We start from the raw sequence: 461,373 nt of genomic DNA on the forward strand, positions 1-461,373 counted from the left end.
AAGATATATCCTGGGAGTCAGACTGCGGGTGCGAAGGTCCGTAGTCGAAAGGGAAACAGCCCAGACCGTCAGCTAAGGTCCCCAAATCCATGCTCAGTGGAAAAGGTGGTGGAGTTGTATAGACAGCCAGGAGGTTGGCTTAGAAGCAGCCATCCTTTAAAGAAAGCGTAATAGCTCACTGGTCTAACGATTCTGCGCCGAAAATGTAACGGGGCTAAGCATGGTACCGAAGCTACGGGATGCGTCTTTGACGCATCGGTAGGAGAGCGTTCTCAGATGGGATGAAGGTGAATCGGAAGGTTCGCTGGACTAATGAGAAGTGATTATGCTGGCATGAGTAACGATAAAACAAGTGAGAAACTTGTTCGCCGTAAGACTAAGGTTTCCTGGGTAAAGCTAATCTTCCCAGGGTTAGTCGGTCCCTAAGGCGAGGCCGAAAGGCGTAGTCGATGGAAAACGGGTTAATATTCCCGTACCTGTAAGTGTGTGCGATGGAGGGACGCAGTAGGATAGCTCAGCCGGCTGTTGGATATGCCGGTGTAAATGCGTAGGCTTGAGAAATAGGCAAATCCGTTTCTCTTTAGGCCGAGACATGATGCCGTAACTTTACGTTTGAAGTGAGTGATTCCAGACTGCCTAGAAAATCTTCTAAGTTTAGCACTTATAGACCGTACCGCAAACCAACACAGGTAGTCGGGTCGAGTAGACCAAGGCGCTTGAGAGAACTCTGGTTAAGGAACTCGGCAAAATGATCCCGTAAGTTAGCGAGAAGGGATGCTCCAGACGGTGAAGTTATTTACTCTCCGAGCTGTTTGGAGCCGCAGAGAATCGGGGGGGGCGACTGTTTACTAAAAACATAGGTCTCTGCTAAGTCGTAAGACGATGTATAGGGACTGACGCCTGCCCGGTGCTGGAAGGTTAAAAGGAGGTGTTAGACTTCGGTCGAAGCTCCGAATTGAAGCCCCAGTAAACGGCGGCCGTAACTATAACGGTCCTAAGGTAGCGAAATTCCTTGTCGGGTAAGTTCCGACCTGCACGAATGGCGTAACGATCTCCCCACTGTCTCAACCAGAGACTCAGTGAAATTGAATTACCGGTGAAAATGCCGGTTACCCGCGGTAAGACGGAAAGACCCTGTGCACCTTTACTATAGCTTGACATTGGGTTTAGGGCTATCATGTGTAGGATAGGTGGGAGGCTTTGAAGCCGGCACGCCAGTGTCGGTGGAGCCAACCTTGAAATACCACCCTTGATAGTCTTGAATTCTAATCCAATGCCGTTATCCGGCTTGGAGACAGTGTCTGGTGGGTAGTTTGACTGGGGCGGTCGCCTCCCAAAAAGTAACGGAGGCTTGCAAAGGTTCCCTCAGGCTGATTGGAAACCAGCCGTCGAGTGCAAAGGCATAAGGGAGCTTGACTGTAAGACAGACATGTCGAGCAGGAACGAAAGTTGGTCTTAGTGATCCGGTGGTTCCGCATGGAAGGGCCATCGCTCATAGGATAAAAGGTACGCCGGGGATAACAGGCTGATCGCGCCCAAGAGTTCACATCGACGGCGCGGTTTGGCACCTCGATGTCGGCTCATCACATCCTGGGGCTGAAGCAGGTCCCAAGGGTTCGGCTGTTCGCCGATTAAAGTGGTACGCGAGCTGGGTTTAAAACGTCGTGAGACAGTTTGGTCCCTATCTACCGTGGGCGTAGGATAATTGAAGAGGGTCTGTCCCTAGTACGAGAGGACCGGGGTGGACGAACCTATGGTGTTCCTGTTGTCACGCCAGTGGCATTGCAGGGTAGCTAAGTTCGGAAGGGATAACCGCTGAAAGCATCTAAGCGGGAAGCCTGCCTCAAGATTAGTTATCCCTATGCTTTAGCATCTAAAGATTCCAGGTAGACCACCTGGTTGATAGGCCGGAGGTGTAAGTGTGGTGACACATTCAGCTGACCGGTACTAATAAATCGTGCGACTTATTTTTCTTCTCTTCCCTTAACTTTGCTTATGGCACGCCATCTGCGAATTTTAAAATTTAATTTGTCGGCTCACGTATTAAGATACGCTTCGCCAACAAATGAAATTTGAAAATCCACATCTGACGCACCCTAAGCCAAGTTAAGAATCTTCTTTAGAGGATTCTATTTTGACAATATATTTTGCTCATCGATAGCAAGCCAAATTTGCTTGCGACCATTGAGGAGAGGTCACACCCGACCCCATTCCGAACTCGGAAGTTAAGCTCTCCATCGCCGATGATACTGCTAGGTAGCTAGTGGGAAAGTAGGTCGTCGCAAGCTTTTATTTCTAAGCCCTGATTAAGTTCAGGGCTTTTTTTTGCCTTATGAATTTATTTATAGACCGGCATAGATACATGTGCGGGATTTATGAATAATCCTGACAAAGGCTGTCTGATTAAGTGTGTTTATATCTTAAACGTCCTGATAAATTTACGATCAATATAGTCCTTTATCTTGAATGCCAATTTCCCTGAGAAAATGATGGACCACTTGCACAGGATACCGATATCGCCTCCAAGATTGTAAATGAGTAGATATTTACCACCTGGATCAAACTGCTCTAGTTCCCTGCCTTCCAGCGCCGCCATCAAATTGTTATAAAGAACGTGGTTCTCTCTTACCGCATAGACACCGACCTTATCTAGAGGGTGCGGTTCAAAATATATGCAGTCACCACCTCCAAAAATATTCTTATACTTAGTCGATTGCAGAAACTTGTTCACCAGAAGACCTCCATCCGGGCCGGTAGGCAATTTGGATTCAGTGAATATATTTGACGGTTTTACACCTATTGCTGGAAATATCAGATCCGCAGTAAATGAACGTCCATCCTGCAAGATAATCCGTTCTTTGCCGATTTCTTCCACATATGACCCTTCAATTATTTCAATCCCGCGTTCCTGAAAAATGCTCCGAGCCAATACGCCGATCTTTTCCGGAAAATGCCGCATTAAGCCGCGTCCTGCAAAAATTCTGACAGTGCAGGATTTGAGTTTTTCCTGTTGTGCCATCTGCCAAATATTACCGGCAATCTCAAGCGATGAAGGACCGCCTCCTACAACAGCAACCGTCAGTGGTTCATTTTTGCCGCGACGAATGAGTTCTTCTCGTGCTTGTATGAGTCCTTCGATCGGCTTGGCCGCATAGATATTCTCTGTTTTGACGATTTTCTCTTTTGGAACATATGAACCAGCGTTACAGGAAAGGACATCATAGGCAATCTCTTGCCCTGAGTTTTCAAGCACAACCACCAAGCGGTCAGTGTCAATCCGGAAAACTTTATTTTTTACAAAATTTGCGCCCTGATCCTCCACTACTTTGCGGGTATGGAAACGGATGTCGCCTGGCTGATAGGTTCCGCCAAGCATCCCCGGACCCATGCCGGAATAGTAATGGTAATCGGACGGCTGTACTACCGTTACTCCATACCCTTTATCTATGAATGAACTAATTTTTGATAAGGTTACCATGTGGGCGTGTCCCCCGCCGATTAGTACAAGCTGCTTTGCTGCCATGCTTCCTAGTCCTATTAATTTAGTATTCGGCTCCTGATTGTACGGCAAAAGGCGCACTGGCGTCTACCTTGATTGTTAGTCTGTACTCCGCATGGTTAGCGTGTTGGGTGCTCTGTGTCCGGCAAAGGCCCCCTAAGCAAAGTGGCACAATCTCGGTTGGCGTAAGATAATAGTTGCATTGTTTAATTGAATTTGATAATCATTTTCTTAGAAAGAAAGAGTTGATTAATCAATGATGATCGCAATTTAACTTCCCAATTCGCACTTGCTTAGAGTATAAGAAAATGTATGCATAAGCTCTTGTTGATAAATTGTATCCGTCCGCTGGTCGATGCCTTTGAGGGCTTGGGATGTGATGTAAAACATTTCCATGTTCAGGAAAGGGAATTTGATATTGCGGCCCGGCTTGCGGAAATGGATTTTGAGCCGGACATCCTCTTGCAACAGGAATATCTGGGCAGAAGACTTTTTCTCCGGGGCTTGCATGAACTGGATTGCATAAAGATTTTTTGGTCTGTCGATACTCATATGAATATGTTTTGGCATGCATATTATGCCGATCTTTTCGATTGTGTACTCACTACTCAAAAGAAATTTGTGCCCAAGCTTAAAAAAGAATGCAGTGCTGCTGTTGAGTGGATGCCGTGGATGGCTATTCCTTCCAAACCGGATCAAGGTACGGGGCTTGTTCCTCACACAAGGCGGGAGCATGGTATAACATTCGTTGGCAGAGTCAGCAGCCACAGGCGGTCTCGAAAATGGTTTTTGAATTTTCTTGAGTCCCGATATGACCTGAATTCCGTAGATGGTCTGAACTTTGCCCAGATGATGGAAGTGTACCGCAAAACCCGCATTGTTCCCAACGAAGCTATTTTTGGAGAGGTCAACTTCCGGCTTTTCGAGGCCGCTTCTTCAGCTTGTGCTGTTGTGACTCCTTATGTGGGAGAAGAACTTGGCGAATTGTTTGAAATAGGAAGTGAAATAGCAGTTTATAATGATGTGCTTGAGCTTAAGGTTATTTTGGATCGTTTAACAAGGGATAAATCTCTGTCCGGATCTGTGGGAATGGCAGCTTATGCCCGTGTTTTAAAAGACCATCTACCACGTTCACGAGCTGTTTCCATTCTTGATATTGCCGGGAACGTGAGCAAACGTACGATCTCTAATCAAAGAGAGGAACTGCTGCTTTGCATGTGTGAATTTTTGCTTGGTGAAGCTGGAGATGCCGCTGTTGACTGGAACCGGCTTCTCAGAAGACTTCTCAGCCTTGAAAGTTGTGAACTCCGTGATGCTACCTTGTTCAGGATTTATACCCGTTCCGGTAAATCTGAGTTGTTTATGAAGGCTGTTCGCCCTTATCTGGAAAAGAATTCTGCAGGAAGTGGCTGTTCTTTCAATATGACAGCTTCTTTGTGTGCCGCTAAACTTGATCAATGGGAAGTTGCAAAGCATTTTTGGTATACATACAGTTCTAAAGGTAAAATCTTTTCTGCAATAAGACCCGAAAACAATGTTCATCTGTTGAAGCTTTGGGGTGAAGCCATGTATAAATGCGGACTCAGTATTCGTTCAGGCGTTGCTTTTAATGAAATTGAAGGTATACCTTCATGTGCCTCAGATTGTTATTTTGCAGCCTTGTACAGAAATCCTTCTGATAAGGATATATATAATCGGTTGGGTCTGCTATTTCGTGCAGTACAGGGTGGAGAGCCGGACAGGCTTGGTTTCTTGTCCCATCTCTCGTTGCATTATCCTGAAAACTGGCGCATAAGTGCAGATGTTGGAATTCTAAATTTAAAAGTCTTCCGTATGGAGGAAGGTCTTACAGAATTGGATAATGCCCGTGTTTTGGCAGAACGGTCCGGTCAGGAGCGTTTTTTTAAACGCAAAATGGATATTGAAGTTCCACTGTACAATAAGTTGCTTAACTAACATGGAATATGGTAGGCGCAAAGCTGTAATCATTATTTAGCGGAGGACGGAAATGTCTGATGTGGTTTTCAATAAGCCGGCTTTTTATAACCACCTGGGTGGGGATCTGGAGCTTGGTAATGAAATTTTGAATGTTTACATTGTTGATGCACCTGAACGGTTAAGGGCGTTAAAGGACGCTCTTTCCAGTGGAGAAAATGCTCAGATTATTAAGTACTCCCATGCATTAAAAGGAATTTCTGCAACAATCAGGGCCGGGATTGTGACCTCTTTGGCTGAGCAGATAGAATTTGCTGCCCGTAAAGGTGATCTGGAGACTGTCAGTGCTTGTATACCGCAGGTTGCAGTGGAGCTGGAAAAACTCTTGGAAGTAATTCACAAACATCTTGGTGCGTAATTTTTTTAATTTTAGAAAATGCTGCAAAATAGTCACTAAGAATAAATAAATTTTTGTTATCGGCAGTATGTTTTATGTACTTAAATATCCTTCTGGTTTGGTAGGAACCGGAATCGGAAGGACATATTGTTCTGTAATTATTATCATCAGGTAATAGAACATCACCAACAGGAGACATCAGATGTTCAAGAACTTAAAGCTTGGATGGAAGATCGGAGGGGGTTTTGTAGTCGTGCTGCTGCTGACAGCGGTTGTCGGAGCTGTCGGCTGGTTCGGACTTTCAAAGGTTGCGAATGAGTCCCAGCGTACTGAAGTAGTCAGCAATGCAGTTACCAATATGTACAATTCGCGTTTGATGGTCTTGTATTATACTTTACAGGGTAACGAAGAGTATAAAGATAAATTTCAAAAATCTATTGATGATATTGGCAGGTACGTTTCAACCAGTAAGGATATTTTTTCCGGCAAAGGATTGGAAGGAGTTACGTCCATTGCTGGGGGAGCTGCTGAATATAGTAAGATTTTTAAAAACTTTACCCAGCTGGAAGATAAGAAAAAGGAAGCCATAAGTAATTGTATTTCCGCTGCAGGGGAGCTGAATTCCGCTCTGGAAAATGTTGTGGATCTTGCCCACGAGACCATGGGAAAAGGAATAAGCGGCTCTGATAGCGCACTGGATTTGGATGCTGTCTTTTCTGCGTATTCCAAGATTAATAATCTTGAAAAAAAATTCATTAACACCCGCTATACCTTTGCTAACTATTTGCGTACCGGCAATCCTGATTTTGCGGAACAGACCCGATCCGTTTTGAATTCCGTAATTGCTGACTGCGAAGATCTGCGGAGGAACAGCTGGGTAGCAAATAATGACGGGCTTGATATCAATGAACTTGAAAGGTCCGCTCAGGCCTACCTTGAAGGTTTCGACCTGATTGTGAAAACGATTGATATTCAGAATGAAGATTTGAAGTCTATGGCTGCAATTGGTGCAGATGCATTGGATTTGAGTCAGAGAATGCTCGATGATCAGCAGGTAGCCGCTCAGGATGTTATCAGCTCTTCATTTTCTATGATTTTAGGCGGGTTGGCCTTGGCCCTCTTGTGTGGTGCGGTTATTTCAATAACTGTAACCAGAATTATTACCGCGCCGATCCGTAAGGGCGTGGATTTTGCCGAGCACATGGCTCAGGGAGATTTTACCAGAACCCTGGAAATCGAACAGCGGGATGAAATAGGCATACTGGCGGCAGCCTTAAACGATATGGTTGTCCGGCTGTCATCTGTTGTTGCTGAGGTCGGTGTTTCTTCCGAAAATGTAGCCTCAGGCAGTGAAGAGCTTTCCGCAACTGCTGAAAGTCTTTCTCAGGCTTCTACAGAACAGGCAGCCAATGTGGAGGAAGTTTCCTCTTCCATGGAAGAGATGACTGCCAACATCAGGCAGAATGCCGAGAACGCACATCAGACTGAACAGATAGCTCTGCAGTCTTCGCAACAGGCTGAGGAAGGCGGAGAAGCTGTTACCAGAGCTGTTGACGCCATGAAAAATATTGCGGAGAAAATTTCCATTATTGAAGAGATTGCCCGCCAGACCAACCTCCTTGCCTTAAACGCAGCCATTGAAGCAGCCCGTGCAGGTGAGCACGGTAAGGGATTTGCTGTTGTTGCCGCTGAAGTGCGCAAGCTTGCTGAACGAAGCGGAGCTGCGGCGGGTGAAATCGGTGAACTCTCCTCAAGCACTGTGAGTGTTGCTGAGCGGGCTGGAGAAATGCTGAACCAGCTTGTGCCTGACATTAAGAAAACTGCTGAACTGGTACAGGAAATCGCAGCAGGCAGCAGTGAGCAGCTTTCCGGTGCGGAGCAGATCAACAAGGCTGTACAGCAGCTAGATCAGGTTACCCAGCAGAATGCTTCCGCTTCTGAGGAAATGGCTTCCACATCCGAGGAACTGTCAAGTCAGGCTGAGCAATTGCAACAGGTTATGAGTTTTTTCAGGGTCAGCAATCATTCTGCCCCAAAAGTTCAGGCTTTGCCTGCAGCAAGGATGACTAAAAGGCCTGTTGCCCGTAAAGCCTCCGCACCTGTCGCTCCGGTCAGGGAAGTTTATGCTGAAGCGGAAAGTTCCGGCGGCGTTTCGCTGGATATGGGTAGTGACTTTTCTGACAGTGATTTTGAAAAATTCTGATAAGCACTGGTTGTTTTTGTCAGCTTGATATATAGTTAGAAGAATCAGGCTGTGTTTTGTTTACAGGGATGATCAAATTGAGGCAGGTGGAAAATGAGTACTGAGATAAATAGCACTACCAACCAGTATCTGACGTTTACTTTGAACAAGGATATTTACGCACTGGATATCGCCAGTGTACGAGAAGTGCTGGAACTTACTCCCATAACCAGAATTCCCAGAACCCCCAAGTTCATGCGCGGGGTGATTAATCTGAGGGGACACGCTGTTCCCGTTGTCGATATGCGCCTTAAATTCGGTATGAGCAGGACTGAAGATACTATCAATACCTGCATCATCATCGTAGAGGTGTCATTTGACGGGGAAAGCACGGTTATGGGTGCTTTGGCTGATTCAGTGCGGGAGGTTATTGAGCTTACCGAAAATATGATTGAAGAACCTCCCAGAATGGGAACCACAATCAAGACTGAATTCATTCGGGGAATGGGTAAACAGGATGATGATTTTGTAATCATTCTGGACATTAATAAGATTCTCTCTGTTGAGGAATTGGCCATGCTCAAGAACGTGCAGCAGGATTCTCCTTCCGCCGAGACGGTCCCTGAAGTCAATCAGGAGCAGGGGATGACGTTGAGCCTGTAAAAATTATTTGTGATGCAATGTTTAAGCCCGTTTCCCAGTGTGGGAAACGGGCTTTTTCTGTCTTAATTATGATGCTTGAATCGGTTTTGGTGCAGAATTAATCCAATTGAATAACTGGGGGGGCGCATAATCATTTACAGGAAAAGCAATAGCAAGGCATTGGTTGTTATGTATCAAAAATATTAGTAGGGTCTTTCGGTAATATTTGAACCGGGCATTTCGGCTATGCCCCTTTCGTCTGATGACATGTCAGGATTTATAATGTCGAAGAAAAATATATTGATTTTTATCTACTGCCTTGCAGCTGTTTTTTCTTTTTTTGCGGGAGTGGTTCTTGCCGGTGACAACCGGCTGCCTGTGTTGTTGACCTCAACAGCCGGTTTTCTTCTATTTGCAGCAGCCGGTTTTAAATTCCGGCGGGAATTTATTAAGGAGCGTATCGGCCGTGAAGAGCAGCTTTATTCTGTTGTAAGCAACAGCGGAGCTGTTTTTTTTATGGCTGACACACACGGTGGGTTGATTTACGCCGATAACGGCTGCCGCAGTCTGGAGAAAAAAATATCTCCGGATTGTTCGACGAGCGAGTTTTCTTCTATTTTTCCTTATCTCCATGAAGAATCGAAATTTATTTCATTGCGGGAACAACTCGGCAGTGAGGGGGGAGTATGCAGGTTTGAGACGGAGCATGATTGTCCCACCGGGCAGCGCATAGTTCTCAGCCATACATTGCAGGAGCTGTACGCCCCGGATGGCTGTGTCTGTGCTTTGGCCGGAACGATCCGTGATATTTCCGTATTGCGGGAGGCTCAGGATGCTTTGGCAAAAGAAGGGCGTTATTTTGACGCTGTTCTGGACGGGGTGGAGGAAGCTGTATTCGTATATGATCTGGAAGGTAACCTTCTCAAGGTGAATAAGCGTGTTGCCGATTTTGCCGGAACCGGAGACCCCGAACTCTGCAGAGGAATAAATCTTCATAATTATCTTGCCCCGCATGTTTCGGATGCGGCGATGCAGGGTGTCCGGGATATTATCGGCAGTGGAAAGGATTGTTGTCTACAGATACCAGTTACTAATTCAAGTGGAGAGAAAGTCTTGCTTGATGTGAGGAATTACCTTTGCCGTGATGAAAGCGGCAACCCGGAAGCTATAGTTGGATTTGCCCGCAGAGCTTCAAAGCAGACTGAACATCATGAAACAGATATAGTCAAAGGTGATTCCTCAATGATGCAGATTCTTTGTCATGAACTGCGTACGCCGCTGGCCGGGATCATCGGCAGTCTGCATGTGCTGGATACAAAGGTTCATGACCCTGAGGCAAAAGAATATATCCAGAAATGCGTGGTCTCGGTAGAGCGCTTCAAAAATGTGGTCAACAGCTCTTTGAAAGGGTTGGCCGGGAGTCCTGATGAAGCTGAAAAGGAATCCCTTGATCCCGCTGCTTGTTTTGGAAAAGCTGTAGAGTTGTTTTTACCGGCTGCTTCCATACAGAACCGGAATATAACCCTGTCCATCGGTTCCGGCTTACCGGAGGCTGTGTTTTGCCGTCGCAATAGTTTGCCGCAGGCTCTGTTCAGCCTGATCAATAAAGGGCTGGAGTTTTTTCCTGACTCGGATATTTCTGCCGGGGTAAAAATGTGTGCAGCCTTCGAAGGGTGTCCGTCAATTGCTTTTTACGTCAGCGGCTACAGGCACAATGCCTCGACTGAGGATAACATTTATGTGGAAAGTCTTGAAAACGCAGCCGGGACAATCGGGGCTGAACTTTATTTTGAACCGGGAGCAACAACCGAATTTGGCTTTAAAATTCCGGTAGCGCCAGACGGGAGTAATAAGGCAAAAGATATTGAGTCGGTTCAGGATTTGCGGATTATGCTCGCTGAGGACGACATAAGCAGTCAGGTTTTTATGCGCAGAAAGCTTGAAAGCTGGGGGCATATGGTGCGTACCGCCAGTACCGGAGTCGAAGTAATTAATTACATGAAAGAACATGAATACGATCTGGTATTGATGGATCTTCAGATGCCGGAAATGAACGGTTTTGATGCCATAGCTTCAATCCGGGAGTGTGAATCCCCCAGGAACCGCATTCCCATCATTGTAATGAGTGCCTATGGCCGGGAAAGTGATTTTGAGAGGATGTCAGATCTGGGGGTGGATGATTATATTGTAAAGCCTGTCAGCACGGATGATCTGGAAAAGGCTTTGGAGCGTCTTGTCTCACTGGGAAGGCTTTAGCGGTTAAGGACATTGTTTATATAGTAGGCAACCCCGTCCTCAAGCATCTGTACTGATAAAAGGATAAGAATAAGCCCCATAAGCCTTTCGCAGGCCCGAAGTCCTCTTTTGCCCAGAACGCGGGACATGGTCGGTCCGGTCATCATAATGGCAAAACTCATCCCCCAAGCAATCAGCACCCCGGAAAGTACATTCAGTCCGGCATCACCCTTTGAGCCGTAGACCATTACCGCCGCCAGCAGAGACGGTCCGGCGAAGAGCGGCACTGCTATGGGTACAATGAAAGGGTCTTTTTCTACGTCTTCAGTCGTGCTTTCCGGTTTTGGGAAAATCATTTTCATGGAAATGATGAATAGAATTACGCCACCTGCGATCCTCAGGGTGGATTGGTGGATGTTGAGCATTTTCATCAGTCCCGCGCCCAGATACATGAACAGGATAGTAATCCCCAGTGCAAAGAAAAGTTCACGGAGTAGAATTTTGCGCTGCCGTGAAGGCGAGTAGTCCCGAAGCATGGACAAACAGACCGGGAGGTTGCCCAGAGGGTCCATGATCAGGAATAGGGGAAATGCAATCTCGAAGATTGTGCTGAGCTGGATTGCTGCCATGGTTAATCTTTGCCGCCGGCTTGTCCGTAGGTGGAAAATTTATCGATAACTTTGTCCATTTCTTCATCGGGAACAATAACCGGTTTGCCCACAGAAAGAGTCTGAATGTATATTCTGGCAACCAGTTCCAGTTCTTCCGCAGCGTCAAAGGCATTACTGATGCCACGGCCTACGGTGATCAGACCATGATTGGCAAGCAGCACGGCATTGTAATTGCCGATGGTGTTGATGACGTTTTCAGCCAGTTCCGGGGTGCCGAAAGTGGCATAAGGGGCGAGGGGAACTTTTTTACCTGCAAAAGCGACCAGATAATGCACAGCCGGGAGTTCCATATTCAGACAGGCCACAGTGGTGGCATAGACTGAATGGGTATGGACCACGGCATTTACGTCCGCTCTTTCTTTGTAGAGTACAGTATGAAACCCATATTCGCTTGAAGGTTTGCGCTCCGAATCTTTTATATTGCCGTCCAAATCGATGACCACAATATCTTCCGGGGTGGAAAGACGGTAATCAAGTCCACTGGGGCTGATAGCCACCAGTCCATGCTCGCGGTTGAAGATACTCAGATTGCCGCCAGTACCGGTGGTTAAACCGGATTCCAGCAGCTTCTTCCCATATTCAACAACTAATTCTCTTTCTTTTTCAAGCAGCATATCAATTCCTTTTATTTAAAGATGCCCCCGGATTTTTTTGCTATGGCTTCTCCTGCTGTGTCTCAGTCGCATTCACGCTTCATTTGTGCAGCATGTTGAAGGATGATGCCGGAGGCAAAAAATTATTCAAAATCGCGCAGCGCATCAATCCTCTGTAACACAGGAGGATGGCTGTATTCCAGCCAGACATAAAAGGGGTGCGGAGTGAGGTTGGATAAGTTGCTTACCGATAGCTTCTTAAGCGCTGTGACCAGTGACTCCGGGGTGTGGGTTGTTTTCGCAGCAAAAGCATCCGCCTCGAACTCATGCTTGCGTGAGCGGATATTGCTGAAGATGGAAAGCACGATTGATACGGGGGTATAGAGCAGTGCAAAGAAGATTAATCCTGCATGTACGGAAATATTCTGCATACCGAATGCGGCGAAGAGTTCTTTGTTGCCGAGGAAAAAGGACATGATCAGGAAGACGACCCCGGTATTGATGATGCTCATCAGCATTCTTTTACGGATATGCCCCAGCTTGCTGTGTCCGATTTCATGGGCCAGCACAGCCACGATTTCATCGGTGCTTAGGCTGTTGATCAGGGTATCAAAGAGTGCGATGCGTTTCTTTTTGCCGAATCCGGTGAAATAAGCGTTTGCTTTGGTGGAACGTTTGGACCCGTCAATCATGAAGATGCCGGAAAGTTCAAATCCGTTTTCGGCGGCAAATCCTTCTATTTTATTTTTCAATTCACCGTCTTCAAGGGGAGTAAATTTGTTGAACAAGGGTAAAATCCACGTGGGGGCGATGTATTGTATACCGAGGGTGATTAGTACGGTAAACAGCCAGCACCAGAGCCATGCCAGCGATCCTGCGGCATTAAAAAAAAGCAGCACGCCGCTTAAGATGGCACCGCCGATAATTGCTCCCAGCAGGTAGCCTTTTAGTTTATCCAGAAAAAAAGTTTTGAGGGTGGTTTTATTGAAACCGAATTTTTCTTCAATGACAAAAGTGCTGTACAGGGAAAATGGCAGAGAAGCTATATCACTGAGCACGGCAAGTCCGGCATAGAAAATCAGTCCGGTTACGACCGGTCCGTATCCGAATCCATGAGCCCAGAGGTCGATTAAGTTAAAGCCTCCCCAAACGATAAACAGGATAGTCACAAGTGTACTGATGGAACTTGAGATGTTTTCGAAGCCCATTCCGGCCTTAGCGTAATCTTGGGCTTTGCGGTATTCGTCGGCATCAAAGGTTCCGATGAATTCAGCAGGAACTTGAGGGGAAAGAGCCTTACGGTTGAGCTGTCGGGCGAAAATACCCAGCAGGCATGCCCCGGAAAGGGAAGCGATAATAATGAAGAGATATATGTTCATATGAGTATCAAGGTTTCAGATTGCTTAAAATTTATCTAAAATTAATTACAGGGCCAAAAACATATTGAGGCGTTATAACTACCCCTTGGAACTGCATGCCGTCAATGCGGCTTTTTTAGGTGCAACTTGCTATTTCAAAATTTAAAATAAAGCTCACGCCTTGACAATAAATGGTATAGAGTCAACAATTATATATTAAGATTAATAAAACTGACTTTTTTTGATGTCGGACCATTGGTTAAGGTAATTTGGGGGATGGTTCGAGTGGGAGTTTTGTAAATGAGTTCGCCGAAAAGCATTAAAGAAAATATTGCCCGCGCAAAGGCTTATGGGCAGCGAAAGGATTATATGCGCTGTCTGCATGCGTTGAGCCTGTCTCTCGACGAACTGGCGTCGAGTCAGGTCTTCGGGCGGGAAAAATTTGAAATCGGAATCCTTGTTGATGAGGTTATCCGTCAGCTGCTGGCTATGGATGAGCTTGAACGCGTGCTCCCCCGCAGTTTGAAATATGTCAAGGGACAGGAAAAGAAACTGGCTGCCTTGTTCCGTAAAATTCATGATACTATTAAGAATGCCCTTGAAAAAGCTGCGGTGGAAAAAGTCCGCAAACAGAAGAATCAGATTGATAAGTATGTCTTGGCCGGTCAAAAGGCCCTGATGGAGAAAGACGCAAAGGAAGCCAAGAAATATTTTCGTAAGATAACCGAGGCCTTCCCCGAAGAAAGAGGGTTGCTGCAGGATGTAGGCGGCAGGCTTGTTAAATCCGGTTTCCCGGCTGACGGGGTTGAGTATCTCGAACGGGCAATTGAAAAAAATCCCTCAGATAGCAGACCTTATATTTCTCTGCTGCTGGCTTATGAGATGATGACCGAACAGGATAAGGCGCTCGAAGTTATCAAGGATATTGTTCGCCGTTTTGGAGCCAATGAGAGTATTTATGTTCGTCAGGCCAAGCTTTTTCTGGCCAAGCGCATGTATACCGAGGCCTATGATGCTTCCGCCGCAGCCTTGAAAGCCAATCCTCTTAATCGTGAGGCCAAGAAAATTTCAGATAAGTTGGGTCCCAAAGTGTTCGGGCGCGGATATAAACCCGGAGCAACTTCCAAGGAAATGATGGGATCGAAATCATCTGGAGGAGCTAAGGGCAAAAAAGATAGCGTGTCCTTTAATCTTGACGGCAGCCCCGGAGGAGGAAAGAAGGAAAAGCCTGCCAAGAAAAAGGCTCCGGCCAAGAAGCCTGCGGCTTCCAAAACAATCAAACTGGATTTTTAGGGAAAAATTGTCGAATCAACTTAAAGGCAGACTCATGAAAGCGGGTCTGCCTTTTTTATGAAATACTATTTTTTATAAAAACAGAAATAAAAATCCCCGGCAACCGTAAGGTACACCGGGGATTCGTTTATCTGGCTTATGGAGCCGGATGGTAAGGCTGGCTTAGTACATGCCGCCCATTCCACCCATGCCGCCCATTCCACCCATGCCGGGCATGCCGCCGGGCATGCCTGCGGGCATTTCGGAAGCCTTTTCAGGCTTTTCAGCGATTGCGCATTCGGTGGTCAGCAGCAGTCCTGCAACAGATGCTGCATTCTGGATAGCGATACGGGTAACCTTTTTGGGGTCGATAACACCGGCCTTGATCAGGTCTTCGTATTCGCCGATGGCAGCGTTGAATCCGTTGCCGTCTTTTGCTTCTTTTACTTTTTCTACAACGATGGAACCTTCAAGCCCAGCGTTGCCTGCGATCTGGCGAAGAGGCTCTTCAATGGCACGACGGATGATGTTGATGCCTGCGGCTTCGTCATCGTCGGAAGCGGTAACGTTGTCCAGCGCGGGGATGCAGCGGATAAGCGCGGTTCCGCCACCGGGTACGATACCTTCTTCAACAGCAGCGCGGGTAGCATTGAGTGCATCTTCCACGCGTGCTTTCTTTTCTTTCATTTCGGTCTCAGTTGCAGCACCGACATTGATAACTGCTACACCGCCAACGATCTTGGCGAGACGTTCCTGAAGTTTTTCACGGTCATAATCGGAAGTGGAAAGCTCGATTTCGTTGCGGATCTGGCCAACGCGTGCTTTGATGACTTCGCCTTCGCCTGCACCGTCTACGAGAGTGGTGTTTTCTTTGTCGATTACAACGCGTTTTGCGGAACCGAGGTGCTCAAGGGTAACAGCTTCAAGGTTGAGACCGATGTCATCGGAAACAACAGCACCGCCGGTGAGGGCTGCGATGTCTGCGAGCATTGCCTTGCGGCGGTCGCCGAAACCGGGAGCTTTGACAGCAACAACGTTCAGGGTGCCACGCAGTTTGTTGACTACGAGGGTAGCCAGAGCTTCACCTTCGATGTCTTCAGCGATGATCACCAGAGGCTTGCCCATTTTGGCAACCTGCTCCAATACGGGCAGGAGTTCTTTCATGCTGGTGACTTTCTTTTCGCTGATCAGGATCAGGGGCTCATCCATTTCGCAGATCATTTTTTCTGCGTTGGATACGAAATAGGGGGAGAGGTAACCACGGTCGAACTGCATACCTTCAACAACATCAAGGGTTGTGTCGAGGCCTTTAGCTTCTTCAACGGTGATAACACCTTCTTTACCGACTTTATTCATGGCTTCTGCAATGATGTTACCGATGGTTACATCGTTGTTTGCAGAGATGGTGCCGACCTGTGCGATTTCTTTCTGGTCGCGGGTGGGCTTGGCAAGGGTTTCGAGGTGATCGATAATTGCTTCAACAGCTTTGTCGATACCGCGTTTGATAGCCATGGGGTTACGGCCTGCTGCAACGAGTTTTACACCTTCAGTGAAAACAGCCTGAGCAAGGATTGTAGCAGTAGTAGTACCGTCACCGGCGATGTCGGAGGTTTTGGAAGCAACTTCCTTAACCATCTGTGCGCCCATGTTTTCGAACTTGTCTTTCAGTTCGATTTCTTTGGCTACGGAAACACCGTCTTTGGTGATAACCGGAGAACCGAAGGATTTATCCATAACAACGTTACGGCCTTTGGGTCCGAGGGTTACTTTTACAGCATTGGCGAGTTTGTCTACGCCGATTTTCAGTTTTTCACGAGCTTTGGCGTCGAAGAGAATCTGTTTAGCCATTTGGTGTTATCTCCTTAAATAAAGAAATTTTTTATTGTGCAGCCTGTCAGGGCTGTTCATAACTAGCGGATACAGTCGAAATTATTCGACAACAGCGAGGATATCATCTTCACGCATAATCAGGTAGTCAACACCTTCAATGCTGATTTCAGTACCTGCGTATTTTGCGAAAAGAACGGCGTCGCCTTCTTTTACACCCAGAGCAACTCTGGAGCCATTGTCGTCCAGCTTGCCGGGGCCTGCTGCAATGATTTCCCCTTTGAGGGGTTTTTCTTTTGCAGAGTCGGGGATAATGATTCCGCCAACGGTTTTTTCTTCCACTTCAAGGCGTCTTACCAGAACCCGGTCTGCTAACGGCTTAAGTTTCATCTGTTTTCCTCCAATATTTCGATACTATTTTTTGCTTTCAGGCTTTAAGCCTGTGAACCGATGCGGTCTTTCATGAGGTTGTAGAAAAATCCTGCCGCACGGATTGAATCAAAGTAAGTCATTATTAAAAACTGTCAACAGCAGGACAGGAATTTTTTTTAAAATCATAAAAAACAGGTATTACAGGAGGTCCTTGCCAACGAAAATCACTCTGCCTATGACCGACCAATTGTGGGCGGGGTTGTTGTGTTCAAGGGTTATAGGTCCGGGGGATAATTCATGGTTGTCAGAAAGAAGCAGGATTCTGCCCGGTTCTCTGGCTACCCGGCGGACCAGAATTTCTTCATCAATACGTACGGCGTAGATTCGTCCTTCGAAAAAATCTTTTTGGGATTCGTCTACCAGAACATGGTTGCCGTCTTCAATTCGCGGGGCCATGGCATTTCCGGTTACCGTAAGCAGTTTCATGGAATCAGGATCACCTTTTACAGCCATCCAGCTTCTGTTAAAGGCCAATATGGTCTGTGCTTCCCGGTCTATGGTCAGTTTCTCACTGTCACGTTCCGCACGGGCATATGCCTTTTCGGGTTTTTTAAAGTTTTTCTCTACTCCATCGTCCTCAGGAAAAATGATTTCGGCCCCAACCTCATCAAGTATTTTTGCCAGTACCTGAATGTGTTTGCCCCGTTCCTGCTTGATGTAACGTATGATCTGGTTGGGAGCGACCCCGCATGCTTTAGCCATCTGGGTCGGGTTGGCATATTTGCGGCCCTGTCCGATCATATTGCTCAGTCCTTCTACGATATCATTATAGAATCCCATGGTTCCTCCTTGGCAAAATCAAGTACACTTTTTTTATGTATTTGTCCTTGTTCTGTGTATAAAATTTGATTAATTTTAATATTTGGTAATATTAATTTACAAATTGGCTTGCAAAGTATTTTTTTTGGTAATAAAAGTGTCCTCGTTATTGCTGTTTGTCCAAGATAAAAAACATGTTTTATCTTTTTAAGAAGTTCTTACCGACAGGAGTTTATAGATGGGGTCGGATTTAGCATCAGGAGGCGGTTTTTTTCCTGATATGGAGGGGCATCGGGGGATGTCCGCGGAAGGTTTGATTAAGGTGCTGGGACGGGAGGCTGCAGAACGTTTGATGTATTTCTGGGGGGGGACAAGGGTTTCCGTTCCCGACCTTGAGGAACTGCAGAAACTCAAGTTGCGCGAGCGTATTCTCAGGGCTTATGACCAAGGGGCTACCCCGGCGCAGGTGGCCGAGAGATTCGGCATCTCTGTCCGCACGGCTCAAAGGATGCGAAATTTTCCAATTGCGTTGAACGGGAGTCCGAAATAATGTAATACTCTTAGAAACACGTAATCATCGTCTTTTGGGCCAAGTTTTCCCAACTGTGCAATATTGAATCAGGGTCGGACATTTACTTTTATGGAAACAAAAAGCTCCAACAATGTTTTTCTCTATTTCGTTAAGAGATTTTTCTTTGTCGCTCTGCTGATATTTGTGGTCTCAGCCTGGGGTGTCCTTACACAACGGGCCCAGTATCTTGAGATTGTAAAAAATCATGAAGTGGACATGGTTAAAAGTAATATTTCCACCTTCAACACATGGCTTGAATCAGGGGTTGCGCATACCGCGGTCCTTGCGGGGTTGGTTGCAGAGCAGTTGAATGGACCGGGTGACAGCAATATTAAATATGACAGGATTGCGAATGTTTTTTCGGTGTTCGGTTCACAGTGCAGCGGTTGCGCTCAGCTGCGTTTTCTTTCCACCCAAGGTATGGAGTTGGTCCGGGTAAATATTACTGACGGTCAGCCGCTCAGGATTTTTGGGCAATATCTGCAGGATAAGAGTGGCCGGGATTACTTTCAGGAGGCCCGGAAGCTCAAGGACGAAGTGTATGTCTCCCGTTTCGATTTGAATATGGAGTTCGGAAAGGTTGTTGTTCCCTATGCTCCTGTGCTCCGGCTGGTTAAGAAAATTTATGACAGCAGTGGCAATGAGTTGGGATTCATTGTCGTTAACTTTTCCGGTGACCGTCTGTTCAAGCTTTTCAGGTCAACCGGGGCTGAATCCTTCGGCCGTCTTTATCTGCTAAACGACAGGGGCGGCTGGATTGTCGGTCCCGATGAGACTTATAACTGGAAGTTCCTTTTCAAGCATGAGCATGGTTTGATGAGGGATGAGTTTCCCAATGAATGGTCCGAAATCAAGGGGCAGGAGCATGGGCAGTTCTCCGCAGGGAGCGGAGTGTATACTTTCGATTCTTTGAACAGCAATTCATTTTATTACGAACTCCGGCAGGATGTTGTGTTTAATGAAGGCTGGAAAGTGGTTTCCCTTGTTCCTGAAGAAGCTCTTGTTGTTCCGCGTAGAAACCTTCTTCTCTCGCTGCTGGGATTCCTGTTTCTTCTGGTCGGTTATCTCTTCTGGCGTCAGACTTCCATGATTGTTGCCAGTGAAGATATTCGGACTGCACTTGAAGAAAGTGAGAAACGGTTCATGGATGTTGCGGACGCTGCGGGTGAGTTCATCTGGGAAACAGGGCCGGATGGAAGTTTTGTCTTCGTCACCGGCAGGGCTGAAGATGTGCTGGGTTATAGCGCCGAGGAGTTGATCGGTCGTTCGCCGTTCGATTTTGTGGATGAGGAATCTTCATGGGACGTGCGCAAAGAATTTTTGGATGCCGCACAGTTCGGTCATAGCTTCCGGGGATTGGTCTTCAAGTTCGTGAATCGTGATGGGCGCAAGATCTGGCTTGAGTTTAACGGTGTTCCGCTTTTTGATGCTGCCGGAACCGTGACCGGTTTCAGGGGGGCAACTTCCGATATAAGCGCCCAGAAGAAAGCCTTGCAGGATCTGCAGGACCGTGAAGATATGCTTCAAAGCATAAGTGATTCTGTTCAGGATGCATTGGTCCTGATGGACGAGAACGGTCTGGTTCATTTCTGGAATCCTGCGGCAGAGAAAATTTTTGGGTTCAGTGCCGAAGAAATGCTTGGCGAAAGCCTGCAGTGCTGTTTTTTTGCTGAGGACAATCTTGCTCCGGACGGTGAAAGAGGAGATGGTGAATATATTGACGGCCTGCTGTCCAGCTATGGTTCCTTTACAGTGAATGTGCGGCGCAAGGGCGGGGAGGTATTTCCGGCCGAGGTGCTTCTTTCCCCGCTACGCAGAGACGAGCAGTGGTGGGTGGTCGGAACTTTCAGGGATGTTACCGAGCGCAAAGAAGCTGAAGACAAGCTGCGTAAGCTGGCTACAACAGATCCTCTTACCGGTCTTTATAACCGCCGTTTCTTTATGGAAAGTGCTGAAGATGCTCTGGAACGCTCCTGCCGTTACGGGCGAGATCTTTCATTGTTGATGCTGGATATTGATTTTTTCAAGAACGTAAATGATATGTACGGTCATGATGCCGGGGATGACGTATTGAAGGCTTTATCCAATACGGGATTGAAAATCTTACGCAATATCGATGTGTTCGGCAGGATCGGAGGGGAGGAATTTTCCATTCTGCTTCCCGACACCGGGCTTGAAGGGGCTAAGCAGGTGGCTGAAAGGCTGCGTGCTGAAATTGAGGCAAAAGTAATGAATACCCGTTCCGGGCCGTTAAAAATAACTGTGAGTATCGGTGTTGCTACTTATAATGATAAGACAGACACGCTGGAAAATCTGCTCAAGGCAGCTGATATAGGTTTGTATGCGGCCAAGGAGGCCGGGCGTAATCAGGTTAAAATCCAACTCACACCTGAAAATTAGGGCAAACACCCCGGAAACATGGTTGCCGGGGTGTTTTTATCTTTAATCAAATCCGAATTCAATGGTGAAATTGCCGTAGTCGGTCGTGAATGGGATAGCCATTACCGGACCGGCGGTTACGTGGGCTATTGTGTGGTTGTCACCCATGATGACGGTGGGGGTGGAGCCTTGAAGTTTGTAACCCATTTCTGTGAGCCCGGCTCTTGCCTGACCGGAAACCATGTTGGTTATCTCTCCCACAGCGTCTTTTACATCCTGAACGATGTCTTGGATATCATCGCCGAGCATGTTTTTAACGATCTGTGCTGCGCATGCTTTTTCAAAAGAAATTGAGACACTTCCGCTTACTGATCCTGTAAAGCCGACTATGCCTGTTACATCCCCGTTGGCGAGATTACCTTTTTTAACAAACGGCTTGCCCGCTTTAGGCGTAATCATGGCCATCATAGTAAGGATGTCCGAGGTTGCCTTAATAAAAGGTTTAGCCAATTCTACATTCATTATAAAGACTCCTTAAAAAAATTTGGCATATATTTATCAGCCGGCAGGTCTAAATTTCTCCGCGTATGTTTCCCTGATTGGACTTCTGACCAAGCCGGTTAGTACTGCCGTACAGTGCGCTTTCGGAATCCTAGCAAAAAAAAAGATCATGAACAATTTTTTTAAGGAGTGGTTTCGATATTTTGACATATTATTTATTTGGTTTTTTTTGTGCAATTTGTGTTTTGTGATGTTTGACCGCCGGGTTAAATTTTCGTATTTGAACTAGATTCAAAGTGATTAATACTTTTCCGATGGGGCCGCACAGGCGGAATTACTTCCGGTAAAGAAAAAAGTTTAAGGATACATATACATGTCAGATAATACAGAGTCCAATGTAGGTAAAAATTTTATTACCGCGATTATTGATAAGGATAATGAAACCGGCAAATATGAAGGACGGGTGGCAACCCGCTTCCCCCCCGAACCGAACGGCTACCTGCATATAGGTCACGCCAAGTCCATCTGCCTGAATTTCGGGCTTGCCAAGGACTATAACGGAACCTGTAATTTGCGGTTTGATGACACCAACCCGGTCAAAGAAGATATCGAGTATGTGGAGTCTATCGAAAAGGATGTGCGCTGGCTCGGTTTCGACTGGGAGGACAGGCTGCATTACTCCTCCGATTATTTTGATCAGCTTTATGCTTTTGCTGTTCAGTTGATCCGGGACGGTAAGGCTTATGTTGACAGTCTAAGTGCGGATGAAATCCGTGAATACCGTGGCTCCCTCAAGGAACCGGGAAAGAACAGTCCGTATCGTGATCGTACTGTAGAAGAGAATCTTGATCTCTTCGAGCGCATGAAAAACGGTGAGTTCGCAGATGGTGAGCATGTATTGCGCGCTAAAATCGATATGGCCGCCGCCAATGTCATTCTGCGTGACCCCACTCTTTACAGGATCAGGAAAGCCCGCCATCACCGCACAGGCGACAAGTGGTGCATCTACCCCATGTACGATTTCACCCATTGCATTTCCGATTCGCTGGAAAGAATTACTCATTCCATCTGTACACTTGAATTTGAAAATAACCGCGCCCTTTACGATTGGACCCTTGAAACTCTCGGGGCTTACCGTCCGCAGCAGATTGAATTTGCAAGGCTCAACCTCAGCTACACCGTTATGAGTAAACGCCGTTTGATTCAGTTGGTGGAGGAAGGTCATGTTGCCGGCTGGGATGATCCGCGTATGCCTACTATTTCCGGTATGAGAAGGCGTGGGTATTCTCCGGCCTCAATCCGTAATTTCTGTGAACGTATCGGGGTTGCCAAGGCAGCAAATATGGTTGATTTCGCACTGCTTGAGTTCTCCGTGCGTGAAGACCTCAATGCCCATTCCAACCGGGTGATGGGTGTAATCAATCCCATCAGACTGGTCATTGAAAACTACCCTGAGGGTCAGGTTGAGGAATTCGAAGTACAGAACAATCCTGAAGACGAATCCGCCGGAACCCGCAAGGTGCCGTTCTCCAAAACTCTTTACATCGAGCGTGATGACTTCATGGAAGATGCTCCCAAGAAGTTTTTCAGGCTTTCCGTGGGGCGTGAGGTCCGTCTGCGTGCAGCGTATTATGTGACCTGCAACGATGTAATTAAAGACGAGAATGGTGAAGTCGTGGAACTCCGCTGCACTTATGACCCTGAAACACGGGGCGGTTGGTCCAACGATGGCCGTAAGGTCAAGGGAACCATCCATTGGGTTTCTGTTGACCATGCTGTTGAAGCCGAGGTCCGTCTGTACGAGCATCTTTTTACCAAAGAAAATCCCATGGACAACAAGGACGGTTCAGACTTCAAGGACCATATCAATCCTGATTCCCTTGAAGTTCGTACTGCTTATCTGGAGCGTTCTCTTGCAAATGTGGAGCCCGGATTCCGCTGTCAGTTTGAGAGAATCGGTTATTTCTGCGCCGATCCTGATTCCACTTTGGAAAAACCTGTTTTTAACAGAACAGCCACCTTACGTGATACATGGAAGAAAATTGCCAATAATCAGAAAAAGTAATACTGTGCTTTTGCGGGTGCAGGTAATTTTTGATGCGGGGTCCTTAGGGGTCCCGCATTTTTTGTTCAGGAGGCGCAGTCTTCCTTGAAATATCTGCGTGATAATAGGGATGAAATGTTTTGTAGAAAGTGTTATTTCTTAGAGTATTGATAATACCGAATCGCGTTGAAACTGTTTTTTAAGAATGTCTAGATATGAATCGGAGGAAGTGGAATGAGTGCTGAAATTGAAAGCGGTTCCAAGCTGGCAATTGCCATTGCCGGAAGGAGTAATGTCGGTAAGTCTTCAATTATCCGTGCTCTTTCAGGAATTGAAAGTGGCGAAGTAAATCCTGTCGCAAGCGAAGATGATATGTATCCCCTGACAAGGGCGGAAATCCAACCTCTGGGGCCGGTAACTATTTACGATACTGATGCGCATGTTCCCGGTGATGACCGGGCAAGGGTAATAAAAGATGCTCTGTACAGTGTTGATGTGGCTGTCATTGTTACTGATGAATCGGGTATCCTTGATGAAGAGCGTGAGTTGACAACACTTCTGCTTGATCGCGGAATTCCGTGTGTAATGGTTTTCAATAAAGCGGATATCAGAAGGCCAAGCCTTGCGGATATGGAGTTCTGCGGTTCGCGCGGAATTCGTTTTGTGGCAACTTCCACTGTGGACGGACGCGGTATTGAGCGGCTCAAGAAATCCATAACGGCTCTTGCTCCGGAAGAGAACATGCTTGACCCGGTGCTGGCCCGCGACCTTATGGGCAAGGGTGATTTCGTGGTCTGCGTGGTTTCCGAGGATCCGGTTTCGCCTAAGGGCAGGCTGGGGTTGCCTAAATCACAGGTCTTGCGTGAAATACTTGATGCCGGGGGAATCGCGGTTATTGTTAAAGAAGGTGAGCTTTACCAGACAATTTCAGGGCATAAGCGGCGCCCGGCCCTTGTTATCGCCGATTCCGAACCGATTAAAAAGGTAATTGACATAATCCCCCGAGATGTTTCTCTTACTACTTTTCCTATTCTTTTTGCCCGCCATAAAGGCAATCTGGAACAGCTTGTTCGGGGCGCGAATGCTATCGACAATCTGCAGGACGGGGACAAGGTGCTGATAGTTGAAGCCTGTCCCCATCATCCCAAGGCTGAAGATCTGGGCAAAGAGATGATTCCTGCGCGTATAGCCGGTTATACTGACCGCAATATAATTTTTGAATCCAAGACCGGATGCGGATTGCCTATTGATTTGTCTGAATACCAGTTGGTTGTCCATTGCGGTGCCTGCATGCAGGAAAGAGCGGACATGCTCCGCAGGATTAGGGATTGTGACCGCCAGCAGGTGCCTATCACCAACTACGGTTTGGCTGTGGCCAAGGTAGACGGGACCCTGCAGCGTCTGATTGAGCCATTTTCAAAAAGTGAAGCCGATGAATATAAAAAACTGACCGGGAAAATAAATGTATACCGGGGCAGCAATTCGCAGGCTATGCATCTGGTGGTTCCCGCCGAGATTCATCCCGAAAAGGCCGTGCCGTTCAACCTTATGTATCTTTTCGGGGACATTGAAGTCACTAAACTCCATATCGGTTTTTCTTCCTTGCCCTTTGCCCGCGGAGGTCAGCAGAAGATCAAGAAATACGTGGAGGAAAACGGGTATTGTTTTTACAAATGGCCCGGACGGGTTCTGGGGGCCGATTTAGGCGGTCTTCTTGATCCGGAAGATGAGAATGAAGTGTAATCGTCAGAGGCTCCTCATGATCAGCGCAAGATTGTATAGATGGTTGGCATCATTTCTGTTTTTATCCTGCCTAGTGATAGGTATGGCAGCCGTTTGCCATGCAGAGGATGTAAAAATAGGCTTTGTTCATTCAGGAGAGATCATAAATGATAACTCTTTTAATGAAATGGCTGTTGCCGGATTGCGTAAGCTGCAGAAAGAGCAGCACGTCCGGATACTTACCCGCAGTGCCGGTTTTAGCACGGAAGCCACCCTGAATGCTGTTGACTCCCTTCTTTCAGAAGGAGTCAGGATTGTGGTTATCAATGGTGCTTCGATCGGCAACCGTTTTGGTGAAATAGCTCTTGATCATCCCGAGGTTGTTTTTATTTTGGTTGATTCCAGAATTGAGGGTTATCCCAATATTATTTCAATTGACTATGCTCAGGGAAAGGGATCATGTCTGGTCGGGGCGCTGTGTGCATGGCAGAGTAAAACAGGTAGAATAGGTTTTATCGGCGGTAGCGAACTGCCTGTTATCAAGGATTTCCTGAACGGTTTCATTAAAGGCGTGGAATATTCAGGCAGGAAAGTTGATGTTATGGTCGATTTCGTACGTAAGGGAGAATCGGAAAAGGGATTCGAGGATCCGCAGCAGGCCAGCATTCTTGCCATGCGTATGTACGAGGCCGGGGCTGATATTATTTATGCTGTGGCCGGTTTGTCCGGTAACGGGATTATTCAGGCTGCATGCAAAACGGGAAATCTGGTGGTCGGCGTTGATTCAGATCAGGATTACATGGCTAAAGGAACGGTCCTGACCAGTATGATGAAAAGGATTGATGTAACTTTGCATAAAGAGGTTCTTGCTGTTCTAAACGGAACCTATGTACCCGGCCGCAAAGTGTACGGTCTGGCTGATCATGGTGTGGAGCTGACGAAAATGAAGTACAGCAGGCATCTTGTCTCACCGGTTGTGCTGGAAAAGCTCGATGAGCTCAAAGCGAAACTCATTTCCGGCAAAATTAACTTGAATTTTTCAGCTGAGTAAATAGGGAAGTCTTTTGATGGGGAATTTTTTCAGGATCAGGCGCAGAATCACCTACGGACTCATAGGTATACTGGCAGCAGTTTTACTGCCGCTGGGATATATATTCCATGAGTTGTATTATGCCGGTGTTCATGAATCCATTGAATCAAAAGGGAATACTGTTGCGTCCATGGTTGCTTTTTCAAGCAGTGACGCAATTTTGAACTTTCAAGATTACAGGCTTGAAGAACTGGTTGAAAATGCCTGTTCCGCCAAGGATATAGTCTCATGCGCCGTATTCGACCACTCCGGTGTCTTGCTTCATCGGTTTGACGAACCGGACAACAAGGAAGCACACCGGGTTTTATATGTTGAAAGGCGGATTTTAAAAGACGGTGAGTATCTTGGTTTTGTGAGGGTCGGTATTCAGGATGATTCCCTTTCAGGGAGCCTTGAATTTGTATTGATCTATATTTTGCCCCTGCTTTTTGCCGTCGCACTGGTTGCCGGGATATGTTTGCGGATGTTTATCGGAAGAGTTGTTGTTTCACCCATGGTCAAGCTTGCGGAACAGAGCGGTATGGCTGAACTCGGTGAACCCGTGGTTTTTGAAGGAACTGACAGGGATGATGAGATCGGCAGTCTGGCCGGATCATTGGAGCGACTTTCTACCCGGTTATCAAGTATGCAGGCTGATCTGGACCGGAGAGTCGCCGAGCGCACTGAAGAATTACAGGGAATGAACCGTATACTCAGGGATGAAGTTGATGGTTGCCGTAAAACCGAGCAGGACCTGCGTTCAGCCTTTGAGGAATTGTCCTTCACAGTACGTGAGCTGGAAAAGTCCAAGGACAAAGCGGAGACAGCCAGCCGGTTCAAAAGCCAGTTTCTGGCCATGATCAGCCATGAGATCAGGACCCCCATGAATGCCATTCTCGGTATGGGAGACCTGCTGCTGGAAACGGATCTTGACCCGGAGCAGATGGGCTATGTTGAAATTTTTAGAGGATCAGGGGAACTGCTGCTGAAGATCATCAAGGATATTCTCGATTTTGTGCAGATTGAATCCGGGCAGATTGAACTTGTTCCGGTGCCTTTTGATCCCTCGCGCGGTGTGCAGAGTGTGTGTAAAAGTGTGGCTCATTCCGCCCATGCAAGGGACATTGAAGTCATTTGCGATATTGATCCGGATATTCCGGCACAGGTTGTTGGCGATTCCGTTCGGGTGCGCCAGATTTTGCTTAATATTGTTTCTAACGCCGTTAAATTCACCTCCAGCGGAGAGGTTAATGTCCGTTTGAGCATTGAAGAGTCCGGTGATGAGTATGACCGGTTGCTGTACACAGTCAGGGATACCGGGATTGGTATTCCTGAGGGGCGCCGGGAGAACATTTTTGACAGCTTTGTTCAGGCTGACGGAACCGCTACCCGTGAATACGGCGGGGTCGGACTAGGGCTTGCTGCATCTTCCCGGCTTGCAGCCCTTATGGACGGGGATATCCGTTTTGAAAGTGAAAGCGGCAAGGGAAGTATTTTTTATTTTTCTATTCCGTTCAAGAAATCAGTGCATAAACCAGTGTGCAGTGTGGCTGATTTTTCCGGGACACGGGTGCTGCTCGTGGATGACAACCATACCGTGCGCGAGGTGCTGGCCCGCAGGATGAAGTCTTTTGGTATTGATGTTGTTGTGGCTGCGGACGGCAATGAGGGGCTAGGTTATCTTGAAGCAGCCCACGAACATGACAGCCCGTACGGTCTTCTGCTTGTGGATAGTGATATGCCCGTAATGGCGGGGGTTGACTTCCTTGCAAAAGCACAGCAGAAAAAGTTGCTCCCCGGACGGGTGGCTATGATGTTTTCCGCCGGATGTAATGAAGATGATCGGCAGAATGCTCGTATGGCCGGAGCTGATTACACTTTGATAAAGCCTGTTTTTGATGCGGATTTGATTCGCTGTTTGGCTTCTGTGGAAAATTCCGGCAGTGACAGGTGTAAAGCCGGACAAGGGCTGAGTGTGCTGCTGGTTGAAGATAATGAAGATCATCGTAAAATTCTGGAGCTCTTCATCCTTGATACCGGGGCAGAAATAACTGTAGCTGTCGACGGTTTGCAGGCGGTGCAGCTCTTTGCAGAGAACAGTTACGATCTGGTTTTTATGGATCTGGATCTCCCGGTTCTGGACGGGATTGCGGCTGTACTGAGAATGCGTGAGTTGGAATTGGGAAGCCGGCGTAAGAGAACCATGGTCATCGCTCTTGCAGCACGGGCTTATAGTTCAAACAGGTTGGAAGCCGCCCGAGCAGGATGTGACGGCTTTATTTCCAAACCAGTGAAGTGGGATACCATAAGGTCGACGGTTTCGGCTGTTGCCGGAGGTTCCGGTCTCCCGGAAGATATTATAATTTTGGAGTAAAAGATGTTGTCTGATGAAAAGTCAGGACAGGAACTGTTCGTTATTAATGACGATCTGAGGGAATTGATTCCGCATTTTGTAATGCACCAGTTTGAGGAATTGGAGCAGATGGAAAGCAGCCTTGAGGCCGGGGATTTGAAAGAAGTCGGCCGGTTGGGACACAGTTTGAAGGGGGCTGCGGCTAATTTCTGTCTCGACCCTCTCTGCCGGTTGGGTATGGCCATTCAGGATGTTTCCAAGCTTGGAATGAGCGATGCCCTGTATCCACTTGTAAAGAAGTACCGTTTCTATCTTGGCGAGCTGAAAATTCAGGTCAGCTAGCAAGTCATACTTCCAGACCACAAGCTGTTGCTGCTGCGATCATAGTTTTGAACCAGCCCGCATTGCTTGCTACGTAGACTTTCTTTTTTTTGCCGCAGAATTTTGACTTGTGGCCGGCGTTTCCTTTGAATGGATAGATTTTTTCTCCGTATTTGTAGAATAGTTGTGAAAGTATTTGTAACGGACCGGCCAGATCGTATCCCTTTTCCATACCGGAAAGCGGGGAAAGGCCAAGGCTTAATATTTCCTTACCCTCGGATTGAAATATTTTTATGGCCTGCAACAATGTGAAGGCGGAAGTCCCGTTGACTGCTTCGGAACAAATGCGATCGAAATTGTGGTAGTAGCCCACGATTTTTCCGCAGGAGTAAATGGGGTCAAAACCGGTAAAACCAAGCCGTCTGCCCTCTCTGCGAGCCCAGAAAAATCGGACATCTTCTTCGTCTTTTTTTGGCAGGGGTCTGGTCAGGAATGAAAGCTCCCTGCCACCTCTCCTTTCCACTCCGATCTGGTAAACGCTGTAACCTTGCGTAAAAAGAGCTTTTGCAAGTTCTTCTCCGATTTGGACAAGAGTTAATTTGTCGACGTGCTGTTCAAGAATCCTGATGAGTGTAAGTCGGTCCGACTGTTTTGCTACAGGTTCGGAAAGAACGACAGCGTGTTTTCCCATATGCAGGGGATTGATTTCAATCCATGATATATAGCCTACATGTTTCAGCAGGGCATGCTGCAATCCCGGTTGCATGGTTGAGTATGCCATGCAGTTGCTGCCGTACATCTTCGTATAAGGCAACAGAGCCGGTATACAGTCAGGGTTATTACTCCGCAGAAAGTGTGCTTGTGTAGATCTGTTTAAATTCATTTTTCTAAAAAAAATATGTTTTTGTTTTTTTATATATCAAAATTAGCCTCAGGTTCAAGTGGCTGCAGGTACTTACTTGCAGTGAGCATAAGAATGCTCTACAGCAATGTAAGTTTTAGAAATTTCAAGCAGGAGTGAAGATGGTAAATTCCCTGTGTCGTTTAATTGAAGGGCATTTTCTTTTTCTAGCAGTCGCTTTGAGTATGGCTGCTTTTATTGAACCGTCCATGTTCATATGGATGAAGCCGCACATTGCCCTCAGTCTGGGGATTATTATGTTCGGTATGGGACTTACCCTTGAGTTCAGTGATTTTGCGGCGGCTGTTAAAAATTATAAAGCTATCGGTCTGGGAATGCTGCTGCAATATACAGTCATGCCTGCGTTGGCTGTAGCCTTTTCCGTATTGTTCGGCCTTCCGCAGGAGGCTCTGATAGGTATGGTGGTAGTAGGAGCCTGTCCCGGCGGGACGGCATCAAATGTCATTGTGCATCTTGCAAAGGCCAATGTGGCCCTTTCGGTAACCATGACGCTTGTTTCCACTTGCCTTGCCCCGTTGCTTACCCCGCTGATTATCTATGTGATACTCAACCAGCAGATTGAGATACCTTTTTTGCCTATGGTTAAGTCCGTTTTCTGGATTGTGATTTTCCCTTTGGTGGATGGACTGGTCCTGCGCAGAGTGTTTAAGCGTAGATTGGATCCTTTACTGCATATTTTCCCTTCAATCTCAATTATGGTAATTGCCATGCTCGTAGCCTGTATTATCGGCTTGAACCGTGATCTGCTGGCTTCCTTTCCTGTGTTGGTATTTGCTGCGGTAGCTCTGCATAATCTGGGCGGTTTGGGGGCCGGATACGGAGCCGGAAGGCTCGCCGGATTCAATCATCGTGACAGCGTAACCATTGCCATTGAAGTCGGTATGCAGAATTCCGGTCTGGGGGTTGCTCTGGCAACTAAATATTTCGGTATAGCGAGTGCCTTGCCCGGAGCCTTGTTCAGTCTCTGGCATAATATTTCTGGAATATTGCTTGCCAACCGTAACAGGGCAGTTTTTTCAGGAGGAGAGAATGTCGAAAAGTCTTGATGAAATTATTGATGACGGACTTGCATACGTGTTGCCCCTGTTTAAGGAGCACCCGGAGATGGTCAGGTTTTTACGGGAAATGAGCATGGCCGTATGTGCGGACTGCGGAAGTATCACCCCGGAGATGCAGCAGTTCCCCTTACTGCTGGCTGAAAAAGGAACTGCGTTGTTTGGCGCGAATTTCAGTGCCGTGTTAGGACAGGTGGAAAATCTGGACCCTGAATTTAAAGTTGTCTGTGCTGCCGGATGTTCGTACTGCTGTTCTTCCCACATAACCTTGAGCCCGCAGGAAGCTTTCCGTATTGCGCTCCATCTGGCGGCTGATCGCCCTGAAGATGAATTCATCCGCCTGACGGAAGAATGCTTGTCCGCAGCCAGCGAGTTTGTTCCCGGTCAGCTCAAGGTGTTTGCGCAAAGTTATTTCCAGCCCTGTCCATTTTTAAAAGATAACCGGTGTTCCATTTATGAAGTGCGGCCTATCCTTTGCCGAAATTGGATTTCCACGGACCTTGAGGCCTGCAGGAAAAGTTTCAATACGCAAAACAAAGTGACCGTGCCGCAGAATGCCCTGATTATGGTCCAGAAGGATCTTATTTTTACCGGGCAGCAGGCCTATCTTGCCGGATTCGGCATAGAGGGCGGCATTGGATCGTTCATGCCCATGTTGGCGCAGATATTGACCGATTATGAAGGCAGCTATGCCAAATGGCTCGGCGGAGAAAAATTAAACGGTCAGCTTTAGGGTTGCCTCCAGAGGCTGGGGAAGGTGAACTTTTGGGAAAAGTTCCCCTTCCCCAGACCCCATCCCCTCAAAACTTTTCAGTTTGTTTCACATATAGTTTGTTAAGATGATTTTTAAATAAGAAGGCCGTAATATCTCAGTAGATATTACGGCCTTCTTAATGGCTTTTTATTATACGAAGCGGCGAAGCCCTAATAAAAGTTTTTGAAGAGTCCAGAGAAACTTTTTACAAAAAGTTTCTCTGGCCCTCGGAGAGCCGCCGAAGGCATACCTGTTAAGGCAATTCAAGTTCGCCTTTGCTGATCATGTCTTCGATCTGGGCAACGTCTTTGTCGCCGCGACCGGAGAGGTTGACCACGATGATTTTATCCTTGTCGAGCTGGGGTGCCAGCTTGAAGGCATAGGCCAGAGCGTGGGAAGATTCCAGTGCGGGGATAATTCCTTCGGTCTGGGAAAGTTTAAAGAATGCATCTGTTGCTTCCTTGTCGGAGGCATGAACATATTCGGCTCGGCCAAGATCCTTGAGGTGGGAATGCTCGGGGCCGACACTTGGGTAATCAAGGCCTGCGGAGATGGAGTAGACCGGAGCCGGTTCTCCCTGTTCATCCTTGAGCATGTATGAGTTGAAACCGTGCATTACACCGGGCTCGCCGAGGCAAAGGGTGGCAGCGTGTTCACCGGGCTCAAGTCCGCGGCCGGAAGGCTCGACACCGACAAGTTTAACGGATTCTTCTCCGATGAAATCTGCAAAAAGACCGATGGCGTTGGAACCGCCGCCAACACAGGCAATGCAGTAATCGGGCAGACGGCCTTCGTCTTCAAGGCACTGCTGTTTTGCTTCGCGGCCGATTACGGACTGGAAGTCGCGGACCATGCCCGGGTAGGGATGCGGGCCTACTGCAGAGCCGAGCAGGTAAAATGTGTTTTCTGCGTCACTGATCCATGCGCCAAGGGCTTCGTCCACAGCTTCCTTGAGGGTACGCTGACCGGATTTTGCGGCTACGACATCCGCGCCCATCATGCGCATGCGGAATACATTCAGCTTCTGGCGTTCCATGTCCACTTCACCCATGACGACAGTACATTTCATGCCCATGAGTGCACAGGTTGCGGCAGTGGCTACGCCGTGCTGTCCGGCACCGGTTTCAGCGATAATTTTTTTCTTGCCCATGCGTTTTGCCAGCAGAATCTGACCGATGGTATTGTTTACCTTGTGTGCGCCGAGATGGTTGAGGTCTTCGCGTTTGAGGTAGATTTTAGCACCGCCCAGCTCTTCAGTGAGGTTGGCACAGAGGTAAAGGGGAGTGGGGCGACCGGAGTACTTTGCAAGATAGTACTGAAATTCTCTTATAAACTCAGGGTCTTTGCGGAATTTCTCGTAAGTCTCCGCCAGCTCGTTCAGGATGGGTAGAAGCTGGTCGGGAACAAACTGTCCGCCGTATTCACCGAAAAAGCCGTCTGCATTGATGGTTGCGTTATCAGTCATTTTTTCTCTCCTGAATTTTTTCTACGACAGTGCTGTGCAGGCATAAAAAAACCGCGATCAGTTTTCACTGTCGCGGTTCTATAGTTTTTTTATTCGTTACCTGTTTTTTGAACGTAACCAACCGCGACGCACTAGCTGCGCCACCACCAAGAATAAAGGGTAAAGTTGGAATAAGAAACGTTCATAATGGAGAAGTAACTACTCCGGTCCTGCAGAGTTGTCAACCTGATCGGGGTGATGTTGTGGTGTAGTTGTTAAGTCTCAGTTATTTTTGCATATTGTGCTTTTACTGGTTTGGAAAATGGGCTATGTAATAAATAATGGAACTTAAATCAAAAGTTTTTCGAATAAATTGGTAAGAATAGTTGAGTGATAACAAATAGTTGCTAAGAGAGGTTGATATGGAATTCTTTCTGGATACAGCGAATCTTGATGAAATAAGAAAGGCCAAAGCGCAGGGCTTGATGGATGGGGTAACCACCAACCCGACCCTGCTTTCCCGGGAAGGCGGGGATTGGCGCAAACAGGCCGAGGCCATTTGTGCCGAAGTTGAGGGTCCTGTCAGTCTTGAGGTGGTAGGGGAAAGTGCTGAAGAAATGGTTCGCGAGGCTGATGATCTGGCTGCTTTCGGCGATAACGTTGTTATCAAGGTTCCCATGACCAACGAAGGGCTTGTGGCTACCAAGACCTTGTATCGCAAGGGTGTGAAAACTAATGTGACTCTTGTGTTTTCTCCTTTGCAGGCCCTGCTGGCTGCCAAGGCCGGGGCTACCTACGTGAGTCCTTTTGTTGGACGTCTGGACGGAATTTCCCATGACGGCATGGAGTTGATCCGCCAGATCCGTGCAATCTTTGATAATTATGATTTTCCTACCAAAATTCTGGTGGCCTCTATCCGCCATCCCATGCATGTGCTTGATTCCGCGCTTATCGGTGCGGATGTGGCGACCATTCCATATAATGTTATAAGCCAGCTTGCCTCCCACCCCTTGACTGACAAGGGACTGGCCGCATTTAATGCCGACTGGGAGAAGTTGACCGGGGGCATTGCCACAAAATAATGCTACAAGTTTTGAGGCCTACCGGGAAACTTTTAAGTCCCGGTAGGTCTTTTTTTGTAGGTCTGGAAAATTATAATTTCCCAGGTCAACACGCTTCTCCACATCTTCAAGTGAAAAATGGCTCTCCGTTTTCCATCACTGCAATGTCTGCCCGTTAATCTACGGCATCCTCTGCCGCAATCTTTGCTCTAATAGTCCTTGCTCTTCCACCGTGCCCCGGAATTTTTTCATGGCATTATAATCAGGGCTGAACCTGAACCGGTACTTGACTAGAAGCCCGGCCTCAAGCTAAGGGTGAATCATTGTCAGAATTAGGCATATTTGTGCTGTTTTTTGCAAATTTGTTTTTTTGACACTTATATTCCCTGTTTTAGTTTTAATAAGGAGAGCAATTATGTCTAAGAAAGAAGTAGAGCGTCTGTTGATTGCAGGTGGAGAAAACAAAAGTGTAAAGCTCAAATACAACGCTATCCCGTCCAAGGAGGCCTTTGTGGCCACCGCCAACGAGGATGGATATGACTTTACGGCCGATGAGCTGGATGAGGTTCTCAAAGAATCCGGCGATGACTTCACCACCTTCGGCAATCCGCCGGCCCGTTCAATCTGGTGGGCGTAACATAAACTTTGTTCATTGCGGGCTCTCAAGCTGATTGCTGGAGCCCGCAATGGCTGCCGGGAAGATGGAGCGTAGTCCTCCCAATTTTCCCAATCAAATATACTCTCATCATAATTCTATCCTCCCCCCGCCCCATAGAACTTTTCATAATATTCCTGTAAGCTGCAGACATGCCCAAATATCCGATACTTGTTCTTCAGATGCAGCGTATGGGGGATCTGGTCCTCTCCTTTCCGCTTTTTCTGTGGTTGGAAAGAACCTATCCCGGTCATCCCATATGGGTGGTGGCAGAGGAAAGTTTCTTTCGTCCGCTCATGTCTGTCAGCCCTCGTGTATATTATTTCCCATGGGAAGGGGTGAGCGTGCTGCGTCAGAAAAAGTATGAACTTATTCTGAACCTGAGTATTCGGCCACAGGCCGCAGAACTTGCCGGGGAGTTACAGGCTGAGGCCAAGCTCGGTCCGGTGGCTGCAAAGGGCGGGGCCACTCACATACTCGGCAACTGGCAGCTTTACCGGGCCAGCGTGGTGGAAAATAACCGCCATAATTTATTTCACTGGGCGGATTTGAATGCCCTTGACTGCGTTCCCCTGAGCAGCCTTGCTGGTACCCGTTGGCCAAAGCCGCGCACTCTGCATAAGGATTCCAACCGCATAGGATTGTTTTTGGGGGCCAGCGAGGAGGCGAAACGTCCGGCAGTCAGTTTTTGGGCCGGGCTGTGTTCGGAACTTTTGAAACGGGGGTTGCGGCCGGTTCTTTTCGGCGGCCCTATGGAAAAGGGGATGGGGCAGGAAGTTGCCCGGTTGTCCAAAGGTCCGGTGCTGGATATGTCCGGCAAACTTAATTTGGGTGAGCTGATTGCAGTGGGACAGTCCCTGCAGCTTTTTATCACTCCGGATACCGGTCCTATGCACCTTGCGGCATGGTCCGGACTCAAGGTGCTCAATCTTTCCATGGGCAATGTCAATCCGTGGGAGACCGGACCTTACCAGAACGAACATTATGTGCTGCGGTCCACCATGAGTTGTGCCTTGGGCTGCTGGACCTGTTCCCGCGATAAACTTTACTGCCACACGCCTTTTACTCCTTCACGGATTGCCGTTGCAGCAAAACGCATGATCATCGAAGACCGCTCCGGTCTATGCAAGATGAATATGCCGGGCCTTCGTTTGTCGCTATCCACCAGAAACCGTGACGGCGTTTATTCTCTGAAGCAGTTAAGCGGAAGTATATCTCAGGCAGGTGATTTGCTGGGCCGTTTCTGGCAGCAGTACTTCGGTGCTGTTTTCGGGTTGTGGGATGCTGAAGGAGCCTGCCGGGTATGGGATGATTTTGCCGGGCGTCAACCTGACCTTGCAGCCAAGATGGCGGCACATCTGCCCCGTCTGGGTAAAGAGTTCAGCCGGGGGCTTGCCCGAAGCACTTCGCTTGATGATTCTTTTTGGAATTCATGTCCCCTGATCTTGAGGCAATTTACAGGTTTTATTCATCTCTTTTTGCAGAATGGCGGCTACAGTCGTGAGTCGTGGATCAAAGTCCTTTCCTATTATGAGCAACTGGCTTCTATCCTCAGCCGGAGCTGAGTGAGCAGTTCCTTTTTTCCTGAAAGGGAAGAAATTTCCATATTATCGATTGATATGGTTTAATTAACATATTTATATTATTGGTTTTTATTTTTGGCATGCCTCGTGAATAGAGTAAGGTCGAGGAGTCCGAAAATGAAAATACTTCCACATCTCGAGCAAAGTAATCAGGATTTGAGCAATATTTTAGACAGAACTTCACTGTCCGAGGATACTTATCGCTCATCAATGTTTGATAATTTCCTTTATTCCTGCCGGTCCGACGTTGATTCGACATTTCAGCAGGCTCAGGAATTAGTTAATAATTCCCAGACAGTATATGAAGAAACTGCTTCCTATGCCGAGTCTACAAGAGCTGCTGAGTATATTGATGAAGCTGCGGAAAATGTGTCCATGCAGTCTGTTGAGGAACAGCCGCAGGATTTGACCGTAAGTCGCGAAGACTGGAAGGATATCAAGAAAGAACTCGAAGAGTACGGCCTTGATGATAAGGATATTGCCGACCTTGAAGAAAAGGTTATGAGCGAAAACGGCATTACCTACGGACAGCTTGTAGCTGAGCTTTCATCTATGATGAAAACCATGAAGGGTATCAATCTGAGTCCTGTTCAGGAGCAGAACCTTAATTCTATTTTTACCCAATTGGGATTTTCCCCGGACGAATCCAAGGGCCTGCTGGCTTCAATCCGGCAGGGCAAGCTCGGTGATGTTGTAGAAAAGATGCAGGCAAAACTTGCATCCATGTCTGATACCGACAAGCTGCAACTCTCAGCAGATGAGGCAAAGACCCTGACCGATCTGTTGAAGCTTAAGGGCAATGTCGGCAATAAGGTTGCCGGGCTGCTGACCGCAAACGGAGCAACTGTTGCCGATTTCAAAAAAGGCTTTTCAGCTCTCAAAACCGCTTTGGCTCAGCAGCAGGCCACTCAGGATGCCAAAGATCTCAAGCTGGTTAAAAGCGTAGCTGATTCCCTGCATTCAGCCATGGAAAAAGCTTCCGACCAGTCTCCCAGTACTATGCGTATGGCTTCGGCTGAAGTTATCAGTGACTCCATGGGCGTGAGCAAAGAGATCGGTGATGGTGCAAGGCAGGATGCCCGGAACAATGGGGAAAATTCCTCCAGAAACGGCGCCGACCTGAAGGGCGAAGGGAATTCCGGTAAACAACAGGCCGGGCAAGGCGACGGCAAGAGCGGGAACCGACATTGGCTGGAAGAACTTCTTTCCGATTCTGATGATCAGGACAGCTGGAATGATTTTTTCGGCAAGCTCTCCGATGAATCCTTGGGCAAGGGCGAGGGCAGTCTTAACGGTAATATCTTCGGTAACGGCTTCGGTACCCTGCAGAGTGCGGTCAAGTCCGCACAGGCCGGAAAGGTCGATACCATGTGGGAAAAAACTGCCCGCTCCAACATTCTTGAGCAGGTTCAGGAGGGAGTCTTCAAGAATCTCGGTCAGGGACGAAATCAGCTGACATTGAAGCTTAATCCCCATGACCTCGGTACTGTGAATGTCATGCTGCAGGTCAAGAATAAGGATGTGCAGGCCACAATCAGGGCGGAAAATCCTGACACAGCAAAAGTTCTTGCCGAGCAGTTGGATGTTGTGAAGAAGGCACTGGAAGAGCAGGGCCTAAAAGTGGAAAAACTTGAAGTCCAGACCGGTATTGCAGACAGTCAGACCGACACTTCATGGAAAAATGCTGAAGATCATAACTCAGCGCAATATCAGGGAATGATGTCTGAAATGCGTAAGCGTTGGCAGACTTTGAGACAGGAAGGAACCTCTTTGGCCCAGGAAATGCAAAGTGTAGATCACAAGGCACAAATTTCCCCAAGCGGGCTTTACATAGTGGCTTAACATAAATTTAGGCCCGCTTAGTAAAAATAAAGAGGAATAGTCATGGGATACGTAGGATTCAGCAACATACTTGGAAGGGCGGAAGCCGATATGGCAGCCAGCAACCAGCCGACGCATAAAAACCAGCTGGGGCAGGATGATTTCCTGAAGCTTCTCCTTACCCAGATGCAGAATCAGGATCCGGCCAACCCCATGGAAGATAAAGAATACATGGCTCAGATGGCACAGTTCTCCAGCCTTGAACAGCTCACGCAGGTGAACAGTAATATCAAGACCATGATCGATAACGGCACTCAGGACCAGATGGTTTCCGCAGTAGGCTTCATAGGTAAAGAGGTCAAAGCGGAAGGATATACCGTAAGTCGTGAAGGGGACAAGGTAAGTAAGATCTTCTACGGTCTTGGGGAGCCTGTGGCAAACGCGTTCATTAATATTTACGACAGTAACAAAAACCTTATGCGCACAGTTCAGCTCGGCTCAAAGGCGAAAGGAACCTACGAGTTCGAATGGGACGGAAAGGACTGGGCAGACAAAAATGTACCGGACGGAGTTTACACTATCGCCATGGCGGCGGAAGATGCGAACGGCAGCCCGGTAATGGTTAAGACGGAAGTCAGTGGCGAAGTGTCCGGGGTAGTTTCCGAGGGCGGTCAGCAGTACCTGCACCTTAAGGACGGTCGCTACATCAACTTCCTCAACATCAAGGAAGTAGTAAGTCCGACGGATGTTTCCGATTCATCTTCGGCAGATGAATCATCTTCAAGTTCAAGTTAAAGAGGTCTACGGCAAGACCTGAACATGAAGAACAAGGCAGCATTCGTGAGTCAAAAGGACTTCAGGAGGTTCTAATGGGTTTATCAGCATCATTATTCTCAGGTATCACAGGTTTGCAGGCACACGGCGACAAGATGTCCGTGCTTGGTAACAACATCGCAAACGTGAACACAGTCGGCTTCAAGAGTGCAAAAATGCACTTTGAAGATGCCATCAGCCAGGATATGTCCACCGCCACCGGTATTGCACAGGTTGGTCGAGGCGTGCAGGTTGGGGCAATTTATGCCGACTACGCTCAGGGTTCTTTTGAAACAACCTCTGAGTCCACCGACCTCGCTATCGGTGGTGACGGATTTTTCATTGTCTCTCCCAAGGATGAAGACACATCTTATTACACAAGAGCCGGTAACTTCCGTTTTGACAAAGACGGCTTTCTTACCGACCCCCACGGCTACGTGCTGCAGGGTTGGCAGGTGCAGGACGAAAGCAGCTCGCAGGTTGCCACCGGAGCAAGCGTTACTACCAGTAATGCCGTGCGCACTATCGGTGTCCCTACCGACATCAGACTGGAGAATTTCCAATCCGCACCTAAGGAAACCACCACCATCAATGTAATCACCAACCTTGATTCCAGTGAACCAAGCCGGGCCGGTGGTGCCAACCCGCTCCACGCCCTCTTTGATTCATGGGACGGTACTCAGGATCCGGCTCTGGGTGACTCCCTTTATGCTTACCAGTCCACTATCAAGGTCTATGACGCCAACGGTTCCGCACACAACGTGACTACTTATTTTGATCAGGTTGATCTGGACGGAGAAGGCGGTAAAAAAGTCTGGGAATTTATCGTGACCTGCGACCCTGAAGAAGACGGCCGTATTTTCCCCGGCACAAGTAACGGTTTTGCCGGAACAGAATCAGCCGGGCTGCTTATGACCGGAACCATGACTTTTAACGCCGCCGGTGATTTGACCGGTATGTCGGCATATACTCTTAAAAGTAACGGTGACGGTACTTTCCCTGTAGCAACCGATGGAACTACCGGGGCTAACGGTGCCCGTAACCCAGCTAACTGGAGCCTTGCTGAATTCTCACAGGACGGTCTGCCGGTTATGACTGCGAACTTTCTTTCAAGGTCTAATGCCAGTTATACCAACTCCAGCAACCTACCGGTCACAATCGAGATGAATTTCGGTTTGACCAACCAGGATATTTCCGGGTCGAACCCCACTAAGGGGTGGGGGTCTGTTGATCCCACTATGGAAACATTGGATGGTCTGGACGGTTCAGGAGCAGCAATGCCTGCAGTCAGTACCATCGCCAACTTCGGTGATGCGGAAAAGAGCGCACTCTCCACAACCAGTTATGACTCCGGTTCTACCACTCTGTTCCAGTCTCAGGACGGTTACACCGCAGGTTTCCTGCAGAGTACTTCCGTAAGCAGGGACGGGGTTTTGACCGGGCGTTACTCCAACGGACAGATTCAGGAACTCTATGTCCTGACTCTTGCCTCATTCAACAATGACTGGGGACTCAGGCGTGAAGGCGGTAACCTCTTTACCGAAACAAGGGAATCAGGTGACGCCCTGACCGGGCTGCCCAACAGCGGCGGCAAGGGCTCCATTGCCTCCAACTCCCTTGAGATGTCCAACGTGGACCTTGCGGTCGAGTTTGTGAACATGATTACCACTCAGCGCGGTTTTCAGGCCAACTCAAAGGTCATTACCACCACGGACTCCATGATGGGCGAGCTTATCCAGCTCAAGCGCTAAAGTGAATGATGTATCCTGAATGATGCTGAATATATAGGAAAACTCCTTCTACAACCTCCGCAGACGGGATTGACTCCCCCGTCTGCACAGGTACCCGGGAACCCCGTATCCGAATATGCCGTTTCGGATATGGGGTTCCTACTTTTTTGCGTATCCATTTATTATGAAAGCTTTATTGTTGCCGTCATATTTTTAGTCAGCTTAATGTTTTTTGACTCTTTCTTGATTGCCCTCGGCGGAAGATATTACCCCTATGAGTTCTCTCAGTGATAAATAAATTCAAAAATAACAAGTTGTTGCCCATAGATAGGACAGCTTTTCCGATTGATTTGAAATCTGCATGGGAGAGCGGGAAAAAATTGACTCTTCAGCTGAATATAAAGAAGTCTAGACTTTATATATATCTATAACATTCTGAAATATAATGGTAATTATTTGTTGGCACGTCATCTGCTTAAGGTTGGTTAACAAAAACGGAATTTTGTGAACTACAAGGAGGTTCAGATATGTCCTTAGTCATTAACCACAACATGATGGCAATGCACGCCTCACGCAACTTGCAGCAAGCGTACGGCAACCTTGGTACTTCTACCCGCCGCCTCTCCTCAGGTTTGAGAGTCGGTACCGCAGCTGACGATGCTGCAGGTCTCGCAATTCGTGAATTGATGCGCGCTGACATTAAATCCCTTAACCAGGGTATGAGAAACGCAAACGACGCGATTTCCATGATCCAGACCGCAGACGGTGCGCTGCAGGTCATCGATGAAAAGCTCATCCGCATGAAAGAGCTTGCAACTCAGGCATCCACCGGTACCTACAACTCCGACCAGCGCCTGATCATTGATTCTGAGTTTCAGGCCATGGCTTCGGAAATTACCCGTATCGCAATGGCTACCGACTTCAACGGTATTCACTTGCTCAACGGTAACCTTTCCGGTGAAACAAGCTCTCATGATGGCTCCGGACTTCATTCCACCGGTCCCCTCAAGGTTCACTTCGGAGCCGGTAACGATAGTGCTGAAGACTATTACTATATCTCCATCGGCAGCTCCACTGCTTCCTCTCTTGGTGTACAGACTTCTGTCTCCACCCAGCAATTGGCTCAGGAAGCTCTGGATAAGCTCAATGAGGCTATTATTTCCAAGGATAAGATTCGTGCGAATCTCGGTGCCATGCAGAACAGGCTGGAAAATACCATTACCAACCTCTCTATTCAGGCAGAAAATGTTCAGGCTGCAGAATCACGCATCTCTGATGTGGACGTAGCAACTGAAATGACCGAATTCGTACGTAACCAGATTCTCACCCAGTCCGCGGTAGCTATGCTCTCGCAGGCTAACTCACTGCCGAAGATGGCAATGCAGCTCATCGGCGGTTAAAACCGCTTGAGATAATCGGGTTAAGATTAAGGACTGTGGAGGCGATTGATCACCGCCTCCCAGTCCTTGAACTGATTTCAGGCAATTGAATAAAGTACTATCTGCTTTGTAACGTGAACTGCTGGCGAGTGTTAAAGGTTGCAACACCAACATAAATGGCGCGCTACAAAAAAAAGCTGAAACTCACGTATATCAGTATACGTAACGTTCCAGCCTTTTGTTTGACCTTATACTCAGGCTCTACTCGGTTTCCTGAGGTTTGATGATTTAAGGTAGGTAGAAAATATTAAGAGGCGTCATTCTCGTTTTCAGTAAGATATTCCAAAGCCTTGGCCGCAGCAGTCTGCTCGGCTTTCTTTAAGCTTGATCCTTCTGAATCAAATGATTTCCCGTCCGGGAGATTCAGATCCACCATAAATATTTTTTCATGTTCCGGACCTTTGGTTCCGGTCAATACGTAAGTCGGGCGTTCCTTAAATCTGGCCTGAGTTACTTCCTGCAGCTTGCTCTTGAAGTCTTTGGAACTTTCGATCTTGAATGATTCTGGCCATTTGTCATCGAATATACGCATGATGAAGTCCCGTGCTTCAGCGTATCCGCCGTCCAAAAAGACTGCCCCGATAACACCTTCCATGGCGTCTGCCAGCAGGGAAGAGCGGGTTCTGCCTCCCTGAGCCTCCTCACCTTTGCCCAGCTTTAAAAATTCATTTAACCCCAGTTCCCGCGCAATGGCGGCGAGGCTTTTTTCTTTGACCAGCTTTGATCTGATCTTGGTCAGCTGGCCTTCGTGGGCATCTCTGAACCTTTTGTAGAGCTCCTCAGTCACACAAAGTTCAAGCACTGCGTCTCCCAGAAACTCCAGTCTTTCATTATCTTCAACAGGTTCAGGCTGCTCATTTGCCCATGAACTGTGAGTCAATGCTGTTGCTAAATGCTTGACTTGAGAAAATCGATAGTGGATACCTTGCTGGAGGCGAGAAAAATCTTCTACCATACAAACCTGCTTTAATTTATATTAACGAATGTACTCATATTCATGTTTAAAGGCCTTGTTTGAGCCTGAATCAATTGCCGTAATCGGAATTACTGCCGACCCTCAGGATAAGGCCAGCATAATAATCGCCAACCTCCTCTCCTCTGGATATAAGGGAAAAATCTTCCCCGTCAATGGAGAAGGGGCCGGAGTTCACGGTCTGGAGGCGGTTTCTTCCGTGTCCGGATTGCCCCGGAGCACTGATCTGGCTTTGATCTGCATACCGCCGGCTGAAGCCATAACAGCAGTGGAGGAACTGGCGGAAGTGCCGGTTCGGGCTGTTGTTGTGACCAGTGCCGGTTTTGGTGAAACCGGACGCGAAGGTTACCGTCTGGAGCGTGACTTGGCAAGGGCGGCCAAGACTCATGACATGATTATTCTCGGTCCTAACTGTATGGGGCTTATGAATTCCACCATCGGTATGAATGCGAGCCTTAATCCTGACTTCACCCTTAAAGGAAATATAGCTTTTCTATCTCAATCCGGGGCCATGTGCAGTACTGCGCTTGACTGGGCAAACAGCGAAGGAGTCGGTTTCTCCAAGTTTATAAGTCTCGGCAATAAGGCTGTGTTGGGTGAATCCACTATGTTCAATTATCTCGCTGATGACGAAGACACAAAGGTTATTGTCGGTTATTGCGAAACACTCAAAGACGGTCAGGATTTTCTGCGTACGGCTTATGATACAACGTTCAAAAAACCGCTTATCCTGCTACGGGCCGGTGAAACCCCGTCCGGCGCAAGGGCTGCATCCGCTCATGCCGGTGCTTTGACCGGTGCTACATCCGCTTACAATGCCGCTTTCCGGCAGACCGGAGTCATGCAGGCCGTTGATGTGGAAGATATGTTCAACCTTGCCCACGCCTTTTCCTGCCAGCCGCTGCCGAGCGGTTCCAATGTGGCGATTATCACCAATTCCGGCGGTCCGGGAATTCTCGCCACTGATATGTGCGAAAAGGGTTCCCTTAATATTTCTCGCCCTTCTTCTGCCACTCTGGCAAAGATGAAGGAAGTGCTGCCTCCGTACGCATCGCTCTACAATCCTATTGATATGCTCGGTGATGCAAAAGCTGATATTTATCACAAAGTGCTCAGAGCTGTTGCTGAGGATGATGTTTTTCATTCCATTCTGGTGATTCTGACCCCGGCGGCAAATATTCTTGAAGATGTGGAAAAAGTTGCCGCAGATATTATTGAGCTGGAACGGGAGTGCGATAAGCCCATAGTCACCTGCTTTATGGGAGACTTTTCAACCAGAAAGGCGCGCAAGATGCTGCGCGCAGCCGGAATACCCTGCTATGAGTTCCCGGAAGCGGCAGTCCGTTCCCTTGATGCCATGACCCGCTGCTACCGCTGGCAGAAAAAGGATTGGCCCATCGATGTCTGCTTCAGGCGTGATTTTTCCAAGGCCAAGTCCATTGTGGAAAACTGCCGCAAGACCGGCCTGACTGAGCTTGTTGAGCTGGACGCTCAGCAGTTGGCTTCCGCTTATGAACTTCCAATGCCGGAAACCGTACTGGCCCGGACTTCCAATCAGGCCGCCAAGGCTGCCAAGAGGATAGGCTATCCTGTGGTGCTCAAGGTGGCTTCGCCCCAGATTTCCCGCAAGCAGGAGCTTGGTCTGGTGGTCACCGATATCCAGACTCCGCAGGCTCTGCGCAAGGCTTTTCTGGAGATTACCACCCGGGCCGCCAGAAGGTGTAAAGACGCTTACATCACCGGGTGTCTTGTGCAGGCCATGGGACCTAAGGATTCCCATGAGATTGTGGTGAGCTTCAAGCGTGATCCGCAATTCGGCCCGCTCATAAATTTTTCACTGGCAGGGCTTCACGTCGACCTGTTTGGTGATGTATCATCTAGGCTGGCACCGCTGGCACTCAATGATGCGCAGGAAATGATCCGTGAGATCAAGGCGTACCCCATTTTAAGGGGAGTACGCAACGGTGCGGCCGTAAATCTGGGCGCACTTGAAGATGTGCTGCTCATGGTTTCCCAGATGGCTTCTGATCTGCCCGAAATTCAGGAAGCCGAATTCAGTCCTGTAATAGCGGGACCGGATGGAGCGGTTGTCGCCAATATGCGTATGACTGTAAATTAAGATTGTCCCGGAGGCCGAGAACCGTTTTGTTGGGTCTTTGTCTGGGTGAATCAGACAGTATTTTGTCGATTTTGTTTTGATTAGAAGGAGGACTTTATGTCCGGTTTATATATTGGTTCTACCAGCGGTTATTCCGGTAAGAACATGATTGTCATGGGCTTGGGGTTGTATTTTCAAAAGCAGGGCGTCAGCCTCGGCTACATGAAGCCCGTGGGTGCCATTCCTGCGGAGGTAGATGGCCGTCTGGGTGATGAAGATGCGTTTTTCATTCAAAAGGTGCTCGGTGTTTCCAATCCGCCGAACGTAGTCACCCCCGTGGTTGTGACCCATGATTTCAAGGTGCAGGCTTTCAACGGCAAGGTTGATGACCATGTTCAGCCTATTATTGACGGTTACGCCAAGATCAGCGCGGAGAAGGATCTGACTCTGGTTGCCGGGTCCGGTTCCATGTATTCCGGTAAATATTGCGGGGTTGATGGAATTCATCTGGTTAAGAAACTGGGTATCAAGTGTGTGGTCATCGACCGTTTCCAGAAGGAATTGAATTACGATTATCTGGTGGTGCTCAAGGAGTCGCTGGGGGATAATCTTGCCGGGGTTGTGCTTAACGACATTCCTCCGACTTTTATGGATGAAATCACCACGCTGATAAAACCTTTTCTGGAGCGCAAGGGAGTTAAAGTCCTCGGCGTGATCCCCAAAGATCCGCTTATGGGTACAATCAAGGTCGGTGATCTGGCAGACCGTCTTGGCGGAAAGATTATTACCGCTCACAACCGAACCGATCAGCCTGTGGAAAGTTTCCTTATCGGAACCATGCAGGTGGAAAATTTCATGACCCATTTCCGCAGGCACCGCAATTCAGCGGTTATCGTCGGTGGAGACCGTTCCGATGTTCAACTGGTGGCCCTTGAAGGAGAATGCCCCTGTCTGGTGCTGACCGGTAATCTTTATCCCAATGATATTATCCTGACCCGTTCTGAAGTATTGGAAACACCCATCATAGTGGTCCGGGACGATACTTTCAGTGTTGCCAAGAGGATGGAAGATATCCTTTCCCGGCATAAATTGCGTGAATCAGCAAAAATCAAACACGGGGTAGATCTGGTGGAGAAGCATATTGACTTCGGATACCTGAAAAAACAGTTGGGTTTGGTCTATTGATTTCAAGCTGGATAAAATTTGAAAATGAGGGAAGTTGCCTGAGGCTGCTTTCCTCATTTTTTGTGAACAGGGCTTTTTAAGAAATTGTATGGCAAACCCGTTAAAAGTTATCAGAAAGTTCAGAAAAACTTATTCTGTAAAGAAGGGATTGTAGCGTAATTCGTGTTTAACAGTAGTCATGGGGCCGTGCCCGGAAAATATTTTTGTTTCACCAGGAAGAATAAAGATTCTGTTTTTAATTGAACTCAGCAACTCGTCACTGTTGCCTCCGGGCAAATCGGTTCTTCCTACGGAAATCATGAACAGCAGGTCCCCAACGAAAACGCTGCTTAGACTCGGGAAAAAAAATGACAGGCTACCGGGAGTATGACCCGGTGTTTCAAATACCATTACCGGATGTCCTAGAATAGTCTGACGGCCCTGTTTCAGATCGTGGACAGTAAAATCCAGCAATTCCTTGAACTCTAGGGAACCGCCATCTTTGAGCGGAATTTCGTGCAGGTAAATGTCTTTGTTGTTGCCGTAAACCGTGGCTCCGGTCATCTTTTGTAATGCTGAAACTCCGCCTATATGGTCGAAATGCATGTGGGTAAGGTAGATGGACTGTACCTTCAGTTTCCGTTGGCTGACGGCTTTCAGGATAGGCTCCGGATCCATGCCGCAGTCAATCACCACTGCTTCCGAGCCGGATGTCAGCAGGTATGAGTTGGTCTCAAGGGGACCAAGCACAAAAGTTTCAACCTGTATTTCTTTCATTCGTTAAGGTCTTGACTGCAAGTCGGCAATAGAGTGAAATTCTTAGTAGTCAAACAGTAACTATCAAGGATTAAGAATGCTTTATTTTTTGGGAAACTGTCAAATGGATTTCCTTGGCAGGGCAGTACAGTCCTTCGGGTATCCCTGCACCTACAGGGTGCTTGCGTCTCCTCTCACCTATAACAGTTCTCCGGGAATCATTCCGGAAGAGTTGGCTGTTATGGATGCAAAATTCGGGCTGGAGAAATATTACCATGACCGCAATCTGCTTCATCAGTTTCAGATGATTGCGTCCGCTGATCCTGAACCGCAGCTTATTGTGATGAATCTGTTTCACGAGAATAGCCCGTTATTTGTCAACATTGCATCCAATTACATTTTTTTCGTCAATCCCGAGGCGTGGCAGGAGCATCCTGAATTCGAAGCGTGGATGAAGGATAATTTCGGTATGGTGCAGCCCAATCCGGGCACTTACCTCAAGCGTTACCGGGAAATGCTGGGCCATCTGCGAGAGCGTTTTCCGCAGGTACCCATTATTGTGGTTTCCCGACTGTCACACTACCCAGCTTTCGGTCCTGATCCTTATTCGTATCTTGAAGGCTGGTCCGATCTTTGGAGGACAGCCAAGCCGGTAATCAATAGCTGGGCAAATGAAATTGAGGATTTGGCTGTTATTGATATGGATCGTGTTTTCGGTGGAATATGGGCGGGGTCGGAAAAGAAGATCGAGGTCCATTGCCCGTTTCTCAAATTTAAGCTGACCGAGGAAAATGACACCATTACCGGGTTGCATGCCAGTCGCGACGTGGAACACATCGGTTCCATGTGGCCCGTGCTTGCCGCAAAGATAGAGCAGTTCCTGAAAGAAGGGTGTATTGATTACGCGGCGGAAGAAACTGTGCCTGATGAATGGTTACGCCCGTGGCAGCCTGAAAAGTTTGATGAAAACAGATTGATTGAAATGCTTTCATCCGGGGCCAACTACCTGTGCGCCCGGGCAATCGGTTCATTTTTTCTTGATCTTGCCAAGGACTACACTGATCTTCTGGCTCGTACCGCAGAATTCACCCCGGTCTGCCACAACACATTACATATGATAAAAACTTATTCCCGCATCTGGCCCAATCCGGTTTTGGCGCACTGGTGTCAGGTACACCGCAAGGCGGCAGATGCTTTTACAGCCAACGGTCCGCTTTACACGCAGGACTATCTGCAGCGTATTGATGAGATAGAAAGATTTGTCGGATGATGCCTTCACCATCCATTTCATAATTATTTGTTAATCTTGCATAAAGCTTGTTCTGGCGAGTTCCAACGAATAAGGCCGTAATATTTTAAAATATTACGGCCTTATTCGTTGGTGATTTATTGTGCGAAGCGGCTAAGCACCGATAAAAACGGTTTAAGCCTTTGTGGGCAAATTATTTCTGCTCCGCTTTAAGCGCACCTAAAAGAGCTTCATCCAGAGAGGGGTGGGGGAAGACAACCTTGTGGATATCATCCTTGGTCCAGCCTTCCTGAACAATCATGGCTGCTGCGGTGGTGAAGCCTGAGACGTGGTGCCCTACAGCAGTAATCCCGGCAACATGTCCATCAAGCCAGATCACTTTTACAAAGCCCTGCGTTGCTGCATAGGCCTGAGCAATAGGGTTGGCTACCAGCGGGAAGGAGGAGACTTTCACATCACCTTTTCCTTCAAGGTCGGCGGGCATGAGCCCAACGCGCATGGTTTCCGGAGAACCGTAGAGAATGGACGGGATAGGGCCGTGCTCATAGGGAGATTGTGTTTTTCCGGCAATGCGGCGGACCACGTACCCGGCCTGATGGCTGGCTGCATGGGCAAGCAGGATTTTCCCGTTCAGGTCACCGATGGCGTAGACGTTTTCAGCGGCTTCAAGGTTTTCGTTAACCTTGACGAAGCCTGGGCCTTCGGTCTTGATTCCGAGAACATCAAGTCCGATATCAGCGGAATTGGGACGGCGTCCGATGGCGATGAGTGCTTTGTCGGCGGTGAATTCTTCTCCGTCTTCGGTACGCAGCACAGCTTTGCCGTCTTCAGCGGTAACGGATTTGACCTTCACTCCCAGATTGAATTGCCACTTGTGGCGTTTGAAGACTCCCTGCAAAGCTTTGGAAACTTCGGGGTCCTCATAAACCGCAATGCGGTCAAGGGCATCGACTACCGTGATTTTGCATCCGGTACGGTGGGCGATCTGGGCCATTTCAAGGCCGATGAAGCCTGCTCCGATGACCAGCAGCGAGGTGGGCATTTCTTCGAGCGCAAGAAATCCGCTGTTATCGAGAATAGTCTCGTTGTCAGGCTCCAAACCCGGGAATACGGTCGGGTGGGAACCGGTAGCGAGGACAAGTGATTTGTACTCTAGGACAGCAGTCTCTTCCGGGTGGGAAACTTCTACTTTACCGGGCTCAATAATTCTAGCCACGGCAGGGTAGATGTCGATACCCAGATTTTTCGCTTTTTGAGCCATTGCCTTGCGGGTGGCAGCGATGAAGCGGTCTTTTTTAGTACACAGGGCTTTGAAATCTATTTCTATTTCACCCTTGGCAACGCGGGCTTTGGATTGCGCGGCAAGTTCTTCCACCGGGGAGGTTGCACCGAGGTACATTTTGGTGGGAATACAGCCCACATTAAGGCAGGTTCCGCCAAGCAGGTCTTTTTCCACCAGCGCGACTTTGATGCCTTCTTCCGCAGCTTCAAGGGCCGCGTCAAAACCGCCCGGACCGGCTCCTACGACCACGAGGTCGTAGGAGCGTGTATCTGTCGGGAAACTATTTGACGTCATCAGTAATCACCATGGAGCGTGCAGCTTTGGTTTCGTCCATCCTTTTAACGGACATGGAAACAGGTGCAGCCTGCAGTGCTTCGGGGTTCTTTTCCGCCATTTCTGCAATCTCGATGAGATCGTCGATAAAGCGGTCAATGGTCTCTTTGTTTTCAGTCTCGGTGGGTTCGATCATCAAACATTCCTTCACGATGAGCGGGAAGTAGATAGTCGGGGCGTGATGGCCTTTATCCAGCAGTGCCTTGGCAACATCGAGGGCGCGAACGCCGTTCTTAGCCTGATTGACCGCAGAAGCAACGAACTCGTGCATGCAGATGCGGTTGTAGGGAATCTCGAAATGGTTTTCGAGACGCTTGCGCATGTAGTTGGCGTTGAGGACCGCACCTTCAGTGGCGCGGGTCAGGCCTTCGCGACCGAGGCGGAGCATATAGGCGTATGCTTTCAGGTAAACACCGAAGTTGCCGTAGAAGGGGGCAACATAACCGATGGATTTCGGTGCGTCATAGTCAAGGTAGTACTGGCCGTCTTCCATTTTAGCCACGCGGGAAATGGGCAGGAAGGGGATAAGTTTTTCGCTTACGCCGACCGGACCGGAACCGGGACCGCCGCCACCGTGCGGGGTAGCGAGGGTTTTGTGCAGGTTGAGATGCACAATGTCGAACCCGGCATCACCGACGCGCAGCTTGCCCATGATGGCGTTCATATTCGCGCCGTCATAGTAGAGCAGAGCGTCTTTTTCGTGGATCATCCTGACCAGTTCAGGAAGATGGGTTTCGAACAGGCCGAGGGTGTTGGGGCAGGTCATCATAACGCCTGCCACTTCATCATCCAGAACCTCAGCGAGGGCTTCCGGGGTGATGATGCCGTCCTTGGATTCAACTGAAACAACATCGTATCCTGCCACTGCGGCTGATGCGGGGTTGGTTCCGTGGGCGGAATCCGGGCAGATGACCTTTGTTTTTTTATTGCCCTTGTCGCGATGGTAAGCGGCCATGAGCATAACCCCGGTCAACTCACCGTGGGCACCGGCCATGGGATGCAGAGTGAATGCAGCCATTCCGGTCAGTTCACTGAGCATGGATTCGGTTTCGTGAATGACTTCAAGCGCACCTTGACAATGGCGGCCCGCTCCCTTGAGCTGGGAAATTACCGGGTGCAGCTTGGCGAATCCGGGCATGGCAGCCACCTGTTCGGTGAACTTGGGGTTGTATTTCATGGTGCAGGAGCCGAGGGGATAGAAGTTGGAATCCACACCGAAGTTTTTCTGAGAAAGCTTGGTGAAGTGGCGAACCACATCCAGCTCGGAAAGGGAAGGCATACCCGCTTCTTTACGCAGAAGTTCTGCGGGGATGAAGTCCTCGATTTTTGACTTGGGTTCTTCGGGCCAGCAGCCTTCGCGACCGGGAACGGATTTTTCAAATACTGTTTTCATTAGATTGCCCCCCGCAGAATCTCGGCGAAGATGCCGATCTGTTCTTCAGTGGTCTTTTCTGTGCAGGCTACCAGCAGCACGTTTTCAAATCCTTCGTAGTAACGTCCTACAGGGAAACCGGGGATGATGCCGCGCTCGGTGAGCTTATCGATTACCTCAAAGGCGTTTACCGGAAGGGTTACAGCAAATTCGTTGACGTAGGGGCCTTTGGTGAACATTTCCACACCGTCAATGGAGGTGAGGCGGTCGGCAGCATAGTGTGCGCGTTCAACGGAAATGATTGCTGTCCGGCGTAAGCCTTCCTCTCCCAGCAGGCAGAGGTGGATCAGGGTACGCAGGGCGCAGAGAGCCTGGTTGGAGCAGATATTGGAAGTCGCTTTCTGGCGGCGGATGTGCTGCTCACGGGCCTGGATGGTCAGAACGTAACCGGTCTTGCCGTCTTCGTCTTCAGTACGTCCTGCAATGCGTCCGGGCATCTGGCGGACCAAAGCTTTGGAGCAGGTCATAATTCCGAGGTACGGGCCGCCGAAGGAAAGCGGCTGACCGATGGATTGGCCGTCTGCAACAGCAATATCGGCACCCATCTGACCGGGAGTTTTCAGCACGGACTGCATGACCGGGTAGGTGGACATGATTGCCAGAGCCTTGTGCTCGTGGACTGCGGCGAACATTTCGGTGAAATCGTTAACCGAGCCGAAAAAGTTGGGGTTTTGAACGATAACAGCTGCAGTGTCCTTATCGACTGCCGCAGTAATTGATTTGACATTGGTGCAGCCATGGTTGTGGGGCACTGTGACAAGTTCAATATTCAGGTTGTTGGTGTAGGAGTTAAGCATAACCCGGTAAATAGGGTTCAGTGCTTCACTGACGATGATTTTCCTGCGTCTGGTTTTACGCACGGCCATGAGGGTGGCTTCGTAAAGAGCGGACCCGCCATCGTATACAGAGGCGTTGGCGTAATCCATGTCCATGAGCCGGGCCATGGCAGTCTGATATTCAAAAATCGCCTGCAGGGTTCCCTGAGAAGATTCAGGCTGGTAAGGGGTGTAGGCAGTATAGAATTCGCTGCGGGATGACAGGGCATCCACAGCTGCGGGAATGAAATGGTCGTAAAAACCTGCTCCGAGGAAGCTGGTCAGATCCGTGGTGTTCTTTGCGGCCATTTTGCCCAGCATTTCCAGAACTGCCATTTCGCTTTTACCTTTGGGCAGGTCAAAACTTTTGGGGCGCAGTTCGGCCGGGATCTCGGCAAAGAGGTCATCCACGGAGTTCACGCCGATAACATCAAGCATTTCCCGGATCTCTTCCGGGGAATGAGGTACGTAAGGCATTGTATCCTCCGGTATAAAAAAATGATCCCCGCTGACTTAAGCGGTCGGCGGGGAAATTTGTGTACTGTATATAAAGAATGGCCCCTGATTAGTGAGCTTCTTCTTCGGTTACTTTTTCATAAGCTGCGGCATCAAGAAGCGCATCAGTCGGACCGGTAATTTTTACTTTGACAAGCCAGCCTTCCCCGTAAGGATCTTCGTTGACTTTTTCAGGTGCGTCTTCCAGTGCTTCGTTAACAGCGATTACTTCGCAGTCAACCGGAGCGTACATTTCGCTGGCAGCCTTTACGGACTCAATTGAGCCGAATTCGTCACCGGCTGCGAAAGTATCGCCTTCCTGCGGAAGTTCGACGAAAGTAAGGTCGCCGAGCTGTTCCTGAGCAAAATGGGTGATGCCGATAACACCGTTTTCACCATCAACCTTGAGCCATTCGTGGGATTTGGAGTAAAGAAGTTCCTGCGGAATCATGGGGCCTCCCTTCTGTATAGACTTATTTTTATGTTTCCTGACCGTGTCATTGTGAATAACTCGCAACTGATAGCATTCCTGCTTAAGAAATAAAAGTCTTGTGTAAGGTCAAATTTCAGAAAAATCTTCAAAAAATTATCGGATTAATTAAAATTTAATTATTTTATAATTTTGCAATCGAATAGTTAGTGTTACCCAAGCTTGTCTTTTGGCGAAAAAAAACATACGAAATGAGTAGATAAGGAGTGTCTTTTTGAAGGATTATGTTTCCGGTGAACGGGAAGTTATAAAAGTAGAGACCGCCGGAAGGGTCTGGAAAATTGAACGAACAGCTGACCTTGAGACCCTTTGGGATGAAATAGGTGAAGATGAGTTCGGTGATGACGAGCGCTTGCCGTATTGGGCCGAACTCTGGCCTGCAAGCGTATTGCTCGGTGAATGGCTTTACCGTAATTCGAAGCTGATTCGGGGACGCAAATGTCTCGATCTAGGTTGCGGACTGGGGCTGACTGCTGTTATCGGACAATCCCTTGGAGCTGAGGTGGTCGCGTTTGATTACGAATTGCCGCCGCTTTATTTTGCAAAAGACAACGCCGTCTTGAACGGCACATCCCAGCCGCTCTGGTTGCAGATGGACTGGAGAGAACCATCGCTTGCAGAGAGTTCATTTGATTTCATCTGGGGCGGGGATATACTTTACGAAAAAAGATTTTTTGATCCGCTGGAAAAACTTTTCCGGCGGGTGCTTAAGCCGGGAGGCACCATCTGGATGGCTGAACCGGTGCGTGATGTGTCGGTTCCGGTCTGGCGGAAGCTTGAAGACCTCGGCTGGCAAACAGCGTTGCCTTTGACCGAGAAAGCCGCCTGCTGCAATGCGGAAATGACTGTCAATATCCGGGAAGTTGTTCCCGGCAAATCCATGTAGTTTTACGGAGGTTTGAAATGGGTAAAACTATTCGTTTCGGAGTTTCCCTTGATTCCGATCTTCTTGAAAAATTTGATAAACTTTGTGATGAAAAAAGTTACCAGACCCGCTCTGAAGCAATTCGTGATTTGATCCGCAACATGTTGGTGGAAAAAGAATGGGATGAAGCTGAGGGGCAGATGGCCGGAACTCTTTCTTTGGTCTATGACCATCACCAGAGCGGTCTCTCTCAGCGTTTGACTGAGTTGCAGCACGACAGCCACGATCTGATCATGTCGACTCTGCATGTTCACCTTGATCATGACAACTGCCTTGAAGTCATGGTGCTTAAAGGTGACGGCAAGCAGATCAAAGAACTGGCTCATCGTCTTATTTCTACCAAAGGCGTGAAGCACGGCAAGCTCGGCCTCACAACGACTGGAGAAGAGTTGGTTTAATGGAAGACGTACAAAACAGTCCTGCAAAGGTCGCCATGTCTATCGACAGGGTCGGTGTGCGGGATTTGACCCTCCCCCTTGTGGTTCGTGACCGGGAATCCGGCAGTCAGCACACCATGGCCAAAGTCGCCTTGTCCGTTGATCTGCCAGCCCATTTTAAAGGCACGCACATGAGCCGGTTCGTGGAGGCTCTGGAAGACTGGTCCGAAGAACTGGACTACAAGAGTTTCTACAATCTTTTAAGCGACATTCTGCGTCGCCTTGAAGCTGAACGCGCCCATGCCAAACTCAGCTTTCCCTATTGCCTGCAAAAAACCTCTCCGGTTAGCGGACGCAAGGGCATAATGAGTTATGAATGTACCGTGGAAGGCGAAATGGTCGGCGATAAGCTGGAGTTTACCCTTGGGGTGAAGGTCCCGGTAATGACCGTCTGCCCCTGTTCCAAGGCCATCAGTGATGAAGGAGCCCACAGTCAGCGTGCGGTGGTGCATATCAGGACAAAGTCCAAAGGATTTATTTGGATAGAGGATCTGGTGGAAATTGCGGAAGATTCAGGTTCGTGTGAAGTGTTCTCTCTGCTAAAGCGGGAAGATGAGAAGCACGTTACCGAAAAAAGTTTTTCTAACCCTACCTTTGTTGAGGATGTCGTCCGCAATGCTGCTATGGGTTTGGAAAAGCATCCGAAAATTTCCTGGTATAAAGTCGATGTGGAAAGTTTTGAGTCAATTCATAATCATTGTGCATTTGCAAGTATTGCCAAGCCGGAATAAGTGATTACTTATATATTAAGGAGACAGAGGGGATTATCCCCACCTGGACTCCGGTGACAGCCGCAGTTGCTTACCGAACGGATAGAGCGATTGCGGCGACACTTTGGATGATAAAAAACTCCCGCTGGATTTGCCGGCGGGAGTTTTTTTTGGGTTGGATTTATTTACCCGTATACGGCTCCTGCTGGGTAGAGCAATGAATTCCTCCACCGCCGAAGTTTATGCCGAGGGTGTTTATGGTAACTACCTTTCGGTTCGGGAATGCTTTTTTAAGCACCTCAAGTGCTTCGGCATCGCGTCTTTTAACTTTCTCGGGCAAACCTTCATGCCAGTATTTCTGGGCCAGAACCACACCGTTTGAAATCAGGAAATTGCAGTAGCTCTGGGCCGGGACAACCTGTATATCTTTTCCTACAGGGAATGCCGTACCGTCTGAAAAGCGCGGGAATGAAACCAATCCGTAATAGGCTCCATCCTGCGGGGTCACTTGGAAATACAAGGGTTCCGGCATGGGGATGCGGATAATCTTGAAGTGCTTGCCGTCCTGATCAACTGCGTTTTTAAGTATACTGTAGGTTTCTTCCATTCGGCGGCGGTTTTCCGCTTCAACCGGACCTTGGGCCGCTTCCTCTTCACTAACTTCAGCCAGCAGAATTGTATCCGGGGCTACAAAGCGGCAATATTCATCAATGTGATTATTGGCTGCAGCACTGCGGTAGGCCACCCCTTTTCCGTCCGGCCCTGGCAGGGTGCTTACGTTGTAAGCATCGTCGTCAACGGTCCCTCTTTTAAGCCAGATAACGTTGCTGACGCCCAGCATTTCTTTGAGTTCTATTTCAATGTCAGCACGTGAAAGGTTGGGGTTACGCTGGAATTCGCAGGCTTCAGTGACCAGTATGGTTCCTTTTCCGTTCAGTTCCCGGTCCCCGCCTTCACTGACCAGACGGGTCATTCTTGAAGGGATTTTGCGCAGCTTGGCTATATCCCGGTCTACTCGTTCCATTATCCGGGATTGGGTGTCTGATTGCGGAAAATAACCCCAGCAGTTGAACCCGAAATCGACTATGCTTTTGTTACCCTGCCTGTCCGTTGTGAAGATGGGGCCAAAATCCCGCCAGTAGAGCATGGTAAAAGGAATGGTCTGGAATGAAATTCTTTCCATGGGGAGTTTGTTCTTTTCTAACAGGGGCTGCACATGTTTGAGTTGACTCTCTTCAGGTATGCAGATGGTGATGTTTGTATACGGAGCAAGATTCTTGGCAATTTCCAGCAGGACATCATCGGTAAGGTAGCCCTTAACATATTCTTTGCTCAGCCAGCCGAGGTAAACCCTCTCCTGTTTTTCAAATTCTCCGGGGAATCTCCATTCGGCAGCAGCAGCGGTAATCACCGTTGCAAAGATAAATAGTGCTGCTAAAAAATAAACTTTACCAATTTTCATCATGTTGCTCCCCCCGCTGGCCAGAGTTGTGATATTTCTGTTATAATAGACAGTAGTTTTCAGGTGCCGTCAACAACTTAGCAAATGCCCGGAATGCGGAAGTATTCTTTAAGGCAGTGTTTTTTGTTATAATGAAGCCCCTTGCACCGGATTCTTGGCGCAAGGGGCTTTATTACTTGGATGTGGTGCTGATTTTATTTTGATTCAACAGCATAGGGCCAGCCACCCTGACCGTTGGTGAGGATGAATAAGCGGTAGGGTGCAATTCCCTTTTTGGCGAGATAGTTGACGGTCCTTTCGGCTCCGCCTTTGCCGCGCGGGCAGATCACTACTATAGGTTGAGCGGATTTTTTAAGGTTATTCACAGCAGCATCAAGCTTGTTTGTATCGGTTGCGGTTTTCACCGGGTAGGCACCGGTTTCGATAGCGCCCTTGATGTGGTGAGCGTTAAATTCTTCAGCCACCTGAATGTCCACGATGGCGACATCTGCATGGTTGTTTACTGCATTGTTTAATGATGCCGCACACATGTAGTTGTAGCTGTCCTTCATGGCAAATGCGTTGGCAGCAATACATACGAACAGGGCTGCAGCTCCAAGCATCAGCGTAACTTTTCTTGTAAAATTCATTAGTTTCTCCTCCTGATTATGGTTTAGATTCAACCTTTAAACTCAGGCAGGAGAATTCGTCGAATAGTAAAAGTCGATAGCTGTGTAAAAATATTCAGCGCTTTTTTCTATATTATACGGGGGTTACTTATTATTTTCAAAACGGTTACGTAATTCTTCTACCCGTTTTTTGTTTACCCCGAAATCAGAATAACCAAGCCTTGCAGCGGAGCGAAGTTCAATTCTGCCTTCAGCTTCATCGTAAATGCATTCCAGATCGTCTACGAAGCGAAACCACCTGCTCCTGAACTCGGCATGTAGGTACGGTCCGCTGCGGGAAACTATTTTGCCGCCCATTTGTTTGATGCATGCCCTAAGTTTTTTTATGACCTGTTTGTTCGTCCCGCTGGCCTTTATTGATTGGACTGTGTGTGCCTTATCGTTTTCCTGTGAAGAAACACAATTGGGGCTGTTTGGACAGGGGGAAAGTTTGCCGCCGTTGATGCCTAGATTTTCCGGTGGGGACGAGAAGTGGGCAGCAGTAAATAACCCAGCGGTGCAGACGATAATAAATAGTGCGGTTAGTTTGTAAATCATGAAGGGGAGGGTAATGTATTACCCGTCTGAAATGCAAGGTAAATAAACGGCACAGTCTGAAAGGTGCTTTGAATCTTTCGTGGAGGCCGATTTACAGGACACAAATATCCCCGGACAGCTTGTGCATATCCGGGGATATTTCTAGGGATTCTAGAAAGGGTTTGTTTTGATGCAAAAAGAACCTTCCTTGAGCAGGTCGGCTATGGATATTTCATCAAGAGCTGCATACATGGCTTTGCTGGCTTTAATCCAGACTTCGCGGGTAGGGCAGTCTTCGATGCGTCGGCAGAGTTCGTCATTCTCAAGGCATTCAACCAATCCTGCATCTCCTTCTAAACTTCGGACCACCGCGCCTACAGTGATGTCTTCCGGGGGCATGGCAAGCGAATGTCCGCCTCCGGGGCCGCGTTTACTGGAAATGAAACCGGCCCGCTTAAGTTCGCGGATAAGTTTTTCAAGATATTTGGTTGAAAGTCCCTGACGGCTGGCAATATCACTGATGCGGACCGGGCCTGCGGTACAGTGCATGGCTATGTCCAATATCATTCGGGTTCCGTATCTGCTTCTTGTTGTCAGTCTCATGAAATTTCCTTCTTGGTTTAGTAGATTATTTAGAAGAGTAATTGCTCCTGGTCAAGAGGGATTGATTTTAGAAAAAGCATTATTGGTTTATGTTTCATGTAACATACTGTAAATAAAGATTTTTTAAGAATTAAAATAAAGATAATTAAAGCTTGCATTTTTGATCTTATCTGGATAAAAGCGTATATTGGCATGCCTGCGCGGGTTGCGCAAAGCAGGCTAAAAAGACCAATACTGGAGAATATTATGAGCCCGAAAGATAACGGGAAGAAAGAGTTTGATGTAATTATTGTCGGCGGCGGTCCTGCCGGACTGTTCGCAGCTTATTACCTTGGCGAGAATACCGACCTTGATGTTCTGGTCATTGAAAAGGGAAAGGCTTCTCTCAAAAGACATTGTCCCATAACCGGAGATCAGGAATGCATTAAATGCAAACCCTGCAACATACTTTCCGGTGTGGGCGGGGCGGGCCTTTTTTCTGACGGCAAGCTCAACTATATTCACAAGCTCGGTAAGACCGATCTTACCCAGTTTATGCCGGTTTCCGAGGCCAAGGCCCTGATTGACGAAACCGAAGAAATTTTTAATCGCTTCAACATGGACGGTCAGGTTTATCCTACCAACATGGAAGAGGCCAAAAATATCCGCAAAGATGCCCTGAAGCATGGCATTGATTTGCTGCTCATCAAGCAGAAGCACCTTGGCAGCGACAATCTGCCCGGCCACATTGCCGGAATGGCTGAGTACTGTATGGACAAAGGGGTAACCTTTCGTACCGGTGAGCACGTTGAGGATATCCTTATCGAAAACGGAGAACTGGCCGGTGTTGTGACCAAAAAAGCAGAATACAAGGCCAAAAACGTCATCCTTGCTCCGGGACGCGTAGGTTCCGAGTGGATGGGAAGCCTTGCCAAGAAGCATGATCTCGCCATTACTCAGCGTGGAATCGAGGTCGGTGTGCGAGTGGAAGTGCACGGGGACATCATGCGTGATCTCTGTTCCGTGATCTACGACCCCACCTTTTTTATCCGTACCAACACTTATGATGATCAGGTGCGTACCTTCTGCACCAACCAGGGCGGATTCGTGGCTCTTGAAAACTATCAGGATTTTGTCTGTGTAAACGGACATGCCTACATGGATAAGAAATCAGAAAATACCAACTTCGCTTTCCTGTCCAAAGTCGTGCTTGAAGAACCGGTTACCGACAATCAGGCTTACGGTGAATCTATCGGTAAGCTGGCTACCATCATCGGCGGCGGCAAGCCCATCCTGCAGCGTTTCGGCGATCTCAAGCGCGGACGCCGTTCCACATGGAACCGCGTACGCAACAGCTTTGTGGAACCGACCATGAAAAATGTTACCTGCGGTGATATTGCCATGGCGCTGCCCGAGCGTATTGTACGCAACCTCATCGAAGGTCTTGAGAAACTCAACGATGTAGTGCCCGGTGTGGCCAACGAGGAAACCCTGCTCTACGCACCTGAGATTAAGTTTTTCTCCACACAGGTGGAAACCAGCAACCAGCTCGAAACCGCTCTGGAAGGTCTCTTCGTGGCCGGCGACGGTCCCGGTGTTGCCGGAAACATCGTTTCCGCTTCCGCTACCGGAATTATACCTGCCAAAGAAATTGCCAAAAGAGCTAAGAAGTAAAGATACGCTATGTGTGTTTGCTGAAACAAGTTCGTCTCTGACGGATTAAACCCTTTTGCAAAAGGGTTTATGGCCCTAAAACTTTCAATGGTTTTAGATGGTAAGAGCTGGAATTGTTTAATTAAAGAAAGGGAGATACTGACATTAAGTCGGTGTCTCCCTTTTGATGTTTCTATGGTTTGTCTTGAAGTGTGGTGACATTGCAACATGGATTATGATAACACCTTGTATTGCTTGTTAGTGTTGTCCTGCTGCAATTTGTGTAACTTTAAGAAGGTAAACATGTCTGCAAGTCCCGCCCTCAATTCAAAACAATCCTCTTCTGTCATTTTTGTGTTTCTTATTTCCGCTTCCGCTGCCCTCGGCGGCTTTCTCTTCGGATTTGATACTGCGGTAATAAACGGCGCAGTGGTCGCGCTGGGTGATCATTTCAAGGTCGGCCCGGTGCTGGTGGGTATGTCGGTTTCCCTCGCACTTATCGGCTCGGCAATCGGGGCTTTGCTTTCCGGGACTGTTTCTGACCGCTACGGGCGTATCAAGCCTATGTTGATCGCAGCTTTACTTTTTACCGTCAGCGGGATTGGGGCGGGGTTGCCTGTAACGGTCTGGGATTTTATTTTCTGGCGTTTTCTGGGCGGTGTGGGGATCGGGCTTGCCAGTGCAATTACTCCGGCTTACATCGCGGAAATTTCACCGGCCAATCTGCGCGGAAGTTTTGGCTCCTTGCAGCAGTTGGCTATTGTTGTCGGGATTTTTGTGGCCATGCTCAGTAACTACATGCTGGTGGGATTGGCCGGAGGATCGGCGGATAATGTGCTTTGGTTCGGTTTTGAAACATGGCGCTGGATGTTCTGGGCCGAAGTTCCGCCTGCTTTGCTTTACGGATTTGCGGCCATGATGATTCCTGAATCACCACGTTACCTGATTGCTTCCGGCAGTGAAGAAGAGGCCGAAGGTATCCTTTCGAAGGTTATCGGAGCGAAGGCCCATGAGAAGATCGCAGAAGTCAAGGAAAGTCTTAAAATAGAATGCGCTACTTCATTTGCGGTACTCAGGTGTGAAGGGGGACTTCATCCGGTGGTCTGGCTAGGGCTCGGGCTTTCGGTGCTGCAACAGTTCGTGGGAATCAACATCATTTTTTATTACGGCTCCATGCTCTGGCGCAGCGTAGGTTTTTCCGAGGAAAACTCTCTTTGGATCACGGTGATTACAGGGGTTGTGAACATTGTCACCACGCTGGTAGCCATTGCCCTTATTGACCGGGTGGGACGTAAGCCGCTCCTGCTGGCCGGGTCCGCCGGGATGGTTGTTACACTTGGTGTCCTTGCCTATTTGTTCGGGGCTGCCCCTCTTGATGCAAGCGGTCATCCGGTGCTGAGCGGAACCTTGGCAACTACCGCACTTTATTCTGCCAACCTTTATGTCTTCTGCTTCGGGTTTTCGTGGGGTCCGGTTGTCTGGGTGTTGCTTGGTGAGATGTTCAACAACCGCATCCGCGCCTCCGCCCTGGCTCTCGGGGCCGGGGCGCAATGGGTTGCTAATTTTATGGTTTCCGCTTCCTTTCCTGCCCTTGTGGAATGGGCCGGACTGGGATTTACCTACTTAATTTATGCTGTTTTCGCTGCGGTGTCTTTTTTCTTTGTCATGTCTCTTGTCCGAGAAACGCGGGGGCGGGAATTGGAAGATATGGAATAATTTTTATCCGGGAATAAAGAAATGGGATATTAGACGCTTTTTTTATTGATTTTTTGCAATAAAAATTCACTTGCATATTGACTTTGCGTCATTTCATTGACAGTGAATGTGTAGGGTTGTCTATTTTATATGATGGAATAATCCGTATAAGGCGGAACAAAATTATAAAGTTCCCCCGGACTAGAATATTTTGGAGGCCGAATGGCTCTTAATTTAGGTGGAATAATTGGAAACAGTCCTGCGCTTAAGGAGGTCTTTGCGATTCTCGCAAAGGTGGCGCCTACAGACAGTACCGTGCTGGTCACCGGGGAATCCGGCACGGGTAAGGAACTGCTTGTACGTGCTTTGCACCGCAACAGTAAACGCAAGGAAAAGCCTTTTGTTCCGGTAAACTGCGGGGCTATCCCCAAGGAATTGCTGGAGTCAGAACTTTTTGGTCATGAGAAAGGAGCCTTTACCCATGCGGTACGCTCCCGTCCTGGACGTTTTGAACTTGCGGACGGGGGAACCATTTTTCTTGATGAAATCGGGGAAATGGATCTTAGTCTTCAGGTTAAAATATTAAGGGTCCTGCAGGAAAAAGAAATTGAACGTGTAGGCGGCACTTCCATCAAAAAGGTGGATGTGCGCATTGTGGCCGCAACCAACCGAGACCTCGAAATCGAAGTGGCCGCCGGAAGATTCCGCGAGGATCTTTTTTACCGTTTGAATGTCATTCCCATGCATCTACCGCCATTGCGTGAACGAGGCGGGGATGTTCTTTTGCTGGCCAAACATTTTCTTGGACGCTTCTGTGAAGACAAGAATACGGAGCCGCTCGGTATTCAAAGCGATGCTGCCGATATGCTGGTGTCATATTCCTGGCCCGGAAACGTCCGGGAACTTGAAAATTTTATGGAACGCATGTGTATCCTTTGTGATGAGAATGAGATCGTTCCAGATGACCTGCCTGAAAAGATCTGGAAGGATGTGGGTAGGGAGCCGAAGAAAAAGGTTGTTGAACTTATGCAGCCTGTCGGTTTCAGCTGGCCTACCCTTGCGGATCTGGAAGAACAGGGGGCCTCAGGGCTCAAGGATTTTCTTGAAAGGATTGAAGACCGCCTCATGATAGAGGCCCTTGAAAAGGCCGGCGGGGTGAAAAATAAAGCCGCAGAACTCCTCGGGGTAAAGCGGACTACGCTCATTGAGAAGATCAAAAAGAGGGATCTGGAAGTATAATAAGTGAAAAAAGTGTGGATTTTGTGAGGGGTAGGCAGGAATATTGCAAAGATAATTGATTGTGACGCTCAGCCGACTTACCGGAGTATTCCGGATCCTTTTTATGGCAGCCGTGTTCTGGTTTGCCTGCCCTCATCCGGGTTACGCCTTGGAGTATTTTGCTGATACCAAGGCTGACATGGATTCCATTCGTCTTGTCTTCGATCAAAAGAGTCTTAACGGTAAAGTTGTCCGTACCGGACGGCAGCAGATTACTATCTCTTTCCCCAAAAATGCGCTTAAGGGTGAAAAGGCTCCAACTCCGGCCCCGCTCTCACCTTTACGAATTGTCAATTCCCTGAAAATGGGGCCCAGTTCCATTACCATCGGAACGCGTACCAGCGCTTTCGGCTTCATTCGCATGCCTGCCGGTAACGGTCAGATGCAAATTCAGTTTTTCCGTGATCCGATCGGTTCCAAATGGCGTTCTCCCAAAGAAAAAGCAGAGCGTGAAGCCGAACGTAAAAAAGCTGCCCAAAAGAAGGCAGCGGCAAGAGAGGCTGCACGTAATAAGGCCGCTGCAAAGCGTGCTGCTGAGAAGAAGGCTGTTCCTCCAAAGAAGGAAACCCCAAAGATTGCTGAACAGGTTCCGCAACCTCCGGTTATCGATGAAGTAGATCTGCCGGAAGATGAAGAGTCTGCACCGCTTAAGCAGGAGCTTGGGCAGGCGCAGGATATATCTGATCCTGTGCAGCAGGTACCGGTTCAGCCGAAAAAACGTCCTTTTTATTCTGTGCCTTATACTTACCGTGCTCCGGTTGCCATGGTAGGTCCCGGGCAGGCACAGCCTGTTGATACTTCCGCTCCACCGGCACGGGCGGGGGGAAGTGTCCGGCGTGGTTCTGTTAATGGAAATGGCGGAATTGCAGGAGGAGAAATCAATCCTCCTGACGGAGCCTCTGCAGGTGGAGCCGTTGCACCTCCTCCGGTAGATGAGGGTAGTGATGGATCAACTGCTCTGGAGGGAACTGCCTACGAAGAAGAATTTCCTGAAAATGAGGCCGCTTCCGATGCGGTTGAGTCACCGCAGAAGGCTGAAGGCAGTGTTTCCGGTCAAGCCAGCGGTCAGATTGCTCCGCCTGATTCCGGTACATCCGGTCAGGTCAGCGGTCAGATTGCTCCGCCTGATTCCGGTACTTCCAGTCAAGCCAGCGGTCAGATTGCTCCGCCTGATTCCGGTACTTCCGGTCAAGTCAGCGGTCGGATTGCTCCGCCTGATTCCGGTACTTCCGGTCAGGTTAGCGGTCAGATTGCTCCACCTGATTCCGGTACTTCCGGACAGGTCAGCGGTCGGATTGCTCCACCTGATTCCGGTACTTCCGGTCAGGTCAGCGGTCGGATAACTCCGCCTGATTCCGGTACTTCCGGTCAAGTCAGCGGTAGGATAGCGCCTCCTGATTCCGGTGTTTCCGGTCAGGAGGCTCCGGCTCCGCAGGATGAGAACTCAGTCGAAGCAACGAATTATCCTCCATTTAAGGATGAAGGGGCGGTTGAAGGTCAGGCTCCTGCAACCGAGGCAGATTCCCTTGATACCGGTGCCGGTGATGTCCGCGATGAGGCCGTAGAGGGTGAGCAGGGTGCTGATGGATCAGATGCTTATCCTGTGGAAGATTCAGAGCAGTTGGCCAGTGACGGTAATGTTGTCGATGGAGAGGAAGGAGCCGATGGTCAGCAGGAACTTAGCCCTGAAGACCGGATTAAAGTAGCTAAAGGTGTTCTGCTTGCAGCTGAAGGGTCTCTTGATGAAGGGGAGGTTGAAGCTGCAATATCCGGATTTACGGAAGTTTCCCTTATGAAGGATTTGCCGCAGGATTTGCGCTTACGCGCTCTTTACGGCAAGGCGGAAGCCTTGACCGAATTCAACCGTCAGGCGTTGGCCGATAATTATGGTGAAATATCCAGCGCGTGGATGGAAGCCATGAATGCTGATACCAAATCGCCCAATGTGCCTATGGCCCTGCTGAATCTGGGATTGCTCAACCTGAAAGTGGGCAACATGCCTGAGGCGAAGGCTTATTTCAATCTGCTTAAGTCCCAGTATCCCAACGATCCCAATATTCCGTATATCAGTTATTACTGGGGTGAATATTACCTCGGTATGAAGGAATATGAAAAGGCCGCGGACCAGTTTCAATATCTTGTTCAAATGTACCCGGACAGCAAGATTGTCCGCGATGCCGCACTTGGCCTTGCCAAGGCCCTTGATGCTCTCGGTTATGATGAGCAGGCTTTTCAGATTATTGACTATATTGATAAACGCTGGCCCCGGTTTTATATCGAAGACCTGCATTTCCTGCTCATGTCGGCCAACACCCAGAACAGGCTGGGCAAGATTGGTGATGCTCTGGATAATTATTGGGCTTACTATAACCTCTCGCCGGAAGCCCCGGAAGCGGATATTGTCCTTGCCCGTATCGGAGATATTTATCTCAAGACGGGCCAGAAAGCTGCAGCTAAAGAAATTTACGAAAAAGCGGCCAAAGATTTTCCCGATAAAGAAGGTGGACTGGTATCCATGATGCGTCTTGCTGAGGAGGGCATTTACGATGATCCCAGCATGAGCCAGATGGATAAGGTTTTTGATCGTCCTTACAACCTGCGTCCTCAAAAAATTTACACCCATATCATTGAAAAATTTCCGGAAAGTCAGCTGGCTCCTCTGGCTCAGCTAAAGCTGGGTATGTGGTACTACTGGAACAAGAAGTATGGTGATTGTCTTGGTGCAGTTCAGGATTTTCTGGATAAATATCCCCGCAGCGGATTACGTGACCGGGCCAGTGAACTCGGCACCCGTGTCTTTGACATGGCCGTTCCTGATCTGGTCAAGGACGAGAATTATGGCCGGGTGGTCAGCTATTGGAATAAGTACGCCGAGAAAAATAATGAAGGCAAAGATGTCAACGACGAGACAAGACTCGGCGTGGCGTTAAGTTTCTGGAAAAAAGAGCAGCCCCAAAAGGCTTTGGAGTTGATTGACCGCTACCTGCAGGGTGAGGAAGTCCCCAAATATTCAGCCATGGCCCTTGATATGGCTTTAGGTATTTATGTGGACGAGCAGGCCTGGAGCAAGGTCACCGAGCTTGTCGATCTTGCCAAGGATAAGTGGAAGCTTGATCCCAAGCAGAAGATTCATATAGAATATGCACAGGCCATGGCTTATGAGAATCTCGGTGAAACCGAGCTCAGCACTCCGCTCTGGGCCGGATTGGCTTCCAATCTGCTGCTGCCTGAATCTTCACGTGCTTACGCCATGTACTTTATGGCCAAGTCTGCTATGAAGAAAAAGGAATTAAAGCGGGTTTTTGTTTACGCTCAGGAAGCATTATCCATGCTCCTTGAAACCGGGGGAGACCGGGAAAAGATCAAGGATTGCATCCTGATGACTATTTTTGCGGCTGAAAGTTCCGGGCGTTACCGGGAAGCTCTCAAATGGGCTGCTGAGTATGACAAATACATCCCGCTTTCTGACCCGGAATGGGCTTCATCCCGTTTTCGTCTTGCCCAGCTTTATGAAAAGGCCGGGGCCACAGCTGAATGGAAAAAGTTAATGGAAGAAGTTGCTGAGAAGAAGCCGGGTGACCTTTACGGACGTCTTGCCACATCAGCACTGGCAACACACAAGCTTGAGCAGGATGCTTCGAAATTCCAGCCGGAACCGGCGTTTCAATAATTATAAGGCAGGTTAATATGAACAGACAGCCCGTTGTTGCCGGACGTTTTTATCCGGACAGTCCTGAACAGCTCCGCAGGGAACTTGAAATGTATATGGGAACCCCTGTACAGGATTTGGATTCAAAGCCGGACCGTCTGGTTATGGTTCCCCACGCCGGGTACATGTTTTCCGGTTATCCTTGCGGCAAAACCCTTGCCCAGAGCAAACTGGCTTCCAGAGTCTTCCTGCTGGGTCCGAATCATACCGGGCTGGGATCGCCTTTATCTGTTTGGGATAAGGGCAGCTGGGAATTTCCCGGCGGTAAGCTGGATGTGGACGAAGGACTGGCCCTAAAGCTGATTGAAAGCGGTGCCGGGTTCACAGCTAATGAGAAAGCCCATTCACGGGAGCATTCTCTCGAGGTAATCGTCCCTTTTCTGCATTACCTGAACCCGCGCGTTAAAATTGTTCCGGTCTGCGTTTCTGAAGCCTCGCCAACAAATTTGCGTAAAGCCGGTGAAGCGATTGCCGAACTTATGGAAGACAGCCCTGAGCCTGTTTCCATGGTGGTCAGTTCCGATATGAGTCATTTTATTTCTGCCGATCAGGCCAAGAAGCTCGACTCCATGGCACTTGAGGCGATTATTCGTATGGACCCGTCCGACCTGTATTCCATTGTCTCGTCCAACCAGATAAGCATGTGTGGAGTCCTGCCCATGACCATGGCTATGTTTGCAGCCAAAAAGCTGGGTGCCACCTCAGGCAGGCTTATTGATTACAGCAATTCAGGTAAAGCCACAGGGGATTATGAACGGGTGGTAGCCTATGCCGGGGTCATCATTAAATAACCGTCCGATTTTATGAAATAGAGTTCAACCCTTGCCAATCGGGAAAAGCGGCATTATTTGTACTGGTCGGGCCTGCTATGGCTTGTCAGAAAACAATAATGCCTCCTGCGGGCGAAGGATATATGTGCAATGAGTTTTGAGAGCGGTTATGCGATCGGTATTGATACCGGCGGAACCTACACTGATACTGTAGTTGTAAAATGTGATGATTCGAGCGTGGTGGCCACGGCCAAATCCCCTACCACACACCACGATTTAAGTCTTGGGCTGGCTTCCTCTCTGGATAAGGCCATGAAGGAAAGCGGGATCAGCCCGGACGAGGTTAATCTTGTCTCTGTTTCCACCACTTTGGCAACCAATGCCATTGTGGAGAACAAAGGGGCTCGGGTCGGCCTGTTTATGATCGGCACCACCAAGGCGCTTAAGCTGCCTGTAGTTACACTGCGTTATGTAAAGGGCGGACATAAAATCACCGGCATGGAAGAAGACCCGCTGGATATTGAATCACTTGTGGACGGTATACAGGACATGGCGGGGCATGTTGACGCGTACGCTGTCTGCTCGGCCATGAGCATCAAGAATCCCGCCCACGAACTCATAGCAGAAAAAGCTATTTCCCTGACCGATCAGAAACCGGTTTTCTGCTCCCATACCATCAGTACCCGCGCCGGACAGGCTGAGCGTGCGGCCACAGCAGTACTCAATGCCCGGCTTATGCCGGTGATGAAAGATTTTCTGGCCGGAGTCGGCAAGGCTCTTAACGAGCGCGGTCTCGGTTCTTCCGTGGTTGTTGTGCGCGGAAACGCCACACCCATGAGCATGGAAGAAGCTGTGCAGCGCGCGGCGGAAACTTTTGCCAGCGGCCCGGCATCCACTGCCTACTACGGCTCTATTTATTCACCGGAAAAGGATGCCCTCATTGTTGACGTAGGCGGTACCACCACCGACGTGACCTTGATCCGTAATTCCCAGCCTACCATTCAGGAGAGCGGTTCCATCATCGGCGACTGGGAGACCCACGTCGAAGCGGTCGAGATGTTCACCGTGGGTGTGGGTGGCGACAGCTTTGCGCGTATTAACAGGTCCGGTAATTTTGAAGTGGGTCCGGGCAGGGTTGTGCCTCTCTGCATGGCCGGGGATATTTCCGCACCGGAAAAATGGATCGGCAAAGGCCATGAATCCCATCTGTTGAAGACCGGACCTTCAGCGGACACAAGTTCCGACGATGCTGTTCTGAAATATCTTTTTGAAAACGGCCCATCCACCTTCGGCCAGATCATGACCGGAACCGGGCTGGGTGAAATCGGTCTTGGCGGCAAGGTACAGAAACTTGTGCGTGAGCAGTTGGTGGAAGAAGTGGGCTTCACTCCCACCGATGCCCTGCATGTTCAGGGACAGCTTGAAATCGGAGACAAGTCTGTTTCCGAAGCTGCTGCCGCTATTCTGGGCAAAGAGTATGATCTTGATGCAGCCGGCTTTGCGGAAATGGTCCTTACGGAGACAAGGGTCAAGATTGAAAATGCCATGCTCGAACACATTGTGCGCAAGGAGATCGGCGGCAATATGGCCGGATTCATTTCCGGGCGTGCGGCAAGCCCGCTGGTCAGCTTTGACGCATCTCTGAATCTTCCCATAGTGGGAATCGGCGCTGCCGCGCAGAAATTGCTGCCTGAAGTTGCTGAGAAACTGCATACCGAAGCTGTCTTTCCTGCCCATCACGAAGTTGGCAATGCTCTGGGGGCTATCAAGATGGCTCTGGATAATTTGAGAAAGGATAGTTGTAATGAGTAGAAATCAACCTTCCGCATATGAATACTGCCTTGAACCTGCCAGTGAAAACAATCAAGTCGAAGTTGTTCACGGCTGGATTTTCAAGGACGAAAAATGGATGGCCCATGCGTGGTGCGAGTTTGCAGATCGGGTTATCGATCTGGGGCAATCCACCCATTCCATGGATAAATCCAATTACTACGCCAGTAACCGGGTCAGCGAAGAACGCTGCCGCCGTTATTCGCGTATTGAGTTCTTTACCCTTGTGGGCGACGAAGGTCATTTCGGGCCCTACGACAAAGAACTCTTTTTTGCAGAAATAAGTGGGCGCGATCCGCTGGAAGTAATCGAATCCGGCGAGGTTGAATAAATTGTCTGCCGGATTTTTTATTACCGGAACAGGAACAGACGTGGGCAAGACTGTGGTTACCGCAGGGCTTGCCCGTTTCTTCATGAAGTCCGGGCGGTCCATCATCACGGTTAAACCTGTGCAATCCGGGGCGGTTGTTCTGCCTGACGGTTCCCTTGATTCCCCGGACGGTGATGTTTATCGGGCGGCCGGGGCGGTCTGGGATATCAGCCGTCAATGTCCATATATTTTCGAGCCGCCGACTTCGCCGCATCTGGCTGCCAGATTGGCCGGGGTGGAACTTGATCCTGTGGAAATCGCCGCTAAAGTGCGTGAGCGCGAGAAGGACGGTTTTTTGCTGGTGGAAGGAGCCGGGGGAATTATGGTGCCCCTGAGTGACGAAGCTTCCATGCTTAATCTTATGAAAGAGCTTGGTTATCCGGTGATTCTGGTTATCGAGAACAAGCTTGGCTGCATCAATGAAGCCCTGCTATCCATCGCAGCACTGCAGCAGTCCGGCTTGGAAATTTCCGGGCTGGTCATGACCTCTCCCAACAGTCCCGCACCGGAAGAGTTCGGAATGGCTGACGAGAATATACGGTTCATTGAAAAAATATCTGAAGTAAAAGTAATCGCTTCTATTCCATATATCGAAAATTGGGATCACAATAATCCTGCGTGTTGGGAGCTTGTCGACCAAGCTCTGGACTCATAGCTGCCGCCGGAGGTACCATGTCCATTCTTGATTTTGACCGGGACCATCTTTGGCATCCGTATACATCTGCTACTAATCCACTGTCTGTTTATCCGGTAAAACGAACCGAGGGTGTCAGGATCATCCTTGAAGACGGTACTGAGTTGATCGACGGCATGGCTTCGTGGTGGTGTGCCATCCACGGATATAATAATCCGGTGCTGGTCAAGGCTTTGCAAAGTCAGGCCGAAGTTATGTCCCATGTGATGTTCGGCGGGCTGACCCATGAACCTGCGGTGGAACTGGCCCGTAAGCTGGTTCGGCTTTCCCCGGAACCGTTGCAGCATGTTTTTCTGGCTGATTCAGGTTCGGTCTCGGTTGAGGTCGCCATCAAAATGGCTATTCAATACTGGTACGCCATGGGCAGGCCTGAGAAAAATCGGCTGATGACCATCCGCAACGGCTACCACGGAGACACAATCGGCTGCATGTCCGTGTGTGATCCGGTCAATGGTATGCATTCCATGTTTACTTCGGTACTGCCGAAGCATATTTTCGCCGAGGCCCCGCAGTGCAGGTTCGAGGATGGCTGCACGGATGAAGATTTTGCGGATTTCAAATCAAAAATAGAAATCCATGCACATGAACTTGCGGCAGTAATTCTGGAGCCGGTGGTTCAGGGGGCCGGGGGGATGCGCTTTTATTCTCCGGAATACCTGAAGCGGGTCCGCGAGGCCTGTGATGAGCATGGCGTACTGCTTATATGCGATGAAATCGCCACCGGATTCGGGCGCGCCGGTACAATGTTCGCCAGCGAAAGGGCCGAAATCAGCCCGGATATCATGTGTGTGGGCAAGGCCATTACCGGAGGCATGATGACCTTGGCCGCAACCCTTGCCACCAGAGAAGTTGCCGGGGGTATTTCTTCCAAGGGCGGGGTATTCATGCATGGACCGACCTTTATGGGCAACCCGCTGGCCTGTGCTGTGGCTAACGCCTCCATCGACCTTCTGCTGAAAAGTAATTGGAAAGAACGGGTCGCAGAAATTACCGGGCTGCTTTGTTCCGGTCTGGCTCCATGCGCTAAATCAAGTGCAGTGGCTGATGTTCGCTGCCTTGGGGCTATCGGGGTGGTTGAACTGAAAGAACCTGTTGATATGGAATCCGTTCAGCGTGAATTTGTAAAACGCGGGGTCTGGGTTCGGCCATTCGGGAAACTTGTCTATGTGATGCCTCCCTATGTGATTTCAAATCTTGAACTTGAGGCTCTTACTTCCGCTATCTGTGAAGTGGTCGGCCTTCAGGGGTAATATTTTGGATAGAAACGAGAAACAGGCCCTGTGGACAGCAGTCCACGGAGGCGCTCCTATTGACGGGCATACAGCAGTTTCGGTTTTAGGCGCCTCCCATGGCGAACTTGCGGAAATCCTGCATGCTGCACATACCATAACTACTCGCAGATTCGGCCGAGAGGTCAGCCTTTGTTCCATAGCCAATGTGCGTAGCGGTAACTGTTCCGAAGATTGTACATTCTGTGCCCAGTCCAGTTATTTTAAAGGAACCCCGGCTCCGGCCTACCCGCTTATGCCGGTGGAGGAAATTCGGGCCTGTGCCGAGAAGGCCGGGCAGTCTCCCCTTGAATTTTTCAGCTATGTAACCAGCGGCAGAGCCTTGAAGGGCAAATCTCTCGACCATGTTTGCGAGGCTGTCGACGGCATGCGCGATAAAAGTTTCAATCATTGTGCCTCGTTGGGATGTCTTGATCTTGAGTCCTTGAAGAAACTGCACGAATCGGGCGTTGTGCGTTACCATCACAACCTCGAAGCTGCTGAAAGTTATTTTCCTAATGTCTGCACCACCCATAGTTACGCGGAGCGGGTGCGGACTGTGCAGGATGCAAAAAAAGTAGGGCTTGAAGTCTGTTGCGGCGGGCTGATGGGGCTTGGTGAAAGTCATGAACAGCGGGTGGAGCTGGCACAGGCGCTTGCGGAACTGGAAGTTGATTCCATCCCTCTTAATTTCCTGATTCCCATTCCGGGAACTCCGTTGGAAGCAGTTGAGCCTTTGCAGCCCCTTGAAATTCTGCTGACCATTGCCATGTTCAGGCTGGTCAATCCCCATGCGGAAGTGCGCATGGCTGCGGGGCGGGCAGCACTGCGTTCACTGCAGTCATTTATTTTTCATGCCGGATGCAACGGACTGATGGTCGGTGATTTCCTGACCGTAGCCGGGCAGGGCATAGATCATGACCTGACCATGCTGAAAGATCTGGGGCTGGCGGTCCGTAATAAAAAATAATCAGTTCCTTATGCACTAAATGATAAAGCCCGGTTAACTGTGTTGACCGGGCTTTATGTTTGAAAACTTCAGTAATGGTAGAGGATTGTGGCTATGTAATCCTGTATTTTGATCAGGATTTCAGGAGATGGCTTCTCAAAGGTCATGCCGAGAATAGTTTTTCGTGAATCTTGTATGCTGCGTTGTACTTTGCATGGAATGAAGGTAGTCCCGTTTTCTGTAAAATAGGGGCAGAAAACCTTCATTTTATCCCCGATTTCAGGGGCGGCATGTTGCTTGTCTGTAATATAGCTTATGCAGCAGCCGCTGGTGCTCAGGTCTTCCAATACGGCTACGTTTTTTTGTCCTTCCAGTTCAACCTGTGCTTCCATGAAGCAGGAAACCCTTTTGTGTCTCCGAAGATTGTAGGATTCAATTCTTTTGGGATATTTCAGGAAAAGTAGCCTGTCCGGAGAACTGATCATTCTGAGCACCTTGGTCTTGTAACCGGACGCAATTCCTTCATGGATGTAGCGGACAGTGGCTTCGTTGCCAGGATACATGTACTCTGCCCAAAGGGATTTGTCCGCATGGTGGACCATGGGCTCTTTGACAATGAGCGATTTTGTGAAATCACCTCCGACAACGATTGTTGGGGCCTTGTCGTTGAGCCCGCCCAGTTCGATGGTGATTTTCAACCCGGGAGTACAGGCGGCTTTCAGTTTTTCCTTTTGAGAGATCATTTGCTTTTCCGTTTAACTATGTACTTCTTGAACATAGAAGCTACTTCAAGTGCAGGTTCAATTTCAAGAGCTTTGTCAAGATGATCCAGTGCCATTTCATCGTTTTTTGCGTCGAAATAAGCTCTGGCAGTATTGAAATGCAAATTTTCATCGTGGGGATTTATTTCGATGGCTTTATCATAAAAAGTAATGGCTTCTTCAAAAAGAGATTGTTTGCGAAGAGAGATAGCAAACAAGTTAAATTCCTGACGCTGCCTTTCCATGAAAATTTTATCATTGTTCAGCAGCCGGTCTATTATGACGGAAAGTTTATCAAAATTTTTTTTGCTGCATTGAACGGACCCCATACCCAGATTGGCCTTGGGGTGTTCCGGGTCAAGGAAAAGAGCTTTGGCAAATTCCTGCTCTGCATTATCAAGATTTCCATTTAGAAATTCTTTTTCACCCTTGTCAATTTTTGATTTCAGGGACTTCAGTGCCGGAAGCGTCTTTTTTTCATAATATTTAAGTTCCGGGGCATACTGGGTTATAAATTCCTTTTTGGTGAGCGCTATGACCATTCCGGAAGGGATATTCTGTTTGTTAAGAGGCTGGACATGGTACTTATCCACGCCGGAACGGGTGACGTAATAATACGTTTTGCTTTCCGCTCTCTGCATGGTTGTTCCAGCTCCGGTGTAGTCTTTAATATTTTTGGAAAAAACACCAAGAACTTGCGAAATGTCTTCCATCAACGCCTCTCTGAAAAATTAATCTATCTCAACTCGGTTGAATGCAACATGTTTAATATATTTTTATGCTTTAAAAATAAAAATTTTGCTTTTTATAAGCATGAATTTTATAAAAGTCGATTATAATCGTTTGGCCGGTGCTGCTCATTTATTGGGCAAAAAAGATTGTTTCTTTATATCTGTTATTTATGGTCTAATTTTGTTTGCGGTGAAGGTATTGTTTTGGGTCTTCTTTGACTTTTTGATAATTAATTTAGTGCAATGAACAACAAAAAAGCCCGTTTATATATTATAAACGGGCCGGGTGTTTTTTGTAGGTCAAAAACTGATTATCCAGAACGGTTACAATCTTCCTTCTTCAACGGCATGACAGGCACAGAGGGTGCCGTTTTCCAGATTGCGTGCAAGAGGGACTTCTTCCAGGCAACGGTTATTGGCAAACTGGCAACGGCCATTGAATACGCATCCTGCCGGCAGGTTGATCGGGGTGGGCACGTCCCCGGAAAGGTGGATGTGTTTTTTCTTTTCCCCGCCTAGAGTCGGAATAGCCGATAGCAGCGCCCGTGTGTACGGGTGTTGAGGATTGGCGAATATTTCTTTGGATGTTCCCAGTTCACAGAGGCTGCCCAGATACATGACCGCCACGCGGGTGGAGATGTGTTCCACAACGGAGAGGTCGTGGCTGATGAACAGGTAGGTCAGGTTGTGTTCTTCCTGCGCATCCATGAGCAGGTTCAGAATCTGGGCCTGAATGGAAACATCCAGTGCGGCAATGGGTTCATCTGCCACAATGAATTCCGGTTCTACAGCCAGAGCGCGTGCAATACTGATACGCTGGCGCTGTCCACCTGAGAATTCATGGGGGAAGTTTCCGGACCATTCCGGGTCGAGTCCTACGTTACGCATTACCTGATGCAGTTTGTCTTTGGCATCGCCCCTTGAGATACCTTTGTTGTGGAAGTAGATTGGCTCTTCAATAATCTGGCGCACAGTCATGCGCGGGTTCAGCGACGCGTACGGGTCCTGAAAGACCATCTGCATTTTTGTGCGGTAGGGAAGCATCTTTGCGTGGGGCAGGTTATCGATGCGCTCCCCGCCGTAATGAACTTCACCGGAATTGGGCGGATACAGGCCCATGATAGTTCTTGCAAGGGTTGATTTACCACAACCGGATTCGCCGACCACGCTTAAAGTTTCACCTTTTTTTATTTCAAAGCTGACATTATTGACTGCCTTGACGATGGTGTGTTTGCGGGTGATGCGTCCGTTTTCCATTTTCAGTTGGTCGAGCAGTCCACCGGAAATGTCGAAGTGCTTGACCAGATTTTTGATTTTTACGAGGGAATCGGTTTGCATGACGAATCTCTATACTTTGTCGGCATGGTGGCAGGCCACCAGAATACCGGATTTATTTTTTTTCAGCGTGGGCAGTTCCTGCTTGCAGATGTCCGTACAGTGCGGGCATCTGGGATTGAAGGGACAGCCTGCGGGCATATTCATCAGCGAGGGCATAGCACCGGGAATCTGGGTCAAACGGTCACCTGCCGCGCCGGACTGGGGCAGAGCGGCGATCAAGCCCTGAGTATAGGGATGCCCCGGTGTTTCGGTTACCTGACGTGTGGAGCCTGTCTCAACAATCCCGCCGGCGTACATGACCGCAATGCGCTGGGTAACTTCTGATACAACAGCAAGGTCATGGGTGATCAGGATCAAGCCCATGTTATCTGTCTCGCAAAGCTCCAGCAGCAGGTCCATGATCTCAGCCTGAATGGTGACATCCAGTGCGGTGGTCGGTTCGTCGGCTATGATCAGGGACGGATCGGTCAGAAGCGAAATGGCGATGACGATACGCTGGCGCATGCCTCCGGAGAATTCATGAGGATACTGGGCCAGACGTTTGCGCGGGGAAGGAATGTAGACCTTGCGCAGTTTTTCCAGCGCAATTTTTTCAGCTTCCTTGCGGGTGACGTTCATGTGGGCAAGCACGGTCTCTATCATCTGGGTTCCGATGGTCAGTACCGGGTTCAGGGTCATCATGGGATCCTGAAAGATCATGGAAATGCGGTTGCCACGCACTCCGCGCATTTTATCAAAAGGCATTTTCGCGAGATCCTGCCCTTCAAACATGATTGAGCCGTTTGAGATATAGCCGGGCTTGGAAATTAGGTTGATGATGGAAAAACCGGTAACGGATTTACCGGCTCCGGATTCCCCAACCAGCCCGAGTCTTTCCCCTTTATCAAGGGAGAAACTCACGTTCCGCACTGCCTCAAGGGGACCTTGGCGCAATGCGAACTCGACACTTAAATTCTTAACATCAAGAAGCGGTTGCATTGTTTACCCCTTGTACAGTTTCGGGTTGAGGAAGTCGCGCAGCCAGTCGCCGAGCAGGTTGATGACCAGAATGAGCACCACGAGCACGATACCGGGGAACATGGTGATCCACCATGATCCGCTGAAGATGTACTCAAAGCCCACGTTGATCAACGATCCCAGCGAGGGCTGGGTCACGGGCATGCCCAGTCCGACAAAGGAAAGGGCGGCTTCGCTCATGATGGCGTTGGCAACTTGAATGGTGGAGATAACGAAGACCGGGGAAAGGGTATTGGGCAGCACATGACGCCACATGATCCTTTTCTGGGAAAGGCCGATGACCTTGGCTGCTTCCACGTATTCTTTTTTCTTTTCCGCCAGAACGGAAGCGCGCACTGTTCGTGCATACTGCGGCCATTCAGCGAAGCCGATGACCAGAATCAGTAATGGAATTGCGATTTCTTCGTATTTGGCAACCCCGAAAGCAGCCTGAAAAATGGCTGAAATAAAAATAGCAACCATATAAGTGGAAAAGGAGAGTTGCACATCGGCAACGCGCATGAGGATCGATTCCACTTTCTTGCCCATGAATCCGGCAACCAGCCCGACCATAATACCCAGAAATGCCTGCAGTGCTACAGCGCCGAAGCCGATGATCAGCGAGACGCGCATGCCGTAGAGCATGGTGGAATAGAGGTCGCGGCCCTGTGCATCAGTTCCGAGCAGGAAGTTCGGGGCCCCGCCGGGAAGCCATGAAGGCGGAATTTCCGCATTCATTATATCGATGTTGTGGGCATCGTAGGGATTGAAAGGTGCGACGAGTGGAGCCGCAAAGCCCATGAACAGAAGCACGACCAGAATAGCGAAGCTTGTGAGGGCAACCTTGTCGTGCAGAAAGTCGTGCAGAAAATATGATTCTTTGAATCTCTGCCAGCGTGATCTGGTTTTCATTTATTTTTGCCCCGTGATTCTGACCTGAGGGTTGACCAGTCCGTAAATGACGTCAACCAGGGTGTTTACTACTACGAAGATCAGCCCGACCACCATGAGGTAGGCTACCATAAGCGGGGCATCTCCGCGCTCCACAGCCTCGATAAACATGAAGCCCATGCCCTGCCACTGGAATACGGTTTCAGTGAGAATGGTAAAGGCGATCATTGTTCCCAACTGTACACCACCCACAGTGATGACTGGAAGCAGGGTGTTCTTGAAGGCATGGACGATCCAGACCCGTCTGGGCATCAAGCCTTTGGCCCATGCATATTTGATATAATCGTTTTCAAGCACTTCCATCATTTCGGAACGGATCAGCCGGATGAAGAGCGGGAGCATGATGGATGAAAGGGCTATGGAAGGCATAATCAGATGCAGCCAGCCGTCAGCGGTAAGAAATCCCGTTCGCCAGCCGCCCAGTGCTACTGTTTCGCCGCGTCCGTAGGATGGCAGCCAGTGCAGTTCAACCGAAAAGACATAGATCATGAGGATGGCAGTCAGGAATACCGGAATCGAAACCCCGACAATTGATCCGCCCATGACAAACCGTGAAAACAGGGCCTTCGGCCGGATGGCTGAATAAATACCGAGCGGGACTGAAAAAATAACAATGATAAAGGCGGAACAGATGACCAGCTCCAAGGTGGCAGGGGCCTTGTTCAGGATTACTTCCAGAGCGGACTTTTTGTAAAAGAAAGAACGGCCTATATCACCCTTGACCGCTCCCTGCATAAAACGTCCGAATTGAACCATGAACGGATCATTGAGACCGAGTTCGTCCCTGATTTTTTCCCTTTCAGCAGCAGACACGGAAACCCCCGTAATCTCGCGTACCGGGTCACCAAAGCTTTGCTTGATGGCAAAGCCGATGAAGCTGATGATCAGCATTACAATGATCGCCTGCGCGATCCTGCGGACTATAAAAGCAAACATTTTTAAATTACTCCAGACGGACAAAAACAATTTGTGGCGCTGCGCGCTTTTGGCGAAAGATTTCGCCTCCGGCGGCCAAAGGGAATAACCCCCTTTGGAATCCTTAGTTGGCTGTCGCTACATATTTTGAAAAGTAGTGGCGAAGCCTTATTGAAAAAGTTTGGGATTCTTAAACCCTTTCCAAAGGGTTTAAGGCCCCCGGCAGGGCTCTCGGAGAATCGCCGGAGGCATTCTTAAAACGCATCAAAGGGAACCCTAAGATAGAGTTCCCTTTGAATTTAGTTTTATGCTGTGATCTCCACTACTTGATGACGAGGTCGCCGAAGTAGGGGTAGTTCTGTACGTTTACGATTTCTTCGGTGTTCATACCGTCCTTGGAAGCCCAGGACAGGTTCTGCCAGTGCAGGGGAACGAATGCTGCTTCGTCATAGAGGATTTTTTCCACTTTCTGGAGCATGGCGTTACGCTTGGCAAGGTCGGTTTCAGTCTGGGAAGCGATTATGAGTGAATCGACTTCCTGATTGCAGTAGTTACCACTGTTGTACTGACCGTAACCGGTTTCCTTGTTGGGGCACATGAGCAGGAATTCAGTGTAGTTGGCGGAGTCTTCGGTGTCAGGATGCCAGCCGATCATCTGGATGTCGGCAACCTGTGCGTCGAACTGATCCCAGTACTGGGCTTTAGGCATGGTTTTCAGGTTAACCTTGATGCCGATTTTGCCGAGCATGGAAACAAAAGCTTCAGAGATTTTTTCATCGTTAACGTAACGGTTGTTGGGTGCGATCATGGTGCACTCGAAACCGTTTTCGTAACCAGCTTCTTTCATGAGCTGCTTGGCCTTTTCAAGGTCATAGCGGGGTTTGAGTTCAGCATTGTAGCCGGCTAAACCTTCGGGACCCTGCTGGCAGGCTACGGTTGCGAAGCCTTTCATTACCTTGTCCACGATACCGGTGTTGTCGGTAGCATATACGATAGCCTGACGAACTTTGGGGTTCTGGAAAGGCTTCTGGCGTTTCTGGTTCAGCTGGAAGGTGATGATGCGGGAACCGGACATGGTTACCAGCTGCAGACCTTCGGTGGAGTCAACGCGTTTCAGGTCCTGCGGGGGAACGGGCATGATGAAGTCAACATCTCCGGAAAGCAGGGCTGCTACACGGGTGGCGTCATTTTTAATGGGGGTCAGGATGATGGTGTCAACGTTACCAGCTTTATCCCAGTATCCGGGGAAAGCCTTGAATACAGTGCGCACGCCCTGTTCACGTTCGGCAACAATGTATTTACCGGTACCGGATTCGTTGACATTGGCAAAAGAGGGGCCGGTCTTGACGATGGCGTCTTTGTCCTGTCCGGACTCATCCTTGCCGGTGTAGAATTTGCTGTCCATGGGGAAAATGTAGGTTGCCATGTTCAGCAGCAGGCCGTAAGGCTCCTTGGTGATGATGTCCACGGTGTTGGCATCAACAACTTTTGCAGGAGAGAAAGGTTCGAAGAGGCCCTTGAAGTCGGCACTTTTCTTGAGGCGGTTGATGGTCCAGACAACATCTTCAGCGGTGAAGGGATTGCCGGAATGAAATTTTACATCTTTACGCAGGTGAAAACGCATGGTCTTGTCATCAATACGTTCCCATTTTTCAGCAAGACGGGGCTCGAAAGAACCGTCTTTGGCCCAGCGTACGAGAGGATCGAAAACCATATGGGAGTACTGGAGCATACCACCGGAAAGCTGTACATGAGGGTCAAGGGAGACAGGGTCGGCATCCATGGCCAGTTTCAGGGTTTTACCGGCTGCAGCTGCGGGAGCTTTTTCAGCAGTTTCCTTTTTGGCAGGGGCCTCTTCTTTTTTTTCTGCGCTGCATCCGGCAAGTCCTAGGCTCAGGATGGCAACAAGCGCAAGAAACAGTAATGAACGTTTCATCCTCACACTCCTTAGAAAGGGTAAAAATAATAATAAAAAGCACCTAGCGCATAATTTCAGGGACATCCTGAAAAAGACGCATATCGAAATGAGTATTATAGCAGATAAAATTGCTATAGCTTACGGCTTCCCCTTGCCGTATGCGCTTAATATTATTACTCTTGATTGAGTTTTTTCTCAAATGTTTAACTCGCTGAAATGTTTTGTTAAAAATTATTTATTAACATGGTTGTCGCAATAGGCACATAAAAATCCAGAATTTATGAAAATAAAAAAATATAATTCGTTTGGCTGCGTATTTTTGCTGTTTTTATTTATGGTTATGCTTAATGGTTGTTCTTCGTTAAATCCTTTTGCTGATTCCATTACGGAATACGATATGGATGGAAAGCACGAAATCAGCCTCGGACTAATGCCCGGAGAGCAGCTCGCTTTCGAAATGCGCAATCCCGGTTCAGGTGGGTATCAGTTTGACGGGGTTTCTTTTGACCCGGATCTGGTGAGTCTGGATAAATTCAAGATTATTAAAACGGATTCCGGCCTGATGGGGGATTTCGGGCGCTGGCGATTCGAGTTCACCACCATAGGGCTGGGGGCGGCTCCGGTAATCATCAATATTAAAAGGCCGGGGGAAGGTACCCGTGATGCCTACAAGGTCATCAATATGGATATCACAAAAGACGGGCCGCCGTTTTTTCAATGGTAATTTTTGTGGTTGGCTATATTTGTAGTATTTATTTAGATAAGTTTATTTATGGTATGTGTGTATTTGTGTCTGAATGTGCAGTAGCAGTGATTCTCATGTGATTGGCCACTTGACGATTTGTTGAGTGGACATAACTGACAAAGGATTTATTGTGAAAAGATATGATTTGAAAAATTGGAAAGGAATTATTCAGTCCGTAAAAGGTCCAATTGCATTTTTTGCACTTGTTGTTTTGGCTTTTCAGGTAATTCTTTTGGCTCTTGTGTATAAAGGGGGGCCTGAAACTATGAATTATCTGATTTTTTTATCATCTTTATCGGTAATTATTCCAATTTTGGCCGTTTCTTGGGCTTTTGTCCGTTCTTCTCATAATATTAAGAGTACATCAGATAGCAAGTCTCCGGTTTTGGCTCGGAAAGTTCGAATTTTTATTACATCGCCAATGTCAACGTATAAATCTGATAAGGAATATCGACAGATTAGGTTAGATCTAATGAGCGTTGTGAATTTGCTTAGAAGATGTGAATTTGTTGATGATGTTTTTTTCTTTAATGAGAGGTTTGAGTCTCTTGAAAGCTTTGAAAATGCAGATTTAAATGTACCAGAGTACTTTCATAAAATTAATCAATGCGATTATTTCGTACTTATTGTTGCTGATAGGCAATTCAGCAGCATACATTTTGAATCTGGATTTGCTTTAGCTAAAGAAAAGAAAGCAATATATTTTGTGCATGATTCTGACTGTCTTCCGTTTTTAACTAAGTTGGCCGTTTTTGCTTATCCTCACACGATACGAAGCTATGAGTTTTCATCGTTTAATGAAATTGGGAAGATATTATGTAAGCAAGAAAGTTATATTTAATCTGTTATGCATGGTCTGAAGTAAGCAGCACCCTAAAAGATAGATGTGCTGCTTAACTCCTTACTCAAACCGTTGATCTGTTTTAGTCAGATTATAGTCCAGCAGCGTTGTGCCGGGACAGATAGCGGCAATCATCTTAACCGGACTCATGTACATTGATGTCCAGTCAAAAGTCAGTTTCAAAGTCCGCTCATTTATTTCATGGAATTTAATCAGCACGGGGCGGACGTTCTTCTCCTTAACCTTTTTCTTGGTGGTGTGGGAGACGATATATTCATCCGATTGGGCATATTCACGCAGACGATCCATTTTGTCTTTGGCTTCATTTTCAGGGCAGGTGAAGATCAGGGTGAACTCCTCTATTTCAGGATGTTCCTGTTTTTTGGATAAATTCAGCGGATCAGCCCCTACAATCTTCATACCCATGGGCATCTGCCGGTTGAGGCGGTCCACCAGATCCTGTGCGCTGATTTTGGTGCGCAGCATAATGTTCATCCATTCCTTCATGCTTTCTACGCCTACGGGCAGTGCGCGTCCGAAGGACATGCGCGGCATGGGATGGAAACCCTGCGAGAATGTCAGCGGCAGTTCCGCACGGCGCATGGCCCGTTCGATTACCGGTTGCAGGTCCAGCTGCGACAGGTAGGCTGAGGTCCCTGTTTTGGTGTACCAGAGTCTGAAATGACAGCCTTTGATGCCGAGGTCCGGTTTTTCTGCCTGTACGAAATCAGGGACATCCCCGGTCTGGTCGCGGGTTTCGAAAACCATTTTGGGGCGCAGGTCCATGGTTTCGGACTGCTTTTTGAGCAGGGATTTTCGACCGTCAAAGTTGCAGACCCCGCAATTGCGGCACTCTTCGTAACGGCAGTCCCCGGTAATTTTTTCGGATATACCGCGCTTGAGTTCCGCGAGCAGGAAGCGTTTGCTGACTCCGGAGGAAAGATGGTCCCATGGCAGGCGGGCATCATGATCCCGTGCTCCGGTGTACTCTTCCGGAGTAAGCCCTTCTTCTTCCATTGCTTCGAGGTACGGCTCAAGTTTGAGGTGGTCTTTCCAGCTGGAATAGAGCGCTCCTTTTTTATAGGCCTTTTCGATTACCGGGCCGAGCCTGCGGTCACCGCGTGAAAAGATACCTTCGAGGAAGGTCATGCGCGGTATGTGCGATTTCATCTTGATGCGTTTCTGCTTGTCGAATTTTTCACGCATGTAATCAAGGCGCTCACCTATTTCTTCAAGTGAAAGCTGGCGTTCCCACTGGAACGGAGTGTGCGGCTTGGGTACGAAAGGCGAAACAGCAGCGGTAATATTCAGTTTTTTAATATGCCTTCCTGCCACATCACGCACTTTCACGCACAGATCAACGATGGCATCAAGGTCTTCAAATGTCTCTGTGGGCAGGCCGATCATGAAATAGAGTTTGATGTTCTGCCAGCCGTTTTCATAGAGCATGAGTGCGTGGTCCAGCAGGGCTTCTTCGGTGATGCCTTTATTGATGACATCACGCATGCGCTGGCTCCCGGCTTCCGGTGCGAGAGTTGCCCCGGTGCGGCGAATGGTGGCGATGCGTTCCATTATCGGTTCGGAAAGGGAACCGACGCGCAGGGAAGGCAGTGAAATCGATATCTGCTCGGCAGCACAGTTATCGAAGCATTGTGCGAAAAGGGTATCCAGAGCGGAGTAGTCCCCGGTGCTGAGCGAGAGGAACGAGGTTTCCTCATATCCGGTTTCTTTCAACCCATCCATAAGGGTTTTGTTCAGGGTTTCCGGTGTGCGTTCGCGGACCGGGCGGTAGATGATCCCGGCCTGACAGAAACGGCATCCGCGGGTACATCCGCGGGCGATTTCCATGGTCAGCCTGTCGTGAATGACCTGACCGTAAGGGAGGATTTGTTCCTTGGGAAAGGGGATGGGTTCAAAATCTTCCACCACTGCTTTTTCCACAAAGAAATCGCCGGGATTCTCGGGATCGAAAAATTCGGGAATGTAGATCCCGGGCAGTTCGGCTAGTTTTTCAAGGCGTGCTTTTCTTCCCAGTCCGGATTCTTTGCATTCGGCAATGACTTCCATGACCCTGATGATGGATTCTTCCCCGTCACCGAGCATGATTACATCAAAGAAATCCGCCATAGGTTCGGCATTGAAGCAGGCTCCACCTCCGCCGATGATCAGCGGACAGGAATCGTCTCGGTCGGCCGCTTTGAGCGGGATGCCGGAGAGGTCAAGCATGAAGAGCACATTGGTGTAGCACAACTCGTGTGTCAGGCTGATGCCCAGTGCATCCACGTCCTTGAGAGGAGTGTCGCTTTCAAGGGTGGACAGCAGTTCGCCGTGTTCACGCATTATTTCGGCGGTTTCCTCGCAGGGGGTATAGGCCCGTTCTGCGTAAAAAACATCGTGCTTGTTGACAATTTCGTAAAGGATTTTCTGGCCGAGATAGGACATGCCTATCTCGTAAAGATCGGGAAAACCAATGGCGATATGAGCCTTGACCTTAGCAGGGTCCTTGTGGACGGAACCCCATTCCGAACCCAGATAACGGGTAGGACGGGGCAAAAGGGGGAGCAGCTTTTTCAAAACTTAAACCCTATATTTGATGCGCTATGCGCTTTTTATGAAGATATTTTTTGCCTTCGGCGACCAGAGAGCCCTTTTGCAAAGGGTTTAAGGCTCCCGGCAGGGCCGCCGGAGGCATTCAAATTTATTTTTTCAAAAGATCGGAAATGTTGGAAACGTTACCGCCGCCCATGCCTGCACCCATGCCGCCGAGTCCGCCTGTGGAGAGTGTCAGGTTGCTGGATGCTTCAAGATACTTGGTGGAAATATCCTCGGGACAGTTTTTGTAGGTGTAAAGGATGTGGCGTCCTTCGATTTCACCTTCGATTTCGTTATCAAAAGGGTAGCCGAAAGGCAGGATCATCATCTGCACGCCCTGCTGCGCGGGGACAGTCTGGAGTACTGCGGGATCATTGATTTTGTTGTTTGCTTCGTCCCATTTGCCGATAACCATGTCGCCGTTGATCAGTTTGAAAAGCTTTACATCGTAAGCCATTAAAATTCTCCTTGTCAGGCTGCGCGAAGCCGGGGCGCGTGTGCCTGTTAAAATTTCATAAGAAAAAAAAGACCGGACGGGTTTTATAAAATCCGGTTCCGGTTCATTGGTTGCGCTTTACGGCAACTCGTAAGAATTAGTGCCTCAAGGACGGTGTGTCAAGGCTTAGGGCGGTATGAGTGTAAATTGGAAAGCTTGTTTTCAAGCTTTATTTAAATCTATTCAAGTTCAAGCAGTTCCCGGTGGCGAAAGCAGCTCACCAGATGATCGTTAACCATTCCGGTCGCCTGCATGTAGGCATAGCAGATTGTAGGGCCTACGAAATTGAATCCCCGTTTTTTCAGGTCTTTGCTCATGGCTTCTGCTTCAGCGGTCTTTGCTGGAACTTCCTCTAAGGACTTCCATCGGTTTTGAATTGCCTTTCCGTCTGTGAATTGCCATATGTAAGCATCAAAGCTGCCAAATTCTTTTTGCACATCAAGAAATGCACGGGCATTGCGGACAGCGGAATTAATCTTGAGCTTATTGCGTATAATTCCTTCCTCTTGACGTAGAAGCTCAATTTTATTTTCATCAAACCGTGCGACAATTTCAGGATCAAAATCCGCAAAAGCAGCGCGGTAGTTTTCGCGTTTTTTGAGTACGGTCAGCCATGAAAGTCCGGCCTGTGCCCCTTCAAGGATGAGAAATTCAAAATGGAGCCGGTCATCATGTATGGGAATTCCCCATTCGGTATCGTGATAGGCTATTTCAAGATCGTGCTTTGCCCAGGGGCAGCGGGTGTGGTTCATGGGAAGACTCCTTATTTAGATGAAGTGGGATGATATTAGGTTTAGTAAATATGTTCAAGGAAGTCTGGTTCATTGGTGAACTCTTCCTGATCGAAAACAGAATATTCTAGCTTGCCATGTATGGAGTAGTAAACGGCAGGCATTATTTTAGGAGATATTTTTTGATTAAGAAAAGTACCAACAGAGATGACTATCAGTATGTCAGTAACCCTTTTTCCGCTATGTCCAATGAATTCTCAACCGGGCATATTATCGCCGAACACCGTCATGTCAGAGCGCAACTTGTTTTTGCTGAGTCAGGTGTAATGGAAATATATGCTGACCATAAATGCTGGTTTATCCCTCCCCAACGGGCTTTTTGGCTGCCCTCCAATGTCCCCCATTCTATGCGGGCCCACGGACTTGTCGCATTAAGAACGTTTTATGTTGCACCGGATATGTGTCGTACAGATGCTCCAGATCACCCTCTGGCTGTAAAAGTTTCTCGTTTGCTGCATGAACTTTTGGTCGCGGCAGCCAGTATTCCTGTTGATTATGATCTGAATGGGCGCGATGGATTACTGATGCAGTTGATTAATGAAGAAATCAATTGGGCGGATGGGGAGTTGTTCAACCTAGCATGGCCAGAGGATGAACGTATCAGGCATATTTGTGAGCAGTTAAAAGATTACCCTGCCGACTCCCGGTCCTTGAAAGAATGGGGGGAATTGATTGGGTCCTCACATAGAACCTTGTCCCGTTTATTCAGGAAAGAAACAGGGGTTACTTTCATGGAGTGGAGGCAGCAGGCGCGTATTCTCTACGCTCTCCCCCTGCTGTTGTCAGGAGTGTCGGTATTGGAAACAGCATTGGCTGTGGGATATGAGACACCGAGTTCTTTTTCAGCTTTGTTTCGGCGTTTAGTCGGATTGTCTCCCCGTGAATATTTGAAAAAGTAAATGTGAATTGTCCTGTTTGGCGTTCTTTTTTTCCGTTTAGCGTTCGACGGGACATCGTCTGTACTCCTAGTATGCACCGTCTGTAGATCACTTTGTCTGCAGATTCTGTATCGAAGGAGATTATATGTATAATGTGAGAAAAAGAATGACGCTGGCTTTTATACTTGGGCTGGTCATTCTTTGTCAGGCGGCAATTGACATTTACCTACCATCGCTTCCACAAATGGCTCACCACTTTGGTGCTTCTGTGGATCAGGCTCAGATGACAGTTTCCATTTATTTGTTTGGATTTGGCGGGTCACAGATTTTTTATGGTCCTCTTGCAGATCGTTTCGGCAGAATGCCGGTTTTATTGTTTGGGTTGCCTTTGTTCGTAATATCGAGCTTTGGTATAGTGTGGGCACCAACTATTAATTTTATTTTGTTGTTTCGTTTTTTTCAGGGAGCTGCTGTCGGGGCCGCAAGTGTCTGTGCTCGGGCCATAATGCGTGATGTTTTTACTTCAGAGGAACTTCCTGTCGTTTCGTCATATATGTCAATGGGCTGGGCCTTTGTTCCAATTCTTGCCCCTACGCTCGGCGGTATAATTCAACAGCATTTTGGCTGGAAATATTCTTTTATACTCTTGGGCCTTTTAGGACTGATCTTAACCGGATGGCTTGTAATTTGTGTCGGCGAAACTGGCCGCAACCGTTCTACAGGTCTTTCTCTTACGCGCGTTACGAAAGAGTATTGCGGTCTTTTTAAAGAATCGGAATTTAAAAAGAACCTGCTTCTGCTGGTACTGCTGTACAGCGTCTTCAGCTGCGTCAATGTGGCAGGACCTGTTATATTTCAACAACAGTACAATGTTTCTGCCATACAATATGGGTGGATTATGCTGGTTGTAGCTTCAGGTTATTTTGTAGGATCATTCCTTAATAGCAGGCTTTTACTCAGGATGTATCCTGTCCGTATTATCGGTATGGGGGCGTTTCTTCTTTTCATCGCTGCGTTAGGAGGTTTGCTTATTGAATTGTCTGGGGGGGCGACTGTCAGCACTTTAATGTGCTCCCTATTTGTTGCATATCTTGCTTTGGGGCTTATTTTTGCCAATGCCATTTCGGCGAGTCTGCGTCCGTTTTCTAAGCTGGCTGGTATTGCAAGCTCTATGTACGGGGTTATTCTTTTTTGTTCTGGCGCTGTGGTCAGTGCCGGATATGCATTGTTTTTTGAGTCATGCAGCACCAACCTTGCGTATGCATTGTGTCTGATTAGCGGACTGATGTTATTTAGCTATTGGTTCTTTTTCTCAAAAAAAATAAGGAGAGATAAATGTCGTCATTTTTTATCGAGAAGTGCCTGATCCCAAAATTGAAAAACTCCCCGCCTGGCGCAGGGAGTTTTAGGGTACGGAAGAGTTGATTAGTAAAAATTCCGTAATATTTATCCGCTCAGCTATGAAACTTCCGGGTTTGCATTTAAAATCTCGCGCGGTTTTTTGAGCATTAAGATCGCCGCCGCGCCGATAAAACAGCATGTGCCGCAGATTGTGAAGGCCAGCGGGAAATTGTTTATATCCCCCAGCATTCCTCCGAGCAAGGGACCTCCTATTCCGCCTGCTCCGTAAGCGAGGAAGATATAGGGGTAGTTCTGCCCCACGTTTTTGGTTCCGAAGGTGTCGGCTGTGATGGTGGGGAAGAGGGCAAAGTTGCCGCCGAAGTTGAATCCGATAATGGTCGCTCCCACATAAAGCAGAAAAGCATTCCCGGCCATGGCGGTGAAAGCAAGCAGGGTTGCGCCCTGAATTGCGTTCATGAGCAGGATGGAACGCTTGCGGCCCAGCTTGTCACTCATTGAGCCCCAGATGATACGGCCCAGTCCGTTGGCAAGGCTGAAAAAGACAGCCATGGCTGTTCCGGCTATAGCACTTGCCTCGGCTGCACTATGGCCGGAAGCCTGTAATGCCTCCATGGGGTAGAGTTTCATCAGCCCGATGGACATGAGGCCGGCGGCGGCACTGAAAGTGAAAGTGGTGAAGATGAGGTAGAATTGCGGAGTCTTGAGCATCTCGGTGGTGCTGAAGTTCTCTTCTTCTACTTCATTTGCTGCTGCGGGGTTGGTTTCAGGGTGGTAACCTTCAGGTACCCATCCTTCCGGGGGGAAACGCATCCAGATACCACCTGCTGCAATCATTAAACAGAAGAGCAGGCCGTATAGTGAGAATGTGGCGGAAAGACCGATTGTACCGATCAGATTACCCCATGCTCCGGCCAGCTTTACCCAGGCCATGGCTCCGAAACCGAATCCGGCTACAGCCAGTCCGGTGATGAATCCTTTTTTATCGGGAAACCAACGCATGCCCACAGCAATGGGAACCACGTAACCAAGGCCGATTCCGGCACCGCCGATAAGCCCGATGAAAAAGCACAGGGCTGTGAAGCTGGTTCCTCCGGTAATTCCGGCAAGGGCATAGCCTGCTCCCAATACAAGGGCACTGAGGAAGGAAAGTTTCATTGGCCCCCACTGGGCAATTTTTTTCCCGGCCCAGACCATGGAAATAGCGAAACTGACCAGCCCGATGGAAAAAACAACCTGAGTTTGAAACTTGTTCCAGCCAGCCTCAATCAGTGAGGGTGTGAACACCGACCATGCATAGATTGCCCCCAATGCCAGTTGCATGAGCACCGCTCCCGCAACAGCAAACCATCTGTTCATTACTCTCATGTCACTCATTTCGTCCCCTGGTTTTGAAGTTGATCTTTATCTGTGTCTCCAATCCGGGTCTTTTCTGCTGTTCTCCTTATCCGTTCTGTCATAAAAGCATGGCCGTGCTTTTGATGCATTCTATTTTCGGTGAACGGGGATACGAAATGAGTTTTTGTGTTTGGGAACGCTTAGTTACCGCCTGTCTGGAGAAAATCTCCGTTTATGGGAATTTTAAGAGATGTTACTCACTCAATGATCATGTCCTCGAATGATTCACGCCAGCCTTTGGGGGGTACTTGAGTTCCCGGCTTCAGATAGCCGATGGCAATAAGCATTGGAATCCAGTAGTTATCAGGGATGTTGAACTCTTTACGTACAGCTTCATGGTCGAAACCGTCCATGGGATGAGACTCCAAACCGTTTGCGGTGGCTGCGTACATCAGGGACATGGCGAAAAGACCAGTGTTTTTATTGGCAAATGCCTGTGCCGCCATTTCGTCGCGTCCGTACAAACCTTGGGTTACCCCGGCAAACCATTCTTTCTGCTCCGCTTGCATTTTTCCTGACTCAACAAAGTCGTTGAATACATTTTCAACAGTGGATTTTTCCAGCTTCCATCCTTCGCGGTCTGCAAGCAGGATGAGGATTACCGGAGCTTCGGTTACCTTGGGCTGGTCGAAGGCCAGTGCACGCAGGGCCTGTTTGCGCTCTTTGTCACGGACAACTTTCAGTTTCCACGGCTGCAGGTTGTAGCTGGATGGGGCTTTTGCAGCCTGCTCGACAATTTTCTTCAGCAATTGCTGCTCGACATCGCGTTCAGGGTCAAAATAATTTACGGCTCTTCTTTTTTCCAAAATTTCAGGGAAGTTCATTTAACAATCCTTGTGGTTTAGGGTGCTTGATAAAAGTGCCTTGCGCATATTCCTGAAAAGCTTTTTCCAGTTCTTCTGCGGTATGCATTACAATAGGACCACGCCAATAAATCATTTCATTAATGGGTTTTCCGGTAAGCAGCAGGAAACTGAGCGGAGAGTCTCCGGCATTGATTACCAGCTTGTCACCGTCGTCAAAAAGGACCAGCGATCGATTTTTTACTTTTTGGCCGTTAACCGTACCGTTGCCGGCGGTTACATAGATAAAGGCCGTGTAACCTCGCTTGGTGGGGTGAGTGAATTCATTTCCGGCGGGAATTTTTATATCCAGATATTCCGGGTCAATGCCGATGCCTTTCGCCGGGCCTTTTATACCGTCTACTTCTCCGGCAATAATTTTGATAAAGCTACCGTCTTCGCGCTTCACAGTTGGGATGTCATCAGCTGGAATTTCACGGTATTCAGGGTTAATCATTTTATTTTCTGAGCTTAAATTAGCCCAGAGCTGGAATCCGTGCATGGATCCGTTTTCGTCCCCCTTGGGCATTTCCTGATGGATTATTCCACTGCCGGCAGTCATCCACTGTACATTGCCTGCCCCGGTAACAGCCGAATTGCCGAGACTGTCCCCGTGTTCCACATCGCCCTTCAAAAGGTAGGTAATGGTTTCAATACCCCGGTGGGGATGCCACGGGAATCCTTTTAAATAATCTTCGGGATTGTCGGACCGGAAGTCATCAAGCATAAGGAAAGGATCGAAAAGGGAGGCTTCAAAGTATCCGAAGGCCCGGTGTAGTTTTACTCCGGCACCTTCATGTACAGGTTCGCCGTAAAAAATCTGCTGAATTTCACGCCGCATTGCTTTCTCCTGCAAAGACTATTGAGTCGACTGATCATGATAGTATCAACTCAGAGTGGATTTGCAAGAGTGAGGACAAAAAAATAGACCGGAATACACGATGCTTCCATAGCCACCTTCCAAAATAGATAGAAGCATTTTTCGTGTATTCCGGTCTCATCCGGTACAGAGCCAGCTGCTGAATTATTGCCCGGCTCTTTTAAAAGAGCCGGGCAACTTCCGGGCAACCTTTTGCCATACTTATGGATTCATTATTTCTTCATAACCTTCGATGAGATCGGTCACTACTGAAGGATCAGCCAGTGTCGAAGTATCACCGAGGTTCGAAGTGTCGCCTTCTACAATCTTGCGCAGGATACGGCGCATGATTTTCCCGCTACGGGTCTTGGGCAGGGATGGAGCGAACTGGATCACTTCCGGGGCCGCCAGGGGACCGATTTCCTTACGGACGTGCATACGCAGATCTTTAATCAGGTCGTCGTCTTCATCGTATTCGGACTTGAGGGTTACGTAGGCGTAAATGGACTGCCCTTTTACCTCGTGAGGCATGCCTACAACCGCTGCTTCGGAAACTGCCGGGTGGGAAACCAGTGCGGATTCAATTTCAGCGGTTCCAAGCCTGTGGCCTGAAACGTTGATTACGTCATCCACACGGCCCATAATCCAGAAGTAACCGTCTTCGTCCCTGCGTGCTCCGTCTCCGGATTCGTATACGCCGGGGAAGCCTTCAAAGTACTGCTGCTTGAACCTTTCCTGATTGCCCCAGACGCCGCGCAGCATACCGGGCCACGGTTTACGGATTACAAGAAAACCGCCTTCATTGGGACCGACTTCTTCGCCGTGGCGGTCCACGATAGCCGCATCAATGCCGGGCAGCGGGAGGGTTGCCGAGCCGGGCTTGAGCGGTGTGGCGTAAGGCAGCGGAGAAAGTATATGTCCTCCTGTTTCCGTCTGCCACCATGTATCAATTATGGGCAGTTTACTTGCACCGATATTTTCGTGGTACCACATCCATGCTTCCGGGTTGATCGGTTCACCGACTGTGCCGAGAATGCGCAGGCTGGAGAGATCGTATTTCTTGGTCCACTGGTCGCCTTCACGCATGAGGGCGCGGATGGCAGTGGGTGCGGTGTAGAAGATGTTTACACGGAATTTTTCACAAACCTGCCAGAACCTTGCCGGGTCCGGGTAGGTGGGAACGGATTCGAACATGATGCTGGTGGCACCAAGAGCCAGCGGTCCGTAAACAATGTAAGAGTGTCCGGTTACCCAGCCGATATCGGCGGTACACCAGTGAACATCATTATCCTTGAGGTCGAAGACCCATTGGCAGGTGTGGGCGGCATAGGTCAGGTAGCCGCCGGTGGTGTGGAAAACGCCTTTGGGCTTACCGGTGCTGCCGGAGGTATAGAGGATGAAGAGCGGATCTTCGGAATCCATCAGCTCGTAGGGGCAGTTGTCGGTTATTTCCGGGTCTTCCATGAGTTCGGACCAGAGACGGTCACGGCCTTCGACCATTTCAACTTCATTGTTAGCTCTGGGAACAACGATGCACTGTTCAATGGAAGGGCATTCCTTAAGTGCTTCGTCGGAATTTGGTTTGAGCGGAATTTTTCGTCCTCCGCGCAATACTCCGTCTCCGGTGATGTGTACTTTTGCGCCGCAGTCATTGATGCGGTCACGCAGGCTGTTGGAGCTGAAGCCCGCGAAAATGATGGAGTGGGGTGCCCCGATGCGGGTACAGGCCAGCATGGCGATAGCCAGTTCCGGGATCATCGGCAGGTAGATGGAAACCCGGTCACCTTTCTGAACGCCCATTTTTTTGAGCACGTTGGCAAAGCGGCATACTTCGCGATGAAGCATATCGTAGGTGTATACCTTTACTTCGTGGTCTTCCTCGCCCTGCCATATGAGTGCGGCCTTGTTGCGGCGCCCATTTGCAATATGGCGGTCAAGGCAGTTGGCAGAGGCGTTGAGCTTGCCGCCTTCGAACCATTTGATTTCCGGTTTGTAGAAATCATAATCAAGAACATTGTCCCACTTCTTGTCCCATGTAAGCAGTTCTTCGGCGCGTTCAGCCCAGAAACCTTCCATGTCGTTAATAGAACGGTCATAGATAGCTTTATATTCTTCAAGGCCATTCACGCATGCTCCGGGGAAATCGGCAGGAGGATTAAAAAGTCTGTTTTCTTTGGAGAGACTTTCAATTTTTTGTTCTTCAGTCATAGGTTGCCTCCTGAGAGTTTTTTAGTGCATGTGTCAGCAGAAAATTTTTACCGGATGTGAAGGTTATATACATTTTCCCGGTTACATGCACATGCTTTTCGATAAGCGGTGGCAGAAAATCATTCAGTGGAGCAGAAAACCGTTTGGCGGAAAGTTTGTGCCGTTTACCCGTAGAAGTTACCGTTTGCTGTGAGTGGCGTTGTCTTCAGAGTTGCGGTATACCAGTAAAAAATTAACAAAACGAAGCGGCGAATCAAAAGGGTTTAAGCCCCCGGAGGGCCGCCGGAGGCTCTTCCCATGAAAGCGCTAGTCATAAATCTCACCCGTTTCGGGGATTTACTGCAGACCCAGCCGGTAATTACGGCTTTGGCCGAGCAGGGCTATGAAGTCGGAGTCATGTGTTTGAAAAATTTTTCCGGGACAACACAGCTCCTACGCAATGTAGCACAAACTTTTCCTTTGCCCGGAGCATCGCTGCTTGCCGCTATTGACAGGGACTGGCGCGAGGCAATCAGTGTTTTTGAATCTTATTGCGCGGAAATTGAGGGAACTTTTAATCCTGCATTGGTAATCAACCTGACGCCAAGTGTTCCCTCGCGGCTGATTTCCCTCAGGCTTGGTCAAGGGCGCGAAGTGCGCGGCTTTGCCATGGATGAATTCGGTTTCAACGCGGATACCTCTCGCTGGGCCGGATTTTTGCAAATGGCATCCTCCAACCGCGGTGCCAGCCCGTTTAATGTCGTGGACCTTTTCAGCAGGGTGGCAGGCATAGATCGTCCGGCAGCCTTTGAACTGGCCGAGCCTGTACTAGAAATGAAAATTGCGGCCTTGAAGCTGTTGGAAAATCCTGCTCCGGGGGCCAAAGGTTTTGTCGGTTTCCAGCCCGGAGCCAGTGAGGATCGCAGACGTTGGCCGGTTGCTTATTTCAGGGAGCTTGGTCACAGCTTGTGGAAACAAAAACGTATGGTTCCAGTTTTGCTGGGGACCGAAAGCGAGAAGGAACTGGGCCAGCGCATTCTTGAGGGGGCTAAATTTCCCGCCGTAAATCTTATGGGCGTTACTTCCCTGCAGGAACTTGCAGCGGTGTTGCGCCGTCTAAACCTGCTGGTGACTAATGACACAGGGACCATGCATCTTGCCGCCGGGTCAGGTACCCCGCTGGCGGCAATTTTTCTGGCTACAGCCCAGCCTTGGGATACCGGACCGGCTGCAGTCAATCTGTGTTGCTTTGAACCTGATCTTGATTGCCATCCCTGTCCTTTCGGGCAGAAGTGTATTCATGAAAATATATGCCGCCGGGCTGTAAGCCCTGAGACTGTTTTTGAAGCCGTCTCATTATTTATTGATAGCGGGGAGTGGCCGCAGCTGGAAAACAGAGGTGTTCGTGCATATCTTACAGGGCGTGACGAGCAGGGCATGATGAGTCTGGTTTCCCTTTCCGGTCATGATCAGAGCGACCGCCATAAATGGATTTTTTTGCAGCGTGAGTTGTATCGTCGTTTTCTTGACGGAGAAGATGTTTCCGCCGCTGATCTGCCCCGGATTGAGCTTTCTACCGAGCTGCGGGAAAGATTGCTGGAATCCCTTGGCAACTGTCGGGATGTTTTGTTTCTGCTTAGCAGACAGGTGGTGCTTCTAAAGGCTGATCCCATTGAAGCCATGAAGATGAAGTTTTTAGCTAACCTGCAAAAAATACAGGATATTATGTCTTCGTGCCCCGAACTTTCCGTGCTCTCTTCCATGTGGATGATTGAGTCTCGGACTCACGAAAATCTGGATGGGGTTATGGATCAGTTGGCTCGTTATATGGCGCTTGTCGGAGCTTTATCTGCTGCTTTGGATTGAGTATGGCATGAGTCTTGAATGATATATGGCGTACCGGACCAACCGGAAAAAATTACGTACCTAATTCAGGAGGAGAGTCATTATGATCGTTATTGATGGAACCAAAACTGATCTCGACATCAGAAATTTTGAAAATCTTGAGCAGGTTTTTGATAAGGTGCTGGAATCAGGACACCTGACAGACCGCATTGTAACTGATGTCATGGTTAACGATGAACCTTTCAGTGAAATTTATCCCAACCAGTCGGAAGATATTGAAACTTCAGAAATAGACCGCCTTGAGATCATAAGTGCTTCCGCTATTGAGATGGCATCTGCTATCACACTTGAGCTGTACAAAGTTGTGCATATCATGTCCGGCGGCGGTAAGCAGGTCGCGGAACTTTTCAGGCAGGCCGATGATGCTGAAGCCCTTGAACTTTATCAGGATCTTCTTGATGTAGTCAGGGACTTTCTGAGTATGGTCGGTAACCTGCGTGACCAGTTTTCCCTTAAACACAGCGATGAATTTGAAAAGGTTGTGGAAGATTTTTCCGGTCTTTTTACTGAAATGACCGAAGTTCTTGAAAACGAGGACTGGATTTTGCTGGCTGATTTACTTGAATATGAATTCCTGCCTTCCGTTGAAAGATGGAAGAATGTTATCTCCGGTATTCGCGAGGATCTCAGGGAGGTAGCCAAGAGGTAGACTGTTATGGCCGAAACCTTGGAACTTCTGGATCAGGCTCTGGAAATCGGATACGAGGAACTTAGATTTCTTGTGGCAGGCGAGGTAGATGATGCCTTTGATGCTGCAGAAAGAAGAGGAGTGCTCACCACCCAGGCCCTTGAAACCAAAGAGAGCGTAAGTCTGGACCAGATTCTGGAAAAACTTAACAAGCTCAAGAATCTGCAGGGACAGCTTACTTCGGAGGCAAAGAAACTCCACGCTTCTCTCAGGGCAGATATCGGGCGGCTTAATAAGGAAAGTACCCGCTTCAAGGGGTACGGCAATGTCGCACGCGGCACCCCCTTGATCGCTAACCGTTACATCAACAAGGTTGGATAAACCGCAGGACGATGCATAACTGTCCTTCTGCGTAACCACGGTACAAAAAATCCCCCTGATGCATAAGCGTCAGGGGGATTTTTGAGTCTGATTTCAGTCAAATTTTTCTGCTACATCTTTACCCAGTCAATGTGCTGCTCATTTTCATCGCGCATCTTGCCGCTGTATGTGAACTCCACGCCAACCCGGCAACTATGTCCGTCCATATTTTCAATGGAGCGGATCTTGCCCGCATACCAGAATGGTTTAAAAATTTTCTGCCGGAAATTGAACATAAAAATGTTGATCAGCACATCATCATCAGTATTTAATTTTGATTCCACCAGCCCGGGAGATGCTCCCACCCCGATACCTCCGTTGGAAATATTGATGACCTGATTATCCTCGTGCCCGGTAGAACGGGGATCATAAGAATTGACAGCAAGGTCCGGAATGCGGTCAGCAAAGGATGTGTCACCGGAGTCGGCAGCTCCAAGCCATAGTTTGACGCGGATGAACTGCTGGTCAACAACCCGTTTGCGTTTGTGCCTGCGCCGTTTGACCAGTGCAAATTTGCCGGGCGGGGTCAGGGTCATCCTGCCGCAGCCGTCTGTGTCACATTCAAGAGAATTTATGGTGGAGTGAAAAGAGTTCACTTTTCCGGCCATGCTCTTTTCCGGAGGGAACATCAGAATTATTTTATCATTCTGTTCAAGATGTTTGATGCCGTTTTCTTCAATTATTTCAAGATGGATACGGTCCGGCTTAACTGCGGTGAGTACCGCCCTGCCCAGAACATCATTATGTTGGCCGGCTGCTGCAATGTCCATAATGGTTCCGCTTTTCTGAAAAAAATGAACAAAATCAGTCGGCTCTTGGGTTTTCTTTTTCGGGGATTTGGGTCGCAGCCACATAAAGGTGAAAATAGCCGCCAGCAGGGCTGTCAATCCTGCCGCAGCCAAAATCAGGTATAGGGATTCCTGAGGTAGGGTCGAAATAATTTTTTCAATGGGACCGACCACTTGTGACTGAATCAGATCAATGATGTATTGAAAATTTAATTTTTCCATTGTCAAATTTTCCATAGCGGCTATTATTTACAGTGATAATTTTTTACCATCCATATATGTATGGTCAGTGGCTGTTTATTGTCAATGTTATGTAATTGCTGGACTAAGAGAAATATTCTGGCTAATCCTCTCTTTTGCGTACGGTTATTGCCCGTTATGCAGGGGTTTCACTGTGCTGGGTACGGTGTATATTTATGTTAACTAATTGAAAGCAGGGCTGTTTGATAAAATGCTCGAAAGAACTTTTTGCCATCTCAAAGGAATAGGAAGCAGTACAGAAGCCAAGATATGGCAGGCTGGCGTGAACAATTGGAATGATATTCTGGACGGTGTAGACACCCCTCTTTCCGATACCAAAAAAAATGATCTGGAAAAGGGCTGCGGTGAATCAAAGCAGAAACTTGAAGAGTATGATGCCAATTGGTTTGCCGATCGTCTTCCAGCTTCTGACCAGTGGCGGCTGTATTCGCATTTCCGGGATAATGTAGCCTACATTGATATAGAAACCACCGGAACCGATGCCCACAATTGTGATATCACCACCATAGCGCTCTGGAACGGCAAAGAAATCAAGACCTACGTACAGGGTAAAAATCTTTATGAATTCGAGGATGAAATTGCCCGCTATCCGTTGATAGTCAGTTTTAACGGAAAGTGCTTTGATGTTCCGTTCATTGAAAAATATTTCGGCCTGAAAGTTGAGGCTGCCCATATCGACTTGCGTTTTGTGTTTCGTGCCTTGGGCATTACCGGAGGCTTGAAAGGCATTGAACACTATTTCGGTATGGATCGTGGTGATGCGGAAGGTTTGGACGGTTATTTTGCTGTCCTGCTTTGGAATGAATATGAGATGAACGGTGATGAACGCGCTCTTGATACTTTGCTGGCTTATAACGTGCTGGACAGTGTTAATCTGGAAAATCTTATGATCAAGGGGTATAATCTTCATATTGAAAGATTTCCCCAGCATGATCTCGAGCCGATTGCCGAGAAGGTTGAACCTTTGAACCCTTACAAAGCTCACCGGGAGGTGGTCGAGGGAATAAGGGCAAAATATTCCGGGGAAGGATCGTTCCGCAGATTTTGATTTTTATAGCGGAACAAAGCCATTTCTTCCACTTGGACAAAATGGAATTTTTTTCCTGAAAGGCCGTTTTCAAATCCGAAAACGGCCTTTTCTTTATATTTTCAAAAATAAAATATATATTTAATTTAGTATGTTATAGTGTTGTGTAGAGTTTTTATACACTCCTGAATCCTCTTGCTTAATAATTGGGAACAGTCTGTGCATTTCACCGTGCAGTAGGTAAAGCATGCCTTTATGGTTTTAATAATGATGTTCGCAAGGAGTGTTGAAATGCAGGAACAGAGCACAGTTGAGATAAATAAGATTCACCACGCGTTCATGGGCCCGGAAGAGATGGTCATAGATCCATCGCTATATTCTGACAGTTCGTTGCTTGCAGATGTGGACCGCATGAGTGATCCTTCGGTCAGGATCTCAGATTCCATGATTATGGGTATGGTTCTCAAATTTTTCTATTGCTACGTGCATAAGGGCGGTTTTGATCAGCCTGTTGCCCTTGAAGAAGTGAGCAAGCTGTGTGAAATGTTCAGTCGTCACCGGAGTCTTAATGAGCCTGATGACGACATTGAGCTGATGAATTACCTGCGTCAGTGGTCTTTTTCTTTGCGTATGCTTGCGGACATAACCAAGACCAGCCATATCATCCGTTCCATCGTGACCCAGAATATTGCTCCTAATCTTCTTGAACAGGACGAATACGTAGGGCTGGACATAGGTACCGGAACCGGAATCCTGCTCCTTGCCCAGTATATCCATGCCCGCCGCAACGGTTTTAAGGAGATAACCCTTTACGGTATTGAATATGATAAAATGGTCGGCTTGCAGAGCTATAAAATTTTTACACAACTTGGAATTGCCGAAATAATTCTCGGTGATGCCCGTGATGCCAAGAATTATGCACCGCTGGCCAACAAAACGGTGACCTTTGTTTCCAACGAAACCGTGGCTGCCATGCATCAGCCTCTACGCCGTGAACATTTCGTCTCCATCTGCAAGACTCTTTTTCGCACCATAGGAAAGAATATTAAAGATGCGGCTTTCTTCCCTGAAGGATTAATCGCTTTCTGCAAAGATATGAATGTCTCCGTACTGCTGGCGAAAAATACCGCTTTTCAGGGACCCAAAGAATATCATGAGATGAATCTTTTTCCACAAGGCATCATAATTGAAGGAAATATTGTTCCCCTGCATCAGCTTGGCGAAGAATTGCTGCCCTATCTTTCCGAATGGGCCCAGCGTAGTCTGCCGCGCAGGTGGTAGAATCCGGCACTTTACACAGCATCATAAATATATAATGATCCGCGCGCCTCGCAAGGGGCGCGCTTTTTTGTTTTGAATGCCCCTCTCTTTCAATGATGTTATAGTTCCTTTATGGAGTTCCGTTTGAGTTTCGACCAGTTTAAATTTGACATGCGCCTTGTTTCCGGTATTCGCAGTGCCGGGTACGAGGTTCCGACCCCTGTGCAGTTAAGGGCTATCCCCGTAGTGCTTCAGGGACGTGATGTTATGGGGCTGGCTCAGACCGGAACGGGTAAGACTGCCGCTTTTGTCCTGCCTGTTCTGCAACGGTTGCTCAATGCGGGAGCGGAAAAACGCGGTCCGGCACGGGTGCTTGTTCTATCCCCGACTCGAGAGCTGGCTTTGCAGACTCATGAGGCTTTTATTGAATTGGGTAGGCAGACCGGAATTCGCAGTGCAGCGGTTTATGGCGGTGCAGGTATCGGCAGACAGGCCAAAGAAGTCAAAAAAGTCACTGTGGTCAATGCCACTCCCGGCAGGTTGCTTGACCTGCATGAACGGGGCGAGATCGATTTATCACAAGTTGATACCCTTATTTTAGATGAAGCGGACCGTATGCTCGATATGGGCTTCATGGATGAAGTGGAAAAGATACTCGGCATATTGCCTGCCAGTCGTCAGAATCTGATGTTTTCGGCTACCATGCCTGATGAAATCAGCAGGCTTTCACAAAATATTCTCCGTGATCCAGAAGTTGTCCGGGTGGCGGTAACTGTAAGTGCGGACGGGGTAAGCCACTACAGTTGTCCTGTGCCCCTGCATTTGAAGCAGAGTTTCCTGAAAGTTCTGCTCAAGGAAATTGAATTTGAGCGGGTGCTGGTTTTTGTACGCACCAAACGTTGGGCCAGAAGACTTGCCCAGCGTCTGATCAAAGGCGGTCTGGCTGCTGCGGACCTGCATGGCGATCTTTCCCAGAGCAAGCGTAACCGGACACTCAGCGGCTTCAAGTTCGGTGATTTCAAAGTGCTGGTAGCTACGGATCTTGCCGCCCGGGGCATTGACTGTTCTAATATTTCCCACGTCATTAATTATGATATGCCGGACAATGTTGAGATTTTCATTCACCGCACCGGCAGGACCGGACGGGCCGAGACTAAAGGTATTGCTTATACCTTTGTTGCGGATGAAGACAGAACTCGCCTTACTGAAATAGAGGAATCCCTGGGGTACGGGCTGGAACTTTTTTATCTGGATAAATTCAATTACAGCGCACCCAAGCCTGACTTCAGCGTTTCAGAAGATACAAAAGGGTGTAAAAAAATCAGCACCCAGTCAAAAAAGAAATAGTTTTATATATCGAGGCTCCATGATAAAAGGAGCGGATAATATGGACATGGTAATGAAAAAATTCTGGATCACCACCTTAGGTTGCAAGATCAACCAGTATGAAAGCGAATCAGTGCGTGAGCGCTGGCTGCGTATGGGATACGAGCAGGCTGAGAATGATGCCGAGGCCCATGAGATTGTCATCAACTCCTGCGCTGTGACTGCTGCGGCCCTGCGTGATTTGCGACAGACAGTACGTGGCATCAACCGCCGTAACCCTGAAGGAAAAATTATCATTGCCGGATGTGCTGCACAGGTTTTTGCAAAAGAGCTTGCTGAACTCCCCGGGGTTGCTGATGTCATTCCGCAGGAACGTAAATTCGAGTTGCTCAAGCTTGAAGATCAGCCTGAAATCTCTGAGGGGCATACTCTTTTCCAGCCTTTTGAGATCGATGATTATGAACGCTCAAGGGCGGTGGTCAAAGTGCAGGACGGCTGTTCGCATCGTTGCACCTACTGCATTGTGCCCATCACCAGAGGGCCGAGTGTGAGCCGTTCGGCTGATGATGTTCTCAATGAAATTTCCCGTCTGCTTGATTCCGGGTTCCGGGAAATGATTATCAGCGGCATCAACCTCAGTCATTACGGACGCGAGTTTGATGAGAGTTTTGATTTCTGGGATCTCATGAAACTCATCGAAGATGAGTTCGGCGCAGAGTGGGGCGGGCGCGCAAGACTGCGTATCAGTTCTCTTGAGCCGGGCCAGCTCAATGAGCGGGCGTTGGAAGTTTTTTCAAAATCCAATCTGATCTGCCCTCAGCTGCATCTTTCCCTGCAAAGCGGTGACCGTGCGGTGCTTAAACGCATGGGCCGGGGGCATTACAAGCCGGAAGATGTGTTGGTCTTTTTGGATAAACTTAAGGACGTATGGCCTGTTTTCGGCCTTGGAGCGGATATTTTGACCGGTTTTCCCGGAGAAACCGAGGAAGAATTTAAAAATACGCTTGAATTTTGCCGTAAACTGCCCCTATCTTATGCGCATGTCTTTCCGTATTCTGTCCGTCCGGGGACTGCTGCGGCTTCCATGAAAGGGCAGCTGGACGGGCCGACAAAAAAGGAACGGGGCCGGATTCTGCGTGAAATGATAGAAGAAAAGAAGCAGGAATTTCTGCACCAAATTTCGAAAATGGACTCGCTTAAAGTCCTTTTTCAAAACAAAAACAAGGGTATCTGCGAATTTTATTCCACCTGTATTCTGGAAGAAGGATTCGAAAACAAAGTGCCCCGTGATTTAATTGAAGTAAAACCCGTCGCTGCAAGCAAAGACAGCCTGACGGTAAAAATAAAATAAACAAATTTACCTCGGCGAAGCCCGATAAGAGTTTTTGGGATTCTTAAACCTTTTTTTAAAAATGGTTTAAGCTCTCGGATATCCGCCGGAGGCAAAAGGAGCAATAAATGCCCGTAAGTATGACCGGATTTGGTCGCGCTGAGACCACCGAAGACAAATGGAGCCATGTTTGGGAAATCCGTAGCGTTAATTCACGTTTTCTGGATTTGAAATGGCGTCTGCCCAATTCCCTGCGCGGTTATGAATCCCGCTGGGAAAAAATTGTAAGAAAGTACGGCTCCCGCGGTCGGGTGGATTTGTCCCTCAATCTGGAAGTTTTCAGCACCGAACTGCTGGGGATAAGCCTGAACCAGCTGCAGGCCAAAGCAATGATTGATCAGCTTAAAGATATGGCTGTTGCGGACGGCGTGGAATTCACCCCGGACTACAACAGGCTTTTTAATATTTCCGGCCTGTGGCGCGACGCTTCCAGCGAACCTGATCCTCAGCTCGCCGAGTCCATCAGCGCGGGCCTTGAGAAGGCTTTGGCTAACTGGAAAGAATCCAGAGAAGACGAAGGTGCCGATCTCGTGCGTGATCTTGAAGAGCGTTTTACCCTGCTCAGGGAATACGCTGAGAAGGTTAAGGTCAAGGTTCCTGAAATTCTGGAGACCAAGCGTGAAGCCCTGATCGAAAGAGTAAAAGGCAACATGGAGAATCTCGGTGCCGAATACATTGAGGACCGTATGGTACAGGAAGTAGCCATCCTGACCGATAAGCTGGATGTTTCCGAAGAAATTACGAGACTGGATGCCCATCTGGAGCGTATTTTTGAAGTCCTGCGCGGTAACAAGGATGCCGGTAAGCGTCTTGATTTTCTGCTGCAGGAAACCTTCAGGGAAATCAATACCTGCGGTAACAAATGTCAGGATTCAGAAGTGAGCAGGATTGTGGTCGAATTCAAGGCCGAACTTGAAAAATGTCGTGAACAGGTTCAAAACATTGAGTAATCTGGCATGATGCAGAAGCAGACCTTATTAAATATCGGATTCGGTAATTTTGTTGTTTCAAGTCGGGTTATCGCCATCGTCAACCCTTCTTCTTCGCCCATGCGCAGATTGCGTGAAGACGCAAGGCAGGAAGGCCGGCTGGTGGATGCCACGCAGGGCCGTAAAACCCGTTCCATCATTGTTACCGATTCCAATCATGTTATCCTTTCAGCTATTCAGGCTGAAACCATTGGTCACCGTTACACCTCCGAGGAGGGCGACAATGACTGATATCCCGGCTCCGAAGCAGAAAGGGCAGGTGCTGGTCCTCTGTGCTCCGTCCGGTACCGGAAAGAGTACTCTCGTAAAAAAGCTGCGCGGGGAATTCCCGCAGGTCGGTTTTTCCATTTCCTGTACCACACGTAATCCGCGTGAAGGTGAAGAGGACGGCAAGGATTACTTTTTTCTGAGTGTCGATGAATTCAATGAAAAGTTGGAAGCCGGGGAATTTGCGGAATGGGCCGAGGTCCACGGCAATTTCTACGGCACCCCGAAAAAACCGGTGGAAAAGATGCTCTTCAAGGGCATGGATATTCTGTTTGACATTGATTTTCAGGGCTGTATGCAGTTGATGGAATCCATGCCGGAGGGTATTTTTGTTTTCCTGATGCCCCCGTCCTACGGGGAGTTGCGCAAGAGACTTGAAGGACGCAATACCGACACCGAACATATCATTAATCGCCGTATGCGTAATGCCATGGAGGAAATGGCTTCCGCCCCGAAATTCGAGTACTGGATTGTGAATGATAATCTGGAAAAGGCTTACGCGGAACTTAGGGCCATTTACCTTGCCGGAAAAAACCGCCCCTGTAGTAATCCGGGGCTTCTTGAAAGTATCTTAAGTACATGGGAATAAAGGGAGTAATATGTCTGAATTAGTTGTTGCCCTCGATTTTAAAGATGCACAAAGCGCAATTGAAATGGCTGAAAAAGTACGCGGCGTGGCCCCTTGGGTGAAAGTCGGGCTGGAACTTTTTTGCGCTGAAGGTCCTGAGATAATTACACGGTTCAAGGAAATGGGTTTTAAGGTCTTTGTGGACCTGAAATTTTTTGACATTCCCAATACAGTGAAAGGTGCGGTGCGTTCCGCCACCCGTGCAGGGGCTGATATGCTCAGCCTGCACGCTCTTGGAGGGGAGCGCATGGCACTAGCCGCCCGTGAAGGCCGTGCCGAGGGAGCTGGTGGATCCGAGGGACCGCTGCTTATGGCTATTACCATTCTGACCAGCATGGATGAGGAAGATATTCCTTTTCCGGTTCCTGATGGATTAGGTTCCGCTGTGCTTGATCTGGCTCTTGCTTCATCGCAGGCCGGGCTGGACGGCGTGGTCTGTTCCGGTCTTGAAGTCGAAGCCATCAAGGAAAAATGCGGCAAGGATTTTCTGGCCCTTACTCCGGGCATCAGGCCCGCATCTGTTTCCGATGACCAACGTAGGGTGGTTACTCCATCTCAGGCAGTTGAACGCGGTTCAAATTTTCTCGTAGTCGGCAGGCCGATTACCGGAGCGGATGAACCTGCGAAAGCCGCACAAAGGATTGTTGCTGAAATGAATTCATAATGAGGGGCGTATATGGCTGCCAACCGAATTAGCGGTGTTTTTTCTTCAAGTACCGAATCAACTGTAGGAACCGGAACGACCAGCCGTCAGACCGTGCAGAAAACCTATTGGTTTGTGCAGGAAAAGGATAGTGGTGCTTTGGAAGTGCAGCCCTTGAATAGTAATAATGTTCCTTCCGGTCCGAAACTCATGGTCGAGCGCGATAAATTCCTTGATAACTATAACCCTGAGCCGGAGTACTTTATAGAGATTGTCAAGCCGAGCATGGAAGCGCTTGAGGGCAACATTAAACGCGGAGAAGGGCACCGCGCAAGCGGTGAAAGCTACAGCGCGGAATATGAATTCGGGCATGCCATTGATATCGATGAAGAGAATGTGCGGGCCAATTTCGGCCTCGGGCTGACCTATCTTGAGCGCGGTGAGACCGGGCGGGCGGAGGATGTCTTCCGCAGACTGGTAGGCATCGGGGCTATTTATGAGCCGCAGCACAAACATCTTTTTAATGATTTCGGTATCAACCTGCGCCGGAACGGTATGATCGACCAGGCTCTTGAGTATTACCATAAAGCCGAGGAACTCAGTAAGCACGATGAGAATCTCTGCCTGAATATTGCCCGGGCTTATTACGAAAAGGGTCAATTTGAGAATTGCATCGAGTATATTAAAAAATCACTGAAGATTAACCCTGAACTGGAAGAAGCGATCATGTTCTGGGGCTACCTGAAGAACAATGGTTATCTATCTGACGAAGATGATGATCTGAATCTTGATTTTGACGATTTTCAGGAAAAGCAGGAAAAAGAAGGCCCTATTGCCGGCCTTGAGATTGATTTTTAGCTGATTTCACGGAGACTGTTTTGCCCAAAATATGGAAGCTGCGAAGCGAGGAAGAATTGCCTTCCTCTATCCCCGCTATTGCCGATGAACTAGGTATCACCGAACTTCTTGCGGAAATTCTTTGGCATCGCGGCTTTCAGAGCCGTGAGGATATGAACCTTTTCCTCTCTCCGGGCTTACGTAACCTCTGCAAACCTACTGAAATTCCCGGTCTGGAATTGGCCGCCCAAGTAATTGCCGATGGTCTTGCCCAGGGGAAAAAAATGGCTGTCTGGGGCGATTATGATGTGGACGGGGTGACCTCAACCGCCGTAGTAAAAACTTTCCTTTCCGACCGTGGCTATAAATGCGGTCACTACCTGCCTAACCGTCTGGAGGAAGGCTACGGCCTTAATGTGGATGGTATCAAAAAACTTCACGGGCAGGGTATAGACCTGCTTTTGACTGTTGACTGCGGGATTACCAACAATGCTGAAATTGCGGCTGCCAATGAGCTGGGCATGACCGTAGTTGTTTCCGACCACCACCTTCCCGGTGAAGAACTTCCCCCGGCTGCAGCCATCTGCAATCCCCGTCTTACAGAATATAACGGACAGACTTTTGAGGACTGCCCGTGTGCTGCTTTGGCAGGGGTGGGCGTGGCCTTCATGCTTATGGCGCAGGTTAACAGGCTGTTGCCCGGTGATCCGGTGGATGTACGTGCCTATCTGGATTTTGTGGCCCTTGGTACCATTGCCGATGTGGTGGAACTGCAGGGCCAGAACCGTATTCTGGTTAAAAACGGCCTTCTCATGCTCAAGGAGGCCAAGCGTCCCGGACTTGCCGCTCTTAAGGTGGTCAGCGGATATGATATGTTTGCTGCTATCGGTGCCGGACAGGTAGGCTTTGGGCTGGCTCCGCGTATCAACGCTTCGGGCAGGATGGGAGATCCCGGCCGGGCGCTCCAGCTTCTGATGGCTGAGGATATGGAAACCGCCCGTCCCATTGCCAAGGTGCTTGATGATTTGAATACCGAGCGCAGGGCCGAGGAAGACCGTATTCTGCAGGAAGCAATCGCGCAGGCCGAAGAGCATATCAAGCGTGACAACCGGGCCGGATTGGTCCTTTATTCCAAGAACTGGCATCCGGGCATTATCGGCATTGTGGCTTCCCGTGTGGTAGAAAGATTTTACCGTCCCACAGTTATGCTTTGTGAAGAGGACGGGATTGTTAAAGGTTCAGCCCGTTCCATCAAGGAATTTCATATCCACGAAGGTTTGACCTCCATGTCTGAATTGTTTCTCAATTTCGGGGGCCATAAACTGGCTGCCGGCATGTCCTTCAAAGCCGACCTTCTTTCCGAATTCCGGGAAAGATTTGATCAGGCCGTAATCGATAAGATAGGTTCCGAACCGCTTAAGGCCTCGCTCAAGGTTGACCGTGAGTTGCCGCTGGAAAAGATTGATTACGTACTGCTCAAGGAACTGGAACTCATGCAGCCTTTCGGCATGGGCAACCCGGAGCCTGTTTTCACAACTCCTCCAGTTGAAATTCTGGAACGCCGTCCCATGGGCAAGGCCCATGTCAAACTCACAGTCACTGATAAAGAAAAGACCCGCCGGATGCCTGCCAAGGCATGGCGCATGGCCGAAGAACTAGGGTCCGAACTTATCGGGACCACTATGCGTTTCGCTTTTTCGCCAAAAATCGATAAGTTTAACGGCATCCCGACCATTGAACTTACTATTCGGGATTATACCCGAAGAAGGCAGTGAAGTTGATGCGCTACGCGCGTTTTCGATTTGATTTAGCCCCCGGCGTCCAAAGGACCTAAGGCCCTTTGGAATACATATCAGTGGGTTTGGTTTTTAACTCAACCGTTCAATATCAATAAATTCAGTAGTAGCCGTATGGACTTTGAAACGGTGTCCGTTGATCTCGATCAGCGGAGTGCCCAGCGGAATTTCCATGGTCTGGCGGTTAACCACCTTGGGACGGCTGCCCCCTTCCAGATGGCGGATTTCAAAGAGGATGGTCATTCCTTTTTTGCCCAGAAACCTGATCACGTAGTGTTGCTCTGAATCGGGCAGGACGTTGGTTCTGACTACTTTTTTGAATCTTAGTTTTTTGGGGTTTGTTTCTGTCTGCACCTTTCTGAATACATTTTTTCTTTCTGTCGGGAGCAGTATTGTTTTGGAAAGAGTTCCGTCTTCATCCAGCGTACCGTAAAATGAATTCAGCAGAATTGCACCGCCGGTCTGGGGAGAGTCCATGAACTCGTATGTTACATTGGAATAGCCGTTCAAGGTCAGGGGCGGGTTCTTATCCCTGGTCAGCAGCGTGATTTTGAAATCTCTCGTGCACTGCATTTTGGGCAGGGTGATAATCTCTTCATCATACTGCAGGAAGCGCAGAATGTCTGCTCCTGCGGGATAGGAAATTCGCGCTCCGGTATTCATGCTCTGGGAACGTACCTTACGTACCCTGCGTTGGTCCTGCCGGCGGAGCAGTTTTATATTCAGGCGGACCTCATTCCTGCCCAAGGGTGCTTTTTCCTTTGCTATCTTTGCCGGAAGGGGCGGAGCAGGGGGTATAATAAGTTTAGGCTGCTGTTTGCAGCCTCCCAGCATGCACACCAATCCGAGAATGAGGATAGGGAGCAGGCGTTGAATTTTATGATCCGAAATTATCCAATGCATATTTAATCCGTTGAGTTTCAGTGTGCAGGTCCTTATGAACTCGGTCTATTTCATTCAGCCTGTGTTGCAGGCCACACTTATTTGCAACCTGAATAGCCAGCCCCGGACGGGCATTGAGTTCAAGGATCAGTGGCCCCAGATTTTTGTCCAGCACAATATCTACGCCGAGATAGCCAAGACCGGTGACGCTGTAGCCCAGTGCGGCCTGCTTGAGCAGTTCCGGCCAGTCCGGGATGGCAACTCCGGCAATGGGATGCAGGGTGTCAGGATGATGGGTGCAGTTGTCGTTTTTCCAGACAGCGCTTGTGGTCATACCTGTACGCATGTCTATTCCACAGCCCATGGCACCCTGATGCAGGTTGGCCTTGCCGTCTGATTCCCGCGTGGGCAGGCGGAGCATAGCCATGGCCGGGACGCCCTTGTAGACGATGATACGTATATCCGGGACTCCTTGATAAGCGATGTCTTTGAAGACGGGGGCGAACTGCACGCAGTATTCGACCATAGCTTTGTCCGGCATGCCGCCGAGGCTGTACATTCCGCTGAGTATGTTTGAAATATGGAATGAAATGATATCTTCTGCGACAAGAGAATCATCTGGTTTGCGAAAGCGCGGGCCTAGCTTTCCGGTAATGACCAGAATACCGTTTCCTCCGGCTCCACGTGCAGGCTTGACCACAAACGAATCGTATTTTTCCAGCAGCTGGGGAAGTCTTTTCAGCTCGTGCTGGGCCTGGAATACACCGTAAAGCTCCGGCACATTCAGTCCTGCGGCCAGAGTCAATTCCTTGGTCGTGATCTTGTCATCTACCAGCGGGTAGAGCCTGCGCGGGTTATTGGGCAGCACGTATGCGCCGTTACGGGCATTGAGACCCATGACCCCGAATTTTTTTAGTTTACCGAACCAGCCCATTTTACCCCTCCTTGAGGAAAGCCCGGAAACGGATCAGGTCGAGCAGCCGGAATCCTGTATAGCGCCCGATCATCAGAGTCAAGCCTAGCAGTACTAGAAACAGTTCAGGGAATACGAAAATAAGGTGCTCGATAAACAGGTTGCTCATGGCGATGTAGGCCAGCACAGCCACAGCCATTGAGCCGATACATTGCTGGATTGCTTTCCATGCCCCGAGTTCATCCCACATGATGGAGATACGTTCAATGGTCATGCTTAAAATTACCATGGGAAACAGGCTGACCGAGACTCCGCGAGGAAAACCCAGTTTGAAACTGATGATACTGATTCCGGCCATGAGCAGCACAACAACGATCAGCACACAGGCCAGGCGGGGGACCAGCAGCAGTTTCAGGTGTTCCAGATATAAGCGCACTGCCAGCCCGAGGATGATGACAATGGAAAAAAGACACAGCCCCCAGAGCAGCTGAGTTTCGCGGAAAGACAGGGCGATAAGTACTGGCATGAATGTACCGAAGGTGGTGATGCCGATCACGTTGCGTAGAAAGACCAGCAGCAGTACGCCGATGGGAATCAGCAGAATGACCCGGTATGTTGCCTGTGCCTGCACCGGAAGGTTGAACAGGGAAAATTCCAGTATAGTCGGTGCGGTGACGGCAAGACGGTCAACCACATTTCCCAGTGAGCTGACTGTTGCCGGAACAACTGAAAGGGTAACATTCAGGTTGTTTCCTCCGCTTACTGTTGCCAGAGGAGCGTTGCCGCGCCACCATGTTACAAAGTTCACCGGGGTGCCGAAAGTTCCTTTGGTCACGTCAAACATGTGCCATGTTTCGTTGTGGTAAAGCTCCAACCAGTGTTTGATTATCGCGTTGTTTGAGGTGGTAAGGGTTATGCCGTGTACGGACTGGGCCGGAATTCCGGAAAAGTGCAGCAGGCGAACAGCCATGTTCACCGCCCCCAATGTATTCTTGTTGTCTCGCAGCAGGTATGCTGCATCCTGATTTTGTGACGGCGACATAAGCCGGTTCATGAGTTGGGGGACAAAAGTTTCTATGTCTGCTGATTCACTTCCCACCTCAGTGATCAGCGAGTTGGCGGCAACCTGTTCCGCTTCAGTAAATTGCGGGTCTCGCAGTCTGGGGATTTCTGTGGGATGAACCCAGCTTTTTTCTTTGTTGCCCTGTTCCGGCCTCAGGCGGGCGGAATAGAACAGGTCCTGTTTGCCTTTGGCAGAACGTCTGGACCAGATTGCGACGATATTATCTGAGTTACGGTTCTGCTGTGTTGTACCGTCTGCGGACTGCAGTACATGCAGCAAACCGTAGTCGTCACCGATGTAATATTCGTCGGTGACAATGAATTTCGGCAGGCGGTTCAGGGTTTGCAGACTGACTTTGACCGGACTGCCCGTGGCTTCAAAAGAAACATGGGCTTCCACGTTCCATATTTCAGTCTGCTCTTCCGCCGTTAGGGGGAATCCGAGCACAAAGGCTTTATAACTGAATATGCCAAGCCCTACGCAGAGGAGTATGGCTACAAGTATTTTTAGCTGAATGGAATTCATGACAAGACTCCCGGAATAAACCGGTTTTTATAACTACTGTAATTTATTATTGGTCTGAAGTGCTGAGTCGGTGGTGGCGTGAAGAGTCAATAAGAATGCCATGACGTAATTCTTTTCTACCGATGAGCATTTTGTATGAAAAATTGGTCCGGTCGGTCAGGTTGACAAGGGCTTCTAATTTTTGGGGTCCGATCTGGAGCTGAACCGGTATAACAGGCCTGCGCTGGTAGCCGTAAGGCCGTTTTTTGATACGGACTATACGGGCATAGGGGCAGGTTATACGCTGGGTTTTGCCGTGCTGGTCCGTGAGGGTAAAAGAAACCTTTTTGTTGTTTTTATTGATGACAATATCAGTGGCATGCAGTGAAGAACTGTCCGCCCCGGTATCCATTTTGGCTTCCATGGTGATGGGGGTTTCACGGTCCCATATTTTGATGGAAACATTTTCAATGTATCCGGCAACCACAGGCTGGTTTTGAGGTGTTATTTTCGGGGAGGCATCCTTTGCTGCGGCTACGCAGGAAGTGCCTGCTGTCAGGCTGATCAAGAGCAGAATTGATATGAAGATGGGGCGCATCGTAATCCTCTGATCGGCACGGAATCACGTGGCATAAACGGGATTCAGGCAGATTTTGTTCTCAATTTATAGTAAAAAAATTAATAAAAAACCAAACCGACCCCGGCAAATCTCTGCAACAATAAATAGGAAAGGTCAAGGGTACCCATAGATATTTAATTGTTGTTGACATTTGATTTTTGAATTTGTATTTCTCTTTTTAATAAAAATGAAAATCATTTTCATAATCAATAAGGAGAATGTTAATGAAAAAAATTGTTCTAGCAATGGCATTTGTCCTGGCATTTACCTCAGTTTGCTCTGCCCACGACATGTGGCTGGAGAAAAAAGGTCGCAAGGCCCATCTCATGTACGGGCATCCCGGTTCAACGGACTCTTATCCCATAAGCCGTATTACAGCTATGACCGGTATAAATGAAAATAATTGGAAAACAGCCTTGGAGCCTGTTTACAACAAGGGGGCTGCCTATGCATGGCTCGATGACGCATACACAATGCTGACTGTCGAGTTTGACAACAAGTACTGGTATCACACGGAAGAGGGTGGATGGCAGAATTTTGAATTTCCAAGACAGGTTTGCGGAAAAATTCTTGATGAAGGCCGTTCCTACAAGCTTTCAAAAACAATTCTCGAGTGGAAACCAGAGATGTCGAAACCCATCGGACAGCGCGCTGAAATAGTACCCCTCAAAGATCCAAGCAAGCTTAAAGAAGGAGATCTCCTTCCGGTTATGATGTTCTATGAAGGCAAGCCCATGCCCGCAGCCGGTGCCCGCATCTCCACAACATCCGACCGCACGGTTGAGCATCCTGAACTGGTCAATCTTAAAAATTCAAAACCTGTAAATGTAAAGATCGGACCAGCCGGGCGCCAGATTATTATTGGTAAATATGAAAAGCGTCTCGATGATACCCATCGTGTCTGGTACGCATTTTCCCTTACTTTCAGGACCGGCAAGTAGCACTTTTCCCGGTTCGCGCCGTCGATTGATTGCCTCCCCCGAATCTGATTCGGGGGAGGACTTTCTGTGGGTATTCAAATTTTATATTACAACTGTCTTGTAAGGGCTTACCTGTTTCAGCGCAGATTTCATGAATCTGTTTTGGAATTGCCTCCAATGGGCAGCTTGATAATGAAAGTTGTTCCTTGTCCTTCTTCCGATTCAATGTCGATGGTTCCGCCGTGTTTTTCGATAATGATGTCGTGGACTATAGCCAATCCCTGACCTGTTCCTTTGCCCACCTCCTTGGTGGTAAAGAATGGATCGAATATTTTATTCATGTTTTCTTTTGAAATTCCGCAGCCGGTATCTTTAATGATTATTTTTGCGAAAGGCGGTTCAAGTTGCGTGCTAACGGAGATTGTGCCTTTTTCGTTTTTATGCGTGTGTTCGGCGATGGCGTGGGCTGCGTTTACAATTACGTTCAGCAGCACTTGATTAATAGCTCCGGGCAGGCAGTAAACATAAGGCAGTTCCGGTTCAAGGTCGGTTTCAAGATCTGCGGCATATTTCCATTCGTTGCGGGAAACTTCAATGGTATTCTTGATAGCTTTGTTGATGTCTACAGCTTTGGCTTTTTCTTCTCCGGAGTGGGAAAAGTTTTTCATGGCCAGAACAATTGTAGCCACTCGTTTAACTCCTTCAAGAGCCCGGTCACAGGCCTTGATGGATTCAGCTCCTATGAATTCAAGGTCGATATCTTCTTTGTGCTCTTCAATTTCTTCAAGAATTTCCTTTCGTCCATCTGCAGATTTTTCGTTTATATACTTTTCATATATTTCAATGAGTTCCGTTATGTCGCTGTATGCTTCTTTAACAAAGCGAATGCTGTCGCCGACATACTGGATGGGAGTGTTTATTTCATGGGCAATCCCGGAGGCCAGCAGGCCGATTGATTCCAGTTTCTGCGCTATGCTCAGCTTTCTTTCAAGGTGTTTGCGTTCCGTAATGTCAAACACAACCTGTACCAGATGGGTCATGCCTCCGATATGAATTTCAAATAGATGGCGTGATACAGGAAGTGTGGATCCATCCTGCATGGTCAGGAGACCTTCTTCGTAAGAACCCTGTTCGTGCCAGTTGGGGCAAAGCAGGTCCTTTTCTCTGTTTGAGGTAAAGGTGAACTTGCTCTGGCAGGTACCATCGAGGATAGCATTACGGCTCAGGCCCAGAAGCTTTTCACCTACGCAGTTACAATCAACCATGAGGCCTTTTGTGGGGTCGAAAACGAATACCGCCGCACCGATGCCTTCAAATATGGTTCCAAGAAATTCCTGATGCTCCGCCTGTTGGATGAGTATTTTTTTCTGTTCCGAAATATCATGAACATTCGCCAGAATAACAATTTTTCCGTCCAGTTCTATTCGGTTTAAGGCCACTTCCACATCAAATTCCTGACCGTCACCGGGGCGTCTGGTTGTCCAGTCAAAAACAACTTCCTTTCCACCTGTAGTCAGCTGCCATTGGGTGTCCAGAATATCCAGATCCATGCTCGGAGCTGAAAAATCATCTTTGAAGGACATCTGGATGGCTGATCTCATATCAACTTGATATGTTTCAAGCATAGTGTCATTCACATCCTGTATCCGTCCTTTTGTGTCGTGGATGAATATGGAGTCGTGAGTGTTGTTGAAGATCATCCTCATGGCTTCTTCTGCTTTATGCCGTACCTGTACTTCGCGGGTTAAGGCCTCCGTGCGTTCTTTCAGGTCAGTCGTTCTCTGCTGCACTCTTGTTTCCAGCTCGTCATTGATCTGCATGAGGGCTTTTTCAGCGCGGCTGCGTGCTTCAATTTCATTTATCAGCTGATTGTTTTGCAATTTTATCTTTTGTGCCTGTTTTGCAGATTCATACACCATGATGTTAAGGTCAAGGTTGCGCGAATTGGTTCTAATAACGAAAAGACCTCCACCTAGAAGCAGTAAGGCCAGCAGGAGTATGAATATAAGTAGATTGAGTGGAGAAACAGCCCCTAATAGTTCTTTTTCGAGAGTTACTGTCAATAAATAGAATGGAGTCCCTTTTATTTGTGACCGAATAATCAGATTGTTGGTTTTCCCTTCCTCATCAGAAAGTTGCAGAGACAACTTGTATATTTTGTTGGATTGTGGCGGCCAGCCCTCAGCTATTTTTTGGGAAATTGCATGGGGGATATCATATAATGGTGAAAATATCTGCCTATCGTGAATCAGGTAAATCAGGCCATGGAAGTTTTTGGGTTCTGCCAGCGACATGAAGGGCATCACTGCCTTGGAATTCAAGCATGCCATAATGGTTCCGATTTGTTTGTTTCTGAATGTATAAGGAGTTACCAGAATGAAATGTTTTTCACCATCCTTGCTTTTGAATAGAATACGGACTTCTCCGGGCTGAAGATTTTCTGGTATTTTTATCAAACAGCTTTCGTCTTTGAAAACCGGGCCGTTGTTATCAGCGAGAATTTTTCCAGATTCAGTAACAAATGCTATGCGTGAGTATAACGGAATAGATTCAATTTGTTTGATTTCTTCTCTGCGTTTGAAAAGTTTGGAGATTTGTATGATATTGGCCTGCGTCCCGCCTGCTCCGGACATGCCCATGGCTTTGTTTTCAAAGTAATTTAAAAGTTCGTTGCTGGACGATATTTCAAGGAGGTCATTTTTTCTTTCGGAAAAGAAATGGCTGAATGAATCAGCTTCCCGTTTAGAGAATTCGCTGATGTGCTTAAGCGATGCTTCCCGCAATTTCATCTGCGAACTGTAGTTAATCCAGACAATTGATATAACGAAAATAAATATCAGACCAAGGGATGTCGGTATTGCTTTATTACTTTTTAACAAGTGACTTTCCTCTTTATCGGTACTGGATCAGTCAACATATTTTAACGGGACCAGCACCCTTATTCTGGGCGACAGTTTTTTGGACCGATTGAAGTTATTGATTCTGGTTATGGCTGTTTTGGTTATTTCTGTGCCTTCGGCTACCAGATGGACTTCGTCTTCGCTCCAAAGTCCTTCATCCAGAATCATGCCCGGTTTGAGGGATTCCAGTTCAATCTCGCGGCGTACGTAACCGTCTTCCCCGGCGGTTCCTTTTTCAAGGACATCCAGCACCTTGGAATCGTAGACACCTTCTCTGCCTCGCATGATGGCGATGGTATCCATTTTGTTCATGGTCTGTTGGGTCAGGGTGTCATAATCGAGACAGGCTTTTAATACCTTTGATTCCACCGGCATGGTAGGGTTATCAACCAGCCTGTCATTCTGGTGTTGGATTATTTCTGAAACTGTTTCCATGCGTGGAATTTGTGAAAGTATACCCGCAGTCACCGCCGGGTGCAGATCATAGATCTGGCGTTCTTCTGCCGTAAGTTCTTCCCCTGTAAAGACTTTTTGGAGAATTGTGTCCGGCAGGGTTACGCATCCCAACTGCCCCAGCATGGCCGCAAGATCCAGATAAAGTGTTTGTTTCAGGTTCAGGTTTTGGCCAATGTAACCGGCAAGACGGCGAACCCTTTCACTGCGCCCGAATGCCTCCGGGTTGACCAGCCCCAGAATGTCCGTAAGGACTTTTACGCTTCCCCGTAATGTTCCGCGCAGGAGTTCCCGCTCGGCTATTATAAGGGAATACTGTTTCATTGCAGCCTCAAGGGTACGGATCATTTCTTCAATAGCGCTGGGTTTGGTCAGAAAGCGGAAAACAGAACCTTCGTTGACAGCTGATATAGCCGCCTCAAGGTCAGCATGCCCGGTGAGCATGACCCGTACTGTGTCCGGTGAAAGCTGTTTTACTTTGCTGAGAAAGGTAATTCCATCCATTTTCGGCATTTTAAGGTCTGAAACAACAATAGCATACGGTTCGGAGGTTTTGAGCATTTTCAAACCTTCTTCCGGGCCGAGTGCGGTTTCTACTTTAAAACGTTTGCGCAGTAATGCTCTGTATGTGTCCAGTATGTTCTGTTCGTCGTCTACAAAAAGAATTCTACTTTTCTTCATTCTGGCTCTCCAGCAGGGTGTCGCACGCTTCCCTCCAATCATTAATGTATGTTAAAACTCCGGCTGCATCCAGCTTATCTATATTAAGTTCTGAAAATTTATAGTCTGAAGCATGTGGAGTAATCTCATGTTGCAGTACATCTGCGGCGTGGACAGCATAGATCGGCTGAAACCCATCTCCGCAGTTTTCAAGAGAATGGTGATAGTATACTGTATTTACAATTTCTTCGCTGAAACCCCACAGGCCCAGCAGGTAAGCTCCAACCTCCGCATGGCTTACCCCGAGAATCTTTTTTTCCACATCTATGACCGGACCTCCGAATTCCCGAACTCCCTCCAGTACTTCCCGGTATTTTTTGTTCATCTCGGTGATGAATACAAATTTACCTATGTCGTGGAGTATACCGGATACGAAACAGATAGTCGCGATTTTGTCGCTTTCATTCATCTGCTTACATATTTTTTTGGCACAGTAGCCTGTCTGCAGGCAGTGTTCCCATAGTTTCTCTATTGAATAGGGGCCAAGGATGTCCGTATCAAGTTCCTGAAGAAGATGGACTCCCAGAATCAGGCCCTTTAATACGTCAGATCCCAGCAGCACTGTTGCCCGGGACGGACAGCAAACAGAGCCGTAGAAACCGAAAAAGGAGGAGTTAACCACTTTCAAAAGAGTCGTGGATATGCCGGGGTCCTGCTTTGCAAGTTCCCCTATTTTCTGCAGGTCCGGTTCCGGACTGTTAAGTTCGCTGGTTATTTTAATATACAAATCCGGGAGAGCCGGAAGAGTAACCAGACCAGTAATGATCTCCCTGACTCCTTTATCCACCAGAATATGTCGCATTCCCATCATTCGGCGGATAGTTTCGATCAGGACATCTGTGTTGCATGGTTTGCTCAGGAATTGGTGGATGTGTTTCGCGGACTTCAGAAGTGATTGCATCTCTGAATGACCGGAGAGCATTATCCTGATTGTATCTGGTTGAATTTTATCAATTCTTTTGAAAAGCTCGTTGCCGTCCATATCCGGCATTTTCATGTCGCTGATAACTATATCAAATTTAGTTTTGCCGACCATGTCCAGAGCTTCCTGTCCGGTGGAGGCAAACTTGCTTTTCCACTCTTTACGCAGGCCGTGCATTATGGCTTTAAAGCTGTCCAGTATGTTTTGATCATCGTCAACAAATAGAATTTTAGGGACCATAATTCACCAGAACTTTTTATATGTTTTTAACCATATCTTAATCTTAATTTAATAATATCGCTTTTTGTTTTTTCTTGTAAAGGCAATAACAAAATATGTTACAGTTCTGCCGATATTTATAATACGTAAGAAGGGTTGTTGGATAAAACGGCAGCTTATAATCTTTGCGCTAACAGAATAAAAAAACGGAACTTTCGTAATGAAAGTTCCGTTTTTAGTAGTTATTTCAAATATAGTTTCGCTAGAGCTTGTCAAAGGCCTCGGCAGCATTGAACGAACTGCGTACAAGCGGCGCACAGAACATGTGCGGTACACTTATTTTTTGACCGTATTCGGCGTACTTGTCAAAAACTGACGGTTCAACGTAGCGTTTCACTGCCGGGTGCGCCTTGGAAGGACGCATGTATTGCCCGATGGTGATTATGTCGCAATTAATTGCGGCAAGGTCGTTGATTACTTGATAGACCTGATCATCCGTTTCTCCAAGTCCTACCATAAGGCCTGATTTGGCGTGTATGTCGCTGAGTTGTTTGACCCTTTCGATCAGCTCAAGGCTTTGCCTGTAATCAGCCTGTGGACGGATTTCCGGGTAAAGCGCGGGCGGGGTTTCAACGTTATGGTTGATTACGTCCGGTTTGGCTGCGATGACTGTTTTCAATGCATCCAGATTGCCTTTGAAATCCGGAATCAGCACTTCCACTTTGCATTCTGGGTGTTCGGCACGGATGCGCTCGATGGTTTCCGCAAAATGGGCGGCTCCACCATCGGACAGGTCGTCACGGGTTACGGAGGTTACTACCGCATATTTCAGTTCCAGCCGTTTGACTGCTTCTGAAACTCGGCGCGGTTCGTCCGCATCAAGGGGATCAATCCGGCCGGGAGCGATGTTGCAGAAAGCACAGTTGCGTGTGCAGTTGCTGCCCATGATCAGGAAGGTCGCCACCTTGCGCGAAAAGCAGTCCCAGCAGTTGGGGCATTTGGCACTCTGGCAGACCGTGTTCAGGTTCAGGTCTTCCAACATTTTGCTGGTGTTGTTAAAGGTCCTTCCTGTAGGTAGCTTAACCCGCAGCCACGGCGGTATCCGTAAATATTTTTCCGAACTCTTCTCTGAAGACATCTTTTACTTCCTCGGTAGAAATTTCTTTGCCCGCCTCTCTTGAAAGGGAGGTAGGATGTGCGCCGTGCAGCCCGCAGAGGGTGATGGCGTCGAAAAGTTTCATGTCACTTGAAACATTGAATGACAAGCCGTGGTAGGTAATCCATTTCTTTACCCCGATGCCTATGGAGCAGAGCTTGCCGGGGCCGACCCATACTCCGGGCCTGCCTTCGCTTCTGGCTGCTTCCACGCCGAACCGGGCCGCTGTACGTATCGCAGTCTCTTCCATGTCATGGAAGAATTTCTTGATGCCGCCGCGTCTTTTTTCAATACGCATGACAGGGTAGACCACCAACTGTCCGGGGTAATGGCAGGTTATGTTGCCGCCCCGCGTGGTCGGGACCACTTCTGCCCCCATCTGCTTGAGGGCTTCTTCGCTGATGAGCAGGTTTTCCAATCCGCCCTGCCTGCCCAGTGTAACCACCGGCGGATGCTCCAAAAGATAAAGGGCATCACCTGCAGTCCCTTCCATGACCTGATTCAGCCGTGCCAGCTGGATTTTTTCAGCTTCCCCGTGGGGGATTAATCCAAGATCTATAAATTCCATTTTGATACGATTCGCTACTGCGTTTTTTATTGAAAAGATTTTGTCCCAGACCTCATTTCCACTCTCTTTCAAAGACGTTTTCTTCTGGGTCGCTCTTGGCGCACGAAGACAGATCTTGAATTGAGAGAAGGCGAGGCCCTACTAAAAAGTTTTGGGATTCTTAAACCCTTTTTCAAAAGGGTTTAAGCCTCCGGAGGGTTCCCCGAAAGGGCCGCCGGAGGCATTCTTATTTCTTTTTACGCTTATCGCTTTCCCGTATGGGCAGGGGGACGATCAGAGCACCGGATTTTTCATCCCGTTTTTCCTCTTCAGGAATGGGCATCCCGATAAGTCCTCCGGGATACAAAGTTTTTGCTCCACCTTGGGCAGAAAGCAGGATCTGTCCTTCGGCTGCGCAACCGTACTGGCCGAATCCTCCTTCATCAAGCCTGAAGGATTCTGATACCGCACGGATAAGCATTTCACCTTCACGCGGGCGCTCGGTTTCTTCCTTGCGCAGCCCTACATAGAGGAAGCTAAGGCTTACGTTGTCCTTTTCAAGACGGCACTCGGCTGAGAGTTTCTGCAACCATGCCGGGGCGTGGTCTGAGTCAAAATTGAAATGACACCATGCCTTGCCTTTTTCGCCGTTCATGGGACATTCTTCTTCATGGGTACAGGGTCCAAGAATGGGGAAACCAGCTTGCACAAATTCCTGACGGATTACGGAAATGACTCGCCCTGAACGGCGGATGCCCGGTTCAATGATCAGGATTCTGCCTTCCGGGGCCAGTTTGTGGACCATGGACAGACAGAATTTTTCCGCCCAGACCGGAAGCGGAATACGTGTTCCGGCAGAAGCTTCGTTGACCATGTTGGCGGTAACCAGCAGGTGTGCTTTCTCGCGCAGCTTGGAGGTTGATCCGCCTTTGACGTTGACCATGCGCCATGGTGATTTTTCCCCGGCCATTTCTGTGAAAAGCCTGCTGCCTTCGCGCATGGGTTTAGGGGTGCGGTCCACGTTGATGAAAGTCAGTTTTTTTTCGCGCAGATCCGGTCTTGCAATCCACAGGGCCTGAGCCACGGTGAGCGGCCCGGCGCCGAGATCGACGACGATGCCGTTATCAGGCAGATTGATATCCAGTCCCTGAAACAGACGTGCCATACGGTACAGGTTCCACGGCAGAAAGTAACGCAGGTAGGCATTCAGGCTTCGTGGATCGCCCATGTAGTCGTTGGACAGGTTGGAACGTTCCCCGGTCAGGTCGCGCGAAAGATCGCGGATGGCATATTTCAGTTCCGTGCTGTGTTTGCTCTTCAGGGGAACTGTTTTTTGCAAAATTTTTATGTATTTATCCAATTCCTTGGATACATCCTTGGTCGGCAGTGGGAAAAGTGAACTTACTTTAATAGACATATTTGAAAATCATCCTCTCAAGGTATTTCTGTCCGAAGTCACTGCTTCCGGCCAGTTCCAGAACTTTGGAACGAGCGGGTAGTCCGGCGGCGAAATCCCTTGCTTCTTGATTGTGCGTTAAAATTATAGATCCCGTCAGGGATGTGTTGCCTGCGGCGCGTGTTATAGTAGCGTTTTGCGCAGGGATGAATCCGGTTGCTACCAGATCATTAATATTTACATGCTGGCCCATGGCCCCGCCCAGAATCAGTTCTTTGAGGTCGGATGGCGCAAGTCCGGCTTCAGCCAGCAGGGCGGACATGGCCAGATTGAAAGCCGCCTTGACTTTCAGGATTTCTTCCACGTCCTGAGCCGGCAGGACCAGTCCTTCATATCCCAGATCAAGCACGGGAGTTCCATTTATTTCTTTCAGCCTGCTTGCCAGTTTTGCGGCGAAGGGCGTATTGCCGGGGCCGAATTGTCCTTCACGGTTCAGCACACCGGATTTAAGCAGCAGGCCGCAGAGAGACAGGTACCCGGTTCCGGTAATTCCCGGTCTTGAGGTTTGGTTCTGTCTCGAATTTTCAGTTTTTATCACCGATGGCGCAAGCCCCAGCGGATTCAGGTTGAAGCCGGAAACCGCTCCCGGTCCGGCAGTGCGTCCATTACTCATGCCTACCCCTTCAAGGGCCGGACCCATGGGCACAGAGCAGACAATGTATTCGTCCTCGGAAAGGCAGAGTACGAATTCCCCGTTAGTTCCCAGGTCGGCGAAAAGGTACGGAGGCTGTGCTTCTGGTTCAGAAAAATTCAGGGCCACAATACCCGCTGTTATATCCGCACCAACAAACGGGGCCAGATGTGGCGGGATGTACGCTTCGGGAAGCTTTGCGTCAAGCTTTACTAATTCTCCGCCTTTGCCGGGCAGGGAGTAGGGTGCTCGGCTCAATCCCTCCACGTTTTCCTGTGCGAGAATCGTAGTCATGGAAGGGTTGCCGGAGATCACAAGTTTATTTATCGGGCCGGTTTCAGATATAATTGCTTTGAGCCGTTCCGTGACCAGTTCGGATAGTATCTTGCGCTGCTCCGGCTTAGCGGCAAAAGCCAGCCGGGACATTACTTCGCTGCCAAGCCCGATCTGGGGATTCAGTTCCTGGCCTGATTTGATAATTTCGCCATTAAGGGTAAAGGCCCAATGCAGTCCGGTCGTGCCCAGATCCACGGCAAGGGCCAGATTTTCGGGCAGTTTTGATGAAAATTTGTCTGACACCCGCGGAACCACCCGTTCCGGTTCGGGCAGGAATATTTTTGCCGGTGTGGCAGGGTGCAGGCAGGAAAGCCGCCAGCCTGATTCTATTTCCGAGACGGATAATTTCAGCAGTTCTTCCTTGCGCGGCTGAGGGGGAGTTGATTCAAAACGCACCTTGCACAGCCCGCAACGTCCCATGCCGGAACAGAGCGGAACTCCCTGAAAGGCTCCGTTCAGGAAAAGGGTTTGGGCCATGTTCAGTCCGCTTGCGGGTGCAATCTCCATGATTGTTCCTTCATGGCAACGCACTGTGATTTTTTTATCCATTGTTCTCAGCCTGTAAAAAAATTAACCGCACCAGCATAATGTATATGCGGTGCGGAGGACAATCAAGCAGCAAATTTGTTATTGAGCTTATGCTTCAAGTTCACGGATGGCCTTTTCAAGCTTATCCATCCAGCGGCTGGCAAAAATATCAAATTCACCGACTCCCTGCACTACCGGAATGGGCTCAATACCGCGTGAAGCCACCACGTTCATCCATGATTTTTCGTGATCCCCGGCCATGTCTTTTTTTACATGGTTTCCGGCTCCGAATAGCAGGGGCAGCAGGTAGGCTTTTTTTATCCCTGACTCCTTTATGCGGTCACTGATTTTTTCAATGCCGTCTTCGGAGTTGAGTTTGCCGAGATAAGCATTTTTGTCCTTTGATTCCAGCACTTCCTTAAATCTGTCGTAGAGGGAATTGCCGCTGTCCGAATATTTGGAACCATGGGCAACGAGGATCAGGGCTTCGCTTTGAGGATCGCGCTCTTGCAGCAGATTCAGGATGATGTCGGAAATTTCATCAATTTCCTGATCATTGGTCAGCAGCGGTTCACCGAGAACTGCTTTTTCGAATTCTATTTCCCCTTGTTCGACCCTGCCCAGCAGCCTGCTGATATTCGTGAATTCCGTGCCGGGAATTACATGCAGGGATTGGACTACCACATGGGTAAAGCCCTCTGCAGAAAGATTTTCAAGGTTCTGCTTTACCGTGGGCAGTTTCTGCCCTTGTTCACGGAGCTTTTTGAGCACATGCCCGGAAGTGAAAGCGCTGAAGACCGGAATATCCGGGTGGGCCTCTTTAGCCATCTTCAAAATATTGCCCAGAGCCGAGCTTGCGGCCCTGTTTTTTGATCCGTGTGCTGCAAAAAGAATGGCTTTTTTCATCTGTTATTTTCCTGCGCTGATGGTTGTCTCGTTCGTGAACTCGCATGCATAGCAGACAAAACCCATGGAGAAAAGTTTTTCCTGAACGGCTGGAAAATTGCGGGGCATTCTACTTCTTGCTTAATTTGAATAACGGGTTTTACAGAATAAGAATAATCAGAATTCCCTTTCCATATGTGAAGCAATAAGCGTTTCCGAATCCACCACAAGTGCATCATGTTCCCCCATCATGCCGAAGCCGAGGATAGGCAGCTTATAAATGGTGTTTACGGGAAGGGTGAATCCGGTGACTACTGCTTTCTGCTGGCGCAGGACTTCATCAACCATGATTGCAGCTACAGTGTCACCCATCTTTACAAGGATAACTTTTGGAATGACTTCATCATCCGGTTCCGGGAGGTCAAAAACCTTGTACATGCGTATCAGTGGATGAACCTTGCCGCGAACGGAAACTGTTTCCCGTCCATCGGGCAGGTCTGTGAATTCTTTTTCCACGGGTTCGTATACTTCAAGGACTTCCCGACTGGGAAAGATGAAAGTTTCAGGTCCGACTGTGGTGACCAGTGCGTCCACAATGCCTTCATTTACAGAACGGCTTAAGGGAATGGCTATGGTGAAGGTTGATCCTGCGCCAAGTTCGCTGGAGATGGATACCTTACCGTCCAATGTGTTCTGGATAGCAGTCACTACCGCATCCATACCGACTCCGCGTCCGGAAATATCTGTTACTGCGCTGGCAGTGGAGAAACCGGACTGGAGGATGAACTCATAAATTTCTTCCTTGGTGTAATCAATTTCAGGATCGGCTAGCCCACGTTCCAGAGCTTTATTGAGCAGTATGTCCGCATCAAGCCCCTTACCGTCATCTATGATTTCAATGTAGGCGAAATCTCCTTTGCGGAAAGCATTCAGCTGAACCTTGCCGACTTCGTCCTTGCCGCACATCTGGCGGTCCTCGGAAGATTCTATTCCGTGGTCGAGGGCATTGCGCAGCAGGTGGACCAGCGGTTCATTCAGGCATTCCACAATGGTCTTGTCCAAGGCCAGTTCCTCACCGGCGGTGGTAAATTTGATGCGTTTGTTGAGCTTTTGGGAGGTTGATTTGACCAGTCTGTGCATGGGCATGAAGATTTGTTTCAGCGGCACCAGTCTGATTTCATCAACTTCTGATTGCAGATTGCGGATTACCTTATCCAGTTCGGACAGGCTGGAGGAAATTTTGGAAATATTATCCGTTTTGGTCTGGGCAATGACTGCGTAGGTAACCATAAGTTTACCAACTAACTCTATCAGTGAATCCAGCTGTTGGGTGGAAACACGGATGGATGAAATTGCCTGTGCATCTTTCTTTTTAGCGGAGGCAGGCTGGACTTTGCTGCTTTTTTCCTTTTCCGGAATCTGTTTGGCTGCTGCAGCCGGGATTTGGTCATTTTGCGGATCAGCAGTTATTTCCGGTTTATGAAGGCTGTCTTCAGGACCACCGGAAGGTTCCTGTGCCGGCTCTTCGACTTTTTCCCAGCCATCCGCTTCGTCCGGAATTTCTCCGGTCATTGCCAGCATCTCGGCCATCATTTCCTGTTCGTACTGATCCGGCGCATTTGCGAGGCCTTCACGGGATTTAAAGTCACATTCCGGTTCGGCTTCTTTTTTTGAATCAACGGGCGCGCCGCCATGATCCAGCAGTCCTCCGATGCAGTAGAAGAATTTTTTCTGGGCTTCACTGATATCCAGCAGGGCGGTGATAAGTTCCGGAGTTATGGTAGTGATGCCGTCAGCCAGCATGTCCATGAGGGCGATTATCTGTGCCGACCTCATTTGGGCATTATCAAGGCCCGTAGCCCTTAAGATATCATTAATATCACCTGAGCCGTGCTCAAGAGCGATAATTGATTCTTGAAGCTGGCTAATGCAACTGGAAATACTGTCCTTCATTCTCTTCAAACTCCGGTGTTGTTCAGGAAGCTTTCCCTGCTTTCAAAAACAGTCAGATACCGTTGGAAGCCCCATGAATAAAATGTGCTCATGCAATGGCTGTTCATGCCGGTTATACCTATATCACAGGTCTCGGAATATGAAGCTATAAGTTCGAAAAATGCTGACCCTACGGAGACTGCTGCTCCGAGATCAAAAAGAAGTCTGTTCTCGTAATTCACGGATTGCAGATTTTGGTCAACTATTTCAAGTTGTTTGGTGTTGTAAAGCCTGCTTACTTTCAGGTTCAGTATTTGCGCGCCCGGGAAATTTTCAATTTCCAAGGGGTCTATGTCTGATTCATCAACCCCTGCCGCCTTGGGACCGCCACCGGAGAGCCGGGCTTCAATCTCGTCCGTGAGGGTCTGGTCATAGCTGCCGGATTCCCGCAGCTGCTCAATGAGCATGAAGATTGTGTTTACGGATTCGATGGCGAGGGCGATCTGCATGAGATCATGTTCAACCTCTCCGGCCTGCATTTTTTTTAGAAAATCTTCCACTTTGTGGGTAAAGGTGGAGGCTGGTTCAAATCCGGACATAAAACCGGTGACGCCTTTGATGGTGTGCAGTGGGCGTGAAAGAACCTCGATTCCTTCTTCGATGCGTTGTTCGTCAAGGAGATCTATACCTTCCAGTACCTGAGGATAGTACTTGTCGTTTACTTCTGAGAAGAATTCTTCAACAAGGGAATCATCTTCACTCATCGCGTGTGCTCCGTCAGCCGCTGTTTATTTATTCATCAGCCCGATTTTTTCTAGTTCTTTATACAGTTTTTCACGTTCAACCGGTTTTACTATGAATGCGGATGCTTCAACGTCGTGAAAGGATCGTATTACTGTTTTGGGATCATCAAGTGCGGTGGTCATAATCACTCTGCAGTGCTTGGTAATCCCTTTTTTCTTTTCATAGGCCCTGATTTCTTCAAGTGCAGACAGCCCGTCCTGCTTTGGCATCATTATGTCCATAAGTATAAGCGTGTACGGCTCATTTTCCTCGCAGGCCAGTTTGAAAGCTTCGACCGCCTCTTTCCCGTCTACAGCGATGTCTATCGCGAAAAGCGGGGCAAGAAAGGTTGAGAGCAGTTTTCGTCCTACAAATTCATCCTCGGCAATCAGCGCGCGCATTAATTCCTCCATGCAAAAATAGATCAACTTAAATGATTACATATCATTTTTTTTAAATCAATAAAATGTCAATATCTATGATGATACTTGAAGCATAAATTTACGTCGACCCCAACTGCCCTTGCAAACTTGCCAAAGGTTGGGTACGCAGTACGCCATGGAAAGACAGAGAACACCTCAAAGAGAAGCAAGGGTCAGGGAAGTGCTGGCAAAGCGCCAGAAGGATTTCACGCTTATTATTGATAATGTATGGGATCCTCACAATGTTTCAGCCATCCTTAGAAGTTGTGACGCCTTCGGCATTTATGGCATTCACCTTTATTATACTGTGTCTCAATGGCCGGAGCTGGCGAAAAAATCTTCCGCTTCCGGCAAGAAGTGGGTTGAGCGGACCAGACATACTGATCCTGTAAAGATGGTCGGTGGATTGCGTGAGCAGGGGTATCAGGTTCTGCGTACCGGTTTTTCCGAAACAGCAAGGCCGCTTATGGATTTTGATCTCAGCATCCCTTCGGCTGTGATTCTCAGCAATGAACACAGCGGAACCGCCCCGGAGCTTGCCGAGCTGGTGCCTGATGAAGTGTACATCCCCATGCAGGGTATGATCCAGAGTTTTAATGTCTCCGTTGCCGCTGCGCTTATTTTGTACCATGGTTTTTCCCAGAGATTCGCCAAGGGCATGTATGACAGTCCGTCTTTTTCTCCGGAAGAGATGGAGAAACTTACAGCGGAATGGTTAGCACGCTAAAGCCTTAAAGTTTTTCAGCCAATTCCGTCCATTTATGCTCGACATCTTTCCAGAGGCGGGAGATGTCCCGGCTGAAAAGAGTGTTCAGGTCCTGTTCGCTGTATTTGCTCTCCAGTTTTATTTTGTTGCCGAAAACCTGAGCCATGGAACGCACATTGCTTGCCTTGGCAAGGCTTGAGTGCTGGATGTGTCCGATGCGCAGCTGTCCGGCGTATATGTGCTCATATCCGCCCAGCGCGGCACGCAGGTCCCGTTCAAGATCATCGAATTGAGTGGGATTGAAACGTACATCAAACGGGCCGCACTTATGGATGGCCTCCATGTTCAGCATGTGGCAGCAGCCCGAAACGTGCATTGCCGGGCGGGTATATGAAAACTGTCCGTAATCAAAGCCGTTGCGGCAGCTGTCAAAGATCTTGATTCGTTCGGTAAGCCCTTCGATCTGGGAGGTCCCGTTTCCGGGAGGAAAAAGGTGGTAGTCCGCAGATTGCAGAGAGCGCGGGGTTCCGGTTGAGGTTATGCGGCAGCCTACGGCGCCGGGGTCTTTATATTTGTCAGCTGTTGCCAGCAATTCTTCCAGCCAGTCGGACTCCAGCTCCACATCATCATCCAGGAATACTGCCCATTTGGCTTTGCGTACTTCCGGGTCTGCCAGAAGCCAGTTCCGTGCTGCCGGGGCACCCACGTTAACCTGCAGTTGTATTTTCTTGTAGTATCCCTGTTTGAAAAGATACTGAGCTTCATTCATAACCTGCCCGGTGTTGTCGTCAGAGCCGTTGTTCAAAGCATAAATACGCGCTTTTCCAATTTTTGATGCGGCCAGGTTTTTCAGGGTATTCTCAATGAGTTTTCCGTTATTCCATGAGTAGAGCAGTATGGCTGCCTCATCAGATTTTTCAAGGGCGCGTCCGGTCTCAATCGGGTTGAGCTGGCTGTGCAGTTTCTGCCCCCAGTTCAGGTTCCAGAAGTTGTTTTTCCATAGTTCGGCCAGTATTGCCGTCCCTTCATCTTTCTGCCCGGAGCGCAGCAGCAGTTCCGAATGCATGTAGTCCATCCACAGGGACCAGATGTCGTGGTCCAGCTTTTTCAGCTCATGCAGGGTTTCATCAATAGCCCCGTACAAAAAATTGAACTGTACTTTAAGTATTTGTTTAAGCTGGCTAAAATCATCATCCCATTTGACTAGATCCAAAGCTGTCCGAGGTAGCTCTGCGTTTCCCATGCGCAAAAGGGTGTCCCATGAATGGGCCAGCCAGTTCAGGCCGTCTGTTCCGCGAAGCAGCGGAAAAAGATGGCGGACAATCAGAGCCTGATCTCCGGCCTGAAGTAGATTGTCAAGATCCTGCAGGGGGATCTCGCTGACCGGGGCGGATATAATTTTCTGTAAAATTCTGATTAGGGCCGCCGGCAGGCATGCGGAATCGTTAAGACCCATGCATTTTGCCGCAGCACTGCGGTCAAGCGGGTTCTGTTGCCATGCGAGCAGAGCCAGTCCTGATCCCGCATCCGAGAACATGGGCGTTGCTGTTGAGAAATGCTGGAAAGCATTGATCATGCCGTTTTGGTGGGATAATTCTTCGGTTCCCAATACCCAGAGAGGGATGGAATCTTTTACAGCTGCAAGAAATGAATTTATTTTTTGTGCACTGAAATTATTTATAATGGCAACCATCTATTATCTCCATATGTTCTGATGCTGATTGCATTTTATTAAGCCAAAGCAGAGACAAAGTCATGCAGCTTCTGCGTGTTTTGCTGTAGTTCTTCAATAATGATAATTCAGGCAGACCAAAAGATGCTGGACATAAGGCATAAAACTGGTATTAGTAGTCGCTCCGTATGCCGTGATGTATTTGGAGTTAAAGTTATGAGTGAGCAGGAAGCTGTAGACATCATAAGAACTGGGGGAGTTTTGGTTTACCCCACGGAAACCCTTTTTGCCGTTGGCGCCGATGCCATGGACGAGAGGGCTGCAAACCGTGTTGCCCGAATAAAGGACCGCCCTGTTTCCAAACCTCTGCCTCTGATAATAGGCAGTATTGAGCAGCTTGATCTGGTTACGGAAACAATTTCTCCTGAACTTCTGAAGCTTACCCGTATTTTTTGGCCCGGTCCGCTTTCCATTCTGGTCAAAGCCCGTGAAGAGCTTCCCTCCGCCGTGAAGGATTCCAGAGGATATACTTCCGTGCGTTGGACCGAACATCCTCTGGCTGCCAGCCTTTGCCTCAAGGCCCACACTCCTCTAATTGCCACAAGTGCAAACATGAGCGGAAAGCCCGGTACCGGGGTTGCCGAAGAGCTGGATGAAGAGTTGACCATGATGGTGGAGGGCGTTTTCAATGCCCAGCCTGGTCCTAAGGGCGGAGAGCCTTCTACAGTTGTGGAGCCTTTGTCGGGAAACCGGATTAAGATTTATCGGGATGGGGTGGTCTCACGTTTGGCGCTTGCCCGTGCCGGATTTGTAATTATAGATTAAAAATTTTCTGGATAATGATTTTTTATGGCCTGTCCTCAAATGAGGGCAGGCTTTTTGATTTTAGATCGGTAAAAAATATTTTACTCCCGATCCTGTGTTTTCAGGTTAACCTGCGGTGGGGTAAAAAAATTTAAACCAATAAGTGTTTTTTTAGACTGTAGCTGCTGTTTGTATTTATATAGTTATTACAGTGTTTTATGTTTGATATTGCGTGCCTTTATGGGTTTGGCACGCCAGTTGCTAGATAGTAATTACCTTCAAACTTTTGCTGATAAAAATGCTGAAACGGGCCTCGTCGGAATTACCGACGGGGCCTTTTTCATTTGGGGGTATTTTTTTGAATTTAAATTTTGAAGATGGTCTTGAAACGGCGGTTTCTGATTTTTTGAGTTTTTGGCTTTTTTACCGGCTATACCGGTAAAAAATATTTTACTCCCGATCCTGTGTTTTCAGGTTAATCTGCAGTGGGGTAAAAAAATTTAAACCAATAAGTGCTTTTTCAGATTGTAGCTGCTGTTTGTATTTATATAGTTATTACAGTGTGTTATCTTTGATAATGAGTGTCTTTAGGTGTTTGGCACGCCAGTTGCTAGATAGTAATTACCTTCAAACTTTTGCTGATAAAAATGCTGAAACGGGCCTCGTCGGAATTACCGACGGGGCCTTTTTCATTTTGTGAAAGCGATTTCGGTGCTTTTCAGGCAGCTGTCCGGCTTTGCCGGACAGCCTGATTTCTTGTAAAACTGGGCTCTGTCCTTGATTAGGTAATTATTTCCAGAAACGGTTAAATATTTTGAACCTGCGAGAATTGTGTCAACGAAGTGGACTTTAGGAAAAAAATACGGATTCACTTGTAATGAGATTCTATTCGCGGTATTTACAAGAAATGATTGTCATTTGTTTTCTATGAAAAAAATAATATATTTGTATCAGATCTAAAGAAAGGCTGTTTTTATGGTCGGCTCAAAACCGTGTCCTCATTGCGGAAAAGATGTAGTGCATTACCGCAATCCTGTACCTACTGTTGATGTTGTAATTTATGATCCTGTCCTTGGTGTTGTGCTTATTGAGCGCAATAATCCTCCCCTTGGCTGGGCCTTGCCCGGCGGATTTGTTGATTATGGGGAGACTCTTGAACATGCTGCCGTGCGCGAGGCAAAAGAGGAAACCGGGCTTGATGTGGTCCTGACCGGATTGGTGGGGGTCTACTCAATGCCTTGCCGGGATGACCGCCAGCATACCATCAGTATTACCTACAGTGCTGTAACGGCTGATGTTTCGGCCTTGCAGGCCGGTGATGATGCCGGAGGGGCTCGTTTTTTCAAGTTGGACAGTCTGCCTGATCTGGTTTTTGACCACCGCGATATTCTTGGTGATTTTTCTTCAAAGCTGATCCGTCTGCAGGATCACGCTGCTGTTGGCAGTAAAAAATAATAAGCTGAAAATTGGGGGGAATCTGGGCAGTGCATGACATTCTTTATGTTACATCTGAAATGTATCCCTTTTCAAAAACAGGTGGCCTTGGTGATGTCATGGGGGCTTTGCCTCCGGCAATCCATGCCAAGGGAGTAAAAACCGCAGTCATAACCCCTTTTTACGGGCGTATGAATCTTGCCGGTCACAAATTGCGTCTGGTTTATTCCGATCTTCACGTAGGCTATCCGTGGCCCTCCACAACAGCGGAAATCTACCAGACCGAGTATGAAGGTGTTTCAGTATATTTTGTTTCCCGCGGTGAGTATTTTGACCGCCGACATTATTACAATACCCACACCGGCGATTATTTTGATAATTGCGAGCGGTTTATTTTTTTCTGCAAAGCCGTGCTGAAATGGGCGCGCCTGCTGCCTTCGCCTCCGGCAGTGATTCATTCACATGACTGGCAGTCGGCGCTTGTGCCTCCTTATCTTTATTTTGAGCGGAGGACGGACTCTTTCTGGAAAAATACCAGAAGTGTAACAACGATCCATAACCTTGCCTTCCAGGGCCGTTTTTCAGAAAGGCTTTTTCATGAATCCGGGTTGCCTGAGGAAGCGTGGGCCATGCACGGGGCAGAATTTTACGGTGACTTGAATATGCTTAAGGCCAGCGTCGCTTACAGTGACGGCGTGACTACGGTCAGCCCTTCCTACGCGGAAGAGATTCTGGAACCTGAATTCGGTTGCGGACTGGAAGGATTTCTGAACAGCCAGACCCACAAGCTGCTCGGTATCCTGAATGGTGCGGATTATTCTGTCTGGGATCCTTGTGAGGATATGTTCCTGCCCTGTTGTTACAGTGCCGAAGATGTTAGCGGAAAACAGGAATGTAAGCGGAGCATGCTACGTGATTTTTACATGTCCGATCAGCTGGAAGATAAGCCGGTACTCGGTTTTATCGGCCGTTTGCGGGACCAGAAAGGCATTGACTTGCTTATTGACATCCTGCCGAGGCTGATGGAGAAAGATATAGGTGTAATTGTACTGGGCGAGGGTGACCTCGGTTACGAAGCGCGGCTGCTGGAGTTTATGGAAGAATATCCCGGCCAGTTTTGTGTACAGGTGGGCTATACCGAAGATCTTGCCCATGGAATTCAGGCCGGTGCGGATATTTTTCTTATGCCTTCCCGTTATGAACCTTGCGGACTGACCCAGATTTATGCTCTGCGTTTCGGCACTCCCCCGGTTGCAACCTCTGTGGGGGGGCTGCGTGATACCATCACCCCTTACCCGGCAGCGGATGCCACCGGTTTCACTTTTGCAACCCCGGATGCTGATTTGTTTTTTGAAGCGGTGATGCAGGCCGTGGAGGCTTGGCATGACCGCGAAGAGTGGGAAAAGATGGTTAAGCGGGCTATGCTCAAGGCATTTACCTGGGATAAATCTGCCGGCGAATACATTAAACTGTACAGAGAGCTTGGCGCCAGACTATAATGTCTTCCTGTTTTTCAGAAGTTTAAAAAATTATACAAGCTGTTGAATGTATATAAATTCCAGCAATCCAGAGGATTTAAACCCGATGCCTGAGACCTTACCTGTTTATATTGCCCCGTTTGATCTGTTCCTGTTCGGCAAAGGAGAGCACTGGGATTTATACCGTATCTTGGGAGCCCATTTTGACCTGCAGGAAGGTCTTGAAGGCTACCGTTTTGCCGTATGGGCACCCAATGCCCGTGAAGTTTTTGTTACCGGGGACTTCAACGGCTGGAATAACCGGGACAACAAACTAATGCCTGTTGGTGTATCCGGAATTTGGGCCGGATTCATTCCCGGTGTGAAGCCCGGACAGATGTATAAATACCACGTTGTTCAGAGTAACGGGCATGAAGTAACCAAGACCGACCCTCTCGCTTTCCGTACTGAGATGCGTCCCGGTCATGCCGCAGTAACATGGGGACTCGATAACTATGAGTGGCAGGATGAAGAATGGATGGCAGAGCGGCGTGAAATCGGATTGCCTTTGGATAAGCCGGTTTCAGTCTATGAGGTTCACCTCGGTTCATGGCGCAGGGAAGGTTGGGATTACCGTTCCTACCGCCAGCTTGCCAAGGAGCTGATCCCCTACGCCAAAGATATGGGGTTCACTCATATCGAACTTATGCCCATTTCCGAGCACCCTCTTGATGAATCTTGGGGGTATCAGACTACCCATTATTATTCACCGACTTCCAGACATGGAACTCCTGATGATCTGCGTTATTTCATTGACCAGTGCCATCAGGCCGGGTTGGGGGTTCTTCTTGACTGGGTTCCGGGTCATTTTCCGAAGGATGATTGGGGATTGGGTCGGTTTGACGGCTCCGCTCTCTATGAGCATGCCGATGCCCGCAAGGGCGAGCATCCCGACTGGGGAACCTATATTTTTAATTTCGGGCGGCACGAGGTCTGTAACTTCCTGCTTGCCAACGCCCTCTACTGGCTCAAGGAATTTCATATTGACGGTTTGCGTATAGATGCCGTGGCTTCCATGCTTTATCTTGATTATTCACGCCGTGAAGGGGAGTGGATTCCCAACGAACACGGCGGTAATGAAAATATTGAGGCCATAGAGCTGCTCAAAAGACTTAATACAGTAGTCCATGAACAGTTTCCCGGTGCCATGATGATTGCCGAGGAATCAACCTCATGGCCCGGTGTTTCCCGCCCTGTTTACACCGGTGGGCTCGGTTTCACCTTCAAGTGGAACATGGGCTGGATGAATGATACCCTTGATTACATTGAAAAGAGTCCTATTCATCGTTCCTACCATCATAACAATCTAACCTTTTCCATGATCTATGCTTTCAGCGAGAATTTTTTTCTGCCCCTCTCGCATGATGAAGTTGTGCATGGCAAGGGTGCTTTGCTCTCCAAGATGCCCGGTGACATGTGGCAGCAGATGGCTAACCTGCGACTGCTTTTCAGCTATCAGTGGGCGCATCCGGGTAAGAACCTGCTTTTCATGGGGTGCGAGTTCGGGCAGTGGAATGAATGGAATTGCCGTCAGGAACTGGACTGGATGCTGCTCGATTTTCCTTCCCATCAGGGGCTGCGCAATACGGTTATCGACCTGAACCGGGTCATGCATGAGAACCCGTCCATGTACAAGCATGATACTGACTGGTCCGGATTCGAGTGGGTGGATTTTAACGACTACAAATCCTCGACTATAAGTTTTTTGCGTAAAAGCGAAGGGGATGCTCCCATCCTTTGGGTGTTTAATTTTACTCCTGTCGTGCGTTCAGGATATTGTCTCGGGTGTCCGCAGGGCGGCAACTGGGCGGAAATATTCAATTCGGATGCCGAAATTTACGGCGGTTCCAATGTGGGGAATGTCGGCAAGGTCAAGGCCCGCAAGGCCGGAGATCTCGGTGCTTTCCCCTATTATCTGGAATTGACCCTGCCCCCCCTCGGAGCTATTGCACTTCGCCCGGAGCAGGCGTAGAAAAATGCCTCCGGCGGCCAAAGGGGAAGGGGGAACTTTTGCTGACGCCAAAAAGTTCCCCCTTCCCCTTTGGAATCCCCATCCCCTTCAAAACGCGCTAATAAGCTTCGCATGTAGTTTATAGTGCGACTTTTAATAATGATAACGTAATGGCGCGTGAAATCTTGCGAAGTTGAAATTTGTCCAACTGGCTGTGCTGTGTGGCGAACCTTAATTAAATTTTCTTTGGCCCCGGAGAGCCGCCGGAGGCAAATTCTTTTCTGGAGATATAACCTATGAAAAAAAATATATGTATTACTTTGGGTGATCCTAATGGATTGGGCCCTGAACTGGCCTGCCGCCTGCTCGCAGAGCGTCCGGCTGACCGTGCTTACCTGATGATCGGACCGGAGAATGGTCTGGAGTATCATCTTGAGCGTTTGGGGCTGGAAAAATTTTATACTGTCCTCGATGATCCCGAGCAGATTGTTGATGCCGAACCGGGCTATTATCTTTATTGTCCGGAAGTGTTGAAAGATTTCGAGTTGCAGGTCGGTGTGGCAGACCCTGAAGGGGGACGCTGTGCCGGTGAAGCCATGGAAACGGCTATGGATCTGCTTAACCGTAAAGTTCTGGCCGGGCTGGTAACCTGTCCTTTGAATAAGGCTATGCTGCAATTGGCCGGGTTCGATTTTCCAGGTCATACTGAATTTCTGGCTACCCGTTCTGGCGTAGGCCGGGAAAATGTATGCATGCATCTGGGCGGCCCCAGACTCAAAGTCAGTCTGGTAACTACGCACCCCAGATTTGTTGATATCCCGGAATTGATTACCAAAGAACGGATTCTGCGCTGCATAGAACTTACTGACGGTCTGGTAAAATCATTGGGGCTTGATAAACCTATTGCGGTCTGCGGGCTTAATCCCCATGCCGGGGAATCCGGGCGCATCGGTGATGAGGAAATCAAGGTAATTGAGCCTGCCCTTGAAGAAGCGCGGGCCAAGGGATTTAATGTTGAAGGTCCTTTTCCAGGTGATACTGTTTTCTACTTTGCGGCTCAGGGTGATTACAGTGCCGTGTTGGCCATGTATCATGATCAGGGGTTGGCTCCGCTTAAGCTGCTTCATTTCAGCGAGGCTGTTAACATCACTCTCGGGTTGCCTTTTCCGCGTACTTCCCCGGATCACGGGACGGGATATGATATTACCGGCACAGGTAAGGCTTCTCTCGACAGCTTCAAGGCGGCTATGGACTGCGCTGTGATGATGGTTGATGCTTAGTGTAATATTTTTTTCAGGCCCGCAGATTTCAAGTCTGCGGGCCTTTTTCTTATGCAGTTCAGGTATAATGCCGATAATATAGATACTGATGTTTGCAATAGTGTGGACCTAAAGTTGGAGTTGGGTTATTCTAAATGTCCTTTATTTTTCGACTCAGAGTGAGTGTTCGCATGTGCTGTAAACTTTATTTGGGGGGAAGGACATGAGTTGGGTTTCCCGAAGCCTGTTGAGAGTCATTTTGTTGCCGATAATCCTATCCATCATGATTGGAATCGGCAGTCTGGTATTTTATGTACAGAATTCATCATATGAAATGGTCCTTGATAATTCCTTGGACTCAGCCTCCAGTCAGGCCTCCATTATTGCTTCCTCCCTTGATCTTTTTGTTACTGATACAGTTGCGGCGGTTAAGAGTCTTGCGGGACAGGAGGCGGTTAAGGATGTTTTTAAAGGCAAAGCCTCATATGCCGGAAAATTGTTCAAGCAAACCATGCGCGACAATGAAGTTATCTGGGCTGTGCTCACATTTGACCGTAATGGTAAAATCCTGTCTGGATTAACCAGTCAGGGAGGTGTTCTGGATGGACTGGATATCAGTTCCCGGGACTACGTGAAAGCTATTTTGAAGGGCAAGGATACTTATATAACGGAGTCTGTTTTCCGGTCCAAAACCGACAAGAGCTTACTTTTCGGTGCCAGTTCTGCGGTTAGGGATACTAAGGGAAATGTGCTGGGCGGTATAGCGGTTTTCGGTGACTGGCTGAAATTTGCCAATCGTTTTGTGCGTCCTGTCGTTGTAGGAACTGAAGGTTATGGCGTGATTACTGACGCTTCCGGTAGGGTTCTTTACCATCCTGCGGAAAAACTTATTTTAGAAGATTTAAGCAAGTACAATTTTATGAAAAGGGCCCTTGCATCCGGAAACGGGAAAGAATTTTATGACTGGCATGGACGCAGCAAGGCCATGATTTTCAAGACCGACCCCAAGACAGGCTGGATTGTCATGCTTACCGCCTATGAAAGTGATTTGGCTTCGGCTGCCGTGATGCAACGCAATGTGTTGATTATCGTAGGTGGGCTGATTGTTCTGGTGGTTTGCGGCATTGTTTATTTTTCAGTACGCAGACTGGTAATTTTTCCTGTTTCCACCGGAATGCATGTGGCAAGGAAAATGGCTTCCGGCGATCTTACGGATTCCGTTAGCAGTGAATCTCCCAATGAAATCGGTAAGCTCATGCGTTCTCTCGGTAGTATGATAACTTCATTGCGCGAGGTTGTGCTCGGGGTAAAGTCTGCTGCGGAGCAGGTAGCCGCAGGCAGTGAGGAAGTTGCTGCATCTGCCCAGCATCTTTCAGCAGGAGCCACAGAACAGGCCGCTTCCGTGGAGGAGGTCTCAGCATCTATTTCCCAAATGACAAGCAATATTTCCAAAAACACCGAACTTGCCGAGCAGACTCGTGAGATTGCGGTCAAAACCGCTCGGGAAGCTGTGAATGGAGGGGAGGCAGTTTCCCAGACAGTGAATGCTATGCAGGATATTGCTGAGAAAACTTCCATCATTGAGGAAATTGCCCGCCAGACCAATCTATTGGCTCTGAATGCCGCCATCGAGGCAGCCCGGGCCGGTGAACACGGTAAAGGTTTTGCCGTGGTTGCTTCAGAAGTGCGCAAACTTGCTGAGCGGAGCGGTTTTGCTGCCGGAGAAATCAGGGAGCTGACCGGATCAAGTCTGGAAGTTGCAGAGAGGGCCAAGCAGGTACTGAGCTCCATGATTAAAGATATTAACCGGAATGAGGAGCTTGTTGCTGAAGTTGCAGCAGCCAGCCGGGAACAATTCGAGGGCGGGCAACAGATTTCAAAGGCCATAGTGCAGCTTGATGAGGTCATCCAGCGTAATGCCGCTTTCGCGGAAGAGCTTTCCTCCACTTCTGAAGAACTGTCAGCGCAGGCGGTAAAACTTCAGGATACAATGGAGTTTTTTACTGTTCCGGCATATGGGACCCGCATGTCCTCCGACATCCGAAACAATGCCGGACCTGTTATGGCATTGAAGCAGGGGGATGATGATTTTTAAATAAGTGGAGCTGACAATTCATGAAAACGACTTATCTTATAAATAAGACATCGTTTTTTGATGGATTATCAGGAGGAGATGTTCAGGGCATGGTTTGAAATGTCCATAGCCGCAGTCCTGTTTCCTTATTTGAAGGATAGCGGTTGCCGGATCCGGGCAGGAGGCAATTGCTCTTATCAGGTTGTCCACTCTTAGTGCGGCGCTATGTAACTCAGGATCTGCTGTTGGGTAGCCGGGTTGTTTACGGCGAGGACAGGGATCAGTTGCAGAACTTCTTTCGTGTAGCGATGAAGCGGCGGAAAATCTCCTCCTGTTCACATAAATTATGGTTGTGGTTAGAGTGAAGTGCGGTACATCTGATGTGCCGCACTTCTGCTTTGGTGATTTGCACTTGCCCAACATTTAGAAAAGGTACATATTTAAGTAAAAGCAAGATTGGAGTTCATAATATGAGTGTCGGGCGTTTCAAAATATTTATCACAATATTTATTCTACTGCTCGGTTTGAAGGCTGGAAATGCTGACGCTGACAATGTTGTTTACCTGAGTTCCCTTGAATGGCCGCCTTATGTAGGGAAACGTCTTCCAGAAAACGGTTCCAGTGCCGAAATTGTTCGTAAAGCCTTTGCCGCCATGGGTTATGAACTGAAAATATTGTTTTTGCCATGGAAAAGGTCCATGCATATGGTTGAGGTGGATTTTCAGGTCGTCGGTTATTTCCCGGAATATTATTCCCCGCAACGTGCTGAAAAGTTTATTTTTTCAAAAAGTTATGGGTGTAGTTCGGTCTCTTTGCTGGAACATGTTAAAAGTCCGGTGGACTGGGATACTGTTGACGATCTGGCCGGGCTGCGGGTCGGTTTTGTCTCTGGATACGTAAATACCCCTGAATTGGATGCGGCCATTGCCAATGGAACGGTCCGTCCAAATTACGCTCCTACAGATAAGAACAATATTCTGAAGGTAGCCAAGGGCAGAATTGATTGCGCAGTGGTGGATCCCTTGGTTTACAGTTATCTGGCTGCAACAGATCAGGATATAAAAAAATATAGCGATACTATGGAGATTAAGCCGAGGGCCTTCGGTGTTAACGAACTTTATGTTGCTTTCAGAAAAGATGAGCAGGGGCGGTATTTTTCAAGGATTTTGAATGAAGGTTTGAGAAAAATAGGTGTTGGCGGATCCTGTGACCAACATAACTAATTCAAGAGGTTGTTGAATGTCTGGCAGTGAAATTCCCCGGTCAAGTTTCGAGAAACCATCGCTTTATTTATTGTCGCTGCTGCTGAATCCCGACGGGGCTGCTTCCGGCCAATCCATCCCATCCGATTTCGGGACACTTACTTTTCGTAAAATGGACCTGTTGCAGGAGCGGGGACGGATTCCGCAGTTGGTACTTGATTATGAGCTTGCGGGCGGTTCATTTCAGGCCGTTTACTTCGGGCATGTATCGCCATTCAAGCTTCACCGTACTGAGCTTAAGCACAACGGCGCGGTTGTGAAGCATGTTTTTTCCGAAGCTGCCGGCGGGCATATTCATATGGAAACGGCTCTGCCTCCTTCAGGATTGCCGCAGGGATTGGACTGGAAGATTGTTGCCGGAAGCCTTTGTTTGTGGAGGGCCTGTGTCGGGTTGCCTTCGGGGTGCGATAAATCTCTTGGCAAATATTTTTCCAAGATGAAGTCGGTCTCCCGCTACCAGTGGACCAATGACAGGTTTGAGATACAAGACAGTAATATTCTGGAAACATGGTCTTCGGATATACCTTGCGGAGAAGCAGAATGTATTAACTTTTCTATTTTTTTTGCTAATGGATTGATAGCAGGAATTTCGTTTTGACTTGCAAATAAAATTTTTATACTTCATAAAAAATAGTATACTGTAATTGTATGAAATGCCATATTGCTTGACTTAAGGCGTTGCCGGAGTTAAGTCTGCCCCTCGTTATATTTTGGGGGGAACGTGATCAAACGTAATTTTCGGGGCGAGTTTCTAGACACCGAGCTGGAAGAATCGTTTCAACATGATAAATGGCCTTCAGTTCGTTTCAGGCTGCTTTTTCTATACATTGTAACTATCTCTACGTACCTTTTGGGTGCGTGCAGTGACTTTTATGATCTGGGTCCCGGATCAGAATTTTACACTATCTTGATCGGCAGGATAGGGGCCTGCATGATCGGTATATTAGCTTTTGTAGTGCTCTTCGCCAACAGGGTCAGATTGAGTGTGCAATACACTCTAATGTCTGTCGGTATGTTTTCTTTTCTGCTTGTAGAGTCTTTGGAACTGGTGGTTAAGGCTTCAGCCGTCGGTACACTCAGTGTTCCGACTACGGTATTTATTGTTCTTGCATACTATATTCTGCTCCCTCCTCGCCTTGTGCCTTCACTTGTCGCCGCTGTTTCAGGATCTGTGCTTTATCTTGGTGCTCTGTCCACTCTCGTCCCTGTTCAGTCCGGAACTTTTGTTAATTCTGCTATTTATCTTTTTCTGGCGAATGGATTCGGGTTGTTTTTCCTGTTCACGTTCGGCATATCCCTGCGCAGGGAATACGCAGCGATCAAGGATTTGAAAAGACTGGTGGAGTTTGATGAACTTACCGGGGTCAGCAGCAGGCGAAAGGTGCTGGAGTCCGGGGTCGGTCTGTTCAGGTCCGCCCGCCGGTTTAACAGTAAGCTGGCAGTGTTGATCATGGATATTGACCATTTCAAAAAGATTAATGATGATTACGGGCACCACGCTGGTGATGACGTTCTCAGGGAAACAGCAAAACGCTGTTCCGCAGTATTGCGTGACGTTGATTCTTTTGGGCGTCTGGGTGGTGAGGAGTTTGTGATAATTCTGCCCCATTCAAGCCTTTATGATGGAATCAAAGTAGCTGAAAGGCTGCGTGGAGCAATTCGTGCGCGGATGTTTCAGGTGGAAGATTACTACCTGTCTTCATCGGTCAGCATCGGGGTTGCTGAATTGCGGGACCATGGAGATTTTGCCGAATTGTTGCAGGATGCTGATAGACAATTGTACCGGGCCAAGAACAGTGGCCGGAATCAAGTTTCTCCGGCTATGTTACGGGCTGTCAAGCCGATCAAGCCCATAGATATTTCGCAAGAGGGTGGAAGAGTTTAGCTCTTCCACCCCTTTTTTTTATCTGGTGAGTTTTCTGTATTTAATGCGGTGGGGTTGGTCAGCGTCCTTGCCCAGCCTCTTTCTGCGGTCCTCTTCGTATTCAGAGTAGGAACCTTCGTACCAGAAGACTGAGGAGTCTCCTTCAAAGGCGAGGATGTGGGTGGCAATGCGGTCGAGGAACCAGCGGTCGTGAGAAATAACCAGCACACAGCCGCCGAAGTTGTTTAATCCTTCTTCCAGCGCACGCATTGTGTTTACATCAAGGTCGTTGGTCGGTTCGTCAAGCAGAAGTACGTTGCCGCCTTCCTGCAGCATAAGTGCAAGGTGGACCCTGTTACGTTCACCACCGGAGAGAACTTTGCACTTTTTCTGCTGTTCTGATCCGGTCAGGTTGAACTTTCCTACATAAGCACGGGCGTTGATTTCACGGTCACCGAGCTTTACGAATTCATTGCCACCGGAAATAACTTCGTAAACTGTTTTTTCCGGATCAAGGGCATTGCGGTGCTGGTCCACATGGGTGACCTGTACGGTTTCGCCGACAATAACTTCACCTGCATCAGGCTGTTCCTGTCCGCTGATCATCTTGAACATGGTGGTCTTACCGGCGCCGTTGGGTCCGATAATGCCGACAATGGCCCCGGCGGGGATCATGAAACTTGTATCTTCGAGGAGCAACTTTTCCCCGGCCTGTTTGTGCACACCTTTCAGTTCAATGACCTGCTTGCCGAGTCGCGGTCCCGGAGGGATGTAAAGTTCCAGTTCGCGTGAGTATTCATCGGACTGCTGGTTGGCAAGGGATTCATATGCACTGATACGGGCCTTGCTCTTGGAGCGCCTGCCTTTGGGGGACATGCGGATCCATTCCAGTTCGCGGGCAAGGGTTTTGCGGCGTTTATCATCTGATTTGGCTTCGTTGGCCAGACGTTTTTCTTTTTGTTCCAGCCATGAAGAATAATTACCTTTCCATGGAATTCCTTTACCCCGGTCCAGTTCCAGAATCCATCCGGCAACATTGTCGAGAAAATAACGGTCATGGGTTACGGCGATGATGGTACCGGCATAGTTCTGGAGATGTCTTTCCAGCCATGATACGGATTCCGCGTCAAGGTGGTTGGTAGGTTCGTCAAGAAGAAGGATGTCCGGTTCCTGAAGCAGCAACCGGCAAAGAGCCACACGGCGTTTTTCACCACCGGAGATTACGGATACCGGTGTGTCTCCGGGAGGGCAGCGCAGTGCATCCATGGCCATTTCAAGGCGGGAGTCGAGGTCCCATGCCCCGCAATTGTCCATTTGTTCCTGAACTTTTGCCTGCCGTTCGAGCAGGGCGTCCATTTCGTCCGGTTCCATCGGCTCTGCAAACTGGGCATTGATCTCGTTGAATTCATTGACGAGCGCAACCACGTCTGCCGCTCCTTCTTCTACTACCTCGCGCACTGTGCGGGTTTCATCAACCAGCGGTTCCTGCTCAAGGTATCCGATTGTGAAGCCGGGGGAAATGTGGGTTTCACCTTCGAAGCTGTCATCAACTCCGGCAAGAATTTTCAGGAGTGAACTTTTACCGGAACCGTTCAGGCCCAGGACACCGATTTTTGCTCCATAAAAATATGAAAGGGAAATATCTTTGAGAATGGGTTTTTTATCGTAATACTTACTTACCCGGACCATTGAATATATGATCTTATCAGGTTCGTTGCTCATCTTTATTACCTCTTTGGTTTCTGTTCGCTTTTGCGTTTTCCCCTTGTGGCAGAAAAAACGATCTCAGGCAATGGTATAGTTATACCGTTAACTTCCCGTAACACTGGTCGATAGTTAAAATCTGCCCAAAAATCCAATCGACTCTAGGTTGTCTGTTTCATTCTGTTTATGCTAGGCATTAGAAAGGTTATATTTAGATGGTGGTTCCAGTAACCTTTAAACCGGGAAGAGTATTTATGAGGGTTAGAAGTATCAATTCTATTGTTGCTGCGATTGTTTTCATATTGATTTCTTTGACGGTCTCCACTGGGGTCTGGTGGGTTTCACATGATACCCATGAGGTTGTTTTTCAGGAAGAAGATAATGCTATGAATGCCATGATTGATGAGTCAATTAAGGCATTGCAGCTATATATGAGCCAGACTACGGATGTAGTCAGACTGGTAGCGAAGAGTCAGGCATCAAGTGAAGCCCTTCAACTCGGGAATGTTCTCCCGGCAGACAGTCTATTTAAATCCCTTATTCTGGGGTCAGACAGTTACTGGGCCGGCTTTCTTTTCGATAAAAACGGCAAAGTTATCGCCGGATATAATGCCAAGGGCAAGAATATGGCCGGAGCGGATCGCGCTTCCCGCGGTTATGTTAAAAAAGTTCTTTCCGGTACTGATTTGTTTATTTCTGATAAGGTCCTGAAATCAAAAAGCGGTGGAGGAATTTTAATTCTGGCCATTGCCCATTCCGTTCGTGATGCCAGCGGTAAAGTTATCGGCGGGATAGGTGTTTTTCCGAAATGGGAGAAATTTACCGAAAGTTTTATTGACGATATCCGCGTAGGTGGAGGCGGTTACGGATATATGATTGACGGTGCCGGGAGCGTAATTGCCCATGCCGCAGACAATAGTCTTTTGCTCAAGGATTTGTCCGAATTGGGATTTATCCAGCATATGCTGAATAATAAAAATGGTGATCATTGGTACGATTGGAAAGGTGAAAAAAAATATTTGAAATTCAAAACTGTGCCGCAGACCAATTGGATTGTCGGGGTAACAACGACTGAAGATGACCTTGGAAGGGCTGCGCGCAACCAGCGTAACTATCTGCTTGCGGGCGCTGCGGTTATGGTTTTACTGCTCAGTTCAGTGATGGTTTTTGTTCTCAGGAAGCTGGTCCTGCAGCCGGTTGAGGGCATTCTTGAATTCTCAACTGAGATTGCCGAAGGAAACCTTAAAGCCGAACTGAAGGGTAAGTACCGGTACGAGTTTGAGAACCTTGCTGATAAAATCAACACAATGGTCGCGGAACTCAAAAACAAGCTCGGCTTTTCCGAAGGTGTGCTTAATGGATTGACTGTTGCCTGTGCCATTGTTGACCCTGACAATGAGGTGCTTTGGGCAAATAAGGAAGTCTGCAGCCTGATTGAAAATGACAGCTCTCCTGATGCTGTAAAAGGTATTAAGGCAGGTGAATTTTTTTATGGAGATCCTTCCCGTAAAACAATGTCTTATGCAGCTGTAGAGACGAACAGTAAGCTTGAAAAGGAATTTGAGTTCACAACGTTGAAGGGTAACGTTAAAAATTTCTTTGCTTCTGCCACTCCCTTCCATGATATGGATGGGAATATTCTCGGTGCATTGACCATAATTATTGATATGACCGAAATACGCCAGCAGGCCGTTGAAATAGAAAAGCAGAATGAACGTATAACCATTGCCGCTGCTGACGCAGAGCAGATTTCGCAGTCACTCTCCAGTGCTGCTGATGAATTGTCCGCCCAGATTGAGCAATCCAACCGGGGGGCGCAGGAACAGCGTGACCGTGTGGCAGAAACATCCACCGCTATGGAAGAGATGAATGCCACAGTGCTTGAGGTTGCCCAGAACGCAGGACTTGCTGCTGAGGATGCCGATTCTGCCCGCGACAAGGCGGAGAACGGGTCACAGTTGGTGCAGCAGATGATAGAATCTGCTGATGGTGTACGCTCACAGGCTGCCGCACTGAAAGAATCAATGGAACAGCTCGGTGTTGAAGCCAAGGAAATAGGCAACGTGCTTGGTGTGATTAATGATATTGCAGACCAGACCAACCTGTTGGCACTGAATGCTGCCATTGAGGCAGCAAGGGCCGGAGAGGCCGGACGGGGCTTTGCCGTTGTTGCTGATGAAGTTCGCAAACTGGCAGAAAATACTATGTCCGCAACCGGTGAAGTCGGCAATGCCATAAAGAAGATTCAGAATATGACCCGGCAGAATATCTCCGCCACTGAGGATGCTGCAGATTCCGCACAGCGCAGCAGTGAGCTGGCTAATGAATCCGGTCAGACCCTGACTGAGATTGTCAGGCTGGTGGTCAATGCTTCGGATCAGGTCCGGGCAATTGCCACAGCAGCGGAGCAGCAGTCAGCCACCAGTGAAGAGATTAATCGGGCGACTGAAGATATCAGCAGGATTTCTCTCGAAACTTCGCAGGTTATGGGTGAATCAGCCCATGCGGTTCAGAATGTTTCTGAAATGGCTGCTAATCTTAACAGCGTGATTGAGAGTATTCAGCCTGATAAATAATCTCCATACTGATCAAAAGGCCCCCTCTGCATTTATCCAGTGTAGAGGGGGTCTCATTTTTATGTGATTCATCTTGCCAGCTGAACTGGGCGGAGTTACGATTGGCCGATTAATGGAGACAAGTATGAATGATAAACAAAAAGAAGAACTTAAAACTAAAATAAATAGTGAAATAGAGAATCTGACCAGACAGGTGAAAGAGCTTGAGGATACGGTAGCTCCGGTCAAGCCGGATGCTGCTATAGGCAGGCTTTCCCGTCTGGATACCATGCTCAATCAGGGGATTAATAAGAGTTCCATTGCCCAGTCCCGGCAGCGGATTCTGAATCTTGAGGATGCGTTGAATCGTCTGGAAAAAGATGTTTTTTTCGGGGAATGCGAAGAGTGCGGCGAAGGTATTCCTATTGCCCGTCTGCTGGCTTTGCCCGAAAGCAGGTTCTGTGTGCACTGTGCAGAGCACCTGGGTGAATAAACAGGAGAGTCGTTGTGGGTATTGCTTCTGATCTGGTCATTCTTATTGTGGCGGGTATGCTGGGCGGTTTTATTGCCCGTATGATGCGTCAGCCCCTTCTGCTGGGCTATATTGTCGCCGGGGTGCTGGTAGGTCCTCATACCGGAGGCATAACTGTTTCCGGCGTGCATGAAATTGAATTGCTGGCTGAAATCGGAGTGGCGCTGTTGCTGTTCACTCTGGGAATCGAATTTTCTGTCAAAGAACTCAAACCCGTGCGTCATGTGGCTTTGATCGGTACACCGTTGCAGATTATCCTGACCATGGCCTTCGGCTGTGGGGTCGGACGTCTTATGGGGTGGGATTCGCATATTTCCATCTGGTTCGGGGCATTTATAGCTCTTTCCAGTACCATGGTTGTGCTCAAGACCCTTGAAAGCAAAGGGCTGGTAGGAACACTTTCCAGCCGGGTAATGCTCGGTATGCTGGTGGTGCAGGATATTGCTATCGTACCCATGCTGATCATAATGCCCCAGCTCGGATCGGAATCTTTCGGTTTACAGGCATTGGGCATGGCCGGGATCAAGACGGTTCTATTCCTGATCTCCATGTTTGTGCTCGGTTCACGGATTATCCCGCGATTCATGAAGGTCGTCGCCAGCTGGAATTCACGGGAAATGTTCATGCTTTCGTGCAGTGCCATCGGGCTGGGCATTGGTTACACCACACATTCTCTAGGTTTATCCTTTGCCTTCGGGGCCTTTGTGGCCGGGATGGTGCTAAGTGAATCCCGTTACGCCTATCAGGCATTAAGCGATATCCTGCCCCTGCGTGATATTTTCAGCCTTATCTTTTTCGCTTCCGTGGGGATGCTCATTGATCCTGTGTATGTATGGGACCACATCGGAACCATCATGATTCTTGCTGCTGCAATCCTTGTGGGTAAAGGGTTGATTTTCGGTTCAATGGCCCGGCTTTTCAATTACCGCAATGTAATCCCGCTGGCCTTGGGGCTGGGTATGTTTCAAGTCGGTGAGCTTTCCTTCCTGCTCCTGCAGCAGGGTGCGGAGTCCGGTTCCTTTCCCAAAGAATATTTCCCCCTCTTTATGGGCGTGGGCATAGTGACCATGCTGCTCACACCGATTATGGCTTCCTGCACCGGGCCTTTGTATTCGCTGCTGCAAAGCCGTCGTAAAAAGGACCCTTTGCAGACTATCAATCTTCCGGAAAGCGAACTTGACGGGCATGTTGTAATCCTCGGTTACGGGCGTTTCGGTTCCTATGTCGCTTATTCATTGCATGAGATTGATATTCCAAACGTGGTAGTGGAGCTGAATGCCAATAAGGTGGAGCAGGCTGCGGATGCCGGGATGTCTGTAATCTACGGTGATGCCGGGAATGAGGTCGTGCTCGAGGCGGCGAGGATTTCCCATGCCAGAATGGTCCTTTTGACTATCCCTTCAGTGCAAGGATCTACTTCCGTGCTGGAGAATGTCCATCGTCTTGCTCCACAGTGTCCGGTTGTGGCCCTTTCGCGTAATCCGGAGCATTTGGAAGTTCTTAATGAGCTGGGAGTACATCATATAATCATGCCTGAATTCGAAACCGGGCTTGAGATGATCCGTCAGACTCTTTTTAATTTTTGTATACCTCCGGTGGAAATTCAAAATGTAATGGATTCTATGCGCCGGGAGAGGTATACCACTGGAGTGGAACGCACTTACTGCAATGCTGCCCAGCTGTTCCGTTTGAGCAGGGCTGCAGAATCCATAAACCTGAACTGGGTTGAAGTGCATAGGGATGCTGAGATTGTAGGCTGTTCCCTTGCCGGAAGTAAAATTCGTACCGTGACCGGGGTTTCCGTGGCTGGTGTGCTCCGTGATGATCATTTTATCCAGAATCCCGACGGTGATTTTATTTTTATGGCCGGTGATATTATGGGAGTTCTTGGTGGTCGAGAAAATATTGAAAAATTCAGGTTGCTTGCATCAGCTCCGCAAGAAGAGGTAGAAGATGGTTAGTATGTTCAGTAGAGAAAAATATATTCTGTTAACGGTTTTGTTGGCCCTGATGCTGGTCGGGTGTGCCAAAACCAATATCCCCGATCCTCGAGGGCTGGGACCTGCTCCCCGCTATTGTGCAGACCCGGTGGATGTTCTTAGTTATTTAGAGGGAATTCCTTACCAAGGAGATGCAGCAGTCAACCGTGACGGTGAGTTTACCTTTTTTGCCCAGCCGGAAATTTTTCTCAAGAAGCCGGGGCTCAATTGCAGCGGCTTTACTGTGGCAGCATCCCGCTACTATTTTAACCGAAACTATAATCTTGCGGATGTCACTCTCGACCGTCTTGCCGACAGCGGTCCGGATTCTCCCTATGGTCAGGATTGGGATTTCGGTTACGACCTTGTCCTCAACGTTACCGAAGGGTTGAAACGCAGGGCTGTGCTTCCGTTTGGGGAGACTGCGGTCATTGAAGATAATAATGGTATGACCCTGCGCGGTTTTGAACTCAGTGACCGCACCGCCTGGGCTGATGTTCTCAGCCAGATGACGCCCGGTCATGTTTATCTCTTTTCCATGAGCAAGCCTATCAAGTTCAAGAATTACAAGGTGCTCCACTATCATGTGGGAGTGATTGTCCCGGATGAATCCGGCCACATCTGGCTTTGTCACGCCACAAGAAAAAGTGGGGTCAACAAAGTGGATATTTCCAATCAAGCCAATCTAGAACCTATAATAAAAGCCAACCCTGATTCTGATCTTGGAGTGCGTAAAATATTAATCATTGAGGCCCCACTGCTTTGTTACCGTAATTCCGGCAGGTAAGGTCATATGGTTGCAGATAATGTATTGTTTGCATTCGGGTTGACCGCTTTTGCAGGTCTTTCCACCGGGATAGGTTCTGCGTTGGCTTTTTTTGCCAAGCGGACCAATCCGCGGTTTCTGTCTATTTCATTAGGATTTTCTGCCGGGGTGATGATTTATGTCTCGTTTATGGAAATCATCTATTTATGGGCTGGTCAGCGGAATGGCGGTGATGGCGTTGTCTCTGTTGCTGTTTTTGTAAGAGGCATTTGATTCGTTTTTTTATGTAAGATGATGCCTCCGGCGGTCAAAATCTTTTAGTTTGCTTTGCGGCTTGGGTTATCCCGGTTGTGCTTTTATGCAAATTCCGGTGGCAATCTATCAATATTTATGGGATTATTAGACCTTGTGTTCGTTTTAATCAGGAGTTCAAATGGCTAAGAAAAATATAGGTATTCAAGGTTTTACCTTGCCCATGCCCCAGACTATTCTGGGTTCACGGCATGAAGGACGTAATAATTTTATGGCTCTGGCCTGGGTTTCACGGGTTAACTACAACCCTTCCCTGATGATGATTTCCGTTGGCAAGCGACATTTTTCCAATGTTGCTATCAAGGCCAGCGGTGAATTCAGCGTGAATATCCCATCGGTGGATATGGTTGAAGTCACGGATTTTGTGGGCCTTGTTTCCGGCTCTAAACTGGATAAGTCCGGCCTTTTCGAGATTGAGCCGGGATTGCTGCAAAACGCCCCGCTGATCAGTAAATGTCCGGTTGCAATCGAGTGCAAGGTGTTCGATTCCATGGAATTGCCCAATGATACTTTGTTTGTCGGGGAAGTTGTCGCTACATGGTGCGATGAAGACGTTCTCACCGATGACGAACCGGATATCAAAAAGGTCAATCCATTTACCCTGACCATGCCCGATAACCGCTACTGGGGAGTCGGAGATTGCGTGGGGCGCGCATGGCATGACGGGAAGAAGCTGACGTAATCCCGAAACTTTTTAATAAGCTTTGTTATCGGTTTTAAAAAAGTATTTTAATAAACAAAGGCCGTAATATTCGTGGAATGTTACGGCCTTTGTTTATTTCTATTTCATATAATGCTTGTAGCAGGCGATGGCATTCATGGCGAAGAGCGAGGTTGTGACCTCGCTGCCGACAATAATGCGTGTGGGATGGCGAACCATGGTCCATTCGTATGCCTTGTAGGGATGCCTGAAGCAGCCTTCGCCGATGTGGTCGTGCAAAATTTTGATGCCCCGCTCAATGAGTCCGTCCCCTCGGTTGGGGTAGCGCAGCAGGCAGAGAGTTGCCACTGCCAGAGAAGCGTCAAAGGGGTTGAGCGTTGCGCCGAGCATGTCGTATTTACAATAATCCATTGCTGCGGCCCGGATTTGTTCAACTTTGCCGTCGGGATCGATAAGTTGCCTTTCATTTTCAGGAATGGTCAGCCATGTTTCATAAAGACGTCCGGCATAGCTGACGTATATTTCCGGCAGATAAAAGCGCACTGCGCTGTCTTTTTTAAAATTTCCGCTCATGAATGCGTTGTGATGGAAGGTCAGAAATCTCTGTACGGTTTTCAGGTTTTCTCCTTCAAGGGCTTTCCATTGATAGCGGTTGGCGAGGATGGATTCCAGAATGTCCATGTTGTGACCGGGGCATATTTCATTACCCAGCGTTTCGCGCACAATACGTCCGTCTTCCTTATCCCGCTTGAACGGCTTGTCGAACCAGAGAGGTACGGAGCCGAAGTAATCCAGTGGACGGGTCATGGTAATGGTCGGGAGGTTGGTCTTGTTGCCTCCGCCGATCTGGTACTCGTTGATGATTTCCACCCAAGGGAAGTCAAGAAAGACTTCCGCTGCACGCAAGAGTTCCTGATTTGCGTTCAGATTTTTTTCTGCCACCAGATCCAGCCATTTACGGCTCATTGCCAGCGCAAGAAAAGTTGTGTCCACATCCGGCACATAGTCATCAAAGCCCAGTTCTTTTTTAGCTTTCCAGTCGCGGGGCTTGAGGTTGCAGAGCGGCAGGCCGTTTCCGTCTTTTGGCAGGCAGGTTATAGCCGGGTGTTTGATTCCGGAATTTGGCGCCACCAGCCATTCCATGCTGGTCACGATCAGGAAATGAAGAATGGATTCCAGCATTTCCCTAAGTTTGTTCTGCTCATCCTGCGGCAGTTCTTCCAGTATATAAAGGTTGTAAAGTTGTTCCCAGAAAATATCGTCATAGAATCCGGTGCGGTGTGTTATCCATGAAACACGCATGGAGAGTGGTTCGGCAATGCCTTTCCATGGGCGGCGGAATATTTTCAGGGCCAGCGGATTGGAGTGCAGAAAGCAGCGCAACAATCCGAAAAGCAGATTGATGTTTTGAAATTCGTATGAACCCAGCCCGGTCATGATGTTCATAAAGTTTTCGCCGTCGCAGACGGAATCTCCGGGCATGACTACCTGTGCGGAAACCGGAAAAAACGGGTCCTTGGGGTTCTTGTTCCAGACCCTGAGGATGTCCGAAAGTACTGCGTTCAGGACTTCATTGACTTCTTTTTCTTTAACCCGCGGAGGTGTGGTGTCTGCTTTTTCACGGATTCGCCACTGCGGGTCCTGCACACGGTCCAGCAGTTTTGCCAGTGGAGCGAAAGTTGTCTCGACCCACTCTTTGTCTGCCCAGTTTTCATAAGTGGCTTGCATGGCTGCTTTCATCATTTCCTGATAAGGACCGATTTTGCTCTGGAAAATAGCCGGATGAGAGCACCAGCGCAGGATAAAATGTTTGAAAAGCGGATTGCCGAAGAGTTTTTTATAAAGTTTACGCAGGTTCTCGCCCGGAACAGTGGGATTTTTACATTTTAAAATCGGGCCGTCACAAATATCGTAGATAGTAGCGTTTCTCAATTTATCTCCAGTTAATTATACGAAGTGGCAAAGCCTTACTAAAAAGTTTTGAGGGTATGGGGGCTGGGGAAGGCCCAATATCCGTTAGATGAGAAGCTTTACTTCGAATCTTACGGATAGAGAGAGCAGAGATGGAAATTTTGCCATGAGTTTCCTTATTTCCCGCCGCCGGAGGTTCCATAAAATTCCCCTACCAAAGTGGAGCGTGCCTTGCAATCCGTTCGCCCTGCATGTAGTGTCCCTTGTAGGCCTTAAAAGGGTTGTGATGATTTGATGATGATATGATAAAGTTTAACTATGACAATATGTTGTGCTTTTTTGATAGATAAGTTGATCAATAAATGATCAAGACGGGGAATAACGGTAGACCATGGAAAGATTTATAGCCGACCTGCATATCCATTCCAGATTTTCACGTGCCACCAGCAAAGCCTTGAATCCGCGCCTGCTTGCAGCGTGGGCAAGGGTTAAAGGTATCGACGTCATCGGCACCGGGGACTTTACTCACCCCGAATGGGTGGCTGAGATTGAAGAGCAACTGGTGGAGGACGGTTCGGGATTGCTTTCCCTGCGGGAGCCGCGAAGGCTGGAGGAAGCAATTGACTGGGTGGACGGCCCGTTTGCCGGGCAGACCCGCTTCATGCTCCAGACCGAAATCAGTTCCATATATAAAAAGTACGGCAAAACCCGCAAAGTTCACAACCTCGTCTACATGCCCGATCTGGAATCGGTTAAAAAATTCAACGCCAAACTTGATACCATAGGCAACCTCAATTCCGACGGCAGACCGATTCTCGGTCTGGACAGCAAAGACCTCCTTGAAATTGTTCTTGAAACCCACGACAAAGCCTTTCTCATTCCCGCACATATCTGGACTCCGTGGTTCTCGCTTTTCGGATCCAAGTCCGGCTTTGATTCGGTAGAGGAATGCTACGGTGATCTGGCTTCAGAAATTTTCGCAATGGAAACCGGACTTTCCTCCGACCCTGAAATGAACTGGTTTATTTCCGCGCTGGATAAATATCGTATGGTTTCCAACTCTGATGCCCATTCCGGTGAGAATCTCGGGCGTGAGGCGAATATTTTCAGTGGTAATATGTCCTATGAAGGAATTTACCGGGCTTTGAGGGGCGAAGGATTGGGCCATAAATTCATGGGTACAATTGAATTTTTCCCGGAAGAGGGCAAGTACCACATGGACGGGCACCGCAAATGCGGAATCATGCTTGATCCCCATGAATCAAAAATGCGCGGCGGAATTTGTCCGGTCTGCGGCAAGCCCCTGACCATGGGGGTTTATTCGCGGGTCATGGAGCTGGCTGACCGCGATGAAGCGCAGCAGCCCAAAGGGCAGCCCGGCTTTGATTCTCTGGTTCCCCTCAAAGAGCTTATTTCAGAGGTGGTTGGCACCGGCCCAAAAACCAAGAAAGTCCTTGGCGTCTACGCCCCGCTGATCAAGGAATTCGGCTCGGAATTTACCATTCTGCAGCAGGTCCTGGTTGAAGATCTCAAGCGGCACAATGTTCATCTTGCGGAGGGAATCCGGCGCATGCGCGAGGGGCAGGTTATCCGCAATCCCGGTTTTGACGGACAGTACGGGACCATTTCCGTTTTTTCCGCTCAGGAGCGGGACGAGATTGTAAACGGCGTGAAACTTGTAGTGATCCGCAAGCCCAAAGGCGATCTTGATAATGCCGGGCCGGAAGCAGAAGTCCGCAAAGCCGCTGAGCCGGAAGAAGAGTCCGGAATAATCCGGTTCAATGAGGCACAGAAAAATGCAATTGAAGCCGGTCCTGACCCCGTGCTGGTAATTGCCGGACCGGGAACAGGCAAAACTCAGACCCTTATGGGTCGGATTAAATTTTTGTTGGAACGGGGAACCCGTGCCCGGCGTATTCTTTCCCTGACCTTTACACGTAAGGCTGCCGAGGAAATGAATGAGCGTATGCGTGTCATGCTCGGGGAGGATGAAGTCCTGCCCCGCGCGGATACATTGCATGCTCTGGCCCTTGAGTACTGGGCATCCGCATTTGACCATGATCCGATTATTTTGAATGAAGAAACCGCCCGCCGGGTATTTGCCCGCGCGAACCCTGAGCTGACCGGTCCAAAGCTTAAGTCAGCATGGGATTCCATCAATCTCTCCCGTGAAACCATGGAGCCGCTCAGTGAGGGTGCTGCTGAGATTTTAGCTAATTATTCCAGGCAAAAGGACCAGTACAATCTTGTGGATTACACCGATCTGCTTGAATTCTGGCTCTCGGAACTAAAGTCCGATAAATATGTGCGTACTTTTACGCATGTGCTGGTGGACGAGGTGCAGGATTTATCCCCCCTGCAGCTGGAAATTGTTCACCGTCTTGCAGGAGAGGAGGGAGAAGGTCTTTTTGCTATCGGTGACCCGGACCAGTCCATTTATGGATTTCGTGGGGCTGCCGGGGATGTGGTTAATCGTTTCCGCGCTTTTTGGGAAAGTCTGATTCAGATAACACTGGAAGATAACTATCGTTCGGCGCAGGGCATTCTGGATGCTTCGGCCTCTGTCTTTGCGAATCCGCCGCAGCTTAAGGCCCATAAAAAATTTGACGCTGAGATACATTTGTTTTCCGCGCCGGACAGCGGGCGGGAGGCTTCATGGATCGGTGAGCGCATTAAGCAGCTTATTGGTGCTACCAGCCACAGTCTTGTGGATGCCGGGGAGCAGGGTACTTTGAGCCCCGGAGATATTGCGGTTCTGGTGCGTTTCAAAGCCTTGATCGGTCCCATTGAAGCCATGCTCAAGCGGCAGGGAATTCCATGCAGTGTACCGGAAACAGAATCTTTCTGGCATGATCCGCGGGTGGAAGTATTACTGGCTGCCGCCCGGCACATGCTCGGTTTTGCTGAAGATGCGGATGACGAGGCACCGGAAGTTCCGGAAAAAATTATTGCGCAGGGACCGCTGGGCCTTTCCGCTTACCTGACCGATATGCCGCCTTTTGATCAGCTTTTTTGGGAAAGCAAGGCCTTCCGTGAAATGGTCAAAGGTTATAAGGAGCATGGCGGCTGGTCCGGTATGCTGAACTGGATTCATATGCAGAATGATCTTGATCTGGTGCGCAGCAAGGCTGAGAAGGTACGGATCATGTCCATGCATGCGGCCAAGGGGCTGGAATTCGAAGCGGTCTTTCTGGCCGGGCTTGATGATGGTATTGTTCCTTTCGCCGGTCCGGATATCCTGACCGGGAAGATTTCCGGGGACGGTCCGCTGGTACAGGAAGATGCTGAAGAAGAACGCAGGCTGCTTTATGTAGGCATGACCCGTGCCCGGCGAAATCTTTATATGTCCCATGCGGGAAAGAGACCGCTTTACGGGCGGACCCTGATGCTGCCGGCGTCTCGTTTTTTAAAGAATCTGCCTGATGTGGTGAAGAAGTCGGCGATGGTTGCACGAAAGGTTCAGAAGGAGAAGAAGATCAGCCTGCTGGATATGTAAGGCTTTCTTCCCGTTCCGTGCGGATAGAGCAAGAGTGTTTTGAAGTTTTAATTACAATAGAAAAACTTTGTAAACCATCTTCTCGTAAACCATTGACATTCTTCGTGCAGCTATGACGCTTAAACCTGCGCCTCTGAGCCTGCAGAAGATGTGCAACGGGTTGAAGTGATGCTGAAAAAAATTCCTGACCCGTTTCATTTTTTTCTCCCGACTTAATTGAATATGCTTTTATTTAAGCAATACCTATGCCGTAAGTTAAAAGGTGTTTCTGCCCGGTGTGTTGTCTAAAAAGGCTAGGTATAAATTATAGGTATTACTGATTTAGGGCGGTAAAAATGTCCAATTTTTTGAATATTAATGCTGCTAATTTTCAATTAGCTGCTCCGTCATGGGTTATTCCCGGAACTGTGGTCGAAAATTGCCGGTTTCTGGCTGGCAAGGTGGATGAGATTGCTTTGCTGTTTTTCGAAGCAAAGTCCTGCCTTGCCTATACCGAAGCTGACCTTCCTCATAAACTTCTTGAAACAGGGCTTTCTTTCCATATCCATCATCCTCTGGATCTGCCGTGGGAAGAAGGCGGCCGCAAGGCGGCTGAGGTCGTTCTTGCCTTGAATAAAAAGGCTGCTCACCTTAATCCATCAGCTCACGTCGTTCATCCCCCTGCAGCAGGGCCTGCAGCAGCAGGGCTGATAGGGGAATTTGCGGAAATAATTGTACGCAGTGAGATAAGGCCTGAGACTGTGCTGTTCGAGAACATCAAAGAAAATTCATTATGCGGCCTGACTGAAATCATCTCGGGGTTTGGGATGAAAATATGCCTTGATCTGGGGCACATACTGGCTTACGCACAGAATGATCTTTTGTATGAGGACCACATTGAAGGATTAGTTTCCATGCTGCATCTCAATGCCCCGGGTCCCAAAGGACGTCATCTAGGGTTAGATAAATTGGATGCCGGGGGGCTTGAAATAATGGGCGTTTTACTTAAAATGCTTGTCAAAGACGGTACCGTGACTGTTGAGGTCTTTGAAGAAGATTCTTTTTTTAAGTCACTGCAATTATTAAGTGATTATTGTACTTAAAGAAATATTAAGTAATACCTTGTGAAATTTTTATTGTGGTTGCAGTCATTGATGGAAATAGAGTACGTAAAGATAGTTTTCCCGTTCTTTTGTGTTCATGTACTTAGGAGAAACCTTGATTACATTTGTGCTGGGGGGCAATAAGTCGGGAAAATCAGACTACGCCCTCGACCTGTTTGCAGAATATTCCGGCCGGAAATGTTTCATAGCCACCGGAAAAGCCCGTGACATGGCTTTCCGGGAGCAGATCATGATTCATCGGAAAGAACGTGATCCATCCATTCCGGTTCTTGAATCAGGGCCGGACTTGCATCAGGTGCTGCTTAAGGCTAGAGAAGGTTACGACCACCTGCTGGTGGACAGTCTGGATTTTTGGTTGTTTGCCTGTTCCGAAGTTTCGGAAGGTGAACAGCTTATCGGGGAGGTAGTCCGGCTTTTGTCTGAATGGAAAGGGCCGGATGTTGTTTTGGTGTCCTGTGAGGTGGGCCTTGGTCCACTGGCAATGACACGTGAAGTTCGCAGCTTTGTTCGCAGGCTGGGATCACTCAACCGTACAATGGCCGCAATCGCAGATGAAGTTTATCTTGTGGCCGCAGGGTTGCCCCTTACCCTGAAGAAGTAGCTATGGCCTATTTTAAACAGCTTGAAGATCAGCTTCAGGATTTGCTCGCCCTTTGTAATAAGGACGAGCGTTGGCTGGTGGTTGTCAATGCCGACCCGGATTCGTTGGGTTCCGCAATGGCTTTCAAACGTATAATCGGACGCAGGGTTGCGGAGGTGGGCATTGCCCATATCAATGAGGTCAAGCGTTTAGACAACCTTGCCATGATGCATTACCTGCGTATTCCCGCCAAAAGGATGATTCCTACCCTTGTGGCCCAGTATGACAGGTTCGCTATTCTCGATTCCCAGCCGCATCATCATCCTGATTTTGATGATTTGAAATTTTCAGTGATAATCGACCATCATCCCCTTCCGGAAGAGCCTTACCCCTACGCGGAGTATGTGGACATCCGGCCCAAGTATGCTGCCAACAGCACCATGATGACCGAGTATCTCTACAACCTGAATATCCGCCCGGCCAAACTGCTGGCCACCGCATTACTGTACGGTATCAAGACCGATACCCAGAGTTTTGAGCGACCGTTTATTGATGATGATGTCAAGGCCTTCAGATATTTGACAAAATATGCTGATATGGACCTCATTAAACGCATCACCCGCAGTGAAATTCATCCTGACTGGTTACGGTATTTTTCTCGTGCTTTTTACAATCTGCGGCGTATCGGCCTCGGTCTTTTCTCTCATATCGGTAAGGTTGAGAATCCAGACACACTCGTCATTCTTGCTGATTTTCTCATGCGTGTTCACGGGGTTTCCTGGGATGTCGTTTCCGGTGTTTACGAGGATACCCTTGTGGTGATTTTTCGTGGTGACGGCATGCGCAAGGATATGGGCAAGATGGCCGCAAAGCTTTTCAATGACATCGGTTCCGCAGGTGGGCATAAGGCCGCGGCGCGAGCTGAAATCCAGCTGAATGCCCTTGAAGACGTTGATCCCGAGTCCTTTGTGCTGAAGAAATTGACCAAGGGCAAAAAGACGGTCAAGCGCATCTGATCCTTTTTTCACTCACATAATTGCAGGGTTTGAACCCTAAGGCATATCATGGCACTCAAAGATAAATTGAATTTTGACGACGAACCTCTGTACCTTATCGACGGTTCAGCTTTTTTTTATCGCGGATTTCACGCCTACCCCGATCTCAAGCGTTCGGACGGAGTGCCTACTAACGCATTGTTCTTTGTGCTGCGCGTTCTGCTTAAACTTATAAAAGAAGAGAAGCCTAAGTATCTTGTTTTTATGCTCGACGGAAAGGGTAAGAATTTTCGTCATGAGATTTACGATCAGTACAAAGCCCAGCGTCCGCCCATGCCCGATGATCTTCGTTCCCAGATTGAGCCGCTCAAGGAGGGCTTGAGCGTTCTCGGGATTCCGCTCATTGTCTCCAACGGAGACGAGGCTGACGACTGCATTGCGTCTCTGGCTGCAAGGTATAAATCCGAGCGTCCGGTAGTTATCCTCGGGGCGGATAAAGACCTCAAGCAGTGCCTTGATGAGAATGTTTTCATGTGGGACCCGGCGGGGCGCAAGGAAAAGATCACCTCTCTGGCTGATTTTCGTGAAGAAACCAAGATGGAACCGCGCCAATGGGCTGATTTTCAAGCTCTTATTGGTGATTCAGCGGATAACATCCCCGGTGTGCCGGGTGTGGGTAAGGTTACTGCCACCAAAATAATGGCCGAGTTTCCTACTCTAGAAGACATCCGCGATAATTATGACAAACTTAAGCCGGCTATTCAGAAAAAGATGAAGGATGAGCTGGAAAATATTTTTATCTATCGCGAATTGACCCGCATGAGGCTGGACAGCTGCCCTGATTGTGATCTCAACCAGTGCAAAGTCCGCAGTGCGGACCCGGACCGTGCCGTAGAATTCATGACCAATTACGAATTCCGCTCCCTTGTCCGCGACGTTAAAGCCCTGTTTTCGTCAACTTCAGGTTCCGGTGCTCAGGCTCCGGCTGCTAAACCGGGTAAATCATCATCCGGTCAGCTTTCTCTTTTCGGGGAGGAAACCCCGGCTCCGGCAGCTCCTGAAAACCGTCTTGAGCTTAAGAAAGCGTCCTCTGCAGCTGAATTGCCGGATTTCACAGGTAAAGAAGTGGGATTGGTTCGTGAAGGCAATGTTTTTTTTGTCGGCCTTGAAGGTGACGAATGGATGTGCAGGGTCACTGCGGATGAACTGGTCAGGGCATTGCATTCCGCGAAGACTGTTATCGTGTCCGATGTTAAATCATTTTTGCGCGCAGATGAGGCGTGGGGCGGAATATCTCTTTCCCGCTGGTTTGATTTGAGCCTTGCTGCTTATCTGCTCAATCCTGAGGAACGCAATTATGCCTGGGACAGGTTGCGGGCCATGCTTTTTTCCGGAGAGGAGCTTCCTGATGCCGTAGATGAGGTTCATCCCGATGCACAAGGACTGGCTGCGCTGGCATTGATGCATGTGCTGGGGCCGCGTATAAAGTCTGCAGGGCTTGATGAACTTATCGGAAAGTTGGAGATCCCGCTCATACCCGTGCTTGCGGATATGGAAAAAGCCGGGATAACTATTGATCTTGCTGCGTTTGCTGATTTTCTTGCCGAGGTAAATGAGCGTATCAATGAGCTGACTGGAATAATTCATGAGCGGGCCGGGGAACCTTTCAATATCCGCTCCAGCCAGCAGATGGCTACAGTTCTTTTTGATAAGCTTGGCCTTAAACCGGGTGGCAAGACCCCCAAGGGAGCGCTCTCTACAGCTAACTCCGTACTGGAAAAGCTGACCGGGCAGCATGAAATAATTGCTGATATTCTTGAATACCGGAAGATGGAGAAGCTGCGTTCCACCTATCTTGAGCCTTTGCCGAAGCTTGTTAATGCCAATGGGCGTATCCATACCAATTTCAACCAACTGGCAACGGCGACAGGGCGTCTTTCCAGTTCCGGTCCCAACCTGCAGAATATTCCCATTCGCGGTGATCAGGGCAAACGCATGCGGGCCTGTTTTACTGCCGGGAAAGGTTTACGTTTAGCCGCAGCGGACTACTCTCAGGTTGAGTTGCGCGTGCTGGCTCATTTTTCCGGGGACCCGGCTCTTGTTTCCGCTTTTGAGCATGACGAAGATATCCATTCCCGCACTGCAGCCCTGCTTTTTGACCGTGATCCTTCTGAGGTTACTTCTGATGAACGGCGCAATGCCAAGACCATCAACTTCGGTCTGATTTACGGCATGGGACCGCAAAAGCTTTCCCGTGAACTGGGCATCAATATCAACGAAGCCAAAGAATTTATAGCTAAGTATTTTGAAAAGCTTGATGTACTCAAGGAATTTTATGATTCAGTAGTGGAGCAGGGGCGCGAAAAAGGTTACGTAACCACGCTTTCCGGGCGTCGACGTCTGCTGCCAGAACTCCATTCCACGAATCAGCAGATTCTTTCTCAGGCCCGCAGGCAGGCCATTAATACAGTCATTCAAGGCAGCGCTGCAGACATAATCAAGCTGGCTATGATCAAGGTGGCCGAAAATCCTGAAATCAAGCATCTCGGCGGCAGGTTGATCCTGCAGATTCATGACGAACTCCTCGTAGAAGGTCCGGAAGAAAATATTGAAGAAATCGGAAGGCTTCTGCAACAGGATATGCAGACCGTGGCGACTCTCGCCGTGCCGCTTAAAGTAGATCTCGGCCTAGGCCGCAACTGGGCGCAGGCGCATTAAATATTGTCTCCGACGGCAGGGGAAGGCATTATTTGTTTTTAAACACTTGAATCTTGCGGCTAATATTTTTAAACTCCGGCAGATTATTTAAGGAGTTAAGTTATGTCTGATGATAAGAAGTGCGGGTGCGGTAGCGAATATGCCAAGGCTATGCCTATTCCCGAGGTTAATTTTTCTACATTTGTCATGTCCATGAGTTCTTCAGCTATGGTTCACCTTGGGGAAGTTGCTGACCCTTCTACCGGAAAGATCGAATTTTCACCGGTACTTGCCAAGCAGTCTATTGATGTCCTTGCTGTTATTGAAGATAAGATCAAGAACGGTATGACCAAAGATGAAGAGCGCCTGCTTTGCGAACTGCTTTACAATCTGCGTATGAAATACGTCAAGAAGACTAAGAAGTAGCCGGTCTTTTTTCTGTTTTTATTTCCCTACGTTTTCGGATTTTTCCGGGCTGTTTTTTTACGCCCGTCATTTACCAATATTTATTTTTAAGGATGGATGATTATGTGTGCTGTACCTGTAGGACTTGTCGGAGTGACCGGATATACCGGAATGGAGCTTGCCCGTATCCTGAGCAATCATGACGGTATGAAGCTTGTCCGCGTTACATCTCGAGCGGAAGCAGGGAAGAAGCTGGCAGATATATATCCTTTTCTTAATGGTATGGAACTGGGCGGTCTGGAAATAGCCGCCCCGGATGTTGATGATCTGGCAGAATCCTGTGATCTGGTTTTTCTGGCAGTGCCCCATAAAACCGCCATGAATATCGGCGGACAGCTTTACGATAGAGACATCAAGGTAGTCGACCTTAGTGCCGACTTCAGGATTCGTGACCGCGAAACCTATGAAGAATGGTATAAGGTAGACCATACCCGCGAAGATTTATTGCCCGAGGCTGTTTACGGTCTGCCGGAATTCTACCGCGATCAGGTTAAGGGTGCCAAGCTGGTTGCCAACCCCGGCTGCTATCCCACCTCCGTAATTGTCGGGCTGACTCCGGCCTTGCGTGCCGGGCTGGTAGAGACTTCCGATATTGTGATTGATTCCAAGTCCGGAACCAGCGGGGCAGGGCGTAAAGCTGCTGTGGGAACTCTTTTCTGCGAAGTAGCGGATTCCTTCCGCGCTTACGGTCTGACCACCCATCGCCACACTCCGGAGATAGAGCAGGAGCTTTCTGTTGCTGCAGGCCGGGATATGACTGTTTCTTTCAATACCCACCTTCTGCCCATTGACCGTGGCATACTTTCCACCATCTACACAAAGCTCAAACCGGGCGTTACCAAAGCAGATGTTCGTGCCGCTTATGAAGAAGCATATGGAAATGAAAAGATGATTCGTTTTCTGCCCGAAGGTCAATTGCCGGAAACTCGCTGGGTACGTGGAACCATGTTTTGTGATGTGGCTGTAGTACCGGATGATCGGACCGGGCGGCTGATTATCATTGCTGCTATCGACAATCTCTGTCGTGGAGCTTCCGGGCAGGCCGTTGCCAATGCCAACCTCATGCTTGGCTTTGATGAGACCAAAGGTCTTTCTCTTGCCCCGATGATGCCTTAAGGCCGTCCTTTTCCAGCATTGTTTATTGATATTAACTCCTTGCTGGGGTATCTTCGTCCTCACTGCTGTAACTGTATTTATACTCTTTCGGGGGCGGGGATTTATGGGCAAAAGCTCTGAAATGTTTCTGGATTCTTTTTTTGTAGCTAGACAACCGGTCTTTAATACAGAGAAGAGTGTCTGGGGCTATGAACTTCTTTTTCGAAATTCAGGCGGAAGCAATGCCGCTGACGTGGGTAATGAGGATGAGGCCACTTCTCAGGTCATTGCTGACGGCTTCGGGTTGATTCAGGAAGATATTGAGGAAGGCCAGCTTTTGCTGGTTAATTTTCCCCGCAACATGCTGTTGGAAGGAGCTGCTGATTTCCTTCCTCCTGAAGTTTGCGTGGTGGAGATTCTGGAGCACGTCCAACCTGAACCCGATGTTCTGGAAGTTCTGCAGGAGTTGAAGGACAGGGGATATACATTGGCTCTGGACGATTATATCGGGCAGGAAGGTTTAGAGCCTTTCATTGAACTGGCTGATATTGTTAAAGTGGACTGCCTTGAACTTGATAGGGCGAAGCTTGTTGATGTTGCGGAGAAGCTTAAGCAGATGGGTGTTAAGCTTCTTGCGGAGAAGGTTGAAGATAACGAGATGTTTAACCTCTGCCGTGAATTGGGATTTGAACTTTTTCAGGGCTTTTTCTTTAGCCGTCCGGAAATTATCCCCGGCAAAAAAATGTCCACTAACAACATCAACCGGATGCGCTTGTTGGGCTCAATCAGTAGTCATGATTTTGATGTTGATGACCTTACTCAGGCCATTAATTCAGATGTTTCAGTCAGCTACCGGCTGCTTAAATTCATGAATTCGCCCACTTTCGGACTTCCTAACAAAATAAATTCCATTCAGCAGGCCATCACTTTGATAGGCTACAGAAAGCTGGCCGGGTGGCTTCGTGTTATTCTGCTTTCAGATATGAGTTCCGGTCCGGCAGGAAATGAACTTGCTTTTTTATCCATTAAAAGAGCCAAGTTTCTGGAACTTGTTTCACTTGACTTGAAATTTTGTCCGCTTTCATCTGAATCAATGTTTATGCTCGGCCTTTTTTCCCTGCTGGATGTTTTTCTGGGCAGGCCTATGCTGGAACTTATGTCGGAGCTTCCAGTGGAAAAGGAACTTGTTAAGGCTTTGACTGATGAAACGAGCAGTGTTGCAGTTTATCTGGATATTGTGAAATGCCTGGAGCAGGCTGACTGGAAAGCTCTTTGTGATTTGATAATTGATCTCCAGCTTACGCCTCTTTCCGTGGCCCGCAATCATCTTGCAGCCATGCAGTGGGCCAATGAGATAGCCCTGATGAGCAGAACACATGAACAATTTGAGGATGACTAAGGGAGTATTGTGAGCGGGGAATTCGTGAAGCTGGACAAAGACAATTTTGATCTGTTGCGTAAGCAGATTTACCGCATGTGCGGGCTGACCATATCCGAGGGCAAGGGATATTTAATTGAGCACCGTTTTAAACCCCTGTATCAAGCCCGGAACTGCCGTTCATGGCGTGATTTCTACCAATTGCTTCTTTCGGGGGACGTGCAGTTCAAGGAAGATGCAATCTCAGCCATAAGCACTCACGAGACAAGTTTTTTCCGCGATAATCACCCGTTTGTATCTATAAGGAATAAGATTCTTCCCGAGCTTTTAAAGAACAGGAAGGCCGGGGCTAAGATAAGAATATGGTGTGCTGCTTCTTCTACAGGGCAGGAGCCGTATTCCCTTTCCATGCTTATCCATGAATGGGTGCGGAGTTTGCCGGGTGTGAAAATTCGTCCTTCCGATTTTTCAATCCTGGCGACTGATATTTCCGGAGCTGTTATTGAACGGGCTCAGGAGGGACTTTTTACCAATCATGAAAAGTCTCGGGGATTGCCTGCCGGATATGATAAATATTTTGAAAAAAGTGAAGGAAGATGGAAGGTCTCTCCCCCTGTTAAGTCTTTAGTTTCCTTTAAAAAATTTAATCTGCTCAATTCATTCCGTCCCTTGGGACAGTTTGATTTTGTAATGTGCCGCAACGTTCTTATTTATTTTGATGATGCCACAAAGGTGGATATTGTTCACCGGATTCATGATATGCTTCCGGATAAAGGGTTTCTTATGCTTGGCTCCACTGAGACGTTGGCTGGGCATACGGATCGTTTTGCTACCGAGCATATGGGAGCGGTGCTGCTCTATCGCAAGGTGCGCGGGACAAAATAAAACCGCCGAATTCTTAAAAGAATGCGGCGGCAACAATCTGTTTTTGAAATTGTTCTGCTAAATATTGTATTTCGTTCCGAACAGAGACCTTATCTTCTGGATGAACATATCCATATCCGCAACCGGCTTTAGCAAAACATTGTCAGACGAAATTCCATAGGCCCGGACATCCGGAGGAACAGCGTAATCGACTGATCCGGTATGGATGATAAAGTCCATGTCCGGGTGCAGTTCTTTAAGGTGGATGATGAGGTCGTTGCCGTGCATTACCGGAAGCCTCATATCTACAATAGCGATGTCGGCTTTTTCGGTTTTCATCAGGGTCAGAGCTTCTTCCGCACTTCCTACTGAAATAACATCCAGACCTTCGTCTTCAAGGTAGTCAACGAGGTTTTCTCTGACCATCTGCTCATCATCTACAACCAGAATTCGCATATATTCTCCGTATCATTTCGTCTTGCGTGTTTGAGCATGAAATTTAATTAAATAATCTCATTTTCATACTTAATCATAAAGCAATGTATTTTTATTGGCAACGAAAATGAACGTAAAGTTGTGTTTACGGCTTGAAACAGAAAAGGAAGGCCTTATGGAAGACCTCCCTTGAATTTTGTTGTTTTACCGGCGGTTAGCAGCAGAAAGTGTTGTAGACCTGCCTGTCTTTGTATTCAGCTTTCTTACCTGCGTTCCACTGTTTGACCGGGCGGTAGTACCCCACGATACGGGTGTAGACTTCGGATTCTGCTCCGCAGTCCGGGCAAGTATGATGCTCGCCACGTATGTAGCCGTGTTCTTTGCATATGGAGAAGGTCGGGGTAATGGAGAGATAAGGTATTTTGGTATTGCGAAAGGCTTTAATTATGAAGCTTTTCAGAGCATCGATGTCAGCTGTGGATTCTCCTAGGAAGGTGTGGAATACAGAGCCTCCGGTATACAGGGGCTGCAGCTTGTTCTGATGCGAGAGAGCAAGGACCACATCGTCGGAAACGCCTACCGGCAGGGTGGTGGAGTTGGTGTAGTAGGGGGTACCGTTACCGGAAGTCCGGATATCTGCATAAAGGGCTTTATCAATTTTAGCCAGACGGTAGCTGGTGCCTTCAGCAGGAGTGGCTTCCAGATTGTAAAGGCTGCCTGTCTCTTCCTGAAATTGCGCTGTCAGGTCACGCAGGTGATTGAGCACTCTGGTCATGAGCCGCACTCCGGAAGGTGTATCTATGCCTTTACCCAGCAGATTCAGGCAGGCCTCGTGGCCGCCCAGCAATCCGATTGTGGAGAAATGTCCTTTGTAACCGTTTTTAAGGTAACGGCGGGACCATGGAAACATACCGTTATCAAGGTTTGTCTGGATCAGCTTGCGTTTGAACTCAAGGGAATTTTTGGCCTGAATGGCGTATTCTTCGATGAGATCAAGAAAATCCTCTTCACCCTGTGCCAGATAAGCAAGTTTGGGCAGGTTGAGGGTGACTACACCGATGGATCCGGTCAGGTCACCAGCTCCGAACAGTCCGCCGACCTTGTTGCGCAGCTCGCGCAGGTCCATTTGAAGACGGCAGCACATGGAACGCACGTCTTCAGGGTTCAAGTCGGAGTTGATAAAATTCTGGAAGTAGGGAACGCCGTATTTGGCTGTTAAGTCGAGTAGGGTTCGGCCTATCTGGGAGTCCCACGGAAAGTCCTCGGTTACGTTATAAGTGGGAATGGGGAAGGAGAATATACGGTTATGCTGGTCCCCATTGACCATGACTTCAAGGAAGGAGCGGTTGATCATCTCCATTTCCTCAGCGTATTCGCCGTAGGTTGTGTCCTGAAGCTCACCGCCGATTATGACTGCTTCTCTGGCAATGTGTTTTGGCGGAACAAGGTCGAATGAAAGGTTTGTGAACGGGCTTTGGCCTCCCCATCTGGAGGTTGTGTTCAGGTTGAATACGAATTTCTGCATGGCCTGACGTACTTCTTCATAGCTTAGGCCGTCGTGACGGATGAATGGGGCGAGGTAGGTGTCAACATTGTTGAATGCCTGTGCACCTGCCCATTCATTCTGCAGGGTGCCGAGAAAGTTAACCATCTGGCCGAGAACTGCGTCAAAATGTCTTGCCGGACCGGCGCAGGAACGTCCTTCAAGGTTAAAGCCTTCGAGCAGCAGGTCGCGCAGGGACCATCCGGCGCAGTAGCCGGCCAGTCCGTAGGAAAGATCATGGATGTGGAAATATCCGTGCTCGTGGGCCTGCCTGATTTCTTCAGGGTATTTTTCAAGGGCGTAGCGGGCCTGAACAGTGCCGGAGAGATGAAGCATGAGTCCTTGAAAAGAGTGGGTCATGTTAGCGTTTTCTGCTACACGCCAGTCACTCTTTTCCAGATACTCGTCAATGGTTTCTTTGATGTCAAGATAGGCGTCTTTATGGTTCCTCAGTCTGCGGCGGCTGTCGCGGTAGAGAATGAATTTTTTGGCAACCGAGTGCAGGCGGGAATCCATAAGCACTTCTTCGACCATATTCTGAACATGTTCCTGTTCAGGAATATCGACTCCTTCAAGCTTATTCTCCACTTTTCTGGCCATACGCTTGGCCATTAGAGGGTCTTTGATTCCGCTGGCGCTGAGTGCTTTGAAAATCGCCTGTGCAATACGGTCAGTCGACCATGTTTCCAGCCGACCGTCTCTCTTCATTATCTGCGAGGGCATGATCTCTCCTTGGAGGAATGTAGTTCTGGATGGTCAGGTCAAAGCCATCCGGAAGGTATCCTTTGGCGGTTTCGACATCTTCATCTGTAAGGATAGGTACCTTGGTCAGACGAAAATAAAAGGCTTTGGGGTTGGCTTCAGCAAGCTTGAAAATTCTATCAAGGTTTTTCTGTGCAGCTTCAGCGGTAACGGCCTGCCCGCTCAGGGCAGGATACTTCTCATACGGTCCTTTAACGTCAATGGCGAACATGTCCGCCAGTCCCTGTTGGAGAATATCTTCCAGAATTTCAGGAAGCATCCCGTTGCTGTCCAGTTTGATGGGAAGCTTGGATATCTTCTTGATTTCATAGAGTATTTCTCCCAGATTAGGTACCGTTGTAGGCTCGCCACCAGTAATTGTGACCCCGTCAAGCCATTTTGCGCGGTTCCTTAGGAAAGATCTCATATCTTCTTTGGATAGAAGGGGCAGTCGCTCCATGTTCCACGCCATGTCGAAATTATGACAGGTAGGACAGTTAAGGTTACAACCGCCGAGAAAAAATACGCAGCTGGTACGGCCGGGCCAGTCGCACAGACTGAGCGGCTCAATACCGCGAAGATGATTCCATCCAGAAGAGAGTTCGTTCATGATATTTGTTTGTTGGATTATGTGTTTTTTTGAAAGTGTTTTGTCTTAGCTTGAGTCTCAAGCCCCGTAAATCGTGGGCTGCGTCAAGTACGAAAAAAATACTAACTCAGAGGATGAGTTTTGTACAGGGGGGTGATTGAAAATTTGTTGTAACGTGGTCATATTTGGAAGATATTCGTGATTATCTAAAATTAATAAGAAATTAAAAAAGTTTTCCACAGGTTCATAACCTTAAAAGAGTACGAAAAAACAGGACTTTTTCTAAACAAAGTTTAGAAAAAAAAATGTTCTGAGTTCAGAAAGTCAGTTTTTGACAATGTATGGGAAAAAGTAAGGAAGGTTGTGCGGTTGCACAAAATGATCAGTTCTTTTAGCATGTCAGGGTCTGTTTTGGAAAGATGTTTCCCACTGAAAATAAAATTATTCTGACTGCCTGCAATTTATCTTGCAGGCTAAAGCAGATTTTTGTTTCGACCGAAAAGTTTTGTATCCGACAATGTTACCTTTTGAGCGAGGTTTTATGCGAACTTTAATGTCAATCATTATACTGTTGGTTCTCTGCCATATGCCTGCTCCGGCTCACGCACGGAGTATGGAAGAGGAAAGGGCTATGTGCCTGACCAGAAATGCCCTTGCCCGGTCCCAGTGCAAAGACCCTCACGAATACAGCTATGTAGGCTCCAAGCAGGGTGATATCTATATTTACACCACTTTTTACGGGGCCAAATATACGGATTTTTTCTGCAAGATTGAAGACGGGGAAATAACTATTCTTTCCCGCAATAAGAAGTTCAGACGCAGCGTCAAATATTATATAGATGAAAGCGAGTGTGGGATAATCGAATATTTTCCTGCTTCCTGTACCAAGCGCTCGGTGATCAAATGCTGTTTTCCGAAATCGAAGAAAGAACTGAAGGCCGACAAGGAGGCTGAATTCTGGCAGCGTTCCATTCCTGATCTGCTCAAGGAGGATCAGGAAAACGCCTTGAAGGAGCTGCAGAACAAAACGTCTAAATCTTCCGAAACCAAGCCAGAAGAGCAATAACCGGAGTTAGTGCGTAGAGGGGCCAGTATATCTGATTGTAGGTAAAAAAAATAACAGCTCCCAGCAGGAAAAGGGCGTAAACCCATGCTTCACCATGTTTGGCGAAGCGACGCTCTTTTTCCAGTTTCAGATGGAACATGTTTTTGCGTTCCTGAGCAGCAGCAATGTTTTCCAGCCTTTTATGCCCTGATTGCAGTTTGTATCCACATTTGGAGCAGGCTTTTGCCGTGTCATTGTTTTTTTGACCGCATTTGTTGCAAGTGATCATATGGTGTAAAGTCCCCTGGTGAGCTTTTATAGGATTTTAACCGGGAGTTGTTCCTGTAAAATCCTGAAATCCTGGCAATGTCAATATTTTAATGCATTACATAAAACAAGCAAGAAAAGCACCATTGTTTTCAGCTAGTTCTTTTTGTCCTGCAGGGTGTGTTTTCTATTTTTCACTGTTCTGCTCGGAGTGCTGGGGAGATATTACGGCTTATAGTTGTAAACTTCTTGACTATTGTGGTTGAATTGGGACATTTTTATGCAAATAATTTAGAAATTTCTGATGGAGAATTCATGAGTGAAGTGTCCCGGGACGGCGCACAGGTTCCTGATAAAGATAAGCGGATTGATTTTTATTTGAAGGTTCTGAACCGCCTCAAGGAACGCAGCACCCTGCGCGAGGTGCTTGAGCGAGAGGTTTTCCTTGAATTCATCAAATACAATAACAACCGTATCAATGAATTCCCTTTGCTGGAAAAACAGCAGAGCGGGATTATCGCTTTGTTGTGCCATCGCTCCATAGATCTTCCTGCCCATGAATACATCAAAAAAATATTAAGTGAATTTATCCTTATGGTCGGCCGGTACAACAGGTTGAGAGACGGTAAGGACAAAGATTCGCTGGAGAGTATCCGTTCCCGGCTGATTAATGCGGAAACCCTGCTGATTAAAACTGTGCAGGGTGTTGTATACGCTTCCTGCCTTATTTCCGATAACTTTGAAGAAGTTACCCTGCGTCATCTGGGGGAGCCTGCCCTAAAAAAATTCAATGCCCTGTTGGAGCAGTATGAGCTGGACAAAAATTTCTGGCAGGCCTTGATCGAGCAGTTCATTACTGGGGAAGTGGAGTCTTCCCTGACCGAAATCATATCCAAGGAAAGGTATACCCTGACCCGGGATAAGAATTATATTATTCTGCGATTTCCTTTTGACGATGTTACCGGGCGTTTTGCATCAGAACCTCCGGCTATTGATAAAACCCGTATCCAGAGTGCATTTGAGCAGGTCGGGGCGGATGAAGAATCCGCTCAAGTTCTGAAGATGACATATAATAGCCTGCTGGAAAGCGGGGTGCTGGTCCATGATGATGATCCGGTTGCCAATGATGTGGTTAATCGTATAGCCAGGATTGTCTGTATTGATCCTGCCACTGCCAAGTTCAGGCAGGATTATGACGCTGCCATGAATGCCATGCGCGAAACAGCCTATTCCGCTGACAGTGCTGAAAAAGAAGCTGAACTGGCTCGCAATCTGCAATTTGCTCAGGATCAGATCGGAGCCTGTGCTGTCGGTGTCAGCCTTACCCTTGATATTGTTGTTCGTGAATTCCTGCTTGGGCTGAAAACATTTACCCAGCGAGATGAAAAGGTCCTGACAGTTTATCTGCGCAGGTTCGGGGTAGAGGCTCTCGATAAGCTGTTTTTTTACCTTACCGAAGTGAAGTTTTCCGCTTTGCTGAAGCAAAAAATGCAGGGAGAGGAAAGCAAAATGCAATTGCGGGTGCTCAAGCGCAGGCGTGCTTCCGCAAAAACTGTGCAGGCCCTGCATGAGATCGGTATGACCCGTATCCGTATGGCCCGTCTGTGGCTAAAGGATTCAGCAAATGAAAACTGGTTGATCTTTAAACACAACACCCCTCAGGAGCTGATTAAGGAAATGCAGTTGCTGGCCCTTGAAAAAGATCTTGCTACTGCAATACTTAAGCTGTTTGAAAAGGGTGATTTCAAGGTCGAATTTCTGGTCTTCATCAGTTTGCAGGCAGTTGCCAAGGCCACCAAGGACATCCGCGGCAAGCTCAATGATCTGTTCATGCGTTTCGGTATTGGAGAGCAGAGCGATGAGCAGATAGCCAAGAAATTATCAGCTCCCGCCAAGTAATAATTCAAAAATTTTATCATGGCCTTGCTGCGTTCACGGCAGTTTGTCGTTAATTTTGAAATTTACAAAAAAAAGCTCTCCCGGAAATTTCCGGGAGAGCTTTTTTGTTTTGCTTTGTTTTAAATTTATTAAATGAAAACAACTGTCTTATTGCCGTCCACAAGCACTCTTTCAGTGAGATGCCATTTTACGGCCCTGCTCAGTACCTGACGTTCAATGTCGCGGCCAAGAATCTTGAGTTCTTCATAATCGTGACGGTGTGATACGCGGATGACATCCTGCTCAATGATTGGTCCCTGGTCCAGTTCTTCAGTGACGTAGTGGGCGGTTGCTCCTATGAGTTTGACGCCGCGTTCTCCGGCTCTGCGGTATGGATCGGCTCCCACAAATGCGGGCAGGAAGGAGTGGTGGATGTTGATGATACGATTAGGGTAGGCATCAATCAGTTTGGGGGTCAGGATCTGCATGTAGCGGGCGAGGATGACCAGATCGGCATTGCCTTCCAGCAGTTCAAGGATTTTGTTTTCTGATTCCTCTTTTTTCCCTTTTTCCACCGGGACGTGGTGAAAAGTTACATCGAATGATTCAACCGCCTTACGCAAATCATCATGGTTGCTGATGACCATGGTTATTTCTGTGTGCAGCTCGTCCCGCTTGGCACGCCAGAGCAGGTCCATGAGTGCGTGGTCGAATTTTGAAACGAGGATGGCGGTTTTCTTTTTGATCCATGCCGGATTGACATGCCACTCCATATCAAATTTATCAGCTACTTGCGTTGCAAATTCTTCCCTGAATTCGTCGAGCCCTGTTTCAATTCCGTTCATATGAAATTTCATTCTGAGGAAAAAACGACCGCCAACGGGATCGCTTGAGTGCTGGTCGGAATGGATGATGTTGGCATTTTTAGAAAACAGAAAGCCGGAAACAGCGGAAACTATTCCGGGTCTGTCCTTACATGATACAGTCAAATATGCTGTAGATTCTCTTGATGATGTCATTTTTTATCTCGATAAAATAAAATTTGTTTCAAAAAAGCGAATACTTCTACCAATTGAATCCAAGGCAGGCAAGCTTGAGCAGTGGTGTAGAAAGTTTTTAATTTGCGTGTCTTTTTAAAAAATGCATTAAAAAATACTAAATCATAAAAAATAATCTTTACAACTTATGATTCTGAAATTATCTCAGGCTCAAATTTTGCGTATCTTAAAATATAAAACTTTATAAATATATGCGGCAGTGCTGCTTTTGAGGCCGGAAATGAGTGTTTTAAACGGAGAAATGGTTCAGTCCGCTATCCACGGATTCATGTTTTTCGGGGATATTGTTTTTGCGGTCAGTGGAGCTCTGGCTGCGGGCAGGCGTAGGATGGATATTGTCGGTTATGTGCTTATTGGTACCATTACCGGACTTGGTGGAGGTTCTTTGCGTGATGTGCTGCTGGACCGGCCCGTCTGGTGGACCCGAGAGCCCGTAGAGCTTTATTTATGTATCATGGCTACAGTTTTTACCTATTTTTGCCGTCTGGAAATTAAAGACCGTTACAAGGCCACATCATGGTTTGATGCTCTCGGTCTGAGCGCCTTTGCCGTTACCGGCAGTACCGTGGCTTTGCAGGCCGGTGTGCCTTGGACCATTGCCGTATTCATGGGGGTAATGACTGCGGTCGGCGGCGGGGTTATCCGTGATGTGTTGACCGGGAACCGGCCAATGATTCTTTGCGGCGAACTGTATGCAGTGGCCGCACTAGCCGGTGCATTTGTAAACGTGGGTATGATGAAGCTGCATGTGCAGCCGGAAGTTGCAATGGCTGCAGGGTTCTGCAGTACTTTGACTCTGCGTGGGGTCGCGGTAGTTTATGACATCCGTCTGGGACCTCCCGGAGAGTTTGTGCGTGTGGGAGGTCGTAGCCGTTAAGGCATTGTCCCGGAATTAGCAGATACTTATCTGGCTGTGATTATGAAAAACATGGAAATTGTCCCTTTATGTTAAAAGCGTTCTGAAGTAATTATCAAGGTATAAGTAACAATCGGGGAAACAATATGTTCAGAGAAATTCAGAATACCAAAAAGATATTGCCTCAGGGCTCTGTGGAAGAGATTCTCCAGTCCGGTGAAGAAGGGGTGCTGGCAACTGTCGGTGAGGACGGCTATCCATACGCCACTCCGCTTAATTATGTTTACCACAATGGTGCGGTTTATTTTCATTGTGCATTGAGCGGACACAAGCTGGATAATATTTCGTTTAACCCCAGGGTTTCGTTCTGTGTGTACGTTGATACTGAACTCATGCCTTCAAAATTCAGTACCAAGTTCAGGTCGGTCATTGCTTTCGGCAAAGCCGAGGAGGTCTCCGGGGATGAGAAAAAAGAAGCTTTGCTGGCTTTAGTGCACAGGCTTTCCCCGGATCACATTCCCGCAGGCGAGAAGTATATTGATAATGATATGGATAAGACGCGGGTGATCAAAATAAACATCGAACACGCCACGGCCAAAGGGCGTGTGAAATAAACCAACTGCTAGTATAAAAACCGAAAGGGCTGGTTTGACTAAAAGTCAAACCAGCCCTTCTTTATAGTATCGTCTTATGAAACAAAGCGGCGAAGCCTCGGTAAAAGTTCATTGGAGAGTCCAGAGAACCTTTTTTCAAAAAAGTTCTTTGGTCCCCGAAGGGTCCTCCGGAGGCATCTTTATCCGCCCAAGTAAGCCTTTTTCACTTCAGGATCGTCCATTAGCTGGGCGGAGGAGCCTTGAGCCACTATTTCTCCGGTATCGAGCACGTAGCCGCGATGGGCGAACTTGAGCGCGAGGTTTGCGTTCTGCTCGATAAGCAGGATGGACAACCCCTGTTCGTTAAGAGCCTTGAGGGTGCGGAACATATCGTACATCAGCAGTGGTGCCAGCCCCATGGACGGTTCATCAAGCATGATGAAATTACATTTGGACATGATGGCACGTCCCACGGCCAGCATCTGCTGTTCTCCACCGGAGAGGGATTCACTGCGCTGCTTGCGGCGTTCGGCAAGGCGCGGGAACAGGTCGAATACACGATCATAGTCGCTGTGGACATTTTTGATTGAGTCTTTGCGGGCATAGGTTGCCAGTTTGAGGTTTTCTTCAACGGTAAGGTTGCCGAAAATGTGTCTGCCCTCGGGAACAAGCGCCAGATGCAGGTCTGAAATTACCTTGTGCGGAGGCATATCGAGTATGGACTCATTTTTCCAGCAGATGTCCCCCGAGATAACCTTCGGTGCTTCCGGCGGCGGAAGGCGGCTGATGGAAAGCAGGGTGGTTGTCTTACCGGCACCGTTGGCTCCGATAAGGGTGACAATCTCGCCTTCGTTAACGTTGAACGAGATTCCGTGCAGTGCCTCGATGTTACCGTATTTTACGCGGAGATCTTTGATTTCAAGTAGAGTAGTCATCAGATTGAATCATCTCCCAGATAAGCTTTGATAACAGTCTCGCTGGACTGAATATCTTCAGGTGTTCCTTCGGCAATTGTGGCGCCGAAATCAATGCATTTAATCCACTTGCAGAGGGTCATGACCACTTTCATCTGGTGCTCGATCATGAGGATGGTGATGTCGAATTCATCATGAATCCATTTGATAAGCTTGATGAGCCCTTCAACATCCGAGGAGTTGAGGCCTGCCGCAGGTTCGTCGAGGAGCAGCAGTTTGGGCTGAATGGACATGGCCCGTGCAATTTCAACGCGCCGCTGCAGGCCGTAGGGCAGGTTGGTGGGCAGTTCTTCTGCGTATTGTCTCAGGTCCATGAACTCGAGCAGTTCTGTGGAGATACGGTCGATTTCCTTTTCCCTGAGATAGTAGTTTTTCGAGCGCATGACAGCATCGAAAAATCCGTATCCCATGCGGTAATGCTGGGCAATGCGGATGTTGTCCATCACGGTCATATCATGCCAGAGCCGGATGTTCTGGAATGTGCGGGCTACGCCCAGTGCGGTAACCTGATGCGGTTTGAGGCCCCGTGTGGGGTGTCCGTTTAAGGTGATGGTGCCCTCTGTGGGCTGGTAAAATCCGGATATGAGGTTGAAGATGGTGGTTTTTCCTGCACCGTTAGGGCCGATAAGCCCGGTGAGGGATCCTTCTTCAAGCTCGATATTGAAATCGGATACGGCCTGCAGACCACCGAATCTTTGCGTGAGTCCGTCTATATTTAAGAGTGACATTTTTTCTCCTTTTCTCGCGGTGTTGAGCTACTTGAACTTGTAGAATTTCTTAAGCCGCGGGAACAGGTCGGGCAGTTCCTTGTTGCCCATGATTCCTTCGGGCCTGAACTGCATGAGCAGGATCAGGGTCAGCGGGATGAGTACCCATTTCCAGACCTGACTGAGATGATAGGTGTCCGGGAGCAGGTGCAGGAAATGCATGCCGGTATCAAGTGCCGGGATGATGAAGCGCAGCAGTTCCAGCATTACGGTGAAGAATATGGCTGAAAGGACTGAACCGCCCAGTGATCCCATACCTCCAAGGTAAACCATGACCAGACATTCGGTGGACTTCATGATGTTGAAGGATTGCGGGTTGACGTAGCCCAGTACATGGGCGAACAGCGCGCCCGCTACCCCGGCAAGTCCGGATGAAAGCATGAAAGCGGCCATTTTCATTTTGTTGGTGTTCACGCTCATGATTTCGGCTGCAACTTCATCCTGACAGATGGACATGATGCCTTTGCCATAGGTGGAGGATACGAAGCGGCGGATCATCCAGATGCTGGCAAAGGTTCCGATGACTACCCAAATCATCATCCACGGGATGTCGATCACGTCTTCCATGGCGTTCACCACGCGTTTCATGCCCATGAAGCCGCGCGGACCGCCTACTGCATCCATATTTTCAATGGCTGAAATAACCATGTAGTTGGCTGCAATGGTGATGATAGCCAGATAGTCGCCCCTTGTTTTAAAGGAGGGGATAGCAACGATCAGTCCGGCAACAGCTGAGATCAGTCCGGATATTATTACAATGATGGGAAAACCCAGCGGAGCCAATTCAGGTGGCAGGATGGGGGCGCCGAAAATCTTGTCCTGAGCGAAAAACATTACACTCAGGATAGATGATACATAAGCCCCGATACACATGAATCCGGCATGTCCGCAGGAAAATTCACCCATATAACCGTTGACCACGTTCAGGCTGGCAGAAAGGATTATGTTGATGCCTATGAACATGATTACCGATTGGATGTAGAGATCCAGCGCGCCGAACTGGGAGAGGGCCACAACAATGGCGGCCATAGCCCATATTCCGATATTGAAAGAGTACTTCTGCATTATGTCGATTCCGCCTTAAATCTTGGTTGTCTTGGCAACGCCGAATATTCCGGTCGGCTTTATCCACAGGATGACCAGCAGGATGGAAAAGGCGAACAGGTCCCTGAAAGTGGAGGGGAATAAGGCAACAACTCCGACCTCGATAAATCCGAGCAGGAAACCGCCGATGAATGCCCCTCGGATATCTCCGATTCCGCCCACAACAGCCGCAATGAATGCTTTCCAGCCGATGAGAGCTCCCATGTAAGGCTCAAGGATGGGGTAGGACATGGCAAAGAGCATCCCTGCCAGCCCGGCCATGCCGGAACCCAGTATAAAGGTGAAAACAATAACGTTGTCGATGGGGATACCCATGAGCGGGATAGCGAATTTGTCGTAGGAAATTCCGCGCATGGCCATGCCGATTTTGGTCTTGGTAACAATGAACTGCAGAAGCAGGAAAACCGCAATGGCCGCAAAAATAACAATTATTTTGAGGTTGGTAACGGAGACATTGCCAAAAGTATAAACCACCTTGTCGAGCAGTTCAGGAAATTTTTTACGACTTGCACCCAGCAGGGCGAGGTTGCCGTTTTCCAAAATCAGGCCGCACATCAGGGCTGTGATAACCACGTAAAGCCTATGCGCGCCTTTTCTGCGCAGAGGGCGGTAGGCAATTCGTTCGAGAGTTACCCCTACCCCGGCAGTGAGGATCATGGTCAGCGGTACTGTCAATGCCAGCACCATCCAGGGGGCAAAGTCCAAAAAGCCGAGAAGGGCGGTAGCTACGAAAAATGCAATATAGGCTCCGACCATGAAAATATCGCCATGAGCGAAGTTGATCAGGAGCAGCACACCGTAAACAAGGGTGTAACCAAGTGCAATAAGTGCATAAAAGCTGCCCCATTGCAGGGCGTTGAGCAAATTCTGGATGAGGATATCCACTGTCGGTCTTTCCTCTGTGTATTTTAAACCCCGTGCAGGGCTCTGTTTCTTACGGACCTTTCAAAGCAAAAATTCTGAAGGGCGGTTCCAATAAAATAATCAGACGGCGGAATATACGTTCCGCCGTCTGACGTTATTGCAATGAACTAGGGGCAGACGGATTCAGCAAATACGAAGTTACCGTTTTCGTCGATACGAACAACAACAGCGCATTTGATGGGGTCACCCTGGCTGTCGAATTTCATGGAACCGGTAATACCTGCGAATTCCTTGATGTTGCTCAGGGAATCGCGGATGGACTTACGTTCAGCTTTCAGGTCTGAATTGTAGGAACCGGCATCCTGAATAGCCTGCAGTACGAGGCGGGTTGCGTCCCATGTGAGAGCAGCAACATCGTCAGGGGTTTCACCGTATTTTGCTTCGTAGCGGTCGATGAATTCCTTGGTTGCACCCTTGGCACCTGCTGCTGCGTAGTGGGTGGAGAAGAACTGGCCTTTGCAGTCATCACCGCAAAGCTTCATCAGCTCAGCAGAACCCCATGCATCAGAACCCATGAAGGGGCCTTTGTAGCCGAGATCACGGGCCTGTTTAACAATCAGTGCTACCTGATTGTAGTTATCGGGAACAAAGATGAAGTCCGGGTTGGAGTTGATGATTTTGGTCAGCTGTGCGGAAAAGTCCTGATCCTTGGTGCCGTGTGATTCAAAGGCAACTACTGCTTCTGCGCCGTTTTTATTTTCAAATACGTCTTTGAAGATTTCAGCAAGGCCTTTGGAGTAGTCGTTGGAAATATCAAAAAGAACAGCAGCGGTCTTGGCTTTGAACTGCTTGGTGGCGAAGTTCACAGCAACAGGGCCCTGAAAAGGATCGAGGAAAGCTGCGCGGAAAACCCAAGGACGGTTTTTGGTGGTGTCCGGGTTGGTGGACCAGGGGGAAACCATGGGGGTGCGGTTGTCGTTGCAGGTTCCGCCTGCAGGAACAGCCTGTTTGGAAGAGTTGGGGCCGACAATAGCTACTACGCCGTCCTGCTCAATAAGTTTGAGTGCTGCGTTAACAGCTGACTCAGCTTTGGACTCGTTATCTTCATAAAAGAATTCCAGGGGAATCTTCTTGCCGCCAACTTCAAGGCCGCCCTGTCCGTTGATATCTGCGAGAAGCATTTCCGCTGCGTTTTTGGAAGCTTCGCCAACTTTGGGAATATCACCGGTGAGCGGGATGTTGAAACCGATTTTGATTTTTTCTTCTTTTTTAGAGCAGCCGCTGACAACAATCAGGGCCAGCCCGAGTACTACGAGGGCCAGAAGAGACCTGAGAATTACCTTTTTCATTCTTTACCTCCAGAGATGTTCATTAAAAAATTCTGAATTTGTTGTTGGATTCAAAAAAATTATCGCAAAACCCAACTTTTAAAAAGACATTTTTGCAAAAAAGCATTCATTTTTATAAATAGTTATTTATTCCAGTATATTGTCTTTCTGAACCGAAGTGTGTTAATATTATGAGTTTATGTATCGTATAATATGTATTAAGTGTTCATTTTGTAGATATCTTTAAAATTCAGTATATTATAGAATAAATGCTTTTTCCTTAATTAAATTGTCTTGGCTTAATTTTGTTGATTGAGTGATTGTTCGGTATAAAAATGTAAAAATGCTATTTTATCTAATTCAAATTTGTATTTCGAAAAAATATGGGGGTTAAATCTTGTAAAAGCTAAAAAATAACCCTTGAGTAGAATGTTCACAACTTAAAATTTCCCTGAAGTACTGAATTTCAGACTGTTTACAGAAAGTGTTTAGTTAATTAATAGCAATAAATACTAGTGGTTATGGTGATTTTATGTGTTTGCTATTTTTTGAATGATTATACAACCAACAGGTTTCGAAAAAAAGAAGCCCCCCGATAGGTATGCTACCGGGGGGCTTAAAGTCGATTGAATCTGGTGGAATTGCTAGAGTTTGAACCTGTCCATCATATCTTTTAGTGACCGTGCCTGTTGATCAAGATCTTTTACAGCCTCTTCCAACTGACGGGAGCTTTCAAGGTTCTGCTCTCCGGCTTGTTTGATGGAACCCAGCGCTACTGCCACCTGATCCAGTCCGGCCAGCTGTTCCTGACTGGAAGCAGCAATCTGCGCTGATGACTGGGCGGACTGATTGATGACCGTACTCAGGTTGAGGATAGCTTCTCCTGTCTGTGAAGATAACGCAGCTCCTGTTTCAACAGCCTTGCCGCCCTGCTCGGTAATCATGACCGCAGAGCTGGTGGCTTTCTGAATGTCCGCGAGGATGGACTGAATCTGGGCGACCGATTGTTTGGACTGGTCTGAAAGGTTCCTGATCTCACGTGCAACCACGGTGAATCCGCGTCCTTCCTCCCCTGCCTTGGAAGCCTCGATGGAGGCGTTTACAGCCAGAATGTTGGACTGGTCAGCCAGATCGTTGACTACATAAATAATGTTGCCGATGTGCTGAGACTGTTCTGAGAGTTTAACAATGGACTGGGCAATCGTGTCCATCTGGGTACGGATATCTTTCATGCCTGAAGAAGCGTCTTCCGCAGCTTTTTGGCCCTGTCTGGAAGTGGATACGGCCTTACGGGCCACGTCAGCCACCTGACGCGATTTTTCATTGGAAAGGTGGGCAGTCTGTTTTACTTCTTCTACTGTGGCATTTGTTTCGGCTACGGCACTGGCTGTTTCCGCGGCACTGGCTGTGAGTTCAGCGGAAGCCGCTGAAATCTGGCTCAGTGATGAAGACAGTGTGCGTACAGCTTCATTAATTCTCTGATTATCACTTTTAAGGTTTTCAACCATGACTTCCAGAGCCTTGCCGATGGTGTCTTTTTCAGAGCGGGCTTTCACTTGTACGGTAAGGTCAGAATCAGCAACTCTTTGCATTGTGTCGGCCATTAACTTGAGAGAATCATTCATTTTGTTGAATGCTCGGGCCAGTGAGCCAAGTTCATCCTTACGGTCAGTGCCTTTGATCTCTCCAGTCATATCTCCTTCGGCAATGCGATATGCGGCATCAACAACCTTACGCAGGGGGCGGGTGATATCACGTCCAACCATTGCGACAGCAATAACTCCGAGAGTGAAGGCGATTAATCCGAAAATATAGGTGTTCAGGATGGCATTGTCGTTACGGGCCTGCAGGGAGGGACCGAGCTTTTCCTGATCTGAAATGACGGATAATTTTGCCTGATCAATGAGTGTGGCCAATTGGGGACCCATGGCATCCAACTCAGAGCTGAGCAGTTTGTCGCGGGTTGCCGTCTGGGAAAAGAGTTCCCCTAATCCTATGCTGTATATTTTCTTTGCTTCTATTATTTCGTTGAGCAGTTCCAGATTCTTCTTTTTTAAGAGAGAGCTGAGCTGAACAAGTTCTTCGTTGACCTCATTCATTTCCGCTATGGCTCTTTCCTTGTGTGCCTCTGAACTTTTATCGATGAATTTAGTGGTATACAGTCTGCCGAGGACCAGATGGCGAACTCCTTTGGCACAATGATAGAGGGCCGCCGCGTTATTCTGTGATTTTCCAATATTGTTGATAATGCGCTCGAAGTTTTGTTCCATCAGGTCGCCTGCAGGTACCAGTACCGTGAACGCCTGTTTGTCCCGTTCTTTTTGAGCCTTAGCCACTTCGGCAAAGCTGGCATCGTAATCAGTGAGCAGTGTGTTTATCTCTTTAATGAGTCTGGACCGTCCTTCTGAAGCCAGTTCCTTTTCAGCTTTTTCAAGCAGGGGAAATATTTTTTTGGCATTGTCAAAGTACTTGCGGCTGTATTTGTCCTCACCGGTTATGATATAGTCTTTGACCTGATTTCTTCCCTGCAGAATACCGGCCTGAATCTTCCCAATGAGGTTTGAATCTTTGGCGAAGTCCCGGTAGTCGGTAAAGCCTGAGGATGAATCCTTCAGCGCCATCAGAGATTCAAAGCTTACGATCCCGAAAAGAAGAAATACAACTATAAAGCTGGAGAATATTTTTTGTCCGACAGTAAATCGTTTAAGCATGGCGCAGAAATCCTTTAGTTGGGTTGAAATTAATCAGAGGCAGTACTTCTTTATTGAAGCACTGCCCGTATTTGGGTCTGCTATTACGCCAGAGAATAGCAACTTGCAAGATGCGTGGAGTCCAGCCGAATTAGTCGGAGTAGTTGGAATCGCAGAATTCGTTACATTTGGATTCGACATTCTGTATCATCTGCATGCAATCCTCCTGCATCATGTTTTGATCAATTTTCATGCGTACACTTTCGCACGCCATGCGGCATTCTTTGGCCGATTTGTATGGAGCAAGCGTGATTTCAGAATATTTCGCGCATAGCGAGTCCTGAGTTCCGCAGAATTCTTCCGTGGAAAGGGAGCGGCAGAAGGAGCTGACATCCTGCATGCTGGTCGGGTGTCCTGAACATCCGGAGATCATAAGTAGAAGCAGTCCGGTAAAAAGTATTTTTTTCAGCATTTATTCCTCCGATGGTTACAATATGTTTTTCATGGCCGCGAGAAACATGCGGTTACGAGAGTTGTTGCCGATTGAGACCGTAAGCAGGTCCGAAAGTCCGAATTTATTCAGTTCCCGCAACTTGAAACCATGATCCAGCATTTTGGAGTGCAGTTCCTTTGCCGGAATGGGGGCGCTGAACATGATGAAATTGCTTTGGCTGGAGTAGACTGTGCAGCCCAGTTCTTCCAGTCCGTTATGGACACGTTCGCGTCCTCTTATTATCAGGGCTATGGTGGAGTAGTAAAATTCATTGTGGTTAAGGGCCGCCAGACCTGCGCCTATGTTCAGCGGGCTGATGGGAGCCGGGAGTCTGGATTCCTCGAATTGTTCTGCCCGTTCACTGTTCATCAGTGCATATCCTAGCCTTACCCCTTTTAATCCGAAGGACCAGGAGAAGCTGCGCAAGATGACCAGATTGGGTGCTTTTGTCAGGAAATTGACCATGGAGTAGTCATCTTCCGGCCATGAGAATTCCACGGACCTTTCGTCAACTATGAGCAGGGTCCTTTCCGGCAGCAGGTTTGACATTGTTGCGAGTTCTTCTGCCGGAAGACCGTACCCCGAAGGGATGTCTGGGTTGGTTATAATGATTGCGGCAGTATTATTGTTGGCGGTTTTTACCAGTCTGTCCAGCGGAGGGCTGAAGTTGCGTCCTCTTGGCAGGCGCAGCAGTTCAACTCCGCAAAGGGCGGCAACACTGCTGTATTCAGGGAGTCCGTGTTCGTAACTGAGCACGTGGTCGACACCCGGTATGGCGGAAAGTCGCAGAGTCAGATCCAGGATTTCGACCGCGCCTTCAGCCAGAAGCACACATTCTTCCGGTACGTCATGCTGTTTGGCAAGTCCGAACCTAAGGCTGTCTGCGGAGCCGTTTTCAAAGGCGCTGCAGTTGTTGGCCATATTTACAATGGCGTTTGATACGGCCTTGGAAACACCAAGCGGGTTGGAATTGCTGGCAAGGTCGATCTCTTTTTTAATGCCGTATTTCTTACGGAATGCAGCAGGGGTGAGCCGTGTTACGGGGTGGGGTGCGGAATTTTTAATTTCCGGTTCCGGCTCTTCTTCTGCAGAGAGGGCTTCCGGTTCGGTGACAGGTTCCTGAACGGGTATGGGTTCAGGGTCCGGTTCCGGTTCGGGGTCCGGCACCGTTTCTTGGATATTTTGGGTTTCAGTTTCTACTGCTGCAGGCGCTGGTCCGGGTTTGGAGTACATTTCCAGCGGCAGGGTTATAATGCGAATGTCGTAGTCGTTGCTGAGGGTAGCGTTACTGACCATCTCGTTAAGCTTGTCAAACGAGTCTATGATGATATTCAGAAGGTCGTTGCTGAGCTGGATTTCATTTTTATATACTTGATCAAGGACCTTTCCGATTTTGCCCGAGACCATACTGATATTGGTCAGTTCAAGCAGAGAAGCACTTTCTTTGAGGGAAATCAGTATCCCGTATACCTGCGCAACAGACGCTGCGGAGGGCGAGGCGCTTTTTTCCATCTGTATGAGCTCATTTTCAATCTGATCCAGCTTATCCAGAGATTGTTCAACAAAATTTTGCAGGGCAACATCTTCGTGCAAATCGTCAGTCATTTTTTTCCCCTTGGGCGAATGTATTTGAATCTGTTCCGGTTATAGTAAATTTAATTTTTACGTAAGCCTGAGTTTTTATCTTAAAAGGCAATTATGCAATTTTCCAGAGGGCAAAGCTATTATCTTTTATATTCTCGAATTGAAAAAATGGCAAAGGTTCATCCTGAAGAATATAACTTATTGCGGTTGCGCTTTTGGCAACTCTGGTTAATATTAAATGTTAATGACCATCTGTTTGCAGAGATTCGGCTGATTTGTCCAAGATAAATCATAAGAAAAATTGATTTCAATAAGACGTTTTTAATTAATGAGGTGTACAAATGGTTACTTTTTTCAGTGCTAATGAAGTGGCTGAACTTGCCATGCGCATTGAGCAGAAAGGTCAGGCTTTTTATTTGCTGGCCGCAGATGAAGCAAAAGATCCCGCTGCAAAGGAATTTTTCGAATTTTTTGCCGAGGAAGAATCCCGGCATGAGGTCTTTTTCCGTGATATGCGTGACCGTATCGGCTCCATCGAGATTCCCCCGGGAAGCGATTATGAAGAATATACCCAGTATGTAATGGCCCTTGTGGACTCCCACGATGTATTCAATTTTGACTACACCGAGGCTTTCAAAGACGAAGCTTTCAGCTTTGAGCAGGCTGTCCGTGCGGCTATGCGTTTTGAAAAGGACACCATCCTTCTCTTTAGCGAGTTGAAAAGAATGGTTCCTGACACTGAGCGTAAATTTGTTGAAGAATGTATTGATGAAGAACGCAAACACCTGCGCATGCTGGCTGAAAAACTCAGCTAGCAGTCAGGTTCATAGAACTTTAAAGGCCCTCTCCGGTTGCAGCGGAGAGGGCCTTTAAAGTTCTTAGTGAAAATAAAGATTATTTTTTGATTCCCAGAGCTGTATTTATCAGTGAATCAGTTGTGGTAATGCCTTTGGAGTTGGCCTGAAATCCTCGCTGGGTCAGGATCATCGAGGCAAATTCTTCCGCCAGATCCACGTTTGAAGTTTCAAGGCTGTTGCTTACCACCGATCCGAGCCCTTCTTTTCGGGCTACACCTTGAATGGCATCGCCTGAATCCTGAGTTGCACTGAAGTAATTTGAACCCTCGCGGCGCAGCCCGAATTCATTTTTAAAGTTGTACAGATTCACCTGATAAAGGTCCTGAGTCATTCCGTTGGAGAAAAGGGCACTCAGGATTCCGTCGGAATTGAAAGATACATTCTGGAGGTAACCTTCACCGAATCCGTCCTGCGACTGGCTGATAGTTGAGGATGATCCGTAGTAATCAGTCGTGGCAAGGGCGTTTAGCTTGCCGTCATTCATGCTCGGCAGGGCAGAAGCGTTACTGCCTATATCTGCTGCGGTCAGCCCGGAGGTGGACCATGAATCAGTACCGGAAGTAATGCCCATATCAAGGGATATGGTCTGGGATTTTGCACTCCCGATCGCTCCGGAGAGTGTTGCGTTGAAAGTCGGTTGTCCATTGCTGTTCAGGGGTGCCTGTTCCCAGTTACTGAGGTCTTTGCCGTCAGTGGCTCCTGCTGCAAGGGTGAATGCGCTCTGGTCGAGCAGGGTGCCGTCGCCGGAGAAGGTGAGGGTACCGGTCATAAGCAGCCCGGCCCCGGAAGATCCGGCCAGAGAACCGGAGTCACTTCCCGGAGGAACGGTTACAATATATTCCCAGTAGCGTTTATCCGAGCTGTCGCCATCATTAACTACCTTGTCAAAATAGACGATCAGGTCATGCTTGTTTCCGTTGTCATCGTATATTTGTATTGAGCTGTTGTATGCAAATTTATCAGCAGTAAGCGGAGTATCGCTGGTGCCGTCCCATTCCTGAAGCAGGGAGAAGAAAGGAGATTCGTCATTGCTGCTGTTGTCCTGCTCCCCGGAATCAAGGTTGGTACGCATGCTTACTGAGTCAGTACCCTTGGGGTCGGATTTTACAACTCTTATTGTGTTGCCGTAGGTATCGGTTTCATTTTTCATGGGCAGGACGATATCCTGTGAAGTAGAGCCGATATTGCCGTCCTGGTCTATTGAATATCCTTGCAGTCTATTGCTGTGGCTGTCCACGAGTCGTCCGTTTTGATCAAAATGGAAGTTGCCTGCACGGGTGTAGTAGCTGGTGTTTGTGCTTGGAGCGGCCACACGGAAAAAACCCTGACCGCCGATGGCTATATCAGTGCTTGAGGAGCTTGATTCAAAAGATCCTTCTTTGAAATTAATTCTGGTGGCAGCAACCCTTGAGCCCAGACCTATCTGTCCGGCCAGATTTGCTCCTCCTGAAACTATTCCGGAGTTGGCCTTGCCCGAGTTCTGGCTGGCAAGAGTCTCGAGAAATGTATCGCCGCTTTTGTAAGCAAGGGTGTTGACGTTGGCGAGGTTTGCGCCGATCTGCTGCATCAACATACCGTGCGACTTAACGCCTGTAGCAGCTGTATATAATGAGCTGAAACCCATGAGTAAACTCCTTGAACACGGTGCGGCATTTATAGTGACTCCGCCAGCACCTGTTTAACCTGTGGCCCGGCATAAAAATCCGGTCACCAGTACTTAAGCAAGGCGCGTGCCTAAAGTTTGTGTTGAGTAATATCAATGGTTTGTAGTGTATGTTCAGGTATGAGGGCGGAAAAAAAGTCCTCCTTAATATTAAGTTAGGAAGGACTTCATGTCGTTGGTGCCGGGTATGGGGTAAATTTTAGAATCAGAGAGATTTTTTTTTGCTCAGGTGCTTCTTAAGCTTCATGGCGGGAGCTGAGTCTGGATTGATGGCAAGGCATTTTTTAGCGTTTTTCATAGCACCTTTGCGGTCACCTTTCTCGTAAAGGCAGCGGGCTATATTGAAATATATATTTTCGTCGTCATCGGTAAGTCCCACTGCTCTGGAATAAAAATTGACTGCCTCATCAAACAGTTTATTTTTGCGCAGGGATATGCCGAAGTCATTAAAAAGATGTTTATGGCGTTGTTCAAATGCTGCATCCAGATCAATCAACCTGCTGAACACGTCCGTAGCTTTGTCTGCTTCATTGCGATCAAGATAACAGAGGCCGATTCCGAAGTTGGCGCGGATGTTTTCTTCATCAATGTTCAAAGCCTTGCCGTATTCCATTTCAGCAGTGAAAGTGTTGCCCTCCTGACGATGGCGGTCTGCTTTTGCGAGCGTTCTATTGAGTTCCTGAATGGCCGGAAATACAGTAGATATATAAAGTTCCACCTCAGGGGTGAATGATTCCAGCAGCTCTTCTTTGCTTATAATCTGCTCTTCGCCTGCAGGGACATTGTTTTCATTGAGCACGCGCAAGCCGATCTCGCCGTTGTCCTTTTCTTCAGCAAAATACAGGAAAGATTGGATTACCTTTCTCTTGGTTGTTCCTGTTCCGATTTCCTGTATTAATTTTGTGGAAAACGTGCCCTTGATTTTGGGCATGGATGAGGCACTTGCAGTCATGTCGGTTGTTTATTCTTTTCTTCTGTATTAGAATATATTGTTAAAGTTTTTTATTATCATCTTTTTTGAGGGGCATAGCACATATCCTGATGAGTCTCAATTTTAAAAAAACAGAATAAAGCGGGGTTGTGTTACAACTACCCCGCTTTATTGTTAATTGAATGTGTATCTAAAGTTGATTACAGAATATATCTTGAAAGATCCCTGTCTTCAGTTACATCCTGCAGTTTTTCCTGCACGTATTCCTTATCAATAACAATAGAGTCTCCGGAGCGGTCCGGCGCATCAAAGGAGAGGTCGGAGAGAATTTTTTCCATGATGGTGTAAAGCCTTCTGGCTCCGATATTCTCAGTTTCCTCATTGAATTTCTGGGCATTGAAAGCCACTTCTTCAAGGGCTTCGCGACTGAAGTCTACGGTCAGGTTTTCTGTTTCCAGAAGAGCTTTATATTGAACTGTCAGGGCATTTTGCGGTTCGGTAAGGATTCGGTAGAAATCGTCCTTATCAAGGGAGGTGAGTTCCACGCGCAGGGGAAAGCGGCCCTGCAGTTCGGGGATAAGATCAGATGGCTTGGCGTAACTGAACGCACCCGCGGAAATGAACAGGATGTGGTCTGTCTTGACCATGCCGTATTTGGTATTGACCACACAGCCTTCAACCACTGGCAGCAGATCGCGTTGAACTCCTTCGCGGGAGACATTTGCGGAACCTCCGCCTTCCTGATTACCTGCGATTTTATCAATCTCGTCCAAAAAGAGGATTCCGCTCTGTTCAACACGTTCCCGGGCCAGCTCCGCCACGTTGTCCATATCGATGAGCTTGTCAGATTCCTGCTGGATGAGGATCTCATATGCTTCACGGATGTTGACTTTGCGCATTTTCTTTTTGCCGGGAAACATCTTGCCGATCATGTCATTGACCTGCATGCCCATGTCTTCCATACCGGGCATGGACATGATTTCCACACCGCCGCCCTGTACGGTAACCTCTATTTCCACTTCGCGGTCATCAAGTTTGCCTTCACGCCACATCTTGCGGAATTTTTCACGGGTGGAAGACTGGTCTATTGCAGGCTGTTCCTGCTGCTGTTCTTCCGGTGCTGCGGGATTGAAGAATCCCATGCCCGGTTGTTTGGATTTGGAAGAAGGGAGCAGCAGGTCAAGCAGGGCGTTTTCTGCGTGTTTTTCTGCCTTTACTTTTACTTTTTCCATCTCTTCCTTGCGCACAAGGTTGATGCCGATTTCCATCAGGTCGCGGACCATGGATTCAACATCACGTCCCACGTAACCGACTTCAGTGAATTTGGTGGCTTCAACCTTGAAGAAAGGGCATCCGGCAAGCTTGGCCAGCCGGCGGGCGATTTCAGTTTTACCCACTCCTGTGGGTCCCATCATGATGATGTTCTTGGGTGCGATTTCTTCCCGCAGTTCCGGGGGAAGCTGCTGACGCCGCCAGCGGTTACGCATGGCAATTGCAACCATCCGTTTGGCATCGGACTGGCCGATGATGAATTTATCCAGTTCAGAAACAATTTCTCTAGGTGTAAGATTACTCATTTTCAGGCTCGCGGGATTTATTTTTCAAGGGTTTTGAGAACAAAATGGTCGTTGGTGTATACACAGATTTCACTGGCGATTTCCATGGATTTCCGGGCGATTTCCGCAGCAGGCATATCTGTATTGCGTATTAACGCACGGGCAGCAGAAAGAGCAAAGGACCCGCCGGAACCGATAGAGGCTACACCGTCGTCAGGTTCAATTACATCACCGTTACCACTGATTATCAGTATGTGTTCGGCATCGGCGACCATGATCATTGCTTCCAGTTTGCGCAGGAATTTATCGGTACGCCAGTCGGTAGCCATTTCGACGGCAGAGCGCACAAGGTTTCCGGAGTAGGTTTTCAGCTTTTTTTCAAAGCGTTCGAAAAGGGTAAAAGCGTCGGCGGTTGCTCCGGCGAATCCGGCGATAACCTGATCATTATAAAGGGTACGGACTTTGACCGCTGAGTGTTTCATTACCACAGCCTGACCCATGGTGACCTGACCGTCACCGATCATGGCAGTGCCTTTGTCATCCTTGATGGCCAGAATGGTTGTTCCTCTCATTTCCATATTTATCTCCTGATTCTATTCAATATGACAAATTGAGTTCAATTTGTTCATGAATTCAATAAGTACGCCGAGGGATATTTATTCATAGCGGCGTGTAATTTTTAATTACCAGAACATAATACCTATGGTGGGTATGGCAAGGGGGCGTCAAAAATCTTCTTTTTTAAACCTAAAGATAAGTTAATTTATGCCGATAATAATATAGCCGCACGATAGTGACTATCTAAGTAAACATATACAAGTTGAGGGACGTCATGAGAATCGGTGAAGCTTCGGGCTTTAAATTTAGTCTGGCCAATATGAAGCAGGAAGAGGCTGTTGAAGAAGAAAATTCAACACATCAACCGGAGGTTGAAAAAGAACCGCAGGGGCATACTTTCTCTCAGCGCAATATGATGGCAGACAGTTTCGTTAAGCAGGGTCGTGAGGAGTCCCGGTATATCACCGGGTTATTGACTTCTTACAAGGTGGCTGAGCAATTCCGCAGTCAGATGCAGACTGTTACGAATATTTTTAATGATGATGCTAATGTGCTGTCTGCTGATATGCCCCTGAATTATCAATTAATGGATCTTGCCCCAATGGAGGCCGAACATTTAGCCAAGGAGCAGGCAGAGAATTATACTAAGGAAAAGCTCGAAGAAAAGATTGAAGCTGAGCGTAAGGAAAAGGAAAAAGAACAGGAAGAAAAGGACGAGCAAAAGATTGAAGAAAAGCTCATGCCCGACGGTTCCAAGCAGGTTTTGGAAGCTGATCCTGATCCGGAGGTGCTTACTGAGGAAATCGCGGAGAAAGTGGAAGAGGCTACTGAAGCCGAAGGTGATAAGATATTAAAAGGCAATGAGCAGACTGAACCTCAGACAGACGCCGGGATTGTTCAAGCTGCTGAGCAGGTAAGTACTGTGGCGGCTGCAAGTACTATTGCACCGGAAGGTGATAAAAAAGTCGAACTGACCGGAGAATCTATTCAGACAGTGGAAGGTGGTAGTACTTCTGTTGGTATGGTCCCTCCACCGGGTACTTATGTTGACGAGATTGTTTAGGTAAATTTATTACAATGAAATCAAAAGCTCCCTCCTGCAAACGCAAGAGGGAGCTTTTTAAAGTTATGACAATTTATGGTTTGAAACGGCGTTGGCAACCTTTTCAACCTAAAGAAATATTAATTTATGCCGAAAATAACATTGATACGCGATTAATTTTATAAATTAAATTATATAACCACACGAGGCGAACCATGAGAATCGGTGAATCTTCGGGTTTTAAATTTAATATTTTTGATATGAAGCCGACTGCTGAGGAGGAAAACTCGACACATCAGCAAGCCGTTCCCCAAGAGAGTCAGGGGCATTCGTTCTCGACCCGTAATATGATGGCGGGTAATTTCGTTCAGCGTGACCGCGAAGAATCACGCTATATTAACGGGTTGATGACTTCTTATGCGGTAGCAGATCAATTCCGTACACAGATGCAGACGGTGCTCGATTCTGCTAAGTTTGAGGCTAGTCTTGTTTCAGCTGCTTCACCGGAAAATTATGCTGAGCTGATGCTGGTAGGCATGAAAGCTGAAAGGGCGGCAAAAGAGAAAGCAGAGGATTACGCCGGAGAAAAGCTGGAAGAGAAGCTGGAACAGGAGCGTAAGGAAGAGGAAAAAGAACAGGACCAGAAGGTCGAGGAAAAGCTCGAAGAAAAGCTCATGCCCGAAGGGGCCAAGCAGGTTCTGGATGCTGACCCGACTCCGGAAGAATTGATGGAAGAGATTGCAGAGAAAGCTGAAGAAGCAACTGAATCTCGAGGTGATAAAGTTCTTAAAGGTGATGAGCCGGAAGAAGGGCAGACAGTCTCTGGAAATGTTCAGGCTGCTGAGCAGGTCAGTTCACTGTCGGCTGGCAGTGCGGTTTATGCTGAAAGTGGCAGGAATGTGGAGTCGACAGGAAATTCTATCAAGACAGTGGAAGGCGGTAGTACTTCTGTTGGTACGGTCCCTCCACCGGGTACTTATGTTGACGAGATTGTTTAGGTAAATTTATTACAATGAAATCAAAAGCTCCCTCCTGCAAACGCAAGAGGGAGCTTTTTAAAGTTATGATAATTTATGGTTTGAAACGGCGTTGGCAACCTTTCTTATTCCGCGGCTTCCCTTAATTCTTTAACAGACAAGGCGTAAGCGCGGAACACGTTTTCCCTGTTCAGGATACCGATGATCCGGTTGGGATCTTCCTCGCTGACAACCGGTATCTGCCCGTAGTCTGTATCTACAAATTTAAGCAGGGCGGTGTAGAGGTCATCATCCGCTTTGAGGGTCGCCGGTTTGGTGGCGAGATCCTTGGCAAGGATGAGGTCAAAGAGGTCCGGGTTGAAGAGGTGGTTACGGACATTCTGGATGGTCAGTATTCCGGTGATAACACCTTCTTCATTTTTAACCGGGAAATAAAGTTCGTTGGTGTTGGCGATGATATCGGTCAACGCCTTGAGCGTGGTTCCTTCCTCGAGTGTGGTTACGCGTCCAGGTTTGTAGTGGGTATCCACATGCAGCCCTTCAAGGATGTTGATGGTCTTGTCCTCGATATGGGCAGGCGAATCGAATTTACTTTCAACCTGATGCTCGTAGAGGGAGAAGTTTCTGCCCAGTACGATGCACAGCGCGGAGGCCAGCATGAGCGGGGCCAGCAACCCGTAGCCCTGTGTGAGTTCGCAGACCATGATCAGCGGACCGATGGGGGCTTTTGCCACCCCGGCAAAAAATGCGGCCATTCCGACCAGTACATATCCTCCGGGCTGGGTGACGATGTCCGGGTAATATTTCCCGGCAATCTGGCCTACAATTCCGCCGGAAAGGCCGCCGACGAAGAGCGCGGGGGCAAACATACCGCCGGACATACCGGAACCGATGGTCATGGAGGTGGCAACGGTTTTTCCGATTACAATGGCGATCATCATCATGAGCGGGATTTCACCCATGATGGCCATTTCCAGCCAGCCATAGCCCCCGGTGAGGACCTGCGGGAAAAACATCCCCATGATCCCCATCATCAGACCGCCGAGAGCGGTAGCCCACATGAGGCCGACCCGGTCCCTGATCTGGTTGAACACGGAATATTTGATGAAGCGGAAAGTGCGGATATACATCCATCCCGCCAAGGTGCATGCAAAGGCCAGAATTACATAAAAGATCAGTTCCCGAGGGTCGTGAAAGACAAAACGCGGAATGCCGAATATCGGTTCCGTGCCGTAGAAAAGAGTGAACAGGGAATAGGATACTACCGAAGATATAACCGAGGGCAGGATTGCTTCGGATTCAAAGTCTTCGCGGTAGATTACTTCAATAGCGGTGAGTGCTCCTCCCAGCGGGGCGCGAAAAATAGCTCCGAGGCCGCCGGCAGCACCGGAAAGAAGCAGAATACGCCGTTCCTTGGTGGAGAGCTTTAGTTTCTGGGCCAGCCATGAGCCTACCCCGGCTCCCATCTGGGTGATAGGACCTTCGCGACCGGCACTACCCCCGGTGGAGATAGTAAATACAGAAGTCAGTCCTTTAATAATAGGCACGATCGGACGCATAAGTCCGCTGCCCTGATGGAAACATTTGATGGTGGCATCGGTGCCGTCGGTGCCGCCGGAGATTGTTTCCGGGATAAATTTGTTGACCAGCCACCCGGTGACCAGCCCGACTATTGTCAGGCATACGGGTATAGTCCATGTCCTCAACTGTTCACCGGGAGGGCCGTGAAACAACTCCTCACCCTCAGGGGCAGGAAGGGAAAGACCGGCCAACTGGCTTATGAAAAAATGTTTACCCAGTTCTACCGCACCGAAAAAAAGGACGGCCACAATGCCGGAAAGTATACCTACTACGACACCCAGTATCAGCCAGCGAAAATGGCTGATATTACGATAGGAGCGGACAAGGTCTTTCCACATATTGATACTGAGAAAAGGGCTCACTGTTCTGCTCCTGATTCTGATTCACTAAGGTGAAGTCCGGGACGGACCTGAGACTCCGGGTATGAAAGAATTTCTCTGGCAAGTCCGATGTCAACGGCGATACGGTCTTTCAGTTCGTCCAGCCCGTTGAATTTTTTTTCTGAACGGATGCGCTGGATGAAATGAACCCGAATGTCTTTGCCGTAAATATCTTCGGAAAAATCAAGGATGTGTGCTTCAACAGACAGAGCTTCGTTTCCAAAGGTGGGATTTTTGCCGATATTTGCAACTCCGGGCAGGACTTTACCTTCCACTTCCACCCGAATGGCGTAAACACCTTTTTTAGGAAAGAGTTCGTCTTCAAGCTTGATATTGGCAGTGGGAAAGCCGAGCAGTCTTCCGCCCCTGTTCATGCCGTGGACCACTTCGCCGCGAACCTGATAGAAGCGGCCCAGAAGAGGGCGCACATCCCAGACATTACCTTCGCTGACCAGATCACGGATACGCGAAGAACTGACCACCGCATCATTAATGATCACCGGGTCTAGGCGTTCAACACCGTAAGCATATTTCTTGCCCAGTTTCATAATGGTCTCGTAATTACCGCTGCGGCCTTTGCCCAGCGCATAATCGTAACCCACAACCATCTCTTTCATGTTCAGGGGGGTGATAAGGTATTGTTGAATGAATTCTTCAGGGGAAAGGGCGGCCATTTCTTTGGTAAAATTCAGGGCCAGAATGATGTCAGGCTTGTGCAGAGCTATGAGTTCGAGTTTTTGTGAGGTCAGGGTGATGAAGGGCGGGGTTTTCCTGTTTACCAGTACCCTTAATGGATGGGGGTCAAAAGTTACTACCACACTTGCAAGACCGTTGGCTTTGGCTTTTCTGCAGGTGCTGCTGATCAGCCGCTGGTGGCCTTTATGAACCCCGTCAAAGTTTCCGATGGTTACACATGTGCCTTGGTCAGGCTTAACTATTTCACTTATTGATTTTGCGATTATCATATTCGCTTCACTTTATTTATTGGCGTAAGATTGTAGAAACGAAAACCAGTACATCAAAATCATATATCATTCAAGGTGTCCGTTTCGGGCAGAATAAATTTATGTGTAGATAAAAACTGTCAAAACAGCTTGTTAGCCTCTGTCGGTCCCAGTTCTGCAATTAGTTGTCATTTTTGCCGTCTTTTTCGGAAGGATCTTCCGGAGGCTTGGGATTGATAGTCTGTTGAAGTTTTTTTAGCTCTTCCCGTTGTTTTTGGGTTTTAGCCAGCCCTTCGGCTTTGCGTAGGTGAAACTGGGCCTGCTTCATGTCGTGACCGTAGAGGGCGGCATAAGCTAATTGGGTGTGAGCCTGAAAATAGTGACCGGATTCTCCGAGCATGCGCCCAAGATGGTAATGGATTTCCTGATCATGGGGGACCATTTCCGCTACTCTGCGCATGGTCAGGATCGCCTGTTTGTAATTTTTGCGGGAACCCTCAATGCGGGCTATAAAATACAGGGTCATGGCATCTGTGGGGTCACGAAGGTAAGCCTCGCGCAAAAGCGGGGAAGCCTTATCCATTTTTCCGGTATTAAAATAAAAACGGCCTTCTTCACGCAGGATAAGGGTTTCTCCGGGGCAAAGTTCGTTAGCTTTGTTGAATTCCTGTTCAGCCTTCAGGTTCCGCTTCATGCGGGAGTAAACAATGCCCATGCCCAGATGGTCAAGGCAGGTCCTTTTGTTTTCAGGGATGGCTTTGTAGTAGGCCAGCGCAACATCAGTTGAAGTCAGCCTGGACCTGATCAGGGTCTGGACTTTGAAGAATTCTGCATCATCATCTCGGCGTCTGAAATATTCCGGGGGCATGCGTTTGAACCTGTCCTCAAGATAGCCGATACGAACATCAAGACCCGGGTGGGTAGACAGGTATGTGGGGATATTCGTGCTGCTCATATGCCACTGGCGTTGTCTCATGACTTTGAAACCGTCGACCATTCTTTCCGGATTGTAGCCTGCTGCAATCAGATAGTTCATCCCCAGATGGTCGGCTTCGCGTTCGTTTTCCTGGGTATAGCTAAGGTAGGCTCCCTGCGCGCCTCCCATGGAGCCCATGGCAACAGCTTGCCCGAGGTTCCCCATGTTTCCGCCGCCTCCGGCTATGCCGATAAGCATTCCGGCAAGAGTTCCGAGCATGCTGGCCATATTGACCATTTTCATTTTTTCAATACGCCGGGCAGCATGGCGCAAGGTTACGTGTGCGAGTTCGTGGCCGATAACTGCGGCAAGTTCACTCTCATGTTTCATGTTCAGAATAAGCCCGGTGTAGACATAAACATAGCCGCCAGGCACAGCAAAAGCATTCATGGAGCTGTTGCGGATTACTCTGGCTTTAATGGGAAAAGGTTGGGGAGGGATATGTTCCGCCACTCTGGCGACCAATCTTTTTACGTATCCGTCAATCTGGGGGTCGAGGATAATGGGCAGCCTGCTGCGGACCATCTTATCAAATTCTTTACCTAGTTTGATTTCATCTTTTACTGTGAAATCACCGAAGAGGGAATTTGCTGTAGCCTGCGGGGTAATCCAGAAACTGAAAAAAAAGATCAGAGTCAGTGCTGTAGTTCGAAGGATAATTTTGTTTCTGAAATTCATTTTAAAAAACTGCTGATTTAGCGGTGTTGTTGATAATTCATATTCTTTAAGGAGAGAGTAAGTTTTGAACGGGCGCTTGTAAAGACGGTAAGCAAAAAGAAAACCCCGCAGAATGATTCTACGGGGTTGATGATTCAGTATGTGATGGTTTTTTATTTCCCCATCATATCAAAAAAATCTTCGTTGTTTTTTGTACCCTTCATTTTATCGAGCAGGAATTCCATGGAATCTATGGAGTTCATGGGTGCGAGCAGTTTGCGTAGAATCCAGACCTTGTTGAGTACTCCATCGTCAAGGAGGAGTTCCTCTTTGCGAGTGCCGGAACGGTTTATGTCGATGGCCGGGAATACGCGTTTCTCAGCGAGCTTGCGGTCAAGGTAAAGATCCATGTTGCCGGTTCCCTTGAATTCTTCGAAGATAACTTCATCCATCCGCGAGCCGGTATCGATAAGTGCGGTGGCGATGATGGTCAGGCTGCCGCCTTCTTCGATGTTACGGGCGGCTCCGAAGAATCTTTTGGGGCGCTGCATGGCGTTTGCATCCAGACCACCGGAAAGAACTCTGCCGGAGGAGGGAGTTACCGCGTTATATGCACGTCCGAGACGGGTGATGGAGTCGAGCAGGATTACTACGTCGCGTTTACGTTCGACAAGGCGTTTGGCCTTTTCGAGTACCATCTCGGTAACCTGCACGTGGCGCTGCGGGGGTTCATCAAAAGTGGAGCTGACCACTTCTGCCTTAACGGTCCGGGCCATGTCGGTAACTTCTTCGGGACGTTCGTCGATGAGCAGCACAATCAGGTCAACGTCAGGATGGTTGGCGTTGATGGAGTTTGCAATATTCTGCAGCATCATGGTTTTACCGGTGCGGGGAGGCGCAACAAGCAGGGCACGCTGGCCGCGTCCGATGGGAGAAAGAATGTCGATTACCCGGGAACTGAAATTTTTCGGACCGTTTTCCATCTTGAAACGGTTGTCCGGGTACACGGGGGTAAGGTTGTCGAAAAGAACCAGATTTCTGGAATGCTCGGGAGATTCAAGACCGATTTCGTTAACCCTGAGCAGGGCAAAGTACCGTTCACCTTCTTTGGGGGGACGGATCTGTCCGGAAATGATATCACCCTTACGCAGACCGAATCTTCTGATCTGGGACGGGGAAACGTAAATATCATCCGGTCCGGGCATGTAACTGTATGTAGGGGAGCGCAGGAAGCCGAATCCGTCGGGGAGTACTTCCAGAACACCCTCACCGTAAATCTGTCCGTTCTGTGCTGCACAACCCTGAAGCAAAGCAAAGATCAATTCCTGCTTGCGCATGCCGCTGGGGTTTTCAACTTTGAATTTAGTTGCCAGATCCATGAGATCCGACATATTCTTCTGCTTCAGTTCAGTCAGGTTCAGGTTTTGTATTTTTTTATCTTGGCCCATACTGTATAACCGGAGTTAAAAGTTAAAAATATTGTGAAGTTAATGTAAAGCAGCAGCAATGCATAGCTTATGCGGTCATGCAAGAGCCGAAACGCTTTAGATTTAACCTTGTGTTGAAAATTGTGTTGGATTGTCCTGAATGAGGGGTAGCTTCTTAGTTTGAAAACAACGGCTGTTCATTCGTCGTTGATTCTCTCTGTACCCTTGCTGCAACCGTTTTTCAGGGCACTGCTTTGTGCTAAATTTCCATAAGAAAGTTATAGCAGTTCCGTAACGTGCAACTAATAGGGCATTAACTGAAAGAATCGTTTATGACAAGTCGTTTGATTAGGATTTTCAGGATTCATCGTCCTGTTTTTCCAGAACGTCACTGAAAAGTGCGTTTATTTCACTCTTGATCTCTTCCTGATCCAGATCAAGGGCAAAAGAAAGCTCCATTGAAACCAGACCCATGGCTTGTTCCAAGAGTCTGCGTTCGCCAAAAGAAAGTTCTTTGTCCCGTCCGATGAGGAATAGTTCCTTAAGTACGTATGCCACGTCCTGCAGGTCACCGCTTTTGAGTTTTTCGGAGTATTCGCGATAACGTCTGTTCCAGTTCTGCCCGGTGTAACCGGTAAAGTCGGATCTGTCTTTGAGGCATTCGAAAATACCCAGCCCGGCTTCCTTGTCGCAAACGGCACGGAGGCCGACATTGTGCGCGTTCATGACCGGAACCATGAGCGTGACATTGTTGCTTAAGATGCGGACAATATAAAATTCAGCGGTGGCTCCGCCGATTTCCTGACTTTCAATACGTTCTACTTTGCCTACTCCCTGAGAAGGATAGACAACAAGCTGTTCTAGCTCAAACACACATGGCTCCTTGGACTTACAAAAGAAATGCTTTGGGAAGTTCGGTGCTATTCTACGGGCATCCCGGCTGATGGCGGCGCGATTACGTGGAATTCAGGATTAGCTGAAAAACAGGGTTGCGGACCCCTTCCCATTTCTTTGTTCCCTCTGGTTCTGCTTTCTATTTGCAGCAGAGGGAATTGCTGCGAAAAATTAATATAACCGAATTGTGAAAAATAGTCTACGGTTCGGTTTCAATATCGTCAGGCACAAAACTGTTTATGAATTGTATGGCCGGACCCTGCCCCCGCCTGAAGTGGAGGTTTAAGCCCTTTATGGCGGCCTGTGTCATCTGCGCTGCGGTTTCCATTTCCTGCGTACTGAATTCTTCAAGGACATAATCTTTGACCTGGGAAGAAAATTCAGGACGTCCGATACCGACTCTGACTCTGAAGAAATTCGGTGAGCCCAATTTTTCCTGAATGGATTCAAGGCCTCGGTGACCGTTGTTTCCGCCGCCTTTCTTGAACTTCATCCTTCCGCAGGGAAGGTCAAGTTCATCATGAATGACGTATACATCGGATACCGGGATGGAGAATCTGCCGCATATTGCCGCAACTGCCTTTCCGCTGAGGTTCATGTAAGTCAGCGGTTTGGTTACCAGTATATTGTTCCCGGCCATATTGATGCTGAAAAGTTCAAAGTCTCCAGAAATCTCCATTTTCTTGTAGCGCATGCTTTTGCGGGAACCGGCCATATCTGCCAAAGCGTCAACGGCCATGAAACCGATATTGTGTCTGGTTCTGGCGTATTGCGGTCCCGGATTACCGAGTCCTGCTATAAGTGCTTTGTATTCCATGGTAAATTACCTGCTTAACAAACGGCAAAGGCCCCGGATAAACCGGGGCCCGAAAATGCGCATGTTGCAAAAGACCTATTCTTCTGCTTCAGCTTCGTCAGCTTTTGAAGAACCGCGGCCGGCGGCACAGCGGACGAGAGCGAAGTTGTTGTCGAACTGTACGGCAGCACCTTCACCAAGGTCGATTTCATTTACGAAAACAGTGTCGCCAACGTTCATGCCGTCGATGTTTACAACGATTTCAGCAGGAATTGTTGCTGCGGTGCAGGCAACAGTCAGCTTGTCGCGGTAGATAGCAATACGGCCACCGAGCTTAACACCGGGAGCAGTTCCTTCAGTAACAACGGGAACGTCGATTTTGAGGGGACGGTCAGCGGAGACACCGAGAAAGTCAACGTGGTTAGGACGGGGACGGACGGGGTCCATCTGTACCTTCCAGATCAGGGAATCGTAAGTCTTTCCTTCAACTTCAAGGCTGAAGAGGCGAGTTGTACCAACTTTGCGGTACATCTTGACGAAGTCGTTTTCATTCACGGAAAGGATCATGTTCTCGCCTTCCTGAGAGTAGAAGACAACGGGAACCATACCCTGATTGCGGAGCTGACGGTTTGCGGATTTACCGGTTTTGGTGCGCACATCAGCTTTGAAGGTTACTTTTTCAGACATTATTTTCTCCTTATGGTTAACCTGCTGCCGCTCAAAAGGACCGGCAGAGGGTGGGAATAGGCAGTATTAAACGAAGAGTACGCTTACAGAAGACTCGGAGTGCACATTATGGATACACTTGGCGAGGATTCCGGCAACGGATTTGATTTTGATCTTACCGCCGCAGTTAATAAGCTTTTCTTCGGGGACAGGCAGGGTATCGGTTACAATTACCTCGGAAAAAGGTGCTGCAGCCAGCCTGTCGATTGCCGGTCCGGAAAGAACCGGGTGAGTTGCGCAGGCAATTACGTCTCTTGCGCCGTGGTCAATGAGGACCTTGGCTGCCTGGCACATGGTGCCTGCTGTATCGATCATGTCATCCATGACCACGCAGACTTTGTCTTTTACTTCCCCGATTACGTGCATGGCTTTAGCCTGGTTTGGGGCATCGCGGCGTTTGTCCACGATAGCCAGACCGGCATTGAGGCGCTTGGCGTATGCCCTTGCGCGCTCGGTTCCGCCTGCGTCAGGGGAAACCATAACCATGTCATCTTCACGGGTGCGCAGTTCGTCCAGAAGAACCGGAGCTGCATAAATATTGTCTACCGGGAGATTGAAGAAACCTTGAATCTGCCCTGCGTGCAGGTCGATGGTGACCAGACGCTGCATACCGGCAACGGTGAGGCAGTCGGCACAGAGTTTGGCGCTTATTGGCGCACGGGGAGAAACTTTGCGGTCCTGTCTGGCGTATCCGTAATAAGGAACAACTGCAGTCACCCGGCGGGCACTTGCTCTCTTCAATGCATCCAGCATGAGGCACAGTTCCATAAAGTGAAAGTTCACCGGATCACAGGTGGACTGGACTATGAAAACATCACAGCCGCGAACATTATCCTGAATCTCGATGCGGATTTCACCATCACTGAATTTTTCACGCAGGCAGGGAGTAAGTTTGCTGCCGAGATGGTCACAGATTGCTTCTGAAAGCGCCAGATTTGACGAGCCGCTGATAATCTTGAGTTCACCGTTCATGTCGGTCTCCAACTTGACCTCTCGGGGAAAGGAAATAAATTTGGCAGGGATGGAAGGACTTGAACCCTCGAATGCGTGGACCAAAACCACGTGCCTTACCAACTTGGCGACATCCCTGCACTGAACTATGTATAAAGATACAATATAGTAAAATTATGAAAATGTGTGAAGAACAGAGTCGATGTTAATCGCTTTCAAACCTGAGGCGGTTTTTTCAGCAGCTTCCCTTTCGTTGAAGAAAGAGATTACGCTTGCCCCGCTTCCGCTCATGACAGCTCCGCAGGCTCCGTTTTTCAGCAGATATTCCTTTGTCTCCCTGATTTTGGGAAACTTGGGAAGGACAACTTCTTCAAAGTCATTGAATAAAGTTACCCTCGTTTTGGAGGCCGTTCTATTATTACCGCTGGCTGGTGTTGTCAAGTTAAACCCGCTACTTTTTTTCAAGTTTGTGGATTTATCTCGGCTGGACCATGCCTTGTAAGCCCAGACGGTATTTACGTGCACATCCGGGCAGGCTAATAACGCAGTCAGGCCGGAAAGGTCAACCTCACAGGGCGATAAAATTTCACCAATTCCTTTGGCCCATGCCGGGCCGTCCAGCAGAAAGAAGGGTACGTCTGCTCCGAGGCCTGCCGCAAGGGTGTTGATTTTGTCCTGTTCCAGACCGGGGCTATCCGGGTGTTTATTCAAAAAACGGAGCATGGAGGCAGCATCGGAACTGCCCCCGCCAAGTCCTGCCCCGGTGGGGATGCGCTTGGTCAGCTCAATATGCAGTCCGGGCCTGAATCCGGTAGCTTCGGCGTATTTGTCCCAGGCTTTGTATATAAGATTGTCTTCCGCCGGAAGGTCGAATTGTTCACAGTGTATGGTGCAACCTTCCCCGGTTTCTGTAATCTCAAGAGTGTCGGCCAATGCGGGGAAGGGATGGAATAGAGTGTCCAGTTCGTGGTATCCGTCTTCCCTTTTACCTACAATTTTCAGGTAAAGATTGACTTTTGCCGGGGTGATTAGAGTAATTTTGTTCATGAGGAGCTTCTTAACTCAAACCCCCGCCCTGACGCAAGTCAGAGCGGGGGCAATCATTTGAGAGTCAACAATAATCAGGGGACTATTTGTCTTTCAGTTCAAGAGTGCGGAAGATGTTGTGTCCCTGACGTTTCAGGAGCAGCATGACCAGTCCGCGCTTCTTGCCTTCGGTGTTGATGATCTTCTGCAGATCCTTTATGGAATTCACCTTGTGCTGGTTGGCTTCAAGTATGACATCGCCCACGGCTACTGCTGCATCTTCAGCAGGAGTGCCCTGCATCACTTCGATGACCAGCAAGCCTTCGGGCCTTTCCAGACCCAGTGATTCCGCTTCAGCCTTGCGGTTGACCCTGCGGACAACCAGTCCGAGGTCGTCAAGGTTTTCTTCGGCTGCCTTGGGAGACATTTTTTCAGCTTCGGCAACAACAGTGTGCCCGCTGCGTTCTCCCAGCACGATACGCAGGTTCTTTTCACGTCCCTTGCGCCAGACCTGAATGTTTATGGATTTGCCCGGAGGCAGAGCTGCTACGGTACGCAGCAGGTCATTGGTGTCGTCTATCTTTTCGCCGTCAACCTCAAGGATGACGTCGCCGACCTTCATGCCGCCTTTGTCTGCGGGATCACCGGGATTGACTGAGTTGACCAGCGCGCCTTTCTCTTCTTTGAGACCGAGAGCCTTGGCGGTCTTTGCATCGGCATCCTGAATGGTTACGCCGAGCCAGCCACGGCTGACCTTGTGGTCGGTCTTGAGCTGGGAGATGACGCTTTCAGCCATGTTGCTGGGGATGGCAAAGCCGATTCCCTGACCGCTGGCAATGATAGCTGTGTTTATACCGATAACACGTCCTTTCATATCGATGAGCGGACCACCTGAGTTGCCGGGGTTGATGCTGGCATCGGTCTGGATGAAGTTGTCAAAGGGACCTGCGCCGATAATGCGGCCTTTGGCACTGATGATTCCTTTGGTTACAGTGTGTCCCAGACCGAAGGGATTGCCGATGGCCAGCACCCACTCACCTACCTCAGCCTTTTCCGAGTTTGCGAACTGAAGGAAGGGCAGGTCTTTTTTTACGTTTATTTTCAAGAGGGCAAGGTCTGTTTCCTTGTCACGGCCTATGATTTTAGCCGGGTATTCATGCCCGTCGTTCTGAAGTTTGACCGTGATTTCATCTGCAGAGGCAACTACATGGTTGTTGGTGACCACGTAACCGTCCTGGGAGATGATGAATCCTGAGCCCAAGGATCCGGTTTTCCTTTTCTGCTTGGGCTGGTTGCCGTTTCCACGGTTATTGAACTGCTTGAAGAACTCTTCAAAAGGGTTGTTGCCGCCTTTGCCGTGGAATTTAAAAAAGTCATCCATGGGATTGCCCACTTCGACCATTTTTACGGTGTTGATGTTGACCACAGCAGGACCGCATTTCTTCGCCAGTTCCACAAAGGAAGGCAGACCGTCCGCTTGAGCGTAGACGGGCAGGATGAGTACAGTGATGAGAAAAAGTAATCCAATATTGCGTTTTAATTTCATGTAACCTCCTCGTTATGTCGCCCGGAAAACGGGATAGGCGACATTCCCCTGAGTATAGTATCCTTTTTCTAAAAGTAAATAGCGGCCTGCATTTTATAAGAGAAGTCCGTTTCAGATTCAGAATGAGTGCATAGCTTATTTATCTGGCTGAGATGGAGTCTTGACGTTTGAGTGAACCGCTAATATTTTCCGGTAATCGGAGCTACAAACATATTGTTGGAGAAAAAATGGACCAGTCAGTTAATTTGAAGGCAGAACTAGAAGTTAAGCTCAAGGAATGTGAAAAAAACAGTGATTCCAGAGGTAAGGCCGCAACTCTCCATGAAATGGCGAAGTTGGAAGTAAGTGAAGGAAATCAGGAGCAGGCCCTGCTGATGCTGATGGAGGCATATTCGCGGTTCCAGAAGCTGGGTGATTCCAAAGGGCATTGTTTTGCCGGGGAGTTGCTGGGGCAGCTTCTTTTTGTTTCCGGGAATCAGCAGGACGGACTGGCTGTTGTGCGTGAGGCCTTACGGGGATTCACGGAAATGGGAATGTCCGGGGAGGCTGATAAGACCGCCCAACTTCTTGCTGCCATGGAGGAGCACGCGGCGGTATAATTTTATGGATTGTTCTCAGGGAAAGGTGCTTGTCGTTGGCCGGGTTTTACTGATTGCCCGCAGAGTGTATGATTTTTGAGCTGCAGTAAAAAATAAGGCCGATCTCAATACGAGATCGGCCTTATTTTTCATATGCAGAATGCAAGTTTATTGCTGGGTGGCTTCGCTGGATTCCCAGTATTCCTGATTAAGTTCGTTTTCGCTATTGGCTACTGCGCAGGTAACAGCGAGGTCTCCGGTAACATTGGTACAGGTGCGGCCCATATCTAGCAGGGCGTCAATGCCGAAGATCATGGCATAGGCCAGTGCGGTGGGGGAGCCGGCAGTGATTTCCAGTCCTACGGAGTTGAGCACGATCATAAGCATGATTGCGCCTGCTCCGGGGATACCCGCAGTTCCGAGCGATGCCAGAATTGTGGTTCCGATGACGGTGATCTGCTGGCTGGCGGTCAGAGGTTCGCCGATGGCATAGCCGATGAACAGTGCGCATACTCCCTGATAAATGGCGGTTCCATCCATGTTGATAGTGGCACCGAGTGGCAGGGAGAAAGAGTATATGCTTTTATCAACCCCCAGTTCTTTGTCGGCAACTTCCATGCTGATGGGAAGCACGCCGCTACTGGTCCGGGTTACAAAAGCGGCAATGGAAGCGGTCTTGATTTTTTTGAAAAATGAGATCGGGTTCACGCCGAAGAGCAACAGCCCGCCGCCGTAAACTAAAAAGATATGGCAGGCGAAAGCAAGGTAGGTGGCAATGACAACCACGCCGAGCGGACCGAATGCTCTGGAACCCTGAGCACCGAAAACTACGGCAATGAGCGCAAAAACCCCGATGGGAACATACTGCAGTACCCAGTTGATGATCAGGTACATTACTTCAGCAAGGCCTTCAAAGAGGTAGAAAAGAGAATCTCCGGCATTTTTGATGCGTGCGTCTTCGCTGTGGCGGAGTACGGAAATGGCGATCCCGGTGATAATGCAGAAAAAGATAGTGGAAAGGACATCGCCGGTGGTGATGGCTGCAAAGGGGTTTTTGGGAATGATATTGATCAGGATGTCGAGGAATGATGTTGCCTTGGGGGCTGCCATTTTAAGGGCTGCACCATCGGCGGCCAGTTCAAGGCCGTTGCCGGGCTGGAGGATGTTTCCGAAAAAGAGGCCGATAGCAACCGCGAAACCTGTGGTCAGCATATAAAAGGCCATGCACTTAGCGCCGACTTTACCCAACTGACTGGGTTTAACGCTTCCGGCTCCTACAATAATTGTAGAAACGATTACAGGCATTACAATCATTTTTAATGACCGGACCAGTACATCGCCCAGCGGTGTAAGTACTTTTGCTTCAGGACCTAAAACAAGCCCTGCAATGGCGCCCAGTACCAGACCTATAATAATTCGGATCAACAGGTTGCTTTTGAAGTACCAAGAAAACATCTCCCCTCCTGATGTAAGTTAAGATTATGATCAAAAAGAATTTTCTGATAAATTAAATTTCATTTATCGAAAAAATATGAAGGATTTTAAGAGAAATCCGAAAAAGAGTAGGTTTTGATAGCAGCTCTTGATGCTCGGCGCAAGGGTGGGATATCCGGTATGATCCTGTTTGATGGTTTAGGGCATGGATTATCGGCAGGTTGGTTGTGCTAAAGCCATTTTTTAAATTTGAATAATATCAGCATCACACCTGATATTGCGGCCATAATCCCGATAGAGATGGCAAAACCGTGAGGATTATGCAGTCCGGGTATCACTTCGAAATTCATGCCGTATAAACCGGCTATGAAGGTCAGGGGGATAAAGATTGTTGAAAAAATGGTCAGAAATTTCATTGTCTCATTCAAGCGGGTGCCCATGTACATGTTGTAGGTAGTGAATAAATCGCCAAGGATGTCTTTGTATATCTCAAGTGAATCCAGTGCCTGATCTATCATGTTGGGCAGGTCTTTCATGTAGCCAAGAGTGTCCTCGGAGATGAATTCGGAATTAAGTTTATTCATTTTCATAATTATTTCCCGCACAGGTCTGATGGACTTTCGAATATAAGCAATCTCGCGGCGGTAAAAATTGATGCTTTCCAAGTGCTCGGGACATGGGTCTGTTGTAACTTCTTCTTCGAGGTCTTCGATCCTTTCACCTATGATCTCTATTACTTTCAAGTAGTTTTCAAGAACGCAGTCCATAAGTGTGTAGAAAAGATAATCTGTATTGTTCTGCCTGATTTTGCTTTTTGCTTTTGAAAGCCTCTTGAGGACAGCATCAAAAGTTGGGCCGGGTTGTTCCTGAAATGTGATCAGATAGTTCTTACCCAAAACAAAGCAGACCTGTTCGGAAAAAATTTTTTGCTCGGAAGTACCGGATATGAATATTTTTAACGTCGAAAAAAGATAATTCTGGTACTCTTCAATAAAAGGGCGTTGCCCCGTATCCAGAATATCTTCCAAGGCCATGGGAGAAATATTGAAACGGTCACCGATTCTTTTTATCAACTCTGAGTCATGTACTCCATCCAGATTCATCCATACTGCTTTTGCCGGATAGGGGCAGTACGGAATAGACTCTAATGGATCCAGAGAGGTTTCCTGTAAATCCGAGCTGTTGTATTCAATGATTCTGATTTTGGGCTCAGATATTTTGTGTTGACCTGTAAATACCAGGGAACCGGGAGGCAGACCCGCCTTCTGTTCCTTATCTCTTAGAAATCTTGCCATAAAAACCTCCTGTTTATCCTTGGTAGGCGCTTAGCTGAGCAGGTCAAAGAAAAGCAGGTAACTCAACGGTGGCAGAAGGAAAAGTACGACTATGAGCACGGCCAGTTTTGACTGGTTCACTTCCTGAAATATCTTTAACACGGACATCCCATGAGGGGAAAGCTATCTCCTACTTATTGTCACCATATGGATCTGTGCCATACCAAAATAATTCGGATACAACTTGCGGCGTGATTTGCCGTATATGGTGCAAATATTCTTGACTTTATGCCTTCACCATTGAACAAAATACGTTACGTTTTTATAGAATCTGCAGCGGATGTTGTGTTCCCTTTTTGTGCAATCAGCTCAAGTTAATACCTCGTGTTACCAATAATCTTTATGGCCAAAAGTTATGAAAATTAAATTAAAATCGTGGATTCTGGCTATCCGGCCCAAAACACTTTCGGCAGCTTTATGTCCTGTTATGGTCGGAACATCTTTGGCTGTACTGGACGATAGCTTTAAGTTTATCCCGGCACTGCTTTGTCTTCTGTTTGCGCTTCTGATTCAGATCGGAACCAATTTCGCTAATGATTATTATGATTTCATAAAAGGTGCTGATACGGAAGAACGTTTGGGACCAAAACGGGTCACTGCTTCAGGCCTGATTTCCTTGAATAGAATGAGAACCATGACAGCTGTAGTCTTTTTACTGGCTTTCGCGGTTGGACTGGGACTTGTTCCTTATGGAGGCTGGAAATTACTGGTCGTGGGCATCATCTCCATCGCGCTGGGTTATGGTTATACCGCTGGGCCATTTCCCTTGGCTTATCTGGGATTGGGTGAAATTTTCGTACTGATATTCTTCGGATGGGTGGCTGTAGGATTTACCTACATGGTGCAGGCAGGCGGATTCAATTCCATAGTTTTTCTGGCGGGGACAGCTGTGGGTGCTTTGAGTACCAATTTGCTTGTGGTAAATAATCTCCGCTATGTTGATACAGATGTGAAGGCCAATAAACGCACGCTCGCTGTTCGTTTTGGGCGAAAGTTTACTGCACATGAATATCGTGCATGGTTTGCCCTTGCTATGTTTTGTACCATTGTTATGGCAATAATTTTGAGATCCTTTTTGTTGCTCCTTCCTTTGGCGGTTATGCCTTTGGGGGCAGGACTTTGCGTCAAAATAGGGAAGCCGCAAACCGGGCCAGTCTACATAACTATGCTGGGACAAACTTCATTGGTTCTGGTCTTTTATTGCGTTTTGGCGAGCTTCAGCCTGATTTTAATCTGATAGATATTTTTCCTTATTCATTATCAGTAAAACTGGAGAGAATATCAGGCGTAAGACCTGTTGACAGTGTTGTTTGCCAGTTTTCCTTGGATCATGGCTTTTATCACATCTACAGTGGCTCCGACCGCATCCTCAACATCTGCTGCGGTATTGCAGAAGGTAGGTGAAATGCGCACAAGGTCATGTCCGAGCACATGCAGGTTGGCGATGGCGATCTGATGCTGCTCGTAAACATTTTTAACCACATCACCGGCCTTTATCTTGTCAGGAGTCTTGAAGAGGAAAACCGAGCTGCGTAAATTGTCATTGGTTGTGGGTGTGGAAATCCATTTATAAGCATATTTGGTTTTGAAATCAGGATAAATGTCAGGAAGTTTTCTCAGCAAAGCCTCCTTCGCCCGTGAACCGAGATAGTGAATGCGTTTTTCTATCTTTTCCGGGTTTACCTGCGGATGGAATTTCCCAGTATGAAAAAGGGCAGCCATCCATGTAGAGACAAGGGTAGCATCGTTTTGTTGTCCTAAATACGAAAAACGTTTGGCATTAGGATCAATCTGTCCGCAGGAGGCTTTAAAACCATAATCTTCCGGGGTCATGATGTGCTCATCGTAGCCCCATTCGCTGGGGACAAATCTTTCTGCGGCTCCGGTTTTGTTGTTCATGTACAGCACGCCGACCATTTTTGGACCGCAAGGCCACTTGTGATAGCTTCCGGTAATACTGTCTACATCGAGATCTCCGAGCTTAAGATCGAGAACCCCAAGAGTCTGGGCGCTATCGGCATGAATGTGCATGTGTTTGTTGATTTTGCGAAGCTCATTAACAATCCGTGCCATTGGCAGCAGTATTCCGCATTCATTGGATTGCCATGACAGGGTGACCACCTTGGTGTTTTTGTCCACCTTTGTGAGAATTGCCTTGATTATTTCATCTTCGTTTGCGGGGTCACCGGGGAGAATCCCCTGTGCGGCTTCGGATGCGGTTACGCTGTTTGCGAACATTTTCGTTCTCACAACCCTCACCGAATCCTTCGCCCACCCTTGTGTGGCCCGGCGATATTCCCATGCCTGATAGTTGGTGGGGTGGTTTACATCCCATACGACCACGTTGTCCTTTTGCGGATCGAAGAAACCGGAAGTGACCAGTCCGTTGTTGATAAAGTTGTTACCCTGAGTGCTGTTGGCGACCAAGGCCATGAGATAGTCGGCTTCATATTTCTGTTTTTCCAGTCCAAACCATTTTTTCATGGCCTCAAGGCCGTGACCAAGGCTTGCCTCAGCAAGTTCTCCACGCATCGGGAAGGAAATATCCTTGGCCAGCATGTCCTGGACAAGATCAACCATATCCTGGACAGGTTTCATGGATGGGCACAGGTTGGCAGAGTTCACTGAGAGACAGGTGTATTTTTTACGGTCAAAATAGTGATTTACCAGTCGGTCCCATTGTGCATTGTTGTCGGCTGCGAGCTTATCTGCACTGAATTGTTTACCTTCAGTTGCGCATTTCTGGATGAAGGCTTCAATTTCTTTCAGGGCCTGAACTTTTGTCGTTGCGGGCGAGCCTGTATCGGTTTTCGGGCTACCCTTGGCCAGACCGAAATCAGGGATTATCAACACACTGCCGAGCCCAAGTCCGGCGCTTAAGAATTCCCGACGGGAAAATTTCATAATCCGCTACTCCGTAAGTGTTATTTAAAATGATGAATTTAGATGTAGACGCAATAATTTTGTGTGCTTTTAATTTTAAAATACTATTAGCACTCTAGATATTTTGCAGCAAGATACTTCTGAAACAAACCTCTTCTCTCATTTCACCCTGCGGTAATAATGTGGGTTGTGAATTAAGCCCATATGCTAATATGCGGAAAATATTGCCTATTGAGAAGCTTTCTAAAGTTATATAAAGTTTATCAACAGCCAATCGGCAGAACTTTTTTCTGCAAATTTCGAACATCAGCGTGGACTTTTTTGATTTTATTCAAGTTCAAATACGATTCTCGTATTTACGGCATGAACTTACTTTGAAGAATCAGCTTCGCGCCGGATTATATAAGTAAGGGACATGAGTCTTTATCCCTCGGTAAAATGAAAAAAATGTTTTTCGTTAACATCTTGATTTAACGGGTTTAAATTAAGAAAGATTAATTTTGATCAGGTTTTTATTAAGAGAGTGGGGATGTTTCGGTTTTTTTCTGCGTATACAGTTGTAAGAATGCCCATGGAGGCAATCAGCCTGTTTTGATGAAGGGAAAACATTAAGAAGCATTAAATAAAGACATTGGGTGATTGTTTTGAGCTTAGAACAAAAAACAATAGTAAATATTATCAGAAAGTGTACTGAAGGAGATAGGTCTTCTTGGAATACTTTTGTAGAGAAATATTCTGGAATAATCTATTTTACTATCAATAATACATTAAATAGCAAGCTTAAATTTTACTCTCAGCATCATGCTGATGATATTTGCCAGAACGTTTTCCTGCGTCTTGTACAGAATGATAGAAGTCTGTTAAAGAAATATGATCCGCAAAAAGCCAAACTTACGACTTGGCTAATGGTCATATCCAGAAGTGTTACAATGGATTTTTTGCGCAAGGGAGTGTATTGTCTAGCTCCCTTAGATGATTTCATTAACGAGCTTGAAGCTCCTGCAGATCCGGTTCAGGAAGGATTGGATATCCCGGAGCAGCTGCTTTCGCCTCGCCAGAAGCTGATAGTGAAGCTTTATTTTGAGGACGGGCTGGATATTTCAGAAATTTCCGATTTCATCGGAATTAAGGAACAGTCGGTCAGGAGTGCCAAGCATAAGGCCCTGATCAAACTGCGTTCCTACCACGGAGTCAGTGAGGATTCTTATGCGCTGACCCGTTAGTGTCGGGAATTAAATTCATTTTATGGATTTAACGGACACAGTAACCCTGCTGGTGCACGGACGGACCGGCAGACAAAACAACCACGAGGTGTTCCATGGACGGAACCGGACGTAAAAAATGCAGCCGCACGGAGAAGGACCTTCCTTTCGGCCCTACTCCTGCCTGCCCGGAAATTGATGAGATATGCATGTATCTCGATGGAACTGCTACCGATGAACAGGTCAGCAGCCTTGAGGCTCACTTCGCCGAATGCCAGTCCTGCAGAAAGGCTGTCGTAGAGATGAAGCGTAGCCTCAAAGGAGCGGTAGTCGCCCCTTTTGGCGGACATTGCATTGAAAAAGCCAAGGAGCTTGTTCAGGAAAAAAATTCTGATAACGATAATGACCGGGAGTTCAAGGTCATGGCGTGATAGAAAGACCTCCCCGACCCACTTCCTCTCACGCCTGCACAGCTGGAAACAGTTACCCCTTCATCAACTGTTTCTTTCCTGCCTTGATCATGCCGAATCCCGGTTCATAGGCTGATTGCCTTCTTGAGGCGCATCAACTCGTCCTGCGTATTTCTCGCCGGACCCAAGCTGTTGTGCAGACAGGAGGAAATCATGATCGAAGCTACCACGTATTTAAATAGTGTAAACAAGAATGCCGAACCTAAGATTCCAAGCAAGGATCTTAATAAAGACGCTTTCCTGAAGCTTTTCGTCACCCAACTGACTAATCAGGATCCCGTCAATCCCATGGACAACAAGGAACAGCTGGCTCAGCTGGCCCAGTTTTCCACCGTTGAAAGACTCACCAATATCTCCAAGGCAATGGAAGGCCTGACTGAAAGCGTCAACGAACTGAAAGGACTTAACGCCACCGGCTATATAGGCAAAAGCGTTATGGCCAAAGGTTTTGCTGTGTCCAAAAAAGGTTCTGAAATTTCTTCAGTCAATATCTCTTTCCCTGCAACTTGCAAGTTTGTCTATGTAGACATTTACGACAAAGACGGTGCGCTGATCCGTTCTGACGAACTGGGCGGTATGAATGCCGGAAAAGTTGATTATAAATGGGATGGTAAAGATAAAGACGGAAATGCCGTAGAAGACGGCCAGTACAATATCGCAGTCCGCGCTGAAACCCCTAAAGGTAAAAAAGTTCTCGCTTCAACTGAAATCTCCGGAAAGATCAAGGCCGTGAATATGGCTGGAGGTCAGAACATTCTGGAGCTTGAAGACGGCCGCAAGGTGCTTTTGTCCAACGTGACAAGAGTTGTTGCTTAACTTTTTTACCGCAAGGAGATTCTCATGGGCTTAAAAGGATCAATGTACAACGGTATCAGCGGCATCCGTGCTCACAGTGAAGCTATGAGCATTATCGGCAACAACCTTGCCAACGGCAACACCATCGGGTTCAAGGGCGCGCGCACTTCATTTGAGGATGCATTTTACAGCGCGATCAATACGGGTGGCGGGATTGGACAGGTCGGCCATGGCGTCGGCATCGCATCCATTTACGGTGACTTCAAGCAGGGGCCCTTTGAGCCTTCTTCCGAAGCTACGAACGTTGCGATCGGCGGTAAGGGCTTTTTCACCGTCCGCCACCCGGACACTGATGCGACTTATTACACCCGTGCCGGAAATTTCATTTTCAATAAGCAAGGGGTGCTCACTGATCCCCACGGCTATGTGGTGCAGGGTTGGAAAGTCAATCCCAATTCTGAAAGCGGAAAACCGGACATCATCGGTTCCCCCACAGATATAGTATTGGATAGATTCCAGTCTCCCCCTGTACGCACTTCCGAAATTGCCATGACCGTCAATCTCAGCTCAAAGGCTGAGGACAAGTGCAACGTGACCGGTCAGCCGTTTTTCTCACTGCATCAAACCTGGAATGGTAAAAACAATCCTCCCATCCCGGCGGACCGCTACGCTTTTCAAAATACCATCAAGACTTTTGATGAAAGCGGAACCTCACATGACCTGACCATCTACTTTGATCCGGTCAAGGACAATACTGTGACCACTGATGCTGCCGGTAACAGGGTTTACGAGTTTATCGTTACCGTGCCTCCCGGAGAAGACGGAAGGACCATTAACGGAACAGCTCTTAATACCACTTCCGCAGCAGGTCTGCTCATGACCGGAACCATGACGTTCAACCCACGCGGTGAAATGATCGGTATGAGTTCCTTTTCACTTAAAGATAGTGCCACAGGCGGAATGCAGGACCTAACCAACTGGGTTCCTTCGCCCATGTCCGATGAAGGTAAGCCTATCTTCACTGCAAACTTTCTCGGGAAAGCCAACGCAAACCTTGCTACTGATCCGGATGCTAACCCGATCACCCTTGATTTCGGCTTGAGCAACGGCAGTAATCCGCCAACATGGTCTACCCCGACACCTGCCGATGCTTCTGCCGTAGGTAATACCTTAGCGAATATTCCCAATTTCACTACTCCCAAGCGTAGTGCCTCCTATTCAACTTCCTATGATACCGGAAACGCCCGTAACTCCCAGTCTCAGAACGGTTACGGGGCAGGTTTTCTACAGGCTGTAGAGGTCGACCGCGACGGTGTTGTCACCGGTCGTTACTCAAACGGGCAGGTGCTCGATCTCTATGTGCTCACCCTCGCCAACTTCAACAACCAGTACTGCTTGCGCCGGGAAGGAGGAAACCTTTTCTCAAGTACCCGCGATTCCGGTTCGGCCCTGACCGGACGTGCCGGAACAGGACCGTTGGGCGCCATCGCCTCCAACAAGCTGGAGCAATCCAACGTTGATGTTGGGGATGAAATGGTCAAACTGATCACCACTCAGCGCGGTTTTCAGGCCAACAGTAAAGCCATCACCACAGCGGATCAGCTTTTAGGCGAATTGATTCAGTTGAAGCGATAGTTTTTGAATGTCTCCGGCGGCTGGGGAAGGGAAATTTTTGGGAAAAGTTTACCTTCCCCAGACCCCATCCCTTCAAAACTTTTCAATAAGGCTTCGCCCCTGTTTTACGGGAGATTGTGCGTAATTAAGGACGCGAAGCAAATTAAAAGTTTTTGAAGAGTCCAGAGAAACTTTTTCCAAAAAGTTTCTCTGGTCCCCGAAGGGCCGCCGGAGGCATCAAGGGAGCACACCATGCTTGGCAATATTTTTTCCATAGGCCGCGGTGCAATGCAGAATGCCCAGATAGGCTTGTCTGTTCACGGCAATAACGTAGCTAATTTGAAGACCCCCGGATACCGCCGCCGAAGCGTTGTTCAGGACGAGAACATGTCGATCCGGGAAGGTCGCTGGTCTTACGGTACCGGGGCTACAGTTGATAGTATCATGCGTAACCTGTCGCAGTTTCTTGAGCGGGGAGTTCTGGATAAAAGCCCTGAATTCTCGCGTTGGGATGCTGAAGCCGGAAACCTTTCCATGGTTGAGAAGTTTTTTGTGGAGAGCAAAGATGCCGGGATCGGTAAATTCATGGGGGATATGTGGGCTGCGTGGCAATCCCTTGCCGATAACCCGCAACTGGGAGCGAACAGGGTCGCCCTTGTGGGTGCGGCTCAGAAGTTTTCCGCCCAGCTGGGTTCCGTCGTGGGGGACCTGCGCCGTCAGCAGGATTTGATCACCACCCACCTGAAACAGGAAGTGGGCAAAGCCAATGATGCCATCAAGGAACTGGCTGAGCTGAATAAGCAGATCATTGCCAATCCCAACGATAATACTCTGCTGGACCGCAGGGACATCGTGCTTCGCGGGCTGTCGTCACTGGTGGATATCAGTGTGCAGGAAGAGCCTTCCGGGCAGGTTATCGTTTCTCTGGGCGAAGGGCAGAAGCTGGTTGAGGGCGCTAAGTCTTTTGAATTGAAATTTGAACATGGCGGAGTGCGTAATTCGTTGGCGCCCGGATCCCCGTTCAAGGATGAAGTCCATTTCAGCGGTCAGTCCGGTGAAGAACTGACCATTCAGGTGGTCAGCGACGGTAATGCTTCCGGTGCCGCCCCGGCAGCTCAGTTCAAGGTTTCGCGCGACGGCGGCAAGACATGGATCAGCAACCCGGACGGCAGCGAGAAATTGTTCACTGCCGGAGGTCAGAACGATGCTGTAACCGTAGGCGGGGTTAATTTCTGGTTCGGTAAAGCAGGCAGCAGTGCCAGCGCAGCCACCTCCCAACTGAAGGATGGAGACCGTTTTACCATTAGTCCGAAGACAGAAGTCCGCTGGTATAAGAACACTTCCACATCTGAATCCGTCAGCCCGCTTGCCGGAAATGACGGAGAACGCCGCTTAAGGGGCGGTTCCATTGCCGGACTTCTGCGGGCCAGAGACGAAAAGATCGGTTCTTATATTGATAAACTGAATGCTTTTGCAAAATCCATTGCCTGGGAAGTAAACCGCGCCCACTCACAGGGGGCCGGGCTGGTCAACCATGCCAATACCATCGGAACGTACAAGGTGCGCGACAGTTCTGTGCCTCTTGCCAAGAGCAACCTGCCTTATGCGGACAAGCCTACTTCCGGAAGTTTCAGCATGGCTTTTTACAGTGCCGTTACCGGGAAAAAAGTTTCAGTTTCAGCGGTTGATTTCTCTTCCATACCTCCGGGTAAAAAGAATTTCGATCCTGCAGTCCACTCCCTTGAGAATGTGCGTGACGCCATAAATGCCAGTTTCCCCGGAAAAGCGCAGGCCGTGATTACCGACGGTAAACTTTCCATTAAGGGACTTGGCGATAATCGTTTCCAGTTTTCCAACGATACCAGCGGAGTACTTGCCGGATTAGGCATTAATACTTTCTTTGAAGGCCATGATGCAGCTTCCATCAAAGTCCATGAATCCATTGAGGCTGATCCTTCAAAGATCGGAGCTGCCCATGTGAATGGAGCCGGGGAAGTCAACAAGGGGGATAACTCCACAGCGCGGGCGGTTGCAGCACTTGCCGGAAAGAAGAATGTAAATTTCAAGTCCGGGGGTACTTCCTCCGAGTCCAGTTTCAACGATTACTATTCCTCCCTTGTAGCCACTGTCGGCTCGGATGCGGCTGATGCCAATGCCAACATGTCTATCTCCCAGACCGTTCTTAAGGGATTGGTGGATAAGCAGGAATCAGTCGGCGGAGTCAGTATTGATGAAGAGATGGATATTATCGCCAGTTACCAGCGTTCTTACCGTACAGCGGCCCAGTTGATCAAAACTGCCAACGAGATGTTCGATACATTGCTTTCGCTTAAGTAGGGGGCTGAGATGAGAATTTCCACCAATCAGATTTTCAACATGTCGCTTTACAACCTGAACTCATCCATGAGCCGCATGGCAGAGGCCCAGATGCGTAACTCCGCGCAGAAGCGGGTGCTGGTTCCTTCTGATGATCCGGCAGCCATGGGCGGGATCATCAATTGCCGTTCTTTCGGTTTGGAGACCGATCAGTACATAAAGAATATTAAGACCGCTTCCAGTTGGCTGAGTCTGGCAGACAGCGTGCTGCAGCAGACCAGTACCGATATAGGCCGTATCAAGACGCTGGCTGAACAGGCTGCAACCGGCACCCTGACCGCTGAACAGCGCCGCTCCATAGGTCAGAACCTGCGCGGTATTCTGGGTAACCTGCTCAATAAGTCCAACACCGAGTTCGGCGGCAAGTCAATTTTTGCCGGACATAAGCTGGATACCAATGCCTACGAGGAGATTCTGCATGCCACCATAGCCGATCCTAACCTTCCTGCAGATTCAGTTGTTGCAGTTAAGGGGGCCTCGGAGAGTTCGGTGGATGTCCGTTTCACTTCCGGCGGAACCGTGGGTACTGATACAATTGCTTATAAATATAGCTCCGACGGCGGTAAGACTTGGAAAAACGGAACCTTGAACCCTGGAGATACTGAACTTGATCTCGGTCCGTGCACTGTGGAGCTGAAAAACGGAACCGCAGTGACGGAACATACTGACAAGGGCGGGACAAGGCTTATTGTCCGTCCGGCCCTTGAGTACAAAGGCGATGATAACGATGACATTAATGTCGCTAAGTACGGGGATACTCAGGTTGGTACCGAGGCTGACGGTAAATTCCCTTCCGATGTGCTGGTTCAAATTGATAAGAACGGGGATGTAAATACCCCGCCGATCACCTATTCCTACAGCCTTGATAACGGTGCCAGCTGGGTTCACTCCAATGTCTCCGCAGACACGCGGCTTGAAGTTCCCGGCGGCAGTCTGACCCTTTCTCCCGGTGCAGGAACGACCTTCAGCAAAGGGGATCAGTTTGTCATCCGTCCCAATACTGCGGACCTCCGTCTTGATATCTCCCAGAACCGCTCCATCCGGGTCAACAATGTAGGCAAGGACATTTTCGGGGGGATTTATACCAGACCCGGAGCATCCAACCCTGCTCCTTCTCCTGACGATAATAACAGCAACCTTTTTGAAACGCTGGGTAAGCTGATCGGTTATGTGGAAACCAACGACAAGAAAGGCATCGGCGAATGCGTAGCTGAGCTGAAGAATGTTCATGAACATGTGGAAATGAAAGCCGCTGAAATCGGGGCTCGCATGAACAGGGCTGCCAGTGCGGAAAAACTGGCAGATATCCGTAAGGACAATAACACGGCCCTGCTGAGCAGACTGGAGGATGCCGACCTTGGTGAACTGCTTAATGAGTTGAAGCAGAGTGAGCTTATTTATGAAGCCGTGGCGCGCAGTTCGCGGATGATCAGTCAAATGTCTATCCTCAATTATATGTAAGGAGAAGAGCTGTGTCAGATGTTGGAAAAGTAGGGGCTCAGGTCTCCACCGCCGGGACTAGCTCCAGTTATTGGTCCGGGCAGACAAAATTTGAAAAGCTGGGTAACGGAACTGACTTTGGCAAGATCGTAGAGTCTTCAATCAAGCAGCAAGGTTTTCACAAGCGGAGGCTGGAGAACTGGAGATCCCAATGGGTTCAAAAGCAGAAAAGTCTTAAGGAATTGAATTCACAAATGGTTACCTTAAGCTCTGCGTTGAAGGCGATGGACTCCATCGGCGAGTTCATGGGGCGGACTACGACTGTCACTGCTCCTGATTATATAAGTGTAATTGCTGACAGTACCGCTCCGGTTTCTCCCTATGCAGTTGAAATTAACCAGTTGGCCTGCAATGACATTTGGACATCTGCAGTTGGATTTCCTTCTGAGGAAACGGTAATTTCCCATACAGCGAGCAAAGTCAGTATAAGTTGTGGAGGAAAAACCGCCAATATTGATGTCCCGGCGGGAACAACTGTTCGCGGGCTGGTCAGTATGCTTAATGCTACTGAAGAACTTAAGGGAAGGATGAGTGTGGAGGCTGTAAAGACAGGTAATGATTACCGTCTTAAATTCAGCAGCTTAAAAATGGGAGATGCTAATAGAATTACGTTTAACAGCAGCACAACTCTTCTCCCTCTTAGTCCGATAGGGATGAAGCATCTTCAGCAGGGACAGAATTCAAAAATCAAAATTGACGGATTTCCGTCAGGAACAGACAAATGGATTGAGCGTGCCAGCAATACTATCACTGATGCCGCTCAGGGATTAACTCTTACTCTCAAGAGTATCACTTCACCTCAGGTCGTTATTGTCAACGTAAATACCGATACTGACAAGGTAATCGAGAATGTTCGCAACTTTGTGGAGCAGGTGAACATTGTCCGTAAGGCTCTCCGCGATATTTCCAAGGTTGATACAGCGAAAGATAAGGAAAAAGGATCGGTCCTTACCGGAAACTATGGGGTTCAGCTTGCTGCACAAAGGTTTAAAGATATTACCGCAACCAAGGGGAGTGGATTTAATAATTATGATTCGTCAACGGGGACAGGGGATAAATACAACACCCTGCGAACTCTTGGCATTGAGACGGAAACTGATCAGGGCTCGCCTGATTTCGGTTTATTGAAAATTGATGAGGATAAGTTTCAAAAAGCTATGAAAGATAATCCCGAAGGGGTAGCAAAACTATTCGCAGCTGACTATGAAACAGGCACCAGTTCGCCTAATTTTACGGTGAAATCATTAATTAAAGGTGTAACCAAGCCCGGAACACACGAAATTTCTTATACTATTTCTGGGGGTAAAATTACATCAGCGACTATTAACGGTAAGCCTGCGAGAATATCCGGCTGGGAAATAACAGCTAATGATATGTCCGGTATGGGAATGGCTGTTAGGGTGGATAACCAGAACGATGGGACATATACAGGTACTGCCGGAATCAAAACCGGGAAAATTATTGAGATGGTCGAGACGCTTAAAGATATGACCAACGCTAAGACCGGTATTCTGAACATTATTGATAACAATTATAAGGATATTGTCAAGAATATCGATAAAAAGCTGGATTACGAAAAAGAACGGCTTGATAAACTGGAGAAAACCCTGAAGGCCAAATATGCCCGCCTTGATGCCGTGCTTGGGCAGTACAGCGGCAAAATGCAGATGTTACAAGGGCAGATTGCCAAGCTCGGCAGCGGGAACTCAAAGTAACCTGATTTAAGCATGGCAAAGTTGCCATAAATTCGGCGTGTTATCGTGTTAAGTTATCAATAGCCCTTGGCCGCGTGTAAAAAGTATTGACTTTTATCCATCATATCTCTAGTTCCGCTCTTATCAATGTTGTCTCTTTTGAGACTCCAGCTAAGCCGGGAATTAATTTCCCAACTATATTCTGATGGAGGGTTTATGAGTGACCCCAATACTGGAAAGGTGGACAATAGATAAGTCCACCGAACTCTATGGTGCCCGTGAATGGGGCGCCGGTTTTTTCGGTGTGTCCGAAGAAGGGAATCTTCAGGTGACAGCCAATCCAGGCTGTTTCGAGCATGCGGTCAGTGTTCCTGAAATTATCGCAGGTATTCAGGAACGTGGACTGGATATGCCCGTCCTTCTTCGCATCGAGAATATACTCGATACTCAAATTTCACTTCTTAACGAAAGCTTCCTTACAGCCATAGCTAAGCTTGAATACCACGGTTCGTACCTTGGGGCGTATCCCATCAAGGTCAATCAACAGCAACAGGTTGTTGAGGCTGTGACCCGTCATGGTGAAAAATATCACCATGGTCTTGAGGCAGGCAGCAAGGCCGAACTTATCGCCGCCATGGGGATGTGTCGTGATACGGAAGCTGTGCTTATCTGTAACGGCTACAAGGACGAGGAATTCATTGATCTGGGGCTTTACGCTACCCAGCTCGGATTCAAGTGCGTTCTGGTGGTTGAAATGCCCGGCGAACTGCCGCTTATCATTGAGCGTGCCAAGGTCAAGGGCATCCGACCGATTCTTGGAGTCAGGGTTAAACTGTCCTCGCAGGCCGGGGGCCTCTGGTCTGAATCAGGCGGGGACCGGTCCATCTTCGGGCTGAACGCCACCCAGATAATCGATGTAATCGATACCCTTAAAGAATCGGATATGCTCGATTGCCTGCAATTGCTTCATTACCACCTTGGTTCACAGATTCCCAACATCCGTGAAATCCGAAGTGCGGTGGCGGAAGCGAGCAGGGTCTATGCCGCTCTGGTGGGCGAGGGCGCAAATATGCGCTATATCGACCTCGGTGGCGGGCTGGCCGTTGATTACGACGGAACCCAGACCAACTTCATGAGCAGCCGCAACTATTCACTCAACGAATACTGCATTGATGTCGTTGAAGGCGTCATGACCGTGCTCGACGAGCAGGAAGTGGAGCATCCGACCATTATTACCGAGTCGGGCAGGGCACTTGTTGCCTATTATTCCATGTTGCTGTTCAATGTACTGGATACTGCCCGCTTTGATCCGGACCCGTTGCCGGAGGTACTTCCGGAAGACGCCAATATTCATGTCCAGCACCTTTTTGATGCGCTTAAGTCACTTAATCTGCGTAATATCCAGGAAATCTTCAACGATGCTCTCTATTATCGCGATGAAATCCGTCAGGCTTTTCGTGGCGGAAAAATCACTTTCAGGGAGCGGGCCATGGGGGAAAATGTTTTCTGGGAGGTGGTGTACAGAATCAATGTGCTGATCAAAGATCTTCCGTCACTTCCTCAGGAAATTGAAGGTATTACCAATGCCATTTCCGACATTTATTATTGCAATTTCAGTGTGTTCCAGTCCCTCCCGGATGCTTGGGCCATCGGTCAGCTTTTTCCCATCATGCCTGTGCACAGGCTTGATGAAAAGCCGACCCGTGAAGGTATTCTGGCGGACATAACCTGCGATTGTGATGGCAAGATTGACCGTTTTATCGACAGCCAGGGAGTCAAACGAACTATGCCCCTGCACGAACTTAAAGAGCACGAGGAATATTACCTCGGAGCCTTTCTTGTAGGGGCGTATCAGGAGACTTTAGGAGACCTGCACAACCTTCTCGGTGACACCAATATAGTCACCGTTAAGATAAGGGAGAATGGGGAATTCGATTTTGTTGGTGAATTGGAAGGAGATACGGTGGAAGATATACTTTCCTACGTTGAGTATGATACAAAATATCTTCTGACCCGATTTCGAGAGACTGCAGAAAATGCTGTTCGCAACAAACGCATAACTCCCACTCAGCGCAGAGAGATCCTCCAGGCCTACAAGACCGGCCTGCAGGGCTACACTTACTTTGAAAGATAAGACAATCCCCGTTTCAGGGGAATATGTGAGGATTCAATCATGTCCAAAGTTTTAATTATCGGTGCCGGAGGTGTCGGAAGCGTAACCGTGCACAAATGTGCCATGCTTCCCGAGGCATTCACTGAAATTCATCTTGCCAGCCGCACGCTTTCCAAGTGTGAGGCCATTGCCAGATCCGTCAAGGAACGTACCGGCGTAGACGTGCCGACCTATCAGGTCGATGCTGATAACGTCCGTGAAACAGTTGAGCTGATCAACAAGGTCAAGCCCGACCTGCTGGTCAACCTTGCTTTGCCCTATCAGGATCTTCCGCTCATGGACGCATGTCTTGAGGCTGGCGTGAACTATCTTGATACCGCAAACTACGAACCGCCGGAAGAGGCGAAGTTCGAATACAAATGGCAGTGGGCTTATCAGGACCGTTTTAAGGAGGCAGGTCTCATGGCCCTGCTCGGTTCCGGGTTTGATCCGGGCGTGACCAACGTTTTCGCCGCCCATGCCCAGAAGCACCATTTCGATGAAATCAACGAGCTGGACATCATTGACTGTAATGCAGGCGACCACGGACAGGCTTTCGCCACCAACTTCAACCCGGAGATCAACATCCGTGAGATCACCCAGCGCGGACGCTACTGGGAACGCGGAGAATGGGTTGAAACCGATCCCCTGTCATGGTCAATGGATTACGATTTCCCCGAGGGCATCGGTAAGAAGAAGTGCTACCTCATGTACCATGAAGAACTCGAATCTCTTGCTTTGCACCTCAAGGGACTCAAGCGTGCGCGCTTCTGGATGACCTTTGGCGAGCAGTACCTGACCCATCTGCGTGTTCTGGAAGGCATCGGCATGACTTCCATCGAACCCATTGAGTATAACGGCCAGATGATTCAACCGCTGCAGTTCCTCAAGGCTGTACTGCCCGAGCCCGGTTCCCTCGGTCCTTTGACCAAGGGCCGCACCTGTATCGGCAACGTGATGAAGGGAATCAAGGACGGCAAAGAGAAGAAGATGTACATCTACAACATATGCAGCCACGAAGCTGCTTATGAAGAAGTCGGTTCTCAGGCTATCTCCTACACCACCGGCGTGCCGGCAATGATCGGTGCCATGCTCATGGTTACCGGAAAATGGTCCGGCAAGGGCGTTTTCAACATGGAACAGCTTGATCCTGATCCGTTCATGGAAGCCCTCAACAAATACGGCCTGCCCTGGAACGAAGTGGTATTCTAGTGAAAAAGAGTGCTTACGGCTTCAACCCATTTGAAGCGAAAACACCATGCTATATTGTGGACGAGGACCTTCTGGAAAAGAATCTGGAGGTCCTCGCCTCTGTTCGGGAGCGTGCAGGATGCAAAATCCTGCTCGCCCTGAAGTGTTTCGCCATGTTCAGCACTTTCCCCCAGCTGGCAAGGAAGCTGGACGGAGTCTGTGCCAGTTCCCCGCACGAGGCAAGGCTGGGACGTGAGGAGTTCGGCAAGGAGGTCCACACTTTTGCCGCAGCCTATTCGGAATCGGATATAGGCGAGCTCTGCGAAACAAGTGACCATATCGTTTTCAATTCTTTTGCCCAACTGGATAATTTTCGTCCGGTCATTCACGAGTTTTGTTTCGGGGAAGGGCGGACCATCGATATTGCTCTACGTATCAATCCTGAACATTCCGAGGGGGCAGTTCCCATTTACGATCCGTGCTCTCCCGGTTCCCGTCTTGGAATCCGCAGGGACCATTTTGAGCCTGATAATCTGGACGGCGTGATCGGTCTGCACTGGCACAACCTTTGTGAACAGGATGCCGATTGCCTTGAAAGAACTATCGCGGCGGTAGAATCCCGCTTTGCCGATGTCCTGCCACGTATGAAATACGTTAATTTCGGAGGCGGACACCACATTACCCGTGAAGGGTACGATGTGGACCTGCTGGTGGACCTTATTGTCCGCTTCAAAGAAAAGTGGGATGTGGATGTTTATCTGGAACCCGGTGAAGCCGTGGCCCTGAACAGCGGTTTTCTAGTGGCTACAGTCCTTGATGTAACCGAGGCAGACATGCCTGTCGTGATCATGGATTCCGCTGTCCCCTGTCATATGCCAGATGTGATCGAAATGCCGTATCGTCCCCATATCGTCGGTTCCGGTGAAGCCGGGGAAAAAGCATGGACATGCCGTATCGGCGGGCCTTCTTGTCTTGCCGGTGATGTGGCAGGAGAATACTCATTTGACGCGCCCCTCAAAACAGGTGACAGACTGATCTTCACGGACATGGCGATCTATTCCATGGTAAAGACAAATACTTTTAACGGAATTCAGCTTCCGTCCATCTGCCTGTTTAATTCAAAAGACGAAACCATCCGCGTAGTGCGTGAATTCGGGTATGACGACTTCAAAAACCGGTTATCGTAGCATTGGCAATTTTGTCGAAGGCTAAGGGATAATATTTGTATGGGAAAATATTTTCTTGAGGGTGAAATTCCCAATTGTGCCCCGGATAAGGCCGCTGTTCATGTCATTCCTGCTCCACTGGAGACGTCTGTTTCATATGGCGGCGGGACAGCTGACGGTCCTAAGGCGATTCTTGAAGCTTCCACCCAGTTGGAACTCTGGAACGGTCGTTCATGTCCGGCGGAAGCCGGGATCCATACCTCGGATCCGGCTGTTGGGGCCGGGGGTGCTGAGGACAGCCTGCGCGCGATCGAGAAATCAGTTGCTTTCGCTCTTGAATGCGGAGCTGTTCCGTTCGTGATAGGCGGCGAACATACCGTGACCCTCGGTGCGTTGCGGGCCTTGAAAAAGCAGCACGGAACCTTTGGAATAGTACAGTTTGACGCCCACGCCGATCTGCGTTCAAGCTACGAAGGCGATCCTTTGAGCCACGCCTGCGTTATGCGCAGGGCTGTCGAAGATCTGGGACTGCCGGTCTTTCAGCTTGGAGTGCGTGCCTTGTGTATAGAGGAGGTTGAATTTCGTAAGGAGACACCTTCGGTGCACGGTATTGACGCAAGGGAGCTTTATCTGTGTGGAATTCCGGAACTGCTCCTGCCTGAGGTCTTTCCCGAAAAAATCTATATTTCCTTTGATGTGGACGGCCTTGATCCGTCAGTTATAAGGGCCACGGGAACTCCCGTTCCCGGCGGGATCATCTGGCAAGATGCCCTGACCCTTATTGAAAAGGCTGTGAAAGGACGCACGGTCATAGGTGCGGATGTGGTCGAGCTGGCCCCCCAAGTTGGAGATCACGCATCTGATTTTGCCGCTGCCCAGTTGGCCTATGAATTGATCGGGTATTGTGTAGATTTGCAAGCGCTAGACTAAATCCCGCCGAGTATTGTCTGATCGGATTATCTATTTGCGCCATTTAAGGTTCTGCACTGATGAATATTTATTTTTATCCAAGCGGAGTTCTTCCAATTTGTGCCTGATGTCTGGCGTCACCATATCCCAGAGCGGCTGGGAGACATCGGGAATGCTCAGCAGGGCGGCTTTGATAAGTTCGTCCCAGTCATTTCCGTATTTATCTATATCGTCTGGGCGCAATTGTTTTCTGCATCCGTCGCAGCCGCAGTGAATCTCATAAGGCTCTTGTACGTTTAGTAGGCCATACTCCGTAGTAATCTGCTCTCCGGCCCGAATGTCCCTTATGGCTATCTCCAAATTGTAGTCCGTCATCATGGTGTTGCTGCAGCAACTGTGATTCATGAACCGGGCATGATCCCAGCTCAGAATGAGTGTGCCCTCCCGGTCATGATAGACATGCGTTTCCATTGATTCCCGTATAATATCCGGCAATTTTTGGAAGTCATCATATGGCAGGCAGATATCAAACTCATCACGTACAACCATCACTGTGCCACACGGAATATCACGAATCGCGAATACCCCGTTACCTAGCAGGGGGGAAACAGTCCGCACAATAGTATCTGGATGAATCATTTTCGTCTCTTTAGGAAATATACCGGATTTGTTGGCGTTCGAATTCAATCCGGTTGAAAATCGATTGCATGATCAGTTCGTACAATTCGTTGCCGAGCAATTGGTCCTCAATGCCGGAATCAACATTCGGATTATCGTTTACCTCTATCACATAGGCCTTGCCACCGATCTCCTTGAGATCCACCCCGTAAAAACCATTTCCTATGAGCGATGATGCCCGTATTGCGGCTTTCAGAATTGAAGCGGGTACATGGTTGATGGGAACTGCTTCATGTTGACCGCTGAAATCGATACTGTCGGCGGAGTTCCAGTTGTATATTTGCCAATGATTTCTCGCCATGAAGTATTTGCATGCAAAAATAGGCTTGTTATCAAGAATGCCGATTCGCCAGTCATATTCTGATACAAGGAATTCCTGAGCTATAATCAGATCGGATTTTTCCAGCATCTTTTTTAATTTCTCCTGTAGTTCGGCATGAGATTCCACTCTATACACACCTTGGGAGAAAGAGCTTTCCGGAAGTTTTAGAACAAGCGGGAACACTAATGGTTGAACGAGTTCATCAGCTATATCTTTTTTGGTAAGCAGCCATCCCCGCGGCTGGCATACTCCTGAGCAGGCGAGTTTCTCGTGGAGGTACACCTTGTTTGAGCAGAGCATTATAGACCATGGATCATCAATTACGACTAGCCCTTCGGTGTAGGCGTGTCTTGATATTGCATAAGTATGGTCTTCGATTGCTGTAGTTTCCCGAACGAAAAGGGCATCGAATTCACAGATACGACGTCTGTCGGCCTTGGTGATGAATTCCACGTAAAAACCTATTTTTTCCGCGGCCTTCTTGAATTTTTCAAGTGCTTCGGCGCATGAAGGAGGAGTTTTTTCCTCCGGGTTCACCAGTATTGCCAGATCATATTTGAACTGCTTGAGGCGTGGACGGATATGTCGCTTCCTCGTACTGTATTCGTCCAAAGCTTCTTTTAGTAAATCCCGGTATTCTGCTGCAACATTTTTAACAGAAAGTACTTTGAGCTTTTTAACTATCCAACGTTCTTTGAACTGAAGGCAAAGACTGAAGAATGGAATTGAAAAGAGACGGAACAACTTATGTGCAAGTTCATCAAATCGTGGGTCATTGGCTTTTCCCATGATCACGGTCAAGGTGAAATCCTGAGCGGTCCAGAAAGACAGTTTTGCCTGTAGATAATCCCCAATTTCGTCTAGAAGACTCTGTGCTACCATCGGAGTTGAGGCATCCTTCATATTCACAACGGACGGTACTACCGTGTGGTTGCGGGCATTGGCCAGTAATGAGACATAATATCCTAATGAATGGGCTCTATAAGAACTACAGATATTCAGTACATGAAATCTGCTGGATTTGGCGTAGTTATGATCTGACAGGTACTCCTGCGCAGAGCAGAAATTCAGCTTGGAGGACCAAGGTTGTACAGACCTGATGTCGTCTGTCACGATAAGCAATCTGTCCTGGACTGTCCTCTTGGTGGAGAGCACCAGAGTCATCCTGAGTCCGGACTCTTCCGGGCCATAGTAGTCAGGTAGGGTTCTTGTCGGTTCAAAGCCGAACTTGCGGTACCAGCCGATCAGCTTTGAATTATTCATGTCAACTTCAAGAGAAATCCGTTCATATCCATGGCTGACCGCAAAGCTGACAATGTAGCGCATAAGCGATTCACCCAATCCTATTCTCCTGAATTCCCTGTCTACTGCCAGCGAATATATGCGAATCGAGCGTTTGTAGTGAAAGACAACGGCAGCTCCCATTTTGATGGATTGCTTACGTTTTGGAGGTGTTTCGATGATAAGCACGAGCTGGCTGGCACTTGTGATACTGTTTCGCAGGCTTCGTTTCGAGCTCTGACGTTTTTCTGCGAAGCACTCTTTTTCAAGTCGTTCCACAAAATCTAAATCATCCGGGCCAGCTTCCCGAATGACATAGCTTCGGCAAGGCGTGTTATCCATTTCGCATATCAGGCTCATGTAGTTCTCCGTAGCTGAATTTGCAGACAAAAGTAAAAAAGGCCTATCTTGGCAAAAAACAAATATACCTAAGAGATAGGGCGGTAAACAAAAATAAATAAAAATAAAGCTAGTTATTTAATGTTCTTATCGAAGAGGTAGGGTTTTTAATCCGGTCATGGTTTTAGTGTCTCCTTGGTGGATGAAGTTGCATCTACGGAGATAGAATGTCCTTCATATTTGATACACCTTGAAGATGTTGACGGGGGTGAGTCTGAAAAACAAAAAAGGACTCAAGAATTCCTGATTAAATCCTTGAATCTTCATGGGGATCGTGGGTGGTGAAATCGGAGCAGCACTATTTTGTAAATCCAACAGTTCTTATTGAACTATAAGTACTACTGGCGGTAGGAAGAGGACTATGGTATATAATCAATATCCAAATTTTTCTTTGTGTAAGGTGTTAAACTCTTGTTTTATCTTATACTTAGGGGAATAAATTCTGTAGGCAATTAATTCAAGAGGGGAATGTTATGTCCATAATTACTATTTCAAGAGGTTCATACAGCCGCGGAAAGGAAATTGCAGAAAAAGTGGCCGAGACCCTGCAGTATATTTGTATTTCACGAGATCTTCTTTTGGAGTCTTCTAAAGAATTTGACATCCCGGAAGTCAAACTTGTCCGGGCTCTGCATGATTCACCGTCGGTACTCGAACGCTTTTTGCACGGAAAAGAAAGGTATCTTGCCCATATCCGCAGTTCCCTTTTGCGTTATGCCCAGAAGGATAATCTTGTATATCATGGCCTGGCAGGGCAATATTTTTTGGCGAATATCCCACATATTTTCAAGGTCAGGATTACCGCAAATATGGAAGACAGAGTCCGTGAAGAGAGCAGACGAGAGAATATTTCTGCTGACGAAGCCAGATATATTTTGCAGAAAGATGATGAAGAACGCAGAAAATGGGGCCTTAAAGTATACGGTGTCGACACTTGGGACAGCAGGCTTTACGATATGGTTATTCATATTGGAGCACTTACAGTAGATGATGCTGTAGCTATAATTTGTAATGCTGTTCAGAAAGATGTGTTTAAAACAACCCCGGAAGCGCAAAGAAAAATTGATGATATTGCCATAGCTGCATATGTGGAGGTTGGACTTGTTGATATTGCTCCATATGCTGTGGTCGCATGCGAGGATGGACGTGTAACTATACATTTCCCCAATGCGGTAAGCAGTTTGAAGAAGAAAATACTAGATAATGTTAAAACAATCGCAACGAATATCGAAGGGGTAAAACATGTAGATATTTTGGGCGTTGAGAAAAGCCACTACAGCAAAGTTAATCCGTTTCATAACATTGATTGACAGCTCCTTGCATATGTATAGATCAATAAAAAAAGGCCGCGTTATGCGGCCTTATTTTTTGCAATAAGAAAGTGGGATAGGGACTCTTCGAACATCATTCCTTGATCTCATTGTTTGTACCGGGGTAGACCCCGCTACTGTTTGATCAGCACTTCCCTGCCCTTGAGTTCTATGTTGTTGTCCGGGATATTGATGCCCATGGATTGCAACTGGCTCAGGAGTTCTTCAAACACAAAATCGTCCGGGGATATTTTCGGGTCCAGTTTGATTATCAGGGCTCCGTTCTGGATAGCGGACTGTCTTACCGAGTCAGCCGAGAGTCCCTTCTTGACCTTGAACATGGTCCGTTTGGAATTCAGACGCAGGGTCACGGTGGCCAGATCCGTGCCGCTCCTTACGGGCTGGTCTTTATGCTTCGCCATAGTGATCATCTTGCGGATTACCTTCTTGGCGTCATTCATAAGTAGGGAGGCCGCATTTTCGGCCACCTCGGAGAGTCCGTCGCGAATGGCTATGCTGGACTGACCTTTCGGAATCATGACCATGAATTCCTGTGAACCCACAGATTTGATAATGTTATCATTAAGGTTAAGCACGGAGAGGGCTATCTCGGCTTTAAGTTCTCTTTTCACCTGGTCGAAGTAGAGGGAGGATATTCTGTAGTAAAGAATGATAGTGATTTCGTCGGCATATTTCTTTTTTACCGCCCGGACCAGCCTGTTATTGAGGGCAAAATCTTCATTGTCGGCGTCAAAATAGACCCCGACAACTGGATCGTCGTGCGACACCTTCATACGCTTGAATTCATCGACGGTGTCCAGTCTGGTCAGGCTGAGGCCTTCCTGGTTTGCCTTGGCGATGATGGCGTCGCGGATGGCCCGCTGGTAGGAGGTGTAAAAGAGTACGAAGGGCCCCAGTCCCCGCAGTTTGCGGGTCGTGCCGGCATCGGCCTGACTGAGGATCAAAGACATATCGGCCTTGGAGGGGGTTTCCTCCATGATCAGGATGACCGCATTCTTGCGGCCGGACTGCACTCCGCAGTTCAACTCCTCCATCAGACAGTTGGACTTCTCATCGTCAATACGGACCAGATATGAACCCTCCACATAATCTCCCACCTGGGTCGTGCCCTGATTTGTGATATTGTGGATCAGCGAAGCCCGACTGTCTATGATCTGCTTCTCGCATGATTTTCCAGCAATGGCGGGGTTGACCCGCCTGATGTAGTTGCTGACTGCCTGTTTGCGGGCCATCTGTTCCAACTGCTTTCTGATCTTGAAGCTCTTTTTGCCCTTTATTCTTACTGAAACGCCGAGGTCTTCATAAGCGCGGGCAGGTCCGGCGGCAAGGGTAAGCAACAGAACGATTGGCAGCAGTATTGCGATATGTGGAATTCTGCAGATCATTTGTTTTACCTGCTCAGCCCGACGACGGTTTTGTCCGCTGAGTCATCCCTGCGGTGTTTCTGCTTATTCACGACAACGTCGTAGTCAAGGGCCAGAGCACTGCGGCCTATGCCGTCGGCCATGTCCTGATCTGTATCTTCGAACTTGAAGCCGTTGCGGTAGATATAAAGGGATCTTTCAAAATCACCGAGTCCTTCAAATGCCAGACCCAGATTGTAGATATCCGAGGTCATGTTATCCAGATAAGATTCGGCATCCTCAGCCAGTTCCGCATTGTCGGGAGCCTTGAAAGGTTCACGTTCTTCTGCCGGCAACTCTTCCTGCTTTGCGGCGTGCTCCGCCTTCAGTCTGCGGAGCAGAACTTCTTTGGCAACACTATCGAAATCCAGATCTTCAATCAGGGTCTCGGCCAGGTCGCCGTTCTTATCGGCGATCTTCAGGGCCAGATACTTGGTCAAGCCTCGATAGGCCTCGGTCATGAACAAGGTATGGGTCTTTTTGTCCTTGCCATGCACTGACACCTCAAAGGATTCGTAATGGGGCTGAATAACCGCCCGCAGCCTTTTGGCCACCTCTTGCGCCAGAGCATTTTCCATGTTCAATGTGGCCGGGATGCTTTCATTTTTATTGCTGACCTCATTGTCCAGAGCAGTTTTTTCCTTGGCTTTGGAGACAAGGCCAAGTTTTTCGGAAATAAAATCAAGACTGAATCCGTCCTTCTCTTGGGGGGCGGGGCGAGTTCGGGTCGCATTGAATCCTATGAGTTCAAGATTCGTGGAAAAAGCACCGTTGTATATCTCAGCCGGTTTTCTAGCTACTTCAAAGACCTGAGCAACTTTTTCAACTTTCCCGTTACGGCCCATGCGGTAGAGGTTCAGGCTCATCATCAGGGTGGCGGTCATCGTCCTGTAGTGGGCCTTGTAGAATTCATCCTTTTTCTGGGTGGTCAGGGTTTTAGTGCAGTATCTGGTGGATCCGTCATCATTGGTGCCGCAGGCGTAGCGTACGGTCCTCCACTTGCGCAGGCTTTTCTTGCTGGGTGCGAAGTTTTTGTATTCATCGGATACCTGCCACCATACCTGCCCGTAAAGGAGGCCGTTCAGGCGGTTTTTAGGTCTGGCGCCTCTGTTGATTGCGTTCAGTTTTTTTTCTATGTCGAGATCGACAAGCTGGAAGTGCGGCTCGGCGTAAAGGGCATCGGTGACACAACGACGGGCAAGGTCGCAAATCCTCCCGGAGGCACTGTACTTACCGGCGGCGATGTTGGGTTTGACCGAGTTGAAGGGAAGCACCGCGATCTTGCTCAGTTCGCTGATTTTGATTTCCCCCGGTTTGAGCAGGTTGACTTTGACTTTCTGGACACAGCCTGCATTCAGGCAGAGCATTGCTGCGAGAATGACTATCTGAATGATAATTTTACGCATTTAGTTGCTCCTGATTTCGGGGTTTTCAGTGATGACCTTCGCAGGCTCCAAAACCTGTCTGGAAGCGGTCATCATTTCATTAATTCGGGATACGGAATTTTTGGCGGTTTCGTTTTCGGGATCGAATTCGGAGGCTTGCTCATAGAATTCCAGTGCTTCGGAACGCTGCCCGATGATTTCCATGATGATGCCCATGTTTTCGAAATCGGGTGAATATTTTTTGGTGATGTCGATTATGGCCTCGGCCCATTCTGACTTGAGGGCTGTTCTTTTTTCCTCATCCGCGGCTTCGGCTATCTTCTGTTCGTATTCAACTTTGGTGGCGGCCTTTTCCTTCTCTATCTCCTCGCTGGCCTTGTCGGTGATATCTGCCAGCCGGTCCTGGGCATCGTAAAAGGCGGTGCCTTTGATCAGCGCTATGGCCGAGGAGTCGCCTTTTTCGTTTACAACCAACAACCTGTTTTCCCTGTGGGGCGAGATGTCGGCCACGACCTTGTCGATGGCATCCTTGAACAGGGATTGGGCCACTTCGGGATAGGGAGCTTCGGCGTGGCTGCCTGCATTGCCCCCTGCCTTGTTTTCGAAATCAAGGTCGTCGAAAGTCCGGGAGTAGATTTTTTTGCCTTTGTGGTCGTATAAGGTGGCGGTGAGCATGCCTTCGACCTTGGTCTTAATATATGGAACGTTACTGCTCACATTGCTGCTGGAGACGGAACCCAGTTTGGCGTGGGGTACACCCTCGTCGTTGTATTCCACTGAGTAGTTCTGGGTGGTCAGGGTGGTGATTATTTTGTCAATGTCCTTGGTGCGGGTGTAGTCTACGCGGACATCCACTTTAAGCCGCGCAGTGTTCCGGGCAGGGATGATCTTAACGTCATAACCGTGCTTCGAGTGGGCCATGATTTTGCGGACCTGTTTCAGACCGTCCGGGTCACCGTAAACCAGATCCGCAGGCTTGATATGCCCATTGTAATACAGTTGGGCGCTGAAGTCGTTGCTGATTGCGTTGGCGAAGATATCGGATATTATCCCGGCAGTCTTTCTGTTGATGCCCTTGCGTTTTATCTTGATGACCGGCTTCTCAACGATCAGTTTTTCGATGGACTGAGTCTGGAGTGCCTTTGGAGGCATGACGTAGTTGGCGAAGACCGCGCGCTTGGCTGATTTGCAGCCGCCGGCGGTCATTATGATCAGGATCAGGAAGAGATGCAGACCTATTGCGTATTTCTTGTTCATCTTACTTGTCTCCGATTATTAGAGCTTGATGCCCAGCCTGGTTGCGGTTTCTTCCAGTCTGGCCATTGAGTCCGCAGCAGCGTCAATCAGCGATTTGTCTTCAGCCAGCAGCATGATACGGGTATATCCGTCGTGGATAACAGGGGCACTTTGTTCGGAAATCCCCCGGGTCTCTTTGGTCATGTAGAAAAGGTAGTAGTTGGCTAGATCCTCGGACATGCTCCGTTTGGGGGTCTCGGCCTGTTCGGCTTCCTCGTCCCATTTTTCATACAGGGCCGGGTTCAGTTCCATCAATTCCGCCGGAGGCAGTACGGTTTCCAGTCTTTTGGCGGCTTGCTTGGCCTTATTGGTGCGCAGAAGCGTCTTGGCAGTCTCATCGCCGCCGGAAGGCAGAATCACCGGCACATTGCGACGTTCTTTGGCGAGCAGTCCGTTGATATTTTCTATGATTTCCGCCATCAGTTTGTTGCGGGCACCCTTGGTGTCGCAGTTGATTTTCGCTTGTCCGGCACTGGCGGCGCGGACCCATTTTGTGTCTTCGGCGGCGACATTGAAGTATGCCAGCGGATTCATGTTGTTGACTTCGTAGATACCTACCGTGCCGATGAGCGAAGCGGTATAGGAAGCACCAAAGTCGTGTGCCAGATATTCGTAACCGCTTCCGTCGTCATATCTTTTGGACATTGTAAAATATCTGATGTTGTAATCGCGATCCTTTCTGCTGTCACAGCGGTCTGCCCAGAAGGTGTCCAGGCTCAGCAGGTAACGCGGAGTACCCTTGGCCGAGACCATGAAATAACCGGTCTTGTTTAGGCGGGCTCCCAGTTCCCGGTCAAAACCGGGTGTCTCACGGTTGCTGTCTCTTGTAGAAACAATCCTCATCAGTGAGTCCTTCTTGATAATGGAAAGCTTAGAAGGTACCTCAAATTTTATTTGCGCGTTGGGCTGAGGCCGTTTGTATGCACAACCTGAAAGGGCCAATAGCATTATGACAGCCCCTGCAATCAACCGTTTACCTAATCTCATCTCTTCCTCCCCTCTTATGCCTTGTTGCCAGAACCGATTCGGGACAACATTCCCCTCAAGGCAGATGGTTTTAAGATTATTTGCAAGCGCGACATTTCAAACCACGAAATGTCTGCAGCTAAAATTTTATGTCCAGAATTCAGTCTGTTTTTGAATATGTGCGCTTCTGCAGTCCCCTGTGATGGTGTTGGCCCGGTATGGAAAACATACTCAGGCTACCAACTGTCGACATGATCTATGATTATTTTTATCCCGCGCCCTTTGGATACCGTTATGGTCAATTCGTGGATCTTGATATCTCCCTTGACGTTCATCTGGGCGAGCATATTGACGATATTACTCTTGAGCTTGGCTGAGTCCGCACTGGACCTGTAGAGAAACGTACTGTGTCCGTTTTTGTTGTAGGCATTTGGTTTAATGCGGTGGGAATCGTATCCGTCGAAGGTCTGGAACATGTCTTCCATGTCCATGATCTCATCGTTGTTGAAACCCTCAATGTTCAGTTCCCATTCCTTGATCATGCCGCCTTCAGCGTCCACATATTGGGCTATGCGGTCGGTAAGCACCTCACCCACCTCTCTGCCGAGCCGGCCTGCAATTTCAGTCATGGCTTCCTGCTGATCGTTGCGGGAATATGGTTTTTCCACCGGTACAGATAGTTGGGATTTTATGTCGAAATTACCCAGCCGCGATCCGTCGAAAACCGAGATCAACCGTCCGCTCACTCTGGGGTGAATACGCATGGAGTTTTCGTTTTTTTTCATGTTGGGGTAGACGGAGAAAATTACGGCGATGTCAATGCCCAGATTGCGTGCAACCTGTAACAACTGGGATTGGCTGCGTCGGCTTTTTACCTGAGTGGAAGATTGCGACAGGGCGGCTTCATCTTTGACATCGAAGCCCTCGTCTAGCAGGGCGTTGGATATGGAGTCCAGCACCTGATTAAAGGGTCTTGAATCGTTCCGAATTGTGTCCCGGCTATGGTCATTTCCTAGTATCAGAAGCCTGGGAAGGTCTGTTGCGAAAGCCGGGGTTATTTGCAAGACGAACAAAATACAGCTGAGAAAAATAAACAATAGATGTCGCATTAGAATAGAATCCTTTTTTATAGTGGTGATTCTTTATCTAAAAACATGACTTTTCGCAAGTGGAATATTTATTAATATTATATTAATGGGGATATCTATACGTTGTGCGCCGGTTTTGTCTCCATCATCGGTTGCCCATTCCCAAAAAAAAAGGTTTAAGAAATTAATCCTAAACCTTTAAATTTACAGGTAGATACTAAAATCATGACAATCGTAATTGCCAACTAAGCTAATTTGTCTCCAGTGTATAATCTCTTGCCATTTTTAAAACCTGATGAGGCGGAACATACATTAAAATATCTAGGATCGATAACCCATTTATAAATGTATTAGACTTTTCATATGTAGGCATGGCAGGGATAACGAACATTAATTTTAAATTGTTCCGTGAAAAATTAGCTTTAGAATAATATGATTTTCCTCCAGGCGCATTCACATAACACTCGCCACCTAAGGATTTTGCTATGTGAATTATTCTATCTTCACCCCGCAGAAGTGTTCCTCTTTTTAAATCAGGAAGCGATGATGCTGGAATAATTTTGCGTTGCAGTCCTATATATTCCAAAACGACATTTAACGATAACTCAGCTAAACGGGAGATCTTCTTTTCACGGGAATCAAACACCTGTCTGATAATTTCAGTCACTTTGGCATAATAGGGAGCTTTGGCATAATTATTTTTGAGAAAGGCAAATAGTTTCTTTTTAAAATGATTGTATTCTTCTTCCGCGATTAGTTTTTCGCAAATAGTAGATTTCTGATGAGATTTAGCCAGTGGAACAGTAAAAAATACCGGATTTTCCTTAGTTTGCATCCTATTTCTATTAACCCAGCCATTGCGGATATATTGGGCATCATCTAATAAGACAAAAGTTGAAGAAGCATGAATCAAATTAAAATACCCCAGATAGGGGAATACGTAGGGTTGCATAATAGCAATAGTTTGCATTAGTTACACCCTGTGATTATAGAGCAGATATAATCAATGTCTGTGGTTGAAAGTCCAGAGTATAGAGGGAGACAGAATACACGTGACGATACTTCTGTAGCAACGGGAAGAAGGGCAGGATTTGCTGAAGGTAAGGTTCTATAACAAGGAGCTTGGCTTACCAAAGGATAGAAGTATCGTCTTCCATAAATATTAAACTGTGCAAGCCTCTTTTGTACTTTTTCCACGGATACGGGAAAATCGTCAGTGATAAATATAGGAAAATAAGAGAAATTGGGTTTATACCAATTTCCAATCTGAGGGATGTCTATACCCCTGATCCCTTCCAGATTGTGTCTATATCTTGCATCAAGAAGCTGACGTTTTTGTATTTGTTCATCTACATGTAAGAGTTGCAGTAATCCAAAAGCTGCACAGATCTCGTTCATCTTCCCATTTATTCCTTCACCGACAATAAGCTCCTCTCCTGCAATTCCAAAATTTTTTAAGTAGTCGACTCGCTCTTTTTGGGCCTTGTCATGCATAATGAGTGCTCCGCCTTCAATTGTATTAAAGACTTTAGTCGCATGAAAACTTAACATTGAAATATCTCCCCAAACGTCTTTTCCGCTCTGTTTAGGAAAAATACCGAATGCGTGAGCCGCATCATAAATAACTTTAAGGCCAAATTTATCGGCAAGAGCCTGTATTGATTTCGTATCCGATGGTTTTCCATATACATGACATGGTATAATTGCCGTTGTTTTTGAAGTAATAAGAGGCTCTATACGGTCAGGGTCAAGGCTGAAAGATTCTGGAGATATATCACAAAACACAGGCTCACATTGATTCCAAAAAATAGAATGAACAGTTGCTGGAAAAGTGAATGGAGTTGTTATAACTTCTCCGGATATTTTCAACGCTTTTAAGGCCGTTTGAAGTGCAATCGTTCCATTGCAAAAAAGACTTACATACGGTACTCCGAGATATTCAGCTAGAGCCGACTCCAGTTTGTCATGGAACGGACCGTTGTTTGTAAGCCATTTATTGTCCCATATAATTTTGAGTTGTTCTACGAATTGATCTAACTCTGGAAGATCAGGTTTTGTGATAGTAATTTTATCATAATAGAAACTTAAGTCTGTCATAATATTATTTCATTCAGTTATAAATTTACGGCCCAATTAATTTGTTAGTACCCAAAAAAATATTTTTTTCTTATGTATTTAATATTTAGCTAATTTTTGAACCTTCGGTTATGGCATGAGTATTTGGTAATCGAGAAAATTTCACAATCCCATCGCATGCATTGACTAAAATGCAATCCTCATAAACCAAAATAACTTCTCCTACTTCAGCCTGTCGCTGTCGGCATATATCTTTGACATATTCATTCTCAATAGCTTCTGCATAAAAGGTTTGAATCTCTTTCCCTTCACTACAAAGTAAAGCTCCTTTGGTTTGACATGAAAAAGCTTTAACTCTTTGAATTGTCTTGCTTACAGGTTCATGACAACTTACATATCTGTCTTTTTGACTGTATGAGAAATAAATATGGTTCTCTTTTTTTAGCTGTGGTTGCTGAACTCTAAAATTGAGTTCAAAAGCCTTATTAAAAACTTCTTTTTCGGCTCTAAAAACTAATTGGTATAATAGTGCAACGTCTAAATCGTATGAGAACGGAATTTTAACGCGAGAAATAATTTCACCTGTGTCTGTTCCATCATCCATGATATGCGCCGTTGCCCCTGAATCTTTTTCAAATAGGATAGAACCAACAGTGGGGGTTCTTCCGCGTAGATCAGGTAAAAAGGAGGGATGTATATTTACATAGGTTGCCTGCGGCATTTGAGATATTGGCAAAATATAAGGACATCCATTAGATATTAGCAAATCGAAACTTTCACCAATTAAGGCCTGCAGTAAATCTTCTTTAGAGCTAATTATATGGTAATTTATTTTAATATTTTGTATTTCTTTAGATAAATAAGAGTTTTCTATAACATAGCATTTTTCGATATTCATGCCACGTTTTAGCATTTCCTCAAGTACAAACCTTCTATCTCCAACAAAAAAAGTTTTCATAGTTCTAGAAGTAATTTAAATATAAAATGAACATAAAGTACCTGCTCCCTTAGTCAACTTGTTGTGAATATAAATTCAAACATAATTTTAGCTTTTTTATTTAGTGTCGCCTTCAAGCAAATGACGAATTAGCCAACGGGAATAGTTAAGAAATGAAATTTCGCTGTCTTTGTTTTTACGAACAACATCATTAGATAGAGCTTCATAGTCATCAAAGGTCATTAAACATTTGTATAGTATTTCTTCCTTGCAGGAACAAAGAGATACCTGATGCATTTGTACTGAGTCTGTCTTATTGAAAATAAATGATGGCATTATTAAAGAGGCAAGGACTTTGCAATAACCTCCTCCACTTACATTCGGGTGTATGTAGATACAATCACAGTTTTCTCTAAGTACACGATAAAATCTTGTAAGATCAGACTGATACGGAAACGTCTCTATGGCTATTGGGACAGAGCATAGTGATTTCAAAACCTCTTTAGCTTGTTCAATTTCATTTCCACAAATGAGAAGAGCTATATCTCCATTATATTTTTTATACATTTTTTCGATGAGCCAGCAGTATTTACGATCTATTCTATTAGCTAAATCTTTTGTTGCTGTGACTAAGTATCTATTTTTATGGAGTCTTTTTATGGCGTATAAAATTCTTTTGTCTGCTGTAATAGTCTCCCCTAATGGCCCGGAAATATTTCCAACAATGGCGCTAGTATCCGGTCTTAAAATAATATCACCGTCAAAAGAAGAGGGAATAAGTTCCAAGTTAGGCTGAGAAGACAGGATTCCATCATACCCTTCTATGTCATTCTCATTATGGGTTCCCATTTTGAAAAAATATTTTTTGTGTGATAATTTTAAGAATTGTTTTTCAAAAAGGGCAGGTCTCCAGAATCCTGAAGATACGAACAAAACATCAATTTTCCCAAATCTTTCATAAACCCTAATAAATAATTCTTTTGGGTCTATTTTTTGAGCCGTGCTATCTAAAAGGACATCTATAGTTGGGTACTTACCATCTCCATAATATGTTATCATTTGTTGCAGTAAAGCATCTTTTATCTCTTCTTTTGTCTTGCCTACTACAGCTCCGAAAGGTCTGCCGTTTGTTACACATATACAAACATCCACTTCATCCATAACATCACGAGCGATGCCCGCGAACAATTTAAGATGAGCGCTGATAACGTAAAGATTAAAACCATCAATAAGGAAAACTAATTTTTTCATCTATAAACCATGTTAGTTCGACTGTTTATTATACGTACTTGGACGTAAATCTAATAACGCCAACCCAATCTATATTGTCGCACAAAGGATTGATTGTGGTTATTTAAAATAGTCTAGCCAAATGTATACTCTTGATTATTGGGTTAATATTCAAGGAATTGGGCTTTGATTTAAAATAAAGGGGTAATGGGTGTAAAACATTTTGCTATACAATTTAAACAGGTTGTAAAGCTTTTTGATCTAAAATATTGTGTACGCATGGTTTGGTTTAACCATTAACTTAGTTCTTTCATTTTTTGAGGTTGCTTATGATTAATTTGTTTTTAGTTTATAGCGATGTTTTTGCTCAAATACTCTTGATCTTCAGAATAATCAACCCGTCATCGTGATCAAATTCAAACGATCAGGACTCTTTTTTGTTACGATCCATTGTTTCGGATAATTTAATTTTTTATTCCCGCAATCAGGCAATCGAAGAAGGGAACATGGTAGATCCAACCGAACAGGCCAAGGTCACAGGCTACAAGTTTCCGTAGCGGTGTTGCTAAACTGTATGAACAGTATATCAAGCCTCCAGCCGGACTCGAAGGCGAAGGGCAGAGCATGGAAGGGCGGTTCCATTATCTATTTACGATGTGTTTATTGGCGATGCAGGAGCAGACTAAACAGAACGAGAACGTGTTCAGTGATGTTATAGGGGTGTTATAGGCAATGGTTGACCATCGGTTGCTGTTTTATTTTTCATTTTTTGATCCCATCTTAAAATCTACCCGGACTTTAACTAGTCGGCTTGCCGGTAGGTTCAAAATTTTTACTCCGGTCTTTTGCGTGATAGACTCCAGCGTTGCAGCTTCTGCATCTCTTGATGGAGAAGTAAGGGTAAACCATATATTAAATTTGTTAGATCGTAAGTAATTGTGGGTAACTCCTGATTGTGCGTTAACAACCTCTACAAAATTATTCATGACTTCGGCTGCTACGTTTGCCGCGCAGAGAGTTGAAACCCAGCCTAGTCTGGCTGCGTCAAAGTTGGCCCCGATTCTTCGGATAGTGCCGTTCTCGCGCATGAGCGTAACACGGGATAAAGCATCTTCCTCAGTGATGCCAAGTCGTTTACCTATTTCAGCATACGGATGTGAGCAAAGCGGAAAATCCGTCTGAAGAATATTCAATATCCGGCAATCCAATTCATCAAATTCAGGTATTAGTTTTGTCATATGTGGTGCTCTGTTTAAATATTAGATGGTAATTTTTACAGTTGATTCTTTATACGGCTAGTGCCGTATCGGCTAAATTTTAGCATGGAATGTGCCAAGTAAATGTGTTCGCGCGGTGTTATGCGCTGAGGGAGTTCTTTAGTTGCTAGCCGTCGTGGTCAATGCTGTTGGATTTATCTGATCTAGAATATTAAAATTGTTCTGAATGCTTTTTTGTTTTTGCTGACCACCTGTGTATTTATAATATGCGGATTTCACCTCATCTGCTCTTCGACAACTGAATTATGTTTTTATTGCACAAAATTACGTTGTGCCAACTGAAAATCGTTGTCTAATTTCGCTTCGTCAAATAGAATTTACATTTATTTTAAGTGCTTATAGAAACGAGAGCTCGTAGGCACAGCTCTTGCCTTATGGCTGTAGAAAATAATTCTAGCCAAAATCCTTCGGGGTATCTTTGAGTAACAGCAATAATCGGTTTGCGTTACTCAAATTACCTACCGGGGTGAAACAGCCAGTGAGGAATGCAGAAATGGGAAAAGAACACCACACACACAGCCATGACCATAGCCATGCCCATAGCCATGGGCACCATCATCATAACCATAACGATTTCACTGATTACAAGAATGCAGTCAAAGAATACCGTCAGTCCTTTGCCAGCAAACAGGATGTAATGGAGCAAGCCCCTGATCCCGCTGTCCGGGAGATGGTTAAGTATATGGATGAACAGGGTGTAGAAAACTGTTTTGATCGTTTTGATAAACAGAAACCACACTGTACCTTCGGACTGGCTGGTGTATGTTGTAAAATATGCTCGCTGGGTCCCTGCAAGATCACTGAACGCTCTCCGCGTGGAACATGCGGAGCTGATGCTGATCTTATTGTAGCCCGAAATCTGGTCAGGTCAGCTGCGGGTGGCGTTGCTGCTCATGGTGCTCGTGGACGGGAAATTATTCTTACTTTGAAAAAAGCCGCAGAAGGTGATGTGAACCTGCCTATTGAAGGCGTGAATAAAGTCAAAGCTGTTGCTGACATGTTCGGTCTCGATATTAAGAACAGTTCTATTGAAGAATTGGCTGGACAAATCGCAGACATTCTTCTGGAGGATTTAAGCCGAGCAGTCCCCGGAACCCATAAGACACTCGATGCCGTAGCCACGTACGAACGAAAACGAGTCTGGGAAGATCTCGATTTACTTCCTATAGGCTCATACCATGAAGTATTTGAAGCATTGCACCAGACCACAGTGGGAACTCAGGGAGACTGGCGCAAAGCTATGGACCAATTCATGCGTCTCGGCGTCGCATTCTCAATGAACAGTGTTGTTGGTGGGTCTATTGCAAGTGATTGTCTATACGGCGTGCCACAACGAACAACAGTTAAAGCTAATCTTGGAGCCCTGAGGACAGATACGGTAAATATAGCTGTTCATGGTCACGCCCCCCAGATGGCTATGGAAGTGATAAAGACCGCCCGTAGTGAAAAGTTTATTGAAATGGCGAAAGAGGCTGGAGCAACCGGTATACAATTTTACGGTATCTGTTGTTCCGGATTGTCGTCCCTGTACAGGCTTGGAGGAGTAATACCTCTTTCCAATGCTAACGGATCGGAACTTGTTCTCGCAACAGGAGCTCTTGATCTTTGGTTGGCTGACATTCAAGAAGTATTTCCGGGTATTATGGATGTTGCTAACTGCTACAAGACTGTTGTCGTGACCACTAACGAGTCAAACCGGCTGCCCGGCGCAGAGCATATCGGCTATAAGCGGGACCTTTCAGATCTGGATAAACTTCCTGAGCTGGCAGAGCGCATTGTTACCCGTGCGATTGAAAGCTTCAAGAATCGTCGCGATGTAAAGAGGCATATTCCCGTACACGAAGTTGAGGCAGAAGTAGGCTTCAACCTTGAAACACTCAAGGCCCGTTATGGCTCACTGTCAACAATCTCCTCAGCCCTGATTGAAGGAAAGATTAAGGGAATCATCAATCTCGCCGGATGCACAAACACCAGAATCGTATTTGAGAAAGCTATCGTGGATATAGTTGATATCCTGCTGAAAAATAACGTACTGGTATTTACTAACGGCTGCGCGTCTTTCCCCATGGCTAAACTTGGATATTGCTCCAGCAAAGGGCAGGAAAAATGCGGCGACAAGCTGCTTAAATTCCTCGGTCCGAAGATGCCTCCGGTATGGCACTTTGGTGAATGTATAGACAATGCACACTCCGTTGCGGTGTTCAGGGAAATAGCAAAATATACCGGACGTCATTTAAAAGACCTGCCATTTGCCGAAGTGACCCCGGAATGGTCCAACGAAAAAGGTGTCGGGGCAGCCCTCGCATATCGCATGCTCGGTTTCAACTCCTACCACTGCGTTCATGCCCCTGTGCACGGTTCTAGAAAAGTTGAGGAATTCCTTTATAGCGGCACAAAGGAATTGCTTGGCTCCTGCATGAACGTTGATCCCGATCCTGCAAAAGTAGCCGCAATGATCCTTAGGGACTTTGACGAAGCCAGATCCAATGTCTGCTGGCGGTCATAGCTCAATTTGCAATAACGTTTGCCTGCAGCCTTGATGGCCTGCACTGCCGACCGCGGTTTCTCCGACAATTAATAGCCGGGGTCGGCTGTGCAACCACCGTGTTTTCTGTCAACACTAATTTAGCGATGGTATCCTTGGGGTAACAGATGCATTTCAGATCAACTTCAGTTCAGTTCAGATTATCAAAACTATGTCGTGAAGAGTTTTCAAAAGAATTATACCGTCCGGGAGTTATTTCTCTGGCCCGTATTGTTTGGGGATCAGTTGGGGGAGGATTGTTGTTGGGGCTGATAGCAATTTTATCCGGTAAAACAGGAATCAAAGTCCTTTACCCACCTCTTGCAGCAACATGTTTCATAAATACGACCTGTGTTTTTTTGCGTGTTGCACGGCCAAAGTCAGTAATTGTAGGGCATACGGTAGCCTCGATTTGCGGACTGGCTGGAGTCTGGATAGGAAATTATATTGATCCAGGAGCCGAATTTATAATTCCCTTGAAGCTTGGTCTTTCGGTTTTGCTGGCAGCGGTTTTTATGCAGATATTTGATGCCGACCACCCTCCTGCAGCCGCCACTGCAGCCATACCGGCAATACTCCCGCTCCCCATGCCGTGGTACTCTCTCCCGCTGCACATGGCATGGGGAGCTACAATAACCGTAATTTTTGCGTTTATCTGGAATAGAATCTGGTTTGAATTTCCTGCCCGGGATAGTGATAACTACGTCAAAAATGCAGGGCTATACATGGAAAAAGCCCAGATTGTTGGTGTAGCAATCTGTATAATCAGCTGTATTGTCATGTGTTTTCAATCCATGTCCCCTGTTGTTGGAATAACAGGTTTGTGCGGCATGGCTGTAGGGAATATAATTCTCGGGACACATCATTTCAAAATATTATCCCAAGTAAATTAAAAGGAGGGATTGTCATTAGAAATTAATATATGGCAGGGCATGGATTAACGGATGTTTGTAACCAGAGATATACCTACCAAACTCAAAAGAATATCCCCATGTCCTGCCTTATAAGACCAAGTTTACTGCCATTTCTATTGTCAGTCGGAATAATTATGTTTAGAACTTCAGATATGGCTGACGAAAAAACTTTTCACTTCAGGAATGAGAAAATACAATCTCTTTTGTTGGAGATGGGGCAACAAAGGTCTACCGGCTCTCTCTTCACTCTTATCGTAAACCGACTGGCCCAATTTCCGAATATTTCCCTCGCCAGAATCTGGATAATAAAAAGTGGCGACATTTGCACTTCATGCCCTTTACAGGATGAGTGTCTGAATCAAAAGGAGTGTCTGCACCTGGTTGCCAGCGCAGGGCAGTCCATTTTTGATTCTGCTGTAGATTGGACTCGTATTGACGGTGACCATCGGCGTTTTCCTTTGGGAGCCAGAAAGGTGGGACACATCGCTGCTACAGGCACTCCCGTGATTGTAAAGTCAATCTCCAAGGATTCAAAGTGGATACTTCATCAGGATTGGGCAAAACAAGAAGGTATCAATGGATTTGCCGGTCAACCGATGGTTTACCATGGTGAGACTATGGGGGTTCTGGCGGTTTTTACTAAAAGTGAAGTAGCCCAACCCGCTCTTGATATATTGAATATTATTTCGAACCATGCTGCCGCCGCATTAGTTAACGCACGGGCTTTTGAAAAAATAGAAGAACTGCATCACCGCCTTGAAGCCGAAAACAACTATTTACGCGAAGAACTGTTGAGTTCAACATCTTTCGGCGGGTTCATTGGTCAAAGTGCTCCATTGCAAAGAATTATCCAGCAGATAGATCTTGTAGCGTCTACTGATGCCAGTGTGTTGATACTGGGAGAATCCGGTACGGGCAAAGAACTGGTTGCCCGGGAACTCCACCAGCGAAGCGCACGCCGAAGCAGTCCCATGATTAAAGTCAATTGTGCTTCCATTCCCAAAGACTTATTTTCAAGTGAATTTTTTGGTCATGTTAAAGGCGCATTCTCCGGTGCTGTTGCAAACAGGGTCGGTAAATTCGGTGCTGCGCACAAGGGGACACTCTTTCTTGATGAAATAGGGGAAATACCCCTTGAACAGCAGGCTCATCTGCTTAGGATTCTACAGGAAGGAGAGTACGAACGAGTCGGAGAGGAAAAGACTCGCAAAGTTGACGTAAGGATTATTGCGGCAACCAACAAGAATCTTAAAACAGAGGTTGAAAATGGTCGGTTTAGGGAAGACCTCTATTTCAGGCTCAATGTTTTTCCCATTGATGTCCCGCCGCTACGAGAGCGAAAGGAAGATATTGTGCTCTTGGCAAACTATTTCTTAAAGCAATTTCTTTTGGAAATTAAACGCCCCGTATTTCAATTTACGGATGCACAGCTACAGAAACTAGCTCAGTATTCATGGCCCGGTAATGTAAGAGAGCTTCAAAATATCGTTGAACGTTTTGCGATCACCTCCAGTTCTGACCCAAGAAATCTGGATTTCTTTAACAGTTTAAAGTCGGAGCTACCGTCAGCAGAACAATCCCGACCTTGTGCCCCCAATGAACAGGTAATGACCGAGCAGGAGATGGTTCTGCTGCAGAAAGAAAATATTGAAAGGGCCCTCAAACTGTGTCGGGGTAAGATTTATGGGACTGATGGAGCCGCAAAAATGCTGGGTTTAAAGCCTACAACCCTTGCTACACGGATAAGGAAAATGGATATTGTTTGTTTAAGAGACAAATAAGGGCGTAAGGCAAAAAATGTTATATATATTTTCGCTACACTAAGATTGAAGGGGGTTTATGGTGGGCATTTATTGCGAGCCACCGTTTCTGATGTTTTTTGTAAGCTTCCCGGATTGTGTCCTATTTAGTTAATAGTGAAATGAAGTTTCATTTAAAACGAAAATTTGACCTGAGAGTTCTACTGACTGACCAAGGCCAGCGTGAGTAGAGAAAGCAGAGTGGAATAAACAATAGCCAGACCGATGCTGGTAGGATTTACGCGATATTGAACCGCAAGTACAAACGGCATGGCCCCGCAGGGACCAGCACTGGTCAACATCAGCGTATCTTTTGAAACGCCTTCAGGGAGCTTAAGCCACATAATAGCGGCCCAGATTAAAACCGGAAACAGAATTAACTTAAAAAATGTAATGAATAAAGCACAAGTATCAAGGCTTCTCCCGAGATTGGCAGCAATAATAATCCCAAGCGCGAACATGGAGGCCGGGGCAGCAGCTTTGCCGACAAAGTCAGTATACATATGAAACCCTTCGTGTAGATCTGCTTATTCAGATTCAATCTTTTCTACAGGCTCAGTGAGCAAAAACTCGCCTTTTGTGATCCAATCCTTAAGTTTGTTGGCTATTTCTAGAGAAATAATATGGCTGGTCATGGGGACAGTCGGAATTTTTTCGCCATTTATACTTATTGAACCCGATTTCAGTTCCTCAAAGGTTACATGTGCCAAAACCTTGTTGATTCCATTAGGGTAGTCATGTCCGTAATCCTTGACTGGCATTTGAATTTCAGCATCACTTATCCCTGTACACCAAGCGATCTCTTCATTCAGGATAGGGATGGGAATTCCAACTCCAACAGATGCGGTGCATCCATACCCGGTAAAGCTGAGTCCTCGAAAATAGCGTGGGTCCATATCCGATACATTACCACTCTGGAGCATGAGAGTTCCTGCGGGCGTAAGTGGGATCCCTCTTTCATTTCGTTGCGGCTTTTCTACATGCTGAGTCCCTGCACCCGTTACATAGCCTTCTGCACCAGCAATAAAAATACGAGTTCCTACGCCTATAGTTTTCAGGAAAGGATCATTAAATAGTGGTGAGAGTTGGCCCGCTGTAGCGAAATTGGCGTTGCGGAGATTAGGTTTGATCGGCCCCATATAAGTGTAAATTGTCCGGCTGGTCATGTTTACAGCGCAATTGTAGTTTTGATAACAGTTACGTGGGTTAACCATTGTTACGTTGAAGAGATCTTTAAGCGTAATGTCTTTTTCAATCGCCTTGCGCGGATAGCAATCCGTTCCATAGGCTTGAGCTCTAAGGCGAACGCTTTTCCCGGCTATGAGATCTTCAACAACATGGCCACCGCCGTAAGCAAAACGACCTGGATAAACTTTGTTCAACGGGTCATCTTCAGAAGGTTCGGTCACACCTATATATGCATCTACACCAGCCAGTCCTGCATAGCACGGAACATTATTCAGCCAAACACGAGATGCCTTTATTGGGGGAGGGACTTGTCCGAAATTAAAAAAAATACCGGAAGAGCACATGGGTGAGAAAGTTCCAGTTGTGACAACATCTATCGCTTTGGCCGCATTTACCTTGCCCTCGGCTCGAACTATCTCGACCATCTCTTCTGCATTTACTACCGCAGCTTTGCCTTCTTTTATTCGATTATTTATTTCTTGAATTGTTTTGTTAACTTTATATGTTCCTGTCATTTAGGATAACTCTTTTTTATAGGATATTTTTATTGCTCTAATTTGGAGTCGCTTTTCCTCAAATAGAACTGCGTGTTGTTCGATTTGGGTATGGCAATATTTGTGCTAGATTGAGTTGGTTTTACCAACATGTTTAAAATAATGACTAAAATAAATTGAGTCATTATCCATATGAGACGTGATTCAGTTGTAATAACGAAATATCGTGGTTAAATAACAAAATTTTGAGATCTAATTGCAAAACTAACTAATGAAAACGTTATCGTTTTGGTTAACCAGAGGTTCACCAAAATGTTGACATCCAAAAAATAAAAGGGCCAATCAGCAGCATGCTAACTGAACATTTTACTTGGATTTTTAAGTGGTCGGAGCAGGAGGGTTTGAACCCCCGGCATCTTGCTTCACAGTACGTTTTTTGTTGTAGTGGTTGAAATAGTCCAGCTTTATTCAACTTGTATATTTTATATTAAAAGGAAGGGGTTGAGTCTGTTCGACCCAACCCCTTCCTTTTACGAGGTGACAGGGAATGAGGACCCTGCCGGTAGGTATATTATGGCTTACGCTATTCAATCATCTTATCGGTTACCTGTGACCTATTCAGCAGATATTAGGATAAGATGCTCTCTCCAGTTTAAACTGAGCTTTAAGCAGGGGCTGGACCTTACGGCCCAACCCCATCTTTCACGAGGTGACAGGTAAGAGGGAACCTGTCCAGCAGGTGTATATTATGGCTAACGTTATTTCTTCATCTTACCTGTGACCATGCTACGGACAAGGGCGAATACGCTTTCTCCGGTGGTGCAGAGGTAGAGATGGATTACGATGAAGAGGACCATCAGGAATGCTGCTCCAGTGTGAACCAGAGAAACAAGATGCTTGCCGTCCATACCCATCAGTTCAGGGGGGATAACTTCAGGGATAAACAAAGCCAGCCCGGATACAATCAATGCAGGGAACAGTACAAAGAGTACGGACAAATAAGCAGTCTGCTGTAAGGGATTCAGACGCTTTGCAGGATCATGTCCGGCCGGGTTCTCTTGTCCGCTGTAAATACCCAGCATGTAGTATTTAGCCTGCGCAAAGCTTGCGGAAATGAAATCCGCACGCGGCAGATACTGCATGAACTGTCCGCTAAGGATCAGATAGAGCAAGTACAGAATCCAGAGTGCTACAAGCCCAAGAGCAAAGTATGCGTGGGTGGATTGCGCAGGCTCAAAACCCATGCCGATCCCGAAGTGCATGGCGAATCCACTCACAATCAGGATTGCAAACAGGATTGCGTTGATCCAGTGCCAGAGTCTGACAGTAAACGGGAACATGGTCACGGTTTCACCATGAACATGAGTAGCCTTTGAACCCATCATACGTAGTGCCGCATGAACTGCGATTAAAAGCAGCATGGCCACCAGAATCTGGACAAACTTAATATTCAGCCACGGGGTCTGGGTTACACCGAGGATGTACTTGTTTTCGAGCAGACGGGTATTCATGAAACCGAGTACGGAGTCAGCTTCGCCCACGGAAGCTTTGATAGCTTCTGCATTTTTGGTTTTTAATTCAGTGTCATCAAAGAGACCTTTATTAACCATTGCAAAGGCACGTTGTTCACTGCGGTATTTGTTGAGCTTGGTAGTCATGGCGGATGACTTGGAATGACAGCTCTCGCAGTTGACTTTGGTGTCTTTGACTTCCATGATTACGTGTACTTCAGTCCCCTCTTTTCCTTCGTGACAGGCTACACAGCTAACGGATTCAAAATGCTTTTCCTTATTGGGCAGAAACCAATGGCCCATCTTCTGGTCGAGCAGTTTTTTATCAGTAAGTTTCTGGTATCCGCGCAGGTCGGAATGGCACTTGAAGCAACGTTCGTTTGCCTCAACAACGCCTGATGCTATTTCTTCAGTCCTTTCCGGGAGATGGAAAGTATGGGCATCATGGCAGGATGCGCAGCTGAATTCCTTACCCTTCTTAGCGATGGCTTTGGTATGGTAGCTGCGGTCAACCTGTTCGTAGATATCCTTGAAGTAATTGCCGTGGCAGGACTGGCAGTCCATGGGCTTTTTGTTTTTGAATTTATGGGGCGCACTTGCAAAAGCGTCTTCAGTTGCACCTTCGTGACAACTTTGGCAGCTCTGCCCGCTATGTACTGAGTTACGGTAGTCCACCTCATCAACATGCAGCTGAAGAGTGCGGCCCCGGTCAGTTACCCATTTTGCGGTAATCCCAGCATCGCCATGGCAGGAGAAGCATTTCTGATTCTGCTTCAACGCACCTTGGCGCAACTGGGCGGCCTTTGAGTATAATTGCTCTGATTGGGCGGTTGTATCGCCCGCTGCATGGACTACTCCGGCCATAAACAAGCCAAGAGCCAAGACCAGGCAAACAGAAGCCTGTTTAATAAACATACGAAATTCCTCCTGATTAATTCTTAGGGAACCTGGTAATCAAAGTGGTGGCAGTTTTTGCAGTAGAACTCAGATTTACCGTGCTCTCTATGACAGGTGTCACAGGGGAGTTCCGTGGCCCAGTGCGGGGATTTATGCGGATTGGGTTCAAGTTTTTCAGTGCGTTTGGCAACATCTTCGGGAGTGCCGTGGCAGTTGGCGCAATTACGGGTATCCGGCGGTGCGGTGGGTGCTTTTACACCGTGGCAAAGTTCGCAGTTGGCACCGTTCTGGTGAACCTTTTTGTGGTAGCTTTTGACCGGAAGTTTGCCGAAGACGACATCGTCAATAATGTCGATGGTGAACTGCTTGGTCTTGTGCTGCTCCATATCAATTTGGGCAACACTTTTTTCTTTTTCAGCTTTATCCTGTGCGCGTAATGCGTTGGGCGCAAGGAAAATTCCCATTGCAAACAGAAGTATAATCGCCCCGAAGGCGACAGATGTTTTTTTTATCATAATATTGCCCTTCAGTATCTATAAATCAATTAGCTCGGCTCATTGCCGGCAACGCTGTTACCAGCGATACGTCCCATGACCAGGCAGTCGGTAATTGCACAACTACCCAAGCGACTTGCCCCGTGGGGGCCACCTGTTACTTCACCAGCGGCATAGAGGCCGTTGATGGGCTTGAAGTTCTGGGAATGAAGGACATGACCTTTTACGTCGATCTCGACTCCGCCCATGCAGTGGTGCACTTTAGGCCAGCCGCGAACAGCGTAGAAAGGAGCTTTAACAATAGGGGTTGCGGTGCTTAGAGGCTTGCCGAATTCAGGGTCGGATTTATCCGCAACATATTTATTGTAATTGTTGATGGTCTCGGTCAGCTTTGCTGCCGGAATATTGTAGAAATTAGCAAGCTGTTCAATAGTATCAAAAGCGTGAACAACCTTGTACTTGAGGCAACGGTCCAGGGTAGGACATGCTTCAGCACCCTTACTGTCTACGATGATGATCGGATAATCAGGGTTACCGTTTGCATCAAGCTTCTTGAGCATGGCATCGGCACGGGTTTTACGGTCTGCCAGTTCATTTACAAAGCGGGTTCCGGTGGAACGGTCAACCATTACACCGTAGCGGAATCCGGACTGGATGTTGAACATGGAGGCAACACCGAATCCCTTTTCGTCCGGAGAAGCCCATGGGCCGAGCTGGATGAGAGACATCTGTACGGGAACGGCACCGGCACGAAAGGCCGCACGCATGGCTTCGCCTGTTGCACCGAGTTGGTTGGTACTGTCGATCTCGCCGGCCAGACGGGGGTCCTGAGCAGCACGGAACTTAGCATCCTGACTAAAACCACCGGTAGCGAGAACAACGCCTTTGCGAGCGCGGAACATACGAACCTGTCCGCTTTCTTCATCCGGGAAACGGTAGCCGTCACGAGCACGGATGCCGACGATGCGTTCATCGTCGTTAACGATGAAGTCGAGCATTTTGCAACCGGTGTGGAGAACAACTCCTTCAGCGCGGGCAGTATCCACCAGCGGACGGACAATGCCGGAACCGGAAGCGTTGTGAGTCAGATATGTACGGGCTACGGAATGACCGCCGAGCCATGAAAGTTTGGGCTTGAACACAGCACCGCACTGGATAACGAAATTGTAGGCATCTATGGAGCCTTCGGCGATCGTTTTGGTTATTTCAACATGGTTGATGCCGCGACCGGCCTTGAGCATGTCTTTGACCATGGTATCGATGCTGTCTTTTACGCCTTCTTTCTTTTGCAGTTCACTGCCTGCCACCGCAAAAAGGCCGCCGTTGATACAGGAGTTGCCGCCCAGCACTCTCATTTTTTCAACGACCATAACATCAAGCCCTTTGCGGCGTGCTTCAATGGCTGCGGACAAAGCGGCAAAACCGCTGCCGATAACCAGCACATCAAATTCGCCGTCCCACTTGGTGGTCGGAAGCTCGGAACGAACTGAGGGGGCTTTCTCACTGGCAAGACTGCCGGTAGCACCGAAAAGGACAGCTCCAGCCGCCATGGCGCCTCCATTCATGAGCAGCTTACGACGGGACATCATAGCTGCTTTTCCTTTTGTACCCTTGGAATCAGGCATACACTTCATCTCCTTTAAAATTGTACTCTAATTTTCTGGCTACGGACGTTGTCACCACAGTTCCTCCAACTGGTTTATAAGGCGACATCTCCCGCTGGCCCGCTGGCAAGCTCCCTGAGGTCTTCGAAATCTGCTGATCCTAAAAAACGGCGTTGTTCCACGCCGGAGAAGAAAAGCAGAAAAGTCGGACTTCCATCCAACTTCAGATTCTTCTCAAAGTACGCGCCGTATGCGGGATTCAAAACCGCACAGGTCACGCGCTTTGCAGCAGATTGCGCAAAGTCCGCAAGGATCTGCATCTGCCTGCTTGAGATCAGGTCATCCGAAAGATACCCTACAACCAATAGCCCCATGCTCTCGTCGAGCAAGGAATTGTATTGGTCGGGAGTCAGCATTTTACATCTGTTAAGAGTCATGATTTACGCTCCTGCGTCCCGTTAGCAGTTCGCGTGCCACAATTTTAAAGTAGACATAAGTAGTTAATTTTAAAGAATTTATACTAAAGCAACATTACACCAAAAGCGTTTTAAACGTTTTGTTTGTTCTATATTTCACACAAAGTGTAATGTGTAATATTACACTTCTCTTTACACTTTTCGTTACACAAAACATGTAACAAACAATCCGAACAAGTCAAAGTGTAAAGATTAACGTTATGATTTACTCTCCAGCTATCCCTGCCCTATTCATCCACCGATAGAGAGTCGGGCGACTTATACCGAGAATTCGAGCGGCCCGGGCTTTCTTCCATTCTGCCTGCTCCAAAGCTTCAAGCACCTTTTGCTTATCAAAAGCATGCCGTTTGGAAGAAGGTCCAGATGATGCAACAGGAGTCGCAGCTTCATGCCGGACCTCTTGTTTTATATCTGAATTATCACAAAAGTAATTGAAATTATTTCTTAAATTCTGTGGCAGATGAATGAACTGCAAGACCTCATCAAGGCACAGGATTGCCGCATACTCAATGCAATGCCGCAGCTCACGGACGTTCCCCGGCCAATCGTATTTAACAAGAGCATCCATGAATTCCGGAGAGATGGCTTTTATGGAGCGTCCCAGTTCATTATTAAAGGTATTCATAAAACTTTCCGCCAGCAACGGAATATCTTCACGACGCTCTCTGAGCGGAGGAAGCTCAATCTGAAACACGTTGAGCCTGTAATATAAATCCTTACGAAAGGAACCGTCCTTAACCTTTTGCACCAGATCGGCGTTTGTGGCAGTAACCACGCGCACATCAGCCTTACGCGGCTTGGAGCTGCCAACGCGTTCATATTCCTTGTATTCCAAAAAACGCAACAGTTTCAGCTGAATGGATAGCGGCAGATCACCGATTTCATCAAGAAAGAGGGTTCCTCCTTCAGCCGCGGCAACACGTCCTTCAGAATCACGTGAAGCTCCGGTAAAGGCTCCGCGTACATGCCCGAACAATTCACTTTCCAGCAGGGATTCCGACAGAGCCGCGCAGTTCACCTTCACAATCCTTTTATCCGCCCTGACCCCGGTGTAATGCAATGCATCGGCAATCAATTCCTTACCGGTACCGGATTCCCCGGTAATCAGCACGGTTGTAGCAATGTCCGAAAGACTATGCACCAATGTAGCCACCCGTTTCATAGAGTCGCTTTGGCCGACCATATTGTTGAGCAGCCTGCGGTCTTCCAGCTGTTGTTCCAGAACCGCAAGACGGGTCATATCCTTGATAACCAACACGACACCGCCGAAGCTGTGTTCCCCTGTACGCAATGGTGCGGCATTAAGCTCCAGCTTACACTCTTTGCCGTCTGGTGTTTTTGTATTGACCCGGAAATGTGAAGTAAGCCGTCCCAGCTCCAATGTTTGCCGGATTACACTATTATATGGCCCAGCATTAAGTCCGAAACATTGCTCCAATGTCCGCCCTTTATAGTCGGCGAGAATTCCTCCGTAGAGGGAAAGAAAAGCCGAGTTAGCGGAAAGGATACTCATATCCTCAGCCACAGTAACAATTGCATCTGGAATACTGTTAAATGAATTTTCCAGATTCAAGCGCAAGCGGTAAAGTTCATTGGTACTTTTTTGGAGCTTCTGTTGAGCAGTTTCCAATGTAGTCCTAAGGATGCATTGAAGATCCTTATCACGCACTTCGTCAATGCGTTTTAACACGTCGGCTATATTTAATTGATTCGGGTCGGGGGTTTTCATGTCGGCTCTTAATTTGGTGTTCACTCTTTTCTATGAGAGCAAATAATTTGAGTCAAGAGTCAGGCACAGTTGATGCAAATGCTATTTCGTAAAAAACAAAGTGTAACATCTTACTGTAAAGTTATGATTCAAACAATTTCATATTAGGAATAAAAATGAAGACTCTCTTTGAAAAGTGTAAACTCGGTCCGCTGAATCTCAAAAACAGACTGGTCCGCAGTGCCACCTGGGAAAATATGACCACAGAGAACGGGCGCATGACTCCCCGGCTTTACGAGATATACAAAACTCTGGCTGAAAACGAAGTGGGGCTGATCATAACCGGGTACGCCAATGTGGTGGCTGAAGAGCAACCAAATCCGGGCATGATGGGCATTTATGATGATTTTTTCATAGACGATTATCGCAGACTGACTGACATAGTACACAAACACGGTTCTAAAATTATCCTTCAGATTGCCTATGGCGGCACCAAAACTACTTACAATGTGGGCGAGCGGACGATCTTCGCGCCTAGTAATGTCCCCGAGAGAAGCACTGGAACCTGTGGCACGCCCATGACTAAAGAGGATATTAGGTATATCGTTCAGGCTTTTGCCGATGCCGGGAGACGGGCCAAGCAATCCGGTTTTGACGGTGTTGAAATCCACGCCGCCCATACTTACCTGATCAACCAGTTTTTAAGCCCGTACTACAACACACGTACCGATAAGTACGGCGGTTCATTGGAAAACCGCATGCGTTTTCTCGTTGAAATATACGAGGCCATGCGCAAAGAAGTAGGTGCAGACTACCCGATTCTGGTTAAGCTCACCGCCAGTGAATTTTTCGAAGGCGGACTGAATTTTGATGAAACAAGGCTGATTAGTATTAAGTTGGAAAAGTTGGGCGTGGACGGTTTGGAAATATCCGGCAATATCCACGGCAAGGCGAAATCCATGGCCGGTGAATTTTTTGATGGCCATGAACTCAAAAAACAGGGCTACTTTGCCGAATATGGCGACATCATCAGCCGAGATGTTAATATTCCGGTCATTACCGTAGGCGGCTTGTCAGAACCGGATCATATCGAATCCATACTTAACGAAACGGAGATTAAACTCTTTGGCTTATCCCGCCCGCTACTGGCAGAACCTGATTTGTTTAAACGCTGGAAAGAGGGTGATACAAAACGGGCAAAATGCGTGCGTTGTTCCAAATGTCGGAATGAAGATGGGAATTATTGTGCCATATTTAAAGATAAATAGTGTTTTGATTTTGAAGCGAAATTTTTCCTACCAACCGAACAAGTAACACGTTCTTTGGCTCATGAGCTTACTCTGAGAGCTATGAAAAATGTTGACGTCTGTGTTGACCATGCACAAAAAAGGGTCTTCCTTTTTTTTGACCATTTAAAATAAAATAGCAAAGCAACCATGCTGTCTCTGCGCTGTTGGGGATATGGCGGGACATTAGTTGGAGAGTATTAAGGCAGCAGGGTAATCAGGGATGGCATTTGTCAGCCCGTACAAGCTCCACATTTGGTATGTACAAACCATGACTATTTCATCAGTATATTGCATCGGAAAAATCCTAGTGTTAATAACAGGTATTACTTAGAATAGGTAATTCATAGCTTGTTATCTTTTGATACGAATTTGATGGATGAGACACGAGGAGATGTGTATGCAGTTTTTGAAAGGTCCGATTCGGAAAAAAATCATCTTTATCGTGATATTAGCAACGCTTCCTGTTCTAGCTGCCTTGCTGATGCATGAGTTGAGGCAGCGGGAAGAAGATATTTCTGTCGCAAAACAAAAGGTACGGACATTTCTTCATGGATTCAGTGAAGTTCAGCGCACTACTACCAGCTCAACTAGAGCACTACTTCAAACCATTGCGGCTATGCCGGAAATCAAAAATAAGGATCCGGAGAAGTCTACGGTTATTTTGAAAACATTACTCAAAGCCAATCCAATATTTACCAATGTTTTTTTGTTGAATCTTGATGGTACCGTGGTTGCTTTGGGCAAGGGCAAGGATAAAGGATTTAATTTTTCGGACAGAAAGCAATTTAAAGACGCACTTTCTTCAGGGGAGTTTGCTGCCGGAGAATTCATTATCGGCAGGCAGACGAAGATTACAGCTTTTCCATTTGGTGTACCTGTGTTTAACGATGACGGAAAACCTACCGGAGTCATAATAGTGGGTACGAATCTGAACCATTACAAAGAATTGTTCAATAATTCAGACCTTCTTCCGGGTGCATTTTTTGGGCTGTGTGATCGTCAGGGAACACGGCTCTTGCGTATTCCTACTTCCAAGAAGATTCCAATAGGACGTCCCATTAAGGCTGAAGTCTTCAACGCTGCCCGGAATGCTGATGGGCCGGGTATGCTAGAAGCTCTTACCTCTGATCGCTTAATTCACATTGTTGCTTTTGAGCCTGTGCGCATGGCATCGAACAAGGCTCCGTACATGTATATGTTTATGGGGTTGCATAAAGATCTCGTAGTGGCTGATGCCAATGCGGAAATGATTAAGGGGGGAATATTGGGTGTCCTTTCCTTGTGTATTGCCCTTACCGTGACATGGTTCTTGGGATACTCTGCTATTGTTTCAGGAATCGAGAAGTTAACCAAGGCGACTACTTTGTTCGGTCGTGGAGATGATGTAATTAGCGGAGTGGATTATTCCGATGGTGAGATAGGTCAGCTTGGTCAGGCGTTCGACAATATGGCTGGACTTCTCCATAAACGAGAGAAAGAAGTGCGCTCATTGCAAAGCTATCTTTCAAATATTGTGGACTCTATGCCTTCAAATATAATCGGCGTGACCCCGGATGGTATTGTCACCCAGTGGAATGCCAAGGCTGAAGTTGATTTTGGTCTTTCCAAGAAGGATGTACTCGGAAAGAAAATTGAGCAGGTTGTCCCATATCTTGCTGGTGAAATGAAAAAAGTACGCACAGCAATAGATTCTCGTTCTGTGCAGGCTGAAACAAAGCACGTACGCAGAGTTAATGATAAGACAGTATACGAAGATATAACAGTTTATCCATTGATAGCAGATGGAGTACAGGGCGCGGTTATCCGTATTGATGACATTACCAACCGCGTCAATCTTGAGCAGGCACTTGTACAAACAGAGAAAATGATGTCTTTGGGCGGGTTGGCTGCAGGCATGGCTCATGAAATTAATAATCCATTGGCAGGGATTCTGGGAAGTGCATACAATGTGAGTAAGCGTCTGTTTTCGGATATGGACTCTAATAGACGTACAGCTCAAGAGTGCGGCATTGAGCTTGAGCAAGTTCATGAATATCTTGAAAAAAGAAAAATCCCAAAAATGATTGAAATTATAAAGGAAAGTGGTGAACGGGCTGCAAATATTGTCAGCAATATGCTCAGCTTTAGCCGTAAGAGCGGAAAGAGAATGGAGAAAGTTAATATTGCAAGTCTTATTGATAAAACGTTGGAGTTAGCCGCTAATGATTATGATCTTAAAAAACTTTATGATTTCAAGCAAATAAATGTTGTACGTGAATATGAGGACAATTTGCCTTTGGTAATGTGTGAAAGCAATGAATTACAGCAGGTTTTCCTTAACCTTTTCAGAAATGGTGCTGAAGCTATGAATGAAAAGAGTTATACAGATGGTAAACCCAGCTTCTGGTGCCGAATTTTATGTCAACATGGTCTAGTTGTTATTGAAATTGAGGACAATGGTCCCGGTATGGAAGAACACATTCAGTCGAGAATTTTTGAGCCTTTCTTCACTACTAAGGAAGTTGGCAAAGGAACCGGACTTGGGCTCTCAGTTTCATATTTTATAATTACCGAGCAGCACAATGGCAAAATGTTCGTTGAGTCTGTTGCTGGTGTAGGAACAAAATTTATAATCGAAATGCCAGTGGAAGGGGAAGCATAGTTCTTTAACCGGTGAATCAAGTTTTATTGTGAGTTTTATTTATCGGCTAGATCGCCGGGTGAGAAGAGGCGGGATTTGGGGAACAACTCCTAGAAGAGAAGATGTTAAAATTTTTATATATGGCAAGCGAATGAGGGAGCGTGTGATGCTTGTTTAAAAAAGAATGGGGAAGTGTCGGAAACTCCAACAATGGAACGTCACATCCGAACTGTAGGTGTCAGCTAATCGAATGTATTGTTTGGGAGTGGAGAACAATTTGGGAGCAAGTGAAGGAATTTGATGCTGAATATGAGTATATTCATGCTGTCGTTGCTGTATTCGGTGGGACAGCATATTGGCGAAAATATTATACGGCAGAAGAAAAAAGGACCAAAAGAAGGGGCTGGGACTGTGAGGATTCGGAGACAGAATTATTATCGGTTGACCGTCCCAGTTGGCCCTGCTTTTGGGAGATGATTCTGGGGCTCATGGGGTGGGGTGATTGTCTTTTATCGTACTAATTTCATTAGCGAAAGATACCGAACCGAAGTCCGGGGCTCTGGTTTTATTTAAACTCCGCCAACTCTCTCCTTAACCCTTGAACCTGTCTCACTTAGCAGTGATAATACTTGATCTAATAATGCGGGGACTTCTTCCCAGCGATTGCTTCGAGCGGTTTCCTCCAATTCTTTTGAGCTTCTGTAAAGTTTCTGTGCTCCGATACTGGAGGATACGCTTTTTAAATTATGAATTGTCCTGATAAAGGATTCGTGCTTCCTAGCAGCGAACAGGGAGGTCAACTTCTTTCCGTCGCCGGTGTGATCGATCAAGAATTTATTCAAAATAATATTTAAAATGTCTTCATCCCCATCGATCAGAGCTAATGCCTGATCGAGATCGAGGATGTTTTCTTCAGAAGGGATGTTGCTTTTTTCTGGGATCTTGTTTGGCGTTATATTTATATTGCTCAGCCAGCGGCTTAGAACTCCATGTAGTTCTTTGACGATAATCGGCTTTGTGATGTAATCATCCATCCCCGCCCGTAATCCTTTTTTCTTGTCTCCGTCCATGGCTTGCGCTGTCATGCCTATAATTGGAAGATTATTACGGTCCGGCAGTTCTCGTATTTGTCTGGTCGCTTCAAGACCATCCATTACCGGCATTTGAACATCCATGAAAACAAAACTGTATTCATTCGTCTTGACGGCATTTACAGCTTCCTGCCCATTCTCGGCAAGATCGATTACCATTCCCAATTTTTTCAGGTATTCACTAGTGATAAGCTGATTTATTGAATTGTCCTCTACCAAAAGGACCTTTGTATTTTCCAGTATTGCCAAGGATGGAGATATGGCAGATTTATCTCTGTCACTTTTTATCTCTTCCCCATACAAAGTGGACCTGATGCAATCGGAAAGATTGGATTCCAGTATCGGCTTCATAAGGTAACAGTCCGGCAGAACATTCAAGGCAGCTTCCTGGATTTCTTGAATCCCGGAAGCTGTTTCCATAAGAATAAACGGCTGCTTAGCCGTGACATCCAGCCCCCTGATCTGATGCAGCAGATCCATTCCGCTCATGCCCGGCATTCTGTTGTCGGCAAAAACGATATCATAAGGGGTTTGAAGCATGCTGTTTTTGACACACAGGCCGAGGGCTTCCTGCGCAGAACCCGCACATTCCACAATGAATTCTTGATATTCCAGACTTGTTTGCAATATCTGCATGACAGTTGAATTGTCATCCACGATTAATGCCGTCTTATCGGTTCCAAGAGGAGAACTATCGGTTTGTTCTATAGAATGCGGGAGTTTAAAATCAATTGAAAAGGAAAATGTGCTACCCCTGTCTGTCTGGCTGGATACTCTTATTTCCCCGCCCATTAGTTCAACTAGATGCTTGCATATGGAAAGACCGAGTCCGGTTCCTCCGTATTGTCTGGTGATGCTTTCATCCGCCTGTACAAAAGAATCGAAAATAGAATTAGCCTGCTCAGGTGGCATGCCTATCCCTGTGTCTGAAACAGAGAAATCGAGGCGAGCCTCCCCGGATCGCTGTTGGGTGTTGTTTATGTGGATAATTATTTCGCCATCGGAAGTGAATTTGGCCGCGTTATTGATCAGGTTGGTAAGTATTTGCCCAAGTCTCAAAGAATCGCCGATAAGATTATCAGGAACATCTTTTTCTACATGGAAAATCATTTCAACTTTCGAACTACACTGGCTGCGTGTAACATCCGAAACAAGTGAAAGTGTATCCTGCAAGCTGAATTCGGAATGTTCTACTTCCATCATTCCGGCTTCAATTTTTGAAAAATCCAGAATGTCATTGATGACCCGCAGCAGTATTCTGCCGGAAGATTTTATTTTGCCGACAAAATCAGTTGTCTGGGTCCAAGAGTCGGCGTGCATGGCCAGATCGCTCAAACCGATTATGCCATTTAGCGGAGTGCGGATTTCATGGCTCATACGGGCTAGAAAATCACTTTTGGCTTGTGTTGCCGATTCAGCCTCTTCCTTAGCTTGAATCAGCTCTTCCTGCATGGCCATTCTTTTGGTTATGTCTTCGGCAACTCCGCTAACAAGCATGTTGTCCAGATCAAATTTAGCTGAAACCTCCAGATAAGTGGACCGACCGTTTTTATCCTGAATCTTAATCGCATGGTTGGAAAGACCAGTACCGCTTTGCAGCAATGATAAAATTTTATTACGGTCTTCTTCATTGGTATAGCAATCCTTGATATTAAAATATTTAATCAATTCCTGATCGTTCTCGTACCCCATGATTGATGCCATACGTTTGTTGGCATTGAGTATTGATCCATCTTCTATGGAAGCTACAAAAATTCCCACTTGGGCGTTGTTAAAAATATCTTTGTATTTTTTTTCGTTAAGGGTCAGTTCCAGCTCTTTTTTGTTCAGGGAAGTAACCAGCTCATTATAACTACTGATGAGTTCGCCCATTTCATCGTCTTCAGTCCATTCAATGGTACGGATCTGTCCTTCACTGCGAGCGCTATGAATTGAGTGAGCCAATACTTCCATCGGCTTGCCGACAAATTTTCTGATCGTATATAAAATACCGGCAGAAATTCCCGCAACAAGCAGAAATAGTAGGATAGCCCCCCTCCCTGCCTGTACCCAAAGAAGCTCTTTGAGCCTCTTCTTGCTCATTCCCAGAGTCAAGGAACCTAGCTTGTGTATCTTTCCGGTCGGCCCGGGGTAAGTAATATCAACAGTAAGCTGAAGCCCGTTCTGTGAATCTGGTGCATGACCGCCGGAGGCAAGAATTTTTCCATGCGCGTCTTTAATAACAGCAGTGCTGAAATCAGAATCAACCTTCAGGATGCGAATACTGCGATTTATAACCTGATCATTGTAGTTCCATATTGCCGGGGCGAGAACTTCCGCCTGTAATACAGCGTAGTCATGAAGTTTTTTGTTAATTTCTTCATCTAGGGTGTGATATCTTAAATAGGCAAACACTGCAGACATGGACAATGAGCACAGCACGATTACAGGAATCAGCTTGATTAAGATTTTTCCCTTTAATGACTGCTTAAACATAAATGAAACTCAGGTCCTTATACTAAATTTTAAAGAACACTATTATTGGTAACGCGCATGAATTGCATCGTATGTCCCGTCTTCATGCATTTCGCCAAGTTTTTCATCAAAAAGAGTGCGTATTTTTTCAGCATCTGGGGATTTCCTGCTTATACATAAATGAAACTTCGACGTCTCATTATCTTCTGCTTTAAATATTTTAAATTTTCCCTCAAGTCCTTTCTTTTTTACATAATACAGATAATTTTCTTTAACTTGAGGGATAACATCAACACGCCCGTCAAGCAGCTTACGCATCAATAGTTCTTCGGAAGAAGATAGATCAACCGTCACTCCAAGCCCCTCCCATTGCTCGCTTATATAGTTGCCTTTTACATTTCCGACCGCAAGCTTCTCCTCCGCAATCACAAATTTATTCACGACAGGCTTTCCTGTATAATCACTTCTGACAACATAGATATCTGTCATACTGCTAATGGGTTTTGTCCAGAGAATTTCATGTTCACGTTCAGCCTTGTAACTGCAACTCAAGGCGGCAAAAGCCCTGCCTTCTGCTGTCATTTTGTATGCTCTTGCCCAAGGATAAAAAGTAAAATTTGTCTTATAACCAGCCCTGCTTAAAGCCTCTTTCACTACTTCCAAATCAAATCCGCGTAATCCGTCTTCCGGGGTTGCTAATTCATAGGGTGGATAATTACAGGCAACAATTTCAAGAACTGGCGGCTCGGCATAGGAGGTTGAAACACCCAGCAGGTTAGCAGCCCCGATGAGCAAATAGATAATGATTCTATGCAACATTTTATCTCCTTATTTTTTAACCACTTGTTCTATATTGATGCCCTGATTTAATTTGCTTTTAAAAAGTTTGTATGTTTTCGAAAGCATGTTTTCGTCTTCATCTTTTATGGCTTGAAGCATGGCTAAGCACAGAGTGCTGCTTGAATAACAGCCCATGGTTTTGCACAGCCCTTTGAATTGATGAGCGTAACGGCGGGCCTCAACATAGTCCCTGCGGGAAATTGCCTTTTCCAGCCGCTCCAGTCTGCCGGGAGCTTCTTCTACAAAAATATTCCACAAGGTCATGTATATTTTTTCATCCCCACCCATGACTTCAATTGCCTGCTGTCTGGCAAGCAGCTCAACATGACTGGCAGCAACTGGGGATTCAGAGGGGGCAACACAGCCGCTAAAAACATCGCTAAGAACTTGATCAATGGCTTCCTTACGGACTGGCTTAGGGAGAAAAGCATTCATCCCGACATCAAAACACTCCTTCCGCACGTCGTCAGGCAGATAGGCTGTCATGCCAATGACTGGTGTTTCCCTGTTCGGATTATCCGGGTAAGCCCCACGTATTGCACGAACAACATCAATTCCGCTCATATCAGGCAGTTCAATATCCATGATAATAACTGAGAATATTTCGTTTAAAGATATTTCAAGAGCCGAAGAGCCGTCAGTGGCAACCCGCACCTGTGTATGGCCCAATTTCGACAATTGATACGTGATGACATCAACGTTTATCGCTGTGTCTTCTACCAACAAGATATTCAAATTATGCTCCGCTGAAAGTTTTGCGTGAATTGGTTTGTAGCAAAATAATCAAGTAGTTCCCATACAGAACTATATATAAGGAGTTATTTTTTTAGTTCCAGACCATGCTTACGCAAAAGTTGATAGAGTCTGGAGCGAGATATTCCCGCTATTTTACATGCTTTTGAGGCTTTTCCGCTTGAATGGGAGACCAGTTTTGCAATATAGCGAAATTCAATTTTATCTAATTCCGCTTGCCGGAACTCCTTCAGGCTGGAAAGCATTCCATCTGATTCCGGCTCTGCTAAGTCCAGTGGGTTTCTAGGTGTTCCATCCAGAGTACTTTGGATATAGCGAACTTTGAACTCCATGGGAAGGTGATGAGGGGACAATGTGGAATCCCCGCCTGCATTGGCAATGGAAACATAAATAATATTGATAAGTTCCCGCACATTACCCGGCCAGTCACAGGTCGCCAGAGCTTCCAAAAAATCTGGAGTTACGGTCTTAATTTCAAGCTGATTTTCATGGCAGATCTTATAGACATAGTGGCGGGTAAGCTTGGCAATATCACCTTGGCGTGTTTTAAGCGCAGGAACCTGAATAATAAAAGTCGCCAACCGAAAATAAAGATCACTGCGGAACTCACCGGCCTCGACCATTTTTTCAAGATTGCGATTTGTTGCGGCAACAAAACGGCAGTCCACCTCCTGTTCCCTGGCAGCTCCTACCGGCCTGAATTTCTTTTCCTGAATAACCCGCAGCAGGGAACGCTGTAAGGTAAGATCAAGGTCGCCTATTTCATCCAAAAATACCGTACCCTTATCAGCTTGGGTAATAAGTCCTTTGTTCTTTTGGCGAGCATCGGTAAAAGCTCCTTTTTCATGACCGAAGAGCACGGACTCAGCAAGGGTTTCCGGGATATTTGTGCAGTCAATTATCACGAAAGGTTGTTTTTTTCTTGGACTGTTGGCGTGAATGGACCTTGCTATCAGTTCCTTTCCAGTTCCGGTCTCGCCTGTAATCAGGACATTACCTATGCTCTTTGCTGCAAGGGAGATGGATGTAAGACAGCTGTTAAGTTCGGGAGAACTGCCGATAATCCCGGCACGGTCAAAGGAATTGTCCAAAAAGGACCTGCCTATATTTTTCCTAAACTGGATTACCCGGTCCAGTATGAGCTGAACGGTTTTGTATGCCAGTGGTTTTTCCAGATAATACCAGGCCCCGTTGCGCAGGGCCAATTCTGCCCCATCCGGATCACTCTCGCTTGTTATAATTATTACTTCGGGAGAGGATTGAGTTTTTTTGAATGCGCTGATCCCTTTTAACCCGTTGACATCAGGAAGATTTACATCAAGGAAGACCACATCGAATTCATCTGTTCTGCAAGCCTCAATCCCGGCTTGAAAAGAATTTTCCGAATCACTTTCGTAGCCCAATTTGTCAGCATAAAGCTCAAGCTGCTTACAAAGGATCGGATCATCATCAACAATTAAAATTTCAGCCATGTAATGTTCCTGTCTACTTTTATTACATAATAAAAATTTGTAAATTTGAAGACTTACTAGTTTATATTTAAATATATGACAGTTGTGCACTTATATTACACAGAGTGCAACTTTACTGGACTATCTTAATAAGTGCCAGATTTTTTATAAAACAAAAAAATACGTAATTTAAGCCATTTAATATGTCTATTGAGCAGACAGCCTCTTTGGCATGCAGTGTGTAATAGCTTCATCAACTTTTTGTAAGGAAGGAGAGGAGATGCTCAACAGGTCATTGTTCGGAAACGGTAAAATAAATCAAAAGCCCCAAGGTTCAATTTTCAGATCCAGCAATTCGTTGACTCTCGCCCCCGGGGCCAAGGTCAATGTGGAAATGCTTGGTACTGGGGAGCGTCTTTGGGGGGAAATTTTTGGCTGCAAAAACGGGGAATTGATATGTATTTGGCTCCCACAAATAGTCAAATACAAACGTCAGTTCATGGTGGAAAACCAACTGGCTATACGTGTGGGAAATGCCGGGTGTTACCTGTGTGGTTTCCGTACGACTATTTCTCATATGATTGAGGATCCCTATCCCCTCCTTTTCCTTAACTTTCCAGATAAATATGAACAAGTGAATCTTCGCAGGTCGAATCGTTTTGACTGTTTTCTACCTTCAACCCTGTATATTGAAGGAAACGAGCTTTCCGGGGCGGTAGTCAATATTTCTCAGGGCGGAGCCAAGGTCATAGTTGATATGGAACAAAGTGATACTTTACCGAAGCTTACAAAAGATATGGAAATTTTTTTACGATTTGATGCTCCTGACGTTGGCGAAGTGTACGCTCGATGTATTGTGAAAAAAACGATGGGTAATTTTCGAAAGGCAGGTCTAGGCATATGTTTTGAGGAAGTTATAGGTGACGGTACGAACATAGTTAAAAATTATATCTCTAAATTGAAACAATTCTCTTTGGTAAAATAAAATGACCGAATCACGACTCCCCTCTGACACTACCGATTCTGAATCCAAGAAGGCCCAATCTCAATTATCCGTTCCTGTCTATGTTGCGCGTCAGCCTGTTTTCGATAGGCAGGAGTCCATATGGGGGTACGAACTACTCTACCGGGCAAATGTAAAGGACTCCACATGGGAAGAATCTGCCAATGTAGCTACATCAAAGGTTATATCGGACGGAATTTTTTTAGCCTTAAGCTCCATCCCCGATTCCAACAAGGTTCTCATCAACTTTCCAAAATATATGCTTTTGAATGGCTCAGCCAAGGCTTTATCTCCAGGGGTTTGTATTCCTGAAATACTGGAAGATGTGGAGGCTACTCCCAAAGTCATTGCTGCCGTCAAAGAACTGAAAGAACTAGGGTACACTATTGCTGTAGATGATTTTACCGGTCAGAAGGAACTTGAGCCATACTTCGAGATCGCTGACATCCTGAAGGTTGACATGCTAGGCATGTCTTTTGCGGAAATTATCAAAATAACTCAAAGGCTAAAACCGTATAAATTTAAATTGTTGGGTGAAAAGATAGAGGATCGGAAGACATACGAGCTTGCTAAATCATTAGGATACGATCTTTTTCAAGGTTATTTCTTCGCCAAACCGGAAATTGTCGAAGGGAGTAAAATTGCAAGCAATGGTTTGACAAAGCTAAAACTTCTCAAAGAGTTTGCAGACCCTGAGTATCAAGTTAAAGATCTTGCAAAAACCATCTCTTTTGATGTCGGCCTGAGCCACAGGCTTCTTCGCTACATATCTACAGTCTCGCGAGAATCAAAAATAACTTCCCTAGCTCACGCTGTCACTATTATGGGCGGAAATCCACTAAAGCAGTGGTTGATGATCACCATGTTAGCAGATGGCAGCGAAGGAGACAGAGGCAAAGAACTAATCTTTCAGGCGGCGCGGCGTGGTAAATTCATGGAGCTTATATCCGGGCGTATTAAGAATGTTCGCATCCACAGGGACTCTCTGTTTCTACTTGGATTGTTTTCAAACCTCGATGCACTCCTCAACCAGCCCATGCACGAGGTACTCAAGAATCTTCCCTTGGATGATGAGTTGTCGTGTGCATTGCGTGGGGAAGAGAATCCGTTGCGTGGTTTTGTTGAATTGCTGGAAAGTATTGAACTCGGTGACTGGCGGAAGGTGGATGCTGTTTTGGAAGTGCTCGAGGTTTCCCAGCCTGCTGCGGCAAAGGCCTTTGCAGCAGCAGGGCTTTGGGCGCATGAAATTATATCTCATAGCGGCGAAAAAAGTTATTAATATAAATTGACTAAAGGAATATCATTATGACTAAGAAGCCTTTGCGGTTTGTGTTAATAACATTCGCCCTTGCGGCTGCGGTTGCTTCTCTTTCTACATATGTGGCGTGGGTTGGTGATGCAAAAAGCGAAAAAGATTCGGTTCAAACCGTATTGAATCTTCTCTGTATCAAAGTTGAAGGAATGACCATCAACGGTAATGTCATGGGTGCTGTCAATATGCTTGGTATCTATAACGATACCATTAAACGGCAAGCCCGAGGGGAACTGCCTCCAAATGCTCCTGAAACCGTGAATCTGCTTAGAACTATTGTTATTAAATTTAATGCCAGCAATGCTTTCATAATGAACAAGAAGGGCGTCATTACCGCCTATTACACCTCCTCTGACAAATCCGGATTGGGTAAAAATTTAAGTTTCAGGCCATATTTTAAACAGGCTATCCTTGGGATACCCAATGTATACGCTGCACTTGGCTCAAATTCCGGAAAACGTGGATTATATTTTGCCGCTCCAGTCTATTCAGAAACCGGGAAAGCATATCCCAAGGATATAATAGGCCTTATAGCCGTTAAACTTGGTGTGCACCGCTTAGATTCTTTACTCAACGACCTTGATCATCCGGCCATGCTTCTTTCTCCTCAGGGAGTGGTTTTTGCTTCAAATGTTCCTGATTGGATGTTTCAAGTGCGGGGGCCTATTACACCGGAAAAAGAAAATCGGATTAAAAGTTACAAGCAATTCGGAAAAAAATTTGAAAATACTGATCTAGATCCTTTGCCTTTTGGGGTTGATACCGAAAGGGTTTATTTTGGTGGTGAGTGGCGGAGATTGAGCAAAAAGGAAATTGACTGGAAAGATCCTCTAGGTGAGTGGCAGCTCGTCATGCTCAATAATCACGGCATGAATTCTTTTTTCAAGACAGCAGCAATGTATGGAGGCGGGTCTTTTTTGATCAGCTGTCTTATCGGTGTTGCTTTGTTTTTCAAGCTGGCAGACGATCGCAACCGCAGGTTGGCTGCGCACAAACTGTCTAAGGTCAACACCAGATTACTTGAAAGGACGAAGCGTTACAGAACTATTTTCAAAAACTCACCAATAGGGTTGATTCATTTTGATGAGCAGGGGACCATCGTCAACTGCAACGACTTCTTTTTAAAATTAATGGGAACTACCCGCAAAGAAACTATCGGATTTGATGGAGCCAGCAGATATAAAAAAGAAGTCAGATTTGCTTTAATCGAAGCCTGTAAGGGCAATAGTAATGAGTTCGAAGGGGAATACACCTCGCCTATTTCTGGGAAAAAAATCCCCGTACGTATGATGTTCAATGCTATTTTTCCGGGCTCACCTGAATCAGAGGTAATTGCTACTGTTGAAGATATTACAGAACGTTTTAGGGTAGAAGCTGCCTTACATGCAGCCATAGATTCAGCGGAGGAGAATGCCAGAGCAAAAAGCAATTTTCTTGCAAATATGAGTCATGAGATCCGTACGCCCATGAATGCTATCCTCGGCCTCTCCCAATTGACCCTTGACCGAGATCTAGGCGAAATAGAGCGTAGTTATGTGCAAAAAACACAGAAGGCTGCTGAATCATTGCTAAGTATCATCAATGATATCCTTGATTTTTCAAAAATAGAAGAAGGTAAACTGGTTGTTGAGAATATTGAATTTAGGTTGGACGACGTTTTAAAACAGGTGGCGGACATAACCTGCTTGAAGGCGGAAGAAAAGGGTTTGGAAATTCTGTTTCGTGTACCCCCGAATGTCCCTACCAGACTTAAGGGGGACCCTGTAAGAATTGGACAGATCATAACAAATTACCTCAACAACGCAATCAAGTTCACCAACGAAGGCGAGATAGAACTCGCAATAGAAGTTCTTGGCAGCACCCCCACAGGTGTCCACTTGCGGTTTTGCGTGACTGACACTGGAGTCGGGCTGAATAAACAAGAAATAAAAAAAATGTTTCAATCCTTTTCTCAGGCGGATGATTCTACGACCCGAGAATTCGGAGGAACAGGATTGGGTTTGGCTATCTGTAAACAATTGTCCGAACTGATGAACGGAACTGTTGGAGTGGAAAGTTCACCGGGAGAAGGAAGTACCTTTTGGTTTACGGTTATGCTGGAAACATCAGAAGAGAAAGAGCAGAAGCTGGACTTCTTTGCTGATCTGAAAAATATGCTGTGTCTAGTGGTTGATGACAATGAAACATCATTAGATATTTTGGAAAATATCCTGACTTCCATGTCTTTTAAAGTCAAAACCGCAAATTCGGCTTTGGAAGGAATTGAAAAGCTCAGGTTGGCGGAAGCGGAAGGCAACCCCTTTGGACTTGTATTGATGGACTGGCGTATGCCCGAAATAGACGGAATTGAAGCGTCCAGAATGATAAACTCCGACAGATCTCTCTCTCACGTTCCTAATATTCTCATGGTTACTGCTTTTGGAAAAGAGCAGGCACTGGAAGAGGCTTGCGAGGCAGGTATAGATGCAATTATTCCCAAGCCGGTCAACAATTCTTTTTTGTTGGACTCCATTCTAGGTATTTTTAGTAATCAAAAGAATATGCATGATGCCGGTATCTGTGAAGATGCGGTTAAAAATAAAGAAGTTGTAAACATCAAGGGAGCCAAAGTTCTGCTTGTAGAAGATAACGAAATAAACCAGCTGATCGCAGTCAAAGCGCTTGAGAGCTTTGAGGTCTGTGCCAGTATTGCAAATAACGGGGCCGAGGCCCTAGAGTTACTTGAGCATAATACATACGATCTGGTCCTGATGGACGTCCAAATGCCCGTTATGGATGGTTTTGAATGTACCCGTCGAATCAGAAATAGGGGTTATGGAAAATCAGACCTTTCAGTTGTGGCAATGACAGCCAATGCCATGCAAGGTGACCGTGAAAAATGTTTCGAATCCGGAATGAATGATTTTTTACCCAAGCCGGTTACCAAGGAAGACTTGTTAAGTATGCTTGTTAAGTGGATCAGTCCTGTTAGCCCTGACGATGATGTTGAGCAACTTTTTGAAACAGATCCTGACCCTGTATTGGCAACCGATAATGCCACGGCTCAGTGTCTAAACAGGAAGATAGGTCTGGCAAGGGTCGATGGCTGCGAAAAAACTTATATGACGATTCTGGAGTCGTTTAAATCTGCGAACAGTCAAGTTCCAGATGAAATCAAAACAGCAATAAATAATAAGGATTTCGAGACTGCAAACCGTATTGTTCATACTATAAAAGGTGTTTCAGCTAATATTGGCGCGGAGATTCTTCATATCAACGCTGCAGAACTGGAATCAGCCATCAAGGAAAATAATGATTCATGTCCGGTTGTCTTGCAGGATAATTTCTGCCGTGCCCTGTGGGATGTTTTTTCAGTAATTTCAAGGTTGGACAAAGATGCTACTTTGCAAAATACGGATGTGAAGCCATTGGAAAATAATGAAAATCTTATTTCTCTTTTTCGGGAAGCTGTAAGTAGTCTTGATACAGATTTAGGTAGGTCAATGGATATTTTTGAGCAATTGGCCCCCATGATTGAAACACAGGATTGTGTCATTCACATGTCTAGACTTGAAGCCCACCTTAGACGTTTTGAGCTTGAAGATGTTCGCGCTAGGGCTTTTGTCATTATGGATATTCTTGGCAGTAATAATTAAGAAATGGCGGTGTAGCTATGGACGTAAATAAATCGAGACCCAAAGTTCTTATTGTTGATGATGCACCTGAGAATATTCATGTCTTGCTCAAAGCTTTAAAACAAGATTATGCCGTGATAGCAGCAACAAGCGGCGAGAAAGCCTTGGAGGTTGCTTTTTCAGACATTCCTCCTCAGATAATCCTGCTCGATATTATAATGCCGGGGATAGACGGATATGAAGTATGCCGCCGCCTAAAGAATAGCCCGAAGACTGCTGATATACCGATAATTTTCGTAACTGCTCTGGAAGACGCGGTTGACGAAACCAAAGGTTTGTCCCTTGGTGCTATTGATTACATAACAAAGCCCTTTAATCCAAACATTGTCCGGGCACGAGTTGGAAATCATCTGCAGCTGGTTGAAGCAATGCGTATAAAGGATGATGTTGACCGTATGATGCGTCATGATCTGAAAAATCCTTTAAGTGTTGTCATAACAAACCCTTGCATCATTAAATTATCCAAAGAGATAGGTGAAATCGAAAGTTCTATGCTCGATGATATAGAACTAGCCGGGTATACCATGCTGAATATGATCAATTCGTCACTTGATCTATTTAAAATCGAAAAAGGGAGCTATCGGCCGGAACTTATTTCCTTCAATATTATCGAAAAGTTACAGTTGATAGATAGACAGCTGAGTCCACTGGCTGAGGCCATGGATATAAAAATCAAATTTTCTCTTGATGAGAACAAACTGAATAAGTCCTCATTTTGTTATGTAATAGGAGTTGAACTCCTTTTTTACGCAGCTATTTCAAATTTGACTAAAAATGCCCTTGAAGCTTCCCCGGAAGGGGCGGAAGTGCGCATTGCCATTAAATCTTCAGAAGTATGTGAATTGGAAATTCATAATAAGGGAATGGTTCCAGAACAATTGCAGAACAATTTTTTTGATAAATACGTAACGTCAGGGAAGGAAGGTGGTACTGGGCTTGGCACTTATTCAGCAAAGCTCTTTATTGAAGCTATGGGAGGGAGTATTAACATGAATACATCTGAAAACACAGGGACATCTGTTGTAGTAAAAATACCGATGGACCGCTGCTCGAATAAGGAGAGTACTAATAATGCCAGTGGATTATAAAATGGGAATTTTGGTTGTAGATGATCTGCAGCCCATAAGACAAGCTCTTGGACATATTTTAAGATCTTTCGGGTTCAAGAATATCGCATACGCTTCTAACGGGAAACAAGCCATGGGGGTACTGGAAGAGAGAGAAATCAGCCTGGTGCTTCTTGATTGGAATATGCCAGCCATGACTGGAATTGAGTTTATAAAAAATTTCAGGGCGACAGAAGGATACGAGGACGTTCCTGTCATTATGGTAACTGCTGAAAATGAAAAAACAAAAGTTTACGAGGCAGCTCAGTCTGGAGTAACCGGTTACCTGCTCAAACCCTTTACGCCTAATTCTGTACGGGAAAAAATATCAGCTGCTATTGGTGAGAAATTGTAATTTTAAATAAATTGCCGCAGTTATGGAATAGTGCACAAAATCTTGAATCTAGTTTGTCTTATGGATCGTAAAAATTTTTGTACAAACTATTTTCGCTAACATAGGGGCAACAATGGGGCTCTCCCCGACTGGTTCCCCAAAAGAAAAAGGACTCACGTTTTGTTAACGTAAGTCCTTGTACTTTCTGGTAGGCATGAGCAGCTTTGAACTGCTGCCCTCTTGCGTGTCAAGCCGGAGGAAGTGTCTGTATGTGTTGAAATTATTGACTAAATTTTGTGTATCGGGAACCAAAAGTGGTGATTCTCCGGGATTTGCGGGAGTGATCGGTTCCCCGGATGGGGAACGGAGGGGCTCCTGAGTTGGGGGTAGGAATTGATGGATTTGGTTTACCCCGTCACTTTAAGAACAGATCGTAGAGGATTTAAAAGCAGGCCTTTTTCCCTGATGTTTTCTTTTTGGGCAAAAAAGAGTGTTTTCGGGGCAGAATGCCTGCCTCGTCTTTCTTATGATCAATAAGTTTTAAGCGAGGAGGGCCAGCCACAGCTGTGGGAATCATGTAAATTATTTATGAGGAGATGAACGATGAGTACCAACCGGACAATACGCAATACATTCACCGGCGATCATGTCTTGGAATATGATCAAAAATCCAAGCGGGCCAACTGGCTGGATCCTAACATAGTTTTCGGACTGGCCTATCCATATGTGAAGCCGGGGCAGACCATTCTGGATGTGGGTATTGGGACAGGGCTTTCTTCAGTCCTGTTCCATAAGGCAGGGCTTCAGGTACTTGGGATGGATTTTTCCAGCGAGATGCTTGCTATGTGCCGGGGCAAAGGATTCGCCAAAGAGCTTATTGAGCACGATGTATCTGTCGCTCCCTATCCGTTGGGCGACAAAACTGTGGACCACGCTGTCAGCACCGGGGTCATGCATATATTTGATGACTTGAATGTAATCTTCAGCGAGGTTTGCCGTGTAATGCGAGTGGGAGGGGTTTTTACCTTTGTGGTTGCTGATCCGATAGCCCAGGGCGTTAAGGAACAGTCCATGGGCGGCTGCAAGGCACACAAAGGCAAGGCCAATTTTTATAACCATTCAGAACCCTCTATGGTTGAACTTTATGATAGATGCGGTTTCGAGTTAATTAACTCACTGCGCTTCGTATCCTCCGCCATCGGCAAAAGGGAAATGAGCTATAGGGCATGCGTGGTACAAAAGCTTTAGCTATCTTTTTTCTTCTTGCAGCCAAATATAATTACCCAAACGTCTTGACAGTTAAGCCTCTTAACTATATTTCTACATAAATGATAACCAATTTCATTTATAGTGATTCAGGAGTATAGCGATGGCAGCCAAATCAATTATGCCTATAGCTCAGTCTTGTTGGGATATATATGAGGCTTCGCGGGTAAGTGCGGTTCGCGGGTTTGACCTTTTGAACTGCGGGCAGTGCGGGGTGAATCCTCTCTGGAGAGAACTTGAATTAAGGCCGGGGCTTAGGGTCAGCAGTTTTGAAGCCGACCTTAAGGAAGGCATTTCATTCCGCTTTCAGAAAAAAAATACGGACATTGATTTCGGCTTTTTTCTGGAGGGATCTATTTCAAATGAGTTGCAGGAATCATCTCTGGGGCCGATTCGTGTTGATAATTTTGCGGGCAAAGCCGGGATTGGATCCCTGCACGAGGTTTCCGGTGTTGTAAAGGCCACAGCGGGAGGGAAGGCGAGGGTTGTACATTTGCATATAGAACCGGAGCAGCTGCATGAGTTGTTGTTTGCTGATATGGACGTGATTCACAATGATCTAAAGAGGGTGCTTGAGAATGGTTCCGGGCAGGACATGATGCTGCAAAATTCCATGGATCCTGCTGTGCAGGCTGCTGCAAACGAGTTGTTTTGCAGTCTGGGATCGGGCAATTGCAGCAGAATTTTTCTTGAAGGAAAGGCTCTTGAATTGATCGGCCTACAGGTCATGAAGAATGATGCGAGCTGCCGGAGTCGGACCGCAGTACTGACTCCACGTGAGATTGAACAGATTAAGGCAATTCATGAAGAGCTGATCCTGAATTATGAATCTCCGCCAAGTATGACTGAATTTTCACGAAACCATATGCTGGGTGTCAGCAAAATACAGGCTGGTTTTCAGGAAATTTACGGCATGACTGTGTTTGCATATCTGAAAGAATACAAGTTGCGTAAGGCGAAACTTATGTTTGATGACGGCGACATGAACGTCAGCGAGGTTGCATGGGAATTGGGTTATACCAATATCAGCCATTTCAGCGCAGCCTTTAAAAAAAGATACGGAGTGTTGCCAAAGAAGTATTTAAGCTCCATTAGAGGTAAGAGAAAATATTGTATTAATTGATGTTTTTTATTACAAAGGGAATTGGTTTTTTCTTTTGCCTTGAGGCCTGTGTTTTCGCAAACACAGGTCTTTTTATTTGTTGATGCCAGATAATAAAATTTGCCCGGCCAGAGCGGGCCGCTCATAAAATATAAGCTCTGTATACATATATACGGGATTGGGAGTTCAGGAGCTTGCTTTCAGGGTTTTCGGGTATTTTTTGTTTTTCCCAGAGTAGTTTTGCCAGCTATCCCCGGGTAGGTTGTAATCATCTATTGAGTCTGCTCGTTATTTTAGAACAATAATTAAGTGCCTTAACTAAAATTGATAGAGGTAAGAATAATGATTAAAATAAAACAGATGATTATCCTGTTTGCCACCCGGCGCAGTTGGAGCACAATCATGCTGCTTTTGCTGCTAACCCTCGTTACAGGATCGTTTTTTCCGCAGGTGGTCATTGATACGGACCCGGAGCATATGCTGCCCGCTGATGAGCCTTCGCGCATTTTTCATAATGAGGCGAAAAGGAAGTTCTCTCTTTCGGAGATAGTGGTGCTGGGGGTTATCAACGAGGATAACCCCTACGGGGTATTTAATCCCGATACCTTGAAGCGGGTCTATGAGCTGGCGAATTTTGCCAAAACACTGCGCTGGGACAACCCGGATGATCCGTCCAAAAAGGACGGGGTGATTGAAGTGGATATGGTGGCCCCGTCGCTGGTGGAGCATATCAGTCAGGACGGTCCCGGAGCCATTTCTTTTGACTGGCTCATGCCCCATCCGGTGCATACACAGGATCAGGCCGACGTGGTGCGTGCGAAGGTTTTTTCAAATCCTATTCTGGCGGGGCATATGGCTTCGCAGGACGGACAGGCCGTCTGCCTTTACCTGCCCCTGACCGATAAATATCAGAGCTACCGCGTTTATTCCGCCCTGCATGAAAAGATCAAAGAACTTGGCGGGAATGATGAATATCATATTACCGGACTTCCTGTGGCGCAGGATGCTATCGGCATTGAGATGTTCTCCGAGATGACTCTGGCATCGCCGTTGGCCATGGGGACGATCTTCCTGCTGCTGTTCATGTTTTTTCGCAGTTTGTCGTTGACCTTCCTGCCCATGATCATAGCCACCCTGTCAGTGGTCATCACAATGGGGGCCATGATAGGTTTCGGGTATGAAGTACATATCATGAGTTCCATGATCCCGGTTTTCCTGATGTCCATAGCGGTGGTGGATTCCATACATATATTATCGGAATTTTTTGACCATTATTCGGCGGAGAAAGGCAGAAAGGAGACAATTGTCGAGGTCCTGAATATTCTTTTCATGCCAATGCTCTATACCTCGCTCACATCCGCAGCGGGCTTTATTTCCCTTGCCCTCACTCCCATTCCCCCGGTTCAAATCTTCGGCGTGTTTGTCGGGCTGGGCATTATGGTCGCGTGGCTTTTGACCATCATGTTCGTCCCTGCCTACATCATGGTCCTGCCTGCCCGTTTCTTCAGCAACTTCGGGTTTGCGAAACGCAGACAGGGTAAAAGTTCCCTTATGGCAAAGGTGCTGCAGAAAACCGGGGGAGCTTCATTCCGCCACGCAAAACCGCTGCTGGCAATGTTTGTAATTTTGATAGTTGTTTCCATATGGGGAATCAGCAAAATCCAGATTAACGACAACCCGGTAAAATGGTTCGCGTCCAGCCACCCCATCCGGTTGGCCGATACCGCTTTGAAGGATCATTTCAAAGGAACTTACCCGGCATATCTGATCCTTGAAAGCGAGGGGCCCGAAACATATTTATTTGAATCTGAAAAACGTAAGCTGGGTGAAAAGTTCATTGCTTTCGCTGATAAGCTTACCCCGGAATTCTCATCTGCACACACTATCGCCAAGCAATTTCTTGTGGAATTCATGGACTCTCAGCAATCCGGGATTTCAGAACAGGACTTTCTTGACCGGGCGGTACAGCTGGCTGAACAAAAAGCCAAAAATTCCGATGACGACGGCTTTTATCTCTATGAGGAATTCGCAAATTTTTTCAGTCTAGAAAAAGAGGGACAAAAACCGTTTAAAAATCCTGAAATGCTGGCTTATCTCGGTGGCTTGCAAAAGGCGATTAAAGAGGCCGGTCTGGTGGGCAAGAGCATTGCCCCCACTGATCTGGTCAGCAAAATTCATCAGGAGCTTACCGACGGCAGTGAGGCCAACTACCGTGTGCCCGAAACCCTGCAGGGAGTGGCTGAGTGTTACATGCAGTTCCAGCAGAGTCACCGCCCGCACGACCTGTGGCATTACGTGACCCCGGATTACAACGGAGCCTGCGTGGTCTTCATGCTCTCCAGCGGGGACAACAAGGTCATGGAGGCCGTAACTGATTTTGTATCCGACTACTTTACCAAAAATCCCCCGCCCATGCCCGTGGCCTACAACTGGGCCGGACTGACTTACATCAACGTGGCCTGGCAGAACCAGATGGTTGAAGGGATGCTGCGTTCCTTTATCGGCAGTTTCGCCATCGTGCTGATTATGGCGGTATTCCTTTTCCGTTCGGTGAAATGGGGTGTCCTGTGCATGGTTCCGCTGACCATTACCATTGTCTTCATCTACGGATTCATCGGGCTGATCGGCAAGGATTACGACATGCCGGTGGCGGTGCTGGGGGTACTTACGTTGGGGATGTCCGTTGACTTTGCCATCCATTTTGTAGAGCGCAGCCGGAAAATCTATTCAGAGACCGGATCGTGGCGCGAAACCCTGACCCGCATGTACGGAGCCCCGGCAAGGGCCATCACCCGCAACGTGCTGGTCATTTCCATCGGCTTTTTGCCCATGCTTATCTCGGCACTCATTCCCTACCGCACCACCAGCCTGTTGTTGTCGTCCATCATGTTGCTTTCCGGCGTGCTTACGCTGGTAGTCATGCCGGCAATTATCACTCTGGCCCCGAAATGGTTCTTCGCCAGAGACAAGGTAGTTGTTCCTGAAGAATCTACTGCGACAACTGTCCCGGTGGAAGTAAATCGTTAAGAGGTGCCTCCGGCGGCCCTTCGGGGAGCCTACCGGCGGTCCCTGCCGGGGGCCTTAAAACCTTTTCCAAAAGGGTTTAAGAATCCCAAAACGTTTTAATAGGGCTTCGCCGTTTTGTAGGACAAAATATTATTTATAAAGAGGTATAAAATGAAATCATTAACATTAAAAATCGCTACTCTGATGCTTGGATTAGCCGTGTTGGCAACCGCTGCATGGGCGGAAACACCGGAAGTGCAGATTATCGTCAACCGGGCTAACCATATGGCCCTTTATCAGGGTGAAACCTGCAAGGGCAAAGTGCACCTTGAAATCACCGACAGTCAGGGCCGCACCCGGCTGCGCGACCTGAGCATCCTGCGCAAGGACGTGGGTGCGGATGACGGGAAGCAGATGTACATGTCCTATTTCAAATCCCCCGCCGATGTGCGCAAAATGGTTTTTCTGGTCCACAAAACCACTGTTCCGGGAAAGGATGATTCCCGCTGGCTGTATATGCCCAGCCTGGATATGGTCAAAAGGATTGCCGCCGGAGACAAGCGCACCAGCTTTGCGGGTTCTGACTTTCTTTATGAGGATATCTCCGGGCGCAGCCTGCATGAGGATGTGCACGAATTAGTCGGCACCGAGAACGGCTTTTATGTCCTAAAAAACACGCCCAGAGATCCCGGTGACGTGGAGTTCTCCCACTACGTGGCTTACGTGGATGAGAAAACATATATTCCTATGAAAATGGAGTATTTTAAGGGCGATGGTAAACCTTACCGGACCATGGAAGTGGTTAAAGTGAAGAACATCGCTTCGGGCAAAAATGGTGAAACCTACCCCACGGTGACAGTTTCCAAGGTGCTGAACCATGAAACCGGAAGCGAAACCGTGATGACCTTCTCCGATGTCAGCTATGACCTGCCGGTTAAGGAAAGCATCTTCGGTGAAAGATATTTGCGCAGACCTCCCCGGGAACTAATGCGATGAACCGTTTGATGATTACATGCATGGCCATGTGGGTGGCACTGGGGCTGTTCGCAGTCCCGGCTGCCCCGGCCATGGCGCAGGATTCGGTTGTGGTTCAGGAGTCCAACAGTACCGAGAGCGTGTTTGATCTGTCCGATTTTTTTGACCAGTTCGCTCCTCCAGAGTTCAACGGCTTTATTGATGCCAGAATGGGCGGGCGCACCCGGACTGACCCGGAGGAAAAACAGGTATCAATGGCCGAGGTCCGGCTTCAGGGTGAGGCGTTTACCTACACCGACTGGGCGGACTTCAAATACAAGGGCGATATCAGGGCGGACGGGGTCAATGATAAAATTGTCTATGAAACCCGTGAACTGTGGGCCTTCTCCCGGCCCACGGATTATATGGATGTTAAAGTGGGCCGCCAGATTCTCACTTGGGGAACAGGCGGACTTGTGTTCCTGAACGATCTATTTCCCAAGGATTGGCGTTCCTTTTTCATGGGTCGGGATGCGGAATACTTGAAGGCTCCGTGCAACTCGGCCAAAGTCAGTTTTTTTACCGAACTGACCAATATTGACATGGTCTACAGCCCGAAATTCGAGCCGGACAACTATATTGACGGCGAATACATTTCCTACTGGAGCAATACCGAAGGCGGCATCGTGGGGCGTGATAATATTCTGGATACGGATATTCCCGGAGACTGGTTCTCTGACGATGAGATTTCGGCCAGAATATACCGCAATATCAATAACTACGAACTGGCCCTTTACGGTTACTGGGGCTACTGGAAAACTCCTTTGGGAATGAATTCCGATGATGAGGCCACCTTTCCGGGACTCAATGTATACGGAGCCAGTATCCGGGGCCAGCTCGGTCCGGGTATCGGTAACGCGGAGATAGCCTGGTATGATTCCTTTGAAAGTGAAGGAGGCACCAATTCGGAAGTTGCCAATTCCCAGATCAGATATCTTGTGGGCTATGCTCAGGAGCTTTGGACCGACAGCAATTGCGAGGTGCAGTACTACGTGGAGCAGATGCTTGATTATGCCAACTATCTGGATTTCCATGATCCCGAATATCCCAAGGACGAATTCAGGCATGTGATCACCTTGCAACTGTCTCAGCAGTTCTGCAACCAGAACCTGACCTTGAGCTTTGATTCCTACTATTCGCCAAGCGATAATGACGCCTACCTGCGGCCCGGAATGAAGTACAAGATTTCCGACCGCACAACCATCGGCTTCGGTGCAAACCTGTTTATGGGGGCTGAAGAGCAGACCTTCTTCGGCCAGTTCTGCAATAATTCTAACGTATATAGTTCATTGCGTTACAGTTTTTAGCTTGACCGGAATGGTTAAGTTTCTTTATTAATCCGGTATGGATAATAAAGAAGAAGCAATAAGATACATGACCGGACGATTGATGCGTATCATAAACAAGCACAGCCGCATTGAGGATCAGCCCATAACTCTTGGCGAGGGGGTTGAAATCACTCCGCATGAGATACGTTGCCTGCACACCATCGGGCTGAATGAAGGTGCCAACTTAAAGACCGTTGCCACCATTCTGGGAGTCAGTAAAAGTGCTGTATCCCAAATGATAGGCAAGCTTGAAAAGCGGGGCCTGGCTCGCAAGGATCATGCTCCCGATAACCGCAAAGAGCTTCTGGCCGGGCTGACGGAAAAGGGCTGGGAAGCTTTTAGGATTCATCAGGAGTTTCATGAGCGGCATATGCGTAATCTCATCGACCGGCTGGGTGAATTTACTGATCCGCAGCTGGCAACAGCTTCCGCTGTCCTCGCCACAGTAGAAACTGTGGTGGATGACCGGTTGGATGAGATGATCGGGAAAATTGAATAGAGGGGCAAACGGCAAAGCTTCCAGACCGTGAAGCATGCTGTCTTCCGCCCTATTTTTTTAAAAGTATAGTTAAGCATCTTAACTATACTGAAGTAAGCAGGAGAAATTTATGATCAGTCTAGGCATAGATATCGGCTACTCAGCTGTAAAAGTGGCAGCAGTTGATGAAAACAAGGAAGTGGTTTGGAGCAGATATGTACTGCACCGGGGCGAAGCTGCTGCAAAACTGCGGCAGATTCTTGAAGAATTGCCGCCTGAGATGAAGTCAGGGGTATTGTACGGCGCGGTAACGGGAAGCATTGGCAAGGGCATGGCCGATGAAAAGGGAGTGCGGTCCGTGAATGATATTGCCGCTGTTGTTGAGGGCGCGCTGCTGCTTGTCCCGGAGTGTTGTGCCGTTGCTGAAATCGGCGGGCAGAGGGCTGGCTATATTACCGGATTTTCAAAAGACAGGGAGACCCGGCTTGAGTTTTCCCTGAACCCGGATTGTTCTGCTGGTACCGGTTCCTTTCTTGAAGAGCAGTCCTCGCGCATAGGTATTGAGATTGAGGATTTTTCTCGAATCGAATGCGGAGCGAACTCCACTCCCCGCATTGCCGGAAGGTGCAGTGTTTTTGCTAAGACGGACATTACCCATCACCAGCAGGAAGGGGTTTCCATACCGGATATTCTGCGTGGTCTGGCCTATGCCACGGCCCGGAATTACCGCAATGCGGTCATGCGCGGTTTGCCCCTGAATTGTCCGATATTTATTGCCGGGGGAGTTGCCCGCAACAGGGCGGTAGTTTCTTCATTGCGTAAGGTCCTTCGTCTGGGTGAAAATCAGCTTCTGACCCATGAAAAGAGCGAACGGGCCGGAGCAATAGGAGCGGCTGTAATCGCTCTTAAAGAGCGGCTTGAACTCGATTACGGGAAGCTTGTTTCACAGCGGATTGTCCCGTTTGCTGCAATCGGTCTGGAGAAAGCGACCTTAGCTCCACTGGCAGGACTGGGTTCCGGGGATGCGGCGGGCAAGCATTTCTGCGCCCCTGTTCCTGAGGTCGAAGAGCCCATTGAATGCTGGCTCGGTGTGGATGTGGGGTCCACAAGCACCAATGTGGTTCTGGTTGATGCCAGAAACAGGGTGCTTGGGTACCGTTATCTGCGTACTGCGGGTAATCCGGTCAAGGCGGTCCGGGTCGGGCTCAAGGAGTTGGGGGAGGAATTCGGGAACAGGGTCCGGGTTAAAGGTGCCGCCACTACCGGGTCAGGCCGCAACATGACCGGGAAGTTCATCGGGGCAGATGTGGTCCGGGACGAAATTACGGCTCAGGCCCGCGCTGCGGTGAGTCTCTATCCTGATGTTGACACGGTGTATGAGATCGGCGGTCAGGATTCAAAGTTTATATCCTTTAAGCATGGTGCGGTCTCGGATTTTCAGATGAACAAGGTCTGCGCCGCCGGAACAGGATCCTTTATTGAAGAGCAGGCCAAGAAAATCGGCATTGCCCTAGATGATTACGCTGACATTGCCTTTAAGAGCGAGCAGCCAGTCAATCTAGGTGAACGTTGCACGGTGTTCATGGAAACAAGTATATCGGCCTGCCTTGCGCAGGGCGAGCCGGTGGAAAATATCGCAGCCGGGCTCTGCTATTCCATCATAAAAAATTATATCAACCGGGTTGTGGGCCGTAAGAAATCCGGGGACATGATTTTGCTGCAGGGCGGGGTTGCCTATAATCAGGCCGTGGTCAATGCTTTTCGCTCTGTTACCGGTAAGGAGATCATTGTTCCTCCTTTTTTCAGTGTCACCGGGGCGTTGGGGGCCGCTATTCTGGCCCGTGAGGAAATGGACTCCGCTGAAACCGGCTTCAAGGGATTTGAGCTTGATGGCGCAGTTGCCGTACATTCCAATAGGAATGAGCAGGAGTCTGCAGGACTATTAGCACCGGGAAGTTTCAACCGTCAGGTGCAGGATTTCATTTTCCGAGATTACGACCCGGATCTCAACCCGGCCAAAAAGACTGTGGGCATGCCGCGCACCCTGTTTACTTTCGGGATGTTTCCCCTGTTCCATACTTTTTTCAAGGAACTTGGAGTAAACGTGCTGCTCTCTGAACCCACATCCGGTGAGACCATCAGGCTGGCGCAGGAATATTCGTTGGATGAAACCTGCTATCCGATAAAACTGATCAACGGACATGCCGCTGAACTGGTGGAACAGAACGTTGATTACCTGTTTTTCCCGGACCTGTTCACCGCCTTCCATCCCAATTCAAAGTCCCGTCAGACTTACGGCTGCCCGTACATGCAGCTGGCCTTCAAAATTATCAACGAGGCCATGAAGCTCAGTGAAAAGGAAATCATTTTGCTTTCCCCGACGATTGCTTTCAGTCAGGGGCAGGATTTCATGCAGAATCAGTTTGTGGAACTGGGCCGCCAGCTTGGCAGAACAGCTGAAGAGTCTCTGGCAGCCATCAAGGCTGGGATGCAGAATTATCAGCAACTACAGAAGCGTATGGAGGAACGGGGCCGCCGGACCCTTAACTCCCTTGATCCGAATGAAAAGGGGTTTGTGATCATTTCCAAGATTTACGGCGTTGCTGATCCGGTTCTCAATATGGGCATCCCGGATAAACTGGCTGAGATGGGCTACAAAACAATCCCCCTCTACGACCTGCCGGAAACGGACATTTTTGACGATTACCCCAATATGTTCTGGCCTTTCGGGCAGCATATGATGGCGGCGGCGAAACTGGTTTCCAGACATCCCAATCTCTATCCCATCTTCCTGACCCATCACGGCTGCGGCCCGGATACGGTTTTCTCCCACTATTTCGGGGAAATCATGAAGGATAAGCCGTCCCTGACCATCGAGGTGGATGAACATTCTTCAAGCGTGGGCGTGCAGACACGGGTTGAGGCTTTTGTAAACAGCCTGCGTCAGCTGCCGGTACTTGAATCCCTGCCCATTGAAGATCTGGTGGATAAACGGTTTTCCAGTCCGGTCAATATTTCCACCGACTGCACGGGGTTTGATTCCGCAACTGTGCTTTTGCCCAATCTCTATCCCTATTCGGAAATAGCCTGCGCTATGTTCAAGGGGGCTGGGGTAGATGCCGCCGTACTCGGTCCTACCTGCGCGGAGAGTATTGATCTGGGGCGCAGGTTCTCTTGCGGCAACGAGTATTTCTCGCTTACGGCCCTGCTGGGGGATGTCCTTTATTCCTTGAAAAATTGTTCCAACAGTCAGTCGCCGTGCGTTCTCATCCCCCAGAACGAGGGCGCCGAAGTGGACGGGCAGTACAGCCGTTTCCTGCGTTGTGTTCTCGATCATCAGGATCAGGAAGGGGTGAAATTGATTTCTCCGTATCTTGAGGAAATGCGAAATCTGGATTTCCGCAGCGCACAATTGCTTTTCCTCTGCCTGCTGGCCGGGGATCTTGTGTTGCTCAGTCCGGAGAATCTGCGCGGGGAACATCTTAAGTTCGTTAAAGAGCAGGTTGATGCCGATGAACTGTCTTTCGAAAAACTTGAGTTGTTGGCCGCAAGGATCAGCGAGCAGTTGAGTCGTGCTGCCAAAGCCGAAACCGGCAATACCGGAACCGTCATGGGCATCGGTGAACCGCTGGTGCTTTTCAACAGCGCACTCAACGACAATATCTTCAACAGACTGGAAGAAAAGGGGCAGCGGGTGATTTATGCTCCATTGAGCGAGTACCTGTGGAACCACTGGTACGACTACTACAACTACAACAAGACCGAAGCGCATTCCTCCATGCGCAGCAACATCGCCGTGTTCAAGGAATATCTGGAAAGGATATCCGCAAAGCTGGGCGTACATAGCCATTACGAGCGAGAGTTCGGCACGCTCAAAAAAATCGCGGATCGCGGGCTTGGCTATTATGCCGGAGGATTCGGGCGCTATCGCGGTGCCAAGATAATGGAAGAGGTGTCCGGGGTAAAAGGCGTTATTTCTGTGACCTCCATGTACGAGAACACCGGGATCAGCCTCGGGATTCTCAAGGACCGTCTTGATGACAAGCCTTACGCTCCCATCCTTTCCCTGACCTTTGACGGCAACAGGAACGAGAATAACCGACTCAAAGTGGATTCATTTATCTACAATCTTTAATTGAAAAAACGAGGTCTTATATGAATAAGGAAAATCACACAGAAACACGGTGCAATGGCGGTCACGGTCATCATGGTCGGCATGGTCGAGGTCCTTCAAGTTTTTGGATGCAGGACCCGGATATGGTCTTCATGGGGCTTGCTTTGAAAAATGGGACCACCTTTCTTGAATTAGGCTGCGGTCCCGGAGATTATTGCATTAGGGCAGCACAAACTATTGGCCCCGAAGGAATGGTCTATGGTCTGGACAGCAATGTTCAGCGGCTCACTGAGCTGGATAATCAGGCAAAGAAGGAGGGATTTAAAAATATCAGGGCTGTGCTGGGAGATATGCTCGGAGAGCTCCCCTTTGAGGATGACAGCGTGGATTTTTGCCTTATGAGCACCTCCTTGCATTGCGTGAATCTGGAGTTGGAGGGACATGGAGTTTTCAAGGAAATCAGACGTGTCCTGAAGTTTTCCGGGCAGGTTGCGGTTCTGGAATGCAAGAAGGAAAAAAGTGACTTCGGTCCGCCGCTGCATATGCGTATTTCCGATACAGATATCAAGACTGTAGCTGAACCGCTGGGGTTCAGTGAACTTATGTATATGGATTTGGGTTATAATTATTTGATCCGTCTAAAGAAAGAGGAAATGTAGTGAATATTCTTAATTTGTACGGCTCGTTGAACGGGCACACTGAAAAGGTTGCCTTTGAAATCGAGAAAGCTGTTGCCGGGGCTGGACATGCGATCAGGACCGTCAACGTAAAGAAAGATGACAGTGTAATCGATCTGCTGGAATATGATTTAACTTTCATCGGCTCCGGGGTATATACTTGGCTGCCGGGAAAGCCCGTACTGAACTGGATGGAAAAACAGATGGCCCATGCCCGTAAGAATGATCTGATCCTGCCCGGTTCGCCGCGCGTGCCGGGTAAATTCGTCTGCGTGTATTGCACCTATGCCGGACCGCACACCGGTGAAGCTGAGGCAGTTCCAGCTCTCAAGTACATGGGGCAGCTTTTTGATCACCTTGGGATTACCGTGGCGGATGAATGGAGCGTGGTCGGGGCGTTTGTCCCAGAAAAAATGCGTCATTTCAACGCATCCGGGCGGCTTGGGAATATCGAAGGACGGCCCAATGCTGAAGATTTGAAGCAGGTGCGTGAAAAAACGGGCGGTTTGCTGGAATCAATCAGGAGCTATAGTGTGGTTTAAAGATATTGGGGAAAGCCAGTAAGGGGCCTTATTGATGCTTCTTTCTTGTTTTGGGGGACCTCGGCTGCGCTGGCGCATAGAAGGGCAGGGGATGTATAGCTCCGTCCCCTTGCTCCCAAGGAAAGCAGACTACCAAACACCGCAACAAGAGCTAGGATTGGAATCAGCGAAGAAATCGGAATCAGAGTCTACGATCAATAATATCATAGACTTACTCCGTAATGTCAAAATCGGGTGGGGAACCGCAGTGGTTCCCCGACTGGTTCCCCAAAAGAAAAAGGACTCACGATTTTCATCGTAAGTCCTTGAATTCTCTGGTAGGCACGAGCAGCTTTGAACTGCTGACCTCTTGCGTGTCAAGCACAGGCTAACGGTCTTAATAGCTTGAATTTATTGGTCTATTTTTCTTGAGGGTCAACATTTTTCAGTGATGTTATAGGGGTGTTATAGGCATTGGTTGACCATCGGTTGACCGTCCCGGTTGACCTTGCTTTTTGAGGATGATTCTGGGACTCGTGGAGTGGTGTTGAAGATGGTTTTCATGCGTGCCGCATCTCCGATCATCCAATCATTTTATGTTTAAATCCAAACGCAACACATCCCTTATTTGCTACGTGCATTTTATATTCATCAAGAAAGCACCAATTAATATCTATAGATTTATCTTGATGCGTTTTAAATCCTGACAGCATAGCACGAACGGATAATTCTGGAGGCATCCTGTACGAATCTCCAATTAAGGTTGTAGCGATTGAATTGATTCCTTCGCGCAAGGCTAGGCCAACTCCATTCTGAATTGCTTTCGCTAGAATTGATTCGCACTTGTCTGGACTGAAAATTTCCCCATTTACGTGGTGCGGTAGTGCAGAAATGATGAGAAGCCTATTCCAAGGCAGATCATATTCATCAACTTCAATAAATTTAGCGTCACCAAAAGGAATCGGCTTATGACAAAGGATTTCTTCAAATAAGCCCATCCGCTCCTGTGGAGTTTCACATGGTATAGTTTTTCTGAGAGCGGTTGCAGCTGCACATCCACCAAAGGCACAGATATTACCATCCACTGGTCCGATCAAGGCATCTGATCTGACTTTTGATATGTCGTTTTTGTGTATGGTTATTTTCATCTCATGACTTGTTATTTTAGTACGTGATTTACTGAGCACATCTTTCACATCGAATGGTCTCATGATTTTCCTCAAGTCTTGCCTTCGGAATTGTCTCACCACAGTCTATACATGCTCCATAGAGTCCCATTTCATGTGTCGCAAGAGCGGAATTTACTTCCTTGAGGTTGGCCTTCAACTCATTCATTCGCTTTGCTGTAAATGGATCGTCTGCCGCAGATACAAATTTTTCAATTTTTTGTTCAAGATCATGTTGCATATCTGTAAGTCTGCGTTCTTGGTTCGCATAAAAATCGTCTGAGCTTTTGGAAGATCTATGTTTTGTTGACATAATGCAGTTAGGTTAGAAGTTACAACAAATTAACCATTTGCGATGATGTAATACGGAGCCCAGTAGTAGGGAAGCTTATATTTCGATTTAAGCTTGTTTACTGCGATATGAAATGCTTCAGTAACATCTTTTTTATTCTTCAAAGTGGTATAAAATTCCCGGACAAATTCACCCGCTGACTTGGAATCAACTTCCCAGAGAGTTAAAATCAAATATTTGTTGTCGTTAATCAAAAGCGGACGCAGGATACCGAGTATTTCACTTGAATTCTTTACGTCATTTCTTGTTTTCCCTGTGGTGCAGGCTGCGGTAAAAATTAGTTCCTTGTTTTTCAGCTGGGAAAATTTGGCCATTTCCTTTGCATAAAGAAAGGTGTCATCAGCAAAGAGGAGTTTTGATGCTTCCGGTTCAGTATAGTCGAATATTCCATGGGTGGATAGATGGACTATGTTTGCCTGAATTTCTGAGGAAAGGTTTTCCAGTGTGGCCTTTTCATGCGCAAAGAACTGTCCGTCAGGGTAAAGGGTTTGCAAGTATGAAAGCTCTTCATCTGCATCCGGTAAGGGCTCGTACATGTTGCTGCTGGGATTGAAATATCCTGCTAAAGCGACATCCTTCATTTTATTGTGCGGTGCAATCATGAATGCATTTAAAACTCTGACAGATGATACACCAAGGTAGGCTCCAATAGGATGGCTGGAAATCCATTTATCGGTTGAGATAATTGTATTAGCTGCGATTCTACCGGGGATAACAGATTTGATGGTTCTTATATCACGGACAGCGGGCATCTCGAAATCGACTATGCGTTCATAGCAATTTTCCAACGCCTCTTTCATGCGCAGGGACTCCTTTTCAGACAACCGTTTCATGTTAATAGAGTTCTTATCTTTCACCGTGATGTACGTATTGCTGTAGATTGGAATCTCAATACTTGTTTTGCTGTGTTTAGATTTACGTACGAGAGATCTGACAGACGTATAAGTATTTGCCAGTTCGGTTTTGGCGTGATCTAAAGTTATTTTTCTGGTTTTTTCTGCGTCTGCACGAACATAAAAATCAATCAATGAAGGTGTGTTTGAAAGTTTCTGTTTGAAAGTATCGTAGTCCGGCAGGTCCGAATTGGTGGTCATTGTATCACTAATTGATTTGTTTTCAGCGTACATGCTCGCCTTATCTTCAAGGATCATGCGGGATTTGTTAAGCGAGATGTAGTATAAAGCTTTCGTAAAATCCTTTTGTTTGTAGTAGGCATCAACGAGATTATTGATGTATGAATTGATCAGTTTATTATATGCCCACCTGTGCGTGCTGCTTTCGATATTTAAATATGGTTTTAAAACAATTTTAAAAGCCAATTCTTCGAAAAGTACATTTGATGTTTTGAGGTAAGTAGCATGCAGATAATTTGAAATGGCTAGAAAATTTATTTCGTCCAGATCTACATCATCCAAGTTGATTTCATCATTAAGGAAAAATGTGTATCCATCAGCAATCCAGTCTGTACTTCCGGTTGCCTTGTATAGTTCGTATTCCCCCCTGATTAATCTGGATATGAGTTCATTTTTAGTCTGCATATCTAAAGCTCTGGCAATGTCATGCTGAACAGCCGAAATATGATTTACAAGTTGCTCTTTTGTATATGTTTTACCTGTGAATTTACTGCCTTCTTTTAGCAAACTTTCATTCTGGTCCAGTCTTTTTTGGGCATGCTTACGAATCTGGACATATGACGGGTCAAAGTACTTCTCCTTATATGACGGTACAGCAAGAAGGACATTGTTAGCCGAGTAATGTTTTAATTTGTATTTTGAATCTGTACATTCAGATGAAATCTCAAGAAGATCCTGATCAGCCTTTGCAGCTTTTTCAAGCTCAAGGGTATTGTAGCTGTACAGGTCTGCAAGTTGGTTAAGAATAAGAGCTTTTGCACAGTTGTCCTGTTGATTATCCAGTTCTCCCAGCAGCAGACTGTCTGCTTGAACGAAATCCTTTTGCTCTTTAGCTGCTGTGATGCTGTTTATGGTTTCAATTTGGTGTTGTATGGATGTGTCTTGGATTCCGAATTGGGTTTTGGAGAACTTGTAATCAGTTAAATAATATTTACTCAAGTCCTGGTTTTGAAATCCGCAGCTTGAAAGTGAAAATATTACCAATAAAATTATGTGTATATGACGAGTATCGTGTCCTTTTTTCATGCCTTACTCAAGTGTTGTAGACTTTATTCCTGTGGTAACATTTAGTTTCTGTAGAGAGTTAATCAAAAAGGACACGTTATCTTTAGTTAGTTGAGTCAAAAGTTTATGATGTCTTGATTTATTAAAGAATGATGACATAGCAAACATAGGGTTATTGAAACCTTTTGATGTCATTTTTTTAATTGTTTCTATGTCATAAAAAGCAATTTTGCTTTCATCGGCATAAGCTGATTCCACATTCACTCTTTTTATATTTTGAAATCCTTTAGAATAACTCTTAAGGACAACTGTATAGAATTCAAATTGAGAACAATTAGGGGATATTACGTAGTTAACTGTATTGTTTAATTTCAATATGACATCGTTGTAAAAATCAACATCATATATATTGTATTCGCCTGAAAAATATTTTGCATAATGAGTGTTCTGTTCTTCCATTCTTTTTGTTAGCTGATAAATATCTGCAGTATAGGGATGGGTAGAAGATAACCTTTTTTTCAGTCCCTCGAATTGTTTTTCGTTAAAATCCATATTAACTTCTTTTAATTTTTCTAACTTGTTAAGTTTTTTTAAAAAAAAGTGATGATATTTTCGAGTTTCATCGAAAGAACAGAGATTAAAGTGTTGGGATAATTTTGAGTGTATTTTTTTAGTTAAATCCCAGTTTGGTGTTAATTCCCTTCCGTTAAATACATAAATTGGCTCTAATATAGCTTTACCATTACGTAAATTTTCTTTTGTAACTTCTAAGGAAACTAAGTCTAAAGTTAATATGCCTCGAAACGAATTAGTAACATTTTCCATAAGGTTACTAGAGCGTAATTCCTTAATATTTATTTTTTCCCAAGTGTCGAATTCATCATCTTTGAGGATTATTTTATTATCTATGACATCATCCCTATTGTAATATATAAGATAGCTCTCTTGAGAAAAAGACTTAGCATATTTTTCAGAAAAAGTAACTTTCCTATGATATACAGCTATACTTCTACCATCGCTAAATTCTTTTTTTACGTCTGGTTCTCCCAGTTTATCAATCACATCAGAACGTTTGGCACCAATAACTGCAAAATTAGTTAAATCTTCTTTCCTGCTAAAATTGTCTAGCTGTGCGTAGGTTTTCTTTTGTATTTCCAGATATCCCGGAGAACAGCTGCTTATAACAAAAATATAAAATATTAAAATAAAAATACGCATTACTTCCCCTCTTTTTAGTCATTATGAAAAAGTATCCCTATACAATTAGACTACATCCAAGGCGTAATATTCTGCGCCCTTCTCACCAACTCCCCCCTTTCTTCCTGTTATGATTTAAATAACATAATGCCATCCCTTACTTTCACTTACCCGTCCTCAAATACAAACCATCCCGAAACAACCGAGCCCCGGACATCGCCGCAGCACCATGAAAATAATCCACTAAATCCAAAGGATTGATTCTTTTCAATTTAGCGATTTTCTTCTGGTCCTTTTGGGTTCGTCTAATGCTTCTTGTTCCTTTATGAATATTAACGGCATCCACTTCCACGGTTAACTCTGGAAGCGGGATATTTTTGTCTGATGCGAAAACCAGAATATTGTCAGTTCCGCATGGAGCTTCCGGTGTGCATTCTACAATTATTTCTGTTCCAGCTTCTTCTGGTGGAATTGTGTACAAAGTTTTTGGTTGCAAGAAATTGGTAGGGTCTTCTTCGGTTGGGAAAATCAGATTTATGTTGTTGTCACTGTCCACAGCGTAAATGTACACATAGAGAGGTGCTGCAACTTGAACGAACAGAGTAACGATTTCCCCTGCACGGTATGTAACATCCACATCTCCTTTTGTGGTGAAAATCCTGATCATATTGTCAGGTAAGGGCTGAGAGGTATGCAAACCCAATATACTAGCCTGTTTTTTTGCTTGCTCATCTTCAGTAGGAAGGCTGATCATCGCGAGTGGGATTATCTCTTCGCTTGAGGAGATAATTTTTCCATCATGATCAACTATCTCAAAATTCACAGTCACATGATCTGCGCTGATGTAGTATTTCCCCTCTAGAATTGCTTCAGAGTCGGTGACAATAGTCTGACTTCCTTTTAGGTTGCTGACTTTTTTTGCCTTGCGCTTAAGTGCTCGAGTTCCTCTTTGGGCAACAGGGATTGGTCTTGCGATAATGATTGAATCATACTTCGCAATTTCATTTTTGATCTTGAAGAGAAAATTTTCAGAAAACGGTGAGGTTGACTTTAGCTTTGCATCAACAAGCGGATTAATAAATACGCTTATTTTTTTATCATTCATCAAGTGCGAATTGAACATGCTTGGAGAACAGGCAAGATCGGATGCAATATTTACAGTCTTCGTCCTTAGATTTTCTTTTAAAAGCTCTGGTGATATTTGTTTGTTTTCAATGCTAGATGTAAAATTTAATGTTTTTCCATCACAAGTCTTTTCAACATTAAAGAAGAAGGACGTTTTGTCTCCCTCATCAAGAAAAGAACCTGTGAGAATATAGTCTGGGTTGTCGGCTGTAATATCGAATCCACTGGAACTGAGTTCTGATCTCAAATAGAGAGCTAAGTGAGTGGATAGCACTGGAACTGTTTTATCTAAAGAATTTGTAAAGCTTCTTGGCTTGAAATATATTTTTCCAGCAGGAATTTTTTTAGTGATTTGCTGAGCTATTTCTTGAGAAAGTTCTTCTGGCGAAGAAGGAGATAAAAAAGAAAACGCTTGTACATTTTTGGGATCTGATAAGGCAATTAAAGCAATTAATAGCAAGTAAATAAGTTGGTTGAGTCTTTTGTTGATGCAGTTGATCGTCATGGTCGTTTTGTGGTATTTTTATAGGTTAATGCTGATTTTTAATTTAAGTACATTGCTAAGCTTATTTTTTCAATATGAACTTTATGCCGCTTTAAGCTTTGGTCGGTAAGAATATAATCAGCTCCACAGACCACACCACTAACGTCAGCACCAGCACCCATCGATCTGATCCACAGAATCATCAAAAAAATCGAAAGATAATCAAATCACCCCAGTGACCAAATCAAACCAATCAGGATAACCTTCAATTTTCATGATTATTTAACAGTATGAAATTGAGGGAGAAATCTTGATGGTTATTCATTGTGATCTACTGTTGCGGATGGTCTATTCCTATACCCGCAAACAGGCAATCGAAGACGGAAATTTAATTGATGTGACCGAACAGGCGAAGGAAACCGGATTCAAGGTTCCAGTGGCTGTTTCACTGAACCTGTATGAAAGATACATCACTCCACCGAAAGGACTTGAAGGCGAAGGGCAGAGCGTTACTGGTCGGCTCCATGACCTGTTCAGCATGTGCTTGTTAGCGATACAGGATAAGCAAAATGAGAGCAGGATAAGCTTTCAGGTCTTATTCTTAACCAAGGGAACGCCGAGGACCCTTGAAGAAGTAGAGGTCGTCTGCCAGTGCGGGCCGGATGATGACATGAAGCCCTGTATTACCCTGATGCTGGCGGATGATGATTAGGTCGCTGGTAAAATGAATAAACAGGTGTAGCAGTAGGCATTGGTCTTTTCAACGCTTCCGAGAGACCGCTTGCCTGAAAAGCAAGGCGTCAGGGAAGTATGTTGTTTTAGCGAAGAAACGATATCTTGAGAGATTTGGTCAATAAATACAGATGTTTTATTTCGCCGTGGGGCAGGGCTAATGCAACAGCCAGAGGATTAAAAATAGCCGGGGGTCAACATGTAGACCCCTGTTGACCCTAAAATGTTGACCCCAAACGCAAAAAGGACTCACGATTTTCATCGTAAGTCCTTGAATTATCTGGTAGGCACGAGCAGCTTTGAACTGCTGACCTCTTGCGTGTCAAGCACAGGGTAACGGTCTTAACAGTTTAGATTAATTGGTCTTTATTTCTTGAGGGTCAACATTTTTCAGTGATGTTATAGGGGTGTTATAGGCATTGGTTGACCATCGGTTGACCGTCCCGGTTGACCCTGTTTTTTGAGGATGATTCTGGGGCTCGTGGGATGGGGGTGAGGTTGGTTCTCCATCACCGATTAACCACCAGCTACCGAATAATCTTTTCAATATCCTTTCTACTAACATAAACACCATGGACCCGTGTGGACTGTTTGCCTGTTGTCTTAACGAGCATATCACCAGCACCTAGCAAATGCTCTGCTCCGACTTCATCTAAAATTATTTTTGATTCTGAACTCTTTTGCACAGTTAGTGCTATTCTTGCCGGAATATTACTCCTGATTAACCCACTGAACGTTTTTGAATCAGGTCTTTGTGTCGCTAAGACCAGATGAATTCCAGATGCTCTTGCAAGCTGGGCTAGTCGAACGATTTGATCTTCTATTTCACGGTCTTGTAATACTAAATCTGCAAGTTCTTCGATAAAAACAGCAATGTAACTAATTGAAATGCCCTTTTTACGTGCTTCTTCAATGTTGCTTACACCGAGTTCTTTGAAGACTTGATAACGATGGTCCATTTCTTCAACTAGATTGAATATGCAGTCACGAGCTTCTTCAATTCCGACAGCCACTGTTTCGTTATATAAATATTTTGAATTTCTGTAGACAGAGAATTCAACCTGTTTGGGATCAATTAAGGCTAAACTTAATGAATCTGGTGTATGTTGCGAAACCAAAGAAGCGATGAGGGCATGGAGGCAGACGCTTTTACCTTGACCAGTTGCTCCTCCAACCAAAAGATGGGGTGCTTTAGATAAATCAAAGGTAAAAGGATTGCCCATAACATCAACTCCCGGAAAGACTAATAGCTTGTCAGGGGAAGGATCGATGTTTTGGCTCCAATCTTTTAACCTGTCAAAGGAGCATGACTCCCACGATGCTTGTGGTCGAGGAATGTCTAAATAAACAGTTTTTGATTCATCTCCGGGGCTGAGAATAGGTAATCCTTCTTGGAGGTTCAGAACTAAGCTGAGTCTTTCAAGTCCCTTGCGGAGTTTATCGATAATATTAATGTCTGGTAAGTATACTTTGTATCTGGAAACCCTTGGTCCATGGGTGACGTCTTTAATTTCCGCTTTGACTGCAATGTCTGCAAGAGCTGCTAATAACTGTGTTGAAATATCGTTTGGTTCCTTTGGAGATTCTTGAGCTGTTTTGGTAGAGGGATTTTCATTGCTATTTGCAAACTCTGGAAGTTCTGCTCTTCTGTTGATTAATGTCTCTAAAAAACGATCATAATCTTCACTGCTTGCAGACCAATCTTCAGCTAGAAGTCCTACTCCACGATGCCAGTGTCGTCTTATCGATTCTCGAAAACCATCCATGTTAGTGATTGGTTTTGCGGAAAATTTAATTGAGTGCGTTACACATAAGCCAACCCAAATTGCGACATCTTCTGAGCTGAAAAGTGAAGTAGCTGGAACTTCCAGACCTTTAGCATCAACCTTCTCCTCTGGAAGTTTTCCCATTGATAAGGAACGGCTAATAGCGAGCCTTGCAACGCTTGCTTTCGTTGAAAGACCAAGGTGCTCCATTATTCTAACAGTTTCTTTATCGGCAGCCCTGCTTGTCCTGAAACGGGAGTTAAGGATTTGCTGTATTGATAATGTACTCATTTTAGGCTCCCTCAAAATATTTATTTTCAAGAGCTGTTGTTCTGCCAATGCCGTCACCAACATCAATATGTTCGAGAAGGTACGTTTTCAGAATATTTGGTTCAATCTGGGTATAAAATTCGTGGTCAATCTCTTTGTCCTGAGACAAAAGGATTACCTGTCGTTTTTTATCATGGGTCCAAAAATTCAAAATATTCTCTCTGTGCTTACTGTCTAAACGTCCTAATGGGGTGTCTACTACCATTGGAGCTTTTACACCTGAAACTTTTGCTAGACCAGCGATCAGAGCAGTTGCAAAAATTTGGTTTTCGCCAGCTGATCGGTCAAAAGATATTTCTTTTCCTGATTTACCCAAAATAGTTGTGCTTCCATCGTTATCAATTTCAATTCGTTCAACTTGATTTTTGTGAGCCAACTGTTTGTATACTTGGGTCATCGCTTTAGCTAATTCCTGAACTTTAAGCGGGAAAAGTGCAGGAATAATTTTATCAATGGTTTTTCTGACTCTTTCAGATTTGTCCATTATTGCTCTAATAGGGCTTGAGTCTTCGAGCTTTTTCTTTTCTCGCTCATATTCTGCCCTTTGTGATTTTACCTGACTTTCCAGAGTGTGTAATCTTCTGTCATCCGCTCTGGAGGCTTCGCTCAAGGAATCTAGCTCTTCCTGAGCTTTTTTGAGCTCGTCTTTAAGGTGGGTTAATGTTCCATCCCTATCAATCCCTTCGAGTTTAGATATTTTTCTACTCAAGTCCTCAGCTCGTTTAGTTAGCCGCGCCTGTTCATCAATATTATCTTGTATTTCTTGTTGGCCTAAAGATAAGGTCGCTAGAAAATTTAATGCATCATCCCTCTGATCTTCGTGCAAATATGAATGAATTATTTCTGATGCACAGTCAGACGGTGGAGGGTAAAATAGACTTGCCCAAGCTGTTTCTATCCTTTTATCAATTGCTTCTTTTTGATCTACTGTTAGCTCTGGGTCAATTGAAGGTTTTTCTGCGCCATGAAAGGCTCGTTCAAATTCATTTTTTCTAGGTTCTAAGGTCCTCTTCTCTGCTTCCCATGAAAAGTATTTCGACTCCGCTGTTAATTGGTCTTTAAGACTTTCCATGACGTTTTTAGATACAAGATGAAAGGGGAGTTTACCAACAAGAGTCTCTTCAAGATGTTTTTGTTTATCTCGCAATTCATTACGCAGTTGTTCGCGCTCCTCAACCAGTTCCTTGACAGTAGCAACATCGCTACATGCACCACCAGCAGAGGTAATCCGTTCATAGAGGGCTTCACGTTGCGCTTTTAATGTACGGATTCTGTCTTCAGAACTTTTGTCTTTTTCCTGTAACCTTTTTAATTCATCTTCATTTTTGAACAACATATCGCCTAATTGAGCGAGTTTGTTCTCGTCAACGTTATTGACCCCAAGGCGTTTTTGCATCTCAAAATTTCTTAAACGATCTGACAAAGAACGTAACAGGACAACTCCAAGCAAGCCTTCAAGACCTTGTTTGACTTGTTCAACCCGCCCTTGGTCTGCAAGCTTCTTCACTTCTTCGCCATCAAAAAAGAAGAATGGGGCAATATGTGCTGGCACTAAAAAGTTGTCGAGCATGTCAGATAGATGAAAATTGTTTCTGCCATCTACACGAGGAGTTCCTGGAACATCTTTTTTGATTTCCCGAACAATTGCTTCTTCTTCGGCAGCCCAAGTGCCATTAGACCTGAAATACCATTTTCTTGAGATGTCAATGGCTTTATTTTTGGTCTTGTTGATCACAATGCGTACAATCATTGTGTCTCGACCTTCTCTTTTGGATTCTCCGTTAAACGCTCGTTCTAAAAAAGTAGGGTATCCTTTAACGTCATCAATATTTAAACCTGCTCTGGCAAGATGGGTCATGGAGTCTTTACCGAAGAGGCAAAGGTACAGTGCTTCAAGGAGGGTTGTTTTTCCATACCCATTCATACCACCAATTAATACCACATTCTTCCCAGATTCTGGCTGGGGAAAAGTTAGCATTTGGTGTTGATATGATTTAAAATTAGTCAGTTCAATTAAAGAAATCCACATGGGTAATTCCTACCTTGGTAATTAGTCAATTCTTCCTAAAATCTCTTCGAATCGTGGGTAGATGCCAGCAGCTCGTTCTTGGTGCTGTCTTTCTCTCTGGAGAACGACAAGTTCTGTTATTACATCAACAGGTATTTTATTTTCTGCGCAAACCTGCTCAAAAACAGCACGAGTGTCATCGTCAGCCCATAAAGGGAGGTCACTTAAATAGCTATCATCCATTTGCTATTCCCTTGCCTTGTTGGAGTTCTTTGGACCAGTGTTTATGTATCAATTCTATCTCTTCTTCAGAAATTAGCTCTTCACCGAATTGTTTTTGAACTATTAATAGACGTTCAAGTATTTGTCTACGCGCATTAATAGTAAATGGGCCGGGGACATGGCTACCTGTCGCACCAAAAGTTAGTTTCCCATTTCTTCTAAGGGCTTGTCTCATTTCTGGGTCATTTCGTATTTCTTTTAACCAGCCTCTGAATTCGATGAGCGGTTCGTATTCCTTTAATCCAGAATCTACGAATCCTTGAAGGCTTTTGTCTTTTTCGACAACAGTGCATGTCCAGCATCCAAAGCGACTTCCGCAAGCTGGAGCATCGTCAGCGGTGAGGACAACAGGACATTCTCCGCCTTCTGAGTCTTTGTAAAGTTTGACAAGTGCACTGTGGTTGCCACCCCAAGGGGCATCGTACATGAGTAGTAATTCCCAGACATCACAGGTTGTTAAGTCTACTATTGGGCGATATATGAATGCGCCTTTTAGTTTGTCATGAGGGGATAGTCGCTCTCCCTTTAGATTGCGATGTTTATTAATGGAACGTAGCCGGGATTGACTTTCATCCTTACGGACTCCAAGAACAACTATCGCAGCACCGTGTTCTGAAACATGGTTTTTAATGTAGGTGCTTGTGGGGAGTACCTTTAGGCGATCTGTGCACCACCTCATAGTTTGGTTTGGACTTGGGTAGCCTTTCCCAATTAACAATACCCAAAATGTTTTATCTATTTCTGGTTTGGTCCTAACAACTGATATCGGTAGTCCAAGTGCTTCAACTGCCTCTGAAATTCTTTGAGTAGTTTGGTCTAAGTGAGAAATGACAAGAGGACTTTCTACTAACGTGTCATTGGAAACAATATGAACTGGTCTAGTTCGTTTGAAAGGAGGGATGTCAAGTAAGGCATCAAATACAGCGTGGGCGAGTAGGGTGCTGTCTTTACCCCCAGAAAAGCCTATTATCCAAGGGTGGGACTGATCTGTGCTAAGATATTCGTCTTTAATTTCAGCAACGATTGCTTTCCATTTTTCATCGGCAGTAGCTTCGTCAGTTATATTTGTAGAAGTGCAAGTGGTCATATAAAAAAGGCTCTATCTTTATTGGTTTAGAAAAGATGTAAATCTTTTAAATTAATGTGTTTTGTTTATGTTTGTTGTTGTGGTGTGTTTAATAGCAACCCGTCCTAGTATATTTTATATGACTCAATTTCAAGATTAGCTTTTAAGTGATTGTTTTACGAATTGCAAAATGATTATTTTTGTAATCCTTGTGAGTCTGTTTTAGTGCAGGCAATTTCTCATTGGTCTATCGAAGAAATATCATAATTTGCTGAGCCACAGAATCACCAAAAAAAATCAAATCCCCCCCGTGACCAAATCAAACCAATCAGGATAACCTTCAATTTTCATGATTATTTAACAATATGAAATTGAAGGAGATTTACTGATGGTAATTAACTGCGATCCACTGTTTAGGATGATCTATTCCTATACCCGTAAGCAGGCAATCGAAGACGGAAATTTAATCGATGTGACCGAACAGGCCAAACAGACCGGATTCAAGGTTCCAGTGGCTGTTTCATTGAACCTATACGAAAGATACATCACACCACCTACCGGGCTTGAAGGCGAAGGGCAGAGCGTAAAAGGACGGCTCCACGATCTCTTCAGCATGTGCTTGTTGGCGATGCAGGATAAGCTGGACCAAAGCAGGATCAGCTTTCAGGTTTTGTTTTTAACTAAGTCACAGCCGAGGACCCTTGAAGAAGTAGAGGTCGTCTGCCAGTGCGGCCCAGATGATGACATGAAGCCCTGTATTACCCTGATGCTGCCTGATGACGATTAAAACTGAATAAACAGGACAAGAAAGCGTTCTGTGTTCTTTTTGGGGATTTGGGACAGGCTGCCTGAGTAATTATCGAGAAATGATCCGAGTGATACCGTAAAGCTGGCGCAGGGTGACACTATCCGCCCGGGAAATATAGTCGAGCATGAGTTTTCGTAGTTCATCCGTGGACAACTGGAACTCTGCGGTATCAAACAGTTCAGCTACTGATACTCCAAGTGCCTGTCCTATTTTTCCCAGAACATTGATGGTCGCATTGGCCTTTCCACGCTCTACATCTCCTAAATACTGCACAGATATTCCGCACAGTTCAGCAAGCTTGTCCTGTGTCAGTCCTTGAGATTTTCTCAACGATTTCAAATGTTCACCAAATACGCTTTGCAAGTCGTTCATTGTATCCTCCAGATGTAAACCTAAAGGATAGACGAGAATACTGAGTTTAAAAATAAAGTATGGACTGCTTTTTGCAGATAAATATCAATTATAAGCGATGTTTTGACCTAAGATGTCGACTTAAACGTTGGTTTGGTTGGTTTTGTTTAGGTTTTGATTGGTCTTCTGGAACTGAAACTGGAGTGTCAGCAGGGAAATTATTTCCTGTGTAGTTGGAGAAGTGGAAAATGAGTTTGACCATTAACCATAACTTGATGGCAAGTAGTGCCGCCCGTAACTTGAATACCCATTATGGAGCATTGGGTACTTCGGTACGTAGGCTGTCATCTGGACTGCGAGTAGGAACAGCAGCAGATGATGCTGCTGGATTGGCGATACGTGAACTGATGCGTTCCGATATTCGATCCCTGAACCAAGGAATCAGAAATGCCAATGACGCGGTGTCCATGATCCAGACCGCTGATGGAGCTCTTTCTATTATAGATGAAAAGCTGATACGAATGAAGGAGCTGGCGATGCAAGCATCCACTGGAACTTACAATTCAGATCAGAGGATAATAATAAATTCCGAGTTTCAGGCAATGGCGATGGAGATTCAGAGAATTTCACAGGCTACCGATTTCAATGGTATCAAGTTGCTGGATGGTAGTTTGGATGGAACTCATGACGGATCAGGATTGACTTCATCAGGAGCAGCAAAGATTCATTTCGGTACCGGGAATGACTGTGCTGAAGATTACTACTATGTGAATGTAGCTGGTGCCAGTTTGGAAAATCTAGGATTAGGACTATCCTTTTCCAGTAATATCGTAAGTATTAATAATCGAGTTGAAAATGGTGGCTGGGTCGAAGGACAAATATCAGGTGTCGTCCCTTACGCTTACATACCGAAAGGATCGACCAATATTACGATCCAACTGGATTCCAATTACATACACAACGGTGCTCAAGGCAAAGATGACGACATAGCTATTTTTACCCGTGATGGTCATCATATAGCTGGTTCGCCTGTTGGAGATGATCCAGCAACCTCAACACCTGCCAGTAACGATTTCGTGTGGTCGGAGAATGGAATTAATTCATCGAATGTTGATAGCACGTTTATTACCGAATCCAATGGGTTCTATACCGGGGCCACATACAACAGTGACGACATAAATACCGGAGGCAGTTATTCCGCTAACTCAGGAACCAACTCGACCTCTTTCCGAGGTATGACTGTTTCATCTGGAGGTGACGGTAACTGGCACGATAGCGTTCACAACAACATCACGAGTGATAGCGGATTTACCGTTGATTATGTCCATATTGATGTCGCTACAGAAGACTTGTTGCTTTTCAGTATTGGGTCAGGAGCATTTTCTATAAACACTTCTTGGTCCTATATGCCGGAAGTGAATTATTCCAGTGTTGACGGGATGCAGGTTGTCGATATTAGCACACAGTCAGGAGCACAAAACGCTCTTGAACAAATTGATAATGCAATGGTTTATAAGGATGATATTAGAGCAAATCTTGGAGCCATGCAGAATAGATTGGAAAATACCATTACAAACCTATCCATTCAGGCCGAGAACTTACAGGCTTCCGAATCCAGAATATCTGATGTGGATGTAGCTGATGAGATGACTGAATTAACCAAAGAACAAATCTTAACTCAGGTGGCTACCGCTATGTTGGCTCAGGCCAATAGTTTACCGAAGATGGCTATGCAATTAATTGGCGGGTAGGGTAGACCGATAAATTGATGATCACAATTTCCCCCGAGATTACGCTGAAATTAAAAATGATTCGAATTGATCTTTTTATTTCGGTAGGGACCTCGGCTGTGTACTGGTTTAAATAAATGGTGCCTATTCTGGATTTTTTATTGTTCATGATAACGGCAGCGTCCATGAATCAGGGGCACTGTCCAGTTTTTAAATTCCAATTTTCCGGCTCCAACGTCCCCGGCAGCATCCATCAAAATCCTTCGCACAAAACAGCCCCTTCCTGCGCATTTTAATTTTTTTCTGATGGTTGGGTCACTCCTGCAATTTTACTCTTTTTAAAACTTGAATGTCCGTTTTTAAGGGAAATTTCCTCGGCTCCGGGTTGGTTAATTGAATTTAAAGTGTGGCGGGGCTGCTTGGCACTAGACCATCACAACCACCGCCTTCGGAAGTTCAGTTTCAGCGTGTCTGGAGTTTATCGGGAGTCAGCTCCTGCGTCTTCAGTTTTAATCAATTTTAAAAATCTCCGTTCATCAAAATATAAATTATAGTTTATAAATATTAAAATAAAATAATCTGTAGACTACATTTGTCTTTGTGATTATAAACTATATACGATTATATGGCAATTTAAGACGTGTTTAGTTTGTGAATTGATGAGATGGCTGCTGTAGCTGGTTATTTTCGAATCACAATTGTTAGAGAGATATTATCCATAAAAGGAGGTAGTTATGGCTGATACCAAGACTTGTCACAAATGCGGTGCTGAAAACCTGTTGAAACAGAAGAATTGTTACAATTGTGGAGAAAAGCTTTCTTTCGGCTCCAATATTATGCACCTGATCAAAATGGGTGGGATTCTTCTGGTGATCTATGTAGTGGCGAAGTTCTTCGTCAATTAATGTGGTATTCTCCCGGGACCTCGGCGGTTTCGGGAGAATAATTATTTTTGATAACGGCAACTTTAGCGAATCATGAAATTGTCCGTTTACACAGTCTCAACTCCCCGACGCCGGGCTGGTCATTCTAATGAAATAAAAATGGCGGGATTGCTTGGTCTTTGGACCGTACAACCCCGCCTACACATTAACCACTTCTAGCAGAATGAGAGTCTACCCAATACTCTCGCCGCTAGCTTTCAGTTTAAAGCCAGATCACATGGTAGTCATCAATCAGCTTCGCGCCAATGTTTTCTTTTTTATTGTAAGAAAGGAAACGGATCGGTGCAGCGATGTTCAAGAGGTCACCTGCGATAGCCACAGTATTGATGAGGTCTGCTACATAATCATCGTGGGAGTCTTTATTCTTGATCTCCTTGATGTCTTTTGCGTGACTGTGCATCCCAGCAGAGTCCAGAGCTGCAATCATGTTGTTGAATCCTTGTCCACGACTGTTAACAGGTTCCACAAAGATTTCTTCAGGATTGAGGTCGAGGATTTTCTGGAAAGTAGATTTGATCTGCTCAAGCGAGGTCATGATACCGGGCATGCAAGGGCATACCATTCCGTACATCCTGAACCCAAGAGCATGTGCCTCTGTCATCGCTTCATGACGCTCCTGAATAGTGGAGGTGTTGGGCTCAACGATGTCAATGAAGTCCTGCATACTGGCCGGTGCAGTGATACTCAGAGAGAACAGGATACGATCTTTGTACTCGGTGAAGTCCTTGAGTACATCAACGATACCAGCATTCTTGGAGAGAACTCTGATCTGGCAACTGGAGTTGTTGGTCAGGACTTCATGCAGGCAGTCGCAGAACAAGTTGGTGTCCGTAACAGCTGGGCTGTATGGATCAACTTTAGTGCACATCATAACTACATCTGATTCGGTCAGCTTCTTAGCATCAGCTGCAACACGTTTGGGTGTGCCAAGGTCTATACACGCAATCTGAGCATTATGCGTTTTCTGAGCGGTGGTTCCGTGTTCTTTGAAAACACGATTAGTCCTTGCTGCTGCAATGGTGGGAGTAGAACAATACAAACATCCATGATCGCAGATCAAACCGATGTCCAGTGAACAAGTGCAAAGTTCTTTTTTGTTAAACTTTACTGTTCTATAAATTGCTTGTTTGCGTTCAACTTTTAAACACTTTTGATGTTTAATTTCTAAACATCTTTCGATAATTCCTTTGGACATTAAATTCTCCAATTTTAACCTTTGAGGATAGGTCAAACAGGAGAATTTCAGATGCCGTAATATGGGCAAAAGAAGGCAGAATCCCAGAAGGAAGGGGATATGTGTGGCTGCCTTGATCATTTTTGTCCTTAAATATTGAAGAGTTTAGTTTGTGTTTCTTTTCTGAGAAAAAAATATAATTACTGTGCCCATGTTGGCAAGGGGTGAACTTAATAAAAAATTTAAAAAAAATAACATACTGTAAATATATATGAAATGAATTGGTTTTGATGTCGATAATTGCTGCTGAGGACGAGTATATGAATTTCCCCGCTTAAGTGATTTTGTCGATGGTTTGCATAGATATTTCTGGATAAAGGAGAAGTCTATGGCCAAATCAATTAAAAATGGTAATAGTAAAAACAAATTAGCTAATATTATAAATCTGGTCGAGTTCGGTGCTGCACTTGCGGTTGTTTGTGCAGCCTGTTTGTTGCTGATCTGCTAATGATACGCTCCCGGAGCCTGTGTGGTTCTGGGAGATTTTTTTGCTTATTATTTGATAACGGCAGCGTTTATAGGACAGCTTGGTCAATTTACCTTACTCCCCGTCTTCAGGCATTTCAGTTTCAGTGTGTTTGAGGTTGATTTGGATTCAACTCTGGTCTCTTAGAGTATAATCTATTTTTTTGAATATCCATTAGCTGCAATGCGATTATACCGCAAAGTTGGTTGACACTGGCTTGATAGCCAAGTATTCAACATACATTAAAGTACGGTTCTATGCTGTGCAGTTATATCAAATTATTTATTAGCCACTCTCTTTTCTTGGGATGCAGAGAGTATCGCATTGTTGCGATTGTATAGGCCACGAAGTCATACCCGCAGAAAATGTTGCTTAAAGCAACTCTGTACTTGCGACCAGTTCGCAGGAGGGTATAACTATGACAATTTTTTTTGTTTTTATTTGTAGCTGCATCCCAGCAGTCCACTTTTATTTTGCTCACTTTGATGAGTGCCTGTCTTCTGCAAATCGGCCTTGCGGTTGGTCTTGTAGTGTTTTCTTTTGCGCTTCTGGTTTTGTTCTGGTGGTGCTTCATGTCTATTAATCAGTCAAGACCTACTGGAGGGTACATTGAAGACCTGCGTGAGGCGTATGCAGGCGTATCGCTGTCACCGATTGTTGAAGGGTTGATCTACCCCGGCCTCAATGTGTTGATCGGTTCTCCGAAAGCAGGAAAGAGCAACTTCGGGTATCAAATTGCCGAAGCTGTGACCAATGGTACTCCTGTGTTCGCAGGCTCAGAAGGTTTTAGAGCTACCAATGGTAAAGCGTTTTACCTGTCCTTGGAGGAGCAGCCTGAGCTGATAGCAAGTCGTACCAACAAAATGAACATGAATGCTGCAAAGGACATGCTGTATGTTGAGACGAAATTCCCTACGATGGCAGGAGGCGGACTCGTAAAAATCGGAAATATGATGTCCACTGAGCCGGAACTTAGTCTCATCGTAGTAGATATTCTTGAACGCTTTAAAGGCGGCCAGGGGAGCAGTTACAAGGCTGATTATGCCAACCTGTCACAGCTTCATAAGCTCGCCAATGAGTATGGTGTAGGGGTTGTGCTTCTTCATCATACCACCAAGAAAATCCCTAAAAACTGGCAGACCGCCGCATATGGTACACAAGCTTTGACCGGGGTTGCAGACACAACCGTACTGATTGACCGCCCTGAGTTCACTTCTGACGGCAGGCTGTGCATAACTGGTCGGAAATGTTGTACAAGCGAGTGGGCCACGAAATTCGATAACACAACTTTGCGTTGGCAGATGGTTGGCGAAGTCAAAGAGACTAGTCTTACCGAAGAACGCCGTGATATTATGAAAGCCCTTCAGGATAAGTGTGGTGGCTTCATGTCACCGAAAGAGATTGCTTGCAATACCGGCCTCAACAACAAGAGTGTTTATAACATCCTGAAGAAGCTGGAGAAGATTGATCTTGTCGACAAGGTTAAGCATGGGCAGTACCGCCTTACTCCTCTTGGGCAGAAGGCTCTGGTAGATTAACAAACTCCGATGGAAATCGGAGTCTAGTCTACCAATATTGTTAGGTAAAATGGATTTTGATTTCCATCGGTACAGGAGATAGATGATGGAAAAAGTTACTGAAATATCGGGTTCTCAAATGAAAACTCTGGCGAAGCTGATGGAATCTCTGCATTTCATATCAGATATACAGATTGTTGATGGGAAGTTCGTGCAGGAGATTGATAAAGATACTTTCATCATTGCAGACCTCTCCAGCCTTGTTGGTAACACAACCTTGCATCTGATGAACGACAGGCAGCAGGTTAAGCTTTTGAAGGCGATGAATGCCGGAAGCGAAGATGTGGTGGTCTATGCTACAGAAGAGGATTACCATTTTATAGGCGGTTCTTTTGATATTCCGGTGTCGTGTTATGAACCTTTGGTAGATAGGGAAAGTCTACCTGATATTCTTGGAAGTGATATACTGTCCATGAGTTTTGACGCTGGATCGGCTGAGAGGAAAACATATAAAACTTTGCTTGAAGGCAAAGGTCCGCTTCGGTTTGATTTTGACAAAGCCGGTGTATGCAGTTCTATTATGAATAAGCATGGCGGACAGTTTTGGCCGCAATCACAGAAAATGATTCCCACCGAGCACAGAGCAGATGTCGCAGGTGACCCTATTCTGAAGCTGCATTCCTTTTGGCTGCACTACCTGAAAGGTGAAAGTCTTGACCTGAAAATTGAAATGGTAAGTCCGGGCAGCGATGACATTGATACTAGCCAGTTCGACTACTGGCGGGTGTCTAAAGAAGCTGGTGCTGTGTGTGAGTTTTGGCTTAATGCTGAAGTAGAATTTGCCAGTGGGGTGTCTTTTACCTTGGTGGAGAAGCTCCTGCCGCAGCTTTATTAACAAATCCTAACCAAGATCATTTAGTCAGGCCACTCCTTCTTACAGGGGTGGCCTTTTTCTTTCTAAAATGGATCGTCTAGGCTGAGCATCTTAATATAGTGTTTGACCATAACCTTGAGACCTTCAATGTCACCATTTCGCAACAGCTTCATACAGTGCTGCAACGCTGACAGGTTGTTTATGATTTCGTCCTTCTGGCTAATAGAAAAGTAGTCGGGGTGGTCTTGAAGTATCACACTGGTAACACGGTTGATATCCAACCCGCTTAAACCGTTACACAGATTATATTGCTTTTCGATGTGCTCAAGAAAACGATCCTGCTCCAAGTTACTGTACACACTCAGCGGTACAATGAAGGACACATCATCAAATTCCTTGAATTCTTTTTGACGATCCCTTTCGCTGATAAAGCTATTATATAAAATCTCATTGAAATAAATTTTTCTGAGCAGTGAATCAGGGATTTTAAAAATATTCTCATACCGGTCCAGTGACTGCCCGTTGAAAGAATATGGTTTCAACTTACGAGCATCGTATAACCCAGAGCGGGTGTAGTTGATGGTGTCATGTGTAATTTCCGGGGTAGGTAGATTGTGCTCGGAAAGAAAAGAAGAGAAAAGTTTATCGATCAAAATTAACTGGAATCTATCAATAATGTTGTAGATGCCAAGGACGTGGAGCTTGAACTGCTTGTGGGTAAGCGGCCCGGAGAGATGTTCTGCCAGACACAAGAAAGCCATAGCGGTGAATGGAGTGAAATTCAGTTTTTTGCCGGTTGCTTCTTCTGCCATTTTACGCAAGCCAACCTGACCACCAATGGCATAATTAGAAGTATATTGAGAAACATTCTGGCTCATGAAGATATCAGACCAAATATCGAATTGGGATTGAAACTTGAAGTGCCAGACGAAAAACCATTTATCAGCAAGAACAGGATTTTTTTTAATTACTGACAAAGAATCCTGAATCGATTTTTCGTTAAAACGTTTAAGGTTTTTCTTAGTCAAATGCCTTGTGTTCTTTTCTCCGCCCCAGATTGGTATGTCGAGTGAAAAAATGTAGTCGAAGCTGTCATTATGATATTCAAAGAATCTATTATAGCAGTCGATAAAATCTGTTGTCTTCTCGAACGGCACATCCCCGGTGATCATGCTGTAACCACCAGAGTCAACATACAGCTTCAACGCGCCTATATTCATCTGTTTGCGGTAGCTTTTCAGCTTTTGGGCAAACCCGGGTGTCGATGTAAAATCAAACTCTTTTCGGCCCAGAGCATGAATCAAGGAAAATAAAACCCGTTCTGATTGTGTTGCAGAGGCTTCGGAATAATCAATTTGTTTTGCTGGCTTTGGTGACTCTACATGTACATAGTGCATAAGATGAATCTCAAATTATTATGGTTAATTGTCTGGATAAGAAATTATATCCGTACAGAGAATTTAGCAAGTACTCGGATATTTAGGTTTAGGCTGCCGCCAGCACAGATGAATCACTGAACTATCGTTAACGTCCTTTTTAAATGGTTTATAGGTATATATAAGTTAAACCATTTAAGGAGGTTGCAAATGACAAAGAAGAAAAGCGATGAAGCTAAAATCAAAAAAGTGTTTGAAAGTAAGTACGATCCGAAGAAGCTGCGGGAAATGATCAATGCCGGTAAGACAGCAGATCAGATTCAGAAGGCAATAGGGATTGCAAGTAAACAATCTCTTCGTCAACACGTAATGAGGTTGGTCAATGATGACAGGATGTTTTATGAGGTCGAAGGGCTTTATACAAGATCCGGTAATACTGTTCGAGTTGGCAAACATGGATTGAAGCTCAGTCTGAAGAAGCTGGACACGCTCGGTGAATTCCCGGAAGGAACCGAGTTTACCGTTGAAGCTGATGGAGGGCAGATCATTCTGGAGATGATCTCCGCAGACGGTGCCGAGGACCCTGTAGAGGAAAACCCGGTTGCCGGGCCGGAAGGCGAAGGTGATGATCTCGCAGGATAAGACCCCTCTTATCTCTCAAAAAGTCGTGGAAGAAATTCTGCGGCTTTTACTTTTTTTGGGGTCGGTTGAAATGAATTTTCTTTTATAGGTCATGTGAGTGCGGTACCTCTCCCCCTGAAAATCAAAAAACTTGATTTATTCTGTGGCAGGGCTCGATTTTCCCATCATATGGTGGGTACGTTACAGGAGTAACAAAACCGATGTCACCTACATGGTTACAGCAGAAAACGTCAGCAGACCAGTAAAGCTTAATCAGGAGTATGTTGCCGTTATAGATAGAAGAAATATATTTAAATTAGGATGTTATCATTTTTTATCTCACCGATGAAATTTCAGAAAACAGGGAAATGAAACATGTTTATGTTGAAAAGATAATATTTATTAGATGGTTATGAAATAAAATTATCTGATCAATGTTATTACCGGATTAAAAAGATGTATATTTGAGGAATATATATTTTGAATTTATATCATTATTTAAAATAGTTGTCTGGATTTATTTGATTTGATTAATGTGATTGGTTTCAATACTGGTTGCTGTTAGTAAGAGTTGTTTTCTGGATTCTGTGAAAGATTATATTGATATTGAACGGCAGGATTTGCGCGTTTGCTGCCTATACGCTGGAGCTGCTTTGTGTGCAGATTAAAACAGGGAGAGACAAGCTAATGCCCCTCTCCGTCATCGACTCTGTCACTATGGTTTGTTTATACTGCTGCTCCATAAATAGTTTCATACATTGGTTCGTTTATCAGGGCAGTAAAGAAGCCGGAGAAGTAATGGTCTTCAACGTAATATCCTACCGATGGCTTGTACTCACGAGCAATCTTCATTGCCTGCGTAAACCCACCACATTTTGCACTGCTATTCATCGTTTCGAAGAATTCATTTTCGAACAATCCCACATCTTTGACATATGTATTTTTCAAATATTTTTCATGATTGAATTTTTTGAACATATATCTTTCAAATGGTACGCTAGGAGACACAGTGACAGCTTTTTCTATTGTCCTCAGACCGTTTGCTGAAATTTTCCTGTTACCTAATTTGGCTTCTATTCTTACAGGGCTTCCTTCTTTGTCTTCCTTAATATAAATCCGGCCTCCCATCGTTCTGGTATTTCTCACATTGCTCAAATATCGAGTTGTTTCGAAATCAGCTTGAGGTGTAAACTCACCTTTACGATGCTTCAGAGTAGCAGACGAAGCTAAGAACGAGAAAAACTCGCCGTTATCAGCAGTATAAAAATCTAAAGTATACTCGACCCTAGAGACACGATGGTAAAAACCATTAAAAATTTTAATCATATAGGAAATAACTTCTTGGTTTATATCCTTGAACTGGAATGTCGTGCCATATCTGCAGTAATGTTGAACAGCTACCATTTTATCTGACATTCCTAAAACCGGTACGTTTGTTTCATATACCTCTTCTACGGAATTGGAATAAAATCTTTTGCTAAGTACTTCAAAATTATCCTTTATAAACAGGTCCATACGATTAGAATTCATCACTTCGAACGGCACAGTGATATTAATGAAGTCGATGCTCGGTTCAATTCTGTAAAGCTCCTGATCCTTCTGCAATGGTTCACCTAATAAGTAGTCATAATACTCAAATGAATGCGGTAAATGTACGTGCATACTAATTTCCTTCAATAAAATTCTACAGCAATTAAGTATAATTTCTTGCTGCAACAAAAATATAACAACTATTGACGATTAAAATTACATAAAAATAGAATAATAAAAAATATTGAGACACATTAGTCTAAGTAATTAATTTTCATACATGGCTTAGTTAATAGCTGTGTATTGTAAAGTTCTTATTTTAAATAAAACCCAATAATTATATAAAATTTACTAGATTAGTATTTTATATGTCTTCTAGTTTTTAAAATTCATAAATTTATTTCACGTATATTATATCTATATTTTTTTGACATGGAACGTTAGGACGATACAAGTACGATCTATTTTAATATTTGATAGAGATATTAAAAGTCAATGGTGAGAACTTTTGCAGAAGGAGGGCGTATGTACCGGATAGTGACTGTTTCGAAAGGGGCAGTCCTCAAGATTATTAAGTCCAAAGTTGCCAAAAAGATACTCAAGTCAATTTTAATCGTTCTTATCAATGAGAAAATTCGTTGAGTGTCTGGGAGGGAGGTACTTTTCGGAGTATCTTCTTCTTGTAGTTTATTTTCTGTCCCTTCCTGAATTCTATTGTGAACGGCAAGATCATCAGCCAGTTCCCTCGTCATCTACTCTGAACCAATATAGATATTTTCCTTCAAGGAACCAATGTACGTTTTTCCCTAAAAACGGACATTCCACAGTTCATCCATAAAAAATCTACGAACTTGAATGGTTTACAGACGAAACTGAAATTTCAGTTTCAGCCGTGCCGTTTTGAATGGTTGGTTTTACCATAAAACCAATAATTTCGTACATTCAGGAGGAAAAATGAAAGTTGAACCTATCACTTCAATGAAGGATGTTAAAAACATTAAGCGGCTGCTTCAGGACCATCCCAGAAACCTGTTGCTATTCGTGATGGGCATTAATTCAGGTTTGAGGACTCAGGATATTCTGACACTACGCGTCAAGGATATGCTGGACAAGAAGATTGGCGGCCGGATCGTGGTCACTGAGAAGAAAACCGGAAAACAGAATGTAACCATCATCAACAAAGAAATTGCTGACACGTTTCAGAACTACTTAGAACATTGTGGATGCGAAGTTGATGAAGATCAGTTCCTTTTTCAGAGCCGTAAAGGCCGCAAAGGGAACTACCCAATAACGACCTACAGGGTGACCGGGTTGCTGAAGGAGTGGACGGCTGCAATCAACCTGAAAGGCAACTACGGTGCTCACAGCCTCAGAAAAACATTTTGTTACCACCAAAGAGTTCATTTCGGGGTGTCATGGGAATTGTTGAGCAAGCGTCTTAACCACTCCAGCCCAAGTGTTACTCGCCGCTACATCGGTGTTCAGGACGAAGAAGTTGAAGAAATCTTGCTGAACAATATTTGAGGCTGGTTTGTAGGAGCATCTGCATGACGATTGTGCAGGTGCTCTTCCATTTTTGAGTGTCAGAAGAAAATTTAAAAAAAATTAACTTTTTTTGATGTCGAAGGGTGTTGGAGGAAGCAGAGGCTAATGATTGAGAGATGTATGAGCAAGAAAAAAATGGTATATTCAGGTGTGAAATCTATATTGATTTCAGGGTGTTGACGATTTTTTGTCTGACCTTAGTTCTTAAGTCATGAATGAAAATTACGAACCGAAAGGTCCCTACATCTCGGCTAAGGCTGCCGCAGAATACGCAGGGTATTCATATGATCACTTTCGCCAGCTGGTGAAAAAATATCGGATACCCAGACGCGGTCCATCCAAAGTCAGATTTGCACTTAGCGATCTGGATGAATGGATGCTTAATCCCAATTTCTTTTGTGAAGTTCCAGTAGCCAGCAAGAGAAAAAGAAAATTTAAAACCGTAAAAATTAAAGTAGGTTAGTATGTCTATTCACATGCGGAAAAGTGGCAGCTACTTCGTCCGATATAGGAAGAATGGTAAGCAGAAGCAGAAGAGTGGTTTTGGCTCCGGTGAAGCAGGCAAAGCTCGTGCAGAGGAGTTTGACCGTTCTGTGAATGGAAAGAAGAATGATGATCAGGAATTGTTGGCTAACAACATCGAATACATTGATCAGCTTGCCCAGCGTTATTACACTTCGGATGATGTAGATATGAGCAAGCAGTGGCGCAGGGATTGGCTCAAAATGTTCAATGAGCGTCTTCTTCCAGAGTTGAGTCAGATACCAATCTCTCATCTTAAGGGGGATACTATCTCTCGTCTTGTAAAGCAAAAGTTTCCTGAAGCATCCCTTGTGACGCGCTCGACATATGTGGGGTATGTGAAGGCGATGTTTTCATGGGGTGTTAGAATGGAGCTGATTGAGAAAAATCCTTTAGCTCATTTTTCCCGGAAAAGCTCCCCCCAGAAGGACTTGTTGGTAGATAAGGAGTTGATTCTGAATATTCGTGATGCATGTGTCCCGCACATTGCGCTTGGGGTAGAGTTCATTGCCAACACTGGCGTTCGCCCTGGCCCGGTAGAACTGCTGGGAGTCAAGTGGGAACATATCAACTGGAAAGACTCGACAGTCAGTGTTTTGGGCAAGAACCGCAAGTGGCGGATAATACCTCTGAAGCCGGAGTTTCTGGAGAAATTGATGATCCAGAAGGAGAAGGCCAAAACCGACTATATGATCGAATACAATGGTCGTGGAAATCTTGATGGTATTAACCAAGGCTTTAGGAGAACATGCAGGAAAATTGGTGTCGATGATGCCGTTGAACTCTACGATATTCGCCACTGGTTTTGCTCAATGCTGCTCGCAAAGGGAGTCCCAGTGAAGACTGTGAGTATGCTCATGGATCACAGTTCAACCCGCATGACGCTTGATGTGTATGGGCACTTTATCCCGGGAGATGAAGCACAGGCGATTCAAGGGTTGCCGGATATATTCTAGAAAAATTACCTGCCGGATTGTCGGGAAAAGAAGGGGGCGTCAGAAAATGATGCTCCCTTTCTTTTTGGCAATTGAAAATAAAACATCAAAGCAACCATGCTGTCGCAGCGGCTGCCGGGGAGACACCGAGAATTTAGATGGAGATTATTCAAGTCAGCAGGGTAATCAGGGGATGAAAACTGTAAGCTCAAACAAGCTCTAACACTTTGGTAATCACTTCCCTGAATCAGCGGATCATACAAACCCATTCATACTTTTTCTCAATCATTTTTCTTCAACATAGGTATAGGGGGACAGTGAAGATGAGAATTAAGAAAGCATGCGGGGCGTATAGGATATTTGCAGGATAAATGTAGGTAATATGCGGGTTACCAGGGTTTGTTGGAAAAATTTTAGGGCAAATGGTTAAAATGAGAATTTTGACCATTTGCCCTTTGTTTTAGACACTCAAAATGAGAAAGTTTTAGCTGCCCTGGCGACCAAGTCTCCAATAGACTATTCTGCGTGTTTTTACATTTGCGATGATGGTCATATCGGCGTTGGGGTAATAAAATGCTTTCAGTATATTGGGGTTGCCTTTTGTCACTGTGGTCAGTTCGAATGCGCCTAATTTATTCATTAATATGCTTTGATTAAATGGACTTCCGCCATTACAGGTGTTTACGACCCAATCTTGAAGTTTCTTGACGGCAGGATCATTTGAATATGTCGGCTTTGTAGACTTATTTTTTGCAGTCTGCTGTAAATATTTTTCATATCTTTTGTTCACCTCATCCATATCAATCTCGATTTTCTCTTGAGGCTCGGCTTTCTCATCTCCTTTCGGTTTATTAGACTCTTTTTGTGCAACCTGCTGCATTTTTTTGTCCACTGATTTTGCTGATACAATATCACCAGGCTTTTCGTAGGTCATTCCAAACCCCACGAAACACACAATTAATGCAAGGCCATATATTCCTAAGACTTTCTTTCTTGATGTCGCTTTTACCCATGTAGGTTTAATTAGTCCCACGACTATAGCTATTTGAGCACCTAGCAGTCCAATTACAAATAAATTAGCCAGCATACCAACCTCCACTTATTGTAAATATTTCAGTCCACGACCACACTCAAAACAAGAAATTCTATACCAGTCGACATGAAAAACTGCAAAGAAATGCTTATACGCCGTAGGGTGCGACAGATTCTTGCAGTAAATTAGTAGGTTGCTGGTTATCTAGGGAGGCCTCGCTTCGCTGTCTTCATCAGCCTGGCCATACTCTGCCGGTCGCTCTCGCATACGTAGTTCCGCTGCGCCTGCTTTGGCCTTGAAATAGCTGCTTTCTTTGACAGCCAAGCGCAGTTCTCTGTTCAGCTCCCGGTTTTCCTTCATGGCGTCTCGGAAGTCATTTGTCAGCTCGCGTACCAGCTTGCGCTCTTCGGCCAGCTCCGCCTCAAGCTCTTGGCATTGAGCGCATGATCCATCCTGCTCTGAAGGTCGAGATCTAAGAAGAGCTTCTCCTCTATGCATTGCCCCATCCCCAGTAAGTAGCCAATCAGCAGAAATATTACAATTAATTGCAATATTTACCAACCAAGACGCTGGTATCTGACCTCGGCTTTTAGCTGAAGACATTGCGGATTGTCTCAGTCCCATGAAACGGGCTAGTTCGCTGTCACTTTTTGCGTTGGTTGCTAGTTTTAATCTCTCTAAAAACGTATTCATGGCGGTTGCATCTTTTTCAGTTAAACCTGCAACCAAACCTGCAACCTGCTTTGATGAATCAGGCATTTTGAAATTCCCTTTAATATCAAACAGTTGCCTTTATGCTTAAAAACTGGTCGCAAAAAGTAAATATGCAACCTCTTTTTGAGTTGACAGACTAACGCAAAAAGTGTTTAAAAAAGCTTCAAGGGCGGTGAACAAAATCAGTAAATTCGTATCTACCTAATTAGCACCCGCCTGCACCCACGGTCAACGGTCCAGTTTGGACGGTAAACAGGAGCAGAAAAGACGGTGAAAAAAGTGCAGCAGCTTACACTTTTTCATGATGAAAATCGGGAAATGGAGATTCAGCAGCTTGGCGCAAGTCTGGCTACGCTGATGCCCATGGTCCGTTCCAGAATGAATAAAGTGGCTGCCAGCCATCACCTCTCCCGCGATCTTATTGCCGAACGTATGACCGACATTGCCCGATCTTCCGGCGTCAAGTTGAGCCGCGGGAACGCCAAGAGCGTCAAGACGGCCACACTGGATAAGTGGCTTTCGCCGGAAGATCGGGACCATCCACCCAGCCTGCAAGCCATCATCACATTTGTCATGGCAACCGGAGATAACAGTCCGTTAATGCCGTTGTTAAGTGTGCTTGGCCTTGAGGTTATGACTGAGGAAGATAAACAGCTCAGAGATTACGCCAAAGCCGATTTAGTAGCGGAAAAGGCAAAAGCAGAAAAAAGAAGATTGAAGGCGGTTTTAAGATGAGCGCAGCAGCAGTGGCGAACCCTCATGCCGGGGTCAGATCAGGCAAGAAGAGATACCCCTGGCGCATCAAAGAATGGATGAGTGCCCATGATCTTACTCAAATAAAGATCGCAAAAGACATAGGGATTTCCAAATCGATTGTGAGCAGCACAATCAATGGATCGACAAACAACAAAAAAGTACTGGCATATCTTAGAGATAAGGGATGCCCGCAAAAGTATCTCTCTTTGCCTGAAGAGATGAAAGAGGACAAAGAATGAGAGAATTCAAAATAACAGCAGAGGTCATCACACACGCAGACATATATGTGCATGTCGCGGACGATGATGACGAAGGAAAAGCACTGGAAATAGCTCAAGAGCACTTGTCCATTTTTCATCTTGAAGAGCAGGAAGAAGAATTTAGCAGCAAAGCAGTAACTAATGAAACGGACAAAATTGTAGTCCTTGGATCACCATATAATAGAGCTGATTTGTTGTCTGCGGAAGAAGTGGACGACTTAGATTAATAAAATCCCAAACAAGCGACAAAACATCATGTGCAAGCATTACCCCTCAGCAAAAATATACACAGCATTGGGCGTTACGCGACAAGCCTTTGAGAAACGTGCAAAGCTTGAAGGCTGGCCTTTTCGTACACGTCAGGGTCGAGGCGGTGGTAAAGAATACGCTTTCGACACACTCCCTGAAAGCGTGCGCACCGCGATCCTGAAGCACGAAGCCTGCACCGCTGATGTTTGTCCCGTATCATCTACACCCACCCAGGGGCCGACCCTTGACTCATTGTCAGATAAGAAACGCGCCAAGGCTTTGGCCCGTGCTGACCTCGTTGCCTTGTACACCTCACACCTCAGCAAGGCGAAAAGAGGCGGCAAAGCGGAAGCCAAAACTCTATTCATAGCAGCATACAAGGGTGGCGCATGGCCCCAACTTTTAGGCACGCTTGGTGTCAAGGTTTCATGGAAAACCATTGAGCGTTGGAAGGTTACCCTGCGTGAAGAGCAGTCAGTTGTTGCCCTGGCCGATGGACGCGGCAAAGGCAATGCAGCCCGTACCGTCATGACCGAACAGCACACCGATATTCTGCTGAAAGCGGTGCTCAATCCCAACTCCACCACCATATCAGAATCAATTGATACGGCCATGGGACTCATGTCTATACAAGGGCTGTATTGCCCCTCAGAAAAAACCATGCGTCGCTGGCTCCAGCGGTGGAAAGAAACCCATTTTGGAACATGGGTTTTCACACGTGAAGGTAAAAAGAGCTGGAATGACAAAGCCGCGTTTTTTATTGAGAGGGATTATGACCTTATTGAAGTCGGCGACATCATGGTTGCTGACGGCCACGTGCTCAACTTTGAGACCACCAACCCATGGACAGGCAAACCCCAGCGTATGGAATTGGTTATGTGGTACGACATGGCTTCCAATTGCCCCTTAGGGTGGGAGATCATGCCAACCGAAAATACTCAGGCTATCGCGTCGGCATTCCGCCGCGCCTGCATAGCTCTCGGTAAGTATCCCCGCATTGCCTACCTTGATAACGGCCGCGCTTTTCGTTCCAAATATTTCAACGGCACCAAGTTCGAGCAGACCGGAATCGGCGGTCTATTTCAAGAACTGGGCGTCCAGACAATTTTTGCATGGCCATATCATGGCCAGTCAAAAACAATCGAAAGGTTTTTCGGCACATTACACCAGCTTGAGCAATGGGTTCCCAGTTACGTGGGTAACTGCATTGATAACAAGCCGCCTCGCCTGCATCGCGGCGAAACCATGCACCGCAAGGCATACGAAGGTACTGGCGGCCGTCCTTTAACCATGGAAGAAACCCATGTGGCTGTGGCCCGTTGGATAGACAAGTACATCAATAAGCCGCAGCGCGGACATCTGAACGGTAGATGTCCGGCAGAACTTTTTGTTGCTGGTCGCGGCCCCGGTGTTGATGAACAGCAGCTTCGCCACCTGATGATGGTCAAAGAGTACCGTAAGATAACCCGTGAAGGTATCAAGCTTTTCGGCGAAAGATACTACTCACCGGAATTGTACAGCCGTACCCATTCAGTACAAGTCCGTTATGACATGCATGATATGTCCTGCGTTCATGTCTACCGAGACGGCGAATTTATCTGTACAGCACCCAAGGTGGCAAAGGTACATCCCGCCGCAAATCTGCTTGGCAATACTGGACACCAGGCAGAGTTCAAAAAGCAAGTCACTTTCAGAAAAGCGCAAGAAAAAGATGCAGCAGGCTACGTAAAAGGTGTGCTGGATTCTGCTCTGGAAGACCAACAGCAGCGTATGAAAGAGCTGGAAGTCAAAAAGGACGAAAAGGACGAATCCAAGCAGCCTAAGCCGCTTACTCAAGCCAAAATTACCAGCATTGAGGCCGCCAAGGTTAAAGCCATGGACGCCCGCAAGTCCGCTCCGGCCTATACACCACCAGCAGAAATGCCCGACATTTTAAACGAGCTGGACAAGTACGAGTATCTTTTCACCCTGAGCATCCAGAAGGGAGTCGCACTGCGTGATCCCGATCTGGAATGGATGGAATATTTCGAAACTACGGATGAATACGACAACATCAAAGCCCGCTGCGAGCAGCGCAAGCGGTTTTACGCCCGTAAACAGGCAAGCAATTAATTGGAGCAGCAAATGGACAGAACTATCTTTATCGAAACCTCAAACGTGACCAAGTTCAATACCGCTATTTCCACCCTTGAGTCAGTGGATAATGGTGAACAGGGCTTCGCCCTTGTCTACGGTCAGGCGGGGCGCGGTAAAACTGAAACCAGTCTAACCTATCAGGCCCGTAACGGCGGTATTTTCCTGCGTGTGCGTCAGAGCTGGACTCAGAATGCATTCCTAACCGCTTTGTCTAACAAAATGTATCTCAAGCCAGCTCGCAGCTCGGCAGCTTGCAAAGACCGCATAATTGATCGGCTGAATGTAGAGCCTCAGACCATCTATGTGGACGAAGCCGACAGGCTGCATGTGGGACGCATTGAGGACCTTCGCGACATTCATGACGAAACAGGCGTGCCTATTGTGCTGATAGGTGAGCGCGAGTTGCACGGAGTGCTGGGCGAGCGTCGCCGTCTCTGGTCCCGCGTCAAGCACTCCGTCGAGTTCGAGCCGGTCGCTGAAGAAGATGTGGCAATCCTCGCTTCTGATGCTGCTGGGCTTAACGTTGACCCGGAAGCCTGCGCCTTGATCGTAAAGAAAGCTGACGGTGATTTCAGGCTTGTCTGGACCTTGCTTGCTGGGCTGGAGAAAGTTGCCCGCACCCGCCAGACCGAGCTGGTTGACGCCAAAATGGTCAATGCTGTTGCCAAGAAGACTTTGACCTGGAGGCGGTAATGAAGACTGACAAAATGGACCAGATGCGTACCGCTTGCCGCACTTTAAGCAAGGGCGGAAAAACCATTACTAATGCCCAGATATACGCCGCAATGGGGGCAGGGCCTAACGACACAAAACGTCGAGACCGTATCCGCAAACGCATTACCTCTCTCAGAAAAGCTGGTGCCCTTAAATGGGTTGCCCGCGGCGAATATGAATATGTTGAAACAGAGGACCGCCGTGACGCTCCTTTGCTTAGCAAGGCATGGAGAGCAGTTAAGGCTGCAAAGTCTGGTTTCTCAGCTCAGGATATTGCCCGACGTTCTGACGCTGACTACTCGCATGTATCTCGCTGGTTTAGGTTTCTGGAAAGTGAGGGCTTTATTCTGCGTCAAGGGCGTAAGGGGAACACTATTCTTTATCGTTCTACTCCGCTTGCCCAACAGACCAGCGAAACACCTCTTCCATCCACAGAACTTCGCGATCCGTTTGCGACTGAGCGCGAAGCAGTGTGTGAACTGACCCGACTTTTTATGCTTAGCGATCTTTACCAGCCCAGCACTAAAACGAAAATTTTGAAATATTGCCGGACCATCATGGACCGGTTTGAAAAAAATCAGGAGGAAACATGAGCAGTAAGAAGGCAAAAACAGCAGAGCCAGCAACAAGCCCGGTAGGTCGCAAGATCAGACATTGTGTTTTTGAACTGCGTTGCATGGCTCAGGGCATGGATGAAGACAAGTTTACGACTATGAAGTCTATCATCCGAGAGCTTGAAGGTTGCGCTCTGCATATTGAAGAAATCGAAGAGCATACCCCGGTCAGTTCTTTTAAGCCCCCGCTTGATGCAAAACAACTGGCCGAGGAGCTGGCCGCAAGCACAAGAGCTTAACATGAAAGCTAAGTACAGCGAAAAGGACACCCGCGGCTTTCTGTTCGTTGATTGCTCGGAATGCACAAAAGGCGGGAACGGCAACAAATCCTGTTCCTCCGGATGGCTGAAGGAAAAAGGGAATCAGGGCGGCTGCTTTTGCGGCGCGCTGCTGGATGGTTTGGAAGTAAAATAGAAGGAGAAAACTATGGATAATGAAGCGATCATTGACGGCAAATACATGAAAAACAGCAAGGGTCACCTTGTCCCTGTTGAACAGGTCTCAGACTACGACAAGGAAAGGGATGAGTTGGTCCGCAGACTCATTTTAAAGGCAGGAGTTCATCAGGAATCATTAAGTGATTTCAAGATCGAATCTATGGGGGATGTGTACGCTTTTATGGAGCTTGCTTTTGAGAAGTACGGAGCCAAAAAGCGTGAGTTGAAAAACTTTCGACTCACCACATTTGACGGAACAGGCCGGGTTGAAGTGGCAGTTAATGACTTCCTCGACTTCGATGAACAACTTCAGGCCGCAAAGTCGCTGGTTGATGACTGCCTTATCGGTTGGACTGAAGATGCCCGTCCTGAAATTCAGGCAGTAGTCAATCAGGCATTTGAAACCGACAAAGAAGGCAGTGTCTCGCCCTCTAAGATTCTCCCTCTGATGAGGTTAGATATTGATGACAAAGACTGGAACAAGGCCATGAAAGCAGTAAAAGACAGCATGTGCGTCCAGTACAGCAAGAAATATATCCGCTTCAAACGGCGCACCGGTCCTGAAGGCAAATGGGAAAACATCGTATTGGACATTGCAGCCCTGTAGGAGTCGGTAATGTGCCTCAAACGTAAGCCACCACCCAAAGAGCGTGGAATCAAGACCGGCGAAGTACAGACAAAGGTAAGAACCGTGCCCATCGGCATACTGTTTGCCGCTGAATCCCGGTCTATCACAAAAGGTAAAATGGCCAGCCGAATGGCAAAGCTCCTCCAGATTGGCGTCGAGAGTGGTGCAATGTCAGACGACTGGACCAAGCAAGCACAGAGTCTGATTGATCAGGCTGAAAGCGTCAACCCCGAAGTGCTGGTCATAAGCTACGACGAGATTGACGGAAGCAAAGAAGAAAGAATGGAGGCTCTTATAATGACCCTTGATGAACTCGTTGAAAAAGTAGCTGAAGAAAAGCCTTACAGAACCCGCAAATCCGAAGTTGAAAATATCGTCACTACAGCAGTAGCGATGCTTGAAGCGGAAGTGGGCGTGGAGCTGGTGACCAGAAAGGACAAATCTGAATAGTGCGAAACCGCCCCGAGCTGGGCGGTCGTCATGACGTGGCGGTCATGGCCTGATGAGCAGCCGAAGGAATTAACATGGCTTTGACGAATGAAGATTGTGAACGAATTGAAAGAGCTTTGGACTCTAGTGATTTCGTAATGGTCTACCTTAAAATCGATGACCGTGAAATTACTCTCAGGTGGGCTCTTAAAACCAGATTTGAAAGAATGGTTGCAATCCTTGTTGAAGGTAAAATGGAATCTGAATGGGCAGAGGGTAACTCGCCAGAAAGTAAGTATTGGCGTTCTACAACTGGCTTTGCATACTCAGCAAAGGACAGAAAAACAATGAAACGGATGTCCAAAGCCAGTTTGAAAAGAAGAGGGCTTAATCCGAATGAAAGAGTAAATTATTATTCGCCGTACTTCACTTCATATAAAACGCTGCTTGCACACCTCAAGAGCTTCGAAGATGCAACATTAACTGAGGTTGGTTTCATATCATGACTAACCACCTCATCTACTCCCCCATCTTCAAACAGTCCAAGTGCGGCGGTGCGGCCCAGCTCACTCCACGTGATGTGAAATGCAAACACGACAAGAAGCCCCATCGCGCAAGAGAAGTCGGCGGCGTGATCCGTTGCTCCGGTTGCGACAATATGTGTGTATGCCCCACAGGGATTGAACACGATCAGGAAATAAGGATTAAGCAACATGGCAAACTATAACCCCAAACGCGCCCTAATCACCAAAGTGGCCATAGCCCGAAAGCAGATCGTAATTGACGAAGACGCATACCGCGAGTTGCTTGAACGTCGCTACGGCGTCACCAGCTCCACAAAGCTCAATATCAAGCAGCTCAGTGAATTGCTTAACCTGTTTGAAACAAAATACGGCTGGAAACCCAAGCCCGCCAAGACCAAGAAGCCCACATCCACCCAGCAGAAAGGCCGGGGCTATCAAGGCGAGTTTGTCGAGATCAGCGACAAAGACCCGCTGGCTAAACAGAAACGCTATGCGCTGGCCTTGGCCAAGCTGCTCGGCTGGAAGCTGGCAGGCCTCAACACCCGCTGCAAGAAACAATTCAAGGTCGAACGGTTTGAGTGGATCAGTCAGCAGAAGCACATGCAGACCTTGATTAGAGATATGCAGGTACGCTGTAAGAAACGCGGCATCGACTACAGCCCCAATTAGTATGAATCAGGAGCAGGAGCGGGAAAGCCTTCGGGCAGCAATAGTCGACCAGCACGGAACGATCCATAAGTTCTGCCGCAGATGTCCGCAGTTGAACAGATCAACTGTCTACATGGTGCTGAATGGGAACTACCCCGGCAATCTGGCGGGACAGATAAAACGGATCAAGCAGGCCATGGAAGGCGAGGACAAGAGCGAATCGGTCTTTATGGCCATCAAATCGGAAGCCTGCAAGCGGTGCGCGGTAACAGGGAAATGCAGCAAATGCGATCGCATGTTTCGCGCTCAGGCGGCAGAAGTTTTAAAAATTTTCTCAAATTGAGTGACCTATGGAACAGCAAAAAATAGCACATGTACTCTGCCACAGAAATGGAGAAGAGGCTGGACCCAAGCTGGAGATTTTCCCCTCTGAACAGTGGAAGAAACCGAGGGCCAAAGCTGGGCTATACCGTCTGCGCAAAGACCGTCTCTGGGTTATGCAGGGTGAAAAATATACCTTCATGCCTCCCTCAAAAATTGGAGAAATTGTGGTCCAATCTTTGGGATTGGTTGAGCCTGAGCCTGAGCATGTACCAGAACTGAAGCCACAGCAGCGGGTAACAGTGCTGGGGCCAAATGGATGGACTATGGGCATTACCGTAACCGATCCCATACAAGGACCGGATGGGCAGTGGCAGATTTGGGTCAGGGGTTATGGTTTTGCTGGATTTTATCTTTGTGAGGAAATCAGGAGATAGTCATGAATAGCACGCTATGCAGAACACTACGAAAGATGCTTGCTGACGGTTTTGAGCAGTACAATGGCGTAATCGACCCGGCAGTATATGAACGGCTTGAATGCCCCGATCCGAAAAAGGCTTACTGGGTATGTAACTGGCCGATCCTGCATTGCCTTGGATGTCGAGAACGCTGTACGCCCAAGGATATCCGGGGCTTCCAGATGACCTTGCCCAGTCCTGAACCTACTGTAATTAAATGGCAGGAAAAGGTTAACACATTGTTAAAGAAACGGTTTGTTCGTCCTGCTGAAGCAGCCTTCTGTCTTGATGTTTCAGAACGTCATGTTCGTGATCTGGTAGATGAGGGAATTCTTGTACGCCATATTCGGCCTCCGCTCAGAATTACCGCCGAATCGGTTAAAGCCGAAATGGAACGTTTGGATAATTAATTTTGAAATTTTGATATATGACGAGGGTGATATAAAGCCTCCTCAGGAACAGGGAGTTCTGACAGACTTATCATTTCTAATTCTTTTCCATTACGAATGTACGCGTATGTGTAGAGAAATCTAAGACATGGAGGAGGACAAGAATATACTAACAGTTTGAAATATCGCTTCTTATTTCTTCTGAATGTTAAAAGTTCTTCAAATGCCAAGAAAAAATTATTATAAAGGGTGTATTGTTCCGGGTGTTCTAATTTTTTACCATCTTTGTATGGTTTAATAGATTCATCAAAGTAATCAGGGTCTCGGAAAACAATTGCCTCATTATAATTATCTACGTTTTTTAAATAATTTACAATCCTTTGATATTTATCGGGGTCAGATCGATAACTCACCCCACTTTTATTATGTTCCAATCTTGTGCTATCGCATAGTAAAAAATCAAACAAATATGGGTGAATAATATATGAAATTTCATTTACTCTTTTGATTATAGAAAAAAAACTTGTTTCAAAAGCCTGCTGGTCAAGAATTTGTATTTGTTTTTTGCTGTCATCTCGTTGCTTTCTTAGGCTTTTACGTTGAAGTGAAATTTGATAAGTTTGCATCTTTAAAGTTGCGTAAAAGAAAAAGACCCCGGCCAAAGCCCAAAGAGGCCCAGAGGTTCCACCTATAAATGTCCCCAACTGAGCAGCTGTTTCGATATTTAATTCCCCCCACAATTCAATATATCCGTCATTACAAAACAGATAAAGAACTACAATGCAATTTACTATGCCTAACCCAACAAGAATCTTCCCTATTGTCTCATAGGTACAACCACAGCATGTCTTAGTATAGTTTTCGGGTAACATATTATTTCCCCCAGAATTAAACGGGTTTTGTGCTTTGAACCGCTGACTCATACCCCCTTACTTTTTTTTATTCAAGCTGACTTGATAAACTTTGCATATCCCGCATGGCCGAAGTGAATTAGCCCATCATATCCCACATAATAACCTCCGTAACGCATCAAACGTACGGAGGTTTTTTTATGACTTTTAGCGAACGCTTCAAAGAACAAATCATCAAACACGAAGGGCTTAAACTCACTCCCTACCGCTGTACCGCAGGTAAAATAACTATCGGCGTCGGTCGCAATCTGGACGACAACGGCATCACCAGAGGAGAGGCCATGATGATGCTTAATCATGACATTGAAGCTTGCGAAGGCCAGCTCTATGTCTCCATGCCTTGGGTTTTCCAGCTCAGCGATCCGCGACGCGCTGTACTCCTCAATATGTGTTTCAACCTCGGCTTTAATGGCCTGTGCAAATTCAAAAACATGCTCTCCGCTTGTGAGTCTGGCGATTATGAGCTCGCAGCCTCTGAAATGCTTGATTCCAAGTGGGCAAAGCAAGTCGGTCAGCGTGCGGACGAGCTCACGCTCCAGATGGAAACCGGAGAATGGTCCTAATGCCTCCCGCAGACGACATGCTGTACATGATATTTACGGCAGGATTTACCTTTGGGATTGGAATTCAGGCAGCCAAGTTATTTGTTGAAAATTGGGACGATATCTTTGCCTTTTGGGTGATTCTCCCCGTCAAAATTCTACTGGCCTGCACCAAAAAGATTTTCTCGTTCATCAACCTCAACATGGAGAAAGCAATGAAAACTTACCTTATTCTCGGTTTTATCGGTGCCGTTATCGGCGCACTGATCGGCGCTATTGCTGGCTGGCTCGTCAGTCTGGTTTGGCCGTGTGTCATCGTCGGCGCTGTGGCTGGTGCTATCGGCCTGCCCACATTTCGCATCTGGCCTAACTGGTTCAGCGACCGCGTACCCGACTGGGTTCCCGGCGCTGTGATGCCGGTTGTTTGCGTCATGCTCGGCGGTGTCATCGGCGCGTTTACCGGATGGGATGTTCGTGGCTGTGGCTTCGGTGCTCTGTTTGGCTGCATTGTCGTGGGGATGTCTTACGGCATCCGGTATTTGCCCTTTAACGTTCAGTAGGGAGGGACCGCCATGGGTTTATTTACTTCTGTAAAGGTCGGCAAGGAAATCGGCGATGCTGCCGGTGGTGTAATTGAGGCTGTCGGTAACGTCTTCGATCAGCTTTTCACCTCCGACGAAGAGCGAGCACAAGCAAAATACAAATTTGCTGAGTTGTTTCAGGGAGGAGCACTCAAGGAATTTGAAGGCCGTATCAAACTGATACTTGCAGAAATGAACGGCAACTGGCTCCAACGCTCATGGCGGCCCATCCTGATGCTTTCCATTGTGGCTATCGTGGTCAACAACTACCTGCTTTACCCTTACTTGAGTCTTTTTTGGTCCAAAGCCCCGGAATTGGCTCTGCCCGTTGAACTCTGGGAACTAATGAAACTCGGTGTCGGCGGATACACAGTTGGACGAAGCGGGGAAAAGATTGCTGAGAAGGTTGCCGAAGCTTGGAGGAATAAATCGTGAGTGATGACATTTGGGGCTGGCTCCGCTTCGGCATGAACTGCCTGTCGACTATTGGTGGCGGAGTCGTTCTGTGGGGAATCTGGTCGTTAAAGAAATCGTTTGTGAGCCACAAGGACTGCGACAATTGCCGCAAAGAAATTACTCAAAAAACAACAGACCTTGGGCACCGGGTAACCCAAAACGAAAACGCTCTTGAACATCTGCCGACTAAAGATTCTACGCACAAGCTTGAGCTTCAATTGGCAGGAATGCGTGGCGACTTAAAGGTTTTAACTGAAAAAATTGGATCAGTAGAAGCGATTAACCAACAGGTCGGCAGAATTGAAGAATATCTGCTGAACAACAAGCGAGGCTAGAAAACATGTCTTTTGATGAAACCATTTCGCAGCACCTGCGCATCACCATTCTGCGACTGCTGGACGAACACAACGGGACTTCCAACGATTCCCTGCTTTGCGATCTGGTGGCCCCTTTCGGCTTCAATCCCAGCCGAGACAAAATGCGTACCGAGCTTAACTGGCTTGCAGAACAGGGCCTCGTTGAATGCTCTAATAACGGCTGCATGACCGTAGAGCTGACCCAGCGCGGCGAGGATGTAGCTAAGTGTCGCGTCACGGTTCCGGGCGTTAAGCGTCCTGCGCGGAGATAGGTCATGGGTAAAGCATATCCGATGGAAGTCCGTCTGAAAGCTCAAGAGCTTTTCTGCGTCCTGCGTTGGACTCTTAAGGCTGTAGCTCAAGAGATCGGCGTCACTTACACCACCGTCCAGCGCTGGTCTAAAGACTATGGTTGGCAGGAAATGCAGGACAATCTCGCACAGGCTGAGTTTGACATTAGGGCTGACGGAATTTTGGCCCGATCGGAAATGCTTAAAACCTTGATTAAGACCAAAGACCCACAAGCAGCTTTCGCTGTTTCCAGCCTTGAAACTTTGGCCATGAAACAAGCGGAAGTCGAACGCGCTGGGCAGCTTATCAAAAATCAGCTTGAGCAGCCGGAACGCAAGATCGCTTCTCTTGCCGATGCAATCCCGGTTCTGGAGCAAGCTATCAACATCAAGCTTGCCCGTCTGCTCGACGATCCCGACGCCGACATGCTGCGCGCTGCTCGTAATATCAAGTCCGCATTTGAATTTATCGACGCCATGAAACCCAAAGACGAAACTAAGAAGAAACGCGGTCTTACTGCTGAAACTGCTGAAGAAATCAGGAAGAAAATTCTGTTTGGTGAAGACTAATGACTGTAATAAGCGATGCACATATCAAAGATTTGGAACCTCTGGAAATCAGCGACGAGGAAATCCAAAACATTTACCCTACAGATGTTCCTGCTGTGCTGCTTCCGTACCAACAGGAATGGGTACAGGATCAAAGCGATGTAGCTATTGAAGAGAAAGGCCGTCGTATCGGGCTGACATGGGGCGGTGCATCTGATGATGTTCTGCTCGCTGCTACTGAAAAAAGTCAAGGCGGTATGGATGTCCTCTACCTTGGCTACGAGCTAGAAATGACACGGGAATATATTACTACCTGTGCTTTCTGGGCCAAAAATTTTGCTAAAGCAGTTTCCAAAATCGATAGCTTTGAACAGTTTATTTTTGTGGACTACGACCCCAAAACAACTGAAACACGTGAAATCAAAGCATTCAGAATCAATTTTGCATCCAAGAATAAAATTGTCGCTTTATCTTCTGCCCCACGTAGTCTGCGTGGGCGCCAAGGTAGAGTTGTTCTTGATGAAGCTGCTTTTCATGACGACCTTCAAGCTGTTCTGAAATCCGCCATGGCCTTTCTCACGTGGGGTGGGCAAGTTCGCATAATTTCCACTCACAACGGCGAGGACAATGCTTTCAACCAGCTGATTGAGGAAACCAGAGCTGGAAAGTGGCCTTATTCTCTGCACCGTACTCCGTTCATGAAAGCAGTAGAACAAGGGCTGTACAAACGAATTTGCCTCGTAAAAGGACTCGAATGGACCCAAGAAAAAGAAGATGAATGGGTAGAGGGGATTTATGCGAACTACGGCGACAATGGCGCTGAAGAGTTGGACGCAATACCTTCCCCGTTGTCTGGTAGCTGGCTCAATCATAGCCGCATTGTTTCATGTGCTAATGACGATATCCCGCTGATTACGTGGCTTCCCCCAGCAACAGATTTTGTAGATTGGGATATTGAAACTGCACATCGGGATGTACGCGACTGGATGCAAGCAAATGTTCTCCCTCTTTTGGATGTTCTGCCTAAAGACAAGCGTCATTACCTCGGTGAAGACTTCGGACGTTCTGGCGACCTTTCTGTTGATTGGCCTGCCGTCAGAATGCCGGACTACTCCTTGGAGACTCCATTTGTATTGCAGCTTCGCAATGCCCCGTTTCGCACTCAAGAACAGATACTGTTTTACGTGCTTGACCGTTTGCCCAGAATGTCAGGTGCCGCCTTTGATGCCCGCGGCAATGGTCAGGCTATCGCCGAGTATGCCCGTCAGCGTTATGGTCATGAACTTGTGGCAGAAGTTATGCTTTCTACTTCCTGGTACCGGGAAAACATGCCTCGTCTGAAAACTTCTTTCGAAGACCGCACCTTCACTATCCCTAAACAAGAAGACATTATTGACGATTTCCGGGGAATTAAACTGCGCAAGGGAATAGCCTGCCCGCCAGAATCAAGCACTAAAAGCGAATCCGGGCAGCGCCATTGCGACTCGGCTATTGCTGCTGCCTTGGTGCAATTCGCCGCAGCAACCATCGAACCGCCCCAAGAATGGGAATCCCCCATAACCGCCGGATCATCCGCAGCCGCAGCCCTGACACGAGGATATAGATAATGAGTACTGGAATATGGGATAGTAAGGGCAATTGGATTGAATTTAGCTCCGGCGCTATGGCCAACCTTGGTACCGAGTTCGCCACCAGCTCACGGGCCATGGGCTTCGACCCGGCTACAATTTTCGGCATGCTGCCCGACCCTGATCCGGTTCTGCGCAAGCGAGGTGAGGACGCCGCGATCCTCGCCGAGCTGGACGGAGACGACGAGGTCAGCACTGGTATCGAAAAGCGGACTTTACGCACCCAGAACAAGACCAACTATACTTTTAATCCCGGTCACGCTGAAGGTGAAGAACCGACCGCGCAGGCCGTGGAAATCTGCAAGCAGCTTGAGCGCGATCTGTCCGCGCTGAAGCTCCGGGACGAGTTCGGCGAAATTTTGGAGACCGTCTTTTATGGGCCCACGTTTTCAGAGCTGATGTGGGAACCGCATAATGGCAGATTCAAGTTGGTCGGCATCGTCAGCAAGCCCCGTGACTGGTTCGGCTTTAATGATGAACGTCAGCCCGTATTTCGGTCTATGGAATCTGCTGAAGGCGACCCGCTGCCGCCCTACAAATTTCTGATTACCCGGCATCGGGCATCTTTCAGTAACCCTTACGGCAAGCGCTTGTTGACCAAGTGCCTGTGGCCGGTTGCGTTTAAACGTGGCGGTATCGAGTTCTGGACGAAGTTTTGCGAAAAGTTCGGCTCTGCCTTCATGATCGCTAAGGCCGGTAAGGATGCCATAGAACGAAACGTGATTGCCGCGCAGCTCGTCTCCATGATTCAAGATGCCGTGGCTGTTCTGCCTCCTGCCAGTGATGTTGAGCTTGTTCAGGCTTCCGGCAAGGCTGGGGACCTGCACAAAGCCTACGTCAACCATTGGAACGTAACCATATCCAAAATCCTGACCGGGCAACACCTTTCTACCGGACAAGAGGGACAAGGATCACGCGCAGCGTCTGAGACTCACAGCGCCCAGCTCGACGCGCTGGCTGAGTCCGATCAAGCCATGTTGGTCGATTCCATGAACCGTCTGGCACAAATTTACACCCGTGTGAATGCTGGGGCTGAGGTGTTTCCGCCTAAATTCGAATACACGGAACCCGAAGATTACAAGGAAAAAGCAGCCCTCGATAAGGAACTGAAAGACTGTGGCGTAGTATTTAAAAAAGTACATTTCGTGCGGCACTACGGCCTTTCAGAAGACGAATTTTTCATGGATTCATCATCCCCTGAAACCGCCCCTGATCAGGGCGAGGACTCGGCGGCCTTCGCTGCTCATGCCGCCGAGTCAAACTTTTCTGCTGAGCCTGACGAGTATCAGGAAGCAATAGACCAGCTTGCCAAAAAGCTTAGCAGTGAAGCCACCCAGCTCAACGAAGACTTTGTCAGTCAAATTGAAAAGGTGGTCAGCCAAGCTGAGAATCTTGAGGACATGCAGATCATGCTTTCAGAGCTGTTTGGCCAAAGCCACGACCAGAACGAGATTGAAGAGCTGATTACCAACTCCATGATCAACACCGCGCTTGCAGGCCGTGCCGCCGTGTATGGGGAAAACGATGATTAGCGTTGACGCTCTCCAGCCTGCAGCGGCTCTCAAATACTGGTCAGGCATGGTGCCTGTTACCAAAAAGGAATTTGAAAAACTGAGCGATGAGGCTAAGCGTCGGGCCTTTACCGTTTCAGGGCTGGCTAAATTGGATCAGGTGACAGCGGTTCAACAGGCCCTGACAAAATGCATGGAAGAAGGCGGAACGGTTCAGGACTTCAAGGCGCAGATCGGCGACATCATCAAGGCGCAGGGCTGGACCGGAAAGAAAGCCCACCGCATCAACAATATCTTAAGGACTAATTTGCAGTCTGCCTACATGGCCGGTCGCTATGAGCAGATGCAGAAAGCAACCAAGTTGCGGCCGTACTGGATGCTCGTTGCCGTTCAAGACAAACGTACACGGGTTACGCATCTGGCTGTGGATGGTCTTGTTTTTCCGCATGACCATCCATTCTGGCAGACATGGTACCCTCCTAACGGTTTTGCCTGCCGTTGTGTTGTTGTCACCCTTTCTGAACGTCAGGTGAAAGCGCGTGGGCTTAAGGTTGAAACAGAAATGCCGGACAGGCTGCGCGTTGTTGATCCTGAAACAGGAATGGAGACTTTCGTTACTCCGATACCCGACCGGGGATGGGCGCAGAATGTCGGCGAAAACTGGCTTGCCGGGCTGGAACCGAAAGAGGTTGAAGGCAAGGTAAAGGACTTATCCGCTACTGCCATTTGCCGCGGTGGGAATTTCGCCAAGGGCGAAACCTGTAAACCACCGCTGAGGGATTTGGACGCTAAACACATCCTTGAAGTTGCGCCGGAAGACATTCTTGGCGCTGATCTGGACAAAGACGAGCACGTGCTGGCTTTTCTGAAAGAATTCGGCCTTTCGAAACTGAACGATCAAAAGACTTTGAATGTCCATGGCTATCCGCTGGTCGTATCGCGCGGATTGTTCCTGGATAAAGTCAGCGGTGAATACAAGACCACATGGAAAGACAAAGGGCCGTACATGAAGCTGTTGGCCCGGACCATCCAGAACCCTTACGAGGTCTGGTGGAAGCCTGTGGAAGTCGGACCGCATAAGACCGTCCGCTATTCATTGCAGCTTATCAGGCCCTTTCGGTTGCCCGGCAGCAAGCAGATCGGCGGCTATGCCTCGTTTTCATTGATTGGCCGTGAATGGCTGGCAGCAACAACTTTTGCTCCGAAAGCTGGACGCTCCGAAGCTGCAATCTTGAAATATCTGGAAGCTCAACGCGGTGGGGTTCTGGTCTATCGGGAAGGAGAGAATGACTAACTCGGCCAGCCGGATCACCGAGAGCACCGCTTAACCCCTGATCCCTCCCCGGCGGGACAGTCAAGCGGAACTTCATTCTCTAAACAGAAAATAACAACCCAAGACAACGGAGTCAATACATATGGCCACTCTTAAAAATGTCGAACTCTTCCGCACCGGCACCCATACTGACAGTGCAGGCAACACCCGTACTTGGTCAATGGATGATCTTAAAAAGATCGTCAGCCAGTACGACCCGGCAAAAGAGGAAGTGCCAGCCGTGCTCGGACATCCCAAAGATACAGCCCCGGCTTATGGCTGGCTGAAAAGAATCTGGACTGAAGGCGAAAGACTGCTCGGTGACTTCCATCAAGTCGCTGATGAGTTTGTCAAAGCGATCAAGGAAGGCCGTTTTAAGAAGCGTTCTATCTCGCTGGATAAGTTTTTCCGCTTGCAGCACGTGGGTTTTCTAGGGGCGGCTCTCCCCGGCGTAACAGGACTCAAGGACATTGAATTTTCGGCAGAAGCCGAGATGGAAATATACGAATTTACAGCAACTAACGAGGGCGGAAAGCCCAAGGAGGATGACACTATGACCCTTGAACAAGCCTTGGCTGAAATTGAAAAGCTTAGGGGCGAAATCAAGAGACTGAAGAATGAAGGCCGCGACGCCGAGGCTGCCGCCAAGATTAAAGAGCTGGAAGGAAAGCTCAAGGCTGCTGAAGAAGAAGCAAGCAAGGCCAAGAACGAACTTTCCGAATACAAGAAAAAGACTGCCGACAAGGACCTTGAAGCCCGTGTTGACGCTTTGGTCGAGTCCGGCAAACTGCTGCCCGCAGACAAAGACGACACCCTCGCCTTTGCCAAATCCATGGACGGGGAAGGAGCCACAATGGACTTTTCCAAGGAAGACGGCAGCACCGAGAAGGTCAGCCCGCGTGAACGTTACTTGCGCAAGCTGGAAGGGGCTGAGGCCAATTCCATGCTGAACGAGTTTGCAAAGAACGGCTGTGGCAGTGGTGATGACGGTATTGATACCAGCGAAGTAACAAACAAAATCTAACCGCCTATAGGCAAGGAGAGAACTATGGTTATGGACGGAGTAAAAGGCCGCTTTGAGGCTGGGGGCGAACGCGCTCATACTACATCCCACCCGCCGATCATTAAGGCGGGTAAGTTTAAACCCAATATTGGGGAACTCCCCGCCGGGCAGGTGCTTCAGCGCGTTGCCAATCTGCTGGAACCGTTCACCGGAGCTGAAGGCGAAATCATGATCGGTGTGCTTGATGCCCCTCTGGATACTGCCAGCGAAACCGTGGGCGAATACGTTGTTCATGGCACTGTCAAAGATCGTCTGTTGACCAAAGACAACGGCACCGCCCTTGATACTGCCGATCATTTCAAACTGTATGAAATCGGAATTTATCCCGAATAAGGAGCAAACATGCTTGCTAATCTGAAAGGGCTTTTCAGCCCGCAGGCCGTGGCGGCAAACTTAAAGGCACTGCCCCCGATTAAGTCCACCGTCATGGACTTGCTTTTCCCCGACCGTCCTACCCATCCTTTTGCCCTAGTAGGTGTTGAAGAACTGGTGGATGTAGTCGGAACTATCCCGGTTGTTACCCGTGGCGGCAAATCTATCAACGTTGGCACAGGCAGCGCGTCAATCCTGTTCGTTGAACCTTTGCCGGTTAAGCCCTCCAAAAATATTACCGGGCAGGACCTGAACAACCTGAAGTTGTTGCTGGGAGATAAGGTTTCCCTGACCAACTACAGTAGAAACGTCACCGATTACCTGCGCAAAACAACCCGAGCTACCACTGAGGCTATTTGCTGCACAGTGCTTGATGGCACACTGAGTTGGCCCGTCAAGCTCGAAGGTGGTGGATACGAACAGTATGAAGTTCACTACGGTTCTCCGTTGACAGTTGTGCCTGATGTTAAAATAGACGCGGCCGGAGCTACTCTGGCCGATCTGGAAACCATTCTTGATGACATGGAAACAGCCATTCAGGAAGCAGGTATCGGCGGCAACGTAGAGTTCCTTGCAGGTAAGAAAGCTTGGACCCGCATCGGAAAGTTGGTGGAAGCTTTGGATAGTACTGCCGACATAGTCGTTAAGAAGACAGAAAAGGGACTGGATATTAATGGTTATCTGGTCCGCAAATGCACCGAAAGATACCGTAATCCCGAAACCGAAGACATGGTTTCCAAAATCCCTGAGCACAAGATTCTTGCCTATGCAACAGATGCCCCCGGCAAGGTCATGTATTGCGCCTTGGATAACATTGATTCCGCCCTCAAGCCTCTGCCTTTTCAGCCCGTTCCATACGAACTGGACGAAGGCACCGGTTACAAGATTGTCGGTCACTCCAAACCGCTTCCGGTGCGTAATCCTAAGACACTCTGCTGGGCAGAAGTCACCGCAAAGTAAAAAATAGTCTGAAAATTCCATTCTAAGCCAAGCGGGGCCTCATTCAATATGTTGCCCCGCTTTTTTACCCATGAACTAGTTTAAAACTAGTCCAAAACGTGAATGAGGCACACATGAACTACTGCACACGTACCGATCTGACCGACTACATCCTTGCTGACTATCTGGCGGCTGCGGACAACCAGCAGGAAGACACCGTGGATAAGGCTATCACTAATGTCTCCGCAGAAATGACCGAAGCTCTGGTCGCAGGAGGCTACACTGTAACAGCTGATGCAATCCCCGCGGCCGTAAAGCGCATATGCTCTACCATTGCCGCTTACCGCTCCATAGGTGCCATTACCTCACTGATTACCAGTGAAGCTGGTAGTGAAAATGAATTTTTGCCGCTCCAGCGTCTGGCAGAACGTGCAGATAAAGAAATGGCCCTGATCCGTAAGGGTGACTTTCCTCTTGCCCCTCCTGAAGCCAAGACAGCCCAGCCTAATGACACGGCTGTAGTCGTCACCCCGCCCAGTAAGTTTGGAGATTGTTGGAGCAAGTTCTAATGGGTGGCGTCAGTTTTAAACTCAATATGGATACGGCCATGCGTGGTCTGGACATGGCCATAGCCAAGGCCCAGCGCACCCATGAATTAACCGACGGTATAGGCGAATTTCTGGTCAGCTCTACACAGCAGCACTTTAAAGATCAGGAAGGGCCGGACGGTCCGTGGAAGCCGAGCCAGCGTGCGGAACGTGAAGGCGGACAGACTCTGGTTGATTCTTCCCGGCTGAAGAACTCCATCACCTATGAGGCCAGTCCGCAAATGGTCGTGATTGGGGTCAATGCTGTTTACGCCCGTATCCACCAGCTTGGAGGCCAAGCCGGTCGTGGTCATAAAGTAACCATTCCCGCACGGCCGTACATCTACATCACCGACGAGGATCGCGCCGAGATTAAAGCCATGGCTGTCGAACACCTCCGGTCAATGTTTGGAGCATAAGACATGAAAGATTTGATTTTCGAAACCCTGATAGCTGCGGCCATGGCCGCCGGCTTGCCTGCTGACGCTGACGGAAAGAAGCGTACCTACGAGGCACCTGTGAAAATGAAAGACGCGCTGCTGCCCAAGCCACGAATTGAGATTCAGTTGTTTAAAGCTAGCGTTAAAGCTGCCAAGCAATCAGTGAGCAAGTTTGCCACTCCCGGCAAGGAACAGGATTACCGAACTATTCGCAAGGCAATTGATCATGTGTTTCAGCCGGTGCGTCTGACTATCGTTTCAGATGATGAAAACTGGCTTAAAGATTTCGCGCATAGTTTGCACACAGGACTGCCCCGACAAGTCGCAGACAGGCATAATAACATCGTAAAAATTGATGTGGAAGCGGTTGAGTCTACCGGCGGTGGTTCCAAACTGGTCAAAGTGGCCATCAAGGAAAAGCTGACCAAGGTATTTCACTTAAGGTTTACCGGACTGATTACCAGAGACGAAGAAACCGCTTGGATCAAGGATGTTGAAATTAATGTCGCTGGTTATCAGCAAGGAGGCAAATAATGGCTAAGAAAAAGGCTGAGGAAGAAATCACACTTAAGCCAGTCACGGACTGGGCAGAAGATGCTGGTTTGAAAAAATGGCAGATGCTTGCCGTGTGCCGGTCCGAACGCTGGACCTCGGATAAACAGGTCTCTAAAGCCGAGTTTAATGCCGCTTTTGAACGGTTTGAATCTCGCGCTATGGGAGGTTAGCCATGCCCAACAATGATGTAATTGAATATCTGACAGACGGCACCAGCGGGCTTGTTCCCGGTGACGTCTCCGGCATGGCCCTCGTAGCCGGTGTATGCTCTTTGGGTGAGGTCGGCAAAGTCTACTATCTTGGCAAGAGGGTTAATCTTGCCGAAAAACTCGGATCCGGTCCTCTCGTTGACCGACTGCACGACATTTTTACCAACTGCGGTCAGGATGCATCAATTCTGGCAGTTCCTGTCGCTGGTTCTCCTGCCGGTTATATCGGTACTCTGAAGCATGTTGGTACAGGCCCTGACGCATCCACAAGCGGCTTGGCCATGGGTAACGCCGAGGTAGTGCTCAAGGTAACGGAAGCAGGCGCACCCGGAGTCGGCAAAATAGCTGTGTCCGTGGATGGCGGCAAGTTGTTCGGTGATGCGGCTGTACTGGCTGATAGCCGTCAGGTCTCCATTGACGGTCTCGGTGTTACTGTCGTGCTGGATGAAGGCGATTTGGTTAAAGACGACACATACAGTTGTGTCGTCCGTGCGGCCATCGGTCCGGTCTCTCAGATCGGCCCCGGCCCGTCAGTCACTGCCGCAGGAAACGTGACACGTGCTGCTCAGATAGTCCTCCAGATTGTAAAATCCGGTATCCGCAATGAAGGGCAGTATTGTCTGTCCACTGACGGCGGCGACAATTTCGGTCCGTACAGGACTATCCCTATTGATGGTTATATCAGCGCAGAAGATACCGGTGTAACTATCACTTGTCCTGCTGACTCCTACCAAGTCGGCACGGAATACAGCGTTAATTTGCTGGCTCCCGTGCCTTCCATCGCCAGCGTACTTAATACACTGCGCCAGCCCCTTGAATTGGTTGACCCTGAATTTGTGTATGTATGCGGGGCTTCTGATTCCGTTGATTGGGTTGCTCTCGGTGCACTGACAGACAGTCTCTGGAATGACCACCGTCCGACATTCTCAATTTGTGAAACCCGTCTGCCTCATGACGGCGAAGATTTTGACGACTGGGTGAACTCACTTAAAGCAGATCGGGCTGGAGTTGCCCACCGCTTTGTCTCTGTTTGCGCTGCATTCGGTGAAATAACCAACCGTACAGGCAAAAGTGAACTCCGAAATGCTGGAGGCCTGTTGGTCGGGCGTATTTTGGAAGTCCCTGTACAGCGCGACATCGGTCGCGTCATGGATCAGGGCATTTCTGGTCTTAAGTTACTGGATAGCTATGGTGATGGAATCCAGAGAGCCCTTGAAACAGCGGGGTTTATTACTGCTGTCAGGTATTCAGGGCTGAATTCCGCTTACTGGGGCGATGCAAGGACACTGGCTGAAGACACTTCGGATTATCGGTTTCTTGAAGTCCTCAGGGTTGTTTTCAAAGGTGTCCGACTGCTCAGAATTCAGGCTCTTAAATCATTGAAAAGTGAAGCTGGCGACCCGACACAAGGAGCTGATGCTGCTGGTCTGGCTACTTTACGAACCAATCTTGAAAACGCCTTGGACACCATGGTCAACGCCAAGCCGAAAGAATTGGCCGCTTACGACATCTCCATTCCTGACGGTCAGGATATCGCTAATAACGGTGTTGCTGTTGAAGCTGAATTTATCGGTATCCCCATTATCAAGAAGATTAAAATCTTTGCGAACTATGTATACGCCGGAAGCAGGTTTGACCCGCGGTTAAGCTCAAAGGCGGCATAAGGAGAGCTTATGGCAGACAGCGATAACGTCAATATCAACGGCAATTCTTACGACTGGGAAGGCGTGACCATCAGCGGCCCGCAGGGAGTGCTGACTGGAATATCCGAACTTAACTGGTCATCCGAAAAACCCAAAAAGGATACCTACGGCAAAGGCGCTGTGCGCAGAGGCCAGACACGTGGCAACTATTCAGCAAAGTTCGACATGGTTTTGGACCCTGACGAATATGATGACCTGATCAGTTCCTTGTCCGGTGGCATTTATGACAGTCAGTTTGATTTTGCAGTGATCATGGAGGGCAACCGCCAGCATGAAATAGTGCTGAAACAAATGACTGTTGATAGCTTAACCGACGGAGCCAAAAACGGTGACGGCGAAATAACTCAAAAATTGTCCGGCAAAGTCAAGATGATCCACAGAGACGGCAAGCCGGAATACGAGGAGAAATAAGACATGGCAGAAGAAACAAAAGGCAAATTGACCGAAAGCTCAAAGGGCAGCAAGTATAAGCCATTTACCAGCAAATATGATGATTTCGATGAAAAAGAAGTCGAGATTACTCACCACTTCCGCAAGCCCGGTCGTAAAGAACTGATCACCCTGTCCAAAGCAACCAAGGCAAAACAGTTCGATACCCTGTCCAAGGTTTTGGGACACATGGTTGACCCTAAAGAAAAAAATGAACTGCTTACAACAACCCTCGAGGAAGAGCCTATGCTGGTTTTAGCGTTTGCTGAAGCTATCATGCAGCGTTGTGGGCACGGCTCCGTAGAACTGGGAAACTAGATGAAATCAGGGCGGACTTAAACAAGCCCGTCCTGATTTATTCGGACCTGATCAAATATTATCTGCATGAACAGCCTGTCGATGGTCTGGAGGAATTCAAATATCAGGCAGCGCGGGCGCTCAACATAGAAGAAAGATTCCATAAACAGACAGCAATACACCTAAGCAAACTCTTTGGAACAGAAGGACAATAGACAGCATGGAAATTTTCGACGTTTTCGCCACTTTCGGCATACTGGACAATATAAGCGGCCCGCTAGGCGGCATTCGTCAGGGCTTCGCTCAGACTGAAGCCGCTGGCGGTCGCTTGTCCTCCGCCATGGGATCACTAACAAAATCCTTGCTACCTTTTATTGCCGCTGCTGGAATATTCCTAGCCACCCTTGCTCCTGCGGTCGGAACGGCCGCTAATTTTGAGGCTGCTATTTCCGGCGTGGGGTCTGTCTCCGGTGCGTCTGTTGTTGAAATGCAGAAGCTGGAGCAGGCCGCGCTTGACCTTGGAGCCTCGACAGCCTGGTCAGCTTCCGAAGTGGCCAGCGCAGAAAAGAGTCTGGCTATGGCCGGGTTCGAAGTGCAGGAAAACATATCCGCGCTTCCCGGTGTGCTCGATCTGGCCAGCGCTGCCCAATTTGATCTGGGTGAAACCGCAAATATTGCCTCTAATATTCTGTCCAGCTTCAGCATGGAAGCAAACCAGATGGGCAAGGTTGCGGACATCCTGACTACAACCTTCACCACTTCGAATACCACTCTTGCTTCCCTGTCCTCGACAATGGCCAATGCTGGTTCCGTGGCTGCTGCCGCTGGAGCCAGCTTGGCTGATGTTGCGGCCATGGCTGGTAAACTCGGTGATGTTGGTATTGATGCATCCGTTGCCGGCACAGGTATCAAAATTATGTTTCAGCGGTTGCAGGCCCCAACGGGCGAGGCTGCAAAAGCTCTTGATAGTTTCGGTATTGCCACCAAAGACGCGGCAGGAAACATGTTGCCGATATTTGACATCTTGGGCGATCTGGAAACAGCCATGGATGGAATGGGTACGGCAGACCGCGCGGCCTACCTGAAAAAGATTTTCGGTGATGAGGCTGTCGGCTCCATCACCGCTCTGATGACTCAGGGAATTAGCACAGTTAAAGCATACGCCGATAGCCTTGAAGTTCCCGGCACAGCCTCTGCCGTCGCAGCCAAGCAGCTCGACAACCTAAACGGAGCTGTAACGATTCTTGGTTCTGCATGGGAAGGGCTTCAGATAACAATCGGATCAATTTTCTTACCCGTTTTGACCCCGCTGGTGCGCGGGATCACCGGAGTAGTTAATATTTTCAATTTTCTGGCCGGGCATCCCTTGGGTAAGGCTCTTCTGGCTGTTTCTGCCGCAATCGCTGGAGTGGTTGTCGTAGCTGGTCTTTTTTCTGCTGCCATGTGGGGAGCCTCCATAGCGGTCGGCGCACTTAATCTTTCCTTACTGGCTAACCCCTTCGTGCTTGCTGGCGCGGCTATTGTAGGTGTCATCGTTCTGGTCAACGAATTGCTTCAAGACGTTAAGGGGTTTGCCTCCCTCGGTGATATGTGGACTGAGGTTGTAAACGCTTTCAATAACATTGGTTGGCGTACCGGACTACAATTGCTTTGGGACAGTCTTTCTGATGGCTTCAAAGGTTTTCTCGGACTTCTGGCAACTGTGGCTATTTCAGCTTTAGCAATATTTGTCAGTCCTTTTGCCGCAGTTGTTGCAGTTATCGGCGGCCTTATCGCTGGTGTTGTGGCTGCAATAGCTTGGAATTTTGACAAGATAAGCGATTTTTTCACTGGTCTGGGCAGCAGCATCCTTTCAGGCTTATCGGCTGTTTTTGATGGCATGAAGTTTATGTTTCTCAACTTCACGCCCATGGGCCTATTGATCAAACACTTTGACGAGATCGTAAACTATCTGTCATCCATTGACCTCTCCGAGTGCGGCCGCAAACTCTGGACCACATTTACCGATGGCTTGAAGTCCATGATTTCCGCCCCGGTAGAAATTGTTAAATCCGGTCTACAGGCCATCCGCAACATGTTGCCGTTCTCCGATGCCAAGACCGGACCGCTGTCTACTCTCACACTCTCCGGGCAGCGCATGATGGAAACTCTGGCCACCGGAGTCGGAGCCGGTGCCGGATCATTGACCGATGCAGTATCTAGCGCTCTTGCTGATCCTGCTGCCGCTATCAGCTCCGGCCTTGATGCCGTGGGTAATTTCCTTTTCGGTGCAGAGCCTGAATTAGCTGTTGCCGGTGGCGCTCCTGCGCCGGAAGTTTCTCCGATCACTTCCAAACAAGCTCCGAAGACTTCCACCAGCTCAAAGCGCAGTTCGTCCAAGTCCGGCGGGATCACGATTCAAAACATGACCGTAACTCTGCCTAATGTGACTGACGCAGAAGGTTTTAAGCGTGAGCTGCAAAAGCTTTTGGAGAAGTACGATGGCTAATGGTTATTTGTCATGGGAAGACGGCGCAGTCGTGCTGGGTGGTTCCGAGCTGGACGGCATTTTACAGAACCTTTCTGTGCGCGGGGCGGTTTTGTTTGACCGGGCCGAACAAGATGGACTCAGCGGTAAAACCAAAATCCCCATGGGGTGGGAAGACGCTGACATCACCCTAGTTCTGCTGCTCGAAACTAATGAAGCTGCTGATTGCTACGACCGTCTGGAAGAATTGGACGCTCTGTTTAAGGGGCAGGACAGTAACGGCAATCCGCTGATCTTGGACGTGCGTAACCGTCATTGCCAAGCTCGGCATATTAACCAGGTCGTTTTTTCCGGTTTGGATTCTCAGGAGAACAACAAAGACGATGCCATCATAGCCTCGCTTGCTTTCTCTGAGCACCGCCCGGCAACGGTGGACACTGAAGAACGTGTTGTCGCTTCCGGCAAGGCTGCCCCGGCAATCAATGCTTCCGAGGAGTCCCGCTAATGCAGATTAACGGTGTACGCACTCATATTATGATCGGCGGAATTGAAATCTTGCGCTGCCCCCGGTTGGCCATCATGTCCCGTCGTGGTGCCCCCATGTGGACATTTGAGATTACCTTGCCCGATCCTATGGGCAAGATCGGCCGCGCGGTACGGCTCGGCGATGCGGTTAACATGGCCATCGGCTACCGCGATAAAGAGCCGGTACTGTGGGCCGGAACCGCGAAGGCCATGCGACCGGGCAACAAAGATCAGCTCATAGTCTCAGGCGTTGGCCGTGATGACGAGCAGCTTAACACCGTGACTGTCTGCCAGAGCTGGGAGAACGAAACACCTGAAGCAATAGTTCGCTATGCCGCAGGCCTGACCGGATTGCCCATTGCTCGCATTGATTCTCCCGGCGTGATTTTTCCACGGTTTGTTTCTTCGACCGTTCCCGTTTGGCAGTTGTCCAGACAAGCAACCGAGTCCTGCCAGCGCGGTTTCAATATCGACATGTCCAGATGGAAAATGTGGCTCGGTCCTGACGGTATCCACTGGGGAGATCATGACCAGCCCGGAACTATACCGACCATAGCGACCGGCGCAGGACTGCTTACGCACCTTCCGGCAGACAACCCCGCGGCACTCTCCAAGGTGGAAACATTTCTGCTTCCTGACCTCATGCACTCCCGTGTTTTCGGCCTGATCGACAACAAGCGCGGCATCAATGACAGCTTCCGCGCTTTGGATGTAACGCACCTGATCGAAAACACCTCAGCGCGGACCCATATCAGCTATGGAGTGGAATATGAGTACTGATGTGCTGTCACTCTTGAAGCGCGTTGTTGAATTGGCCATGCCGAATTTGCGCGCATACTACCGCATCACCCGCAAGGCCAAGGTTGTGGCCACATATGCGAGTGACGGTAAATACTGGGCAGACGTGCAGCCGCTTCGCAATGACGATTCTGTAGACGAAAACGAGCCAGTTATACCAAAAGTAGAGATCCCGATAATGTGGGCCGGTCCCCTGCGCGGGGTGGTTTGTCCGCCGCTGCCCGGCACGTACTGCGACATTACCTATTATGACGGCGATCCGGATTACCCGCGTATTTCAAATTTCCGCTGGCACGTATCCCAAGCGCCTGAGTGCGAAGTGGATGCATTTATCATTCAGCAGACTCCCGGCGTACATATCAAAATTGATGCTGAGAGCAATATTATCCACTTCACCCCGGCCAACAGGATCAGCGAGATCGGCAGCGATCGCACCAGCAAAATCGGGGACAACCAAGTTGAGAATGTCGGCAAAAACAACACGCGCTTGGTTGGTGACGATGAGACTATCACCGTCAGCCAGAACAAGACCGAAAACGTTGAACAACATCGTGTTTCCAACATAACCGGCGATGATGAAACTAACGCTGCAAACTGGACAGTCGAGGTAAGCGGGACAGCTCTGGTAAAGGCCGAACACATCAAAATGCAGGCTGAGCAAATTACCCGTCAGGGCAATGAAACCACAACCGGCACTGATGGAGAGATCGGCACATCTAAAGAACGCACCCATCGCACTCACGAAGGCAGCTACACTTTAAACGGCAACCAACACATTGAAGGTGATCTTCATGTCACCGGCAACATTTACGCCGGAAGCAGAACAGGGAGCACAGTATGATTGCTGATGTTTATGGTCAGGACATAAAGCTTGATGCTGATCTGCAAGCCGTAGTTGCTGCCAATGGCGAATTGGTTCTCACTGACGGACCGGATACCGGAGTGCAGGATATTAAGCTGGCCCTGTTTACGTATTTGAAAACGCTCTTTTACGACATCGAGCACGGCAGCACCATCCTTGACTGGATTAAAGACGAATCTACCAGCGAGACTCGCAGCGCGTTCTGTGTTGAGGTTAAGCGCTGCATCCATACTGATCCGCGCGTGGTTCCCATGTCTGCCAAATGCCAAATTACCAGCTGGGATCACACTGGAATTATCGCCGCTGCGAGCTGGCGTTTTATTGACGTAACCCATCCGTTCAACCTTGTTTTTGAAGTTGGCGCGGACGGACGAATTGAAGAGGTGAAGGCTGATGTCAATCCCCGTTAAAAAGTCACTCGCAGATGTCCGCGAAATGATTTTTCAGCGCATTGAGGAAGTGCAGGACGAGTACGCCGCTAAAGGTTGGCTACCTAACCGTCTGAACCTGAATAAAGGCGTCATCCGTGGCTTGATAGAAGTCTTCGCTTTCAGTCTTTACCAGCTGTATGTGCTGCTGAGTGTTATTCTGGCTAATGCATTCCCCAAGACTGCGACCGGCGATTGGTCCGATCTGCATGCCAATCAGGTGGAGTTGACCCGCAAAGGTGCAACCAAGGTCAGTGGGAGTGTTATTTTTAGCGGTGAGGAGTCCGGCAATATCAAAATACCTGCTGGCAGAATTATTAAGACCTCACCGGACGGTACCGGAGCTGTTTACCGCTTCATCACCACTGAGGATGCAATTATGCCTGATGGCCAGACCAGCGTGACCGTGCCGGTGGAAGCTGAAGAGTATGGACGTGGGGCTAATGCCGCGCCTGGTCAGATTAATGAAATTTCTACCTCCATCCCCAAAGTTACGGCAGTTACTAATGGTTCGGATTGGATGGCCAGCGAAGGAGCAGACGAGGAAACCGACTCCCAGCTCGGAACTCGTTATGTACTTCGCTGGCTCGAAAAGAACGGCTGCACCAAATACGCCTACGAAAGCTGGGCCATGTCAGTTCCCGGTGTAATTGCGGTAACGGTCCTCGACCAGCACCCACGCGGTCAAGGCACTGTGGACGTTGTTGTTAAAGGCTCCAATGGTATTCCCACTGACGAACTTCTTAATAAAGTTCGCATGGCCATAGCTGAAAATTTCCCGGTCAATGATGACTGGATTGCCAAAGGCCCGACCGCAATCGGCGTCGCGATCCGCGCGGAGCTGGTCATCGTCTCCGGTTCCCCGGATGCAATCATTGCCGAGGTAGAAAACAGGGTTCGCGCTCTTTTTACCGACCCCACAACCGTGTCAGGCATAAGCCCGCTTCAGATCGGCGAAGACCTGACCATGGACCGCCTCGTGTCTACCATCATGGCCGTGCCGGGCGTGAAATCCATAACTTGGGAAGCTCCGATCGCTGACACACTGGTTGCTGCTGACGCGCTGGCCGTGCTTCAGAACCTAGCATTCACTACTAAATGGGCAGAGGCTGCATAATGGATTTTCGCGATTACATTTTTAAAACTCTGCGCTGGTCGCTTTGCCTGCGTCCCGGTCCTATTGCGGCCGTGGTGCATGGCCTGGCGCGGGTATTTAATGATGTTGTCGGCGATATGTACTGGCTCCGCGACCAGATGAACCCGGCAACCTGCGAATTGCTGTTTCTGGAACCTCTGGCCGAGTCCCGCGGGATTACCCGCCATCGCCTTGAAGTTGACGACGATCTGTTCAGACAGCGCGTGGTCAAAGCCTTTGCATGGCAGTTACTCGGCGGCAAGTCTCAGGGCATGCCCAAGCTGCTCAAGCATTTTGGTTACGATGTCGACGAACCGGTTAATGTTCGGGCTGAGGATGAGGCGCGGTGGGCTGAATTTAGGATTGAATTGGATTCGCCGCCAGCTATTACCCAGAACGACTATGAATTACTTCTCTGGTCAACAAATGAGGCAAAGCCTGGACGATCAAAACTTGAGTCTGTTCGTTTTCGCTCCGTTCTCAAAAAGGAACTATACCACGGCGGCAAAATCCGCACTGGAGATGTTCAACACATACCGCACCGCTTCGGAATAAGTGCCGCGCCTATCCAGACCTATGTAGGGGTTGGCATCCGGCAGGCGGACATCGTCAATATTGGTATCAGGGATTCTAAAATTAATATCGAACCTGTTGAGCTGTATACTGGCATTGCCATGCAGCAGGTCGACATAACCACAATACCCATCAGGGAGAACTGATATGGCAAATTTTGAAGGCACTGTTCCTACTAAACAGGGGCTGAATTTGATCGGTAAGGTCGGAACCGGGGTAAAACTCAATTTCACTCGTGTCGCTGTCGGTTCCGGTGTATGGAGTCCCGAACAGGTTGCAAAACCTGCCGCAATGACCGGACTGATTAAAGAGGAAATGACCCTCGCAATCAGCCCGGAATCAATCAAGGCAAAAGAACAGCCGGAAGGAGACGAGCCTGTAGGCTGCTACTCCATGCGGGTGATGCTTACCAACAGCGGATTGGCTTCTGGCTTCGCGCTCCGTGAGATAGGCATTTATGCCACTGACCCTGATCTGGGTGAAATCCTGTACGCTGTGGATTATGCTGGAGACTTGTACGATTACATTCCGGCTTTGCCTGCCAATGCCGCGCCGCTGGAAAAGATCTTTAACCTTGATTTCCTCACCGGAACAGCCAAGCAGATTCTTGTCAATCAGTCGCCTGTGCTGCTGGCTACCGTAGACGACATCGGCGACCACAATACCGACCCTGAGGCACACCCCGATCTGCTGGATCGCCTCGCCACCGGAATCCCGGAAATTCTGACCCCGGCAGATGGTGATGAGGTCGGCGAAACTCCGCTGTTTACGTTCCGTCCATTCAGCGCAACCATAGCTAATACTGCTGAGGATGCAATTCAACTACAGGTCGATCTGGTGTCGGGCAATTTTGGTGCCCCTATCCATGATACTGGCTGGCTGACAACTATTGACGCTGGATATGAATTACCTGCTACATTGTTGGTTGCGGGGCAGAACATTTATAAATCCAGAGTGCGCCGCAGGCTGACTAACGGGTTGATTTCCCCGTGGTCTGATATTCCGACCATGACCACCAAATTAGTATTTGATTATGTAGACCGCGCTAAAAACGTATCACCCAGCCCTGACGCAACCGGGGTTGGAGAATGCCCTACATTTGTGGGTAACGCATTTTCCGTGAGCGGTGATACTGCCGATACTCATGAGGCGACTAGGGGATTTATTTTGAAATCCGGCGTTGTCTTGTATGAAACAGGTGATCTGGGGCCTGTTACCCAGTTTACTCCCCCTCCCGGCTATAATCAGGTTTCCGGGGAATACGAATGGCAGATTCAGTACAAAGGCGCAATTCTCGGTTGGGGTGAAAAATCTGCTCCCACCAGATACTACACCGCCGCCGCATTCATCACCGGTGATGAGGCGGTCTCATTCGATTCGTGGAACGATTACGACAACGCATCAGCCGCAGGTGTTGCTCTGGCTGACGATGCAGCGCTGTATAGCAACGGAGTGGATCAGGATACAGACGATGGGGACTGGACCAGTATTCAGAGCCGGATGAAAATCCGTGGCGGTGTGGATATTAATCTGAAATCGGATACCACTGCCACTGAACTGGTCGCCTCGGATGAACTGACTGCAGGTATGCAGGTAGCCCTCGCCGGGGGGATTATTACTCTGGGGGATGTTACAGAATCATCTATTGATGAGTGGAATCAATTCACTGATATCAGTCCTGCTGATTGGAACAACAAACTCATTGCTGGTAACAAACACCATAGAGAGTTGTATGCACATGTTTTTAACAGTACAGCGGACCTCAATCTCTATAAATCCATCGACAATGGAGTAACGTGGTCAGTCGTTTACACATTCACCAGTGCGGATGTGTCGATACAGAGAGTAGCTGTAATTGATCTGGGTTACATTGTGGTGGCGACATCTGAAAAAGTTTGGATATCAAATGATAACGGAGAAACGTTCACCTGTTTGTGTTCTAGCACTCCATGGTCGTCGACAACTACATTAAACCACATGCAGGTGTCTGCCGATGGTCACTATATATATGTAGGAACAAACAATTCTGGCATATATTACAGCAATGACCATGGTGCTACATTTCAGCCAGCTGGGATTTCCCTATCTATACATAACAATACTGGCCTGATTCTGAATTCTGGTCGGTACGTTACACCCGGTTCCAATACCAGCGATCAAATAGCGTACACTGATAATCATGGTGAAACATGGACGAAACTAACTGATGTCGGCCTTAGTGGTAACAATGATCTTGTATCGATGGCGGAACACACTGAATCAGGGCTAATTTTTGTTGGTGGGTATCCCCACATCTACGCATCGACAGACGGAGGCTTGACTTGGTTCATATGGTTCAACGGGATTACGGACTTAGAAGATATTAGTTATATATATTATATACGTTTAATAGGCGACTACATATATGCTTCTACAGGAACTGGTGGTGATATCGTTGGGTTAATGAGAATTAATGTTTATACAAAAGAGGCTGTTGCTGTCAGTAACTCAGGTCGCGTTGCTTATGGACTAAACTATAATGGTGAAGTGCTGGTTCAGAGTAGTTTTTATAGTGCTGGCGGTTATGTAACAGATTCAATTTGTACATCAGCGATATCGGGGCCTCTGTACTCCGCAGATATATCAGCTGCCGGACTTACCGAAGCCCCGACACGCGCTTGTTTTCTGCCCCAGCTCCTCGCCGCAACCGGCGCGGAATCTACCGCATTCACCACTGACGATTTCAGCGAAATTGATATTGATACAGCAACCCTCGGCACTGATACCGATGAGGATCGGCCCGACTTCATGCTGCTGACCTCAGCCAAAACCACTCCGGCCAGCACATTCCGCCGGGTGGCTATCGGCGTTAGCGGGCTGAGTGAGGACAGCGAGTGCAGAATTGCAGAAACCCAGTGCGATACCTGGATGGAGGGCTAAACCATGAGTTTTGACATTAATAATCTGACTGCGGAACAGGAGGACCTGCTGGCCGAGAAATTGCTCGGCAGGCTGGTCAAAAAAATGAGGAACCGGGATACGGTAATCATCCCCGGAGACAAAAAATCTACCAACGCAAACCTGCGTATCGTTGACAGCGGCATGATTTCCAACGAGACGCGCACGGCTCTGGCTGAGGCCATGGCGGCGACCAACGAGGCAACCACTATTGCTGAACTGAGAGAGGCCGTGGTTGATTATCAGGCTGCGGTGAATAAGGTTTTGTTGGGAGGGTGAGGAGTGAGCGAGGTAATGGTAAAACGGTAAACGCTAACCGAAAACGCCATATAACGGCATTTTAAATCTTTTTTGATGTCTGGTTAGGCAAAAACCATAAAGAACGCTCTAAATCGATCTTTGAAAATTAAATACTGACCATAAAAGACTAGCAGCCCGGCACAATGCCGGGCTGCTGGAGTACAGTTTGGAGTAGGTCGGGGATCATGACTCCCCAACCGAAGCGATGTTGACGCATCGCCCCACGGCCCTACGCGCGGAAATCAGCCGCACGCAGAGATAACCCGCCACTCCGTAACTTGATCAAGTCGGATAGCTGTTTACCACTTGGGCCAGACATAGACAATCGAAATGAGAAAAAACGAATTCAGATGCGGAACATGTAAAAGGCTGCTGGCCATCGGCACAGGCAACCTTTCAATTAAATGCCCCAGATGTGGGGCAATGAATCACCTGAGAGCCACGAGCACCAAAGAAGAAAGCCATAGAGCCTCGTTAGGAGTACCTAATGAAGGTAGGCAGCCTATTCAGCGGAGTCGGTCTAACTGACTTCGGTCTGGAACTGGCCGGGTTCGAGCACGCCTGGTTCTGCGAGATAGAACCATACGCACAAGACATACTCGCCAAGAGATGGCCCGGAAGAACAATCTATAAGGATATAAAGGAGCTTGATGGAAATGAAGTTGAAAAAGTCGACCTGCTCTCAGGTGGGTTCCCATGTCAGGACGTCTCCTGCGGCGGCAAGCGCAAAGGGATCACGAAAGAAACCCGCTCTGGACTCTGGTACGAATATGCCCGTATTATTCGCCAAGTTCAGCCGAAATACGTACTCATTGAGAATGTACCCGGACTCCGTTCCAAAGGGTTTGAAATTGTCCTCAAAGAGCTAGCCGCGATCGGGTATGATGCTGAATGGATCGTGTTATCTGCTGCCCAGTTTGGTGCGCCGCATCTCCGTGAAAGGCTGTTCATTGTTGCCTACCCCCACAGTGCAGGGGATGACGACCCAACTGGCCCACGGCGGATATTTACGGAAGAACGAATCAATGCGCACGACTTCCAACTTGATTCCGAGGCTTGCTGGAATAATATACAAGTTAACCGGACCTCGCCCGAAAGCATTTGCGAAGCATATCCCGGACCCGTCATTCATCGAATGGATGATGGGCATACCGACTGGCTGGACCGACTCAAAGCACTCGGCAACGGCATCACACCACAGCAAGCGCATTTTGTCGGCAGTTTGATCATGGATCACAGTTTTAACATGTTGAATTTGCTGAAGAATTAAGCAGGTTAGTCAATATGCTGAAATAATTGAATAAATCAAAGAAAACGTTCCAACAAAAAAGGCCGGATGATCCGGCCTTTACAATTTGCGTTCCAGCTATGCAAAATATGCAAGGTTTAATTCTCAAGTTGAATGTCCGAAATTCTCAGGTAGGATGTCCGCTTACAATAGGGTCAACAAAGGTTGACCGTTCGGTTGACCGTCCATAAAAAAAGGGTCTAGGAATTACTCCTAAACCCTTGAATTTACTGGTAGGCACGAGCAGCTTTGAACTGCTGACCTCTTGCGTGTCAAGCAAGCGCTCTCCCCCTGAGCTACGCGCCTATTTTTGTGTCAACTCGGTGTCGACGAAGAAGGTTCTACGTAAGAGGGGCTTCCCTGTCAAGCAGGTTTTTTATGTTTTTGCGTGATTCTGTTTCTTTTTCATAATAATCAGATGGTTGAGGACCTGATTGTGCGGACATACTGTCCGGTTTTAGCCTAAAATCAAACGTTAATTTTATTTTTATCAGGAAGATATTTGCCTGTTTAGGCTTTTCTAAGAGATTGCTCTCTGATAGTAAGTTTTTTATGAGTGGGCAGAGTAAAGAACAGATTTATAAGATCGGTCAGGCGGCTAAGCTTGTGGGCCTTAAATCGTATGTGTTACGGTTTTGGGAGGGAGAGTTTGAGCAGTTGGAACCGATCCGCACTGATTCCGGACAGCGTTTGTACACTGGTGATCATATTGCGCTGATCAAAAGGATAAAGACCCTTTTGCATGACGAAGGGTTGACCATAGAAGGAGCCCGCAAAAGGCTCGATTCTCCAGAGGATGACCTCGTTCAGGGGGGGCAGGACTCTGCTGGGGCTGTTCATGATCCGTTAGCGCAATTGCCCCTTTTTAGCCGTGAAGCTGACGCAAACGGATTGGATAAGGTCTTTTTGCAGGAAATCCACGCGGAACTGCTGGCTATAAAAGATTTGTTGGGCTGATAACATACTATTTTTGAAGTAAAAAAGGGAAGGATCGTTACGTTCGATCCTTCCCTTTTTTATTAGAATGATTGGTTCTTACTGCAGTGGGAATTTTCGGGTGTCCCTTGAGTGCAGGTAGAGGCAGAAAGCCGCAAAAGCCGCAAGGAATCCGGGTAACATGGGTTCCCACGGAATTTTATGAAAAACAGGAATGACCATGGACGCTCCGTAAAGAGTGGCGAAGCAGGCTACGAACGAGAGGTAAAAAGATCTTGAAAGCGCCCCCGCTGCAGCAATGGCTATCCCGGTCCAGAAAATTTTTTCCGGCACTATGTACGGGTTCATGGTGTACACTTTCCATGAAATCAGCATGGTCCCGCCCGCAATCATGGCTTCAAGTATCGGTGAATATTTATTTTGATCCAGCATGTACATTACAGATCGTGGCAAAAGGAAACAGGAATAGACACAAAGCCCGAGTGTAAGGGGAAAAATATAAAAGAAGGCTTCTGTCATATAAGCCGGGTTGGGATCGGGGTTGAGCATGTTGGGCAGAAAACCCTGATAATGTGCGTAAAATAAGAAGGCCCCGGCAAGCACGGCTATGCTCGGCCAGAGGATGGTCCCGGAAACTTTCCTGTGGGGCTTGAGTTTGAACTTTCTGGCAATAATGAGTGGGATTATTCCACCGAATACAGCCATATGTCCAAGGCAGAAATAGAGCAGGGTCGTATCAGCCATCTTGCGGGCAAACCGGTAACCGACCATTTTGGGCCATTCGGAGCCTATATAACTGTCCAGAAAACCCGGCAGTTTGACCATTGTAATCAGATATAATGCGTAGGCGGCTAAGCTCACCAGAAGTAAAGACCACTTATTTTTCATGCAGATTTTTTGCCTTATTCCGGGACTCTTGGCAAATCCTTTTGGCTGTTTACAGCTAAAAGCAGAATAATTCAGTCAGGAGGTTCTAGGATTTTCTGGTTTTATAGTTTGATTTTCTGCCGGGAGAAGATATATTTATAAATGTATTTACTGACTAATGAGTTCTCGCTTTCGGGCGTTTTTTTATATCACTGTTCATAGCCAATGTTGAACGGAGTGTATTCTAATGAGTAAAGTTGCTAAAATTATCCTTGGAGCAGTGTCCGCACTGGTACTGGTCGTAGGGGTGGCGATGGTTCTGGCCGTAGTCCTGATAAACCCAAATGATTACAAAGGTAAAATCGCGGACGCCGTTCGTGATAAAACTGGACGTGAACTTGTTTTTGACGGCGATCTTGAGCTTTCGGTGTTTCCGTGGATTGGGGTCAGGACCGGAGGTATTTCTCTTTCCAATGCTCCGGGCTTTTCCGAAAAAAATATGTTCAGCCTTAAGTCCGCTGACGTAAGTCTGAAGCTGCTGCCTCTGATCACCGGAAAGATTGAATTGCGCAATGTTGATGTTGCTGATTTGCAGCTGTTTTTGATGCGTAATAAAAATGGGGTTACCAACTGGGATGATCTTGCCGGAAAAGAAAAGAGCAAAAAGGGTGAACAGAAAGAGGAGAAGCAGGCTTCGTCCGGCCAGCCCGAGTTGAATCTTTCAGTGGGCGGGGTCAATGTTCAAAATGCCCGCGTTGTCTGGGATGACCGCAAGGAAAATGTTCGGCAGGCCGTGGATGACTGCGACATAGTCGTTGAAGGATTCTCTCCGGGCAGTCCGTTTGATTTTAATGTGCATGTTGCCCTTTCCTCCACCAAGCCTGAGATAAAGGCGGATATCACTACAACCGGTAAAGCTTCAATCTCGGCCGATTTCAAACAGCTTGGCGTAAAAGGGCTCAGCGTAGTTGTTGATGCTTCCGGTAAGGCTGTCCCCGGCGGCAAAGGGAAGGTTACGCTTACTGGTGACGCTGCTGTTGATATGCTTAAGGGGGGCGCAGATATTGTCGGGCTGGTTCTTGAAGCATACGGCGTGAGGGCCGAGGGATCGCTTGCCGCAACAGGGCTGAATTCCAAGTCTCAGAGTTTTTCCGGTGACATGAGCATTCCCGGTTTTAATTTGAAGGAAACTCTGGAGAAAATGGGCATGGGAATTAAAACTGCGGACAGCAAGGCCCTTACCTCCGTAGGGATGAGCTTCAACTATGCAGGAACCCCCAAGTCAGTCGAGATTAAGGATTTACAGGTTAATCTTGATGAAACGTCTATCAAAGGACTTTTTTCAATTGCAAATCCTGATAGACCCAACATAGTAGCCCAATTGGGTATTGATAAGATCAATGTGGACAGTTATCTGCCTCCTGCCGGAGAAAAAAAGGCTGAGACCACGGATAAAAAAAGTACTGAAAAGAAAGCGGAAGAGGGTAAAGAGGAGCTTGTTCCTGTGGAACAGCTGCGTAAGCTGACCCTCAAGGCGGACCTGAATATAAAACACCTGATCGCCAAGAAGGCTAATATAACCGATATCGTTGTCCGTGCACGGGCTAAAGACGGAGTGCTGACAGTGAAACCGGCATCTTTCAACCTTGCAAAGGGTGCTTTCACTTCCGCGGCTGTTGTTGATGTGCGCGGAAAGCTCCCGGTGATGTCGGTTACCGCCGGATTGACCGGGTTGGATGGAGCCGATCTCTCCCATCAGATGACCGGAGAGGATAAGTTCTCCGGGATGATGAGTTTTAATAGCGGACTGAAAACCAGTGGTAATGACATGAAGACCGTGTATGCAAACCTGAACGGTAATCTCGGGTTCAAGGTGCTGGACGGTTATGTGTCCGGTTTTGATATTCTTTATCTTGCAGGGGATGCCTTCTCAGTCCTGACCGGCGGTGTTTTCGGTAAAAGAGATAGTAAACGGACCGAATTCGGCGAAGTATCTGCCACTGCGGATATAAAAAACGGTATTGCAGATAACCGTGATTTGTTGCTGAAATCACCTCTGCTCCGTGCTTCAGGAGCCGGGAAGGTTGACTTGAATATCATGCAAATAGACTACGCTCTGGATGCGAAGGTTGTTGGAACCCTTGAAGGACAGGGCGGCAAGGGGATGGATGATCTTATAGGGCTGACTGTTCCCATGACAATTAAAGGTGATGTCACAGATCCTTCCGTTATGGTTGATCTGCCTCGGTTCGCAGCTATTCTGGCCAAGTCCGGATTCAAGGTTGCGGGTAGCGTGATTGAAGGGGTGGGCGATGTTCTGGAAGGCATCGGTAATACCTTCAGCGGCAAGAAAAAGTCCGGTTCAGAAGAGGATACTAAGAAGAATCCGGTTCAGGAACTTGGCGGGGCTATTAAAAAATTGTTTTAACCTAGATACTTATTGATTGGTAATTCTATAGAGCGGGACGCCTTTACTTAAAGGCGTCCCTTTTCTTTTTTTAACTGACAGGATCTGGCAGAAGTTGTCAGTTATGAGGTGTAGTCTATATCCAATTAAGTATAAATATATGGAGTTGTAGAATGAGGGAGAATGTACTTTATGATGTTTTGGTTCGAGAAATGAACCATGTGAAATCCGGGATGAAATGCCCGGAAAAGGCCGCTCTGTGCGTAATGGATGAATTTGCCCACGAAAGCGTTTATGTTTCAACTAGATTTCTTAAACATGCCGGGTTGGCAGTAAAGGTTGCCGGACTAAAGGAGTATGGAGTTGAAACCTGTGATATTGCTGAACGGCTGGGGATCAGTAAGAGGCATGTGCGCAGGCTTTATGCCTCAATGAAAAACTGATGGAATTTTCCTGAAAGGAGGGGAAATTAAAAACGGCAGGCAAACCTTTAGGGATTTACCTGCCGTTTTTATTTTTATTTGGTCCAGTCGAGGATTACTTTGCCGGACTGTCCGCTGCGCATCACATCAAAACCTTTCTGGAAGTCATCTATTTTGAAGTGGTGGGTGATAGCGGGAGTTACGTCAAGGCTGGATTGGAGCATGGAAGCCATTTTGTACCATGTTTCAAACATTTCGCGGCCATAAATACCTTTGAGTTTCAGGCCCTTGAAAACAACCTGATTCCAGTTGATGGCTGTGTTATCGGGCAGTATGCCAAGCAGGGCAATGTTGCCGCCGTGATTCATTTTATCCAGCATTTCGCTGAAGGCGACCGGGCTACCGGACATTTCAAGACCGACGTCAAATCCTTCGGTCATGCCCAGTTCGGCCATAACTTCTTCGAGTTTTTCCTTGCCGACATTTACGGTGCGGGTGGCACCCATTTTCCCGGCAAGGTCAAGACGGTAGTCATTGAGGTCGGTAATGACAATATGCCGTGCTCCGGCGTGGCGGGCGATGGCTACGGCCATCATGCCGATGGGTCCTGCTCCGGTGATGAGTACGTCTTCCCCTACGAGATCAAAGGAAAGGGCGGTGTGGGCCGCATTTCCGAGAGGATCGAGGATGGAAGCCACATCATCTGTGATTGCGTCGTTGAGCTTAAATACGTTGGCTGCAGGAACGCAGACATATTCGGCAAAGCAGCCGGGGCGGTTTACACCCACACCGATGGTGTTGCGGCAGAGGTGGCGTTTGCCCGCGCGGCAGTTGCGGCAATGGCCGCAGGTCACATGACCTTCTGCGGAAACGCGGTCACCTAAGGCCAGTCCCTGAACTTCGCCACCCATATTCTCAATGGTACCGACAAATTCATGTCCTACGACCATAGGTACGGGAATAGTCTGCTGGGCCCAGCTGTCCCAGTTGTATATGTGGATGTCTGTTCCGCAAATGGCAGTCTTTTTGACTTTGATCAGGACATCGTTGTGTCCGCATTGAGGCACTGGAACCTCTTCCATCCAAATGCCTTCTTCGGCTTTGCTCTTTACGAGGGCTTTCATTGTGTTCATTGTATTGTGCCTTCTTCTCTATTTAATGATCTTGAGTTCGCGACCGACTTTAATGAATGCGTCAACCGCTTTGTTTACCTGCTCCGGTGTGTGTGCGGCGGACATCTGGGTCCTGATACGGGCCTGTCCGCGGGGAACTACCGGGAAGCTGAATCCGATGACATAAATGCCTTCTTTGAGTAGCCCTGCTGCCATTTTCTGAGCCAGAACTGCGTCGCCGAGCATTACCGGGATAATGGGATGGTTGCCGGGTACGAGATCGAATCCGGCTTCTTCCATGCGTGTGCGGAAGATGCGGCTGTTCTCATTGAGCCGTTCACGAAGTTCCGGCTTTTCATCGATCATATTCAGAACCGCTATGGAAGTGGCGGCAATGACCGGGGCAAGGGTGTTTGAAAAAAGATAGGGACGGGATCTCTGGCGCAGCCATGCAATAATTTCCTTGCGTCCGGAAGTGTAACCGCCGGAAGCTCCGCCAAGGGCTTTGCCCAGAGTTCCTGTTATAATGTCTACACGGTCCAGCACACCGCAGTATTCCGGTGTGCCGCGTCCGTTTTCACCAATGAAGCCCACTGCATGGGAGTCGTCAACCATGACCAGTGCTTCGTATTTGTCGGCCAGATCGCATATGGATTTGAGATCGGCGATAATGCCGTCCATGGAAAAAACGCCGTCAGTGACGATCAGTTTATAGCGGCAGCCTTCTGCTGCTTTAAGCTGCTCTTCAAGGTCAGCCATGTCGTTGTTTTTGTAGCGGAAGCGTTGTGCCTTGCAGAGACGTACTCCATCGATGATGGATGCATGGTTAAGCGCGTCGCTGATAACTGCGTCTTCGTTGGTGAGTATGGTTTCAAAAAGGCCGCCGTTGGCGTCAAAGCAGGAGCTGTAGAGAATGGTGTCTTCGGTTTTGAGAAATTCACTGATTTTTTCTTCCAGCGCTTTGTGGACATCCTGTGTTCCGCAGATGAAGCGCACTGACGAAAGTCCGAATCCATATTTATCGAGGGCTTTCTTGCCTGTTTCGATAAGCTCGGGGTTGTTTGCCAATCCCAGATAGTTATTAGCGCAGAAATTGAGTACTTCCTGACCGCCCTTAACCGAAATAAGGGCTTGTTGCTGGGATGTGATAATTCTTTCATCTTTGTAAAGGCCGTTGACTTTCAACTCTTCGGTCTGGGCTGAAAGTGCCTGAAGTAAATTATTTTTCATATACGTTTCTCCCTTCCGTAAACGGTGTTGCTACGCGTTATTTAAAAATCAACATGGTTAATTGTGTCAAGCAAAATTTTAATAATAAATTTTATGTAAAAATTAAAAAATAACTTTATTTTTTAAAGAGAACTCATTTTAATATAATATTGACGGAATTGTTATTTTTCTCCTATGTATGTTTCGTTAAATGATAAAAATTGAATTTATTTTAAGTAAAGGAGATTTCAGGTGAAAGAGCGTCCTCTGGTACTCGATGATGTAGATCGTAAAATTATTGAAGAATTGCAACGTAATGGCCGCGAGTCGTATAAGAATATCGCTCGTAAACTGGGTGTTTCCGATGGTACAGTGCGCTTGCGTACAGAGCGTATGATCAAAAATGACTATTTGAGAATTACAGCTTCCGTAAATCCGCTTTATTTTGAAAACAGCCTTATTGCCATGGTCGGTATAAACCTTGAAGAAAGAGCTAATCCTGAAATGATGGATAAGATTTCCAAGGTGCCTGGTGTGCAGTCTGTAATGAATGTTTCCGGTCGTTTTGACTTGCTTGTAGAGGTTTTTGTCTCTTCCAGGAATGCTTTCCGCCAGTTTCTTGTTGATGACCTTTCCGGAGTCGGCGGAATCAAATCCACCGAAACTTTCATGTTTCTGGAAGCAGTCAACAAATGGGCGGAACACAGGGAGTAGCATACGGCTGCTCCTTTTTAGGGTTTTAGAAATCTGATATTGCCGTTTTTGTAAGGATTGGTTTTTATCTGCCCGTTCGGGCACACTCCGCAGAACGAAGGATCTCTGCAGTCCGATTTTTGGGAGGGTCTGTCTCTGCGCTGCTGGATGAGTTGTATTATCTGTCTGCTTTTGCGGAGGAACATTTCGTCAACTCCAGGATGTGTTCGTGCCGGTGTCGGCAAGCTTTGTCGGTTACACTCAGCTGTTCATAGTCAACTGTTTCTTCTTCCTGCCTTTTTCCGTTTGCCTTGATCGCAGTGAAGCTTTGCTGCAGGTCTTTAATCCTGTGCGACCGTAACTCTCCCGCTGATTTACCTCGTCACTTTTCGGTATTGATGATATTCTTTGAGCTGTCAGGTCGGTGCCGCCGATACTGTTTGTTGTGTGGTCTGTTTGTTGAAGTTTCTTTTGCAGCCCTAATCTTCCGGATAATATTATGATTCATTATAAAAGAATCTTTTATCCTGCAGCAATTTATGTCAATATACGTTAAAGTGTGCGTTCTTAAAACTGTTTTTCTTTTATTCAGTTGATCTTCTATCGGTGGGGAATATGGCCAAGTTTTTTAGAATACGAAAGGGACAGGTCCTTCCATACAAGCTCCTTGTCTACATCTTAATCTGCAGCTCCTTTTTTACCGTTCTTGGAACAAGCCTTCAACTATATATGGAGTATCGCAGTGATGTTAGCGATATCAAAAAGGGATTCGGGCAGATTGAGCATAGTTACGTAAACACCATTGCAGCCAGTCTTTGGGATATTAATATTGACCATGTTAAAATCCAGCTTGAAGGAGCCCTTAAACTGCCGGGTATGCGTTACCTTGAAGTCGTTGAAATGTCCTTCGGTTCGGTTGATCCGGTGGCTTTCATCGGTGAGGTTCCGAAGGGCAAAAACGTCATTGAGAAAAGTTTTCCACTTATTCATATAATTGACGGCAAGAGTGTGGAGGTTGGACAACTGCGCGCTGTTGCTGACCTTGATAATGTGTTCAACCGCTTGAAAATGCGTGTTTTTGTGGTTCTGCTTACGCAGGCCGTCAAGACTTTCCTGGTGGCCCTGTTTATCCTTATGATCATCCATTATATGATTACAAGGCATTTGCAGACCATGGCCGAATACGTGCAGGAAATTGATATCAGCAACCTTGACCGGAAACTTGTGCTGAACCGGCGTAAAAGGCGTTCCAAGCCTGATGAAATCGACCGGGTGGCAGAGGCTTTCAATGACATGCGCCTCAACCTAATCCGGGATATTGCTGAGCGTAAAAAGGCCGAAGAAGCTTTGCGTCAGTCCAATATGATTGTCGAAAAAAGCCCTATGGTCCTATTCAAGTGGAAACATGAAAAGGGCTGGCCTGTTGAGCTGGTTTCGCAGAATGTTAGTCAGCTCGGTTTTAGTGCCGACGATTTCATGTCCGGTAAAATCAAGTATGGTGACATCGTTCATCCTGAAGATCTCGCAAAGGTCGAGGCCGAGGTGCTGGGATTTGTTGAGTCCGGTATGGATCATTTTAACCATGAGTACAGGATTATCGACCCCACAGGCCGGGTCTACTGGATTGCTGACAGCACAGTGGTTGTCAGAGATGAGGACGGTCAGGTCGCTTCATATATGGGAATTACTTATGATTTTACCGAAAAGAAAGCCGCTGAAAATGAGCTTGCCCGCCTGCGTAATCTGCTGAAAAATACTATTGATTCCATGCCTACCATTCTGGTCGGGGTTGATGAAGCTTTACGGATCAATCAGTGGAACAGGTCCGCTGAAGAGGAGACCGGCCTCAGCTATGAACAGGTGCAGGGTACACTGTTGCTGGATGTTTTTCCTCAGCTTAAGGTAGTCCTTGGTTTAATTCAGGATTCAGTTGAAAAGCTCGAGTTGCGTGAAAAGAATAAGATTCCGTTCAATACCGATGGGAATGTTCAGTATAAAAATATCAAGATTTACCCTTTGCTGGGTAGCGAAGACGGGCGTGGGGCAGTTGTCCTGATTGATGATGTCACCATGAAGTCGCGTCTTGAAGATATGATGATCCAGACCGAGAAAATGATGTCTGTCGGTGGGCTTGCCGCCGGAATGGCCCATGAAATCAATAATCCGCTGGGGGCGGTGCTTTCCGGTGTTCAGGGAACCGAACGAAGATTGTCTCCGTCTTTGAGGAAGAATGTGGAAGTAGCCGCTGAGCTGGGGCTGGATTTGAACAAGGTCCATCAATACATGGATAAACGGGGAATTCTCGGATACCTGCGTGGTATCAGTGATGCAGGCCGCAGAGCCGCAGCCATAGTTCGCAACATGCTTGAATTCAGCCGCAAGAGTGAATCTTCACGAACACAGGTTCAAGTGAGAGGAATACTCGAAAAGGCACTGAGTCTTGCTGAAAACGATTATGACCTTAAGAAAAAATATGATTTCAAGGTAATTGAAATACAGCGCGACTATGAACAGGGCCTGCCTCCGGTGAGTATCACTGAAACCGAGATAGAGCAGGTTTTTCTTAATCTTTTCAAAAATGCGGCTCAGGCCATGTCTGGAAAGGAATATGGTGAAGAGCGTCCGACCGTGACTTTGCGGACCCGCAGGGACGGAGATTTTGTGCGTATTGAGGTGGAGGATAATGGTCCGGGTATGGATGAAGATGTCCGTAAGCGGGTTTTTGAGCCTTTCTACACCACCAAGCGGGTCGGTCTGGGGACCGGGCTGGGGCTGTCTGTTTCGTATTTTATAATTACCCGTAACCATGAAGGTGAATTTCTTGTTGAGTCTGAAAATGGTAAGGGGTCGAAGTTCATTATTCGGTTGCCTGCGCAAACCCGGACAGAAAAAAAGATGTAACTGTTGTTTTTTATAAGCAGCAGCTTTTACGCGTGGGAGCTTTTCAGCAAGCCGGTCCTTTTGTATGAATTGTATTTCAGGAAATTGTTAAAGCAGCCCTTGGTTTTTTGTTTGAGTTGATATAATCATTCACATGTGACATAATAGATGTTTTGCCTTTCTGGAGGACTTTGATATGTCATTGTGGATTTGAAAAAGAGATAGCTTCTATTGAAATAATTAATTCGAAGGTCGTTCTTCTTAGGGAGAACGGCCCTTTTTTGTGATTTTGCAGTTTGGTAGATCGTTTCGGTAGTAAACAAATGATGATATTTTTTAAAAAAAAGGTTTCAGCATGGTTGTGAGTTGTAAGAATACTTAAAGTTATAAGGTGCTTTTCAAAAGGTATTAGTTGTTTATTTACTGTTGTATGTGGTGATATGTTTTATAAAATTAAGCAGTGTGTTTCATCATTTGTGTTTTATACAATCAGTATTGTTTAGACTAATAATTGTAATGTGTTTGTGTATTTTTAGTGCTAAATAATATATTGTTAAGGTATATGCTCTCTGTCTTGCTATTAGGTGAAAAAATGGTTAGGTTTTGTTCACAAAGTATAAATGCATTTTTAGAGGGGGATGCATAAGTCAGGCCTTAATCATTAGGGGGATTTTATATGGTTGCCAGTGTTGGGCTGAAAAGGCGTGTTTTGCGCGATGATGTTGTAGAGCATATCGTCGACAGCATTTTGAACGGATACCTTAAGCCCGGAGACAAAATTATTGAGACAAGGATTTCACGCGAACTGCAGGTTAGTCAGGGAGCGGTTCGGGAAGCTATAAGGGATTTGACTGCTCGTGGTTTTGTCGAAACCGAGCCTTACAAAGGTTCCCGGGTAAAAATTCTGTCCTCAGGCGAGTTGTACGAATATTATGCCGTAAGGAGTGAACTGGAGCCTTTGGCTCTGGGGTGGGGGTTTGAGCTTAACAGGATTGATGTTGATAAACTGGCGGATGCAGCTGAAAGAATGTTTTCCGGTGTAGAGGAAAAGGATATGACTGTCGTGGGGCAGGCTGATCTTGATTTTCACCGGACCATAATGGAATGCTCCGGAAATGGTTCACTTGTCCGCTCATGGGAAGTTTTGGCCAATGATTACTGGATGTTTTCTCTTGCCAAAGAACATTTTGAAAAGGGTATGGATCTTAGCGTGCATGCACGTGAACATCTGAAAATAGTGGAGGCCATTAATATCGGTGACCTTGAGTTGATGAAAGAACTGCTCAAAGACCACTTCTCACTTTAAGCTTTTTTATGATTAAGTCTTAGCGCATTGCTGCGGCTATTCTTTGTTCTTGCTTGCGATATTTGTTGTGCCGGGTGGAGCGGATAAATGATTTTACTCCCTTCACCCCGCTGATGCCTGCGGCAATATGCTTGGCTGCTATTGCTTCATTTACGCTTGCGACTCTGCCCATTAGTATTACATTACATTGTATCGACTTTACTGCGATGCTGGCACCCCATACTGAGTCGTCATTAAGCAGAGCACTTTTAACCGCCATCTGGACTATGTAGTCATCCGCCCTGCTGCATGCGTTTTCATCCTCTGCGAAGAGGTAGGTTGTCAGGGAGTTCACGTTTTTCTTTTTTCGGACAATTTTACGGATACGCTTGAAATCTTCCTTTTCATCATATTCACCGATTACATAAACATTTCCGTTGTAAGCATAGGTGCTCAGGTCCATTATGTTCAGTCCTGCAGTATTGAGAATGTCGCCCTGGATGCTTGTTTCCAGCATTTCGTCTTCAATTATGGTCTGGAACCCCCGTTCATCAGTGCTGATTGCATATGCATTATAAACCGACCCGACTGAAGATGGTATCATCATGGGTCCTGGTAAGGGGGGTATGAGTATTGAGGCTGAGCAACCGCTCATGCAGGTAATTGCCAGCAGAGCAAAGCAAGTAATTAGTGTCCGCATCTCGTCATCATCCTTGATTAGAGGTTCTGAGACCGGTAAAAGCAAAACACATGCCGTTTTGGCTAAAATATATTTATGTTAATAAATTTAATATCTTGGATGCTCTGTTCAGATATGTGTGTTTATTCATTATATGGGCCTGCCAATTTTTTGAAAGCTCTTTTTGCAATTGCGGGTTGCTTTTTATGAAATCGATTTTGTCAGGTATTTCAGCTGGAGTTGTAAAGGTGCAATGTTCAAGAAGATCTTCCGGGAAAATTGAAGAACCGGATGTGTTGTCACTGAGCAGGAAACCTCCTGTAGCCCACACGTCAAAATTGCGCTGAGTCAGGCCGCAGGGGAGTAGCGGACTGGTCATGTTAAGGTTGATCCCGGCGCCGGAATATATCCCCGGCAGGGTGGTGAAATAATCTATCGGCGGGCGCAATTCTGCATCAGGGAGGTATTTTTTCCAGCCATCATCGCCGAAAACAGTAAGATCCTTTCCTGCGTTTTGCAGTGCCAGAACTCTCCAGATCAGCCCCGATTGTTCCGCCTTGAAGCCTAAAGACCGTATTTCCCGGCCCGGCCAGAATTTTTCCAGTCCATCTTTTCCTGCCCACCATGCGAAATCCGGTTTAGAGTTATTCTTAATGGCTCTTAGAGCCGCTTTTTCATCTTCTGCATCAAAAGTACACCCGGAGAAGAAATTGTCTTTTGCCGGAAAGCTGGAGCGTCCCACGAAAACTGTGCGTTCATTAAGCTGTGGGTATGGTGGAACCTTGTTGTTGAAAATCTCTGGGTCTGTGGCAAGTGGCAGGTGGGTTACGTGTTTGGCGCCATGTTTTTCAAGGGCGGAAATGAACCAGTGGTCTGTTACAAACAGATGGATTTCACGCCAGTATGTTGATTTGATGCCGGAAAGGATATGGAAGGGGTTGTCCACCATCCAGACCGCAATTTTTACCCCGGCTTCGCGGAGCATAAAATAAGTTTCCCCTGCATTGTCCAGCCCGTTGAAGTTAATGCTCAGGACTAATTCTGGCAGTTCGCCGGTCAGTAGATTGAGCAGGTTTTTGCGCATTGCATCTGGATCGATAACCTTGTAAGAGAACCCCTCAACCTTGAAAGCGCGGCAGAGTTCCGGGATCAGCAGGGACTTATCGTCACCTGGAATCCATACGGTCTTGCTGCGATTTTTGTGCATGATTTCGGATCTTGCCATGGTGAGCCCGGCCAGCAGCGGTTCCCAGAATGATGGGAAGAGACGTTTACCGGGTGTGAAGAGTATTACCCTGAAATCAGACAGGTCCGGTGCTTCATTCTCACTGATTTGCTTAAATCCAGCCGGGATTGTATACCCGTCGGGCAGTTGTGCGGTTAGCGCGGGGCATTCTATGTAATATTTTTCTGCCTGCGGGAACATGTTCGCTGCCAGATCCGGTTCAGGACCGAGTCCTAGGAACAGGATTTTCCCCTTGCCGCCGAGGTCTTGAAAATATCTTTCTCCTTCGGGAAGGGATTGCAGCTGGCCTGCTTCGTTTTTTATGCGGATTCTTTCAGGGCGTTGCATTGCTTTACGATACTTGGCTTGCAGGCCGTAATAAGTTAATTTCCAGTCATCTTATAACGCAGTCGGTTGCAAATGTCTTTTGCGGATCACTGCGAAACTGAAATCAGATTATGAAACAATATCGCGATCATTATTTTAAAAGGGCCAAAAAGGAAAACTATCCTGCCCGTTCCGTATACAAGCTTCAGGAATTGGACAAGCGTTTCAAGGTCTTCGAAAAGGGCCAGAATGTTATGGATCTTGGGGCTGCTCCCGGTTCATGGACCCTTTTTGCCGCCAAGAAAGTCGGAGACAGCGGACGTGTGCTTGCAGTAGATATCCAGTCCACTGAAACCGTATTCCCGGATAACGCAACTTTCCTGCAGGCCGATGTATTTGAGGATTCACCGGAACTGCTGGCTGCAATGGATAAGCAGTTGCCGTATGACCTTATCATCAGTGACATGGCGCCCAAGACAACCGGGGTGAAGTTTGCCGATCAGGCTAATTCTCTTGAGCTTTGCGAACGTGCGCGTGACATAGTGCCCAGCAGGCTTAAAAAGGGCGGTCATTTTATCGTTAAAATTTTCGACGGACCTGACGTTAAAGAATATATCGATTCCTTGCGCAAGATGTTTTCCAAGGTAAAAAGATTCAAGCCGAAGAGCTGTAGAGAGGAAAGCAAGGAGTTCTTTATAGTCGGACTTGGCTTTCGCGGCGGAGAAGGGTAAGAAGACTGGTTCATTAAGCAGATGCGCTTCGCATTTTTGATTAAAAGATTTCGCTTTCGGCGGACAAAGGAGCTAAGTCCCTTTGGAATCTCTACCAGGGGTTTTATCTTTTATCTTTGACAGTTTTGCGTCCATGACGGCGAAGCCTTAATAAATGGGTTTAAGCCCCGGAGGGATAGCCGAGAGGCCCGCCGGAGGCATCATTATATAAATACTGTCCCATCAAAAAAATATAAGGCGGGACTTTGATATTCTCAGGAGGAAAAAATGGCCGGACATAGTAAATGGGCTAACATTCAGCACAGAAAAGGTAGACAGGACGCCAAGCGCGGTAAGATTTTCACCAAAATGGCCAAGGATATCATCCTTGCGGCCAAGGGCGGAGGCGATCCGACAATGAACCCCTCCCTGCGTCTTGCCATCTCCAAGGCAAAAGCAGTGAACATGCCCAATGATAAGATCGATACCGCTATCAAAAAAGGTACCGGTGAGCTGGCCGGCGGTGATATCGCTGAGGTCATGTACGAGGGATACGGTCCCGGCGGTGTAGCTGTGCTTATCGAAGCAGCAACCGACAACAAGAACCGTACTGTTGCTGAAGTGCGTCATGCTCTGGGCAAGGGCGGCGGCTCCATGGGTGAAGCCGGCTGTGTTGCATGGATGTTCGACAAAAAAGGCGTCATGGTCTTTGATGCTGAAGAATATACCGAAGATCAGCTGCTGGAAATCGGTCTTGAAGGCGGTGCCGAGGACGTAATCGCTGAAGACGATACTCTTGAAGTTCACTGCGCTCCCGAAGATTTCACCGCAGTTCAGAAGGCTTTTGAAGCAGCCGAGTGTGAAGCAAAAAGCTCCGACCTCGCTTTCGTACCTAAGAACCTCGTAGAAGTAGACGTTCCCACTGCCAAAAAGCTTATGAACCTCATGGAAAAGCTGGAAGACAACGACGACGTACAGAACGTACATGTCAACGCTGATTTTCCTGATGAGCTGATGGATGAAATGGAAGACTAGATGGGCGAATCCGGTATTGTAATCATCGGCATTGACCCCGGAACCCGCGTTACCGGCTACGGCATCGTGCGCGAGCTTTCCGGGCAGGTCACTCTTATTGATGCCGGGACAATCCGGACAGATACTAAAAAGCCCATGTGCTCAAGGCTTGGGGAAATATATTCCCGAATAGCCGAGCTTATAAAAGACCATTCACCGGATGAGGCGGCAATCGAAAATGCGTTTGTCGCCTCTAATCCGGCTTCGGCTCTTAAGCTGGGGCAGGCCCGTGGCGCGGCCATGGCAGCCTGTGCGGTGTCCGGTCTTGTCGTTTCCGGGTATGAACCAACCAAGGTCAAACAGAACCTTGTGGGCAGCGGAAGGGCGGATAAGTCTCAGGTCGCTTTCATGGTGGAACGTATCCTCGGGGTGAAAAACACCAAGTGGGCCAACGATACCACCGATGCTCTGGGCATTGCGATCTGTCATCTTAATGAACGAAGATTCGCAAAGGTAACCGGAAAATGATCGCCTATATCCACGGTAAGCTCTTAGAGGCCACAGATAAGTCCTGCATTATTCTCACTCCCGGCGGAGTCGGGTACGAACTTTTTTTGACTCTTTCCGCTATATCCACCCTGCCGGTCTCCGGTTCGGATGTTACTTTTTACGTTCATTCCGTGATTCGCGAGGACGCCTTTGATCTCTACGGTTTCCCCTGCTTTGATGACCGTGAGGTTTTCCGCACCCTTATTTCTGTCGACCGTCTCGGTCCCAAAAAAGCATTGGCGATCCTTTCCCAGTTCGGTCCCAAGGATTTGCAGGATCTCGTTTTCCGCGAGGATGTGAAGACCCTGTCCATCGTCCCCGGCATCGGTCCAAAGTCTGCGCGGCAGATTTTATGGTCCCTGAAAGACAAGATGGAGACTCTCAAGTCTGCTACTGTGCGTAGCGGAGCCTGTCCTGTGGAAGGTGACCGCAGTGAATTTCTTGATGCCCTTTCCGGTCTGCGTAATCTCGGTTACGGGGATGATGAAGTTCGTGATTTCCTCAAGGTCATTTTTGAGGATGAGCCCGATCTTGACGCCGGTGGAGCTATCCGCGTAGCTTTGAAAAAGATTTCCCAGAAAAAGTAATATCTCAGCAGGCAGTACCGGAATATGATGGAAAATAACGGTTCGGACGATCACATCAGACCGCAACGGCTGACCGATTTTATCGGTCAGGACGATCTGCGCGACAACCTCGATGTCTTCATTCAGGCTGCGCGCGGGCGCGGTAATGCTATGGACCATGCTCTTTTCTACGGCAACCCCGGTTTGGGTAAAACCACCCTTGCCCGGATTATCGCCTCCGAGCTGGGGGTCAATCTTATCTCCACCTCCGGCCCTGTTCTGGAACGCAGCGGTGACCTTGCAGCTATCCTGACCAACCTTTCCCGTAATGATATTCTTTTCATCGACGAAATCCACCGAGTACCCGCTACAGTTGAGGAAGTGCTTTATCCGGCCATGGAGGATTTCAACATCGACCTTATCATCGGGCAGGGACCAGCCGCCCGTACAGTGAAAATAGATCTTGAGCCGTTTACTCTAGTAGGGGCCACTACCCGTTTGGGGTTGCTCACATCCCCGCTGCGGGACCGTTTCGGCTGTATCTTCCGTCTTGAATTTTATTCCCCCGAAGAGTTGGCCCGAATTGTCATCCGCGCTGCCCGAATTTTTGATCTCAAGGTTACCGAAGAAGGTGCGTTGATCATAGGAAAGCGTTCTCGCGGCACACCCCGTATAGCAAACCGCCTCCTGCGCCGGGTGCGGGATTTCGCCACTGTGCATGGGGATGGAGTAGTCTCCGGCGAGCTGGCTGACATGGCGTTGAACAAGCTGGATGTCGATCCGCTCGGCCTTGACTATATGGACCGCAAAATCCTTTCTATTTTGATTGATCAGTTTGGTGGCGGTCCCGTAGGGGTAAAGACAATTGCCGTGGCCTGTTCAGAGGAAGTACGCACAATCGAGGAGATTTACGAGCCGTATCTTATCCAGTGCGGTTTCATGAAGCGCACATCGCGTGGGCGTGTTGCTACTGCACGTGCTTACCAGCATCTCCAGAAGACTGCTTCCGGGGGGCAGGGAAGTCTGTTTTAGAACTTCTGGAGTTTTATCTTTTCTTCCGATTTATATTTTCAATTTGATTTTATGATTCCGATGGCCGTTATTTGTTGATTTCAGTCTGTTATTGGAGGGAGAAAATGACTGTAAGAGTAAAGTTGATAATTGTTTTGACCTTGATTCTTGTCACAGCGTTTATTTCCCTCAGTCTTTTTAACTATAATGAGTCCCGTAAAAATATCCGTAAGGATATCGTTAATTCCTCACTTCCTTTGACCCGTGATAATATTTATTCCGAAATCCAGACTGTATTGATGCGACCTTTGTTCGTCTCATCGCTTATGGCGAACGATACTTTTCTCAAAGACTGGGCTGCAGGAGGGGAAAAGGATGTTTCGAAAATTAAAAGATATCTGGATGAGATTCAGGATAGATACGGATTTTTCACCGCATTTTTTGTTTCCGCTAAAACCGGAAAATATTATTATCCGGGCGGAGTTCTTAAAACCATTTCTCCTGAAGATGATCACGATGTCTGGTATTATGATTTCGTTAGCAGTGGCGAAAAACATGATTTGGATGTGGACTCCAATGAAGCTGCAGATAATATTCTAACTGTGTTCATCAATCACCGTCTGGTCAGTGAGAGTGGCGAGCTTTTGGGAGTTACAGGTGTTGGATTGAAAATGGACGATGTCTCCCGCTTATTGAAGTTTTTTTCTACAAAATACGGCAAGACCATTTTTCTGGTTGATAGAAACGGTCTGGTTCAGGCTCATCATAAAGTAGGCTTGATCGAGCAAATTAATCTAAGGCATATGCCGGGACATGGTAAAATCGCTTCTCAGGTTTTAAGTACTTCCGCAGAGCCCGCTACTTATGAATTCGAATTTGATGGAGATCGGATTTTTTTGACAGCCCGTTATATTCCTGAGTTGGAATGGCTTCTTATCGTTGAGCAAAATGAAAATGTATTGCTTGATGCAGCGCGGAAAAATTTTGTGAGAACCATTGTAGTCGGTGGTATTGCGACTCTTTTTATAGTGGTCCTGAGTATTCTTGTGGTCAATCATTTTCAGTTGCGTTTGGAAGATCAGGCCGAGTCTGATGAGTTGACCGGTTTAGGGAATCGGCGCTCTTTTGCACGAGTTTTTGAGTCCACTGTTTCGGGCCTAAAAAAGAAGCCCCGTCCTTTTTCTATTATTTTATTGGATGTTGACGGTTTCAAGCTGGTTAATGATAAAAGCGGCCATATAGAAGGAGACCGCATACTTAAGCAGATTTCTTCCATTATAAAATCTTCTGTGCGTGATTCTGATTTTTGCGCCCGCTGGGGCGGAGATGAGTTTCTCCTGCTGATCGACGGGGAAATAGATCTTGCCTTTGATGTGGCTGAAAGAATAAGAGAAGCTGTCAGCGGTGCAGGGAATGAAGACCTCTTAACCAGCGATTCCGGGGTAAAGGTCACAGTCAGTTGCGGGGTTGCCCGTTATACTGATGAGGATACCCTAGACTCCCTGATCGCAAGGGCGGATAAGGCTATGTATGAGTCTAAAATGCAGGGTAAAGATATGGTTATGAGAGGCTAAATGCTGTCTCTGAAATCGTATACGAAAGGTAGAGCTAAAACTTCCTGCGGACACATCTGCGTTTAAACACATCTAAAAAGTTAATCCACGTCCGGCACAATCTTACAAATATATCCGGTTAAAAGATCAAACAAATCCTTTTTTCGATTGTTGAAACGGAATTCCAGCTCCTTCAAATATAAAGGAAAGCGATGCGGGGATATCCCTTTGTAACGCTTGAAACGCTGACGGGCGAAATTCCAGAATTCTCCGCCCGAGATTTCAATGTGCGGGGTTATATCCGGGTATTTGCGGATATAATCCAGCGGCAGGGAGTCATCACCGCATAGTATCAGTGCATCATACTTCTGGTACCGGTCGGTGTGTATGATCGAACCATGACGGACTAGTTTGAGATGGAAATTGTGGTTGAAGTGAAATACAGATTCCGCAGTGATGTTCTGCATTAAATCTATGAATACCCAGCCGTTTTTTTCCATAATACCGAATACAGGTATAGTGCCGGTAGACTTCTTTGAAGGTACCCCGGTCAGCTTTTTGTTCTTGAGATGAGTGTGTAGACCGGTTTCGGGGCTTAGCAGTTGCTGGGCGTCAATTGCCTGCGCCAGAATTGCGAAACGCAGGGCCGTTATTGCCTTGTAAGTCGCGTTGTAAGAAAGTTCCAGATCAAGTGAAATGGCGTGGGCGGTGTGATCTTCAGCGAACATCTGGATTAATCTTATCCATTCACGGCAGGCTAGACCGCCGTTATTGATCCAGCGTCCGCTGAAATCCTGAAAGGTGTACTTGCAGGAAGAGCAGCGGTAGCGGTCACCGTTAAGGTTGTAGAGCTTATGCTCACGGCAGCGGGGGCAGAATGGTTTGCGGTCTCCCAATGCTTTGTGCAGCATAAATTTTCTGGCCTCCTCTTCTGAGGATGTCAGACGTTTCAGCTGCTCGTACCTGCTTTCGAATGCTGGGGGATCGGAATCCTCTATCCGCCTATGGCCGACATCTGTGTTACACATACACCTTCACTTCCTGATCTTTGTTCTAAGAGATGGTATCCCAGCGGTTTGTCGCGGGTTGCCGCAGCTATTACCCGGCGCAGTGTGTCATCGCCAAGCTTGGGGTTTCGTAAAATGTTACGCAGCCGGTATGTGCGGTCCGAGAAGAGGCAGGTACGCAGCTTGCCGTCGGAAGTAATGCGCAGCCTGTTGCAGGTGCTGCAGAAATGGGAACTTACCGGGGAGATTAAACCCAATCTGCCTTTGCCGTTTTCAATAGTGTACATGCGCGCGGGGCCCCGGTTCTCGGCAGTGCGTTTTACAGGGATCAGATTGGTTAACTGTCTGCCCTGCTCAAGAATATCGTCGGCGGACCAGAAGCGGCTGTCGGATTTGGTGTCGTCCCCCATAGGCATGAATTCAATGAAGCGTATGTCTATTGGGTGCTCCCGAGCGAAATCAATGAAGGATCCTAGCTCCTTGTCATTGATTCCTTTCATGGCCACGGCGTTGATTTTGATGCGTATTCCTGCAGACAGGCAGGCAGAAATAGCTGCAAGCACATCATTTAAATGATCTCGTCCGGTGACCTCGGCGAAAGTCTTGCGATCAAGTGTGTCCAGCGAGATGTTAAGCCTGCTGACTCCGATTTTTTTCAGTTCCGGCACCAGCGGCTCGATGAGTGTTCCGTTTGTGGTTATGCGTAGGTCCAGCTCCGGATGGCTGGACATGACCGAGGAAATGAAGCCCATAAATCCCCTGCGGGCAAACGGTTCTCCACCGGTCAGACGCAGTTTTGAAATATTCATGGAAGCAGCCAGATCCACCAGCCGCAACATTTCTTCATAGCGCAGGATTTCCGGGTGGGGGATGAATTTGAAGTCCTTGGTTACACAATACATGCAGCGCAGGTTGCAGCGGTCGGTAACGCTCAGCCTCAGGTAGTTTACAGTCCGGCCTATTTTGTCGGTAAGTATCATTTTAAAACCCCCAGACAGACAGTGTGCCCCGGCTGTAGCCTTCCTCTGCCGCCACAAAGTCCAGTGGCAGGGATTCAAGGTCATTGAGGGCTGGTATGGAAATCTTATCCAGTTTGCGGAAATCAGCAGTTTTCATATAAGTTTTGCAGGAATCGCAAACATCTACCCGGTAGCCGGGCGCTTCTTCCACAGTGAAAAATTTCAGATTGTCCGGGTTGTTTTCGTCGCAATAGGCACAAGCCATTCTGCGTACCCGGTATTCGGTGTGGCAGAAAGAACAGTTGGCGAAGCGGAAGCCCTGCTTGTGGTGCAGGGTATGCATGAAGGGAACGGAACCGCAGATGGGACAGTGCCCGTGGTTGCGAGGTGCGGGTTGTTCCAGTTCGAAATCCAGCTCGGCGGTGTCGGGTCTTTTGGAAGTGTCCGCTTCAAGCTCGGGCAGTTCTTTTGCCAGTGCAGCGGCAACAGTCTTTATGGAGGGAGTAAGTGCTGACTGGATGAGAAAACTAAGTGCACGCGGTGCCTCAGGCATTTTTTCCGCCCAGCCTAGAAAAAAATCGTCATCGGTTTTAAGGTAGGCGCTGAAAGCCTGTTTCAGGTCCAGTTTCCCGGAATTGATACTTTCGGTGATCAACAGGGAAGCTTCGGCGATGGGCCCTTCTTCTTTGCTGATCAGAAGGGCTATCTCTTCAATAAGCTTGCAAGCCTGTTTGTAATCATAAGTGAAGTCTTCACGGGCAAGCAGGGGGTGTCCCTGCAGGTTGCGGTCCGGGGAAGTGAGGTCAGTAGGTATCTCCGGGGCGGAGTGTTGCTGTGCCTCCAACTGGATTTCGGCAACGCTGGAAATCAAATTGACAAGTTCGTCCGGAAGGAAAGGCTTTTCCCGCAACTCGGAGATTTTTTTATCCAACTGTTCCCTGGCACTGCTGTAATCAAAACTCATTATAAAACACTCCTTAAGGACCCGGATGTAGGGTGGCCGGGTTGGTTTCATTCCTGTTAAAAAAAACATATGCCTTATCAGCTACAGCTGCATAGGAGTGCTAATTAGTCTTATTTTGGCACAAAGTCTAATTTATTATTATATAATGATTATTATGGAGTTCAAGGCATAATTGAAGTGAGCGGAAAGAATTACAGACCCTGGATTCGACCCCGGTCATTGTAGACCCAGAATCCGGTTTTGCTTATGTTGCCGATGAGGGTGATGCCTATTTTACGGGCCAGATCTACTGAGAAACTTGTTGCCACAGCTGTGGAAGCAAGTATGGGAACCCCGATGCGCACGGCCTTGAGCAGGATTTCGGATGCAACACGCCCGGTGGAGACGATCATTTTGCCGCCTGTTGGGACATCTTCAAGAAAACATTGCCCCACGATCATGTCGATGGCGTTATGCCGTCCGATGTCTTCGCGGAAATAGAGCATCTCTTCCGGTGTACACAGAGAGGAGTTGTGGCAGCCGCGTGTCTTTCCGTACAGGGTGGAGCGGGAGTGCAATTCATTGGCATGGGTCAGGATTTGCTCCGGGGTGACGATCAGTTTCGAGTTGATAGTCCGTTTTGATATGGTCGAGACATTGCGCCCGAAGTTGGTGCCTTTGCCGCACCCGGAAGTAATTGAATATTCGAGGACCCGTCCTTCCCAGGGATCGTGGCTGGTCTTGACATCGGCAATGATGCGGTCCTTGCCTTCTGTTATTTTCAGGTCGGTTATCTGGTCCCGTGAAGAAATATATGCGTCCGATTTCAAAAAACCGACAGTGAGGTAATCCGGATACCGGGCTGTGGTCAGCAGGGTTACTACTTCCCTGCCGTTAAGGTTGATGGTCAAAGGAATTTCAAGAATACTGCTGATTTCCTTTTCCTTGAATTCTCCACCGGAATATTCTTTTATTGTATAATTGAAGCTGTCTTTCATCATGTTCCACCTGATATATTTAACTCAGCATAGGGATAACAGACAATACGGGCAAGATCTTCTTTTTTGCGTCTGATTCAGCACATTTTCAGTGCAAAAACAGTTTAAGAATAAAAGTATAATTCTATCCATGTTGACATAGAGTATCCTTTCTGGTCTATATCTAAGCTGGTCACGATTGTTATCAAACGTGAACCTAATTAGCGGATGATCTGGATTTTTGAAATTTAAAACCGAGTTCTTTTTGGAGGAAAAATGAAAAAAATTAAAGTTTTACTTATTGCTATTGCCCTCGTTTCCCTGCTCGTTTCTCCTGGACTGGTCAAAGCTGAAACCCTGATGATGGCTACCACCACCAGTACGGACAACACCGGTCTTCTTGATGAACTGGCCCCAATGTTCCAAAAGGATACCGGCATTGAGTTGAAGTGGACTGCAGTTGGTACCGGTAAGGCTCTTAAAATGGGTCAGAACTGCGATGTGGACGTACTCATGGTACACGCTCCCGCAGCTGAAAAAAAATACGTTGATATGGGTGCGCTCAAAGACCGCCGTGAAGTTATGTACAACGATTTCGTGATTATCGGCCCCGCATCTGACCCTGCAGGCATTAAAGGTCTCCCCGTTGTGCAGGCCATGAAAGCTATCTCATCGTCCAAGGCTCCTTTCGTCAGCCGTGGTGATAACTCCGGTACCAACAAGAAAGAGATTTCTCTCTGGAAAGTTGCCGGTATGGCTGTTCCCGACAAAGCCCAGTGGTACATTCAGACTGGACAGGGTATGATCAAGAGTATCACCGTTGCTGAAGAGCGCGATGCCTACGTTATGACTGACCGTGGTACCTACATCAAGTACAGTGCCAATAAAAACGGTTCTCCTGAGCTGAAAGTTTTGGTTGAAGGCGATAAATCCCTTTTCAACCAGTACAGTGTTCTGGCTGTTAACCCCGCAAACTGCAAGAACGCCAAATACGAGTTGGCTACAAAGTTTTCCGAGTGGATGGCTTCTCCCAAAACCCAGAAAGCTATCGGCGACTTCAAGCTGCTCGGTAAAAAGCTTTTCATTCCTAACGCTAAATAGATCGTAATATAGAATGGAGCTTCATTGAAGCTCCATTCGTAAAAATATCTTTGCAATAAGCTTCGCTCTTGTTCTCCGCCAGCCCGTTTGCTATTAATTGAATTGCAATGAAAGGGGAGGCTTAATACTATATGGATTTCATTTTAAATGGTTTCTGGCAGGCATTCGTACTTTTGTTTTCCGCTGATCCAGAAACGTATTCCGCAATTTTTACAACCGTCAGTGTTACCACTATTTCCATCAGCGCAACCCTGATCCTGGGAGCGCCGTTGGGATTTCTGCTTGGTTATCACGAATTCCCCGGTAAAAAAACATTGCGCCTTATCTCCGATACCCTGCTGTCTTTTCCAACCGTTGTTATCGGTTTGCTGGTTTACGCCATGCTTTCCCGCAAAGGACCTATGGGCGAAATGGAGCTTCTTTTCACCATTCCCGGAATAGCTGTGGGACAGACTTTGCTCGGCCTGCCTATTGTCATCGCCATGATGGCTACTGCGGTGGAAAATCTTGACTTGCGCCTGAAGCAGACCCTGCTGACCCTTGGTGCATCGCACAGCCAGATTTTGCGTACAACACTTTGGGAGGCCCGTTACAGCCTTATCCTAGCCGCTGCAGCAGCCTATGGACGCATTGTTTCAGAAATCGGTATTTCCATGATGGTCGGCGGGAATATCAAGTGGCACACCCGGACTATTACAACAGCCATTGCTCTCGAGACGGGCAAGGGTGAATTCGCCATGGGGATTGCGTTGGGACTGGTCTTGATGATGATAGCTTTTACGGTCAATTTTTTTATGTCCGGTATCCGTAAAAGGGCAGGGCAGTAATGAAAGCATTGTACAAGCTGGAACAGGTCAGGCAGCGTTACAACGGGAGGCCTGTACTAAGCATTAGGGATTTTTCTATCAATGAAGGTTCAATTGTCGGTCTGGCAGGGCATAACGGAAGCGGCAAGAGTACTTTGATGCGCATGCTGGCTTTTCTGGAAAGTCCTGATTCCGGCAAAATATTTTATGACGGCAGTGAAGTGAAGGAACCGGCACTGTGGTTACGGCGTGAAGTTACCATGCTTACTCAGGAGCCGTATCTGCTTAAACGGTCTGTTGCCGCAAATGTCGCCTACGGCCTTGAATTGCGCGGTGAAAAGAATATTTCCGAAAGGGTCTGCGATTCCCTTGTCCGGGTTGGACTGGCCCCTGATAAATTTATGCATCGCAACTGGTTTGAACTCTCCGGCGGGGAGGCCCAGCGGGTGGCTCTGGCTGCGCGTCTGGTCTTGAATCCTCGGGTTTTGCTTCTTGATGAACCTACGGCCAGCCTGGACCTTGAATCCACCCGATTGATCCATGATGCGGCTGTTTCAGCCCGCGATGAGCAGGGGACGACCCTTGTAATTGTCAGTCATGATCATCTCTGGCTGGAAGATGTTTCTGATACGATTTTTCGCTTGGCGGACGGGCGTATGAACGACTAAGGGTGGCTTCTTATGATTTTTTTCGGCGCGGTATGTTTACCGCGCCTTTTTTTTGTTTTTGGGCTGACGTTTTTTTCAAGTGGATTTAGCCTCTTCAAGCTGTTATCCTGCCTTTAATCCCCGGAGCATGAGGAGGATACATGAAAAATTCCACTTTCAGGATCAAGAAGAAAAATGACCGCGATAGTCTGACCTCAGACATCAAAGACCATGTGATTTATTCCCTGAGCAAGGAAGTCAAAGACGCCAGCGAATGGGACGTGGGCAAGGCGCTGGCACTGGCGCTGCGCGACAGGCTGGTGGAGCGGATGATTGATACCCGTGACCGCTATCGCAAGGCCAAGGCCAAGCGTATGTACTATTTTTCTATTGAATACCTGCTGGGTCGTTGCCTTGGGAATAACCTGTGCAACATGGATCTTCTGGATATCTGTGGGGATATTTTCAAGGAGCTCGGATTTGATCTTGATGAGGTTCGGGCCAGTGAGCGTGATCCCGCTCTCGGTAACGGAGGACTTGGAAGGTTGGCGGCCTGTTTTCTCGATTCGCTGGCAACTCTCGCCCTTCCCGGTTGCGGCTATGGAATCCATTACGAGTATGGTTTATTCCGTCAATCCATCAGTAACGGATATCAGAAAGAATTGGCAGATTACTGGATGAAGAGCGGTATGCCGCTCCAGATTGCGCGCCCGGACCAGTCTGTGATCGTTCCGCTTTACGGCAGGGTGGAGAGCGCTGTCTCTCCCAGCGGTGAATACCTGCCCATGTGGGTTGACTGGGATGATATTATCGGTGTTCCATACGATATTCCAATAGTCGGTTACGGAGGTAAGACTGTTAATTACCTGCGGTTGTTTGCAGCCCGTGCGTCCGAAAATTTTGACATGGATATTTTTAACCATGGCGACTATATCAGGGCTGTACAGCGCAAAATTGAATCTGAGATGGTGTCCAAAGTTCTTTACCCCACTGAATCAGTCTCGTTCGGTAAGGAACTGCGTTTGGTGCAGGAGTACTTTCTCGTTGCCTGCGGTCTGCGTGATATTACCCGCAGGTTTTATGCCCAGAATAAAAATTTTCATGAGTTTGCCGATTACGTAGCCATTCAGCTTAACGATACCCACCCGGCTTTGACCGTGGTGGAACTGATGCGTTACCTTGTGGATGAAAAGCGTATTGACTGGGAGCGTGCATGGGAGATAACCCGCGCCTCCTGCGCTTATACCAACCATACCCTGCTGCCGGAGGCTCTTGAATGCTGGTCTGTGTCCCTGCTTGAAAAGGTTCTGCCCCGTCATTTACAGATCATCTATGAAATAAACCGCCGTTTTTTAAAACAGGTTAAAGGCAAGTATCCCGACAACACGGAAAAGCTGCGCCGCATGTCCCTGATATGCGAGGAAGGAACGAAAAATGTGCGCATGGCAAATCTTGCAGTAATCGGCTCGCATTCGGTTAACGGGGTGTCCGAACTGCATTCGGAGTTGGTCAAGACCCGGCTTTTTCCTGACTTTTATGAGTTGGAACCTGGAAAATTTAACAACAAAACCAATGGGGTCACACCCCGGCGCTGGCTGCTTAAGGCCAACCCCGCACTTGCGGAATTATTTATTGATATTCTCGGGAAGGCATGGATTACCGACCTCAGCGAGTTGCACAGGCTTGAAGGGCTGGTTAACGACAATGCTTTCCGGGAACGGTTTATGAAAGCCAAGCGGTCCAATAAAATTATCTTGGGCAATTATATCAAGGGAATGCTGGACATAGATGTATCGCCGGACTCCATCTTTGATATTCAGGCCAAGCGTATTCATGAATATAAGCGTCAGCTGCTTAATATGCTGCATGTCATTCATCTTTATCTTGAACTTGTGGATAACGATGTGGAACCTTTATGTGCCCGGACGTTCATTTTCGCGGGCAAGGCCGCTCCCGGTTATTGGGAGGCCAAACAGATCATCAAGCTGATCCATTCTGTGGCGGATGTGGTCAATAATGATCCCCGCGTAGAAGGTCTGCTCAAGGTGGCTTTTGTGCCTGATTACCGGGTTTCCCTTGCTGAGAAGATAATTCCTGCCTGCGATGTGAGTGAGCAGATTTCAACCGCCGGAACCGAGGCCTCGGGAACCGGTAATATGAAATTTGCCATGAACGGTGCTCTCACTATCGGTACCTATGATGGTGCCAATATTGAGATGCTGGAAGAGGTCGGTGCGGATAATTTTTATCTTTTCGGGCTGAAACAGGAAGAGGTGGAAAAAACATTGCACAGCGGGAGTTACCGTCCCCGTGAAATTTACGACCACAGCCCTGAAATACGGCAGGTGTTCAACGCATTGCTGGAGAACAGGTTTTCACACAAGGAGCCGGATTTATTCCGCTGGGTAGTGGATAAGCTGCTTTCCGACAATGAGCAGTATATGCATCTTGCCGATTTTAAAGCCTACATTTCAGCTCAGAGGCGTATAGATAAGGATTATGCGGATAAAGAACTCTGGGCGGGAAAGGCCATTCTGAATACTGCACGTATGGGAAAATTTTCAACTGATCGGACCATGCGCGAGTATGCAGAAGATATATGGAATATCAAGGCTGTAAGGTGATAAGTTAAGAGGACCGGTTAGCCCGGTCCTTTATTTATTTAACCTTTTTCAAACGCACGGCAGTACCGTAGCAGGAGTAGAATTTGTCGCCTTCCGGATGAAAGGAGACGGACTCCCGATAACCGACAATGGCATCTGCATTGGCGTCAATAGCCTGTGCAATGAGGCCGTAGAAAGCATTATCGAAATTGTAGCTTCTACAGACGATAAGGCCGAATGTGCCGAGGACTTCCCGGTTTGGAACTTCTTCTGTGGTCACTATTTTTACCTTGCCGCCGAGGTAAAGGGTGCGGGCCATGTCAAGACGCTGGTCTTTTTTGGCGTCTTCCAAGGACCTGCTTGGCTTGCGGCTGGGGCTTCCGAACATTAATGCCATATTTGAAATCCTTTTTTACAGTCAAAATTGATTGATGATTTCTGCCTCAAATATGAATTTATTTCAACTGAATGAATGCACTGATTACAGTTGTTTTGCATAAATCAGTCATAATTTTTTCCCAGCAGGGATATTTCAGCAAACAGCCGTTCAAGTTTTACGGATGTCTTTTCCAAGGCTTCACGGGCTTCTTGCATGAGGTCAGCTTTACAGGCTTTTTCCAACTCAAGCGTGGCTATGGCCAATTCCTGTGCGGAAATATTAGCGGCCGCTCCCTTCAGGGTATGTGCTTTATCTCCAGCTTCTTTGAGTTGCTTGTTTTGCAGCATGATTTGCATGTCTTTTTCAAAGTTGGCATTGTACTCCTTGAAGTTACGCAGAATACTCACCAGAATCCCCATATCTCCGCCGATGCGCTCCAATACCTCGTTGATATTTATTTCACGGCAGGCAGCTCCATCTTTTGTTACCTGTTCCTGTTGGTTTTGTCCGTCATTTTTCACGTGTTCCGCTGAGTTTTGCAGAGCTTTCTTTTTGAGCAGGTGAGCGCGGATGGTGCTGATCATCTGTTCTTTATCAATTGGTTTGGGAATGTAATCATCCATACCGGAGTTTAGGCATTTTTCTTTGTCACCGCGCATGGCGTGGGCGGTCATGGCTATGATGGGCAGGTCGGTCATCCCAAGTTCAGAGCGGATTTTTTTTGTAGCCTCGTAACCATCCATTTCAGGCATTTGAATGTCCATAAGAAGAATATCGTATTCAGTTTCCTGTACCATTTCCGTGGCGATTTTGCCGTTGGCTGCGGAATGAATTTCAATTCCTGTTGAAAGTAGAATCTGCTCTGCCACCTGCTGGTTGATGGGGTTGTCTTCAACCAGAAGCAGTTTGAATTCTTTAAATTCGTTTTCTACCTGTCTGGATGGTTCGTAAGAATATTCCTTGGGTATTTCGTAACCGAAGGTATCCAGAATTGAGTTGAACAGGGTCATCTGCTTGAGCGGTTTACTAAGCATCCGGTTGATTTGTGCCTTCTGGGCTTTTGCTAGTGCCGTATCCAGCTCGGTGGACGTAACCATCATGATTGGCAGTTCTTCTTTACTGTAAGTTTTGCGAATCTCGATACTTGCCTCATCCCCATTCATGCCGGGCAGTTTAAGGTCGAAGATAACCAGTTTAAACTGGTTATCCTTATTTTCAGCTATAAGCTTTAGCGCATTTTCCGCATCGACCACGCTGGTTGCCTGAAAGCCGAATTGTTTGAGATAGCGGACCAGTACGCTGCGCACAGCAAAGTTATCGTCTACAACCAGAACAGGGGTATTCTGCAATTCCTGTGGAAGTGCAAAATCTCTGGAGACATGTTCAGCGGCAACTTCGGGAGTTATGGTAAAGAAAAAAGTGCTTCCTTTTTCTGGTTTACTCCGGAACCAGATTTTCCCGCCCATGAGTTCTACAATACGTTTGGAGATGGAAAGTCCAAGTCCGGTTCCACCGTATTTACGGGTGGTTGATCCGTCTGCCTGCTTGAATTCCTCAAAAAGATGGGGCTGCACTTTTTCTGGAATCCCTATTCCGGTGTCTTTGACGGCGAAAACAATCTCTGACTTATGTGTATCTATCTTAGCTGCAGAGACGGTGATGATAATTTCTCCTTTGCTGGTGAATTTGAAGGCGTTGGCGGTAATATTGATTAGTACCTGTCGCAGGCGCAGAGGGTCGCCGATGATTCTTTGCGGCACTCCCGGCCTGATATCGATAACCAGTTCTGTCTGCGAGGCCACCATCTGTTCCACAAAGAGATCACTTATATCGTGAATGAGTTGATGCAGGTTGAAATTTACTTTTTCGAGACTGAGTTTTCCTGCCTCAATTTTAGAGAAATCAAGTATGTCATTGATCAGTCGCAGCAGCACCTTGCCGGAACTGATAATAATTTTTAAAAATTCACGTTGCTTGGATGAAAGATTAGTCTCCATGGTCAGGTCTGCCATACCTATGATGGCATTCATGGGGGTACGGATCTCGTGACTCACATTGGCCATGAATTCACTTTTGGATTTTGATGCGGCTTCAGCTTCATTCTTTGCCGTTTCCAGCTTGCGGTTGATTATTTTAAGTTCGCGGTAGCTGTTTTCAAGGTTCTTGTTGCTCTGATGTATTTTTTCCTGCAGCTGTCCACTGTACTGTTTGAGTTTGAGGTCCTGCTCTTCAATCTGCTGCAGCATATTGTTAAAGTTTTCAACGAGGCTCTTCATTTCTCCCTTACATTCAATCTGCACCCTTGAGCTGTAGTTTTTATCCAAGGAGATCTGCCGGGCTGTCTGACTGAGTTTCGCAATCGGGGAAATCAGAATCTTGCGCAGGGTCACGAACAGGGCCATGTTAATCAGGATAACCAGCAGCATGGTTCGCAGCAGGGAATTAAGCAGGGAATGGTACAGTTCATTATCAATGAATTTGGGGGACAGAAATATTTCCACAGCTCCTATGGGCTGTTTCATGATGGATATTTCCGCTTTTCGCTTTACAAAGTTGCCTATGGGCCAGGTGTTGAAATTAATTATTTCCAAATTTTCATTGCGTATTTTACCGGCAAAAACATTGTTGCCATTATCTTCCGTAACCAGAATGGCCTTGATGCGTTTATCATTCATCTCAGACAGCAGGATTCGGTTGATGGCTGCTTGATCAACGTTCCAGAGAGGTGTTATCAGTGATTCGGAAAGTCTTTCGGCCAGACCGTCGGCTTTCTGGTTCAGTTCTTTGAACATGTCACTACGCATGGAGCTGTAGTCGTAAGCTCCTGAAACAAAGAACGAAATGAGCGATATTGCTACAATAAGCAATCCGATTCTTGTCTGAACTTTATCTATTTTTAACAATTTCAATCCATTGGTGACAGGTTGGGAGTGTTTTCAATCCTGCTATAGATATAGACAACTGTTTAGCATTCCAGCATATTCAGTGCAAGGTAAACAGTTTATGCTGGTGGAAATTATTTGAATACGGGCAATGGACAAGCTTTGTTTCAGACGTTAGGTATTCAGCATTCCAAATATTTAAGGACGGACATGAATCAATGAAAATAGCCTTGTTGCAGCTCAATCTTACCGTTGGCGACCTTGAAGGAAATGTAGAACTCATTTTGAATGGAGTGAAGAAGGCCGCAGAGTGTGGTGCCGGACTTTGTGTCACTTCCGAGTTGGCTTTGACCGGTTATCCCCCGAGGGATCTTCTTCTTAATGCTGATTTTGTTTCCCGTTGCCGTGAAGCTGTTTTCGATATTTCCCGGCGCATGCCTGAAGGAGTTGCCCTGCTGGCAGGTGGAGTGGATCTTAACCATGAAGGTATAGGCAATCCCTTGCGCAATGCCGCATGGCTTATTGAGCGTGGCGCAGTCCCCAAGATTTTTTACAAGTGGCTGCTGCCTACATATGATGTTTTCGATGAACAACGTTACTTTGAGCCTGCTGAAGACGTTAATTTTTTTGAATTTGGCGGTTTAAAGGTCGGCGTGACTATCTGCGAAGACGTCTGGAATGATCGTGAAAACCATAGCGGGAAACGTTACGGCAGCAATCCTATCCCGGAAATTATGGAAAGAAAACCGGATGTGCTGGTCAACCTTTCCGCTTCCCCTTTCAGTATCGGCAAACAGAGAGTGCGCGAAAAACTTCTTGGTGATATTGCCGCAAAGTACAAAGTTCCCGTTTTTTACGCTAATCAGGTGGGCGGTAATGATGATCTGGTCTTTGACGGACGCAGCTGTGTTTTTTCCGCAGAAGGAAAGCTGGTGGCCAGAGGACATGGATTCAAGGAAGATGTGGTTATTGTCGAGTCCGGATGTGCGTCTTGTCCGGCTGGGCGTATTGAAGAAGATGATTTTTGTGAAGAAGCTGAAGCATGGCAGGCCATGGTGCTCGGCCTGCGGGATTATTTGGGCAAGACCGGATTCAGCAAGGTTGTGCTGGGGCTTTCCGGGGGAATTGATTCGGCCCTGACTGCAGCGGTGGCAGCCGAGGCCCTCGGGCCGGAAAATGTCACCGGGGTGCTCATGCCTTCCCCGTATTCCAGTAAGGGAAGTGTGGATGATTCCCTCAAGCTGGTAAAGAACATAGGCATCAACTGCACCACTATCCCCATTGAAAAGCTCATGGGACAGTTTGAAGAGGCTCTTGCTCCTACTTTTGAGGGGCTGCCCGCCAATGTTACTGAAGAGAACATCCAGTCCCGTATTCGCGGCAATCTTGTCATGGCGATCTCAAACAAAATGGGAGCGTTGCTGGTAACCACCGGAAATAAAAGTGAATTGGCCGTGGGGTACTGTACTATTTACGGTGATATGGCCGGAGGATTGGCTGTTATTTCCGATCTTTACAAGACCCTTGTCTTCCGGCTCTGTCTCTGGCTGAATGAACAGGGGCGTGGAGAAATTATTCCTGTCGCCATAATCGAGAAGCCGCCGTCCGCAGAACTTCGTCCCGGCCAGAAGGACGAAGACTCCCTGCCTCCCTATGATGTTCTTGACCGCATCATAGAACTGCGTGTTGAGGGACACAAAGCGGAGAGTGAAATTATCGCCGAGACCGGGTTTGATCCTGAAACCGTGCAGCATGTTCTGCGTTTGATCAGGATTTCAGAATTCAAGCGTAAGCAGGCCGCTCCGGGGCTTAAAATCACCTCCCGGGCTTTTGGTACCGGTTGGCGGATGCCTATTGCCTGTCGTTTTACCGGCTAGAAATTGTCAGGCAGGCGGCGGGATTCCTATTGACTGTCAGATTCAGCCCATCAAGTTCATATTCGCGGATTTGATGGGCTTTTTCATACTTCATCGGTAGCGTCTTCCATCATTTCTGCACATATCTGCAGCCATTCCGGAAGCTTGGCGCTAAAGTTGTTCTGCTCCAGCCAGTCTGCTGAAAGCAGGTGCGGGGTGTAATCGTTATTGCTGACCCTGAGTTCATGATCAAATGAGTTGGCTACGTGAACAGCCACAGCAGGGCTTAAATCTATACTTCCAAGCCGTTGCGGTTTGTGGTGGCAGTAGATGGCCTCAATCACGTCTTCATCAAATCCCCATATGGCCAGCAGGTAGGCCCCTACCTCTGCGTGGGTAAAACCGAGAATATCCTTTTCCGCTTCCTGAACGGTAATATCGGTTTCTTGCACTATGCTCAGGATGGTGGAGTACTCTTCGGTGTAGGACGTGGAGAGCACCAGTTTGCCGATGTCGTGCAGGAATCCGGCCAGGAATGTGTGTTCGGCCAGTTCGTTGCTACCGCCTTCGGCTTTAATAATGGCTCGGGCCATAAGTGCCGTGTACTGGCAGTGGCGTCCCAGTTTTTCAATTGAAAAATCTATTTTTTTCGATTCCCTGAGGTTGAAAAGGTGTATACCGAGGACCAGCCCTTTAAGATTGTCCAGCCCCAGCAGGGTCACTGCCTGTTCCGGGTTGGTTACTCTGGAATAAAGCCCGAAGAATGGTGAGTTCACCAGCTTAAGCAGTCCGGCGGTCATACTCATATCTTCTCCGATAAGCTTGCCGATATTGCTGATCATCACATCGTCTTTGCTTAACTCCCGCTCCAGTTGTACGAAAAGGTCCGGCATGGTGGGCAGTTCTTCAATGGATGCAATGCCTTTTGCTGCCCGTTCGTTAAGAAATACGTGTTTCAAGCGCAGGCCTTTCTTGATTTTACCCAGCAGTTCCGATTCGGTATACGGTTTGGTGATGAACTGGTGGGCATATTTGACAAATTTCAGGCAGTTTTCGGAGTTGATTGATTCTGAAATGATGAACCGTATGCTTCCCGGTTGGCGGTTTTTAATTTCTTCCAGAAGCTCGTCGTCTTTAAAACCGTCAATTTTAAAGTCCATGGCAATGATGTCAAAAGGGCGGGTTCTGAGCAGATCCATAATTTCTTCTTTGGTGGAAGCATAATAAACCTGCCAGCGCTTTTTCATGGAGGCCATGCTTTTATCAAGCGCTTCAAGCTGTGCTGTGTCACGATCAATAAACAAGATATTTTTTGAGTAGCCCATTGTCATCTCCGGAAATATGAAATGTATTTGAAAGTGAAGTGGATTGTCCCTTTTTTTTATAATTTCAGCGTATCACGGTAAATTGTTTTTTGAAAATAAAAACCCCGTTTCGGATTGCCTTTACAGCATACCTGAAACGGGGATTTGTTGTGTATTGATGTGTTGAGCTATTTTTTTATCAGCAGGTAAGGACGGTCAGAGATAAATTGCTCATGGACCACGGTGATGTCTTCAGGACGGTTCTCCCAGCGGTCATAATATTTTTTCTGCATAACCAGAATGACGTTGTCTTTTTCTGCAAGGATTTTTTCTATTTCAGCAAGGTCGCTGGTCTCGTGTATATTGGTTCCGGCATAGTATGAAAAAATACCGGAATATATTTTGTGGGCCAGCGGATAACTGCCTTCAGCAACGTATTCCTTCATTATTTCGCCTGTCTGACGGGGGCTCATTAGCGGATCAAGAGAGGGCAGGGTCTGCAGGGCCAACGGTTGCAGCCAGATGACCATGGCTGCGGTCATGACCAGAAGCCCCTTATAGGCGCCGCATTCTTTGACCTTGAGCAGGGCCAAGCCGGCCAGTCCCATGATCAGTACGGTAAAGGAAAGTCCCTGCAAGGTGATGTCGAAAGGAATAAGAACTTCTGCAAAAGGTGCGCCCACTGCGAGAAGTAGGTAAAATCCGGCTATGGCGGTCCAGAGTCTTTTGGAGTTGAGGACCGGCTCCTGTCCGTCTTCACCCAGCAGGCCGCGTGCGGTCAGCATGGCAAGGGGGGCGAAAAGCGGCAGGATGTAGATAAGTACCTTGATGCTCAAGCAGGTGAGCAGCACAAAACCGCTGATGAACATGATCCATGCCCAGTCGCGACCTTCATTGAGATTCTTTTTACGGTCGGCGGTAACAGCCTTCCAGTGCTTGATGCTGAAGATCTTTTTTACAGGCGCGGCAAAGATGGCCAAAGTCCACGGCAGCCATGCCAGCGGGAAAGCGATAAGATAGTATTGGAAAGGTTCCTCGTGATGAAAGGAACTGACCGCGCGCTGGTAGATCTGTTTGTAAAAGATATTGTGGATGAAAGAAGAACCGTCGACGATAAGTGCGCCTACGACCCATGCTGCAAGTATTGCCAGCAGGATACCCAGTCCTTTAAGCAGATTTTTGTCACGCAGGAGTTTGAGTTTACCTTTCCAGATCAGGAAACAGGCTGCTGTGAGCAGAGGGAAAATCAGGCCCAGCGGTCCCTTGGTAAGGGTGGCGATACCCATGAATCCGAAGGCCCGTAGAAAATGTTTTCCAGATTCCCTGTCTCGGAATCCCTTGAATAAGCAGATATTGGCCCAGAGGATGAATCCGCCGAAGAGCAGGTCCATACGTGAATAATGGGCAATGCCGATAAAAAAGATATTGCTCAGCAGTACCAGTCCGGCGGCGAGTGAAGTCTTACGTCCACAGCCGAGGGTGCGGGCAAAACTTACCGTGGAAAAAAGGAAAAATGCTGCCGAAAGAGCTGATCCGAGGAAGAAGATGCTGCTTCCCTCTGCCGGGGTCAGGGTGTCTATAAGTGACAGGAACCAGAAATATACCGGCGGTTTGTCCGGGTAGGCTACACCATTAAGGTACATGACCAGCCAGTGTCCGGCATCCTTCATCTGATAGTATACATCGGCGTAGCGGACTTCATCGGAAAACCAGAGGGACCGGTAGTCCATGGTGAAGATGGATTGCAAAAAGAGAATGAACAGGACGCTCAGCCATGGGTTGGCTTCCATAATGTCCCATATGAATGGTCTTTTTTCATAGCGCATAGGCTAGTCCTCTTTGGAAAAAAGGTGAATGGCGAATCCGGCCACAGATCCCAGCATCCAGCCGCAGAAAACGTCACTGGGATGGTGCCAATTCAAATAGATACGGCTGAAGGCCACGGCTGCGGCAAAAATGCCCAGCCCAATAGTCAGCAGCAGGTTTCGGTAACGCAGTATGAGGGGCAGGCTGGCCCCGTAAATCTCACATGTATGGCCCGAAGGCATGGAATGGTAAACTCCCTTGGTGGAAAAAGGCTCGAAAAAAGGGCCTTCACCGGGGCGGGGTTTACCTATTGCGATCTTCAGGAAACGCACGGTTATCAGGCTTACCGCCAGTTGGACACCCAGAAAGACAAGGGCGAAACGTAATTTGGACTTGTCGGTTTTGCGCTGTTTTATGCCCATGACCAGAAACCAGAGATAGATTGGGTAAAAACAGGCATTACCCCAGTCGGTCATAATCCGGGCAAGTGATTTCATATCCGGATGGGCCTGTGCATGGGCCTTGAAAAAGGCCAGTACTTCCGCTTCGCTCCCGAAGTTGAAATAAAGTGTCGCGAATATGATCATCAGGGGCAGGGAGCCCAGAAAATAATGGCAGAGGGTCAGGTTTCTATGAATGAACGAATTCAATTACCTACTCCCCGTCATCACCGGAATTTTCCTCTTTGGGAGGCCTGTCTTCCGGGTGCTTGTCCGTGGTGAATTTGTACCATGTTTCCTTATCCGTATTCAATTCTTCAAGTACTTCGGAAAGATTTTTACCTTCCTTTTTCCAGTACTTGTATTCGTGATCCGGACAGGAAAAGGGGATAACCAGTGTGCCGTCTTCCATAAGGTAGGGCATGTCTTGCTTATTATCACTCATGGGCACGGTTTACACGCTGACGGGGGAGGATTCAAGGGATTCTTTGATGGATTTTTTTAAAAGGAGTGAGACATAATCAGGTGAATTTGCCATAAAAAAATGATTCAGGTAGTCAGTCTATATGCATAAAACATTACATTCTATGCCAGACAGCTTATGCGGGAATATGTTTTGGAATACAATTTGATTAAAAGTCTTGATGATATTGAATATGGAGCAACTCTCCTGATTTACGGAACAGGGGAAGCTGCGCAGGAATTGTTTGTAGCATTAAGGAAAAAGAGACCTGATGTTACTATTGAATGTTTTATGGATAGTTACAAATATTCAGGTGATATTTGTTCGGTTCCGATAGTTAATGTATCTGAAATAGGGCGTTTCAGTGCATGTAAGGTTGTTATTGCATCTATGTATTATGAGGAAATAGCAGCAGAACTTGAAGCCAGAGGCTGCATTGATTATTTTGTTTTTTCAAAAAGAGATCATTCTGCTCATATTGTTAACGATTTTATTATGATAGACAGGCATAAAATGCTTATGCTTCGAGAGACTCCAAGTCTGGAAATGGAAGGTGTATTTTATATTTTCAATCTTGGTCCCGGGGTAGATGCTGAGAAAAGGTTAATAAATTTTTTAGGCTGTGAAGATATTCCCTGTGGCGGCCATGCTTTTTTAACTGTTCTTGATTATGATTATGAGGCTGTTTTCAGCAGGATTAATCATCGCAGATATAATAGATTCTGCCTAATCGACTATGATGGAAGTGATTCCCAGCTTATCGGCCTGACCGAATATATAACAAATTTTTTGGATAAACAGGTTTTAATTTATAAACGTCCTTATCCTCAGCGAAATTTTTCAGTTGTTGAGGGGAAAAAGCTCTTATTCCTTGAAATATGTAAAAATGCACTTTCCAGTTCAGTTGAAATAATTAAGCAGGTAGCTGATAAATACAGAGACTACCGGGTTCTTTTTATGAAGCAGCGCAATTTTGGGGACGTATGTGATCCTGTTTTTGAAAGTTATACCAAGTTTGCTATTGTTCGAAATCCTTACCAAAGGCTGTCTTCTGTTTATTCCCATATAATGCGGGAGGCGCCGAACGCTTTTCTTTATCCTGTTTTAAAAAAATCCATTCCGAATTTTGACTTTGAGTCATTTTGTAAATTTGTCGCAAAATGCCCGGATGAATTCGCTGATGTGCATTTTAAATCCCAGACTGCCCATCTGACCCTTCCTAACGGATTAGCCAGTGATTTCAATCTGCTGCGTATGGAAAATTACGCCGATGATATTAAGAGTTTTTTTGCTTCAATAGGCGAGGATATTGAAGTTCTCCACAAGAATAGATCCCGGCCTAACAAGGTTGATTACATCAAGGATTATTATACCCCAGAGTTGATTCAGCTTGTTAATGAGAGGTATAAGGATGATTTTATAAATTTCGGGTATGACTTTTTGTAGTAATTCTATGAATTTTAAAATTGAAAATCCCCCGCAGCGGGCAGGTTCTGCGGGGGATTTCCAATGATGATGAATATATCTTACAGGATTTTATCGTCTGTTAGTTCCTTTCAGGCCGCCTTGCGGTTTCCGGTGAAGCAGATGGACCGGTCCATGTGGCGGACTTTGGTCAGTATTTTTTTGACTATCCTTTTGTATCGGGGCAGATCCTTGGGGGTATAGCTTGCCTGAGCCCTTGCCAGCCCAGCGATATCGAGAATTTCATTATACAGGTAGGGCATGTAGAGCAGATCCTGCCTGATGAAAAAGTATACATCATGGAGAGCCTTATGGATCTCATCCTGATTTTTCCCATGTTTGCGGAAAAGTTTTTCCAGCCTCTTGGTCACATGGTTAAGCGATGATGTCCACTTGGGACTGCGCGGTTCGAAATTGGGCAAAGGCCTAGGTGTGGAAGTCTTCTTCATGGCGTTCTCAAATGAATCCATGATTTCGGGAATGGCAGAGAGCAATCCCGCCTCGTTTATTTTCTGCATATCCACATTGTGTGTGCCTTCAATTACAGCACAGCCGCCGTAGAGGTTGTAAAACGGTGTCTGGAGCTTTTTGATGTCATCTTCCATTTCCCGTTTTGATGTCACATACTGCACTGTTGAGCTGAGTTTTTCTCCATCAGCATTTTTCAGTTCTACCAGCATGGCCGGATTGTAGCTGTTGTTTCGTACTGCATTGGTGTTCTGGTGGCCGGGAGCATGGGAAGAGTCTCCCTTCCATGCGAAATCCTGACCCACGAGCAGAATATGCTTGAATCCGCACCAGTCAAGAAATCTTGCCAACGTGATGCTGACGTTACTGCCTGCGTCAAAAATTTCTTCGTGGTTGCCAAGGACGAAGGTTCCGATTCCGCCCACGGTCCACATGGGAATAGTCGGTCCGGGGTATGCTTCAAGCACTTTATGGTCCAGCTTGGAGGAGTAGATGAGCGGGATATCTTTGGCCCACTCGCGATCCAACTGCTTGTATACGTTGATCATAGAATCGTTATAGTCGATACCTACACAGAAATGGGGTTTGATGCCCACTTTTTGGACAGCGGGAAGACCCTGCAGCGAGGTGGTGAAGATGGCCTGCCCCGGATTCTTTGCCAGCTCGGGACCGAATTCAGCCAGTGACGGCCCTGCACCCAGAATTACCGCACCCATTCCGCGTCCTGACCCTTTGAGCGGGGTGATGCTTCCGTCTCCGAGGATGCGTGAAAAATTATCCAGCTCGTTGCCGACCATGACATCCTGCTTGAGTCTCAGGGTGTTCATTTCAGCCGAGAAGGATTCAAGTTTATTACGTATTATATTGGACCAGCGGGCATATTCCGGGCCGAGCTGCTGGCTTGCCATGTCTGATCGCAAATAAATTTTACCGTATACGAATTGAAGGTCGAGGTCTTTAATGATACTCATCAAACTGTTTTCATCGACTGGACAAAAATGGAGCTTGCCGGCCTTCAGGAAAGGGCGGTAGTCAGTCTGCCCCAGGCAGGCGAGCAACATCTCGGGATTCGGCTCGACAACAATTACCTTGTGACTTTCCGGTGTATTCATCAGCACCTGATTAAGCCCGTAACCCACGTTGCAACCCACAATGATGGTGGCACTGGTATTTGGTTTTTCTTTTGCGGTCCAACTTTTATAAAGGGCATTGGGCGGTACGGTTTCGAACATTCCGTTACCGTCTTCCATTTTCCAGTCTAGAATGTTCCACTTATTCTGGAAGAGTGAGTTTGTAAGCTGCTCTTCGTCAATATCCTGACTGCTCAGCCAGGAATAAAAGGGCGGGTTGTATGTTGAAAGTGCTTCGATGTTGTCTTTAAGAAAAGGATAGGCTGACATTTGTTCCGTCCTTGGCAGACTGTTTTTATTAGCTGTAGCTTGTTCCGGGTTCATTCCTTGCCCCGGCGTTTCCAACCAGGCTGATGATCTCTGCCCTGTATTTGCAAAATGGTTGCCAGAAACAAAAAGGACGTGGCCTGTTTTTCGTTTTCTTGTAGATAATTATTTGAAAGGATTAGATAAAATGTTTGCTCGTGATATTCTTGAGTTGGTAGGCGGAACTCCTCTTGTCGAGATGCGGGGGCTCAATCCCAATAAAAAAGTCAAGATTCTGGCTAAGCTGGAATCCATGAATCCCGGCGGATCCATCAAAGACCGTGCAGCCGGGGCAATGATCCGCAAAGCCGAGAAGAGTGGAGAGTTGACACCGGATAAAATCATCATCGAAGCCACATCAGGCAATACCGGGATAGGGCTGGCCATGGCCTGCGCTGTGCGCGGCTACAAGCTGATGCTGATTATGCCCGAGACAGCTTCTGAAGAACGCAAGATGATTATGCGTGCCTACGGCGCCGAGATAATGCTTACCCCCGGACATCTCGCCACAGACGGAGCCATTGAACTGGCCTACCGTTTTTACCGTGAGGAACCGGAAAAATATCTTCTCATGGACCAGTATAACAATGAAGCCTCCATCGAGGCTCATTATGACGGCACCGGGCAGGAAATCTGGGATCAGACTGACGGCAAGGTTACTCATGTGGTGGCTTGCCTCGGTACGACCGGAACAGTCATGGGTATCACCAAGCGCCTCAAGGAATTGAACAAGGATATCCAGATGATTGCCGTTGAGCCGGAGCCGGGGCATAAGATTCAGGGTCTCAAAAATATGCAGGAATCATATCCCCCCGGAATTTACGACAAGCAGAAGCTGGATCGCATAATCAGGGTTCAGGACAACGACGCTTTTGAAGCCTGCCGCCGTCTTGCCAAGGAAGAGGGTGTATTCGTAGGGATGAGTTCCGGCGCAGCCATGGCCGGGGCTGCTGCCATAGCCTCTGAGCTTGATGACGGTCTGGTGGTGACGATTTTTCCCGATGGTGGTGAACGATACCTTTCCACTCCCCTGTTTCGACCCCAGATTCTGAAGGGACCGAAACTGTTTGACCAGAGCAGCGGAGAAGACCGGGTTCTTTCCATTTCAGAGGCCGAAACCGGATTGTTCACAATGGGACCATCCTTCGACAATCCCTATGATCCTGAAGTTTTCCGGCGTATAGTTCTGCTTGATGTGCTGTCCCGGCATCTTGAGCGTGAGGGTGCCAAAGTGTCAGCATTGGTAGGTCTTGCAGATCTTGAAGACCAGACCCTTGCCGCCTCCCGTGAGCGGGGTGTGGACCGTGAATCCTTTTCCACCGAGGTCTCCACTGCCGTGCGTAAAGCCGCTTATCTGCTGGGTGTGCGTAAATCCATGCGTTTTGCGCGTGCTTCAGAATCCGTGGACCGCATCGTAGAGCTTTGTCGAGCATTGCTGGCTCACGGGCTGGCTTATGAGAAGCTGCGGTCCGTGTATTTCGATATCTCCCGCGACAAGGGCTACGGCCAGATGTCCAACATGGATATCGATAAGGTCAGCCTCGGCAAAACAGTGGACATGGATGACTATGTAAAAGAGAATCCCCGCGATTTTACTCTGCTCAAACGGGCTACCTTGCAGGACCTCAAGCTTGGCGATATTATCGAAACCGAGTGGGGCAATGTTCGCCCCAGCTGGTTTATGCAGCAGGCAGTAACCGCCCTTGAAGGATTGTCCGGTGTAAGCCTTGTGCTGGCCGGGGAAATCCACCGTTTTCCACATCTGGAAAACCTGCGCGCCATCTGGGCCGGAGCAGGTGTCTCCCCGCAGGCATGGATGGTAGCCCAGCCGGTTCTTCCCGGCGGCCCGGTATTACCCTGCGTGGATGAGCTTCTTGAGCAGTCGGGCCAGCCCATTGCTGTGCGGATGTGGATGCTTTCATCATCCTACAAGAAACCTCTTGTCTGCAGTGAGCAATCCATCTCTATGTGGGTCAAGAACCAGCAGAAATTGCAGGATCTGGCGTCAGGTCTCAGTGTACATGCCGGGGATTCCGGTGAAGTCTCTGAAGATATTGATCAGGAGGTGTTCACCCTTAAGTCTGGTCTGTCGCAGGCCTTGAATGACAACCTTAAGCTGCACCGCTTCTGGCCTATTTTATTCAGCTTTACCAAGTCCATCAATTCCCTGCTGGGCGCCAGTAAGCTTTCCGCAAGGGAAGCAAAATTCTGTCTCGACCAGCTTCTCGAAGTGGACGATATTCTCGGTATCCTCGACCATGAAGCCATGCCTGTGCCGTTTGTGTCTTTACCTGAAGAAGCAAAGGATTTGCTTGAACAACGCGAATTAGCCCGTGTAAATAAGGACTTTGCCACAGCCGACGGCTTGCGTGAGAAACTGCTCGAACTAGGATTTAATGTCGAAGACAGCTCCGAGGGGGCGCGGGTTTTTCGGGTGAAGAGTTAATGGGTGCGTTACGCATTTTTATGAACTGATATCGCTTTCGGCGGATTAGCCATTTTTGAAAAAAGGGCTAAGAACCCCAAAAACTTTTATTTACGCTTGGCGTAGTGATGATAATTTAACTCCCCCTGTCGTCTGTTGCGGCAGGGGGAGTTTTTTAGGCTATAGCTTATGAGTAACTGGAGAGCGTTCACAAATTATTTTAAGTTTGTGTTTTAGCATCAAAGCTCGTTTTTGTGTTTGTATAAAGCTACTTTCTTTAGGTCTTCCTGTGAAAGCAATAATTCCAATTTTGCTTTTTGAGCTGTGTGATTTTTTGTAGTAATTGGCAGCGACAAGGACTTGCTTGTGTGCTTTACGTACATCCGAACCTTTCAATTCCACATACAAAGCTTGCTTTTCTGTCGTGACAACATAATCGCAGGCAGTTTGGTTCTCCATTTTACAGCCATCAAATTCGATTACTGTGAATTTTGTTTGAGCTTTGTTTTCAAGTCTGACTGATGCTTTTGATCCGGTTTTCCTGTCTTCAAGAATATGACTTTTTTTCTTGAGTAGTTTCTCGCAATCCTTAGGCATTCGCAGCCTCTTCTTCAAACTCAATATCCAGAATTTTATTGAATTCACTTCCAATTACATCGGAAACGTCATCGATGCTATCAGCATCAATCAGCCCTGTCTCTTCATCCATAATAGAACGGATTGTTCCGTCAGCTTCAACCATATACGCAGCTACATCTTCAGAATTCAGCCATTCGCTCTCGGGAATGATTTCTTTGACTTTGGCAGCTTTTTCTTCACTTTGTTTTCCTACTGTTCCTGCGTAGATGAGGTTGTTTACTGCTGTCAGGATGTAGGGGCTGTGGGTTGTAAGAGTTATGTTTGTATTTGTTTGGTTGTGTATTTCGGATATGTAACGGGTTAAAAGATATTGAGCTTCGGGAAATATGTGGGCTTCTGGCTCTTCAATGAAGGTGTAAGGGGTTTTGTTGCTTTTCAACAACTCTAAAGCAATTATTACAGGAATTGTTGACTGTTGACCTGATGATGTATTAGCAAGCTTGGTCTTGCGCCCGTTTTCATTTACAAGGTACTGAGTGTTACTCCTCTCAATGCTGCCTTTAATGATTGTTTCAAGATCCTTACATTTAAAATTAGTTTCTTCTGTACATTTTTTTATTTGGTTGAAATATAGTCGCCCGAATCGATTCAAAAAATAGTCAATGGCATTACTGGGCATCCAAAAAAGGTTTTGTTCAACGATATTAACAAGTGATCTTGATGCAGGGATGAAAATTCCAAAAGCGTTTTTAATATCAGTTGAAGATTCAATTAACAGATGGATGTATGCTTCAATATGTTCCTCAGGTGCATTATGTATTGCTTTGATTGCCTGTTTGAGCTCGGGTATAAAGCTTTGGGATGCGTCAATGTAATTTTCACTTGTAGTGATTCCATTTCTATCACATGTGATGTGAATTAACTTACCGAAATCTAATTTTATTTTAAAATCATTATCAAGTGAACTCTGCTCAAAAATAGACGTAAATATTGAATTTAATTTTTGATTTACAGTTTCTCTTGCTAATTCGTTAACAGAGGATAAATTGTAAAAGGATGTTGCTTCAAAAAGAAAATACAGCACCTTCGCAATCAAGCTTTTCCCAGCAGCCTGTGGGCCGATCAGTATGTTGAACTTTTTGAAATCCAGTTCGGCGTGTTTGATATTGTAAAAATTCTCGATCAGTAATTTCATATTTTCCTCGCAAAGTTATACCCGTGAAGTTCTTCATTCTCAGGGATTTGTCAATGTCAGCTGAGAAATTTTCACTAAACTGGTATCTTATGCCTTCCTACTTCTTCGTCATCCGGTAAACCCCATCCCAGATTTCGCCTTCGGGGACAGGTGGATTGAGCTTGTGCTCTTCGGCGCGTTTGATGAAAACGTCGCAGGGGGTGTGCTTGGTATCGTCATAGCGCTCGTATTTGTTGGCTTCAGTGTAAATTTCAATGGCCTTGTCCCAGTTCTGGGCAACGTATTCTTCGCGGGCCTTGGCGAAGAGATCAAAGAGGATTTCCTCGTTTTCAGTAAGGTCGCCTTTCATGGCTACCAGTTCGTAGATGCGTACCGGTTCGTCCTTGCCGACTACCTGAATGTTATCGATAAGTCTTGCTTCCACTAAATCAATAATCTTGTGGGGTTCACCGTCTACCTCCACTTCCTGATCAAGTGTGAAGTGCGATACAGCGGTGAAGATTCCGAATTGCTTGGCCCCTTCTTCCAGACGAGCGGCGAGGTTAACCGCATCACCCATCATTGTGTAGTTCATACGCATGGATGAGCCCATGTTCCCGACCACGATTTCACCGGAGTTAACCCCGATTCTGGTGCGCATGTTATGGACTACCTTGGGCCATTTTTCGCCCTTGGACCATTGCTCCTCGGGGAAGTTCTTGGTGTTGCGGTCCGGCTCATCGGGCAGTTGCACTTCCTTGGCCCATTTGTCGCGTAATTCCAGCCCGGCCTGCTGCATTTTTACCGCTACCCGGCAGGCTCGCAGGGCGTGGTCCGGCACATCCATGGGCGCGCCGAAAAAGGCTATGATCGCATCCCCTTCGTATTTATCAAGGGTTCCTTTCTCCTCAATGAGGATATCGGTCATGACCGATAGATATTCATTGAGAAGTTCAACCAGCTGCGGTGCGGTCAGTTTTTCCGAAAAGGTGGAAAAGCTCTGGATGTCGGTGAAATAAGCCGTGATCTGCCTTGCTTCACCTCCTAGTTCGGGCATTTCGCGGTTGGAGAACATTTCGTCGATAAGTTCCGGTGCCAGATATGATGAGAAGGTGGCCTGCAGAAATTTTTTCTGCCCTTCTTCGCGCCAGAATTTGATCAGGGTCAGCATGGTGAAGTTTAGGCCGAGCACGATGAGAGAATACATGGGCGTAAGGTAAGCATCATATGTTCGGAAAATTTGTATTGAACCATAGACAATCGCTGCGCCCATGGCAGCAATGGGCAGGATTATCCACAAGGAACGGGACCATGTCAGCAGGATCATCGAGACGATACCTGCAGCCAGAACCAGCATCAATTCGAGGCCCGGCACCCAGTCCGGCTTGAGAATGAAATCTTTGGTCAGGATGTTGTCCACAATGGTGGCGTGTACTTCAACCCCCGGATAATCAGAAGCAAAAGGGGTGACCCTGAGATCCCGCAGGCCGGCTGCAGATGTACCCATGAAAACGACTTTGCCTTTGAGTTCCTTTTCGCCGATCTTGCCGCTGAGGATGTCTTTTGCGCTGTAGTAAGGGAATTCTGCCATGCCTCCGCGATAGCGGATCAACATCTGTCCTTTGGCATCAACAGGGATGGTTGTTTTACCGATCCGGATGGATTCGATGCCGATGGGACTGGTTTTGACGAGGATGTTTTTGCGGCCCATTGCTTTCATAAGTGTTGCAAGGGCAAGGCTGGGATATTGTTTTCCGTTCAGGGAAATAATCAGCGGGACCCGGCGGACTACACCGTCATAGTCGGTTATGGTGTTATAAAATCCGCACAGGGGAGATGCTTTTGCCAGAACAGGGAGCGGGCAGATGGCATCCAGTGCGTTCAAGGTCAGGTCTTTCAATGCAGGGGAGCCCTTAGCCCTGATCTGGGCAATGGAAACCGGTTTGACAAAGCAGGGCTGATCGTGAACTGAAGGATCTTTTTGGTCTTCCATAAAATCAAAGTAAAAACCGAGCACATAACGTCCTTGGCGCAGGATATCGGCGAGGACTTTGTCGTTATCCATGAGTCCCTGCGGCAGCCCCTTGAAATCAACGGTTACTCCCAATTCGTCGCGCAGGCTGTCCCTGATGGTGTATGGTGAGGTGCGGTCCGGTTCGCCGATTAGAATATCAAGCCCGGTTGAAAGCGCACCGGCCTGTTGGATTTTTGCCAGCAATAGGGCCATGCGGTAGCGCGGCCACGGCCATTGGCCCAGTTCGGCAAGGCTTTCGTCATCGATATCAACAATTACCGGGATGTTGGTTTTCTGTCCTACAGGACTGGAGCTCATGTACTGGTCGTAGATTTTGTAGTCTACAAACTGGAGGATCGGAGGTTGGAAAATGTATAGGGCGGCAACCAGAATTGAGACCGCCAATCCGGTGATGACCAGAAAAAAAGAATCCGAACCTGTTATTTTTTTTAGGATGCCCAGCATTTTTATTCCGGAAATTTTAAATTTTATGTTATAAAAATATCAGTAATGGAAATTTATGTATGAATGAATCATCTGGATTTTTCAATTAAATTTATATATATACTGTAAGAATTTAAGACATCATAATACTTTGTTAATCTTCATATCGTTAATATATTTATGTTTATGAGAGGGGCTGGTCGTGAAAAAAATAAAACTTTTAATACTCAGCATGGCTTTATCCTTGTTGTTTGGGGCTTTCGGCACTGCATTTGCCCAGTCGGAAATGTCGCCGATTAATCCGCAACAGGGTGATGGTAATCCGTATATTAAGGCCATTCTTAGCGACCTGCTTTCAACCCATGACCGTATCAAAGCAGCTGAAGCCCGTGTAGAAGCCGCTGAACACCTTGTCTCCCAGAGCTGGTCCGGCTGGACTCCTTCCATTGATGCTTCGATTGAAGGTGGACGAGAAGAGATCGACAAGCCAGGAGGCGGAACCAACAAAGGGCGCAACGAAGAACGGATTAAGGCAACACAGCTCCTGTATGATTTCGGCGGCGTAAATAGCGATATCGACAGCAAAAAAGCTCTGCTTAATGAGTATAAGGCCGTACTTGAACAGACTCGTCAGGAACTGTTGATTCAGGGTGTTGAGGCTTACCTCGGGCTTATCCGGGCAAGGGAAACCCTGAAATATGCCATCCAGTCTGAAGAAAGTATGAAACGTCTTTCCGGCATGGAGGAGACTCTGGTCAAGCGTGGAGCGGGGCTTTCCTATAAAGAGCTCCAGATCAAAGCCCAGCTTGCCGGGGCAACTTCATACCGGGTTACAGTCGAACGCTCTTTGCAGACTGCCCGAAACCGCTTTAAGGCCGTGTTCGGTTATCCGGTGACACGGGAAGAAATCGATAAGATGGTTCCGGTTTCCATGCCTGCTTCTTACATGCCCGCATCCCTTGATGATGCAATTACTCAGGCTCAGGCCCAGAACGCCATGCTCCTGCAGCTCAAGTTCACCAAGGAAAGAATTTCCCATGATGTCGGTGTTCAGGAAGCAAGTCTTTATCCCAAATTGGAGTTTGTGCTTGAAGGTAAGCGCAGGGAGCAGGATCAGGGTGCTACCGGTGTGAGATTGGAGAATAAGGCTACATTTCAGGTCAGCTATACCGGGTTTTCCGGTATTTATGAATACGAGGGTATGCAGGCTGCAAAGTCGACCGAGCGCGAGGTCCGCAAGATGACCTTGGATGTGCGGCGTACTGTTGAAGAAAATGTCCGTAATGCATGGCTTGAGCTTATGACCCTGCGCAAGAATGCAGAGCTCTACAGGACTCAGGCTAACATTACTGCGGAATTCCTTGAATTGATCAAGAAAAAGAGGGCTACCGGTGAACAGGTTGAGCTGCTTGATATTCTTGTTGGTGAAAGGGATTACTCAACTGCTACCAGTGCCAGCGTCACTGCCGACATTGATAACATCATTTTTGCTTACAGGCTTTTGTATGAAATGGGCATGATGAATATTGACGTTTTTAAATAAAATCAGGACGTCAGCTAGTAAAACTATTTTAAATTCCATGTGTGCACGCCCATGGAATTTTCTTTTTCCGGGATTTTTTCCCAATATCTTGTATCGGTACAGGGGACCAGTTCTATGAAAGAGTTGCTGAGAAGATTGGCATTACATCCTTTTCTGGCTTTTGAAATTTGTCTCGCCTCTTTTTTTATCAATATTCTGTCTCTGGCTTCACCTATCTTTGTCATTCAGGTCCTGAACCGTTATGTGGGTTACGGCTTTGACGGTACTTTGATTACCCTGACCTCCGGGATGTTCATCGCCGGAGTATTGAACCATGCATTTACCCTTGTACGGGTACGGCTGGCTTCCGCTGTGAATGTAGGGCCGGACAGAGTCCTGTCTGAAACCGTGCTCGGTTGCCTTGCCCGTGCGAAAATGACGACTCTGGGACGAATTCCGGCAGCGCGCATCCATGAATTGATGGGCGGAATACAGGTGGTGCAGTCCGGATATGATGCTTCGGTTATCTGTTCCGTGCTGGATATGCCTTTTTTCCTTCTCTTTGTTGGCGCGACTTTTTTCATCAGCCCTGCGCTGGCCCTGATCACTGTTTTGGCTATTTTTTGTTCCATACTTGCCGGTTGGTTGAACATGAGGCGCGGTAAACGCATGACGGATGTCATGCGCAACGAATCGGTGGTTCATCGCGGTAACCTTGCCAACGCAATCAGCGGTGCGGATACAGTGCGCGCTTTCGGTGGGCATGGATTCCTGACCGGAATATTCCAGACCCAGATGGGCAAGCTGCAGCAGATCAAGCGGGACATGGTTCAGAGCGGCACCCGTGGCCAGGCTGTTCTGCAAAGCATTTCCATGTTTTTGCGGGTGATGGTTTATGCTGTCGGCGCACGTGAGGTGGTCGCCGGATCAATGAGTACGGGGGGGCTGATCGGTGCTTCCATTCTTTCGGGCAAGGCCCTTGCTGTCTCCGCCTCCTTCATGAAGTCACGGGTCATGATCTCTCAGGCCGGACAGATGATGCAGTCTTTGCAGGAGTTTGTACGCCAGCCTCTTGAGTCGGAAACCGGAACCGAACTGAAAGGGTACAGGGGCGACATTGAATTCAAGGATCTGGGTTTTGCTTATCCCGGTTCCACCGGCCCCCTTTTTGAGGGGCTTGATGTGCGTATTGAACCGGGGAACATCGTGATAATTACCGGACATAACGGAGCCGGAAAAACATCCCTCGTGCGGCTTTTACTGGGACTTATTGATCCCGGAAGGGGGCAGATTCTGGCCGGGGGGGTAGATATTCGCCAGCTTTCAGCCCCATGGTGGCGTAGGCAGATCATGTATCTCCCGCAGGAGCCGACTTTTCTTAATGCCACCATCAGGGAGAATATCTGCTTGAACAATCCGGGGATGGATGAGGACCGTCTGAAACGCGTGGTGGAAATATCCGGACTGAAGAAATATCTTGATACCAGTGCTCAGGGGTTGGATGCGCAGATAGTTAATGGAGGCGCAGAACTGGCTGTGGGGATCAGGCGAAGGCTGGCCCTCGCCCGTGCGCTTTCTGTTCAGGGCGCGGTGGCTGTGCTGGATGAGCCTGCCGAGGGGTTTGATATTGAAGGCTTGCGGGCTATGGATATGATTATTCAGAGTATGGCCAAAGTCAAAAAGACCCTGATTATTGTTTCACAGGATATGCGACTAATGCAGCGGGCAGATATAATTATTGATCTGAGCCGGAAACCGAGACCTAAGGTTATTTTTCCCAAGGCGAATGCCCCGGACGGGGAAACGGCCCCCTCACAAAGCGGAGGTGTGCAATGAACTCCATGAAGGATGAAACTTTTGGTGAAGTGAATGCTGCCAGCCATTTTTTTCTTTTTCTTTGCATTGCCATGTGTCTTGGTTTTTTCGGCTGGGCATGGTTTTTTCAGCTGGATATAGTCAGTCAGGCTCAGGGAGAGGTTATCCCAAGTTCAAGGGTTAAGCCCGTGCAGCATCTTGAAGGCGGGATAATCAGGAAGATCAATGTCCGCGAAGGTGAGAAAGTAAGCAAGGGGCAGGAGCTGATAGTTCTTGAGGCCACTGCAAGCGATTCCACTGTGGAGGAGCTGGATGTCAGGGTGACTTCACTGCGGGTGAACATTGCCCGGTTGGATGCCGAAGATAAAGGACTTGAAGAGCCGGATTATCCCAAAGATATTTATGAAAAATTTCCATCACTAATTGAGCGTTCCCTTAAACTGTTCCAGAGCCGCAAGGACCGTCTTGAGAGTGATCTGATTTCAGAGCGGGAAAAGATCAAGCAGCGCGAACAGGATATCAAACAGATTACTTCACGTCAGCGCAATTCCTATAACAGTCTGAAGCTGCTGCGGGAGCAGATTGAGATCAGTGCCGGCCTTCTGGCGGACGGGTTGACCTCCCGCTATAAGCATCTTGGTTTTTTAAAGGAAGAATCCAAACTCAAAAGTTCTATTGAAGAGGATTCTGCAAAATTGGGCAAGGCCCGCTCCGCACTGGCTCAGGCCAAGGCAGATATCGGTGAGATCAAGAATTCTTATCTGGCCTCTGTGCGTGAGGAATTGCAGGAAAACCGCAGGGAATTCGACGAGCTTTCGCAACGCCAGCGCAAGTTTGAGGACAACTTGAAACGGACCATTATCCGCTCTCCTGTGGACGGGGTCATCAAGACCCTATACGTAGTCAGTATAGGTGAAGTCGTGCGTCCCGGCATGACCATTATGGATGTTGTTCCGGCGGGTGATAAGCTGGTAATTGAGGCCAGACTGCCAATCAGCGATATCGGTTATGTGAAGAATGGACAGAAAGCGGTGGTTAAACTGGCTTCCAGCGATTCTTCCCGTTTTGGGAATATTGACGGCAAGGTGTCTAATATCAGTCCTGATGCGGATTCTACGTCCCGAGGGGTGACCTATTACCGCGTGCGCATTGAGACGGATAAGGATTACTTCGAGCACGATGGAAATTACTATAAGCTTTTTCCCGGTATCCGCGTGATTGCCGGAATCCATATCGGAACCCGTTCGGTGATGGAATATCTTCTTGAGCCGTTCATGGGGTCCTTGAGCTACGCTATGAGGGAACGATGAGCAGTAAAAAAAATCCTGCACGTTCGGAGAATAATCAGCCGGATTGGATTGGCAGTGTTCCTCCGCGGGTGAAGGAAGTTTTTCTTGCTGCTGTCAGGGCGCATTCTTCAGGTAATCTTGCCGAGGCGGTAACCAATTATTCTCTGGCCTTAGGGCTGCGACCGGAAGATCCTGTGCTGCTGACCAATCTCGGGGTGGCGCTGCGAGCTCAGGATAAATTCAAGGCGGCAGAAGCTTGTTACCGACGGGCTCTCGCTGTCAAACCTGACAATCCCGGTGCGCTTAGTAATCTCGGCAATGTGCTGCGCAGGCTGGGAAAGCTGAAAGAAGCCGTTGGCTGTCATCGCCGGGCAATTGAACTGGACCGCAAATTTATTGATGCCTACTACAATCTTGGTCTGGTATTGCAAGATCTTGGTAAGCTTGATGAAGCAATTCGCCTTTATAATTATTGCCTGAAATTCAAACCGGACGATGACCGAGTCAGTTGGGACAAGTCTCTGGCCTTGCTGTCCAAGGGTGATTTTATCAACGGTTTTGAATTGTATGAATACCGTTGGAAACATGAGCAGCTCAAGGCCCGTCATTTTCGTCAGCCCCTGTGGGATGGTTCCTCCCTGAACGGGAAAAGAATTTTTGTTTATGCCGAACAAGGATTTGGGGATACCCTGCATTTTTGCCGCTACATACCCCTTTTAGCCAAAGCCGGGGGAAGGGTTGTTTTTGAATGCCAGACGGAGCTGATTTCCCTGTTGGAGGGGCTGGACGGGGTTGAGGAAATCGTCCGCGACAGGGAACGATTGCCGGATTTTGATTTTCAGGTTCCGTTGCTCAGTCTGCCGCGTATCATGAAGCATGATACGAAAAGCATTCCCTGTGAGTGTCCATATATAATACCACCGGCACAGGCCGGATTCCCGGTTCATGTGCCGCAGGGGACCAAGCTCAAGGTGGGCATTGCCTGGGCTGGAAAGCCGACCCATAAGAATGACCATAACCGGTCCGTTAGTATCGAAAATTTTTTACCTTTCGCCTGGCTGCCCGGTGTGACCTTGTATTCCCTGCAAAAAGGACCTGAATCGGCACAGCGCGATGAGGCCGGGTGCGGAATGCTGGTTCGCGATCTCGGTAACGGCTGTGATGATTTTGCCGATACCGCCAAAGTCATGGGGCAGCTTGACCTGATCATCACCGTGGATACTTCTGTGGCTCATTTGGCCGGAGCTTTGAATCTCCCGGTCTGGGTTGCCCTTCCTTACAATCCTGACTGGCGCTGGATGCTTAAACGCAACGATTCTCCATGGTATCCGAGTATGACTCTTTTCCGCCAGAAAAAGCCTGGAGATTGGGATCCGGTCTTCAAGAAGATGTTGAATTCCTTGAAATTTAGAATTGAAAGTTAACGTTGTGGCAGTCAGATGTCTTTTTTGAGAGAAGGCTGGACTGAGAGCTTCTGGTGCGGTAACTGTTTAGATGAGTTTTGAAAAAATATATTGCGCTGTTAAAGCGAGTTGAGGGGATGTCCAGTAATGACAGGGAGTAAAATTCTGCTTGAGTCCGGCACAAACGAGGTGGAGCTTCTGGAGTTGTACCTTGATGAGGGCAGCGGTGATACTTATAAACGCTGGTCCTTTGGTCTGAATGTTGCGAAAGTTAAAAAGATTGTCAGGGAAGCTGACCTTAAAAATTATTCCGGTCGCAAGCATAAAGGAGGCTCTTCAAACGGGATTTCCGGTGTTGATCCTCAGAGTCCGTTGGTGCTGGGGATGTTCGAATTTATGGGGTCCGTTATTCCGCTCATAGACCTCAGCGGCTGGTTGCACATGGAGCCCGTATCCAAAGAGCGGCGCATGGTGCTGGTTACTGAATTCAATGAAGTAGTAAGTGCTTTCCTTGTTTCCGGGGTTAACCGAATCCACAGGATCAGTTGGCAGGAGCTCGAGTCCTTACAGGGGGAGATGGCCAAGTATGCTGAAGGAACTATTATCGGAACAGTTAAGTTGACTGATCCTGACCGTATCCTGCAGGTGCTTGATCTTGAACAGGCCATGGAAGACCTTAATCCTGCCCGCGACAAAGCCGTTCTCGGAGAGGTTGAAGAGTCTTTAGACTGCGTATATCAGGCTCTTTGTGCCGATGATTCCCGTTCAATGCGTAATCTGGTTAAAATGTCATTAGAGCGGGGCGGGTTTGAGGTTGAAGCCTATCCTAACGGCCTTGAAATATGGAAAGCCCTTAAAGAAATTTCAGCAAAAGTCAGCAAGACCGGACTGCATGTTTCCGAGTTTGTCCAACTGGTTGTCTCGGATATTGAGATGCCGGGAATGGATGGGCATGCCTTGACCAAACGCATCAAGGAAGACCCGAACCTGCGGGATCTCACGGTATATCTTTTTTCATCCCTGATCACAGAGGAGCTCTTGCATAAAGGTGATGCTGTGGGGGCCAACCGGCAGTATTCCAAGCCGCAGATCGCAACATTGGTCAAGCAGGCCAGAGAGGATCTGAATGAGCTTTATAAGGGATGTGCTTAAAGTTGTTCTTCCCCGCTGGCGAGAAGTTCCAGTGCCGCCTCGTCAATTATTTCAATGGTTTTACCCTCTACTTTGATTAGTTCCTGCTCGCTCATTTTTTTGAAAACGCGGGAAAGGGTTTCTTGAATTGTGCCCAGATATGAGGCGATAAGCCCTTTAGGCAGATCCAGTTCCAGCCTGCTGGAATTCTGGGTGGATTTGAGCAGGAGCAGGTAGCTGGCCAGCCGGGCAGGAACTTCGCTCAAGCTCAGGGCTGCCACCTGATTCACCAACTGACGCAACCTGCCGGAAAGCAGGGCCAGCATGGACATGGCAAGGTCCGGGTCCTCGCGGATAACTTTTTCAAAGCGGTCACGCGGGAAATAGAGCAGGGTGGACTTGGTAAGGGTCACTGCACTGGCAGGATAGCAGGCTCCTTGGAAAACAGGAACTTCCCCGAAAATTTCCCCGGCTCCGAAGATGTGGATGATCTGCTCCTTTCCGGCCAATGATTCACGGTAGATTTTTACTTTTCCGGATTCAACAGAATAAAATCCTGCAGCATCACTTCCGGCTGAGAAAATCTGTTCCCCTTTTTTTAACTGCCTTGAAACGATGATTTCTTCGATTTTATTTAGTTGCTCTCCGCTTAGGCCTGCGAAAAGGCTGATTTTGTCCAGATTATGTGTCTTTTTCATGACAATATTCTTTTATAATTAATGGTGTCCGGTAAATGACTTAAGTCAGGGCTTGTGCCAAGTGAATATCTTATAGTCAACTAACCGATAAAATGAAGAAAGGAAATGCAATGGATAATATGTCTACAATTAATGTCTGTCGTGGAACGGGTGAGGGGGGATGCCGCTTTGCCCTGTTCATCGATGAAGGCTTTGCCGGACGCATTGAAGAGAGAATCAATGACAGCGGTTGGCCTGAATTCCTGCAGCAGCGGTTCGGTGACAATATAAACCGGCATAAGATGGTTTCAGTCAGCGGAGCTGCTTGTCCCAACGGCTGTTCAAGGCCGCATATTGCCGACATCGGTTTGATCCGGGCCTGTGTTCCGGTTATTGATCATGAGTCATGCATCGGTTGTGAAGAATGTGTTCGCCAGTGTCCGGATGAGGCCATGGCGATGATTGACGGCAAGGTTTTAATCACTCGCGAGAAATGCCTTGTCTGCGGTCTGTGTACCAATGTCTGTCCTACGGAAGTGATTTCCTGCTCCCGGAGCGGATGGCGGTTTCTTGTTGGCGGCAGATTGGGCAGGCATCCCCGGTTAGGAATTGAATTGCCCGGTGTGTATACCAGCGATGAAGTTCTGGACCTGATCTCCAGATGTATGAAAATCTGGATGGATAATTACGTGGATGGAAAACGTTTCGGTTGGATTATGGAACGGGTCGGGCACGATAAACTCCTGCTGGAGTAATATTTGATACTTATTTTCCTCTCATACCTCTTGCTTGCGGCCCATGCCTTGCGTGGTGGCGATGTTGGACTGGCTGTTTTTATGATCGGAACTGCCGGGCTGGCATTCAGCCGGGAACGCTGGGCCGGAAATGTTTGCGGAGCGTTGCTCGGTTTGGCTTCCTTGCTCTGGCTGGAGAAAGGGGCTGAGCTGATAAATTTACGTATTTTTACTGGGGGAGACTGGATTCGGCTTGCCGTGATTATGGGGGCGCTTTTTGCCATTTCGGTGTTTTCCGCCGCCTATTGTTTCTCGCCTGCCGGACGGGAACGCTTCTGCCGGGGCAAAGAGCAGGGCTGGTTCAGAGCATCCATTTTCCTGCTCAGCGCATTATTGCTTGAAATTACCCGCAGCAAAGTATTTTTTCCCATTCTGCTTGCCGACCGCTTTTTTCCCGGCTGGGGCAGGGCGGAGATATTCCTGCTGGCTTTTTATGCTTCATGGCTCGGGGGGCGGATGTTCAGTCCCGAGGGAGCAAAAGTCATGCGTCCCCGCATATGGGCCTTGTTCTCGCTGGTCTTTTTCGGGCAGCTTGTTTTGGGCGTTAGCGGAGTGGAGCAATTCCTCATGACCGGAAAGCTGCATCTGCCCATTCCTGCACTCATTGCCGCTGGACCGGTGTATCGCGGTTCGGTTTTTTTTATGCCGATATTGTTTACTGTTTCAGTACTGCTGGTCGGTCCGGCATGGTGCAGCCATCTTTGTTATATCGGAGCTTGGGATGACCAGTGCAGCCGCGTGAGCCGGAACCGTCCCTCCCGGAAATTCAAGTCCCGGTTGATTTGGCTGCGGCTGGTGTTGCTGGTGTTAGTGGTCGGCAGTGCATGGGCTATGCGCATAGTTGGGATTTCATTTGTGGTTGCGGTCTGGGCTGCAGCTGTGTTCGGTTTGATCGGTATAGCCGTAATGCTTCTGTTTTCCCGGCGCATGGGGCTGATGGTGCATTGTACAGCCTTTTGTCCTATGGGAATAGTATCCAATCTGTTGGGCCGTCTATCTCCATGGAGGATGAAAATTTCAAGTGATTGCTGTAAATGTATGAAATGCAGCAAAGCCTGTCGCTATGGAGCTCTTCAGCTTAGAGATATCGAAGCCGGACGTCCGGGGATTTCCTGCACTCTTTGCGGGGATTGTTTGCCAGAATGTGCATCTGCAAGCATCGGATATCGGCTTCCTTTCCTGTCTCCACAAACGGCCCGTAAATTTTTTCTTGAGTTGGTAATTTCTTTACACGTCCTGTTTCTGGGTGTGGCCCGTATGTGATTTTTCTTTAAATTCAAGGTTAATACTTTACAATTAATTATTAGGAATTATTCTTAATACTAAGCCGAGCCTGATTAAAATATGTTTCTAACGGCTCGTGGCTGTGATAATTTATACCTGAACTTAATTATATATGGAGGTAAATTATGGGGCGAACTGTAACTGTTGATGTTGACGTTTGTATAGGGTGTGAGGCCTGTGTTGAGGAATGTCCTGATGTATTTACCATGGGACCCGGAGATTTGGCTCAGGTCACGAATCCCGACGGTGCTGATGAGAAGTGTATTGAGTCGGCAATGGAAATGTGTCCGGTAAACTGTATTACCTGGGAAGAATAGTCTTTCAGATTCTAATCTGTGCGCTGGGCTTCTTTTCTCATTTCAGGCATTTTATATAAGTATTTTTCATATGTTTTCTCGATGTTTTGGATGTACGGGTTCTCAATGCGGAAGAGTTTCCGGTTAGAGAAGTGTACAAAATTGATGCTATCCTTATAATGCCTTTCCCATAGATCATGAAGAGAGCCGTCTGCATAGGCGGCTCTTAACCCTTCGGTCACTCGCTGAACTGCCTTCACATTACCTTTTGTTGTGAAAAAGAACCTTGGCAAGGGGTAATAAAGTGCAAGGTGTTCTTCAACAATCAGGTTTTTAAGATGCCGGTGTGCAGTTTTTTCTTTTTTGATTTCGTTAATTCCCCGCGAAAAAAGATCAAAACGGTTGTGGCTGGTCATCATAAAAAGAGATTCATATTCCGGAGCTTCCACCACCTTGAATCCGGCATGCCTGAGAATGGGAATGTCCACCCAGCCGACCATTTGACCGATGCTGAATTTCACCAAGTCCTCAAGTCTTTTTACTCCAGCTGTTCTTTTGTTGATTTCAGGTGATGTGAAAAAGACCCTATAACCGACAATTCCCAAATCCGTGGGGAAGTTTACATATGAAAATTTTGAGCAGAGTTCATCATTGGCTGAAGTGTTGAACATGGGATTTTCAAATTTACCCGAGGCCATGCTGTGAAATGTTCTTTTCCAGTTCATCCGGGGAGCATAGATCAGTCGGTAATCACCCCATTTCTCTCTAGTCTTCTCCAAAGCCAGTTCAAGCAGGGCATTTTCATAATCCTTGCGCTGGTCACTGTCACTTTCCGGAGCTCGAGCGGTAAAGGTCGTTATTTCTGCTGCGAAAGCAGGAAAACACTTAATATCTCCAGCCAACAGGATAATTAATATTAAGGTCATAAGTTGACCGGCTTTTTTGATTATTTGCCACAGTTTCAATTGTTGTTACTCCATATGACTGGCTGAGCCTGAATAATATCCGCGACTGTTTTATTCCATTTCAAATCTTACACTTGTTATTTACCAGAAACAGGAAACAGTTTGTTAAATTTTGTGTATAATTTGTGTTATAAAATTAATGGGTAAAAAAAAACAAGCTTTTGACCTGAATCAAATACACTGAGGTTGTTTTTATTTATTTCTAAACTCAACAAGTGGGAAAATTAAATTTACCTTAAAGGAGAAAAGAAATGTTTTGCAACCAGTGTGAACAGACAGCTAAGGGACAGGGCTGCACCGTAAAGGGTGTATGCGGTAAAACTACTGAAGTATCCGCCATTCAGGATCTTCTGGTTCAGCTTCTTGTTGAGCTTGGGACTGTAGCCTCTGTAGCCCGTAAAGAAGGTGTCGCGGTTTCCAATGAAGTTAACCGTCTCACAGCCGAAGCAGTATTTTCCACCCTGACCAACGTCAACTTCGACGATGAAAGATTTGTTCCGGTCATCAAGAAAGTTGCTGCCGCCCGTGACGAACTGGCCGGTAAGGTCAGCGCTGACTGTGGTGAATTCACAAAGGTCGCAGACTCTGCTGCAGAGCTGAGCAAGCAGGGTGAAGCATTTCCTGTAACTTCTTTTGATGAAAATGAAGATCTGCGTTCCCTGAAGCAGATTCTTGTATACGGCCTCAAGGGTGTAGCTGCTTATACCGATCATGCCGCGATTCTCGGTCTGGAAGACGATGATCTTTACGCCCAGATTCATGAAGCCCTTTCCGTTGTCCCGCAGCAGCTGGGTCTTGAAGAGCTGGTCGGCTGGGCCATGAAGTGCGGCGAGATGAACCTCAAGGCCATGGAACTGCTTGATGCAGGAAACACCGGAACTTACGGTCATCCCGTACCCACAGAAGTACCTCTCGGAGCCAAGGCCGGTAAAGCCATCCTTGTTTCCGGTCACGATCTCAAGGATCTTCGTCAGCTTCTCGAGCAGACTGAAGGAACCGGAATCAATATTTATACCCATGGCGAAATGCTGCCCTGCCACGGTTACCCCGAGCTGAAGAAGTTTGACCATTTCTACGGTCATTACGGAACAGCATGGCAGAATCAGGCCAAGGAATTTGCAGAGTTTCCCGGTGCCATTCTCATGACCACCAACTGTATCCAGAAGCCTGTTGAAAGCTATAAGGGCAATATTTTTACTACCGGACTTGTTGGCTGGCCCGGAGTTACCCATGTTGCAAATGGTGATTTTTCCTCAGTGATTGAAAAGGCCAAGGAACTGCCCGGTTTTGCGGCGGATACTGATAATGGCTCAGTGCTTTGCGGCTTTGCCCGTAACACGGTTCTCGGTGTGGCAGATAAGGTAATCGAAGGAGTGAAGGCCGGTGCTATCAAGCATTTCTTCCTCGTCGGCGGTTGTGACGGTGCTAAGCCCGGACGTAACTACTATACTGATTTTGTAGAGCAGGCTCCCGAAGATACCGTAATTTTGACTCTCGCCTGCGGTAAGTTCCGTTTCTTTGACAAGAAGCTCGGCGACATCGGGGGAATTCCCCGTCTGCTGGATATCGGACAGTGCAATGATGCTTACTCCGCAATCCAGATCGCGGTTGCTCTTGCAGGTGCGTTTGAGTGCGGCGTCAATGACCTGCCCCTGTCCCTGATCCTTTCATGGTACGAGCAGAAGGCAGTGTCCATTCTGCTGACCCTGCTGCATCTTGGCATCAAGGACATTCGCCTCGGACCCTCCCTGCCCGCATTCGTAACCCCCAACGTGCTGAACTTCCTTGTTGAAAATTTCAACATTATGCCTATCAGCACACCAGAAGAAGATCTCAAGGCAATTCTCGGTTAGTTGCCTCCGGCGGCTGGGGAGGGAAAAATTTGGGAAATTTTTCCCTCCCCAGACCCCACCCGTTCAAACTTTTTAATAAGCTTCGCTTTGTGTCCCGGAAGATTTTATTAACTCTCAAATTTATTTTTACCCGGCTGAGCGCAGTAGATTGATTTAATACAAATTTCCGTCTTGGGATGAAATCTCCAAGGCACGTCTAAAAAAATATAGTAACTCTCTAAACTATTGAAAGTTTTTGAAGTGTCCAGATAAACTTTTTTCAAAAAGTTTCTTTGGCCCTCGGAGAGCCGCCGGAGGCCTGCTAGGCACGGCGTTGGAGGATATAAAAATGAAAGTATTACGTAAGATGATCAGTATAGATGAAGAGCTCTGCGACGGTTGCGGCCAGTGCGTGCCGGGCTGTGAAGAAGGCGCGTTGCAGATTATTGACGGCAAAGCCAGGCTTGTTGCGGAGAAGTATTGCGACGGTCTGGGTGCTTGCCTTGGCGAATGTCCCACCGGTGCTCTTAAGGTAATTGAAGTGGAAGCTGACGACTTTGACCCTGAAGCTGTCAAGGAGCTATTGACAGAGCAGGGGCGTGAGGTTCCTGATCACATGCCTGATCCTAAAAGTCTTCATATTGGCAGCTCAAAACCTGCCTCCGGCGGCTGCGGCTGTGCGGGGTCTAAGATTGAAGCTTTCGCTCCTGCCGCATCTCCATGTCAGCAGGCCAATGTTCCCACTGATACAGAGGCCGGCCCGTCACAGCTGACCCACTGGCCGATTCAGATCCGTCTGGTGCCTGCCGATGCTCCTTTCCTCAAGGGAGCGGACCTGCTGCTGACCGCTGACTGTGTGGCGGTTTCACTTCCTGGTTATCATGAAAGATTTCTGCCCGGTAAGAAGGTGCTCATGGGCTGCCCCAAGTTTGATGATGTGCAGTTGTATGCACAGCGGTTGGCTGAGATCTTCAGCGTAAGCGGTATCAAATCCATTACCGTGCTGGAAATGGAAGTGCCGTGCTGTTCCAACTTCAGCAGGATTGTTGCTGCGGCATTGAAGGAGGCCGGGGCGGATATTCCGGCTGAAAAGGTTATTGTAAAGCGTACTGGTGAAATTAAGGCTAGGACCTCTCTTGATCAGCCGGTGCCGCTTTAGGATTTGTAAGTAACGGATTCATAAAAGAAGGATTTCATTTGCCTTCTTTGACTATATAAGCTGAAACGGGGCTTCTCCGAATTGTTTGGAGAAGCCCCGTTTCTATTAATAAACTGACTTTTAAGTTCAGGGAGATAAGCACATCAAATCAATTCATAATATCCTGCTCAAATCCGGGCTGGCTGTTGGACTGGTTCGGCACGTAGCGAGGCTGTTGTGTAGGTTCTTCTTTTTCAAGCGGGCCGGATGTATTGACCATGGGGCTGATGATCGGGGATTCTTTGATGGGCAGCAGGGATCTGGTTTTTGAATTGAGCGGTACAGTCCAATCCCAGGAACCGAGAATTTCACCGTCGGCAACAGTGGAAACCGCAGCGGTTACGAAAATCTGTTCCTTGCCCACGGAATATGCTCCGGCGAGCACGCATTGTTCCGGCGGGGCAAGGTCTTCATCAACAGCAGCCATGGGAAAGCGGGAACTGTCAGCAACTATGGCGAATCCTTTCTGGGCAATGCGCGAGGCAACCTGCTCAGTCAGCACTTTGGCAAAGTCGGTCTGCAGGGTGCTGCCCCGCAGCCGGAACATGGCCACGGTGATGGGTGATCCAAGAGGAAGCCGTTCCTCAAGCTGGGCTGAAATTTTGTCCGCAGCATTGTAATTCAATTCCACCATGGGGGTGTTGTCTTCTTTAAAAAAAGGTCCAGTGGTGGGGCGTTTTCCTAGGTAGTCCAAGGTCCGTTCCTTATATCCTGAACAGGCGCCAAGGGCCATAAGTGTGACCAAGGTCATTATCAAGCTGATTGTTCTGCCTTTCATGAAAGTTCCCTGTTTTTAAATATGAGCAATATTGCAATAGGTTGCTGACGCTAAATCGGATGCAATGAGAATGCCACGGAATAAAAGAGCCGCTTATACAGACTCTTGACCCTGTGGCATTTTCAATTGCTTCGTATAAACGGGCAGATAAAGCCGGAAAAATGACGTTGAGTACGATCAGTATCAATCAAGCCGGGAAATAATTTCTTGAATCAGTGCGGACATGGCGGCTGAGGATTTTGCGGCCTGCTCAATCACAGCTTCATGAGTTGTTTCAGCCATGCAGTCCGGAAGGTTCTTGTTGGTCAGGCAGGCTATGCCCATGACCTTGATGCCCATGTGAACTGCGGCAATGGCTTCAATGGCGGTGGACATGCCCACGGCATCGGCTCCAAGACGTTTGAACATGCGTGTTTCTGCCGGGGTTTCGAGGTTGGGTCCGGTTACCTGCACGTAAACGCCTCGTTCAAGGCGTATCCCTTTATCTTTGGCTGCGGCAGTGGCGATGGCCCTCAGGTCTTCGTTGTAGACTTTGCTCATGTCCGGGAAACGGACTCCCCAAGTATCATTGTTTGGGCCGGTGAGTGGAGATTGGCCGGTGAAATTGATCTGGTCGGTGATCAGCATCAGGTCGCCGGCGTCAAATTGCGGATTGAGCGCTCCTGCGGCATTGGTGATGAAAATCCGTTTTATGCCCAGTTCACCCATCACCCTGACCGGAATGCATGCTTCTGCGGCATCGTAGCCTTCGTAGAGGTGGAATCGCCCGCTGAAGACAAGTATTGGTTTTTCTCCCATAAATCCGTATATTAGACAGCCTGAATGACCCTTGACTGTGGATTGCGGTATGCCGGGGATTTCGGCGTAGGGGATTTTAATTGCCGAATCGAGACGGGTGATAGCTTCGCCAAGGCCGGAACCGAGAATGATTCCGGTGGTTGTGGCTTGAAAATTATCTATCTTTTCTAGTATATGCCTGCTAATAGTATAAATAGATTCCGGGGAGGTCATAGGGTATTTTACTCGTTGTTTCGGGTTTTATGTACGGATGGAGCTGGTGATAGCACCTTTATTTGTCAGTCTCCGTCTTAACTAGTAACTTAAAAGAGAACGGGATTCTATGGATTTTTCCACTTTGATCGGGATGCTGGTCGGGCTTTCCCTTGTTGTCGGAGCAATATTTATCGGCGGTGCGGTTGATGTATTTGTCAATGTTCCCGGCATGATGATTGTTATTGGCGGAACTCTGGCCTCAATCTGCGTGGCTTTTCCTTTTGAGGAAGTTCTGCAGGCCATGCTTGCGGGCTTCAAGGCCTTTGCTTCAAGGAAAGTAAAGGTCAACGAAGTTGTCAATATCATGGTCAAGGTTGCTGAAATCAGCCGCCGTGAGGGTTTGATCGCCCTTGAAAATGTTCAGACCGAAAATGTTGTTCTGCGTAAATCCTGCCAGTTGATTGCAGATAACGCTGATCCTGAACTCATCCGCGCCACTTTGCAGATTGAGATTTCAGCTATGAAGAGGCGTCATAAAATCGCCCAGGACGTGTACAAACGCCTTGCGGGGCTGGCTCCCGCTTTCGGAATGCTCGGTACCCTGATCGGTCTGGTCCAGATGCTGTCCAACCTTCAGGATCCCGCAGCCATCGGTCCGGCCATGGCGGTTGCTATCCTGACCACTTTTTACGGCTCCCTGCTGGCAACCCTGCTTTTTATCCCCATCGGGGCCAAGCTTAAAGCAAGAACCCTGCAGGAGCAGTTGCATCTTGAAATTATTTTTGAGGGTGCCAAGTCTATTCTTGAGAATAACAACCCCCGTCTGGTTTATGAAAAACTTTCTTCATTTCAGGCTCCCAAGGACAGGAGCGGAGATTAGCCCATGGATGATGAACTTCTGAGCGGTTCTCTGATGGCTGAAGATGATGCTGATGAGGATGATTCCAATGAGTGGATAACCACCTTTGCGGATTTATCCATGCTGCTGCTGGTCTTCTTTATCCTGCTTTATTCCATGTCCGAAATTGATGCCAAAAAGTTTGATATGACTTTTCAGTCTGTCAGTAAATCAATCAGCGGAAAAATGCAGAAAATCGCCACGAGCAAGGTTTCCCGTGAAGAGGCCGGGGCCATTCTCAATCAGGTTGTCACCCGCAGGCAGATCATCAAGGCCCAGCGCAAGGTCTTTGAGGATGTCAAATACCTCCAGACTACCAAAGGTGTGGAAGGTATCATGAGTGCCAAGTTTGAGGACGGTAAAATCATTATAAAGCTGCCTTCCGATGTTCTTTTTGATGCAGGGAATGTTCAGTTGAGCAAAAAAGGGCAGGCTGCTGTTAAAGCCTTGAAGAATTTTTTTATCACGCATCCCGACCAGTACATCAATATCAAAGGGTATACAGATGACACCCAGCCCGGCACTAAAAGCAGGTTGAAAGATAACTGGGAAATATCTTCTTTACGCGCGGTAAACGTTTTGCGTTATCTTATGAAAATGGGAATCAAACCGAATCGGTTGACTGCTACCGGTCTCGGGGAGATGGATCCCCTTGTTCCCAACAATTCGCCGCGCAACCGCCAACGCAACCGGCGGGTGGAGTTTGTTCTGGACAAAATAATGACCGGGCCTTGATGAATGACTTTGATGTAACGCCCTTGTTTTCAGGGTTATAAATATTTTGAAAATTAGAATTCCACTCCCGCAAAAAACATTCTATCGTGAGGAAGTGGGTTACGGGCCGTGTTCAGGCGAGAACGCTGCCTAGTATTTGAATATTATTGGAGAGAGGAATGGATATTTCATTCGATAGCAATTCGGCCAGAGGGGCTTTCAGAACAAGTCTTCCGGGGCTTGCCCTTAAGATTGAGGGGTATCCCTCCCCGTACAGCGTCAAGGATTTCAGTGTAAACGGTCTGGCGTTTTCTTCCGGAAAGGATACCTTTAAAGTTGATCAACAGTTCAAGGTGGATTTTGTCCTTGGTAAGAAGGAACTACTGACCGGATTGGAAATCAAGATTGTACGCGACATCGGTAAAGGGTTGATGGGGTGCATCTACGTTGATCTGGATAAATATCAGGAAGCCCGGCTCGATAAGCTGGTTCTTGAAGTTCAGAAAAGGATGATCCAACTGCGCAAGAAAAAGGGCGTATCCTGATTCCGGGCCGGTGTTGAACTGTGTACAAAGGTGAGCATAAAGTCCTTATCGCCAACCGCGGCGAGATTGCCATCAGGATAGCCCGAGCCTGTCTGGAGCTTAACCAGAGTTTTGTCTGCGTCTATACTGAGGCGGACAGAGAAAGCGGACATGTCCGTTTTGCGCTGGAAAACGGTGGCGAGGGCAGTCTTTTCAGGATCAGTTCCTATCGGGATGCCAATGAGATTTTCAGCGTTGCGGACCGGAGCGGGGCTACTGCCATCCATCCGGGTTACGGTTTTTTTGCTGAAGATTTCAGGTTTGCACGCCGGGTGGTCAAGCGGGAAAAACCGTTGATTTTTATCGGGCCGTCGTGGCGGGTGATTCAGGAACTGGGTGACAAGATAAACACAAAACGTCTTGCGCGCAGTCTTGGAGTACCAACTGTTCCGGGATCTGACCGCCCCATTTACGATGAACTTGAGGCAGTCGAACTTGCCGACAGCCTTTTTGCCTTTCAAAGGGAACAAGGATTTCAAGCCCCGGCCATTATGGTCAAGGCTTCTGCCGGGGGCGGGGGAATGGGCATTGAAGAAGTCAACGATCCTGACGAATTTCGTTCCGTATATCGGCGTATCCGCAATTACGCCAAGCGCCAGTTCAATGATGAAGGTGTACTCATTGAACAGCGTATTTATGGCTTCAACCATCTTGAAGTTCAGGTTGTCTGCGAAAAGAGTGGTGAAAAACACGTCCATTTCGGGACCCGCAATTGTTCAGTGCAGAGCAGCGGCAATCAGAAGCGGATTGAGGTTGCACCCGGTTTTGCGCCGAATGAAATCCACTATATTTTTGATGCTGCCGGGGTGCTGGAGAGCATAACCGAGCATTCCCTGTCCATGGCCCGGGCTGTTAACTATGATAATGTGGGCACATGGGAATGGATTGTCACTCCGCGCGGAGAACCTTTTCTTATGGAGGTCAACACCCGTATTCAGGTTGAAAACGGGGTCTCTTCCGCCATCTCGGCCATCAAAGGGGAACATGGCGTAGATATCGTGCGTGAGCAGGTCCGGCTGGGGCTCGGCGAATATATCAACTACAGTCAGGTGGATGTAGAGCTCTCTGGTGTCGCTATTGAGTACCGCATTATTGCCGAGAATCCCGATAACGATTTTGCTCCGTGGGTAGGCAGGATTGAAGAATTCTGCTGGCAGGAACAGGATTGGCTGGAAGTCTATACACAGGTTCCCACTGACCGGGCCTATGAGATTCCCACTGAATTCGACCCTAACCTTGCTTTGGCAATTGTGTGCGGGAAAAATCTGGAACAGGCCCAAAAGCGGGGAATTGATTTCCTGAACGGGCTGACTCTGCAGGGCCATGACCGGTTGGGCAGAAAACTTGAGTCCAATATTTCCTATTTGACTGATAAGACTTCCGGGTTGCTGGAATTTTAGTATGAATATTGATAAGCGCATAGATGCTCTTGCGGAGCGGCTTAAATACATCAAAGATATTTTCGGTAATCTGGAGAATGCCAATATCAATATGCTCAGCTCCGAGCTGGCCGAATTCAGCGGTTTGAGAGGAGCCATTTCCGACAATGATTCCCTGAGCCGGCTTGCCCGTCTTGAAGACCTGTTTTCCTTCCTTGAGTCCAAACTTGAAAAAGAACTTACTCCCATGGACCGGGTGCGCATTGTGCGACATCCGCAGCGTATCTGCCTGACCGATATTCTGGAAAATGTATACGATAACTATACCGAGTTGGGCGGACTGGGTGAATTCAGCATCGACCCTTCCATGCTCATTGCCCAGGCCTATATCACCAGAAGGGTGGGGCAGAAGGTGGTCCACCAGCCGGTAATGGTCATCGGGCAGGAAAAAGGGCATGGGCAGGAGTTTCGCAACGGCGGCTCAGTCAAGCCGTGGGGTAACGCCAAGGCCCTGCACTACATGAAGGTAGCGCAGGCCGAAGGAATTCCCATCCATACCTACATATTCACTCCCGGTTCGTATCCGGTTGAAGATTATCCCGGCGCTGCCCAGCAGATAGCCAAGAATATTTATGAGATGGGCAGAATTGATGTGCCTATTATTTCCATTATTTCTGAGGGCGGTTCCGGAGGAGCCGAGGCCATCGGATTTGCCGACCGCAGGCTAATGCTTTCCCACGGTTACTACTCGGTTATTTCCCCGGAGGGGGCGGCTGCTATTGAAGCCAATCTGCGTGACGGTAAACGGGTTGATGATTCCCTGATAGCAAATTGCGCGCGTAAACTCTGCATCACTGCTGAAGATAACCTTCGCATGGGCTACATTGACCGGATTCTTCAGGAGCCGCATCTCGGGGCCAAGCCGGCCAGCTATGATTTTTTTCGCAACCTGCGTTCCGAAGTTATCCGGGCCACCAACGAAGTCTGCGTTTCCGTGAAGGGTCTTAAGCTTTTCCGGGCCATGGCCCTTAAGCAGAAAGGTCCGGAAGAGGGCGAGGATGTTTTCATGCGCTGGGCCTTAAGTCAACGTGCAAGGGCGCGGCTGGTTGAGAAACGGTATGAGAAGTTTCGTCATCTTTCCACTTCCGCCTACATGGATCAGCGCTCCATGTTCCTCCGGATTGGAGCAGCAGTGCAGGGTATGGCCTGGGCCACCAAGTCGCTCTTTGTCTACAATTTAGTGGGACGCTCCGTGCGTGCGGCCAAGCTGGGCATGGAAGAGATTCAGGCCGAGGCCCATCTGGTCAAGGAACGCACTTCCAAGATGCTCAAGGCAAAGTCGGAAAATGGTTCATCGGTTAAAATTTCTGATGATGTGCGCGATAAACTGCTTTGCCTGTCCACCTCGGACCAGTCTCCCTGTTTTGAGGAAGGGCGCTGGAAGTACAGCAGTCCCAAGTGCAAAGAAGACCGTACATTCACCTGTCCAAATTCCTCTTTCGAGGGGTGTTTAGACCTTTGGGCTCCTGATCTTTTCGGCGATTTTGCCGGAGTGTGCAGTAATTGCGGACATCATTTCCCCATGGAATATCAATGGTATCTGTACAATGTTTTCAACTATGCCGAAGGGTTTGAATTCAACTCCGGTATAGAATCCGCCAATCCGCTCAATTATGAAGGCTTTGATCTCAAGCTGGATGAAGCCCGCAAGAAGACCGGGTTGCGTTCATCATGCATTACTTTTGAGACCCGCATGGACGGCATTAATTCCGTGATCATCTGCCTTGCGGCTCCGTTCAGGGGCGGTTCCGTGGGAGCTGCCGAGGGTGAAAAGATCATCCGGGCTGCGGAAAGGGCGCAGCGCAAGCAGTTGCCGTTGATTTTCTACGCTCATGGAACAGCCGGTATACGTATTCAGGAAGGGACAAACGGGGTACTTCAGATGCCCCGGTGCACTATGGCCCTGCGGCGCTACGTAGATGCCGGGGGACTGTATCTGGTTATTTATGATACCAACTCCTATGGCGGCTCCGTGGCCAGCTTTCTTGGTTGTTCCCCCTATCAGTTCGGCGTGCGCTCTTCGCGGATCGGGTTTGCCGGGCCACGAGTAATCACCGAGACTACAGGCGTTCCTGTTCCACCGGACTATCACAATGCGTGGAATGCCCTGGCCAGAGGGCATATTCAAGGCATATGGGACCGTCGGGAGATGGGCCGCAATATCGGGCAGGCTCTAATGACCATGGGGGGCCGGAATCTGTATTATAGGTAAGTATACCTTCGTGTGTGTAGGTGCTTATCTTAATGTACTTTCTATGTTAGGGAGTGATTCGTCAGGTTGACTTTGCCTGATAATATCTGCAAATTGCCCGCACCGGATGCTTGGTTTGAGGCTTCCGGTTTTCTAATGTAAGAAAATTGCCTTTGCCCATGATGGCGAAATATAAGTTAAAATAATCCAGAGGTTAATATAATGCTTAATATCAAGGAACTGCTTGAAGAGATCAAGGCTTCCCCTTACGAAGAAATCGAAATCTCCGTTCCCCATACCGGAACTGTGGAGTTTACCGGCCTTAAAGTAGGTGATAAAGTAAAAGGACCCACCGGTGAGTGGAAGGAAAAGCCCGGAACCGTGCTGGCTAAACTGACCCGTGAGCGCAATACCAAGTATATTACTGCTCCTGAGAAAGGCGAGATAGTTTCTATCCGTGAAGATCTGGAGGACCGTTTTGTTGAAGCCGGTGAAGTACTGATAAAAATCCGCCATTTTCTTTCCAAGGAAGAGGTTATTCAGCTCATTCTTAAGAAAGCGCTTTTCCTGTTCAACGCTCCGGAAAAGGCAAAATACTACTTTACCCCTGAAGTAGATACCAAGATCAAAGGTTCAGGTGAGCGCACAGTTAAAGTTACAGAAGGTATGGATTTGTTCATTGTATCACGCATGAAAAGGGAAACTCCGCTCAACTACAGCGGTCCCGAAGGGCTTATCTATTCCGTTTATTTTAATAACGGTGATAATGTGGATGCAGCCCAGCCGCTGATCGGAATCTGCCCAGCCGACCAGCTCAAGCAGATTCAGGAAGTTGTGAACCGCGTGCAGAGTGAATGGGAAGAGGTTGATTAATAAGGACCTTTTGACTTATGCAATGTAGCCATTGACGGACTCTTTTTTTCCGTATTAATAAAGGATTTTTCACATGGGAAATGTGCTTCAGATCAGGGTTATGGCCCGCACATATGATGAGGCTGAAGTTGAAAAAAAATGGCCTTATCTGGTTGATACCGCATGGGGTAAACCTCATGTGGAAGGCCGTGCGCACGGCGTCGTCGAGCTTGTTGAGGACCTTAAGGACAGGCTGGAGCTGGGCATGATACCGGATGAAAAGGCCGAAGCCATGGCTGATTCCATCCGCAAGGCATTTGAATTGAAATTGCGCATGGAAAGAGCCCTTGGCGACTGGAAGGCTTCGGAAGCCAATACCATCAGCTATGATCTTGAAGACGAGCTGAGCATTGCGGAAAAAATAGCATCTAAAAGAAAATTCAGATAAATGGGGGCCTAGATGGCTGGAAGCATGAATAAAGTAATTTTGGTAGGACGTATCGGGCAGGACCCGAAACTTTCATACACAACATCCGGTCAGGCCTTTGCCAACCTTTCTGTAGCCACCGATGAAGGCTACAAGGACCGTAATACAGGGCAGCGGGTTGATAAGACCGAATGGCATCGTGTTACCGCTTGGAGACACACTGCCGAATTTGTGGGCAAGTATCTTTCCAAAGGCAGCCTTGTCCTGGTCGAGGGTAAATTGCAGACCCGTAAGTGGCAGGACCAGAACGGTCAGGACCGCTACACCACTGAGATTGTCGCCAATAACATTCAGGGTCTGGAAGGCCGCCAGAATGCAGGCGGCTATCAGGGCCAGCAGCAGGGCGGATACCAGCAGCAACCTCAAGGCGGCGGGCAGTACAATAACCAGCAGCAGGGTGGCGGCTATCAGGGTCAGCCTCAGCAGCAGTACAATAATCAGCCGCAACAGCAGGGTGGCGGTTTTCCGGATGATGAAGACCTCGGTCCCGCGTTCCCTTCCGAAGCAAGCGGAATGGATGAAGTGCCGTTCTAAAGCCCATAGTTAAAATGACAGTTTCTCCAGCTTGGATTGGGCTGGAGTATCAGATTTCAGGGAGTGGTTTTCAACCGCTCCCTTTTTTTATGCGGTCCGGGTCCGGGCAGGGGAATGCTCCGTAGAAAATATCAATGACACAATGCTTAATTACGTGGTATTATGTAAAAACTGTAGGTGGTTCTGCAGAATTCAGAAAAAGTTATAAGAGCCACGAAAGGCTGCTGCCTGTGGTGTGAAGCAAATATATGCCGGGTGATTATGAAAAATTATAATACAGGACGTCAGTCAAGATATCTAATGGTTGTTTCCATGACGCTTTTGCCTGTTTTGTCACTGGTCTTAATCACAATTTTTTTCTTTTTCCATCCTATTTTTGCAAAAATGGAATTTATTGCAGATACGGTATATGAAGAAATTCGTCCGATAAGGGGTCTGCAGATGGCTTTAATCGTTTCCATGATGGCACCCAATGATTTTTTACTTCATGGAAATATGGAAGAAAAGAAAATTTGGGAGCAGTCTAAAGACGAGGTGGACCATTATTTCATAATGCTGATTAATAATCCTGCATATGCTGCTGAAAAAAGAAAGTTACTTCTACTCAGGGAGGAGTGGGATAAGTGTATCCTTCTGGGGGATCAACTTTTTCAGGTAAAAGATTCAGGGGTGGTTTTCAAGAGCGCGGCAGATTTGATGGAGAAGTTTGATCTAAGTGTAGAGACGCTTGCAGGTGACTTGGATAGTTTTGCCACATACAGGGAGAGTGCGGTACGTTCTGCATACCATACGATTCATGCTCTTAAAACTAAAACAATTATTGCTACGTTGGGAGCAATTCTGCTGGGATTGATTTCAGGTATTTTTGGAAGTATCTGGCTTGCAAAAAGCAGAAGAAAAATGCTTGAATTCATGACAAAGGATGCCCTCACCGGAGCATATAACAGGCGGGCTTTGGATGATGCTTTGCATATATTGAATGAGGATAAGATTGCTTTTTCGGTTTTACTTTTGGATATTGATAATTTTAAGTCAATAAATGATATGCACGGACACGATGCGGGAGATTCTGTGCTTAGATCTTTTGTTGAAGGAACGCAAAATGTTTTACGCACCGATGATCTCTTTGGGAGATATGGCGGTGAAGAGTTTTTGATATTGTTATACGATACCAACCTTAATCATGCAGCTGTTCTTGCAGAAAGAATCAGGAGATCGGTTGAGTTGACCCCGGTTTTTATCCCTTCGTCAGGAGCGCACCTTTCATTGACTGTTAGTATCGGGTGCGCTGCAAGTGATGGTCTTATTCCAAGTGAGGAGGTTGTCAGGAAAGCGGATAAAGCCATGTATATGGCCAAACAGTCTGGGCGAAATCAGGTTAGACTTGCTGAATGACAGTAATTGTTGTGGAAGAATTTGCGTCTATAAGATAGTTGCTTTTATAAAAGAAAACTCCCCGAGATCGTTGAGGTATCGGGGAGTTTTCAGTTTGAATTTTTCTGTGGTTTTGCAGTGCGGTTTACAGGGCATCCACTCCTGATTCCCCTGTTCTGATCCTGACCACCTCTTCCACCGGTGATATGAAAATTTTGCCGTCACCGACCTGACCGGTGCGGGCGGTTTCAGTTACAGCTTCCAGTACCTCGTGTACAATGTCTTCATCAATCACGACTTCAATTTTGATTTTGGGCAGAAAGTCCACCTGATATTCGGCTCCGCGGTATATTTCCTTATGCCCTCCCTGGCGTCCAAATCCTTTCACATCGGAGACAGTCATACCTTTGATGCCTATCTTGCTCAGGCATTCTTTTATTTCTTCCAACTTGAAAGGTCTGATAATGATTTCAACTTTTTTCATTGCTTGCTCCGTTTTTTTGTGTGGAAATTAGTTCTGGTATGCGCTTTCGCTGTGCTCGCTGGTGTCCATGCCTTCTTCTTCAGCTTTCAGGTCCAGACGCAGCGGTGAGACGGCATTGATTACTTTGAGCAGCACATAGCTGATAATCAGGGTGTAGCTGCCGACAATGAAAATACCTTTGAACTGCGAGATCAGCAAGTTGATGTTGCCGTGGATGAGTCCGTCAGCCCCTCCGGGATTGATTGCTGTGGAGGCGAATATGCCGAGGCAGATTGTTCCGGCCAGCCCGCCAACACCATGGATGCCGACGACGTCAAGGCTGTCGTCATAACCCATGCGGGATTTAGCCATGACTGCTCCATAGCAGATAAGTCCTCCGAGCAGGCCTATAATTACAGCTGAGTTGGGGCTGACGAAGCCTGCTGCCGGGGTGATGGTGGCAAGGCCGGCGATAGCTCCCGAAGCAGCACCAAGCGAAGTCGGCTTGCCGCTGTGAAGCCATTCTATTCCGCACCATGCAGCCATCCCGACCATACCTGCGATGTGGGTAGCCACAAATGCTCCTCCAGCTATCCCGTCCGCTGCAAGGGCGCTGCCTCCATTAAATCCAAACCAGCCAAACCAGAGCAAACCTGTTCCAAGCAGGGTCATGGGCAGGTTGTGAGGGATGAACATACGTTTGCCGTATCCTGTGCGGGGGCCGATAAAGATGCAGGCTACAAGTGCTGCTACGCCGCAGGTCAGGTGGACAACCAGCCCCCCTGCAAAGTCGAGCACGCCCATTTCAGCAAGGAAGCCTCCTCCCCAGATCCAGTGGCAGACCGGGTTGTAGACCAGAATGGACCAGAGCAGGCTGAAAACAATAAACGGTGCGAACCTTACGCGCTCGGCAAAGGCTCCGGTAATCAGCGCCGGAGTGATTACTGCAAACATGCATTGGTAGATCATGAATACTATCTCGGGGATGGTGGTAGCGTATGTTTCACTCGGGGCGGCGGTGACTCCGTTCAGGGCAAAATGAGACATGCTGCCGATGAATCCTCCTATGTCCGGTCCGAAAGACATCGTGTAACCGAGATATATCCATTCAACGCTGATCACCGAGATCATGATGAAGCTTTGCATAATGGTTCCAAGTACGTTTTTGCTGCGGACCATTCCGGCATAAAAAAGCGCAAGTCCAGGGGTCATCAGCAGGACAAGTGCTGCTGAAACGAGAATGAACGCAGTATCTCCGGTATTTATCATTTGTGCGACTCCTTGCTTCGATAGTGGGGCTGGTACAAAATTTTTGATGTTTTTAACAAAACTGTCATGTGACAATGATTCAAATTTGTAGCTAACTACAAAAAGGTAACATTTGTGTCAAATATTTTTATTTGGATGTCTGGTAAGGGGAGGAAATGGTTAATTTTAAGTTTGAAGGATAAAGATAGGGTATGAATTGATCTAAAATATGAAAAAAAGGACGTGAAAAGATGTTTTGAGTAGCAAACTACAAAAATGTAGTATTTATAAGACTGAATTTGTGAAAAAATAAAATGAAAATGTGTGTTTTTGTCTGAGATGGTAATCCGAATCGCAACACAAGTTGGTTGCTTACCGGGGCAGGTCAGGAAACATTTTTTTTACAATGGTCGAAGCTTCCTGTGTGGCCATTATTGCTCCGAATTCACTGGTGAATGGTTTCAAGTCGTCAATAAGCCGGGGCAGATCTTCTATACAGGCCCTTGCCGGAGTGAATGGGGGATTGGACGATTTCCGGGCAGTACTATTGGATGCTGGGCGAGATTCAGGCACTTCGGGCACTGTCGTTGGCTGCGGTGCCGGTGATGTCTGATATATGTGGCAGGTAAGTTTCCATGCGACCTGCAGGTCGCGGTATGCATAGCGGTACTCTTTTAACGAAGTATAGGCCTGTCCACGGAGCATGAAGGCCTGTGCTTTTTCCACTTCAGAGTAGTCCGAATCAATAATGTCGGTAAGTTTGTTTACTGCTGCGTCGTATTCCTGATGACGGGTGTATTCCTGTGCCTGCTCAATGGGTTTGTAAAAAAAAGAGCATCCGGTTGCAGCCAGCAGTAAAAGACAGCCCAATGGGATGGTCATAATGCGAAATATCTGCACAGATCCTATTCTCATGATATAATAGTATCGCACAGCCTGATGCCGTATGTCTACGGGGTAGAATGCACAGGTTTATCTCCTCTGTTGAGTGTAACAAGAGTTGCAATTTGATCTTTCTGGTCTTCTTTAAGATCCAGAAATTTTACGTGAAAACCGCAGGAGCAATGAGCTGAGCTTTGTTCTTTCCGAATTCCGGTAAAAAAAGGTAACCTGTTTTTGAGGGAGTATATCTTCAAGTAGAGGAAACTATTGCCTCCAAGGTCGGCCTCGGTGTGAAAGGAACAACCATTTGCTGAAATATGGTGGATTGTTCCATTGACGCTCTGAGCCATGGCCGGATCGTCCTCCAGACTGATTTCAACCGCGAGACTGACATTGATCGGGCATGTCGCACCCTGGATAGAGCATTTTCGGGTCATGCAGGTGCAGATAAATTTTTCATGGTCGTCGAGAAAAACAGGTTGTTTGTGCTTTTCAACAGTGCGTATTGTCGGGACTCCCGATGAAATTGTCAGTACCCGGTTTCTGTCGCAACATGGAGTACGCATTACTTTTCGGACATCAAGGATAGTTCCGGAATAATTTTTTTCCAGCAGTGCGTGGCAGAATTCAGTCGGGCATGAGCAGAAATCCAGCTTAATATAGTTTGACAAATTCGAATTGGCATATTGCTCAGGATTATCCGTGTAGATAATTACCTGATTGAGTTGCTGGCTCATTTTCTACGCTCCTTATAGCTTGTCCGTAATAAGTAATCACGGGAGAAATCTGTTCACCTGCAGGCCGGAACAGGTGCCGGAGACGGACTTTCCCACAGATGATCAAGTGGATAAGTCTGGTCAGATTTCTTCCCGTGAAATATTTTACAATCAATGCCTGTTACCCAACAAAATCATAGTGGCAGGGTGGCACGGCAATGTGCATATCCGCATCGATTTCCGGTACATGAAAGAGAAAGTAAAGGTGCTGTGAAGGCGGGGCGATGAATAAGTTACCGTTCATATGTTTTTTGATGATTCCTTCTGGAAGGCCGTGCATGGCTGCCAGTTTTTTGATGCCTAAACCGATCAGGATCATTGCTTCCCGTTTGAAGTGGACTTCAAAGAGGGAGATTCTGAGTGCTTCACGGTGATTGAGCATAACTTCTTCTGAGCATCCGCACATTGAATCGGGAATAAACATTTCGTCCTCCAATTATTCTTTTTGAAATTGAATTTCAGTATCAATTAAGCTTGGGATAATTGTTTGTCAACAATTAATAAAAGTTTTTGACCCAAAGTATGTTTTGATGGCTGGTGGCTACGGTCCCGGGCAGGAGGCTTCATTCTGGAGTGTGTTTGAAAATTTTTATAGGGTTGGCGGCTGTCAGTAAAAGCGAGGATTGATAAATTATCGTGGTTGTTCATCTGCTTTCTCCTTATAAATTGAAAGCCCGGAACCACTCAGTGGTTCCGGGCTCATTAAATCACAGGGAGATATTTGGTTGTTACGGTTGCATTAAATTTCGAACAACATTTCAAGATCGTCACGGGTGAGCGATTTGAGAGCGGATTGGCCTGGAATAATGGCGTCCGCAACGTTCTTCTTCATTTCCTGCAGGCCGAGGATTTTTTCCTCGACAGTGTTCTGGCAGATCATCTTGTAGGCAAATACCTGACGTTTCTGACCGATACGGTGGGTACGGTCAGTGGCCTGATTTTCCACTGCCGGGTTCCACCACGGATCGTAGTGGATAACGTAGTCTGCAGAAGTCAGGTTCAGGCCGGTCCCCCCGGCTTTCAGGGAGATCAGGAAGATGGGGATATCCGGGCTATCGTTAAAGCGGTCCACCTGGTCGAAACGGTCCTTGCTGGAGCCGTCGAGATAGGCAAAGGGGATGTCCTTAATGGTCAGCCATGAGCGGATCACGTGCAGCATCTGTACGAACTGTGAGAAGACCAGAACTTTGTGTCCGCCTTCGACAATATCAAAGATAAGGTCCTTGAAAGCGTCGAATTTACCTGAAGGCAGGTTGGTGGACAGTCCGGGCATATCCAGTTTCAGTAAGCGCGGATGGCAGCAGATCTGGCGCAGCTTGAGCAGAGCGTCGAGAATGGACATCTGGCTCTTGGCCATGCCTTTTTCGTCCACATCCTTGAGAACCTGATCTTTGAGGCGTTTGGCAAGGGCATTGTAAAGCTCGCGCTGTTCTTCAATGAGTTCGCAGTAATGCACAGTCTCAATCTTGGGCGGCAGATCTTTGGCCACTTCGGACTTGGTACGGCGCAGGATGAACGGTTTCACCCTTGTGCGCAGGTAATTGAGAGTCTCTTCGTCACCATCCTTGATGGGTTTGACAATTCCCCTCTGGAACGCATGCTGTGAACTGAGGAAGCCGGGCATGAGGAACTCGAAAAGGGACCAGAGCTCAAAGAGGTTGTTTTCAATGGGCGTACCGGAAAGGCAGAGGCGCATATCGCTCTTGAGTTTGCGCACCGACTTGGCGGTGATGGTGTTCGGGTTCTTGATGTTCTGTGCTTCGTCAAGAATCACGGAAGTATATTCGTGCTTGAGCAACTCTTCAAGATCCCTGCGCAGCAATGCGTATGTAGTTATTACGATTGTGGAATCAGGAATTTTCTTGAACAGGTCCTCGCGCCTTGATCCGTAAATAGTCAACAGGGGCAGGTGCGGGCAGAATTTCTGCGCTTCACGTTCCCAGTTGGGCATGACCGAGGTCGGTACGATGATCAGGTTAGGTCCGGTTATGCCCCTCTCGTGCAGGGACAGAATGAAAGACAGGGTCTGGATGGTTTTACCGAGACCCATTTCATCAGCAAGAATACCACCGAATTTGTAGTCGCGCAGGAAGTTCAGGTAGCTCAAGCCCTGAACCTGATATGGACGCAGGGTTGCATTCAGTGCCTTGGGCTGGTTGATCATCTTGATTTCATCAAAATTATGAATCTTCTCGCGCAGTTTAACGAAATGTTCGTCGGTCTTGGCATCGGGAAGGTCTTCAATGATCTTGTCCAGCACGGGAGTTTCGTATTGCTCGAACTGCTGCCTTGGAGGCTGTTCGGGGTCGTACCCTAGGGCCTTGAGTTTGTGGCTGAGTTTTTTGAGCCACGATTCCGGCAGGCTGGTGTATGAACCGTCCTTGAGCTGTACGTAACGTTTGCCCTGACTCCATGCTTCCCAGATTTTATCGATGGGTACACGCTGGTCATCATATTCGACAGTGATATCGAGGTTGAACCACTTGTTTTCTTCATCGGTTTCGACTTCGGCAACAATCTGCGGAGAAGTGAGCCTTACCTTGTAACGGGTCAGGTTCTTTTCACCGTAGATGCGGTATGCTTCAACCAACTGCGGATAATGGTCCAGCAGGAAGGTTATGGCAGCTTCCTGCTCCATGAACCAGATGGAGTTGTTACGCGGCTGGAAACCCATGTCGCGCAGCTCTGCGAAAAGCTGGGCCTCCTCGTCCTGAGCACGTCGTACAAGGTAGGATTTATCACCGTCCTTGTAGCTCCCGGTCTGCAGGTCGGGGTTGGGCTCGCCCATGGAAATTTCCCCATGCTCGGTCTCGTAAATATTGTCGACCCTGATGGTCAGCAGTGAGCCTTCCTCATTGAGGTAGAGCTTGGGATTGAACGTAGCCGGAACAAAGAACGGCTGCATCTTCTCAAGGAATTCCTCATGGTCATGCAGGTCGGAAACCGGAATCTGGGTCCAGACACGGTCTAGGAATTCCGGGATATCCGCAGGGGGGATAACCGGATTCTGTATGCGCATTTCCTGCACAAGCTTGGGCGCAAGGGTGGTCTGGACCGGGTAGAAACCCTGTTTCCAGTATACCCAGAGCGGCAGTCTGCCGTAGAAAAACACCTCATCATCATCCATGATGGAGAATGGCGGTTTTCCTTCATCGGAAAGCAGGATGTCGAAGGAGAGCCCTTCCTCGGAAAGTTCCGGGGAGAGTTTCAACTGCATAGTCCTGCTTTCAATACGAATGGGAATATCCGTGTCGCGCAGGAACATGTAATATTCATCTTTGATGGCAGTGAAAAACCATGCATGCAGGCCGGAGGGAATTTCCACCCGGTGTCCCCGGTAATCAAGGTAATGGCCTATTTGCTCGGCTACATGTGGCAGGCTGGGTGAAGTTTCACTCCATTCCGGCTTTTCGATTACATTCTGCAGTTCTATTTCATTCTGCACTTGCGAAAGTCCGGATTTGTTCTGCCGGGCTCTGAAAAAGGCTACCTGCAATCTTTCCGGTTCCGGGTACATGCGGTAAATTATATAATGTTTGCCTGCTTCCGGTTCCAGTTCAGTGGCAAAGAAAGAACGGAAATTCTGGCGCCAGTCGGCCTGTTTCTGGCTTTCGGCTTTTTCTTCTTCCGAATCAAGAGAAAGAAGCAGTTTCAGTGCGGCTGCACCCACGTGTTTGCATACACCGGAAAATGATTCCGGGCAGTTGCAGTAATAGTTAATGCTTTCCTCAGCCAGGTTAAGACCCAGTTCCGAGGAATAAATTTGAAAATCATCGCCTTGAATGGAGGCATCAACATCCCAGTATCTTTCGCGTTTTTTCAGATCAAGCTTCTGGACCCCGTCAGAGTTTACGATCATACGCGAACCTTCCAGAATGTATTCCGGGACGGTTCCTGAGATAAATGATTTAAGAATTGATTTTACTACAGCTTCTTCGTTTTGAGACATGATAACGTTTTCCCCAAACTGTAACTTGCCTTAGTTGTTATGTTTTATTTAGAGGCAGATGTTTTATTTTTAAAATTATCTAGCGTCAGGCCTTTTATGCTGAATCCGTAAAGTAAAAAGCGGTCAGGGTCAATCTGTAACGCTCAGTAGCTTGGCTTTTACTCCACAATAGTCCATACTGTTTATATTATCAATGTAGTTGGCTTAATGGAAGATTTTTATTCAAAAAAATAAGGATAACATGAACAGATTTATTTTAGCCGCAGTGATGATTACTTGTCTGGCTTTCCTTTCTGCCTGCGATCAGGGAGGCGGACAGCATACCGGTGAAAAGGCTGAACCGGAAACGTCTTCTGCCTCGGTTGCTGAAAATATTGTCGATTCCAAGCCTGTATACGGCGGCAGGTATACTGAACCCACACTGGCAGAACCCATGTGTTTGATTTCCGCTCTTTCTTCTGATTCTGCAAGCCATGAGGTCGCCAGCAAGATATTTGTTTCAGCGCTTAAATACAACAAAGATATCGAACTTGTTCCCTATGCTGCCGAATCTTTCGAAGTGCTGGAAGGAGGGAAACTGCTTAAGTTCAAGCTCCGGGAAGACATCCGCTGGACAGATGGAGAGCCTCTTACTGCCGAAGATGTCGAGTTTACATATAATATGATGATTGACCCTAAGACTCCCACCGCTTATGCCGGGGATTTTAAAAATATCAAAGAGTTCAAGCGGACCGGGAAGTACACGTTTGAAGTGCGTTATGATAAAATTTTTGCCCGTTCCCTTATTACCTGGGCTTCAGATATTCTGCCGAAACATATTCTGGAAGGTGAAGACCTGAATACCACCAAATACAGGCGTAATCCTGTGGGAGCCGGACCTTACAAGCTTAAGGAGTGGATTCCCGGCCGAAGATTGATACTTGAGGCTAACGAGGATTATTTTGAGGGTCGTCCGTACATTGATGAACTTGTATACCGGGTCATACCTGATATTTCCACGCAGTTTCTTGAGCTGAAAAGCGGCAGCCTCGACAGCATGGGGCTGACTCCGCAGCAATATCTTTTCCAGACCAAGGGAGGGAATTGGGACCGTAATTTTCAGAAATTCAAGTACCTGTCCTTTTCTTATTCCTATCTCGGATTTAATATGGAAAGCCCCTTTTTTAAAGACCTGCGGGTGCGCAGGGCCATTAACTATGCAATTGATAAGGAAGAAATTGTAAAAGGTGTGCTTTTCGGTCTTGGGTATCCGGCCATGGGGCCTTATAAACCCGGGACATGGGTATATAATGATAAGCTCAAGCCTTATGGCTATCATCCGGAAAAAGCAAAAGCTCTGCTCAAAGAGGCCGGCTGGGTCGATACAGACGGTGACGGGATTCTTGACCGTGACGGTAAGCCTTTTTCTTTTTCCGTTATTATTAATCAGGGAAATTCCTTGCGTATTAAGTCCGCAACAATTATTCAAAACCGTCTGAGGGATGTCGGAATCGAAGTGAAAATCAGGACTGTTGAGTGGGCGGCTTTTTTAAAAGAATTTATTGACACCGGCCGTTTTGATGCCACTATCTTAGGGTGGAACATCCTGCAGGATCCCGATATTTATTCTGTCTGGCATTCATCCAAGGCTGTTCCCGGCGGACTGAATTTTATCAAATATAAAAACGATGAGCTTGACGAGTTGCTCGATAAAGGCCGTTCCACTCTGGATCAGTCCGAACGCAAGGTCATTTATGACCGGGTTCAGGAGATCATGCATGAAGAACAACCTTATTGCTTTCTTTACGTTCCAATGGCTTTGCCAATATACAGTAGTAGAATTCAAGGTCTGAAAGTGGAGCCAGCTGGTCTGGGCTATAATGCAGACTGGTGGTGGATTCCCACTCAATTACAGAAGAAACCGAGTTTACAGCAGTAATTATGATACGCATTAATGAAATCACTGACATTGTCAGTTCCTATATCGACGATCCCGATCTGGATTTGATCCAGAGGGCTTACGTCTTTTCCGCACGGGCTCATGAAGGACAGGTGCGTCTTTCAGGTGAACCTTATCTTGCCCACCCGCTGCATGTGGCTAAAATTCTTGCTGATATGCGTCTTGATGAACCCACCGTTGCCGCCGGGCTTTTGCACGATACGGTTGAGGATACCGACACAACCATTGATGAGATCGCAGATCTTTTCGGTGAAGAGGTGGCGGATATTGTTGACGGTGTGACCAAGATCAGCATGATGGATTTTGAGTCCAAGGCCATCGCCAAGGCCGAGAACATCCGTAAGATGATTCTGGCCATGGCTGAAGATATCCGCGTACTCATGGTTAAGCTTGCCGACCGCCTGCACAACATGCGTACCCTTGATTTTCAGAAGAGCTACAAGCAGTTGCTTATAGCTCAGGAAACCATGGATATCTATTCTCCCCTTGCCAACAGGCTCGGCCTGTACATGGTCAAGCGTGACCTTGAAGACCTCTGTCTCTACTACCTTAAGCCGGACGTTTATCAGGATATCACCGACGGTCTGGAGCGCCAGCATACCATAGGCAAGGAATACGTTGACAACGTTATCGGGCTGCTGAACGGAATTCTGGACAGCAATCAGATAAAGGGCACCATTTACGGACGAACCAAGCATATTTTCAGCATCCATAATAAAATGCAGCGTCAGAACCTGAGCCTTGATCAGGTCCATGATATCATTGCATTCAGGGTCATCGTGGAATCCGTGAAGGATTGTTATTCTGTGCTTGGTCTGGTCCATTCCATGTGGAAGCCTGTTTCCGGCAAGTTCAAGGATTATATTTCCATTCCCAAGGCCAATATGTACCAGTCCCTGCACACCACCGTTATCGGGCCGGAGGGTGAGCGCATCGAGATCCAGATTAGGACCGAAGAGATGCAGCAGGTTGCGGAGTACGGTGTTGCCGCCCATTGGCAGTATAAGGAATCCGGTAGAAGTGATTCCAAGCAGAACCGTGATGCCGAGCGTTTTTCATGGCTGCGTCAGATTATGGATTGGCAGCGTGAGCTTGAGGACCCCCGTGAGTTTATGGCTTCGCTCCGGTTCGATCTCTTTAACGATGAGGTTTATATTTTCACCCCTGCCGGGGAGATTAAGGAGCTTCCGGATGGAGCTTCTCCCGTGGATTTTGCCTATTCCATTCATACCGAAGTCGGTAACCATTGTACCGGGGCCAAAGTCAACGGGCGTATGGTTCCGCTTAACTCCGTGCTTAAAAACGGTGATACCGTTGAGGTTTTTACCGACAAGAAACGCAAGCCCAGCCGGGATTGGCTCAAGTTTGTAAAAACAGCCAAGGCCCGGACCCGCATCAAGCATTACATCCGGACAGAAGAAAGGACCCGTTCCATCATCCTTGCCAAGGAGTTGCTTGAGAAGGAAGGCCGGCGCATGAATATCAATGTACCCAAGGCCATGAAAGACGGCTATTTTGTCATGCTGGCGGATGAGTTCAATTTCAGCAGTGTAGACGATCTGCTTTCCAATATCGGCTATTCGCGTATTACTCCGCGCAAGGTTTTGGGCCGTCTATACGCGGTTATCAATGAAATAGAGGGTACCGGCGAAGAGCTTCCCAAACAGGAACCGCATCATACAGTCGAAGGGGATAAGGGCAAAAACGCTGCCAATTCCATTGATATTGAAGGCGTGGATAATGTCCTGATCCGTTTTGCCGGATGCTGCACTCCGCTTCCGGGTGAGCCGATCATCGGCTACATCAGCCGTGGGCGCGGGGTGATCATTCATTCAGCAACCTGCCCCAATATCAAGAATCTTGAGGAAGAAAGATTACTCAATGTTTCATGGACCGGAGGGCAGGAAGAATCCCATCATCCGGCACAGATTCGTATCCGGTGCAGGAACCGCAAGGGCCTGTTGGCAAAAATATGTACCGTGCTTACTGAAATGGACGTGAACATTGATTCCGGTGAATTCAAATCCGACCTCGACGGCAGTTCCGTGCTTGAATTCACAGTGGAAGTCATCGATCTCGGTCACCTCCACCGTTCCCTGAATAAGCTCAAGACCATTGAACATGTGCTGGAAGCTACTAGGTTGAGTTAGGTGGCGTAGTGGAGAATAGCGATCTTAAGCCCATAGAAAAGTGGGATTCATTTTTTATCGACTGGCAGACAATGCGTTCTCTCGAGTATGATCGTTGGGAGGAATTTTTTTCGCTTTTCAATGAAGCCGATAAGGACCGTAAGTCGTGTCGGTTAGATCTGAATGAGCGTGTGCAGGACTTAGAATCCTTTTTTACTGATTTTGATTGTAAGCATAAAAACTTTCTCGCAGCAGGTAATGCCATCGACATTTGGAACGTTGCCGGGATCAAAAGGCGCGAGCTGCCTAATACTTCTATATTGGCGTGGCTTTGGGATTGTCGAGGGGATCACGGTCAGGGGGATGCTTTTTTAAAGAATTTTATGAGCCTAGTGTATGAAAAATACAAGGACTCCCTCCCTCCGTGTTTTCCTTGTTGCGAACTGCCTGAAAGATACATAACCCGTACTGAAATATGCCCCGGAATAGATAACCAAAGTCGGGTTGATATTGAAATTCTGGGCAGTGGACTTCAGCTTTTTGTTGAGGTGAAGATTGATGCAGCTGAAACTGGTAATCAGCTCAGCCGTTATCTCGATATAATCGAGATGCGTAGAGAAAAGGAGAGAGGTGTTATCTATCTGACTCCCGGTGGTAAGTCTCCAGATGATCAAAGTCTTAAGTCTGTTGTTCCCGTAAGTTGGAAAGATGTAGCTTTAAGTTTGGAAAGAACTCTTACCGGACTTAATATTAAAAATTCCATGTGTCATTTTATGGTCAGTCAATTTAGTGAATATGTAAGGTCCTTTTAGGTTAAATTATGAAGTATTCTAATGAATTATGCCGGCTGGTTGCTAATAACATTGAAATTCTTGAAGAAGCTCCAAGTGTGCTTTCGGATATCGAATCAAAGATGTTCAAGGCTATGAATAAAAGGATTAAAGAGCGGATTGAGAATGCAGGTGATTGGAAAGGGGTGTATGATTACTATACAAACGATAAATATAATGAAACAAGCTTTGCTCCTTTGTCTTGGCCGAATAATGCAGAAGAAAATTATGCAGCGTTTTTTACCTTAAGCCTTTTTGACGAAGAAGATTCGTATTGGGTGTCTGTTTTTTTCGGTTTGAAGAATTCCAGCATGTGTTTCAATGTGGGGTTTGACGCAAATTACTTTTCGTTAACAGATTCAGAGTTAAAAGTTAAAGTTAATGAGTTTTTTGCCAATCATAATGAGTTATCGCAGCGCGGTTTTAGGTTGATTTATCCCACCTCTAAATACTGTCGCTTAAGCAGGGGATTTAGTTTTGATCGTAATAAGTTTATTGAGGAACTTCCTGCTTGGGATGAAACTTTTGATCCGCTGGACAAGGCACTAGATGATGTTCTTGCCAGTGTGCCTCTGATTGAAAAATTTATTGATGAGCTCAAAAACTGATTTTTTTATAGCTTGAATAAATCAAATTAAACCTCCCGCTGAACAGGATTCAGGGGGAGGTTTTTTACATTTCGGCAATGATGGCTGCTGTCGTTTTTACTTCAATAATGATTGGAGCGTACAGTTCCGACCAGACGAAATTATGATGTTTAATGATTGTTGAGGCATTGAGGTAGGGTTTGTCTGCCGTGGTGTGTGCATCTGAGGCTACTTGTATTTTGTAGCCCATACTTGCAGCCTGCCGGACAGTTGTATCGATACAGAAATCCGTACAGCAACCGGTGATGATAAGTTCGTCAGCACCGGCGTCAGTAAGTTTTTTTGCAAGATCGGTTTTGCAGAAAGAATCGCAGCAGACCTTTTCTACCGTCACGTCAGTGGGCCGGAAATCAAGTTCGTCAAGAATCTGCCAGCCATCCGAGTCCCGTCCTAGTCCATCTTCCTCATTATTGTGGCGGATAAATATTACGGGGATATTTTTGTCCCGCGCTTCTCCGGTGAGTAAATTTATTCTGCTGACTACTCCTTCTGTATCGTAGCGGTTTCCCGTTGCAAACAGTGCTTTCTGCATGTCTATGACCAGTAGTGCTTTCATGTGATTGTCCTTCCTGTAGGTTGAAATAAGCCGGATTCACGTTTTTTTAGTTTGCTTTAAGGAAGAAGAAAAGCTTTGTCTTCATATTAATGTAAATGCTCAAATAACTCTGTAAAATTATTATTCAAAAGTTTTAAACGATCAATTTAAACAAAAAATTTAAACAAACGTTTGACTTTGTGCAGGATGGTGTTTAGTTCTGTCCTTGTAAAGAATGAAGAAATCTCAGGTGAAAGGATCAGATATGACACAACATCCCAGAGGAAAGACGAATAAAGCCCGTGGCGAAGAAACTCGCCAGAAGCTTGTTGAAGTGGGCTTGAGGCTATTTGCCATGAACGGCTTCAACGGCGTGAGCATGCGCAGCCTTGCTTCGGAGGCGGAGGTGAATCTGGCAACAGTCGGCTATCATTTCGGTGGTAAGCAAGGGCTTTACGAAGCTGTCATCCATGAGATTATCCGTTTTCGTGATGAAGTTATGCCCGGTGAGGATGCTGTACGGGAACAGCTTGCCCGGTTCGAAGCCGGGGAAATAAACAAGGAAGATCTGGTCTCATGGTTTTTTCGTTCCCAGATGCAGGGTATTCTCAGTGATCCCACAAGCCTTTGGGGGGTTATGCTGCTTAACCGCGAGTTGGCTGATCCGAGTGATTCATATCAGTTGCTTGATAGTGAATTTTTTACTCCATCCATTGATTCAATGGTTTTGCTGCTCAAGGCTGCAATGCCGGAAGAGACTTCGTACACCGAGGTTATGGCGGTAGGGTTGGCTTTGATTGGCATAGTTCTCAAGTTTGTTATGCCCAAAGTTTTTACCGACCGTGTGGGCTGGGACGAGATAACTCCGGAACGAGTTGAGGAACTTATTGAAATTTTGTCCAGAAGGGCAGTAGCTTTTGTCTGCTGTTAGGAGGCATACTAAAATGAAAAAAATAATCTTTATTTCAATATTGGTGCTTGGTTTTGCGCTATCAGGCTGTAAGGAAAAGCCTTCCCCAGTGCAGGAAGTTTTGCGGCCGGTAAAGACCATGCAGGTGGGTGAAGGCACTGCCGGCAGACAGTGGGTTTTTTCCGGCACAGCCGAGGATGCCCTGCAGTCCGATCTTTCTTTTCGCGTGGGTGGAAAAATTACGTCTTTTCCCGGTGATCAGATCGGCCGTAAATTCAGTGCCGGTGAAGTTATCGCACGGCTTGATCCTGCCGATTACGAGCTTGAAGTTCGGCAGGCTGAGTCCAACCTGGAACAGGTCCGTGCCAATTACATACGCGCCAAGGCTGATGTAGACCGCATTGAGCAGCTCTACAAACGTAAGGTTGTGTCCAAGTCCGAGCTGGATCAGTCAGAGGCTGACTTTAAATCCTATCATGCCCAACTGAATGCCTCGGCAAAGAAGCTTGATATTGCCCGCAAGCGTCTGCGCTACACAGTGCTTAAGGCTCCCTTTGACGGCTGGGTCGGCGCGGTGGCTGTAAATGTGCATCAGAACGTGCAGTCCGGGCAGAAGGTCGTCGGCTTTAATGCCGGTAGACAGATGAAAATGTCTATTTCCCTGCCCGATACCCTGATAGCCAGCGTGAATGAAGGGGAGAAGGTGCAGGTTACTTTTGATGCCCTGCCCGGTAAGACCATGAAGGGGGTCATCATGGAAGTGGGCATCGGAACCAACGAAGGCGCTTCTTTCCCGGTTAAGGTTTATCTTGATAATTCCAAGCAGTTGGTGCGCAGCGGCATGTCCGGTAATGTGTGCTTTGCCGGGCGTTCTGTCAGTACCAATATTTTCGTAGCCCCATCAGCCATTGTCGGTAATCCTGACGGCAGCAAGCATGTCTGGGTAGTTCAGAACGGTTCTGTGGTTAAACGTCGTGATGTGACGGTTGGTTCCATGTCTTCTAAGGGCGTTCTGATTAAAGACGGGCTTAAAGCCGGTGAAATAGTGGTCACACGCGGTGTCCATTCCCTTAAGGATGGTTTGAAGGTTCGTAATGTCGGGGGGCTGTCGTGAATCTCGCCAGATGGTGCATAGAAAATAACAGGACTTCAATAGCCCTGTTTGTGCTGATTGCCTTTGCAGGTGTGTCCACGTTCTTCAGTATTCCAAAATCAGAAGATCCTGATTTTACAATTCGTACCGCTGTGGTGAGCACTGTTTTCCCTGGTGCCTCGCCGCAGAGGGTGGAAGAGCTGGTAACGGATAAGCTGGAAGAAAAAATCAGGGAAATTGATGTTATCAAGAACGTCAGGTCCCAATCCATGACCGGGCTGTCGATTATCGAGGTTGAATTTCAGGACAACCAGAAAAATATGACCCCTATCTGGCAGCGTTTGCGCAACAAAGTGCTTGATGCAAAAAGCAATCTGCCTGCCGAGGCTTACGAGCCGGTTGTCAACGATGAATTCGGGGATGTTTTCGGTATCGTGGTTGCCCTGACCGGAGACGGCTTTACCTACCGCGAACTAAAAGATGTAGCCGACTATACTCGTGATGAATTGCTCTCCATTCCCAGTGTGGGCAAGGTTGATCGCTGGGGATTGCAGGAAGAGCGGGTTTTTGTGGATTTTTCCAACTCGCGCATGGCGGCTGCCGGGATTACCCCCTTTGCCTTGGCCCAGATGCTTAACCAGCAGAACATGATCCGTCCCAGCGGCTCGGCCAAGGTCGGACCTGAGCGTATTTATATTGAGCCGACCGGGGAATTCAAGTCGGTTGATGATATCAAGGATATGTCCCTGCGCATCGAAGGCATGAAGTCTTCGCTCAAGCTTTCCGATGTCACCGACATCAGCCGCAGTTTTGCTGATCCGCCGGGGGTCATGGCCCGTTATAACGGTGAACCGTGCATCATGCTGGCAATTTCCATGGCCGACGGCAATAATATTATGGAAGTTGGTAAACTGGTTTCCGAAAAGCTTGAGAAGCTTTCCAAGAATCTTTACCACGGCATGGAATACAATGTGATCGTCTATCAGCCAGATTACGTAGATACGGCGGTTACCGATTTCATGATCAACCTTCTAGAATCATTTGTTTTCGTAGTTATAATTATTCTTGTTTTCGCAGGATTCAGGACCGGGCTTATCGCCGGTTCGCTGGTGCCCATGGCCATGCTGGGATGTCTTGCTTTGATGCCACTTTTTAATGTAGGGCTGCAGCGCATTTCCATTGCTTCGCTGATCATTGCATTGGGTATTCTGGTTGATAACGGGGTTGTTGTTTCCGAGGCCATACTCGTTCGGCTTGCCGCCGGGGAGGATCGTCTGAAGGCTGTTGTAGGTTCGGTTTCTGAGTTGTGGATGCCGTTGCTGGCCGCTTCCCTGACCACTGTTTTTGCCTTTCTGCCCATTCCGCTGGCGGAAAACGCCACCGGGGAATACTGCTTTTCCCTGTTCGTCGTGGTCAGCCTGACCTTGCTTTGTTCATGGGGGCTGTCCATGTCCATGGTGCCTATGCTTTGCTATTATGTGCTGAAACCCAAAGTTGTGGTGCAGAGTTTTTCCAGCCGCATGTATCATATTTATCGTTCCATGCTGCTTTTCTGCCTCAAGCACAGGCCCAGTTTCCTTGCAGTGGTGCTTATCGCATGCATGGCTGCTTTCTGGGGATTCCAGTTTGTACCCAAAATGTTCTTCCCGCCCAACGAGCGTGCCCAGTTTACCATTGATTTCTGGCAGCCTTTTGGAACAGACATCACCGCTACCGCTGATGAAGTTGGCAAGCTGGAGAGGTTTTTGCTTGCGGATGAAGGCGTGGAAAGTGTCGGGACCTTTATCGGGCATGGCGGACCCCGCTGGTACCTGCCCCTGAACCTTGAGCAACGTAACAACAACCTTGCCACTTTTGTAGTCAACACCAAGAGTGTTGAAGCAACTGATGATGTTATTGAACGTGCTCGTAAGGAACTGAAGTCAAATTTTCCCGATGCTGATTTCAGTCTCAAGAAGCTGATGAACGGGCCTCCGGTAGGCGCCCCGGTGCAGATTCGTATTTCCGGTCCGGATCAGAAAACACTCTATCTCCTGCGGGACAAGATTGCTGCAGTTCTGGAAAAGACTCCCGGAGTTGCCCGTGTCTGGGATGACTGGGGTCAGTGGACTAAAAAAATGGAAGTCAACGTGGATCAGGATAAGGCCCGTCAGGCCGGATTAACCAGTTCTGATGTGGCTCTCAGTCTGCAGTCCAGCATGAGCGGTTATCAGGCCTCGGTTTATCGAGACGGTGATACCAATATCCCCATCATGCTGCGTACTGAGGGTGATTTCCGTAACCGGCTGGATAAGCTGGAGAGTCTGAATGTCTATTCATATCAGGCCCAGAAGAATGTCCCGCTCAGTCAGATAGCATCATCCGAACTGGTCTGGCAGCCTTCTGATATCCGCCGCAGGGACCAGACCCGGACCATGACCGTTAAGGCGGATTTGTTCGACGGCTACTTCGCTACATTGACTCTGGCTGCAGTTCAGCCGGAAATTGACAAGATGATACAATCATCAAACTGGCCGATGGGTTATTCCGTGGCTTACGGCGGGGAGTTTGAGAAGAGTCAGGAAAGTCAGGATGCCATTAACGCACACATGCCTCTTGCCATGGGGCTTCTGGTTCTGGTGCTGATTTTTCAGTTCAACTCCTTCAGGCGTCCGCTGATTATCCTGCTGACCCTGCCGCCCATGATGTGCGGGATTACTCCGGGGATGATTCTGACAAATTCGCCCTTCGGCTTCATGCCCATGCTGGGAATGATCAGTCTGCTGGGGATTATCGTCAACAACGCCATCATGCTCATTGACCGTATCGAAATATTGCGCGGGCGGGGGATGGCCTTGGATAATTCCATTGTGCTGGCTTCCCTTGAGCGCGCGCGACCGATCATCATGACTGCAACTACCACCATTATCGGTATGGTCCCGCTTTCACTGCAGGGCGGTGAAATGTGGCGTCCCATGGCCAACTGCATCATGTCCGGTCTCATGTTCGCAACTGTGCTGACCCTGATTCTCTGCCCGGTTCTCTATTCACTATTCTTCAAACAGAGTTTCAAGAAATACGAATGGAGTCAGGATGTTGTCAAGCAGGGCAGTGATGTGTAGCAAAAGTGTATTAAAATAATAAAGGCCCGCAATTCTTTATGAATTGCGGGCCTTATTGTTTTTTGGGATGTCTTATATATTTTCAACAATCTGCTGGATACTGTCAACCAGATGCTTGGGAGTGGATGCTCCGGCAGTCAGGCCGATTTTGTTAAGTTTTTTGAGTTCCTCAAAGGGAAGTTCCTCGGCAGTTTCCACATGGGTGCATTTGGTTCCTGCTGTTTCCACAACTTGTACCAAACGGCGGGTGTTTCCGCTGATGCGGCCGCCCACAACAATCATGTGATCCACTTCCCCTGAAAGGGAGATGGCTTCATCCTGACGTTGGCGTGTGGCATCGCAGATGGTGTTCAGGGTTATAAAGTCGATGCCTTTGCTTTCCAGATAACTGATGCAGTCAGTGTAGACAGAGCGGTCCTGAGTGGTTTGGGCCGCAAGGCAGTATTTCTGGTCCGGGTCCAGATCGATGGCCTGAAGTTCATCACGGGAATCAAAAAGATGCGGACCTGCGGGACCGTAGCTGAGCAGGCCTTTTACTTCCGGATGGCTGTCCTCGCCGTAGAGCAGAAGAACCCGGTTGTCTTCAGTGTTGCGTTGGATAAGCAGTTGCGCTTTTTTGACTTTGGGGCAGGTGGCGTCAATGACATTTACACCGCGCTGGCGCAGCTCTTCTTCCACTGCTTTTGGTATGCCATGGGCGCGGATGACAACGTAAGCCCCTTCAGGAACGTCCTCCGGGGTCTTCGCGGTGATAACACCTTTTTTCTCGTAGTCTTCAAGGACCTGAGGATTGTGAATGATCGGTCCGAGTATGTATATTTTCCCGCTTTCATTTTTTTCAATAAGAGAGTCCAGTTTGTTGAGTGCAAGGTCCACACCCATGCAGAAACCGGCTGTTTCCGCTCTGATAACTTCAACCATTTAAGGCCTCCATATATTCACAGTACCTGAGCACTGAGTTGTTCGTGTCTGCTTAAAGGTATTTATATTACATTTCATCATGCTGTTTGGCAATGAGGCTGTTTTGAGCTGAACTTGGTTATAACCCATTGACCCTCAAGGGGAAGGAGAGTATTTTGCCGGAAAATTTATTTTGACTCTTAAAGCTGGAATCAATTGGAGCCTTATAAGATGAGTTCTGAGATTGTAAAAAAATATAGAGAAAGAATAGCGGAAGCATATGAATTGCACCGCAAATATGTAAACCCCCAGTTTGTGAGGGTTCTTGAAGTTATCGGCTATGACCGGAATTATGTTAGTTCCGAGGGAGCCTACCTGACCGATGCCAAGGGCGTAGAAGTTCTGGATTTTCTTTCCGGTTTCGGTGTCTACAATATCGGACGCAACCACCCTTATGTTGCCGGTGTCCTTAAGGAAGTAATGGATGAAAAGACCGCCAGCATCGTACAGATGGACCTCGGGGTCATGTCCGGCATGCTCGCAGAGAAATTAGCTGAACTTGCTCCCGGCGACCTTGAAGCTGTATTTTTCACCAACTCCGGAACAGAAGGTGTTGAAGGCGCGCTCAAGTTTGCCCGTCAGGCCAGCGGAAAGCATAAGCTGGTCCATTGCCACCATGCCTTCCACGGGTTGACCCTCGGTTCTTTGTCCGTAAATGCCAACCGCGAATTCAGGGATCGTAACGAACCCCTGCTGCCCGGCTGTACTGCCGTACCTTTTAACGATCTGGATGCCTTGGAAGAGGCTCTTAAGGGCGGCGACGTGGGCGCCTTCATTTTTGAAACCGTGCAGGGTAAAGGTGTTTTCGTTCCTGAAGACGGTTACCTCGCAGGTGCGCGCGAACTGTGCGACAAGTACGGCACCTACATGATTGCTGACGAAGTTCAGTGCGGGCTGGGGCGGACCGGGAAGATGTTCGCAGTTGACCATTGGGGTGTGAAGCCCGATATTCTGGTTATTTCCAAGGCTCTTTCCGGTGGATATATTCCTGTGGGGGCGATAATTACCACCCGCGAGATTCATGGGAAAATTTTTGATTCCATGGAACGTTGCTTCGCACACTCCAATACTTTCGGTCAGAATGACCTTGCCATGGCAGCCGGGCTGGCGACTATAGAAATCCTTGAAAGAGAAAATCTGGTGGAAAATGCCGCCAGAATGGGTGCCCGAATTGAAGAAGGGATGCAGAAGCTTGCCGGCAAGTATGAAATGCTGACCGAAATCCGCGCCAAGGGGTTAATGATAGGCATGCAGTTCGGTGAACCTAAATCCATGACTTTGAAAGCCAGTTGGAAGCTGCTGCATAAAATGAATGATGACCTTTTTTGTCAGATGATAACCATGCCGCTGCTGGAAAAACATAACATTCTCAGCCAGGTTGCCGGACACGGACTTGATACTGTAAAGATTTTGCCTCCGTTGATGATCACCGATCAGGATGTGGATAAATTCCTCGCCGCCATGGATGATGTGCTTAAAGAGGCGCATAAGATTACCGGATCCGCATGGAAAACCGTGAAGGACCTTGGAATCCGTACTGCAAAGACTTCATAGCCGGAATTTATTGTTTAAAAGCTGAATTCGAAATTCGTGGATATTATGGGAGGCAAACTGTATGATAGTTTGCCTTCTTTGATTATATGCCACGCCAAAAAAGACCCCTGCCGATCTATACCGCAGCGGGCAGAGTTTGATGAATATTTTTTATAATGTCTTGGAAAGATTGATCCGTATTATCTGGAGAATGGTCCGCAAGGCCCCTGCTGCCGTTGTCATTTGCGCTGTGGTTTTGGCCGCAGCATCTGCTGCTTCTTCTGCGCTATGGCTTAAGCTGGATAGTGATCAGGATAATCTGATTTCACACGAGCTTCCTTTTCAGAAACGCAATATTGCCCAGATTAAAAATTTCGGTGATCAGGAATACATGTTTGTGGTCATCAAGACCGGAGGCAATGACGCAGGCAAGCAAAAGGCCGCTAAGTTCGCTGTCTCCCTCGCTGCCAAATTGAAGAAACGTCCTGATCTGGTTAAGGAAGTCCACTACGCCATGTCCGCCCGTGATATGGGACCGGGAGTGCTGATGTTCGCTTCCCCGGACGAACTGCGTCAGTTCGTGACCCTTGCCCGTGATTTCGGGCCACTGGGTAAGGAGTGGTTTGAAGCTCCGGGGCTTTCCCGCTTTCTGGATATGACAGCCGGGTTAATTAATGGTGATAAAGGGGGCGAGAAGGGCGGCAGTGTCAATTCGGAAATGTTCGACCCCTTCCTCGGCGCATTGGATAACCTTGTGGGCGAGATGCAGTCCTCCCTTGTATCCGGTCCGGCCCTTGAGACCCTGAACGCACCTGTCTTTGATCTGGATAAAGCCGGAATTCAGTATTTCTTCACCCGCAACGGCAAATTGCTGATCATGCGCATCCTGCCCAAAAAGGATTTCCGGGTAATGGATGTTATCGGTCCTTCCCTGAATTTTGTGCGTTCTTCACTGGAATCCGTGCGTGCCGAGTTCCCCGATGTTGAGGCCGGTTTGACCGGGCGTCCGGTGCTTTCCGCCGATGAAATGCACACCACGGATCAGGATATGACTATTGCGGCCGTGATTTCTGTGGTTGTAGTCGGTCTGATGTTCATGTTTATCCTGCACGGCTGGCTGCGGCCCATGCTGGTGATGGGGTCGTTGTTCTGCGCCATGGCCTGGACCTTCGGTTTTACGCTGGTCACATTGGGCAGTTTGAATCTGCTCTCCATTGTTTTTGCCCTTGTGTTGGTCGGTATCGGGGTGGATTTCGGTATCCATATCGTCATGCGTTATGTAGAAGCTGCCGATTCAGGCATGTCCCCGGATGAAGCGGTGGAAGAAGCGCTGGTTCATACCGGACCGGGCATACTGCTTGGCGGATTGACCTCGGTTTGCGCATTTTATGCTGTGCTGGGACAGGACTTTGTTGGCCTTGCCGAATTGGGACTTGTCGGCGGGACCGGGATTATTTTCTGTCTGATCTCCATGCTAACTGTGCTTCCGTCCATGATGCTTATTGCCGGGCGGCGTAACTGGTTCCCGTCCTCCCGTCCGCGTATGGCGACCATGCCTTTCATGGAAAAGATTATTTCGCATCCGGTGGCTGTCCTGCTGGTTTTTGCTGCACTTACAGCGCTGGCCATTCCCGGAATAAAGAAGGCCGGTTTCAACTATAATCTGTTGGAACTGCAGGCAAAAGGGTTGGAATCAGTAGAATATGAACATGTTCTGATAAACGACTCCGATGAATCCACATGGTTCGCGGTTATGACCCGTCCGGACCTTGAGTCTGTGAAGTCTCTTATCGCAGAACTCAAGAAGGTTCCGTCCGTGGGCCGTATTGAGTCCATTCTCGATTTTCTGCCCGAAGGACAGCATGAGAAAGCGGAAATCCTGCGCGGTGAGGCCAAAGCTATGGCAGGAATCAATCTAGAAGCCCGTAATTCCTATCTTGTCCCGGCTGAAGTCACAGCTTCCCTCGAGAATCTGATCGAGTCCCTTGAAAATCTGGAGGAAAAGTTATTCTCCGCAGGGGCGAAAGAAGAGTTGCAAAAGGTTACCTCTATTATTGATCGAGCAGATACCTGTCTGGAAATTCTTGAAAAGACTCCTGCGGATGCAGTCAACCTGACTCCTCTTCAGTCCCGGCTGGTCAATGAACTGTCCAGTTCCTTTGCATGGCTGAAGGAAATTCTTGAGGTGCGTTCGGTCACTCCGAACGATCTGCCTGATCATTTGCGTTCTCTTTACGTGGGTAAAGACGGTAGGTTTATGGTCAAGGTTTCCCCGGTTGAAAATGTATGGGATTTTGAAAAGCTGACCGGGTTCGTGGCTGATCTGCGTAAAATTGATCCCGAAGTGACCGGGGTTCCGGTGGTGGTTCTTGAATCATCTCTGCTGATGCGTGAGACATTTCTGGAAGCTGCGGGGCTGACCCTGATACTGGTTTCAATTCTTCTTTTCCTCAGTTCTTTCAGCCTCAGTTATGTGCTGCTGACTCTTGTACCGCTTTTTGCCGGAATCTTTTGGCTGCTGGAGATTATGGGGCTTACCGGACTGAGCTTTAATTTAGCCAATTTCTTTGCTATCCCTGTACTTATTGCTATCGGTGTTGACGGCGGCGTCCATTTTCTGGCCCGCTGGAAAGAGCTTTCCCAAGGGGAGCGTCTCTACCATACCAGTACCCCGGTGGCAGTGGGGCTTAGTTTCTGCACCACCATGATCGGATTCGGCGGCCTGCTGCTGGCTCATCATCGCGGCCTTGCTTCGTTGGGCGGCATCATGGTCACCGGCTCTGCTACTTGTCTTGTGGGCTGTATGGTGGTTCTACCTGCTGTATTCAGACTGATTGAAAGGATTAAAGGAAAATAATTTATGTTCAAAAGAGTTATCGCATTTGCATTTATTCTTGTTTTTGTCCTGAGTTCTAGTGCTTTTGCCGGTCGGTTTGATTTTGCCATTCTTCAGCCCGGACAGCCCGGCACCACTGCCGAAGCTCAGCCGGTAATGGATGAATTTGCCGGATATCTCTCGGCTAAACTTGGAGAGAAAGTGCAGGGTGTTTATTACAACGATTTGAACGAGGCTCTTGCTTACCTCAAGAAGGACAAGCCCGCGTGGGCTATCTGCGGACTGACTTTCTTCAAGTCTTATTCCTCTGAATTTTCCATGACCCCGGTTGCTTCAACTCTGCCTCAGGGTATGAGAAAAGATGTCTGGAGGTTGATCGTCCCTGCAAACGGCCCGGATTCCCCGGAAGCTGTTCAAGGTAAAGTCTACGGTTCCATGCTTTATACCCCGCAGTCCCGTGAGATTCTTTTCGAAGGTAAAAAAGACGGTGACTTCAGTGTGGAGGGGACACACAAGGCTTTACGCATGCTACGGAAAGTCAATAAAGGTAAAGTTTCCGGCGTGGTGCTTGACGCAGTACAGTATTCGGTCATCAAGGACTCGGACCGCTACTCAGGAACCAAAGTCATTTACGCTTCACCTGAACTACCCAACAGTCCGGTGGTTTGGTTCGGCAATACAAATGACGATGCGTTTAGGCTTCAGTCCGTGCTTCTGGATATGGACAAGGATCCGGCAGCAAAGGATCTGCTTAAACTTTTGCAGACTTCCGGCTTCAACCCCGCTGATAAGGATTTGAAATAATGAAGGGGCTGCGTGTTATTTCTTTATTGGTTGTATTGTTTATCTGCGGTTGTTCAGCCCAGTACAACTTGCCACTTCATGAGTGCAATGAAGACGGAGTGGTGCTTTGGAAACCGTGTTCACAAGCGCAGGCCGAGGTGCTTTCCAATTCCGCAAAAGGGAATGATATCCTGCAAGGAGCTGCCTGCTCAGCGTGGCTGCTGGAAAGCGGGACTGTTAAAACAGCTGATTACGCAAAATCTTCGCAGATTAAGTTGAAGGCCTTTCTGGATAAAAATTCGCAATCAGGGCTGGGGCACTATCTTTTGGCTTATTTAATTGCTAAAGAGGCTCAGTTTGCTCCGATGAAGGGCCTTGACCTTGTGCCCCGTATGGAGCAAGAAGCTCTCGTAGCGTCAAGACTTTCCCCTGATGTTGATCATGGCGGACCGGACCGTTTTCTGGGTCAGCTTTACCTGAAAGCCCCTTCCGCGCCCATCAGTATTGGTGATATGGATAATGCTTTGAAATATTACGAGAAAGCCGTAAAAATCGCACCTGATTTCGCTATGAATCGTCTCGGGCTGGCAACCGCTCTGCTTGAAGATGACGAAGTGGAAGAAGCCTGTGTTCATTACAAGAAGGCTTTAACAAGTAAATATTTCAGCAAAAAATTATTGAACGTTGATTCATGTGCAAAGCTGGTCAAGGCCTGTGAGGCCCGCAAGGCCACTGAAAAATAAACCCGCCCCCATGTTGGCGGAAAAGAGGTTGAAACCTTGGCAATTCCTGCAATTCAAGTAGCTAGACTCGGCAAATATATTCTCACCCAGACTTTGAAGGGTAATAAACATTATCCGCTGGTGCTTATGCTCGAACCCCTTTTTCAGTGCAATCTGCGCTGCAAGGGCTGCGGCAAGGTTAACCAGCCGCCTGAAATCCTCAATAAGCGTCTTTCCGTTCAGGAATGCATCGACGCAGTAGAAGAATGCGGCGCACCCATTGTATCCATTCCCGGCGGTGAGCCTCTGCTGCACCCGGAAATCCCGGCCATTGTCAGTGAACTGATCAAGCGTAAGAAATTTGTTTATCTCTGCACCAACGGCATCCTCATGCCTGAGCGCATTCACGAATTCAAGCCCAGTCCTTACCTGACTTTCAACCTCCATCTGGACGGCCCGGCGGAAGTGCATGACAAGGTTGTCTGCAAGCAGGGCGTTTTTGATTCTGCAGTACGGACTATCAAACTGCTTAAGTCCAAGGGGTTCAGAGTAAATACCAACACCACTCTCTTCGGCGGTCAGACCGCTGAAAAGGCTGCAGAATTTTTTGATTTCCTCATGGATCTCAAAGTGGACGGCATGACCCTTTCCGCTGCATTCAGCTACGAAGCGGCTGAAGATCAGGATGCATTTCTGACCCGTCCGCAGAGCGAGCAGCTTTTCCGTGAAATTTTTACCATCGGTAAAAACAAAAATTGGGATTTCAGCCACAGCAGCTTTTATCTTGATTTTCTCGCTGGAAACCAGCCCGATTATAAGTGCTCCCCGTGGGGAAACCCCTGCCGTTCCGTACATGGCTGGCAGCGTCCCTGTTACTTGCTCGAAGACGGTTTCGTACCGACCTATAAAGAGCTCATGGAACAGACCGACTGGGATAAGTTCGGCGTCGGCAATGATCCCCGTTGCGCTAACTGCATGGTTCACTGCGGTTTTGAACCGACAGCTGTTGCCGATTCAGTGAAGCGTCCCATTAAAGGTGCTTTGCTGGCACTTAAGGGCGTGAGTGTAAAGTAAGTTCATCTGACATAGTAAATAATAACAGCTTTTTTAGCTGCATGAGCCCGTTGAAGTTTGTGTCAACGGGCTTTTTTGTTATCCAAAAATTTCCCCCAGCGCTTTTAGAGCTTTTGAATAATCCCTGCCCATGGGAATTAACTCAAAAATCAAGCCGGGCCGTTTGGCTATGGCTTTTAAAATGGGACCCAGCTGTGTTTTGCCGGATTCATCAACTCCGGCCAGTGATTCTTTAGGGATACCACGATTTGAATCGTCGCTTATGGCCCGGATGCAGCCGAAGGGGATACCCATTTTTTGGGCAGTACTTGCTACTGCTATGGATTCCATGTCCACTGCCAGTGCACCGGTGCGTTCATGGATAAAAAGTTTATCCTGTGCACAGAGTACAGGTTTACGGGCAGTGAACAGTTTACCGCATTGGATTTTACCGCAGTCCGGGATAAGCCCGCTACGCATTTGTGCCTCTGCAGCCCCTTCTAGCCAGGACTCAAATTCTTCAATATCTGAAAGAATGGATGTTCCCGCCACAATGGTGCCTGCGGAAAGTCCCGGCGCAAGCCCTCCTGAAACCCCGACACTCAATATTAAGTCCGGTTTTTGAGTGCAGAGCAGCTTCGTTGCCTCTGCAGCCCGCTTTATTCCGATACCGGAAACAACACATCGATAACTGACGTTGTTTTTGAGTGTGCCGCGAAGGATGGGAAAAGCACTGTTTTCTTCAAGTTGCGGTGCGGGGCAGACTGCGTGTGCCTCCTGCTCCATGGCTGTGACTATGGCTATTTTATGTAATTTCATTGTGTTTCCTTAACGGATATTTAATTGAAGATAAACCAGATCTGTCGGCGGGTAAAGTTGGTAAACTTAATTAAATTTAGGCGGTTAGTTCATATCCATTCAACAGAAATCAGAGAGAAGTTCACCTGCGCTGATACCGTTTGACCTGATCTCCCAGTGAGAGTATGAAGCAAATTATTACTCAAGTGATTAATGAAAGGTGTTACTGTTATGAATCAACGTATGTATTTTCTGGATAACTTGCGTGCGCTGGTGATTTTTCTAGTCGTTGTAATGCACGTTTCGCTTTGTTATATGAAATATGCACCGTCATGGTGGTTTGTTATCGATCCGGCACAGAGTATGTTTTTCACTTACGTTGTAATGCTTATCGATGTACCCATCATGGCTATAATGTTTTTTCTGGCCGGATATTTTGCCCTTCCGTCTCTTCAGAAGCACGGCATGCACAGATTCTGGGCCGGTAAATTACGGCGGATAGTTATTCCATGGGTGATCGGAGTTCTGTTTCTTTCGCCTCCGGCCATGTATATGATTTTGCTTTCGAGAGGCAAGGCTCCGGGATACATGGAGTTCTGGGCCGGACAGTTCTGGACTTCCATGTTCAGTCAGTCTGTTTTCTGGTTTCTTGGAATTTTGACTTTGTTTTACCTTATACTCAGCGGTTTTTACCGGATTTCACCCCGGCTGCAAAGCCCGCCGCGTATGAGCCGTATGCCATCACCGTTGTTGCCGATACTGTTCATCACTGCAACTGCCGGGATATTCCTGGGGATGAATCAGTTTTTCCCTGTTGATACATGGATCAGTCGTTATTACCTGATTGTTTTTCAGCCGCTCAGGCTGGGTGTTTATCTGCTCTATTTCTGGCTGGGCATTTTGGCTTGGAAACGCAACTGGTTTACCCGACAGGGCTATACTCCAAAGTTGTTTCCATGGCTGGTTGTCTGCCTTGTGTCCGCAGTAGTATACCTGACTTTCAAAGGAATGATGGCTCCCAGAGGGAATGAATTTCCTATCCAGCTTGGTAATGCCTTGGCCTTTAACGTCTTTGCTTACAGTACGCTCATGACCGGAGTTGCTCTGTTCAGGAGGGCCATAAACAACTCCGGCGGGTTCTGGAAGTCCTTCTCGGCCAGTTCTTACGGCATTTATTTATTTCATTCTCTCGCAGTATACTATGGGGCTTACTACTTGCTGAACTTCAAGGCCTCCCCGTTTATCAAAGCCCCGATCCTGCTGATCTGTTCGGTGCTCAGTTGCTGGGTGCTGACTGTGGCTTTGAAGAAAGTGAAGGTTATCGCGAGGATTCTGTAAAAAATTGAGCCGCAATATTTTAAAATATTGCGGCTCAATTTTTAATTGTTGATTTGGAATTTACTTACCGCAGCCACAACTTGCACCGCTTTCTTTTTTCTTTTCTTCCGGTTCATCATCTGTGCTGCCGAAGTTCTTGAGACCTTCGGCTAATTCGATAAGTCGTGCGTCTACCTTGCCGTAGATGGACTCCTCAGGATACTTTCCTTCTTCATCCTTTTCTCCGGCGGAATGCCCGGTCAGTATTTCGATTCCCTGCTCAATGTTTTCCACAGACCAGATATGGAACTGGCCTTCACGGACCGCTTCCACAATCTCCTTGCGTAGCATGAGGTCCTTGACGTTTGGCTCGGGGATCATGACGCCCTGATTACCGGTCAGTCCGGCATGCTTACAGCAGAGGTAGAAGCCTTCCACCTTCTGGTTGACCCCGCCGATGGGCTGAACTTCTCCTTTCTGGTTAACCGATCCGGTCACGGCAATATCCTGCCGGATTGGGACTTCGGCAAGGGAGGAGAGCAGAGCGTATAGTTCGGTGGATGAAGCTGAGTCTCCGTCGATTCCGCCGTAAGACTGTTCAAAGGCGATACTGGCGGTCAGGGAGAGCGGTTTTTCCTGCGCGAACTGGCGGCGCAGGAAACCGGAAAGGATGAATATCCCTTTGTTATGGGTCGGACCGGACATATCAGCTTCACGTTCAATGTTGATGATCCCGCCCTTGCCCATGGCTGTTACGGCAGTGATGCGCGAGGGCTTGCCGAAGGAGTAGTCGCCCAAGGAATAGACTGCCAGTCCGTTGACCTGACCGGTAACAGCACCGTCAGTATCAACGTAGAGGCTGCCGCGGTCGATCATTTCCTGCAAGCGCTCTTCGGTCTGGTTTGAACGTTTACGGTGGGCGTCAAGCGCTTGGTCCACGTGCTTTGATTGCACTGCGGTGGAGCCGTTGCGTGACGCATAGTAGCTGGCTTCTCCCAGCAGGTCGGCCAGCAGCGGGAAGGCGGTGGTGATCTTTTCCTGCCGTCCGGACATACGCACTGCCTGTTCGATTATGGCGGCAACTCCGGTCCGGTCAAAAGGCATCAGCCTGTCCTTTTCAACCATACGGCTGATAAAGTTGGAAACGGAATTTATGGCGTCTGCATCACGGTCCATGGAAGTCTCAAAATCAGCACGGACTTTGAAAATCTTTGGTACATCAGGGTCGTAATGGCGCAGCAGCTGGTAAAGGTACGGTTCACCAAGTACAACAACCTTTACCTCCATATCGATGGGTTCCGGCTTTAAGCCTGTCGAGGATATGAAGTAGTAGGGGTCGAAAGTCTGAATTTCGATTTTTTCAGTTTTGAGAGATCGTTTCAGGGTCTGCCAGACTCCCGGCTCAACAATGGCGTCCATCAGGTTGATGACCAGATAACCGCCGTTGGCCTTGATGAAAGAACCGGCTTTGATCTTGGTGAAATCCGTGCGCCAGCCGCCGTGCCTGTCCATAACCCGTTCAATGGAGCCGAACAGGTTGCGGTAAGTAGGGTAGGCCTCGAAGATTACCGGCGGACTGTTCTGTTCAGTGTTATCCACCAGCAGATTGACTTGATAAGGATGCATGATTGTTTCAGCCTGTGGAGGCATGAACAGGAATCCGCCTTCTGCTGCCTGCGGCTTTCTGCCGATCATACGCAGGGAATCGAGGTCATTGCTCATCTCTTCGAGCATTTCATCAAAAAACTTGAGTATTTTGGGGTCGGTGTATTTTTCCCGTATGGGTGCGATTAAATCCTGTGCCAGAGTCACGAACATGAGCTTGTCCACGTCTTCGCTTTTCTTCTTTACTTCCTTCTGGAGTTTGCGGACCTGTGTAAGGATGCTGTCGATTTCTTCCTTTAACTCTTTCTGCCGTTCTTTCAGCCTTTCAAATTCCTCACGGGGGAAGCGGCCCTTGTCGACCTTTTCTTCCAGCTGAATCATGCGGATGGGTTCTCCGTCTACAAGCGGAACTACGTCCGGGCGTTGATATTGGCCCATCTGCATGTTGACGATAACCAGCCCGGAATCCTTAACTTTGTCTTCTATTCCTTGAAAGAATTCACGGGTTTGCTTTTCGTGCATTTCAATGATTTCATTTTTGCGGGCTATGTATTCCTGACTTTCAAAAAGCTGTGGCACCTCACGTTTGATGCCTTCAAGAAAATCATGAACCTGCTTCTTGAAGACAGCGCCCTCTCCGGCAGGCATGCGGATTAGTATTGGGGATTCAGTGGATTTGAAATTGTTCACATAAAGCAGGTCATCCGGGCTGTTATCGGATTTTGAGAGCTCTGTGAGCATTTTTTTGACTGTGGCCTGCTTGCCGGTGTTGGCTGGGCCCGTCACGAAAATATTGTACCCCTTGAGGCCCATTCCCATTCCGAAGCGGAAAGCTTCCACTCCCCGGCACTGGCCGAGAATTTCGTTTTCAGGAGTGAGGTCTGCCGTGGTCTCAAAAGGCAGGTCTTCCGGGGCAAGGGTCCATCTCAGTTTATCAAGCGGCAGTTCTCGGTCTTTCAGGATGCTGGTCATGGCGGTCTCCGGTCTGAAGTCTATTCTGAGGTTATGGAAATAACTTTTTGAGGCTTGATGATACATTTGTGGAGCACTATTTTCAGTACTCCGTCTTTAAAAGTGGCAGTTACATTGTCAGGGTCCACGCGGCAGGGCAGGGGCAGAGTTTTTTTGAAATGACTGGTCTGTCGCCCCCCTCCAAAAGTGACGTTCTTTTTTCCGGCAATGGTCATGGAGGTCTCGGTAACTTTTACTTCAAGATCTTCAGCCTGAAATCCGGGCATGGTGGTGCTCACTTCCAGTGAGTCTCCTGCCTCTTGCATGCTTGTCTGCGGGGTGCAGTCTATTATTCCACATACAGATGGGATGCCGTAATCATGACAGAGGCTGTTGAATAGCTTGTCCATATCTGTCTTTAATTTTTCCAGTTCCCGGCTTCCCCACGACATAAGGTTTGGCATGTGCAGTCTCCTTGTTAGAACAGGTGGGAATATCAGTTAATTTTAGACTAACACATGGAGAAAATGATTAGCAACCGCTTTTCAGACTGCCTGAAAAGTTTTATCTGCGGTCTTGCTTGGAAAGTGGCGAAATTTTCGTATGTTGGGATAAGTACCGTGTTCTTGGATTATTATGCCACAGTTACGGCATGTTCCGGATCGTCCTCGGGTTTGATATGGATTGTATTTGAAATAATCGGAATATGCGGCGGTTAAAACGGTAAGATAACGTCATGATCCTCACAATTTTGACAAAAAAGGGTTAAGAAGTTCAGTTTTTGAGGATATACAGTCTTGCATGTTCCCGCTGCATGGGCTATTCGATTCATCGCTTCTAATTTTAAAAAGACAGGTTGGAAGTGTTTTCCGCAACATGCTTTTAAAATGATACAGGGGCGAAAAATTACATTTTCTTTTTTTAGGAGTGACGCATGAAAAGGGTATTAGTAATTCTCATGGTTGCAATGATGCTGGCATTTGCAACTACCGCAATGGCAGGTGACGGTTCCTTTGAGCGAGTGCAGAAAGCAGGTAAACTCACCATCGGTCTTGATGACACTTTTGCTCCCATGGGCTTTCGTCAGGATGACGGAACCCTGGTTGGTTTCGACGTGGATGCCGCTGAAGAAGTAGGCAAACGCCTCGGTATTAAAATCGTGTGGCAGCCCACCGCTTGGTCCGGTGTCGTTCACTCCCTGAACGCCAATAAATTTGACTGTATCTGGAACGGCATGACCATCACCCCTGAGCGTGAAAAAGCTGTTTCTTTTTCCAAGCCTTACATTATGGACGGCCAGATTGCCGTTATCACCATGGGCAACAAAGCCATCAAGGCTCACAAAGACCTCGGCGGTAAAGTTGTCGGCGTGCAGAAAGGTTCTCCAGCACTTGAGGCCGCAAAGTCCCTCAAGCCAGCACCCAAAGAAATCCGTGAGTACGACACCAACGTTAAAGCTCTGCTCGACCTTGAATCCGGTCGTCTTGACGGAGTTGTTGTAGATAACATCGCAGGCCGTTACTCCATGGCTCAGCGTCCCGGTAAATATGTTGCGCTTCCCGGTTACATTACCAGCGAAGCTTTCGGTATTGCTTTCCGTCAGGGTGAAGATTCCCTGCGTGAAGCTGTGCAGAAGACCATTGACGCTATGATTGCTGACGGCACCATGGGTAAAATCTCCCGCAAATGGTTCGGTGAAGATGTCACCAACCCCGCTAAATGGTAAGAAATGATTAGTATAAATAATAAACTCGGAAAGAGCGGGGCCTTGGCCTCGCTCTTTCTGCTGTTTGCACTTCTGATTTTTCCGGCTTTTTCTACAGCCAGTGTGGATGCTGACTCATTGCTCAAGCAGGCCCGTAATGCTTTGGCCGTAGGACAGATCGGTGAAGCCGTGAATTTTTTTGAGCAGATCCCCGCTCCCGGAGCAGAGGGTGACGACGGTCAGTTTGTCTATTCCCGCATGCAGCTTGCACGTATCAGCTATTCCATGAAAAATCCGGGCAAGGCCCGTTCATACGCAGAACAGGTTGTTGCCGTTTATCCGGACAACGTGGAAGCACAGAATTTCCTGACCTCCCTTGACCGTGAGACCAAGCCTGAGTGGCAGAAGACCCTTGAAGACTGCAAGCGGTTTATGCCGAACCTGCTCAAGGGCGCGAGCATGACGCTCGTGCTGGTTTTTTTCACCATGATCGTTTCACCCATCGGCGGACTTTTTATCGCCCTTGGCAAGATCAGCCGCATGCAGCCGTTCACAGCTTTGAGCTGGTTCATTATCTGGTTTTTCCGCGGCACACCTCTTCTGCTGCAGCTCTTTTTTATCTACTACGGGTTGCCGGCAATCGGCATCACCCTTTCTCCGTTGGCTGCGGCACTTATCGGTCTGGGAATCAACTATTCCGCATATCTTGCCGAGATTATCAGAGCCGGTATCGAATCCATTGACGACGGTCAGACCGAAGCGGCAAAAGCATTGGGCATGACCTACGGCCAGACCATGCGCCGGGTTATCATTCCTCAGACATACAAGCGGATTATCCCGCCCATGGCCAATGAGTTCATTGCTTTGATCAAAGACACCGCGCTGGTTTCCACCATTGCCATGGTTGAGCTTATGCGCGCTGCGGACCAGATGTTCAACGCATATTTCAATGTTACCGTGCTGGTAATGGCTGCTGTTATTTATCTTATTTTTACCTCTGTATTCACCTTCCTTTTCGAGAAGATCGAATACAAGGTCGGGGTATACGAGAGACGTTAAATGGATATAATTTTAGAACTTAAGAAAGTCGTCAAATGCTTCGGCAAACTGACTGCGGTCAATCACATTGACCTCAAGATCAGCCGGGGTGAAAAAGTGGTCATTGTTGGTCCCAGCGGGTCCGGGAAATCCACCCTGCTGCGGACCATGAATTTCCTTGAGACCATCGACTCCGGGGAAATCCATTTCGAAGGCAAGCCCTGCGGTTATGTTTATAAAGACGGCAATCCGGTGCTTGATTCCCAGAAGAATCTTTGCGCCCTGCGCTCCGAAATCGGCATGGTTTTTCAGCAGTTCAACCTTTTTCCGCACATGACAGTTCTGCAGAACGTTATGGAGGGTCAGGTGACTGTACTTGGCAAGTCCAAGGATGAAGCCCGTGAAATCGCTTTGCAGATGCTGGATAAGGTTGGTCTGTCCGACCGTGCTACCGTCTATCCGGTAACCCTTTCCGGCGGTCAGAAGCAGCGTGTGGCAATCGCCCGTGCGCTGGCCATGAAGCCCAAGATGATGCTTTTTGATGAGCCTACTTCCGCTCTGGACCCGGAACTGGTCGGCGAGGTCTTTGATACAATTCGTTCACTGGCAGATGACGGTATGACTATGGTTATCGTAACCCACAATATGGGATTCGCCCGTGAGGTTGCCGATACCGTAATCTTCATGGAGACCGGAGATTTTATTGCCAAGGGAACTCCGTCAGAATTTTTTTCCGCCGAGACTCAGCATCCGCGTATCAAGGAGTTTATGGATAAACTGCTGTAAAAGTTGTTTGTAGTTGTTTGACCTGAAGGCGTGCCCCTATAAGGGCATTCCCCCAGAGCGGCTGTAAGATTGAGCCCCATAATATTTATATGATATTATGGGGTTTTTTTAGGTCTATTCATTCGTAGTATTGAAAAATCATACTTGACAGTATGATTTTTTGTTTGTACCCCAGTGGCAGGAGGAAAATTATGAGTAAGGCATATGTAAATTACCGGCGCAAGCGCGAGTTGATATCGCTGGTTGCCTGGGAGCTGTTTTCGCAAAAGGGGTTTTCCGTTACCAGCATGGACGATGTAGCCAAAGCTGCTAACGTAACCAAGCAGACAGTTTATCGATATTTTCCTTCGAAGCTTGAGTTGTTCAAAGCTGTGCTGGAATCATATGCACAAAAAGCCCCGAAGAATTATAACTTCGGACAGGGTGCTCTGGCGGAAGAATTGTATGGTTTTGCTATGCATTTTATGCGATTCCACATCTCCCCCGAATATCTGGGGACCATGCGCCTGCTGGTGAGTGAAGCAAGGGAAAATACAGAGCTGGGGGCAATCTTTTATGCCAATGGTCCCAAGAAGTCCGGAGCTATGCTGAGTACTTTTTTGAGGGAACGTATTTCCGGTATTGCAGATGCTGACCATGCCGCCTCACTGTTTGTTGCCATGCTGCATCATGTGCGAACTCCTCTGCTTCTGGGGCTTTGTGATTCTGTTACTGAGGAAGAGCTTGATAAACATGCCCGGTATTCCGTGGATATTTTTCTTCATGGGTGCATGTCTAAAGTGTAAAACCTATCACCCTTTAACCAAAATGAGTTCTATATGTCAGACGAGCGGAAAGTTAATCTTATTAATTGTGTCCTCATGGCCGGGTTTATGGCCCTGATGATGTCGGGGTGCTTATCCCTGATCAATTTTGGCATATCGCAGAAGTGGCTTTTGAGCTGGGGGCGCAGTTTTTTGTTTGCCTGGCCCCTGGCATTGGTTCTCAGTCTTTTTTTTGGTAAACGGATTTTTCTGATTTCGCGAAGGTTGGCACGTATCGGTGTCAAAGGGGAACAAGTATGACAGACACTTTAAAAGATATCAAAGCTGCTTCAGAATACATAACTCCTCCCGGACATGTATTGTTTTCAGCACTGCGGCTGGCCGGGCGCATTGATGATCAGATTGCTGATTGTTCTGTTGCCGATATTGCTCCCGGCGGAGGCGGTCCTAATCCGCATCATACCCATGAACACGATCACCTTTTTGTAGTTCTTGCCGGGTGTGTGGAGGTTAAAATAGATGAGGACACAATCAGGTTGTCACCCTATGAGTCTCTACTTGTTCCCGGAAATAAACTTCATGGTGTCTGGAATACTTCTGAAGCTCACGCCAAGGTTTTGGGGATAAGTTTGAACAGGGGCAGTGAATTTTAATATGCAGATTGAACTGACATGTTGAATATGCCCTTTTTATCCGGTTTTATGCTATTTGATACTCGGCAGTTTGAATGAACCTGAATCATAAGGAGCAACCCATGAAACTTAGCGGCCAGCGTGTTTTGATGTTTATCGACAATGTTTTTGAAGATATGGAACTTCTCTATCCTTACTACCGTCTGATTGAGGAAGGTGCGGAAGTTGTTGTCGCCGGTCCTGAATACGGCGAGGTTTATACTGGCAAAAACGGTTATCCCTTCAGCTCTACAGCGGCAATTGAAGATATGAACGCGGATGATTTTGATCTGCTGGTCATAGCCGGAGGATTTGCCCCGGACAAGCTGCGTCGTGATCCAAAGGTGCTGGAACTTACAAGACAAATCCACGAGGCCGGAAAAGTCGTGGCCCACATCTGCCACGGAGGTTGGATTCCCATTTCCGCCAAGATTATGAAGGGATACAAATGCACCTCCACACCCGGAATCAAGGATGATCTTGAAAACGCAGGTGCCATATGGGTAGACGAAGAAGTTGTAGTGGACCGCAATCAGGTTTCTTCCCGCAAACCTGATGATCTTCCCGCATTTTGCCGCGAAATAATCAAACTTGCATCCAAATAGTTTTTTTATTTATTATATACTCTTACCGCGCTATATGCGAAGCATAATGTAAAGAATTTATCCGTTTTAATTACATCGGCGGTTTATGTTTACCTCTGGCGAAGCCATGTTAAAAGTTTTTGGGATTCTTAACCCCTTTTTACAAAAAGGGGTTAAGCCCTCGGAGAGACCGTCGGTAGGCCCGCCGGAGACATATGCGTTTAGTTTCAGAATTCTACAGAATATTTATAAGGCCGATTGATCCGGGCCTGTTCATGAGCAAATACGCTGCCAAGTCTATCTGCGCCTGTCTGGTAGCACTGCTGCTGGCTTACCTTGTAGGAATGAGTACCAAGTTCCTGCAATGGTCGGCTTATGGTTCCATGGTGGTGGTTGTTTTCCGTGCAGGTAGTACCCTTGCGAAGCGTAAGGCTGTTACGCGCTGGCTGACGTTGGTTGTGATGGTACTTGTTCCGTTTTCAACTGTGATCGGAAATTATTCGGTCGGGCTGGAGATGTATTTATTTCTGCTGGCCTTTGCCGTTTTTTTTGTTCCTGTGTTGGGGGTGTCGTTTGCCACTGCCGCCATCGGGACGCTGATTATAAATTTACTGGCCTTAACCTCGCCGGATACGCTTATAGTTGGACTGGAGCGTTCAGGGGCGGTTCTTTTCGGGGCGACGGCTTCATATCTTTTCATTTTCTATCTCTGGCCCATGAAGCCGGAAAAAGTCCTTAACCGTGCCGGTGCCGTGGCTTTGACTGATATCGGTGATTATTTCCGTGCGGTAGCATCATCTACGGGCAGTGATGAAGACTTGCAAAACATCGTGGAGATTCATGAGCGCTCTGTGGAATCTGTTCGCCGTTATCGCAGATTCATGGAGGCCATAAACGTTGATCCGGTCAAGGAATTGGGAAGTTATGAGGGACCATCGGCTTTGTATGCACTTCTCGTACGTATGATGGAGGCCGTTGTCGGGCTGGCTAACAGCCGCCAGTTTGCGGAACACAGTGCGGTATTCAAGGATATGCGTTTCAAGTTCAGCGATCTTACGGGACGAAGTTCCGTGGCTTTTGATGTGCTTGCGGCAGGACTTTCCACCGGGAAGGGGCAAGTGGACCTGCAGGCACTGGATGAAGGGATCGCCGATCTGGAAAGCGAATTGCTGCGTCTGGGGGCCTACAAGCGCGATGATGGATTGCGGGATGAGTTCCTCGAGGCCTGGGGAGCTATTTATGGTCTGCGTAACCTCAGCATGGAGTTTGCGGAGATGAGCAAACTCTGTTGCAAAGGAGGAGCCTGCAGTGTTCGCTGATTCCTTGGCCATTCTCAAAAAAGAATTCCGGTGGGAGTCTGTTTCCTTCCGTCATGCCGTCAAAGCTGCATCAGCGATTACGTTTGCCATTATTGCGGCCCGTTTTCTGGAATTGCAGCATGCGGTCTGGTTGCCGGTGAGCGTAATTGTGGTCATGCGTCCGTCCGTGGGCGGTACGCTCAGGCTGGGCTGGAGAAGATTCTGGGGTACGGCGATAGGAGCGGCCTTAGGAGTGGGGATTCTATTTCTTGATCCTTCAACCCCATTGCTGATGGGGCTGATAGTCTTATCCTTCTTTCTGATGATCATTGTGCGGGTTTTCAGCTATACCTTTTTTTCCGGCTGTCTGAGTCTCGGGGTAATTCTGCTGCTGGGAGTTATCTTCACTGACGGCTGGCAGTTCGGGGTGGAGCGGATTGTTGATACCGCGCTGGGAATCGTTATCGGTATTGCCGCTTCCTTCGGTGTCTGGCCCAATATGGCCCGCAAAAACCTGCGTGCGAAAATGGCAGAGCTTGTGGAATTGCAGTCCGCCCATTTTAAAAAACTTGCCGAATCATATCTGCATGGCGGGGTCAGCGAGAGCGATATTGTGCAGAGCCGTATTGAAGCCTCCAACATGCTCGACACTTGTGCCGAATCATTCCGCGAAGCAGCGGCGGAACCGGGACTGCAGGGCTGGCAAAGGAACGAATTGACCCGCTTGATCCGTACTTTCACCCGTATGCACAGCCTGCTGATGACCATGTCTACTATTATCCGCAGGGGGTACGGAGGTCCGTTGCCCTCAATAGCCGTAGGGATGACCAATATCCTTATAGCTGCAGCGGATTATTATGCATGGCTGGAGTGTTATTCCCTGACCCCGGAAGATTGTCCCGAAGAGCCTGATTTTGAGAAGGCTATCGACAAGTTCATGGAGGCCGTAGGGGATGCGCGCATAAGGGGCGAATTTGAAGATGTGCCTCTGGAACGGCGCAACAATATCTCCGCATTTATCTGGAATATCCATGCATTGGGTAATGAAATTCACCGGGCCGGGAAAAGAATGCACGACCTCCGGTACGGGCGGGAATAGTGGTCCTTTTTTGATTTGAATGTAGATTTTGCGTAATAATCGATGAAGCCATAATAAAAGTTTCTTTGGACCTCGGAGAGACCTCCGGCAGGATCGCCGAAGACACAGGAGCTGAATATGCTGGACGACAAAACCCCGTACACCTTTGACCGTGTAGTACGCATTTTATTTACTGCGGGATTTATTTGGGTAACTGTGCTGCTTTTGCAGAAGTTGAGCAACGTGCTGGCTCCTTTTGCCGTAGCTTTGACTCTGGCTTACCTGCTTAATCCTCTGGTGAATTTTACCTGCAGATTTATAAAAAACCGCACAGCGGCTGTTTTGGCAACCCTGCTGGCCTTGTTTATTCCGGCGACGTATTTTTTCTGGGGTGCTGTGCGCATGGTCGGTGCGGAGTTGAAGCATACCGGGATGCTGCTGGCTCGTCTGGTCAATGACTCCGCAGTGGCCCAGCGGGCCGCTGAATATGTACCGGAAGATATCTGGCAGACCATACTTGATCTCGCGAAACAGGAGGATGTGCGGTCCTTCCTTAGTGAATCCGGTCTGACCTCCATGCTTAAGGTCTCGGCCCAGAAGGCCCTGCCCGGCATATGGAATCTGGTCAGCGGTTCGGCCCACACCCTCGGTGCTCTGGCCGGGATATTTGTGATTATCCTTTACCTCGTCTTTTTGCTCAGTGATTACGACAAGCTCGGGAAATGGCGCGAACAGCTTCCAGCCAGATATCGGGGGCGGGTGGCTTCCTTTGTGGATGATTTTACCAATGTTACCAACCGATATTTTCGCACGCAGGCTTTAATCGCTTTGATTATCGGCTGTTTGTTTTCCGTAGGATTCCTGATCATCAAGCTGCCGCTGGCGATCCTGCTGGGCATGCTTATCGGACTGCTGAATATGGTCCCGTATCTGCAAATAGCAGGGTTGATTCCTGCCTTCCTGCTGGCGGCAATAGATGCGCTGGCTACAGGTGGGAATTTTTGGCTTGCCCTTGGCGGAGTAGGGGCTGTCTTCGCCGTGGTTCAGGTGCTGCAGGATGCCGTGTTGGTTCCGCGTCTTCAGGGTGAAAGCATGGGGCTCTCCCCGTGGATGATCCTGCTTTCCCTTTCCATCTGGGGCAATCTGCTCGGCTTCCTCGGGCTGGTCATGGCCCTGCCGCTGACCTGTATGGCTCTGGCCCTCTACCGGCAGTGGGTGATGGGGCAGAGTGAAGCTATGGCTTCGGTGTAGACCCACGAAAAGGGTGGCCTATAAGTAGGCAAAAATAAAAGCCCCTTACGAATATTCGTAAGGGGCTTGAATTATCTGGTCGGGATGAGAGGATTTGAACCTCCGGTCTCTGCGTCCCGAACGTGAATGCTGATTTATTAATTCAGCATGTTATGGTGTTGTTTTGTGCTTAAAACAAGTCGGTTTTAGCCCCTCGTGCTTAAGTTTGTGCTTGTCTTTTTGGGCTTGATTTAATGCAAGTTAAAAGTTGTTTTTGATCCAAAATTTTACCCAATCAATCGGATATGAGTACACAAGATCGAAAATCCTAAACAGAAACCAAAGGGCTGTGGCCTTAAGAATAAACATGAGAGGCTCTACGAAAGTGTTTAGGTTGACTGTCCTGTCAACAATGATTGTTGCCCACCAATCATACGAAAGCGGGAGAGCATTAAGGGTGCTTTCTTTCCACATTTTAATCTTGCTTGGTCTTCGTGACATGAGTCCTCCAATGCCTAGAGTGGGACTTAACAAAACATTGCGGTGAAGATAAAGAACCATTTTAGTGTAGGTAGGTCGGACATATATTTATTTTTCGCTATCCCCAGTCAAAGACGGCAAAGATTCCACCGCATCCCGTTTCGCGCGCTGAAGTACGTGCTGGTATACTCTCATAGTGGTTGATGGGGCTGTATGGCCCATTGCGTCGGCAATAGTCGAATATAGTTATTGCCGATTTTCCTGCCCGCTACCGAGCATCTTTTACTCTGTCGGTCAAGGCATCGGTTATCCAAGAGTTCAGGCTCTTGCCGGATATGGCTGCGGCTGCCGCAGCTTCCCTGTGAAGTTCCGGCTTTATGCGCAGATGCAATTTGCCGGAATACGGTTTTGCTGGTT

Annotated in this window: 396 protein-coding genes, 2 tRNA genes, 2 rRNA genes, 1 other RNA gene and 1 pseudogene (2 of these 402 running past the window's edge); 241 read left to right on the forward strand and 161 right to left on the reverse strand. The window is 47.5% G+C overall.

Annotated features, from left to right (window positions below; all coding sequences use genetic code 11):
* Window positions 1–1,972: ribosomal RNA gene (locus tag ACKU41_RS16275) — 23S ribosomal RNA — on the forward strand (it extends 963 nt beyond the left edge of the window).
* 201 nt (window positions 1,973–2,173) lie between these two features.
* Window positions 2,174–2,288, forward strand: a 5S ribosomal RNA gene (rrf, locus tag ACKU41_RS16280).
* Window positions 2,289–2,413: 125 nt separating this feature from the next.
* Here the strand turns inward: rrf and ACKU41_RS16285 are convergent.
* On the reverse strand, window positions 2,414–3,523 hold the full coding sequence (locus ACKU41_RS16285; protein WP_321402273.1) for an FAD-dependent oxidoreductase: 1,110 nt from the start codon (window positions 3,521–3,523) through the stop codon (window positions 2,414–2,416).
* Window positions 3,524–3,811: 288 nt separating this feature from the next.
* Here ACKU41_RS16285 and ACKU41_RS16290 point away from each other — a divergent pair, with 288 nt between their 5' ends.
* The 5 genes from ACKU41_RS16290 (at window position 3,812) to ACKU41_RS16310 (ending at window position 10,911) form a co-directional block, all read left to right on the forward strand.
* Complete coding sequence (locus tag ACKU41_RS16290; protein WP_319778582.1) at window positions 3,812–5,455, forward strand: glycosyltransferase; 1,644 nt, start codon at window positions 3,812–3,814, stop codon at window positions 5,453–5,455.
* Between the two features lie 52 nt (window positions 5,456–5,507).
* Window positions 5,508–5,852 (forward strand): Hpt domain-containing protein, encoded by a 345-nt coding sequence (locus ACKU41_RS16295; protein ID WP_319778583.1) that lies wholly within the window; start codon window positions 5,508–5,510, stop codon window positions 5,850–5,852.
* A 181-nt stretch (window positions 5,853–6,033) separates the two neighbouring features.
* Window positions 6,034–8,034 carry a methyl-accepting chemotaxis protein gene (locus ACKU41_RS16300; RefSeq protein WP_321402275.1) on the forward strand — a complete coding sequence of 667 codons (2,001 nt, stop codon included), beginning with the start codon at window positions 6,034–6,036 and terminating at the stop codon, window positions 8,032–8,034.
* A 93-nt stretch (window positions 8,035–8,127) separates the two neighbouring features.
* Window positions 8,128–8,676: a chemotaxis protein CheW gene (locus ACKU41_RS16305; protein WP_321402278.1), complete on the forward strand. Its 549-nt coding sequence runs from the start codon at window positions 8,128–8,130 to the stop codon at window positions 8,674–8,676.
* 261 nt (window positions 8,677–8,937) lie between these two features.
* Window positions 8,938–10,911, forward strand: coding sequence for a response regulator (locus ACKU41_RS16310; protein ID WP_321402279.1), 1,974 nt, complete (start codon window positions 8,938–8,940; stop codon window positions 10,909–10,911).
* Here ACKU41_RS16310 and ACKU41_RS16315 read toward each other — a convergent pair.
* The 3 genes from ACKU41_RS16315 to ACKU41_RS16325 all read right to left on the reverse strand — a co-directional run bounded on the left by ACKU41_RS16315 (window position 10,908) and on the right by ACKU41_RS16325 (window position 13,533).
* Window positions 10,908–11,519, reverse strand: coding sequence for a MarC family protein (locus ACKU41_RS16315; protein ID WP_321402281.1), 612 nt, complete (start codon window positions 11,517–11,519; stop codon window positions 10,908–10,910). The two genes, ACKU41_RS16310 and ACKU41_RS16315, sit on opposite strands and share 4 nt — an antisense overlap.
* A 2-nt stretch (window positions 11,520–11,521) precedes the next feature.
* A complete protein-coding gene (locus tag ACKU41_RS16320) occupies window positions 11,522–12,175 on the reverse strand; it encodes an L-fuculose-phosphate aldolase (protein ID WP_321402283.1) in 654 nt (217 codons plus the stop codon).
* A gap of 122 nt (window positions 12,176–12,297) precedes the next feature.
* Window positions 12,298–13,533, reverse strand: coding sequence for a M48 family metallopeptidase (locus ACKU41_RS16325; protein WP_319778589.1), 1,236 nt, complete (start codon window positions 13,531–13,533; stop codon window positions 12,298–12,300).
* 279 nt (window positions 13,534–13,812) lie between these two features.
* On the opposite strand from ACKU41_RS16325, the gene ACKU41_RS16330 reads away from it, so the two are divergent.
* Window positions 13,813–14,805 (forward strand): hypothetical protein, encoded by a 993-nt coding sequence (locus ACKU41_RS16330; RefSeq protein ID WP_319778590.1) that lies wholly within the window; start codon window positions 13,813–13,815, stop codon window positions 14,803–14,805.
* Window positions 14,806–14,967: 162 nt separating this feature from the next.
* Here the strand turns inward: ACKU41_RS16330 and groL are convergent, their stop codons facing one another.
* The 3 genes from groL to ACKU41_RS16345 form a co-directional block, all read right to left on the reverse strand.
* A complete protein-coding gene (gene groL, locus ACKU41_RS16335) occupies window positions 14,968–16,632 on the reverse strand; it encodes a chaperonin GroEL (RefSeq protein ID WP_321402286.1) in 1,665 nt (554 codons plus the stop codon).
* Between the two features lie 81 nt (window positions 16,633–16,713).
* A complete protein-coding gene (gene groES, locus ACKU41_RS16340; protein ID WP_319778592.1) occupies window positions 16,714–17,001 on the reverse strand; it encodes a co-chaperone GroES in 288 nt (95 codons plus the stop codon).
* Window positions 17,002–17,181: 180 nt separating this feature from the next.
* The gene (locus ACKU41_RS16345) at window positions 17,182–17,823 is read right to left on the reverse strand and encodes a S24 family peptidase (protein ID WP_321402289.1); all 642 of its coding nucleotides are present in this window, start codon (window positions 17,821–17,823) and stop codon (window positions 17,182–17,184) included.
* Between the two features lie 217 nt (window positions 17,824–18,040).
* Here ACKU41_RS16345 and ACKU41_RS16350 point away from each other — a divergent pair, with 217 nt between their 5' ends.
* A complete protein-coding gene (locus ACKU41_RS16350; protein WP_319778595.1) occupies window positions 18,041–18,352 on the forward strand; it encodes a helix-turn-helix domain-containing protein in 312 nt (103 codons plus the stop codon).
* Window positions 18,353–18,442: 90 nt separating this feature from the next.
* Window positions 18,443–20,773 carry a diguanylate cyclase gene (locus tag ACKU41_RS16355; RefSeq protein ID WP_321402291.1) on the forward strand — a complete coding sequence of 777 codons (2,331 nt, stop codon included), beginning with the start codon at window positions 18,443–18,445 and terminating at the stop codon, window positions 20,771–20,773.
* Window positions 20,774–20,815: 42 nt separating this feature from the next.
* Here the strand turns inward: ACKU41_RS16355 and ACKU41_RS16360 are convergent, their stop codons facing one another.
* Window positions 20,816–21,274 carry a chemotaxis protein CheX gene (locus tag ACKU41_RS16360; RefSeq protein ID WP_319778597.1) on the reverse strand — a complete coding sequence of 153 codons (459 nt, stop codon included), beginning with the start codon at window positions 21,272–21,274 and terminating at the stop codon, window positions 20,816–20,818.
* A 352-nt stretch (window positions 21,275–21,626) separates the two neighbouring features.
* Here ACKU41_RS16360 and ACKU41_RS16365 point away from each other — a divergent pair, with 352 nt between their 5' ends.
* From ACKU41_RS16365 to ACKU41_RS16385, 5 genes are all read left to right on the forward strand, one after another.
* The gene (locus ACKU41_RS16365; RefSeq protein WP_321402293.1) at window positions 21,627–23,318 is read left to right on the forward strand and encodes a glutamine--tRNA ligase/YqeY domain fusion protein; all 1,692 of its coding nucleotides are present in this window, start codon (window positions 21,627–21,629) and stop codon (window positions 23,316–23,318) included.
* Window positions 23,319–23,531: 213 nt separating this feature from the next.
* A complete protein-coding gene (gene hydF, locus ACKU41_RS16370; RefSeq protein ID WP_319778599.1) occupies window positions 23,532–25,040 on the forward strand; it encodes a [FeFe] hydrogenase H-cluster maturation GTPase HydF in 1,509 nt (502 codons plus the stop codon).
* 82 nt (window positions 25,041–25,122) lie between these two features.
* Complete coding sequence (locus ACKU41_RS16375) at window positions 25,123–26,070, forward strand: BMP family ABC transporter substrate-binding protein (RefSeq protein ID WP_321402295.1); 948 nt, start codon at window positions 25,123–25,125, stop codon at window positions 26,068–26,070.
* A gap of 16 nt (window positions 26,071–26,086) precedes the next feature.
* Entirely contained in the window at window positions 26,087–28,462 is a 2,376-nt protein-coding gene (locus ACKU41_RS16380; RefSeq protein WP_321402297.1) for a response regulator, read from the forward strand.
* A gap of 3 nt (window positions 28,463–28,465) precedes the next feature.
* On the forward strand, window positions 28,466–28,783 hold the full coding sequence (locus ACKU41_RS16385; protein WP_319778602.1) for an Hpt domain-containing protein: 318 nt from the start codon (window positions 28,466–28,468) through the stop codon (window positions 28,781–28,783).
* A 4-nt stretch (window positions 28,784–28,787) separates the two neighbouring features.
* Here the strand turns inward: ACKU41_RS16385 and ACKU41_RS16390 are convergent, their stop codons facing one another.
* On the reverse strand, window positions 28,788–29,543 hold the full coding sequence (locus tag ACKU41_RS16390; RefSeq protein ID WP_321402299.1) for a phosphatidylglycerol lysyltransferase domain-containing protein: 756 nt from the start codon (window positions 29,541–29,543) through the stop codon (window positions 28,788–28,790).
* Between the two features lie 242 nt (window positions 29,544–29,785).
* Here ACKU41_RS16390 and ACKU41_RS16395 point away from each other — a divergent pair, with 242 nt between their 5' ends.
* Both ACKU41_RS16395 and ACKU41_RS16400 read left to right on the forward strand, forming a co-directional pair.
* Complete coding sequence (locus ACKU41_RS16395; protein ID WP_321402301.1) at window positions 29,786–30,730, forward strand: bile acid:sodium symporter family protein; 945 nt, start codon at window positions 29,786–29,788, stop codon at window positions 30,728–30,730.
* Window positions 30,714–31,472, forward strand: a complete 759-nt coding sequence (locus ACKU41_RS16400) for a YkgJ family cysteine cluster protein (protein WP_321402303.1) — start codon at window positions 30,714–30,716, stop codon at window positions 31,470–31,472. Before ACKU41_RS16395 ends, ACKU41_RS16400 begins: the two co-directional genes overlap by 17 nt.
* Window positions 31,473–31,746: 274 nt before the next feature.
* Here the strand turns inward: ACKU41_RS16400 and trpB are convergent, their stop codons facing one another.
* Window positions 31,747–32,958, reverse strand: a complete 1,212-nt coding sequence (gene trpB / locus ACKU41_RS16405) for a tryptophan synthase subunit beta (protein WP_321402305.1) — start codon at window positions 32,956–32,958, stop codon at window positions 31,747–31,749.
* Between the two features lie 401 nt (window positions 32,959–33,359).
* Here trpB and fsa point away from each other — a divergent pair, with 401 nt between their 5' ends.
* The 7 genes from fsa to ACKU41_RS16440 all read left to right on the forward strand — a co-directional run bounded on the left by fsa (window position 33,360) and on the right by ACKU41_RS16440 (window position 42,000).
* Window positions 33,360–34,019 carry a fructose-6-phosphate aldolase gene (fsa, locus tag ACKU41_RS16410; protein WP_321402307.1) on the forward strand — a complete coding sequence of 220 codons (660 nt, stop codon included), beginning with the start codon at window positions 33,360–33,362 and terminating at the stop codon, window positions 34,017–34,019.
* A gap of 394 nt (window positions 34,020–34,413) precedes the next feature.
* Window positions 34,414–34,635 (forward strand): Nif11-like leader peptide family natural product precursor, encoded by a 222-nt coding sequence (locus tag ACKU41_RS16415; RefSeq protein ID WP_319778608.1) that lies wholly within the window; start codon window positions 34,414–34,416, stop codon window positions 34,633–34,635.
* A gap of 170 nt (window positions 34,636–34,805) precedes the next feature.
* A complete protein-coding gene (locus ACKU41_RS16420; protein WP_321402309.1) occupies window positions 34,806–36,218 on the forward strand; it encodes a glycosyltransferase family 9 protein in 1,413 nt (470 codons plus the stop codon).
* Window positions 36,219–36,353: 135 nt separating this feature from the next.
* Entirely contained in the window at window positions 36,354–38,078 is a 1,725-nt protein-coding gene (locus tag ACKU41_RS16425; protein ID WP_321402311.1) for a flagellar hook-length control protein FliK, read from the forward strand.
* Window positions 38,079–38,120: 42 nt separating this feature from the next.
* The gene (locus ACKU41_RS16430) at window positions 38,121–38,852 is read left to right on the forward strand and encodes a flagellar hook assembly protein FlgD (RefSeq protein ID WP_319778611.1); all 732 of its coding nucleotides are present in this window, start codon (window positions 38,121–38,123) and stop codon (window positions 38,850–38,852) included.
* Between the two features lie 74 nt (window positions 38,853–38,926).
* The gene (locus tag ACKU41_RS16435; RefSeq protein ID WP_321402313.1) at window positions 38,927–40,621 is read left to right on the forward strand and encodes a flagellar hook protein FlgE; all 1,695 of its coding nucleotides are present in this window, start codon (window positions 38,927–38,929) and stop codon (window positions 40,619–40,621) included.
* 506 nt (window positions 40,622–41,127) lie between these two features.
* On the forward strand, window positions 41,128–42,000 hold the full coding sequence (locus tag ACKU41_RS16440) for a flagellin (RefSeq protein WP_319778614.1): 873 nt from the start codon (window positions 41,128–41,130) through the stop codon (window positions 41,998–42,000).
* 286 nt (window positions 42,001–42,286) lie between these two features.
* Here the strand turns inward: ACKU41_RS16440 and rnc are convergent, their stop codons facing one another.
* Window positions 42,287–42,994: a ribonuclease III gene (gene rnc / locus ACKU41_RS16445; protein WP_319778615.1), complete on the reverse strand. Its 708-nt coding sequence runs from the start codon at window positions 42,992–42,994 to the stop codon at window positions 42,287–42,289.
* A gap of 55 nt (window positions 42,995–43,049) precedes the next feature.
* On the opposite strand from rnc, the gene ACKU41_RS16450 reads away from it, so the two are divergent.
* Entirely contained in the window at window positions 43,050–45,131 is a 2,082-nt protein-coding gene (locus ACKU41_RS16450) for an acetate--CoA ligase family protein (RefSeq protein ID WP_321402316.1), read from the forward strand.
* Between the two features lie 96 nt (window positions 45,132–45,227).
* On the forward strand, window positions 45,228–46,295 hold the full coding sequence (locus ACKU41_RS16455) for a phosphotransacetylase family protein (protein ID WP_321402317.1): 1,068 nt from the start codon (window positions 45,228–45,230) through the stop codon (window positions 46,293–46,295).
* Between the two features lie 129 nt (window positions 46,296–46,424).
* On the opposite strand, the gene ACKU41_RS16460 is transcribed toward ACKU41_RS16455, so the two are convergent.
* Window positions 46,425–47,051, reverse strand: a complete 627-nt coding sequence (locus ACKU41_RS16460) for an MBL fold metallo-hydrolase (RefSeq protein WP_319778617.1) — start codon at window positions 47,049–47,051, stop codon at window positions 46,425–46,427.
* Window positions 47,052–47,154: 103 nt separating this feature from the next.
* Here ACKU41_RS16460 and ACKU41_RS16465 point away from each other — a divergent pair, with 103 nt between their 5' ends.
* Window positions 47,155–48,300, forward strand: a complete 1,146-nt coding sequence (locus ACKU41_RS16465) for an SGNH/GDSL hydrolase family protein (RefSeq protein WP_321402319.1) — start codon at window positions 47,155–47,157, stop codon at window positions 48,298–48,300.
* A 172-nt stretch (window positions 48,301–48,472) separates the two neighbouring features.
* Here ACKU41_RS16465 and ACKU41_RS16470 read toward each other — a convergent pair whose 3' ends face one another.
* The 4 genes from ACKU41_RS16470 to gcvH form a co-directional block, all read right to left on the reverse strand.
* The gene (locus ACKU41_RS16470) at window positions 48,473–49,855 is read right to left on the reverse strand and encodes an FAD-dependent oxidoreductase (RefSeq protein WP_321402321.1); all 1,383 of its coding nucleotides are present in this window, start codon (window positions 49,853–49,855) and stop codon (window positions 48,473–48,475) included.
* The gene (gene gcvPB / locus ACKU41_RS16475) at window positions 49,842–51,287 is read right to left on the reverse strand and encodes an aminomethyl-transferring glycine dehydrogenase subunit GcvPB (protein ID WP_319778620.1); all 1,446 of its coding nucleotides are present in this window, start codon (window positions 51,285–51,287) and stop codon (window positions 49,842–49,844) included. The genes ACKU41_RS16470 and gcvPB overlap by 14 nt, the downstream gene beginning before the upstream one ends.
* Window positions 51,287–52,618, reverse strand: coding sequence for an aminomethyl-transferring glycine dehydrogenase subunit GcvPA (gene gcvPA, locus ACKU41_RS16480; RefSeq protein WP_321402323.1), 1,332 nt, complete (start codon window positions 52,616–52,618; stop codon window positions 51,287–51,289). Before gcvPA ends, gcvPB begins: the two co-directional genes overlap by 1 nt.
* Window positions 52,619–52,706: 88 nt before the next feature.
* Window positions 52,707–53,087 (reverse strand): glycine cleavage system protein GcvH, encoded by a 381-nt coding sequence (gcvH, locus tag ACKU41_RS16485; protein WP_319778622.1) that lies wholly within the window; start codon window positions 53,085–53,087, stop codon window positions 52,707–52,709.
* A gap of 253 nt (window positions 53,088–53,340) precedes the next feature.
* Between gcvH and ACKU41_RS16490 the strand changes: the two genes are divergently transcribed.
* Genes ACKU41_RS16490 through folE2 form a run of 3 tightly spaced genes read left to right on the forward strand, consistent with a single transcriptional unit; the run spans window position 53,341 to window position 55,219 of the window.
* Window positions 53,341–54,012 carry a methyltransferase domain-containing protein gene (locus tag ACKU41_RS16490; protein ID WP_319778623.1) on the forward strand — a complete coding sequence of 224 codons (672 nt, stop codon included), beginning with the start codon at window positions 53,341–53,343 and terminating at the stop codon, window positions 54,010–54,012.
* 17 nt (window positions 54,013–54,029) lie between these two features.
* On the forward strand, window positions 54,030–54,449 hold the full coding sequence (nikR, locus tag ACKU41_RS16495; protein WP_319778624.1) for a nickel-responsive transcriptional regulator NikR: 420 nt from the start codon (window positions 54,030–54,032) through the stop codon (window positions 54,447–54,449).
* Entirely contained in the window at window positions 54,449–55,219 is a 771-nt protein-coding gene (folE2, locus tag ACKU41_RS16500) for a GTP cyclohydrolase FolE2 (RefSeq protein WP_319778625.1), read from the forward strand. The genes nikR and folE2 overlap by 1 nt, the downstream gene beginning before the upstream one ends.
* Window positions 55,220–55,379: 160 nt before the next feature.
* Here the strand turns inward: folE2 and ACKU41_RS16505 are convergent, their stop codons facing one another.
* The 4 genes from ACKU41_RS16505 to ACKU41_RS16520 form a co-directional block, all read right to left on the reverse strand.
* Window positions 55,380–56,663 carry an agmatine deiminase family protein gene (locus ACKU41_RS16505; RefSeq protein ID WP_321402326.1) on the reverse strand — a complete coding sequence of 428 codons (1,284 nt, stop codon included), beginning with the start codon at window positions 56,661–56,663 and terminating at the stop codon, window positions 55,380–55,382.
* A 191-nt stretch (window positions 56,664–56,854) separates the two neighbouring features.
* Window positions 56,855–57,289 carry a rhodanese-like domain-containing protein gene (locus tag ACKU41_RS16510; protein ID WP_319778627.1) on the reverse strand — a complete coding sequence of 145 codons (435 nt, stop codon included), beginning with the start codon at window positions 57,287–57,289 and terminating at the stop codon, window positions 56,855–56,857.
* Window positions 57,290–57,412: 123 nt separating this feature from the next.
* A complete protein-coding gene (locus ACKU41_RS16515) occupies window positions 57,413–57,865 on the reverse strand; it encodes a DUF1499 domain-containing protein (RefSeq protein WP_321402328.1) in 453 nt (150 codons plus the stop codon).
* Window positions 57,866–58,015: 150 nt separating this feature from the next.
* Window positions 58,016–58,447, reverse strand: coding sequence for an Rrf2 family transcriptional regulator (locus ACKU41_RS16520; RefSeq protein ID WP_321402330.1), 432 nt, complete (start codon window positions 58,445–58,447; stop codon window positions 58,016–58,018).
* Between the two features lie 246 nt (window positions 58,448–58,693).
* Between ACKU41_RS16520 and ACKU41_RS16525 the strand changes: the two genes are divergently transcribed.
* From ACKU41_RS16525 to bioB, 10 genes are all read left to right on the forward strand, one after another.
* Window positions 58,694–60,100 (forward strand): FAD-dependent protein, encoded by a 1,407-nt coding sequence (locus ACKU41_RS16525; protein ID WP_321402332.1) that lies wholly within the window; start codon window positions 58,694–58,696, stop codon window positions 60,098–60,100.
* A gap of 282 nt (window positions 60,101–60,382) precedes the next feature.
* Window positions 60,383–61,795: a sugar porter family MFS transporter gene (locus tag ACKU41_RS16530; RefSeq protein ID WP_321402333.1), complete on the forward strand. Its 1,413-nt coding sequence runs from the start codon at window positions 60,383–60,385 to the stop codon at window positions 61,793–61,795.
* A gap of 201 nt (window positions 61,796–61,996) precedes the next feature.
* Entirely contained in the window at window positions 61,997–63,013 is a 1,017-nt protein-coding gene (locus tag ACKU41_RS16535) for a sigma-54 dependent transcriptional regulator (protein ID WP_319778632.1), read from the forward strand.
* A 103-nt stretch (window positions 63,014–63,116) separates the two neighbouring features.
* Window positions 63,117–66,722, forward strand: a complete 3,606-nt coding sequence (locus tag ACKU41_RS16540) for a tetratricopeptide repeat protein (RefSeq protein ID WP_321402338.1) — start codon at window positions 63,117–63,119, stop codon at window positions 66,720–66,722.
* 17 nt (window positions 66,723–66,739) lie between these two features.
* Window positions 66,740–67,552 carry an AmmeMemoRadiSam system protein B gene (gene amrB, locus ACKU41_RS16545; protein WP_321402339.1) on the forward strand — a complete coding sequence of 271 codons (813 nt, stop codon included), beginning with the start codon at window positions 66,740–66,742 and terminating at the stop codon, window positions 67,550–67,552.
* 129 nt (window positions 67,553–67,681) lie between these two features.
* Window positions 67,682–69,343 (forward strand): hydantoinase/oxoprolinase family protein, encoded by a 1,662-nt coding sequence (locus ACKU41_RS16550; RefSeq protein ID WP_321402341.1) that lies wholly within the window; start codon window positions 67,682–67,684, stop codon window positions 69,341–69,343.
* Entirely contained in the window at window positions 69,336–69,692 is a 357-nt protein-coding gene (locus ACKU41_RS16555; protein WP_319778638.1) for a hypothetical protein, read from the forward strand. The genes ACKU41_RS16550 and ACKU41_RS16555 overlap by 8 nt, the downstream gene beginning before the upstream one ends.
* Window position 69,693: 1 nt before the next feature.
* Window positions 69,694–70,386: a dethiobiotin synthase gene (bioD, locus tag ACKU41_RS16560; RefSeq protein ID WP_321402342.1), complete on the forward strand. Its 693-nt coding sequence runs from the start codon at window positions 69,694–69,696 to the stop codon at window positions 70,384–70,386.
* Between the two features lie 17 nt (window positions 70,387–70,403).
* Window positions 70,404–71,675, forward strand: coding sequence for an adenosylmethionine--8-amino-7-oxononanoate transaminase (gene bioA, locus ACKU41_RS16565; RefSeq protein ID WP_321402345.1), 1,272 nt, complete (start codon window positions 70,404–70,406; stop codon window positions 71,673–71,675).
* 4 nt (window positions 71,676–71,679) lie between these two features.
* A complete protein-coding gene (bioB, locus tag ACKU41_RS16570) occupies window positions 71,680–72,663 on the forward strand; it encodes a biotin synthase BioB (RefSeq protein ID WP_321402347.1) in 984 nt (327 codons plus the stop codon).
* A 68-nt stretch (window positions 72,664–72,731) separates the two neighbouring features.
* Here the strand turns inward: bioB and ACKU41_RS16575 are convergent, their stop codons facing one another.
* From ACKU41_RS16575 to ACKU41_RS16605, 7 genes are all read right to left on the reverse strand, one after another.
* Window positions 72,732–73,385 (reverse strand): flagellar brake protein, encoded by a 654-nt coding sequence (locus ACKU41_RS16575; protein ID WP_319778642.1) that lies wholly within the window; start codon window positions 73,383–73,385, stop codon window positions 72,732–72,734.
* On the reverse strand, window positions 73,382–74,116 hold the full coding sequence (locus tag ACKU41_RS16580) for a tetratricopeptide repeat protein (RefSeq protein WP_319778643.1): 735 nt from the start codon (window positions 74,114–74,116) through the stop codon (window positions 73,382–73,384). The genes ACKU41_RS16575 and ACKU41_RS16580 overlap by 4 nt, the downstream gene beginning before the upstream one ends.
* Window positions 74,117–74,458: 342 nt before the next feature.
* Window positions 74,459–75,472: an oligopeptide/dipeptide ABC transporter ATP-binding protein gene (locus ACKU41_RS16585; RefSeq protein ID WP_321402352.1), complete on the reverse strand. Its 1,014-nt coding sequence runs from the start codon at window positions 75,470–75,472 to the stop codon at window positions 74,459–74,461.
* A gap of 9 nt (window positions 75,473–75,481) precedes the next feature.
* Window positions 75,482–76,450 (reverse strand): ABC transporter ATP-binding protein, encoded by a 969-nt coding sequence (locus tag ACKU41_RS16590; RefSeq protein WP_321402354.1) that lies wholly within the window; start codon window positions 76,448–76,450, stop codon window positions 75,482–75,484.
* A gap of 3 nt (window positions 76,451–76,453) precedes the next feature.
* On the reverse strand, window positions 76,454–77,380 hold the full coding sequence (locus tag ACKU41_RS16595) for an ABC transporter permease (RefSeq protein ID WP_319778646.1): 927 nt from the start codon (window positions 77,378–77,380) through the stop codon (window positions 76,454–76,456).
* On the reverse strand, window positions 77,381–78,355 hold the full coding sequence (locus ACKU41_RS16600) for an ABC transporter permease (protein WP_319778647.1): 975 nt from the start codon (window positions 78,353–78,355) through the stop codon (window positions 77,381–77,383).
* Between the two features lie 301 nt (window positions 78,356–78,656).
* Window positions 78,657–80,270 carry an ABC transporter substrate-binding protein gene (locus ACKU41_RS16605; protein WP_321402357.1) on the reverse strand — a complete coding sequence of 538 codons (1,614 nt, stop codon included), beginning with the start codon at window positions 80,268–80,270 and terminating at the stop codon, window positions 78,657–78,659.
* A 316-nt stretch (window positions 80,271–80,586) separates the two neighbouring features.
* On the opposite strand from ACKU41_RS16605, the gene ACKU41_RS16610 reads away from it, so the two are divergent.
* On the forward strand, window positions 80,587–80,976 hold the full coding sequence (locus ACKU41_RS16610; protein WP_321402358.1) for a hypothetical protein: 390 nt from the start codon (window positions 80,587–80,589) through the stop codon (window positions 80,974–80,976).
* Between the two features lie 151 nt (window positions 80,977–81,127).
* Window positions 81,128–81,838 carry a hypothetical protein gene (locus tag ACKU41_RS16615; protein ID WP_321402360.1) on the forward strand — a complete coding sequence of 237 codons (711 nt, stop codon included), beginning with the start codon at window positions 81,128–81,130 and terminating at the stop codon, window positions 81,836–81,838.
* A 60-nt stretch (window positions 81,839–81,898) separates the two neighbouring features.
* Here the strand turns inward: ACKU41_RS16615 and ACKU41_RS16620 are convergent, their stop codons facing one another.
* The 3 genes from ACKU41_RS16620 to ACKU41_RS16630 form a co-directional block, all read right to left on the reverse strand.
* Window positions 81,899–84,412, reverse strand: coding sequence for a TIGR03960 family B12-binding radical SAM protein (locus ACKU41_RS16620; RefSeq protein WP_321402362.1), 2,514 nt, complete (start codon window positions 84,410–84,412; stop codon window positions 81,899–81,901).
* A 124-nt stretch (window positions 84,413–84,536) separates the two neighbouring features.
* Entirely contained in the window at window positions 84,537–84,887 is a 351-nt protein-coding gene (locus ACKU41_RS16625; RefSeq protein WP_319778653.1) for a hypothetical protein, read from the reverse strand.
* Between the two features lie 218 nt (window positions 84,888–85,105).
* Window positions 85,106–85,678 carry a DNA-3-methyladenine glycosylase I gene (locus ACKU41_RS16630; RefSeq protein ID WP_319778654.1) on the reverse strand — a complete coding sequence of 191 codons (573 nt, stop codon included), beginning with the start codon at window positions 85,676–85,678 and terminating at the stop codon, window positions 85,106–85,108.
* Between the two features lie 161 nt (window positions 85,679–85,839).
* On the opposite strand from ACKU41_RS16630, the gene ACKU41_RS16635 reads away from it, so the two are divergent.
* Together ACKU41_RS16635 and ACKU41_RS16640 are read left to right on the forward strand one after the other, a co-directional pair.
* Window positions 85,840–86,616: a helix-turn-helix transcriptional regulator gene (locus tag ACKU41_RS16635; RefSeq protein ID WP_319778655.1), complete on the forward strand. Its 777-nt coding sequence runs from the start codon at window positions 85,840–85,842 to the stop codon at window positions 86,614–86,616.
* A gap of 124 nt (window positions 86,617–86,740) precedes the next feature.
* Window positions 86,741–87,961 carry a multidrug effflux MFS transporter gene (locus tag ACKU41_RS16640; RefSeq protein ID WP_321402366.1) on the forward strand — a complete coding sequence of 407 codons (1,221 nt, stop codon included), beginning with the start codon at window positions 86,741–86,743 and terminating at the stop codon, window positions 87,959–87,961.
* A gap of 92 nt (window positions 87,962–88,053) precedes the next feature.
* Here ACKU41_RS16640 and ACKU41_RS16645 read toward each other — a convergent pair whose 3' ends face one another.
* From ACKU41_RS16645 to acs, 4 genes are all read right to left on the reverse strand, one after another.
* The gene (locus tag ACKU41_RS16645; RefSeq protein ID WP_319778657.1) at window positions 88,054–89,331 is read right to left on the reverse strand and encodes an OFA family MFS transporter; all 1,278 of its coding nucleotides are present in this window, start codon (window positions 89,329–89,331) and stop codon (window positions 88,054–88,056) included.
* Window positions 89,332–89,549: 218 nt separating this feature from the next.
* Entirely contained in the window at window positions 89,550–90,176 is a 627-nt protein-coding gene (locus tag ACKU41_RS16650; protein ID WP_319778658.1) for a nitroreductase family protein, read from the reverse strand.
* Window positions 90,163–91,035 carry a pirin family protein gene (locus ACKU41_RS16655; protein ID WP_319778659.1) on the reverse strand — a complete coding sequence of 291 codons (873 nt, stop codon included), beginning with the start codon at window positions 91,033–91,035 and terminating at the stop codon, window positions 90,163–90,165. Before ACKU41_RS16655 ends, ACKU41_RS16650 begins: the two co-directional genes overlap by 14 nt.
* Before the next feature lie 240 nt (window positions 91,036–91,275).
* The gene (acs, locus tag ACKU41_RS16660; protein ID WP_321402369.1) at window positions 91,276–93,261 is read right to left on the reverse strand and encodes an acetate--CoA ligase; all 1,986 of its coding nucleotides are present in this window, start codon (window positions 93,259–93,261) and stop codon (window positions 91,276–91,278) included.
* A 297-nt stretch (window positions 93,262–93,558) separates the two neighbouring features.
* On the opposite strand from acs, the gene ACKU41_RS16665 reads away from it, so the two are divergent.
* The 3 genes from ACKU41_RS16665 (at window position 93,559) to ACKU41_RS16675 (ending at window position 96,154) form a co-directional block, all read left to right on the forward strand.
* Entirely contained in the window at window positions 93,559–95,106 is a 1,548-nt protein-coding gene (locus tag ACKU41_RS16665; protein ID WP_319778661.1) for a glycosyltransferase family 9 protein, read from the forward strand.
* An 82-nt stretch (window positions 95,107–95,188) separates the two neighbouring features.
* Window positions 95,189–95,794 (forward strand): hypothetical protein, encoded by a 606-nt coding sequence (locus tag ACKU41_RS16670; protein WP_319778662.1) that lies wholly within the window; start codon window positions 95,189–95,191, stop codon window positions 95,792–95,794.
* A 6-nt stretch (window positions 95,795–95,800) separates the two neighbouring features.
* Window positions 95,801–96,154: a hypothetical protein gene (locus ACKU41_RS16675; protein ID WP_319778663.1), complete on the forward strand. Its 354-nt coding sequence runs from the start codon at window positions 95,801–95,803 to the stop codon at window positions 96,152–96,154.
* A gap of 110 nt (window positions 96,155–96,264) precedes the next feature.
* On the opposite strand, the gene ACKU41_RS16680 is transcribed toward ACKU41_RS16675, so the two are convergent.
* Complete coding sequence (locus ACKU41_RS16680; protein WP_321402373.1) at window positions 96,265–97,203, reverse strand: PilZ domain-containing protein; 939 nt, start codon at window positions 97,201–97,203, stop codon at window positions 96,265–96,267.
* 229 nt (window positions 97,204–97,432) lie between these two features.
* Between ACKU41_RS16680 and ACKU41_RS16685 the strand changes: the two genes are divergently transcribed.
* From ACKU41_RS16685 to recJ, 10 genes are all read left to right on the forward strand, one after another.
* A complete protein-coding gene (locus tag ACKU41_RS16685; RefSeq protein ID WP_319778666.1) occupies window positions 97,433–98,290 on the forward strand; it encodes a ribonuclease H-like domain-containing protein in 858 nt (285 codons plus the stop codon).
* Window positions 98,291–98,560: 270 nt separating this feature from the next.
* A complete protein-coding gene (locus ACKU41_RS16690) occupies window positions 98,561–99,550 on the forward strand; it encodes a class I SAM-dependent methyltransferase (RefSeq protein WP_319778667.1) in 990 nt (329 codons plus the stop codon).
* 123 nt (window positions 99,551–99,673) lie between these two features.
* Window positions 99,674–100,876, forward strand: a complete 1,203-nt coding sequence (locus ACKU41_RS16695; protein WP_319778668.1) for a DEAD/DEAH box helicase — start codon at window positions 99,674–99,676, stop codon at window positions 100,874–100,876.
* A 40-nt stretch (window positions 100,877–100,916) separates the two neighbouring features.
* Window positions 100,917–102,206, forward strand: coding sequence for a tRNA (N(6)-L-threonylcarbamoyladenosine(37)-C(2))-methylthiotransferase MtaB (gene mtaB, locus ACKU41_RS16700; RefSeq protein ID WP_321402376.1), 1,290 nt, complete (start codon window positions 100,917–100,919; stop codon window positions 102,204–102,206).
* A gap of 107 nt (window positions 102,207–102,313) precedes the next feature.
* Window positions 102,314–103,195 carry a YicC/YloC family endoribonuclease gene (locus ACKU41_RS16705; protein ID WP_321402378.1) on the forward strand — a complete coding sequence of 294 codons (882 nt, stop codon included), beginning with the start codon at window positions 102,314–102,316 and terminating at the stop codon, window positions 103,193–103,195.
* Between the two features lie 6 nt (window positions 103,196–103,201).
* A complete protein-coding gene (locus ACKU41_RS16710; RefSeq protein WP_394700631.1) occupies window positions 103,202–103,465 on the forward strand; it encodes a DUF370 domain-containing protein in 264 nt (87 codons plus the stop codon).
* Window positions 103,458–104,090, forward strand: a complete 633-nt coding sequence (gene gmk / locus ACKU41_RS16715; protein WP_321402380.1) for a guanylate kinase — start codon at window positions 103,458–103,460, stop codon at window positions 104,088–104,090. Before ACKU41_RS16710 ends, gmk begins: the two co-directional genes overlap by 8 nt.
* Before the next feature lie 10 nt (window positions 104,091–104,100).
* Complete coding sequence (gene pyrF / locus ACKU41_RS16720; RefSeq protein ID WP_319778673.1) at window positions 104,101–104,793, forward strand: orotidine-5'-phosphate decarboxylase; 693 nt, start codon at window positions 104,101–104,103, stop codon at window positions 104,791–104,793.
* Between the two features lie 12 nt (window positions 104,794–104,805).
* Window positions 104,806–105,630 carry a tetratricopeptide repeat protein gene (locus ACKU41_RS16725; RefSeq protein ID WP_319778674.1) on the forward strand — a complete coding sequence of 275 codons (825 nt, stop codon included), beginning with the start codon at window positions 104,806–104,808 and terminating at the stop codon, window positions 105,628–105,630.
* Between the two features lie 20 nt (window positions 105,631–105,650).
* Complete coding sequence (gene recJ / locus ACKU41_RS16730) at window positions 105,651–107,384, forward strand: single-stranded-DNA-specific exonuclease RecJ (RefSeq protein WP_321402384.1); 1,734 nt, start codon at window positions 105,651–105,653, stop codon at window positions 107,382–107,384.
* Window positions 107,385–107,477: 93 nt separating this feature from the next.
* Here recJ and ACKU41_RS16735 read toward each other — a convergent pair whose 3' ends face one another.
* The 4 genes from ACKU41_RS16735 to ACKU41_RS16750 are packed head-to-tail and all read right to left on the reverse strand — an operon-like array spanning window position 107,478 to window position 111,365.
* The gene (locus ACKU41_RS16735) at window positions 107,478–108,308 is read right to left on the reverse strand and encodes a hypothetical protein (RefSeq protein WP_319778676.1); all 831 of its coding nucleotides are present in this window, start codon (window positions 108,306–108,308) and stop codon (window positions 107,478–107,480) included.
* Window positions 108,283–109,221, reverse strand: a complete 939-nt coding sequence (locus ACKU41_RS16740; protein WP_321402386.1) for an alpha-L-glutamate ligase-like protein — start codon at window positions 109,219–109,221, stop codon at window positions 108,283–108,285. Before ACKU41_RS16740 ends, ACKU41_RS16735 begins: the two co-directional genes overlap by 26 nt.
* A 1-nt stretch (window position 109,222) precedes the next feature.
* Window positions 109,223–110,788: an inactive transglutaminase family protein gene (locus ACKU41_RS16745; RefSeq protein WP_319778680.1), complete on the reverse strand. Its 1,566-nt coding sequence runs from the start codon at window positions 110,786–110,788 to the stop codon at window positions 109,223–109,225.
* 46 nt (window positions 110,789–110,834) lie between these two features.
* A complete protein-coding gene (locus ACKU41_RS16750; protein WP_319778681.1) occupies window positions 110,835–111,365 on the reverse strand; it encodes a RimK/LysX family protein in 531 nt (176 codons plus the stop codon).
* Window positions 111,366–111,610: 245 nt separating this feature from the next.
* Between ACKU41_RS16750 and ACKU41_RS16755 the strand changes: the two genes are divergently transcribed.
* Complete coding sequence (locus ACKU41_RS16755; RefSeq protein ID WP_319778682.1) at window positions 111,611–112,327, forward strand: DUF4198 domain-containing protein; 717 nt, start codon at window positions 111,611–111,613, stop codon at window positions 112,325–112,327.
* Between the two features lie 128 nt (window positions 112,328–112,455).
* Here the strand turns inward: ACKU41_RS16755 and ACKU41_RS16760 are convergent, their stop codons facing one another.
* The 11 genes from ACKU41_RS16760 to ACKU41_RS16810 form a co-directional block, all read right to left on the reverse strand.
* Window positions 112,456–115,185 (reverse strand): ATP-binding protein, encoded by a 2,730-nt coding sequence (locus ACKU41_RS16760; protein ID WP_321402391.1) that lies wholly within the window; start codon window positions 115,183–115,185, stop codon window positions 112,456–112,458.
* Between the two features lie 27 nt (window positions 115,186–115,212).
* Window positions 115,213–116,340 (reverse strand): HD domain-containing phosphohydrolase, encoded by a 1,128-nt coding sequence (locus ACKU41_RS16765; RefSeq protein ID WP_319778684.1) that lies wholly within the window; start codon window positions 116,338–116,340, stop codon window positions 115,213–115,215.
* Entirely contained in the window at window positions 116,327–117,541 is a 1,215-nt protein-coding gene (locus ACKU41_RS16770) for a response regulator (RefSeq protein ID WP_321402394.1), read from the reverse strand. The genes ACKU41_RS16765 and ACKU41_RS16770 overlap by 14 nt, the downstream gene beginning before the upstream one ends.
* Window positions 117,542–117,782: 241 nt before the next feature.
* Entirely contained in the window at window positions 117,783–118,658 is an 876-nt protein-coding gene (gene lipA / locus ACKU41_RS16775; RefSeq protein WP_321402395.1) for a lipoyl synthase, read from the reverse strand.
* The gene (lipB, locus tag ACKU41_RS16780) at window positions 118,600–119,244 is read right to left on the reverse strand and encodes a lipoyl(octanoyl) transferase LipB (RefSeq protein ID WP_319778687.1); all 645 of its coding nucleotides are present in this window, start codon (window positions 119,242–119,244) and stop codon (window positions 118,600–118,602) included. The genes lipA and lipB overlap by 59 nt, the downstream gene beginning before the upstream one ends.
* 226 nt (window positions 119,245–119,470) lie before the next feature.
* The gene (locus ACKU41_RS16785) at window positions 119,471–120,640 is read right to left on the reverse strand and encodes a small ribosomal subunit Rsm22 family protein (RefSeq protein WP_321402397.1); all 1,170 of its coding nucleotides are present in this window, start codon (window positions 120,638–120,640) and stop codon (window positions 119,471–119,473) included.
* On the reverse strand, window positions 120,630–122,195 hold the full coding sequence (locus ACKU41_RS16790; protein WP_321402400.1) for an ASKHA domain-containing protein: 1,566 nt from the start codon (window positions 122,193–122,195) through the stop codon (window positions 120,630–120,632). Before ACKU41_RS16790 ends, ACKU41_RS16785 begins: the two co-directional genes overlap by 11 nt.
* A gap of 87 nt (window positions 122,196–122,282) precedes the next feature.
* Window positions 122,283–123,080 (reverse strand): sirohydrochlorin cobaltochelatase, encoded by a 798-nt coding sequence (locus tag ACKU41_RS16795; RefSeq protein ID WP_319778690.1) that lies wholly within the window; start codon window positions 123,078–123,080, stop codon window positions 122,283–122,285.
* A 156-nt stretch (window positions 123,081–123,236) separates the two neighbouring features.
* Window positions 123,237–125,012, reverse strand: coding sequence for a chemotaxis protein CheW (locus ACKU41_RS16800; protein ID WP_321402404.1), 1,776 nt, complete (start codon window positions 125,010–125,012; stop codon window positions 123,237–123,239).
* 5 nt (window positions 125,013–125,017) lie between these two features.
* Entirely contained in the window at window positions 125,018–125,755 is a 738-nt protein-coding gene (locus tag ACKU41_RS16805; protein WP_321402405.1) for an Hpt domain-containing protein, read from the reverse strand.
* Window positions 125,756–125,779: 24 nt separating this feature from the next.
* Window positions 125,780–126,175, reverse strand: coding sequence for a response regulator (locus tag ACKU41_RS16810; RefSeq protein ID WP_321402406.1), 396 nt, complete (start codon window positions 126,173–126,175; stop codon window positions 125,780–125,782).
* Between the two features lie 157 nt (window positions 126,176–126,332).
* Between ACKU41_RS16810 and ACKU41_RS16815 the strand changes: the two genes are divergently transcribed.
* Complete coding sequence (locus tag ACKU41_RS16815; protein WP_321402407.1) at window positions 126,333–126,923, forward strand: RNA methyltransferase; 591 nt, start codon at window positions 126,333–126,335, stop codon at window positions 126,921–126,923.
* 4 nt (window positions 126,924–126,927) lie between these two features.
* On the opposite strand, the gene ACKU41_RS16820 is transcribed toward ACKU41_RS16815, so the two are convergent.
* Window positions 126,928–128,595, reverse strand: coding sequence for a glycosyltransferase (locus ACKU41_RS16820; RefSeq protein ID WP_321402409.1), 1,668 nt, complete (start codon window positions 128,593–128,595; stop codon window positions 126,928–126,930).
* A gap of 195 nt (window positions 128,596–128,790) precedes the next feature.
* Here ACKU41_RS16820 and ACKU41_RS16825 point away from each other — a divergent pair, with 195 nt between their 5' ends.
* From ACKU41_RS16825 to ACKU41_RS16865, 9 genes are all read left to right on the forward strand, one after another.
* A complete protein-coding gene (locus ACKU41_RS16825; protein ID WP_321402411.1) occupies window positions 128,791–129,399 on the forward strand; it encodes an L-threonylcarbamoyladenylate synthase in 609 nt (202 codons plus the stop codon).
* A gap of 954 nt (window positions 129,400–130,353) precedes the next feature.
* On the forward strand, window positions 130,354–130,833 hold the full coding sequence (locus tag ACKU41_RS16830) for an NUDIX hydrolase (protein WP_321402413.1): 480 nt from the start codon (window positions 130,354–130,356) through the stop codon (window positions 130,831–130,833).
* A 59-nt stretch (window positions 130,834–130,892) separates the two neighbouring features.
* Window positions 130,893–132,311, forward strand: a complete 1,419-nt coding sequence (gene glgA, locus ACKU41_RS16835) for a glycogen synthase GlgA (RefSeq protein ID WP_321405265.1) — start codon at window positions 130,893–130,895, stop codon at window positions 132,309–132,311.
* Between the two features lie 85 nt (window positions 132,312–132,396).
* Entirely contained in the window at window positions 132,397–134,301 is a 1,905-nt protein-coding gene (gene glgB, locus ACKU41_RS16840) for a 1,4-alpha-glucan branching protein GlgB (RefSeq protein WP_321402414.1), read from the forward strand.
* A gap of 275 nt (window positions 134,302–134,576) precedes the next feature.
* Window positions 134,577–135,560: a 4-hydroxythreonine-4-phosphate dehydrogenase PdxA gene (gene pdxA / locus ACKU41_RS16845; RefSeq protein ID WP_321402416.1), complete on the forward strand. Its 984-nt coding sequence runs from the start codon at window positions 134,577–134,579 to the stop codon at window positions 135,558–135,560.
* Window positions 135,561–135,762: 202 nt separating this feature from the next.
* Entirely contained in the window at window positions 135,763–137,634 is a 1,872-nt protein-coding gene (locus ACKU41_RS16850) for a methyl-accepting chemotaxis protein (RefSeq protein WP_319778701.1), read from the forward strand.
* A 449-nt stretch (window positions 137,635–138,083) separates the two neighbouring features.
* A complete protein-coding gene (locus ACKU41_RS16855) occupies window positions 138,084–138,836 on the forward strand; it encodes a transporter substrate-binding domain-containing protein (RefSeq protein WP_321402419.1) in 753 nt (250 codons plus the stop codon).
* Window positions 138,837–138,852: 16 nt separating this feature from the next.
* Window positions 138,853–139,473 carry a hypothetical protein gene (locus ACKU41_RS16860; RefSeq protein WP_321402421.1) on the forward strand — a complete coding sequence of 207 codons (621 nt, stop codon included), beginning with the start codon at window positions 138,853–138,855 and terminating at the stop codon, window positions 139,471–139,473.
* A gap of 123 nt (window positions 139,474–139,596) precedes the next feature.
* Entirely contained in the window at window positions 139,597–140,760 is a 1,164-nt protein-coding gene (locus ACKU41_RS16865; protein ID WP_321402423.1) for a GGDEF domain-containing protein, read from the forward strand.
* Window positions 140,761–140,778: 18 nt separating this feature from the next.
* On the opposite strand, the gene ettA is transcribed toward ACKU41_RS16865, so the two are convergent.
* Window positions 140,779–142,461, reverse strand: a complete 1,683-nt coding sequence (gene ettA, locus ACKU41_RS16870) for an energy-dependent translational throttle protein EttA (RefSeq protein ID WP_321402425.1) — start codon at window positions 142,459–142,461, stop codon at window positions 140,779–140,781.
* A gap of 236 nt (window positions 142,462–142,697) precedes the next feature.
* Here ettA and ACKU41_RS16875 point away from each other — a divergent pair, with 236 nt between their 5' ends.
* From ACKU41_RS16875 to ACKU41_RS16900, 6 genes and pseudogenes are all read left to right on the forward strand, one after another.
* Entirely contained in the window at window positions 142,698–145,019 is a 2,322-nt protein-coding gene (locus ACKU41_RS16875; RefSeq protein WP_321402427.1) for a methyl-accepting chemotaxis protein, read from the forward strand.
* A gap of 124 nt (window positions 145,020–145,143) precedes the next feature.
* Window positions 145,144–145,491, forward strand: a complete 348-nt coding sequence (locus ACKU41_RS16880) for a TraR/DksA C4-type zinc finger protein (RefSeq protein WP_321402428.1) — start codon at window positions 145,144–145,146, stop codon at window positions 145,489–145,491.
* Window positions 145,492–145,505: 14 nt separating this feature from the next.
* Window positions 145,506–147,491, forward strand: coding sequence for a cation:proton antiporter (locus tag ACKU41_RS16885; RefSeq protein WP_321402429.1), 1,986 nt, complete (start codon window positions 145,506–145,508; stop codon window positions 147,489–147,491).
* 1 nt (window position 147,492) lies between these two features.
* A complete protein-coding gene (locus ACKU41_RS16890; protein WP_319778709.1) occupies window positions 147,493–148,296 on the forward strand; it encodes a hypothetical protein in 804 nt (267 codons plus the stop codon).
* Window positions 148,297–148,302: 6 nt separating this feature from the next.
* A pseudogene (locus ACKU41_RS16895) lies at window positions 148,303–148,476 on the forward strand (zinc transporter ZupT); the annotation flags it as partial.
* A 232-nt stretch (window positions 148,477–148,708) separates the two neighbouring features.
* A complete protein-coding gene (locus ACKU41_RS16900; protein WP_319778710.1) occupies window positions 148,709–149,269 on the forward strand; it encodes a flavin reductase family protein in 561 nt (186 codons plus the stop codon).
* Between the two features lie 99 nt (window positions 149,270–149,368).
* Here the strand turns inward: ACKU41_RS16900 and ACKU41_RS16905 are convergent, their stop codons facing one another.
* Window positions 149,369–151,180 carry a hypothetical protein gene (locus ACKU41_RS16905; RefSeq protein WP_319778711.1) on the reverse strand — a complete coding sequence of 604 codons (1,812 nt, stop codon included), beginning with the start codon at window positions 151,178–151,180 and terminating at the stop codon, window positions 149,369–149,371.
* Window positions 151,181–151,550: 370 nt separating this feature from the next.
* Between ACKU41_RS16905 and ACKU41_RS16910 the strand changes: the two genes are divergently transcribed.
* The 9 genes from ACKU41_RS16910 to ACKU41_RS16950 all read left to right on the forward strand — a co-directional run bounded on the left by ACKU41_RS16910 (window position 151,551) and on the right by ACKU41_RS16950 (window position 163,853).
* On the forward strand, window positions 151,551–154,655 hold the full coding sequence (locus ACKU41_RS16910) for a UvrD-helicase domain-containing protein (protein WP_321402432.1): 3,105 nt from the start codon (window positions 151,551–151,553) through the stop codon (window positions 154,653–154,655).
* 335 nt (window positions 154,656–154,990) lie between these two features.
* Window positions 154,991–155,737, forward strand: a complete 747-nt coding sequence (gene cbiR, locus ACKU41_RS16915) for a cobamide remodeling phosphodiesterase CbiR (RefSeq protein WP_321402435.1) — start codon at window positions 154,991–154,993, stop codon at window positions 155,735–155,737.
* Window positions 155,738–155,852: 115 nt separating this feature from the next.
* Window positions 155,853–156,359, forward strand: coding sequence for a bifunctional adenosylcobinamide kinase/adenosylcobinamide-phosphate guanylyltransferase (locus tag ACKU41_RS16920; RefSeq protein ID WP_319778714.1), 507 nt, complete (start codon window positions 155,853–155,855; stop codon window positions 156,357–156,359).
* A 2-nt stretch (window positions 156,360–156,361) separates the two neighbouring features.
* A complete protein-coding gene (locus tag ACKU41_RS16925) occupies window positions 156,362–157,354 on the forward strand; it encodes a DHH family phosphoesterase (RefSeq protein WP_319778715.1) in 993 nt (330 codons plus the stop codon).
* A 48-nt stretch (window positions 157,355–157,402) separates the two neighbouring features.
* Complete coding sequence (polA, locus tag ACKU41_RS16930) at window positions 157,403–160,051, forward strand: DNA polymerase I (RefSeq protein WP_321402440.1); 2,649 nt, start codon at window positions 157,403–157,405, stop codon at window positions 160,049–160,051.
* A 102-nt stretch (window positions 160,052–160,153) separates the two neighbouring features.
* Window positions 160,154–160,456, forward strand: coding sequence for a DUF1844 domain-containing protein (locus ACKU41_RS16935; RefSeq protein WP_319778717.1), 303 nt, complete (start codon window positions 160,154–160,156; stop codon window positions 160,454–160,456).
* A gap of 102 nt (window positions 160,457–160,558) precedes the next feature.
* On the forward strand, window positions 160,559–161,611 hold the full coding sequence (argC, locus tag ACKU41_RS16940; protein WP_321402442.1) for an N-acetyl-gamma-glutamyl-phosphate reductase: 1,053 nt from the start codon (window positions 160,559–160,561) through the stop codon (window positions 161,609–161,611).
* Window positions 161,612–161,714: 103 nt separating this feature from the next.
* Window positions 161,715–162,989, forward strand: coding sequence for an HDOD domain-containing protein (locus ACKU41_RS16945; protein ID WP_321402444.1), 1,275 nt, complete (start codon window positions 161,715–161,717; stop codon window positions 162,987–162,989).
* A 9-nt stretch (window positions 162,990–162,998) separates the two neighbouring features.
* A complete protein-coding gene (locus ACKU41_RS16950; RefSeq protein ID WP_321402446.1) occupies window positions 162,999–163,853 on the forward strand; it encodes a protein-glutamate O-methyltransferase CheR in 855 nt (284 codons plus the stop codon).
* Between the two features lie 57 nt (window positions 163,854–163,910).
* Here the strand turns inward: ACKU41_RS16950 and ACKU41_RS16955 are convergent, their stop codons facing one another.
* The 3 genes from ACKU41_RS16955 to ACKU41_RS16965 form a co-directional block, all read right to left on the reverse strand.
* Entirely contained in the window at window positions 163,911–164,288 is a 378-nt protein-coding gene (locus ACKU41_RS16955; RefSeq protein WP_321402449.1) for a response regulator, read from the reverse strand.
* A 193-nt stretch (window positions 164,289–164,481) separates the two neighbouring features.
* On the reverse strand, window positions 164,482–166,533 hold the full coding sequence (locus tag ACKU41_RS16960) for a ribonucleoside triphosphate reductase (protein ID WP_321402451.1): 2,052 nt from the start codon (window positions 166,531–166,533) through the stop codon (window positions 164,482–164,484).
* On the reverse strand, window positions 166,481–167,161 hold the full coding sequence (locus tag ACKU41_RS16965; protein ID WP_321402453.1) for an anaerobic ribonucleoside-triphosphate reductase activating protein: 681 nt from the start codon (window positions 167,159–167,161) through the stop codon (window positions 166,481–166,483). Before ACKU41_RS16965 ends, ACKU41_RS16960 begins: the two co-directional genes overlap by 53 nt.
* A 532-nt stretch (window positions 167,162–167,693) precedes the next feature.
* On the opposite strand from ACKU41_RS16965, the gene ACKU41_RS16970 reads away from it, so the two are divergent.
* The gene (locus tag ACKU41_RS16970; protein WP_319778724.1) at window positions 167,694–168,206 is read left to right on the forward strand and encodes a hypothetical protein; all 513 of its coding nucleotides are present in this window, start codon (window positions 167,694–167,696) and stop codon (window positions 168,204–168,206) included.
* On the opposite strand, the gene ACKU41_RS16975 is transcribed toward ACKU41_RS16970, so the two are convergent.
* Entirely contained in the window at window positions 168,172–168,474 is a 303-nt protein-coding gene (locus tag ACKU41_RS16975; protein WP_319778725.1) for a zinc-ribbon domain-containing protein, read from the reverse strand. The two genes, ACKU41_RS16970 and ACKU41_RS16975, sit on opposite strands and share 35 nt — an antisense overlap.
* A gap of 293 nt (window positions 168,475–168,767) precedes the next feature.
* On the opposite strand from ACKU41_RS16975, the gene ACKU41_RS16980 reads away from it, so the two are divergent.
* Window positions 168,768–170,351 (forward strand): hypothetical protein, encoded by a 1,584-nt coding sequence (locus ACKU41_RS16980; RefSeq protein WP_319778726.1) that lies wholly within the window; start codon window positions 168,768–168,770, stop codon window positions 170,349–170,351.
* Between the two features lie 128 nt (window positions 170,352–170,479).
* Here the strand turns inward: ACKU41_RS16980 and purU are convergent, their stop codons facing one another.
* A complete protein-coding gene (gene purU, locus ACKU41_RS16985) occupies window positions 170,480–171,349 on the reverse strand; it encodes a formyltetrahydrofolate deformylase (RefSeq protein WP_319778727.1) in 870 nt (289 codons plus the stop codon).
* Between the two features lie 259 nt (window positions 171,350–171,608).
* Here purU and ACKU41_RS16990 point away from each other — a divergent pair, with 259 nt between their 5' ends.
* Together ACKU41_RS16990 and ACKU41_RS16995 are read left to right on the forward strand one after the other, a co-directional pair.
* A complete protein-coding gene (locus tag ACKU41_RS16990) occupies window positions 171,609–172,265 on the forward strand; it encodes a trimeric intracellular cation channel family protein (protein ID WP_319778728.1) in 657 nt (218 codons plus the stop codon).
* 125 nt (window positions 172,266–172,390) lie between these two features.
* On the forward strand, window positions 172,391–172,858 hold the full coding sequence (locus ACKU41_RS16995) for a pyridoxamine 5'-phosphate oxidase family protein (RefSeq protein ID WP_319778729.1): 468 nt from the start codon (window positions 172,391–172,393) through the stop codon (window positions 172,856–172,858).
* 179 nt (window positions 172,859–173,037) lie between these two features.
* Here ACKU41_RS16995 and ACKU41_RS17000 read toward each other — a convergent pair whose 3' ends face one another.
* The 8 genes from ACKU41_RS17000 to ACKU41_RS17035 all read right to left on the reverse strand — a co-directional run bounded on the left by ACKU41_RS17000 (window position 173,038) and on the right by ACKU41_RS17035 (window position 182,662).
* A complete protein-coding gene (locus ACKU41_RS17000) occupies window positions 173,038–173,772 on the reverse strand; it encodes an ABC transporter ATP-binding protein (protein ID WP_319778730.1) in 735 nt (244 codons plus the stop codon).
* Window positions 173,772–174,539 (reverse strand): ABC transporter ATP-binding protein, encoded by a 768-nt coding sequence (locus ACKU41_RS17005; RefSeq protein WP_319778731.1) that lies wholly within the window; start codon window positions 174,537–174,539, stop codon window positions 173,772–173,774. The genes ACKU41_RS17000 and ACKU41_RS17005 overlap by 1 nt, the downstream gene beginning before the upstream one ends.
* A gap of 27 nt (window positions 174,540–174,566) precedes the next feature.
* Complete coding sequence (locus ACKU41_RS17010; protein WP_319778732.1) at window positions 174,567–175,643, reverse strand: branched-chain amino acid ABC transporter permease; 1,077 nt, start codon at window positions 175,641–175,643, stop codon at window positions 174,567–174,569.
* A gap of 15 nt (window positions 175,644–175,658) precedes the next feature.
* Window positions 175,659–176,567, reverse strand: coding sequence for a branched-chain amino acid ABC transporter permease (locus ACKU41_RS17015; protein WP_319778733.1), 909 nt, complete (start codon window positions 176,565–176,567; stop codon window positions 175,659–175,661).
* 146 nt (window positions 176,568–176,713) lie between these two features.
* Window positions 176,714–177,895, reverse strand: coding sequence for an ABC transporter substrate-binding protein (locus tag ACKU41_RS17020; protein WP_319778734.1), 1,182 nt, complete (start codon window positions 177,893–177,895; stop codon window positions 176,714–176,716).
* A 623-nt stretch (window positions 177,896–178,518) separates the two neighbouring features.
* Window positions 178,519–180,585, reverse strand: a complete 2,067-nt coding sequence (locus ACKU41_RS17025; protein ID WP_321402460.1) for a methyl-accepting chemotaxis protein — start codon at window positions 180,583–180,585, stop codon at window positions 178,519–178,521.
* A gap of 130 nt (window positions 180,586–180,715) precedes the next feature.
* Entirely contained in the window at window positions 180,716–181,036 is a 321-nt protein-coding gene (locus tag ACKU41_RS17030; protein WP_321402462.1) for a hypothetical protein, read from the reverse strand.
* Between the two features lie 15 nt (window positions 181,037–181,051).
* On the reverse strand, window positions 181,052–182,662 hold the full coding sequence (locus ACKU41_RS17035) for an aminotransferase class I/II-fold pyridoxal phosphate-dependent enzyme (RefSeq protein WP_321402464.1): 1,611 nt from the start codon (window positions 182,660–182,662) through the stop codon (window positions 181,052–181,054).
* Between the two features lie 320 nt (window positions 182,663–182,982).
* Here ACKU41_RS17035 and ACKU41_RS17040 point away from each other — a divergent pair, with 320 nt between their 5' ends.
* Window positions 182,983–183,456, forward strand: coding sequence for a ferritin family protein (locus ACKU41_RS17040; protein WP_319778738.1), 474 nt, complete (start codon window positions 182,983–182,985; stop codon window positions 183,454–183,456).
* A 79-nt stretch (window positions 183,457–183,535) separates the two neighbouring features.
* On the opposite strand, the gene ACKU41_RS17045 is transcribed toward ACKU41_RS17040, so the two are convergent.
* The 4 genes from ACKU41_RS17045 to hslV all read right to left on the reverse strand — a co-directional run bounded on the left by ACKU41_RS17045 (window position 183,536) and on the right by hslV (window position 188,226).
* Complete coding sequence (locus ACKU41_RS17045; protein WP_321402466.1) at window positions 183,536–185,122, reverse strand: flagellar hook-basal body complex protein; 1,587 nt, start codon at window positions 185,120–185,122, stop codon at window positions 183,536–183,538.
* A 244-nt stretch (window positions 185,123–185,366) separates the two neighbouring features.
* Window positions 185,367–186,092 carry a tetratricopeptide repeat protein gene (locus ACKU41_RS17050; RefSeq protein ID WP_319778741.1) on the reverse strand — a complete coding sequence of 242 codons (726 nt, stop codon included), beginning with the start codon at window positions 186,090–186,092 and terminating at the stop codon, window positions 185,367–185,369.
* Between the two features lie 200 nt (window positions 186,093–186,292).
* Window positions 186,293–187,669, reverse strand: coding sequence for an ATP-dependent protease ATPase subunit HslU (gene hslU, locus ACKU41_RS17055; RefSeq protein WP_319778742.1), 1,377 nt, complete (start codon window positions 187,667–187,669; stop codon window positions 186,293–186,295).
* Window positions 187,670–187,686: 17 nt separating this feature from the next.
* Window positions 187,687–188,226, reverse strand: a complete 540-nt coding sequence (gene hslV, locus ACKU41_RS17060) for an ATP-dependent protease subunit HslV (protein WP_321402468.1) — start codon at window positions 188,224–188,226, stop codon at window positions 187,687–187,689.
* Between the two features lie 254 nt (window positions 188,227–188,480).
* On the opposite strand from hslV, the gene ACKU41_RS17065 reads away from it, so the two are divergent.
* Together ACKU41_RS17065 and ACKU41_RS17070 are read left to right on the forward strand one after the other, a co-directional pair.
* The gene (locus ACKU41_RS17065) at window positions 188,481–189,269 is read left to right on the forward strand and encodes a hypothetical protein (RefSeq protein ID WP_321402472.1); all 789 of its coding nucleotides are present in this window, start codon (window positions 188,481–188,483) and stop codon (window positions 189,267–189,269) included.
* A gap of 194 nt (window positions 189,270–189,463) precedes the next feature.
* Window positions 189,464–190,246, forward strand: a complete 783-nt coding sequence (locus ACKU41_RS17070) for a hypothetical protein (protein ID WP_321402474.1) — start codon at window positions 189,464–189,466, stop codon at window positions 190,244–190,246.
* A 104-nt stretch (window positions 190,247–190,350) separates the two neighbouring features.
* Here ACKU41_RS17070 and ACKU41_RS17075 read toward each other — a convergent pair whose 3' ends face one another.
* The 11 genes from ACKU41_RS17075 to ACKU41_RS17125 form a co-directional block, all read right to left on the reverse strand.
* Window positions 190,351–192,144, reverse strand: coding sequence for a chloride channel protein (locus tag ACKU41_RS17075; RefSeq protein WP_321405266.1), 1,794 nt, complete (start codon window positions 192,142–192,144; stop codon window positions 190,351–190,353).
* Between the two features lie 20 nt (window positions 192,145–192,164).
* The gene (locus ACKU41_RS17080; protein ID WP_321402476.1) at window positions 192,165–193,151 is read right to left on the reverse strand and encodes a bifunctional riboflavin kinase/FAD synthetase; all 987 of its coding nucleotides are present in this window, start codon (window positions 193,149–193,151) and stop codon (window positions 192,165–192,167) included.
* Between the two features lie 160 nt (window positions 193,152–193,311).
* A complete protein-coding gene (locus ACKU41_RS17085; protein ID WP_321402478.1) occupies window positions 193,312–194,784 on the reverse strand; it encodes a M48 family metalloprotease in 1,473 nt (490 codons plus the stop codon).
* A gap of 152 nt (window positions 194,785–194,936) precedes the next feature.
* Window positions 194,937–196,211 (reverse strand): transcription termination factor Rho, encoded by a 1,275-nt coding sequence (rho, locus tag ACKU41_RS17090; protein ID WP_319778749.1) that lies wholly within the window; start codon window positions 196,209–196,211, stop codon window positions 194,937–194,939.
* Window positions 196,212–196,547: 336 nt separating this feature from the next.
* Window positions 196,548–197,063, reverse strand: coding sequence for a CarD family transcriptional regulator (locus ACKU41_RS17095; protein WP_319778750.1), 516 nt, complete (start codon window positions 197,061–197,063; stop codon window positions 196,548–196,550).
* Between the two features lie 220 nt (window positions 197,064–197,283).
* Window positions 197,284–197,901, reverse strand: coding sequence for an aminoacyl-tRNA hydrolase (gene pth / locus ACKU41_RS17100; protein ID WP_321402481.1), 618 nt, complete (start codon window positions 197,899–197,901; stop codon window positions 197,284–197,286).
* 75 nt (window positions 197,902–197,976) lie between these two features.
* Entirely contained in the window at window positions 197,977–198,567 is a 591-nt protein-coding gene (locus ACKU41_RS17105) for a 50S ribosomal protein L25 (RefSeq protein ID WP_319778752.1), read from the reverse strand.
* A gap of 66 nt (window positions 198,568–198,633) precedes the next feature.
* Complete coding sequence (locus tag ACKU41_RS17110; RefSeq protein WP_319778754.1) at window positions 198,634–199,578, reverse strand: ribose-phosphate pyrophosphokinase; 945 nt, start codon at window positions 199,576–199,578, stop codon at window positions 198,634–198,636.
* Window positions 199,579–199,619: 41 nt separating this feature from the next.
* Window positions 199,620–199,695, reverse strand: a tRNA-Gln gene (locus ACKU41_RS17115).
* Window positions 199,696–199,731: 36 nt separating this feature from the next.
* Window positions 199,732–200,604, reverse strand: coding sequence for a 4-(cytidine 5'-diphospho)-2-C-methyl-D-erythritol kinase (ispE, locus tag ACKU41_RS17120; protein WP_321402484.1), 873 nt, complete (start codon window positions 200,602–200,604; stop codon window positions 199,732–199,734).
* 82 nt (window positions 200,605–200,686) lie between these two features.
* Window positions 200,687–202,129: a DegQ family serine endoprotease gene (locus tag ACKU41_RS17125; protein ID WP_321402485.1), complete on the reverse strand. Its 1,443-nt coding sequence runs from the start codon at window positions 202,127–202,129 to the stop codon at window positions 200,687–200,689.
* A 227-nt stretch (window positions 202,130–202,356) separates the two neighbouring features.
* On the opposite strand from ACKU41_RS17125, the gene ACKU41_RS17130 reads away from it, so the two are divergent.
* Window positions 202,357–202,728: a hypothetical protein gene (locus tag ACKU41_RS17130; protein WP_321402487.1), complete on the forward strand. Its 372-nt coding sequence runs from the start codon at window positions 202,357–202,359 to the stop codon at window positions 202,726–202,728.
* 147 nt (window positions 202,729–202,875) lie between these two features.
* Here the strand turns inward: ACKU41_RS17130 and ACKU41_RS17135 are convergent, their stop codons facing one another.
* Complete coding sequence (locus ACKU41_RS17135) at window positions 202,876–204,162, reverse strand: dicarboxylate/amino acid:cation symporter (RefSeq protein WP_321402488.1); 1,287 nt, start codon at window positions 204,160–204,162, stop codon at window positions 202,876–202,878.
* Window positions 204,163–204,371: 209 nt separating this feature from the next.
* Complete coding sequence (corA, locus tag ACKU41_RS17140) at window positions 204,372–205,436, reverse strand: magnesium/cobalt transporter CorA (RefSeq protein WP_319778760.1); 1,065 nt, start codon at window positions 205,434–205,436, stop codon at window positions 204,372–204,374.
* Window positions 205,437–205,830: 394 nt separating this feature from the next.
* Here corA and ACKU41_RS17145 point away from each other — a divergent pair, with 394 nt between their 5' ends.
* Window positions 205,831–206,712 (forward strand): 1,4-dihydroxy-2-naphthoate polyprenyltransferase, encoded by an 882-nt coding sequence (locus tag ACKU41_RS17145; protein ID WP_321402490.1) that lies wholly within the window; start codon window positions 205,831–205,833, stop codon window positions 206,710–206,712.
* A gap of 44 nt (window positions 206,713–206,756) precedes the next feature.
* Here the strand turns inward: ACKU41_RS17145 and ACKU41_RS17150 are convergent, their stop codons facing one another.
* The gene (locus ACKU41_RS17150) at window positions 206,757–208,379 is read right to left on the reverse strand and encodes an aminotransferase class V-fold PLP-dependent enzyme (RefSeq protein WP_321402492.1); all 1,623 of its coding nucleotides are present in this window, start codon (window positions 208,377–208,379) and stop codon (window positions 206,757–206,759) included.
* 614 nt (window positions 208,380–208,993) lie between these two features.
* On the opposite strand from ACKU41_RS17150, the gene ACKU41_RS17155 reads away from it, so the two are divergent.
* The 11 genes from ACKU41_RS17155 (at window position 208,994) to speB (ending at window position 223,448) form a co-directional block, all read left to right on the forward strand.
* Entirely contained in the window at window positions 208,994–209,581 is a 588-nt protein-coding gene (locus ACKU41_RS17155; protein ID WP_321402494.1) for a sigma-70 family RNA polymerase sigma factor, read from the forward strand.
* A 95-nt stretch (window positions 209,582–209,676) separates the two neighbouring features.
* Entirely contained in the window at window positions 209,677–209,991 is a 315-nt protein-coding gene (locus ACKU41_RS17160) for a zf-HC2 domain-containing protein (protein ID WP_321402495.1), read from the forward strand.
* Between the two features lie 192 nt (window positions 209,992–210,183).
* Complete coding sequence (locus tag ACKU41_RS17165) at window positions 210,184–210,846, forward strand: flagellar hook capping FlgD N-terminal domain-containing protein (protein WP_321402497.1); 663 nt, start codon at window positions 210,184–210,186, stop codon at window positions 210,844–210,846.
* Between the two features lie 24 nt (window positions 210,847–210,870).
* Complete coding sequence (locus ACKU41_RS17170; protein WP_319778767.1) at window positions 210,871–212,460, forward strand: flagellar hook-basal body complex protein; 1,590 nt, start codon at window positions 210,871–210,873, stop codon at window positions 212,458–212,460.
* 231 nt (window positions 212,461–212,691) lie between these two features.
* Window positions 212,692–214,776 (forward strand): flagellar hook-associated protein FlgK, encoded by a 2,085-nt coding sequence (gene flgK, locus ACKU41_RS17175; RefSeq protein ID WP_321402500.1) that lies wholly within the window; start codon window positions 212,692–212,694, stop codon window positions 214,774–214,776.
* A 9-nt stretch (window positions 214,777–214,785) separates the two neighbouring features.
* On the forward strand, window positions 214,786–216,276 hold the full coding sequence (gene flgL / locus ACKU41_RS17180; protein WP_321402502.1) for a flagellar hook-associated protein FlgL: 1,491 nt from the start codon (window positions 214,786–214,788) through the stop codon (window positions 216,274–216,276).
* 11 nt (window positions 216,277–216,287) lie between these two features.
* Window positions 216,288–218,030 (forward strand): flagellar filament capping protein FliD, encoded by a 1,743-nt coding sequence (gene fliD / locus ACKU41_RS17185; protein ID WP_321402504.1) that lies wholly within the window; start codon window positions 216,288–216,290, stop codon window positions 218,028–218,030.
* A gap of 199 nt (window positions 218,031–218,229) precedes the next feature.
* On the forward strand, window positions 218,230–220,143 hold the full coding sequence (gene speA / locus ACKU41_RS17190; RefSeq protein WP_321402507.1) for a biosynthetic arginine decarboxylase: 1,914 nt from the start codon (window positions 218,230–218,232) through the stop codon (window positions 220,141–220,143).
* Window positions 220,144–220,182: 39 nt separating this feature from the next.
* Window positions 220,183–221,373 (forward strand): saccharopine dehydrogenase family protein, encoded by a 1,191-nt coding sequence (locus ACKU41_RS17195; RefSeq protein WP_319778774.1) that lies wholly within the window; start codon window positions 220,183–220,185, stop codon window positions 221,371–221,373.
* Window positions 221,367–222,539, forward strand: a complete 1,173-nt coding sequence (gene nspC, locus ACKU41_RS17200) for a carboxynorspermidine decarboxylase (RefSeq protein WP_407944434.1) — start codon at window positions 221,367–221,369, stop codon at window positions 222,537–222,539. Before ACKU41_RS17195 ends, nspC begins: the two co-directional genes overlap by 7 nt.
* A 39-nt stretch (window positions 222,540–222,578) precedes the next feature.
* Entirely contained in the window at window positions 222,579–223,448 is an 870-nt protein-coding gene (speB, locus tag ACKU41_RS17205) for an agmatinase (RefSeq protein ID WP_321402512.1), read from the forward strand.
* Window positions 223,449–223,478: 30 nt separating this feature from the next.
* On the opposite strand, the gene ACKU41_RS17210 is transcribed toward speB, so the two are convergent.
* Both ACKU41_RS17210 and ACKU41_RS17215 read right to left on the reverse strand, forming a co-directional pair.
* The gene (locus tag ACKU41_RS17210) at window positions 223,479–224,066 is read right to left on the reverse strand and encodes an SET domain-containing protein-lysine N-methyltransferase (protein WP_321402514.1); all 588 of its coding nucleotides are present in this window, start codon (window positions 224,064–224,066) and stop codon (window positions 223,479–223,481) included.
* Window positions 224,067–224,076: 10 nt separating this feature from the next.
* On the reverse strand, window positions 224,077–226,068 hold the full coding sequence (locus ACKU41_RS17215; RefSeq protein WP_321402516.1) for a GNAT family N-acetyltransferase: 1,992 nt from the start codon (window positions 226,066–226,068) through the stop codon (window positions 224,077–224,079).
* A gap of 512 nt (window positions 226,069–226,580) precedes the next feature.
* On the opposite strand from ACKU41_RS17215, the gene ACKU41_RS17220 reads away from it, so the two are divergent.
* Window positions 226,581–227,417, forward strand: coding sequence for a cytidylate kinase-like family protein (locus tag ACKU41_RS17220; protein ID WP_319778781.1), 837 nt, complete (start codon window positions 226,581–226,583; stop codon window positions 227,415–227,417).
* A 134-nt stretch (window positions 227,418–227,551) separates the two neighbouring features.
* Here ACKU41_RS17220 and ACKU41_RS17225 read toward each other — a convergent pair whose 3' ends face one another.
* The 10 genes from ACKU41_RS17225 to ACKU41_RS17270 all read right to left on the reverse strand — a co-directional run bounded on the left by ACKU41_RS17225 (window position 227,552) and on the right by ACKU41_RS17270 (window position 239,057).
* The gene (locus ACKU41_RS17225; RefSeq protein WP_321402518.1) at window positions 227,552–228,823 is read right to left on the reverse strand and encodes a hypothetical protein; all 1,272 of its coding nucleotides are present in this window, start codon (window positions 228,821–228,823) and stop codon (window positions 227,552–227,554) included.
* Window positions 228,824–228,828: 5 nt separating this feature from the next.
* A complete protein-coding gene (locus tag ACKU41_RS17230; protein WP_321402520.1) occupies window positions 228,829–230,247 on the reverse strand; it encodes a hypothetical protein in 1,419 nt (472 codons plus the stop codon).
* Window positions 230,248–231,483: a hypothetical protein gene (locus ACKU41_RS17235; protein ID WP_321402522.1), complete on the reverse strand. Its 1,236-nt coding sequence runs from the start codon at window positions 231,481–231,483 to the stop codon at window positions 230,248–230,250. It lies immediately after the preceding gene.
* An 18-nt stretch (window positions 231,484–231,501) separates the two neighbouring features.
* Window positions 231,502–232,509 carry a hypothetical protein gene (locus ACKU41_RS17240; protein WP_319778785.1) on the reverse strand — a complete coding sequence of 336 codons (1,008 nt, stop codon included), beginning with the start codon at window positions 232,507–232,509 and terminating at the stop codon, window positions 231,502–231,504.
* 215 nt (window positions 232,510–232,724) lie between these two features.
* Entirely contained in the window at window positions 232,725–233,597 is an 873-nt protein-coding gene (locus ACKU41_RS17245; RefSeq protein WP_321402524.1) for a hypothetical protein, read from the reverse strand.
* Between the two features lie 229 nt (window positions 233,598–233,826).
* Entirely contained in the window at window positions 233,827–234,546 is a 720-nt protein-coding gene (locus tag ACKU41_RS17250; protein WP_319778787.1) for a WbqC family protein, read from the reverse strand.
* Window positions 234,546–235,673 (reverse strand): DegT/DnrJ/EryC1/StrS family aminotransferase, encoded by a 1,128-nt coding sequence (locus ACKU41_RS17255; protein WP_321402527.1) that lies wholly within the window; start codon window positions 235,671–235,673, stop codon window positions 234,546–234,548. The genes ACKU41_RS17250 and ACKU41_RS17255 overlap by 1 nt, the downstream gene beginning before the upstream one ends.
* A gap of 85 nt (window positions 235,674–235,758) precedes the next feature.
* A complete protein-coding gene (locus tag ACKU41_RS17260; RefSeq protein ID WP_321402529.1) occupies window positions 235,759–236,550 on the reverse strand; it encodes a formyltransferase family protein in 792 nt (263 codons plus the stop codon).
* 156 nt (window positions 236,551–236,706) lie between these two features.
* Window positions 236,707–237,840 carry a hypothetical protein gene (locus ACKU41_RS17265; protein WP_321402531.1) on the reverse strand — a complete coding sequence of 378 codons (1,134 nt, stop codon included), beginning with the start codon at window positions 237,838–237,840 and terminating at the stop codon, window positions 236,707–236,709.
* A 734-nt stretch (window positions 237,841–238,574) separates the two neighbouring features.
* Window positions 238,575–239,057, reverse strand: a complete 483-nt coding sequence (locus ACKU41_RS17270) for an AsnC family transcriptional regulator (RefSeq protein ID WP_321402533.1) — start codon at window positions 239,055–239,057, stop codon at window positions 238,575–238,577.
* A 532-nt stretch (window positions 239,058–239,589) separates the two neighbouring features.
* Between ACKU41_RS17270 and ACKU41_RS17275 the strand changes: the two genes are divergently transcribed.
* From ACKU41_RS17275 to ACKU41_RS17285, 3 genes are all read left to right on the forward strand, one after another.
* The gene (locus ACKU41_RS17275) at window positions 239,590–241,602 is read left to right on the forward strand and encodes a hypothetical protein (protein WP_321402535.1); all 2,013 of its coding nucleotides are present in this window, start codon (window positions 239,590–239,592) and stop codon (window positions 241,600–241,602) included.
* A 146-nt stretch (window positions 241,603–241,748) separates the two neighbouring features.
* The gene (locus ACKU41_RS17280; protein WP_321402537.1) at window positions 241,749–242,513 is read left to right on the forward strand and encodes an HPP family protein; all 765 of its coding nucleotides are present in this window, start codon (window positions 241,749–241,751) and stop codon (window positions 242,511–242,513) included.
* A 155-nt stretch (window positions 242,514–242,668) separates the two neighbouring features.
* A complete protein-coding gene (locus ACKU41_RS17285; protein WP_321402539.1) occupies window positions 242,669–244,315 on the forward strand; it encodes a sigma 54-interacting transcriptional regulator in 1,647 nt (548 codons plus the stop codon).
* 179 nt (window positions 244,316–244,494) lie between these two features.
* Here ACKU41_RS17285 and ACKU41_RS17290 read toward each other — a convergent pair whose 3' ends face one another.
* The 7 genes from ACKU41_RS17290 to ACKU41_RS17320 all read right to left on the reverse strand — a co-directional run bounded on the left by ACKU41_RS17290 (window position 244,495) and on the right by ACKU41_RS17320 (window position 252,726).
* Complete coding sequence (locus ACKU41_RS17290) at window positions 244,495–244,836, reverse strand: AEC family transporter (RefSeq protein WP_321402542.1); 342 nt, start codon at window positions 244,834–244,836, stop codon at window positions 244,495–244,497.
* 24 nt (window positions 244,837–244,860) lie between these two features.
* Complete coding sequence (locus tag ACKU41_RS17295; RefSeq protein WP_321402543.1) at window positions 244,861–246,036, reverse strand: homocysteine biosynthesis protein; 1,176 nt, start codon at window positions 246,034–246,036, stop codon at window positions 244,861–244,863.
* Between the two features lie 737 nt (window positions 246,037–246,773).
* The gene (locus tag ACKU41_RS17300) at window positions 246,774–248,441 is read right to left on the reverse strand and encodes a cytochrome b/b6 domain-containing protein (RefSeq protein WP_321402545.1); all 1,668 of its coding nucleotides are present in this window, start codon (window positions 248,439–248,441) and stop codon (window positions 246,774–246,776) included.
* 23 nt (window positions 248,442–248,464) lie between these two features.
* Window positions 248,465–248,938 carry a cytochrome c3 family protein gene (locus tag ACKU41_RS17305; RefSeq protein ID WP_319778797.1) on the reverse strand — a complete coding sequence of 158 codons (474 nt, stop codon included), beginning with the start codon at window positions 248,936–248,938 and terminating at the stop codon, window positions 248,465–248,467.
* Window positions 248,939–248,967: 29 nt separating this feature from the next.
* Window positions 248,968–250,542, reverse strand: coding sequence for a flavocytochrome c (locus ACKU41_RS17310; RefSeq protein WP_319778798.1), 1,575 nt, complete (start codon window positions 250,540–250,542; stop codon window positions 248,968–248,970).
* 74 nt (window positions 250,543–250,616) lie between these two features.
* The gene (locus ACKU41_RS17315; protein WP_319778800.1) at window positions 250,617–250,958 is read right to left on the reverse strand and encodes a hypothetical protein; all 342 of its coding nucleotides are present in this window, start codon (window positions 250,956–250,958) and stop codon (window positions 250,617–250,619) included.
* A 244-nt stretch (window positions 250,959–251,202) separates the two neighbouring features.
* Complete coding sequence (locus ACKU41_RS17320; protein WP_321402548.1) at window positions 251,203–252,726, reverse strand: sigma 54-interacting transcriptional regulator; 1,524 nt, start codon at window positions 252,724–252,726, stop codon at window positions 251,203–251,205.
* Between the two features lie 155 nt (window positions 252,727–252,881).
* Here ACKU41_RS17320 and ACKU41_RS17325 point away from each other — a divergent pair, with 155 nt between their 5' ends.
* Both ACKU41_RS17325 and ACKU41_RS17330 read left to right on the forward strand, forming a co-directional pair.
* Entirely contained in the window at window positions 252,882–253,973 is a 1,092-nt protein-coding gene (locus ACKU41_RS17325; RefSeq protein WP_321402550.1) for an NADH:flavin oxidoreductase, read from the forward strand.
* Window positions 253,974–254,391: 418 nt separating this feature from the next.
* A complete protein-coding gene (locus tag ACKU41_RS17330) occupies window positions 254,392–256,635 on the forward strand; it encodes an ATP-binding protein (protein WP_321402552.1) in 2,244 nt (747 codons plus the stop codon).
* Between the two features lie 548 nt (window positions 256,636–257,183).
* On the opposite strand, the gene ACKU41_RS17335 is transcribed toward ACKU41_RS17330, so the two are convergent.
* The 4 genes from ACKU41_RS17335 to ACKU41_RS17350 all read right to left on the reverse strand — a co-directional run bounded on the left by ACKU41_RS17335 (window position 257,184) and on the right by ACKU41_RS17350 (window position 263,224).
* Window positions 257,184–260,180: a response regulator gene (locus ACKU41_RS17335; protein ID WP_321402554.1), complete on the reverse strand. Its 2,997-nt coding sequence runs from the start codon at window positions 260,178–260,180 to the stop codon at window positions 257,184–257,186.
* Window positions 260,181–260,222: 42 nt separating this feature from the next.
* Window positions 260,223–260,978 carry a transporter substrate-binding domain-containing protein gene (locus tag ACKU41_RS17340; RefSeq protein WP_321402555.1) on the reverse strand — a complete coding sequence of 252 codons (756 nt, stop codon included), beginning with the start codon at window positions 260,976–260,978 and terminating at the stop codon, window positions 260,223–260,225.
* A gap of 9 nt (window positions 260,979–260,987) precedes the next feature.
* Window positions 260,988–261,734 (reverse strand): response regulator, encoded by a 747-nt coding sequence (locus tag ACKU41_RS17345; RefSeq protein WP_319778806.1) that lies wholly within the window; start codon window positions 261,732–261,734, stop codon window positions 260,988–260,990.
* Window positions 261,735–261,817: 83 nt separating this feature from the next.
* Window positions 261,818–263,224, reverse strand: a complete 1,407-nt coding sequence (locus tag ACKU41_RS17350) for a sigma-54 dependent transcriptional regulator (RefSeq protein ID WP_321402557.1) — start codon at window positions 263,222–263,224, stop codon at window positions 261,818–261,820.
* Between the two features lie 274 nt (window positions 263,225–263,498).
* Between ACKU41_RS17350 and ACKU41_RS17355 the strand changes: the two genes are divergently transcribed.
* From ACKU41_RS17355 to ACKU41_RS17420, 14 genes are all read left to right on the forward strand, one after another.
* On the forward strand, window positions 263,499–264,188 hold the full coding sequence (locus tag ACKU41_RS17355) for a PilZ domain-containing protein (protein ID WP_321402559.1): 690 nt from the start codon (window positions 263,499–263,501) through the stop codon (window positions 264,186–264,188).
* Window position 264,189: 1 nt separating this feature from the next.
* The gene (locus ACKU41_RS17360; RefSeq protein WP_321402561.1) at window positions 264,190–265,485 is read left to right on the forward strand and encodes an EAL domain-containing protein; all 1,296 of its coding nucleotides are present in this window, start codon (window positions 264,190–264,192) and stop codon (window positions 265,483–265,485) included.
* A gap of 26 nt (window positions 265,486–265,511) precedes the next feature.
* Complete coding sequence (locus ACKU41_RS17365; protein ID WP_321402563.1) at window positions 265,512–269,153, forward strand: response regulator; 3,642 nt, start codon at window positions 265,512–265,514, stop codon at window positions 269,151–269,153.
* 17 nt (window positions 269,154–269,170) lie between these two features.
* Window positions 269,171–270,280, forward strand: a complete 1,110-nt coding sequence (locus ACKU41_RS17370; RefSeq protein WP_321402564.1) for a response regulator — start codon at window positions 269,171–269,173, stop codon at window positions 270,278–270,280.
* Window positions 270,264–270,653, forward strand: coding sequence for a response regulator (locus tag ACKU41_RS17375; RefSeq protein WP_319778812.1), 390 nt, complete (start codon window positions 270,264–270,266; stop codon window positions 270,651–270,653). Before ACKU41_RS17370 ends, ACKU41_RS17375 begins: the two co-directional genes overlap by 17 nt.
* Window positions 270,654–271,235: 582 nt before the next feature.
* Window positions 271,236–271,880, forward strand: a complete 645-nt coding sequence (locus tag ACKU41_RS17380; protein WP_319778813.1) for a class I SAM-dependent methyltransferase — start codon at window positions 271,236–271,238, stop codon at window positions 271,878–271,880.
* 121 nt (window positions 271,881–272,001) lie between these two features.
* On the forward strand, window positions 272,002–273,021 hold the full coding sequence (locus ACKU41_RS17385) for an AraC family transcriptional regulator (RefSeq protein ID WP_321402568.1): 1,020 nt from the start codon (window positions 272,002–272,004) through the stop codon (window positions 273,019–273,021).
* 321 nt (window positions 273,022–273,342) lie between these two features.
* Window positions 273,343–276,027 (forward strand): MMPL family transporter, encoded by a 2,685-nt coding sequence (locus tag ACKU41_RS17390; RefSeq protein ID WP_321402570.1) that lies wholly within the window; start codon window positions 273,343–273,345, stop codon window positions 276,025–276,027.
* A gap of 150 nt (window positions 276,028–276,177) precedes the next feature.
* Entirely contained in the window at window positions 276,178–277,002 is an 825-nt protein-coding gene (locus ACKU41_RS17395; RefSeq protein WP_319778816.1) for an outer membrane lipoprotein-sorting protein, read from the forward strand.
* Window positions 276,999–278,327, forward strand: coding sequence for a hypothetical protein (locus ACKU41_RS17400; RefSeq protein ID WP_321402572.1), 1,329 nt, complete (start codon window positions 276,999–277,001; stop codon window positions 278,325–278,327). The genes ACKU41_RS17395 and ACKU41_RS17400 overlap by 4 nt, the downstream gene beginning before the upstream one ends.
* A 37-nt stretch (window positions 278,328–278,364) precedes the next feature.
* Entirely contained in the window at window positions 278,365–278,847 is a 483-nt protein-coding gene (locus tag ACKU41_RS17405) for a MarR family transcriptional regulator (protein ID WP_321402574.1), read from the forward strand.
* A gap of 109 nt (window positions 278,848–278,956) precedes the next feature.
* A complete protein-coding gene (locus ACKU41_RS17410; RefSeq protein ID WP_321402575.1) occupies window positions 278,957–282,961 on the forward strand; it encodes an acyl-CoA dehydratase activase in 4,005 nt (1,334 codons plus the stop codon).
* Window positions 282,962–282,981: 20 nt separating this feature from the next.
* Window positions 282,982–283,599: a class I SAM-dependent methyltransferase gene (locus ACKU41_RS17415; protein ID WP_321402577.1), complete on the forward strand. Its 618-nt coding sequence runs from the start codon at window positions 282,982–282,984 to the stop codon at window positions 283,597–283,599.
* On the forward strand, window positions 283,599–284,159 hold the full coding sequence (locus ACKU41_RS17420) for a flavodoxin domain-containing protein (RefSeq protein WP_321402578.1): 561 nt from the start codon (window positions 283,599–283,601) through the stop codon (window positions 284,157–284,159). Before ACKU41_RS17415 ends, ACKU41_RS17420 begins: the two co-directional genes overlap by 1 nt.
* A gap of 560 nt (window positions 284,160–284,719) precedes the next feature.
* On the opposite strand, the gene ACKU41_RS17425 is transcribed toward ACKU41_RS17420, so the two are convergent.
* The 5 genes from ACKU41_RS17425 to ACKU41_RS17445 form a co-directional block, all read right to left on the reverse strand.
* Window positions 284,720–285,349 (reverse strand): hypothetical protein, encoded by a 630-nt coding sequence (locus ACKU41_RS17425; RefSeq protein ID WP_321402580.1) that lies wholly within the window; start codon window positions 285,347–285,349, stop codon window positions 284,720–284,722.
* The gene (locus ACKU41_RS17430; protein ID WP_321402582.1) at window positions 285,315–285,545 is read right to left on the reverse strand and encodes a TraR/DksA C4-type zinc finger protein; all 231 of its coding nucleotides are present in this window, start codon (window positions 285,543–285,545) and stop codon (window positions 285,315–285,317) included. The genes ACKU41_RS17425 and ACKU41_RS17430 overlap by 35 nt, the downstream gene beginning before the upstream one ends.
* A gap of 101 nt (window positions 285,546–285,646) precedes the next feature.
* Window positions 285,647–287,728 carry a CHAT domain-containing protein gene (locus ACKU41_RS17435; protein WP_321402585.1) on the reverse strand — a complete coding sequence of 694 codons (2,082 nt, stop codon included), beginning with the start codon at window positions 287,726–287,728 and terminating at the stop codon, window positions 285,647–285,649.
* 90 nt (window positions 287,729–287,818) lie between these two features.
* Window positions 287,819–289,012, reverse strand: a complete 1,194-nt coding sequence (locus tag ACKU41_RS17440; RefSeq protein ID WP_321402587.1) for a hypothetical protein — start codon at window positions 289,010–289,012, stop codon at window positions 287,819–287,821.
* A gap of 142 nt (window positions 289,013–289,154) precedes the next feature.
* Window positions 289,155–290,621, reverse strand: coding sequence for a DUF4384 domain-containing protein (locus ACKU41_RS17445; RefSeq protein ID WP_321402589.1), 1,467 nt, complete (start codon window positions 290,619–290,621; stop codon window positions 289,155–289,157).
* A gap of 292 nt (window positions 290,622–290,913) precedes the next feature.
* Between ACKU41_RS17445 and ACKU41_RS17450 the strand changes: the two genes are divergently transcribed.
* Window positions 290,914–291,312, forward strand: coding sequence for a DUF6573 family protein (locus ACKU41_RS17450; protein WP_321402591.1), 399 nt, complete (start codon window positions 290,914–290,916; stop codon window positions 291,310–291,312).
* 547 nt (window positions 291,313–291,859) lie between these two features.
* Here ACKU41_RS17450 and ACKU41_RS17455 read toward each other — a convergent pair.
* The 4 genes from ACKU41_RS17455 to dndC are packed head-to-tail and all read right to left on the reverse strand — an operon-like array spanning window position 291,860 to window position 296,805.
* Window positions 291,860–293,389, reverse strand: coding sequence for an FtsK/SpoIIIE domain-containing protein (locus tag ACKU41_RS17455; RefSeq protein WP_321402593.1), 1,530 nt, complete (start codon window positions 293,387–293,389; stop codon window positions 291,860–291,862).
* A 1-nt stretch (window position 293,390) separates the two neighbouring features.
* On the reverse strand, window positions 293,391–295,457 hold the full coding sequence (gene dndD / locus ACKU41_RS17460; RefSeq protein WP_321402595.1) for a DNA sulfur modification protein DndD: 2,067 nt from the start codon (window positions 295,455–295,457) through the stop codon (window positions 293,391–293,393).
* 21 nt (window positions 295,458–295,478) lie between these two features.
* Entirely contained in the window at window positions 295,479–295,679 is a 201-nt protein-coding gene (locus ACKU41_RS17465) for a DNA modification system-associated small protein (protein WP_321402597.1), read from the reverse strand.
* Window positions 295,672–296,805 (reverse strand): DNA phosphorothioation system sulfurtransferase DndC, encoded by a 1,134-nt coding sequence (dndC, locus tag ACKU41_RS17470; RefSeq protein WP_321402599.1) that lies wholly within the window; start codon window positions 296,803–296,805, stop codon window positions 295,672–295,674. Before dndC ends, ACKU41_RS17465 begins: the two co-directional genes overlap by 8 nt.
* A 367-nt stretch (window positions 296,806–297,172) precedes the next feature.
* Here dndC and ACKU41_RS17475 point away from each other — a divergent pair, with 367 nt between their 5' ends.
* A complete protein-coding gene (locus ACKU41_RS17475) occupies window positions 297,173–297,571 on the forward strand; it encodes a DUF6573 family protein (RefSeq protein WP_321402601.1) in 399 nt (132 codons plus the stop codon).
* A 69-nt stretch (window positions 297,572–297,640) separates the two neighbouring features.
* On the opposite strand, the gene ACKU41_RS17480 is transcribed toward ACKU41_RS17475, so the two are convergent.
* Window positions 297,641–297,964: a helix-turn-helix transcriptional regulator gene (locus ACKU41_RS17480; RefSeq protein ID WP_321402603.1), complete on the reverse strand. Its 324-nt coding sequence runs from the start codon at window positions 297,962–297,964 to the stop codon at window positions 297,641–297,643.
* 227 nt (window positions 297,965–298,191) lie between these two features.
* On the opposite strand from ACKU41_RS17480, the gene ACKU41_RS17485 reads away from it, so the two are divergent.
* Window positions 298,192–299,694, forward strand: coding sequence for a flagellin (locus ACKU41_RS17485; protein ID WP_407944408.1), 1,503 nt, complete (start codon window positions 298,192–298,194; stop codon window positions 299,692–299,694).
* A gap of 713 nt (window positions 299,695–300,407) precedes the next feature.
* Window positions 300,408–300,578 (forward strand): hypothetical protein, encoded by a 171-nt coding sequence (locus tag ACKU41_RS17490; RefSeq protein ID WP_319779934.1) that lies wholly within the window; start codon window positions 300,408–300,410, stop codon window positions 300,576–300,578.
* A gap of 241 nt (window positions 300,579–300,819) precedes the next feature.
* Here the strand turns inward: ACKU41_RS17490 and ACKU41_RS17495 are convergent, their stop codons facing one another.
* The gene (locus ACKU41_RS17495) at window positions 300,820–301,812 is read right to left on the reverse strand and encodes a hypothetical protein (protein ID WP_321402607.1); all 993 of its coding nucleotides are present in this window, start codon (window positions 301,810–301,812) and stop codon (window positions 300,820–300,822) included.
* A gap of 1,077 nt (window positions 301,813–302,889) precedes the next feature.
* Between ACKU41_RS17495 and ACKU41_RS17500 the strand changes: the two genes are divergently transcribed.
* Both ACKU41_RS17500 and ACKU41_RS17505 read left to right on the forward strand, forming a co-directional pair.
* Window positions 302,890–303,855, forward strand: coding sequence for an AAA family ATPase (locus ACKU41_RS17500; protein ID WP_321402609.1), 966 nt, complete (start codon window positions 302,890–302,892; stop codon window positions 303,853–303,855).
* Between the two features lie 85 nt (window positions 303,856–303,940).
* Window positions 303,941–304,729 (forward strand): hypothetical protein, encoded by a 789-nt coding sequence (locus tag ACKU41_RS17505; RefSeq protein WP_321402611.1) that lies wholly within the window; start codon window positions 303,941–303,943, stop codon window positions 304,727–304,729.
* Between the two features lie 62 nt (window positions 304,730–304,791).
* On the opposite strand, the gene ACKU41_RS17510 is transcribed toward ACKU41_RS17505, so the two are convergent.
* Complete coding sequence (locus tag ACKU41_RS17510) at window positions 304,792–306,105, reverse strand: hypothetical protein (protein ID WP_321402613.1); 1,314 nt, start codon at window positions 306,103–306,105, stop codon at window positions 304,792–304,794.
* Between the two features lie 189 nt (window positions 306,106–306,294).
* On the opposite strand from ACKU41_RS17510, the gene ACKU41_RS17515 reads away from it, so the two are divergent.
* Entirely contained in the window at window positions 306,295–306,726 is a 432-nt protein-coding gene (locus ACKU41_RS17515; RefSeq protein ID WP_321402615.1) for a hypothetical protein, read from the forward strand.
* 705 nt (window positions 306,727–307,431) lie between these two features.
* Here the strand turns inward: ACKU41_RS17515 and ACKU41_RS17520 are convergent.
* The gene (locus ACKU41_RS17520) at window positions 307,432–308,367 is read right to left on the reverse strand and encodes a hypothetical protein (RefSeq protein WP_321402617.1); all 936 of its coding nucleotides are present in this window, start codon (window positions 308,365–308,367) and stop codon (window positions 307,432–307,434) included.
* A gap of 822 nt (window positions 308,368–309,189) precedes the next feature.
* On the opposite strand from ACKU41_RS17520, the gene ACKU41_RS17525 reads away from it, so the two are divergent.
* The 3 genes from ACKU41_RS17525 (at window position 309,190) to ACKU41_RS17535 (ending at window position 311,258) form a co-directional block, all read left to right on the forward strand.
* Complete coding sequence (locus tag ACKU41_RS17525) at window positions 309,190–309,759, forward strand: tyrosine-type recombinase/integrase (RefSeq protein ID WP_321402619.1); 570 nt, start codon at window positions 309,190–309,192, stop codon at window positions 309,757–309,759.
* A gap of 232 nt (window positions 309,760–309,991) precedes the next feature.
* Window positions 309,992–310,243, forward strand: coding sequence for a helix-turn-helix domain-containing protein (locus ACKU41_RS17530; protein ID WP_321402621.1), 252 nt, complete (start codon window positions 309,992–309,994; stop codon window positions 310,241–310,243).
* Window position 310,244: 1 nt separating this feature from the next.
* Window positions 310,245–311,258, forward strand: a complete 1,014-nt coding sequence (locus tag ACKU41_RS17535; RefSeq protein WP_321402624.1) for a site-specific integrase — start codon at window positions 310,245–310,247, stop codon at window positions 311,256–311,258.
* A 463-nt stretch (window positions 311,259–311,721) separates the two neighbouring features.
* Here ACKU41_RS17535 and ACKU41_RS17540 read toward each other — a convergent pair whose 3' ends face one another.
* Together ACKU41_RS17540 and ACKU41_RS17545 are read right to left on the reverse strand one after the other, a co-directional pair.
* Window positions 311,722–312,324, reverse strand: coding sequence for a hypothetical protein (locus ACKU41_RS17540; RefSeq protein ID WP_321402627.1), 603 nt, complete (start codon window positions 312,322–312,324; stop codon window positions 311,722–311,724).
* A gap of 150 nt (window positions 312,325–312,474) precedes the next feature.
* Window positions 312,475–313,029, reverse strand: a complete 555-nt coding sequence (locus tag ACKU41_RS17545) for a helix-turn-helix domain-containing protein (protein WP_321402628.1) — start codon at window positions 313,027–313,029, stop codon at window positions 312,475–312,477.
* A gap of 234 nt (window positions 313,030–313,263) precedes the next feature.
* Between ACKU41_RS17545 and ACKU41_RS17550 the strand changes: the two genes are divergently transcribed.
* The 17 genes from ACKU41_RS17550 to ACKU41_RS17630 all read left to right on the forward strand — a co-directional run bounded on the left by ACKU41_RS17550 (window position 313,264) and on the right by ACKU41_RS17630 (window position 321,568).
* Window positions 313,264–313,719, forward strand: a complete 456-nt coding sequence (locus ACKU41_RS17550) for a hypothetical protein (RefSeq protein ID WP_321402631.1) — start codon at window positions 313,264–313,266, stop codon at window positions 313,717–313,719.
* Window positions 313,716–313,979, forward strand: coding sequence for a helix-turn-helix transcriptional regulator (locus tag ACKU41_RS17555; RefSeq protein WP_321402633.1), 264 nt, complete (start codon window positions 313,716–313,718; stop codon window positions 313,977–313,979). Before ACKU41_RS17550 ends, ACKU41_RS17555 begins: the two co-directional genes overlap by 4 nt.
* Window positions 313,976–314,227, forward strand: coding sequence for a hypothetical protein (locus tag ACKU41_RS17560; RefSeq protein ID WP_321402635.1), 252 nt, complete (start codon window positions 313,976–313,978; stop codon window positions 314,225–314,227). The genes ACKU41_RS17555 and ACKU41_RS17560 overlap by 4 nt, the downstream gene beginning before the upstream one ends.
* A 28-nt stretch (window positions 314,228–314,255) precedes the next feature.
* Entirely contained in the window at window positions 314,256–316,361 is a 2,106-nt protein-coding gene (locus ACKU41_RS17565) for a Mu transposase C-terminal domain-containing protein (protein WP_321402638.1), read from the forward strand.
* Window positions 316,362–316,373: 12 nt separating this feature from the next.
* Window positions 316,374–317,078 carry an ATP-binding protein gene (locus ACKU41_RS17570; protein ID WP_321402640.1) on the forward strand — a complete coding sequence of 235 codons (705 nt, stop codon included), beginning with the start codon at window positions 316,374–316,376 and terminating at the stop codon, window positions 317,076–317,078.
* Window positions 317,078–317,692, forward strand: a complete 615-nt coding sequence (locus tag ACKU41_RS17575; RefSeq protein WP_321402641.1) for a hypothetical protein — start codon at window positions 317,078–317,080, stop codon at window positions 317,690–317,692. Before ACKU41_RS17570 ends, ACKU41_RS17575 begins: the two co-directional genes overlap by 1 nt.
* Entirely contained in the window at window positions 317,689–317,952 is a 264-nt protein-coding gene (locus tag ACKU41_RS17580; protein WP_321402644.1) for a hypothetical protein, read from the forward strand. The genes ACKU41_RS17575 and ACKU41_RS17580 overlap by 4 nt, the downstream gene beginning before the upstream one ends.
* A gap of 1 nt (window position 317,953) precedes the next feature.
* On the forward strand, window positions 317,954–318,127 hold the full coding sequence (locus tag ACKU41_RS17585) for a hypothetical protein (protein ID WP_321402646.1): 174 nt from the start codon (window positions 317,954–317,956) through the stop codon (window positions 318,125–318,127).
* A gap of 12 nt (window positions 318,128–318,139) precedes the next feature.
* Window positions 318,140–318,757, forward strand: a complete 618-nt coding sequence (locus ACKU41_RS17590; RefSeq protein ID WP_321402647.1) for a DUF3164 family protein — start codon at window positions 318,140–318,142, stop codon at window positions 318,755–318,757.
* 9 nt (window positions 318,758–318,766) lie between these two features.
* Window positions 318,767–319,228 (forward strand): hypothetical protein, encoded by a 462-nt coding sequence (locus ACKU41_RS17595; RefSeq protein WP_321402648.1) that lies wholly within the window; start codon window positions 318,767–318,769, stop codon window positions 319,226–319,228.
* An RNA gene (locus ACKU41_RS17600) (hammerhead ribozyme type II) lies at window positions 319,228–319,294 on the forward strand. Before ACKU41_RS17595 ends, ACKU41_RS17600 begins: the two co-directional genes overlap by 1 nt.
* A gap of 8 nt (window positions 319,295–319,302) precedes the next feature.
* Window positions 319,303–319,713, forward strand: a complete 411-nt coding sequence (locus ACKU41_RS17605) for a hypothetical protein (protein ID WP_321402649.1) — start codon at window positions 319,303–319,305, stop codon at window positions 319,711–319,713.
* Window positions 319,710–319,934, forward strand: coding sequence for a hypothetical protein (locus tag ACKU41_RS17610; RefSeq protein WP_321402652.1), 225 nt, complete (start codon window positions 319,710–319,712; stop codon window positions 319,932–319,934). Before ACKU41_RS17605 ends, ACKU41_RS17610 begins: the two co-directional genes overlap by 4 nt.
* Window positions 319,921–320,400 carry a phage protein GemA/Gp16 family protein gene (locus tag ACKU41_RS17615; protein WP_321402654.1) on the forward strand — a complete coding sequence of 160 codons (480 nt, stop codon included), beginning with the start codon at window positions 319,921–319,923 and terminating at the stop codon, window positions 320,398–320,400. Before ACKU41_RS17610 ends, ACKU41_RS17615 begins: the two co-directional genes overlap by 14 nt.
* 1 nt (window position 320,401) lies before the next feature.
* Window positions 320,402–320,722, forward strand: coding sequence for a hypothetical protein (locus tag ACKU41_RS17620; protein ID WP_321402660.1), 321 nt, complete (start codon window positions 320,402–320,404; stop codon window positions 320,720–320,722).
* 7 nt (window positions 320,723–320,729) lie between these two features.
* Window positions 320,730–321,137: a hypothetical protein gene (locus tag ACKU41_RS17625; RefSeq protein ID WP_321402664.1), complete on the forward strand. Its 408-nt coding sequence runs from the start codon at window positions 320,730–320,732 to the stop codon at window positions 321,135–321,137.
* Between the two features lie 2 nt (window positions 321,138–321,139).
* On the forward strand, window positions 321,140–321,568 hold the full coding sequence (locus ACKU41_RS17630) for a DNA-binding protein (RefSeq protein ID WP_321402669.1): 429 nt from the start codon (window positions 321,140–321,142) through the stop codon (window positions 321,566–321,568).
* Here ACKU41_RS17630 and ACKU41_RS17635 read toward each other — a convergent pair.
* Window positions 321,565–322,470 (reverse strand): hypothetical protein, encoded by a 906-nt coding sequence (locus ACKU41_RS17635; protein ID WP_321402671.1) that lies wholly within the window; start codon window positions 322,468–322,470, stop codon window positions 321,565–321,567. The two genes, ACKU41_RS17630 and ACKU41_RS17635, sit on opposite strands and share 4 nt — an antisense overlap.
* A 128-nt stretch (window positions 322,471–322,598) precedes the next feature.
* Between ACKU41_RS17635 and ACKU41_RS17640 the strand changes: the two genes are divergently transcribed.
* The 19 genes from ACKU41_RS17640 to ACKU41_RS17730 all read left to right on the forward strand — a co-directional run bounded on the left by ACKU41_RS17640 (window position 322,599) and on the right by ACKU41_RS17730 (window position 336,298).
* Window positions 322,599–323,021 carry a glycoside hydrolase family protein gene (locus tag ACKU41_RS17640; RefSeq protein ID WP_321402677.1) on the forward strand — a complete coding sequence of 141 codons (423 nt, stop codon included), beginning with the start codon at window positions 322,599–322,601 and terminating at the stop codon, window positions 323,019–323,021.
* A complete protein-coding gene (locus tag ACKU41_RS17645; RefSeq protein WP_321402679.1) occupies window positions 323,021–323,560 on the forward strand; it encodes a hypothetical protein in 540 nt (179 codons plus the stop codon). The genes ACKU41_RS17640 and ACKU41_RS17645 overlap by 1 nt, the downstream gene beginning before the upstream one ends.
* A gap of 12 nt (window positions 323,561–323,572) precedes the next feature.
* Window positions 323,573–324,016, forward strand: coding sequence for a 3TM-type holin (locus ACKU41_RS17650; RefSeq protein ID WP_321402681.1), 444 nt, complete (start codon window positions 323,573–323,575; stop codon window positions 324,014–324,016).
* On the forward strand, window positions 324,013–324,372 hold the full coding sequence (locus ACKU41_RS17655) for a DUF2730 family protein (protein ID WP_321402683.1): 360 nt from the start codon (window positions 324,013–324,015) through the stop codon (window positions 324,370–324,372). The genes ACKU41_RS17650 and ACKU41_RS17655 overlap by 4 nt, the downstream gene beginning before the upstream one ends.
* Before the next feature lie 5 nt (window positions 324,373–324,377).
* Window positions 324,378–324,665: an ArsR family transcriptional regulator gene (locus ACKU41_RS17660; protein ID WP_321402685.1), complete on the forward strand. Its 288-nt coding sequence runs from the start codon at window positions 324,378–324,380 to the stop codon at window positions 324,663–324,665.
* 3 nt (window positions 324,666–324,668) lie between these two features.
* The gene (locus ACKU41_RS17665) at window positions 324,669–325,253 is read left to right on the forward strand and encodes a helix-turn-helix domain-containing protein (protein WP_321402687.1); all 585 of its coding nucleotides are present in this window, start codon (window positions 324,669–324,671) and stop codon (window positions 325,251–325,253) included.
* Entirely contained in the window at window positions 325,253–326,839 is a 1,587-nt protein-coding gene (locus tag ACKU41_RS17670; protein WP_321402690.1) for a hypothetical protein, read from the forward strand. Before ACKU41_RS17665 ends, ACKU41_RS17670 begins: the two co-directional genes overlap by 1 nt.
* Complete coding sequence (locus ACKU41_RS17675) at window positions 326,839–328,392, forward strand: DUF935 family protein (RefSeq protein WP_321402692.1); 1,554 nt, start codon at window positions 326,839–326,841, stop codon at window positions 328,390–328,392. The genes ACKU41_RS17670 and ACKU41_RS17675 overlap by 1 nt, the downstream gene beginning before the upstream one ends.
* On the forward strand, window positions 328,385–329,665 hold the full coding sequence (locus ACKU41_RS17680; protein WP_321402694.1) for a phage minor head protein: 1,281 nt from the start codon (window positions 328,385–328,387) through the stop codon (window positions 329,663–329,665). The genes ACKU41_RS17675 and ACKU41_RS17680 overlap by 8 nt, the downstream gene beginning before the upstream one ends.
* Window positions 329,666–329,786: 121 nt before the next feature.
* Window positions 329,787–330,707, forward strand: coding sequence for a hypothetical protein (locus tag ACKU41_RS17685; RefSeq protein WP_321402696.1), 921 nt, complete (start codon window positions 329,787–329,789; stop codon window positions 330,705–330,707).
* 24 nt (window positions 330,708–330,731) lie between these two features.
* Window positions 330,732–331,079: a hypothetical protein gene (locus tag ACKU41_RS17690; RefSeq protein WP_321402697.1), complete on the forward strand. Its 348-nt coding sequence runs from the start codon at window positions 330,732–330,734 to the stop codon at window positions 331,077–331,079.
* Window positions 331,080–331,088: 9 nt separating this feature from the next.
* Entirely contained in the window at window positions 331,089–332,078 is a 990-nt protein-coding gene (locus tag ACKU41_RS17695) for a major capsid protein (RefSeq protein ID WP_321402699.1), read from the forward strand.
* Window positions 332,079–332,191: 113 nt separating this feature from the next.
* Window positions 332,192–332,626 carry a phage protein Gp36 family protein gene (locus tag ACKU41_RS17700; RefSeq protein ID WP_321402700.1) on the forward strand — a complete coding sequence of 145 codons (435 nt, stop codon included), beginning with the start codon at window positions 332,192–332,194 and terminating at the stop codon, window positions 332,624–332,626.
* Entirely contained in the window at window positions 332,626–333,063 is a 438-nt protein-coding gene (locus ACKU41_RS17705) for a phage virion morphogenesis protein (RefSeq protein WP_321402703.1), read from the forward strand. Before ACKU41_RS17700 ends, ACKU41_RS17705 begins: the two co-directional genes overlap by 1 nt.
* 3 nt (window positions 333,064–333,066) lie before the next feature.
* Entirely contained in the window at window positions 333,067–333,618 is a 552-nt protein-coding gene (locus ACKU41_RS17710) for a hypothetical protein (protein WP_321402704.1), read from the forward strand.
* Window positions 333,618–333,809, forward strand: coding sequence for a hypothetical protein (locus tag ACKU41_RS17715; protein ID WP_321402707.1), 192 nt, complete (start codon window positions 333,618–333,620; stop codon window positions 333,807–333,809). The genes ACKU41_RS17710 and ACKU41_RS17715 overlap by 1 nt, the downstream gene beginning before the upstream one ends.
* A gap of 2 nt (window positions 333,810–333,811) precedes the next feature.
* The gene (locus tag ACKU41_RS17720; protein WP_321402709.1) at window positions 333,812–335,512 is read left to right on the forward strand and encodes a DUF2586 domain-containing protein; all 1,701 of its coding nucleotides are present in this window, start codon (window positions 333,812–333,814) and stop codon (window positions 335,510–335,512) included.
* A gap of 9 nt (window positions 335,513–335,521) precedes the next feature.
* The gene (locus ACKU41_RS17725; protein ID WP_321402710.1) at window positions 335,522–335,962 is read left to right on the forward strand and encodes a hypothetical protein; all 441 of its coding nucleotides are present in this window, start codon (window positions 335,522–335,524) and stop codon (window positions 335,960–335,962) included.
* A gap of 3 nt (window positions 335,963–335,965) precedes the next feature.
* Window positions 335,966–336,298, forward strand: coding sequence for a hypothetical protein (locus ACKU41_RS17730; RefSeq protein WP_321402712.1), 333 nt, complete (start codon window positions 335,966–335,968; stop codon window positions 336,296–336,298).
* Between the two features lie 17 nt (window positions 336,299–336,315).
* Here ACKU41_RS17730 and ACKU41_RS17735 read toward each other — a convergent pair whose 3' ends face one another.
* Window positions 336,316–336,441: a hypothetical protein gene (locus ACKU41_RS17735; protein WP_321402714.1), complete on the reverse strand. Its 126-nt coding sequence runs from the start codon at window positions 336,439–336,441 to the stop codon at window positions 336,316–336,318.
* Between the two features lie 56 nt (window positions 336,442–336,497).
* Between ACKU41_RS17735 and ACKU41_RS17740 the strand changes: the two genes are divergently transcribed.
* The 11 genes from ACKU41_RS17740 to ACKU41_RS17790 all read left to right on the forward strand — a co-directional run bounded on the left by ACKU41_RS17740 (window position 336,498) and on the right by ACKU41_RS17790 (window position 347,572).
* Window positions 336,498–338,765 carry a phage tail tape measure protein gene (locus ACKU41_RS17740; RefSeq protein ID WP_321402716.1) on the forward strand — a complete coding sequence of 756 codons (2,268 nt, stop codon included), beginning with the start codon at window positions 336,498–336,500 and terminating at the stop codon, window positions 338,763–338,765.
* Window positions 338,758–339,249: a hypothetical protein gene (locus ACKU41_RS17745; protein WP_321402718.1), complete on the forward strand. Its 492-nt coding sequence runs from the start codon at window positions 338,758–338,760 to the stop codon at window positions 339,247–339,249. The genes ACKU41_RS17740 and ACKU41_RS17745 overlap by 8 nt, the downstream gene beginning before the upstream one ends.
* Window positions 339,249–340,049, forward strand: coding sequence for a hypothetical protein (locus ACKU41_RS17750; protein WP_321402720.1), 801 nt, complete (start codon window positions 339,249–339,251; stop codon window positions 340,047–340,049). The genes ACKU41_RS17745 and ACKU41_RS17750 overlap by 1 nt, the downstream gene beginning before the upstream one ends.
* Window positions 340,039–340,908 carry a bacteriophage T4 gp5 trimerisation domain-containing protein gene (locus ACKU41_RS17755; protein ID WP_321402721.1) on the forward strand — a complete coding sequence of 290 codons (870 nt, stop codon included), beginning with the start codon at window positions 340,039–340,041 and terminating at the stop codon, window positions 340,906–340,908. The genes ACKU41_RS17750 and ACKU41_RS17755 overlap by 11 nt, the downstream gene beginning before the upstream one ends.
* Window positions 340,905–341,339 (forward strand): baseplate assembly protein, encoded by a 435-nt coding sequence (locus ACKU41_RS17760; protein ID WP_321402723.1) that lies wholly within the window; start codon window positions 340,905–340,907, stop codon window positions 341,337–341,339. Before ACKU41_RS17755 ends, ACKU41_RS17760 begins: the two co-directional genes overlap by 4 nt.
* Window positions 341,323–342,474, forward strand: a complete 1,152-nt coding sequence (locus ACKU41_RS17765; RefSeq protein WP_321402724.1) for a baseplate J/gp47 family protein — start codon at window positions 341,323–341,325, stop codon at window positions 342,472–342,474. The genes ACKU41_RS17760 and ACKU41_RS17765 overlap by 17 nt, the downstream gene beginning before the upstream one ends.
* Window positions 342,474–343,211 carry a phage tail protein gene (locus ACKU41_RS17770; RefSeq protein WP_321402727.1) on the forward strand — a complete coding sequence of 246 codons (738 nt, stop codon included), beginning with the start codon at window positions 342,474–342,476 and terminating at the stop codon, window positions 343,209–343,211. Before ACKU41_RS17765 ends, ACKU41_RS17770 begins: the two co-directional genes overlap by 1 nt.
* Before the next feature lies 1 nt (window position 343,212).
* Window positions 343,213–345,984 (forward strand): hypothetical protein, encoded by a 2,772-nt coding sequence (locus tag ACKU41_RS17775; RefSeq protein WP_321402729.1) that lies wholly within the window; start codon window positions 343,213–343,215, stop codon window positions 345,982–345,984.
* 3 nt (window positions 345,985–345,987) lie between these two features.
* Entirely contained in the window at window positions 345,988–346,281 is a 294-nt protein-coding gene (locus ACKU41_RS17780; protein ID WP_321402731.1) for a hypothetical protein, read from the forward strand.
* A 351-nt stretch (window positions 346,282–346,632) separates the two neighbouring features.
* Window positions 346,633–346,830, forward strand: a complete 198-nt coding sequence (locus ACKU41_RS17785) for a zinc finger domain-containing protein (RefSeq protein WP_321402733.1) — start codon at window positions 346,633–346,635, stop codon at window positions 346,828–346,830.
* Window positions 346,790–347,572: a DNA (cytosine-5-)-methyltransferase gene (locus ACKU41_RS17790; RefSeq protein WP_321402734.1), complete on the forward strand. Its 783-nt coding sequence runs from the start codon at window positions 346,790–346,792 to the stop codon at window positions 347,570–347,572. Before ACKU41_RS17785 ends, ACKU41_RS17790 begins: the two co-directional genes overlap by 41 nt.
* A gap of 249 nt (window positions 347,573–347,821) precedes the next feature.
* Here ACKU41_RS17790 and ACKU41_RS17795 read toward each other — a convergent pair.
* Window positions 347,822–347,896 (reverse strand) — tRNA-Val (locus tag ACKU41_RS17795).
* 246 nt (window positions 347,897–348,142) lie between these two features.
* Between ACKU41_RS17795 and ACKU41_RS17800 the strand changes: the two genes are divergently transcribed.
* Window positions 348,143–348,547 carry a MerR family transcriptional regulator gene (locus ACKU41_RS17800; protein WP_321402737.1) on the forward strand — a complete coding sequence of 135 codons (405 nt, stop codon included), beginning with the start codon at window positions 348,143–348,145 and terminating at the stop codon, window positions 348,545–348,547.
* A 78-nt stretch (window positions 348,548–348,625) separates the two neighbouring features.
* Here ACKU41_RS17800 and ACKU41_RS17805 read toward each other — a convergent pair whose 3' ends face one another.
* Window positions 348,626–349,414, reverse strand: coding sequence for a hypothetical protein (locus tag ACKU41_RS17805; RefSeq protein ID WP_319778824.1), 789 nt, complete (start codon window positions 349,412–349,414; stop codon window positions 348,626–348,628).
* 226 nt (window positions 349,415–349,640) lie between these two features.
* On the opposite strand from ACKU41_RS17805, the gene ACKU41_RS17810 reads away from it, so the two are divergent.
* Entirely contained in the window at window positions 349,641–351,821 is a 2,181-nt protein-coding gene (locus ACKU41_RS17810; protein WP_321402740.1) for an AsmA family protein, read from the forward strand.
* 152 nt (window positions 351,822–351,973) lie between these two features.
* Window positions 351,974–352,243: a hypothetical protein gene (locus tag ACKU41_RS17815; RefSeq protein ID WP_319778826.1), complete on the forward strand. Its 270-nt coding sequence runs from the start codon at window positions 351,974–351,976 to the stop codon at window positions 352,241–352,243.
* Window positions 352,244–352,317: 74 nt separating this feature from the next.
* Here the strand turns inward: ACKU41_RS17815 and tdh are convergent, their stop codons facing one another.
* The gene (tdh, locus tag ACKU41_RS17820; RefSeq protein WP_407944435.1) at window positions 352,318–353,346 is read right to left on the reverse strand and encodes an L-threonine 3-dehydrogenase; all 1,029 of its coding nucleotides are present in this window, start codon (window positions 353,344–353,346) and stop codon (window positions 352,318–352,320) included.
* Between the two features lie 27 nt (window positions 353,347–353,373).
* Window positions 353,374–354,564 (reverse strand): glycine C-acetyltransferase, encoded by a 1,191-nt coding sequence (locus tag ACKU41_RS17825; protein WP_321402747.1) that lies wholly within the window; start codon window positions 354,562–354,564, stop codon window positions 353,374–353,376.
* Between the two features lie 231 nt (window positions 354,565–354,795).
* On the opposite strand from ACKU41_RS17825, the gene ACKU41_RS17830 reads away from it, so the two are divergent.
* The 3 genes from ACKU41_RS17830 to ACKU41_RS17840 all read left to right on the forward strand — a co-directional run bounded on the left by ACKU41_RS17830 (window position 354,796) and on the right by ACKU41_RS17840 (window position 359,422).
* Complete coding sequence (locus ACKU41_RS17830) at window positions 354,796–355,257, forward strand: Lrp/AsnC family transcriptional regulator (RefSeq protein WP_319778829.1); 462 nt, start codon at window positions 354,796–354,798, stop codon at window positions 355,255–355,257.
* Between the two features lie 594 nt (window positions 355,258–355,851).
* Entirely contained in the window at window positions 355,852–358,137 is a 2,286-nt protein-coding gene (locus ACKU41_RS17835) for an ATP-binding protein (RefSeq protein ID WP_321402749.1), read from the forward strand.
* Between the two features lie 655 nt (window positions 358,138–358,792).
* Window positions 358,793–359,422: a GntR family transcriptional regulator gene (locus ACKU41_RS17840; RefSeq protein WP_321402750.1), complete on the forward strand. Its 630-nt coding sequence runs from the start codon at window positions 358,793–358,795 to the stop codon at window positions 359,420–359,422.
* 19 nt (window positions 359,423–359,441) lie between these two features.
* Here the strand turns inward: ACKU41_RS17840 and ACKU41_RS17845 are convergent, their stop codons facing one another.
* Together ACKU41_RS17845 and ACKU41_RS17850 are read right to left on the reverse strand one after the other, a co-directional pair.
* Window positions 359,442–360,008 carry a BON domain-containing protein gene (locus ACKU41_RS17845; protein WP_321402751.1) on the reverse strand — a complete coding sequence of 189 codons (567 nt, stop codon included), beginning with the start codon at window positions 360,006–360,008 and terminating at the stop codon, window positions 359,442–359,444.
* A gap of 166 nt (window positions 360,009–360,174) precedes the next feature.
* Complete coding sequence (locus tag ACKU41_RS17850; protein WP_321402752.1) at window positions 360,175–361,653, reverse strand: DUF3880 domain-containing protein; 1,479 nt, start codon at window positions 361,651–361,653, stop codon at window positions 360,175–360,177.
* A gap of 110 nt (window positions 361,654–361,763) precedes the next feature.
* Here ACKU41_RS17850 and ACKU41_RS17855 point away from each other — a divergent pair, with 110 nt between their 5' ends.
* The 6 genes from ACKU41_RS17855 to ACKU41_RS17880 all read left to right on the forward strand — a co-directional run bounded on the left by ACKU41_RS17855 (window position 361,764) and on the right by ACKU41_RS17880 (window position 367,056).
* On the forward strand, window positions 361,764–362,363 hold the full coding sequence (locus ACKU41_RS17855; protein WP_319778834.1) for an RlmE family RNA methyltransferase: 600 nt from the start codon (window positions 361,764–361,766) through the stop codon (window positions 362,361–362,363).
* A gap of 267 nt (window positions 362,364–362,630) precedes the next feature.
* Window positions 362,631–363,377 carry a YebC/PmpR family DNA-binding transcriptional regulator gene (locus tag ACKU41_RS17860; protein WP_319778835.1) on the forward strand — a complete coding sequence of 249 codons (747 nt, stop codon included), beginning with the start codon at window positions 362,631–362,633 and terminating at the stop codon, window positions 363,375–363,377.
* Window positions 363,378–363,884 (forward strand): crossover junction endodeoxyribonuclease RuvC, encoded by a 507-nt coding sequence (gene ruvC, locus ACKU41_RS17865; RefSeq protein WP_319778836.1) that lies wholly within the window; start codon window positions 363,378–363,380, stop codon window positions 363,882–363,884. It abuts the gene before it with no gap.
* The gene (gene ruvA / locus ACKU41_RS17870) at window positions 363,881–364,492 is read left to right on the forward strand and encodes a Holliday junction branch migration protein RuvA (protein WP_321402755.1); all 612 of its coding nucleotides are present in this window, start codon (window positions 363,881–363,883) and stop codon (window positions 364,490–364,492) included. The genes ruvC and ruvA overlap by 4 nt, the downstream gene beginning before the upstream one ends.
* Window positions 364,493–364,516: 24 nt before the next feature.
* Window positions 364,517–365,503, forward strand: a complete 987-nt coding sequence (gene ruvB, locus ACKU41_RS17875; RefSeq protein ID WP_319778838.1) for a Holliday junction branch migration DNA helicase RuvB — start codon at window positions 364,517–364,519, stop codon at window positions 365,501–365,503.
* Between the two features lie 104 nt (window positions 365,504–365,607).
* Entirely contained in the window at window positions 365,608–367,056 is a 1,449-nt protein-coding gene (locus ACKU41_RS17880; RefSeq protein ID WP_321402757.1) for a sensor domain-containing diguanylate cyclase, read from the forward strand.
* Window positions 367,057–367,136: 80 nt separating this feature from the next.
* Here the strand turns inward: ACKU41_RS17880 and ACKU41_RS17885 are convergent, their stop codons facing one another.
* The 4 genes from ACKU41_RS17885 to fdhD all read right to left on the reverse strand — a co-directional run bounded on the left by ACKU41_RS17885 (window position 367,137) and on the right by fdhD (window position 370,945).
* The gene (locus tag ACKU41_RS17885) at window positions 367,137–368,063 is read right to left on the reverse strand and encodes a transposase (protein WP_321402759.1); all 927 of its coding nucleotides are present in this window, start codon (window positions 368,061–368,063) and stop codon (window positions 367,137–367,139) included.
* Window positions 368,030–369,022 carry a GTP 3',8-cyclase MoaA gene (gene moaA, locus ACKU41_RS17890; protein ID WP_321402760.1) on the reverse strand — a complete coding sequence of 331 codons (993 nt, stop codon included), beginning with the start codon at window positions 369,020–369,022 and terminating at the stop codon, window positions 368,030–368,032. Before moaA ends, ACKU41_RS17885 begins: the two co-directional genes overlap by 34 nt.
* A gap of 1 nt (window position 369,023) precedes the next feature.
* Entirely contained in the window at window positions 369,024–369,965 is a 942-nt protein-coding gene (locus ACKU41_RS17895; protein WP_321402762.1) for a formate dehydrogenase accessory protein FdhE, read from the reverse strand.
* Between the two features lie 191 nt (window positions 369,966–370,156).
* Window positions 370,157–370,945, reverse strand: a complete 789-nt coding sequence (gene fdhD, locus ACKU41_RS17900) for a formate dehydrogenase accessory sulfurtransferase FdhD (RefSeq protein WP_321402764.1) — start codon at window positions 370,943–370,945, stop codon at window positions 370,157–370,159.
* Between the two features lie 252 nt (window positions 370,946–371,197).
* Here fdhD and ACKU41_RS17905 point away from each other — a divergent pair, with 252 nt between their 5' ends.
* The 4 genes from ACKU41_RS17905 to ACKU41_RS17920 all read left to right on the forward strand — a co-directional run bounded on the left by ACKU41_RS17905 (window position 371,198) and on the right by ACKU41_RS17920 (window position 376,099).
* Window positions 371,198–372,022: a substrate-binding domain-containing protein gene (locus tag ACKU41_RS17905; RefSeq protein ID WP_321402765.1), complete on the forward strand. Its 825-nt coding sequence runs from the start codon at window positions 371,198–371,200 to the stop codon at window positions 372,020–372,022.
* A gap of 131 nt (window positions 372,023–372,153) precedes the next feature.
* Window positions 372,154–372,849 carry an ABC transporter permease gene (locus ACKU41_RS17910; RefSeq protein ID WP_319778846.1) on the forward strand — a complete coding sequence of 232 codons (696 nt, stop codon included), beginning with the start codon at window positions 372,154–372,156 and terminating at the stop codon, window positions 372,847–372,849.
* Window positions 372,849–373,496 (forward strand): ABC transporter ATP-binding protein, encoded by a 648-nt coding sequence (locus ACKU41_RS17915; protein WP_319778847.1) that lies wholly within the window; start codon window positions 372,849–372,851, stop codon window positions 373,494–373,496. The genes ACKU41_RS17910 and ACKU41_RS17915 overlap by 1 nt, the downstream gene beginning before the upstream one ends.
* Before the next feature lie 140 nt (window positions 373,497–373,636).
* A complete protein-coding gene (locus ACKU41_RS17920; protein ID WP_321402767.1) occupies window positions 373,637–376,099 on the forward strand; it encodes a glycogen/starch/alpha-glucan phosphorylase in 2,463 nt (820 codons plus the stop codon).
* Window positions 376,100–376,133: 34 nt separating this feature from the next.
* Here ACKU41_RS17920 and ACKU41_RS17925 read toward each other — a convergent pair whose 3' ends face one another.
* Both ACKU41_RS17925 and ACKU41_RS17930 read right to left on the reverse strand, forming a co-directional pair.
* Window positions 376,134–376,475: a hypothetical protein gene (locus tag ACKU41_RS17925; RefSeq protein ID WP_319778849.1), complete on the reverse strand. Its 342-nt coding sequence runs from the start codon at window positions 376,473–376,475 to the stop codon at window positions 376,134–376,136.
* A 104-nt stretch (window positions 376,476–376,579) separates the two neighbouring features.
* Window positions 376,580–379,360 carry a response regulator gene (locus ACKU41_RS17930; protein ID WP_321402768.1) on the reverse strand — a complete coding sequence of 927 codons (2,781 nt, stop codon included), beginning with the start codon at window positions 379,358–379,360 and terminating at the stop codon, window positions 376,580–376,582.
* Between the two features lie 197 nt (window positions 379,361–379,557).
* Here ACKU41_RS17930 and ACKU41_RS17935 point away from each other — a divergent pair, with 197 nt between their 5' ends.
* Window positions 379,558–381,216, forward strand: a complete 1,659-nt coding sequence (locus ACKU41_RS17935) for an NAD+ synthase (protein ID WP_319778851.1) — start codon at window positions 379,558–379,560, stop codon at window positions 381,214–381,216.
* A gap of 83 nt (window positions 381,217–381,299) precedes the next feature.
* On the opposite strand, the gene ACKU41_RS17940 is transcribed toward ACKU41_RS17935, so the two are convergent.
* From ACKU41_RS17940 to ACKU41_RS17955, 4 genes are all read right to left on the reverse strand, one after another.
* Window positions 381,300–382,520: a response regulator gene (locus ACKU41_RS17940; protein ID WP_319778852.1), complete on the reverse strand. Its 1,221-nt coding sequence runs from the start codon at window positions 382,518–382,520 to the stop codon at window positions 381,300–381,302.
* Window positions 382,521–382,687: 167 nt separating this feature from the next.
* Window positions 382,688–384,325, reverse strand: coding sequence for a glycosyl transferase (locus tag ACKU41_RS17945; RefSeq protein ID WP_321402769.1), 1,638 nt, complete (start codon window positions 384,323–384,325; stop codon window positions 382,688–382,690).
* Between the two features lie 3 nt (window positions 384,326–384,328).
* Window positions 384,329–384,955, reverse strand: coding sequence for a phosphatase PAP2 family protein (locus tag ACKU41_RS17950; RefSeq protein WP_319778854.1), 627 nt, complete (start codon window positions 384,953–384,955; stop codon window positions 384,329–384,331).
* 4 nt (window positions 384,956–384,959) lie between these two features.
* Window positions 384,960–385,190: a hypothetical protein gene (locus ACKU41_RS17955; RefSeq protein ID WP_319778855.1), complete on the reverse strand. Its 231-nt coding sequence runs from the start codon at window positions 385,188–385,190 to the stop codon at window positions 384,960–384,962.
* A gap of 171 nt (window positions 385,191–385,361) precedes the next feature.
* Here ACKU41_RS17955 and ACKU41_RS17960 point away from each other — a divergent pair, with 171 nt between their 5' ends.
* The gene (locus ACKU41_RS17960; protein WP_321402771.1) at window positions 385,362–386,654 is read left to right on the forward strand and encodes a sulfotransferase family 2 domain-containing protein; all 1,293 of its coding nucleotides are present in this window, start codon (window positions 385,362–385,364) and stop codon (window positions 386,652–386,654) included.
* Between the two features lie 110 nt (window positions 386,655–386,764).
* Here ACKU41_RS17960 and ACKU41_RS17965 read toward each other — a convergent pair whose 3' ends face one another.
* A complete protein-coding gene (locus ACKU41_RS17965) occupies window positions 386,765–388,540 on the reverse strand; it encodes a 6-hydroxymethylpterin diphosphokinase MptE-like protein (protein ID WP_321402772.1) in 1,776 nt (591 codons plus the stop codon).
* Window positions 388,541–388,724: 184 nt separating this feature from the next.
* Between ACKU41_RS17965 and ACKU41_RS17970 the strand changes: the two genes are divergently transcribed.
* Window positions 388,725–391,022 carry a cysteine synthase gene (locus tag ACKU41_RS17970; RefSeq protein WP_321402774.1) on the forward strand — a complete coding sequence of 766 codons (2,298 nt, stop codon included), beginning with the start codon at window positions 388,725–388,727 and terminating at the stop codon, window positions 391,020–391,022.
* A 159-nt stretch (window positions 391,023–391,181) separates the two neighbouring features.
* Here the strand turns inward: ACKU41_RS17970 and ACKU41_RS17975 are convergent, their stop codons facing one another.
* The 3 genes from ACKU41_RS17975 to ACKU41_RS17985 all read right to left on the reverse strand — a co-directional run bounded on the left by ACKU41_RS17975 (window position 391,182) and on the right by ACKU41_RS17985 (window position 395,233).
* On the reverse strand, window positions 391,182–391,598 hold the full coding sequence (locus ACKU41_RS17975) for a hypothetical protein (RefSeq protein ID WP_321402775.1): 417 nt from the start codon (window positions 391,596–391,598) through the stop codon (window positions 391,182–391,184).
* The gene (locus ACKU41_RS17980; protein WP_321402777.1) at window positions 391,591–392,775 is read right to left on the reverse strand and encodes an AAA family ATPase; all 1,185 of its coding nucleotides are present in this window, start codon (window positions 392,773–392,775) and stop codon (window positions 391,591–391,593) included. The genes ACKU41_RS17975 and ACKU41_RS17980 overlap by 8 nt, the downstream gene beginning before the upstream one ends.
* Before the next feature lie 97 nt (window positions 392,776–392,872).
* Entirely contained in the window at window positions 392,873–395,233 is a 2,361-nt protein-coding gene (locus ACKU41_RS17985) for a CHASE2 domain-containing protein (RefSeq protein WP_321402778.1), read from the reverse strand.
* 181 nt (window positions 395,234–395,414) lie between these two features.
* Between ACKU41_RS17985 and ACKU41_RS17990 the strand changes: the two genes are divergently transcribed.
* The 5 genes from ACKU41_RS17990 (at window position 395,415) to ACKU41_RS18010 (ending at window position 402,393) form a co-directional block, all read left to right on the forward strand.
* Window positions 395,415–396,755, forward strand: coding sequence for a TolC family protein (locus tag ACKU41_RS17990; RefSeq protein ID WP_319778862.1), 1,341 nt, complete (start codon window positions 395,415–395,417; stop codon window positions 396,753–396,755).
* A 114-nt stretch (window positions 396,756–396,869) separates the two neighbouring features.
* Window positions 396,870–398,570, forward strand: coding sequence for an ATP-binding cassette domain-containing protein (locus tag ACKU41_RS17995; protein ID WP_319778863.1), 1,701 nt, complete (start codon window positions 396,870–396,872; stop codon window positions 398,568–398,570).
* Complete coding sequence (locus ACKU41_RS18000) at window positions 398,567–399,859, forward strand: HlyD family type I secretion periplasmic adaptor subunit (RefSeq protein WP_319778864.1); 1,293 nt, start codon at window positions 398,567–398,569, stop codon at window positions 399,857–399,859. The genes ACKU41_RS17995 and ACKU41_RS18000 overlap by 4 nt, the downstream gene beginning before the upstream one ends.
* Window positions 399,856–401,262 (forward strand): tetratricopeptide repeat-containing glycosyltransferase family protein, encoded by a 1,407-nt coding sequence (locus ACKU41_RS18005; protein WP_321402781.1) that lies wholly within the window; start codon window positions 399,856–399,858, stop codon window positions 401,260–401,262. The genes ACKU41_RS18000 and ACKU41_RS18005 overlap by 4 nt, the downstream gene beginning before the upstream one ends.
* A 126-nt stretch (window positions 401,263–401,388) precedes the next feature.
* Window positions 401,389–402,393, forward strand: a complete 1,005-nt coding sequence (locus tag ACKU41_RS18010) for a chemotaxis protein (RefSeq protein ID WP_319778867.1) — start codon at window positions 401,389–401,391, stop codon at window positions 402,391–402,393.
* Here ACKU41_RS18010 and ACKU41_RS18015 read toward each other — a convergent pair.
* A complete protein-coding gene (locus tag ACKU41_RS18015) occupies window positions 402,390–403,070 on the reverse strand; it encodes a Crp/Fnr family transcriptional regulator (protein WP_321402782.1) in 681 nt (226 codons plus the stop codon). The genes ACKU41_RS18010 and ACKU41_RS18015 overlap by 4 nt on opposite strands.
* Window positions 403,071–403,180: 110 nt before the next feature.
* Here ACKU41_RS18015 and ACKU41_RS18020 point away from each other — a divergent pair, with 110 nt between their 5' ends.
* The 3 genes from ACKU41_RS18020 to ACKU41_RS18030 all read left to right on the forward strand — a co-directional run bounded on the left by ACKU41_RS18020 (window position 403,181) and on the right by ACKU41_RS18030 (window position 405,444).
* Window positions 403,181–403,804, forward strand: coding sequence for a 4Fe-4S binding protein (locus ACKU41_RS18020; RefSeq protein ID WP_321402783.1), 624 nt, complete (start codon window positions 403,181–403,183; stop codon window positions 403,802–403,804).
* 3 nt (window positions 403,805–403,807) lie between these two features.
* Window positions 403,808–405,106, forward strand: coding sequence for a 4Fe-4S binding protein (locus tag ACKU41_RS18025; RefSeq protein WP_321402784.1), 1,299 nt, complete (start codon window positions 403,808–403,810; stop codon window positions 405,104–405,106).
* Window positions 405,107–405,252: 146 nt separating this feature from the next.
* Entirely contained in the window at window positions 405,253–405,444 is a 192-nt protein-coding gene (locus ACKU41_RS18030; RefSeq protein WP_319778871.1) for a ferredoxin, read from the forward strand.
* Window positions 405,445–405,455: 11 nt separating this feature from the next.
* Here ACKU41_RS18030 and ACKU41_RS18035 read toward each other — a convergent pair whose 3' ends face one another.
* Complete coding sequence (locus ACKU41_RS18035; RefSeq protein WP_321402786.1) at window positions 405,456–406,349, reverse strand: hypothetical protein; 894 nt, start codon at window positions 406,347–406,349, stop codon at window positions 405,456–405,458.
* A 290-nt stretch (window positions 406,350–406,639) separates the two neighbouring features.
* Here ACKU41_RS18035 and hcp point away from each other — a divergent pair, with 290 nt between their 5' ends.
* On the forward strand, window positions 406,640–408,241 hold the full coding sequence (hcp, locus tag ACKU41_RS18040; RefSeq protein WP_321402788.1) for a hydroxylamine reductase: 1,602 nt from the start codon (window positions 406,640–406,642) through the stop codon (window positions 408,239–408,241).
* Window positions 408,242–408,569: 328 nt separating this feature from the next.
* A complete protein-coding gene (locus ACKU41_RS18045) occupies window positions 408,570–409,379 on the forward strand; it encodes a 4Fe-4S binding protein (protein ID WP_321402789.1) in 810 nt (269 codons plus the stop codon).
* Between the two features lie 148 nt (window positions 409,380–409,527).
* On the opposite strand, the gene ACKU41_RS18050 is transcribed toward ACKU41_RS18045, so the two are convergent.
* Both ACKU41_RS18050 and ACKU41_RS18055 read right to left on the reverse strand, forming a co-directional pair.
* The gene (locus ACKU41_RS18050) at window positions 409,528–410,196 is read right to left on the reverse strand and encodes a hypothetical protein (protein WP_321402791.1); all 669 of its coding nucleotides are present in this window, start codon (window positions 410,194–410,196) and stop codon (window positions 409,528–409,530) included.
* Window positions 410,197–410,379: 183 nt separating this feature from the next.
* Entirely contained in the window at window positions 410,380–411,207 is an 828-nt protein-coding gene (locus ACKU41_RS18055; protein ID WP_321402793.1) for a purine-nucleoside phosphorylase, read from the reverse strand.
* Window positions 411,208–411,316: 109 nt separating this feature from the next.
* On the opposite strand from ACKU41_RS18055, the gene ACKU41_RS18060 reads away from it, so the two are divergent.
* From ACKU41_RS18060 to ACKU41_RS18100, 9 genes are all read left to right on the forward strand, one after another.
* On the forward strand, window positions 411,317–412,069 hold the full coding sequence (locus tag ACKU41_RS18060; protein WP_319778878.1) for a MotA/TolQ/ExbB proton channel family protein: 753 nt from the start codon (window positions 411,317–411,319) through the stop codon (window positions 412,067–412,069).
* A 3-nt stretch (window positions 412,070–412,072) separates the two neighbouring features.
* Complete coding sequence (locus ACKU41_RS18065; RefSeq protein WP_321402796.1) at window positions 412,073–412,822, forward strand: flagellar motor protein MotB; 750 nt, start codon at window positions 412,073–412,075, stop codon at window positions 412,820–412,822.
* Between the two features lie 158 nt (window positions 412,823–412,980).
* Window positions 412,981–413,346 (forward strand): PilZ domain-containing protein, encoded by a 366-nt coding sequence (locus ACKU41_RS18070; RefSeq protein WP_319778880.1) that lies wholly within the window; start codon window positions 412,981–412,983, stop codon window positions 413,344–413,346.
* Window positions 413,347–413,366: 20 nt separating this feature from the next.
* Complete coding sequence (locus ACKU41_RS18075; protein ID WP_321402798.1) at window positions 413,367–414,785, forward strand: biotin carboxylase N-terminal domain-containing protein; 1,419 nt, start codon at window positions 413,367–413,369, stop codon at window positions 414,783–414,785.
* A 1-nt stretch (window position 414,786) separates the two neighbouring features.
* Window positions 414,787–417,036, forward strand: a complete 2,250-nt coding sequence (locus tag ACKU41_RS18080) for a carboxyl transferase domain-containing protein (RefSeq protein ID WP_321402800.1) — start codon at window positions 414,787–414,789, stop codon at window positions 417,034–417,036.
* A 201-nt stretch (window positions 417,037–417,237) separates the two neighbouring features.
* Complete coding sequence (locus tag ACKU41_RS18085; protein ID WP_319778884.1) at window positions 417,238–417,888, forward strand: biotin attachment protein; 651 nt, start codon at window positions 417,238–417,240, stop codon at window positions 417,886–417,888.
* 73 nt (window positions 417,889–417,961) lie between these two features.
* Window positions 417,962–418,315 carry a hypothetical protein gene (locus tag ACKU41_RS18090; RefSeq protein WP_321402801.1) on the forward strand — a complete coding sequence of 118 codons (354 nt, stop codon included), beginning with the start codon at window positions 417,962–417,964 and terminating at the stop codon, window positions 418,313–418,315.
* A 12-nt stretch (window positions 418,316–418,327) separates the two neighbouring features.
* Window positions 418,328–418,888, forward strand: a complete 561-nt coding sequence (locus ACKU41_RS18095) for a single-stranded DNA-binding protein (protein WP_319778887.1) — start codon at window positions 418,328–418,330, stop codon at window positions 418,886–418,888.
* 261 nt (window positions 418,889–419,149) lie between these two features.
* On the forward strand, window positions 419,150–420,283 hold the full coding sequence (locus tag ACKU41_RS18100) for a GGDEF domain-containing protein (RefSeq protein ID WP_321402804.1): 1,134 nt from the start codon (window positions 419,150–419,152) through the stop codon (window positions 420,281–420,283).
* A 124-nt stretch (window positions 420,284–420,407) separates the two neighbouring features.
* Here the strand turns inward: ACKU41_RS18100 and ACKU41_RS18105 are convergent, their stop codons facing one another.
* From ACKU41_RS18105 to ACKU41_RS18135, 7 genes are all read right to left on the reverse strand, one after another.
* On the reverse strand, window positions 420,408–420,746 hold the full coding sequence (locus tag ACKU41_RS18105; RefSeq protein ID WP_319778890.1) for a P-II family nitrogen regulator: 339 nt from the start codon (window positions 420,744–420,746) through the stop codon (window positions 420,408–420,410).
* Window positions 420,747–420,773: 27 nt separating this feature from the next.
* On the reverse strand, window positions 420,774–421,994 hold the full coding sequence (locus ACKU41_RS18110) for an ammonium transporter (RefSeq protein WP_319778892.1): 1,221 nt from the start codon (window positions 421,992–421,994) through the stop codon (window positions 420,774–420,776).
* 351 nt (window positions 421,995–422,345) lie between these two features.
* The gene (locus ACKU41_RS18115; protein ID WP_321402808.1) at window positions 422,346–422,873 is read right to left on the reverse strand and encodes a tetratricopeptide repeat protein; all 528 of its coding nucleotides are present in this window, start codon (window positions 422,871–422,873) and stop codon (window positions 422,346–422,348) included.
* Window positions 422,874–422,923: 50 nt separating this feature from the next.
* Window positions 422,924–423,592 (reverse strand): PilZ domain-containing protein, encoded by a 669-nt coding sequence (locus ACKU41_RS18120; protein WP_321402810.1) that lies wholly within the window; start codon window positions 423,590–423,592, stop codon window positions 422,924–422,926.
* Window positions 423,593–423,752: 160 nt separating this feature from the next.
* Window positions 423,753–424,055 carry a hypothetical protein gene (locus ACKU41_RS18125; protein ID WP_319778895.1) on the reverse strand — a complete coding sequence of 101 codons (303 nt, stop codon included), beginning with the start codon at window positions 424,053–424,055 and terminating at the stop codon, window positions 423,753–423,755.
* Window positions 424,056–424,099: 44 nt separating this feature from the next.
* Complete coding sequence (locus tag ACKU41_RS18130) at window positions 424,100–424,279, reverse strand: hypothetical protein (protein WP_321402811.1); 180 nt, start codon at window positions 424,277–424,279, stop codon at window positions 424,100–424,102.
* 91 nt (window positions 424,280–424,370) lie between these two features.
* Complete coding sequence (locus tag ACKU41_RS18135) at window positions 424,371–427,580, reverse strand: DEAD/DEAH box helicase (protein ID WP_321402813.1); 3,210 nt, start codon at window positions 427,578–427,580, stop codon at window positions 424,371–424,373.
* Window positions 427,581–427,821: 241 nt separating this feature from the next.
* Here ACKU41_RS18135 and ACKU41_RS18140 point away from each other — a divergent pair, with 241 nt between their 5' ends.
* From ACKU41_RS18140 to ACKU41_RS18155, 4 genes are read left to right on the forward strand one after another with little or no spacing between them, the layout of a single operon-like run.
* Window positions 427,822–429,498 (forward strand): peptide-binding protein, encoded by a 1,677-nt coding sequence (locus ACKU41_RS18140; RefSeq protein WP_321402816.1) that lies wholly within the window; start codon window positions 427,822–427,824, stop codon window positions 429,496–429,498.
* Between the two features lie 2 nt (window positions 429,499–429,500).
* Window positions 429,501–431,669: a bifunctional (p)ppGpp synthetase/guanosine-3',5'-bis(diphosphate) 3'-pyrophosphohydrolase gene (locus tag ACKU41_RS18145; RefSeq protein ID WP_321402818.1), complete on the forward strand. Its 2,169-nt coding sequence runs from the start codon at window positions 429,501–429,503 to the stop codon at window positions 431,667–431,669.
* A gap of 8 nt (window positions 431,670–431,677) precedes the next feature.
* Complete coding sequence (locus tag ACKU41_RS18150; protein ID WP_321402820.1) at window positions 431,678–432,460, forward strand: PD-(D/E)XK nuclease family protein; 783 nt, start codon at window positions 431,678–431,680, stop codon at window positions 432,458–432,460.
* 8 nt (window positions 432,461–432,468) lie between these two features.
* Window positions 432,469–433,086: a hypothetical protein gene (locus ACKU41_RS18155; RefSeq protein ID WP_321402823.1), complete on the forward strand. Its 618-nt coding sequence runs from the start codon at window positions 432,469–432,471 to the stop codon at window positions 433,084–433,086.
* A gap of 64 nt (window positions 433,087–433,150) precedes the next feature.
* Here ACKU41_RS18155 and ACKU41_RS18160 read toward each other — a convergent pair whose 3' ends face one another.
* The gene (locus ACKU41_RS18160; RefSeq protein ID WP_321402825.1) at window positions 433,151–433,681 is read right to left on the reverse strand and encodes an isochorismatase family protein; all 531 of its coding nucleotides are present in this window, start codon (window positions 433,679–433,681) and stop codon (window positions 433,151–433,153) included.
* A 244-nt stretch (window positions 433,682–433,925) separates the two neighbouring features.
* Between ACKU41_RS18160 and ACKU41_RS18165 the strand changes: the two genes are divergently transcribed.
* From ACKU41_RS18165 to ACKU41_RS18175, 3 genes are read left to right on the forward strand one after another with little or no spacing between them, the layout of a single operon-like run.
* On the forward strand, window positions 433,926–434,591 hold the full coding sequence (locus ACKU41_RS18165) for a CerR family C-terminal domain-containing protein (RefSeq protein WP_321402827.1): 666 nt from the start codon (window positions 433,926–433,928) through the stop codon (window positions 434,589–434,591).
* 13 nt (window positions 434,592–434,604) lie between these two features.
* Window positions 434,605–435,684 (forward strand): efflux RND transporter periplasmic adaptor subunit, encoded by a 1,080-nt coding sequence (locus ACKU41_RS18170; protein WP_321402829.1) that lies wholly within the window; start codon window positions 434,605–434,607, stop codon window positions 435,682–435,684.
* Window positions 435,681–438,764, forward strand: coding sequence for an efflux RND transporter permease subunit (locus ACKU41_RS18175; protein WP_321402831.1), 3,084 nt, complete (start codon window positions 435,681–435,683; stop codon window positions 438,762–438,764). The genes ACKU41_RS18170 and ACKU41_RS18175 overlap by 4 nt, the downstream gene beginning before the upstream one ends.
* 72 nt (window positions 438,765–438,836) lie before the next feature.
* On the opposite strand, the gene ispH is transcribed toward ACKU41_RS18175, so the two are convergent.
* Window positions 438,837–439,685: a 4-hydroxy-3-methylbut-2-enyl diphosphate reductase gene (gene ispH / locus ACKU41_RS18180; protein WP_321402833.1), complete on the reverse strand. Its 849-nt coding sequence runs from the start codon at window positions 439,683–439,685 to the stop codon at window positions 438,837–438,839.
* Between the two features lie 210 nt (window positions 439,686–439,895).
* Between ispH and ACKU41_RS18185 the strand changes: the two genes are divergently transcribed.
* The 5 genes from ACKU41_RS18185 (at window position 439,896) to hpnH (ending at window position 446,672) form a co-directional block, all read left to right on the forward strand.
* Window positions 439,896–441,278 (forward strand): aspartate aminotransferase family protein, encoded by a 1,383-nt coding sequence (locus ACKU41_RS18185; RefSeq protein ID WP_319778905.1) that lies wholly within the window; start codon window positions 439,896–439,898, stop codon window positions 441,276–441,278.
* 139 nt (window positions 441,279–441,417) lie between these two features.
* Entirely contained in the window at window positions 441,418–444,114 is a 2,697-nt protein-coding gene (locus ACKU41_RS18190; RefSeq protein ID WP_321402835.1) for an MMPL family transporter, read from the forward strand.
* Between the two features lie 3 nt (window positions 444,115–444,117).
* Window positions 444,118–444,897 (forward strand): PhnD/SsuA/transferrin family substrate-binding protein, encoded by a 780-nt coding sequence (locus ACKU41_RS18195; RefSeq protein WP_321402837.1) that lies wholly within the window; start codon window positions 444,118–444,120, stop codon window positions 444,895–444,897.
* Window positions 444,897–445,619, forward strand: a complete 723-nt coding sequence (locus tag ACKU41_RS18200) for a hypothetical protein (RefSeq protein WP_321402838.1) — start codon at window positions 444,897–444,899, stop codon at window positions 445,617–445,619. The genes ACKU41_RS18195 and ACKU41_RS18200 overlap by 1 nt, the downstream gene beginning before the upstream one ends.
* Before the next feature lie 36 nt (window positions 445,620–445,655).
* Window positions 445,656–446,672: an adenosyl-hopene transferase HpnH gene (hpnH, locus tag ACKU41_RS18205; protein WP_319778910.1), complete on the forward strand. Its 1,017-nt coding sequence runs from the start codon at window positions 445,656–445,658 to the stop codon at window positions 446,670–446,672.
* Between the two features lie 78 nt (window positions 446,673–446,750).
* On the opposite strand, the gene ACKU41_RS18210 is transcribed toward hpnH, so the two are convergent.
* Entirely contained in the window at window positions 446,751–447,470 is a 720-nt protein-coding gene (locus tag ACKU41_RS18210; RefSeq protein ID WP_321402840.1) for a phosphorylase, read from the reverse strand.
* Between the two features lie 210 nt (window positions 447,471–447,680).
* Here ACKU41_RS18210 and ACKU41_RS18215 point away from each other — a divergent pair, with 210 nt between their 5' ends.
* Complete coding sequence (locus tag ACKU41_RS18215) at window positions 447,681–448,787, forward strand: acyltransferase family protein (RefSeq protein WP_321402843.1); 1,107 nt, start codon at window positions 447,681–447,683, stop codon at window positions 448,785–448,787.
* Between the two features lie 60 nt (window positions 448,788–448,847).
* Here the strand turns inward: ACKU41_RS18215 and ACKU41_RS18220 are convergent, their stop codons facing one another.
* Window positions 448,848–451,343: an AAA family ATPase gene (locus tag ACKU41_RS18220; protein ID WP_321402844.1), complete on the reverse strand. Its 2,496-nt coding sequence runs from the start codon at window positions 451,341–451,343 to the stop codon at window positions 448,848–448,850.
* 20 nt (window positions 451,344–451,363) lie between these two features.
* Entirely contained in the window at window positions 451,364–451,786 is a 423-nt protein-coding gene (locus ACKU41_RS18225) for an Hsp20/alpha crystallin family protein (protein WP_319778915.1), read from the reverse strand.
* Between the two features lie 470 nt (window positions 451,787–452,256).
* Here ACKU41_RS18225 and ACKU41_RS18230 point away from each other — a divergent pair, with 470 nt between their 5' ends.
* From ACKU41_RS18230 to ACKU41_RS18275, 10 genes are all read left to right on the forward strand, one after another.
* A complete protein-coding gene (locus ACKU41_RS18230; RefSeq protein ID WP_319778916.1) occupies window positions 452,257–453,048 on the forward strand; it encodes an amino acid ABC transporter substrate-binding protein in 792 nt (263 codons plus the stop codon).
* Between the two features lie 42 nt (window positions 453,049–453,090).
* Window positions 453,091–454,086, forward strand: coding sequence for an ABC transporter permease subunit (locus ACKU41_RS18235; RefSeq protein ID WP_319778918.1), 996 nt, complete (start codon window positions 453,091–453,093; stop codon window positions 454,084–454,086).
* Window positions 454,087–454,851, forward strand: coding sequence for an amino acid ABC transporter ATP-binding protein (locus tag ACKU41_RS18240; protein WP_319778919.1), 765 nt, complete (start codon window positions 454,087–454,089; stop codon window positions 454,849–454,851). It abuts the gene before it with no gap.
* A 191-nt stretch (window positions 454,852–455,042) separates the two neighbouring features.
* Complete coding sequence (locus ACKU41_RS18245) at window positions 455,043–455,636, forward strand: TetR/AcrR family transcriptional regulator (RefSeq protein ID WP_321402848.1); 594 nt, start codon at window positions 455,043–455,045, stop codon at window positions 455,634–455,636.
* Window positions 455,637–455,735: 99 nt separating this feature from the next.
* Window positions 455,736–455,915 carry a DUF2798 domain-containing protein gene (locus ACKU41_RS18250; protein ID WP_407944436.1) on the forward strand — a complete coding sequence of 60 codons (180 nt, stop codon included), beginning with the start codon at window positions 455,736–455,738 and terminating at the stop codon, window positions 455,913–455,915.
* Window positions 455,912–456,268, forward strand: a complete 357-nt coding sequence (locus ACKU41_RS18255) for a cupin domain-containing protein (RefSeq protein WP_321402850.1) — start codon at window positions 455,912–455,914, stop codon at window positions 456,266–456,268. Before ACKU41_RS18250 ends, ACKU41_RS18255 begins: the two co-directional genes overlap by 4 nt.
* 101 nt (window positions 456,269–456,369) lie before the next feature.
* Window positions 456,370–456,891 (forward strand): type 1 glutamine amidotransferase domain-containing protein, encoded by a 522-nt coding sequence (locus ACKU41_RS18260; protein WP_321402851.1) that lies wholly within the window; start codon window positions 456,370–456,372, stop codon window positions 456,889–456,891.
* 194 nt (window positions 456,892–457,085) lie between these two features.
* Complete coding sequence (locus tag ACKU41_RS18265) at window positions 457,086–458,189, forward strand: FUSC family membrane protein (RefSeq protein WP_321402854.1); 1,104 nt, start codon at window positions 457,086–457,088, stop codon at window positions 458,187–458,189.
* Window positions 458,179–459,267, forward strand: a complete 1,089-nt coding sequence (locus ACKU41_RS18270) for an FUSC family protein (RefSeq protein WP_321402855.1) — start codon at window positions 458,179–458,181, stop codon at window positions 459,265–459,267. The genes ACKU41_RS18265 and ACKU41_RS18270 overlap by 11 nt, the downstream gene beginning before the upstream one ends.
* Window positions 459,268–459,384: 117 nt before the next feature.
* Entirely contained in the window at window positions 459,385–460,497 is a 1,113-nt protein-coding gene (locus ACKU41_RS18275; protein ID WP_321402857.1) for an AI-2E family transporter, read from the forward strand.
* A 727-nt stretch (window positions 460,498–461,224) separates the two neighbouring features.
* On the opposite strand, the gene ACKU41_RS18280 is transcribed toward ACKU41_RS18275, so the two are convergent.
* Window positions 461,225–461,373, reverse strand: the end of a protein-coding gene (locus ACKU41_RS18280) for a type II toxin-antitoxin system HicB family antitoxin (RefSeq protein ID WP_321402859.1). It continues 190 nt past the right edge of the window; the window shows 149 of its 339 coding nt (coding positions 191–339); its start codon lies off the right edge, out of view; its stop codon occupies window positions 461,225–461,227.

This window comes from Maridesulfovibrio sp., assembly GCF_963678865.1.
GTDB lineage: Bacteria > Desulfobacterota > Desulfovibrionia > Desulfovibrionales > Desulfovibrionaceae > Maridesulfovibrio.

Coding starts and splice junctions, on each gene's coding strand:
- ACKU41_RS17965 (WP_321402772.1), bottom strand. CDS start 388,540: ATGTCAGCCTATCCTTTTCTTAAAGACAACATCGAAGCACTTTCAACA.
- ACKU41_RS17945 (WP_321402769.1), bottom strand. CDS start 384,325: ATGCGCTATGAAAAAAGACCATTCATATGGGACATTATGGAAGCCAAC.
- ACKU41_RS18250 (WP_407944436.1), top strand. CDS start 455,736: ATGTCGGGGTGCTTATCCCTGATCAATTTTGGCATATCGCAGAAGTGG.
- ACKU41_RS17510 (WP_321402613.1), bottom strand. CDS start 306,105: ATGCACTATGTACATGTAGAGTCACCAAAGCCAGCAAAACAAATTGAT.
- ACKU41_RS17215 (WP_321402516.1), bottom strand. CDS start 226,068: ATGAGCCTGATATGCGAAATGGATAACACGCCTTGCCGAAGCTATGTC.
- ACKU41_RS16555 (WP_319778638.1), top strand. CDS start 69,336: ATGAGTAGAAATCAACCTTCCGCATATGAATACTGCCTTGAACCTGCC.
- ACKU41_RS17270 (WP_321402533.1), bottom strand. CDS start 239,057: ATGACAAAACTAATACCTGAATTTGATGAATTGGATTGCCGGATATTG.
- ACKU41_RS16460 (WP_319778617.1), bottom strand. CDS start 47,051: ATGAAAGAAATACAGGTTGAAACTTTTGTGCTTGGTCCCCTTGAGACC.
- ACKU41_RS17075 (WP_321405266.1), bottom strand. CDS start 192,144: ATGTGGAAAGACCTTGTCCGCTCCTATCGTAATATCAGCCATTTTCGC.
- ACKU41_RS17850 (WP_321402752.1), bottom strand. CDS start 361,653: ATGCAACGCCCTGAAAGAATCCGCATAAAAAACGAAGCAGGCCAGCTG.
- ACKU41_RS17280 (WP_321402537.1), top strand. CDS start 241,749: ATGCATTTCAGATCAACTTCAGTTCAGTTCAGATTATCAAAACTATGT.
- ACKU41_RS18170 (WP_321402829.1), top strand. CDS start 434,605: ATGAAAAAAATAATCTTTATTTCAATATTGGTGCTTGGTTTTGCGCTA.
- ACKU41_RS16810 (WP_321402406.1), bottom strand. CDS start 126,175: ATGCGCGCGCTGATTGCCGAGGATGAATTTGTAGGACGAAAACTGCTC.
- ACKU41_RS17660 (WP_321402685.1), top strand. CDS start 324,378: ATGTCTTTTGATGAAACCATTTCGCAGCACCTGCGCATCACCATTCTG.
- ACKU41_RS17725 (WP_321402710.1), top strand. CDS start 335,522: ATGGCAGACAGCGATAACGTCAATATCAACGGCAATTCTTACGACTGG.
- ACKU41_RS17230 (WP_321402520.1), bottom strand. CDS start 230,247: ATGCGTAAAATTATCATTCAGATAGTCATTCTCGCAGCAATGCTCTGC.
- ACKU41_RS17065 (WP_321402472.1), top strand. CDS start 188,481: ATGAGAATCGGTGAAGCTTCGGGCTTTAAATTTAGTCTGGCCAATATG.
- ACKU41_RS18100 (WP_321402804.1), top strand. CDS start 419,150: ATGAAAAATTATAATACAGGACGTCAGTCAAGATATCTAATGGTTGTT.
- ACKU41_RS17210 (WP_321402514.1), bottom strand. CDS start 224,066: ATGATTCATCCAGATACTATTGTGCGGACTGTTTCCCCCCTGCTAGGT.
- ACKU41_RS16670 (WP_319778662.1), top strand. CDS start 95,189: ATGATCGTTATTGATGGAACCAAAACTGATCTCGACATCAGAAATTTT.
- cbiR (WP_321402435.1), top strand. CDS start 154,991: ATGTCCAATTTTTTGAATATTAATGCTGCTAATTTTCAATTAGCTGCT.
- ACKU41_RS16415 (WP_319778608.1), top strand. CDS start 34,414: ATGTCTAAGAAAGAAGTAGAGCGTCTGTTGATTGCAGGTGGAGAAAAC.
- ACKU41_RS17195 (WP_319778774.1), top strand. CDS start 220,183: ATGTCCAAAGTTTTAATTATCGGTGCCGGAGGTGTCGGAAGCGTAACC.
- ruvA (WP_321402755.1), top strand. CDS start 363,881: ATGATCGCCTATATCCACGGTAAGCTCTTAGAGGCCACAGATAAGTCC.
- ruvC (WP_319778836.1), top strand. CDS start 363,378: ATGGGCGAATCCGGTATTGTAATCATCGGCATTGACCCCGGAACCCGC.
- ACKU41_RS17505 (WP_321402611.1), top strand. CDS start 303,941: ATGGAAAAAGTTACTGAAATATCGGGTTCTCAAATGAAAACTCTGGCG.
- ACKU41_RS17625 (WP_321402664.1), top strand. CDS start 320,730: ATGGAACAGCAAAAAATAGCACATGTACTCTGCCACAGAAATGGAGAA.
- ruvB (WP_319778838.1), top strand. CDS start 364,517: ATGATGGAAAATAACGGTTCGGACGATCACATCAGACCGCAACGGCTG.
- ACKU41_RS17310 (WP_319778798.1), bottom strand. CDS start 250,542: ATGCCTGATTCCAAGGGTACAAAAGGAAAAGCAGCTATGATGTCCCGT.
- pdxA (WP_321402416.1), top strand. CDS start 134,577: ATGAAAAAAAATATATGTATTACTTTGGGTGATCCTAATGGATTGGGC.
- ACKU41_RS17845 (WP_321402751.1), bottom strand. CDS start 360,008: ATGATGATACCATCTTCAGTCGGGTCGGTTTATAATGCATATGCAATC.
- ACKU41_RS16975 (WP_319778725.1), bottom strand. CDS start 168,474: ATGATCACTTGCAACAAATGCGGTCAAAAAAACAATGACACGGCAAAA.
- ACKU41_RS17580 (WP_321402644.1), top strand. CDS start 317,689: ATGAGCAGTAAGAAGGCAAAAACAGCAGAGCCAGCAACAAGCCCGGTA.
- ACKU41_RS16420 (WP_321402309.1), top strand. CDS start 34,806: ATGCCCAAATATCCGATACTTGTTCTTCAGATGCAGCGTATGGGGGAT.
- ACKU41_RS17720 (WP_321402709.1), top strand. CDS start 333,812: ATGCCCAACAATGATGTAATTGAATATCTGACAGACGGCACCAGCGGG.
- ACKU41_RS16880 (WP_321402428.1), top strand. CDS start 145,144: ATGAATGATAAACAAAAAGAAGAACTTAAAACTAAAATAAATAGTGAA.
- ACKU41_RS16925 (WP_319778715.1), top strand. CDS start 156,362: ATGGCCTATTTTAAACAGCTTGAAGATCAGCTTCAGGATTTGCTCGCC.
- ACKU41_RS18045 (WP_321402789.1), top strand. CDS start 408,570: ATGAAAGTATTACGTAAGATGATCAGTATAGATGAAGAGCTCTGCGAC.
- ACKU41_RS17340 (WP_321402555.1), bottom strand. CDS start 260,978: ATGTTGCATAGAATCATTATCTATTTGCTCATCGGGGCTGCTAACCTG.
- ACKU41_RS16290 (WP_319778582.1), top strand. CDS start 3,812: ATGCATAAGCTCTTGTTGATAAATTGTATCCGTCCGCTGGTCGATGCC.
- ACKU41_RS16385 (WP_319778602.1), top strand. CDS start 28,466: ATGTTGTCTGATGAAAAGTCAGGACAGGAACTGTTCGTTATTAATGAC.
- ACKU41_RS17450 (WP_321402591.1), top strand. CDS start 290,914: ATGGTTATTCATTGTGATCTACTGTTGCGGATGGTCTATTCCTATACC.
- ACKU41_RS18240 (WP_319778919.1), top strand. CDS start 454,087: ATGGATATAATTTTAGAACTTAAGAAAGTCGTCAAATGCTTCGGCAAA.
- ACKU41_RS18160 (WP_321402825.1), bottom strand. CDS start 433,681: ATGAAAGCACTACTGGTCATAGACATGCAGAAAGCACTGTTTGCAACG.
- ACKU41_RS17675 (WP_321402692.1), top strand. CDS start 326,839: ATGAGTACTGGAATATGGGATAGTAAGGGCAATTGGATTGAATTTAGC.
- ACKU41_RS17455 (WP_321402593.1), bottom strand. CDS start 293,389: ATGAGTACATTATCAATACAGCAAATCCTTAACTCCCGTTTCAGGACA.
- ACKU41_RS17740 (WP_321402716.1), top strand. CDS start 336,498: ATGGAAATTTTCGACGTTTTCGCCACTTTCGGCATACTGGACAATATA.
- ACKU41_RS18215 (WP_321402843.1), top strand. CDS start 447,681: ATGAATCAACGTATGTATTTTCTGGATAACTTGCGTGCGCTGGTGATT.
- folE2 (WP_319778625.1), top strand. CDS start 54,449: ATGGAAGACGTACAAAACAGTCCTGCAAAGGTCGCCATGTCTATCGAC.
- ACKU41_RS16325 (WP_319778589.1), bottom strand. CDS start 13,533: ATGAACATATATCTCTTCATTATTATCGCTTCCCTTTCCGGGGCATGC.
- ACKU41_RS17680 (WP_321402694.1), top strand. CDS start 328,385: ATGATTAGCGTTGACGCTCTCCAGCCTGCAGCGGCTCTCAAATACTGG.
- ACKU41_RS18220 (WP_321402844.1), bottom strand. CDS start 451,343: ATGACCAGCATCCTGAAAGACCGAGAACTGCCGCTTGATAAACTGAGA.
- mtaB (WP_321402376.1), top strand. CDS start 100,917: ATGGACATGGTAATGAAAAAATTCTGGATCACCACCTTAGGTTGCAAG.
- ACKU41_RS17465 (WP_321402597.1), bottom strand. CDS start 295,679: ATGGATGATAGCTATTTAAGTGACCTCCCTTTATGGGCTGACGATGAC.
- ACKU41_RS17350 (WP_321402557.1), bottom strand. CDS start 263,224: ATGGCTGAAATTTTAATTGTTGATGATGATCCGATCCTTTGTAAGCAG.
- ACKU41_RS18190 (WP_321402835.1), top strand. CDS start 441,418: ATGAATATTTTTTATAATGTCTTGGAAAGATTGATCCGTATTATCTGG.
- hslU (WP_319778742.1), bottom strand. CDS start 187,669: ATGAGTAATCTTACACCTAGAGAAATTGTTTCTGAACTGGATAAATTC.
- ACKU41_RS17260 (WP_321402529.1), bottom strand. CDS start 236,550: ATGAATATCGAAAAATGCTATGTTATAGAAAACTCTTATTTATCTAAA.
- ACKU41_RS16960 (WP_321402451.1), bottom strand. CDS start 166,533: ATGCCCTCGCAGATAATGAAGAGAGACGGTCGGCTGGAAACATGGTCG.
- corA (WP_319778760.1), bottom strand. CDS start 205,436: ATGGCAAGATTTCTAAGAGATAAGGAACAGAAGGCGGGTCTGCCTCCC.
- lipA (WP_321402395.1), bottom strand. CDS start 118,658: ATGTCTTCAGAGAAGAGTTCGGAAAAATATTTACGGATACCGCCGTGG.
- ACKU41_RS16800 (WP_321402404.1), bottom strand. CDS start 125,012: ATGAAGGACAGTATTTCCAGTTGCATTAGCCAGCTTCAAGAATCAATT.
- ACKU41_RS17105 (WP_319778752.1), bottom strand. CDS start 198,567: ATGTCTGAAAAAGTAACCTTCAAAGCTGATGTGCGCACCAAAACCGGT.
- ACKU41_RS18275 (WP_321402857.1), top strand. CDS start 459,385: ATGCTGGACGACAAAACCCCGTACACCTTTGACCGTGTAGTACGCATT.
- ACKU41_RS16855 (WP_321402419.1), top strand. CDS start 138,084: ATGAGTGTCGGGCGTTTCAAAATATTTATCACAATATTTATTCTACTG.
- speB (WP_321402512.1), top strand. CDS start 222,579: ATGGGAAAATATTTTCTTGAGGGTGAAATTCCCAATTGTGCCCCGGAT.
- ACKU41_RS18145 (WP_321402818.1), top strand. CDS start 429,501: ATGATACGCATTAATGAAATCACTGACATTGTCAGTTCCTATATCGAC.
- ACKU41_RS16900 (WP_319778710.1), top strand. CDS start 148,709: ATGGCTAAGAAAAATATAGGTATTCAAGGTTTTACCTTGCCCATGCCC.
- ACKU41_RS17240 (WP_319778785.1), bottom strand. CDS start 232,509: ATGAGATTAGGTAAACGGTTGATTGCAGGGGCTGTCATAATGCTATTG.
- ACKU41_RS17220 (WP_319778781.1), top strand. CDS start 226,581: ATGTCCATAATTACTATTTCAAGAGGTTCATACAGCCGCGGAAAGGAA.
- ACKU41_RS16360 (WP_319778597.1), bottom strand. CDS start 21,274: ATGAATGTAGAATTGGCTAAACCTTTTATTAAGGCAACCTCGGACATC.
- nikR (WP_319778624.1), top strand. CDS start 54,030: ATGGGTAAAACTATTCGTTTCGGAGTTTCCCTTGATTCCGATCTTCTT.
- ACKU41_RS16400 (WP_321402303.1), top strand. CDS start 30,714: ATGTCGAAAAGTCTTGATGAAATTATTGATGACGGACTTGCATACGTG.
- ACKU41_RS18110 (WP_319778892.1), bottom strand. CDS start 421,994: ATGATAAATACCGGAGATACTGCGTTCATTCTCGTTTCAGCAGCACTT.
- ACKU41_RS16765 (WP_319778684.1), bottom strand. CDS start 116,340: ATGAAGAAAAGTAGAATTCTTTTTGTAGACGACGAACAGAACATACTG.
- ACKU41_RS17750 (WP_321402720.1), top strand. CDS start 339,249: ATGCAGATTAACGGTGTACGCACTCATATTATGATCGGCGGAATTGAA.
- ACKU41_RS17110 (WP_319778754.1), bottom strand. CDS start 199,578: ATGAACGGTGAACTCAAGATTATCAGCGGCTCGTCAAATCTGGCGCTT.
- ACKU41_RS17860 (WP_319778835.1), top strand. CDS start 362,631: ATGGCCGGACATAGTAAATGGGCTAACATTCAGCACAGAAAAGGTAGA.
- ACKU41_RS16910 (WP_321402432.1), top strand. CDS start 151,551: ATGGAAAGATTTATAGCCGACCTGCATATCCATTCCAGATTTTCACGT.
- ACKU41_RS17780 (WP_321402731.1), top strand. CDS start 345,988: ATGAGTTTTGACATTAATAATCTGACTGCGGAACAGGAGGACCTGCTG.
- ACKU41_RS18060 (WP_319778878.1), top strand. CDS start 411,317: ATGGATTTTTCCACTTTGATCGGGATGCTGGTCGGGCTTTCCCTTGTT.
- fdhD (WP_321402764.1), bottom strand. CDS start 370,945: ATGATGAAAGACAGCTTCAATTATACAATAAAAGAATATTCCGGTGGA.
- ACKU41_RS17010 (WP_319778732.1), bottom strand. CDS start 175,643: ATGCAGAAGTACTCTTTCAATATCGGAATATGGGCTATGGCCGCCATT.
- ACKU41_RS16825 (WP_321402411.1), top strand. CDS start 128,791: ATGAGTGAGCAGGAAGCTGTAGACATCATAAGAACTGGGGGAGTTTTG.
- ACKU41_RS16640 (WP_321402366.1), top strand. CDS start 86,741: ATGTATAATGTGAGAAAAAGAATGACGCTGGCTTTTATACTTGGGCTG.
- pyrF (WP_319778673.1), top strand. CDS start 104,101: ATGTCTGAATTAGTTGTTGCCCTCGATTTTAAAGATGCACAAAGCGCA.
- ACKU41_RS17610 (WP_321402652.1), top strand. CDS start 319,710: ATGACTAACCACCTCATCTACTCCCCCATCTTCAAACAGTCCAAGTGC.
- ACKU41_RS17815 (WP_319778826.1), top strand. CDS start 351,974: ATGAGGGAGAATGTACTTTATGATGTTTTGGTTCGAGAAATGAACCAT.
- ACKU41_RS18155 (WP_321402823.1), top strand. CDS start 432,469: ATGAAGTATTCTAATGAATTATGCCGGCTGGTTGCTAATAACATTGAA.
- ACKU41_RS17500 (WP_321402609.1), top strand. CDS start 302,890: ATGTCTATTAATCAGTCAAGACCTACTGGAGGGTACATTGAAGACCTG.
- ACKU41_RS17030 (WP_321402462.1), bottom strand. CDS start 181,036: ATGCTGAAAAAAATACTTTTTACCGGACTGCTTCTACTTATGATCTCC.
- ACKU41_RS16590 (WP_321402354.1), bottom strand. CDS start 76,450: ATGCAACCGCTTCTTGATGTTAAGAATTTAAGTGTCGAGTTCGCATTG.
- ACKU41_RS16630 (WP_319778654.1), bottom strand. CDS start 85,678: ATGAACCACACCCGCTGCCCCTGGGCAAAGCACGATCTTGAAATAGCC.
- ACKU41_RS17640 (WP_321402677.1), top strand. CDS start 322,599: ATGACTTTTAGCGAACGCTTCAAAGAACAAATCATCAAACACGAAGGG.
- ACKU41_RS16515 (WP_321402328.1), bottom strand. CDS start 57,865: ATGATTTACAAACTAACCGCACTATTTATTATCGTCTGCACCGCTGGG.
- ACKU41_RS17315 (WP_319778800.1), bottom strand. CDS start 250,958: ATGACTCTTAACAGATGTAAAATGCTGACTCCCGACCAATACAATTCC.
- ACKU41_RS16610 (WP_321402358.1), top strand. CDS start 80,587: ATGGTTATGCTTAATGGTTGTTCTTCGTTAAATCCTTTTGCTGATTCC.
- ACKU41_RS17415 (WP_321402577.1), top strand. CDS start 282,982: ATGAATAAGGAAAATCACACAGAAACACGGTGCAATGGCGGTCACGGT.
- ACKU41_RS16575 (WP_319778642.1), bottom strand. CDS start 73,385: ATGATCTCTCAAAAGGAAAAACTGAAAGCCGCCTGTACTCCCGGGTTG.
- ACKU41_RS17970 (WP_321402774.1), top strand. CDS start 388,725: ATGTTTGCTCGTGATATTCTTGAGTTGGTAGGCGGAACTCCTCTTGTC.
- ACKU41_RS17000 (WP_319778730.1), bottom strand. CDS start 173,772: ATGACTACTCTACTTGAAATCAAAGATCTCCGCGTAAAATACGGTAAC.
- ACKU41_RS16755 (WP_319778682.1), top strand. CDS start 111,611: ATGAAAAAAATTGTTCTAGCAATGGCATTTGTCCTGGCATTTACCTCA.
- ACKU41_RS16750 (WP_319778681.1), bottom strand. CDS start 111,365: ATGCGCCCCATCTTCATATCAATTCTGCTCTTGATCAGCCTGACAGCA.
- ACKU41_RS17385 (WP_321402568.1), top strand. CDS start 272,002: ATGGCAGCCAAATCAATTATGCCTATAGCTCAGTCTTGTTGGGATATA.
- ACKU41_RS16815 (WP_321402407.1), top strand. CDS start 126,333: ATGGAAAGACAGAGAACACCTCAAAGAGAAGCAAGGGTCAGGGAAGTG.
- ACKU41_RS16830 (WP_321402413.1), top strand. CDS start 130,354: ATGGTCGGCTCAAAACCGTGTCCTCATTGCGGAAAAGATGTAGTGCAT.
- ACKU41_RS16330 (WP_319778590.1), top strand. CDS start 13,813: ATGAGTTCGCCGAAAAGCATTAAAGAAAATATTGCCCGCGCAAAGGCT.
- ACKU41_RS16770 (WP_321402394.1), bottom strand. CDS start 117,541: ATGGTCCCTAAAATTCTATTTGTTGACGATGATCAAAACATACTGGAC.
- ACKU41_RS17615 (WP_321402654.1), top strand. CDS start 319,921: ATGGCAAACTATAACCCCAAACGCGCCCTAATCACCAAAGTGGCCATA.
- ACKU41_RS18200 (WP_321402838.1), top strand. CDS start 444,897: ATGAAGGGGCTGCGTGTTATTTCTTTATTGGTTGTATTGTTTATCTGC.
- ACKU41_RS17975 (WP_321402775.1), bottom strand. CDS start 391,598: ATGCCTAAGGATTGCGAGAAACTACTCAAGAAAAAAAGTCATATTCTT.
- ACKU41_RS18055 (WP_321402793.1), bottom strand. CDS start 411,207: ATGACCTCCCCGGAATCTATTTATACTATTAGCAGGCATATACTAGAA.
- acs (WP_321402369.1), bottom strand. CDS start 93,261: ATGACTGAAGAACAAAAAATTGAAAGTCTCTCCAAAGAAAACAGACTT.
- hcp (WP_321402788.1), top strand. CDS start 406,640: ATGTTTTGCAACCAGTGTGAACAGACAGCTAAGGGACAGGGCTGCACC.
- ACKU41_RS17320 (WP_321402548.1), bottom strand. CDS start 252,726: ATGAAAACCCCCGACCCGAATCAATTAAATATAGCCGACGTGTTAAAA.
- ACKU41_RS17575 (WP_321402641.1), top strand. CDS start 317,078: ATGAAGACTGACAAAATGGACCAGATGCGTACCGCTTGCCGCACTTTA.
- ACKU41_RS17265 (WP_321402531.1), bottom strand. CDS start 237,840: ATGAAAAAATTAGTTTTCCTTATTGATGGTTTTAATCTTTACGTTATC.
- ACKU41_RS16740 (WP_321402386.1), bottom strand. CDS start 109,221: ATGGGCTGGTTCGGTAAACTAAAAAAATTCGGGGTCATGGGTCTCAAT.
- ACKU41_RS17305 (WP_319778797.1), bottom strand. CDS start 248,938: ATGATAAAAAAAACATCTGTCGCCTTCGGGGCGATTATACTTCTGTTT.
- ACKU41_RS18030 (WP_319778871.1), top strand. CDS start 405,253: ATGGGGCGAACTGTAACTGTTGATGTTGACGTTTGTATAGGGTGTGAG.
- ACKU41_RS17835 (WP_321402749.1), top strand. CDS start 355,852: ATGGCCAAGTTTTTTAGAATACGAAAGGGACAGGTCCTTCCATACAAG.
- ACKU41_RS18080 (WP_321402800.1), top strand. CDS start 414,787: ATGAATATTGATAAGCGCATAGATGCTCTTGCGGAGCGGCTTAAATAC.
- ACKU41_RS17570 (WP_321402640.1), top strand. CDS start 316,374: ATGGACAGAACTATCTTTATCGAAACCTCAAACGTGACCAAGTTCAAT.
- ACKU41_RS18125 (WP_319778895.1), bottom strand. CDS start 424,055: ATGTTTATTCCCGATTCAATGTGCGGATGCTCAGAAGAAGTTATGCTC.
- ACKU41_RS18035 (WP_321402786.1), bottom strand. CDS start 406,349: ATGACCTTAATATTAATTATCCTGTTGGCTGGAGATATTAAGTGTTTT.
- ACKU41_RS17585 (WP_321402646.1), top strand. CDS start 317,954: ATGAAAGCTAAGTACAGCGAAAAGGACACCCGCGGCTTTCTGTTCGTT.
- amrB (WP_321402339.1), top strand. CDS start 66,740: ATGAACAGACAGCCCGTTGTTGCCGGACGTTTTTATCCGGACAGTCCT.
- ACKU41_RS16675 (WP_319778663.1), top strand. CDS start 95,801: ATGGCCGAAACCTTGGAACTTCTGGATCAGGCTCTGGAAATCGGATAC.
- ACKU41_RS18015 (WP_321402782.1), bottom strand. CDS start 403,070: ATGAAAAAGACACATAATCTGGACAAAATCAGCCTTTTCGCAGGCCTA.
- ACKU41_RS17755 (WP_321402721.1), top strand. CDS start 340,039: ATGAGTACTGATGTGCTGTCACTCTTGAAGCGCGTTGTTGAATTGGCC.
- ACKU41_RS18195 (WP_321402837.1), top strand. CDS start 444,118: ATGTTCAAAAGAGTTATCGCATTTGCATTTATTCTTGTTTTTGTCCTG.
- ACKU41_RS17410 (WP_321402575.1), top strand. CDS start 278,957: ATGATCAGTCTAGGCATAGATATCGGCTACTCAGCTGTAAAAGTGGCA.
- ACKU41_RS17375 (WP_319778812.1), top strand. CDS start 270,264: ATGCCAGTGGATTATAAAATGGGAATTTTGGTTGTAGATGATCTGCAG.
- ACKU41_RS16585 (WP_321402352.1), bottom strand. CDS start 75,472: ATGCAAACCGATTCCCTCGTAAAAATCAAAAATCTGGTCAAGCACTTC.
- ACKU41_RS18130 (WP_321402811.1), bottom strand. CDS start 424,279: ATGAACAACCACGATAATTTATCAATCCTCGCTTTTACTGACAGCCGC.
- ACKU41_RS17735 (WP_321402714.1), bottom strand. CDS start 336,441: ATGGAATCTTTCTTCTATGTTGAGCGCCCGCGCTGCCTGATATTTGAA.
- ACKU41_RS17645 (WP_321402679.1), top strand. CDS start 323,021: ATGCCTCCCGCAGACGACATGCTGTACATGATATTTACGGCAGGATTT.
- ACKU41_RS17125 (WP_321402485.1), bottom strand. CDS start 202,129: ATGAAATTAAAACGCAATATTGGATTACTTTTTCTCATCACTGTACTC.
- ACKU41_RS16665 (WP_319778661.1), top strand. CDS start 93,559: ATGAAAGCGCTAGTCATAAATCTCACCCGTTTCGGGGATTTACTGCAG.
- ACKU41_RS16520 (WP_321402330.1), bottom strand. CDS start 58,447: ATGAGACTGACAACAAGAAGCAGATACGGAACCCGAATGATATTGGAC.
- ACKU41_RS16935 (WP_319778717.1), top strand. CDS start 160,154: ATGTCTGATGATAAGAAGTGCGGGTGCGGTAGCGAATATGCCAAGGCT.
- ACKU41_RS17040 (WP_319778738.1), top strand. CDS start 182,983: ATGGTTACTTTTTTCAGTGCTAATGAAGTGGCTGAACTTGCCATGCGC.
- ACKU41_RS18255 (WP_321402850.1), top strand. CDS start 455,912: ATGACAGACACTTTAAAAGATATCAAAGCTGCTTCAGAATACATAACT.
- ACKU41_RS18050 (WP_321402791.1), bottom strand. CDS start 410,196: ATGAAAGGCAGAACAATCAGCTTGATAATGACCTTGGTCACACTTATG.
- ACKU41_RS16820 (WP_321402409.1), bottom strand. CDS start 128,595: ATGGTTGCCATTATAAATAATTTCAGTGCACAAAAAATAAATTCATTT.
- ACKU41_RS16970 (WP_319778724.1), top strand. CDS start 167,694: ATGTCAATCATTATACTGTTGGTTCTCTGCCATATGCCTGCTCCGGCT.
- ACKU41_RS17530 (WP_321402621.1), top strand. CDS start 309,992: ATGAATGAAAATTACGAACCGAAAGGTCCCTACATCTCGGCTAAGGCT.
- ACKU41_RS17545 (WP_321402628.1), bottom strand. CDS start 313,029: ATGCCTGATTCATCAAAGCAGGTTGCAGGTTTGGTTGCAGGTTTAACT.
- ACKU41_RS17695 (WP_321402699.1), top strand. CDS start 331,089: ATGCTTGCTAATCTGAAAGGGCTTTTCAGCCCGCAGGCCGTGGCGGCA.
- ACKU41_RS16380 (WP_321402297.1), top strand. CDS start 26,087: ATGGGGAATTTTTTCAGGATCAGGCGCAGAATCACCTACGGACTCATA.
- ACKU41_RS16315 (WP_321402281.1), bottom strand. CDS start 11,519: ATGGCAGCAATCCAGCTCAGCACAATCTTCGAGATTGCATTTCCCCTA.
- ACKU41_RS16625 (WP_319778653.1), bottom strand. CDS start 84,887: ATGGCTTACGATGTAAAGCTTTTCAAACTGATCAACGGCGACATGGTT.
- ACKU41_RS17940 (WP_319778852.1), bottom strand. CDS start 382,520: ATGGGCTACTCAAAAAATATCTTGTTTATTGATCGTGACACAGCACAG.
- ACKU41_RS16320 (WP_321402283.1), bottom strand. CDS start 12,175: ATGCTGCTTGAAAAAGAAAGAGAATTAGTTGTTGAATATGGGAAGAAG.
- ACKU41_RS17840 (WP_321402750.1), top strand. CDS start 358,793: ATGGTTGCCAGTGTTGGGCTGAAAAGGCGTGTTTTGCGCGATGATGTT.
- ACKU41_RS17710 (WP_321402704.1), top strand. CDS start 333,067: ATGAAAGATTTGATTTTCGAAACCCTGATAGCTGCGGCCATGGCCGCC.
- ACKU41_RS17555 (WP_321402633.1), top strand. CDS start 313,716: ATGAGCGCAGCAGCAGTGGCGAACCCTCATGCCGGGGTCAGATCAGGC.
- ACKU41_RS17620 (WP_321402660.1), top strand. CDS start 320,402: ATGAATCAGGAGCAGGAGCGGGAAAGCCTTCGGGCAGCAATAGTCGAC.
- ACKU41_RS18265 (WP_321402854.1), top strand. CDS start 457,086: ATGCGTTTAGTTTCAGAATTCTACAGAATATTTATAAGGCCGATTGAT.
- ACKU41_RS17525 (WP_321402619.1), top strand. CDS start 309,190: ATGAAAGTTGAACCTATCACTTCAATGAAGGATGTTAAAAACATTAAG.
- ACKU41_RS17300 (WP_321402545.1), bottom strand. CDS start 248,441: ATGTTTATTAAACAGGCTTCTGTTTGCCTGGTCTTGGCTCTTGGCTTG.
- ACKU41_RS17745 (WP_321402718.1), top strand. CDS start 338,758: ATGGCTAATGGTTATTTGTCATGGGAAGACGGCGCAGTCGTGCTGGGT.
- ACKU41_RS18065 (WP_321402796.1), top strand. CDS start 412,073: ATGGATGATGAACTTCTGAGCGGTTCTCTGATGGCTGAAGATGATGCT.
- ACKU41_RS17635 (WP_321402671.1), bottom strand. CDS start 322,470: ATGAGTCAGCGGTTCAAAGCACAAAACCCGTTTAATTCTGGGGGAAAT.
- ACKU41_RS17880 (WP_321402757.1), top strand. CDS start 365,608: ATGACTGTAAGAGTAAAGTTGATAATTGTTTTGACCTTGATTCTTGTC.
- ACKU41_RS17295 (WP_321402543.1), bottom strand. CDS start 246,036: ATGACAGGAACATATAAAGTTAACAAAACAATTCAAGAAATAAATAAT.
- ACKU41_RS18185 (WP_319778905.1), top strand. CDS start 439,896: ATGAGTTCTGAGATTGTAAAAAAATATAGAGAAAGAATAGCGGAAGCA.
- ACKU41_RS16435 (WP_321402313.1), top strand. CDS start 38,927: ATGGGTTTATCAGCATCATTATTCTCAGGTATCACAGGTTTGCAGGCA.
- ACKU41_RS18260 (WP_321402851.1), top strand. CDS start 456,370: ATGAAACTTAGCGGCCAGCGTGTTTTGATGTTTATCGACAATGTTTTT.
- glgB (WP_321402414.1), top strand. CDS start 132,397: ATGCCTGAGACCTTACCTGTTTATATTGCCCCGTTTGATCTGTTCCTG.
- ACKU41_RS17800 (WP_321402737.1), top strand. CDS start 348,143: ATGAGTGGGCAGAGTAAAGAACAGATTTATAAGATCGGTCAGGCGGCT.
- ettA (WP_321402425.1), bottom strand. CDS start 142,461: ATGAGCAACGAACCTGATAAGATCATATATTCAATGGTCCGGGTAAGT.
- polA (WP_321402440.1), top strand. CDS start 157,403: ATGGCACTCAAAGATAAATTGAATTTTGACGACGAACCTCTGTACCTT.
- ACKU41_RS16455 (WP_321402317.1), top strand. CDS start 45,228: ATGTCCGGTTTATATATTGGTTCTACCAGCGGTTATTCCGGTAAGAAC.
- ACKU41_RS17130 (WP_321402487.1), top strand. CDS start 202,357: ATGGACCAGTCAGTTAATTTGAAGGCAGAACTAGAAGTTAAGCTCAAG.
- ACKU41_RS17235 (WP_321402522.1), bottom strand. CDS start 231,483: ATGAACAAGAAATACGCAATAGGTCTGCATCTCTTCCTGATCCTGATC.
- ACKU41_RS17490 (WP_319779934.1), top strand. CDS start 300,408: ATGGCTGATACCAAGACTTGTCACAAATGCGGTGCTGAAAACCTGTTG.
- ACKU41_RS16785 (WP_321402397.1), bottom strand. CDS start 120,640: ATGTCTATTAAAGTAAGTTCACTTTTCCCACTGCCGACCAAGGATGTA.
- ACKU41_RS16685 (WP_319778666.1), top strand. CDS start 97,433: ATGCTCGAAAGAACTTTTTGCCATCTCAAAGGAATAGGAAGCAGTACA.
- ACKU41_RS17605 (WP_321402649.1), top strand. CDS start 319,303: ATGGCTTTGACGAATGAAGATTGTGAACGAATTGAAAGAGCTTTGGAC.
- ACKU41_RS17915 (WP_319778847.1), top strand. CDS start 372,849: ATGAAAGCATTGTACAAGCTGGAACAGGTCAGGCAGCGTTACAACGGG.
- rnc (WP_319778615.1), bottom strand. CDS start 42,994: ATGGTAGAAGATTTTTCTCGCCTCCAGCAAGGTATCCACTATCGATTT.
- ACKU41_RS16795 (WP_319778690.1), bottom strand. CDS start 123,080: ATGAAAAAAGCCATTCTTTTTGCAGCACACGGATCAAAAAACAGGGCC.
- ACKU41_RS17670 (WP_321402690.1), top strand. CDS start 325,253: ATGACTGTAATAAGCGATGCACATATCAAAGATTTGGAACCTCTGGAA.
- ACKU41_RS16390 (WP_321402299.1), bottom strand. CDS start 29,543: ATGGCATACTCAACCATGCAACCGGGATTGCAGCATGCCCTGCTGAAA.
- ACKU41_RS17395 (WP_319778816.1), top strand. CDS start 276,178: ATGAAATCATTAACATTAAAAATCGCTACTCTGATGCTTGGATTAGCC.
- ACKU41_RS17050 (WP_319778741.1), bottom strand. CDS start 186,092: ATGCCCAAAATCAAGGGCACGTTTTCCACAAAATTAATACAGGAAATC.
- ACKU41_RS17475 (WP_321402601.1), top strand. CDS start 297,173: ATGGTAATTAACTGCGATCCACTGTTTAGGATGATCTATTCCTATACC.
- ACKU41_RS16465 (WP_321402319.1), top strand. CDS start 47,155: ATGGATTTCCTTGGCAGGGCAGTACAGTCCTTCGGGTATCCCTGCACC.
- ACKU41_RS17360 (WP_321402561.1), top strand. CDS start 264,190: ATGACCGAATCACGACTCCCCTCTGACACTACCGATTCTGAATCCAAG.
- ACKU41_RS18225 (WP_319778915.1), bottom strand. CDS start 451,786: ATGCCAAACCTTATGTCGTGGGGAAGCCGGGAACTGGAAAAATTAAAG.
- ACKU41_RS18005 (WP_321402781.1), top strand. CDS start 399,856: ATGAGCAGTAAAAAAAATCCTGCACGTTCGGAGAATAATCAGCCGGAT.
- ACKU41_RS17285 (WP_321402539.1), top strand. CDS start 242,669: ATGTTTAGAACTTCAGATATGGCTGACGAAAAAACTTTTCACTTCAGG.
- ACKU41_RS18140 (WP_321402816.1), top strand. CDS start 427,822: ATGAACAGATTTATTTTAGCCGCAGTGATGATTACTTGTCTGGCTTTC.
- ACKU41_RS17810 (WP_321402740.1), top strand. CDS start 349,641: ATGAGTAAAGTTGCTAAAATTATCCTTGGAGCAGTGTCCGCACTGGTA.
- ACKU41_RS17485 (WP_407944408.1), top strand. CDS start 298,192: ATGAGTTTGACCATTAACCATAACTTGATGGCAAGTAGTGCCGCCCGT.
- hydF (WP_319778599.1), top strand. CDS start 23,532: ATGAGTGCTGAAATTGAAAGCGGTTCCAAGCTGGCAATTGCCATTGCC.
- ACKU41_RS17225 (WP_321402518.1), bottom strand. CDS start 228,823: ATGATCTGCAGAATTCCACATATCGCAATACTGCTGCCAATCGTTCTG.
- ACKU41_RS16655 (WP_319778659.1), bottom strand. CDS start 91,035: ATGCGGCGTGAAATTCAGCAGATTTTTTACGGCGAACCTGTACATGAA.
- ACKU41_RS17925 (WP_319778849.1), bottom strand. CDS start 376,475: ATGGCATTAATGTTCGGAAGCCCCAGCCGCAAGCCAAGCAGGTCCTTG.
- ACKU41_RS16650 (WP_319778658.1), bottom strand. CDS start 90,176: ATGAACTTCCCTGAAATTTTGGAAAAAAGAAGAGCCGTAAATTATTTT.
- ACKU41_RS17825 (WP_321402747.1), bottom strand. CDS start 354,564: ATGAAAAATAATTTACTTCAGGCACTTTCAGCCCAGACCGAAGAGTTG.
- ACKU41_RS17910 (WP_319778846.1), top strand. CDS start 372,154: ATGGATTTCATTTTAAATGGTTTCTGGCAGGCATTCGTACTTTTGTTT.
- ACKU41_RS16530 (WP_321402333.1), top strand. CDS start 60,383: ATGTCTGCAAGTCCCGCCCTCAATTCAAAACAATCCTCTTCTGTCATT.
- ACKU41_RS17775 (WP_321402729.1), top strand. CDS start 343,213: ATGGCAAATTTTGAAGGCACTGTTCCTACTAAACAGGGGCTGAATTTG.
- ACKU41_RS16645 (WP_319778657.1), bottom strand. CDS start 89,331: ATGAGTGACATGAGAGTAATGAACAGATGGTTTGCTGTTGCGGGAGCG.
- ACKU41_RS16580 (WP_319778643.1), bottom strand. CDS start 74,116: ATGGAAGACATTTCGCAAGTTCTTGGTGTTTTTTCCAAAAATATTAAA.
- ACKU41_RS16540 (WP_321402338.1), top strand. CDS start 63,117: ATGGCAGCCGTGTTCTGGTTTGCCTGCCCTCATCCGGGTTACGCCTTG.
- ACKU41_RS17070 (WP_321402474.1), top strand. CDS start 189,464: ATGAGAATCGGTGAATCTTCGGGTTTTAAATTTAATATTTTTGATATG.
- ACKU41_RS17565 (WP_321402638.1), top strand. CDS start 314,256: ATGTGCAAGCATTACCCCTCAGCAAAAATATACACAGCATTGGGCGTT.
- moaA (WP_321402760.1), bottom strand. CDS start 369,022: ATGATACTTACCGACAAAATAGGCCGGACTGTAAACTACCTGAGGCTG.
- ACKU41_RS17445 (WP_321402589.1), bottom strand. CDS start 290,621: ATGACGATCAACTGCATCAACAAAAGACTCAACCAACTTATTTACTTG.
- gcvPB (WP_319778620.1), bottom strand. CDS start 51,287: ATGAAAACAGTATTTGAAAAATCCGTTCCCGGTCGCGAAGGCTGCTGG.
- ACKU41_RS17995 (WP_319778863.1), top strand. CDS start 396,870: ATGAAAGAGTTGCTGAGAAGATTGGCATTACATCCTTTTCTGGCTTTT.
- ACKU41_RS17560 (WP_321402635.1), top strand. CDS start 313,976: ATGAGAGAATTCAAAATAACAGCAGAGGTCATCACACACGCAGACATA.
- ACKU41_RS17495 (WP_321402607.1), bottom strand. CDS start 301,812: ATGTCCAAAGGAATTATCGAAAGATGTTTAGAAATTAAACATCAAAAG.
- ACKU41_RS16505 (WP_321402326.1), bottom strand. CDS start 56,663: ATGATGAAAATTGGTAAAGTTTATTTTTTAGCAGCACTATTTATCTTT.
- ACKU41_RS17955 (WP_319778855.1), bottom strand. CDS start 385,190: ATGAGTGATAATAAGCAAGACATGCCCTACCTTATGGAAGACGGCACA.
- ACKU41_RS17365 (WP_321402563.1), top strand. CDS start 265,512: ATGACTAAGAAGCCTTTGCGGTTTGTGTTAATAACATTCGCCCTTGCG.
- ACKU41_RS16595 (WP_319778646.1), bottom strand. CDS start 77,380: ATGAAAACCAGATCACGCTGGCAGAGATTCAAAGAATCATATTTTCTG.
- ACKU41_RS17400 (WP_321402572.1), top strand. CDS start 276,999: ATGAACCGTTTGATGATTACATGCATGGCCATGTGGGTGGCACTGGGG.
- ACKU41_RS17335 (WP_321402554.1), bottom strand. CDS start 260,180: ATGTTTAAGCAGTCATTAAAGGGAAAAATCTTAATCAAGCTGATTCCT.
- ACKU41_RS17080 (WP_321402476.1), bottom strand. CDS start 193,151: ATGATAATCGCAAAATCAATAAGTGAAATAGTTAAGCCTGACCAAGGC.
- ACKU41_RS16295 (WP_319778583.1), top strand. CDS start 5,508: ATGTCTGATGTGGTTTTCAATAAGCCGGCTTTTTATAACCACCTGGGT.
- ACKU41_RS17540 (WP_321402627.1), bottom strand. CDS start 312,324: ATGCTGGCTAATTTATTTGTAATTGGACTGCTAGGTGCTCAAATAGCT.
- ACKU41_RS18070 (WP_319778880.1), top strand. CDS start 412,981: ATGGATATTTCATTCGATAGCAATTCGGCCAGAGGGGCTTTCAGAACA.
- ACKU41_RS16535 (WP_319778632.1), top strand. CDS start 61,997: ATGGCTCTTAATTTAGGTGGAATAATTGGAAACAGTCCTGCGCTTAAG.
- ACKU41_RS16440 (WP_319778614.1), top strand. CDS start 41,128: ATGTCCTTAGTCATTAACCACAACATGATGGCAATGCACGCCTCACGC.
- lipB (WP_319778687.1), bottom strand. CDS start 119,244: ATGGAATTTATAGATCTTGGATTAATCCCCCACGGGGAAGCTGAAAAA.
- ACKU41_RS17730 (WP_321402712.1), top strand. CDS start 335,966: ATGGCAGAAGAAACAAAAGGCAAATTGACCGAAAGCTCAAAGGGCAGC.
- ACKU41_RS18000 (WP_319778864.1), top strand. CDS start 398,567: ATGAACTCCATGAAGGATGAAACTTTTGGTGAAGTGAATGCTGCCAGC.
- ACKU41_RS16725 (WP_319778674.1), top strand. CDS start 104,806: ATGGCTGCCAACCGAATTAGCGGTGTTTTTTCTTCAAGTACCGAATCA.
- ispE (WP_321402484.1), bottom strand. CDS start 200,604: ATGAACAAAATTACTCTAATCACCCCGGCAAAAGTCAATCTTTACCTG.
- ACKU41_RS16890 (WP_319778709.1), top strand. CDS start 147,493: ATGTTCAGTAGAGAAAAATATATTCTGTTAACGGTTTTGTTGGCCCTG.
- ACKU41_RS16525 (WP_321402332.1), top strand. CDS start 58,694: ATGAGCCCGAAAGATAACGGGAAGAAAGAGTTTGATGTAATTATTGTC.
- ACKU41_RS16955 (WP_321402449.1), bottom strand. CDS start 164,288: ATGCGAATTCTGGTTGTAGATGATGAGCAGATGGTCAGAGAAAACCTC.
- ACKU41_RS18085 (WP_319778884.1), top strand. CDS start 417,238: ATGCTTAATATCAAGGAACTGCTTGAAGAGATCAAGGCTTCCCCTTAC.
- pth (WP_321402481.1), bottom strand. CDS start 197,901: ATGGAATACAAAGCACTTATAGCAGGACTCGGTAATCCGGGACCGCAA.
- ACKU41_RS16600 (WP_319778647.1), bottom strand. CDS start 78,355: ATGTTTGCTTTTATAGTCCGCAGGATCGCGCAGGCGATCATTGTAATG.
- ACKU41_RS17405 (WP_321402574.1), top strand. CDS start 278,365: ATGGATAATAAAGAAGAAGCAATAAGATACATGACCGGACGATTGATG.
- ACKU41_RS17700 (WP_321402700.1), top strand. CDS start 332,192: ATGAACTACTGCACACGTACCGATCTGACCGACTACATCCTTGCTGAC.
- gcvPA (WP_321402323.1), bottom strand. CDS start 52,618: ATGCCTTACGTACCTCATTCCCCGGAAGAGATCCGGGAAATGCTTGAT.
- ACKU41_RS16680 (WP_321402373.1), bottom strand. CDS start 97,203: ATGGAAAAATTAAATTTTCAATACATCATTGATCTGATTCAGTCACAA.
- ACKU41_RS17935 (WP_319778851.1), top strand. CDS start 379,558: ATGAAAATAGCCTTGTTGCAGCTCAATCTTACCGTTGGCGACCTTGAA.
- gcvH (WP_319778622.1), bottom strand. CDS start 53,087: ATGATTCCGCAGGAACTTCTTTACTCCAAATCCCACGAATGGCTCAAG.
- ACKU41_RS17430 (WP_321402582.1), bottom strand. CDS start 285,545: ATGCAACATGATCTTGAACAAAAAATTGAAAAATTTGTATCTGCGGCA.
- flgK (WP_321402500.1), top strand. CDS start 212,692: ATGCTTGGCAATATTTTTTCCATAGGCCGCGGTGCAATGCAGAATGCC.
- ACKU41_RS16980 (WP_319778726.1), top strand. CDS start 168,768: ATGAGTGAAGTGTCCCGGGACGGCGCACAGGTTCCTGATAAAGATAAG.
- gmk (WP_321402380.1), top strand. CDS start 103,458: ATGACTGATATCCCGGCTCCGAAGCAGAAAGGGCAGGTGCTGGTCCTC.
- ACKU41_RS17980 (WP_321402777.1), bottom strand. CDS start 392,775: ATGAAATTACTGATCGAGAATTTTTACAATATCAAACACGCCGAACTG.
- ACKU41_RS17005 (WP_319778731.1), bottom strand. CDS start 174,539: ATGTCACTCTTAAATATAGACGGACTCACGCAAAGATTCGGTGGTCTG.
- ACKU41_RS16735 (WP_319778676.1), bottom strand. CDS start 108,308: ATGCATTGGATAATTTCGGATCATAAAATTCAACGCCTGCTCCCTATC.
- ACKU41_RS17165 (WP_321402497.1), top strand. CDS start 210,184: ATGATCGAAGCTACCACGTATTTAAATAGTGTAAACAAGAATGCCGAA.
- trpB (WP_321402305.1), bottom strand. CDS start 32,958: ATGACTGATAACGCAACCATCAATGCAGACGGCTTTTTCGGTGAATAC.
- ACKU41_RS17290 (WP_321402542.1), bottom strand. CDS start 244,836: ATGTATACTGACTTTGTCGGCAAAGCTGCTGCCCCGGCCTCCATGTTC.
- ACKU41_RS17855 (WP_319778834.1), top strand. CDS start 361,764: ATGAAACAATATCGCGATCATTATTTTAAAAGGGCCAAAAAGGAAAAC.
- ACKU41_RS16310 (WP_321402279.1), top strand. CDS start 8,938: ATGTCGAAGAAAAATATATTGATTTTTATCTACTGCCTTGCAGCTGTT.
- ACKU41_RS18210 (WP_321402840.1), bottom strand. CDS start 447,470: ATGAAATTACATAAAATAGCCATAGTCACAGCCATGGAGCAGGAGGCA.
- ACKU41_RS16285 (WP_321402273.1), bottom strand. CDS start 3,523: ATGGCAGCAAAGCAGCTTGTACTAATCGGCGGGGGACACGCCCACATG.
- ACKU41_RS18135 (WP_321402813.1), bottom strand. CDS start 427,580: ATGTCTCAAAACGAAGAAGCTGTAGTAAAATCAATTCTTAAATCATTT.
- ACKU41_RS16395 (WP_321402301.1), top strand. CDS start 29,786: ATGGTAAATTCCCTGTGTCGTTTAATTGAAGGGCATTTTCTTTTTCTA.
- ACKU41_RS17515 (WP_321402615.1), top strand. CDS start 306,295: ATGACAAAGAAGAAAAGCGATGAAGCTAAAATCAAAAAAGTGTTTGAA.
- glgA (WP_321405265.1), top strand. CDS start 130,893: ATGTATCCCTTTTCAAAAACAGGTGGCCTTGGTGATGTCATGGGGGCT.
- ACKU41_RS17895 (WP_321402762.1), bottom strand. CDS start 369,965: ATGAGTTTTGATTACAGCAGTGCCAGGGAACAGTTGGATAAAAAAATC.
- ACKU41_RS17425 (WP_321402580.1), bottom strand. CDS start 285,349: ATGAGACCATTCGATGTGAAAGATGTGCTCAGTAAATCACGTACTAAA.
- ACKU41_RS16705 (WP_321402378.1), top strand. CDS start 102,314: ATGCCCGTAAGTATGACCGGATTTGGTCGCGCTGAGACCACCGAAGAC.
- fsa (WP_321402307.1), top strand. CDS start 33,360: ATGGAATTCTTTCTGGATACAGCGAATCTTGATGAAATAAGAAAGGCC.
- ACKU41_RS17275 (WP_321402535.1), top strand. CDS start 239,590: ATGGGAAAAGAACACCACACACACAGCCATGACCATAGCCATGCCCAT.
- ACKU41_RS16300 (WP_321402275.1), top strand. CDS start 6,034: ATGTTCAAGAACTTAAAGCTTGGATGGAAGATCGGAGGGGGTTTTGTA.
- ACKU41_RS16355 (WP_321402291.1), top strand. CDS start 18,443: ATGGAAACAAAAAGCTCCAACAATGTTTTTCTCTATTTCGTTAAGAGA.
- ACKU41_RS16945 (WP_321402444.1), top strand. CDS start 161,715: ATGGGCAAAAGCTCTGAAATGTTTCTGGATTCTTTTTTTGTAGCTAGA.
- ACKU41_RS16345 (WP_321402289.1), bottom strand. CDS start 17,823: ATGGGATTCTATAATGATATCGTAGAAGGACTGAGCAATATGATCGGA.
- ACKU41_RS17690 (WP_321402697.1), top strand. CDS start 330,732: ATGGTTATGGACGGAGTAAAAGGCCGCTTTGAGGCTGGGGGCGAACGC.
- ACKU41_RS16990 (WP_319778728.1), top strand. CDS start 171,609: ATGAGTGTTTTAAACGGAGAAATGGTTCAGTCCGCTATCCACGGATTC.
- flgL (WP_321402502.1), top strand. CDS start 214,786: ATGAGAATTTCCACCAATCAGATTTTCAACATGTCGCTTTACAACCTG.
- ACKU41_RS16430 (WP_319778611.1), top strand. CDS start 38,121: ATGGGATACGTAGGATTCAGCAACATACTTGGAAGGGCGGAAGCCGAT.
- groL (WP_321402286.1), bottom strand. CDS start 16,632: ATGGCTAAACAGATTCTCTTCGACGCCAAAGCTCGTGAAAAACTGAAA.
- ACKU41_RS16350 (WP_319778595.1), top strand. CDS start 18,041: ATGGGGTCGGATTTAGCATCAGGAGGCGGTTTTTTTCCTGATATGGAG.
- ACKU41_RS17480 (WP_321402603.1), bottom strand. CDS start 297,964: ATGAACGACTTGCAAAGCGTATTTGGTGAACATTTGAAATCGTTGAGA.
- ACKU41_RS17595 (WP_321402648.1), top strand. CDS start 318,767: ATGTGCCTCAAACGTAAGCCACCACCCAAAGAGCGTGGAATCAAGACC.
- ACKU41_RS16510 (WP_319778627.1), bottom strand. CDS start 57,289: ATGAATTTTACAAGAAAAGTTACGCTGATGCTTGGAGCTGCAGCCCTG.
- ACKU41_RS17685 (WP_321402696.1), top strand. CDS start 329,787: ATGGCCACTCTTAAAAATGTCGAACTCTTCCGCACCGGCACCCATACT.
- ACKU41_RS17035 (WP_321402464.1), bottom strand. CDS start 182,662: ATGACTGACGATTTGCACGAAGATGTTGCCCTGCAAAATTTTGTTGAA.
- ACKU41_RS16470 (WP_321402321.1), bottom strand. CDS start 49,855: ATGACGTCAAATAGTTTCCCGACAGATACACGCTCCTACGACCTCGTG.
- tdh (WP_407944435.1), bottom strand. CDS start 353,346: ATGAAAGCCCTCGTAAAGAGCAAAGCCGAAGAAGGCATTTGGATGGAA.
- ACKU41_RS17150 (WP_321402492.1), bottom strand. CDS start 208,379: ATGAAATTTTCCCGTCGGGAATTCTTAAGCGCCGGACTTGGGCTCGGC.
- ispH (WP_321402833.1), bottom strand. CDS start 439,685: ATGGTTGAAGTTATCAGAGCGGAAACAGCCGGTTTCTGCATGGGTGTG.
- ACKU41_RS17145 (WP_321402490.1), top strand. CDS start 205,831: ATGAAAATTAAATTAAAATCGTGGATTCTGGCTATCCGGCCCAAAACA.
- ACKU41_RS17390 (WP_321402570.1), top strand. CDS start 273,343: ATGATTAAAATAAAACAGATGATTATCCTGTTTGCCACCCGGCGCAGT.
- ACKU41_RS17025 (WP_321402460.1), bottom strand. CDS start 180,585: ATGCTTAAACGATTTACTGTCGGACAAAAAATATTCTCCAGCTTTATA.
- ACKU41_RS17020 (WP_319778734.1), bottom strand. CDS start 177,895: ATGAAAAAGGTAATTCTCAGGTCTCTTCTGGCCCTCGTAGTACTCGGG.
- ACKU41_RS17785 (WP_321402733.1), top strand. CDS start 346,633: ATGAGAAAAAACGAATTCAGATGCGGAACATGTAAAAGGCTGCTGGCC.
- ACKU41_RS16875 (WP_321402427.1), top strand. CDS start 142,698: ATGAGGGTTAGAAGTATCAATTCTATTGTTGCTGCGATTGTTTTCATA.
- ACKU41_RS16375 (WP_321402295.1), top strand. CDS start 25,123: ATGGCAGCCGTTTGCCATGCAGAGGATGTAAAAATAGGCTTTGTTCAT.
- bioA (WP_321402345.1), top strand. CDS start 70,404: ATGTCCATTCTTGATTTTGACCGGGACCATCTTTGGCATCCGTATACA.
- ACKU41_RS17805 (WP_319778824.1), bottom strand. CDS start 349,414: ATGAAAAATAAGTGGTCTTTACTTCTGGTGAGCTTAGCCGCCTACGCA.
- ACKU41_RS16550 (WP_321402341.1), top strand. CDS start 67,682: ATGAGTTTTGAGAGCGGTTATGCGATCGGTATTGATACCGGCGGAACC.
- ACKU41_RS17535 (WP_321402624.1), top strand. CDS start 310,245: ATGTCTATTCACATGCGGAAAAGTGGCAGCTACTTCGTCCGATATAGG.
- ACKU41_RS17045 (WP_321402466.1), bottom strand. CDS start 185,122: ATGGGTTTCAGCTCATTATATACAGCTGCTACAGGCGTTAAGTCGCAC.
- ACKU41_RS16365 (WP_321402293.1), top strand. CDS start 21,627: ATGTCAGATAATACAGAGTCCAATGTAGGTAAAAATTTTATTACCGCG.
- ACKU41_RS16605 (WP_321402357.1), bottom strand. CDS start 80,270: ATGAAACGTTCATTACTGTTTCTTGCGCTTGTTGCCATCCTGAGCCTA.
- ACKU41_RS17380 (WP_319778813.1), top strand. CDS start 271,236: ATGAGTACCAACCGGACAATACGCAATACATTCACCGGCGATCATGTC.
- ACKU41_RS16710 (WP_394700631.1), top strand. CDS start 103,202: ATGATGCAGAAGCAGACCTTATTAAATATCGGATTCGGTAATTTTGTT.
- ACKU41_RS18165 (WP_321402827.1), top strand. CDS start 433,926: ATGACACAACATCCCAGAGGAAAGACGAATAAAGCCCGTGGCGAAGAA.
- ACKU41_RS18120 (WP_321402810.1), bottom strand. CDS start 423,592: ATGAGCCAGCAACTCAATCAGGTAATTATCTACACGGATAATCCTGAG.
- ACKU41_RS18095 (WP_319778887.1), top strand. CDS start 418,328: ATGGCTGGAAGCATGAATAAAGTAATTTTGGTAGGACGTATCGGGCAG.
- groES (WP_319778592.1), bottom strand. CDS start 17,001: ATGAAACTTAAGCCGTTAGCAGACCGGGTTCTGGTAAGACGCCTTGAA.
- argC (WP_321402442.1), top strand. CDS start 160,559: ATGTGTGCTGTACCTGTAGGACTTGTCGGAGTGACCGGATATACCGGA.
- ACKU41_RS17985 (WP_321402778.1), bottom strand. CDS start 395,233: ATGCTGGGCATCCTAAAAAAAATAACAGGTTCGGATTCTTTTTTTCTG.
- rho (WP_319778749.1), bottom strand. CDS start 196,211: ATGGGCCAAGATAAAAAAATACAAAACCTGAACCTGACTGAACTGAAG.
- ACKU41_RS16745 (WP_319778680.1), bottom strand. CDS start 110,788: ATGAATTCCATTCAGCTAAAAATACTTGTAGCCATACTCCTCTGCGTA.
- dndC (WP_321402599.1), bottom strand. CDS start 296,805: ATGACCACTTGCACTTCTACAAATATAACTGACGAAGCTACTGCCGAT.
- ACKU41_RS18090 (WP_321402801.1), top strand. CDS start 417,962: ATGGGAAATGTGCTTCAGATCAGGGTTATGGCCCGCACATATGATGAG.
- ACKU41_RS16965 (WP_321402453.1), bottom strand. CDS start 167,161: ATGAACGAACTCTCTTCTGGATGGAATCATCTTCGCGGTATTGAGCCG.
- ACKU41_RS18010 (WP_319778867.1), top strand. CDS start 401,389: ATGACAGGGAGTAAAATTCTGCTTGAGTCCGGCACAAACGAGGTGGAG.
- ACKU41_RS17705 (WP_321402703.1), top strand. CDS start 332,626: ATGGGTGGCGTCAGTTTTAAACTCAATATGGATACGGCCATGCGTGGT.
- ACKU41_RS17665 (WP_321402687.1), top strand. CDS start 324,669: ATGGGTAAAGCATATCCGATGGAAGTCCGTCTGAAAGCTCAAGAGCTT.
- ACKU41_RS16790 (WP_321402400.1), bottom strand. CDS start 122,195: ATGGATAAAAAAATCACAGTGCGTTGCCATGAAGGAACAATCATGGAG.
- ACKU41_RS17885 (WP_321402759.1), bottom strand. CDS start 368,063: ATGTGTAACACAGATGTCGGCCATAGGCGGATAGAGGATTCCGATCCC.
- ACKU41_RS18245 (WP_321402848.1), top strand. CDS start 455,043: ATGAGTAAGGCATATGTAAATTACCGGCGCAAGCGCGAGTTGATATCG.
- ACKU41_RS17250 (WP_319778787.1), bottom strand. CDS start 234,546: ATGCAAACTATTGCTATTATGCAACCCTACGTATTCCCCTATCTGGGG.
- ACKU41_RS17630 (WP_321402669.1), top strand. CDS start 321,140: ATGAATAGCACGCTATGCAGAACACTACGAAAGATGCTTGCTGACGGT.
- ACKU41_RS17255 (WP_321402527.1), bottom strand. CDS start 235,673: ATGACAGACTTAAGTTTCTATTATGATAAAATTACTATCACAAAACCT.
- hslV (WP_321402468.1), bottom strand. CDS start 188,226: ATGGAAATGAGAGGAACAACCATTCTGGCCATCAAGGATGACAAAGGC.
- ACKU41_RS17760 (WP_321402723.1), top strand. CDS start 340,905: ATGATTGCTGATGTTTATGGTCAGGACATAAAGCTTGATGCTGATCTG.
- ACKU41_RS18105 (WP_319778890.1), bottom strand. CDS start 420,746: ATGAAAAAAGTTGAAATCATTATCAGACCTTTCAAGTTGGAAGAAATA.
- ACKU41_RS18230 (WP_319778916.1), top strand. CDS start 452,257: ATGAAAAGGGTATTAGTAATTCTCATGGTTGCAATGATGCTGGCATTT.
- ACKU41_RS17135 (WP_321402488.1), bottom strand. CDS start 204,162: ATGTTTTCTTGGTACTTCAAAAGCAACCTGTTGATCCGAATTATTATA.
- ACKU41_RS17590 (WP_321402647.1), top strand. CDS start 318,140: ATGGATAATGAAGCGATCATTGACGGCAAATACATGAAAAACAGCAAG.
- ACKU41_RS17715 (WP_321402707.1), top strand. CDS start 333,618: ATGGCTAAGAAAAAGGCTGAGGAAGAAATCACACTTAAGCCAGTCACG.
- ACKU41_RS16425 (WP_321402311.1), top strand. CDS start 36,354: ATGAAAATACTTCCACATCTCGAGCAAAGTAATCAGGATTTGAGCAAT.
- ACKU41_RS16805 (WP_321402405.1), bottom strand. CDS start 125,755: ATGAGTGAAGATGATTCCCTTGTTGAAGAATTCTTCTCAGAAGTAAAC.
- ACKU41_RS17650 (WP_321402681.1), top strand. CDS start 323,573: ATGGGTTTATTTACTTCTGTAAAGGTCGGCAAGGAAATCGGCGATGCT.
- ACKU41_RS17520 (WP_321402617.1), bottom strand. CDS start 308,367: ATGCACGTACATTTACCGCATTCATTTGAGTATTATGACTACTTATTA.
- ACKU41_RS16995 (WP_319778729.1), top strand. CDS start 172,391: ATGTTCAGAGAAATTCAGAATACCAAAAAGATATTGCCTCAGGGCTCT.
- dndD (WP_321402595.1), bottom strand. CDS start 295,457: ATGTGGATTTCTTTAATTGAACTGACTAATTTTAAATCATATCAACAC.
- ACKU41_RS18020 (WP_321402783.1), top strand. CDS start 403,181: ATGGATAATATGTCTACAATTAATGTCTGTCGTGGAACGGGTGAGGGG.
- ACKU41_RS17770 (WP_321402727.1), top strand. CDS start 342,474: ATGGATTTTCGCGATTACATTTTTAAAACTCTGCGCTGGTCGCTTTGC.
- ACKU41_RS17245 (WP_321402524.1), bottom strand. CDS start 233,597: ATGCGACATCTATTGTTTATTTTTCTCAGCTGTATTTTGTTCGTCTTG.
- ACKU41_RS17085 (WP_321402478.1), bottom strand. CDS start 194,784: ATGAATTTCAGAAACAAAATTATCCTTCGAACTACAGCACTGACTCTG.
- ACKU41_RS17170 (WP_319778767.1), top strand. CDS start 210,871: ATGGGCTTAAAAGGATCAATGTACAACGGTATCAGCGGCATCCGTGCT.
- ACKU41_RS17330 (WP_321402552.1), top strand. CDS start 254,392: ATGCAGTTTTTGAAAGGTCCGATTCGGAAAAAAATCATCTTTATCGTG.
- ACKU41_RS17370 (WP_321402564.1), top strand. CDS start 269,171: ATGGACGTAAATAAATCGAGACCCAAAGTTCTTATTGTTGATGATGCA.
- ACKU41_RS16850 (WP_319778701.1), top strand. CDS start 135,763: ATGAGTTGGGTTTCCCGAAGCCTGTTGAGAGTCATTTTGTTGCCGATA.
- ACKU41_RS17160 (WP_321402495.1), top strand. CDS start 209,677: ATGGACGGAACCGGACGTAAAAAATGCAGCCGCACGGAGAAGGACCTT.
- ACKU41_RS17920 (WP_321402767.1), top strand. CDS start 373,637: ATGAAAAATTCCACTTTCAGGATCAAGAAGAAAAATGACCGCGATAGT.
- ACKU41_RS16305 (WP_321402278.1), top strand. CDS start 8,128: ATGAGTACTGAGATAAATAGCACTACCAACCAGTATCTGACGTTTACT.
- ACKU41_RS17325 (WP_321402550.1), top strand. CDS start 252,882: ATGAAGACTCTCTTTGAAAAGTGTAAACTCGGTCCGCTGAATCTCAAA.
- ACKU41_RS17790 (WP_321402734.1), top strand. CDS start 346,790: ATGAAGGTAGGCAGCCTATTCAGCGGAGTCGGTCTAACTGACTTCGGT.
- purU (WP_319778727.1), bottom strand. CDS start 171,349: ATGACATCATCAAGAGAATCTACAGCATATTTGACTGTATCATGTAAG.
- ACKU41_RS17905 (WP_321402765.1), top strand. CDS start 371,198: ATGAAAAAAATTAAAGTTTTACTTATTGCTATTGCCCTCGTTTCCCTG.
- ACKU41_RS16860 (WP_321402421.1), top strand. CDS start 138,853: ATGTCTGGCAGTGAAATTCCCCGGTCAAGTTTCGAGAAACCATCGCTT.
- ACKU41_RS16690 (WP_319778667.1), top strand. CDS start 98,561: ATGCAGGAACAGAGCACAGTTGAGATAAATAAGATTCACCACGCGTTC.
- ACKU41_RS17440 (WP_321402587.1), bottom strand. CDS start 289,012: ATGCGTATTTTTATTTTAATATTTTATATTTTTGTTATAAGCAGCTGT.
- ACKU41_RS17765 (WP_321402724.1), top strand. CDS start 341,323: ATGTCAATCCCCGTTAAAAAGTCACTCGCAGATGTCCGCGAAATGATT.